The 461,373-nt window shown below is 48.7% G+C and carries 378 protein-coding genes, 17 tRNA genes, 9 rRNA genes, 4 pseudogenes and 3 riboswitches (2 of these 411 running past the window's edge); of the genes and pseudogenes, 246 read left to right on the forward strand and 162 right to left on the reverse strand.

All coding sequences use genetic code 11. The annotated features are described in order from the left end of the window. On the reverse strand, nucleotides 1-102 hold the start of the coding sequence (gene coaD, locus K9N75_RS00285; protein ID WP_008815766.1) for a pantetheine-phosphate adenylyltransferase. 378 nt of this gene lie to the left of the window's left edge; only the first 102 of its 480 coding nucleotides appear in the window; the start codon lies at nucleotides 100-102; the stop codon falls past the left edge of the window. Between the two features lie 11 nt (nucleotides 103-113). Further along, the gene (waaA, locus tag K9N75_RS00290; protein ID WP_008815767.1) at nucleotides 114-1,391 is read right to left on the reverse strand and encodes a lipid IV(A) 3-deoxy-D-manno-octulosonic acid transferase; all 1,278 of its coding nucleotides are present in this window, start codon (nucleotides 1,389-1,391) and stop codon (nucleotides 114-116) included. A gap of 436 nt (nucleotides 1,392-1,827) precedes the next feature. Between waaA and rfaQ the strand changes: the two genes are divergently transcribed. Genes rfaQ through K9N75_RS00325 form a run of 7 tightly spaced genes read left to right on the forward strand, consistent with a single transcriptional unit; the run spans nucleotide 1,828 to nucleotide 8,536 of the window. Then, nucleotides 1,828-2,904, forward strand: coding sequence for a lipopolysaccharide core heptosyltransferase RfaQ (gene rfaQ, locus K9N75_RS00295; protein ID WP_224452110.1), 1,077 nt, complete (start codon nucleotides 1,828-1,830; stop codon nucleotides 2,902-2,904). Beyond that, a complete protein-coding gene (locus tag K9N75_RS00300) occupies nucleotides 2,901-4,025 on the forward strand; it encodes a glycosyltransferase family 4 protein (protein WP_224452111.1) in 1,125 nt (374 codons plus the stop codon). Before rfaQ ends, K9N75_RS00300 begins: the two co-directional genes overlap by 4 nt. Beyond that, the gene (rfaP, locus tag K9N75_RS00305; RefSeq protein WP_224452112.1) at nucleotides 4,018-4,815 is read left to right on the forward strand and encodes a lipopolysaccharide core heptose(I) kinase RfaP; all 798 of its coding nucleotides are present in this window, start codon (nucleotides 4,018-4,020) and stop codon (nucleotides 4,813-4,815) included. Before K9N75_RS00300 ends, rfaP begins: the two co-directional genes overlap by 8 nt. Nucleotides 4,816-4,854: 39 nt before the next feature. Further along, nucleotides 4,855-5,862, forward strand: a complete 1,008-nt coding sequence (waaO, locus tag K9N75_RS00310; protein ID WP_224452113.1) for a lipopolysaccharide 3-alpha-galactosyltransferase — start codon at nucleotides 4,855-4,857, stop codon at nucleotides 5,860-5,862. A 28-nt stretch (nucleotides 5,863-5,890) separates the two neighbouring features. After that, nucleotides 5,891-6,616, forward strand: a complete 726-nt coding sequence (gene rfaY, locus K9N75_RS00315; RefSeq protein ID WP_224452114.1) for a lipopolysaccharide core heptose(II) kinase RfaY — start codon at nucleotides 5,891-5,893, stop codon at nucleotides 6,614-6,616. A 9-nt stretch (nucleotides 6,617-6,625) separates the two neighbouring features. Continuing rightward, nucleotides 6,626-7,405 (forward strand): 3-deoxy-D-manno-oct-2-ulosonate III transferase WaaZ, encoded by a 780-nt coding sequence (gene waaZ, locus K9N75_RS00320; protein WP_175320470.1) that lies wholly within the window; start codon nucleotides 6,626-6,628, stop codon nucleotides 7,403-7,405. A 45-nt stretch (nucleotides 7,406-7,450) separates the two neighbouring features. After that, a complete protein-coding gene (locus K9N75_RS00325; RefSeq protein ID WP_020303928.1) occupies nucleotides 7,451-8,536 on the forward strand; it encodes a glycosyltransferase family 9 protein in 1,086 nt (361 codons plus the stop codon). 30 nt (nucleotides 8,537-8,566) lie between these two features. Here K9N75_RS00325 and rfaL read toward each other — a convergent pair whose 3' ends face one another. Genes rfaL through rfaD form a run of 4 tightly spaced genes read right to left on the reverse strand, consistent with a single transcriptional unit; the run spans nucleotide 8,567 to nucleotide 12,794 of the window. Next, nucleotides 8,567-9,793 carry an O-antigen ligase RfaL gene (gene rfaL, locus K9N75_RS00330; RefSeq protein ID WP_224452115.1) on the reverse strand — a complete coding sequence of 409 codons (1,227 nt, stop codon included), beginning with the start codon at nucleotides 9,791-9,793 and terminating at the stop codon, nucleotides 8,567-8,569. Between the two features lie 25 nt (nucleotides 9,794-9,818). After that, nucleotides 9,819-10,781 (reverse strand): lipopolysaccharide heptosyltransferase RfaC, encoded by a 963-nt coding sequence (rfaC, locus tag K9N75_RS00335; protein ID WP_004094134.1) that lies wholly within the window; start codon nucleotides 10,779-10,781, stop codon nucleotides 9,819-9,821. Then, on the reverse strand, nucleotides 10,781-11,830 hold the full coding sequence (gene rfaF, locus K9N75_RS00340) for an ADP-heptose--LPS heptosyltransferase RfaF (RefSeq protein ID WP_008815776.1): 1,050 nt from the start codon (nucleotides 11,828-11,830) through the stop codon (nucleotides 10,781-10,783). Before rfaF ends, rfaC begins: the two co-directional genes overlap by 1 nt. 34 nt (nucleotides 11,831-11,864) lie before the next feature. Continuing rightward, entirely contained in the window at nucleotides 11,865-12,794 is a 930-nt protein-coding gene (gene rfaD / locus K9N75_RS00345) for an ADP-glyceromanno-heptose 6-epimerase (protein WP_004094139.1), read from the reverse strand. 310 nt (nucleotides 12,795-13,104) lie between these two features. Between rfaD and kbl the strand changes: the two genes are divergently transcribed. Continuing rightward, nucleotides 13,105-14,301 carry a glycine C-acetyltransferase gene (gene kbl, locus K9N75_RS00350; protein ID WP_224452116.1) on the forward strand — a complete coding sequence of 399 codons (1,197 nt, stop codon included), beginning with the start codon at nucleotides 13,105-13,107 and terminating at the stop codon, nucleotides 14,299-14,301. A gap of 13 nt (nucleotides 14,302-14,314) precedes the next feature. After that, nucleotides 14,315-15,340, forward strand: a complete 1,026-nt coding sequence (gene tdh / locus K9N75_RS00355) for an L-threonine 3-dehydrogenase (protein WP_008815778.1) — start codon at nucleotides 14,315-14,317, stop codon at nucleotides 15,338-15,340. A 72-nt stretch (nucleotides 15,341-15,412) separates the two neighbouring features. Here the strand turns inward: tdh and K9N75_RS00360 are convergent, their stop codons facing one another. From K9N75_RS00360 to gpmM, 4 genes are all read right to left on the reverse strand, one after another. Continuing rightward, the gene (locus tag K9N75_RS00360) at nucleotides 15,413-17,035 is read right to left on the reverse strand and encodes a phosphoethanolamine transferase (protein WP_511177122.1); all 1,623 of its coding nucleotides are present in this window, start codon (nucleotides 17,033-17,035) and stop codon (nucleotides 15,413-15,415) included. 75 nt (nucleotides 17,036-17,110) lie between these two features. After that, the gene (locus K9N75_RS00365; protein ID WP_224452117.1) at nucleotides 17,111-18,103 is read right to left on the reverse strand and encodes a divergent polysaccharide deacetylase family protein; all 993 of its coding nucleotides are present in this window, start codon (nucleotides 18,101-18,103) and stop codon (nucleotides 17,111-17,113) included. Continuing rightward, complete coding sequence (envC, locus tag K9N75_RS00370; protein WP_008815781.1) at nucleotides 18,088-19,449, reverse strand: murein hydrolase activator EnvC; 1,362 nt, start codon at nucleotides 19,447-19,449, stop codon at nucleotides 18,088-18,090. Before envC ends, K9N75_RS00365 begins: the two co-directional genes overlap by 16 nt. Nucleotides 19,450-19,458: 9 nt before the next feature. Next, nucleotides 19,459-21,003, reverse strand: coding sequence for a 2,3-bisphosphoglycerate-independent phosphoglycerate mutase (gene gpmM / locus K9N75_RS00375; RefSeq protein WP_004094166.1), 1,545 nt, complete (start codon nucleotides 21,001-21,003; stop codon nucleotides 19,459-19,461). 385 nt (nucleotides 21,004-21,388) lie between these two features. Between gpmM and K9N75_RS00380 the strand changes: the two genes are divergently transcribed. The 5 genes from K9N75_RS00380 to cysE all read left to right on the forward strand — a co-directional run bounded on the left by K9N75_RS00380 (nucleotide 21,389) and on the right by cysE (nucleotide 24,674). Further along, nucleotides 21,389-21,820, forward strand: coding sequence for a rhodanese-like domain-containing protein (locus K9N75_RS00380; protein ID WP_035503673.1), 432 nt, complete (start codon nucleotides 21,389-21,391; stop codon nucleotides 21,818-21,820). 17 nt (nucleotides 21,821-21,837) lie between these two features. Beyond that, nucleotides 21,838-22,086 (forward strand): glutaredoxin 3, encoded by a 249-nt coding sequence (gene grxC / locus K9N75_RS00385; RefSeq protein ID WP_008815783.1) that lies wholly within the window; start codon nucleotides 21,838-21,840, stop codon nucleotides 22,084-22,086. 62 nt (nucleotides 22,087-22,148) lie between these two features. Then, complete coding sequence (secB, locus tag K9N75_RS00390; protein ID WP_008815784.1) at nucleotides 22,149-22,622, forward strand: protein-export chaperone SecB; 474 nt, start codon at nucleotides 22,149-22,151, stop codon at nucleotides 22,620-22,622. Continuing rightward, a complete protein-coding gene (gene gpsA / locus K9N75_RS00395; protein WP_008815785.1) occupies nucleotides 22,622-23,641 on the forward strand; it encodes an NAD(P)H-dependent glycerol-3-phosphate dehydrogenase in 1,020 nt (339 codons plus the stop codon). Before secB ends, gpsA begins: the two co-directional genes overlap by 1 nt. A 211-nt stretch (nucleotides 23,642-23,852) precedes the next feature. After that, nucleotides 23,853-24,674 (forward strand): serine O-acetyltransferase, encoded by an 822-nt coding sequence (cysE, locus tag K9N75_RS00400; protein ID WP_008815786.1) that lies wholly within the window; start codon nucleotides 23,853-23,855, stop codon nucleotides 24,672-24,674. Between the two features lie 66 nt (nucleotides 24,675-24,740). Here the strand turns inward: cysE and trmL are convergent, their stop codons facing one another. Genes trmL through cpxR form a run of 3 tightly spaced genes read right to left on the reverse strand, consistent with a single transcriptional unit; the run spans nucleotide 24,741 to nucleotide 27,322 of the window. Next, complete coding sequence (gene trmL, locus K9N75_RS00405) at nucleotides 24,741-25,214, reverse strand: tRNA (uridine(34)/cytosine(34)/5-carboxymethylaminomethyluridine(34)-2'-O)-methyltransferase TrmL (protein ID WP_008815787.1); 474 nt, start codon at nucleotides 25,212-25,214, stop codon at nucleotides 24,741-24,743. 42 nt (nucleotides 25,215-25,256) lie between these two features. Next, the gene (gene cpxA, locus K9N75_RS00410; protein ID WP_004094183.1) at nucleotides 25,257-26,627 is read right to left on the reverse strand and encodes an envelope stress sensor histidine kinase CpxA; all 1,371 of its coding nucleotides are present in this window, start codon (nucleotides 26,625-26,627) and stop codon (nucleotides 25,257-25,259) included. After that, nucleotides 26,624-27,322, reverse strand: coding sequence for an envelope stress response regulator transcription factor CpxR (gene cpxR, locus K9N75_RS00415; RefSeq protein ID WP_004094186.1), 699 nt, complete (start codon nucleotides 27,320-27,322; stop codon nucleotides 26,624-26,626). The genes cpxA and cpxR overlap by 4 nt, the downstream gene beginning before the upstream one ends. 151 nt (nucleotides 27,323-27,473) lie before the next feature. Between cpxR and cpxP the strand changes: the two genes are divergently transcribed. After that, complete coding sequence (cpxP, locus tag K9N75_RS00420; RefSeq protein WP_020303931.1) at nucleotides 27,474-27,947, forward strand: cell-envelope stress modulator CpxP; 474 nt, start codon at nucleotides 27,474-27,476, stop codon at nucleotides 27,945-27,947. Nucleotides 27,948-28,028: 81 nt separating this feature from the next. Here the strand turns inward: cpxP and K9N75_RS00425 are convergent, their stop codons facing one another. Further along, on the reverse strand, nucleotides 28,029-29,783 hold the full coding sequence (locus tag K9N75_RS00425) for an LTA synthase family protein (RefSeq protein WP_224452118.1): 1,755 nt from the start codon (nucleotides 29,781-29,783) through the stop codon (nucleotides 28,029-28,031). A gap of 306 nt (nucleotides 29,784-30,089) precedes the next feature. On the opposite strand from K9N75_RS00425, the gene fieF reads away from it, so the two are divergent. The 3 genes from fieF (at nucleotide 30,090) to K9N75_RS00440 (ending at nucleotide 33,485) form a co-directional block, all read left to right on the forward strand. Beyond that, nucleotides 30,090-30,992 carry a CDF family cation-efflux transporter FieF gene (gene fieF / locus K9N75_RS00430; protein ID WP_008815789.1) on the forward strand — a complete coding sequence of 301 codons (903 nt, stop codon included), beginning with the start codon at nucleotides 30,090-30,092 and terminating at the stop codon, nucleotides 30,990-30,992. Between the two features lie 335 nt (nucleotides 30,993-31,327). Then, the gene (gene pfkA, locus K9N75_RS00435) at nucleotides 31,328-32,290 is read left to right on the forward strand and encodes a 6-phosphofructokinase (protein WP_004094193.1); all 963 of its coding nucleotides are present in this window, start codon (nucleotides 31,328-31,330) and stop codon (nucleotides 32,288-32,290) included. A gap of 205 nt (nucleotides 32,291-32,495) precedes the next feature. Beyond that, complete coding sequence (locus tag K9N75_RS00440) at nucleotides 32,496-33,485, forward strand: sulfate ABC transporter substrate-binding protein (protein ID WP_224452119.1); 990 nt, start codon at nucleotides 32,496-32,498, stop codon at nucleotides 33,483-33,485. A gap of 68 nt (nucleotides 33,486-33,553) precedes the next feature. Here the strand turns inward: K9N75_RS00440 and tpiA are convergent, their stop codons facing one another. Further along, entirely contained in the window at nucleotides 33,554-34,321 is a 768-nt protein-coding gene (gene tpiA / locus K9N75_RS00445) for a triose-phosphate isomerase (RefSeq protein ID WP_008815791.1), read from the reverse strand. Between the two features lie 126 nt (nucleotides 34,322-34,447). Beyond that, entirely contained in the window at nucleotides 34,448-35,155 is a 708-nt protein-coding gene (locus K9N75_RS00450; protein ID WP_039185204.1) for a DUF1454 family protein, read from the reverse strand. 273 nt (nucleotides 35,156-35,428) lie between these two features. Here K9N75_RS00450 and K9N75_RS00455 point away from each other — a divergent pair, with 273 nt between their 5' ends. Then, nucleotides 35,429-35,860, forward strand: coding sequence for a DUF805 domain-containing protein (locus tag K9N75_RS00455; protein WP_061059354.1), 432 nt, complete (start codon nucleotides 35,429-35,431; stop codon nucleotides 35,858-35,860). A gap of 52 nt (nucleotides 35,861-35,912) precedes the next feature. Here the strand turns inward: K9N75_RS00455 and fpr are convergent, their stop codons facing one another. After that, on the reverse strand, nucleotides 35,913-36,659 hold the full coding sequence (fpr, locus tag K9N75_RS00460; RefSeq protein ID WP_008815794.1) for a ferredoxin--NADP(+) reductase: 747 nt from the start codon (nucleotides 36,657-36,659) through the stop codon (nucleotides 35,913-35,915). A gap of 2 nt (nucleotides 36,660-36,661) precedes the next feature. After that, nucleotides 36,662-37,285 (reverse strand): helix-turn-helix transcriptional regulator, encoded by a 624-nt coding sequence (locus tag K9N75_RS00465; protein WP_004094203.1) that lies wholly within the window; start codon nucleotides 37,283-37,285, stop codon nucleotides 36,662-36,664. A 414-nt stretch (nucleotides 37,286-37,699) separates the two neighbouring features. On the opposite strand from K9N75_RS00465, the gene emrD reads away from it, so the two are divergent. After that, entirely contained in the window at nucleotides 37,700-38,884 is a 1,185-nt protein-coding gene (emrD, locus tag K9N75_RS00470; protein WP_130974150.1) for a multidrug efflux MFS transporter EmrD, read from the forward strand. A 56-nt stretch (nucleotides 38,885-38,940) separates the two neighbouring features. Here emrD and glpX read toward each other — a convergent pair whose 3' ends face one another. The 3 genes from glpX to K9N75_RS00485 all read right to left on the reverse strand — a co-directional run bounded on the left by glpX (nucleotide 38,941) and on the right by K9N75_RS00485 (nucleotide 43,072). Continuing rightward, nucleotides 38,941-39,951: a class II fructose-bisphosphatase gene (glpX, locus tag K9N75_RS00475; protein WP_004094207.1), complete on the reverse strand. Its 1,011-nt coding sequence runs from the start codon at nucleotides 39,949-39,951 to the stop codon at nucleotides 38,941-38,943. A gap of 681 nt (nucleotides 39,952-40,632) precedes the next feature. After that, the gene (gene glpK, locus K9N75_RS00480; RefSeq protein ID WP_004094211.1) at nucleotides 40,633-42,141 is read right to left on the reverse strand and encodes a glycerol kinase GlpK; all 1,509 of its coding nucleotides are present in this window, start codon (nucleotides 42,139-42,141) and stop codon (nucleotides 40,633-40,635) included. A gap of 85 nt (nucleotides 42,142-42,226) precedes the next feature. Next, nucleotides 42,227-43,072, reverse strand: a complete 846-nt coding sequence (locus K9N75_RS00485) for an MIP/aquaporin family protein (protein ID WP_008815796.1) — start codon at nucleotides 43,070-43,072, stop codon at nucleotides 42,227-42,229. A 522-nt stretch (nucleotides 43,073-43,594) separates the two neighbouring features. Between K9N75_RS00485 and zapB the strand changes: the two genes are divergently transcribed. Next, complete coding sequence (gene zapB, locus K9N75_RS00490; protein WP_004094217.1) at nucleotides 43,595-43,837, forward strand: cell division protein ZapB; 243 nt, start codon at nucleotides 43,595-43,597, stop codon at nucleotides 43,835-43,837. A 73-nt stretch (nucleotides 43,838-43,910) separates the two neighbouring features. On the opposite strand, the gene rraA is transcribed toward zapB, so the two are convergent. The 7 genes from rraA to priA form a co-directional block, all read right to left on the reverse strand. Then, complete coding sequence (gene rraA, locus K9N75_RS00495) at nucleotides 43,911-44,396, reverse strand: ribonuclease E activity regulator RraA (RefSeq protein WP_004094220.1); 486 nt, start codon at nucleotides 44,394-44,396, stop codon at nucleotides 43,911-43,913. A 131-nt stretch (nucleotides 44,397-44,527) separates the two neighbouring features. Next, nucleotides 44,528-45,445: a 1,4-dihydroxy-2-naphthoate polyprenyltransferase gene (locus K9N75_RS00500; protein WP_004094224.1), complete on the reverse strand. Its 918-nt coding sequence runs from the start codon at nucleotides 45,443-45,445 to the stop codon at nucleotides 44,528-44,530. Between the two features lie 167 nt (nucleotides 45,446-45,612). Continuing rightward, the gene (gene hslU, locus K9N75_RS00505; RefSeq protein WP_004094226.1) at nucleotides 45,613-46,944 is read right to left on the reverse strand and encodes an ATP-dependent protease ATPase subunit HslU; all 1,332 of its coding nucleotides are present in this window, start codon (nucleotides 46,942-46,944) and stop codon (nucleotides 45,613-45,615) included. 11 nt (nucleotides 46,945-46,955) lie between these two features. Continuing rightward, complete coding sequence (gene hslV / locus K9N75_RS00510) at nucleotides 46,956-47,486, reverse strand: ATP-dependent protease subunit HslV (protein WP_025801467.1); 531 nt, start codon at nucleotides 47,484-47,486, stop codon at nucleotides 46,956-46,958. Nucleotides 47,487-47,572: 86 nt separating this feature from the next. Next, nucleotides 47,573-48,550 (reverse strand): cell division protein FtsN, encoded by a 978-nt coding sequence (ftsN, locus tag K9N75_RS00515; RefSeq protein ID WP_096081205.1) that lies wholly within the window; start codon nucleotides 48,548-48,550, stop codon nucleotides 47,573-47,575. Between the two features lie 130 nt (nucleotides 48,551-48,680). Continuing rightward, nucleotides 48,681-49,691: a DNA-binding transcriptional regulator CytR gene (cytR, locus tag K9N75_RS00520; RefSeq protein ID WP_375374069.1), complete on the reverse strand. Its 1,011-nt coding sequence runs from the start codon at nucleotides 49,689-49,691 to the stop codon at nucleotides 48,681-48,683. Between the two features lie 295 nt (nucleotides 49,692-49,986). Further along, nucleotides 49,987-52,182, reverse strand: coding sequence for a primosomal protein N' (gene priA / locus K9N75_RS00525; protein WP_224452121.1), 2,196 nt, complete (start codon nucleotides 52,180-52,182; stop codon nucleotides 49,987-49,989). Nucleotides 52,183-52,438: 256 nt separating this feature from the next. Here priA and rpmE point away from each other — a divergent pair, with 256 nt between their 5' ends. Then, nucleotides 52,439-52,654, forward strand: a complete 216-nt coding sequence (gene rpmE / locus K9N75_RS00530) for a 50S ribosomal protein L31 (RefSeq protein WP_004094235.1) — start codon at nucleotides 52,439-52,441, stop codon at nucleotides 52,652-52,654. A 256-nt stretch (nucleotides 52,655-52,910) separates the two neighbouring features. Here the strand turns inward: rpmE and K9N75_RS00535 are convergent, their stop codons facing one another. The 3 genes from K9N75_RS00535 to argE all read right to left on the reverse strand — a co-directional run bounded on the left by K9N75_RS00535 (nucleotide 52,911) and on the right by argE (nucleotide 59,051). Further along, nucleotides 52,911-54,638, reverse strand: coding sequence for a phosphoethanolamine transferase CptA (locus K9N75_RS00535; protein WP_008815801.1), 1,728 nt, complete (start codon nucleotides 54,636-54,638; stop codon nucleotides 52,911-52,913). Nucleotides 54,639-54,996: 358 nt separating this feature from the next. After that, nucleotides 54,997-57,633 (reverse strand): phosphoenolpyruvate carboxylase, encoded by a 2,637-nt coding sequence (gene ppc / locus K9N75_RS00540; RefSeq protein ID WP_008815802.1) that lies wholly within the window; start codon nucleotides 57,631-57,633, stop codon nucleotides 54,997-54,999. A gap of 269 nt (nucleotides 57,634-57,902) precedes the next feature. Next, on the reverse strand, nucleotides 57,903-59,051 hold the full coding sequence (gene argE, locus K9N75_RS00545; RefSeq protein WP_169817479.1) for an acetylornithine deacetylase: 1,149 nt from the start codon (nucleotides 59,049-59,051) through the stop codon (nucleotides 57,903-57,905). Between the two features lie 158 nt (nucleotides 59,052-59,209). Here argE and argC point away from each other — a divergent pair, with 158 nt between their 5' ends. The 4 genes from argC (at nucleotide 59,210) to argH (ending at nucleotide 63,859) form a co-directional block, all read left to right on the forward strand. Then, on the forward strand, nucleotides 59,210-60,232 hold the full coding sequence (gene argC / locus K9N75_RS00550; RefSeq protein ID WP_130975461.1) for an N-acetyl-gamma-glutamyl-phosphate reductase: 1,023 nt from the start codon (nucleotides 59,210-59,212) through the stop codon (nucleotides 60,230-60,232). Between the two features lie 32 nt (nucleotides 60,233-60,264). Next, entirely contained in the window at nucleotides 60,265-61,044 is a 780-nt protein-coding gene (gene argB, locus K9N75_RS00555; RefSeq protein WP_008815805.1) for an acetylglutamate kinase, read from the forward strand. Between the two features lie 70 nt (nucleotides 61,045-61,114). After that, nucleotides 61,115-62,329 carry an argininosuccinate synthase gene (locus K9N75_RS00560; RefSeq protein ID WP_004094246.1) on the forward strand — a complete coding sequence of 405 codons (1,215 nt, stop codon included), beginning with the start codon at nucleotides 61,115-61,117 and terminating at the stop codon, nucleotides 62,327-62,329. Between the two features lie 156 nt (nucleotides 62,330-62,485). After that, nucleotides 62,486-63,859, forward strand: coding sequence for an argininosuccinate lyase (gene argH, locus K9N75_RS00565; RefSeq protein WP_008815807.1), 1,374 nt, complete (start codon nucleotides 62,486-62,488; stop codon nucleotides 63,857-63,859). 61 nt (nucleotides 63,860-63,920) lie between these two features. Here argH and K9N75_RS00570 read toward each other — a convergent pair whose 3' ends face one another. Together K9N75_RS00570 and K9N75_RS00575 are read right to left on the reverse strand one after the other, a co-directional pair. Continuing rightward, on the reverse strand, nucleotides 63,921-65,369 hold the full coding sequence (locus K9N75_RS00570) for a dihydrolipoyl dehydrogenase (protein WP_008815808.1): 1,449 nt from the start codon (nucleotides 65,367-65,369) through the stop codon (nucleotides 63,921-63,923). An 89-nt stretch (nucleotides 65,370-65,458) separates the two neighbouring features. Continuing rightward, the gene (locus tag K9N75_RS00575) at nucleotides 65,459-66,193 is read right to left on the reverse strand and encodes a glutathione peroxidase (protein ID WP_224452122.1); all 735 of its coding nucleotides are present in this window, start codon (nucleotides 66,191-66,193) and stop codon (nucleotides 65,459-65,461) included. Nucleotides 66,194-66,344: 151 nt separating this feature from the next. On the opposite strand from K9N75_RS00575, the gene oxyR reads away from it, so the two are divergent. Further along, nucleotides 66,345-67,271: a DNA-binding transcriptional regulator OxyR gene (gene oxyR / locus K9N75_RS00580; protein WP_008815809.1), complete on the forward strand. Its 927-nt coding sequence runs from the start codon at nucleotides 66,345-66,347 to the stop codon at nucleotides 67,269-67,271. Here oxyR and sthA read toward each other — a convergent pair. Beyond that, a complete protein-coding gene (sthA, locus tag K9N75_RS00585) occupies nucleotides 67,254-68,654 on the reverse strand; it encodes a Si-specific NAD(P)(+) transhydrogenase (protein ID WP_008815810.1) in 1,401 nt (466 codons plus the stop codon). The two genes, oxyR and sthA, sit on opposite strands and share 18 nt — an antisense overlap. A 243-nt stretch (nucleotides 68,655-68,897) precedes the next feature. Between sthA and fabR the strand changes: the two genes are divergently transcribed. Together fabR and K9N75_RS00595 are read left to right on the forward strand one after the other, a co-directional pair. Next, complete coding sequence (fabR, locus tag K9N75_RS00590) at nucleotides 68,898-69,566, forward strand: HTH-type transcriptional repressor FabR (protein ID WP_008815811.1); 669 nt, start codon at nucleotides 68,898-68,900, stop codon at nucleotides 69,564-69,566. 21 nt (nucleotides 69,567-69,587) lie between these two features. Then, the gene (locus K9N75_RS00595) at nucleotides 69,588-69,977 is read left to right on the forward strand and encodes a YijD family membrane protein (RefSeq protein ID WP_008815812.1); all 390 of its coding nucleotides are present in this window, start codon (nucleotides 69,588-69,590) and stop codon (nucleotides 69,975-69,977) included. 93 nt (nucleotides 69,978-70,070) lie between these two features. On the opposite strand, the gene trmA is transcribed toward K9N75_RS00595, so the two are convergent. Next, entirely contained in the window at nucleotides 70,071-71,174 is a 1,104-nt protein-coding gene (trmA, locus tag K9N75_RS00600) for a tRNA (uridine(54)-C5)-methyltransferase TrmA (protein WP_004094266.1), read from the reverse strand. Nucleotides 71,175-71,294: 120 nt separating this feature from the next. Next, a riboswitch (cobalamin riboswitch) is annotated at nucleotides 71,295-71,489 on the forward strand. A gap of 64 nt (nucleotides 71,490-71,553) precedes the next feature. On the opposite strand from trmA, the gene btuB reads away from it, so the two are divergent. The 8 genes from btuB (at nucleotide 71,554) to K9N75_RS00640 (ending at nucleotide 80,120) form a co-directional block, all read left to right on the forward strand. Further along, nucleotides 71,554-73,458 carry a TonB-dependent vitamin B12 receptor BtuB gene (gene btuB, locus K9N75_RS00605; RefSeq protein WP_008815814.1) on the forward strand — a complete coding sequence of 635 codons (1,905 nt, stop codon included), beginning with the start codon at nucleotides 71,554-71,556 and terminating at the stop codon, nucleotides 73,456-73,458. Then, nucleotides 73,403-74,263, forward strand: a complete 861-nt coding sequence (gene murI, locus K9N75_RS00610) for a glutamate racemase (protein WP_224452123.1) — start codon at nucleotides 73,403-73,405, stop codon at nucleotides 74,261-74,263. Before btuB ends, murI begins: the two co-directional genes overlap by 56 nt. Before the next feature lie 425 nt (nucleotides 74,264-74,688). Then, nucleotides 74,689-76,231 (forward strand): 16S ribosomal RNA (locus K9N75_RS00615). A gap of 138 nt (nucleotides 76,232-76,369) precedes the next feature. Further along, nucleotides 76,370-76,445: transfer RNA gene (locus tag K9N75_RS00620), tRNA-Glu, on the forward strand. Nucleotides 76,446-76,694: 249 nt separating this feature from the next. Then, a 23S ribosomal RNA gene (locus K9N75_RS00625) occupies nucleotides 76,695-79,603 on the forward strand. Between the two features lie 114 nt (nucleotides 79,604-79,717). After that, nucleotides 79,718-79,833, forward strand: a 5S ribosomal RNA gene (gene rrf, locus K9N75_RS00630). The 16S, 23S and 5S rRNA genes sit together here with 3 tRNA genes alongside, the layout of an rRNA operon. Before the next feature lie 87 nt (nucleotides 79,834-79,920). Next, a tRNA-Asp gene (locus K9N75_RS00635) sits at nucleotides 79,921-79,997 on the forward strand. A gap of 47 nt (nucleotides 79,998-80,044) precedes the next feature. Next, nucleotides 80,045-80,120: transfer RNA gene (locus tag K9N75_RS00640), tRNA-Trp, on the forward strand. A gap of 192 nt (nucleotides 80,121-80,312) precedes the next feature. On the opposite strand, the gene hdfR is transcribed toward K9N75_RS00640, so the two are convergent. After that, entirely contained in the window at nucleotides 80,313-81,140 is an 828-nt protein-coding gene (gene hdfR, locus K9N75_RS00645; protein ID WP_114444519.1) for an HTH-type transcriptional regulator HdfR, read from the reverse strand. A 122-nt stretch (nucleotides 81,141-81,262) separates the two neighbouring features. On the opposite strand from hdfR, the gene K9N75_RS00650 reads away from it, so the two are divergent. Then, complete coding sequence (locus K9N75_RS00650) at nucleotides 81,263-81,601, forward strand: MaoP family protein (protein ID WP_004089230.1); 339 nt, start codon at nucleotides 81,263-81,265, stop codon at nucleotides 81,599-81,601. A 26-nt stretch (nucleotides 81,602-81,627) separates the two neighbouring features. Here K9N75_RS00650 and K9N75_RS00655 read toward each other — a convergent pair whose 3' ends face one another. Next, complete coding sequence (locus K9N75_RS00655; protein ID WP_039189866.1) at nucleotides 81,628-83,154, reverse strand: YifB family Mg chelatase-like AAA ATPase; 1,527 nt, start codon at nucleotides 83,152-83,154, stop codon at nucleotides 81,628-81,630. A 358-nt stretch (nucleotides 83,155-83,512) separates the two neighbouring features. Here K9N75_RS00655 and K9N75_RS00660 point away from each other — a divergent pair, with 358 nt between their 5' ends. From K9N75_RS00660 to ilvA, 7 genes are all read left to right on the forward strand, one after another. Continuing rightward, nucleotides 83,513-84,742 (forward strand): MFS transporter, encoded by a 1,230-nt coding sequence (locus tag K9N75_RS00660; protein WP_035502120.1) that lies wholly within the window; start codon nucleotides 83,513-83,515, stop codon nucleotides 84,740-84,742. 133 nt (nucleotides 84,743-84,875) lie between these two features. After that, nucleotides 84,876-84,974, forward strand: coding sequence for an ilv operon leader peptide (gene ilvL, locus K9N75_RS00665; RefSeq protein WP_071778685.1), 99 nt, complete (start codon nucleotides 84,876-84,878; stop codon nucleotides 84,972-84,974). A 140-nt stretch (nucleotides 84,975-85,114) separates the two neighbouring features. Further along, a complete protein-coding gene (gene ilvG, locus K9N75_RS00670; protein ID WP_224452124.1) occupies nucleotides 85,115-86,761 on the forward strand; it encodes an acetolactate synthase 2 catalytic subunit in 1,647 nt (548 codons plus the stop codon). Beyond that, nucleotides 86,758-87,033 carry an acetolactate synthase 2 small subunit gene (gene ilvM, locus K9N75_RS00675; RefSeq protein ID WP_004089239.1) on the forward strand — a complete coding sequence of 92 codons (276 nt, stop codon included), beginning with the start codon at nucleotides 86,758-86,760 and terminating at the stop codon, nucleotides 87,031-87,033. The genes ilvG and ilvM overlap by 4 nt, the downstream gene beginning before the upstream one ends. A 67-nt stretch (nucleotides 87,034-87,100) precedes the next feature. Beyond that, nucleotides 87,101-88,033 carry a branched-chain amino acid transaminase gene (locus tag K9N75_RS00680; RefSeq protein ID WP_004089240.1) on the forward strand — a complete coding sequence of 311 codons (933 nt, stop codon included), beginning with the start codon at nucleotides 87,101-87,103 and terminating at the stop codon, nucleotides 88,031-88,033. 171 nt (nucleotides 88,034-88,204) lie between these two features. Then, nucleotides 88,205-90,055, forward strand: coding sequence for a dihydroxy-acid dehydratase (ilvD, locus tag K9N75_RS00685; protein WP_224452125.1), 1,851 nt, complete (start codon nucleotides 88,205-88,207; stop codon nucleotides 90,053-90,055). 2 nt (nucleotides 90,056-90,057) lie between these two features. Continuing rightward, nucleotides 90,058-91,617 (forward strand): threonine ammonia-lyase, biosynthetic, encoded by a 1,560-nt coding sequence (gene ilvA, locus K9N75_RS00690; protein ID WP_008815822.1) that lies wholly within the window; start codon nucleotides 90,058-90,060, stop codon nucleotides 91,615-91,617. A 20-nt stretch (nucleotides 91,618-91,637) separates the two neighbouring features. On the opposite strand, the gene ilvY is transcribed toward ilvA, so the two are convergent. Then, nucleotides 91,638-92,519, reverse strand: a complete 882-nt coding sequence (gene ilvY, locus K9N75_RS00695; protein WP_008815823.1) for an HTH-type transcriptional activator IlvY — start codon at nucleotides 92,517-92,519, stop codon at nucleotides 91,638-91,640. A gap of 211 nt (nucleotides 92,520-92,730) precedes the next feature. On the opposite strand from ilvY, the gene ilvC reads away from it, so the two are divergent. Next, complete coding sequence (ilvC, locus tag K9N75_RS00700; RefSeq protein ID WP_008815824.1) at nucleotides 92,731-94,212, forward strand: ketol-acid reductoisomerase; 1,482 nt, start codon at nucleotides 92,731-92,733, stop codon at nucleotides 94,210-94,212. Between the two features lie 55 nt (nucleotides 94,213-94,267). On the opposite strand, the gene ppiC is transcribed toward ilvC, so the two are convergent. Genes ppiC through K9N75_RS00715 form a run of 3 tightly spaced genes read right to left on the reverse strand, consistent with a single transcriptional unit; the run spans nucleotide 94,268 to nucleotide 95,960 of the window. Next, nucleotides 94,268-94,549, reverse strand: coding sequence for a peptidylprolyl isomerase PpiC (ppiC, locus tag K9N75_RS00705; protein ID WP_224452126.1), 282 nt, complete (start codon nucleotides 94,547-94,549; stop codon nucleotides 94,268-94,270). A 47-nt stretch (nucleotides 94,550-94,596) separates the two neighbouring features. Next, a complete protein-coding gene (locus tag K9N75_RS00710; RefSeq protein WP_061059348.1) occupies nucleotides 94,597-94,977 on the reverse strand; it encodes a RidA family protein in 381 nt (126 codons plus the stop codon). Continuing rightward, a complete protein-coding gene (locus tag K9N75_RS00715) occupies nucleotides 94,974-95,960 on the reverse strand; it encodes a threo-3-hydroxy-L-aspartate ammonia-lyase (protein WP_166712852.1) in 987 nt (328 codons plus the stop codon). The genes K9N75_RS00710 and K9N75_RS00715 overlap by 4 nt, the downstream gene beginning before the upstream one ends. A gap of 80 nt (nucleotides 95,961-96,040) precedes the next feature. Between K9N75_RS00715 and K9N75_RS00720 the strand changes: the two genes are divergently transcribed. Beyond that, nucleotides 96,041-96,712, forward strand: a complete 672-nt coding sequence (locus K9N75_RS00720) for a helix-turn-helix transcriptional regulator (protein WP_004089248.1) — start codon at nucleotides 96,041-96,043, stop codon at nucleotides 96,710-96,712. Nucleotides 96,713-96,794: 82 nt separating this feature from the next. Beyond that, complete coding sequence (rep, locus tag K9N75_RS00725; protein ID WP_008815827.1) at nucleotides 96,795-98,819, forward strand: DNA helicase Rep; 2,025 nt, start codon at nucleotides 96,795-96,797, stop codon at nucleotides 98,817-98,819. A gap of 79 nt (nucleotides 98,820-98,898) precedes the next feature. On the opposite strand, the gene gppA is transcribed toward rep, so the two are convergent. Both gppA and rhlB read right to left on the reverse strand, forming a co-directional pair. Then, the gene (gene gppA / locus K9N75_RS00730; protein WP_224452127.1) at nucleotides 98,899-100,392 is read right to left on the reverse strand and encodes a guanosine-5'-triphosphate,3'-diphosphate diphosphatase; all 1,494 of its coding nucleotides are present in this window, start codon (nucleotides 100,390-100,392) and stop codon (nucleotides 98,899-98,901) included. Nucleotides 100,393-100,398: 6 nt separating this feature from the next. Then, a complete protein-coding gene (gene rhlB / locus K9N75_RS00735) occupies nucleotides 100,399-101,688 on the reverse strand; it encodes an ATP-dependent RNA helicase RhlB (RefSeq protein ID WP_004089253.1) in 1,290 nt (429 codons plus the stop codon). A gap of 168 nt (nucleotides 101,689-101,856) precedes the next feature. Here rhlB and trxA point away from each other — a divergent pair, with 168 nt between their 5' ends. From trxA to K9N75_RS00825, 18 genes are all read left to right on the forward strand, one after another. Next, a complete protein-coding gene (trxA, locus tag K9N75_RS00740; protein WP_004089255.1) occupies nucleotides 101,857-102,183 on the forward strand; it encodes a thioredoxin TrxA in 327 nt (108 codons plus the stop codon). 436 nt (nucleotides 102,184-102,619) lie between these two features. After that, a complete protein-coding gene (gene rho, locus K9N75_RS00745; protein ID WP_008815829.1) occupies nucleotides 102,620-103,879 on the forward strand; it encodes a transcription termination factor Rho in 1,260 nt (419 codons plus the stop codon). A 282-nt stretch (nucleotides 103,880-104,161) separates the two neighbouring features. Then, nucleotides 104,162-105,256, forward strand: coding sequence for a UDP-N-acetylglucosamine--undecaprenyl-phosphate N-acetylglucosaminephosphotransferase (gene wecA / locus K9N75_RS00750; protein WP_039189843.1), 1,095 nt, complete (start codon nucleotides 104,162-104,164; stop codon nucleotides 105,254-105,256). Nucleotides 105,257-105,268: 12 nt separating this feature from the next. Continuing rightward, a complete protein-coding gene (wzzE, locus tag K9N75_RS00755) occupies nucleotides 105,269-106,318 on the forward strand; it encodes an ECA polysaccharide chain length modulation protein (RefSeq protein WP_008815831.1) in 1,050 nt (349 codons plus the stop codon). Nucleotides 106,319-106,403: 85 nt separating this feature from the next. Beyond that, entirely contained in the window at nucleotides 106,404-107,534 is a 1,131-nt protein-coding gene (wecB, locus tag K9N75_RS00760; protein ID WP_008815832.1) for a non-hydrolyzing UDP-N-acetylglucosamine 2-epimerase, read from the forward strand. Further along, entirely contained in the window at nucleotides 107,531-108,793 is a 1,263-nt protein-coding gene (wecC, locus tag K9N75_RS00765) for a UDP-N-acetyl-D-mannosamine dehydrogenase (protein ID WP_008815833.1), read from the forward strand. The genes wecB and wecC overlap by 4 nt, the downstream gene beginning before the upstream one ends. After that, the gene (rffG, locus tag K9N75_RS00770; protein ID WP_193764686.1) at nucleotides 108,784-109,854 is read left to right on the forward strand and encodes a dTDP-glucose 4,6-dehydratase; all 1,071 of its coding nucleotides are present in this window, start codon (nucleotides 108,784-108,786) and stop codon (nucleotides 109,852-109,854) included. Before wecC ends, rffG begins: the two co-directional genes overlap by 10 nt. Nucleotides 109,855-109,910: 56 nt before the next feature. Then, entirely contained in the window at nucleotides 109,911-110,639 is a 729-nt protein-coding gene (rffC, locus tag K9N75_RS00775; protein WP_130974504.1) for a dTDP-4-amino-4,6-dideoxy-D-galactose acyltransferase, read from the forward strand. Nucleotides 110,640-110,643: 4 nt separating this feature from the next. Continuing rightward, a complete protein-coding gene (gene rffA, locus K9N75_RS00780) occupies nucleotides 110,644-111,774 on the forward strand; it encodes a dTDP-4-amino-4,6-dideoxygalactose transaminase (RefSeq protein WP_039189837.1) in 1,131 nt (376 codons plus the stop codon). Further along, nucleotides 111,774-113,024 carry a lipid III flippase WzxE gene (gene wzxE, locus K9N75_RS00785; RefSeq protein ID WP_008815837.1) on the forward strand — a complete coding sequence of 417 codons (1,251 nt, stop codon included), beginning with the start codon at nucleotides 111,774-111,776 and terminating at the stop codon, nucleotides 113,022-113,024. Before rffA ends, wzxE begins: the two co-directional genes overlap by 1 nt. Continuing rightward, complete coding sequence (locus tag K9N75_RS00790; protein ID WP_064575450.1) at nucleotides 113,021-114,106, forward strand: TDP-N-acetylfucosamine:lipid II N-acetylfucosaminyltransferase; 1,086 nt, start codon at nucleotides 113,021-113,023, stop codon at nucleotides 114,104-114,106. Before wzxE ends, K9N75_RS00790 begins: the two co-directional genes overlap by 4 nt. Further along, nucleotides 114,103-115,479, forward strand: coding sequence for an ECA oligosaccharide polymerase (gene wzyE / locus K9N75_RS00795; RefSeq protein ID WP_008815839.1), 1,377 nt, complete (start codon nucleotides 114,103-114,105; stop codon nucleotides 115,477-115,479). The genes K9N75_RS00790 and wzyE overlap by 4 nt, the downstream gene beginning before the upstream one ends. Beyond that, nucleotides 115,479-116,225: a lipopolysaccharide N-acetylmannosaminouronosyltransferase gene (wecG, locus tag K9N75_RS00800; protein WP_039189828.1), complete on the forward strand. Its 747-nt coding sequence runs from the start codon at nucleotides 115,479-115,481 to the stop codon at nucleotides 116,223-116,225. Before wzyE ends, wecG begins: the two co-directional genes overlap by 1 nt. 256 nt (nucleotides 116,226-116,481) lie before the next feature. Beyond that, nucleotides 116,482-116,558, forward strand: a tRNA-Arg gene (locus K9N75_RS00805). Between the two features lie 88 nt (nucleotides 116,559-116,646). Continuing rightward, nucleotides 116,647-116,722, forward strand: a tRNA-His gene (locus tag K9N75_RS00810). 15 nt (nucleotides 116,723-116,737) lie between these two features. Next, nucleotides 116,738-116,824, forward strand: a tRNA-Leu gene (locus K9N75_RS00815). Nucleotides 116,825-116,911: 87 nt separating this feature from the next. Then, nucleotides 116,912-116,988 (forward strand) — tRNA-Pro (locus K9N75_RS00820). A 92-nt stretch (nucleotides 116,989-117,080) separates the two neighbouring features. Beyond that, a tRNA-Pro gene (locus tag K9N75_RS00825) sits at nucleotides 117,081-117,157 on the forward strand. Between the two features lie 701 nt (nucleotides 117,158-117,858). On the opposite strand, the gene hemY is transcribed toward K9N75_RS00825, so the two are convergent. Genes hemY through hemC form a run of 4 tightly spaced genes read right to left on the reverse strand, consistent with a single transcriptional unit; the run spans nucleotide 117,859 to nucleotide 121,963 of the window. Beyond that, nucleotides 117,859-119,064 (reverse strand): protoheme IX biogenesis protein HemY, encoded by a 1,206-nt coding sequence (gene hemY, locus K9N75_RS00830; protein WP_039189825.1) that lies wholly within the window; start codon nucleotides 119,062-119,064, stop codon nucleotides 117,859-117,861. A 2-nt stretch (nucleotides 119,065-119,066) separates the two neighbouring features. After that, nucleotides 119,067-120,245, reverse strand: coding sequence for a uroporphyrinogen-III C-methyltransferase (gene hemX, locus K9N75_RS00835; protein ID WP_008815842.1), 1,179 nt, complete (start codon nucleotides 120,243-120,245; stop codon nucleotides 119,067-119,069). A 21-nt stretch (nucleotides 120,246-120,266) separates the two neighbouring features. Beyond that, the gene (hemD, locus tag K9N75_RS00840) at nucleotides 120,267-121,007 is read right to left on the reverse strand and encodes a uroporphyrinogen-III synthase (protein ID WP_039189822.1); all 741 of its coding nucleotides are present in this window, start codon (nucleotides 121,005-121,007) and stop codon (nucleotides 120,267-120,269) included. Then, nucleotides 121,004-121,963, reverse strand: coding sequence for a hydroxymethylbilane synthase (gene hemC / locus K9N75_RS00845; RefSeq protein WP_039189878.1), 960 nt, complete (start codon nucleotides 121,961-121,963; stop codon nucleotides 121,004-121,006). The genes hemD and hemC overlap by 4 nt, the downstream gene beginning before the upstream one ends. Nucleotides 121,964-122,266: 303 nt before the next feature. Here hemC and K9N75_RS00850 point away from each other — a divergent pair, with 303 nt between their 5' ends. Next, nucleotides 122,267-124,816, forward strand: a complete 2,550-nt coding sequence (locus K9N75_RS00850) for a class I adenylate cyclase (RefSeq protein WP_224452128.1) — start codon at nucleotides 122,267-122,269, stop codon at nucleotides 124,814-124,816. Nucleotides 124,817-125,350: 534 nt separating this feature from the next. After that, nucleotides 125,351-126,031: an oligogalacturonate-specific porin KdgM family protein gene (locus K9N75_RS00855; protein WP_223283598.1), complete on the forward strand. Its 681-nt coding sequence runs from the start codon at nucleotides 125,351-125,353 to the stop codon at nucleotides 126,029-126,031. A gap of 263 nt (nucleotides 126,032-126,294) precedes the next feature. Here the strand turns inward: K9N75_RS00855 and cyaY are convergent, their stop codons facing one another. Next, nucleotides 126,295-126,615 carry an iron donor protein CyaY gene (gene cyaY, locus K9N75_RS00860; protein ID WP_224452129.1) on the reverse strand — a complete coding sequence of 107 codons (321 nt, stop codon included), beginning with the start codon at nucleotides 126,613-126,615 and terminating at the stop codon, nucleotides 126,295-126,297. A 93-nt stretch (nucleotides 126,616-126,708) separates the two neighbouring features. Between cyaY and lptM the strand changes: the two genes are divergently transcribed. The 6 genes from lptM to uvrD all read left to right on the forward strand — a co-directional run bounded on the left by lptM (nucleotide 126,709) and on the right by uvrD (nucleotide 132,432). Beyond that, nucleotides 126,709-126,912 carry an LPS translocon maturation chaperone LptM gene (gene lptM / locus K9N75_RS00865; RefSeq protein ID WP_035502137.1) on the forward strand — a complete coding sequence of 68 codons (204 nt, stop codon included), beginning with the start codon at nucleotides 126,709-126,711 and terminating at the stop codon, nucleotides 126,910-126,912. A gap of 74 nt (nucleotides 126,913-126,986) precedes the next feature. Continuing rightward, on the forward strand, nucleotides 126,987-127,811 hold the full coding sequence (gene dapF / locus K9N75_RS00870) for a diaminopimelate epimerase (RefSeq protein ID WP_008815848.1): 825 nt from the start codon (nucleotides 126,987-126,989) through the stop codon (nucleotides 127,809-127,811). 32 nt (nucleotides 127,812-127,843) lie between these two features. Beyond that, on the forward strand, nucleotides 127,844-128,548 hold the full coding sequence (locus K9N75_RS00875; RefSeq protein WP_004089291.1) for a DUF484 domain-containing protein: 705 nt from the start codon (nucleotides 127,844-127,846) through the stop codon (nucleotides 128,546-128,548). Continuing rightward, nucleotides 128,545-129,456: a tyrosine recombinase XerC gene (gene xerC, locus K9N75_RS00880; RefSeq protein WP_039189815.1), complete on the forward strand. Its 912-nt coding sequence runs from the start codon at nucleotides 128,545-128,547 to the stop codon at nucleotides 129,454-129,456. The genes K9N75_RS00875 and xerC overlap by 4 nt, the downstream gene beginning before the upstream one ends. Beyond that, nucleotides 129,456-130,184: a 5-amino-6-(5-phospho-D-ribitylamino)uracil phosphatase YigB gene (yigB, locus tag K9N75_RS00885; RefSeq protein ID WP_130955424.1), complete on the forward strand. Its 729-nt coding sequence runs from the start codon at nucleotides 129,456-129,458 to the stop codon at nucleotides 130,182-130,184. Before xerC ends, yigB begins: the two co-directional genes overlap by 1 nt. Before the next feature lie 85 nt (nucleotides 130,185-130,269). Then, the gene (gene uvrD, locus K9N75_RS00890; protein WP_004089297.1) at nucleotides 130,270-132,432 is read left to right on the forward strand and encodes a DNA helicase II; all 2,163 of its coding nucleotides are present in this window, start codon (nucleotides 130,270-130,272) and stop codon (nucleotides 132,430-132,432) included. A gap of 58 nt (nucleotides 132,433-132,490) precedes the next feature. On the opposite strand, the gene K9N75_RS00895 is transcribed toward uvrD, so the two are convergent. Next, nucleotides 132,491-132,964 (reverse strand): WbuC family cupin fold metalloprotein, encoded by a 474-nt coding sequence (locus K9N75_RS00895; protein WP_166712855.1) that lies wholly within the window; start codon nucleotides 132,962-132,964, stop codon nucleotides 132,491-132,493. A 477-nt stretch (nucleotides 132,965-133,441) separates the two neighbouring features. Here K9N75_RS00895 and corA point away from each other — a divergent pair, with 477 nt between their 5' ends. Next, complete coding sequence (gene corA, locus K9N75_RS00900) at nucleotides 133,442-134,392, forward strand: magnesium/cobalt transporter CorA (protein ID WP_008815853.1); 951 nt, start codon at nucleotides 133,442-133,444, stop codon at nucleotides 134,390-134,392. Between the two features lie 50 nt (nucleotides 134,393-134,442). Here the strand turns inward: corA and rarD are convergent, their stop codons facing one another. Both rarD and K9N75_RS00910 read right to left on the reverse strand, forming a co-directional pair. Further along, entirely contained in the window at nucleotides 134,443-135,333 is an 891-nt protein-coding gene (rarD, locus tag K9N75_RS00905; RefSeq protein WP_130961360.1) for an EamA family transporter RarD, read from the reverse strand. 134 nt (nucleotides 135,334-135,467) lie between these two features. Continuing rightward, the gene (locus K9N75_RS00910; protein ID WP_008815855.1) at nucleotides 135,468-135,938 is read right to left on the reverse strand and encodes a thioesterase family protein; all 471 of its coding nucleotides are present in this window, start codon (nucleotides 135,936-135,938) and stop codon (nucleotides 135,468-135,470) included. A 188-nt stretch (nucleotides 135,939-136,126) separates the two neighbouring features. Between K9N75_RS00910 and pldA the strand changes: the two genes are divergently transcribed. Continuing rightward, the gene (gene pldA / locus K9N75_RS00915) at nucleotides 136,127-137,005 is read left to right on the forward strand and encodes a phospholipase A (RefSeq protein ID WP_130974498.1); all 879 of its coding nucleotides are present in this window, start codon (nucleotides 136,127-136,129) and stop codon (nucleotides 137,003-137,005) included. A 95-nt stretch (nucleotides 137,006-137,100) separates the two neighbouring features. Beyond that, nucleotides 137,101-138,939, forward strand: coding sequence for an ATP-dependent DNA helicase RecQ (gene recQ, locus K9N75_RS00920; RefSeq protein WP_008815857.1), 1,839 nt, complete (start codon nucleotides 137,101-137,103; stop codon nucleotides 138,937-138,939). Nucleotides 138,940-139,012: 73 nt separating this feature from the next. On the opposite strand, the gene K9N75_RS00925 is transcribed toward recQ, so the two are convergent. Then, on the reverse strand, nucleotides 139,013-139,855 hold the full coding sequence (locus K9N75_RS00925) for a 23S rRNA (adenine(2030)-N(6))-methyltransferase RlmJ (RefSeq protein WP_008815858.1): 843 nt from the start codon (nucleotides 139,853-139,855) through the stop codon (nucleotides 139,013-139,015). 248 nt (nucleotides 139,856-140,103) lie between these two features. On the opposite strand from K9N75_RS00925, the gene K9N75_RS00930 reads away from it, so the two are divergent. From K9N75_RS00930 to rsmJ, 4 genes are all read left to right on the forward strand, one after another. Then, nucleotides 140,104-140,514: a DUF6973 domain-containing protein gene (locus K9N75_RS00930; RefSeq protein ID WP_082919486.1), complete on the forward strand. Its 411-nt coding sequence runs from the start codon at nucleotides 140,104-140,106 to the stop codon at nucleotides 140,512-140,514. Beyond that, nucleotides 140,501-140,866 carry a hypothetical protein gene (locus tag K9N75_RS00935; protein ID WP_130976031.1) on the forward strand — a complete coding sequence of 122 codons (366 nt, stop codon included), beginning with the start codon at nucleotides 140,501-140,503 and terminating at the stop codon, nucleotides 140,864-140,866. The genes K9N75_RS00930 and K9N75_RS00935 overlap by 14 nt, the downstream gene beginning before the upstream one ends. Before the next feature lie 215 nt (nucleotides 140,867-141,081). After that, nucleotides 141,082-143,124: an oligopeptidase A gene (prlC, locus tag K9N75_RS00940; protein WP_008815859.1), complete on the forward strand. Its 2,043-nt coding sequence runs from the start codon at nucleotides 141,082-141,084 to the stop codon at nucleotides 143,122-143,124. After that, on the forward strand, nucleotides 143,108-143,878 hold the full coding sequence (gene rsmJ, locus K9N75_RS00945) for a 16S rRNA (guanine(1516)-N(2))-methyltransferase RsmJ (protein WP_375374036.1): 771 nt from the start codon (nucleotides 143,108-143,110) through the stop codon (nucleotides 143,876-143,878). The genes prlC and rsmJ overlap by 17 nt, the downstream gene beginning before the upstream one ends. Nucleotides 143,879-143,933: 55 nt before the next feature. Here rsmJ and K9N75_RS00950 read toward each other — a convergent pair whose 3' ends face one another. Continuing rightward, a complete protein-coding gene (locus K9N75_RS00950; RefSeq protein WP_061059339.1) occupies nucleotides 143,934-144,212 on the reverse strand; it encodes a hypothetical protein in 279 nt (92 codons plus the stop codon). 188 nt (nucleotides 144,213-144,400) lie between these two features. On the opposite strand from K9N75_RS00950, the gene K9N75_RS00955 reads away from it, so the two are divergent. The 3 genes from K9N75_RS00955 (at nucleotide 144,401) to rhtC (ending at nucleotide 147,282) form a co-directional block, all read left to right on the forward strand. Then, nucleotides 144,401-145,117, forward strand: a complete 717-nt coding sequence (locus K9N75_RS00955; protein WP_008815862.1) for a response regulator transcription factor — start codon at nucleotides 144,401-144,403, stop codon at nucleotides 145,115-145,117. Beyond that, nucleotides 145,118-146,587, forward strand: coding sequence for a sensor histidine kinase (locus tag K9N75_RS00960; protein WP_224452130.1), 1,470 nt, complete (start codon nucleotides 145,118-145,120; stop codon nucleotides 146,585-146,587). A 71-nt stretch (nucleotides 146,588-146,658) separates the two neighbouring features. Beyond that, on the forward strand, nucleotides 146,659-147,282 hold the full coding sequence (gene rhtC / locus K9N75_RS00965; RefSeq protein WP_004089331.1) for a threonine export protein RhtC: 624 nt from the start codon (nucleotides 146,659-146,661) through the stop codon (nucleotides 147,280-147,282). Nucleotides 147,283-147,391: 109 nt separating this feature from the next. Here rhtC and K9N75_RS00970 read toward each other — a convergent pair whose 3' ends face one another. The 10 genes from K9N75_RS00970 to K9N75_RS01015 all read right to left on the reverse strand — a co-directional run bounded on the left by K9N75_RS00970 (nucleotide 147,392) and on the right by K9N75_RS01015 (nucleotide 159,119). Further along, the gene (locus K9N75_RS00970; RefSeq protein ID WP_224452131.1) at nucleotides 147,392-149,512 is read right to left on the reverse strand and encodes a hypothetical protein; all 2,121 of its coding nucleotides are present in this window, start codon (nucleotides 149,510-149,512) and stop codon (nucleotides 147,392-147,394) included. After that, nucleotides 149,499-150,743 (reverse strand): DUF3142 domain-containing protein, encoded by a 1,245-nt coding sequence (locus tag K9N75_RS00975; protein WP_224452132.1) that lies wholly within the window; start codon nucleotides 150,741-150,743, stop codon nucleotides 149,499-149,501. Before K9N75_RS00975 ends, K9N75_RS00970 begins: the two co-directional genes overlap by 14 nt. Nucleotides 150,744-150,966: 223 nt before the next feature. Further along, nucleotides 150,967-152,304 carry a gluconate transporter gene (gntU, locus tag K9N75_RS00980; protein WP_008815866.1) on the reverse strand — a complete coding sequence of 446 codons (1,338 nt, stop codon included), beginning with the start codon at nucleotides 152,302-152,304 and terminating at the stop codon, nucleotides 150,967-150,969. Then, nucleotides 152,304-152,843 (reverse strand): gluconokinase, encoded by a 540-nt coding sequence (gene gntK, locus K9N75_RS00985; RefSeq protein WP_008815867.1) that lies wholly within the window; start codon nucleotides 152,841-152,843, stop codon nucleotides 152,304-152,306. Before gntK ends, gntU begins: the two co-directional genes overlap by 1 nt. A 188-nt stretch (nucleotides 152,844-153,031) precedes the next feature. Beyond that, complete coding sequence (gene gntR, locus K9N75_RS00990; protein WP_004089340.1) at nucleotides 153,032-154,027, reverse strand: gluconate operon transcriptional repressor GntR; 996 nt, start codon at nucleotides 154,025-154,027, stop codon at nucleotides 153,032-153,034. Nucleotides 154,028-154,138: 111 nt separating this feature from the next. Beyond that, entirely contained in the window at nucleotides 154,139-155,056 is a 918-nt protein-coding gene (locus K9N75_RS00995) for a LacI family DNA-binding transcriptional regulator (protein WP_008815868.1), read from the reverse strand. Between the two features lie 100 nt (nucleotides 155,057-155,156). Continuing rightward, nucleotides 155,157-156,536 carry a 6-phospho-beta-glucosidase GmuD gene (gene gmuD, locus K9N75_RS01000; protein ID WP_061059336.1) on the reverse strand — a complete coding sequence of 460 codons (1,380 nt, stop codon included), beginning with the start codon at nucleotides 156,534-156,536 and terminating at the stop codon, nucleotides 155,157-155,159. A 10-nt stretch (nucleotides 156,537-156,546) separates the two neighbouring features. Continuing rightward, a complete protein-coding gene (locus tag K9N75_RS01005) occupies nucleotides 156,547-157,857 on the reverse strand; it encodes a PTS sugar transporter subunit IIC (protein WP_008815870.1) in 1,311 nt (436 codons plus the stop codon). A gap of 16 nt (nucleotides 157,858-157,873) precedes the next feature. After that, nucleotides 157,874-158,179 (reverse strand): PTS sugar transporter subunit IIB, encoded by a 306-nt coding sequence (locus tag K9N75_RS01010; RefSeq protein WP_008815871.1) that lies wholly within the window; start codon nucleotides 158,177-158,179, stop codon nucleotides 157,874-157,876. Between the two features lie 244 nt (nucleotides 158,180-158,423). Next, complete coding sequence (locus tag K9N75_RS01015; protein WP_008815872.1) at nucleotides 158,424-159,119, reverse strand: pirin family protein; 696 nt, start codon at nucleotides 159,117-159,119, stop codon at nucleotides 158,424-158,426. A 280-nt stretch (nucleotides 159,120-159,399) separates the two neighbouring features. Here K9N75_RS01015 and K9N75_RS01020 point away from each other — a divergent pair, with 280 nt between their 5' ends. The 5 genes from K9N75_RS01020 (at nucleotide 159,400) to K9N75_RS01040 (ending at nucleotide 166,252) form a co-directional block, all read left to right on the forward strand. Beyond that, a complete protein-coding gene (locus K9N75_RS01020) occupies nucleotides 159,400-161,730 on the forward strand; it encodes a zinc/cadmium/mercury/lead-transporting ATPase (RefSeq protein ID WP_224452133.1) in 2,331 nt (776 codons plus the stop codon). A gap of 190 nt (nucleotides 161,731-161,920) precedes the next feature. Then, nucleotides 161,921-162,940, forward strand: a complete 1,020-nt coding sequence (locus tag K9N75_RS01025; protein WP_130976038.1) for a hypothetical protein — start codon at nucleotides 161,921-161,923, stop codon at nucleotides 162,938-162,940. Next, nucleotides 162,940-164,082, forward strand: a complete 1,143-nt coding sequence (locus tag K9N75_RS01030; protein ID WP_008815875.1) for a BamA/TamA family outer membrane protein — start codon at nucleotides 162,940-162,942, stop codon at nucleotides 164,080-164,082. Before K9N75_RS01025 ends, K9N75_RS01030 begins: the two co-directional genes overlap by 1 nt. Then, a complete protein-coding gene (locus K9N75_RS01035; protein ID WP_082019210.1) occupies nucleotides 164,076-165,215 on the forward strand; it encodes a DUF4056 domain-containing protein in 1,140 nt (379 codons plus the stop codon). Before K9N75_RS01030 ends, K9N75_RS01035 begins: the two co-directional genes overlap by 7 nt. Nucleotides 165,216-165,385: 170 nt before the next feature. Then, nucleotides 165,386-166,252 (forward strand): carboxylate/amino acid/amine transporter, encoded by an 867-nt coding sequence (locus K9N75_RS01040; protein ID WP_224452134.1) that lies wholly within the window; start codon nucleotides 165,386-165,388, stop codon nucleotides 166,250-166,252. Here the strand turns inward: K9N75_RS01040 and metR are convergent. After that, nucleotides 166,164-167,171 (reverse strand): HTH-type transcriptional regulator MetR, encoded by a 1,008-nt coding sequence (gene metR / locus K9N75_RS01045; protein WP_004089354.1) that lies wholly within the window; start codon nucleotides 167,169-167,171, stop codon nucleotides 166,164-166,166. The genes K9N75_RS01040 and metR overlap by 89 nt on opposite strands. Nucleotides 167,172-167,442: 271 nt before the next feature. On the opposite strand from metR, the gene metE reads away from it, so the two are divergent. Together metE and K9N75_RS01055 are read left to right on the forward strand one after the other, a co-directional pair. Beyond that, nucleotides 167,443-169,719, forward strand: coding sequence for a 5-methyltetrahydropteroyltriglutamate--homocysteine S-methyltransferase (metE, locus tag K9N75_RS01050; protein WP_008815879.1), 2,277 nt, complete (start codon nucleotides 167,443-167,445; stop codon nucleotides 169,717-169,719). 264 nt (nucleotides 169,720-169,983) lie between these two features. Beyond that, a complete protein-coding gene (locus K9N75_RS01055) occupies nucleotides 169,984-170,838 on the forward strand; it encodes an AraC family transcriptional regulator (RefSeq protein WP_008815880.1) in 855 nt (284 codons plus the stop codon). Between the two features lie 13 nt (nucleotides 170,839-170,851). Here the strand turns inward: K9N75_RS01055 and K9N75_RS01060 are convergent, their stop codons facing one another. From K9N75_RS01060 to K9N75_RS01080, 5 genes are all read right to left on the reverse strand, one after another. After that, nucleotides 170,852-171,196 carry a PTS fructose-like transporter subunit IIB gene (locus K9N75_RS01060; protein ID WP_008815881.1) on the reverse strand — a complete coding sequence of 115 codons (345 nt, stop codon included), beginning with the start codon at nucleotides 171,194-171,196 and terminating at the stop codon, nucleotides 170,852-170,854. Between the two features lie 25 nt (nucleotides 171,197-171,221). Then, nucleotides 171,222-172,109, reverse strand: coding sequence for a [formate-C-acetyltransferase]-activating enzyme (locus K9N75_RS01065; protein ID WP_061059330.1), 888 nt, complete (start codon nucleotides 172,107-172,109; stop codon nucleotides 171,222-171,224). Continuing rightward, the gene (locus tag K9N75_RS01070) at nucleotides 172,075-174,372 is read right to left on the reverse strand and encodes a formate C-acetyltransferase (RefSeq protein WP_224452135.1); all 2,298 of its coding nucleotides are present in this window, start codon (nucleotides 174,370-174,372) and stop codon (nucleotides 172,075-172,077) included. The genes K9N75_RS01065 and K9N75_RS01070 overlap by 35 nt, the downstream gene beginning before the upstream one ends. A gap of 68 nt (nucleotides 174,373-174,440) precedes the next feature. Further along, complete coding sequence (locus K9N75_RS01075; protein WP_004089362.1) at nucleotides 174,441-174,761, reverse strand: PTS fructose-like transporter subunit IIB; 321 nt, start codon at nucleotides 174,759-174,761, stop codon at nucleotides 174,441-174,443. A 21-nt stretch (nucleotides 174,762-174,782) separates the two neighbouring features. Further along, nucleotides 174,783-175,865 (reverse strand): PTS fructose transporter subunit EIIC, encoded by a 1,083-nt coding sequence (locus tag K9N75_RS01080; RefSeq protein WP_039189755.1) that lies wholly within the window; start codon nucleotides 175,863-175,865, stop codon nucleotides 174,783-174,785. A 328-nt stretch (nucleotides 175,866-176,193) separates the two neighbouring features. Between K9N75_RS01080 and ptsP the strand changes: the two genes are divergently transcribed. Both ptsP and fsa read left to right on the forward strand, forming a co-directional pair. Then, the gene (gene ptsP / locus K9N75_RS01085; protein WP_224452136.1) at nucleotides 176,194-178,695 is read left to right on the forward strand and encodes a phosphoenolpyruvate--protein phosphotransferase; all 2,502 of its coding nucleotides are present in this window, start codon (nucleotides 176,194-176,196) and stop codon (nucleotides 178,693-178,695) included. Between the two features lie 16 nt (nucleotides 178,696-178,711). Continuing rightward, nucleotides 178,712-179,374 (forward strand): fructose-6-phosphate aldolase, encoded by a 663-nt coding sequence (gene fsa, locus K9N75_RS01090; RefSeq protein ID WP_008815886.1) that lies wholly within the window; start codon nucleotides 178,712-178,714, stop codon nucleotides 179,372-179,374. Nucleotides 179,375-179,449: 75 nt separating this feature from the next. On the opposite strand, the gene udp is transcribed toward fsa, so the two are convergent. Then, nucleotides 179,450-180,211, reverse strand: a complete 762-nt coding sequence (gene udp, locus K9N75_RS01095) for a uridine phosphorylase (RefSeq protein ID WP_004089366.1) — start codon at nucleotides 180,209-180,211, stop codon at nucleotides 179,450-179,452. 338 nt (nucleotides 180,212-180,549) lie between these two features. Between udp and K9N75_RS01100 the strand changes: the two genes are divergently transcribed. The 13 genes from K9N75_RS01100 to hemB all read left to right on the forward strand — a co-directional run bounded on the left by K9N75_RS01100 (nucleotide 180,550) and on the right by hemB (nucleotide 193,327). Next, complete coding sequence (locus K9N75_RS01100) at nucleotides 180,550-181,386, forward strand: dienelactone hydrolase family protein (protein WP_008815887.1); 837 nt, start codon at nucleotides 180,550-180,552, stop codon at nucleotides 181,384-181,386. Nucleotides 181,387-181,513: 127 nt separating this feature from the next. Further along, nucleotides 181,514-182,299, forward strand: a complete 786-nt coding sequence (locus K9N75_RS01105) for a tyrosine-protein phosphatase (protein ID WP_039189738.1) — start codon at nucleotides 181,514-181,516, stop codon at nucleotides 182,297-182,299. Nucleotides 182,300-182,456: 157 nt separating this feature from the next. After that, nucleotides 182,457-184,265 carry a carbon starvation CstA family protein gene (locus K9N75_RS01110; protein ID WP_004089370.1) on the forward strand — a complete coding sequence of 603 codons (1,809 nt, stop codon included), beginning with the start codon at nucleotides 182,457-182,459 and terminating at the stop codon, nucleotides 184,263-184,265. A 120-nt stretch (nucleotides 184,266-184,385) separates the two neighbouring features. After that, nucleotides 184,386-184,916, forward strand: a complete 531-nt coding sequence (locus K9N75_RS01115) for a DedA family protein (RefSeq protein WP_008815889.1) — start codon at nucleotides 184,386-184,388, stop codon at nucleotides 184,914-184,916. A 121-nt stretch (nucleotides 184,917-185,037) separates the two neighbouring features. Beyond that, nucleotides 185,038-186,570 (forward strand): DNA recombination protein RmuC, encoded by a 1,533-nt coding sequence (gene rmuC / locus K9N75_RS01120; protein ID WP_175320595.1) that lies wholly within the window; start codon nucleotides 185,038-185,040, stop codon nucleotides 186,568-186,570. Between the two features lie 103 nt (nucleotides 186,571-186,673). Then, complete coding sequence (ubiE, locus tag K9N75_RS01125) at nucleotides 186,674-187,429, forward strand: bifunctional demethylmenaquinone methyltransferase/2-methoxy-6-polyprenyl-1,4-benzoquinol methylase UbiE (RefSeq protein ID WP_004089375.1); 756 nt, start codon at nucleotides 186,674-186,676, stop codon at nucleotides 187,427-187,429. A gap of 13 nt (nucleotides 187,430-187,442) precedes the next feature. Further along, nucleotides 187,443-188,060, forward strand: a complete 618-nt coding sequence (gene ubiJ, locus K9N75_RS01130) for a ubiquinone biosynthesis protein UbiJ (protein WP_008815891.1) — start codon at nucleotides 187,443-187,445, stop codon at nucleotides 188,058-188,060. Then, the gene (gene ubiB, locus K9N75_RS01135; protein WP_008815892.1) at nucleotides 188,057-189,691 is read left to right on the forward strand and encodes a ubiquinone biosynthesis regulatory protein kinase UbiB; all 1,635 of its coding nucleotides are present in this window, start codon (nucleotides 188,057-188,059) and stop codon (nucleotides 189,689-189,691) included. Before ubiJ ends, ubiB begins: the two co-directional genes overlap by 4 nt. 134 nt (nucleotides 189,692-189,825) lie before the next feature. After that, on the forward strand, nucleotides 189,826-190,095 hold the full coding sequence (tatA, locus tag K9N75_RS01140) for a Sec-independent protein translocase subunit TatA (RefSeq protein WP_004089379.1): 270 nt from the start codon (nucleotides 189,826-189,828) through the stop codon (nucleotides 190,093-190,095). Between the two features lie 3 nt (nucleotides 190,096-190,098). Continuing rightward, entirely contained in the window at nucleotides 190,099-190,653 is a 555-nt protein-coding gene (gene tatB / locus K9N75_RS01145; protein ID WP_008815893.1) for a Sec-independent protein translocase protein TatB, read from the forward strand. 3 nt (nucleotides 190,654-190,656) lie between these two features. Continuing rightward, nucleotides 190,657-191,445 carry a Sec-independent protein translocase subunit TatC gene (tatC, locus tag K9N75_RS01150; RefSeq protein ID WP_224452137.1) on the forward strand — a complete coding sequence of 263 codons (789 nt, stop codon included), beginning with the start codon at nucleotides 190,657-190,659 and terminating at the stop codon, nucleotides 191,443-191,445. Nucleotides 191,446-191,507: 62 nt separating this feature from the next. Next, nucleotides 191,508-192,290 carry a 3'-5' ssDNA/RNA exonuclease TatD gene (gene tatD, locus K9N75_RS01155; RefSeq protein ID WP_224452138.1) on the forward strand — a complete coding sequence of 261 codons (783 nt, stop codon included), beginning with the start codon at nucleotides 191,508-191,510 and terminating at the stop codon, nucleotides 192,288-192,290. A 14-nt stretch (nucleotides 192,291-192,304) separates the two neighbouring features. Next, nucleotides 192,305-193,327 carry a porphobilinogen synthase gene (gene hemB, locus K9N75_RS01160; RefSeq protein WP_008815895.1) on the forward strand — a complete coding sequence of 341 codons (1,023 nt, stop codon included), beginning with the start codon at nucleotides 192,305-192,307 and terminating at the stop codon, nucleotides 193,325-193,327. 79 nt (nucleotides 193,328-193,406) lie between these two features. Here the strand turns inward: hemB and rfaH are convergent, their stop codons facing one another. Continuing rightward, nucleotides 193,407-193,895, reverse strand: coding sequence for a transcription/translation regulatory transformer protein RfaH (gene rfaH, locus K9N75_RS01165; RefSeq protein WP_008815896.1), 489 nt, complete (start codon nucleotides 193,893-193,895; stop codon nucleotides 193,407-193,409). Nucleotides 193,896-194,148: 253 nt separating this feature from the next. Between rfaH and pepE the strand changes: the two genes are divergently transcribed. The 3 genes from pepE to fre all read left to right on the forward strand — a co-directional run bounded on the left by pepE (nucleotide 194,149) and on the right by fre (nucleotide 197,285). Next, entirely contained in the window at nucleotides 194,149-194,874 is a 726-nt protein-coding gene (gene pepE / locus K9N75_RS01170; RefSeq protein WP_008815897.1) for a dipeptidase PepE, read from the forward strand. Nucleotides 194,875-195,026: 152 nt separating this feature from the next. Next, nucleotides 195,027-196,535 (forward strand): 4-hydroxy-3-polyprenylbenzoate decarboxylase, encoded by a 1,509-nt coding sequence (gene ubiD / locus K9N75_RS01175; protein ID WP_008815898.1) that lies wholly within the window; start codon nucleotides 195,027-195,029, stop codon nucleotides 196,533-196,535. 48 nt (nucleotides 196,536-196,583) lie between these two features. Then, nucleotides 196,584-197,285, forward strand: coding sequence for an NAD(P)H-flavin reductase (fre, locus tag K9N75_RS01180; RefSeq protein ID WP_008815899.1), 702 nt, complete (start codon nucleotides 196,584-196,586; stop codon nucleotides 197,283-197,285). 122 nt (nucleotides 197,286-197,407) lie between these two features. On the opposite strand, the gene fadA is transcribed toward fre, so the two are convergent. Together fadA and fadB are read right to left on the reverse strand one after the other, a co-directional pair. Continuing rightward, on the reverse strand, nucleotides 197,408-198,571 hold the full coding sequence (gene fadA, locus K9N75_RS01185) for an acetyl-CoA C-acyltransferase FadA (RefSeq protein WP_039189869.1): 1,164 nt from the start codon (nucleotides 198,569-198,571) through the stop codon (nucleotides 197,408-197,410). Between the two features lie 25 nt (nucleotides 198,572-198,596). Beyond that, entirely contained in the window at nucleotides 198,597-200,801 is a 2,205-nt protein-coding gene (fadB, locus tag K9N75_RS01190; protein ID WP_130976045.1) for a fatty acid oxidation complex subunit alpha FadB, read from the reverse strand. 202 nt (nucleotides 200,802-201,003) lie between these two features. On the opposite strand from fadB, the gene pepQ reads away from it, so the two are divergent. The 12 genes from pepQ to birA all read left to right on the forward strand — a co-directional run bounded on the left by pepQ (nucleotide 201,004) and on the right by birA (nucleotide 214,075). Continuing rightward, nucleotides 201,004-202,335 carry a Xaa-Pro dipeptidase gene (gene pepQ, locus K9N75_RS01195; RefSeq protein ID WP_008815902.1) on the forward strand — a complete coding sequence of 444 codons (1,332 nt, stop codon included), beginning with the start codon at nucleotides 201,004-201,006 and terminating at the stop codon, nucleotides 202,333-202,335. Continuing rightward, complete coding sequence (locus tag K9N75_RS01200; protein WP_064575403.1) at nucleotides 202,335-202,949, forward strand: IMPACT family protein; 615 nt, start codon at nucleotides 202,335-202,337, stop codon at nucleotides 202,947-202,949. Before pepQ ends, K9N75_RS01200 begins: the two co-directional genes overlap by 1 nt. 61 nt (nucleotides 202,950-203,010) lie before the next feature. Continuing rightward, nucleotides 203,011-204,462: a Trk system potassium transporter TrkH gene (gene trkH / locus K9N75_RS01205; RefSeq protein WP_004089405.1), complete on the forward strand. Its 1,452-nt coding sequence runs from the start codon at nucleotides 203,011-203,013 to the stop codon at nucleotides 204,460-204,462. Between the two features lie 43 nt (nucleotides 204,463-204,505). Further along, nucleotides 204,506-205,045, forward strand: coding sequence for a menaquinone-dependent protoporphyrinogen IX dehydrogenase (gene hemG / locus K9N75_RS01210; RefSeq protein ID WP_008815904.1), 540 nt, complete (start codon nucleotides 204,506-204,508; stop codon nucleotides 205,043-205,045). Nucleotides 205,046-205,471: 426 nt separating this feature from the next. Next, nucleotides 205,472-207,014, forward strand: a 16S ribosomal RNA gene (locus K9N75_RS01215). Between the two features lie 71 nt (nucleotides 207,015-207,085). After that, nucleotides 207,086-207,162: transfer RNA gene (locus tag K9N75_RS01220), tRNA-Ile, on the forward strand. A gap of 126 nt (nucleotides 207,163-207,288) precedes the next feature. Then, nucleotides 207,289-207,364: transfer RNA gene (locus K9N75_RS01225), tRNA-Ala, on the forward strand. Between the two features lie 258 nt (nucleotides 207,365-207,622). Then, nucleotides 207,623-210,531: ribosomal RNA gene (locus K9N75_RS01230) — 23S ribosomal RNA — on the forward strand. A 114-nt stretch (nucleotides 210,532-210,645) separates the two neighbouring features. After that, nucleotides 210,646-210,761 (forward strand): 5S ribosomal RNA (rrf, locus tag K9N75_RS01235). Nucleotides 210,762-210,992: 231 nt separating this feature from the next. After that, nucleotides 210,993-211,940 (forward strand): siderophore ABC transporter substrate-binding protein, encoded by a 948-nt coding sequence (locus tag K9N75_RS01240; protein WP_224452139.1) that lies wholly within the window; start codon nucleotides 210,993-210,995, stop codon nucleotides 211,938-211,940. A gap of 141 nt (nucleotides 211,941-212,081) precedes the next feature. Further along, complete coding sequence (gene murB / locus K9N75_RS01245; protein ID WP_130995662.1) at nucleotides 212,082-213,119, forward strand: UDP-N-acetylmuramate dehydrogenase; 1,038 nt, start codon at nucleotides 212,082-212,084, stop codon at nucleotides 213,117-213,119. Further along, nucleotides 213,116-214,075 carry a bifunctional biotin--[acetyl-CoA-carboxylase] ligase/biotin operon repressor BirA gene (gene birA / locus K9N75_RS01250; protein ID WP_008815923.1) on the forward strand — a complete coding sequence of 320 codons (960 nt, stop codon included), beginning with the start codon at nucleotides 213,116-213,118 and terminating at the stop codon, nucleotides 214,073-214,075. Before murB ends, birA begins: the two co-directional genes overlap by 4 nt. Before the next feature lie 85 nt (nucleotides 214,076-214,160). Here the strand turns inward: birA and coaA are convergent, their stop codons facing one another. Both coaA and K9N75_RS01260 read right to left on the reverse strand, forming a co-directional pair. Beyond that, complete coding sequence (gene coaA / locus K9N75_RS01255) at nucleotides 214,161-215,108, reverse strand: type I pantothenate kinase (RefSeq protein WP_004092550.1); 948 nt, start codon at nucleotides 215,106-215,108, stop codon at nucleotides 214,161-214,163. Between the two features lie 225 nt (nucleotides 215,109-215,333). Beyond that, on the reverse strand, nucleotides 215,334-215,876 hold the full coding sequence (locus K9N75_RS01260) for a GNAT family N-acetyltransferase (RefSeq protein ID WP_064575398.1): 543 nt from the start codon (nucleotides 215,874-215,876) through the stop codon (nucleotides 215,334-215,336). Between the two features lie 376 nt (nucleotides 215,877-216,252). Between K9N75_RS01260 and K9N75_RS01265 the strand changes: the two genes are divergently transcribed. From K9N75_RS01265 to rpoC, 13 genes are all read left to right on the forward strand, one after another. Then, a tRNA-Thr gene (locus tag K9N75_RS01265) sits at nucleotides 216,253-216,328 on the forward strand. 21 nt (nucleotides 216,329-216,349) lie between these two features. Then, a tRNA-Tyr gene (locus K9N75_RS01270) sits at nucleotides 216,350-216,434 on the forward strand. A 124-nt stretch (nucleotides 216,435-216,558) separates the two neighbouring features. After that, nucleotides 216,559-216,633, forward strand: a tRNA-Gly gene (locus K9N75_RS01275). A gap of 7 nt (nucleotides 216,634-216,640) precedes the next feature. Then, nucleotides 216,641-216,716: transfer RNA gene (locus K9N75_RS01280), tRNA-Thr, on the forward strand. 116 nt (nucleotides 216,717-216,832) lie between these two features. Next, complete coding sequence (gene tuf / locus K9N75_RS01285; protein ID WP_008815921.1) at nucleotides 216,833-218,017, forward strand: elongation factor Tu; 1,185 nt, start codon at nucleotides 216,833-216,835, stop codon at nucleotides 218,015-218,017. 287 nt (nucleotides 218,018-218,304) lie between these two features. Further along, on the forward strand, nucleotides 218,305-218,688 hold the full coding sequence (secE, locus tag K9N75_RS01290; RefSeq protein WP_004089461.1) for a preprotein translocase subunit SecE: 384 nt from the start codon (nucleotides 218,305-218,307) through the stop codon (nucleotides 218,686-218,688). A gap of 1 nt (nucleotide 218,689) precedes the next feature. Beyond that, nucleotides 218,690-219,235: a transcription termination/antitermination protein NusG gene (nusG, locus tag K9N75_RS01295; RefSeq protein ID WP_004089459.1), complete on the forward strand. Its 546-nt coding sequence runs from the start codon at nucleotides 218,690-218,692 to the stop codon at nucleotides 219,233-219,235. Between the two features lie 173 nt (nucleotides 219,236-219,408). Further along, nucleotides 219,409-219,837 carry a 50S ribosomal protein L11 gene (gene rplK / locus K9N75_RS01300; protein ID WP_004089458.1) on the forward strand — a complete coding sequence of 143 codons (429 nt, stop codon included), beginning with the start codon at nucleotides 219,409-219,411 and terminating at the stop codon, nucleotides 219,835-219,837. A 3-nt stretch (nucleotides 219,838-219,840) separates the two neighbouring features. Continuing rightward, nucleotides 219,841-220,545 (forward strand): 50S ribosomal protein L1, encoded by a 705-nt coding sequence (rplA, locus tag K9N75_RS01305; RefSeq protein WP_004089455.1) that lies wholly within the window; start codon nucleotides 219,841-219,843, stop codon nucleotides 220,543-220,545. A 329-nt stretch (nucleotides 220,546-220,874) separates the two neighbouring features. After that, nucleotides 220,875-221,372: a 50S ribosomal protein L10 gene (rplJ, locus tag K9N75_RS01310; protein ID WP_008815920.1), complete on the forward strand. Its 498-nt coding sequence runs from the start codon at nucleotides 220,875-220,877 to the stop codon at nucleotides 221,370-221,372. A gap of 66 nt (nucleotides 221,373-221,438) precedes the next feature. Further along, on the forward strand, nucleotides 221,439-221,804 hold the full coding sequence (gene rplL, locus K9N75_RS01315; protein ID WP_004089450.1) for a 50S ribosomal protein L7/L12: 366 nt from the start codon (nucleotides 221,439-221,441) through the stop codon (nucleotides 221,802-221,804). Nucleotides 221,805-222,132: 328 nt separating this feature from the next. Then, nucleotides 222,133-226,161 carry a DNA-directed RNA polymerase subunit beta gene (gene rpoB / locus K9N75_RS01320; protein WP_008815919.1) on the forward strand — a complete coding sequence of 1,343 codons (4,029 nt, stop codon included), beginning with the start codon at nucleotides 222,133-222,135 and terminating at the stop codon, nucleotides 226,159-226,161. A gap of 142 nt (nucleotides 226,162-226,303) precedes the next feature. After that, nucleotides 226,304-230,524: a DNA-directed RNA polymerase subunit beta' gene (gene rpoC / locus K9N75_RS01325; RefSeq protein ID WP_008815918.1), complete on the forward strand. Its 4,221-nt coding sequence runs from the start codon at nucleotides 226,304-226,306 to the stop codon at nucleotides 230,522-230,524. Between the two features lie 274 nt (nucleotides 230,525-230,798). Here the strand turns inward: rpoC and thiH are convergent, their stop codons facing one another. From thiH to K9N75_RS01360, 7 genes are all read right to left on the reverse strand, one after another. After that, the gene (thiH, locus tag K9N75_RS01330) at nucleotides 230,799-231,929 is read right to left on the reverse strand and encodes a 2-iminoacetate synthase ThiH (RefSeq protein WP_224452140.1); all 1,131 of its coding nucleotides are present in this window, start codon (nucleotides 231,927-231,929) and stop codon (nucleotides 230,799-230,801) included. Between the two features lie 2 nt (nucleotides 231,930-231,931). Next, nucleotides 231,932-232,711 (reverse strand): thiazole synthase, encoded by a 780-nt coding sequence (locus K9N75_RS01335; RefSeq protein WP_130973709.1) that lies wholly within the window; start codon nucleotides 232,709-232,711, stop codon nucleotides 231,932-231,934. 1 nt (nucleotide 232,712) lies between these two features. Beyond that, entirely contained in the window at nucleotides 232,713-232,913 is a 201-nt protein-coding gene (gene thiS, locus K9N75_RS01340; protein WP_004089440.1) for a sulfur carrier protein ThiS, read from the reverse strand. After that, the gene (locus K9N75_RS01345; protein WP_008815914.1) at nucleotides 232,910-233,662 is read right to left on the reverse strand and encodes a HesA/MoeB/ThiF family protein; all 753 of its coding nucleotides are present in this window, start codon (nucleotides 233,660-233,662) and stop codon (nucleotides 232,910-232,912) included. Before K9N75_RS01345 ends, thiS begins: the two co-directional genes overlap by 4 nt. Then, nucleotides 233,655-234,317 carry a thiamine phosphate synthase gene (gene thiE, locus K9N75_RS01350; protein ID WP_130973707.1) on the reverse strand — a complete coding sequence of 221 codons (663 nt, stop codon included), beginning with the start codon at nucleotides 234,315-234,317 and terminating at the stop codon, nucleotides 233,655-233,657. Before thiE ends, K9N75_RS01345 begins: the two co-directional genes overlap by 8 nt. Beyond that, nucleotides 234,317-236,266: a phosphomethylpyrimidine synthase ThiC gene (gene thiC / locus K9N75_RS01355; RefSeq protein WP_064575388.1), complete on the reverse strand. Its 1,950-nt coding sequence runs from the start codon at nucleotides 236,264-236,266 to the stop codon at nucleotides 234,317-234,319. Before thiC ends, thiE begins: the two co-directional genes overlap by 1 nt. A gap of 131 nt (nucleotides 236,267-236,397) precedes the next feature. After that, nucleotides 236,398-236,520, reverse strand: a riboswitch (TPP riboswitch). A gap of 72 nt (nucleotides 236,521-236,592) precedes the next feature. Next, the gene (locus K9N75_RS01360; protein ID WP_039189447.1) at nucleotides 236,593-237,108 is read right to left on the reverse strand and encodes an Rsd/AlgQ family anti-sigma factor; all 516 of its coding nucleotides are present in this window, start codon (nucleotides 237,106-237,108) and stop codon (nucleotides 236,593-236,595) included. Nucleotides 237,109-237,186: 78 nt separating this feature from the next. Here K9N75_RS01360 and nudC point away from each other — a divergent pair, with 78 nt between their 5' ends. The 6 genes from nudC (at nucleotide 237,187) to K9N75_RS01390 (ending at nucleotide 241,643) form a co-directional block, all read left to right on the forward strand. Further along, nucleotides 237,187-237,966 (forward strand): NAD(+) diphosphatase, encoded by a 780-nt coding sequence (gene nudC / locus K9N75_RS01365; RefSeq protein WP_224452141.1) that lies wholly within the window; start codon nucleotides 237,187-237,189, stop codon nucleotides 237,964-237,966. 48 nt (nucleotides 237,967-238,014) lie between these two features. After that, nucleotides 238,015-239,079, forward strand: coding sequence for a uroporphyrinogen decarboxylase (gene hemE, locus K9N75_RS01370; RefSeq protein WP_008815909.1), 1,065 nt, complete (start codon nucleotides 238,015-238,017; stop codon nucleotides 239,077-239,079). 15 nt (nucleotides 239,080-239,094) lie between these two features. Continuing rightward, the gene (gene nfi, locus K9N75_RS01375) at nucleotides 239,095-239,784 is read left to right on the forward strand and encodes a deoxyribonuclease V (RefSeq protein ID WP_039189450.1); all 690 of its coding nucleotides are present in this window, start codon (nucleotides 239,095-239,097) and stop codon (nucleotides 239,782-239,784) included. A 74-nt stretch (nucleotides 239,785-239,858) separates the two neighbouring features. Then, complete coding sequence (locus K9N75_RS01380; protein ID WP_004089424.1) at nucleotides 239,859-240,449, forward strand: YjaG family protein; 591 nt, start codon at nucleotides 239,859-239,861, stop codon at nucleotides 240,447-240,449. Nucleotides 240,450-240,638: 189 nt separating this feature from the next. Continuing rightward, complete coding sequence (hupA, locus tag K9N75_RS01385; protein ID WP_004089422.1) at nucleotides 240,639-240,911, forward strand: nucleoid-associated protein HU-alpha; 273 nt, start codon at nucleotides 240,639-240,641, stop codon at nucleotides 240,909-240,911. 60 nt (nucleotides 240,912-240,971) lie between these two features. Next, nucleotides 240,972-241,643: a DUF1481 domain-containing protein gene (locus K9N75_RS01390; protein WP_224452142.1), complete on the forward strand. Its 672-nt coding sequence runs from the start codon at nucleotides 240,972-240,974 to the stop codon at nucleotides 241,641-241,643. Between the two features lie 43 nt (nucleotides 241,644-241,686). Here the strand turns inward: K9N75_RS01390 and purD are convergent, their stop codons facing one another. Then, nucleotides 241,687-242,970, reverse strand: a complete 1,284-nt coding sequence (gene purD / locus K9N75_RS01395; protein ID WP_039189457.1) for a phosphoribosylamine--glycine ligase — start codon at nucleotides 242,968-242,970, stop codon at nucleotides 241,687-241,689. 62 nt (nucleotides 242,971-243,032) lie between these two features. Next, complete coding sequence (gene purH, locus K9N75_RS01400; RefSeq protein ID WP_130973706.1) at nucleotides 243,033-244,652, reverse strand: bifunctional phosphoribosylaminoimidazolecarboxamide formyltransferase/IMP cyclohydrolase; 1,620 nt, start codon at nucleotides 244,650-244,652, stop codon at nucleotides 243,033-243,035. Between the two features lie 612 nt (nucleotides 244,653-245,264). On the opposite strand from purH, the gene K9N75_RS01405 reads away from it, so the two are divergent. From K9N75_RS01405 to K9N75_RS01425, 5 genes are all read left to right on the forward strand, one after another. Next, a 16S ribosomal RNA gene (locus tag K9N75_RS01405) occupies nucleotides 245,265-246,807 on the forward strand. A 138-nt stretch (nucleotides 246,808-246,945) separates the two neighbouring features. Beyond that, a tRNA-Glu gene (locus K9N75_RS01410) sits at nucleotides 246,946-247,021 on the forward strand. Between the two features lie 249 nt (nucleotides 247,022-247,270). Then, nucleotides 247,271-250,179, forward strand: a 23S ribosomal RNA gene (locus tag K9N75_RS01415). A 114-nt stretch (nucleotides 250,180-250,293) separates the two neighbouring features. Further along, nucleotides 250,294-250,409, forward strand: a 5S ribosomal RNA gene (gene rrf / locus K9N75_RS01420). Nucleotides 250,410-250,647: 238 nt separating this feature from the next. Then, nucleotides 250,648-251,025: a YjaA family stress response protein gene (locus tag K9N75_RS01425; protein ID WP_008814690.1), complete on the forward strand. Its 378-nt coding sequence runs from the start codon at nucleotides 250,648-250,650 to the stop codon at nucleotides 251,023-251,025. A 41-nt stretch (nucleotides 251,026-251,066) separates the two neighbouring features. On the opposite strand, the gene actP is transcribed toward K9N75_RS01425, so the two are convergent. The 3 genes from actP to acs form a co-directional block, all read right to left on the reverse strand. Further along, nucleotides 251,067-252,725, reverse strand: coding sequence for a cation/acetate symporter ActP (gene actP / locus K9N75_RS01430; protein WP_008814691.1), 1,659 nt, complete (start codon nucleotides 252,723-252,725; stop codon nucleotides 251,067-251,069). After that, nucleotides 252,722-253,033, reverse strand: coding sequence for a DUF485 domain-containing protein (locus K9N75_RS01435; RefSeq protein ID WP_004095228.1), 312 nt, complete (start codon nucleotides 253,031-253,033; stop codon nucleotides 252,722-252,724). Before K9N75_RS01435 ends, actP begins: the two co-directional genes overlap by 4 nt. Nucleotides 253,034-253,154: 121 nt before the next feature. Next, on the reverse strand, nucleotides 253,155-255,113 hold the full coding sequence (acs, locus tag K9N75_RS01440) for an acetate--CoA ligase (protein ID WP_008814692.1): 1,959 nt from the start codon (nucleotides 255,111-255,113) through the stop codon (nucleotides 253,155-253,157). A 739-nt stretch (nucleotides 255,114-255,852) separates the two neighbouring features. Here acs and gltP point away from each other — a divergent pair. After that, nucleotides 255,853-257,157 carry a glutamate/aspartate:proton symporter GltP gene (gene gltP / locus K9N75_RS01445; RefSeq protein WP_008814693.1) on the forward strand — a complete coding sequence of 435 codons (1,305 nt, stop codon included), beginning with the start codon at nucleotides 255,853-255,855 and terminating at the stop codon, nucleotides 257,155-257,157. A gap of 82 nt (nucleotides 257,158-257,239) precedes the next feature. Here gltP and dhaR read toward each other — a convergent pair whose 3' ends face one another. Beyond that, entirely contained in the window at nucleotides 257,240-259,129 is a 1,890-nt protein-coding gene (gene dhaR / locus K9N75_RS01450) for a dihydroxyacetone kinase operon transcriptional regulator DhaR (protein WP_224452581.1), read from the reverse strand. A 226-nt stretch (nucleotides 259,130-259,355) separates the two neighbouring features. Next, the gene (gene tolC, locus K9N75_RS01455; protein ID WP_016361102.1) at nucleotides 259,356-260,837 is read right to left on the reverse strand and encodes an outer membrane channel protein TolC; all 1,482 of its coding nucleotides are present in this window, start codon (nucleotides 260,835-260,837) and stop codon (nucleotides 259,356-259,358) included. A 218-nt stretch (nucleotides 260,838-261,055) separates the two neighbouring features. Between tolC and nudF the strand changes: the two genes are divergently transcribed. From nudF to K9N75_RS01500, 9 genes are all read left to right on the forward strand, one after another. Next, nucleotides 261,056-261,715, forward strand: coding sequence for an ADP-ribose diphosphatase (nudF, locus tag K9N75_RS01460; RefSeq protein ID WP_130973960.1), 660 nt, complete (start codon nucleotides 261,056-261,058; stop codon nucleotides 261,713-261,715). 17 nt (nucleotides 261,716-261,732) lie between these two features. Then, the gene (locus K9N75_RS01465) at nucleotides 261,733-262,158 is read left to right on the forward strand and encodes a DUF1249 family protein (protein ID WP_008814697.1); all 426 of its coding nucleotides are present in this window, start codon (nucleotides 261,733-261,735) and stop codon (nucleotides 262,156-262,158) included. 88 nt (nucleotides 262,159-262,246) lie between these two features. Beyond that, on the forward strand, nucleotides 262,247-263,074 hold the full coding sequence (cpdA, locus tag K9N75_RS01470; protein ID WP_008814698.1) for a 3',5'-cyclic-AMP phosphodiesterase: 828 nt from the start codon (nucleotides 262,247-262,249) through the stop codon (nucleotides 263,072-263,074). A 2-nt stretch (nucleotides 263,075-263,076) separates the two neighbouring features. Continuing rightward, nucleotides 263,077-263,661: an esterase YqiA gene (yqiA, locus tag K9N75_RS01475; RefSeq protein WP_035503916.1), complete on the forward strand. Its 585-nt coding sequence runs from the start codon at nucleotides 263,077-263,079 to the stop codon at nucleotides 263,659-263,661. A 108-nt stretch (nucleotides 263,662-263,769) separates the two neighbouring features. Continuing rightward, the gene (parE, locus tag K9N75_RS01480) at nucleotides 263,770-265,665 is read left to right on the forward strand and encodes a DNA topoisomerase IV subunit B (RefSeq protein WP_004095246.1); all 1,896 of its coding nucleotides are present in this window, start codon (nucleotides 263,770-263,772) and stop codon (nucleotides 265,663-265,665) included. 165 nt (nucleotides 265,666-265,830) lie between these two features. Further along, the gene (locus tag K9N75_RS01485; RefSeq protein ID WP_008814699.1) at nucleotides 265,831-266,541 is read left to right on the forward strand and encodes a response regulator; all 711 of its coding nucleotides are present in this window, start codon (nucleotides 265,831-265,833) and stop codon (nucleotides 266,539-266,541) included. Between the two features lie 67 nt (nucleotides 266,542-266,608). Then, entirely contained in the window at nucleotides 266,609-268,000 is a 1,392-nt protein-coding gene (locus tag K9N75_RS01490) for an ATP-binding protein (RefSeq protein ID WP_065424783.1), read from the forward strand. 25 nt (nucleotides 268,001-268,025) lie between these two features. Then, nucleotides 268,026-269,276, forward strand: a complete 1,251-nt coding sequence (locus K9N75_RS01495) for an ABC transporter substrate-binding protein (protein WP_224452143.1) — start codon at nucleotides 268,026-268,028, stop codon at nucleotides 269,274-269,276. 280 nt (nucleotides 269,277-269,556) lie between these two features. After that, nucleotides 269,557-270,942: a hypothetical protein gene (locus K9N75_RS01500; RefSeq protein ID WP_224452144.1), complete on the forward strand. Its 1,386-nt coding sequence runs from the start codon at nucleotides 269,557-269,559 to the stop codon at nucleotides 270,940-270,942. Nucleotides 270,943-271,124: 182 nt separating this feature from the next. On the opposite strand, the gene K9N75_RS01505 is transcribed toward K9N75_RS01500, so the two are convergent. The 9 genes and pseudogenes from K9N75_RS01505 to K9N75_RS01545 form a co-directional block, all read right to left on the reverse strand. Then, on the reverse strand, nucleotides 271,125-271,730 hold the full coding sequence (locus tag K9N75_RS01505; RefSeq protein ID WP_375374037.1) for a tail assembly protein: 606 nt from the start codon (nucleotides 271,728-271,730) through the stop codon (nucleotides 271,125-271,127). A 226-nt stretch (nucleotides 271,731-271,956) separates the two neighbouring features. Continuing rightward, nucleotides 271,957-272,880, reverse strand: a pseudogene (locus K9N75_RS01510) (phage major capsid protein); the annotation flags it as partial. A 124-nt stretch (nucleotides 272,881-273,004) separates the two neighbouring features. After that, a complete protein-coding gene (locus K9N75_RS01515; protein WP_224452145.1) occupies nucleotides 273,005-273,160 on the reverse strand; it encodes a hypothetical protein in 156 nt (51 codons plus the stop codon). A 503-nt stretch (nucleotides 273,161-273,663) separates the two neighbouring features. Beyond that, nucleotides 273,664-274,101, reverse strand: a complete 438-nt coding sequence (gene agaF, locus K9N75_RS01520; RefSeq protein WP_096080061.1) for a PTS galactosamine/N-acetylgalactosamine transporter subunit IIA — start codon at nucleotides 274,099-274,101, stop codon at nucleotides 273,664-273,666. A 45-nt stretch (nucleotides 274,102-274,146) separates the two neighbouring features. Continuing rightward, nucleotides 274,147-275,007: a PTS galactosamine transporter subunit IID gene (agaD, locus tag K9N75_RS01525; RefSeq protein WP_061059309.1), complete on the reverse strand. Its 861-nt coding sequence runs from the start codon at nucleotides 275,005-275,007 to the stop codon at nucleotides 274,147-274,149. Then, complete coding sequence (agaC, locus tag K9N75_RS01530) at nucleotides 274,997-275,782, reverse strand: PTS galactosamine transporter subunit IIC (protein ID WP_008814705.1); 786 nt, start codon at nucleotides 275,780-275,782, stop codon at nucleotides 274,997-274,999. Before agaC ends, agaD begins: the two co-directional genes overlap by 11 nt. Nucleotides 275,783-275,837: 55 nt before the next feature. Continuing rightward, complete coding sequence (gene agaB, locus K9N75_RS01535; RefSeq protein WP_008814706.1) at nucleotides 275,838-276,311, reverse strand: PTS galactosamine transporter subunit IIB; 474 nt, start codon at nucleotides 276,309-276,311, stop codon at nucleotides 275,838-275,840. 191 nt (nucleotides 276,312-276,502) lie between these two features. Next, the gene (locus K9N75_RS01540; RefSeq protein WP_224452146.1) at nucleotides 276,503-277,231 is read right to left on the reverse strand and encodes a GntR family transcriptional regulator; all 729 of its coding nucleotides are present in this window, start codon (nucleotides 277,229-277,231) and stop codon (nucleotides 276,503-276,505) included. After that, on the reverse strand, nucleotides 277,231-278,409 hold the full coding sequence (locus K9N75_RS01545; protein ID WP_096080059.1) for an AgaS family sugar isomerase: 1,179 nt from the start codon (nucleotides 278,407-278,409) through the stop codon (nucleotides 277,231-277,233). The genes K9N75_RS01540 and K9N75_RS01545 overlap by 1 nt, the downstream gene beginning before the upstream one ends. Nucleotides 278,410-278,664: 255 nt before the next feature. Between K9N75_RS01545 and parC the strand changes: the two genes are divergently transcribed. The 4 genes and pseudogenes from parC to K9N75_RS01565 all read left to right on the forward strand — a co-directional run bounded on the left by parC (nucleotide 278,665) and on the right by K9N75_RS01565 (nucleotide 286,062). After that, entirely contained in the window at nucleotides 278,665-280,944 is a 2,280-nt protein-coding gene (gene parC, locus K9N75_RS01550; protein ID WP_008814709.1) for a DNA topoisomerase IV subunit A, read from the forward strand. 216 nt (nucleotides 280,945-281,160) lie between these two features. Further along, entirely contained in the window at nucleotides 281,161-281,907 is a 747-nt protein-coding gene (locus K9N75_RS01555) for a 1-acylglycerol-3-phosphate O-acyltransferase (protein ID WP_008814710.1), read from the forward strand. 126 nt (nucleotides 281,908-282,033) lie between these two features. Then, a complete protein-coding gene (gene ftsP / locus K9N75_RS01560; RefSeq protein ID WP_008814711.1) occupies nucleotides 282,034-283,452 on the forward strand; it encodes a cell division protein FtsP in 1,419 nt (472 codons plus the stop codon). A 179-nt stretch (nucleotides 283,453-283,631) separates the two neighbouring features. Beyond that, nucleotides 283,632-286,062 (forward strand): annotated as a pseudogene (locus K9N75_RS01565) (DmsA/YnfE/YnfF family dimethyl sulfoxide reductase). Nucleotides 286,063-286,101: 39 nt separating this feature from the next. Here the strand turns inward: K9N75_RS01565 and iclR are convergent. Then, nucleotides 286,102-286,941, reverse strand: a complete 840-nt coding sequence (gene iclR / locus K9N75_RS01570; RefSeq protein ID WP_004095271.1) for a glyoxylate bypass operon transcriptional repressor IclR — start codon at nucleotides 286,939-286,941, stop codon at nucleotides 286,102-286,104. 303 nt (nucleotides 286,942-287,244) lie between these two features. Between iclR and metH the strand changes: the two genes are divergently transcribed. Next, complete coding sequence (gene metH / locus K9N75_RS01575) at nucleotides 287,245-290,928, forward strand: methionine synthase (protein ID WP_224452147.1); 3,684 nt, start codon at nucleotides 287,245-287,247, stop codon at nucleotides 290,926-290,928. 309 nt (nucleotides 290,929-291,237) lie between these two features. Here metH and panS read toward each other — a convergent pair whose 3' ends face one another. The 3 genes from panS to K9N75_RS01590 all read right to left on the reverse strand — a co-directional run bounded on the left by panS (nucleotide 291,238) and on the right by K9N75_RS01590 (nucleotide 296,009). Next, nucleotides 291,238-292,188 carry a ketopantoate/pantoate/pantothenate transporter PanS gene (gene panS / locus K9N75_RS01580; RefSeq protein WP_130954666.1) on the reverse strand — a complete coding sequence of 317 codons (951 nt, stop codon included), beginning with the start codon at nucleotides 292,186-292,188 and terminating at the stop codon, nucleotides 291,238-291,240. A 118-nt stretch (nucleotides 292,189-292,306) separates the two neighbouring features. Beyond that, nucleotides 292,307-293,656 (reverse strand): lysine-sensitive aspartokinase 3, encoded by a 1,350-nt coding sequence (lysC, locus tag K9N75_RS01585; RefSeq protein ID WP_004095279.1) that lies wholly within the window; start codon nucleotides 293,654-293,656, stop codon nucleotides 292,307-292,309. A 117-nt stretch (nucleotides 293,657-293,773) separates the two neighbouring features. Next, nucleotides 293,774-293,991, reverse strand: a riboswitch (Lysine riboswitch). 215 nt (nucleotides 293,992-294,206) lie between these two features. After that, nucleotides 294,207-296,009, reverse strand: coding sequence for a cation:proton antiporter (locus K9N75_RS01590; RefSeq protein WP_096081201.1), 1,803 nt, complete (start codon nucleotides 296,007-296,009; stop codon nucleotides 294,207-294,209). Nucleotides 296,010-296,342: 333 nt separating this feature from the next. On the opposite strand from K9N75_RS01590, the gene pgi reads away from it, so the two are divergent. Further along, nucleotides 296,343-297,992 (forward strand): glucose-6-phosphate isomerase, encoded by a 1,650-nt coding sequence (pgi, locus tag K9N75_RS01595; RefSeq protein ID WP_039184474.1) that lies wholly within the window; start codon nucleotides 296,343-296,345, stop codon nucleotides 297,990-297,992. A gap of 127 nt (nucleotides 297,993-298,119) precedes the next feature. On the opposite strand, the gene K9N75_RS01600 is transcribed toward pgi, so the two are convergent. Next, nucleotides 298,120-299,367, reverse strand: a complete 1,248-nt coding sequence (locus tag K9N75_RS01600) for a dicarboxylate/amino acid:cation symporter (protein ID WP_039184471.1) — start codon at nucleotides 299,365-299,367, stop codon at nucleotides 298,120-298,122. Nucleotides 299,368-299,607: 240 nt separating this feature from the next. Here K9N75_RS01600 and psiE point away from each other — a divergent pair, with 240 nt between their 5' ends. Next, the gene (gene psiE, locus K9N75_RS01605) at nucleotides 299,608-300,015 is read left to right on the forward strand and encodes a phosphate-starvation-inducible protein PsiE (RefSeq protein ID WP_008814718.1); all 408 of its coding nucleotides are present in this window, start codon (nucleotides 299,608-299,610) and stop codon (nucleotides 300,013-300,015) included. 246 nt (nucleotides 300,016-300,261) lie between these two features. Here the strand turns inward: psiE and malG are convergent, their stop codons facing one another. From malG to malE, 3 genes are all read right to left on the reverse strand, one after another. Beyond that, nucleotides 300,262-301,152 (reverse strand): maltose ABC transporter permease MalG, encoded by an 891-nt coding sequence (gene malG, locus K9N75_RS01610; RefSeq protein WP_004095298.1) that lies wholly within the window; start codon nucleotides 301,150-301,152, stop codon nucleotides 300,262-300,264. A 16-nt stretch (nucleotides 301,153-301,168) separates the two neighbouring features. Then, nucleotides 301,169-302,740: a maltose ABC transporter permease MalF gene (gene malF, locus K9N75_RS01615; RefSeq protein ID WP_130995686.1), complete on the reverse strand. Its 1,572-nt coding sequence runs from the start codon at nucleotides 302,738-302,740 to the stop codon at nucleotides 301,169-301,171. Nucleotides 302,741-302,859: 119 nt separating this feature from the next. After that, nucleotides 302,860-304,050, reverse strand: a complete 1,191-nt coding sequence (gene malE / locus K9N75_RS01620) for a maltose/maltodextrin ABC transporter substrate-binding protein MalE (RefSeq protein WP_004095303.1) — start codon at nucleotides 304,048-304,050, stop codon at nucleotides 302,860-302,862. Between the two features lie 511 nt (nucleotides 304,051-304,561). Between malE and malK the strand changes: the two genes are divergently transcribed. The 5 genes from malK to ubiA all read left to right on the forward strand — a co-directional run bounded on the left by malK (nucleotide 304,562) and on the right by ubiA (nucleotide 309,746). Continuing rightward, the gene (malK, locus tag K9N75_RS01625) at nucleotides 304,562-305,671 is read left to right on the forward strand and encodes a maltose/maltodextrin ABC transporter ATP-binding protein MalK (protein WP_004095306.1); all 1,110 of its coding nucleotides are present in this window, start codon (nucleotides 304,562-304,564) and stop codon (nucleotides 305,669-305,671) included. A gap of 103 nt (nucleotides 305,672-305,774) precedes the next feature. Then, nucleotides 305,775-307,070 (forward strand): maltoporin, encoded by a 1,296-nt coding sequence (locus tag K9N75_RS01630; RefSeq protein ID WP_008814722.1) that lies wholly within the window; start codon nucleotides 305,775-305,777, stop codon nucleotides 307,068-307,070. 146 nt (nucleotides 307,071-307,216) lie between these two features. After that, nucleotides 307,217-308,128: a maltose operon protein MalM gene (gene malM / locus K9N75_RS01635; RefSeq protein WP_039184515.1), complete on the forward strand. Its 912-nt coding sequence runs from the start codon at nucleotides 307,217-307,219 to the stop codon at nucleotides 308,126-308,128. Nucleotides 308,129-308,336: 208 nt separating this feature from the next. Beyond that, nucleotides 308,337-308,852, forward strand: a complete 516-nt coding sequence (gene ubiC, locus K9N75_RS01640) for a chorismate lyase (protein ID WP_096081200.1) — start codon at nucleotides 308,337-308,339, stop codon at nucleotides 308,850-308,852. 72 nt (nucleotides 308,853-308,924) lie between these two features. Continuing rightward, entirely contained in the window at nucleotides 308,925-309,746 is an 822-nt protein-coding gene (gene ubiA / locus K9N75_RS01645) for a 4-hydroxybenzoate octaprenyltransferase (protein ID WP_004095318.1), read from the forward strand. Nucleotides 309,747-309,817: 71 nt separating this feature from the next. Here the strand turns inward: ubiA and plsB are convergent, their stop codons facing one another. Then, nucleotides 309,818-312,295, reverse strand: a complete 2,478-nt coding sequence (gene plsB, locus K9N75_RS01650; protein WP_224452148.1) for a glycerol-3-phosphate 1-O-acyltransferase PlsB — start codon at nucleotides 312,293-312,295, stop codon at nucleotides 309,818-309,820. Between the two features lie 184 nt (nucleotides 312,296-312,479). On the opposite strand from plsB, the gene K9N75_RS01655 reads away from it, so the two are divergent. Next, the gene (locus tag K9N75_RS01655) at nucleotides 312,480-312,845 is read left to right on the forward strand and encodes a diacylglycerol kinase (RefSeq protein ID WP_004095327.1); all 366 of its coding nucleotides are present in this window, start codon (nucleotides 312,480-312,482) and stop codon (nucleotides 312,843-312,845) included. 81 nt (nucleotides 312,846-312,926) lie between these two features. Here the strand turns inward: K9N75_RS01655 and K9N75_RS01660 are convergent, their stop codons facing one another. Genes K9N75_RS01660 through citC form a run of 7 tightly spaced genes read right to left on the reverse strand, consistent with a single transcriptional unit; the run spans nucleotide 312,927 to nucleotide 319,689 of the window. Further along, on the reverse strand, nucleotides 312,927-314,390 hold the full coding sequence (locus tag K9N75_RS01660; protein ID WP_008814727.1) for an anion permease: 1,464 nt from the start codon (nucleotides 314,388-314,390) through the stop codon (nucleotides 312,927-312,929). A gap of 31 nt (nucleotides 314,391-314,421) precedes the next feature. Continuing rightward, nucleotides 314,422-315,339, reverse strand: a complete 918-nt coding sequence (citG, locus tag K9N75_RS01665; protein WP_096081199.1) for a triphosphoribosyl-dephospho-CoA synthase CitG — start codon at nucleotides 315,337-315,339, stop codon at nucleotides 314,422-314,424. Then, nucleotides 315,314-315,868: a citrate lyase holo-[acyl-carrier protein] synthase gene (gene citX / locus K9N75_RS01670; protein WP_004095332.1), complete on the reverse strand. Its 555-nt coding sequence runs from the start codon at nucleotides 315,866-315,868 to the stop codon at nucleotides 315,314-315,316. The genes citG and citX overlap by 26 nt, the downstream gene beginning before the upstream one ends. A gap of 3 nt (nucleotides 315,869-315,871) precedes the next feature. Then, nucleotides 315,872-317,404: a citrate lyase subunit alpha gene (gene citF / locus K9N75_RS01675; RefSeq protein WP_130961396.1), complete on the reverse strand. Its 1,533-nt coding sequence runs from the start codon at nucleotides 317,402-317,404 to the stop codon at nucleotides 315,872-315,874. A 10-nt stretch (nucleotides 317,405-317,414) separates the two neighbouring features. Continuing rightward, nucleotides 317,415-318,323, reverse strand: coding sequence for a citrate (pro-3S)-lyase subunit beta (gene citE / locus K9N75_RS01680; protein ID WP_008814730.1), 909 nt, complete (start codon nucleotides 318,321-318,323; stop codon nucleotides 317,415-317,417). Further along, nucleotides 318,320-318,616 (reverse strand): citrate lyase acyl carrier protein, encoded by a 297-nt coding sequence (gene citD / locus K9N75_RS01685; protein ID WP_004095337.1) that lies wholly within the window; start codon nucleotides 318,614-318,616, stop codon nucleotides 318,320-318,322. The genes citE and citD overlap by 4 nt, the downstream gene beginning before the upstream one ends. Continuing rightward, a complete protein-coding gene (gene citC / locus K9N75_RS01690; protein ID WP_064575367.1) occupies nucleotides 318,613-319,689 on the reverse strand; it encodes a [citrate (pro-3S)-lyase] ligase in 1,077 nt (358 codons plus the stop codon). The genes citD and citC overlap by 4 nt, the downstream gene beginning before the upstream one ends. 391 nt (nucleotides 319,690-320,080) lie before the next feature. Between citC and dpiB the strand changes: the two genes are divergently transcribed. The 5 genes from dpiB to K9N75_RS01715 all read left to right on the forward strand — a co-directional run bounded on the left by dpiB (nucleotide 320,081) and on the right by K9N75_RS01715 (nucleotide 325,181). Beyond that, nucleotides 320,081-321,742, forward strand: coding sequence for a sensor histidine kinase DpiB (gene dpiB / locus K9N75_RS01695; protein ID WP_008814732.1), 1,662 nt, complete (start codon nucleotides 320,081-320,083; stop codon nucleotides 321,740-321,742). Continuing rightward, nucleotides 321,711-322,409, forward strand: coding sequence for a two-component response regulator DpiA (gene dpiA / locus K9N75_RS01700; RefSeq protein WP_008814733.1), 699 nt, complete (start codon nucleotides 321,711-321,713; stop codon nucleotides 322,407-322,409). Before dpiB ends, dpiA begins: the two co-directional genes overlap by 32 nt. 165 nt (nucleotides 322,410-322,574) lie before the next feature. After that, nucleotides 322,575-323,183, forward strand: a complete 609-nt coding sequence (gene lexA, locus K9N75_RS01705) for a transcriptional repressor LexA (protein WP_004095345.1) — start codon at nucleotides 322,575-322,577, stop codon at nucleotides 323,181-323,183. A gap of 108 nt (nucleotides 323,184-323,291) precedes the next feature. Continuing rightward, nucleotides 323,292-324,626: an MATE family efflux transporter DinF gene (gene dinF, locus K9N75_RS01710; RefSeq protein WP_039184458.1), complete on the forward strand. Its 1,335-nt coding sequence runs from the start codon at nucleotides 323,292-323,294 to the stop codon at nucleotides 324,624-324,626. Nucleotides 324,627-324,971: 345 nt separating this feature from the next. Then, nucleotides 324,972-325,181 (forward strand): CsbD family protein, encoded by a 210-nt coding sequence (locus tag K9N75_RS01715; protein ID WP_004095352.1) that lies wholly within the window; start codon nucleotides 324,972-324,974, stop codon nucleotides 325,179-325,181. Nucleotides 325,182-325,369: 188 nt separating this feature from the next. On the opposite strand, the gene zur is transcribed toward K9N75_RS01715, so the two are convergent. The 4 genes from zur to K9N75_RS01735 form a co-directional block, all read right to left on the reverse strand. Beyond that, nucleotides 325,370-325,879, reverse strand: a complete 510-nt coding sequence (gene zur, locus K9N75_RS01720) for a zinc uptake transcriptional repressor Zur (protein ID WP_008814735.1) — start codon at nucleotides 325,877-325,879, stop codon at nucleotides 325,370-325,372. Between the two features lie 177 nt (nucleotides 325,880-326,056). Continuing rightward, a complete protein-coding gene (locus tag K9N75_RS01725; RefSeq protein ID WP_008814736.1) occupies nucleotides 326,057-326,359 on the reverse strand; it encodes a PcoE/SilE family metal-binding protein in 303 nt (100 codons plus the stop codon). A 121-nt stretch (nucleotides 326,360-326,480) separates the two neighbouring features. Beyond that, nucleotides 326,481-326,642 (reverse strand): hypothetical protein, encoded by a 162-nt coding sequence (locus K9N75_RS01730; RefSeq protein ID WP_016361106.1) that lies wholly within the window; start codon nucleotides 326,640-326,642, stop codon nucleotides 326,481-326,483. Nucleotides 326,643-326,763: 121 nt separating this feature from the next. Beyond that, nucleotides 326,764-327,369, reverse strand: a complete 606-nt coding sequence (locus K9N75_RS01735; RefSeq protein ID WP_008814738.1) for a TetR/AcrR family transcriptional regulator — start codon at nucleotides 327,367-327,369, stop codon at nucleotides 326,764-326,766. Nucleotides 327,370-327,697: 328 nt separating this feature from the next. On the opposite strand from K9N75_RS01735, the gene dusA reads away from it, so the two are divergent. Both dusA and pspG read left to right on the forward strand, forming a co-directional pair. Then, nucleotides 327,698-328,711 carry a tRNA dihydrouridine(20/20a) synthase DusA gene (gene dusA, locus K9N75_RS01740; protein WP_064575365.1) on the forward strand — a complete coding sequence of 338 codons (1,014 nt, stop codon included), beginning with the start codon at nucleotides 327,698-327,700 and terminating at the stop codon, nucleotides 328,709-328,711. Between the two features lie 159 nt (nucleotides 328,712-328,870). Further along, the gene (gene pspG / locus K9N75_RS01745) at nucleotides 328,871-329,095 is read left to right on the forward strand and encodes an envelope stress response protein PspG (protein ID WP_008814740.1); all 225 of its coding nucleotides are present in this window, start codon (nucleotides 328,871-328,873) and stop codon (nucleotides 329,093-329,095) included. Nucleotides 329,096-329,524: 429 nt separating this feature from the next. Here the strand turns inward: pspG and K9N75_RS01750 are convergent, their stop codons facing one another. Further along, nucleotides 329,525-330,511, reverse strand: a complete 987-nt coding sequence (locus K9N75_RS01750; protein WP_130961399.1) for a quinone oxidoreductase — start codon at nucleotides 330,509-330,511, stop codon at nucleotides 329,525-329,527. A 99-nt stretch (nucleotides 330,512-330,610) separates the two neighbouring features. On the opposite strand from K9N75_RS01750, the gene dnaB reads away from it, so the two are divergent. Both dnaB and alr read left to right on the forward strand, forming a co-directional pair. Further along, on the forward strand, nucleotides 330,611-332,020 hold the full coding sequence (gene dnaB, locus K9N75_RS01755; protein ID WP_004093484.1) for a replicative DNA helicase: 1,410 nt from the start codon (nucleotides 330,611-330,613) through the stop codon (nucleotides 332,018-332,020). An 80-nt stretch (nucleotides 332,021-332,100) separates the two neighbouring features. Then, nucleotides 332,101-333,180 (forward strand): alanine racemase, encoded by a 1,080-nt coding sequence (gene alr, locus K9N75_RS01760; protein WP_061059298.1) that lies wholly within the window; start codon nucleotides 332,101-332,103, stop codon nucleotides 333,178-333,180. A 256-nt stretch (nucleotides 333,181-333,436) separates the two neighbouring features. Here the strand turns inward: alr and K9N75_RS01765 are convergent, their stop codons facing one another. Next, nucleotides 333,437-334,198 carry an IclR family transcriptional regulator gene (locus K9N75_RS01765; protein WP_130975215.1) on the reverse strand — a complete coding sequence of 254 codons (762 nt, stop codon included), beginning with the start codon at nucleotides 334,196-334,198 and terminating at the stop codon, nucleotides 333,437-333,439. 244 nt (nucleotides 334,199-334,442) lie between these two features. Between K9N75_RS01765 and K9N75_RS01770 the strand changes: the two genes are divergently transcribed. The 4 genes from K9N75_RS01770 (at nucleotide 334,443) to K9N75_RS01785 (ending at nucleotide 339,685) form a co-directional block, all read left to right on the forward strand. After that, nucleotides 334,443-335,342 (forward strand): dihydrodipicolinate synthase family protein, encoded by a 900-nt coding sequence (locus K9N75_RS01770; protein WP_114445933.1) that lies wholly within the window; start codon nucleotides 334,443-334,445, stop codon nucleotides 335,340-335,342. A 16-nt stretch (nucleotides 335,343-335,358) separates the two neighbouring features. Continuing rightward, entirely contained in the window at nucleotides 335,359-336,876 is a 1,518-nt protein-coding gene (locus tag K9N75_RS01775) for a D-arabinonate dehydratase (RefSeq protein WP_114445932.1), read from the forward strand. Between the two features lie 74 nt (nucleotides 336,877-336,950). Continuing rightward, nucleotides 336,951-337,958: a PdxA family dehydrogenase gene (locus K9N75_RS01780; protein ID WP_114445931.1), complete on the forward strand. Its 1,008-nt coding sequence runs from the start codon at nucleotides 336,951-336,953 to the stop codon at nucleotides 337,956-337,958. A gap of 368 nt (nucleotides 337,959-338,326) precedes the next feature. Next, nucleotides 338,327-339,685, forward strand: coding sequence for a GntT/GntP/DsdX family permease (locus K9N75_RS01785; protein ID WP_224452149.1), 1,359 nt, complete (start codon nucleotides 338,327-338,329; stop codon nucleotides 339,683-339,685). 235 nt (nucleotides 339,686-339,920) lie between these two features. Here K9N75_RS01785 and K9N75_RS01790 read toward each other — a convergent pair whose 3' ends face one another. Further along, the gene (locus K9N75_RS01790; protein WP_193765302.1) at nucleotides 339,921-340,196 is read right to left on the reverse strand and encodes a hypothetical protein; all 276 of its coding nucleotides are present in this window, start codon (nucleotides 340,194-340,196) and stop codon (nucleotides 339,921-339,923) included. A gap of 710 nt (nucleotides 340,197-340,906) precedes the next feature. After that, nucleotides 340,907-342,064, reverse strand: coding sequence for an alcohol dehydrogenase (gene yqhD / locus K9N75_RS01795; RefSeq protein ID WP_008814743.1), 1,158 nt, complete (start codon nucleotides 342,062-342,064; stop codon nucleotides 340,907-340,909). 206 nt (nucleotides 342,065-342,270) lie between these two features. Here yqhD and K9N75_RS01800 point away from each other — a divergent pair, with 206 nt between their 5' ends. Then, complete coding sequence (locus K9N75_RS01800; RefSeq protein ID WP_008814744.1) at nucleotides 342,271-343,182, forward strand: AraC family transcriptional regulator; 912 nt, start codon at nucleotides 342,271-342,273, stop codon at nucleotides 343,180-343,182. A gap of 31 nt (nucleotides 343,183-343,213) precedes the next feature. Next, on the forward strand, nucleotides 343,214-344,497 hold the full coding sequence (locus K9N75_RS01805) for an alpha/beta fold hydrolase (protein ID WP_096080050.1): 1,284 nt from the start codon (nucleotides 343,214-343,216) through the stop codon (nucleotides 344,495-344,497). A 66-nt stretch (nucleotides 344,498-344,563) separates the two neighbouring features. Here K9N75_RS01805 and K9N75_RS01810 read toward each other — a convergent pair whose 3' ends face one another. Continuing rightward, nucleotides 344,564-344,890 (reverse strand): YggL family protein, encoded by a 327-nt coding sequence (locus K9N75_RS01810; RefSeq protein ID WP_004093458.1) that lies wholly within the window; start codon nucleotides 344,888-344,890, stop codon nucleotides 344,564-344,566. Beyond that, on the reverse strand, nucleotides 344,890-345,606 hold the full coding sequence (gene trmB, locus K9N75_RS01815) for a tRNA (guanosine(46)-N7)-methyltransferase TrmB (protein ID WP_004093456.1): 717 nt from the start codon (nucleotides 345,604-345,606) through the stop codon (nucleotides 344,890-344,892). Before trmB ends, K9N75_RS01810 begins: the two co-directional genes overlap by 1 nt. A gap of 314 nt (nucleotides 345,607-345,920) precedes the next feature. Between trmB and mutY the strand changes: the two genes are divergently transcribed. From mutY to mltC, 3 genes are all read left to right on the forward strand, one after another. Continuing rightward, nucleotides 345,921-346,985: an A/G-specific adenine glycosylase gene (mutY, locus tag K9N75_RS01820; protein ID WP_039184446.1), complete on the forward strand. Its 1,065-nt coding sequence runs from the start codon at nucleotides 345,921-345,923 to the stop codon at nucleotides 346,983-346,985. Between the two features lie 26 nt (nucleotides 346,986-347,011). Continuing rightward, entirely contained in the window at nucleotides 347,012-347,284 is a 273-nt protein-coding gene (locus K9N75_RS01825; protein WP_004093452.1) for an oxidative damage protection protein, read from the forward strand. Between the two features lie 83 nt (nucleotides 347,285-347,367). Continuing rightward, complete coding sequence (mltC, locus tag K9N75_RS01830; RefSeq protein ID WP_035503554.1) at nucleotides 347,368-348,447, forward strand: membrane-bound lytic murein transglycosylase MltC; 1,080 nt, start codon at nucleotides 347,368-347,370, stop codon at nucleotides 348,445-348,447. 54 nt (nucleotides 348,448-348,501) lie between these two features. Here mltC and nikR read toward each other — a convergent pair whose 3' ends face one another. The 5 genes from nikR to speFL form a co-directional block, all read right to left on the reverse strand. Next, complete coding sequence (nikR, locus tag K9N75_RS01835) at nucleotides 348,502-348,960, reverse strand: nickel-responsive transcriptional regulator NikR (RefSeq protein ID WP_008814748.1); 459 nt, start codon at nucleotides 348,958-348,960, stop codon at nucleotides 348,502-348,504. A 112-nt stretch (nucleotides 348,961-349,072) separates the two neighbouring features. Beyond that, nucleotides 349,073-349,741 (reverse strand): glutathione S-transferase family protein, encoded by a 669-nt coding sequence (locus K9N75_RS01840; RefSeq protein ID WP_224452150.1) that lies wholly within the window; start codon nucleotides 349,739-349,741, stop codon nucleotides 349,073-349,075. Between the two features lie 153 nt (nucleotides 349,742-349,894). Continuing rightward, nucleotides 349,895-351,217 carry a putrescine-ornithine antiporter gene (gene potE, locus K9N75_RS01845; protein ID WP_039184437.1) on the reverse strand — a complete coding sequence of 441 codons (1,323 nt, stop codon included), beginning with the start codon at nucleotides 351,215-351,217 and terminating at the stop codon, nucleotides 349,895-349,897. A 119-nt stretch (nucleotides 351,218-351,336) separates the two neighbouring features. Further along, entirely contained in the window at nucleotides 351,337-353,499 is a 2,163-nt protein-coding gene (gene speF, locus K9N75_RS01850; protein ID WP_004093443.1) for an ornithine decarboxylase SpeF, read from the reverse strand. Between the two features lie 325 nt (nucleotides 353,500-353,824). Continuing rightward, on the reverse strand, nucleotides 353,825-353,929 hold the full coding sequence (gene speFL, locus K9N75_RS01855) for a leader peptide SpeFL (RefSeq protein ID WP_016361109.1): 105 nt from the start codon (nucleotides 353,927-353,929) through the stop codon (nucleotides 353,825-353,827). Nucleotides 353,930-354,524: 595 nt separating this feature from the next. On the opposite strand from speFL, the gene K9N75_RS01860 reads away from it, so the two are divergent. Beyond that, a tRNA-Phe gene (locus K9N75_RS01860) sits at nucleotides 354,525-354,600 on the forward strand. Nucleotides 354,601-354,936: 336 nt separating this feature from the next. On the opposite strand, the gene K9N75_RS01865 is transcribed toward K9N75_RS01860, so the two are convergent. The 4 genes from K9N75_RS01865 to K9N75_RS01880 form a co-directional block, all read right to left on the reverse strand. After that, nucleotides 354,937-355,878 carry a VirK/YbjX family protein gene (locus K9N75_RS01865; protein WP_061059295.1) on the reverse strand — a complete coding sequence of 314 codons (942 nt, stop codon included), beginning with the start codon at nucleotides 355,876-355,878 and terminating at the stop codon, nucleotides 354,937-354,939. A gap of 351 nt (nucleotides 355,879-356,229) precedes the next feature. Next, nucleotides 356,230-358,629 carry a virulence factor SrfC family protein gene (locus tag K9N75_RS01870; protein WP_224452151.1) on the reverse strand — a complete coding sequence of 800 codons (2,400 nt, stop codon included), beginning with the start codon at nucleotides 358,627-358,629 and terminating at the stop codon, nucleotides 356,230-356,232. Next, nucleotides 358,629-361,586, reverse strand: coding sequence for a virulence factor SrfB (locus tag K9N75_RS01875; protein ID WP_224452152.1), 2,958 nt, complete (start codon nucleotides 361,584-361,586; stop codon nucleotides 358,629-358,631). Before K9N75_RS01875 ends, K9N75_RS01870 begins: the two co-directional genes overlap by 1 nt. A gap of 18 nt (nucleotides 361,587-361,604) precedes the next feature. Further along, nucleotides 361,605-362,930, reverse strand: a complete 1,326-nt coding sequence (locus K9N75_RS01880) for an SrfA family protein (protein ID WP_224452153.1) — start codon at nucleotides 362,928-362,930, stop codon at nucleotides 361,605-361,607. An 819-nt stretch (nucleotides 362,931-363,749) separates the two neighbouring features. Between K9N75_RS01880 and K9N75_RS01885 the strand changes: the two genes are divergently transcribed. The 3 genes from K9N75_RS01885 (at nucleotide 363,750) to K9N75_RS01895 (ending at nucleotide 366,249) form a co-directional block, all read left to right on the forward strand. Continuing rightward, nucleotides 363,750-364,382 (forward strand): outer membrane protein, encoded by a 633-nt coding sequence (locus K9N75_RS01885; protein ID WP_185922682.1) that lies wholly within the window; start codon nucleotides 363,750-363,752, stop codon nucleotides 364,380-364,382. A gap of 197 nt (nucleotides 364,383-364,579) precedes the next feature. Continuing rightward, a complete protein-coding gene (gene glsB, locus K9N75_RS01890; RefSeq protein WP_008814757.1) occupies nucleotides 364,580-365,506 on the forward strand; it encodes a glutaminase B in 927 nt (308 codons plus the stop codon). A 14-nt stretch (nucleotides 365,507-365,520) separates the two neighbouring features. Then, on the forward strand, nucleotides 365,521-366,249 hold the full coding sequence (locus K9N75_RS01895) for a YggN family protein (RefSeq protein WP_008814758.1): 729 nt from the start codon (nucleotides 365,521-365,523) through the stop codon (nucleotides 366,247-366,249). Nucleotides 366,250-366,290: 41 nt separating this feature from the next. Here K9N75_RS01895 and mdoC read toward each other — a convergent pair whose 3' ends face one another. The 3 genes from mdoC to K9N75_RS01910 all read right to left on the reverse strand — a co-directional run bounded on the left by mdoC (nucleotide 366,291) and on the right by K9N75_RS01910 (nucleotide 369,297). Next, the gene (gene mdoC, locus K9N75_RS01900) at nucleotides 366,291-367,367 is read right to left on the reverse strand and encodes a glucans biosynthesis protein MdoC (RefSeq protein ID WP_016361110.1); all 1,077 of its coding nucleotides are present in this window, start codon (nucleotides 367,365-367,367) and stop codon (nucleotides 366,291-366,293) included. Nucleotides 367,368-367,562: 195 nt separating this feature from the next. After that, nucleotides 367,563-368,363, reverse strand: a complete 801-nt coding sequence (locus K9N75_RS01905; RefSeq protein WP_004093409.1) for a DeoR/GlpR family DNA-binding transcription regulator — start codon at nucleotides 368,361-368,363, stop codon at nucleotides 367,563-367,565. Between the two features lie 37 nt (nucleotides 368,364-368,400). Continuing rightward, the gene (locus K9N75_RS01910; protein ID WP_008814760.1) at nucleotides 368,401-369,297 is read right to left on the reverse strand and encodes a sugar kinase; all 897 of its coding nucleotides are present in this window, start codon (nucleotides 369,295-369,297) and stop codon (nucleotides 368,401-368,403) included. A gap of 290 nt (nucleotides 369,298-369,587) precedes the next feature. Here K9N75_RS01910 and yihU point away from each other — a divergent pair, with 290 nt between their 5' ends. From yihU to ompL, 8 genes are all read left to right on the forward strand, one after another. Then, complete coding sequence (yihU, locus tag K9N75_RS01915; protein WP_039187773.1) at nucleotides 369,588-370,472, forward strand: sulfolactaldehyde 3-reductase; 885 nt, start codon at nucleotides 369,588-369,590, stop codon at nucleotides 370,470-370,472. 62 nt (nucleotides 370,473-370,534) lie between these two features. Further along, a complete protein-coding gene (locus K9N75_RS01920; protein ID WP_224452154.1) occupies nucleotides 370,535-371,398 on the forward strand; it encodes a class II fructose-bisphosphate aldolase in 864 nt (287 codons plus the stop codon). A 23-nt stretch (nucleotides 371,399-371,421) separates the two neighbouring features. Next, nucleotides 371,422-372,465 (forward strand): aldose epimerase family protein, encoded by a 1,044-nt coding sequence (locus K9N75_RS01925; protein WP_004093390.1) that lies wholly within the window; start codon nucleotides 371,422-371,424, stop codon nucleotides 372,463-372,465. 26 nt (nucleotides 372,466-372,491) lie between these two features. After that, complete coding sequence (locus K9N75_RS01930; protein WP_224452155.1) at nucleotides 372,492-373,838, forward strand: L-fucose/L-arabinose isomerase family protein; 1,347 nt, start codon at nucleotides 372,492-372,494, stop codon at nucleotides 373,836-373,838. A 94-nt stretch (nucleotides 373,839-373,932) separates the two neighbouring features. Next, nucleotides 373,933-375,963 (forward strand): alpha-glucosidase, encoded by a 2,031-nt coding sequence (locus K9N75_RS01935; RefSeq protein WP_224452156.1) that lies wholly within the window; start codon nucleotides 373,933-373,935, stop codon nucleotides 375,961-375,963. An 81-nt stretch (nucleotides 375,964-376,044) separates the two neighbouring features. After that, nucleotides 376,045-377,463 carry an MFS transporter gene (locus tag K9N75_RS01940; RefSeq protein WP_224452157.1) on the forward strand — a complete coding sequence of 473 codons (1,419 nt, stop codon included), beginning with the start codon at nucleotides 376,045-376,047 and terminating at the stop codon, nucleotides 377,461-377,463. Nucleotides 377,464-377,554: 91 nt separating this feature from the next. Next, entirely contained in the window at nucleotides 377,555-378,946 is a 1,392-nt protein-coding gene (locus K9N75_RS01945) for an MFS transporter (protein ID WP_008814767.1), read from the forward strand. Between the two features lie 113 nt (nucleotides 378,947-379,059). Then, a complete protein-coding gene (gene ompL, locus K9N75_RS01950; RefSeq protein ID WP_061059289.1) occupies nucleotides 379,060-379,749 on the forward strand; it encodes a porin OmpL in 690 nt (229 codons plus the stop codon). Between the two features lie 34 nt (nucleotides 379,750-379,783). Here ompL and fucR read toward each other — a convergent pair whose 3' ends face one another. From fucR to fucP, 5 genes are all read right to left on the reverse strand, one after another. Beyond that, a complete protein-coding gene (gene fucR / locus K9N75_RS01955) occupies nucleotides 379,784-380,503 on the reverse strand; it encodes an L-fucose operon activator (protein ID WP_114445343.1) in 720 nt (239 codons plus the stop codon). 82 nt (nucleotides 380,504-380,585) lie between these two features. After that, entirely contained in the window at nucleotides 380,586-381,011 is a 426-nt protein-coding gene (gene fucU, locus K9N75_RS01960) for an L-fucose mutarotase (protein WP_008814770.1), read from the reverse strand. 1 nt (nucleotide 381,012) lies between these two features. Beyond that, nucleotides 381,013-382,476, reverse strand: a complete 1,464-nt coding sequence (gene fucK / locus K9N75_RS01965) for an L-fuculokinase (protein ID WP_224452158.1) — start codon at nucleotides 382,474-382,476, stop codon at nucleotides 381,013-381,015. Nucleotides 382,477-382,693: 217 nt separating this feature from the next. After that, a complete protein-coding gene (gene fucI / locus K9N75_RS01970; RefSeq protein WP_224452159.1) occupies nucleotides 382,694-384,484 on the reverse strand; it encodes an L-fucose isomerase in 1,791 nt (596 codons plus the stop codon). Nucleotides 384,485-384,534: 50 nt separating this feature from the next. Then, nucleotides 384,535-385,854 (reverse strand): L-fucose:H+ symporter permease, encoded by a 1,320-nt coding sequence (gene fucP, locus K9N75_RS01975; protein ID WP_095661649.1) that lies wholly within the window; start codon nucleotides 385,852-385,854, stop codon nucleotides 384,535-384,537. A 607-nt stretch (nucleotides 385,855-386,461) separates the two neighbouring features. Between fucP and fucA the strand changes: the two genes are divergently transcribed. After that, entirely contained in the window at nucleotides 386,462-387,109 is a 648-nt protein-coding gene (gene fucA, locus K9N75_RS01980) for an L-fuculose-phosphate aldolase (protein ID WP_008814774.1), read from the forward strand. Nucleotides 387,110-387,147: 38 nt separating this feature from the next. Then, complete coding sequence (gene fucO / locus K9N75_RS01985; protein WP_008814775.1) at nucleotides 387,148-388,296, forward strand: lactaldehyde reductase; 1,149 nt, start codon at nucleotides 387,148-387,150, stop codon at nucleotides 388,294-388,296. Nucleotides 388,297-388,476: 180 nt separating this feature from the next. On the opposite strand, the gene K9N75_RS01990 is transcribed toward fucO, so the two are convergent. The 3 genes from K9N75_RS01990 to K9N75_RS02000 all read right to left on the reverse strand — a co-directional run bounded on the left by K9N75_RS01990 (nucleotide 388,477) and on the right by K9N75_RS02000 (nucleotide 391,014). Continuing rightward, nucleotides 388,477-389,049: an HdeD family acid-resistance protein gene (locus K9N75_RS01990; RefSeq protein WP_008814776.1), complete on the reverse strand. Its 573-nt coding sequence runs from the start codon at nucleotides 389,047-389,049 to the stop codon at nucleotides 388,477-388,479. Between the two features lie 222 nt (nucleotides 389,050-389,271). Continuing rightward, nucleotides 389,272-390,498, reverse strand: coding sequence for an L-lactate MFS transporter (locus K9N75_RS01995; RefSeq protein ID WP_008814777.1), 1,227 nt, complete (start codon nucleotides 390,496-390,498; stop codon nucleotides 389,272-389,274). A 216-nt stretch (nucleotides 390,499-390,714) separates the two neighbouring features. Next, nucleotides 390,715-391,014, reverse strand: coding sequence for a cupin domain-containing protein (locus K9N75_RS02000; protein WP_039187780.1), 300 nt, complete (start codon nucleotides 391,012-391,014; stop codon nucleotides 390,715-390,717). A gap of 353 nt (nucleotides 391,015-391,367) precedes the next feature. On the opposite strand from K9N75_RS02000, the gene K9N75_RS02005 reads away from it, so the two are divergent. Beyond that, nucleotides 391,368-392,285: a bestrophin family protein gene (locus K9N75_RS02005; protein WP_008814779.1), complete on the forward strand. Its 918-nt coding sequence runs from the start codon at nucleotides 391,368-391,370 to the stop codon at nucleotides 392,283-392,285. Nucleotides 392,286-392,349: 64 nt separating this feature from the next. Here K9N75_RS02005 and K9N75_RS02010 read toward each other — a convergent pair whose 3' ends face one another. The 4 genes from K9N75_RS02010 to K9N75_RS02025 all read right to left on the reverse strand — a co-directional run bounded on the left by K9N75_RS02010 (nucleotide 392,350) and on the right by K9N75_RS02025 (nucleotide 395,485). After that, nucleotides 392,350-392,820 (reverse strand): YlaC family protein, encoded by a 471-nt coding sequence (locus K9N75_RS02010; protein ID WP_008814780.1) that lies wholly within the window; start codon nucleotides 392,818-392,820, stop codon nucleotides 392,350-392,352. A gap of 69 nt (nucleotides 392,821-392,889) precedes the next feature. Further along, on the reverse strand, nucleotides 392,890-393,018 hold the full coding sequence (locus K9N75_RS02015) for a DUF2474 domain-containing protein (protein ID WP_179289127.1): 129 nt from the start codon (nucleotides 393,016-393,018) through the stop codon (nucleotides 392,890-392,892). 53 nt (nucleotides 393,019-393,071) lie between these two features. After that, nucleotides 393,072-394,079 carry a cytochrome d ubiquinol oxidase subunit II gene (cydB, locus tag K9N75_RS02020; protein ID WP_064575241.1) on the reverse strand — a complete coding sequence of 336 codons (1,008 nt, stop codon included), beginning with the start codon at nucleotides 394,077-394,079 and terminating at the stop codon, nucleotides 393,072-393,074. After that, nucleotides 394,079-395,485, reverse strand: coding sequence for a cytochrome ubiquinol oxidase subunit I (locus K9N75_RS02025; protein ID WP_224452160.1), 1,407 nt, complete (start codon nucleotides 395,483-395,485; stop codon nucleotides 394,079-394,081). The genes cydB and K9N75_RS02025 overlap by 1 nt, the downstream gene beginning before the upstream one ends. 261 nt (nucleotides 395,486-395,746) lie before the next feature. On the opposite strand from K9N75_RS02025, the gene K9N75_RS02030 reads away from it, so the two are divergent. Both K9N75_RS02030 and pitA read left to right on the forward strand, forming a co-directional pair. Further along, a complete protein-coding gene (locus K9N75_RS02030) occupies nucleotides 395,747-397,156 on the forward strand; it encodes an aminotransferase-like domain-containing protein (protein WP_008814784.1) in 1,410 nt (469 codons plus the stop codon). Between the two features lie 455 nt (nucleotides 397,157-397,611). After that, on the forward strand, nucleotides 397,612-399,111 hold the full coding sequence (pitA, locus tag K9N75_RS02035; RefSeq protein ID WP_008814785.1) for an inorganic phosphate transporter PitA: 1,500 nt from the start codon (nucleotides 397,612-397,614) through the stop codon (nucleotides 399,109-399,111). Between the two features lie 129 nt (nucleotides 399,112-399,240). On the opposite strand, the gene K9N75_RS02040 is transcribed toward pitA, so the two are convergent. Continuing rightward, nucleotides 399,241-399,948, reverse strand: coding sequence for a nucleoside/nucleotide kinase family protein (locus K9N75_RS02040; RefSeq protein ID WP_008814786.1), 708 nt, complete (start codon nucleotides 399,946-399,948; stop codon nucleotides 399,241-399,243). A 173-nt stretch (nucleotides 399,949-400,121) separates the two neighbouring features. On the opposite strand from K9N75_RS02040, the gene K9N75_RS02045 reads away from it, so the two are divergent. The 7 genes from K9N75_RS02045 to lptG all read left to right on the forward strand — a co-directional run bounded on the left by K9N75_RS02045 (nucleotide 400,122) and on the right by lptG (nucleotide 406,832). Next, nucleotides 400,122-400,835 carry a nucleoside/nucleotide kinase family protein gene (locus K9N75_RS02045; RefSeq protein WP_008814787.1) on the forward strand — a complete coding sequence of 238 codons (714 nt, stop codon included), beginning with the start codon at nucleotides 400,122-400,124 and terminating at the stop codon, nucleotides 400,833-400,835. A gap of 42 nt (nucleotides 400,836-400,877) precedes the next feature. Then, nucleotides 400,878-401,621 carry a nucleoside/nucleotide kinase family protein gene (locus K9N75_RS02050; protein ID WP_039187787.1) on the forward strand — a complete coding sequence of 248 codons (744 nt, stop codon included), beginning with the start codon at nucleotides 400,878-400,880 and terminating at the stop codon, nucleotides 401,619-401,621. Nucleotides 401,622-401,764: 143 nt separating this feature from the next. Further along, a complete protein-coding gene (locus K9N75_RS02055; RefSeq protein WP_008814789.1) occupies nucleotides 401,765-403,096 on the forward strand; it encodes a lipopolysaccharide biosynthesis protein in 1,332 nt (443 codons plus the stop codon). 3 nt (nucleotides 403,097-403,099) lie between these two features. After that, entirely contained in the window at nucleotides 403,100-403,927 is an 828-nt protein-coding gene (locus K9N75_RS02060) for a hypothetical protein (protein WP_039187788.1), read from the forward strand. 68 nt (nucleotides 403,928-403,995) lie between these two features. Then, nucleotides 403,996-404,556 (forward strand): YtfJ family protein, encoded by a 561-nt coding sequence (locus tag K9N75_RS02065; RefSeq protein ID WP_064575249.1) that lies wholly within the window; start codon nucleotides 403,996-403,998, stop codon nucleotides 404,554-404,556. Nucleotides 404,557-404,685: 129 nt separating this feature from the next. Then, on the forward strand, nucleotides 404,686-405,756 hold the full coding sequence (lptF, locus tag K9N75_RS02070; protein WP_224452161.1) for an LPS export ABC transporter permease LptF: 1,071 nt from the start codon (nucleotides 404,686-404,688) through the stop codon (nucleotides 405,754-405,756). Beyond that, nucleotides 405,753-406,832, forward strand: a complete 1,080-nt coding sequence (gene lptG / locus K9N75_RS02075) for an LPS export ABC transporter permease LptG (RefSeq protein ID WP_224452162.1) — start codon at nucleotides 405,753-405,755, stop codon at nucleotides 406,830-406,832. The genes lptF and lptG overlap by 4 nt, the downstream gene beginning before the upstream one ends. 76 nt (nucleotides 406,833-406,908) lie before the next feature. Here lptG and spt read toward each other — a convergent pair whose 3' ends face one another. The 4 genes from spt to K9N75_RS02095 are packed head-to-tail and all read right to left on the reverse strand — an operon-like array spanning nucleotide 406,909 to nucleotide 410,998. Beyond that, nucleotides 406,909-408,081, reverse strand: coding sequence for a serine palmitoyltransferase (gene spt / locus K9N75_RS02080; RefSeq protein WP_008814794.1), 1,173 nt, complete (start codon nucleotides 408,079-408,081; stop codon nucleotides 406,909-406,911). Further along, a complete protein-coding gene (locus K9N75_RS02085) occupies nucleotides 408,068-408,328 on the reverse strand; it encodes an acyl carrier protein (RefSeq protein WP_016361112.1) in 261 nt (86 codons plus the stop codon). The genes spt and K9N75_RS02085 overlap by 14 nt, the downstream gene beginning before the upstream one ends. A gap of 31 nt (nucleotides 408,329-408,359) precedes the next feature. After that, entirely contained in the window at nucleotides 408,360-409,274 is a 915-nt protein-coding gene (locus K9N75_RS02090) for an NAD-dependent epimerase/dehydratase family protein (RefSeq protein ID WP_008814796.1), read from the reverse strand. Continuing rightward, a complete protein-coding gene (locus K9N75_RS02095) occupies nucleotides 409,271-410,998 on the reverse strand; it encodes a fatty acyl-AMP ligase (protein ID WP_224452163.1) in 1,728 nt (575 codons plus the stop codon). Before K9N75_RS02095 ends, K9N75_RS02090 begins: the two co-directional genes overlap by 4 nt. Nucleotides 410,999-411,491: 493 nt before the next feature. Between K9N75_RS02095 and K9N75_RS02100 the strand changes: the two genes are divergently transcribed. Next, nucleotides 411,492-412,616 carry a hypothetical protein gene (locus K9N75_RS02100; RefSeq protein WP_008814798.1) on the forward strand — a complete coding sequence of 375 codons (1,125 nt, stop codon included), beginning with the start codon at nucleotides 411,492-411,494 and terminating at the stop codon, nucleotides 412,614-412,616. A 240-nt stretch (nucleotides 412,617-412,856) separates the two neighbouring features. Here the strand turns inward: K9N75_RS02100 and K9N75_RS02105 are convergent, their stop codons facing one another. Continuing rightward, nucleotides 412,857-413,612 (reverse strand): 4'-phosphopantetheinyl transferase family protein, encoded by a 756-nt coding sequence (locus tag K9N75_RS02105; RefSeq protein ID WP_114445331.1) that lies wholly within the window; start codon nucleotides 413,610-413,612, stop codon nucleotides 412,857-412,859. Nucleotides 413,613-413,988: 376 nt separating this feature from the next. Beyond that, nucleotides 413,989-414,243: pseudogene (locus tag K9N75_RS02110) on the reverse strand (DUF4942 domain-containing protein); the annotation flags it as partial. A gap of 1,062 nt (nucleotides 414,244-415,305) precedes the next feature. Between K9N75_RS02110 and K9N75_RS02115 the strand changes: the two are divergent. The 29 genes and pseudogenes from K9N75_RS02115 (at nucleotide 415,306) to K9N75_RS02255 (ending at nucleotide 448,985) form a co-directional block, all read left to right on the forward strand. Next, nucleotides 415,306-415,796 (forward strand): annotated as a pseudogene (locus tag K9N75_RS02115) (SH3 domain-containing protein). Nucleotides 415,797-415,819: 23 nt separating this feature from the next. Continuing rightward, nucleotides 415,820-416,323, forward strand: coding sequence for a type VI secretion system lipoprotein TssJ (gene tssJ, locus K9N75_RS02120; protein WP_224452164.1), 504 nt, complete (start codon nucleotides 415,820-415,822; stop codon nucleotides 416,321-416,323). A gap of 28 nt (nucleotides 416,324-416,351) precedes the next feature. After that, the gene (tssK, locus tag K9N75_RS02125; RefSeq protein ID WP_224452165.1) at nucleotides 416,352-417,695 is read left to right on the forward strand and encodes a type VI secretion system baseplate subunit TssK; all 1,344 of its coding nucleotides are present in this window, start codon (nucleotides 416,352-416,354) and stop codon (nucleotides 417,693-417,695) included. 17 nt (nucleotides 417,696-417,712) lie between these two features. Continuing rightward, complete coding sequence (locus K9N75_RS02130) at nucleotides 417,713-418,951, forward strand: DotU family type VI secretion system protein (protein WP_224452166.1); 1,239 nt, start codon at nucleotides 417,713-417,715, stop codon at nucleotides 418,949-418,951. Nucleotides 418,952-418,953: 2 nt separating this feature from the next. After that, complete coding sequence (gene tssM, locus K9N75_RS02135) at nucleotides 418,954-422,574, forward strand: type VI secretion system membrane subunit TssM (protein WP_224452167.1); 3,621 nt, start codon at nucleotides 418,954-418,956, stop codon at nucleotides 422,572-422,574. 16 nt (nucleotides 422,575-422,590) lie between these two features. Then, nucleotides 422,591-423,307, forward strand: a complete 717-nt coding sequence (gene tagF / locus K9N75_RS02140) for a type VI secretion system-associated protein TagF (protein WP_224452168.1) — start codon at nucleotides 422,591-422,593, stop codon at nucleotides 423,305-423,307. A gap of 11 nt (nucleotides 423,308-423,318) precedes the next feature. Continuing rightward, complete coding sequence (gene tssA, locus K9N75_RS02145) at nucleotides 423,319-424,335, forward strand: type VI secretion system protein TssA (RefSeq protein WP_224452169.1); 1,017 nt, start codon at nucleotides 423,319-423,321, stop codon at nucleotides 424,333-424,335. A gap of 75 nt (nucleotides 424,336-424,410) precedes the next feature. Beyond that, nucleotides 424,411-424,935, forward strand: coding sequence for a type VI secretion system contractile sheath small subunit (gene tssB, locus K9N75_RS02150; protein ID WP_224452170.1), 525 nt, complete (start codon nucleotides 424,411-424,413; stop codon nucleotides 424,933-424,935). Between the two features lie 3 nt (nucleotides 424,936-424,938). Then, nucleotides 424,939-426,438 carry a type VI secretion system contractile sheath large subunit gene (gene tssC, locus K9N75_RS02155; RefSeq protein WP_224452171.1) on the forward strand — a complete coding sequence of 500 codons (1,500 nt, stop codon included), beginning with the start codon at nucleotides 424,939-424,941 and terminating at the stop codon, nucleotides 426,436-426,438. After that, the gene (locus K9N75_RS02160) at nucleotides 426,435-426,788 is read left to right on the forward strand and encodes a hypothetical protein (RefSeq protein ID WP_224452172.1); all 354 of its coding nucleotides are present in this window, start codon (nucleotides 426,435-426,437) and stop codon (nucleotides 426,786-426,788) included. Before tssC ends, K9N75_RS02160 begins: the two co-directional genes overlap by 4 nt. A 1,089-nt stretch (nucleotides 426,789-427,877) precedes the next feature. Beyond that, nucleotides 427,878-428,360 carry an Hcp family type VI secretion system effector gene (locus K9N75_RS02165; protein WP_224452173.1) on the forward strand — a complete coding sequence of 161 codons (483 nt, stop codon included), beginning with the start codon at nucleotides 427,878-427,880 and terminating at the stop codon, nucleotides 428,358-428,360. Nucleotides 428,361-428,417: 57 nt separating this feature from the next. Further along, nucleotides 428,418-428,960, forward strand: coding sequence for a hypothetical protein (locus tag K9N75_RS02170; protein ID WP_224452174.1), 543 nt, complete (start codon nucleotides 428,418-428,420; stop codon nucleotides 428,958-428,960). Next, on the forward strand, nucleotides 428,951-429,358 hold the full coding sequence (locus K9N75_RS02175) for a putative T6SS immunity periplasmic lipoprotein (protein WP_375374038.1): 408 nt from the start codon (nucleotides 428,951-428,953) through the stop codon (nucleotides 429,356-429,358). Before K9N75_RS02170 ends, K9N75_RS02175 begins: the two co-directional genes overlap by 10 nt. Nucleotides 429,359-429,489: 131 nt before the next feature. Continuing rightward, a complete protein-coding gene (locus K9N75_RS02180) occupies nucleotides 429,490-429,699 on the forward strand; it encodes a T6SS amidase immunity protein Tai4 family protein (protein ID WP_224452176.1) in 210 nt (69 codons plus the stop codon). A 90-nt stretch (nucleotides 429,700-429,789) separates the two neighbouring features. Beyond that, a complete protein-coding gene (tagH, locus tag K9N75_RS02185; protein WP_224452177.1) occupies nucleotides 429,790-431,538 on the forward strand; it encodes a type VI secretion system-associated FHA domain protein TagH in 1,749 nt (582 codons plus the stop codon). Further along, entirely contained in the window at nucleotides 431,535-432,332 is a 798-nt protein-coding gene (locus K9N75_RS02190; protein WP_224452178.1) for a PP2C family protein-serine/threonine phosphatase, read from the forward strand. The genes tagH and K9N75_RS02190 overlap by 4 nt, the downstream gene beginning before the upstream one ends. A 16-nt stretch (nucleotides 432,333-432,348) precedes the next feature. After that, nucleotides 432,349-432,747, forward strand: a complete 399-nt coding sequence (locus K9N75_RS02195; RefSeq protein WP_224452179.1) for a hypothetical protein — start codon at nucleotides 432,349-432,351, stop codon at nucleotides 432,745-432,747. A gap of 9 nt (nucleotides 432,748-432,756) precedes the next feature. Next, the gene (locus tag K9N75_RS02200) at nucleotides 432,757-433,569 is read left to right on the forward strand and encodes a type VI secretion system accessory protein TagJ (protein ID WP_224452180.1); all 813 of its coding nucleotides are present in this window, start codon (nucleotides 432,757-432,759) and stop codon (nucleotides 433,567-433,569) included. Beyond that, the gene (gene tssE, locus K9N75_RS02205) at nucleotides 433,562-434,125 is read left to right on the forward strand and encodes a type VI secretion system baseplate subunit TssE (protein WP_224452181.1); all 564 of its coding nucleotides are present in this window, start codon (nucleotides 433,562-433,564) and stop codon (nucleotides 434,123-434,125) included. The genes K9N75_RS02200 and tssE overlap by 8 nt, the downstream gene beginning before the upstream one ends. Nucleotides 434,126-434,127: 2 nt before the next feature. Further along, nucleotides 434,128-435,999, forward strand: a complete 1,872-nt coding sequence (gene tssF / locus K9N75_RS02210) for a type VI secretion system baseplate subunit TssF (protein ID WP_224452182.1) — start codon at nucleotides 434,128-434,130, stop codon at nucleotides 435,997-435,999. Further along, entirely contained in the window at nucleotides 435,996-437,039 is a 1,044-nt protein-coding gene (gene tssG / locus K9N75_RS02215) for a type VI secretion system baseplate subunit TssG (RefSeq protein WP_224452183.1), read from the forward strand. The genes tssF and tssG overlap by 4 nt, the downstream gene beginning before the upstream one ends. 38 nt (nucleotides 437,040-437,077) lie before the next feature. Further along, nucleotides 437,078-439,693 (forward strand): type VI secretion system ATPase TssH, encoded by a 2,616-nt coding sequence (gene tssH / locus K9N75_RS02220; RefSeq protein ID WP_224452184.1) that lies wholly within the window; start codon nucleotides 437,078-437,080, stop codon nucleotides 439,691-439,693. A 24-nt stretch (nucleotides 439,694-439,717) separates the two neighbouring features. Next, a complete protein-coding gene (locus K9N75_RS02225; RefSeq protein ID WP_224452185.1) occupies nucleotides 439,718-441,148 on the forward strand; it encodes a serine/threonine protein kinase in 1,431 nt (476 codons plus the stop codon). Nucleotides 441,149-441,473: 325 nt separating this feature from the next. Continuing rightward, entirely contained in the window at nucleotides 441,474-443,732 is a 2,259-nt protein-coding gene (locus tag K9N75_RS02230) for a type VI secretion system Vgr family protein (RefSeq protein WP_224452186.1), read from the forward strand. A 14-nt stretch (nucleotides 443,733-443,746) separates the two neighbouring features. Next, nucleotides 443,747-444,133 (forward strand): DUF3592 domain-containing protein, encoded by a 387-nt coding sequence (locus K9N75_RS02235; RefSeq protein WP_224452187.1) that lies wholly within the window; start codon nucleotides 443,747-443,749, stop codon nucleotides 444,131-444,133. A gap of 224 nt (nucleotides 444,134-444,357) precedes the next feature. Beyond that, on the forward strand, nucleotides 444,358-446,898 hold the full coding sequence (locus K9N75_RS02240) for a DUF2169 family type VI secretion system accessory protein (RefSeq protein ID WP_224452188.1): 2,541 nt from the start codon (nucleotides 444,358-444,360) through the stop codon (nucleotides 446,896-446,898). Beyond that, nucleotides 446,895-447,965, forward strand: coding sequence for a pentapeptide repeat-containing protein (locus tag K9N75_RS02245; RefSeq protein WP_224452189.1), 1,071 nt, complete (start codon nucleotides 446,895-446,897; stop codon nucleotides 447,963-447,965). The genes K9N75_RS02240 and K9N75_RS02245 overlap by 4 nt, the downstream gene beginning before the upstream one ends. 11 nt (nucleotides 447,966-447,976) lie before the next feature. Continuing rightward, nucleotides 447,977-448,582, forward strand: a complete 606-nt coding sequence (locus K9N75_RS02250; protein ID WP_224452190.1) for a DUF3540 domain-containing protein — start codon at nucleotides 447,977-447,979, stop codon at nucleotides 448,580-448,582. Between the two features lie 10 nt (nucleotides 448,583-448,592). Next, nucleotides 448,593-448,985, forward strand: coding sequence for a DUF4150 domain-containing protein (locus tag K9N75_RS02255; RefSeq protein ID WP_224452191.1), 393 nt, complete (start codon nucleotides 448,593-448,595; stop codon nucleotides 448,983-448,985). Nucleotides 448,986-449,219: 234 nt separating this feature from the next. Here the strand turns inward: K9N75_RS02255 and K9N75_RS02260 are convergent. Beyond that, nucleotides 449,220-449,295: transfer RNA gene (locus tag K9N75_RS02260), tRNA-Phe, on the reverse strand. Nucleotides 449,296-449,988: 693 nt separating this feature from the next. Here K9N75_RS02260 and K9N75_RS02265 point away from each other — a divergent pair. Continuing rightward, nucleotides 449,989-450,636, forward strand: coding sequence for a YfdX family protein (locus K9N75_RS02265; protein ID WP_064575218.1), 648 nt, complete (start codon nucleotides 449,989-449,991; stop codon nucleotides 450,634-450,636). A gap of 87 nt (nucleotides 450,637-450,723) precedes the next feature. On the opposite strand, the gene dicD is transcribed toward K9N75_RS02265, so the two are convergent. From dicD to aspA, 5 genes are all read right to left on the reverse strand, one after another. Next, entirely contained in the window at nucleotides 450,724-451,299 is a 576-nt protein-coding gene (dicD, locus tag K9N75_RS02270) for a division control transcriptional repressor DicD (protein ID WP_039188013.1), read from the reverse strand. A gap of 59 nt (nucleotides 451,300-451,358) precedes the next feature. Further along, on the reverse strand, nucleotides 451,359-453,053 hold the full coding sequence (locus K9N75_RS02275; protein WP_008814802.1) for a protein-disulfide reductase DsbD: 1,695 nt from the start codon (nucleotides 453,051-453,053) through the stop codon (nucleotides 451,359-451,361). Beyond that, the gene (gene cutA, locus K9N75_RS02280; RefSeq protein WP_224452192.1) at nucleotides 453,029-453,379 is read right to left on the reverse strand and encodes a divalent cation tolerance protein CutA; all 351 of its coding nucleotides are present in this window, start codon (nucleotides 453,377-453,379) and stop codon (nucleotides 453,029-453,031) included. Before cutA ends, K9N75_RS02275 begins: the two co-directional genes overlap by 25 nt. A 141-nt stretch (nucleotides 453,380-453,520) precedes the next feature. Continuing rightward, nucleotides 453,521-454,822, reverse strand: coding sequence for an anaerobic C4-dicarboxylate transporter (locus tag K9N75_RS02285; RefSeq protein ID WP_008814804.1), 1,302 nt, complete (start codon nucleotides 454,820-454,822; stop codon nucleotides 453,521-453,523). A gap of 236 nt (nucleotides 454,823-455,058) precedes the next feature. Continuing rightward, a complete protein-coding gene (aspA, locus tag K9N75_RS02290) occupies nucleotides 455,059-456,495 on the reverse strand; it encodes an aspartate ammonia-lyase (RefSeq protein WP_008814805.1) in 1,437 nt (478 codons plus the stop codon). Nucleotides 456,496-456,860: 365 nt separating this feature from the next. On the opposite strand from aspA, the gene K9N75_RS02295 reads away from it, so the two are divergent. From K9N75_RS02295 to K9N75_RS02315, 5 genes are all read left to right on the forward strand, one after another. Then, entirely contained in the window at nucleotides 456,861-457,367 is a 507-nt protein-coding gene (locus K9N75_RS02295; RefSeq protein WP_174705382.1) for an FxsA family protein, read from the forward strand. Nucleotides 457,368-457,602: 235 nt separating this feature from the next. Further along, nucleotides 457,603-457,896 carry a co-chaperone GroES gene (locus K9N75_RS02300; RefSeq protein ID WP_008814807.1) on the forward strand — a complete coding sequence of 98 codons (294 nt, stop codon included), beginning with the start codon at nucleotides 457,603-457,605 and terminating at the stop codon, nucleotides 457,894-457,896. 61 nt (nucleotides 457,897-457,957) lie between these two features. Next, nucleotides 457,958-459,601: a chaperonin GroEL gene (gene groL / locus K9N75_RS02305; RefSeq protein WP_004093509.1), complete on the forward strand. Its 1,644-nt coding sequence runs from the start codon at nucleotides 457,958-457,960 to the stop codon at nucleotides 459,599-459,601. A gap of 234 nt (nucleotides 459,602-459,835) precedes the next feature. Next, nucleotides 459,836-460,183: a DUF4156 domain-containing protein gene (locus K9N75_RS02310; RefSeq protein WP_008814808.1), complete on the forward strand. Its 348-nt coding sequence runs from the start codon at nucleotides 459,836-459,838 to the stop codon at nucleotides 460,181-460,183. Between the two features lie 149 nt (nucleotides 460,184-460,332). After that, entirely contained in the window at nucleotides 460,333-460,953 is a 621-nt protein-coding gene (locus K9N75_RS02315) for a LysE family translocator (RefSeq protein ID WP_008814809.1), read from the forward strand. A 71-nt stretch (nucleotides 460,954-461,024) separates the two neighbouring features. Here the strand turns inward: K9N75_RS02315 and K9N75_RS02320 are convergent, their stop codons facing one another. Further along, nucleotides 461,025-461,373: the 3' portion of an AraC family transcriptional regulator gene (locus K9N75_RS02320; RefSeq protein WP_224452193.1), read on the reverse strand. The gene runs 512 nt beyond the window's last position; 349 of the gene's 861 nt are visible here — the last part of the coding sequence; its start codon lies off the right edge, out of view; it ends in the stop codon at nucleotides 461,025-461,027.

Below are 461,373 nucleotides of genomic sequence, written 5' to 3' on the forward strand. Positions count from 1 at the left end.
TAAGATAACATGATCAAACATGCTGGCTGCACGAGTGACTAAATCCAGGTGGCCATTGGTCATGGGATCGAAAGTGCCGGGGTAGATGGCGCGCTTTTCCATGGTTTTGCTTCTCAGTGTGTCTTTACGGGAAGATAGGGTTCAAGCAAGTGTAACAGCTTCTGCAATGCGCCTTGGTTTTGATAAAGCACCTCAACGGCGTGGCGACCATAGTAATTACGATAATCTTCATCGGTGAGCAGCGTAGTTACTTCTTTTACTAAAGACGCGGCATCTGTCACGGTAATTAAACCATCGGCTTGTTCTAGTCTTGCACATATATCTTTAAAGTTGATGGTGTGCGGCCCCATTAGCACGGGAATAGCATGCGCAGCAGGTTCCAGAGGATTATGACCACCGCGTTCCACAAGGCTTCCGCCAACAAAAGCGAGATCGGCGATCCCGTAAAGTAACATCAATTCGCCCATAGTATCCCCGATCACGACCTGTGTTTTTGTCGACGGAATTTCACCTGATGAGCGCGTTATATAGGATAGGCCGGCCTGTTGGGTGAGTTCTATCGCATCGTTAAAACGTTCAGGATGGCGAGGAACCAGAATGAGTAATAGCTCTGGGAAATGCTTTAAAAGCTGTTTATGAGCCTCAATTAAAATATCTTCCTCGCCTTCATGCGTGCTAGTTGCGATCCATACCTGGCGATGCGGTGCCCACTGGCGGCGTAGTGTGACTGCTTTGGCGGCCAGTTGTGGGGTCACTGAGATATCAAACTTTAAGCTTCCCGTAACCGCTAACTGCGAGGGTTTCAAACCTAAAGAGATAAAACGCTCACCGTCTTCCTGATTCTGAGCGGCGATTAAGGTAATACGGCGCAGGATGTCGCGTATAAAACCGCCCAGTTTGGCATAGCCTTTGGCTGAACGTGCTGATAAACGTGCATTAGCAATAACCAGCGGGATTTGGCGCTTGTTGAGTGCTGTAATAAGGTTCGGCCATAGCTCGGTTTCCATAATCAAAACGAGTTTAGGATTGACGCGATCCAGAAAACGATTGATGGAGCCGGGTAGGTCGTAGGGCAGGTAAACATGCTGCACATCTTTACCAAACGCCGACTGTACACGCTCTGAGCCTGTAGGGGTCATGGTTGTGACCGTGATCGGCAGAGTTGGGTAACGATGACGCAATGCTCGAACTAAAGGGATCGCGGCGAGTGTTTCTCCGACCGAGACCGAATGCAACATGATCCCGCCTGAGAGCATTTTGTTTGAGCAGAAGCCATAGCGCTCCGCCCAACGTTTTCTATAGGCTGGAGCCTTACGACCACGCATCCATAATCTGATCCAAATGAGTGGCTGGATTAGGTAAAGCAGTATGGTGTAAAGCGTTTGAAGCATAAGAGGTTTGCATGGTAGGGAAACTTGGTTGGGATTCTAAGTATTTAAGTAGGGCAAAGCCATCATTTTTGGACTGCAACTACCTGAAAAACTGATAAATCCACTTCAACTCATTGTTAATAATGTGGTTTTTTAGAACGTTATATTATTAATTGAGAGTTTCAACGCAATCGATAAAATTTCAGAGGAGTCTGTTTTTTTTTACGATTTAAATTGCACCTATCTTTATGATTTTATGAGGTAATTTAAATCACATCTGAAATAATGGATTCGGCTACTACGGTAACTAGTGGTATAATAGAAAATTATAAACGCAGAATATTTTATCAGTGAATTGGTTGCTGTAGAGCCAAGGGCGGTAGCATGTCTGATCGAGTAGCCCTAAACCCAAAATTGCGCATACAGTGTCTTATAACCGGATAGGTAAGAGCGGCAAGTGGATAAACAATATAAAAGAATACTAGTCATCAAACTCAGGTTTCACGGCGATATGCTGTTGACGACACCAGTCATTAGCACCCTGAAGCAAAACTATCCAGATGCCCAGATTGATGTCTTATTATATGAAGACACTATGCCAATTCTTTCAGAGAACCCTGAAATTAACGCGCTTTACGGAATCAAAAACAGAAAAACGCCAACGATTGAGAAACTAAAAAACGCTTTTACTACGATTGGTTTATTAAGAAATAATCACTATGATTTAGTCATTAATCTTACTGATCAATGGCCTGTGGCCTTTTTGGTTCGATGCTTACAGACAAAAAATAAAATTTCCCTCCAGTTCCAACATCGTCGTTCTGTTTTATGGACAAGCTGTTTTCGCGAGTCTGTTCCTCCGCAGGGGTCACATATTGTTGAGTATAATCTTTCCACGCTCGCTCCCCTCGGTTTGAAAAAAGTGGTGACCGAAACCACGATGGGCTATCAACCAGAGCATTGGAATAATATCCAAAATAAACTTTCTGAGCTTGGTGTCGATAGCCATCGGTATGTGGTCATTCAACCAACCGCACGTCAGGTGTTTAAATGTTGGGATGAAGAGAAATTTTCTGCGGTGATTGATTCATTAGAGGCACGCGGGTATCGAGTTGTGCTGACTTCTGGGCCTAGCGCTGGAGATATAACTTGCGTTAATAAAATTAAAAATCACTGCCAGAATAAACCCGTCACTGAATTTGCGGGCAAAACTTCGTTTCCTGAGCTCGCGGCTTTGATCGATCATGCGGCATTATTCATCGGTGTTGATTCTGCGCCGATGCATATTTCTGCAGCGCTAAAAACGCCGATCATTTGCTTATTTGGTGCAACCGATCATCGATTTTGGCGGCCATGGAGCGATAACTTTATTATGTTTTGGGCTGGCGATTATCAGCCTATGCCTAAACGTGAAGATCTCGATCGTCACCATAAATACTTATCGTGTATTCCAGCAAGTGACGTCATTGAGGCTACAGAAAAACTACTGAAAAGTAGCTCCAATGAATCCATGTCTAGGAATGGCTCATTATGAATATTGCGTTCTGTTTATATAAATATTTTCCCTATGGCGGATTGCAGCGTGATTTTTTACGTATTGCTTTGGCCTGTCAGGCACGTGGGCATCATATCCGTGTTTATGCGATGTCATGGGAAGGGGAACGGCCTGAGCAGTTTGAGTATATACAGGTACCAACCAGCGCACACACGAATCATGGGCGTAATAAAGAATACAGTGACTGGGTAAGCCAAGAGCTTCAGCGTAATCCTGCTGATGTCATCGTGGGCTTCAATAAGATGCCTGGCCTAGATTATTACTATGCAGCTGACGTGTGCTATGCAGAAAAAGTAGAGCAGGAAAAAGGCTTTTTATATCGCCTTACGTCGCGTTACAAACATTATGCAGAGTTTGAGCGTGCGGTATTTTCCAATGATAGTCGCGCTGAATTGTTGATGTTAACGGGTAAACAAATCGCTGATTTTAAAAAACACTATCAGACGAAACCTGAGCGTTTTCACATTGTGCCCCCTGGGATTTCTTTAGATAGAAAATACGATTATCGGCCAGCTAATGCTCGCGAAGATTTTCGGCAGAGAAATCATACAGAGCAAGATGAGCTTTTGATTTTGCAAGTTGGGTCTGATTTCAAACGTAAAGGGGTTGATAGAACGTTACGTGCCGTTTCAGCCTTGCCAGCGGAAATTAAAGCAAAGACCAAGCTTATCGTTGTTGGACAAGATAAGCCGAAACGCTATCAGGCGTTGGCAGAGAAACTGAGTATCGCATCTCAGGTGGCATTCTATTCTGGCCGCGATGATATTCCCGAGCTAATGGCTGCGGCAGATATACTCATGCATCCAGCGTATCAGGAGTCGGCAGGCATTGTTTTAATTGAAGCGATTGCGGCTGGGCTCCCAGTAATAACCACAGAAACCTGTGGTTATGCGCATCATGTTGCAAGCGCTGAATGCGGAGTCGTTATTTCTGAACCGTTTGAACAAAATGCTTTAAATGGAGCCTTAGCTCGTGGATTAGGCAATAAGCAACTTAGAGCAACATGGTCTGAACACGCTAAAAAATATGCAGATAGTGAAGATCTGTACAGTCTGCCAGAAAGGGCTGCCGATCTCATTTTAGGTGGCAAAAATGATTGAGTTAAAAGAGCCCTTAACCACCTTGTGGAAAGGGAAAGATCCTTTTGTTGAAGTCGAAAAGCTTCAGGGGGAGGTATTTCGGGCTTTAGAGACTCGTCGTACATTGCGTTTCTCTCTAGCAGATAAATCATATTTTATTAAGATCCACTATGGCACAACTCTAAAAGAAGTCTTAAAAAATTTAATCTCCTTCCGCATTCCCGTATTAGGTGCCGATCGTGAATGGAAAGCGATTCACCGTTTATACCAGTTAGATGTTGATACCATGACTGGGGTTGGGTTTGGTCAAACAGGGAGCAATCCACTGACGCGCAAATCTTTCATCATTACTGAGGATTTGGCTCCAACAATCAGTTTGGAAGACTATTGTGCCGATTGGGCACTAAACCCGCCTGATTTCGGTATCAAGCGTATGTTGATAAAACGACTTGCGACGATGGTTAGAAAAATGCATCGTGGTGGCGTGAATCATCGGGATTGCTATATTTGCCACTTCTTACTTCATTTGCCGTTCAACGGTGAAGAGAGCCAGCTAAAGCTGTCGGTTATCGATTTACATCGTTCTCAGATCCGTTCACACGTTCCAAAACGCTGGAGAGATAAGGATCTGATTGGACTGTATTTTTCATCTTCTAATATTGGTCTAAGCAAAAAAGATATTCTTTATTTTCTTAAAATCTATTTTGATGCGCCTTTACGTACAATCTTGGTACAAGAGAAAGCGTTGTTAGAAAAGGCGATAGTTAAATCTGAGAGAATAAAAGAACGAACCATACGAAAGTCGCTATGATCAACACTTTTAGTGTATTGATAGGATAGGTGAGAAACTATGTTTTTCAATGAAGAACAGTACATAAAAGAAGTCATAACGTACTCGGGAAACAATGGGTGTGATAACAGTCATAGCCTAAATATTGCATATGGAACAGATAAGAATTTTCTATTCGGTTGTGCAGTATCAATCACGTCTATACTAATAGAAAATAAAGATTTAGATTTTAGTTTTCATGTTTTTACGGACTCATTTACTGAGGACGATCGGACGAAATTTAAAGCCTTATCAGAACAATATAAAACGAACATCTCAATTTACTTAGTCAATGCAGCGAATCTCAAGTCATTGCCTGAGAACAAACTTTGGACATATGCCATCTATTTCAGATTTATTATTGCGGATTACTTTAGCGATAAACTAGAACGCATTGTCTATGTTGATTCTGATGTCGTGTGTAATGGCTCAATACGTGATCTTAGCACTCTTTCTCTGGACGGGGTCGTTGCTGCAGGGGTGACTGAGCGTGACGAGAGTTGGTGGCGCCAGCGTGCTGAAACATTAGGGGTGCGTCAGATTGCTAATGGGTACTTCAACACAGGCGTATTAGTGATTAACGTACCTGAATGGAAAAGGCTGGATGTCAGCACGTTAGCAATGAAATCACTCAACGATCAGAATATTAGAAGTAAGCTAACCTATTATGATCAGGATGTTCTCAATATGGTTTTGGCTGGCCGTGTATTGTTTTTAGATAAGATATATAACACACAGTTCAGCTTAAATTATGAGCTTAAAAAGAACTGTGAAAATCCAATAACGGAAAGCACAGTATTTATCCATTACATTGGCCCGACAAAGCCTTGGCACGAGTGGGCTCAATATCCCAGTGCAACCCCTTTTTATCAAGCTAAGAAACGCTCCCCGTGGGATACCGTGCCGCTGATGAAGCCGAAGAGTAGCAGTCAATTTCGCTATTGCGCAAAACATAAGTTTAACCAGCGTAAATCCTTTGAGGGCACCTACTTTTACTTTATGTATTTCATAAAGAAAATGCTTGGATAAAGAACAATATTAACATTCGGATTTTTTCATGATAGTTAGTAAAAACATTAAAAATTTCAAAGTCTACATTAAAGACAACAATGAAATTTATGAAAATATTTTCAGAGATTTTCTAAATAATAATCTTGATGTCATCAAAGTATTCCGCAGTATTGAAGATACAAAGGTATCACTGATTAATACCCCTCACGGTAAATTTGTATTTAAAGTCTTTGCGCCAAAAGAAAAAAAGGCTGAGCGCTTTTTTAAATCTTTTGTGAAGGGCGACTATTATCTTAATCTATTACTTCAAACGGATAGAGTAAGAAATGAGGGGGTGACATTCCCTAATGATTTTTATCTGCTAGCAGAGAAGAAAATATTTAATTATGCTAGCGTATTTATCATGTTAATTGAGTTTGTCGATGGCGTTGAGCTTTCTGATGTTCAGGATTTTGATGAGAATATCCGTACTGAAATTCAGTCTAAGATGATCGAACTGCATCAGCATAATATGGTCTCAGGCGATCCTCACAAAGGGAATTTTATCTTATCTCAAGATGGCGTTAGAATTATTGACCTGTCTGGGAAAGCATGCAATGCAAAGCGAAAAGCAAAAGACAGAATTGATATGGAAAGGCATCTTAATATCCGCAATACGGTTAATGATTTTGCCTATTTCTCTGTTGTTTATAGAAATAATTTACGCCAAAAAATAAAAGCTATAAAAGTCAAGGTGAAAATGTTTCTGGGTTTAAAAAAACGTAAAGTCTGAGTTAACCCTATGAGTGATTTCAAATATATTACAAGACAGGATGTAGACTCTCTTATTAATGAGAGGAAACATGATAGTGCTGTTATTTTTCTTTCAGGGCCGACCTCGGTTAATACACCAATTTCATTGTTAAAAGAATCAGATGTTATTTCGGTGAATGGATCAGCTCGTTATTTGATTGAGAATGATATTAAACCATTTATTTATGTTTTAACAGATGACCGATTCTTAATCCAAAAAAATGATGACTTCAAGTTTTTCGTTAAGAACAGCCAATATACTATAGTCAATTGTGATGTATTTGAAAAAGCTAGCTTGGAAGATAAGCGATTTTTACAAGAAAATTGCTTCATCATGAAGATGCTTTATAAAAGAGAGAAAGGCGGTTTCTTAAAAAAGATACGATTTAAAATATTGTCAATGAGAAATAAAAATATTTTAATTGACGTACCAGTATCTAAAAGAAGAAGATTGGTTGGATTCAGCTTAGACATTAGCGATGGATATTGCTCTTGTCATACCGTGGCCTATGCAGCCATCCAGATTGCCTATAGTTTGCGTTACACTAAGATCATTTGTTCTGGCTTGGACTTGGTTGATTCGTGTTCTCGCTTTTATGATAAGAATGGTGAGCCGTCTATGCCGTCAGAGCTTAGCAGAGATCTAGGTAAAATTATCCCATTCTTTATTTTTATGAAAGATAACGTTAAAGATATCAACATATATAATTTATCAAACAATACGGCCATTGATTACAAAATTATACCGTATTTAGACGTAAATAATTAATCAGCTTTAGCTTTTTTATCAAGAAATTTTATCGGAGTATCATCAGTGAAATTAGGTTCCTTTCACAGAAGAAAGAAAGCTTTTATTAAAGACTTTAAAATCTTCATGATGATGGTTTTATTTTTTCGTTTTAAAAAACGTAATTTTGAAACGAGTGAAATAAAAAATATATTAATCATGAGAGATAATAATAAGCTTGGAGATATGATCATTTTCACTCCACTTTTTCGTGAGTGTCATCGGTTAGGGCTTGAGGTTTCAGTTGTTACAGGTGCAGTATGTGCTGAATTAATAAAAGAAAATAAAAATATTAAGCACATCTTCGTATGTAAAGAGAAATTCTTTAATATGTTTTCTCTAGCTCTTAAGTTGAGAAAGAAGAAGTATGATTTAGTTATAGATCCTCTCAACGAAGTACATAGCTATCGTAGCATTATGATGATGCAGGTTATCAATCCCAAGCACATATTAGGTTTTAATAAAGCGGGTAAGTATAAGACATATGATATCAGTCTGCCTGAGGATCTATCATTAAATCGCCATACTTCTGAAAGGACTAAATCAATACTGAGGTTGCTAAAGCCGAATATTGATCTCGATGAGGTGGATATGTCATATGACTTACCTATTCCAAAAGATGCCGATGCGATTGTGAGGCAGTATCTAGAGCGCTTTAGTGGAAGAACAACGGTGTTGCTAAATCCATTTGGTGCTCTCAAAACCCGAAAGTTTAGCACTGCGAAAATTAATGCAATTGTAGATATCATTAAGCAGAAAATCGAAAACCCTGTAATCATAATCTCGGGTCTTGAATCTGAGATTAAGCATATAGAGATAGATGGTGTTGAAAAAACGCCTTTTACTCGTTATATACACGCCACATCTTTGGTAAAGCAAGTCGATTACATAGTTTCCGTTGATACATCTATAGTGCATGCGGCAACAGCCTTTAATAAGCCAATCGTTGCTTTTTATCCGATGTCGAAGACTCAGATAAACTCACAGCCCTCGACATGGGGGCCGAATAGTGAGTATGCAATCCAAATATTGTCAGATACACGTAATGTTGAAGACATTCCGGATGATAAAATTAAGTGCGCTATAGAGAACATGCTCTCAATGCGGAATTAAAAAATGGCCCTACAGGGCCATTTTTTTATATTAATTCTCTACGTAGTATTTTTTTGCGTGTAAGGCGAGAAGAATGCCGATGATAACGGCAATATTCTCAATTCTTACCGTTTCGAAAGCGCCTCTAACGATAAAGTCCCCAATCAATATAAGTGTCAGGATGAGAAACGCATCTTGTGCTGGACCGTTATTTTCACGGTATCCTTTTATGCTCGAAACGAGTGCTGATACTAATAAGTAATAAAGTGCCGCGACTCCGATAACGCCGCCAGCAAACCAAATAGAGAGCGTTAGGTTATGTGGCCCAATAGACTCTTTAAAGCGCCAGTCAGGATAGCTTGGGGAGCGCTTGTTGTAGACGTGATGGTAAAGATCGTTACCAAATCCATAACCTTTTATCGGGTTTTCAAGGATGAGATCAAGCGCTGCACCTTGTGTACCGTTTTCGTAGCGACCACTGCTGTCGGTTTGCTGTAGCTTATGGAATAGGGTTTTCACCTGCTGTGGATCTTTTTGGTGGACAGTAAATAGCCCTACACCAATAACCAGAGCTGCAAGTAAAGGTAGCTTCCATTCGCGTTTTGCTATGGCCCAGATGAGCGCTGGAACGAGTGATGAAAGCCAAGTTCCTCGTTGCAGAGTGCCCAGCATCAGAATGGCGAAGATAGCTGCTAGCACGAAGAAGATCGTTTTATATTTTGCCCCTGGAATTGTCCATAGGGTGAGTATTGCGGGGAATATAAAAATTAATGTATCTGAGATTCGACGATGTTCGAAACTCGTGAATGGAATGATCCCTACTTTATACTCTTCAATATACTGATGCAGCTCTGTGCCTGTCAAAATGACTAGCGTTGTAGCAAGAGCGAGCACCAGCATATGCGCTATTTTTTTGTTATCTTCTCGGTGGAGAACCATTGCGATCATAATGGAGACTAAAAATAGCTTTTCGAAAATACTATTAGACGCACGTTTTAAGCTTAGCGATGGCTCAACGGATATTGTTATGGCATATATCATCGCTACAGTAAAAATAGCTAATGACAGAAAAAGATTGTTCTTCAGAATGCTAAATATTTTTTTGCGTTGTTGGATAATATAAACCAGCCCCGTGATATATATGGCGGCACTGATCATATGTTTGTATCGGCTTATGCCATCAAAAAAATATGTAGTGATAAACAAAAATACAATTGTTCTATTCCAAATAGACTGCCAATCGAGATCGCGTCTCTGGAGTGGTAGCGCTAAACTCATATGTGCTCCAACAACAAAATTGTTCTTATAAATTTTTAGCCAAAGAGCTAAATACGGTACTAGCTGCTAGATTAGCCAGCGATTTGTCCTGCGAACAACACGCCACCTGATTTTCACCATACCCACCAATAAGCCCAGGATCGGTTGGGCCGTATAGCGTTATATTTGGTCGATCAAGCGCGGCGGCTAAATGGCTCAAACCTGTATCTACCGATACCACTGCTTTTGCCCCCGCGAGTACCTCAGCCACCTGTTCAAGCGATAGCCGTGGTAAAACTTCCACATGTCCAAAACCTTCTGCGAGACGCAGGGCTCGTTGGTGCTCGTGTTCTGCTCCCCAAGGAAGTTTGATCTTGATGCCTGTAGGCTCGACTAAAGCAATCAGCTCACGCCAGTGCTCTTCTGGCCAGTGTTTATCGTCACGTGTGGTTGCGTGTAAGAAAACCAGATAACTGCCATGATCTGCTGGCAGATGCTCAAGAAAACGTTGGGCAATAGCGTAATTCCCTCTGCTTTGTGGTTTTGTATAACCTAGACTGACGGCAAACAGCTCGCGGGTTCGTTCAACCGCGTGCATTTTTTTGCTGATATTGTAGCGATGATTAAAAAACCAGCTAGCAAAAGGTTCTCTGGCACTTTGGCAATCTTGTCCGTGACGCGGGCCTTTCGCGATACGTGTAATTAGCGCTGCGCTTTTAATCAGGCCTTGAGCGTCAATAACGGCATCGTAGGTACGGCGTTGAACTTCTCTTTTGAAATCACAGCGCTCTTGGCGGGTTGCGGCACCAAACCAGTTTTTCCTCCAACGGCGAATCGCGACAGGAATGACGCGATCAACGGCTGGATGCCAGCTTGGTATTTGTGCAAATCCTTCTTCGACCACCCAATCAAATTTGATATCTGGAATGGCATGCATGGCATCTGTCAGTGCTGGTAGCGTGTGAAGAACATCGCCCATTGATGAGGTTTTGACGATCAAGACATGCATTACAGCTGGGTATCCTTTGGCAATAACTCGTTCAATGCTTGCATAACAGCATCAGGCTGAATATCGATTAGGCTCTGGTGATATCCTTGATTTGCATCACCTTTGCGAATTTTTAGGTAGCCGGTAATCAAGCGGATCACTTTGGCTTTATCAGATAGCGGCGGTGTGAAGTCTGGGCTGCTTGGACCATAAAGCGCAACCAGTGGTTTGTTAAGCGCAGCCGCGACGTGCATTAGACCAGAATCATTGGTAACGATAGCTTGGCACGCTGCGATTAAGATAACTGCCTGATCTAAATTAGTTTGCCCTGCAACATTCAAGCAGTATTCACGAGCGTCTTCTGTTAGAGCGTGGCAAATTTCTTCACCGGCCTCATGATCTTTGGCTGAGCCAAAGAGCGCGATCTGATATCCCTGGTCGATAAGCTTTTGAGCCAACGCGGCATAGTGGTAATGCGGCCAACGTTTGGCTGGGCCAAACTCGGCTCCAGGACAAAATCCAATGATTGGGCGATGGTCTGTCAGATTAAATGCCGCAGCGGTTTCAGCAATCTCTTCGTCGGCTACGCTGAGCGCAGGCCACAACAGAGGCTGAGGCAAATCTTTGGCTGATTTTATCTGCTGTGATGGGTAGGCTAACGCAACGTAGCGCTCAACCATCAGCGGGAATGCGGCTTTGTCTAGCTGACGTACATCGGTCAGCAATCCATAGCGCATTTCGCCTTTCCATCCCGTTCTGACGGGAATGCGGGCAAAGAAGGGAACCAGAGCCGACTTAAATGAATTTGGCAGCACATAGGCGCGATCATAATTGCTATCGCGTAGGCTTTTCCCCAAACGATAGCGCTCGCCCAGAGCTAAAGCTCCGTGTCCTAGAGGCATGGCAATGGCTTCATTAACTTCAGGCATACGCGCTAATAATGGACGGCACCAGTTGGGTGCCATCACGTCGATTTTAGCGTCAGGATGCTCGGCCTTCAGGGTTCGATATAAGCTCTGCGACATCATCATGTCGCCTACCCATGAAGGTCCGATAACCAGTATTTTCATACCGTGCTTCATTCCTTACTGTTAAGTCGCGTATTTAGGCTTTTTTATTCAGCCATGCAAGATATTCACTCACGCCTTCTGCGACGGTTTTGAATGGCTTATCGTAGCCAGCAGCGCGCAGTTTAGTCGTGTCGGCTTTGGTGAAGCCCTGATAGCGACCTTTCAGTTTATCTGGGAAAGGAATGTAGCTAATGCTGCCTTTCTGATGATATGCAACGACGGCATCGGCAACGGCTTGGAAGGATTCGGCACGGCCAGTACCGCAGTTGAAGATACCGGAGATACCTTTCTGCCAGAACCATAGGTTGACATCGGCAACGTCGCCTACGTAGATGAAGTCACGTTTAAAACCATCGCTGCCTTCAAATAGTTTTGGATCTTCGCCGTTGTTGATTTGATTATTCAGGTGGAAAGCAACGCTTGCCATGCTGCCTTTATGGCCTTCGCGTGGGCCATAAACGTTGAAGTAACGGAAGCCACAAATTTGTGATTCTGCCTGCGGAAGAATCTGACGTACATACTGATCAAACAGGAATTTAGAGTAACCATAGACGTTTAACGGGCCTTCAAATTCACGTTCTTCAGTGAATTGCTCGGTTAAACCGTAGGTGGCTGCGGAAGAGGCATACAGGAATGGAATTTGGCGTTCCAGACAGAAATGTAAAAGCTCTTTAGAGTACTGATAGTTGTTATCCATCATGTACTTGCCATCCCATTCTGTTGTGGATGAGCATGCGCCTTCATGGAAAACCGCATCGATATCGCCGAAATCATCGCCAGCGACAACGCTTGCGATAAAATCTTCTTTATCCATGTAGTCGGTGATTTCCAAATCGACCAGATTAACGAATTTGGTGCCATCTTTAAGGTTATCAACCACGAGAATATCGCTATAGCCGATATTATTCAGTGCCTTAACGATGTTGCTGCCAATCATTCCAGCGCCGCCGGTTACAATAATCATGAGATTTACCTTTAAATAAACGGAACAGTGGCGCACAACGCCCCACGTTATATAACGTCATAATAGCATTTCATGCCTAAGCATTCAGCGTATAGGGTATGAATCTGAATCAAAAACCTCAGTATTAAGACTAATACTCTCATGCTGGGCGTATGACGACTAAATTGATATCTGAAACCAATTATTTCCCGGTATCTTACAGCAGCGTGATATATGCTGCATTTTTCACATTCTGTGAGTTACAAACTCGTTTCATTTGCAACAAAACAGTAATATGTTTCACGAACTAGCCCATCCAGGAGATAACACCATGTCTGCGGATTTTTACCAGCAGCTGACTCAGCAATTAGAAACGACCCGTGCCGAAGGTCTGTACAAAAATGAACGTATTATCACTTCAGCTCAGCAGGCTGATATTGCGGTAGCCGATGGTCGTCATGTCATCAATTTCTGTGCAAACAATTACTTAGGCTTGGCAAATCACCCTGCACTTATTGAAGCTGCGAAAAAAGGCATGGATTCCCATGGGTTTGGCATGGCATCGGTGCGCTTTATTTGTGGAACTCAAGACAGCCATAAACAGCTAGAACAGCGTTTAGCTGAGTTTCTTGGTATGGAAGACTCGATTTTATATTCTTCTTGTTTCGATGCTAACGGTGGTTTATTCGAAACGCTGTTGGGCCCAGAAGATGCGATTATTTCGGATGCGCTAAATCATGCGTCTATTATTGATGGTGTCCGCTTATGCAAAGCTAAACGTTATCGTTATGCCAATAATGATATGACCGAACTGCGGGCGCAGTTGGAGATGGCTAAGGCTGATGGAGCACGTCATATCCTGATCGCTACCGATGGTGTGTTCTCCATGGATGGCGTTATCGCGGACTTGAAGTCAGTGTGTGATTTAGCTGATGAATACGGCGCGTTGGTTATGGTTGATGATTCCCATGCCGTCGGCTTTGTAGGTGAAAATGGTTGTGGCACTCATGAATATTGCGAAGTAATGGGTCGCGTTGACATTATCACTGGGACTTTAGGTAAAGCTCTCGGTGGCGCGTCTGGTGGCTATACTGCCGGCCGTAAAGAGGTTATTGAATGGTTGCGCCAGCGTTCGCGCCCTTATCTGTTCTCAAACTCTTTGGCTCCAGCGATTGTAGCAGCCTCAATCAAGGTGCTTGAGTTACTGGCTGATGGTGATGAGCTGCGTAATCGCTTGTGGAGTAACGCTCGTTTATTCCGTGAAAAAATGAGCGCTGCTGGTTTCACTCTGGCTGGTGCGGATCACGCGATTATCCCAGTTATGCTGGGTGACGCAAAGTTGGCGCAAGAGTTTGCCAATGAGCTGTTAAAAGAAGGGATCTATGTGACTGGATTCTTCTTCCCTGTTGTTCCGAAAGGTCAGGCACGCATTCGTACCCAAATGTCTGCCGATCATACTCCAGAACAAATTGAGCGCGCTGTGGCTGCCTTTATTCGTATTGGCAAGCAACTGGGTGTGATTGCGTAAGGAATTCATCATCATGAAAGCATTGTCAAAACTGAAGGCCGAAGAAGGTATTTGGATGACCGACGTACCTAAGCCAGAGCTTGGGCACAACGACATCATGATTAAAATCCGTAAAACGGCGATTTGTGGCACGGATGTTCATATCTACAATTGGGATGAGTGGTCGCAAAAAACGATCCCAGTTCCCATGGTTGTTGGGCATGAATACGTCGGTGAAATTGTTGCCATTGGACAGGAAGTGAAAGGCTACAAGATCGGTGAACGAGTTTCTGGTGAAGGCCATATTACCTGTGGCCATTGCCGTAACTGTCGCGGTGGGCGAACGCATCTATGCCGTAACACCACGGGTGTAGGTGTTAACCGCACCGGCGCATTTGCCGAATACCTCGTTATTCCTGCATTTAACGCGTTCAAGATCCCAGACAATATTTCTGATGAGTTAGCGGCGATTTTTGACCCGTTTGGCAATGCGGTTCATACCGCGCTTTCTTTTGATTTGGTTGGCGAAGATGTGCTGGTTTCTGGCGCTGGCCCGATCGGTATTATGGCGGCGGCGGTCTGCAAACACGTTGGCGCGCGTAACGTCGTGATTACCGATGTGAATGAATACCGCTTGGAGCTGGCACGTAAAATGGGCGTTACCCGCGCGGTGAATGTCAGCAAAGAAAATTTGACTGATGTGATGAGTGAGCTTGGCATGACCGAAGGTTTCGACGTTGGTTTGGAAATGTCCGGTGCTCCACCGGCATTCCGCGCGATGCTGAGCACCATGAATCACGGTGGTAAAATTGCCATGCTGGGGATCCCTCCTTCCGATATGGCAATTGACTGGAATCAGGTGATTTTTAAGGGTTTGTTTATCAAAGGCATCTATGGTCGTGAGATGTTTGAAACGTGGTACAAGATGGCTGCATTGCTGCAATCAGGCTTGGATCTCAGCCCAATTATCACTCATCGTTTTGGGATTGATGATTTCCAAAAAGGCTTTGACGCCATGCGTTCGGGGCAGTCAGGTAAGGTTGTTTTAAGCTGGGATTAATTTCCGGCATGACAACGCCACTCTTGTGGGTAGCGACAATCAATAGAAAGCCCCTCAGTCGGGGCTTTTTTACTATCTGGACGACTCAGGCAGCGGCTCCTGCGCAGTTTTGCGCAGAGAGTGATAATCCAGTTTTTGGTAAAGGTTATCGAGCACGGTTGAATCATTTTTAAACTTGTTAACGACATCGTTAACGTTTGAAAATATTCCCCTGCTAGCATCGGTAATACCTAGCCAAGCTGCGATTGCGGCATCGTTATAACTGGTCGAATATACGGAATCTACCTGTCCAACCTCCTGCTGGTAACGTGGCTCTAATACTGGGCTATACCAGATAAACATAGGAACATGATAGGCCTCTTGGCTGGGAGTTATACCGCCGTGGAAGTAAGGGGCGCTTTGCTTAGGGTCTCTCTCTAAAGCGTGGTCTGAGAAATAGAATACGGAAGCGTTTTTCTGCTTTAATAAGCTAAATATTTCACCAAATAAGCTATCGGTATATCGAACGGAATTATCGTAGCAAGCATCTATATCGCCGTTTTTATCAAAAATCGCTTCATCCGACGGATATCTAGCACATGCTGGTTCATGGCTACCATAGAGATGCAGAATAATGAGTTTTTTATCGTGGCCCGGCTTAGCTAATGCTGTTTTTAGATGTGGTATCAGCTCTTTGTCATAGCCTTTGATATACAATTTATCTTTAGCATTCATGGCGATACCCGCCACAGAGGAGCCATAGTTGCCGAAGGCTGTCTGTGCACTTAACCAAGTGGTGTGAAAACCCGCCTGATTGGCTAGATTAATGACGTTGTCGGCATAATTCTTCAGATCATGGTTATGGATATTGTCTGCGCTAAGCGCCATCGGTACAGCAACCGATGTAAAAGGCACTCCGCTAATTGCTTGAGTAAACAGTTTTAAATAGGGTTTCTGTGATTCAAGTTGTGGGGTAGTCGGTTTTTTATAACCATAGATACTCATGTTTCTGGCTCGTTCTGATTCACCAATGATCAAAACATAGGTATCTATGCCGGTATCTTTTACGGTCAGAGTGTAATGAGGTGCGGCACCGCTAATATTCTTTAAAATCTGGCTTTCCTGCATTGCGGTAAGAAAATAGCTGATATTAAAGAATGGCATATAAGTTGTGAATCGGGCGGCGACTTTAAGCTCTGAGATCGCGCCTTCATTGACGGGACGCTTTTTAACGAATTTTAGCGAGGAAACTAACGCGATCAGGCAAATAATGAGAATAAGCGTCCCTGTTATTTTCTTGGACGGTATTTTTCCAGGAATGGGTCTGACTGCAAAGATAAAGAGAACGAGCAATGCCAAACACACAATCACAAACCACAGATACACGCCCAGCATGGCGATCATTTCACTTGGGTTGCTTTCTAACGTACTGACTGCAAAACCGTCATTAAATGGCGTTTTGAATGTAAACCACGAGTAGAGACTAAGGCTAATATCTGCAGAGCACAGAAATAAAAATGGTATGGCCAGTATCAAACGCAGTGGGGACGAACGGATGGCTTTTAAAAATAATAACGACAGCGTAAAAGTCACAATGCGGTAAGACATGTGAATATTTGGCGCCATGAGTATATTAATTATGCTGAAGATTATTACGCTAATAATTAGCAATAAATACTCTTTCCCAAAGAGTAAATAAGATTTCTTTATATTCATTTTGGTTTAGCAATTAATTCATAATCCGCAATCTCATAGTATGCCGGATTATGAATTAATTTGGTACTGACGCCGTTAGTGCCAGTATTGCCAGCGATCCTGTATAAATTTTATCGGCGCTGAATTTGCCAAGCTGGAACTAATCGCATCAAACATCGCGGTAGCATACACTTTTTCAGGTGCTTTTTTGGTTATGCACTGTTTCACGCCACGGAACGGATTACGCGGTTTTTGCTGCGTTGGCGCTGGGTTCTTGTCCGGAACAGAAGCGCCGTTTAACAGAGAACTTGGGCGAACTAATACGATATCTGCTGGTAGCGACGGCAGCATTTGTTGCAATACCCGCACCGTTGATGGATGTGGATGACCGATCGCTATGGCTGAGCCGTTTTTACGGGCGATTTGAATTGCGCGATTAAACTGCTGGCGAATGGATGCCTCATTCTGCGAATCATCTAGAAAGACTCTACGTTTAATCACTTTGATGCCGGTTCCCGCCGATGCGTTCGTGACTTGGCTATTGCCGATAGTCATGCTGTCGAGAAAATAGAGAAAGTGATACTGCTCAAGGGTGCGCATCACTTTCTGCATGCCCTGTAGATTCGAGGTCATCAAGCTGCCCATATGATTGTTCATCCCGACGGCATATGGCACAGAATTTACGGCCTGATGAATAATGCGCTGGATTTCAGCTTCGCTCATTGAGGGTTGTAATGTGTCTTTTTCTAATGGTTGCTTACTGATAGGTGCCATTGGCAGATGGATTAAAATTTCCCGCCCTTGCGCATGTGCTTTGGTGGCCATTTCACGCGCATGTGGCGCGGTGGGTAATACCGCCACCGAGATCGCTAAAGGCATTTGCAGAATTTTGTTTTCTTCTTGCGGTCGATAGCCAAAGTCATCGATGACAATCGCCAGTTTTCCCGCGTAGGCAGAGGCCGCGCTACAGATGAAAATGAAAAGTGCGGAGGTGACAGCATTGAAAAATCGCAATGTGTTTTCCCTTGTTAATGCAGGAGCGGTAACTGCGGGGTGAATGGCGAATCGCGGGTCTAACGTCCAAGCCATGGTAGAGGGTTAACGGCTTGTCCTTGACGGCGAATTTCGAAATAAAGAGCAGGTTGGCCTTGGCCGCCGCTGTTACCAACCAATGCAATTGGCTGACCAGCGCGCACTTGAGCACCTACGTTAACCAGCGCGCTTTGGTTATAGCCATACAGGCTCATATCGCCTTTACCGTGCTCAACGACGACGACTAGGCCATAACCTTGTAGCCAATCGGCCAGCAGTACGCGACCATCTGCGATAGCTTTGACTTCGCTACCCTCGGATGCAGCAATAACCATCCCTTTCCAACGCAGCTCACCTTGCAGTGTTTCGCCGAAACTGTGAATAGTACGGCCGCGAACTGGCCACAGAGCCTGACCGTTGCCACGGCCTAAACCCCCGGTACGGGCGATTAACGAACGCTCACTTTCCGTTGGTTTGTATTTATAGGTGGTGCCTTTTTTCTTCGCCTGTTCTTCTTTAGCCTTCATTTGAGCCTGAAGTTTGGCGGCTTCACGAGCCTCTCGCTCGGCTCGAGCCTTAGCCTCACGTTCGGCTTTTGCAATCTGATCGCGCAGGCGAGACTCGTTCGCTTTCATTTCAGAGAGCTGTTGCTGGTCTTTCGCCAGAGCGCTTTCCAACGATGACAGTGTTTTTTGTCGCTGAATGCGGGCAGATTCAAGCTGTTGTTGAGCTTGCTGCTGAGTGATGAGAATCGCTTTTTGCTGGTTCTGCGCTGCTTCTAGCGCTTTCTTTTCACTGGCTAACTCTGTGCGAGTTTGGTTTAGCTTATCAATGTTCTTCTGGCGTGCTTCATTGAGATAGCCAAAGTAAGCCAAGATACGCTCACTGCGCTGGCTTTCTTCACCACTCAGCAATACTTGAATGCCGGTATGTTTCCCTAGGCGGAAAGCCATATCGAGTTGATGCTCAAGCAGTTGTAGATGCTTATTCTCTTGCGACTGAAGCTTTTTAATTGATGCGGTTAGTTTGGTGACATTGGCACTTAACGCCGCCAGTTCAGACTGTGTTTCTCGCAGGGATCGACTCGCCTGAGCGATGATTTTTTCTTGGGCTTTGAGTTGATCTTGCAGTGAACTGCGTTGTTGCTGCTGTTGTTTTACGGCTTTTTCTTTTTCAGCAATGTCTTGCTGAATAGATTTTAGCTGCTGTTTATTATCGTCAGCGGCAATCGCGGGGAACGAAGAAAACCATGCGCCAGCGTAAATGAAACTGGCACATAGTATTGGCAGCATGCGAAGCGCTGTGGGTAACGGTGACAAACACGTTTGCTTATCACCGATGTTTTTACCCGTTTTGAGCGCTAAGGCTACCTTTGATTCGTGAAATTGGTCTTTTCCCCTCATGGGGATCGATTATTCCACGATGAACAGCGGCTTACCAGTCATCTCTTTAGGCACTTCCATGTCCATCATCGTTAACATGGTTGCTGCGATGTCAGACAATTTACCGCCTTCAACGGCTTTAGCCGGTTTTCCAACATAGATAAGTGGTACTGGCAGGTTGGTATGAGCGGTATAAGCTGCACCAGTAACCTGATCGCGCATCAGCTCGGCGTTACCGTGGTCTGCGGTGATTAGCAACTGACCACCTACGTTTTGTACGGCTTCCACAACCTGACCGACGCAATGATCCAGTGTCTCAACGGCTTTAACGGCTGCATCATAAATACCCGTGTGGCCAACCATGTCACCGTTAGGGTAGTTACAGATGATCGCATCGTATTTACCGCTGTTGATTGCAGCGACCAGTTTTTCGGTCAACTCAGCAGAGCTCATCTCCGGCTGTAGGTCGTAGGTGGCAACTTTTGGTGAGTTGATCAGGATGCGGTCTTCGCCTTTAAACGGTTCTTCAACGCCACCGTTATAGAAGAACGTTACGTGAGCATATTTTTCAGTTTCGGAAATACGCAGCTGGGTTTTGTCATGCTTCATCAGCCATTCGCCGAAAGTGTTTTCCAGTGATGATGGTGGGTAAGCACATGCAGCTTTGATGTCAGCAGCGTACTCAGTCAGCATCACGAAGTTGCTGAAGTTAACTACTTTGTTGCGTTTGAAACCGTCAAAGTCGGCGTTAACAAAGGTGCGAGTGATTTGGCGAGCACGGTCAGCGCGGAAGTTCATGAAGATCAGCGCATCGCCGTCTTCCATGATGGCATCTGGTTCACCAGCGGCTTTAATCACGGTTGGTTTAACAAACTCGTCATTTTCATCGCGAGCGTAAGCGGCTTCAAGGCCAGCCACAGCGTTTTCAGCGGTGAATTCGCCTTTAGCTTCGGTCAACAGGTCGTAGGCTAACTGCACGCGATCCCAACGGTTATCGCGATCCATGGCATAGTAGCGGCCAATCAGAGAAGCAATACGGCCTTTACCCAATTCGGCAAATTTCTCGGTGAATCGTTTCAGTGTATTTTCAGCACTGCGCGGCGGAGTGTCACGTCCGTCTAGGAATGCATGCAGGTAGATTTTTTCTGCACCGCGCTTAGCGGCCAGTTCAACCATAGCGAGAATATGTTCTTCGTGACTGTGAACGCCGCCTGGAGACATCAAGCCCATGATGTGGACTGCTTTGCCCAGAGATACGGCTTTATCAACAGCGCCAACCAACACTTCGTTAGCGAAGAAATCGCCATCTTTGATTTCTTTATCCAGACGAGTCAGGTCTTGGTATACGATGCGGCCTGCGCCTAAGTTTACGTGACCCACTTCTGAGTTACCCATTTGACCGTCAGGTAGACCCACGTCTAAGCCGGAAGCAGAAATCAGGGTGTGCGGATACTCTTTCCACAAACGATCCATCACAGGACGTTTAGCGTTAAGAATCGCGTTATCTTGGGTTTCTTCGCGGTAACCGTAACCGTCTAGAATCACCAGTACCATAGGTTTTTTGGCGCTCGACATTGCAACAACCTCGTTTCTTTATAAGTTCAAAGTTTGAGTTCAAAATACGTTCAAGTGTGAATAGCCGTTCATGCTAAAACGGATCACTAGTACGCCCGCAGAGCGGTGCCTAAGCAAAGGCCGAATAACATACACGGCTATTTGCACTCAAAGTAGTGTAATTTTACTACAGTCTGTGGTGAATTGAGTGCAGAAAGATCAAATGATCGTTTCTGTTCCGCATTTTGGGCAGGTAAACCCTGTCTGAATAATGAAAAATTTCGGGTTATGCCGCAGATTCGTTTTTAGTAACAGGTCTTCTGGCTGTAATTGACGCACTGCGCAGGTATACTCTGACACTTTGATTTTATCCCTTAACTGACGGGAGTCGTTACACCCCATGCAAATGCAAGAGATTATGCAATTTGTGAGTGCCCATCCCATACTTAGCGTAGCGTGGATTGTTCTGTTTGTAGCAGTACTGGTCACCACCTTTAAAAGCCGTTTCTCCAAAGTAAAAGAAATTACTCGTGGTGAAGCAACTCTTCTCATTAACAAAGAAGATGCCGTAGTCGTTGATACTCGTTCTCGCGAAGATTTCCGCAAAGGGCATCTGGCAAACTCTCTGAATCTGACGCCTAGCGACCTGAAAAACGGTAGCTTTGGTGAACTGGATAAACATAAAACTCAGCCAGTCATCGTGGTTTGTGCCAACGGCATGAGCTCTCGTGAATCCGGTGAGCATTTAGTGAAAGCGGGCTTTGAACGCGTTTACACGTTGAAAGATGGTATCGCAGGCTGGAGCGGTGAGAACCTGCCTTTAGCACGCGGTAAATAAGCTACAAGGAATTCATCATGGCAAACATTGATATCTATACCAAAGCGACCTGTCCTTTCTGTCATCGTGCAAAAGCACTGTTGCAGTCAAAAGGTGCTCAGTTTCATGAAATTGCTATTGATAACGACCCGAAAAAGCGTGAAGAAATGATTGAGCGCAGCGGGCGTACAACCGTGCCACAAATTTTTATTAATGGGCAGCACATTGGTGGCTGTGACGATTTACACGCGCTGGATGCGAAGGGTGGCCTTGAGCCGCTTTTGTAATCAGTACGGTATTCGCCCCATAAATCCTATTTATGGATATTAACTTAAAAGGTATTAACACTATGTCAGAACAAAATAACTCAGAGATGTCTTTCCAGATCCAGCGTGTATACACCAAAGATATCTCTTTTGAAGCACCAAACGCACCAGCAGTATTCCAGAAAGAATGGCAGCCAGAAGTCAAACTGGATCTGGATACGGCATCAACTCAACTGGCTGACGGCGTGTTTGAAGTTGTGCTGCGCGTGACGGTAACTGCATCTCTGGGCGAAGAAACTGCATTCCTGTGTGAAGTTCAGCAGGCAGGTATTTTCACAATTTCTGGCATTGAAGGCACTCAGATGGCGCATTGCCTTGGTGCTTACTGCCCGAACATCCTGTTCCCGTATGCGCGTGAATGCATCACCAGCTTGGTTTCTCGTGGTACTTTCCCACAGTTGAACTTAGCTCCAGTTAACTTTGATGCACTGTTCATGAACTATCTGCAGCAAGCTGAAGGCGCAGAAGGTGCTGAGCAGCAGCCTCTGGATGCCTAATGAATAACCCAACGGCTTCAATGACCGTCATCGGTGCCGGCTCGTACGGCACCGCTCTGGCAATTACGCTGGCGCGCAATGGGCATCAGGTTGTGTTGTGGGGACACGATCCCAAGCATATCAATGCACTGGATGCTGCGCGCTGTAATCAGGCCTTCCTGCCTGATGTCCCTTTCCCTGATACGCTCAAGCTGGAAACCGATCTTGCGAAGGCAATGGCTGCAAGCCGTGATGTGCTGGTCGTTGTACCTAGCCATGTGTTTGGTGAGGTGCTGCGTCAACTGAAGCCTTATTTGCGTGCTGATTCACGTATCGTTTGGGCAACTAAGGGATTGGAAGCGGAAACAGGCCGTCTGTTGCAAGACGTCGCCCGTGAGGCTCTCGGTCCTGATATTCCTTTAGCGACGCTATCGGGCCCTACGTTTGCGAAAGAGTTGGCAGCGGGTCTTCCTACGGCAATCGCATTATCATCAACTGACGCACAGTTCACTGAAGATTTGCAGCAGCTATTACACTGTGGCAAAAGTTTCCGTGTTTACAGCAATCCCGATTTTATCGGTGTACAGCTGGGCGGCGCGGTGAAAAACGTGATTGCGATTGGGGCGGGAATGTCCGATGGCATTGGTTTTGGGGCAAATGCCAGAACAGCGCTGATCACCCGTGGTTTGACTGAGATGAGCCGTCTTGGCGTTGCGCTAGGTGCCGATCCAACCACCTTTATGGGGATGTCGGGATTAGGCGATTTGGTGCTGACTTGTACCGATAACCAGTCTCGTAACCGACGCTTCGGGATTATGTTGGGGCAAGGCATTGGCGTGCAGGAAGCTCAGGATAAGATTGGTCAAGTGGTGGAAGGTTATCGCAACACCAAAGAAGTGATGGCGTTAGCTCAGCGCTATGGTGTTGAAATGCCGATCACTGAGCAAATTTATCAGGTGCTCTACTGCCATAAAGATGCTCGAGAAGCTGCACTGACGCTGTTAGGTCGTGCACGCAAAGACGAAAAGACCAGCCGCTAGGTGCCAAATTCTTGGTATAACTGCTTGACCGCATGATAGTCGGTCTGGTTAATTGTTGTCTAAATTATATCCCCGTCATACTTGAAACTGCATGACAAAAAGTCTTAAGGCTTTTGTCATGCAACGCCAATTATGTTGGGTACAGCTGGCTCGAATATGATCGTGGCAGCAATTAAATAGCAGTAATTTAGGTGAAGTAAGGGAGCGTTGTATGTCGATAGAAGAGTTAGAACAAATCTGGCAATGCATCAAAACCGAGGCGCGTGGTTTGGCCGAGTGTGAGCCGATGCTGGCTAGCTTCTATCATGCCACCTTGCTGAAGCATGAAAATCTGGGTAGTGCACTGAGTTACATTTTGGCGAATAAGCTGGCGAACGCCATTATGCCCGCCATTGCGATCCGCGAGGTGGTGGAAGAAGCCTACCGTGCAGACACCAATATGACGGACTATGCGGCGCGCGATATTCTTGCTGTACGTCAGCGTGACCCCGCAGTTGATAAATACTCCACGCCGCTGTTGTACCTCAAAGGATTCCATGCGCTTCAAGCGTATCGCATCGGGCATTGGTTATGGTCACAAGACCGTAAAGCGTTGGCTATTTATCTGCAAAACCAGATTTCCGTTGTTTTTGGGGTGGATATTCACCCTGCTGCGCGCATTGGCTGCGGGATCATGCTCGATCACGCAACCGGAATTGTGATCGGCGAAACTGCCGTTGTAGAAAATGATGTTTCTATTCTGCAATCGGTGACGCTGGGCGGTACGGGGAAAGAGGGCGGCGACCGTCACCCAAAAATCCGCGAAGGTGTAATGATCGGAGCTGGCGCTAAAATTCTCGGCAACATTGAGGTTGGCCGTGGAGCTAAGATTGGGGCGGGCTCAGTTGTATTACATCCAATTCCAGCGCATACAACCGCTGCCGGTGTGCCTGCTCGCATTGTCGGACGCCCTGAAAGCGAAAAGCCATCTATGGATATGGATCAGTTGTTTAACGGCGCACATGACGGTTTTGAGTTCGGCGACGGTATCTAAATACAACTTGTCTTCATTTCACGGGGCAGACATTCGCCTGCCTCGCATCCTATTTCTACTAATAACTTACTCTTTCAGTAGCGCACCTTCGTAGCCAAGTTGGCGCCAAGCTTCGTAAACCACAACAGAAACCGCATTTGACAGATTCATGCTGCGACTGCTGGCGAGCATCGGTATACGAATTTTTTGCTGAGCAGGAAGAGCATCCAGAATGTAGGCTGGTAATCCGCGCGTTTCTGGGCCAAACACCAGATAATCACCTGCTTGATAACTTACCGCGCTGTGTGCCGGCGTACCTTTTGTCGTCAATGCAAAGAGGCGTTCAGGTTGTTCGCTGTCGAGAAAGGCTTGATAGTCATGATGTTTTTTTAGCGTGGCGAACTCGTGATAGTCCAGACCTGCGCGGCGCAGACGCTTATCGTCCCAAGTAAAACCTAACGGTTCGATAAGGTGTAATTTAAAGCCCGTGTTGGCGCAGAGACGGATGATATTACCGGTATTCGGTGGGATTTCTGGTTCAAATAAAACGATATTTAACATGTGGTACGCCCCCAAGGTCAGGGGGCGCATTATACTCCAAACTTATCGCGTATAAAGCGGTAGCCAAAGTGTTAGGCGCAGACCACCCAGAGGGCTGTCTTCGGCCTTGACCCAGCCGTTATGCTGTTCTACCACGGTTTCGACGATTGCTAAGCCTAGGCCTGTACCTCCTGACTCGCGGTCGCGCGCCTCATCAGTGCGATAGAATGGACGGAAGATCTGTTCACGGTCTTCTGGTGCGACACCAGGGCCGTCATCGTCGACGTGAATGGTGATCCCCTGATTGTCACAGCTAAACGTCACCGCAATTTTGTGATGAGAATAGCGAAGAGCGTTACGCACGATATTTTCAAACGCACTATCGAGTGCTGCATGGCTGCCAAATAGCGGCCAAGGCCCCGGTGGGCTGATAATCTCTAGCGTTTTGCCGACTTGCTCAGCCTCAAACTTGGCATTTTCCAACACATCATCCCAAAGCTCATCGGCTTTAAGGTGCTCGCGCTCCAGCTCGGTTTTATGCTGATTGCGAGACAGCGCTAGCAAGTCATTGATCATGCTATCGAGACGATGAGCCTCCATCTCTATACGCGACAGTTCGTTATATTCACCATGGCGTCGCCGCATCAGCGCGGTAGCAAGCTGCAGGCGTGTCAGCGGTGTTCTTAGCTCATGCGAGATATCAGAGATAAGCCGTTGCTGTGCGTTAACCATGCGCTCGAGAGCGCTCACCATTTGGTTAAAACTTGCTCCAGTGGCTAAGAACTCCTGCGGACCCGCCTCCAATTCGGGATGCTGTTTGAGATTGCCACTGGCAACATCATCGGCAGCATTTTTAAGCTTACGGGCAGGGCTCGCGAGGCTCCATGCTAACCAGAGCAACAGAGGTGAGCTAATGAGCATCGTAACCAGTAACAGTAACAGCGGGCGGTCAAACATCAGGTTGATGAAGTCGGACTGTGGGCTGCTTGCTGGACGAACCAGATAGAGTTGGTAATTATCTTCGCCATCACGAATAGGGAAGGGCCCCAACATTTCGAGTCGGCCATATTTTTTCTTTTTCGGCTGGTCTGCGTTATCAGACTGGCCGATAAAGTTACGCACGATCTGCATTTCATTGCGTTGAGCGCCAATCACGCGCCCTTCGCTTGTCACTAACAGAAGTCGCTGACCTGGAGGAGACCATTTATCAATGGCGCGGAACAAGCGACGCCACCACATCAGGTCATTCGCCGGGTCAACAGCTAATTCCGCTTCCACGTGCTGTTCCAGCATAATGCCTTGACGGCGTTCACTGTCCAGTAATGAGGTTAGCTGACGTGAATCGAGTTTTGGCAGCATCAACACCACCATCAGCACTAACGCCAGCGTTAACCAGAAAATGGCAAAGATACGTGCCGTAAGGCTGTTAATCATGAAACAGACACCATCAGATAGCCGCGACCGCGTAGTGTTTTAAACCAAGGCTGACCGTCTTTACGTTCAGGCAGCTTACGGCGCAGGTTAGAAATATGCATATCGATAGCACGATCAAACGGTGTCAGACGTTTACCCAAGACTTCCTGACTCAGGTGTTCACGTGAAACAACCTGTCCTAAATGCTGAGCCAGCAGATAAAGCAGGGTGAACTCAGTTCCTGTCAGTTCTAATGTTTGTCCATCAAAACTGGCTTCTTGACGCCCCGGATTCAGTAACAGGTGATCAACTTCCAGCGTTGGCGCGTTGCTTTCGTTGCTTTGTTGCTGCTCATTCCAATTCGAACGGCGCAAAATTGCACGGATACGTGCAACTAGCTCGCGATCGTTGAACGGCTTAGGTAAATAATCATCTGCGCCGAGTTCCAGACCCAGCACGCGATCCAATTCACTACCGCGCGCAGTGAGCATAATGACCGGCGTTTGGTGATGTTGGCGAACTTCTTTCAATGTATCGATACCGTTTTTCTTCGGCATCATGACGTCTAACAATAATAAATCGATACTGGAGTCCAAAAGCTCCAGAGCCTGTTCGCCATCGTGAGCAACCACGACGCTAAAACCTTCTAAATCCAGCAGTTCTTGCAGTAGTGACGTCAGTTCGCGATCGTCATCAACCAGTAAAATTTTATTCATAGGTATTTACCTCCTGACGCAAAATACGACAACAAGTGCCGCTATTCCATGACTTTACTTAGTTTTACATGCACTGACGCTAGTTTTCAGGCCCAGAGCTACACTGATTCTCGTCGATTCACATGAGCCAGCCAATGCAAAGGAGTAGATGATGCGTAAAGTAACCTCGTTAGCCATGACGTTTATGCTTGCGATGGCCTCAACCGCAGCATTTGCCGAAGGCTCTCAACATAACGGTATGTTGTATCAAAGTATGGATCATAACCGCATGTTTGATGGTGTGAATCTTAGTGAACATCAGCGCCAGCAAATGCGAGATTTGATGCAGCTTGCGCGACACGATTTACCCCGCGTGGATATCGCGGAGGCTGAAACCATGCACAATCTGGTAACGGCAGAAAAGTTCGATGAAGCCGCAGTGCGGCAGTTAGCCGAGAAAATGGCTCAGGAGAGTATAAACCGTCAGGTTGAAATGGCGAAAATTCGCAACCAGATGTACAACCTGCTTACTCCAGAGCAAAAGGCCCAGTTAAATGAGCGTTACCAGCAGCGGATTGCCAATTGGCAGCAGCAGATAGCGACCATGCAGAATACTTCAGCCCTGAAGTTAGGTACGAAAGAGTAGCACCCTGTTTTTCCTTGCCATAGACACCATCCCTGTCTTCCCCACCTTACGGTGGGGTTTTTTTTGCCTGTAGCTTGTAAATTATGGGTTACTGTCACCTGATGCGGCATGCAGTTCGCTGTAGATATAATGCTTATAACTTTCGACCAGTTTAGTGTTTGTGCAATCGTTGAGTTCGCCTTTGCAGAGATGGCGCATTTCAATATTGGCACGATAGAACGGTGAAACGCTTAAATTGGCGTGTTCCAATACCATCCCGCCTAAGAATGCAATATCCGTCATTCGCCCTAAGTCACTGACGGCGGGCGCTCCTGTGTTATCACGCAGGCTAAACTGGGTGAAATGCATCGGGTCTGACATCGTCGTGGTGTAGCCATTGGACCAATCAATGGCGGGTTGGTGATCGCCAAAATGCATAAAAATGGTCGGTTTATTGCGAGTATCAACAAATTGGAAGAAATCAGCTAACGCAGTGTCCGAAGTCTTAATTTTCTCCACATAGTGGCTGAACTCGCCAGCAGAACCACTTTTTTTCACATAGTGGGTCAGATGATAATCGTCGCTATGTTTTTCATCATAGGGACCATGTTCGTACATGGTTAAGGCATAGATAAACAATGGCTTATCCGTTTTTTTCGCCATGATCTGCTTAACGTATTTCAACATATCCGCAGTGGTGATGTGCCAAAGGTTATCTTCAAGCTTGCCGGGATAGCCTAACTCCTGCGGCTGAAGGATCTGGTCGATTCCCATCTCATGATAGGCATGACCGGCGTTATAGGCTGATTTATTAAATGGCGTAAGCACAATCGTGTAGTAGCCATTGTTTTTCATCTGTTTAAACAAGCTGTCGTTGACGTGATCGACCGCGGAATAGAACACAGAATTCTTCATAGCTCCAAAATCATCGCTGCGTAAACCGGTTAATAGCGCGAATTCGGATAACCATGTGCCGCCACCAAAAGTTTGTACGCGCATCGGCGTATGTGCTTTCACGTTACCTTCTTGTTCAAACATCGTGAATCGGGGGAGCAATTTGGGGTCTGGTAACGAATAAAGCCGAGGATCGACCGTAGATTCTTGTAGCAGCACGATGATGTCTGGATGCTGACTATGGTTCGCTAGGGGCAGATTTAGCGCTGCGGCCTGCTGTTTAAAATAGGCACTGGATTCGCTATTAAAGGAAGGTGGCTCATATTCCACTTCGCTCGCTGACATGACGAGGTTTGAAACCACGCCAGTTCCACCTGGTAGGGTGGTTGCCCAGACGTGTTGGTAGCGGGTGACGCAAAGGGCTACGAGCGCACTGGCAAGGATCATCATCCCAATACTGCGCCACCAGACCCTGTGAGAGACATTGCGTGCAGTCGCTCGCCATGTAACAACCAGCGTGATGATTAGCCATATCACTAGACCGAGAAGCGCTAGACCTGCTAAAGGGTAATGCAAAAGCGTAGCGGTATTGGAGGGATCAGTAGCCAAATAGATGTCGGGAAACATCAAATGGTCTTTGTAATAATGGACTTTAAGCTGGTTGATAAACTGTAGGACGATCACCAAAAGGCTAGTAATCGACAAGGCAAATATGCTTCTCCCTGAAAGTAGATAGAACATACCCACGATGAAAACAAACGCACTCAATGCGGTGATAAGGGGATAGCCCGCCGAGGGCGTATTACCCGCAAGGATGACGACAGCTACGATGACTAAAAATAGGCAGTATAAACAGGTCTTAGGATTTTGTTTAAAACGGTTTAACGTTGAGCTGTTAGATTGTTGGCTTGATACGGGTGAGCGTGATTGCCCCATGATGATCGATGCCTCAGGCGATTTCATTTTATAGACACGCACATAATGTCGCTGCGTCATTCAATGGCGTGTAAATCGATGCGATTAAAATATGGTCAAAATATTGTTGACCGCCAATTTACGGGGACAGCCGTAAGAGCAATAAAAGACTGATACGGTAAATTAAGATGAGCGAAGTGAGAGGGAGGATCAAGTCGTCCTCGATATTATATATCTTTCCAAACGTAACAGAGCATTGTGCTAATCTGAGCTAAGACAAGCCATGTTCCCTGCGGATTTTTTTGTCATTAATTCGCTATACTGAACAGCCCTAAGTGATTAAAGGATATTTTCATGGAGCAGCAATATGCACGGTTAGTTAAAACCGCTGCGCTGGGAGCCACGGTCACCGCCACCGTACTCCTTATTATTAAAACGCTTGCCTGGTGGCACACTGGTTCAGTCAGTCTTTTGGCATCACTGGTGGACTCCATTGTAGATATCGCTGCATCTTTGACGAATTTGCTGGTGGTACGTTACTCATTACAACCTGCTGATGAAGAACACACCTTTGGGCATGGCAAAGCGGAATCCCTGGCTGCACTGGCGCAAAGCATGTTTATTTCCGGCTCCGCATTGTTCCTGTTCCTGACCGGTTTCCAACACCTTATCAACCCTGAGCCGATGACTGACCCAGGCCTTGGTATTGGGGTAACAATTATCGCTTTAGCCTGTACGATGGTATTAGTGACCTTCCAACGCTGGGTGGTGCGAAAAACCCGGAGTCAAGCAGTACGCGCGGATATGCTTCATTACCAGTCTGACGTCATGATGAACGGTGCAATTTTGATCTCACTGGGATTGAGTTGGTACGGTTTCACGCGTGCGGACTCTCTGTTTGCGCTCGGAATCGGCGTTTATATCCTGTATAGCGCACTACGTATGGGCTATGAGGCCGTTCAGTCTTTGCTAGATCGTGCATTAGATGATGATGAGCGTCAGGCTATTGTCGATATCGTCCATGCTTGGCCGGGCGTTAGCGGAGTACATGATTTAAGAACCCGCCAGTCAGGGCCGACACGTTTTATTCAGTTACATATCGAGATGGACGATAACCTCCCTTTAATTCACGCTCATGAAATCGCCGAACAAGTTGAGCAGGCTATTTTGCAGCGGTTTCCCGGTTCTGATGTGATAATCCATCAGGACCCGTGTTCCGTGGTGCCTGATACTCGAAAAGGGCACTGGGAGGTCTAATCGCGACTAAGCTATAAAGTTATAGTTCAAGTCGGGTGGTTGCGAGTGTTATCCCGTTTATCACGGCTTTCACAACCCAAATCATTAGAGAATGTAAGTAATAGTGTGATGGGTGTGGTGGGTTTCTAAATTTATTCCTTTAGTGCTTGGGAAATTTTTTACCACAAACTAGACTGACCTGAATCAATTCAGCTGGATAACTTTGATATAATATTCAGCAGTAGCAGCAATAAACGTTCATTTTCTATACCCGTGTCCTGTACCACATACAATAACGTTTAGCGCGATGGCGAAAACAATTCTTAAGAATAGCATCTACAAGCTCAGAGGTAGTCATGATCAAGAAAATCGGTGTATTGACGAGTGGCGGTGACGCTCCAGGTATGAACGCTGCGATCCGTGGTGTTGTACGTGCGGCATTAGCCAAAGGGTTAGAAGTCTACGGTATCGAGGACGGCTACCTCGGCTTGTATGAAGGTCGTATGAAGCAGCTTGATCGCTCAAGTGTGTCAGACATGATTAACCGTGGCGGTACTTTTTTGGGTTCTGCGCGTTTCCCTGAGTTCCGCGATGATAAAGTGCGTGAGAAAGCCGTTGATAACATGCGCAAAGTTGGACTGGATGCGTTAGTGGTTATCGGTGGTGATGGTTCATACATGGGGGCGAAGCGTATCACGGAGATGGGCTTCCCTTGCATCGGCTTGCCGGGCACGATCGATAACGACGTTGCGGGTACGGACTACACTATCGGTTATTTCACTGCACTGGAAACTGTCGTTGAAGCGATCGACCGCCTGCGTGATACCTCTTCTTCTCACCAGCGTATTTCTATCGTTGAAGTCATGGGGCGCTACTGTGGCGACCTGACGTTGGCGGCGGCCATCGCTGGGGGCTGTGAGTTTATCGTTCTGCCAGAAGTTGAGTTCAAGCGTGAAGATTTGGTTAACGAAATCAAAGCCGGCATTATCAAAGGCAAAAAACACGCTATCGTGGCAATCACTGAGCACATCTGTGACATCGATGAGTTAGCTAAACATATTGAGCAAGAAACCGGCCGTGAGACTCGTGCAACCGTCCTGGGTCACATCCAGCGTGGTGGGGCTCCAGTCGCCTATGACCGCATTTTAGCTTCCCGCATGGGCGCATACTCTATTGAACTGTTGTTACAGGGCTACGGTGGACGCTGTGTCGGTATTCAGAACGAAAAGCTGGTTCACCACGATATCATCGACGCGGTAGAAAATATGAAGCGTCCATTTAAAGGTGATTGGCTGGAAACAGCGAAAATGCTGTACTAATTGTTTAAGCCAGAGGCCTAAGCAATTTAGGTGTTAACCATTTCAAAAGCCCCTCCTTGGGGCTTTTTTGCTACTGTGATTGGCAGATCAACCTTTCGTTATTATTCCTCGAAAGCATAACTGTATCTTTTTTATTCTTTAATCATTTTCCTGCTTTCTGGCAGGCTCTCTTTTAACTACTTTGGTAAAAGTTTGGAGAGCGGTGATGCGTAAACTTGGGATTGGTCTGTTGTTACTGCTGGTGGCTACGGGCGCGCTGGCAAAAGATATTCAGTTGCTAAACGTTTCTTATGATCCAACACGAGAGCTTTATCAGCAATATAACGAAGCGTTCAGCAAGCACTACAAACAGGAGACAGGCGATAACGTCACGATCAGGCAATCTCATGGTGGCTCGGGCAAGCAGGCGACATCGGTGATTAACGGTATCGAAGCCGACGTAGTGACGCTGGCGCTAGCCTATGACGTTGATGCAATCGCGGAGCGTGGACGAATAGATAAAGCATGGATTAAACGTCTGCCAGATAATTCGGCACCCTACACTTCAACCATTGTTTTCTTAGTTCGTAAAGGTAACCCAAAGCAAATTCACGATTGGAATGACTTAATTAAACCGGGCGTTTCAGTTATTACGCCTAACCCTAAAACCTCCGGTGGCGCTCGCTGGAACTATTTAGGTGCATGGGGTTATGCGCTGGAAAATAACAATAACGATCAGGCTAAGGCTAAAGAGTTCGTCAAAGCGCTGTATAAGAACGTAGAGGTGCTTGATTCTGGCGCACGCGGCGCAACGAATACTTTCGTTGAACGTGGCATCGGCGATGTGTTGATTGCGTGGGAGAACGAAGCGCTACTGGCACAGCACGAATTGGGTAAAGACCAGTTTGAAATTGTGACGCCGAGTGTTTCTATTTTGGCTGAACCGACGGTATCCGTGGTGGATAAAGTGGTCGATAAGCGCGGAACGCGTCAGGTTGCGGATGAGTACCTGAAATATCTGTATTCACCTGAAGGGCAGACCATCGCCGCCAAAAATTACTACCGCCCACGTGATGAGGCAATCGCCAAGCAATACAGCCAGCAATTTCCGCAACTGAAGTTATTTACCGTTGATCAGCTCTTTGGTGGCTGGCAGAAGGCTCAGAAAGAACACTTTGCAACCGGTGGGGAATTCGATCAGATTTCCCAGAGATAGCATTTTCCAGTCATAAAAAAACCCCGGTTCTCCGGGGTTTTTTTGCATGCAAGAAAGCAGAAACGCAATTATGCAGTTTTTGCTTCAGCCGCAGCTTTAACGATAACGGCAAAAGCGTCAGCTTTCAGAGATGCACCGCCAACCAGCGCGCCATCGATATCTGGCTGAGTGAACAGTTCAGCGGCGTTTGCTGCGTTAACAGAACCACCGTATTGGATAATAACTTCTTCAGCTGCTTCGGCATTGTGTTTAGCAATGTGGTCGCGGATGAATTTGTGAACGGCTTGAGCCTGAGCAGGGGTTGCTGATTTGCCAGTACCGATTGCCCATACTGGTTCGTATGCGATAACTGCACCTTTGAAGACTTGAGCACCCATGGTTTTCAGCACGGCATCCAATTGACGAGCGCAAACTTCCTGAGTTTTACCCGCTTCATTTTCTGCGTCGGTTTCACCGATGCACAGCACAGGGATCAGGCCAGCTTCTTTAACGGCTGCAAATTTCTCTGCAATGAACTCGTCGCTTTCTTTGTGGTAAGTACGACGCTCTGAGTGACCGATAATGATGTATTTAGCACCGACATCTTTCAGCATTTGAGCCGAAGTTTCACCGGTGAATGCACCAGAAGCGTTGATACCAACGTCTTGTGCACCCAGTGCGATACGAGAACCTGCCAGAGTATGTGCAGCCTGGTCCAGATAGATGGTTGGTGGAGCGATAGCAACGTCACAGTTGGCTACGGCGCTCAGTTCGTTGCGCAGCGCAAGGATCAGTTCGTTGACCATGTGGTGGCTGCCGTTGAGTTTCCAGTTGCCCATGACTAATGGTTGACGCATTTTCATTTCTCCAATTCGGAACACATAATCGTAAAAGTCTGCCTTACCGGCATTGTCTGTAAATCAGTATAGAAAGCTCGCGACTAAGAAGTTTTGTTTTCCATCATGAAATACGAAAGGATGCGATCAAGCCGCATTATCTGATAGCGACAGCTTAATCGGTTCAACTGCGAAAGTAATACCTTTTTCTGCGCTATCCGATACGACATAACGCATCGCTCCATCATTTTGGGCGAAATAGAGCTGGCCTTTGCCTTTATTCAACAGCGACGATACTTTAGCCGTGCATTGATCAAAGGTTAGTGTAGGCGAAAAGTGCCGCATGATAGCGGCCATATAGTTGATGGCGAGTTCGCGCGACTCGCGTGAGACTTTATCGTCTGATTTATCGAGCTTCTTGCCGTCTTTTCCATTTTCTTTATCGTTTTTTATCGACACGGGCGGAATGTAGGTAATCTGTAAGCTCTTGATTTTTCCTGTGCCCTTTTCCAGTACAACCGAAGAGTAGAGATAGTCATTGATTTTGCTGGCGGCGCGCGTGATAGCCGTCTCTTCGTTTTTTACGCTAATAGCCCGATATTCGTTGATGATAAGCGTCGGGTTTTCAATGTTGTACTTGGCGCGAAATTGAACCAGTGTCAGGTCGAACGTCGGAGCGTTGGGTAATAGGTAAGGGGCGGCGGGGAGCTCGTCAGAAAGTATACGGCCTTCTTCCTGCGCGGCACTGACAGAAAAACTGCTGCCTGCATACCATAGAATCAGTATTGCGAAGAAAGCCTTGGATGTGTAGCAACTCGTTTTTTTCATTGTTGGTCTGATGTTCCAATCTGCCATTCTGAATGTTGGTAATACACACGCCTATACCTGATTAAAGCGTTTTCGAAGGGTGATTGTCAAAATTGTGTGCAAAATTTCCCGAGGCCGAGAGAGATAAGGTAAACTTTGCCGCTATTAGCTCTCTACCCATCATACTTCAAGCTGCATGTGCGTTGGCTGCGCTCGTTCACCCCCATCACTTACTAGAGTAAGCTCATCGGGATTGACTCACTTGCCGCCTTCCTGTAACTCGAAATATTTAGGGTGTAATAACGTAGGCAACTTCAGATTATGACCATTCAAAAGTGGTGTTTCTCTTTTAACGGACGAATTGGGCGGCGCGATTTCTGGATATGGATGGGATTGTGGGCGCTTCTTTTAGTGATTATTTTTTCGATTGCAGGAAGTGGCTGGATTTCGTTACAAACGGCGGCCTTTGGTTTAGTTTTTTCATTGTGGCCAACGGCAGCGGTGTTGGTAAAGCGCTTGCACGATCGCAATAAGTCGGGCTGGTGGGCTCTTTTGGTCGTTGTTGCTTGGATGCTGGCAGCAGGAAACTGGAGTATGCTAGCCGAGATCTGGCAGTGGGGGGTTGGGCGTTTTATTCCAACGCTGATCGGGGTGATGATGCTGATCGACTGTGGTTCGTTTATAGGTACCGAAGGGGATAATCGTTTTGGTCCAGAACCAACGCCGGTCGATTTTAAGAACGCAGGCCGTTAAGCCAAAAAAATGCCGGTGGTCAAACCGGCACATGTTTTATCATCGCTGAAATTTACCAGTAATGCTCACTGGTGATGTGCCCCGGTTTACGGCGCAGATGCTTGCGCATTCCACGTGAATCCTTCAGCACTTGTTGGGTATCTCGCACCATTTGCGGATTGCCGCACAACATCACGTGGCTCTCTTCTGCGTCGATTTTCAAGCCTACCGCTGCTTCCAAAGAACCATCCTCGATGAGCGCAGGAACGCGCCCCTGAAGTGAACCTGCGGCATTCTCACGGCTGACTACGGTTTGAATCCGTAATTTGCCGTTGTAGCGTTGTTCCAACTGTTGCATCAATGGCAGATAGCTTAAGTCCTGCGCTAAACGAGTGGCATGAACTAAGACAATATTCTCAAAGCGCTCGAGATCTTTACCTTCTTGCAAAATTGATAAATATGGCCCCAATGCAGTACCGGTTGCCAGCATCCAAAGCGTTTTACAGTCTGGAACTTCATCCAGAACAAAGAAACCAGCGGCTTCTTCAGTGACCTGTAAAGTATCACCTGCCTGAAGGCTATGCAGACGCGGACTGAGCTTACCATCGGGTACGGTTACCAGATAAAACTCTAAGTTATTATCGCTTGGCGCATTTACATACGAATAAGCGCGCTGTACACGCTCTCCGTCAATATCTAAGCCCAGCTTGGCAAACTGTCCGGCAGTAAAGTTATGGACCGGTGCTTGCAGTGTGATGCTGAACAGATTCTCTGTCCAATGTTGAACTTGAGTAATAGTGCCCGTTACCCATTCTGCCATGGTTACAACTCCCGAGGTGTAATGCGATATGCGCAGCGACGTGAGTTGGAAATAATATGCTCGACGCGGTCAATTTGGTAGTTTGGACCCAACAGGCGATGCAATAAACTCAACTCAGAGTTACATAAGTTACCGCAGTTATGGGCTGCCACGCCAATCGGACAGTGGTTTTCAATCAGCACCACGGCATCATCTTCAACCTCAAGTTCGGCCATGTAGCCGTCGTTTTGGCGCAAGCGAGCCAGTGCCTGAAAGCGTTCTTCGCCTTCGGGATATTTCTCCAGTTCCGTTGCATAGCGCTGAAACAGAGAGTCTTCGCGGACATTAATGAGTTTTTCAACACCTTCATCGCCGAAGAGTTGCTGTGCGGCACCGAGGATCACGCGCGACAGGTCTTGATGGCGATCGGGGAACTGACTGTGTCCCTTGGTCGTTAGCGACCAGTAACGAGTTGGGCGGCCCACTTTGGTCCTGGCCTCTTCATAACAGACAAGTTCACGTTGTTCGAGCTGTTGTAAATGCTGACGAATGCCCATTGTGGTGATCGATATTCTATCAGCCAGCATCTTGGCTGACTGAGGACCAAGGCTTTTCAACTGCAGCATGATCAATTCTGGTGTCTTCATGACTCAAATCCTTTTGGAAAGTGGGTATACCCGTCATACTTCAACTTGCATTTTGTTGGCTGCGTTCATTCATCCGAATCTCTTACTAGAGCAAGCTCATCGGGATTCACTTACTTGCCTTCTCAATGCAACTCGAATTATTTTGGGTATATAGTTTAATAACTTATATATCTCTATTAAATGATTAATATCCTCTATTTTTAATCCCGTCGCAGAATGAACGCCTCGCTGTAACTTTTTCTTTACGAGCTAGGTACTTTTGTATGCCAAAATCAGCCAGAATAAAGAACCTTACTCGCTCGTTTATTTAATCTAATCTGTTAGATTATGCGCCGATCTATGGCTTTAACTTCCTGACATTTATGTCATGAATAGTTAATGATACTAATTTGATGCGTTGGCAAGCGTAAAATAATGAGAAAGCTCGAGAATTTTCACCTGTTAGTGATGTTGATTCTGCTCGTCGCAGTTGGCCAGATGGCACAGACTATCTATGTGCCTTCTATTGCAGATATGGCGCGTGATCTGGGCGTGCGCACTGGTGCTGTGCAAGGGGTCATGGCTGCTTATTTGCTAACCTACGGTGGATCGCAGTTGATCTACGGCCCCATTTCCGATCGTGTGGGACGTCGCCCGGTCATTTTGGCGGGTATGGGGATTTTCATCATTGGTGCGCTGTGGGCGTTGCTATCGACCAATTTAGATATGTTGGTTATGGCAAGCGCGCTACAAGGCATGGGAACCGGCGTAGCTGGTGTGATGGCTCGTACTATGCCGCGCGACCTCTATGAGGGGCCTTCTCTACGCTATGCCAACAGCCTATTGAACATGGGTATTCTCGTTAGTCCGCTGTTGGCACCGGTGATTGGCGGTATGCTGGATTCTGTGCTCGGCTGGCGTGCTTGCTATGGTTTTTTACTGCTGCTTTGTGTGTGCGTTGCGTTTTCAATGTACCGCTGGCTTCCAGAAACGCGTCCGGCAAATGCACCGCGTAAGAATATGTTTGCGAGCTACAAAATGCTGCTGACCAACGGCTCTTTTGGCTGCTATTTGATTATGCTCGTGGGTGGACTTGCCGGTGTTGCGGTATTCGAGGCTTGTTCCGGTGTACTGATGGGCGGCGTTTTGGGGCTCAGCGGCATCGTCGTGAGTATTCTGTTTATCTTACCTATCCCAGCCGCCTTCTTTGGTGCGTGGTACGCAGGGCGTCAGGGGAAAAGCTTCTCCACCTTGATGTGGCATTCGGTAATCAGCTGCTTGCTCGCTGGCGTTATGATGTGGATCCCAGGCTGGTTTGGCATTATGAATATTTGGACGCTGGTGGTGCCTGCAGCACTGTTCTTCTTTGGCGCTGGAATGCTATTCCCACTGGCAACGACAGGGGCTATGGAGCCATTTCCGTTCTTGGCTGGGGCTGCGGGTGCGCTGGTGGGCGGTCTACAAAACATGGGTTCTGGCGCGATGGCTTGGTTCTCTGCGTTATTACCACAGACGGGGCAGTTCAGCTTAGGGATGTTAATGACGGCAATGGCCGTGATGATTTTGCTCTGTTGGCTACCGCTTGCGCATAAAATGCAGCAGCAAGGGCATATGGTGTAAGTTGTGTTCTAAAACCTCAGCCTCGCCTGTGAATACGAGGCTGAGAGATATCGAAGCTAGATGATTAATTCACAAATCTTTGGATCTTTGCGATCGAGATAATGTGTCGAACGAATACGGCGAATAGTGCGTGATTTACCGCGCACCAGCAGAGTTTCAGTGGTAGCCATATTCCCTTTACGATAAATACCTTCCAGCAAATCACCTTTGGTTATTCCCGTCGCGGAGAATACGACGTTATCGTTGCGTGCCATTTCGTCTAAGCGCAGCACTTTACCTGCTTCGATTCCCATTTCAGCGCAACGCTTGAGCTCTTGTTCGCCAAGCGCGCGGTTTTCTGGGGTATCGCCCTTCACATTGTGTCGAGCGATCAGGCGGCCATGCATATCACCATCTAGCGCACGAATCACTGCGGCTGAGACAACGCCTTCTGGTGCGCCGCCGATGCCGTACATGACATCAACTTCGCTTTCAGGCATACAGGTCAGAATTGAGGCCGCTACGTCGCCGTCAGGAATCGCAAATACTTTAACGCCAAGTGTCTGCATTTCAGCAATTACAGCGTCATGGCGTGGTTTTGCCAGCGTAATGACGGTTAGCTCATGCAGCGGTTTTTCTAGCTTTTCGGCAACCAGACGCAGGTTTTCGGCCAATGGTCGATTTAAATCGATAACGCCTTTAGCTTGCGGGCCGACAACCAGTTTCTCCATATACATATCCGGTGCGCGCAAAAAAGTACCTTTATCGCCAACGGCCATAACGGCTAGCGCATTAGATTGACCCATGGCGGTCATACGGGTGCCTTCAATGGGATCGACGGCGATATCAACCTGATCGCCGTTACCAGTACCAACACGCTCACCGATATACAACATTGGAGCTTCATCGATCTCACCCTCACCGATCACGATTTCACCGTCGATATCGACTTGGTTAAGCATGATGCGCATGGCATTAACAGCAGCGCCGTCAGCGGCATTTTTATCACCACGGCCTAACCACTTGTATCCAGCCAGAGCTGCGGCTTCGGTGACGCGGGAGAATTCGATGGCTAATTCACGTTTCATTATAGATCCGTATTGGTTACTGAAAGATTGAGGGATAAAGACGGGAGGGGATTTTAGCACAAGGTGAGAGGGGGGGATTGGAAAACGATTGTATGGGCTTCATTGCTGCTGTCTTCTATTCACATTTGGACTGTGCAGGCGTCCGTATTGGCAGCGGTTTTCTATCTCTATGATAGAACGGTGAAGGGTTTCGTCCGCCAGTTAGCAAATTTGTTTCCATGAAACCGCTAGCGAGGCGTCCGAGAAGAGGTTGCCAGCGCGCAACCTCTTCACTCTCGCGCTTTTTACCGAGTTGTTTGACCTACCGGTCTCAGAGCGCACATCCCTGTGCGCCTTCGACCTACCGCCATCATCCCTGATGGCGGTTCTATCATGCATTTCATTCAACACGAGAAGACAAAGCAATATTGTTTTGATTGTTTTGTCTTTTTTGAGTTTAAGTTTTGGTAGATAGAGCAGTAGAAACAGGATGTTTCTACGAGGGGAGGAGGCGCCAAGGATGGCGCATGCCGACCCGATGCGGAAATGGCGTCTCGGATAAAAGCGCGAGGATTGAAGGGGCGCGCGCTGGCGCCCCTCATCGGTCGCCTTCAACTCAGTTTATAGGCAAATGCCGTTGCTGATAGGCGAACGAAACTTTACACCTTAGTTATATACATAACATAACTGGTGAGCCCAATATCAATCGTGCTCTTCCCACGCCTGAGCACGCGATACGGCTTTCTTCCAGCCGCTGTAGCGATAGTTACGCTCCACGGTTTCAATGCTTGGACGGAATTCACGCTCGATAGTGGCCTTGCTACGCAGTTCCTCCAGATCGCTCCAGAACCCTACTGCTAGACCGGCTAGATATGCTGCACCCAACGCCGTAACCTCCAGTACTGCAGGACGCTCAACACGCGTTCCCAGAATGTCAGACTGGAACTGCATCAGGAAGTTATTGGCAACAGCACCACCGTCTACGCGCAGCGCTTTTAGACGAGTACCGGAGTCCGCTTGCATTGCATCTAGAACGTCGCGCGTTTGGTAAGCGATAGATTCCAGCGTTGCACGAATAATGTGGTTGCTGTTTACGCCACGGGTCAGGCCGAAGATAGCTCCACGTGCATACGGATCCCAGTAAGGGGCGCCCAGACCAGTAAAGGCAGGTACCACGTACACGCCGTTGCTGTCTTTTACTTTGGTTGCGAAGTATTCGGAGTCCGCCGCGTCGTTAATCAGCTTCATCTCATCGCGTAGCCATTGAATTGATGCGCCGCCGATAAATACGGCGCCTTCCAGCGCATAGTTCACTTCACCGCGTGGGCCGCAGGCGATAGTCGTCAGTAGACCATGCTTGGAAGGAACGGCTTCTTTTCCGGTGTTCATCAATAGGAAGCAACCGGTACCGTAGGTGTTCTTCGCCATACCTTCTTGCACGCACAGTTGACCATAAAGCGCAGCCTGCTGGTCACCCGCGATCCCTGCGATTGGAATACGAGTACCGCCTTTACCACCGATGTTGGTTTGGCCGTAGATTTCAGATGATGGATGTACGGTTGGCAGCATTTCGCGTGGAATGTCCAAGACCTCTAGCATGCGCTCATCCCACTCCAGCGTATGGATGTTGAACATCATGGTACGAGAGGCGTTGGTGTAGTCGGTGACGTGAACACGCCCCTGTGTCATTTTCCAAACCAGCCAAGTATCTACGGTACCGAACAGCAGCTCGCCGCGTTTTGCGCGCTCACGAGATCCTTCAACGTGATCAAGAATCCATTTTACTTTGGTGCCAGAGAAATAGGGGTCAACCACTAAGCCCGTATTATGGCGAATGTACTCTTCCATGCCTGCTTTTTTCAGTTTCTCACAGATGTCAGCAGTACGGCGGCATTGCCACACAATAGCGTTATAAATGGGTTTGCCTGTCTCTTTCTCCCAAACGATGGTGGTTTCACGCTGGTTGGTGATACCAATACCCGCGATTTGATCAGAACTGATATCCGCTTTCGCTAGGACTTCGACCAGAGTAGAACTTTGCGTCGCCCAAATCTCCATTGGGTCGTGTTCAACCCAACCCGCTTTTGGATAGATTTGCTCAAATTCACGCTGAGAGACGCTGATGATATTAGCGTCATGATCCAGTACCACTGCTCGTGAGCTGGTGGTTCCTTGGTCGAGCGCGACGATGTATTTTTTTTCGGTCGTCATAACATTAATCCTGCGTTGATGAACTGAATACGACATGGTGTCTCAAAAAAATGAAAACCGGTGGAGCGAAGTCCACCGATGAATACTAGGCCTTACGCTGTTCTGTTTTGGTTGCAGGCTCATCTTCGAGCTTGCATACATCACATGGCAAGTGACGACCAATCAGTGAACGGTAACCAAAGGCGCCGATGCATGCGCCGACGATTGGGCCAAAGATAGGTACTAAGAAGTATGGAATATCTCGAGCGCCGGTAAAGGCAACTTCGCCCCAGCCAGCCAGATAGGCGAAAGCTTTAGGACCAAAGTCACGAGCTGGGTTAAGCGCAAATCCGGTCAACGGCCCCATGGATGCCCCGATAACGGCGATGAGAATACCGATCAGCAGTGGCGCTAATGGGCCACGTTGAATGCCGTTGCCGTCATCGGTCAGTGCCAGAATTAGGCACATCAGGATGGCGGTAATAACGGTTTCAACCAAGAATGCCTGCCCTACAGAAATATGTGGGTTCGGATAGGTGGAGAACACACCGGCCTGATCTAGGCTGGCTACGCTGCCCCGGACGATCTGGTGGGCTTGCTCAAAGTCGACGAACAGGTTTTGGTACAAACCGTAGACCAGTGCCGCGGCGCAAAAAGCCCCCGCAACCTGAGCAATGATGTAGGGAATAACTTTGCGCTTATCGAAACAGGCAAAAAGCCATAAGGCGATAGTGACGGCGGGATTCAGATGAGCACCAGAGATAGCGGCCGTCAGGTAAATTGCCATGGCAACACCCAGACCCCAAATAATACTAATTTCCCACTGACCAAAACTTGCACCTGCCAGCTTAAGTGCGGCTACGCAGCCACATCCAAAAAATATCAGCAATGCGGTGCCAAGAAATTCAGCGATGCACTGCCCTTTTAACGTTGAACTAGCTGTTTGGCTCATGACTTGGTGTCCTAACGACGAATTATTGTAGGGGGTGTGAAGCAAGCCCTCATATATTTTTTCTGGGCTTGTTGTAAATTTATCGTTAACGAGCAAAAACGAGAAATAGCGAAATCAAAATGTGTGTACTTCGTCATAAAAATGAGTGAATCCGCGTATTCAGTGCTCTTTTTGCCAAATTTTTTTGTGATCTGACCACTGACACAGATCATGGTGACACGATTTTGTAACTTAATTGTAAATTTATAACGAAGCTGATGAATACGATTTTTAGGGATTAACTGATAGTCATAAGGTGCGATTTTGTTACAGACTGCACTTTGCCCCAGTATCGCGCTAGACAGTAGAGAATGGGGTACATACAATCGGAGTTGAAAAAGAATTTATTGCGCAATGACTCGCGCACCGTGGGTGGCAGTCAGTCGTTGTGTTTATGGGCGCAACTATATTTTCGCAGTGGGTGACAAATAAACGCACTCACTACAGCAGATGTACGCCTGGCTATGATAAGGGGACAGAAGAATGTCATTTGAAGTATTTGAAAAATTGGAAGCAAAAGTTCAACAGGCGATTGATACCATTACGCTGTTGCAGATGGAAATCGAAGAGCTGAAAGAACAGAACACTCAACTGAATCAGGAAGTTCAGCAAGCTGCTGGCTCCCGTGAAGCTCTGGTGCGTGAAAACGAACAGCTGAAAGAAGAACAAACTGCATGGCAGGAGCGCCTGCGCTCTTTGTTAGGCCGCATGGATGAAGTGAATTAATTGACTTTGTTTTCATGCAGGCAAGCAAAAGGCGCTCATTGAGCGCCTTTTTTCATTCAGACTGGGCTATGGACTACTCGAGATCCAATGGCTCTTCAGAGAGAATAATACCTGTGTTGTCAGCATACAGATGATCGCCGGAGAAGAAGGTCACGCCGCCGAAGTTTACGCGGATATCGCTCTCGCCGATGCCTTCACCGTCTGCTCCTGCAGGGATAGCCGCCATCGCTTGAATACCAATATCCAACTCTTCGAGATCGTCGACCTGACGAACGGCACCGTAAACGACAATGCCTTCCCACTCATTCTGTGTAGCCAAACGAGCTAATTCTGCGTTGATCAGCGCACGACGCACAGAACCACCGCCGTCAATGACCATCACACGTCCACGCCCATTCTCTTCCAACAGTTCATAGAGTAGGCCGTTATCCTCAAAGCATTTCACTGTGGTGATCTGCCCGCCAAACGAAGTACGCCCACCAAAGTTGGAGAACAGCGGTTCTACTACATTCACATCTTCATGGTAAATGTCGCATAGTTCGGAAGTATCGTATTTCATAGGATTAACGTCTGTTTGCCGCAGGGATGTTTAGTATATCCCCTTATCCATGTTGTTTGCAAAAACACCAATTGTTAAATGTGGCGATTAGCGGCGCTGGCGCACGTTTTGTGTGCCAGCAAAAGCGAGGATTAACTTAGAACGGTGCCGATGGCAAATAACACATTGGTGAGCAGGGCACTTTTCACCATGCTTTCCAGCATAGGGCGCATAGCCTCAGGCGTTCGATGGGTGAAGACGTAATGACCATGTTTGTACAGCATAGGAATGGCTAACACGAATAACCAGCCAAACGCGCTTTTTAGATAGAGCAGCGCAAACAATGCGAGACATACCACCGAGCCTACCAGTAAACCAACATGGTAGTAGCGTGCTTTTATGGGACCAAGGCGTACAGCAAGTGTGTTTTTGCCGTTGATTGCATCGTTTTCGATATCGCGCAGATTATTGATATTCAACACGGCAGTCGCTAAGAAACCGCAGGCGGTAGCGGGCAGCATGACGACGCTGTCGAAAGTGCCTGCCTGCAAATAGTAGGTTCCAGCAACGCTGAGCCATCCAAAGAAGACCAGCACAGAAATATCACCGAGTCCCATATACCCATAGGGGCGAGTACCCACGGTATAGGTGATCGCAGCGACAATCGCCATTAATCCTAAGATCAGGAATCCAATGATGTCCTGTGGCTTTTGGCAAGCGACGGCAATCAGCGCGATCCCCGACAGAACGGTTAGTACAACGGTAATTCCCAGTGCACGCTTCATCTGTGCCTGAGTAATGACGCCTTTTTGCATACCACGTAGTGGCCCGATGCGCTCTTCGGTATCGCTGCCCTTGACGGCATCGCCATAGTCGTTGGCCAGATTGGAGAGTATTTGCAGCATAGCGGCTGTCAGCAGCGCGAGCAGGGCAATCTCCACCTTAAAGGTGTTTTGCCATGCGGCAATAGCAGAGCCGGTGACGATGGATGCCAAGGCCAGCGGCAGGGTACGCAAGCGCAGACTTTCCAACCAGGCGCGAGGCCTGCTAATTGTTGTTGATGAACTCATTATTCGCTTCAGTCGCTCAGGGGATCCCACGGTGAAAAATTCGGGTGATGGGTTCCAGTTAGGGTCGGTAATCTACCATATTTTATCAATTGGATATTGTAGACATACAAAAGGGAGGCCAAAGCCTCCCTTTTATGACAACCGATAGGGACGGTTCTTGAAACGTATTATAGGATAAACCGGCTCAGATCTTCATCTGCAACGAGTTCATCAAGGTGATTGCGTACATATTCAGCATCGATTGTTACAGTCTGACCGCTCATATCGCTAGCTTCGAAGGAGATCTCTTCGACTAAACGCTCCAGAATCGTGTGTAAACGACGTGCGCCGATGTTTTCAGCGCTTTCGTTAACGCGCCATGCAGCTTCAGCGATGTGACGTACACCGTCGGCGGTGAAGTTGATGGTGAGGCCTTCAGTTGCCATGAGTGCCTGATACTGTTCAGTCAGCGATGCACTCGGCTCGGTCAGGATGCGCTCGAAGTCTTCAGTGGTCAGCGCCTGCAGCTCAACACGAATTGGCAAGCGACCCTGCAGCTCAGGGATCAGGTCCGATGGGCTCGAAACTTGGAATGCACCTGAAGCAATGAACAGGATGTGGTCAGTTTTCACCATGCCGTGTTTGGTTGAAACCGTGCAGCCTTCAATGAGAGGCAACAGATCGCGCTGAACACCTTCACGAGAAACGTCTGGACCAGAAGATTCACCGCGTTTACAGATTTTGTCGATCTCATCGATAAATACGATACCGTTTTGTTCAACGGCATTAATCGCCTGCTCTTTCAGCTCTTCAGGGTTAACCAGTTTCGCCGCTTCTTCTTCAATCAGCAGTTTGAAGGCTTCTTTGATTTTAATTTTGCGCGCTTTTTGCTTTTGCCCACCCAGATTCTGGAACATGGACTGAAGTTGGTTGGTCATCTCTTCCATTCCTGGAGGAGCCATAATTTCAACACCAACCGGAGAAGCGGCTAATTCTAATTCGATTTCTTTATCATCCAACTGGCCTTCACGCAGCTTCTTGCGGAAACTCTGGCGCGCGGCAGAAGGCTCAGCGCTTTGTTCTGGCTGGCCCCAGTTGTTTTTAGCGGGTGGGATCAGAACATCCAGAATGCGCTCTTCAGCCATTTCTTCGGCACGATAGCGATTCTTTTCGATGGACTGCATGCGCACCATTTTCATCGCGGAATCTGTCAGATCGCGAATGATTGAGTCGACTTCTTTACCTACATAGCCGACTTCAGTGAACTTAGTCGCTTCAACTTTGATGAATGGCGCATTAGCCAGTTTAGCCAGACGACGTGCAATTTCGGTTTTACCGACGCCGGTTGGGCCAATCATCAGAATATTTTTGGGTGTTACTTCATGACGCAGTTCTTCATTCAACTGCATGCGGCGCCAGCGGTTACGCAGGGCAATAGCCACGGCGCGCTTTGCAGAGTGCTGGCCGATGATGTAGCTATCGAGTTCGCTGACAATTTCGCGTGGGGTCATCTCAGACATGTTTGGAGTCCTTACGCTTTGGAGTCTAATTCTTCAATGGTGTGGAACTGATTGGTGTAGATACAAATATCACCAGCAATACCCAGCGCTTTATCAACAATTTCGCGGGCACTCAGTTCTGTGTTTTCGAGCAATGCGCGAGAGGCTGCCTGAGCATAAGGGCCGCCGGAGCCTATCGCGATTAAATCATTTTCTGGCTGAATGACGTCACCATTACCGGTGATGATGAGGGAGGCGTTTTCATCCGCGACCGCCAGCAGCGCTTCGAGTTTGCGCAGCATACGATCGGTACGCCAATCTTTGGCAAGCTCAACGGCCGCTTTAACCAAATGTCCCTGATGCAGTTCCAGCTTGCGTTCGAAGAGTTCAAACAGGGTGAAGGCATCTGCGGTGCCACCGGCAAATCCGGCAATCACGCGGTCGTTATACAGACGGCGAACTTTGCGAACATTACCTTTCATGACGGTATTGCCCATGGTCGCTTGGCCATCACCACCGATTACCACTTTACCGTTGCGGCGTACGCTTACTATTGTTGTCACGAGCAGACCCCCGTAGCTGACGAAATAAGAACCCCACACCTTTGTGTGGGGGCATTGTCAGATAGATGGGGGGGATATTTTGCTTTTCAACCCCCGGCTGAGAGGGCAATACATCCAGACATTCCTTCGCCCTTCAATCGTTGCAGCATTTTATCTGCTGCGGCACGACTGCTGTATGGGCCTAACAAGACGCGATTCCATCCACCACCAGCGGTAATTCGACTTTCGACGCCGCCGAATGCCAATTGCGCACGAACGGATTCCGCCTGATCGGTGCTGCGGAATGAACCGCACTGTACCAGCCATTTTTGACTGTTTTCTTTTTCAGGCGCTTTTTCTTGCTTAGCTTCTTTCGCCGCGGTTGGTTGTTCCGCTACGCTTGTTACCGGAGCTGGCTTTTCTTTATGCGGTTGCTGAACGGGCTGCTGAGCCGTTTGCGCCGGCGGTGTAGTACGCGCAGGGCGTGTTGGCTCTGTTTGTGTTTGGCGCGGTTGGGTTGGTTGAGTTGTCGTCGTATTCTGCTGTGAGAACGGATTACGTGGTTGAGTCGCCGTTACCGGTTGTTGCTGAGTGTAGGTTTGATCCGGCATGCGGCTGTTTTGTGGCGCACGGCGCGCAGTCTGCATTTGATCGTTGTACGGCACTTCTGACAGCTGAGTTGGCTGCTGACGCATATCAGACTGCATCTGATCTAACAGTTGACGCTGTTCCGCGGTGAGCTGTGGCTGCTGATTTTGTGTCGCCGAGGCACTACTGCTTGGCTGTGTAGGCGTAGCTACGCCAACCTGACGATTCTCAAGCTCTTTGATGTAACGCCAGCGTTCTTCCGGTTTTGGCGGAAGGCCATTACCGGCATGTTTTGCCTGCGTCGGTAACAGTTCATCGCTGTCTGGTTTATGGTGAGTCAAAAAATAAAGGCCGGCAGCGAAGGTCACTAAAACCCCCATAGCAAGAACCACCATGGTTTTAGAAATACCAGGAGATGACTTCTTCTTTTTCCGGGTATTGGTTTTGCGCTTCGCTCCTGATGAGCGGCCCCGGCTCACATAATCTCGTTGTGCCACTGTCTTTTCGCTACATCGTAACACCCATCATTCTATTGCTGCGCCTGCGTTAGCAAGGCCGCAGCTCCAATTATGTTGGGTATTTATTTTGAATTAAGAGCGCCATGTTACTGAACTCATCCCAATTTAACTAGCGTTTCGGCGCAGATGTACTTCCTCTAACGATAAATTCGCTGTCTAACAGTCTCGAACCGCTAACTACGGAGCGACTGTGAAGCTGCTCTAATAGCAGTAACATGGCTTCACGCCCAATTTGATAGCGAGGCTGAGACACGGTAGTCAGCGGAGGATCGCAGTACTGAGCCAGTTTTATATCATCAAAACCAACCAGTGAAACATCATCTGGTACGCGCAATCCCATGCGTTTTGCCTGTGACAGCGCGCCGATGGCCATAACGTCGCTATGGCAGAAGATCGCCGTTGGGGGTTGTGGCAGCGACATCAGTGCCAGCATCGCCTGTGCGCCGGCTTCATAGGTAAAGTCACCGCGTTCAATAAAGCTCTTTTCCTCTGCAATGCCACAACGACGCAGTGCCTGAATATAGCCACGTAGCCGATATTTGCTCAGCGGCATGCTTTCTGGCCCTGCAATGCAAGCAATGCGGTGATGACCTAATTCATGTAGATACAACACGGCTTCGAAAGCGGCTGTGAGGTTATCGATATGCACAGTAGGCAGTTCAAGTTCAGGTGCAAACTCATTCGCCATGACCATCGGTGGCAGGTTTTTCTGTTCTTCTTTGCTGGCGTCGAAAGGTACGTTCGAGCCTAGCAGCAACATGCCGTCTATTTGTTTAGTAATGATGAGGTTTACGAAGGTTTTTTCTTGCTGCTGCTGTTGCGCACAATCACCAAGCAATACTAAATAGCCATGCTCTGCAGCGGTACGTTCAACACCCTGAATGACTTCGGCAAAGAATGGGTCACAGATATCGGGAACTATCACCAGAATGGTTCGCGACTCATTGCGTTTTGAACTACGCGCCAGTGCGTGTGGAAAATAACCAACGGCTAATACGGCCTGCTCAACTTTTTGGCGGGTAGCGGCAGAGACTTTCTCGGGGTTCATCAATGCTCTTGAAACGGTGGCTGTTGAGACACCGGCGTGTTCAGCCACGTCTTTCATGGTGGCAGCAGACATGCTTTGCTTCTCTTCCAACGCTGTTCTCCTTGCGTCTAGCGAAACGTTGACGCGGGCGGTGTTACTCTTCCTGTTTTACTGAATGAAAACCAGCTTCCTTGCGTCATCCCAGTTTTGTTGCTCGGAATGCTCATATCAGTTCATGAATTACCATATGGATCACATTTTAAACAGAATGCACCCTGCTGTTGTTACCTAATTTGCATGAGAAATGTGACCGAGATAGATTTTTTAGATCAGGATCGCAAATCGCTGTTTTTATCCATCTGTCTTATGGCCTTTCTCACTTGGGCGATCAGTTGTCCGTTGGATCAACATCGAGCGTCCATTTCACTCTTTTCACGGCTGGTAAGGTGCTTATTAGCGGCAGTGTACCTTTAACGATTTTCTGTAACCGTGCGCGCGAAGGGTGCTGTAGTAACAGCTGCCAACGGAATCGTCCACCGCGTTTAGGTTGTAACGCTGGAACGGGCCCGAGTATCCAAAACGACTCATCCCACAACGGACTGGCTTCCAACAGGTTTCTTAGCTGCTGCAAAAATTGTGGAGCATTCTGGTTATCATGATCGTCAGCACGCACCATGATATGGCTAGTATAGGGGGGTAAGAATACGCTTTTACGTTCTTTAAGCGCTTGCTCAGCAAAGGCGTCGTAGCCCTGATTCAACAAGGTTAATAGAAGAGGATGTTCTGGGTGATGGGTCTGTAATATCACCTCTCCCTGTTTGCCTGCGCGTCCTGCTCGACCGGAAACCTGTGTATATAGCTGGGCAAAACGCTCAGCAGAATGGAAATCAGCAGAAAAGAGTGCGCCATCAACATCAAGCAAAGCCACTAGCGTGACGTTGGGAAAATGGTGGCCTTTCGCCAACATTTGGGTGCCGATTAATATACGAGCCCCCCCTCGATGTACTTCGGCCAATTGCTGTTCCAATGCGCCTTTGCGGCTGGTTGTGTCGCGATCGATGCGCGTAATCGGTGTATCAGGAAACAGCGTGGTAAGCTCGGCTTCAAGTTGTTCGGTGCCGAGTCCGACGGGCAGCAGATTAGTGCTGCCACACTGTGGGCACTGGCGCGGAATCGGTTTTTGGCTATCACAATGATGACAGCGCAGATGATGCTGTTGCTGATGTAACGTGTAGTAATGGTCACAGCGTTGGCATTCGGCAATCCAGCCACACTCGTGGCACAGCAGCGCAGGGGCAAAGCCTCGTCGATTCAGGAACAGGATAACCTGATTTCCGGCATCAACGTGTTGTTTCATCCGCTGTAATAGCGGCTGGGCAAGCCCAGCTTTGAGCGGTAGACCTTTTAAATCTAGCAGGTGTTGGGCTGCGGGTTTGGCATTACCTGCTCGCTGGGTCAGTCGCAGGCGACGGTATTTCCCCAGTTCAACATTGTGCAGCGTTTCCAAGGCGGGAGTGGCTGAGCCAAGCACAATAGGGATATTCTCCTGATGTGCGCGGAATACGGCTAAATCTCGCGCGTGATAGCGCCATCCTTCCTGCTGTTTATAGGAACCATCATGTTCTTCATCAATGATGATGACGCCTAAACGAGCAAAAGGCGTGAACAGCGCCGAACGGGTTCCTATCACGATTGCGCTTTCGCCATTACGGGCACGTAGCCATGCCGCTAGGCGTTCGCTATCGTTTAAGCCTGAGTGGAGAACGTCAACCGGCGCATTAAAGCGTTCTCTAAAACGAGCGATAGTTTGTGGCGTAAGGCCAATCTCAGGCACTAAGACCAGCGCCTGACGGCCTTGAGCCAAAATATTTTCGATTACGCTGAGATAGACTTCAGTCTTGCCTGAACCCGTTACGCCAGCAAGCAGCCAGGCGCTGAACTGATTGTCCTCACTGCGAATCGCGCCTACGGCGGTGGCTTGCTCGGTATTGAGCTTTAGTCGCTCACCGTTAACGGCATAATTGGCGCGCCAGTCGTGTAATTCTGGTGATTCGGCACGGAGCTCCGCAAGCCCTTTGGTTTTGATGCTTTGCAGCGCTGCTTCGTTTAAGTCACATTCGGTCACCTGATGGCGATACAAAGGCCGCTGTAACAGCGTCGCCAGAGCTCGCTGTTGTTTAGGTGCTCGTTTTAGCGTTTCTGGCGGCGTAGCCTTCCCTTGTTCAGTGATGACCCATTGCCACAGTTGCCCATGTTGTGCTGGTTTGCCTTGGCGCAGCATCACCGGCAACGCATGAAACAGCACTTCGCCAATTGGGTAATGATAATAATCCGCAGCCCAGCGCAGCATGTGCCACATACGGGAAGAGAAAAGTGATTCATTATCTAGCACTTGGTGAACAGATTTTAAGTTCTCAAGCGGAAGTTCGCTGTGCTCACCAAATCCAGTGATAATACCGATCATTTTGCGCTGTCCGAAAGGCACACTGACCCGTGCTCCTGCGATGGGGGTTATCCCCGTTGGCAGAAGATAATCAAAGGTACGGGATAATGGAACGGGTAAGGCTACGTGAACGACCGGCATGTTTAATCCTGCTTCCAAATGTACGCTTAGTTTACATGTCGGGGGGAAGGTTTGAACCAGTTTAATTTGCATAACGGCGTTTAAAGGGAGAGGTGGATATAAATAAAGTCAATTGCAATTCGATTGCGGTGTATGTTTGATCCCTGTATAATTCGCCGCCTTTGATAGGCTTTTTATCAAACCAAATTTATCAACCACGCGTGGTGTCTGGCGGAATAGGGCTGGATAGCGACGCGGCCTTAACTGAGGTTATCCCATGAAACAAGGTATCCACCCGAACTACGTTGCAATTACTGCAACTTGCTCTTGCGGCAACGTGATCAAAACTCATTCTACCGCAGGTCGCGACCTGAACCTGGACGTGTGCAGCAACTGCCACCCGTTCTATACTGGCAAGCAGCGTGATGTTGCTACCGGTGGTCGTGTTGACCGCTTCAACAAGCGTTTCAGCGTACCAGGCACTAAGAAGTAATTCTTTTTGCTCAAGAAGAAGGCACCTAAGGGTGCCTTTTTTATTGCTTAAAATTCAATGGTTGATTCGAATGAATCATAAAAAAAGCCCCTTCGAAAAGGGGCTTAGGGCTAATGCCGGTCACTTAAGCGTGATTTTAGGGGAAGTACACCGATGGGGTCGTAGCAGCTTTAGCTGCCGGAGCGCCCCGCGGTGTGCTAGCCCCGTGTATCTCGATCTCTTAAACGATCAGCATTAGGCTTAGAGCTCTTGTTAGTTACTGATTTCCGACTTGGTCGCCAAACGGCAGTTTGTCGTAATCATGCAAACCTTTTTTCTCATAGGGATTGCCGATCCAACGTGTGGTTTCAACAAAGTTCGGATTCACTAAGCTTCTCTCAGGGTTAAACAGATCATATTTCAAACCAGCCAAATCAGACCAAGTATGAATCAACTCAGAGCTGCTGTATTTACGATCGGTCATTGAGGCAAAATCACGAGGATGCGATTGCTGCCAGCTTGGTGACGTCCATAGGATGAACGGAATGCTATACATGTGACGCGTTGGTGACGCTTCGTTACGTCCCTGAATATTGTGCGGCGGAGTGTCATACACTTCCTCACCGTGGTCAGAGAAGTACAGTAAGAAACCGTTTGGATTTGTTGCTGAGTAATCTTTAATCAGGCTAGACACCACATAGTCGTTATACAGATTTGCGTTGTCGTACTGATTATAGGAATCAATCTGATCCTGACTTAAGCCAGGAGGAACACCCTCGGTGCCATTAAACTTATCAAATCCTTCTGGATAGCGGAATTTGTAGTTAATGTGCGTGCCTAGCAAATGCACCACGATAAATTTCTTCGGTGCAGGATCGGCCATCACTTCTTTAAACGGCTGCAACACGTCGCCGTCATACTGTCGGGCACTCTGTGTACGCTGTTGGTTCAGATAATACTGCTTGTCTGTTTGCTGGGAGAACAGCGTCAGCATGGTATTACGCTTGGTCATCGTTTGCTGGTTAGTGATCCAAAACGTTTTATATCCCGCTTGCTTCATCATATTCATCAATGAAGGCTGGGTCAGATACAGATCAGGATTCTTCTCGTTAGCGAACGTCAGAGCTTGCTGCAAGATTTCTATCGTGTAAGGACGAGAAGTGACCACATCGTTGAATACGGTCAGATTCTTGTCTGTCTTGTGCAGTTCATCTAACTGAGGCGTCGTTTCACGCGGATAACCATACAGGCTCATGTGGCCACGTTGGGTCGATTCACCGATCACTAAAACCAGCGTGCGCGGCGCATTGCCACTTGCATCGGTCAGATTTGCCAATGGCGGTAGTGAACTGTTTTCTTTCAGTAACGCTTGCAGACTGGCGAGCTGGCTACGATATTCGAAATAACCAGTGATCATTTGCCACGGAGCGGCTGGCTCCATGCGAGACGTTAAGCGTGGCAGGGAATCTTCAAATGAACGCTTCTGAATCAGCATGTTATAGACCATCGGGTTAACGATAAGGCCATAGAAGATTGCCGCTGGAATAACATATCTCCAGAAAGAGGGGATATAGACAGGGCGAAGGCGTGTCCACAGGAAGACGCAGACAGCGGTATAAGCCAGAAGAATAAGCGCCAGATGCAGGCTGAAATATTGACTGAAGTATTCGCCAGCTTCGCTGGTGTTGGACTCGAACATGACGAACAGAACGCTCTGAGAGAACTCTTGTCCGTAAATAATATAATAGGCTAGTGAACAGATAGAGGCTGCCCACAAAATAATGCCAATAACCGCTGAAATAATGCGGGTTTTGTTCGGGAATAAAAATACAGGAATTAACCAAAGTGAACTATACAGCAAAGAGTCACGAATGCCGTTGGAGCCACTGTAGCCAGTGACAAGAATGACGGCCTGTAAAACAGTAGAGAAAAACCAAAAGAACAGCAGAACCCAGAACAAAGCCTTCCAGCTAAATGCCTTATCTGCATTTGGAGATGAAGTCATATTATTTCAGCCTATCAGAGAATATCACGGCAGGGATGTTAATCATCTAACCTTAAAGGAACCTTAGTTTTTATTAGCGGAATAATGTACCCGCAATAAACCTATGTTTTAAATTTATCTATCGGCATTGCGAGCAAATAGTGAGCACTGCGCAAAACCGAGCAATCTTAGCAATCTTATTTTTTCGTAACAATAGATGCTACAATTTAATAAAAGTTCGTGATGAATTGTTTTTTTATAACAGGAAACTATTGATTACAGCAATAGCCCATTGTCAGGGGGGATGCGGGAATAATGCCGCTGATCGAGATAGAAAGAAAACGCGCTACCTGAGCGATAGCGCGTTTGGATCGACTGACTAGCCGGTATTACGCATCCCAGCGGCAACGCCGGCGATGGTGACCATCAGTGCTTGTTCAACGTTAGCATCCGGTTCTGACATTGAACGCGAGCGGTGTAGTAATTCTGCCTGCAACACGTTTAATGGATCGGTATACACGTTACGTAACGCTATTGATTCGGCGATCCATGGCAGATCGGCCATCAGATGGTCGTCGTTGGAGATAGTGAGAACGACTTTAATATCTTTGCTTAGCTGATCGCGCAGTTGTTTACCCAAAGGCCACAGAGCTTCATCCACCAGACGCTGATCGTAGTATTCTGCTAACCAGAGATCTGACTTGGCAAATACCATTTCTAACATCCCAATGCGGGTTGAGAAGAATGGCCAATCGCGACACATAGTCTCCAGCGTTGACTGTTTTCCTCCGTCTACCGCGGCCTGAAGTGCGGCACCGGCTCCCAGCCATGCGGGGAGCATCAGTCGGTTTTGTGTCCAAGCAAAGATCCACGGAATGGCTCGCAGGCTTTCTACGCCGCCATTTGGCTTACGTTTGGCTGGACGTGAACCTAAAGGCAATTTACCCAGCTCGAGTTCAGGTGTCGCTGAGCGGAAATAAGGAACGAAGTCTTTATTTTCACGCACGTAGCCACGATACATATCGCAGGATACATCTGACATTTCATCCATCAGATCGCGCCATTCCTGTTTTGGTGCAGGTGGGGGTAGCAGGTTGGCTTCAAGAATCGCATTGGTATACAGCGATAGGCTACTGATAGTGACCTGTGGCAAACCGAGTTTAAAGCGGATCATCTCACCTTGTTCGGTAACGCGTAGACCCCCTTTCAGGCTTCCCGGCGGTTGTGATAGGAGAGCTGCGTGTGCTGGTGCGCCACCGCGACCAATTGAACCACCGCGTCCGTGGAAAAGCGTTAAGGCGACTCCTGCTTTCTCACAGACGTTAACCAAGGCTTCTTGTGCGCGATACTGTGCCCAAGAAGCGGCCATCACGCCTGCATCTTTCGCGGAGTCGGAATAGCCGATCATCACCATCTGTTTGCCTTGAATAAAGCCGCGATACCAGTCGATGTTCAGTAACTGAGTCATCACATCTTCGGCGTTATTGAGGTCATCAAGGGTTTCGAACAATGGTGCAACTGGCAGCAGGTAAGGGCAGCCAGCTTCTTTAAGTAATAGGTGTACGGCTAAAACATCCGATGGCGTGCGGGCCATAGAAATTACATAGGCTGCAATTGAGCCCTGCGGCGCTTCGGCAATGACGCTGCAGGTATCAAAGACCTCTTTAGTTTCAGCGCTTGGCTCCCATTGACGAGGAACTAGCGGACGCTTGGAGTTCAGTTCACGGATCAGGAAGGCTTGCTTATCCGCTTCCGACCAGCTTTCGTAATCACCGAGCCCCAGATAGCGAGTCAGTTCTGCCAGCGCTTCCGAGTGGCGTGTGCTCTCTTGGCGCACATCGATACGCACCAGTGGCACGCCAAAGCAATGAACGCGGCGCAGAGTATCTAACAGTTGACCATTGGCAATGATACCCATGCCACAGGCTTTCAATGATTGATAACAAGCATAAAGCGGTTCCCACAGTTGCTCATTTTTTACCAGCAGATTATCGGGACGCGTCACACGTTCACCTTTAATTTTCGCCGCTAGATAAGCTTGAGTTTCGGTCAACTGAGTACGTAGCTTCTTCATCAACTCACGGTATGGTTCTTGAACGTCGTCACCACCGGCCAGTGCACGTAACTCTGGCGTGCATTCAGTCATCGAAAGCTCAGACACTAGCACCGCAATATCGCGCAGGAACAGGTCGGTTGCTTTCCAGCGGCTTAGCAGCAATGCATGGCGAGTGACCTCCGCGGTCACGTTTGGGTTGCCGTCGCGGTCGCCGCCCATCCAAGCGGTAAAGCGAACCGGTACAGCTTCTACAGGGAGCTGATAGCCGAGAGAATTCTCTAACTGCTCGTTGAATTCACGTAGAAATGCAGGAACGCCTTCCCACAGGCTGTTTTCAACGACGGCATAGCCCCATTTAGCTTCGTCGATCGGCGAAGGGCGATTTTTACGAATTTCATCGGTATGCCATGACTGAGCAACCAACTGGCGCAGACGGCGCATGATTTGATTACGTTCGTAGTCAGCCAGATCGCTATGATCGAGCTGGCTCAGGCAATTATTCACCTCAACCAATTTATGGATCAGGGTACGGCGGGTGATTTCGGTTGGGTGTGCAGTGAGAACCAATTCAATGGAGAGCTCATCAACGGCTTTCTTAATCTGCTCGTCGCTGAGATTGTTACTTTTCAAACGGGTGAAAAGCTGGGCCATGACTTCAGGATTGCTTGCCGCTTCACCGTGGGGTGAAATGCTATGATACTGTTCTGCGGTGTTTGTCAGACTCAGGAATTGGCTGAATGCGCGGGCAACCGGCAACAGCTCATCATTCGACAGATTCTGTAGCGTAGTCAGCAGTTCCTGACGGCTCGCATCGTTACCCGAACGTGAGGATTTGGATAATTTACGGATAGTCTCGACACGGTCTAGGATATTTTCGCCCAGCGCTTCCTTTATGGTGTCGCCGAGCAGCTTTCCTAGCATACTGACGTTACTTCGCATTGCCGAATATTGTTCGTTCATAAGACCCCTGACCCCTCCAATATGTAAATTTCTTTCACCCGAAAGGCGTAGACCGCCTCTTTTATAAAGCCACGTTCCATTGTCTACGTCAATTGTCACAATTTATTGCTAAACGACATGAATTTGGTGATTTAACTGAAATTTAATTACACGGTGACGGGAATTAACGTTTCTAATAACAGTTACGTTGCAAACGGCTGCAATAGGGTGACATCGCCGCCGTTTTCACTGTTAAAATTTCATTAAAGCGTCAATTAGCGGTTAATCATTTATCGACAAAAATGATTAACCACCTGACCGATCAATTCACGCGTAGGTTGGATAAATGACGTCGCAAGGAATTCATCGGGTTGATGAGCCTGATCGATAGAGCCCGGCCCTAATACTAGTGTAGGGCAAACTTCCTGAATAAATGGTGCTTCGGTGCAATAGTTCACGACTTCTGCACGTTCGCCTAGCAACCCTTCAATCACCTGAATAAGCGGTGCGTGTACTGGACATTCATAGCCAGGAATCGGCACGTGCAGATGCTCGATAGTTAAACGTCCCGGCCACTTCTCGCTTACCGGTGCCAACGCTTGATTGAGTAACTCGTCGATATCGTTGAGCGTCATACCCGGCAGAGGGCGAATATCCATATGCAGCTCACAGCAGGCGCAAATACGATTGGGCGCGTCACCGCCGTGGATGTGTCCGAGGTTCATTGTGGGATAAGGAATGTTAAAGGCATCGTGGTGATAACGGTCTTTGAGCGTATTGCGCAGAGTTAACAGATGCCCGATAGAGTCATGCATTAATTCGATGGCGTTAACGCCACGCGCGGGATCGCTTGAATGGCCAGATTGCCCTGTAATCCTAATAGCTTCCGATAAGTGCCCTTTATGCGCCCGTACAGGCTTGAGAGATGTAGGCTCACCAATGATGGCGCAGTCAGGGCGTAAATGCGTGGTCGCCGCGAAATAGCGTGCGCCAGCCATCGTGGTTTCCTCATCTGCAGTCGCCAAAATATAGAGCGGCTTGCTGAGTTTGCTGGCATCGATGTCGCGAAGCGCATCCAGAATAAAGGCAAAAAAGCCTTTCATATCTGCGGTGCCGAGCCCGTAGAGCTTATTGTCGTGTTCGGTAAGGGTGAAGGGATCACGTGTCCAGCGACCATCATCAAACGGCACGGTGTCCGTATGCCCCGCCAACATTAAGCCACCAGTACCTTGGCCAATACTGGCCAGTAAATTGAATTTGTTACGCGTATGTGGCACAGGTTGAACCTCAACGCGAAAGCCGAGATCGCCAAACCACCCCGCTAGCAAGTTGATTAATGCTTCATTACTTTGATCGAGCGCGCTGTCGGTTGCACTGATGGACGGCGTGGCGATCAAGGCGCGGTACAGCTCAATAAATGGTGGTAATTTCATATTCACTGTTGACAGCCTTTAGTTAGGATAGTATCAATATTCATGCATTATTTATGAATAAAAATACAATAAGCGCTCGCCGAATGAAACTGTAAAAGTTATGATGTGCAGCGCTAAATGTAATATTTACGATCGATGATTAACCAAGAAGGTGGAAACGACAGATGCCTAACGCACAGTCTCAGTTAAACGGGTTAATTGTAGGGGCCAGCGGCTATACCGGCGCGGAACTTGCCGTCTATCTGCAGCGTCACCCTGCTATGAACATAACTGGTTTAACGGTTTCAGCGCAAAGCTCAGATGCAGGAAAGTTACTTTCTGATTTGCATCCGCAGCTGAAAGGCATCGTTGATCTGCCATTGCAGCCTATGGGCGACGTAGCTCAGATGGCAAAAGGTGTTGATGTCGTATTTCTCGCGACGGCGCACGAAGTTAGCCATGATTTAGCCCCGCAGTTTTTGCAGGCTGGCTGTGTGGTGTTTGATCTTTCCGGTGCATATCGGGTGAATCAGGCGAGTTTTTATCAAGACTATTATGGATTTACACATCAGCACGCCGACTGGCTAGACAAAGCTGTTTATGGTCTGGCGGAGTGGCGGGCTGAAGATATCAAACAGGCGCAGCTGGTGGCCGTTCCTGGCTGTTATCCAACAGCGTCACAGCTGGCGTTAAAGCCGCTAATTGATGCGAACCTGCTCGATTTAAACCAATGGCCGGTGATTAACGCCGTCAGCGGTGTCAGCGGAGCGGGGCGGAAAGCCAGCATGACCACGAGTTTTTGCGAAGTGAGCTTGCAGCCCTACGGCATATTTACTCATCGCCATCAGCCAGAAATTTCGACTCACTTGGGAACGCCGGTGATTTTTACACCTCACTTGGGCAATTTCCCGCGCGGAATTTTGGCGACCATCACCTGCAAATTGAGTGTAGGCGTGACGGTCGAGCAGGTAAAAGCTGCCTATCAGCAGGCCTATGCTGAAAAACCATTGGTTCGGGTATATGACCAAGGTGTTCCGGCCATTAAAAACGTAGCGGGGACGCCGTTCTGCGATATTGGTTTTGCTCTACAGGGCGAGCACCTGATTATCGTTTCCGCAGAAGATAATTTACTGAAGGGTGCGGCAGCTCAGGCCGTGCAGTGCATGAATATCCGCTTTGGCTTTAATGAAACACAATCATTGCTGTAACGATGAAACTTAAACTTTAAAAAGAGACTGCTATGAACAATCCATTAATCATCAAGTTAGGTGGGGTTTTGCTGGATAGCGAAGAGGCGATGCAACGCCTGTTTCAGGCTTTGGTTGCTTATCGCCAAAGCCATCAGCGACCGCTGGTGATTGTTCATGGCGGTGGATGCCTAGTTGATGACCTGATGAAACAGCTCCATTTGCCGGTAGTGAAGAAAAATGGCCTGCGCGTAACGCCAGCCGATCAGATAGGCATCATCACGGGGGCGTTGGCGGGGACGGCGAATAAAACTCTGCTGGCCTGTGCCAAAAAACACCATATTTCAGCGGTGGGTTTATCTCTGGGTGACGGCGATATGGTGGAAGTTAGCCAACTGTCAGAAGAACTCGGTCATGTCGGCAAGGCAAAAGCAGGTTCTCCTGCATTGGTGACAACGCTGTTGGCGACGGGCTATTTACCTATCATCAGTTCAGTGGGTATCACGGCTGAAGGTGAGTTAATGAATGTTAATGCAGACCAAGCGGCAACGGCGTTGGCTGCAACGCTGGGAGCCGATCTGATTTTACTGTCGGACGTTAGCGGAATTCTGGATGGCAAAGGGCAGCGCATTGAAGAAATGACGGCAGCTAAAGCCGAACAGCTGATCGCTCAAGGCATTATCACTGATGGAATGGTTGTAAAAGTAAACGCTGCGCTTGATGCCGCTCGGTCTTTGGGAAGACCCGTCGATATTGCAAGCTGGCGACATGCTGAGAAGCTTCCAGCATTGTTTAACGGTGTGCCGGTAGGCACCAGAATTCTCGCGAATTGATTACTCGTCATACTTCAAAAGACCTAATTTAACTGAAAAATTTTAAGTTATTGAGATAAAGGAAAAGACTATGGCAACGCAAGGCATCAGTAAAATCGTTCTGGCTTACTCTGGCGGCTTAGATACTTCGGCAATCATTCCTTGGCTGAAAGAAAACTACGGTGACTGTGAAGTTATCGCATTCGTGGCTGATATTGGCCAAGAGCGTGAAGATTTGGTTGGCGTTGAAGAGAAAGCCCTGCGCTCTGGCGCTTCATCCTGCTACATCGCTGATTTGCGTGAAGAATTCATCAAAGATTATGTTTACCCAGTGCTGAAAACCGGTGCGTTGTATGAAGGCACTTACCTATTGGGTACATCAATGGCGCGTCCACTGATTGCCAAGGCTCAGGTAGAGCTGGCTCTCAAACTGGGTGCAGATGCGCTGTGTCACGGCGCGACGGGTAAAGGTAACGATCAGGTGCGTTTCGAAACGACCTACACCGCATTAGCACCGCAGCTTAAAGTGGTTGCTCCTTGGCGTGAGTGGGATCTACGTTCTCGCGAAGCTCTGCTCGATTATTTAAAAGTGCGTGATATCCCAACGACTGCATCGCTGGAGAAAATCTACAGTCGTGACGCTAACGCGTGGCATATTTCTACTGAAGGTGGTGTGTTGGAAAGCCCGTGGAATGCCGCCAACCAAGATTGCTGGGTATGGACAAATTCACCAGAAGATGCGCCAAATGAGTCTGAATTAGTGACGGTTGGCGTAGAAAAAGGCGAAGTTGTTTCCGTTAATGGTAAGAAGATGAGTCCGTTTGCCTGTTTAGAGGCGCTTAATGTTCTCGGTGCGAAGCATGGTGTTGGCCGTATCGATATTGTAGAGAACCGTCTGGTCGGGATTAAATCTCGTGGCTGCTATGAAACTCCGGGGGGCACGATCATGATGGCGGCTCTACGCGGCGTAGAACAGCTAGTTCTGGATCGCGACAGCTTTAAATGGCGTGAACAATTGGGGCAAGAGATGTCCTACGTGGTTTACGATGGTCGCTGGTTTGCACCGTTGCGTGAGTCAATTCAGGCAGCCGCTGATTCTATCGCTAAAGATGTGAATGGCGAAGTGGTGATTAAGTTGTATAAAGGGCAAGCGACGGCGATTCAGAAAAAATCGGGCAACAGCTTGTATAACGAAGAGTTCGCGACCTTTGGCGAAGATGATGTGTATGACCACAGCCACGCTGGTGGCTTCATTCGTTTATTCTCGTTGTCCTCACGTATCCGTGCGCTGAACGAGAAAAAATAAGTAGGCTATCTTACTTGCGCCATGTTGGGTCGGGCTTCCTTACCCAACAAGGCTGCGACAATAACGCCTATTTACAGTAATACTTTTATTTTGGACGCTTAAATTTTTTGCGGGAATTAAACTTCCGCAAGGTTATTAATCATAACGGAGCATCACATGGCACTATGGGGCGGGCGGTTCAGTCAGGCGGCAGACCAGCGGTTTAAGCAATTCAATGACTCACTGCGGTTTGATTACCGATTGGCTGAGCAGGATATTACCGGCTCAGTGGCATGGTCAAAGGCTCTGGTCACCGTCAATGTATTAACGGTGGAAGAACAGCAGAAGTTGGAAGATGCATTAGGGATTTTACTTGAGGAAGTTCAAGCGGATCCAGAAGCCATTTTAGCCAGCGACGCCGAAGATATTCATAGCTGGGTCGAAACCCAACTGATCAATAAAGTGGGCGATTTAGGTAAAAAATTGCACACTGGCCGCAGCCGTAACGATCAGGTCGCGACGGACTTGAAGCTGTGGTGTAAAAATGAAATTGGTGAGTTATTACAGGCTGTGCAGCAATTGCAGCAGGCGCTGATAGTCACGGCGGAAGCCAATCAGGACGCAGTGATGCCGGGTTACACCCATCTTCAACGTGCACAACCGGTGACCTTTGCTCACTGGTGTTTAGCCTATGCCGAAATGCTGGCGCGTGATGAAAGCCGTTTGCACGATACGCTGAAACGTTTGGATGTTAGCCCGTTAGGGTGTGGGGCTTTGGCGGGTACCGCTTATCCTATCGATCGCGAGCAATTGGCCGGGTGGTTAGGTTTTTCAAGCGCCACGCGCAACAGTTTAGATAGCGTTTCCGATCGCGATCATGTGTTGGAATTGCTCTCTGACGCGTCTATCGGCATGGTTCATCTGTCACGCTTTGCAGAAGATTTGATCTTCTTTAACAGCGGTGAAGCCAATTTTGTTGAATTGTCAGATCGCGTGACGTCAGGTTCGTCTCTCATGCCACAGAAGAAAAACCCCGATGCGCTGGAGCTTATCCGTGGCAAATGTGGCCGCGTGCAGGGCGCGTTGACCGGTATGATGATGACGTTGAAAGGCCTGCCCTTGGCTTACAACAAAGATATGCAAGAAGACAAAGAAGGTCTGTTTGATGCTCTGGATACGTGGATGGACTGTCTGCATATGGCGGCTTTAGTCTTGGACGGGATTCAGGTTAAACGCCCTCGTTGTCAGGAAGCGGCTGAGCAAGGCTATGCAAACGCCACCGAACTGGCGGATTATCTCGTGGCGAAAGGTGTTCCTTTCCGCGAGGCTCATCATATTGTGGGCGAAGCGGTAGTCGGTGCTATCAAACAGGGCAAAGCTTTGGAGGCATTAAGCCTTAGCGAGCTGCAAAAATTCAGCAGTGTGATTGGTGACGACGTTTATCCTATTCTGTCGCTGCAATCTTGCTTAGATAAGCGAAGTGCCAAAGGGGGCGTATCTCCACATCAGGTGGCTCAGGCCATTGCCGACGCAAAACAGCGTTTGCTATAACGCCTTTAGCACCATAGAAAAAAACCGGGCAATGCCCGGTTTTAATACAAATGCAGCGAGGTTATTCGCCCGGACAGCGCATGCAACGCTCTGTTTCGGTATCTCCAATACGCAATTTACTTTGTAAATCACGCAGCGCGGTACGCAGGCCTTCTTCAATCACGGGATGGTAGAACGGCATATCAAGCATTTGATCAATGGTCATACCTTGCTGATGCGCCCATGCCAGCAGATGTGCAATGTGCTCAACTTCAGGTCCCATCATTTCAGCGCCGAGGAACTTGCCAGTGCCTTGTTCGCCATAAACGTGCAATAGACCTTTGTTGCGTAGCATTACGCGAGAACGCCCCTGATTTTCAAAGGACACCTCTCCCACTTCGAAGCAGCCGCAGGCGCCATATTTTTGGCTTAGCTCGCGGTAGGTTGAACCTACCATCGCAATCTGCGGATCAGAGAAAACGACAGAAATGGAGCTCCGGCGTAAGCCGGGCTTAATTTCTGGATAGCTTCCTGCGTTATCTCCAGCAATACGAGCCTGATCGCTGGCTTCATGCAACAGTGGTAGCTGGTTACTGGCATCACCGGCGATAAAGATATGCGGCACGCTGGTTTGCATTGTTAATCTATCGGCCACCGGAACACCGCGAGCGTCGAGCTCCAGAGAGGTGTTTTCAATTGCCAGATTATCTACGTTTGGACGGCGCCCGGTCGCGGCTAGTACGTAGTCGACCATGATTTCTTGCGGTTTGCCGTCTAAATCCTGATAGCGGATAAATACGCGATCGCCTTCGCGCTGCATGATTTCTACTTTCACATCAGGATCAAGATAGAACTCTTCGCCCAGGGCACGACGGGCGTAGTCACGTACGTCACTATCGGTTAACGGCCCTACTGCGCCGCCAACGCCAAATACTTTTACTTGCACGCCTAAACGATGGAGCGCTTGTCCCAACTCCAAACCGATAACGCCGGGGCCAAATACGGCTACGGATTCAGGCAGGTCATTCCAGTTAAAGACGTCATCGTTAATGATGAGCCGATCGCCTAGTTCATTCCACGGCGCCGGCCATGTTGGGCGGGAACCTGTGGCTATCACGATGCGTTTTGCGACGATGCGTGTGTGATCGTCAACCTGCAAAGTATTGTCATCAATAAAACGGGCATAGCCGAGAATTTTGTCGCTGTCAGGAATACTGATGACGCCTTCCATCACAAAACCCACGAAGCGGTCGCGTTCACGCTTAACGCGGGCCATCACTTCGCGGCCATCAATCTTGATTTCGCCTTGCGGATGAACCCCAAAGCCAGGAGCCCGTTCAATTTGATGCACGGCTTCGGCTGCAGCGATCAATAATTTTGAAGGCATACAACCCACGCGCGCACAGGTTGTACCGAATGGGCCACCTTCGATCATAACTACGCTTGGCGTTGAGAGTTTGGCTGCGCGATAGGCACCTAAGCCAGCAGTTCCGCCGCCGATAACGGCCACGTCAACATTGAGTTCTTTCATCAAGCTATCTCCTGAAACCGGAAAAAAGGCGGGACGAGCCCGCCAAAGTGTTGGCTTTCTTTTTTTATAATAACGACTACTGCAGGTTATTAGGCTTGTTGCAGGTAGACCTCTAAGTCATCACTGCCGCCGATATGTTGCCCACCAATGTAAACTTGTGGAACAGTAGCGCGACCCGTTACAGCGCGCAGGCTAACGGTCGTTGCATCTTTACCCAGCACGATTTCTTCGTATTGAATACCGCGGTCTTGCAGGATTTGTTTCGCTTTGGCGCAGTATGGGCAACCTGGTTTGGTGAACAGGGAAACAGACGCCTGTACTTTGAAATCGGGAGCCAGATACTTCAGCATGGTATCGGCATCAGAAACTTCAAATGGGTCGCCTGGTTTGTTTGGTTCAACAAACATTTTTTCTACCACGCCGTTGCGAACTAGCATGGAGTAACGCCATGAGCGTGGGCCGAAACCAAGGTCAGCTTTTTCAACCAACATGTTCATGCCCTTGGTGAATTCGCCATTACCGTCTGGAACGAAAGTAATGTGCTCGGCTTTTTGATCGGCCTTCCAAGCATTCATTACGAAGGTATCGTTCACAGAAACACACAGAATGCTGTCGACGCCTTTTTCATGGAAAATTGGAGCCAGCTCGTTATAGCGTGGTAGGTGGCTAGATGAGCAGGTCGGAGTGAATGCGCCTGGCAGAGAAAATACGATAACGGTTTTGTCTTTGAACAGGTCATCGGTAGTGACGTCAATCCACTGGTCGCCCTGACGGGTGTGGAAAGTTACCTGCGGAATTTTCTTACCTTCTTGGCTAGTAAACATGGATTAACCCTTTAATTATTAGATTAAAAATCACTGGTGTTGGCATATCGCCGTTCGTTGATGGACATTATTCACTCTTAGGCTTGATAGTTCTAATCGTTCATTGCTATCTTATTTATCGCCATGAGCTATCATGGTTCGGAGGATAAAAATGAATATTCGAGATTTGGAATACTTAGTGGCGCTGTCTGAACACCGCCATTTTCGCCGTGCGGCGGATTCATGCCATGTCAGCCAGCCCACGTTGAGTGGTCAGATTCGTAAGCTGGAAGATGAACTGGGCGTGATGCTTCTGGAACGAACAAGCCGTAAGGTGTTGTTCACTCAGGCAGGCTTATTGCTGGTTGATCAAGCGCGTACGGTGCTGCGGGAAGTGAAAGTTCTTAAAGAAATGGCTAGCCAGCAGGGAGAAGCGATGTCCGGCCCTCTGCATATTGGCTTGATCCCGACCGTCGCACCGTATTTGCTGCCACAGATTATTCCCACACTGCACCAAACGTTCCCGAAGCTGGAGATGTATCTGCATGAAGCGCAGACCCAGCAACTGCTGGCGCAACTGGACAGCGGTAAACTGGACTGTGCAATTTTGGCATTAGTGAAAGAGACAGAAGCTTTTATCGAAGTCCCATTGTTCGATGAGCCAATGAAACTCGCGGTGTATAACGGACATCCTCTGGCAAGCAAAGACAAAATTGCTATGTCCGAACTGTCTGGTGAACATCTGTTGATGCTGGAAGATGGGCACTGCTTACGCGATCAGGCGATGGGTTTTTGTTTCCAAGCTGGGGCGGATGAAGATACGCATTTCCGTGCAACCAGTCTGGAGACATTACGCAATATGGTGGCGGCAGGAAGCGGTATTACTTTGCTGCCAGCATTGGCGGTTCCGCCAGAGCGTGAACGTGATGGTATTTGCTATCTGCAATGTTACAAACCAGAGCCAAAACGTACTATTGCGCTAGTTTATCGTCCGGGGTCTCCGCTGCGAGCGCGTTACGAGCAGCTCGCGGAAGTGATCCGCGAGCATATGCAAGGCGTGATGAAACAGCAGTGCAGTGTTCTAGAACAGGCGGTTTAACCCATTAAGTGCCGCGACGCGATAGGCTTCAGCCATGGTTGGATAGTTGAAGGTAGTATTCACGAAATACTCAATGGTATTACCTTCTCCTTTTTGTTCCATGATTGCCTGACCGATATGGATGATCTCGGCGGCACGCTCGCCAAAACAGTGGATCCCCAAGATCTGTTTAGTTTCTCGGTGGAACAAGATTTTTAGACTTCCCACGCTCATGCCGGCAATTTGCGCGCGAGCCAGATGCTTAAACTGCGCACGGCCAACCTCATACGGCACTTTCATTGCTGTGAGTTCCTGTTCAGTTTTGCCCACTGAGCTGATTTCAGGAATGGTATAAATCCCTGTTGGGATATCTTCTACCAGATGTACGTTGGCTTCGCCTTGCATAATGGCCTGAGCCGCGATACGTCCCTGATCGTATGCCGCAGAAGCTAAACTTGGGTAGCCAATAACATCGCCGACGGCATAGATATGCGAGATTGCCGTTTGGTACATGCTGTTGACTTTCAGAAGGCCGCGCCCATCCGCCTCAAGCCCCACATTTTCCAGCTTCAATGCGTCGGTGTTCCCGGTACGCCCGTTGGCATACAGCAGGCAATCCGCTTTGACTTTTTTACCGGACTTGAGATGCATGATGACGCCGTCTTCTACGCCCTCAATTTGCTCAAATTCTTCGTTGTGGCGAATAACGACGCCATTGTTCCAGAAATGGTAAGAGAGTGCGTCTGACATTTCTTGATCGAGGAATGCCAGTAAACGGTCGCGTGTGTTGACGAGATCGACTTTTACGCTCAAACCACGGAAGATCGAGGCATATTCGCAGCCAATTACCCCAGCTCCGTAAATAATGATGTGCTGTGGTTCATGGTTAAGTTGCAGAATGGAATCGCTATCGTAAATTCGTGGATGTTTGAAATCGACACCTGATGGATGATACGGACGTGAACCACAGGCAATGATGATATTTTTTGCACTTAGGGTGTCACGAGTTCCATCGGGATAGCTGACGCTGATGGTATTGGCGTCAATAAACTCAGCGTCACCAGAAAACAACTGGCAATGGTTGCGCTCGTAAAAACCCTGACGCATCCGAGTTTGCTGATTAATCACGCTATCGGCATGGCGCAAAATATCGGGGAAAGTAGATTTAAGAATTCGGGAGTTGTCGCTGTAAAGAGGATTCTGGTTAAATTCGATAATGCGGCTAACTGCGTGGCGAAGTGCTTTTGATGGGATAGTGCCCCAGTGGGTACATCCGCCGCCGACGCTAAAATGCCGTTCTATTACGGCAACCCGCGCGCCTTGTTTTACCAGCCCCATGGCGGCGCCTTCACCACCGGGACCTGAGCCAATGACTATGGCATCAAAAGAATAGTGCTGTTGCATGTAGGGTAGGCCTTTCTTATACAAAAATACAACGTTACCTTAACATAATAACAAGGTATCCCCAATCACCCCTATGCTTTTCGTGGCAATTCCCCTCCTATTTTTGTCATCCTAGCTATACAGTTCACAAGGTCATAGAGGTATGGTTGGGGTAAAGTTTGATATAGTGGCGTTTAACCACCGTATCAAAATCTTAAAAAACCTACGGTGGAAGAAGAAACTTACATTTAACCGGATATTAATATGGGCGTCAGAGCGCAACAAAAAGAACGAACTCGTCGTTCACTGATAGAGGCCGCTTTTAATCAGCTTAGCGCTGAGCGGAGCTTTGCGAGTTTGAGCCTGCGTGAAGTATCTCGGGAGGCCGGTATTGCGCCTACTTCCTTCTATCGCCATTTTCGCGATGTGGATGAGTTAGGATTAACGATGGTGGATGAAAGCGGGTTGATGCTGCGTCAGCTAATGCGTCAGGCTCGTCAGCGTATCGCCAAAGGGGGCAGCGTTATCCGCACTTCGGTGGCGACTTTTATGGAATTCATCGGCAATAACCCGAATGCTTTTCGGCTGTTATTGCGGGAACGTTCCGGCACCTCGGCTGCGTTTCGTGCTGCAGTTCAGCGTGAAGTTCAGCATTTTATTGCGGAACTTGCAGACTATCTTGAAATCGAAAATCACATGCCGCGTAGCTTTACCGAAGCTCAGGCCGAGGCAATGGTGACCATCGTATTTAGTGCGGGTGCCGAAGCGTTAGATATTGATATGGAACACCGTCGTTTGTTGGAAGAACGTTTAGTGTTGCAATTGCGGATGATTTCCAAGGGCGCTTATTATTGGTACCGCCGTGAGCAAGAAAAAGCACATATAGCGCATTTACATGAAAATGTCGGGCAGCAGGCTCAGCCTCAGGAATAAATTTAAAGCATAGGGTTGGTCATGATCAAAAGTCGTTTGGATGTGGGAACATTAGTTCTGTCTTTGGTTGCTGGGCTTTCTATCAGCGGTTCCTTTGCCGCATTATTTAGCTCTGTCGTGCCGTTTTCGGTGTTTCCGCTGTTAGCGCTGGTTTTATCTGTTTATTGCCTGCATCAGCGCTATCTGAACTGCTCAATGCCTGAAGGCATGCCGGTTCTCTCTTCTTCATGTTTTTTGCTTGGCCTACTGATGTATAGCGCCATTGTGCGTGTAGAGTATCCAGAAATCGGCTCCAACTTTATGCCAACTATCCTGTGTATTGTTTTGGTCTTTTGGATTGCCTATCGCATCAAGGCATTCAAGAAAAATGCCGAGCCGGATAGTGACAAAGACTTCCACGATCCTGAGTGACATCCGCGTAATAGCCGCAGATGATTTATAGATGACTTATATAAGAAAGGCAGCCGTTTGGCTGCCTTTTTGCATTCAATGATGGGCCTGAAATTAACGACGCTTTTCCAGCAATACGCCACATTCCATATGATGGGTGTATGGGAACTGATCGAACAACGCTAAGCGTTTTACCTGATGGGTTTCGTGCAGCGTTTCCAAATTGGCACTCAGCGTTTCAGGGTTGCAGGAGATATACAGAATGCGCGGATAGGCCTGCACCATACGTAATGTATCGTCATCTAAGCCGCTGCGCGGTGGATCAACAAAAATGGTTTCACACTGGTAGCTTTTTAGGTCAATGCCCTCCAAGCGTTTAAATTCGCGCACACCGTTCATTGCCTGAGTAAAGTCTTCAGCCGCCATGCGAATGATCTGTACGTTATCAATGTGGTTGGCGGAAATATTAAACTGTGCAGCCGCGACAGAAGGCTTAGCAATTTCGGTGGCTAATACGCGGTTAAAATTACGCGCCAGTGCAAGAGAGAAGTTGCCGTTACCACAGTACAGTTCCAGCAGATCGCCCTTAGAATCCTTCGTGACGTCTAGTGCCCATTCGAGCATTTTGATGTTCACCGCGGCATTAGGCTGAGTAAAGCTATTTTCTACCTGACGATAGACCATGTCGCGACCGGCAACCGGCAGGCACTCATCGACATAATCCTGATCTAAACAGATTTTGGTTTTGGTCGCTCGGCCAATCAGCTGTATGTCAAAACCTTGAGTCCGCAGGCGATCGCGTAGCGCTTCGGCCTGTGCTTTCCATTCCTCATCCAGCTTGCGGTGATAAAGAAGAGAAACCACGACTTTATTGTTCATCGTCGACAGATAGTCGATCTGGAACAGTTTAAAGCGCAAAACCTGATTTGGACGCAGTTCATCCATCATGACGGTCATCAAACGGTTGATCAGTTCACTTGCTGCTGGGAACTGATCAACACGAATTCGCTGCTTCGTCTGCTGATCGAACATGATGTGGTAAAGATCGGACTCATCATGCCATACGCGAAACTCGGCGCGCATACGGTAATGGCTGGCCGGTGAGCGAAATGCCTCGATCTCAGGCGCCGCAAACGGGGTCATCATGTTGGCCAGTCGGGTGATCTTCTCCGTGAGTTGGGCATCATATTGATCGGTTGGCAGCGTATTCGGGGTCATGGCATTTCTCACTAGCGTAATAATAGAGGGGCGATTGTAGGCGATGGAATAATGATGTCCAGCTCTGTGACTTATTCTATCTCGTCATCATAGAAGTCTAGACATCTGAATAGGTTTTCACTTAGCATGGCGGCCCGGTCTCCAGTGGAGAGTGAAAAGGGAATCCGGTTTGAATCCGGAGCTGACGCGCAGCGGTATGGGGAAGTCACGGCGATATTTTGACACTGTCATTGCAGATGGGAAGTCATCGCCCGGTGCGTATTGGAAGATACGCAAATCCTAAGCCCGAAGACCTGCCGGAATACGTCGCTTCACGTGGTTTTCGCGAATTAACGCCACGGCTCGCGGCATCCTGCCAATTAAGTTTGGATGCTTTTGCATGACTATAAAAAAAAATGCGCTGATGGCAGCTTTGTCTGTCACCGCTTTCTCCGGTTGGGCGCAAGATACTTCTGACACACGTTCTGATTCATCTGCAAATAGTAATGATGATGTAGTCGTAACCGCCTCACGCTTTGCTCAACCGGTATCAACCGTGTTGGCACCGACGGATATTGTCACCCGAGACGATATCGACCGTTGGCAGGCTAAAACACTAAACGATGTTATGCGCCGCTTACCCGGTGTGGATATCGTGCAGAATGGCGGGATGGGGCAGAGTTCAACAATGTATATCCGTGGCACCAGTGCGAGTCAGGTCTTAGTGCTGGTGGATGGTATTCCTGTTGCGCGCCCAGGGATTTCAAATACTGCTGATTTCAACCAAATCCCAATTTCTTTGGTTCAACGAGTTGAGTATATAAGAGGGCCTCGCTCGGCGGTGTATGGTTCTGGTGCTATGGGTGGCGTAATCAACGTGATTACACAAACAGACAAAGAAGGCGCGCAGATCAATGCTGGTGTGGGGTCCAAAGGGTTCCAGCAGTACGACGGCAGTGTTCGTCAGAAAGTGAGTGATAATACTAAAGTCACTTTGGCTGGTTCTTATGAAAGCACCAAGGGTTTTAATGTGCAGCCGGGCTCAACCTATGCGCCAGATCGTGACGATGACGGCTACCGTAACAAAACCTTCTGGGGAGGCGTAGACCACCAATTTAGCAACGAGCTTTCTGGTTTTGCCCGTGGTTACGGGTACACCAATAACAGTGATTATGACTTAGGTAGCCCGCCATTCACGCCAGCCTATAGTGCTAATGAAGGTCAAACCTACAACCATACCTATGATGCCGGACTACGCTTTTTGTCGGGTGCATATTCTTCTCAACTGACAGGTAGTTATCAGAAGGTTAAAGATTACAATTACAGCAGTGAATATGGTCGCTACCATGATGGTTCCACCCTTGACGATATGGATCAGCGTAATATCCAGTGGGGTAATACCTATAGTCTCGAACACGGGCAAATCAGTGCTGGCGTGGATTGGCAGCAGCAGCGTCTCACGTCTTCTGACACGAGTAAGTCTGATATCTACAAACGCGACAACACGGGGCTATACCTCAGCGGTCAGCAAAAGCTAGGGGACGTCACGGTGGAAGCCTCCGGGCGTGAAGATAAAGATGAACAGTTTGGCTGGCATGGTACATGGCAAACCGCGGCCGGTTGGGAGTTCACGCCAGGTTATAGAACTACCCTATCTTATGGCACCGGATTCTTGGCTCCATCCCTTGGGCAGCAGTTTGGATCAACACGTTTTAACATTGATTCCAATCCAAATCTGAAACCAGAAGCCTCCAAGCAATGGGAAGCTGGGCTCGAAGGGTTAACGGGGCCGCTTGACTGGCGGTTATCGGCGTATCATTACAAAATAGAGAATCTGATTACTTACTATAGTGCGCCTAATGCCAATGCAGGCAGCTATGACAATATCGATTCTGCAACCATTAAAGGTGTGGAGTGGACAGGAAGTATCGATACCGGCATTTTTACCCATCAGGTAACCTTGCAGTACATGGATCCACGCAATGACAAAACGGATGAGGTATTAGCGCGTCGCGCGAAGCGACAGGCAAAATATCAGCTCGATTGGACGATGTTTAACGTTGATATGGACGTTTCATACCAATATTATGGGCGCCGTTATGACAATAACACTTCGAAGTACAACACCACACAGCAGGTGTTGCCAAGTTACAGCACAGTTGATATTTCTGCTTCCTATCCGGTTACGTCTCATCTCACAGTTCGTGGTAGAATCGCCAACCTGTTAGATAAAGATTATGAAACGGCTTATGGCTACCAAACCGCAGGTAGAGAATATTATCTCACCGGTAGTTACACCTTCTAATGATGTAGCGACTGCCAAACCTACTGCGCTAGTTTTCGATTCCGGCGTGGGTGGGTTATCTGTATATCAGGAGATCCGCAGTTTGCTGCCGGATCTCCATTACATCTATGCATTCGACAATCAGGGATTCCCCTATGGGGAAAAAGATGAGGCGTTCATTATCGAGCGTGTCGTCAAAACCGTTGCCGAAGTGCAAAAGCGCCATCCTCTCTCTATTGTCATCATCGCGTGCAACACGGCGAGTACTATTACGCTTCCCGCATTGCGTGAGCGTTTTAGCTTTCCGATTGTGGGTGTGGTGCCAGCGATTAAACCCGCAGCGAAGTTAACACGTAATGGCGTTGTCGGACTCTTGGCAACCAAGGCGACGGTGCAGCGTTCATACACTCACGATCTCATCGCCCGCTTTGCGACAGACTGTGATATCAAAATGCTTGGCTCTTCTGAGCTGGTGGTACTCGCTGAAGCGAAGTTACATGGTGAAGTGATTGATCATGCCGTATTGAAGAAAATTCTACGCCCATGGCTGTCAATGGCAGAGCCGCCAGACACTGTAGTTTTAGGATGCACACATTTTCCTTTACTGCGCGAGGAGTTGGCTGCGGTACTGCCCGATGGAACACGGTTGGTCGATTCTGGTGTCGCTATTGCTCGCCGAGTTGCTTGGCTGATTGCAAACCAAGAAAATACATTGAGTACAGAAGATGATGTGGCATATGCCACGAAAACGAATAGCGATACTGAGGCACTTTTGCCCGTATTGCACCGTATGGGCTTCTCAGAGCTACGAGAATTGAGTATTTAGTCTCCAAATTTACGGTTTCTGATGAAAACTTGCGCGGTTGAAAAGTTTTTTGTAATTAGGGGTTGTCAGCCGTTCAGAAGTCCCTATAATGCGCCACCACTGACCGGGAACAACGACGCAAACGTCGCTCGGTGAGGAAGAGAAAAGCGTCGCTAACTAGCGAAATTCTGAAAAGAAAAAGGCTTGACTCTTCAGGAGGAAAGCGTAATATGCACCTCCCGAGTTGCTGGAACGAATGTTCGCAACTCACTGCTCTTTAACAATTTATCAGACAATCTGTGTGGGCACTCACAAGACAATATCTAACGTCCTCGGACGATAAAATATTAAAGTCTTGAAGAGTGACCAAGCAGTAATTCATTTTTGAATTATTACGAAAGTTAATTTTCGAGCATCGCTTCACGTGTTGAAGCACATCAAGCTTTTAATTGAAGAGTTTGATCATGGCTCAGATTGAACGCTGGCGGCAGGCCTAACACATGCAAGTCGAGCGGTAGCACAAGAGAGCTTGCTCTCTGGGTGACGAGCGGCGGACGGGTGAGTAATGTCTGGGAAACTGCCTGATGGAGGGGGATAACTACTGGAAACGGTAGCTAATACCGCATGACGTCTTCGGACCAAAGTGGGGGACCTTCGGGCCTCACGCCATCAGATGTGCCCAGATGGGATTAGCTAGTAGGTGGGGTAATGGCTCACCTAGGCGACGATCTCTAGCTGGTCTGAGAGGATGACCAGCCACACTGGAACTGAGACACGGTCCAGACTCCTACGGGAGGCAGCAGTGGGGAATATTGCACAATGGGCGCAAGCCTGATGCAGCCATGCCGCGTGTATGAAGAAGGCCTTCGGGTTGTAAAGTACTTTCAGCGAGGAGGAAGGCATTAAGGTTAATAACCTTGGTGATTGACGTTACTCGCAGAAGAAGCACCGGCTAACTCCGTGCCAGCAGCCGCGGTAATACGGAGGGTGCAAGCGTTAATCGGAATTACTGGGCGTAAAGCGCACGCAGGCGGTTTGTTAAGTCAGATGTGAAATCCCCGAGCTTAACTTGGGAACTGCATTTGAAACTGGCAAGCTAGAGTCTTGTAGAGGGGGGTAGAATTCCAGGTGTAGCGGTGAAATGCGTAGAGATCTGGAGGAATACCGGTGGCGAAGGCGGCCCCCTGGACAAAGACTGACGCTCAGGTGCGAAAGCGTGGGGAGCAAACAGGATTAGATACCCTGGTAGTCCACGCTGTAAACGATGTCGACTTGGAGGTTGTGCCCTTGAGGCGTGGCTTCCGGAGCTAACGCGTTAAGTCGACCGCCTGGGGAGTACGGCCGCAAGGTTAAAACTCAAATGAATTGACGGGGGCCCGCACAAGCGGTGGAGCATGTGGTTTAATTCGATGCAACGCGAAGAACCTTACCTACTCTTGACATCCAGAGAATTTGCTAGAGATAGCTTAGTGCCTTCGGGAACTCTGAGACAGGTGCTGCATGGCTGTCGTCAGCTCGTGTTGTGAAATGTTGGGTTAAGTCCCGCAACGAGCGCAACCCTTATCCTTTGTTGCCAGCGAGTAATGTCGGGAACTCAAAGGAGACTGCCGGTGATAAACCGGAGGAAGGTGGGGATGACGTCAAGTCATCATGGCCCTTACGAGTAGGGCTACACACGTGCTACAATGGCATATACAAAGAGAAGCGAACTCGCGAGAGCAAGCGGACCTCATAAAGTATGTCGTAGTCCGGATTGGAGTCTGCAACTCGACTCCATGAAGTCGGAATCGCTAGTAATCGTAGATCAGAATGCTACGGTGAATACGTTCCCGGGCCTTGTACACACCGCCCGTCACACCATGGGAGTGGGTTGCAAAAGAAGTAGGTAGCTTAACCTTCGGGAGGGCGCTTACCACTTTGTGATTCATGACTGGGGTGAAGTCGTAACAAGGTAACCGTAGGGGAACCTGCGGTTGGATCACCTCCTTACCTAAAGATAGCGTTAAGTGCAGTGTCCACACAGATTGTCTGATGAAATTAATGAGCAAGAGCACCTGTTGATGTTGTGAGTTTTAAGACTCATGCTGATACGAAACGAGAAAGTGTAAGCTTTGTCGGTATTTTCGTGTCCCCATCGTCTAGAGGCCTAGGACACTGCCCTTTCACGGCTGTAACAGGGGTTCGAATCCCCTTGGGGACGCCATTCCGATAATGAGTGAAAGACATTATCACCTGAATATCTTAAAGATGACTTGATTAAGTCGTGTTTAAGATATTGCTCTTTAACAATCTGGAACAAGCTGAAATTTGAAAGCTTAAGCCGCTGTGAGAATGACTTCGGTCAAACACTGACACAGCGAGCATTAAGCAGTCTCTCAATTTTTTGCAATCTTGAATGTTGTCTTGAACCGGTTCGTAACCGCGTTCACCAAGAGACACCTTCGGGTTGTGAGGTTAAGTGACTAAGCGTACACGGTGGATGCCTAGGCAGTCAGAGGCGATGAAGGACGTGCTAATCTGCGATAAGCGTCGGTAAGCTGATATGAAGCGTTATAACCGACGATTTCCGAATGGGGAAACCCAGTGCAATTCGTTGCACTATCGTTAAGTGAATACATAGCTTAACGAAGCGAACCAGGGGAACTGAAACATCTAAGTACCCTGAGGAAAAGAAATCAACCGAGATTCCCCTAGTAGCGGCGAGCGAACGGGGAGCAGCCCAGAACCTTAATCAGCGTATGTGTCAGAGGAACGGTCTGGAAAGTCCGGCGATACAGGGTGATAGCCCCGTACTTGAAAATGCATATGCTGTGAGTTCGATGAGTAGGGCGGGACACGTGACATCCTGTCTGAATATGGGGGGACCATCCTCCAAGGCTAAATACTCCTGACTGACCGATAGTGAACCAGTACCGTGAGGGAAAGGCGAAAAGAACCCCGGCGAGGGGAGTGAAATAGAACCTGAAACCGTGTACGTACAAGCAGTGGGAGCCTCTTTTATGGGGTGACTGCGTACCTTTTGTATAATGGGTCAGCGACTTATATTTTGTAGCAAGGTTAACCGAATAGGGGAGCCGTAGGGAAACCGAGTCTTAACTGGGCGTCAAGTTGCAAGGTATAGACCCGAAACCCGGTGATCTAGCCATGGGCAGGTTGAAGGTTGGGTAACACTAACTGGAGGACCGAACCGACTAATGTTGAAAAATTAGCGGATGACTTGTGGCTGGGGGTGAAAGGCCAATCAAACCGGGAGATAGCTGGTTCTCCCCGAAAGCTATTTAGGTAGCGCCTCGTGAACTCATCTTCGGGGGTAGAGCACTGTTTCGACTAGGGGGTCATCCCGACTTACCAACTCGATGCAAACTACGAATACCGAAGAATGTTATCACGGGAGACACACGGCGGGTGCTAACGTCCGTCGTGAAGAGGGAAACAACCCAGACCGCCAGCTAAGGTCCCAAAGTCATAGTTAAGTGGGAAACGATGTGGGAAGGCATAGACAGCCAGGATGTTGGCTTAGAAGCAGCCATCATTTAAAGAAAGCGTAATAGCTCACTGGTCGAGTCGGCCTGCGCGGAAGATGTAACGGGGCTAAACTATGCACCGAAGCTGCGGCAGCGACACTTAGGTGTTGTTGGGTAGGGGAGCGTTCTGTAAGCCTGTGAAGGTGGCCTGTGAGGGTTGCTGGAGGTATCAGAAGTGCGAATGCTGACATAAGTAACGATAAAGCGGGTGAAAAACCCGCTCGCCGGAAGACCAAGGGTTCCTGTCCAACGTTAATCGGGGCAGGGTGAGTCGACCCCTAAGGCGAGGCCGAAAGGCGTAGTCGATGGGAAACAGGTTAATATTCCTGTACTCGGTGTTACTGCGAAGGGGGGACGGAGAAGGCTAGGCTATCCGGGCGACGGTTGTCCCGGTTTAAGCGTGTAGGGGGTGTGACTTGGTAAATCCGGTCGCATATCAACCCTGAGGCGTGATGACGAGTCACTACGGTGATGAAGTAGTTGATGCCAAGCTTCCAGGAAAAGCCTCTAAGCTCTAGGTAACATTGAATCGTACCCCAAACCGACACAGGTGGTCAGGTAGAGAATACCAAGGCGCTTGAGAGAACTCGGGTGAAGGAACTAGGCAAAATGGTGCCGTAACTTCGGGAGAAGGCACGCTGGCGCGTAGGTGAAGTCCCTTGCGGATGGAGCTGAAGCCAGTCGAAGATACCAGCTGGCTGCAACTGTTTAATAAAAACACAGCACTGTGCAAACACGAAAGTGGACGTATACGGTGTGACGCCTGCCCGGTGCTGGAAGGTTAATTGATGGGGTCAGCCGCAAGGCGAAGCTCTTGATCGAAGCCCCAGTAAACGGCGGCCGTAACTATAACGGTCCTAAGGTAGCGAAATTCCTTGTCGGGTAAGTTCCGACCTGCACGAATGGCGTAATGATGGCCAGGCTGTCTCCACCCGAGACTCAGTGAAATTGAACTCGCTGTGAAGATGCAGTGTACCCGCGGCAAGACGGAAAGACCCCGTGAACCTTTACTATAGCTTGACACTGAACATTGAGCCTTGATGTGTAGGATAGGTGGGAGGCTTTGAAGTGTGGACGCCAGTCTGCATGGAGCCAACCTTGAAATACCACCCTTTAATGTTTGATGTTCTAACTCCGGTCCCTAATCGGGATTGAGGACAGTGTCTGGTGGGTAGTTTGACTGGGGCGGTCTCCTCCTAAAGAGTAACGGAGGAGCACGAAGGTTAGCTAATCACGGTCGGACATCGTGAGGTTAGTGCAATGGCATAAGCTAGCTTGACTGCGAGAGTGACGGCTCGAGCAGGTACGAAAGTAGGTCATAGTGATCCGGTGGTTCTGAATGGAAGGGCCATCGCTCAACGGATAAAAGGTACTCCGGGGATAACAGGCTGATACCGCCCAAGAGTTCATATCGACGGCGGTGTTTGGCACCTCGATGTCGGCTCATCACATCCTGGGGCTGAAGTAGGTCCCAAGGGTATGGCTGTTCGCCATTTAAAGTGGTACGCGAGCTGGGTTTAGAACGTCGTGAGACAGTTCGGTCCCTATCTGCCGTGGGCGTTGGAAGATTGAGAGGGGCTGCTCCTAGTACGAGAGGACCGGAGTGGACGCATCACTGGTGTTCGGGTTGTCATGCCAATGGCATTGCCCGGTAGCTAAATGCGGAAAAGATAAGCGCTGAAAGCATCTAAGCGCGAAACTTGCCTCGAGATGAGTCTTCCCTGAGACCTTGAGTCTCCTAAAGGAACGTTTAAGACTAAGACGTTGATAGGCTGGGTGTGTAAGCGTAGCGATACGTTGAGCTAACCAGTACTAATGATCCGTGAGGCTTAACCTTACAACACCGAAGGTGTTTTGGTTGAGAGACTAAGACAAAGAGTAAGCTTGTTCAAAGATTGGATTAACTGGCTGGGTATAGCGATATACGTAGCGGGTTGATTAACAGAATTTGTCTGGCGGCAACAGCGCGGTGGTCCCACCTGACCCCATGCCGAACTCAGAAGTGAAACGCCGTAGCGCCGATGGTAGTGTGGGGTCTCCCCATGCGAGAGTAGGGAACTGCCAGGCATCAAATTAGTTCCTTTTCCCCTGACAAGGAAAATAACAGGAACACACTGGTATCAGACAATTTCTGATATGAGAGAAAGAATCGGTGGAGCGGTAGTTCAGTTGGTTAGAATACCTGCCTGTCACGCAGGGGGTCGCGGGTTCGAGCCCCGTCCGTTCCGCCACTTATTTAAATTATCATCGCATAGCGGGATAATAGTTAGCGTTCTTTAGGGGCGTAGCTCAGTTGGTAGAGCACCGGTCTCCAAAACCGGGTGTCGCGAGTTCGAGTCTCTCCGCCCCTGCCATATAATTAGCCTTCCGCTTGCGGAAGGCTTTTTTGCTTTTGAAATCTGGCAACATACATCACTCTACTTTTTAGACGTTTTTCTCCGATTTTCGTGGAATAGAGTCTCTGTTCCTGAACTGTTGGGACGCTTCTTATACATCTCTGTACATTTACGCCCAACAATAGACCTAATAACATTCGATTATAAGCATTAAGACTTTTGGTAGAATGCCGCCAACGATTGTGTTAGGAACTTTATCTCTTCCTTTCTATCGCTGTTATGTAGCCAAACGGCATAAATTGGTCGCATAAGAGCCTCCTGTGACTCATCAATGTAAAAGCCACTTTGCCCCCAGTTGGCAGGGAAAAATGCTCTCCCTCCGGTCTGACTCATTATTTGGCTAGCAATTGAGATTGAGCTCGTTGTCAAAATAGGTGGTTTATTGCTGCTAACAAGTTGCTCATCAAAACGTGAGAAGTCAGCTCCCCATTCCAAGCGAATATAAGGCAGATTTTTCGCTTCGCTGCCTTCAGCAGTGGCAAGTAGTTGTAATGAAAACTCACCGACTTTTTCTGTCGACAGCTCCTCCATTTTGGGGATTTCTGTTGTGATCAATAGATCTAGATGGCGTTCATGCAATTGTCGGACGTGTGTGTGTCGTTGCCCTATGCGAGTCTCAAGTAAAATCTCTGGTTTCTGGCGATAAACCCCAGTTAGCCATGAGATCAATAATGCCTCCCACATCATTGCTGGTGCACCGATAGAAAGTTCTTTATGTTGGCGACTTTTGAGAACGTCTTTTTTTGCCAGTAACCATGTTTCCATCAGCTTTTCTGCGTAGGGTACTAATCGTTCACCAGCCTCAGTGAGTTGGATATTGTTGCGATGACGAGTAAACAGATCGGCACCAACCTGTGTTTCTAATTGCCGTATACGAAAGCTAACCGCTGATTGTGTTAGATAAAGCGATTCTGCGGCTTTGCCAAAGTGCCTCGTTCTGCTGACTTCCAAGAAGGTTTTTAATAATTCGCTATCCACTGTCTCTCCCACAAAAATATTAATCATGATGATTTAAATGTTTTGTTTTACACGTTGTCAAGCCTAACTAATACTCCGCGCCATAAGTAGTACAGCAATAAGAAAATTTAGGAGCGTGTCAGATGGCGGAAAGCTTCAGCACAAATCATCGTTTTTTTGACAATAAACATTATCCACGTGGTTTTTCACGCCACGGTGACTTCACAATTAAAGAAGCTCAGGTTCTTGAGCGTTTCGGTTATGCATTTAACGAGTTGGATTTAGGAACTCGCGAACCGCAAACGGAAGAAGAAGAACTGTTCGTTGCGGTATGCCGTGGCGAGCGCCAGCCTGCAACAGAAGCTGAGAAGATTTGGTCTAAGTACATAGCACGAATCCGTCGTCCTAAGCGTTTCCATACTCTATCTGGTGGGAAACCACAGATGGATACGGTTGAAGAATATACCGATAGTGATGACTAAAAACTCGGGGCTTAAGGCCCCGTTTTTTATTGTAGCGCTTGATGTAAATGTTGAATTAGTCGATCCATCGAGCGATAGCTCAGTGCTTCTGCAATATGCGAGCGGTTTATGTTTTCACATTGTGCGAGATCGGCAATAGAGCGAGCAACTTTAAGTATGCGATGCCAAGCTCTTACCGATAGTCCCATCTTCTCTAGCGCCTGTTCTAAAAATGCGGCGTCTGGCTGAGATAGGCCACAAACCCTGTCCATTTCCTTTCCTGCTAGGTGGGCATTAAGTTTCCCAGAACGTTTATATTGAACCTCACGTGCTAGACATACCCGCTGTCTGACCATCTCGCTGCTTTCCCCTGTAGTTTTTTGAATGCTTAGTACTCCTGCAGGTAGTAATGGAACCTCAATAGAGAGATCAAACCGATCTAAAAAAGGTCCCGATAGACGAGATAAATATTTCAATATTTGTTGTGGCGGTGTTCGAGCATGAATGCCTTTGTAGTGCCCAGTGGGACTAGGGTTCATTGCTGCAACTAATTGCACCCTTGCTGGAAACGTAACTTTAGCTAGAGCCCTTGAAATGCAAGCTTCCCCTGATTCTAGTGGTTCACGCAGCGCATCAAGAACACGACGTTCAAACTCAGGCAGTTCATCTAAGAATAAAACACCATTATGTGCGAGAGATATCTCTCCTGGCCTAGGCAAAGAGCCACCGCCGATGAGCGCAGCCATTGAGGCGCTGTGATGCGGGGTTCTGAATGGCCGCTGATAGCAAGATTGCCCAGTAGTCGATTGATGCACCAAGCTAGCCACTGCAGCGCTCTCAAGTGCCTCTTCTTTCGTGAGTGGGGGCAATATGCTATTCAGCCGACTGGCTAGCATGGTTTTCCCCGTCCCCGGAGGCCCTAACAACAGCAGGTTATGTCCTCCGGTTGCGGCAATTTCTAACGCTCTACGGGCTTGCTCCTGCCCAATGATATCTCGCATGTCTTTGTTGTTTGAGGGGATCGCGGATAGTTGCGTTCCTCTTGGCGTGAGGAGTTTTAAATCGCCACTCAGGAAATCACATACTTGGAGCAGATTATCAGCAATGAGGTGTGGTTGTTGTTCTCCAAGGAGGCCTAACTCTTCCTCATTCTCAGCAGGACCAATTAACTTCCGTTGATCTCGTTGAGCAGCCATAGCTGCAGGAATTGCGCCCTGAATGCGTCGTAGGGCGCCTGAGAGGCCTAATTCACCTAACAGCTCCAATCCTTCCACTGACGTCGCGCTCAGCTGCTCAGAGGCAATTAAAATCGCAATAGCAATGGGCAGATCGTAGCGTCCTCCTTCTTTGGGCAAGTCAGCTGGAGCCAGATTGACCGTTATACGTTTGGCCGGAAAAGTAAAACCGCAGTTGATGATGGCGCTTCTAACACGGTCTTTGGCTTCTTTCACGGTGGCTTCGGGTAGGCCTACCAGCGTAAAACCAGGCAATCCTGTGCTGATATGTGCTTCAACGCTGACGGCTGGAGCTTGGACACCGATTGCCGCACGGGTATTAATCATCGCTACTGACATAGTCACCTTCGAGCATAGCCACCTCCTTGTTTAGCGACATCATGCGACTAAAGATTTAAACCGCCAGTCTGAGCTATGTGTTTTGAGTACTTGATTCCACCCTTTTGATGCATATGCCAAGCTTTCCATTTGAATCTGCGAGCCAGACTCTGTGGTGGCAATAAAACTTAACATTTAACATACAATATTTAACAAAGATAGCGTGCTAATTGTTTTGGCCCTGTAGCTAAGAGGGTTATATTTAACATTAGTAATACAAAAAGACATTCTGCATAACAAACCACAATTAACAGGCTGTGCAGTTGTCTCCTATAAAAACGCTAAAAAGCGCCTCATACTCTACGGTAGGGAATTCACTATGTTTGGTTGGTCAAGCCAGCAACGTAACGTTGCTATTGCGAGCTTTCTAAGCTGGACGCTCGACGCATTTGATTTTTTTATCCTCGTATTCTTACTTAGCGATATTGCAGCGGCTTTTCACGTCGGTATGGAACAGGTAACGCTAGCGATTTTATTGACGCTCGCAGTACGTCCTATTGGCGCCTTGCTGTTTGGGCGCGCGGCGGAGAAGTATGGCCGCCGGCCAATATTGATGGTGAATATCCTGTTTTTTTCAATCTTTGAGCTGCTTTCCGCCGCTGCTCCCTCTCTCACCACTTTCCTCGTACTCAGAGTGCTCTATGGCGTTGCGATGGGTGGTATCTGGGGGGTTGCATCATCTCTGGCTATGGAAACTATTCCAGACCGTTCACGCGGTCTAATGTCAGGCATATTTCAGGCCGGTTATCCGTTTGGCTATTTGCTGGCAGCGGTGGTATATGGCTCGTTGTTTGAGCTTGTCGGTTGGAGAGGCATGTTTGTCATTGGCGCGATACCGATAGTGTTATTACCGTTTATTTATTTCAAAGTCCCCGAGTCTCCCGTTTGGTTGGCAGCGCGTGAGCGCAAAGAAAGCACTGCGTTATTACCTGTTTTGAAGAGCCACTGGAAGCTTTGTATCTATCTTGTTTTGCTGATGGCGGCGTTCAATTTCTTCAGTCATGGCACGCAGGATATGTATCCTGCATTTTTGAAAATTCAGCATGGTTTCGATCCTAAAACCGTCAGTATCATTGCTATTAGCTACAATATTGCGTCAATTATCGGCGGTGTATTCTTTGGCGTTCTATCAGAAAAAATCGGGCGTAAAAAGGCCATTATTATTGCAGCAGCGCTGGCTTTACCTGTGATTCCTCTGTGGGCATTCTCCGGTGGTTCGCTCATGCTTGGTATTGGCGCTTTCCTAATGCAATTCATGGTTCAGGGGGCTTGGGGCGTTATCCCAACCTATCTGAATGAGCTGGTTCCCGCGAATACGCGTGCTGTATTACCTGGTTTCGTGTATCAGTTGGGGAATCTGATTGCTTCGGTAAACGCAACGCTTCAAGCCACCATTGCTGAAAGTCACGGTCAGAACTACGGCTTGGCGATGGCCATTATTGCCGGTAGCGTTGCGGTGGCCATTATTGTGCTTATTTCCTTTGGCCGAGATACACAAGGCGCATCGTTGGGAAGAAAAATTTCTTCAGAGGAAACCACAATAAAATGATGTTAAATCATATTATTGGGTGTGATTTGAGCCGTTTTTGTTTAATGGTTACGCAAAAAAATTATTGTCAGACAGCAAAGAACTGTGATAACTCTTTAAGCATTAGCTCAGAAGGCAACAGAAAAAACTATTTATGAAAACTCTCGTCCAAGTACTCAGCCTCGTCGTGATTAGTGTGGTGGTGATTATTATCCCACCGTGCGGGGCAGCACTTGGACGAAGAAAGGCTTAAAAATCAAGTCTGAATCAAACGAGAACCCCCGCACCGAAAGGTCCGGGGGTTTTTTTTCGCAATGAGAAAGTGGCGGGGAACAGAAAATGACTGACAGAATAAAATCCTGTTGTCCCAGTAAAAGGGCGGGGAATTAAACTATGAATGGCGCACAGTGGGTAGTACAAGCGTTGCGAGCACAGGGTGTTGATAAAGTTTTCGGCTATCCAGGTGGCGCAATCATGCCGGTATACGATGCATTGTATGACGGTGGTGTGGAACACCTACTGTGTCGGCACGAGCAAGGCGCTGTCATTGCAGCTATTGGCTATGCCCGTTCAACGGGAAAACCTGGCGTATGTATTGCGACTTCCGGCCCAGGCGCAACGAATTTGATCACTGGGCTGGCTGATGCCATGTTGGATTCAGTTCCCATCGTTGCGATCACTGGGCAGGTAGGTTCAGCTCTGATTGGCACCGATGCATTTCAAGAGATCGATGTTCTGGGATTGTCTCTGGCCTGTACCAAACACAGTTTTCTGGTGGAATCGCTGGAAGCGCTGCCAAGTATTATGGCTGAGGCCTTTGCAGTAGCAACCAGTGGCCGCCCTGGACCGGTGTTAATTGATATTCCAAAAGATATTCAGTTGGCTGAAGGTGAATTGGCTGCGCATCTGTCTGCGGTGTCAGAAGCGATGGCGCCTTGCCAAGAGGAATTACAACAGGCGCGTGAGCTGTTGGCTAAGGCGAGAAAGCCAATGCTGTACGTTGGAGGTGGTGTGGGGATGGCTCAGGCCGTTCCCGCTTTACGAGATTTTGTTAATGCAACCGGCGTTCCAGCAGTAGTGACGCTGAAAGGTTTAGGGGCTCCAGACGCTAACCATCCATGTTATTTAGGCATGTTAGGGATGCACGGCACGAAGGCGGCTAATCTTGCAGTACAGCAATGTGATTTACTGATTGCCGTTGGTGCACGTTTTGACGATCGCGTTACTGGGAAACTGAATGCGTTTGCTCCCCACGCTAAAGTGATTCATATGGATATCGACCCTGCCGAAATGAGTAAGCTACGTCAGGCTCACGTGGAATTGTGCGGTGATTTAAACCGAATGTTGCCAGCGCTGAGTCAGCCATTGAGTATCGGTGAATGGCAATATGACGTTATCAGCCTGAAAGCTGAGCATCCGTGGCGTTACGATCATCCGGGACAGGCAATTTATGCACCGTTGTTTTTGAAACAGTTATCTGACCGCAAGCCCGCTGAAGCGGTGGTGACAACCGACGTTGGTCAGCATCAAATGTGGACTGCGCAACATATGCAGTTTGCTCGCCCAGAAAATTTTATTACCTCAAGCGGCTTAGGCACGATGGGCTTTGGTATTCCTGCTGCGGTTGGCGCACAGATGGCTCGTCCTGATGATATGGTGATTTGTGTATCCGGCGACGGCTCATTCATGATGAATGTGCAGGAGCTGGGTACTATCAAACGTAAAAATCTGCCAGTGAAAATCATTTTGTTGGATAACCAACGTTTGGGCATGGTTCGCCAATGGCAGCAACTCTTTTTTGATGGTCGCTACAGCGAAACCAATCTGTCAGATAACCCCGATTTCATCATGTTGGCCAGCGCGTTTGGAATTTCTGGTCAGACTATCACCCGTAAAGAGCAAGTCGACGCGGCACTGGATACGCTGTTAAACAGCGAGGGACCTTACCTGCTCCATGTCTCCATCGACGAATTAGAGAATGTCTGGCCTTTAGTTCCGCCGGGCGCAGGCAATGAATCTATGATGGAGAAAATATCATGATGCAGTTAACATCTTCGCAACATCAATTGGCTATTCAGGCACGATTCCGCCCAGAAGTTTTAGAGCGTGTGCTGCGCGTTATTCGTCACCGTGGTTTTCAGGTTTGTGCTATGAATATGGCTCAGACGCTGGATTCAGACAGTGTGAGCATCGAACTGACGGTGTCGAGCCAACGGCCAATCAACCTGCTGTCATCGCAGCTGAATAAATTGATGGATGTTGCCAGCGTTGAGATCCAGCCTCAGACCGCACGTCAACAGGCTGTTTGTTAACCGATTACGTTTGTTACAAGATTAATAACATTAATTACGCGCATGAGACGCGACAAGGAAAAGAAGAATGACCACTAAGAAAGCTGATTATATTTGGTTCAATGGCGAGATGGTTCCATGGGCAGAAGCTAAAGTACACGTAATGTCTCATGCGCTGCATTATGGCACTTCCGTATTTGAAGGGGTGCGCTGCTACGATACCAACAATGGCCCTGCAGTTTTCCGTCACCGTGAGCATATGCAGCGCCTGCGCGACTCCGCCAAGATCTATCGCATGCCAGTTTCCTACAGCGTTGATGAACTGATGGAGGCCTGCCGTGAAACTCTGCGCAAAAATAACCTGACCAGTGCTTACATCCGTCCATTGGTATTTGTCGGCGATGTTGGCATGGGCGTTAACCCGCCTGAAGGTTACAAAACAGATGTCATCATTGCCGCATTCCCTTGGGGAGCATATCTGGGCGCAGACGCACTGGATCAGGGTATTGATGCTCAGGTTTCTTCTTGGAATCGTGCAGCACCAAACACCATTCCAACCGCGGCAAAAGCCGGTGGTAACTACCTTTCCTCTTTGCTGGTTGGTTCTGAGGCTCGACGTCATGGCTATCAGGAAGGTATCGCACTGGATGTGCATGGCTATGTATCAGAAGGCGCGGGCGAAAACCTGTTTATGGTGAAAGATGGCATTATTTTCACCCCGCCGTTCACCTCTGCGGCGCTGCCGGGGATCACGCGTGATGCCATTATCAAACTGGCAAAAAATGCTGGTTTTGAAATTCGTGAGCAGGTTATGTCGCGTGAATCACTGTATCTGGCAGACGAAGTCTTTATGTCAGGCACCGCGGCAGAAATTACCCCAGTACGCAGCGTAGACGGTATTCAGGTGGGTATTGGTCGCTGCGGTCCTGTGACGAAACAGATTCAGGAAGCTTTCTTTGGTCTGTTTACTGGCAAGACCGAAGATCAGTGGGGCTGGTTGGATTTAGTTAACGCTAAGTAATTGAAGTGACAGACAGGTTATTCATCAAAATATAACCCCGAAATACATCGGGTTGCAGGCAACCAATGCACGTGCAGCGTGAAGTATGAAAGGGATAAGACGGGCGGTTCGTTCCCGCCCGCATAAATAGATAAAAGCCTGAGCACAGGCTTACGCTGGAGTGAATTAAGCATGCCAAAGTATCGTTCTGCAACAACCACACATGGCCGTAATATGGCGGGCGCTCGTGCATTATGGCGAGCAACAGGAATGACCGACGCAGATTTTGGTAAGCCGATTATTGCTGTGGTTAACTCATTTACCCAGTTCGTGCCTGGTCATGTCCATCTGCGCGATCTGGGTAAACTGGTTGCAGAGCAGATCGAGGCCTCAGGTGGCGTAGCCAAAGAGTTTAATACGATTGCGGTTGATGACGGTATCGCTATGGGGCATGGCGGTATGCTGTATTCCCTCCCTTCCCGCGAGTTGATTGCCGACTCCGTGGAATACATGGTTAACGCACATTGTGCTGATGCCATGGTATGTATTTCCAACTGCGACAAAATCACCCCAGGGATGTTGATGGCGTCACTGCGCTTGAACATTCCAGTGATCTTTGTGTCGGGCGGGCCGATGGAAGCGGGTAAAACCAAGCTATCCGATCAAATCATCAAGCTGGATCTGGTTGATGCGATGATTCAGGGCGCCAATCCAAACGTATCGGATGCGGATAGTGAACAAATTGAGCGCTCAGCGTGCCCTACCTGCGGCTCATGTTCCGGTATGTTCACCGCTAACTCCATGAACTGTTTAACTGAAGCGCTGGGTTTATCTCAACCAGGAAATGGTTCATTGCTGGCCACCCACGTTGACCGCAAAGATCTGTTCCTGAATGCGGGCAAACGCATTGTCGAACTGACTAAACGCTATTACGAGCAGGACGATGAACGCGTGTTGCCACGCAATATCGCTAACAAAGCGGCGTTTGAAAACGCGATGACGTTGGATATCGCCATGGGCGGCTCAACTAATACCGTTCTGCATCTGTTGGCTTCGGCACAGGAAGGCGAAGTTGATTTCACCATGACGGACATCGATCGTCTGTCACGTAAGGTTCCTCATCTGTGTAAAGTCGCGCCAAGCACCCAGAAATACCATATGGAAGACGTACATCGCGCAGGCGGCGTGATGGGGATCTTGGGTGAACTGGATCGTGCTGGGCTGCTAAATCGCGAAGTGAATAACGTTCTGGGCATGACCTTATCTGAAACGTTAGCGGCCTACGACGTGATGGTCACAGAAGATGAAAGTGTCAAAAAGATGTATACCGCTGGCCCAGCGGGTATCCGTACAACAAAAGCATTCTCGCAAGAGTGCCGCTGGGATTCCCTGGATACTGACCGCCAAGAAGGCTGTATCCGAACCCGCGAGTTTGCCTATAGCCAAGACGGTGGTTTGGCCGTGCTGTATGGCAATATCGCTGAAGATGGCTGTATTGTGAAAACCGCCGGTGTGGAAAAAGAGAGCCTGATTTTCCGTGGCCCAGCGAAAGTGTATGAAAGCCAAGATGCGGCAGTAGACGCTATTCTGGGGGGGAAAGTTGTCGCGGGTGACGTTGTTGTTATCCGGTACGAGGGGCCAAAAGGCGGCCCTGGCATGCAAGAAATGCTGTATCCGACGACCTATCTGAAATCGATGGGGTTAGGTAAAAGCTGTGCGTTGATCACCGATGGTCGCTTCTCTGGTGGTACATCTGGTCTGTCAATTGGGCATGTTTCTCCTGAAGCGGCGAGCGGCGGCATCATTGCCCTAGTACAAGACGGCGACATGATTGATATCAATATTCCACAGCGTGGCATCAAGTTAGACATTTCGGAAAGTGAACTGGCCAATCGCCGGGAAGAAGAGCTGGCGAGAGGTGATGCGGCATGGACACCTAAAGCGCGTGAGCGTCAGGTATCCTTTGCTTTGCGTGCTTATGCCATGCTGGCAACTAGCGCAGACCGCGGTGCGGTACGCGATAAATCGAAGCTGGGAGGTTAACCATGACTTCCTCTGCTAAGGCGCAAAAAGAAGTGCTTCCAGAGCAGCCCTGTGGAGCTGAATATCTGCGTGCGGTGTTACGAGCTCCAGTGTATGAGGTTGCTCAGGTAACCCCGCTGCAGACCATGACTAAGCTATCCGAACGAATTGGCAATACGGTTTTAGTCAAACGCGAAGATCGTCAGCCAGTGCACAGCTTTAAATTGCGTGGGGCCTACGCGATGATCGCCGGTCTTAACGAAGAGCAAAAATCTCACGGTGTGGTAACGGCCTCCGCAGGCAACCATGCTCAGGGAGTCGCGCTTTCCGCCTCACGTTTAGGCATTAAATCCACCATTGTGATGCCGGTATCTACCGCTGATATTAAAGTAGATGCGGTGCGTGGCTTTGGCGGTGAAGCCGTGCTGTACGGTGCAAATTTTGATGAAGCCAAAGCCTACGCGATTGAATTAGCCAAGAGCAAAAATCTGACGTTTGTTCCTCCTTTCGATCACCCGGCGGTTATCGCGGGCCAAGGCACTTTGGCTATGGAGTTGTTACAACAGGATGCTCATCTGGATCGCGTGTTTGTTCCCGTTGGTGGCGGTGGCTTAGCCGCTGGTGTCGCGGTGTTGATCAAACAGCTGATGCCGCAGATTAAGGTGATCGGCGTTGAAGCCGAGGACTCGGCCTGTTTACGCGCGGCGTTGGATGCGGGGCATCCGGTAGATTTAGCCCGTGTTGGCTTATTTGCTGAAGGTGTGGCGGTGAAACGCATCGGTGATGAAACCTTCCGCCTTTGCCGCGAATACCTAGACGATGTGATCACCGTCGATAGCGATGCGATCTGTGCGGCAGTGAAAGATCTGTTCGAAGATGTGCGAGCTGTGGCGGAACCTTCTGGTGCATTGGCGCTAGCGGGTTTGAAGAAATACGTTCAGCAGCATCAGATACAGGGAGAGCGATTGGCGCATGTACTTTCGGGAGCCAACCTTAATTTCCATGGCTTGCGCTATGTTTCTGAGCGCTGTGAGCTTGGCGAACAACGCGAAGCGCTATTAGCTGTGACTATTCCAGAGCAGCAGGGCAGCTTCCTCAAATTTTGCCAATTGTTAGGTGGCCGTTCGGTCACTGAGTTTAACTATCGCTATGCCGATGCTGATAGTGCCTGCATTTTCGTTGGTGTACGTCTAACGCGCGGAGTGGCGGAGCGACAAGAGATTTTAGCACTGTTGCAGAATGGCGGTTATCAGGTAGTCGATCTTTCTGACGATGAAATGGCGAAGCTGCATGTGCGTTATATGGTCGGGGGACGTCCATCTAAACCACTACAGGAGCGACTTTACAGCTTTGAGTTCCCTGAGTCGCCAGGTGCGTTGCTGAAGTTTTTAAGTACGCTGGGCACCCATTGGAATATATCGTTATTCCATTATCGCAGTCATGGCACCGATTTTGGCCGCGTTCTAGCTGCGTTTGAACGTGCAGATAGCGATCCAAACTTTGAATCGCGGCTGCATGAACTTGGCTATGAGTGTCATGATGAAACGGATAATCCGGCTTTCCGTTTCTTCTTGAAGGGCTGATTTGAAGAGGGTGCTGGTGGCTATAACAGCTGCCAGAATGCATGAATCAACGGCTCTTCCAACCGTTTTTTCTGCACACAAACGCCCAATTCGAAAGGAGCAACCATCGAGACATGCTCAAGTTCGGTGATACGAGCACGAATTGACTCAGGGCTGTTATTCAGCACCACATCGGGTAACAGGGCGATGCCGCAGCCGAGCGCGACCATCGACACAATCGCTTCATGGCCGGAAACCGTGGCGTAGATTTGCGGGTTACTGATTTTTTGCCGACGGAACCACAGATCGATTCGCTGACGCGAAGGCCCATGCTGCGGCAGGATAAAGGGAATCTGTGACCAGTCAGGCTGCTCTGCAAGCGCTAAAGAGCGAATGTGGCACGGTAGCGCAGGGGCAATCAGACGCAGCGGGATCTCACCAATCTTGGTGAATTCAATGCTGGTGGGCAGTGTTTCTGGGCGACCAGCGATGCCGAGGTCGGCTTCGTCCGACTGAATCTTGCTGACGGCATCGGCGGCGTCACCGGTGGTGAGCTTGATCTCGACCAACGGATGCAGAGCACGAAAGCGATCAAGCACTGACGGCAGGTGGCTATAGGCCGCAGTCACCGAGCAGAACAGACGTAGTTCTCCAGTGAGTGCTGGCCCAGTCTGTCCGAGTGCATTGCGCAACTGTTGGTATTGCAGCAGCGTTTGTTGAGCAAAGATTTTGAACTGTTCACCGGCGCTGGTTAGCCGAACATCTCGGTTATCACGCAAGAACAGCGGCTGGCCGAGTTCTTCTTCGAGCCGTTGGATCTGTCGTGAGAGCGTTGATGGGCTAACGTGCACGGCATGCGCGGTGCGGCCAAAGTGGCGCGATTCGGCTAGGTGGATAAATAATTTTAAATCTCGAAGATCCATGGGTGATTTCCGCTCATTACATTGCAAAAACTGCAATGACATCTTCGTAATATATCAATTTAAGCAATACAAATCCTGTCATATGATGGGTTCATTCTCCTTGACGAGAACCTCCCCGACAGACAGGCGGGGAAGTGAAAAATAATTAACTTGCAGACGTCGCCTTTAGAGCGAAAACACAACGTCCAACAACAAAACAATGGAGCACACGATGGCTAACTATTTCAACACATTGAACCTGCGTCAGCAGTTGGCGCAACTGGGTAAGTGTCGCTTTATGGGGCGCGAAGAATTTGCAGATGAAGCGGGTTACCTGAAAGGTAAAAAAGTGGTGATTGTTGGCTGTGGTGCGCAAGGGCTGAACCAAGGCCTGAATATGCGCGACTCCGGTTTGGATGTGTCCTACGCGTTGCGTGCAGAGGCGATTGCTGAGAAGCGCGCCTCATGGCGTAAAGCGACCGAAAACGGTTTTAAAGTCGGTACCTACGAAGATCTGATCCCACAGGCAGATCTGGTGGTTAACTTGACTCCAGACAAACAGCATTCGGCGGTGGTAAAAGCCGTACAGCCGCTGATGAAAGATGGCGCAGCGCTGGGTTACTCGCACGGTTTCAACATTGTTGAAGTGGGTGAGCAAATTCGTAAGGACATTACCGTAGTAATGGTTGCGCCGAAGTGTCCGGGTACTGAAGTACGTGAAGAGTATAAGCGTGGCTTTGGTGTACCGACGCTGATTGCGGTTCATCCTGAAAACGATCCTAAGGGTGAAGGTATGGCGATTGCTAAAGCCTGGGCCGCAGCCACTGGAGGCCATCGTGCGGGGGTTCTGGAGTCTTCTTTCGTTGCAGAAGTTAAATCTGACCTGATGGGTGAACAAACTATTCTGTGTGGCATGCTGCAAGCAGGTTCTTTGCTGTGCTTTGACAAGCTGGTGGCGGACGGTACCGACCCTGCTTATGCAGAAAAATTGGTGCAGTTTGGTTGGGAAACCATTACTGAAGCGTTGAAGCAGGGGGGAATTACCCTGATGATGGATCGTTTGTCGAATCCGGCCAAACTGCGTGCTTATGCATTATCTGAACAGTTGAAAGGCATTATGGCTCCGCTGTTCCAAAAGCATATGGATGACATCATTTCTGGCGCATTCTCAAGCGGAATGATGGCTGACTGGGCTGAAGATGACATCAAATTGCTGACTTGGCGCGAAGAGACCGGCAAAACAGCATTTGAAACTGCGCCACAGTTCGAAGGCAAAATTGCGGAGCAGGATTACTTCGACCAAGGCGTTCTGATGATTGCTATGGTTAAAGCAGGCGTCGAACTGGCATTCGAAACGATGGTAGCCTCTGGCATCATTGAAGAGTCAGCATATTACGAATCTCTGCATGAGCTGCCGCTGATTGCAAACACCATTGCCCGTAAACGTCTGTATGAAATGAACGTGGTTATCTCTGATACCGCAGAATACGGTAACTATCTGTTTGCGAATGCGGCAGTGCCATTGCTGAAAGAGAAGTTTATGTCTTCACTGCAAACTGGCGATTTAGGCAAAGCCGCTAGCACAGCGACTGCGGTTGATAACGCTCAGTTGCGCGACGTGAACGAAGCGATTCGCAATCATCCAATTGAAGCCGTTGGTCATAAGCTGCGTGGCTATATGAAAGATATGAAGCGGATCGCCGTGGCGGGTTAATTCGCGAAAACATGAAAAAGGCGCCGAGGCGCCTTTTTTATTGCTTCAATTTTTACTAGTTGCGATAAAGCACTTTGATAATGTGATAACCGAACTGTGTATGCAGCGGACCATAAGGTTCCAGCAGTGGGCAAGAGAACACGACTTTATCGAAAGCAGGTACCATTGTGCCTTGCTTGAATTCACCTAAGTGACCACCTTTACGGCCAGATGGGCAGATAGAGTGTTTCTTGGCCAGCTTCTCAAAATCACCGCCATTTTTTAGCTGTTCGAGAAGATCCAGCGCCTGTTTTTCTTCCTTTACAAGGATATGCAATGCTGCCGCGTTTTTTGCCATCGAGGATACTCCAGATGAAGGCATTAGAGAGATTTTCTCTAGTGTACTCAGCTAAGGGTTATTTCTGCAATGGCACTGACTTCGAGCAGTGCTCCATAATGTAGGGCTGAGCAAGGTACCACGGTACGGGCAGGTCGATGATCTCCCATCCACTCGGCATACAGCCGATTGAGTTCTGGCCACAGGGCGACATCACAAAGATAGATCTGCACATTGATCAAATGGCACTTATCAATATTTTCAGTAGCTAGCAAGGCGTCAATATTGCTAAAAACGACATGCGCCTGCTCGGCTAAATCGCCTCGCGGTTGCGGGTTGTCGAGCGAAATTGGTAACTGACCAGAAATATAGAGATGGTTACCCGAAAGCACCGCGGGGGAATAGTGCCCTCCGGGGGCTGGTAACTTATCTGAATGGATTATTTTCATGATAGACTCTGGCCGCGTTTAATAAAGTCACCATAGGACTCTGCGTCTACGTTGCCGCCGCTAACGATGATTCCCACACGTGCTCCGCGGATATCAATGTTTCCACTCATCGCTGCTGCAGCGGCTAAGCACCCAGTGGGTTCAACCACCATTTTCATTCGTTCCATGAAGAAACGCATCTGATTGCAGAGTTGCTGATCGCTGACGGTAAGAATATCTTCGACAAAGTTCCGAATAATTGGGAAGGTTAGTTCACCAACGCATTGGGTTTGTGCGCCATCGGCGATAGTATCGGGAACAGGGATGCTAACGCGCTCTCCGCTGCGCAAAGATTGCTGAACGTCGTTACCGGCTTCTGGCTCAACGCCAAATACACGACAGTCTGGAGCTAAATGGTTAGCCGCGATGGCGCAACCAGAAAGTAATCCACCGCCGCCAGTACAGACAAATAAGAAATCAAGCTCACCAACCTCTTCGAATAACTCCAGAGCTGAGGTGCCTTGGCCTGCAATCACGTGCGGATGGTTGTACGGAGGTATGATGCTTAAGCCGCGTTTAGCCGCCAGATCGGCAGCGATCGCTTCTCGATCTTCTTTTTGGCGATTGTAAATAATGACTTCGGCCCCATAACCGCGTGTTGCTGCTAGTTTGGCCGCAGGAGCATCGTGTGGCATCACTATAGTCACCGGCACTTCTAATTCTCGTGCCGCTAGCGCCATCGCCTGCGCATGATTGCCGGAAGAGAAAGCGACGACCCCACGCTTCTTTTGTTCCTGTGTTAAATGGCTTATTGCGTTATAAGCCCCGCGAAACTTAAATGCTCCAACTCGCTGGTAGTTTTCACATTTGAAAAACAGATTTGCGCCAGTGATAGCGTTCGCTTGGGTGGAGGTGAGAACTGGGGTGCGGTGTGCCGCACCTTGAAGGTTTTTTGCCGCTTCTCTTACATCATCTGCACTAACTGCCATCGTTAACAGGGGCATGATTTTCTCCTCGGGGTGCAATTTTCTTTGTCATTTTGTATAATTTTATACGATCAGTAAAACAAAAAGGAAAGCGCTATATGAAAAATAATGAAAGCTCCACTGCAGAAGTGTTGAGCGAAAACCAGCTATTGCTGCGTGAAGGCGCTAAAATTGCTAAAGCGTTGGGAGAAATGTTTGCGCCTACCTGTGAAGTGGTACTGCACGATCTGACTAACCCGATGCATTCTATCGTGGCGATAGAGCAGCCATTGTCTGGCCGAAAGATTGGCGACCCCTCAACCGAGATGGGATTGGCTCGCATTCGAGATCCGCACTATCCTGATGTGGTGCAAAATTACGCCAATCGATTTCCTGATGGGCGCCCAGCAAAAAGCACTTCCATCGGCTTACGCAACAGTCAGGGCGAGTTTGTTGCCGCGTTATGCCTGAATATGGATGTTTCTTTGCTGGATTCCGTTCAGCGTGTGCTTTCTCAGCTTACCTCTGTGGATAGCGAGCATGCTCCTACTCAGGAAAGTTTACGCAGTAGTTTCGGGTCTAAGGATGTGAAACGCGCGATTGAAGATTATGCTGCGGCAATGTCGAGTCAGCCGCGTGCGCTATCGGCTCCACAACGAAAAGTATTGATCCGTCATCTGGCAACCTCCGGTTTGTTGCAACTGCGTGGGGCGGCAAAAATTGTCGCGGATGAACTGGGGATTTCACGTGCTTCGGTATATAACGCATTGAAGGTAGAACCCACGCGCTGAGTTTATTTTCGCTGCTTGGTTTCTGCTACAATTCGCCTCCGTCTTGTTCTTTTGTCGCAATCATATTCAGGTTAAGTCATTCATGCGTTTAAATCCCGGTCAGCAGCAGGCTGTTGAATTTGTTACTGGTCCTTGTTTAGTTCTGGCTGGGGCCGGCTCAGGCAAAACCCGTGTTATTACAAACAAAATTGCGCATCTGATCCGTGAATGTGGCTATCAGGCTCGCCATATTGCCGCGGTGACTTTTACTAATAAAGCTGCCCGTGAAATGAAAGAGCGCGTAGCGCAGACTCTGGGCCGAAAAGAAGCGCGTGGCCTGATGATTTCCACCTTCCATACCTTGGGATTAGAGATCATCAAACGAGAATATAAAGCGTTGGGAATGAAGGCGAATTTCTCATTGTTTGACGATCAGGATCAGCTGGCATTGCTAACGGATCTGACCGAACAATGGCTAGAGAAAGATAAGGATCTGCTCAAGCAACTGATTTCGACGATCTCAAACTGGAAGAACGATCTTATCGATCCCCAGCAGGCGGCGACGCATGCATTTTCTGAGCGCGACAAGATATTTGTGCATTGCTATCAGCTGTATGACGCTCAGCTAAAAGCCTGCAACGTGCTTGATTTCGATGACCTAATCCTGTTGCCAACGCTGTTGCTGCGTAGCAATGAAGAGGTGCGTGAACGTTGGCAGCAGCGCATTCGCTATTTGCTGGTGGATGAATATCAAGATACCAACACGAGTCAGTATGAATTGGTAAAACTGTTGGTAGGCAATCGAGCACGATTTACCGTCGTGGGCGATGACGATCAGTCGATTTATTCGTGGCGTGGTGCGCGTCCGCAGAATCTGGTATTGCTGAAAGAGGACTTCCCTGCTTTGCAGGTGATTAAACTGGAGCAGAATTATCGCTCTTCGCAGCGCATTCTGAAGTCAGCTAACATTCTCATTGCCAACAATCCGCACGTATTTGAAAAACGACTGTTCTCTGAATTAGGGTATGGTGAAGAGCTAAAAATCATTACGGCAAATAATGAAGATCACGAAGCGGAACGCGTCGTGGGGGAGCTCATCGCTCATCACTTTATCAATAAAACCTCCTATAGTGACTATGCGATTTTGTATCGCGGGAACCATCAGTCTCGCGTATTTGAAAAAATGCTAATGCAAAACCGCATTCCGTATCGTATATCCGGGGGGACTTCATTCTTCTCGCGCCCAGAAATTAAAGATTTATTGGCCTATCTGCGTGTTCTGACCAACCCAGACGACGACAGCGCTTTTCTGCGCATTGTTAATACGCCGCGGCGTGAGATCGGCCCTGCGACGCTGCAAAAATTGGGTGAATGGGCCAATCATCGAGGCATTAGCTTGTTCCGTGCCAGCTTTGATTTTGGTCTTAGCCAAACGCTGACCGGACGGGGGTTAGAATCTCTGCAGCGTTTTACGCACTGGATGCAGGAAGTTTCTGCGCTGTCAGAGCGTGAGCCAATAGCGGCGGTGCGAGATCTTATTCATGGCGTTGACTACGAGAGCTGGCTGTTTGAAACCTCGCCTAGCCCAAAAGCAGCCGAAATGCGCATGAAAAACGTCAATCAGCTGTTTAGCTGGATGACAGAAATGCTAGAAGGCAGTGATATTGATGAGCCAATGACGCTGACTCAGGTCGTCACACGTTTTACTCTGCGCGATATGATGGAGCGAGGCGAAAGTGAAGATGAGGCCGATCAGGTACAGTTAATGACGCTACATGCTTCTAAAGGGCTAGAGTTTCCGTATGTTTATCTTGTCGGCATGGAAGAAGGTTTACTGCCACATCAGAGCAGTATTGACGAAGATAACGTCGACGAAGAGCGGCGATTGGCCTATGTGGGAATAACCCGAGCACAAAAAGAGCTCGTGTTTACCCTATGCCGCGAGCGCCGCCAATACGGAGAATTAGTGCGTCCTGAGCCAAGTCGATTTCTATTAGAGCTACCCCAAGACGATCTGAATTGGGAGACGGAGCGTAAAGTGGTCAGCCCACAAGAGAGAATGCAAAAGGGTCAAGCAAACGTCGCGAATATTCGTGCGATGTTGGCGAAGGCAAAGGGCGGAAGCTAATTGTTATTGCGCGTATTTCATCGTTCATAATGAGAAAAGGCATCTGTTAGGATGCCTTTTTCATATCATTAAATCGGGCTTATTCGATTTCTTCTACCAACAGGGTCCAGTGTACATAGCTTTCCCACAGGCTTTCCTGATGTAGGTTTTCCGCGCGTAGCGGGTGTGCCTGTAGCCAACCCGCGGGTAGGACAACATGTAATTTGTCGCCTTCAGCTTTTAGATTCAGGAGTGGCATGGTGTCATCACGGCGGCGGCTAGCAAAGATAATCGCCAACCGTAGAATGCGGCACAAGCGATGTGCTATTTCTTGTGGAACCGCATTTTGTTGACTTAAAGCAGTCATATCTAGCATGCCGTTTTGATTTTGCAGCAAAGCAGCCAGTAGCTTCTTTTGTGCTGGGGTAAACCCAGGCAGATCTATGTTTCTAATCAGATAGGCGGCATGCTGCGTTGACTGTTTGAAGTCTACGCTTAGGCCAACTTCATGCAGCAAGCAGGCCCAGTGCAGTAGCTCAGCACTGCGGCTATCGATTTGCCAACTTTTGGATAATTGCAGAACAAAACTTTCGGCCAGCAGGCTGACACGCTCAGCTTGCTCGATATCGAGCTGATAGCGGCGCTGAATATTACGAATTGTCCGCGAGCGAATATCCTGCTCCACGGGAAGATCTAGCATGCCATACACCAGACCTTCGCGCAGAGCGCCGCCGGATAATGTCATGCTTTCGATCTCTAAGGTTTCGAAAATCGCAATCAGGATCGATAAGCCGCTCGGAAACACCAGCGCTCGCTCAAGAGTGAGCCCTGCAATTTCCAGCTCTTCGAGTTTGCCACACTGAATCGCGCGTTGGCGCATTTGCAGTAGTTTGTTCAGCGTGATGCGTTCATCCATCCCCTGAGCAACCATTATTTCCTGCAACGCTTGAACCGTGCCTGACGCCCCGACGCAGATCTGCCAGCCATGCTGTTTTAAGCTGTCGACCACGGGCAACAGCATCTCGCGCGCAGCCAGACCTGCACGATCGAAGTTTTCTTGGGTGAGATTACGATCGTTAAAATAGCGTTCAAGCCATGTCACACACCCCATTTGAAGGCTGTGTAGGACATCTGCCGTCGCGCCTGTCCCAGCCGCTAATTCGGTGCTACCGCCACCGATATCCACCACTAAACGTTGCGCCGAGCCACCTGTGGTATGTGCTACGCCTTGATAAATCAGGCGAGCTTCCTCTTCACCACTGATAACTTGGACTGGGCGGCCGAGAATTTCTTCAGCTTGAGTAATAAACTGCTGCGCATTTTTAGCAATGCGCAACGTCGCGGTTGCCACCACGCGGATTTGTTCGCGCGGAATATCCTGTAAGCGCTCAGAGAATAAGCGCAGGCATTGCCAACCGCGTTGCATGGCTTCGTCAGATAGTTGATTCTCGCTATCTAAACCCGCAGCTAAACGTACTTTGCGCTTAATACGGGCCAGTACCTGAATACTCCCCGCCACCTCACGCACAACCAGCATATGAAAGCTGTTAGAACCAAGATCAATAGCGGCATACAATGAGGCGGAGCTGCGCATAAATAATTAACTCGTACGTTTACGGCTTTGACGCATCGAACCGTTATTACGGCGCGGACCTGAACTACGGCGTTGGCCGTTGTTACTCCGAGGGCGAGTTAATCGCTTCGGTGCAGGTAAATCAGTGAGCAGCGCTTCGCTGTTGTACTTACTTACGGGGATTGAGTGCTCGATATAGGCCTCAATTGCCGGCAGATTGAGTACATATTCTTCACAAGCTAGTGTGATGGAATAGCCACTTTCACCTGCACGCCCAGTTCGGCCGATACGGTGAACGTAGTCTTCACAATCGTCAGGTAAGTCGTAGTTGAATACGTGAGTCACCAGTGGGATATGTAATCCACGGGCAGCGACGTCGGTTGCCACTAAGATATCCAGATTGCCTTTGGTGAAGTCATCCAGAATACGCAGACGTTTTTTCTGAGCCACATCGCCGGTCAGCAGGCCTACACGATGTCCGTCTGCGGCTAAATGGCCCCAGATATCTTCGCAGCGGTGCTTGGTATTGGCAAAAATAATGCAGCGATCTGGCCACTCTTCTTCGATCAGCGTCTGTAATAAACGCATTTTTTCTTCGTTAGAAGGGTAGAACAGCTCTTCTTTAATGCGATGACCCGTTTTTTGTTCTGGTTCCACTTCAATATATTCAGCGTTGTTCATATGTTCGAAGGCCAGTTCGCGTACACGATAAGATAATGTAGCGGAGAACATCATATTTAGGCGCTGATTGGTCGCAGGCATCCGACGGAATAGCCAGCGGATATCTTTAATAAAGCCTAAGTCGAACATGCGGTCGGCTTCATCAAGAACCACAACCTGAATACAGCCGAGGTCAATATGGCCTTGTTTAGCATAGTCGATCAAGCGACCCGTAGTGCCAATCAGAATATCAACACCACTTTCGAGCACTTTCAGCTGTTTATCGTAGCCATCGCCACCGTATGCCAAACCAAGTTTCAGACCTGTTTCGTGCGCAAGTGCCTCGGCATCAGAGTGAATTTGAACGGCTAATTCACGTGTCGGAGCCATAATCAGCGCTCTTGGCTGATTGGTTTTACGGTTCTCTGCGACAGGATGAGTGAGTAAATAATGGAAAGTTGACGCTAAAAAAGCCAGCGTCTTGCCGGTGCCTGTTTGTGCCTGACCTGCTACATCACGCCCATTCACTGTCAGGGGTAATGCGAGTGCCTGAATAGGCGTGCAGTTATGAAAGCCTTTAGATTCAAGGGCTTTGACCACCGTTGGGTGCAGGGCGAAGTCGGCGAACTTCTGTTCAGTTAAGTGTGTTTTGCTCATAGTGTCGTAGAATAACAGTTAACGCTATGTTCACGAAAGACGTTCACGAAAGTATTGCTTTACGAACGCGTATCCGTTGAAATAAAGTCAACCCTTTATTGGAAGATGATCGGTCTAGTAGGTTAAGATTATACCAATAAAGGCAGACTTAATCCTGTGGAGTAGAACATGAGCGATAAAATTGTTCACCTGAGTGACAACAGCTTCGATACCGATGTATTAAAAGCTGAAGGCCCGATTCTGGTTGATTTCTGGGCAGAATGGTGTGGTCCATGCAAGATGATTGCTCCGATTTTGGATGAAATCGCGACTGAATACGAAGGCAAGTTGACCATTGCTAAACTGAATATCGATGAAAACCCGGCGACTGCGCCGAAGTTTGGCATTCGCGGTATTCCAACCCTGCTGCTGTTTAAAAACGGCGCAGTGGCTGCGACTAAGGTCGGTGCTTTGTCCAAAACTCAATTGAAAGAGTTCTTGGACGCGAATCTGTAACCATCATATTTATGATGTTGTCTGGTGGTTAGTCGTTTTCTTGCGACTGACCGCTAGACGTCCGCGAATAAGCGTGTTAAGTTTAACCTCACTGCAATACAGTACTTACCTGTAGTTTGAATCATAAAGTTAGAATCTAAGTTTTATTCTGTTTTGAGACCTCTGTGTTTTAAACCCTAGTGTGACCTTCGAGAACTACTGCGGTCATCACAGTTGGGGCCAGCAAGCTAAAACATAGGTTTTAAACCGTAAGGCACCTTCATATCATCAATGAGTACACGCGAATTGGATCTGCAATCTTTTGGCATGGGTGCGATTTATCCGCGCTGTAATCCATACTGGGTGCTATGAAAGTCCACAAACAGGCATGGATGACCCCTGTCATACCATTCACAATACGTTCGAGATATACCCCGAGTTTAAAGAACCCACCATTATGAATCTTACCGAATTAAAGAATACGCCGGTCTCTGAGCTAATTACTCTCGGCGAAAACATGGGCCTAGAGAATCTGGCTCGTATGCGCAAACAGGACATTATTTTTGCAATCCTGAAACAACATGCAAAAAGCGGCGAAGATATCTTCGGTGATGGGGTGCTAGAAATATTGCAGGACGGATTTGGTTTCCTCCGTTCAGGCGATAGTTCCTACCTAGCAGGCCCTGATGATATCTATGTTTCTCCAAGCCAAATCCGCCGTTTCAACCTTCGCACTGGCGATACTATTTCCGGTAAAATCCGTCCTCCTAAAGAAGGTGAACGTTATTTTGCCCTGTTAAAAGTTAACGAAGTTAACTACGACAAACCAGAAAACGCCCGCAGTAAAATTCTGTTCGAAAACCTTACTCCTTTACATGCAAACTCTCGTCTTCGTATGGAACGCGGCAATGGTTCCACTGAAGATTTGACGGCTCGTGTCTTGGATTTGGCATCTCCGATCGGTCGTGGTCAACGTGGTCTGATCGTGGCGCCACCGAAAGCGGGTAAAACGATGCTGCTGCAAAACATTGCACAGAGCATCGCTTATAACCATCCTGACTGTACTTTGATGGTTCTTCTTATCGACGAACGTCCAGAAGAAGTTACCGAGATGCAGCGATTGGTGAAAGGTGAAGTTATTGCTTCTACCTTTGACGAACCAGCATCTCGCCACGTTCAGGTTGCTGAAATGGTTATCGAAAAAGCCAAACGTCTGGTTGAACATAAGAAAGACGTTATTATTCTTCTGGACTCTATCACCCGTTTGGCTCGTGCCTATAACACCGTTGTTCCAGCGTCAGGTAAAGTGTTGACCGGTGGTGTAGATGCTAACGCCCTGCATCGTCCAAAGCGCTTCTTCGGTGCTGCACGTAACGTGGAAGAGGGCGGTAGCCTGACAATCATTGCCACCGCATTAGTTGATACCGGTTCTAAAATGGATGAAGTCATCTATGAAGAATTTAAAGGTACCGGCAACATGGAACTGCATCTTTCCCGTAAAATTGCGGAAAAACGCGTGTTCCCTGCGATTGATTACAACCGTTCTGGTACTCGTAAAGAAGAGCTTTTGACCACGTCTGAAGAGCTGCAGAAAATGTGGATTCTGCGTAAGATTATTCATCCTATGGGTGAGATTGATGCCATGGAGTTCCTCATCAATAAGCTTGCGATGACAAAAACGAACGATGATTTCTTCGATATGATGAAACGTTCGTAATAGCCAGAAAACTCGGGGAAACGCCATGTTAGAGATAACATGGCGTTTTTCTCATTTAACGGATACGATTGTTGATTAAAATATAGGAGCGCGCATCGCATACTTTTCTAAATGAGGACTATTGTTTTAGCACAGACATTTTAAGTGCGAGGTTAACAATTGAGTCTATTTGGGATGTATTTAGCTTTTAGTGCGGTGTACTATCCATGGGATATAGGTTGTTATAGCGTTGTTTAGCAAACTAATTCTTTTGTTGGCAATAAGAACAGAGAGCAGTTAACCGTGAATTTACTCGATATGAGTATGAGTCTTCTCCTTATCTTCCTATTCTCATTTGCGTTCTTGTTTTTTGCTCGGAAAGTTGCAAAAAAAATAGGGCTAGTAGATAAGCCGAACTATCGTAAACGCCATCAAGGGTTGATACCTTTGGTCGGCGGTATTTCTGTTTACGCGGGTATTTGTTTTACTTTCCTCTTCTTCCAGCCGTATATACCCCATGCGAAGCTTTACCTGATTTGTGCAGGCATCTTAGTGCTGGTCGGTGCATTGGATGACCGATTTGATATCAGTGTGAAATTCCGAGCAACGGTACAGGCATTGATCGCCATTGCCATGATGGTTTACGGCGGCTTATATCTCATGACCTTGGGGCATGTGTTAGGCCCGTGGGAGCTAAATCTTGGGCCATTTGGCTATGTCGTCACTCTGTTTGCCGTTTGGGCCGCCATCAATGCGTTCAATATGGTGGATGGGATCGATGGCCTGCTGGGCGGGTTATCTTGTGTGACCTTTGCCGCCATGGGGATTTTGCTTTTTCAGGATCACCAAGGAGATTTAGCGCTGTGGTGTTTCGCCATTATTGCGGCAATCTTACCTTACATCGTGCTAAACCTTGGGATTTTGGGGCGCCGTTATAAAGTCTTTATGGGCGATGCGGGTAGTACCCTGATCGGTTTCACGGTGATTTGGATCCTGTTGCAGAGCACTCAGGGAAAATCACATCCGATGAATCCGGTGACGGCGCTTTGGATGATAGCGATCCCACTGATGGATATGATTGCCATCATGTATCGCAGATTGCGCAAAGGAATGAGCCCTTTCTCACCAGATCGCCAGCATATTCATCATTTGATTATGCGTGCCGGCTTTACCTCCCGTCAGGCTTTCGTTCTTATCACTGCCGCTGCGGCACTGTTGGCGGCAATTGGCGTATTAGGCGAAAGGTTACAATTTATGCCTGAATGGGGAATGTTGGCATTATTCTTGCTTGCATTTTTCATGTACGGATATTGTATAAAACGCGCGTGGCGTGTAGCCCGTTATATTAAGCGTATGAAGCGGCGACTCCGTAACGCGGCGCAGCGCAAAAAAGCTTAACCTGATGTAGTGATGGAAATTGAGACAATGTCGAACCAGAACGAAATGCCCGTTGAAAACGAGTTGGATATTCGCGGTTTGTGCCGCACCCTTTGGCAGGGCAAGGCTTGGATAATTGGTGTAGCTGCCGCTTTTGCTATCGTTGCGATACTTGTTTCTTTTCTGATGAAGCAGGAGTGGAGTGCTACCGCTATCACTGATAAGCCGACGGTAAATCTGTTGGGTGGTTATTATTCTCAGCAGCAGTTTTTACGCAATCTTGATCAACGAATTGGCGGTAACCAGACACTTGAGCCCAGTATTGCTGATGAAGCCTATAATGAGTTCATTATGCAATTAGCGGCGTATGATACTCGTCGCGATTTCTGGCTAAAGAGCAAATATTACCAAGAGCGCAAAGAGGGCGATGTTAAAGCTGATGCAGCCTTGCTAGATGAGATGGTGAATAACATTGTGTTCATTCCCCGCGATGATGCGAAAAAAACCAATGATAGCGTCAAATTAATCGCAGAGACGGCAGCAGATGCGAATACGTTGCTACGACAATATGTTGATTTTGCCAGTCAGCAAGCAGCTAGCCATTTGAATGAAGAGATTCAGGGCGCGTGGGCTGCTCGTACTATTTCTCTCAAAGCGCAGGTGAAACGCCAAGAAGAAGTGGCCTCCGCCATTTATCAGCGGGAGGTTAAGGGGCTTGAGCAAGGATTAAAGATCGCACAGCAGCAGGGTATTAGCAGTTCTCGCACTGATACTCCAGCAGAGCAACTGCCTGCAGCGGATTTGTTTATGTTAGGCCGCCCTATGCTGCAGGCTCGTTTAGAAGCACTTCAGGCATCAGGACCAAGCTACGATCTGGATTATGATCAAAATCGCGCGATGCTCAATACGCTCAATGTTGGACCAACATTGGATAGCAAATTCCAGACCTATCGTTATCTTCGCACACCGGAAGAACCGGTTAAACGCGATAGTCCACGCCGAGGCTTCATGCTCGTGATGTGGGGAGCTATCGGCGCTTTGGTCGGCGCTGGGGTGGCGTTAGTGAGACGAACTCGCCCGTAAGTTATCTGAATTCATCCTATTGGGCACCGGAAGGTGCCCAAACTACGGCTGATGGCCGTAATTTACTGATAAAAAGAGATCTACAGTGAAAGTATTGACTGTATTTGGAACCCGTCCTGAGGCCATTAAAATGGCTCCGCTGGTTCATGCTTTGGCAAAGGATAGTGCCTTTGAGGCGAAAGTCTGCGTAACAGCTCAGCATCGTGAGATGTTGGATCAGGTACTAAACTTATTTGAAATTACGCCTGATTATGACCTGAATATTATGAGACCTGGCCAGGGACTCAGTGAAATAACTTGTCGCATTCTGGAAGGTTTGAAGCCGGTATTGGAGGATTTCAAACCTGACGTAGTATTAGTTCACGGTGATACGACGACGACCATGGCTGCCAGCTTGGCTGCCTTTTATCAGCGTATTCCCGTCGGTCACGTTGAAGCGGGGCTGAGAACCGGGAATCTGTATTCTCCATGGCCGGAAGAGGCGAACCGAACATTGACCGGTCATATGGCTATGTTCCATTTTGCCCCGACGGAAACTTCAAAGCAGAACCTCATCAGAGAAGCCATCTCAGATACAAATATTTTTATCACAGGTAATACCGTCATTGATGCGTTGATTTGGGTTCGCGATCGTGTGTTGGGCAATGAAGAACTGAAAAAAAGTCTAGACCTTCGCTATCCGTTCCTAGATAAAACGAAAAAGCTGATTTTGGTTACGGGACATCGTCGAGAAAGTTTTGGAGGTGGTTTTGAGCGTATCTGTAGCGCCTTAGCTGAAATCGCCCGTTCTCATCCTGATGTACAGGTTGTATATCCTGTGCATCTGAACCCGAACGTGAGCGAACCTGTTAACCGTATTTTACGCGGCATCGATAACGTTATTCTCATTGAGCCTCAAGACTATCTGCCGTTTGTCTATCTCATGAATCACGCCTATATGATCCTAACGGACTCCGGTGGTATTCAGGAAGAAGCGCCTTCTCTCGGAAAACCGGTATTGGTTATGCGAGATACCACTGAACGTCCTGAAGCTGTTACGGCAGGGACAGTACGTTTAGTTGGAACAGATACTAAAAAGATATTGGAACAGGTCAGTCGGTTGCTAACGGATGATGAGGAATATCATGCGATGAGCCGAGCACATAACCCGTATGGCGACGGACATGCCTGCCAACGAATCCTTGAAGCATTAAAAAATCATCAGGTGACGTTATGAGTTTTGAAACTATCTCTGTTATTGGTCTGGGTTATATCGGTCTGCCAACTGCGGCTGCATTCTCCTCGCGCCAGAAAAAAGTGATTGGCGTGGATGTGAACCAACATGCTGTAGATACGATTAATCGCGGTGCAATCCATATTGTTGAGCCTGATCTTGATAAAGTGGTTAAACAGGCCGTTGACGGTGGTTTCCTGCGTGCAGTAACAACGCCTGAAGCCGCAGATGCATTTTTGATCGCAGTCCCAACCCCGTTTAAAGGCGATCATGAACCGGATATGGTTTATGTCGAGTCTGCAGCCAAATCGATAGCCCCCGTGCTGAAAAAAGGCGATCTGGTCATCCTCGAGTCTACATCCCCCGTGGGTGCGACAGAACAAATGGTGGCATGGCTGGCAGAATCTCGCCCAGATTTGAGTTTTCCGCATCAGGCCGGTGAATCTGCCGATGTGAATATTGCTTATTGCCCAGAGCGTGTCTTGCCGGGAAAAGTGATGGTTGAACTGATTCAAAATGATCGCGTGATCGGCGGGATGACGCCAAAATGTTCAGCCCGAGCTAGTGAGCTTTACAAGATTTTCCTCGAAGGCGAATGTGTGGTGACCAATTCCCGCACTGCCGAGATGTGTAAATTGACGGAAAACAGCTTCCGTGATGTCAACATTGCATTTGCTAACGAGCTTTCGCTGATTTGCGATACTCAAGGCATTAATGTATGGGAGCTGATCGCGTTGGCGAATCGCCATCCTCGAGTCAATATTTTACAGCCCGGTCCAGGCGTCGGTGGGCACTGTATCGCCGTCGACCCATGGTTTATCGTATCTCAGAATCCACAGCAAGCACGTTTGATCCATACCGCACGTCTGGTGAATGATGGCAAACCTATTTGGGTGGTTGACCGCGTTAAAGCCGCGGTTGCCGATTGCTTGTCCCAGTCTGGTAAGCGAGCTGCTGAGATTAAAATTGCCTGTTTCGGTTTAGCCTTTAAGCCTGATATTGACGATTTACGCGAAAGTCCTGCGATGGAAATCGCTCATATGATTGCTGAATGGCATGCGGGACAAACGTTGGTTGTTGAGCCGAATATTGAGCAGTTGCCGAAAAAGTTAATTGGTCACGCTGATTTGGTCACTACCGCAGACGCACTACGTCAGGCGGATGTGATTGTCATGCTGGTCGATCACAAGCAGTTTAAAGCGGTCCCAGCCGCGCAAGTGACTCAGTCCTATATTGTCGATACTAAAGGAGTATGGCAGTGAAGCGTATTCTTGTAACCGGCGGTGCTGGTTTTATTGGTTCCGCCGTGGTGCGCCATATTATTGCTGATACTAACAACAGCGTTGTGGTCGTGGATAAGCTGACCTATGCCGGCAATCTAGAGTCGTTGACTCCGGTTTCTGATAGCGATCGCTATGCATTTGAGCAAGTAGATATTTGCAATCGTACCGAACTCGATCGGGTATTTGCCCAATATCAGCCAGACTACGTGATGCACTTGGCTGCGGAAAGCCACGTTGATCGCTCTATTGATGGTCCTGCCGCTTTTATTGAAACTAACATCGTAGGCACCTATACGATCTTGGAAGCAGCTCGCCAATACTGGAATGGACTGGACGAGCAGCGTAAAAACGCTTTCCGTTTCCATCATATTTCCACCGATGAAGTATATGGCGATTTGCATGGCACTGACGATTTCTTCACTGAAACGACGCCATATGCCCCAAGCAGCCCATACTCTGCCTCTAAGGCATCCAGCGATCACTTGGTACGCGCTTGGCTGCGTACCTATGGTTTCCCAACCATTGTGACTAATTGCTCCAACAACTATGGCCCATACCATTTCCCAGAAAAGCTGATCCCGTTGATTATTCTCAACGCATTAGCAGGGAAGCCGTTGCCGGTGTATGGCAATGGCGCGCAGATCCGTGATTGGCTATACGTTGAAGATCATGCTCGAGCACTGTATCTGGTGGTGACTGAAGGTGTTATCGGTGAAACCTATAACATCGGTGGTCATAACGAGCGTAAGAATATTGACGTAGTGAAAACTGTTTGCACGCTTCTCGAGGAGCTGGTTCCGAGCAAACCAGATGGCGTTGAGCATTATGCCGATCTGATTACCTACGTAACGGACCGCCCTGGACATGACATGCGTTACGCGATTGATGCCGCCAAGATTGAACGCGAACTGGGATGGCGACCACAGGAAACCTTTGAAAGCGGTATCCGCAAAACGGTTGAGTGGTACCTAGCCAATGAGTCTTGGTGGAAACGCGTGCAAGATGGCTCTTATGCTGGTGAGCGTTTAGGATTGCAGTAATTCTGTTTTCTTTACGAGTAAAAAGACAAAAAGTCATCACCTAATGGATCTATTACATGTGCGTCCGCGCCAATATTGAGCCCTTAGCGTGGGAGAGTGAATATTTTCAGCTCCGTAGCGCAAAATTGGCTTTTTCATCGACGGCTCCACAACTAACAACGGCTGATCTTCAGCCGTTTGATATTGTGCAGGCTAAAATTCCTGCCAATCAATTGGTATTGGCGGATGACTTAGCGAACCTCGGTTTCAGGTTGGTTGAGGGGGAAATAGATTTATCGCTTTCCACCGGACTTGAACAGATTGGCACAAGAAATGCAAATAGCGCAGGGACGACTATTTTTGGCAGTCGTATTGCCGTGCTTGAGGATATCCCTTGGCTCAGAGCACAGGCTGCGCAGGCTTTTGCGCTTAGCCGTTTTCGAGCCCCTTGGTATCAAGCTGGCGACAGCGCTCGTTTTTATGCCGAGTGGGTGGAAAAAGCGGTTCTAGGAACCTTTGACCACCAATGCTTGCTGGTGCTCAATACGCAAATGAAGCCTGCTGGATTCGTTACGTTACGCGCTCTTGCTAATGGAGAGGCCAGAATCGGTCTACTTGCCGTTGCTCCAGAAGCGGCAGGCTTAGGGATTGGAAAACAGCTTATGCAGCTGGCACAGAATTGGTGTCGGGATAACAACCTTTCGTGTCTGCATGTTGCAACACAAACGGGAAACATTCCGGCTTTACGGCTTTATATTCGCAGCGGTGCCGTGATTGAAAGCTCGGCCTACTGGCTATACAGGTGAACACATGATTCCATTTAACGCGCCTCCCGTTGTAGGGACAGAACTTGAGTATATGCAGGCCGCTATGAGCAGCGGCAAGCTGTGCGGGGACGGTGGTTTTACTCGCCGTTGCCAGCAGTGGATGGAGCAACGTTTTGGCAGCGCCAAGGTGCTGTTAACGCCTTCTTGTACTGCTTCGTTAGAAATGGCTGCTTTGCTGCTGGATATTCAGCCTGACGATGAAGTCATTATGCCAAGCTTTACCTTTGTTTCTACAGCCAATGCCTTTGTGTTGCGCGGTGCGAAAGTGGTGTTTGTCGATTTGCGTCCAGATACGATGAATATTGATGAAACCAAAATTGAAGCCGCTATTACCGATAAAACTCGCGCTATTGTGCCGGTTCACTACGCGGGCGTAGCCTGTGAAATGGACACTATTATGGCGTTGGCGAAGAAATATAATTTGTTTGTGGTTGAAGATGCCGCTCAAGGCGTGATGTCAACTTACAAAGGCAAAGCGCTGGGCTCAATTGGCCACATCGGTTGTTTTAGCTTCCATGAAACCAAGAATTACACCGCGGGTGGTGAAGGTGGCGCGACGCTGATTAACGATCCTGCATTGATTGAGCGTGCGGAGATTATTCGCGAAAAAGGAACTAACCGTAGCCAGTTCTTCCGTGGCTTAGTGGACAAGTATACTTGGCGTGATATTGGTTCCAGCTATTTGATGTCTGACCTACAGGCTGCTTACCTGTGGGCGCAGTTAGAAGCCGCAGAGAAGATCAACCAACGTCGTTTGCAGCTATGGCAGAATTATTATGATGCGTTCCTGCCATTAGCCCAAAAAGGCAAAGTTGAGCTGCCATCGGTACCGAATGATTGCCAGCAAAACGCGCATATGTTCTATCTGAAACTGCGTGATATCGATCAGCGTTCAGACTTCATTAACTATCTTAAAGAAGCTGAAATCATGTCGGTATTCCATTACATCCCTCTGCATGAGTGCCCTGCAGGTGAGCGTTTTGGCCGTTTTGAAGGTAAAGACGTATATACCACCAAAGAAAGCGAGCGTTTAGCACGTTTACCGCTGTTCTATAATATGTCTGACGTTAACCAACGTACGGTGATTAGCACTATTCAGAGTTTCTTTGGCTGATGTCATTAGCAAAAGCATCTTTATGGACGGCCGGCTCTACCCTGATCAAAATTGGGGTAGGGCTGCTGGTCGTTAAGCTGCTGGCGGTCTCTTTTGGCCCTAGCGGTGTTGGGCAGGCGGGAAATTTTCGTCAGATGGTTACCGTGCTCGGTGTTCTCTCAGGTGCGGGTATTTTTAACGGCATCACCAAGTATGTGGCTGAGTATCATCAACAACCTGAGCGCTTAAAGGCGGTGGTGGGGACTTCGTCCAGTATGATTCTGGGCTTCTCCACCTTGTTGGCGGTGGTATTCCTGCTCGCGGCTGAACCAATAAGCGTTGGTTTGTTTGGCCATGCGGACTATCAACCGATTGTGCGCGCAGTCGCTTTTATCCAGATGGGCATTGCCTACGCCAACTTCTTTATGGCGGTATTGAAAGGCTTTCGTGATGCGCGTGGTAATGCGCTCTCCATCATCGGCGGTAGTTTACTGGGTGTCGTCGCGTATTATCTCTGTTATGCGTTTGGCGGTTATCCTGGCGCGTTGGCGGGCTTAGCGTTGGTTCCAGCTATTGTAGTGATCCCTGCGAGCTTCATGCTGTTTAAGCGTCGACATATACCGCTGAGCTATTTTCGCTTGGGGTGGGACAAGGCGATTGCCAGCAATCTCGGCAAGTTCACCATTATGGCGTTGATCACATCGGTAACGCTGCCGGTTGCTTACGTGATGATGCGGAATTTGTTGGCACGGTATTATAGCTGGGATGAAGTGGGAATTTGGCAAGGGGTCAGCAGCATATCTGATGCTTATCTGCAGTTTATTACCGCTTCATTCAGCGTATATCTGTTGCCAACATTGTCGCGATTGGTGAGTAAACATGACATTAGCCGCGAAATCAGCCGCTCACTCCTGTTTGTTTTGCCTGCGGTGGCAGCGGCCAGTTTTACCGTTTGGTTGCTGCGAGACTTTGCCATTTGGCTGTTATTCTCCAATAAGTTTATTGCAATGCGTGATTTGTTCGCATGGCAGTTGGTTGGCGATGTATTGAAAGTGGGTTCCTATGTCTTTGGCTATCTCGTGATCGCCAAAGCATCGCTGCGCTTTTATGTCATGACTGAGGTGAGCCAGTTTATCTTGCTCACCGGTTTCTCTCATTGGCTCATCCCGCAGCATGGCGCTCTTGGAGCAGCGCAGGCATATATGGCGACTTACATCGTCTATTTCCTGCTCTGTACATCTGTATTCTTGATTTATCGTAGACGGGCATGACGACACTGATTCACGTTCTGGGATCGGATATCCCACACCATAACCTGACCGTACTGCGCTTCTTTAACGATGTGTTGAGTGAACGCGTGCCAAAAGAACAAGCTCGGCACTTTATGGTAGCAGCGCGTGATGCTTCGGCGTTTAGCGCATTCGAGCAGCTTGATATTACCGTTTGGCCGGATAAAAAAACCTTGGCTGAGGCGGTTATCGCACGAGCCAAAGCCGATCGTTCAGTGCGCTTCTTTATGCATGGGCAATTTAATCCCACGCTCTGGATTGCTTTGCTTACTGGGAAGATTAAATCTTCACAGGTTGCATGGCATGCGTGGGGGGCGGATCTGTATGAGGACGCCACCAGTTGGAAATTTCGCTTATTCTACCAATTGCGCCGTGTGGCACAGGGACGAGTGGGGCACGTATTCGCTACTCGCGGCGATCTGATTCATTATCAGCAACGCCACCCTCGAGTACCGGCCTCATTGCTCTATTTTCCGACGCGTATGGATCCCGCGCTTACGCTGGAGAACCCCCAAAAATCGGTGAATGGCCCACTGACTATTCTGGTTGGGAATTCGGGTGATCGGACCAATCGCCACAGAGAAGCGCTGGAAGCGATCAAAGAGCAATTTGGTACAGACAACCGCATCATTATCCCAATGGGGTATCCCGCCAATAACGCCGAGTATATCGCTCAGGTTAAACAGGCGGCAGAGCAGTTATTCCCTGCAGAGAATGTGCAGCTTTTGACACAGCAGGTGGCTTTTGCTGACTATCTGGATATCCTGCGTCGCTGTGATTTGGGCTATTTCATCTTTAATCGTCAGCAGGGAATTGGCACGTTATGTTTGCTGATCCAGTTTGGCGTGCCGTTTGTGTTGAGCCGCAAAAACCCATTCTGGCAGGATTTAGCTGAGCAGCATCTGCCGGTACTGTTCTACGGCGATTCTCTCGACGCAAATGTTGCACGTGAAGCACAGCGCCAGATGAATGTCGTTGATAAAAGCCAGATCGCATTTTTTAATCCAAACTACATTGATGGTTGGCAGCAGGCCTTGGAAATTGCCGCAGGGGAACATGTATGACTCTGGCGCAGTTAGGCGGCTTATCGTTAGTCTATTTCTTCTCGGTAGTGTTTGTTTTATTCCTGACATACAAGGAATTTCGCCGCGTTCGCTTTAACTTCAACGTGTTCTTTTCCCTATTGTTTTTACTCACGTTTTATTTTGGCTTCCCGCTGACATGTATGCTGGTTTTCCGCTTTGATGTCACGGTCGTGCCCGTTGAGTATCTGCTTTATGCTCAGCTTTCGGCCACGGCGTTTTATGCCATCTATTATGTAACCTATAAAACACGTCTAAGGCCGGTTCAAAAGGTTCAAACCGAGCGTTCGATGTTTAGCATTAATCGGGTTGAAGCGCACCTGACGTGGATCCTGTTAGCGTTGATCGCTATTGGCACCGTCGGCGTGTTCTTTATGAATAACGGCTTCTTATTATTTAAGCTGCATTCATACAGCCAAATTTTCTCTAGTGATGTCTCGGGCGTGGCGCTTAAGCGTTTCTTCTACTTCTTTATTCCGGCCATGCTAGTGGTCTATTTCCTTAAGCAGGATCAGCGCGCTTGGCTGTTTTTCCTCGTTAGCACCGTGGCGTTTGGTATTTTAACCTATGTGATTGTCGGTGGAACTCGTGCCAACATCATCATTGCCTTTGCTCTGTTCTTGTTCATTGGCATTGTACGTGGCTGGATAACCTTGTGGATGCTGGCTGCTGCTGGTGTACTAGGTATTGTTGGTATGTTCTGGCTGGCGCTAAAACGCTATGGCATGAACGTGAGCGGCGATGAAGCGTTTTATACCTTCCTATATCTGACGCGAGACACTTTCTCCCCGTGGGAGAATCTCGGGTTGTTGCTGCAAAACTACGACAAGATTGATTTCCAAGGCCTAGCGCCGATTATCCGCGACTTCTACGTCTTCATTCCAAGCTGGATGTGGCCGGGACGTCCCGACCAAGTATTCAACACCGCCAATTATTTCACCTGGGAAGTACTTAACAACCATTCTGGTTTAGCTATTTCTCCAACGCTGATTGGTTCTCTGGTTGTAATGGGCGGAGTCGCTTTTATCCCGTTGGGAGCGATAGCTGTAGGTCTGATTATCAAATGGTTTGATTGGCTATATGAAAAAGGCAAGCGTGAGGCCAACCGTTATAAGGCAGCGATAATGCAGGCATTCTGTTTCGGCGCTGTGTTCAACATTATCGTACTAGCCCGAGAGGGAATGGACTCTTTCGTATCACGCGTGGTGTTTTTCTGCCTGATATTTGGATTGTGTCTGTTGATCGCAAAACTACTTTATTGGCTGTTTGATAGCGCTGGTTTGATTCGGCAGCGAGTTCGCCGGAGCCGTATGCCTCGAGTGACGTCTCCCGCAAGAAAAGTTTTACAAGGATAATGAACATGCAGACGACGAACCCCATCCCTAAATATGACATTAGAGGCATCGAGCTTTGGGGCTTCCGTGATATGCCACAGTTTCTTGAGCACCTGTTTGATGACGGCGAACTGAAAACCGGTACTTTGGTGGCAATTAACGCTGAGAAAGTGATGACCGCTGAGGTCGATAAGCCTCTTCGCGATTTGATCGATGCAGCTGAATATAAGTATTGCGATGGTATCAGCATGGTTCGTGCTATTCGCCGCAAATACCCAGGAGCTCAACTTAGTCGCGTGGCAGGGGCTGATCTCTGGGAAGCGTTAATGCAGCGCGCGGGAGAGAAGGGAACGCCTGTTTTCCTTATCGGCGGTAAACCTGAAATTTTGGCTGAAACCGAAGCCAAGCTACGTCAGCAGTGGAATGTTAATATTGTAGGTAGCCAAGATGGTTACTTTAAACCGGAAGAACGTACTGCCTTGTTTGAACGTATCCGCGCAAGTGGTGCAAAAATAGTGACGGTAGCAATGGGATCGCCAAAACAGGAAATCTTGATGCGTGACTGTCGTAACGTCTATCCTGGTGCGCTGTATATGGGGGTTGGCGGTACTTACGATGTTTTCACTGGGCATGTCAAACGTGCGCCTAAGGTATGGCAGAATCTTGGGCTGGAGTGGCTATACCGTTTATTAGCTCAGCCAACGCGTTGGCGTCGTCAGTTCAAGTTGCTTAAGTTTTTAGGGTATTACTACGGCGGGCGTTTATAGCATGTGTGTCAAAGGGGTTTTTTGCCCCTTAATGCCTTATCTCTATTCGCTATCTTCAGTATGTTTATTTGTTAACGCGTTGGGGAAATAAATCATCGATAGCTGATAAACAGTGATGATTTGATAGAAGTCGTAGGGTAAAGCGTCGACATTTGCGTCAGAATGCGCAAAGTCTAATCAAACGCAATATTTATGACAAAAAGCACTAGACAGCATGGCACCAAGTCCGTAATATCCGTTCCCGCAACGGCGCTAAGCGCCCGTAGCTCAGCTGGATAGAGCGCTGCCCTCCGGAGGCAGAGGTCTCAGGTTCGAATCCTGTCGGGCGCACCAGTTTTTTAAAGAGCTTTACGAAGCTTTGTGTGCAAGAGCTGCGGTGGTATGCAGTACAAAATACGATACCGCGTTATAAGAATTGATGGTGGCTATAGCTCAGTTGGTAGAGCCCTGGATTGTGATTCCAGTTGTCGTGGGTTCGAGTCCCATTAGCCACCCCAGATTTAAGTGGCATTGCGAAGGTGGCGGAATTGGTAGACGCGCTAGCTTCAGGTGTTAGTGTCCTTACGGACGTGAGGGTTCAAGTCCCTCTCTTCGCACCACAACCAATCTAGAATTGGTAATCTGTGAGTAGTAAAATGACCGAGGTCATTCAGTAGTACGAACTCTTAGGCGTAAGTCAGAGTTATCGGCGAGTAGCGCAGCTTGGTAGCGCAACTGGTTTGGGACCAGTGGGTCGGAGGTTCGAATCCTCTCTCGCCGACCAATTAATTGAATGTGATTTGTAGAATAAAATCGTGTTCAGACAGTTAGAAAGCTCTAATGCAACTTAAGCATTATGGGTGAAAAGAATTGCATCGGCGAGTAGCGCAGCTTGGTAGCGCAACTGGTTTGGGACCAGTGGGTCGGAGGTTCGAATCCTCTCTCGCCGACCACTCTTGAGAAAGACCCCGCAATGCGGGGTTTTTTTTCGTTTAAAATTCCTCAAACAACCCTCTGATATTTTCTTTTTGGCTTCGACTTTTAGTTCTGTCTGCTTCTTATTCCAGCCTTGTTACTCTTTTGAACAATAAAACAATTTTCACTATGTTGGTTTTTAACGACATAGCTTATTGGCTATGTCTCTGAATTGAGACTCATAATTAATTGATTTTAAATATGAATTTCTCTTGCGAAGAAAGGTGTCGTTGGTGGGCGACACATTGATGGGTAAACGGGTTCTGTGTCTCTACGAGACGGCGAGTGATTCGCCTGCTGCTTTTATAAGTTGCCTAGCGCAAGCTTGCTGTAGCGCACTGAGTATAAAAATATCGCTGGATAGGGCTTAGTTTTAAAAGTTGGCACGCTAAGTGCATTATTATCTACGTAGATGCTCATTCACCTTCTTATGTTTGCGAAAGCTTCATAAACCTCCGAATGATGCAGAGCCAATTTACGGTGTCTATTGTCCGATCCTGATGATAGTGGTTTTGACCCTTCATCAGCCCACGGGCGTAACGTTGAGTGAGACACCAATCAGTTGTCCTAAGATCTGATTGTCCTTTTAGACACTTGCCCTATGGCAGGTGTTTTTTTTGCCTAAAAATCGCATAAAAAAGCCCGCATCATGCGGGCTTAGAAGAAGAGCGAGTAGTGCTTAGGCTGGATTAGCGGGCTGATCTTGCTTTAGCGTCAGTAATAGGCCATCACGTCGCATCTGAGCGGCCTCTTCAGGACGATGGAGTTTATCTAACACATCGGCTAACCAAGCGTAGTCGTAAGCGTCTGGGCGCTGTTTAAGCGCAGCACGGAAGGCTTCGCTGGCCTGCTGCCACTCGCCGTGACGCATTAATAGTTGGCCTAAGGTGCTGTTGAGCAATGCGCTAGCGCCATGTTGCTTAATTTGCTGATTTAACAGCTTCTCTAACTGTTCAGGGTTACCTGATTTGAGTTTTGGCATCAAGAGCACCAAGCGTTCGTCGAATTTACGTTTCAGCCCATCAACTAAAATCTGTTGGGCTGTATCGTGATCGTTACATTCGATGAGATGCTCTATCATCGCGACTTGCAAAGCGGTCTCATGGCGCGTTTTGCGACTTTGGTCATTCCACCAACTTTTTAGACCAAGACTGCCACCGTTAGCCATGCGCTCGTTCATCAGGCCGATGTAAGCTTTTAGCTGTAGTTGCTGGATCTCGTCATCGTTATAAACATTAGCTTTGGCAAGGCTGGGTAAAATCTCAAGTAGTGACTGATATGCCTGCGTTCTGACATACGCTTGCTCTGCCAAACGAAGTACTTCAGGGTGACGCGGTGCAACATTTAGCAGAGCGTCAACGCCGTGGCGTGCTGCATGATTTTCACCACGAGCCAATTGAATGCGCACTCGAGTGATATCGACAGGAAGCTGGTTGCTGTCAGCAACTTCGGAAGCTCGTTCTAAGTACTGATTAACGCGTAGCTCGTCACCACGCTGCTGTGCCGCTTCAGCCGCCAGTAAATAGTTGACCACAGGTTGTTCTGCGTGATCGGCATTGCGGGAAAGCAGTTTTTCCACTTGGGTGTAGTCGCCTTCAGCAAGCTTCATTAAGCCTTCGCGAGTTTGCTTACGCGCACGTGTACGCTTGCGCCCAACGAACCAGCCGCGTGTACGAGCTCCTGTGCGAAAGACGCGGCGGAGTATCCACTCAATCGCGAATAACACAACAATCAATAGGATCAACATGATCACCAGCGCAGTAACGCTAGTTTCGATGTTGTAGGTATCCGTCTGAATCAAAACGTAGCCCTGATGGCCGGCAAACATGGGCCCCAATACAATCCCTGCGATTAGGATGATAAACAGCAATAAGACCTTAAGCATGCTTATTCTCCCTGTGCTGTGGGCGCGGCGGCTGGCACAGAAGGTGTCGCCATCAGATTACGCACGCGGGTTTGCATCAGTTTTTCCAACAGTGGTTGGCTCTTTAGCTCTGTTGGGACATCCATATTAATAGACTGCTGACTAAGCTCATCTAACTGGCTCAGGAAGGCTTTTGTCGTGGGATCATTCACATCGAAGTAAGCACGCACCCACGTTGAGACGGTTTCAAGGGACTGCTGATAAACTTCATTTTGATGGCGTGGTACCGCTTGGGCGGCGACCAGCAAGCGCGAGCGAATGTTTTCACGCAGGTACACATCTTGGTTTGGTGCCAGCAGCGGCTCAGCGCTACTGTCGCGGCGACGTACAGTGATAAACTCAGACATAAAGTTATGCCAGCTTTTCACCAAATTTTGTCGCCATTCGTTTAATGAACTAGACACTTCACCGTCATCTTCGTCCATCGGGGCCTCATCGCTGTTATTGTCAGCGAGACGCAAATCGTCAACTTGGTTAGATAGCTGATTCAGTTTGAGAATAATGCCATCAAAATCAATTTGGCTGACGCTCGCTAATGATGAGATATCTTCAGTCAGCGCACGGCGTACATCGATCAGGCTTGGATCGTTCATTTCAGCCAAACTCTCATCGGCGCTTTTCAACAGCGCACCGGCGGTTGTGACGTCCTGATCGCTCCATAACTTGCGACCGGCCAGCTTAACCAGAAAATCAGCCTGAGCGAGTAACCAGTTTTTTGCATCGCTACCTGAAATCGCGGCAACTTTGGCTTCTAGCTCTTTCAACTGCTGTGATTGAGATGTTTGCAATTGATCGGCAACGCTAAGCGCTTTATTTTGCTGGTTGATCAGTGCGTTGATACGCAGTTTCTCTTGTGCCTGCTCGTTATGCAGCGCAGTCAGTTGATCGCTGAGTTCATTATTCTCAGCCTGTTGCGCCAAGGCCTGTTGATGGCCGTGATAATATAAACCAGCACCGAGTGCAATCACCAAAACAATGGCAATGGCGCCCAGCACAGGCCCTTTAGCGGATTCTTTTTTCACAGTTTTAGCGACCTGCTCACTGGAGATATTATTGTTGAGATTAGATGCTGGCTGGATCTCGTGTTCAGTCGCGGTGTTCTTTTCCTCAACCTTTTCGGATGGGGTTGTCGGTTCCGTCATCTTGGCACTTCCCATAGTCAGTTATTGTAGCGCGCGGATCAGCGCGTCATTATCAGCACTTTCAGCTACCTGAATGTCTTTCCAGCCCAATGCCTGAGCGAGGGTAGCTAACCGTTCGCTAACCACAATCAAACGGCAATGTAATAGCCACATTATCCGATCGTAATCAGGAACTAAATCATACAGTTGTTGTAGCATTTCGCCACTGGTCACGACGAGTGTTGAAATCCCTTGCCGTTGCCAGTGAGCGCTTTGTTCAGCACCATTATAGTGGATAGCACAACGTTGATAGCATTCACACAGTGTTACGTTCACGCCGCGTTGGGTCAATGTTTCGGCTAATAACTCTCGACCACCGTTGCCACGTAATATTAGTGCCCGTTTTCCTGCTATGTCTCTTAATTCAGGGAGAAGTAGTAAGGACTCAGAAGTTTCTGGCGGCCGTGGATAACCGACGGGCAGGCCACTGGCGGTGTGCAGGCGTAGCGCCGTTGGGCGTCCAATGGCAAAATAGCTGAGCTCACGGGGCCATGTCATTCCGTTTCTTTGCAGATAGGGATGGGCATAGCGTACCGCATGTTGTGATAAGGCGAAAACCAGATCGCCCGAAGCAAGCCGTTGAAGTTGGGTGGGTAAGGTTGTTAACCCTGAACCAGGCGTAAAGTCGATAAGCGGAACATGATAGGCCGCTCGCCCCAGCGTTCGCAGTCTACTGACTAGGGCTTCACCAGCAGGTGATGGGCGAGTGACCAAAATACTCATCGCGGCGTTTGCCCTTGATAAACGTCTTCCAGAATTTCCCGTGCACCGCGTTCAAGTAATTCTTCCGCTAGCGAAACGCCCAACTCCGCGGCTTTAGCGCGCGGGCCACGGCGTTCACCGCGAATAATGAGGGTACCGTCGGGTTTCCCCACTAAAGCACGCAGCCATATTTCATCGCCATTCAGTTCAGAATAGCTGCCGATAGGAACCTGACAACCTCCTTCCAAACGCGTATTCATCGCGCGCTCAGCACTGACGCGAGTGGCTGTATCAATATCATTAAGCGGAGCGAGTAGCGCTTGGGTTCGAGTGTCATTCAAGCGGCACTCTATACCCACGGCGCCTTGGCCGACGGCTGGCAGAGATTGTTCTGGCGGTAGCGCATAGCGGATACGTTCTTCAAGCTCTAAACGTTTTAAACCCGCAGCGGCCAGAATAATAGCGTCATAGTCACCGTTATCCAGTTTTGCCAAGCGAGTTCCCACGTTGCCACGCAGATCGCGCACGATGAGGTCTGGGCGAATCTCTCTTAGCTGACACTGACGACGCAGACTAGAGGTGCCAACGATGCTTCCTTCAGGCAAATCCTCCAAACGCGCATATTTAGGCGAGACAAAAGCATCGCGCGGATCTTCGCGTTCGCAGATGGTGACGAGTCCTAAACCTTCGGGGAAGGCGACCGGAACATCTTTCATTGAATGCACGGCAATATCGGCACGCCCATCCAGTAACGCTAGCTCCAGTTCTTTCACAAACAGGCCTTTGCCGCCTACTTTTGCCAACGGAGTATCCAGCAGAACGTCGCCGCGAGTCACCATAGGCACCAACTCCACGGTCAAATCTGGCCAATGTGCTTGCAGATGATCGCGGACATAATATGCCTGCCACAGTGCCAGTGGGCTCTGTCTGGTGGCAATGCGTAGGGTCTGGTTTGGCTGAGACGTATTTTCTTGCATATGAATATCCATTTTTATCCTATGCTTCATCCTATCATTTTGTTAGCAAACCTGCAGCGCTGGAACCTGATGGCTGTTTAGTGGGAAAATAATTGGGAAGGGGAAAGGATGAAATAGTCGGTAAGATCAACGACAAGAAAGGCGCTACAATAAGTGTGTGGCTTTACATACTTTACGGTCAACCAGCAAGGTGTTAGATTGATCACGTTTCCAGCAATTTCTTATTAAAACATTTCTTACTAAAAAACGGTGAGATACGGAAACAGGGTTCTCTCAGACACTGGAATAATCAGGCGAAACGTCTTGTACCTCTACATCGAGACACTGAAACAGAGACTGGATGCGATAAATCAACTTCGGGTTGATCGCGCTTTAGCGGCTATGGGGCCGGCCTTTCAACAGGTTTACAGTCTGCTGCCAACCTTATTGCATTACCACCACCCTCTGATGCCAGGTTACCTTGATGGTAACGTTCCCCATGGCATCTGCTTCTACACGCCTGATGAAAATCAGCAAACCTATTTACATGAAATCGATCCCCGCTCTCCCGGCTTTATTGCTGCGGATAATCCAGGCCAACTGCCGATTACTGGCGTTTACTCAATGGGAAGCACTTCATCCATCGGGCAAAGCTGTAGTTCGGATTTGGATATTTGGGTATGCCACCAATCTTGGTTGGATGGCGATGAGCGCAATCGGTTACAGCAAAAATGTACACGGTTGGAAAAATGGGCTGCGTCGCTTGGCGTGGAGGTCAGCTTCTTCCTAATCGATGAAAACCGTTTCCGCCATAATGAAAGCGGCAGTTTAGGCGGGGAAGATTGTGGCTCCACTCAGCATATTCTCTTGCTTGATGAGTTCTATCGCACTGCGGTACGTCTAGCGGGCAAGCGTATTCTGTGGAATATGGTGCCAAGCGAAGAAGAAGCACACTATGACGAATACGTCATGTCGCTGTACTCTCAGGGCGCGTTAACGCCAAACGAATGGCTAGACCTTGGCGGTCTCAGCTCACTTTCCGCTGAAGAGTACTTTGGTGCGAGTCTGTGGCAGCTGTATAAAAGCATCGATTCTCCTTACAAGGCAGTGCTGAAAACCTTGTTGCTCGAAGCTTATTCGTGGGAATACCCGAATGCTGAACTGCTCGCGATCACGATTAAACAGCGTCTGCACAAGGGGGAGATAGTCTCTTTCGGGCTTGACCCTTACTGCATGATGCTAGAGCGTGTCACGCATTATCTGGAGCAGATTAACGATACTGCGCGTCTCGATTTAGCTCGCCGCTGCTTCTACCTGAAAGTGTGTGAAAAATTATCACGTAGCCGCGCCTGTGTAGGCTGGCGACGCGAAATTCTGAGCCAACTGGTCGGATCTTGGGGCTGGGATCAAGAGCGTATTGAAGTGCTCGACGATCGCGCTAACTGGAAAATCGAACGGGTTCGCGAAGCGCATAATGAGCTGCTAGATGCCATGATGCAGAGTTACCGCAATCTGATCCGCTTTGCGCGTCGAAATAACCTTAGTGTAAGCGCCAGCCCACAGGATATCGGGGTGCTCACCCGTAAACTCTATGCGGCGTTTGAGGCATTGCCGGGTAAAGTCACACTGGTGAACCCGCAGATTTCTCCTGATTTATCAGAAAAAAATCTGACCTTTATTCACGTACCGATTGGCCGAGCCAACCGTACCGGTTGGTACTTGTATAATCAAGCGCCGACTATTGACACGATCATCAGCCATCAGCCGCTGGAATATAACCGCTATCTGAACAAACTTGTGGCGTGGGCATATTTCAATGGATTACTGACTGCGGATACCAAGCTACATATCAAGAGCAACAACAACCTGTGCGATATTAATAAGCTACAGGAGCTGGTTCATGATGTGTCTCAGCATTTCCCTATACGTTTGCCTGCCCCATCGCCGAAAGCGTTGTATAGCCCGTGTGAAATCCGTCATCTGGCGATTATCGTCAACTTGGAAAATGATCCAACGGCGGCGTTTCGCAATCAGGTGGTACATTTCGACTTCCGCAAGTTGGACGTATTCAGTTTTGGGCAGCAACAGCAATGTTTAGTCGGCAGTATCGACCTGCTGTACCGTAACTCATGGAATGAAGTGCGTACCTTGCACTTTAGCGGTGAGCAGGCGGTGTTGGAAGCGCTGAAAACGATTTTAGGCAAAATGCATCAGGACGCGGCGCCACCGGAGTCGGTTGAAGTTCTGTGTTATAGCCAGCATCTGCGTGGTTTGATCCGTACGCGGTTGCAGCAGTTGGTATCTGAATGTATTGATTTGCGTTTATCGAGTACTCGCCTCGAGCCAGGTCGTTTCAAAGCCGTGCGTGTGGCGGGACAAACCTGGGGACTGTTCTTTGAGCGCTTAAGCGTTTCGGTGCAGAAACTCGAGAACGCCGTTGAGTTCTACGGGGCGATTTCGAATAACAAACTGCATGGCTTATCCATTCAGGTCGAAACTGAGCAGGTACATTTGCCAGCGGTGGTTGATGGCTACGCAAGCGAAGGGATTATTCAATTTTTCTTCGAAGATGGTGATAACGAAGGATTTAACATCTATATTCTGGATGAAACTAATCGCGTAGAAGTGTATCACCATTGCGAAGGCAGTAAGGAAGAACTGGTGCGTGATGTTAGCCGTTTCTACTCTTCATCGCACGATCGCTTCACCTATGGTTCAAGTTTTATCAACTTTAACCTGCCGCAATTCTATCAAATCGTGAACGTTGATGGTCGCTCACAGGTGATGCCGTTTCGTGCAAACACCTTGCCACAGTGTAATGTGAACGACGATAACGACGGCACGCCGCTGAAACAGCAGTTCCAACTGCATTAAAAACATAACGACATAGTGTTATTAAAACTAACCTGTGTCGTTATTTTATTTAAATTCCATATGCCACAATTAATTCTATTTGCTTTGGCGCAATTGAGCCAATTTAAATGATACGAAATACTTGAAATATAATGCCCATGAATGTATCTGTCTATATCGTAAAGCCAGTAGACTCATTTGGTATCATAATAACTCACTTATAATCATGAGCCTTTGTCTGATAGTTAGTTTTATATTAGAGGTCGTGAGTTTTTAGAATGAAGTTTTACCTTTGTTAAAGTTGTGATTTATATTCTTGTGAGCTTTGATTCTATGCCATAAAAAGCTATTACTTGGCAGAAATACAAAGGTGAACTTAAATATTTAAATGTACAGTCTTCGTCAGAATACGTTCGTTCTGCCAATTTATATTGGCAATATTATATGTGTCTCTAAAACAATCCGAATTGTAACCAGAGAGCATACGATTTTAATTATGGTAAGACTATTTTTTATCCAGTATCAGGGCCCCTCTTTTAATATGGAATGTTAATGATGAAGAAAATCGCGTTTCTATTATTACCTCTATTATCCAGCACAGCTAGCGCAGTCATGGTCGATTTGCGTCATGAGTATCTTGACGACTCAAAGGCAAACTACGATCGCGTTTACATTTCACATCGCTTTGACAATGGTTTCGGTTTCGCCGTAGAAGCCAAAACCCGCTCAGGCGGGGATGACCAAGAGCGGCCATTCAGTGAGTTCGGTGATAACGGCGATGAATATACGCTAAGCTATCAATTCTCAGCGTCTGATTTTGTTATACAGCCGGGCTTTGTATTGGAAACGGCCTCATCAACGGCTATTTATAAGCCATATCTTCGAGTTCAATATAATATTAATGAGCAGTGGTGGGTGGCAGGTCGTTACCGCTATGAATATAGTCGTAATACCGATAGTGGTTCAGAGGTGGATAAAGATGATGGCCATATGAATCGTGGCGACGTTTGGCTTGGATATAATGTGGGTAACCTTGGCTTTGAGATTAATGCGTTGTATAAGAAATCAGACTTAGTCATTTATAATAATGATAAGGATGATTATGAATATAATTTCCGCACTTCTTATAAAATAGATAACATGACTCCTTATGTAGAGGTCGGTAATGTTTCTGTTTCTTCTTCCTCAGAAGATCGTCAAACTCGTTTCCGTGTTGGGATGGCATATACATTCTAATACCTAATGCTACCATCTATGAGTTGTTTGTCTATTGATGGAATGTATCATTTCTTTATGTTTTGAGTGTCATCCTTTATTTATTTTGATGATATATATCGTATATAGTTTGCATTGCAAACAATAAGGAATCTACCCTTTAGCATTATGCAACGTAAAGTATCGGCGGTATAAATACTTCCTTGTCATGAATATCTCATGACAAGGCGTTTTTTTCTCACATCAATCGCTGATGCTGTTGGCTTCGTCCAACGTATTCCCTATCAAGAGATCTTAATTTCTTCACCAGACTGTGCGCTGCACGCCGTTGACAGCAGGGCGTAAAACTCTTCGCCACTACGGTCGCAGATCCATCCGGTATCGCGGAAGTTGAAGTGATAGCCGCCCGCTTTGGTTGCCAGCCATATCTGATGCAACGGCTCCTGACGGTTGATCACGATTTTGCTGCCATTCTCAAAAGTCAGCGCCATCACTCCGCCATTGGTTTCGTAATCGATGTCGGCATCACCTTCATAAGCGTCAATGGCCTCTTCGATGTTTAACATCAGCTTATCTGCTAACTGGTGAAACTCGGTATCGTTCATATTCATTTCCTATTGCTTTTCAGGGTCCAACTGCGATTATAGAGAGCTTATAAGTTGGATCCACACGCATTAATACAATAAATGGTAATGACCATGAAAAAACAATTTCGTCTGGCCTTGGTGGCTTTTTCCCTATTCGGTCTTGCTGGTTGCGGCTTGAAAGGGCCTTTGTACTTCCCACCGGCTGATGCGCCAGCAGCAAAACAGAGCCAGCCAGACACTCAGACTAATGCACCTGCAGCTAATCAGGGTGCGAATACACCCTCCAATATTGCCGGTGTAGAGCAAGGCCAATAATCCAAGATAGCGAGAACTGTCAGGATGTTATTTAGGTGACGACGGAAGTTAAGACGTAGGGTTGAGAGGTAGGTATGCAGTTCTCTAAAATGCACGGTTTAGGCAACGATTTCATGGTCGTTGATGCTGTAACACAAAACGTTTACTTCTCGCCGGAGCTTATCCGCCGTCTGTCCGATCGACACAATGGTGTGGGCTTCGACCAGATGCTGATAGTTGAACCACCCTATGATCCTGATTTAGATTTTCACTATCGAATCTTTAATGCCGATGGCAGTGAGGTAGGACAGTGTGGCAATGGCGCGCGCTGTTTTGCCCGTTTTGTCCGGTTGAAAGGATTGACCAATAAACGTGAAATTCGCGTGAGCACGCAGAATGGCCGCATGGTGTTGAAAGTCAGCGACGATGAGTTGGTTACAGTGAATATGGGTGAACCGATTTTTGAGCCATCCAAGATCCCGTTCAAAGCGGTGAAAGCAGAAAAAACCTATATCATGCGTGCGGCTGAACACACCATTCTATGCGGCGCGGTATCCATGGGAAATCCGCACTGTGTGTTACAGGTCGATGACGTTGAAACTGCGTTAGTTGAAACCATTGGTCCGGTTCTGGAAAGCCATGAGCGCTTCCCTGAGCGGGTAAACGTTGGTTTTATGCAGGTAATTAACCGTAATCAGATCAAATTGAGAGTGTATGAACGCGGTGCAGGCGAAACACAAGCCTGCGGCAGTGGTGCTTGTGCTGCGGTTGCCGTGGGTATTCAGCAAGGCCTGTTAGATGAGAATGTACAGGTTGATTTGCCAGGCGGCCGCCTGCAAATTCGCTGGAAGGGGCCGGATAATCCGTTGTTTATGACAGGGCCAGCCACGCATGTTTATGACGGCTTCATACACCTATAATTCATCCGTTTATGAGTGAGCGATAGACAACTATGAGCGACATCGAAGATCGGGTATTGGACAATCTGGCGCTAAATGATGCACAGGTGATGGAGTATCTGCTACAGAACCCTGACTTCTTCATTCGTAATGCGCGCAATGTGGAACAGATGCAGGTTCCCCACCCGGTGCGCGGTGCTGTTTCATTAGTTGAATGGCAGTTGAATCGACAACGTCAGCATATCTTCAATCTGGAAGAAGAGATCACGTTGCTGATGGAACAGGCCAGTGCCAATGAAGTTTTATTTAATCGTTTGTTAGAGTTACAAGGCCATTTGGCAGGGGCTGACAGCCTCTCTGATTTCCTCCAGCGCTTTAATCGCTGGGCACGTTCTCTCGGGCTGGCAGGCGCGAATATCCGTTTGTTTAGCGACAAATGGTATCTGAATGCGCCATCTGATTTTGCTCATTTAGCTCTTTCACGCAATGACTTTGAGATGATGCGGATCCAACGGCTCGGCAATCAGAACCACTATCTCGGGACGTTGAACGGTCCTGAACTGCTGCTAGTATTACCGCAGGCCAAAATGGTGGGCTCGGTGGCGCTATCTCTGATGGGCGAATTTGGTGATTTAGGGCTAATTATCTTTAGTAGCCGTGACAGCCATCATTATCAGCAAGGTCAGGGCACTGTGTTGCTCGATCAGCTTGCTTTGCTGATGCCGGGGCTAATAAGCCGATGGATTGAACGCCAATGAGCGTAGAAACTCAGACGTTAGCGTTGCCCGTTGAGGCGTTTCTGCGTTTTTTGCGCGTCGAGCGCCAGCTTAGCCCACATACGATTGAAAGCTATCATCATCAGTTGATGGCGATTATTGAGATTATTTCGGCCTCGGGTCTACGTGACTGGCGGCAGCTTGATTCCAATCAGGTACGCATGATTACTGCGCGTAGCAAACGCATGGGGCTGGAGGCTGCCAGTATTGCGCTTCGCCTCTCCTCGTTGCGCAGCTTTCTCGATTGGCAAGTCAGCCAAGGTGTCATGTCTGTAAATCCAGCCAAGGGGATTAGCGCCCCCAAACAAGCGCGTCATTTACCTAAAAATCTCGACGTTGATGACGTCAACCGACTGCTGGAGATTGATTCCAGCGATCCTCTTGCCGTTCGCGATCGCACCATGCTTGAGGTGATGTACGGTGCAGGCCTCCGTCTATCCGAGCTGGTAGGGCTCGACTGTCGTCACATGAATATGGCTTCGGGCGAAGTCTGGGTGCTGGGGAAAGGGAGTAAAGAGCGTAAACTACCCATTGGTCGCACCGCGATCCATTGGTTAGAGCAGTGGCTACCATTGCGTGAAATTTACGATCCGGTTGATGATGCGGTTTTTGTATCCAAATTGGGAAAGCGAATTTCTGTGCGCAGCGTACAGAAGCGGTTCGCCGAATGGGGCGTTAAACAGGGCGTCACCAGCCATATCAACCCGCATAAACTACGCCACTCGTTTGCAACGCACATGCTAGAGTCCAGCGGCGACCTGCGTGCGGTGCAAGAGCTTCTTGGTCACGCCAATCTGACGACGACCCAAATCTATACCCACCTCGATTTCCAACATTTGGCGAAGGTGTACGATGCGGCGCATCCACGCGCTAAACGAGGAAAATCCTGATGTATTCGAATCTCCATTTTTATCGCCCGCTCAAAGCGATTGCGGCTTTCACCTTTGATCTTGATGATACGCTGTATGATAACCATCCGGTCATCATGCGTACCGAGCGGGAATCATTGGCATTTTTACAGCAAAATTTTGAACCGTTACGCGAGTGGCAAAGTGCAGACTGGCAGCATTTACGCTCAGAACTCCGCGCCAAAGACCCAGAAATTTGTCACGATGTGACCGCATGGCGCTGGCAAGCGGTGTATTTAGCGCTAACACGCGGCGGCTTTAGTGAAGCGCAGGCTAGCGCGGGTGCTGATTCTGCAATGGAAAATTTTGCTCACTGGCGCAGCCAGATTACGGTACCGGAATCTACGCATACCACGCTGCGAGCGTTGGCAGAAAAGGTTCCTTTGGCAGCCATTACTAACGGTAACGCCGATCCGACATTGTTTGGCCTCGCTGATTACTTTGCGTTTATTCTACGTTCAGGTCCAGACGGTCGCTCAAAGCCTCATGACGACATGTACCGTACGGCCCAGCAACGTTTGAATGTTCCAATGACTCATATTCTGCATGTCGGCGACGATCTCACTACGGACGTGGCTGGCGCGATACGCAGCGGCATGCAGGCTTGCTGGATCAACGACCGTGAACGTAGCTTAACCACGGCCTCAGATAGCCGTTTGTTACCTCACGTTGAGATTTCACGGTTGGATTCGCTCACCGCGCTGATATAATCTCCAATAATCTGTATAAATTCCCAGTGAAAAAGACGTATTTCGTTTAACGAAGCGCCTATTTCCCCATTTTAAAACGGTGCCTATGGACGTTTCCGATCTGCTCAACAGCCTTAATGATAAACAACGCGAAGCCGTTGCTGCACCGCGCAGCAATCTTCTGGTGCTGGCTGGAGCCGGAAGCGGCAAAACTCGCGTGCTGGTACATCGCATCGCGTGGTTGTTGTCGGTAGAAAACTGTTCGCCATACTCAATTATGGCGGTAACGTTCACCAACAAAGCGGCTGCAGAAATGCGCCACCGTATCGAGCACCTGATTGGTACGAGCCAAGGCGGGATGTGGATTGGTACTTTCCACGGTTTAGCACACCGCTTACTGCGCGCGCATCATTTGGATGCTAATTTGCCGCAGGATTTCCAAATTCTCGACAGCGACGACCAACTGCGTTTGCTCAAGCGGATTGTTAAAGCGCTTAATCTTGACGAGAAACAGTGGCCGCCGCGTCAGGGCATGTGGTACATCAACAATAAAAAAGATGATGGCCTACGCCCGCAACATATCGAAAGCTATGGCAATCCGGTAGAACAAACCTGGTTGCGTGTCTATCAGGCATATCAAGAGGCTTGCGACCGCGCAGGTTTAGTCGATTTCGCCGAGCTGCTGCTTCGCGCTCATGAGCTGTGGCTCAACAAACCGCAAATTCTCAATCATTACCGTGAACGCTTCACCAATATTTTGGTGGACGAATTTCAAGATACTAACCGCATTCAATACGCTTGGATCCAAATGCTGGCCGGTAATACGGGCAAAGTGATGATCGTGGGGGATGATGACCAGTCAATCTACGGCTGGCGCGGTGCGCAGGTAGAAAACATCCAACGTTTTCTGGATGATTTTCCCGGTGCAGAAACTATTCGTTTGGAACAGAACTACCGTTCAACCAGCAATATTTTGAAAGCAGCCAATGCCCTGATTGAAAACAACGACGGGCGTTTGGGGAAAAAACTGTGGACGGAAGACGGCGACGGCGAAAAGATTTCGCTCTACTGTGCATTTAACGAATTAGATGAATCACGTTTTGTGGTCAATCGCATCAAAGCGTGGCAGGACAACGGCGGTTCCCTGAATGACTGCGCAATTCTGTATCGCAGCAACGCCCAATCACGCGTATTGGAAGAAGCACTGCTACAGGTTGCGATGCCATACCGTATTTATGGTGGGCAGCGGTTCTTTGAACGTCAGGAAATCAAGGATGCGTTGGCTTATTTACGCCTAATTTCTAACCGTAATGACGATGCAGCCTATGAGCGCGTGGTAAATACGCCAACGCGTGGGATTGGCGATCGCACTCTCGACGTGATTCGTCAGGCAGCGCGAGATCGCCAACTGACGTTATGGCAGGCGACCCATGAGCTCATCCAAGAAAAAGTATTTGCAGGCCGCGCATCGGGAGCACTACAGCGCTTCATCGAGCTGATTGATGCTCTGGCAAGTGATACGGCGGATATGCCGCTGCATGTACAAACGGATCGGGTGGTACGTGATTCTGGTTTGCGCCAGATGTATGAGCAGGAAAAGGGCGAAAAAGGCCAGACGCGTATTGAGAACTTGGAAGAGCTGGTGACCGCAACGCGTCAGTACAGCTACGAGGATGAAGACGAAGACTTGCTGCCATTGCAGGCATTCCTATCACATGCAGCGCTTGAGGCCGGTGAAGGGCAGGCAGACGCCTATCAGGACGCCGTTCAACTGATGACGTTGCACTCGGCGAAAGGTTTAGAGTTTCCTCAGGTATTTATCGTGGGAATGGAAGAGGGGATGTTCCCAAGCCAAATGTCGCTGGACGAAGGTGGACGTTTGGAAGAGGAGCGCCGTTTGGCCTACGTTGGCGTAACGCGAGCGATGCGCAAGCTAACGATAACCTATGCGGAAACTCGCCGGCTGTATGGAAAAGAGGTTTACCACCGCCCTTCTCGTTTCATTGGTGAATTGCCGGAAGAGTGCGTGGAGGAGGTTCGTCTGCGAGCCAGCGTTACACGTCCGGTAAAACATGCCAGCATGGGGACGCCAATTAGTGCTAACGACAGCGGATTCAAGCTGGGGCAGCGCGTTAAACATGCCACCTTTGGTGAAGGTACGGTAATCAATTTGGAAGGCAGCGGAGAACATAGCCGTCTACAGATTGCGTTTCAGGGCGAAGGCATCAAGTGGCTGGTTGCCGCCTATGCCAAACTAGAGGCTATGTAACCATTTTCTGTCATCCTAGCTCTTTTTACTGTGTATGGAGCTAGGATGAATCAGCTAATCAGCCGCAGTATTTATCCCCAATTTGCGCTTGTGCGTACCACGTCATGAGTTCCTGAGTCCCTGTCTCTCCTTCGGCTGGAGCCCAAGGTGCAGAATCTTGCTCACTGACTGACACATAGCCACCGTGTTTAACCTCAAAAATCACGCCACCGTTATCCAGAGACAGCACTGAATGCCATGTGCCTGCATCCATTTCTAATGCGACACACTCTTCGCCTAATACCACGCGACGAGTCACGGTGCCGTTTTCATCAAAGTTTAGTACGAGAAAGCGCCCACTCAGTGGTAGCAGGAGTTCAAAGGTATGCGGATGGCGGTGTGGACGAATGTAGGTGCCAGGCTCCATGGCAATCGCGAGTCGTTGCACGGGATCGCTCAGTTCGGGATGGAAATTGCGATGGGCACGTAATCGAGGAGCCGCTGCTGCCGTGGCGCTTTGCTGTTTCAGGTCATCAAAAGTGATTTGTTTCATTGGGTTTACCTGATTTTAGGACTTGTAGAGTCCATATGATGGATGCTTTGGTATAAGGTAATAGAAGGGCGTATTTAACGATATAATTTTTATGTGACAGCCTTTATGCAAATGCGGTGGTGAGGGCGAGACTCATAAATATTTTGGTATGAAACATCCTGAGCGAATAATGTTCTGTAATTACTCACAACGCCAGTTGACAGGCTTTTTCGTATCGGCGTAACATGCGCGCACTATTATCTGTGAGGACATACGCCTTGGACACACCCAGTAGATACTGGCTCAATGAACCCGTTTGCGGGTACAACTTCTAAGGCTATCCACTTATGCTGATAGCCTTCGTGGTTGTCAGCGACCTCTTTATGTCGCTATGAGTCAGATCTGATATGGTCTGAAACAGCTAGGTGACGCTACCCCTCGTTTGTTTCCTGTGCTCCATGCGTGATCCTTAATGTCACCGCAACGGAGTTTAAAAGCATGCTAAGTGCATTTAGATTAGACAACAGCCGCTTATCCCGTCTGGAGCTGGATGACACGGAAGATCTGACATCATCTTTGTGGGTCGATTTGGTCGAGCCGGAAGAAGATGAGCGTCAACGAGTTCAAGATGAGCTAGGGCAAAGTCTGGCAACTCGCCCAGAGTTGGATGATATCGAAGCATCTGCACGTTTCTTTGAAGATGAAGACGGCCTGCATATTCACTCATTCTTCTATTATGAAGATGCGGAAGATCACGCGGGTAACTCCACCGTGGCATTTACCATCCGCGATGGTCGCTTGTATACGCTACGCGAGCGTGAGCTTCCGGCATTTCGCTTGTATCGCATGCGGGCGCGAAACCAGATGCTGGCCGATGGCAATGCCTATGAGCTGTTGCTCGATCTGTTCGAAACTAAAATTGAGCAGTTAGCGGATGAAATCGAAAACATCTACAGCGATTTGGAAAAGCTAAGCCGCGTCATCATGGAAGGCCATCAGGGTGATGAGTACGATGAGGCACTTTCGACGCTGGCAGAACTGGAAGATATCGGTTGGAAAGTGCGTTTGTGTTTGATGGATACCCAGCGAGCACTTAACTTCTTAGTTCGTAAAGCACGTTTGCCCGCTAGCCAGTTAGAACAGGCGCGCGAAGTGCTGCGAGATATCGAATCCCTGCTGCCACACAACGAATCCCTGTTCCAGAAAGTCAACTTCTTGATGCAGGCGGCAATGGGCTTTATCAACATTGAGCAGAACCGCATCATCAAGATCTTCTCGGTGGTTTCCGTGGTGTTCCTGCCACCGACGCTGGTGGCATCCAGCTATGGTATGAACTTTGAGTTCATGCCGGAGCTGAAATGGTCGTTCGGTTATCCGGGGGCGATTGGCTTGATGTTGTTGGCAGGACTTGCGCCGTATTTATATTTCAAACGTAAAAACTGGCTGTAACCCGCAGTATTTCCTCTCACCCCTCCCCTTGATGGGGAGGGATATCCGCGTTAGTTCCGCAACTTTCTCTGCGTATACAGTGCATCCAGAATAAACAGCAACAGCGCCGCCCAGATAAAGCCGAAGGCAACTAATTTATCCTGCGTCATCTGCTCGTTGTAGAACGTAATGGCCAGAATAAACATCAGCGTTGGGCCAAGGTACTGGAAGAAGCCTAGCGTAGATAAACGTAGACGCGTTGCAGCAGCGGTGAAGAACAGCAGTGGAATCGTCGTGACAATACCCGCAGCGATTAGCAGCAGGTTAAGTGAGATTGGGTTTGCGCTCAGGTGACTGGTCGCACTGTCAGCGATGCCAAATAGATAAATAGCTGCAATTGGCAGTAACCACAGGGTTTCAATTAGCATGCCGGTTTGAGCATCAACCGCGATTTTCTTACGAATCAAACCATAAAATGCAAAGCTGAAGGCCAGCCCAAGTGAAATAACTGGCACCGAGCCAAATTTCCACAGCTGAATGAGCACACCACAAACGGCAAGAGCTAACGCGATCCACTGCATCCGGCGGAAGCGCTCACCGAGGAAAACCACCCCGAGCAAAACGTTTACCAGCGGATTAATAAAGTATCCGAGGCTGGCCTCTAGCATATGATTATTGTTTACCGCCCAGATAAACAGCAACCAGTTGCCGCCGATTAAACAGGCGCTAAGTGCCAGCAAGCCGATCTTGGCAGGCGTTTTGGCCAGAGCGCGAACCTTAGACCAGTTTTTGCTCAATGAAAGCAAGACCAGCATGAAGAAGAATGACCAGATTACGCGGTGGGTCAGGATTTCAGTGGGGGGGACCTGCTGAATCAGCTTGAAATAAGCAGGTGCTATGCCCCAGATAAAATAGGCAGCCAGAGCAAACAGAATGCCATGACGAGTTTGTTGCGAATCCATGAAACACTTCCGAAAAAATGAATAGGCGCTGAGTCTACTGTATTTTCTCGGAATGTTTCATAGTGGTAACGAAGATGATCCTATTAACCCTAACTTATCCCAAGATTTCGTGAGAAACCGGTAAAAAATGCTGCCTAACCGACCATATACGTGGCGGTCGCTGAAGCGATATGGAGGTTTTGTTCGTTGTGGAGTTCTACACGCGCTACGGCGACTTTATTACCGGCACGTAATAGGCTGCCGCTGGCGGTGAAACGCTCACCGCGTCCAGGGCGCAGATAGTCTACCCGCATATCGATGGTGCCCATTTTCGATAGCCGAGCCAACAACTCCTCTTGTGTTATTTCATCGTGGCGCAGCAGCGCGGAACCCACGCAAACCAGCCCAGCGCATACGTCTAGCACCGATGCGATAACGCCGCCGTGTAAAATCTTCTGATGCGCATTGCCCACTAACATCTCTTTGGAATCGAAAACCAGCTCGGCATAGTCTGCTTCGAAGCGCTGAAGTTCTAAACCCAGAGAGCGGTTAAACGGCATGTGGTAAACGAAGATTTCACTAATCAGGGCGCTAGCTTTTTCACGGGTTAAAAAAGTGGGAGACATGGAACGTTCCTTTCTTTCGCAGATGACATACAAACGTTATTGTTAATTTTATGTTGATATTATGCTTAATGATTGTTTGTTTCCAGCGCCAATAAGAATGATGAACGTTCACGCAGCGCCCCTTCCGTGTAGAATGTCGCCTTTGAATCATTTATGGCGTAACTATTTTCCTCGAAGGGGTATCAATAATGCGGATGGGATGGATGATGTTAGCGGGACTGCTAGCAGTTCCTGCGGCGGTTCAGGCGGAAGAGGCTACGGTAAAGCAGGTTCACGATAAGCCATTGGTGAAAGGTAGCATTATTGCGAACATGTTACTTGAACACGATAACCCATTCACGCTTTACCCTTATGATACGAACTACCTGCTCTACACTGAAACGAGCGACGTGAATAAAGAAGCTATTCAGTCGTATGATTGGGCAGATGACGCACGTAAAGATGAAGTTAAATTTCAGTTGAGTTTGGCCTTCCCTCTCATTCGGGGTATCGCGGGCGATAATTCGGTGTTAGGGATGTCCTATACTCAGCGCTCGTGGTGGCAGGCCTTCAACCGCAGTGCTTCTTCTCCCTTCCGCGAGACAAACTACGAGCCACAGCTGTTTGTTGGCTGGTCGACGGACTACCAGCTCGGTGACTGGACTCTGCGTGATATTGAAACGGGCTTTAATCATCAGTCTAACGGGCGCTCCGATCCCACCTCGCGCAGTTGGAACCGCGTTTATGCGCGCCTGATGGCGCAAAATGGTAACTTCCAGGCGCAGATTAAACCGTGGTATCGCATCCCTGAAAGCAGTAGCAAAGATGATAATCCAGATATCACCAAGTATATGGGCTATTACGAAGCCCAGATCGGTTATCAATGGGGAGAAAGCGTTTTGACGGCGAAGGGGCACTATAACTGGAATACCGGCTATGGTGGTGGTGAGTTGGGCTGGAGCTACCCGTTGACCAAGAGTGTTCGTTTTTATACTCAGCTATTTAGCGGCTATGGTGAGTCGATGATTGACTATAACTTCAATCAAACTCGCTTCGGCGTCGGTATTATGCTCAACGATTTTATGTAATTTGTAATCAGCGCACATCCGCTAACGACAAAACCGGTGCATACGCCTAAAATAGCGCCGGTATTTACTATCACCCCCTTTGGTTGAGGAGCAGCGTGGCAACGGCAGCAGTTATCAACGCAGAAATGCTGGCAGAACAGGTTTTGCGCGATACGTTCGGGTATCAGCAATTCCGTCCTGGGCAGCAAACGATTATCAATGCTGCGATCGCTGGCCGGGATTGTCTGGTTGTGATGCCAACCGGAGGCGGCAAGTCTCTGTGTTATCAGATCCCTGCGTTAGTTATGGATGGCTTAACGCTGGTGGTTTCACCGTTGATTTCCCTGATGAAAGATCAGGTCGATCAGCTACAGGCCAACGGTGTGAGCGCTGCGTGTCTTAACTCCACGCAAAACCGTGAACAGCAACAGGAAGTTTACGCTGGGTGTCGCAGCGGAGCGATAAAGCTGCTGTATATCGCGCCAGAGCGGTTGATGATGGATAACTTCCTCGATCAACTTCCCCACTGGAACCCCTCGTTGCTTGCGGTCGATGAAGCGCATTGTATTTCGCAGTGGGGACATGATTTCCGCCCTGAATATAGCGCGTTAGGTCTAATAAAACAGCGTTTCCCTGATATTCCGGTTATCGCGTTAACCGCGACCGCTGACGATGCAACGCGTAATGATATTGAGCGTTTGCTATCGCTCAACGATCCTCTGGTGCAGGTCAGCAGCTTTGATCGCCCAAATATTCGTTACACCCTGATTGAAAAATTCAAACCGCTCGATCAGCTGATTCGTTTTGTTCAAGAACAGCGTGGAAAATCCGGCATTATCTACTGTAATAGCCGTGCGAAAGTGGAAGACACCACAGCCCGTCTGCAAAGCCGTGGTTTCAGCGTCGGAGCCTATCATGCAGGGCTCGATCACGAGCATCGCTCTTCGGTGCAAGACGCTTTTCAGCGTGATGATTTGCAGATTGTGGTGGCGACAGTGGCGTTTGGCATGGGGATCAACAAGCCTAACGTGCGCTTCGTGGTTCACTTTGATATTCCACGTAATATCGAAGCTTACTATCAGGAAACCGGTCGTGCTGGGCGCGATGGTTTACCTGCTGAAGCCGTGTTGCTTTACGATCCTGCCGATATGGCGTGGTTGCGTCGCTGTTTAGAAGAGAAACCTGAAGGGCAGCAAAAAGAGATCGAGCGCCATAAACTCAATGCGATGAATGCGTTTGCCGAAGCACAGACCTGTCGTCGTTTAGTTCTGCTGAATTACTTTGGGGAAGGGCGACAGGAATCGTGCGGCAACTGCGATATTTGTCTCGACCCACCCAAGCGTTACGATGGTTTGGAAGATGCGCAAAAAGCGCTGTCGGCGATTGCTCGCGTTGGACAGCGATTTGGTATTGGTTACGTGGTGGAAATTTTGCGCGGCGCAAACAATACCCGTATTCGCGAGTTCGGGCATGACAAACTCAAGGTTTATGGGCTAGGGCGCGATCACACTACTGAGCACTGGGTTAGCGTATTGCGTCAGCTCATTCATTTAGGATTAGTGACACAAAATATTGCTATGCATTCCGCGCTACAGCTAACAGAGTCTGCTCGTCCCGTGCTGCGCGGTGAAGTACCTTTGCAGCTAGCAGTTCCGCGCGTGATAAATCTCAAATCACGCAGCAGCAGTAGCCATGCCAGTAAAAATTACGGCGGAAACTATGATCGCAAGCTGTTTGCCAAATTGCGTAAGCTACGCAAAGCCATTGCCGATGAGGAAAACATTCCGCCATACGTGGTTTTCAACGATGCAACATTGTTAGAAATGGCCGAGCAGATGCCGATTCGTGCCAGCGAATTGCTGAGTATTAACGGTGTGGGGCAGCGTAAACTCGATCGTTTCGGTGCACCGTTTATGACGCTGATACGAGAGCACGTCGACGGTGATGATGAGTAGTCTTTAGGGGGAATTTCGTCTCCCCCAGTTCTTCCGAGGGAGACTTCCGTTATTTCTTACGTCTTACTTTTTCTTACTCAGGCACAATCCATTCCACTTTCGCGTGGCCAGTACCTTCAGGTACCAATACCTTGTGTAGCCAAGGCAGCACGTCGCGCATTTGCTGTTCCAGCTTCCACGGTGGGTTAATGACAATCATGCCGGAAGCGGTCATGCCGCGCTGATCGCTGTCTGGGCGGACCGCGAGCTCAATTTGCAGAATGCGACGGATACCGGTGTCTTGTAAATCGCGCGTCATTCGTTTGATCTGCTGACGCAGGACAACGGGATACCACAACGCATATACGCCAGTAGCGAAGCGCTTATAGCCTTCCTGAATACCTTTCACCACGTCCTGATAATCGGTTTTCATCTCGTACGGCGGATCGATTAGCACGAAACCACGGCGCGACAGTGGTGGCAGCTGTGATTTCAACTGTTGGTAACCGTCAGCTTTCATCACTTTTGCGCGCTCGTCTTTAGCGAATTCATTACGCAGGAGAGGGAAATCGGTCGGATGCAGTTCGGTCAGATGAATTTTGTCAAAATCGCGTAATAACTGACGAGCAATCAACGGCGAACCTGGGTAGTAACGCAGTTGCTCCCCGCGGTTAAAGTGTTTAACCGCGCTAAGATAGGCTTCCAGCTCGGCGGGAATATCGTCGCGCTGCCAGATACGAGCGATACCTTCTAGGTATTCACCCGTTTTTTCAGCATGCTCACCACTGAGCTGATAACGCCCCGCGCCGGAATGCGTGTCCAGATAAAGGAAAGGCTTATCCTTTTCTTTCAGCGATTCAATGATCAAACTCTGAACGGTATGTTTGAGGACATCGGCATGATTGCCGGCGTGAAAACTGTGGCGATAACTGAGCATAGTGAATTTAAACTTTCGTATATTCTAATAACTAAAACAAAATCATTAGGATAGGTAAATTAGGACCGTGACAAGGCACAGCGAGTCTGCTCTTTTGGGCTGCGGGCGTCGCGGCATGTCAGCAGATGACGGTTAAGTATAAACGGTATGGCGATGAAAGACTTTATGGATTATCGCATATTGGTTTTGTGATACAGATAAAGAATGGTCGAATCTTGAAAGCAGATAATTGTGTGACAAGGAATGCCATGCAAAAGGGATTTACAATGGGGTTATTGCAGCAATTTGATATGTTGAGTGAGTCGGAAAAATTATTTGTGGCGAGTTGTCCTTACAGCGCCCCGGTAATACGCTTCTCGGCAGATGAGGCGACGCAAAAAACTATCCAGATATTTGGTCACAATGGCCATAATGATATGTCTGATGCATTTAGGCATTGCTATTTCGCGGCTTTATTATCGAGGGATTTGGGGTATTACGACGCACTGGATTACCTCAACGCGCATGAGCGCTTTCCTAATAACCCGAGAGAAGAAAGGCGTATGGACATGGCTAATAACTATGTTGGTGCGGATATTGGACAAACACAAAGACCCAATAATGAGCTTGCAGAAATGTGCTTAAAAGCTGCGCAAGGAGGGAGACTTGTACATTTTTAGTATCATAGCCCTCGTACTAACGTTGTGTAGCTGTAAGGACTCTTCTAGCTTAGAACAGCTTAAACGCTATGGCTCAAGTCCATTTGATCAGCAACGCTGGAAGCTTTCTAAGCACCGGCTTGATATGGTGTGGCGTCTAGCTGTTGATCGCGATTTATGTACAAAAAGCACGTCACAGTTAGTCGATTTATTAGGCAATAGTGACGGGTATTTCATCAGTGAAAAATACCTGTCTTGGCAATTGTCCTCTCACCAGCAATTAGCGTTTAAAACGCAGCAACAAAGCCCTTATCCTGCGTTTTTTGCCATTACTTACGATAATCATGTTATGGAGCAGATTTCTTGCTCTTAGATGTATTTGGGCTTGTTGTGCCTCCTATCAAAGCGATTGAACCTACCAGCCATTGATTTTCGCTACACTTAACCTCATCTTAGATCTAAACACGAATTTTATACCGGTTGCTCGCAGAGTTGGGCGGCTGGTTGAATCTATTCATATGCCGCGTTGCTGCGGCTAAGACCGTTAACCTTCGTTGTTAATGGCAAAACTATACAGGACGCTTCCTTATGACCAATCCGTTACTGACGCCGTTCGAACTGCCACCCTTTTCTAAAATCAAACCTGAAGACATCGTTCCTGCGGTGAAAGCTGCACTGGCAGATTGTCGTGCTGAGGTTGAGCGCGTGGTCGCACAAGATGCGCCATTTACATGGGACAACCTGTGTCAGCCACTGGCTGAAGTTGATGACCGTTTGAGCCGTATCTTTTCTCCGGTCAGTCATTTGAATTCCGTACAAAATAGTCCAGAGCTGCGCGAAGCTTACGAACAGTGTTTACCTTTGCTGTCTGAGTATGGCACGTGGGTTGGACAACATGAGGGGCTATATCAAGCCTATCGTAGTCTGAAAGAGGGTGCCGGTTTTGCGGTACTCACCAAGCCGCAGAAGAAAGCGGTAGAAAATTCACTGCGCGATTTTGAACTGTCAGGCATCGGTTTACCGAAAGAGAAACAGCAGCGTTATGGTGAAATCATGGCGCGTTTGTCTGAGCTGGGTTCAGCATTTAGCAACAATGTGTTAGATGCCACTATGGGCTGGAGCAAGCTGATTACCGACGAAAAAGAGCTGTCGGGCCTACCTGAAAGTGCGATGGCTGCGGCGAAAGCGTTAGCAGAATCCAAAGAAAAAGAAGGGTGGTTACTCACTCTGGATATTCCGAGCTATTTGCCGGTTATGACCTATGCCGATAACCGTGAACTACGTCATGAGATGTATCAGGCGTTTACCACGCGGGCATCCGATCAAGGACCAAATGCAGGTCAGTGGGATAATAGCGAAATCATGGCTGAAACGCTGCAGTTGCGTCACGAACTTGCACAGCTGCTGGGCTTTAAATCCTATGCCGATAAATCATTGGCGACCAAAATGGCAGAGAACCCACAGCAGGTTCTGGCATTCCTCAACGATTTAGCTGAACGTGCTCGCCCACAGGGTGCTCAGGAATTAGCTGAGCTGCGTGAGTTTACCCGCAAGCACTATGATGTGACGGAGTTGGAAGCATGGGATATCACCTACTACAGCGAAAAACAGAAACAGCACCTTTACTCCATCAGCGATGAGCAACTGCGTCCTTACTTCCCTGAGCAGCGCGTATTAAGTGGTTTGTTCGAAGTAGTAAAACGCATTTACGGTATTACCGCTAAAGAACGCCATGATGTCGATGTGTGGAATTCTGAGGTACGTTTCTTTGAGCTGTATGATGAAACGGGCGAACTGCGCGGTAGCTTCTATCTTGACCTCTACGCGCGCGAACACAAGCGCGGCGGGGCATGGATGGATGATTGCGTTGGGCGTCTGCGTCGTGCCGACGGCAGCTTACAAAAACCGGTCGCTTATCTAACCTGTAACTTTAATCGCCCAATCGGCGATAAACCTGCGTTGTTCACTCACAATGAAGTGACAACGCTGTTCCATGAGTTTGGCCACGGTTTGCACCACATGCTAACCACCATTGAAACCGCGGGTGTTTCTGGCATTAACGGGGTGCCGTGGGATGCCGTCGAGCTGCCAAGCCAGTTCATGGAAAACTGGTGCTGGGAGCCAGAGGCGTTGGCGTTCATCTCAGGTCACTATCAGACCAATGAACCGTTGCCTCAGGAAATGTTAGATAAAATGCTGGCAGCGAAGAACTATCAGGCGGCGCTGTTTATCCTGCGTCAGCTCGAGTTCGGGATGTTCGACTTCCGTCTGCATACCGAGTTTGATCCTGCGCAGGGCGCTCGTATTCTTGAGACGTTGAAAGAGGTAAAAGCGTTGGTTGCAGTGATGCCATCGCCGAGCTGGGGACGTTTCCCACATGCCTTCAGCCATATTTTCGCTGGTGGTTATGCTGCTGGGTATTACAGCTATCTGTGGGCAGAATTGTTATCGGCTGATGCTTTCTCTCGTTTTGAAGAAGAAGGGATTTTCAACGTCGATACCGGTCGTGCGTTTCTCGACAATATCCTGTCGCAGGGCGGTTCAGATGAGCCAATGAATCTCTTCAAAAACTTCCGTGGCCGTGAGCCTAAAATCGATGCGATGCTGCGTCATTATGGCATCAAGGGCTAATTCGTTGAGTATTCAGTTATTGTTGGAAGAGGGCGCCGATAGCGGCGCCTTATCGCATTTAGCCGAACGTTGGGGACTGGTTCACGATCCTGAAGCGCTGATGGCGCTGGTATTAACGCCGGAACATTTGGAACTGCGTAAACTAGATGAACCTAAGCTAGGCGCGATTTTCGTCGATTTTGTTGCGGGAGCCATGGCTCATCGTCGCAAGTTTGGCGGTGGTCGTGGTGAAGCCGTCGCTAAAGCGGTAGGCATTAAAGGTAGCTATGTGCCGAGCGTTGTGGATGCTACCGCAGGGTTAGGCCGTGATGCCTACGTGTTAGCTTCCGTGGGTTGCCATGTACGAATGCTAGAGCGCCACCCCGTGGTGGCGGCTTTGCTCGATGACGGCTTGCAGCGTGGCTATGCCGATCCAGAGATTGGGGGTTGGCTACAAGAGCGTTTAACGCTGCTGCATGCGTCCAGTATTGATGCGTTGAAAGATCTCACGCCCGCGCCGGAAGTGGTTTATCTCGATCCGATGTATCCGCACAAACAGAAAAGTGCGTTAGTGAAGAAAGAGATGCGAGTGTTTCAATCATTGGTCGGGGCGGATTTGGATGCTGACGCATTGTTGGCGCCAGCGCGAGCTCTGGCCACGAAACGCATTGTGGTGAAGCGCCCTGATTATGCCCCTCCGCTGGCAGATGTTCCTGCGCATGCGGCGACCACAACCAAGAATCATCGCTTTGATATCTATACGCCGCTAAAGTGAATCTGGCGAGAATCCCTCTGCCTAGCCCCTTAATCGGGGCTAGGTCATTTAAGTTTTAGTACCCTGAACTCGTTTTTTTCATCGTATCTCCCGATTTCATCGGTTGTTTATCCATCTGGTCTTTGCTCATTTCATCTTGTTTTGGTGCTTCGCCTTTTTGCATGGCGTCCAGATGTTGCTTTTTCATTTCCTGCGGTTTTTTGCTGGTGTGATCCATTTTATGCGGATCGTTATGCATGCTTTTATCTGACGTGCTGGTTGAATCAGCGGCGAAAGCAAATCCAGTACCCATCAGTAAAGCGCTACACATCACGGTGGTAATGATTTTTTTCATGGTCAGATCCTTATCCAGTTATGGGGGCGAAGCCAGTATTGCCTTCACGTGTTCATTAAATCCTCACCGAGTTATAAATTATTTGTGATAACTCAGGACACAAACCCTGTGTAGACTGAATATATTCCCGTAGTCCTTCAAGATGCAGGTACTTGGGTATAAACCATCCAGCTTGGAGTGATAACGCGATGGAAGGAATGAAGCGAATTCTAATTGTAGAAGATGACTCACATATTGCCGATCTACTGGCTTTGCATCTACGCGATGAAGGCTATCAGATAGAACACGCCGCCGATGGTATTGCGGGGATGTCCATGTTAGAGCAAGGCGGCTGGGATGCGCTGATTCTGGACTTGATGCTGCCGGGAATTGATGGGCTCGATATTTGTCGCCGAGCCCGCAGCATGACGCGCTATACACCGATTATTATGATCAGCGCTCGTTCTAGCGAAGTTCATCGCGTTTTGGGACTAGAGCTGGGTGCTGATGACTATGTGGCTAAGCCTTTCTCCATGGTTGAGCTGGCTGCGCGAGTAAAAGCGCTATTTCGCCGTCAGGAGGCGATGAGCCGTAATCTCCAGATGGATGCAGGACGTTTGGATATGGCGGGTCTGACAATCGACCCTATTGCGCGTGCGGTGTGGATGAATCAGCAGCCTATCGATCTTACTCCGCGTGAGTTTGATCTCTTGTATTTTTTCGCCAAGAATCCAGACAAGGTGTTTTCGCGTTTGCAATTGCTTGATCAGGTCTGGGGTTATCAACATGATGGTTACGAACATACGGTGAACACCCACATCAACCGCCTACGAATCAAGATCGAAGCGGATCCCTCAGAGCCGCAATATATTCTGACTGTTTGGGGTTCTGGCTATAAATTTACGGCGTCGGGTGCGGGTAACTAAATGAATCGATTGAGTCTCTCTCAGCGTTTAACGCTCGTTTTTGCGCTGTTGCTGGTGGCTTGCTGCGCGGTATCTGGCTGGCTTCAGGTTCGCAGCAATACCCAATACAGCCAGCAGGTGATCCAGCGTTTATCGGTCAATCTTGCTCAGCACATCACTGAAAATAATAAACTTTTGGGACCACAAGGGCTGAATCCTGCGTCGGTGAAAAAGCTATTTGATCAGCTTATGTCGGTGAATCCGAGCGTCGAGGTTTATTTGTTAGATAAGCAAGGACACATCATCGGAGATGCCGCGCCGGAAGGGCGGATTAAACGCCGCGATGTGAATCTAAAACCTATCAATGCGCTGATGCAGGGGCAAAGCATGCCCGTTTTGGGGGATGATCCGCGCAGCATTGATGGGCAAAAGGTCTTTAGCGTCGCGCCACTGCAAGTCGATGGTAAAACCGAAGGATACTTATATGTTGTGCTGCTTGGTGAAGACTATGCTCGACTAGCCGATGATGCCCGAATGGGATCGGCGGCGCTAACGGCGTTTTGGTCGATGGGGTTGATTATGCTGTTTGGTTCTCTGGCTGGTTGGCTGGCTTTCCGCTGGGTGACTAAGCCGGTGCGTCAACTCACCCGTCAGGTGATCAAACTGGAACAGGAAGGGTTGGATTATGCGCGGGTCATGGCGCTAAGTGTGCCAGACGCTGACGTAAAAAGTAATGAGGTTACTCAGCTCAGACGTGCATTTGTTTTGATGGCCAAACGTATTGCCGAGCAGTGGAAAACCTTGGCGGAGCAGGATCAACAACGCCGTGAATTTATTGCCAATATTTCACATGATTTGCGAACGCCGCTGACGTCTTTACATGGGTATTTAGAAACGCTGTCGGTCAAGTCATCCAACTTGAGTGACGCTGAACGTAAACGTTATTTAGATATTGCACTCGCGCAGAGCCTGAAAGTAGGCCGTTTGGCACAAGAGCTGTTTGAGCTGGCGCGCTTAGAATATGGCGTAGTGAAGCCGCAAAAAGAGCGTATGTCGTTTAGTGAGCTGTTGCAGGATATTTTCCAAAAGTTTGAGCTTACGGCTGAAACCCGTCAGATTAGGCTTAGTGCGGATGTTCCTAAAGGTTTACCTCTGGTCAACGCTGATATCTACATGATGGAGCGCGTATTGACCAATCTTTTGGATAACGCAATCCGCCATACGCCTTCAGGCGGGTATATTGCGGTGAAACTTTGGCATCAAGACGGACAGATGTGGGTTCAACTGACCGACAGTGGTACAGGTATTCCTGAAGAGCTAAAAGCGGGATTATTTGAGCGTCCATCGTTGCTTTCAGGCGCGCGTCGCCAGTCGGCTGGAGGGCTTGGGCTAATGATTGTCAAACGCATGCTGCAACTGCATGACGGGGACATCATGTTGGTCAATGAGAATGAGCAGGGCGCTTGTTTTCGTTTAATGCTGCCAGTGTGAATTGCTCCCTTAATTATTATCACACTTGGTGGTAGCATGAATTTCCCTTCTAATTATAAGAGCTCACTCCGATGATGTTGTTTTTGACGGTGGCATTGGTTCATCTGGTGGCCTTGATGGCTCCAGGTCCTGACTTCTTTTTTGTTTCTCAAACGGCGGTTAGTCGCTCTCGCGCTGAAGCCATGCAGGGTGTTGTAGGGATTACACTGGGTATTGTTATTTGGGCTGCGGTGGCGCTGATGGGGCTGCATTTGCTGCTCATGAAAATGGCGTGGCTGCACAGCATTATTACCGTTGGCGGGGGCTTGTACCTGACATGGATGGGTTATCAGCTCTTAAAATCTGCGCGAGCCAAAGGACAGTTGGACAACAGCGATGAGGTTAACGTCACTCTACCAGCGCGTGGTAAAACCTTTTTACGTGGCTTCCTAACCAACTTATCTAACCCAAAAGCGGTTATTTATTTTGGCTCGGTGTTTTCCCTATTCGTCGGTGACAACGTCAGTACGCCTGAGCGCGTGGGATTATTTGTGATGATTGTGGCAGAAACCTTCGTATGGTTCAGCATCGTTGCCTCCGTGTTTGCTCTGCCGGTAATGCGTCGTGGCTATCAGCGTTTAGCTAAGTGGATCGACGGCGTTGCGGGCGTTCTGTTTATCGGCTTCGGTCTGCATCTAATTTTCTCGCGTTCATAATTCCATTGATTAATACATATACAAAGGCGGGCTGATTGATCGGTCCGCCTTTTGTGGTTTCTATTGAATAGAAAATTGATACTCAAGAAGTTAAGCCCACGTAGTGCGATTATCCCTGATGGGTAAAGTCAGGCTTCGGGCACTTGAAGCTAGATTGAGAATGCACCACTTGGCTGTAATACGTCCCCGTTTTTGTATAGCGACGATAGAGTTTTGCCCCTCCTTCGCGGTCTCGGTTCTTAATCCAACTCCGTGCGTGACATAATACTGCCGTATAAGCTTGGCTTTTTGGCGATAAAAGATCTGCGGACTTTGACGCTAACTCAGCAGCCTTCCAGCGGTAATGCAAAAATTGATTATTGGTTTTAGGCAATGCCGCTTTAGCCCTCGCAGCTTCATTTGGGGTAATCCAGCTTTGGGGCTGAATTCCATCATTCGGAATATTTTTATCCTGTTGCCAGCTAAGATCGTAGGTATCACCGACATAGGAATAGATAGAACGATAAATTGCATAGTCGGGCGTCATGGCATAGCTGGTTAATTCTAATCCTTGGTCTCGCAATATTAGCGCAGACTGATAATAAGCTTGAGCACGGACACGTTTTTCTATTTTGGGATTCTGAGCAGTATTGAGATTATCGATAAACTGCTTTGCCCACTGACGATGTTGGGTTGTTTGGAAATAAGGTAGGGCTTCATCATAGCGCTTAGCGCGCATCAAGCGACGGGCTAAGACTTCACGCAGTTCAGCATCTGGCGTCATTATCGGACCGATATAATAGGTTTTCTCATCCTCATCTATAGGTTTGGGCAAGATGTCCGCAATGGTATGTACGTTCTTATCAACAAATCCTTTTAGCTCATCAAGGGTTAATACCCGCTCAGCAATATCCAGAAGATCCGCGCGGTAAATATATTTGCCGCGATAAAAGAGCGCCATTGCCTGCAAATAGTCACCGCGATTAAGAGCGAGAATACCTTGCTCGCCAGATACCAGACACACTCGCTGTTCTATAAGCGAAGGTTCATCAACAGTCCCGCGATCTGACGGCGGGAAACTTTCTACCGTTTTAGCGTAGGCCGCAGTTGCGGCTTTCATGTCGCCGTTGCGCAGCGCCATTTTTGCCCGAAGCCACCAGCTTAACGCGCTGTCACCGGAGTTTTTCAGCAGTGTAGCTGCCATATCATATTTGCCAGAACGATAGGCTATCGCTGCCAGGCTGTCACTGCCTTTAAAACCCGTGCCAGCCGATGAGCTTATTAACGCGAGTATTTTGGTGGTAATTTGCGATTTCTCATGACTATGTTCATCGTCCAACCCGCTCCCGCTATCACTAAATAACTGAATAGCCAGTAGCTGTTGCACCAATGGGTCTTTAATCGCTTTTTTCAGTAATTTTTCATTTTGCGGTTTCATCAATATATTGGCGATAATATGCAGCGATGCGCTACCACTGGGATCGCCTTGCACAGACTGTTGGGCATAAAGATGTATTGAGGTAGCAATATCTCCCAGCCAGAAATGAATTGCTGCCTGTTGACCAAGACTGCTGAGTGACAAGAGCGCGTCATCAGGCTCGTCGCTCTTAACGCGATCGATCACTTTTTGGAATGCGGCTAGCGCAAGTTGGAGCTTAACGTGGTCAGCAGAATCAGCCCTAGACAAAAGGGAGCTTTCTTGGGAGTCGGTGATGTAGTCATCCATCAGGGCTCGGCCTAAAGAATATTGCGCAGCCAGTCCGTAAACTCGTTGTTCATTTTCCGGTAGAGCCAGTACCTGCGTGAAATAATCAGCAGCATTTGAAGTATCCACCAGGTTGAAGGCTACGGCACCGAGGGTATATAGCCGCTCTTCGGGGGTTAATCCTTTGCTGAGAGCGTCAGCTTGCTCAAGACTAATACTGGCTCGCATTTGGGCGATAATATTAGCCATGCGCAGCTCCTTCGCGCTCATCTGGGCTTTGATTTCTTCCTCTGTGGCGATCTCTACCGGTTTTTTCCAGATGGGGAGCGTTTTATCAAAATCAGCGAACAAACTAGTCTCAAAAGCAAAATTCCCCTCGGGCATATTAAGCAACGTTTTATTGCGTTCGACTAATAAGCGGTTATAAAAATGAGGGCCACAGGCATTCGCAGGGGCGAAAGGCATCAGCGTGGTTGCTAGTGCCAGACTTAAGGACAGCAGGGTTTTACAACGCCTTTTCCAAGCAAATAAGCTAAGGCGTAACATGAATATCTCCTGGAGCCAATTGAGTACAACGAGCCCATCCGATAGCCTGGCTCCGGCTTGCCCGCAGTTGCTGAGACTGAATACGAATAAAACGTAGCGGCTGATCGCCGCTGTCTAAACGATAATTTCCGACGGCGTCCGCTATCTGGCAACGATCGCTGGAAATGGTAATCTCTTTGGGCATAACGCTATCTATTTGCCCCTTGTTACGCAGTACCAAATTATATAAAGCATCAGTCTGATCAGGCTCCGCTGGCTGGGCCTGCGCATCAACAATCCATTGAACGGTCAACGCTTGTTGCAGGATCACCGCTTTCAGCGTTGGCATGGACCAAGCTCTGCGGTCGCCCTCGAGAGGCAAGCGAAACCAGATTAGCCCTTTTAAATGGGGGATGTGCTGTAACCTAAGCTGAGATAAAAAATCAGCCATAGTCTGAGGCTGAACCGAGATCTCTTGCATTTGGCCTGCAATGTAGAGGGAGCTTTCACTCTCTACCACGGGCTGTTGATCCTGAAAACCCGCTAGCCCTATGCCATAGGCCGGTAATGCGACATAAAATGGTTTTTGTGTCACGTTGCTATAGCGTTTGATCCAGCTAGCCGCTAATTCAGCATCGAATAACCCTTTCTCTGGCGAAAGGACGGCATGCACCTGTAACACGGATTGATCCGCCTGCTGAACTAACGCAGGCAAATAAGGAGAGTCTAACCATGTAGGTAACAGCGTTAGGCTGAGTTGCAGATCCTGTGGCAATCTCGTTCGCAGTAGCTTAAGAAATTGTTGATAAACCACCAGTTTTGAACTGGGGGAATCATAGTCAATTTCAACGCCCGTGACGCTTAGACCACTCTGTTGCCATTGGTGTAGCTGATTAAGTAGGTTTTCAAACACCAACGACGAATCAATATGCTGTAGTTGCCCATCAAGGCGAACCACTAACCAGACGGGGCGTCCATCTTGCCGCAGCATTTGGGTATCTACGGCGATTTTGCGTAAGCCTTCATCGCGATTGAGCTGTAGTCCCAACACCCGTAGGCCAGAAAATAGTTCATGGCTTTGCAAAAGTGCGTCTTGGTGCTGCGGTGTCCAGACTCTTTGCCAAATATAGGCTTGCTGATCCCATGGTGTGAGATTTTCCCCCGATGTTCCTGATGAGGGATTTCGATAAAGACTAAAAAGTATGCTGCAAAAAAGTGCCACCATACCGATTACAATCCATGTCCGTTTCATGTCCGTCTGCTTCATCCCCACCGTCTAAATAACTTGGTTCGGTCACATTATGTGAGATCGCGTCTATGAATACTGATCCAGTACAAGCTTGGCATCAAGGATGAATAAAGGGTTTAGGGATTTTTAAAGAGTCGGGTTTACGCTTGCCACCAAAAAAACAAAACGCCTGATGAGAACATCAGGCGTTTTCAGGCTAGCAAGGATGGGTTAGCGCTGAGACAAATTACATCGCAGCGAAGAAGATCATACCAACGACTGCGCCCGTGGTACCCAAAATGGTTTCCATTATTGACCAGGTTTTCAGCGTTTGAGCTTCGGTCGCACCGGTGAATTTACCAAACAGCCAGAAGCCGGAGTCGTTTACGTGGCTCAGTACGATGGAACCACCCGCGATACAGATAGACAGTGCAGCCATCTGTGCGCCGTTGTAACCCAGTTCGCCGATAACCGGAAGAACCAAGCCTACTGTCGTTAAACACGCAACGGTAGCGGAACCCTGAATCACACGAACCGCAGCGGCGAGTACGAAGCAAGCCACAGCAATTGGCAGACCCGCACCAATCAAAGAGTTACCCAGAGCTGGACCTACGCCGGAATCAACCAAGATTTGTTTGAAGACGCCGCCCGCACCGGTAACCAGAAGGATGATACCTGCTGGCTGGATCGCCGCAGAACATACTTCCATGACTTTCTCTTTGCTCATGCCCCGACGAATAGCCAGACCATAAATGGCAACCAGACAAGCCAGCAGAATTGCGGTAAACGGATGACCGATAAATTCCAACCACTTATGTAGTTCAGTACCGGTTTCCACAAAGCGCGCGCCGATGGTTTTCATTCCAACCAGAACCAGTGGGAATAAAACTAACGCTAAGCTGAAGCCGAATGAAGGCAGTTTGCTCTTATCTAAGCTTGGCTCTTGGATATCAGCAGGCAGATCCAGAGTGACATACTTGCTGATGAAGTTACCAAACAGAGGACCCGCTAAAATCATGCCTGGAATAGCAGCACACAGGCCGATCAGAATCATCCAACCATAGTCTGCTCCCATCTGAGAAGCCAGCAGCATAGGCGTTGGACCTGGTAACAGGAACGCTGCGGCACCCGCAACCCCAGCAAACAGAGGGATCGCCAGTTTAACTACGTTACCGTTGGTACGACGAGCAACGGCGAATACCACACCAATCAGCAGAACGATGGCAACATCGAAGAACAGCGGCAGTGCGCAGACCAGACCTGCAATACCTAGTGCATAATGTGCCCGCTTCTCTCCAAAGCTAGAGAGCAGTTTGGCAGCAATCTGATCCAGTGCGCCGGTTTCATGCAGGATTTTACCGAACATGGCACCTAAGGCGACGACGATAGCGAGGAAGCCTAAAGTGCCTCCCATGCCTTTTTCCATGGTCTTGGCAATCATATCCAGCGGCATTCCGGAGAAGATACCTGCGCCGATAGATACCAACATCAGAGCAACAAAAGCGTGCATACGTGCTTTCATTACCAGAAACAGCAACAGTAGGACGGAGCCGACTGCGGTAAAGACGAGAGTGAAGGTGCTCATTATGACCCCTGAGAAATCACAGATTTAATGGTTGTAATTGTATTTTCAACAACACCGTCCAGTGGGAGGCTGATGTCGACAGCATGAACGTCATGTTCATCGCTGGTAGGTTCTTCTAACGCTTCAAATTGTGAAACTAGCATCTGCGGTTTAAAGAAATGACCTTTACGCGCTAACAGACGGCTTTCGATCAAATCGAAATCGCCTTTTAGATAGATAAAAGAAACGTTTTTATTGCCGTCGCGCAGCATGTCGCGATAACGCTTTTTCAGTGCAGAACAAACGATCAGAGATACGTCGTTGGTACGTTGCATGGCAAAAATGGCGTCGTTAACCGCTTTCAGCCAAGGCGTGCGGTCTTCATCATTCAGCGCATGGCCTTCGGACATTTTTTTGATATTAGCGCGGGGGTGCAAGAAGTCTCCATCTAGGAAACCTGCGCCAAGCTGTTGGGCTACGGAAGTTGCAACAGCAGATTTACCGCTGCCAGATACGCCCATCAGGATAAAAACGTGGTGTTGTGGTTTTTGCTCGCTCATTTCTACTCCAGAGAGGGGACGGAAGACCATCCGCTAAACGTAATGTTACTGGTAACTTGTTATGGGTAACATTGTCTGAGCAGAGATAACAATTAGCAAGAACCGTGACAAAGTAGCTTCAATAACTGTGAGGTTACTCTCAGTTAGTAACGGTAATTAACTATAAGTGAGTAGTTGCTTACGGGGTTTTAGATGCTGCCGCCATAGAGAAGTGTGAAACCAACGTCAACCATCTGGGATGAAATGGTTTCGCCGCGTAGGCGTGCTAGCATGCGCTCTGCGGCAATTTGCCCCATGCGCTGGCGAGGTGTTAATACGCTGGCGAGTTTCGGGGTCATGACCTGACCAATATCGTGGCCGTGGAAACCGGCGATCGCCATATCTTGAGGAATGCGCAGACCCAAACGCTGGCATTCAAAGGCAGCACCTGCGGCTAAGTCATCGTTGGTGCAGAAGATACTGTCCATGTCAGGATAGCGTTCTAGCGCTTCACGCAGTAGCTCACTGCCGACGGAGTAAGAGGAACCGCGTGGGATCATGACACTACGAGGCTCTAAGCCGGCATGATTCATTGCCGCTTCATAGCCATGCTGTTTGATGACCGTACGCTCATCTTGGCGAGCGCCAAAATAAACCACTTTGCGATGACCGCGATCGATGATGGCCTGAGTCATTTGACGAGCGGCTTCGAAGTTATCAAACCCAACCGCGATATCAATACACGGCGTCACGCAGTCCATCATTTCCACGACGGGGACGCCTGACACTTCGATCATCTTACGTGTGCGTGCGGTGTGACTGCGTTCAGACAAGATCAACCCATCGACGTTGTAGGAGAGCAGAGACAATAAACGCTCTTCTTCTTTTTCTTGGCGATAGCCATAGTGCGCTAGCATAGTTTGATAGCCATGCGCGTCGGTGACGCTTTCTATGCCACGAATAACATCGGCGAAAACTTGGTTGGTCAGAGAAGGAAGAAGCACGCCAATCGCGCGGCTCGTTGAATTGGAGAGAATATCCGGTGCGCGATTAGGGATGTATCCCAATTCGTCCAACGCCACTGCAATTTTTGTTTGAAGTGCAGCAGAAACTTGCTCAGGGTTACGCAAATAACGGCTTACCGTCATTTTTGTCACACCAACTTTGTCTGCGACATCTTGAAGTACAGGGCGTTTTTTCTTCATTTTCAATGAAATAACTAATGTTCGGACGAATGCAGACAGTTTAGCAAAAAAACAATGTCACGTATAAAACAAATGTTACGCATATCATGCGAAACATCGCGCTCTGGGATATCACGCCACTAATGCGCCGCGAACCACGTAGGAGTGCCCTGCATCACGTGACCCGACGATAAGCTCAAGTGCTCTTTGTGCCAACGATTCTAATGGATATTCAATGGCGGGCTGCCCTGGAAGACTCATGGAACCATCGAGACTAAAAATCATGACCTGCCTAGGAACATCACGATTGAATGCTTGCAACAGTTCTTTTGCCTGCTGAGCATCGTTGTTATCGCGTAGCAGAAGCCCATTAAAGGCAACACCGCTGTTAAGCAACGACTGGAGGGCGACCTTCATAGAGGGAGAACATTGGGTCACAAGCTGTCTGTTGTAAGGAATAAGGTTAAATTCTAATGCGCTGCGATAGCCCTGTAGTGTTTGGTCAGCGGCATCGCTCTGGTCATAATTTAGCAATGCCAACTGGCGTCGCCCCTGACTGACCAGATATTGAGAAGCGGTGTGTGCAGCAAACTCATGATCGAACTCAATCCGGCTGCCGCCTTCGGCGTCTAAACAGTCAATCAGCACAATGGTGTCGTCAAGCGGAGGTAGTGTAAAACGCGCTCCGATGATAATCATTGCATCACACAGTCCGCGCCCCAACTCGCTTAACGCATGTTGTACGCTGGCGGCATCGGTGGCGAAGCGTAGCAGAAGGTGTTTTTTATGCAGACGCATCTGTTTTTCTAACGCCTGAAGGTAATGCGCTGCCTGCTGGATAGTTTCCATGGCGCACACGACACCAATGCAACCGGTCGTTTGTGTACTCAGCGACTGAGCAATCAAATTCGGCGCATAGTTCAGGGCTTCTGCGGCTTTTAGTACCGCCAGACGGCTTTCCTCCTTCACGCCACGGCTGCCGCTGAGTACCCGTGATACTGTGGCTTTGGACACCTGAGCGAGTCGTGATACATCGTTGATAGTCGCCATATTCTTTTGCCAGTTGGAGTGAAATCATTCGTTCTAGTGCAGGAGATACAGGTTAAAAAAGTAGAACCCTGCATCTCCGAGCAAAACAATGCCTAATGTGTTAAAAACCGTTCTCTTGTGAGACTTTGGCAAACCATTGGCCACTTTTTTTTATTTTCCGCGTTTGCGTCGCTAAATCGAGTTGCACAAAGCCATAGCGGTTTTTGTAGGCATTGCACCACGACCAGTTATCGATAAATGTCCACATATGATAACCCAAGCACCGACTGCCTTCCTGAATCGCTTTATGCACCCATTGCAGATGTTCGCGAATGAATTCAATGCGGTAGTCGTCTTGTACCTGCCCATGTTCAACAAATCGCTGCTCGTTTTCTACGCCCATGCCATTTTCTGAAATAAAACAACGCGGATTTCCGTATTGAGTGCGTAGGTTCGCCAAAATGTCATAAACGCCTTTTTCGTAGATTTCCCAGCCGCGATAAGGATTCATTTTACGCCCTGGCATTTCATAGTTATCGAAGAACCATTCAGGCATAAACGGGCTCTCGGGATTCACCATGCTATCACGGGATTTGATGCGTCTTGGTTGATAGTAATTGATTCCAAGTAGTGAGACCACGCCCTGAGCCAATAGCTCGCGATCGCCGTCACGGCATTCTGGCAGTTGGTGATGCATTTTGAGCAAATCGACTAACTCATCGGGATATTTACCTAACAGAGCGGGATCGAGAAAGCTACGGTTAAACATTAGGTCGGCGATATTTGCCGCTTTTACATCGGCCGGATTCTCAGAACGGGGATAAGAAGGCGTCAGGTTGAGGATAATGCCAATGTCTCCACCTTGATCCAACTGGCGATAGCGTTGCACCGCCTGTGCATGGGCAAGCATGGTGTGATAAGCCACGGTCGCGGCGCGTTTAAAATCCACCACGTTGGGATAATGGAAGTCGTACAGATAGCCACCTTCGACCGGAACCACAGGCTCATTAAAGGTAAACCAGTGTTTGACGCGATCGCCAAACAGATGAAAACAGGTCGCGGCGTATTCCGCGTAAGCATCAACGACTTCACGATTTTCCCAGCCACCTTGCTGTTGCATCACCATCGGCATATCGAAATGGAAGAGATTGATAAAAGGCGTAATGCCCTGAGCCAGCATTTCATCGATGATCTGATTATAAAATGACACCGCATCAGGATTAACCGCTCCACGGCCGTTAGGAATTAAGCGCGCCCATGATATCGAAGTGCGAAAGCTGTTATGTCCAACCTGCTTTAGCAGCGCAATATCATCTCGCCAATGCTGATAAAAGGTCGATGTATCTTGTGGCCCCACCTGTTGATGAAAACGATTTGGCTGTTGGGAGAACCAGTGATCCCATACCGTGGCGCTTTTTCCGCCGCCAAGACTATTGCCTTCGGTTTGCGGTGCCGAGCTGGCGCTGCCCCACCAAAATCCAGTTGGAAACGAGTGTGTCATAGGTGCTCCGTTATGAGTTCAACGCCAGTTCATTGGCCTGTTTATCTTCTTCCTGTTTAAGCAAGGTACGTTCGTAGGCTTTCAGGAATGGGTAGTACATTGCAGCGGACAACACCATGCAGATCAGACACATAATGACGGGACTGAGTGCCCAGTTTGCTGCCCATGAGGCTCCGATTGGCGCAGGCGTTGTCCATGGCGTCATTGAAACCACTTGTGCAACCCAGCCAAGTTTGGTGGCGGTCCATGCAAAAGTGGCATTGATCATGGGTACTAAAATAAAGGGTAGGAAAAACACGGGGTTCATGATGATGGGGGCACCGAACAGAATCGGTTCGTTGATATTAAAGAAACTCGGTACAACGCCCATTTTTCCGATGGTTCGTAGGTGAATGGCTTTACTACGTAACAGTAGGAATGCCAAAGGTAGCGTAGAACCCACGCCGCCAATCAGCAGGTAGTGATCCCAAAACCCCTGCAAATAGATGTGCGGTAGCGGTGCGCCAGTTGCTAATGCAGTTTGATTGAGTGCCAGATTGGTCATCCAGAACGGATTCATAATGCCAGTAACGATCAGCGCACCGTGAATTCCGGCAAACCACAGGATTTGGCACAGTAACACCGATAACAAAATGGCTGGCAGGGAATCAGAGGCTGAAACCAGCGGAGCCAATAAATGCATGATGGCTTCAGGGATAATCATCCCCGTCATGGATTCAACTAAAAGGTTTAACGGATGCAGCGTTGCGACGATGATCACCACAGGAATTAAGATTTCAAACGAACGGGCGACCCCTGTAGGGACTTCTTTGGGCAGCCGGATGGTGATGTTTTTACGCTTTAGGAGGGCGTACATTTCGCTGGCATAGATAGCAGTGATAATTGCCGTGAAGATCCCTTGTCCTGAGAAGTACTGAGTCGAGATGTGATCATCTTTATAAGGCGCAGCGACGATTAAAAAGGCCATGAATGCCAGTAGGCCAGTCATGATGGGATCGAGCTTATAGTGTTTACCCATGCTGGCGCCGATACCAACGGAGATAAAAAATGTCATTACGCCCATGCTAAGGTTAAACGGCAACATCAGTTCGGCACGGTATTTAAGTGAAAAATTCAGCCAGCCGCGGGCAAATCCCCATTGCGTATCTGCGTCGAAAGGCGGAAAGATAAATACCAGCATGAACGAGCCAATAATCATGAAGGGCAGGGCGGCGAGAAAACCATCACGGATGGCAATCACATATTTTTGCTGCCCGATAGAACCGGCTAGAGGCGCGATCTTTTGTTCAATCACGCTAACCATTGATTGATATAAGCTCATTGGCGATCCCCTCGCGCTAATCGATTAACGACAGGGCAAAATCTAATACTTTATCGCCACGCTGCATTCCGTAATCCATCATGTCGATAGCCGCCACCGGAATGCCTTTCGGCTCTGCTTTTTGCGCCAGACCGCTGAGCATATATTTCACCTGTGGCCCCAGCAATATGACCTGATAATGCTCAAACTGGTCGTCAAATTCGCCTGCGCCAAAAGCTTTGATTTCAACGTCTAACCCGCGCTCCTGCGCGGATGTCAGCATCTTTTTCACCAATAAACTGGTGGACATACCCGCAGCACAGCACAGCATGATTTTTTTCATTTTTATGTTCTCTCTGAGTTAAACGGTTCATTTTCTAAAACTCATTGGATACATTTTGGAAACCGGTTTCCAATACAAAAAAACTAAAGTGAGAGCGGTATTCAGGAATGAAAATTTACTCAGATAAAAGCTGTGAAAACGGTCACAAGTTAAATAGATACTGTGGAAAAAATAGGCTAACAAAGAATTTCAGGCATAAAAAATGCCAGCCCTTAGGCTGGCATTGAACACGTTATCTAATGGCTCATACGGCTGGCAGGTCGAACAGCAGGATTTCCGCTTTATCATCAGCATGGATAGAAATTGCCGCTTCATCCCAGATGGCAACACCATCGGCGGTGCTAACGTGTTGGCCGTTGATGGAAACGTTGCCTTTGACAACCTGAATCCAAACGCGGCGATCTGCCTGCATCTGATAAACGCTCTGCTCGTCTTTCAGCAGCGCCCAACGGGTGAGTGTCATGTCTTGGAACACTTTCAATGACCCGTCGCGAGCATCAGGAGAGAGTACCAACTGGCGCCCTTGTGGCACGTCGAACGCTTTTTGCTCGTAGCGAGGTGTCAGGTTTTTCTGATCGGGAATGATCCAAATCTGATACAGATGTAAGTCGCGATCCTGATAAGCATTGAATTCAGAATGGCGAATACCGGTACCGGCGCTCATGATCTGGAACTCACCGGCGTTAACCTGCTCTTTATTGCCCATGCTGTCTTGGTGAGCAACGGCGCCTTCCATTACATAGGTCAGGATTTCCATGTCTTTATGCGGATGCGTTGGGAAACCTTCACCTGCAGCGATTCTATCGTCGTTAATTACGCGTAACGCTGAGAATCCCATAAAATCGGGATCGTAGTAATCAGCGAAAGAGAAAGAGTGCCAGCTATCGAGCCAACCATGATTTGCGTGACCACGGTCATTTGCTTTACGGATATAAATCATAATCAAAATCTCCTATGAGCCAGCCAATCAGGCTCTTGTCGTTGAAATCTAGTTTAGACCTAAGCCGATAATAAGAAAGCGTAAAAAACTCATCCCTCTGTTCAAAAAATCAGAACAAGATCTAGATTTATCATGAAAGTTGTTTCATTTCCGGAATATGCAAAACAAGAATTTATCTCATTTAAACCCTTGACTCTGGAGTCGACTCCAAGGTGTAGACTTCCCTAAAATCTTAGAAATCCATCTTCATCCGTTAGCGGATAACACCACGGAGGTCAGCATGTCTGAACACATTCATCACTCCCATGAGCCGAATCATGCTCACGGACACTCTTCATGTGGCTGCAGCCATAGCCATAGCAAAACGCAGCACGGCTGTTGCTCGACAGCTCATGAGCATCAGGATACACAAACCGATTCGGCAGGATCCAAATCGGGTGGGGACAGTTGCTGTAGCAGCGGTCATTGCCATGACAATGATGATGAGGATGAACACCCCTCAGGTTCCTCTCTAACTCCACCTCCTGCTGGCAGCCAACGTTTTAGCTGGAAAGTTCGTGGGATGGACTGCCCAAGCTGCGCTAAGAAAATAGAAACCGCGGTGAGCGGGATCCCCGGCGTTAATCATGCCGCCGTGTTATTTGCCACAGAAAAACTGGTGGTCGATGCGGGTCATGACGTCAGTAAAAAAGTGCAGACTGCGGTTGAAAACGCGGGCTTCGTTCTCCTCGGCGTGAATGGCACGACGCCACCGCCAGAAAATAGCTTTTGGAAAGAATACGGCCTGCTGATCTCTTTGGTTGTTTTGATGATAGTCAGCTATGGCATTGAACAGTTTAGTCCAGCATTAGGGCGTATTGCTTTTATTGCGACTACTTTGGTGGGGTTAGCGCCAGTGGTACGCCAAGCGTGGAAACTCACTCGTAGCGGCACGCCATTTGCGATCGAAACGCTCATGAGTATTGCCGCGGTTGGTGCTCTATTTATTGGCGCGACCGAAGAAGCAGCCATGGTATTGCTGCTGTTTATGATCGGTGAGCTATTAGAGTCTTATGCAGCTAACCGTGCACGCAAGGGCGTGAGTGCGTTAATGGCTCTGGTGCCCGAAGAAGCCATCGTGATTGAAAACGGCCAGCGTAAAACGGTCGCTGTCTCTTCGCTATTGCCAGGACAGATAATTGAAGTTGCGCCGGGCGCGCGTATGCCAGCGGACGCAGAGCTACTGGCTGATGGAGTGAGCTTTGACGAAAGTGCGTTAACCGGTGAATCCGTCCCCGTGGAGCGCCAAAGCGGTGAGAAAGTTGCGGCGGGTTCTCTGGTGGTCGATCGTGTTTGCCAGCTACGGGTGGTGTCGGAGCCGGGCAATAACGCGATTGACCGTATTTTACAATTGATCGAAGAAGCTGATGAACGGCGTGCGCCTATTGAGCGTTTTCTGGATCGCTTTAGCCGCTATTACACGCCAGCGATCATGCTGTTCTCGCTACTGGTGATTGTGGTTCCACCGCTCTTTTTTGCTCAGTCGTGGGATACGTGGATCTATCGTGGTTTAACTATGCTGTTGATTGGTTGCCCTTGTGCGTTAGTTATTTCTACTCCGGCAGCGATCACCTCTGGTTTAGCTGCCGCAACACGCCGTGGAGCCTTGATTAAAGGTGGCGCAGCGCTGGAACAGCTAGGGCGAGTCACTACGATTGCGTTTGATAAAACCGGAACGCTGACGCAGGGGACTCCGCAGGTCACTGACGTGGTGGCTCTGGGCAACGTGGATTCAGTGCGAGTTCTCACGCTTGCAGCCGCGGTGGAAGTGGGTTCTCATCATCCGTTGGCGCAGGCTATCGTGCGCAAAGTGACTGAACAGAAGTTAGGGCAACTGACGGCAGATGAACGCCAAGCTAAGGCGGGTATTGGCGTCGAAGGCTATATCAACGGTGAACTGATTCAGGTAATGGCACCTTCTAAGCTGGCGCAAAATGCGTTATCAGAAGCGGCGTTAGCGCAGGTGCATGATTTGGAAAGTGCAGGGAAAACGGTAGTCGTAGTGGTTCAAGCTCAGTTGCCGGTTGGCCTGATCGCATTAAGCGATACGCTACGTGCTGATGCGGTAGAGGCTATTGCGCAGCTTAAACGCATGGGGATCAGTGGCGTTATGCTTACAGGCGATAACCCACGCGCCGCGGCGGCGATTGCCAGCCAGCTCGGTATTGATTTTCGTGCAAGCTTACTGCCTGCTGATAAAGTCGAAGCCGTTACCGCATTAAGCCGAAAAGCAGACACGGCAATGGTGGGAGACGGCATTAATGATGCGCCAGCGATGAAAGCGGCCAGCATTGGGATAGCCATGGGCAGTGGCTCGGATGTCGCCTTAGAAACCGCCGATGCGGCGTTGACGCATAACCGCCTAACGGGATTGCCTGAGATTATTGCTCTGTCGCGTGCGACTCATGCCAATATCCGGCAAAATATCACTATTGCGCTGGGGCTGAAGGCCATCTTTATGGTGACGAGTCTATTAGGACTTACCGGTTTGTGGTTAGCGGTTCTGGCTGATTCTGGTGCTACCGCATTGGTAACTGCTAATGCTTTAAGATTATTAAGAAAGACGAAGTAGTTACATAACCACATGTAAAATAGTAAAAATTAATCGCGACTAAGAGGCATCTTAGTCGCGATTCGCATTTTATGACGCGCTAAATACCCATAGTTTGCTGGTATACTCGCGCGGTTTCTGCTCGTAATTATTCGTTTTACACACATATTCGAGTTTTCAATTCATATTTCAAATAAAAGCTAAACCTAAAATGAAGAATTCAACTCTGCTCGCGCTGATCCCAGTGGCGATGATGTCCTCTTTTGCCTTTGCTGATTTGCCAGAGTCTGATGATGCCACTCAAGCCATGATCGATCAGGCTGCCGCACCTAAGTTTCTCTTGCCGCAACAGAATGTGAGTGGAGAAAGTACTGTCTCTGCAACAGCAACAAAACAGGGCAAGAAAAAAGCTATTTCGTCAGCGTCCTCATCCTATTTGCCTTTCTGGGGCGATGAGGCTAGAGCTCTGGGTTACGAATTGCCGGAGCCTTTTGGCATCGGTGTAAATTATATGAATATGCGGCAAAATATTGTCGTGGACAGCATCAAGCTGACTGGGTTGCCGCTAAATCTTGATAAGTTATTAAATATTGGTGTCGGCCATACTAGAGAGAAAAGTAAAACAGAATCAGTGAAGTTGGATGCTTGGATCCTGCCATTCTTAAATATTTATGGGTTAGTCGGTCATACCAAAGGAACTTCAAGCACTAAAATCACTAGCGTAAAGTTAGGGTCATTCCCCATTAAAGTGCCTGCCGGAACGAGTTTTGATCTTGATTTTAAAGGAACTACATACGGCGGTGGTGCGACGCTAGTGGGCGGGTATAACAACTGGTTTAGCGCTATTGATGCAAACTATACTGAAACTCGCTTTGATATTCTGGATGGGAGCATCTCTGCATTTACCCTCACGCCTCGTCTGGGCTACCGCTTTACCACGCCAGGGATAGACATGTTGAATCTTGCTCCGGGTAAGTTAAATGCTTGGATTGGTTCAATGTACCAAGATGTCCAGCAAGAGTTCAGAGGTAACCTTAGCGATCTGAATTTACCAAGCTCTTTGACGGCTCTGGCAAAAAATGGCCGCTTTGACGTCAAACAGCATCTGCAATCGCCGTGGAATGTTTTGCTCGGGGCGCAGTATGAAATTACTCGTAATTTCAATCTGATCACTGAGTTTGGCTTTGCCGAACGTAACAGTTTCTTTGTTTCCGGTGAGTATCGCTTTTAATGCGAGGTATAGCAGGGCTTTGTCTGGTGAGCTGCCTCAGTATATCGACCTTGGTTCAGGCGGGGGATCTCCTGCCTTCGCGCCAACAAGTTGATGGCTGGTTGGTGGGGTTAGGCGCAGATAACCAGTTCGATTCTAGTAAAGGTATCGACTGGGGCGTCATGCCGGGGCCCTTCTATACACCAGAGTTAGGCCTTGGCGTTGGTGTAGCCGTTGTTGGGATGTACCGACCTGACGAAACCGATCACGTTAGCCAAAACTCCACGCTTTCGCTTAGCGGATTTGCCAGCTCTACGGGTGCCTTTGGCATAGGTCTGGATAATTATAGTTTTTTTGCCGACGATGCTTGGCGCTTCTACTTGAGCGGTGCTCTCAATGATATGCCTACCTACTATTGGGGCTCAGGATTCAGTGCTGGCCGCAATGACAGCGACAAACAGAAATATACTTCTCAGGAGTTCAGTGCTAAACCCGATCTTTTGTATCGCATTGCGGCGAATACCTATTTAGGTGTTGGCTGGTCTTTCTCTTCGGTACATGCGGCTTCAATTCAGGATAAAGACAAAGGCACTTTGGAACGCGAAAAAGCGGGAACTTCGGTGCTCAGTTCAGGCGCTAGCGCGACGTTTACTTACGACACCCGTGATTTTGTCGCTAATCCACGGCACGGACAGTTGGTGAATATCACCTACACTCATTACGCGCCAGAGCTGGGCAGTGATACCCGTTTTGATGAGCTGGATAGTCGTTATGCCCTATACCATGCACTGGATGAAGATAATGTTCTGGCGTGGGAAGTCGATGGCCGCTTTACGCAAGGTGATGTGCCGTGGAATATGTTGCCGCTTTTGGGAAGTAATAATCGTATGCGTGGCTATTATGAAGGGCGCTATCGCGATAGAAACGTGGTGAGTACTCAAGTTGAATATCGACGTAAGCTCGACTGGCGCAATGGTGTTGTCGGCTGGCTGGGTACGGGTACCATGGGGCCAAGAGCCAGCGATTTAGGGCAAAGTCGCTGGCTGCCTTCAGTGGGCGTAGGCTATCGTTTTGAATTCAAACCACGCATGAATGTACGGCTTGATCTGGGTGTTGGTAAGGGAAGTACCGGATTTTATTTTCAGGTAGGGGAAGCATTTTGAACGTTGTAAAATATGGACTCATTACCGGCATCTTGCTGTCATCTTCCTGCTTCTCTCAAATTAAGCTGCCTATTGTGCCAGATTTATCCACCTCTCCGCTTCAGCAGGCAACGCGCGCATGGCCGACGGTTGAAATGCTTTCTGCTCCGGATGGTTTGCGGCCATGTTGTGCGTTTGGCTATAACCTAAAGGCGCAGGCATTAGGTATTCCTGTACCGCTTTACCAGCTAAATAATGTGGTTGAAGCTGATGGATTGGGTGAGCATCATTATAACGATAGCTTATTGGGTGCCGTCGCTAATCTAATGGGTATCAGCAGCGAGCAAGACGGTTTGCTCTATACCGCTCATGGTGGGTTTATCGATATCGCACATGTGCGTGATACGGCAGATATGACGCTCTTTCTGTTCAGCCAGATTTGGCCACGGTTGGGGCAAGAGCAAACGATCGTGCTAAGCGAAGAACTCGCACAGCGCCATATCCAGTTGTTTGCATTCACTCCACCGCAAAATGAAGCCGAGCGATTTACGCTGGCGGCCTATCTTTCAAGCTATTTGGCATTTCAGGTTGCCGCGTGGCATGAAATTGCTCAATGGTATGGTTTCGAGTCTGTTCCCGGATTTTCAGAAGGAATTTCGGCATTTTCGCCAGAAGATCTCTACTCCAATTTGTTAGGGGCACGTTTGGCCGCGTCGCTCATTTTGCAGGGACATTCGAGTTCGGTTGAGCAATTTAATCTGTCTATGCAGGCCATTTTGCCCGCAGCATTGCATCAGTTAGGGGCAGTATCGGCCAAAGATACGCGTTTTCAATTCGACATGCTGGATGGCAACTGGTGGGATAGCCACCGTGCTGTGCCGGAGAAGTTTTTGGTATTAAAGCGCAACTATCTGACTGACGACGATCGCATCCCGACGCCGATACCGAGTGAATCCACCGCATCGCTACGTTTACGGCTTCCTGCCGAATGGGCAGGCTTTCAGATGAAAGATCTCGGTGAATTACGTCTCTTGTCAGGCCGCTCAATGAAGCAACTCCCTAAGCCTGACGAATATTACACGTTCCGCGATTTTCCCGCGCTTGCATTGCATGCGAGAGCCGAGGATGCAGGGCAATTGGCAGAAATGAAGTAAGGGATATCTACCTGCCATACTTCAAATTGTGGAGAGTGCTGCACTCATTTACCCCAGCCACTTCAAATTGTTTGGTTGATTATACGTCACTTGTAAACCGACTTCGTCCAACATTGCTCGTCATCCTTCAGTAGAATTGCCCTCTAAATCGGCAATGGACGAAAAACTTCGTGATTCTATTACTTCTCACCACGGTGTTGTGGGCATTTTCATTCAGCTTGATTGGTGTTTACCTTGCCGGTCAGGTTGATGGGTGGTTCGCGGTATTGGTGCGTGTCGCGTTAGCTGCGTTGGTATTCTTACCTTTCCTACGTTTTCGCGGCGTGCAGGCTAAACAGGCGCTGCTGTATATGGCGCTCGGAGCCTGTCAGTTAGGCGTGATGTACCTGTTTTATTATCAGTCTTTCCTGTACCTGTCGGTGCCAGAAGTTCTGCTGTTCACCATCATGACGCCGATTTATGTCACGTTGATTTACGATCTTATGCAAGGAAATCGTCTGCGCTGGGGATACTTATTTAGCGCGTTGCTCGCTGTTTTAGGAGCTTTGATTATCCGCTATAACCCTTTGAGCCCGCAGTTTTTACTGGGGTTTAGTCTGATTCAGGGAGCAAATATTTGCTTTGCAATTGGGCAGGTTGGCTACAAACGCTTGATGGAAATCAGCCCGATGCCACAGCGTAATGCGTTTTCATGGTTTTACTTGGGCGCGCTATGCATTGCCCTGCCGGCATGGCTGATATTTGGGCATCATCAAATGATGCCAACGACCAGTTTGCAGTGGGGGATCCTGATTTGGCTTGGCATTGGCGCTTCAGGCATGGGTTATTTCATGTGGAACTATGGTGCCACTCAGGTGGATGCTGGAACCTTAGCCATCATGAACAATGTGCTCATTCCGGCAGGGCTGCTGGTTAATCTGGCGATTTGGCAGCAGCACCCTGACTGGATCAGGCTGATTGCTGGTGGCGCGGTGATCGCGCTTTCGCTATGGGTGCATCGGCGCTGGATTGTTCGTCGTGAGGAGACAGACCGTTAGCAATTTTACTGTGATAGATTTCCGCGTCGCGTACGAAGGGCAGATGTTCGCAGGCATGGCGGCGCGCCGAATGGATAAAGGCTTCTGTCACGGGCTGGTTTTGTTCCCCATCGCGAACCGCAGAGTACAAACGACTCCATAGCCCTTCCCCCAGCGGCTTAGTGACTACTAAGCCCTGACGCTCCACATTTTCCACGACCCAATGCGGTAATGCAGCAATACCCATGTGTGCGGCAACCATCTGAATCAGCAGCAAGGTGTTATCCACGCTTTTCAGCGCTGGGGTAATGCCAGCCGGTTGCAGAAAATGTCTCCATACGTCTAGGCGCTGACGCTGTACCGGATAAATCAACAAGGTTTCCTCTGCCAGATCCTGCGGCGTGATTTCAGCTTTATTCGCCAGAGGGTGATCCGGTGCGAGTACTAGACGTACTTCATAATCAAACATCGGCGTGTAGTGCAAATGACTGCGCGGCAAAATATCGGACGTCATTACTAAATCCAATTCACCCTGTTGCAATGCGGGCTGAGGATCGAAGGTCACGCCGGAGTGAAAATCGACGGATACGTCTGGCCAATGTTCGCGAAATTTATCTAGCGCTGGTGTGAGCCATTGGATACAGCTATGACATTCGATCGCTATACGCAGAGCGCTTTGATGGGGTTCGTTACAGGCTTTTAAGGCTTGCTGGATCTGTGGTAGCACCTGCTCCGCTAATCTCAACATGATCTCACCCTGCACGGTAAAACGTAGCGGCTGGCTTTTTCTCACAAATAAGCGATAGCCCAGACGTTCCTCTAAATCACTGAACTGATGAGAAAGGGCTGACTGTGTTTGATGCAGCTGTGCTGCGGCTGCAGCTAAAGAGCCTGTATTCCTCAGTGCTTGCAGCGTCCTTAAGTGTTTCAGTTCGATCATGAGAGTCTTTCACCTTGAGTGTGAATAATTTGCGCTTGTTCGATACACAGTACCTGTGGATTATGGATGTGTAAACATCTAGATGGCTATATCCTTCATAATTAAAGTTGCTGATGTGTTGACCCTGTTTGTTCACCCTAATGACATCACTGTCTATCCACTTAGGGAGCCGCTCACGTGTCACCTTTCTTCAACCCAGATTATCTAGAGTATAACCATAATAATTCAGACGCCGAGCGCGGTTAGATCGGGTCATAATGAGGTAACAATAATGAGCGTAATCAATCACACTTTAGGTTTCCCGCGTGTCGGCCTGCGTCGCGAACTGAAAAAAGCACAAGAAAGCTATTGGGCGGGCAATATCTCTCAAAACGAATTATTGGCCGTAGGTAAAGAGCTGCGTGCACGTCATTGGCAGCAACAGCAAGACGCGGGCGTTGATTTATTACCGGTGGGTGATTTCGCGTGGTACGACCATGTACTGACAACCAGCCTGCTGCTGGGGAATGTGCCAGCACGTCATCAAAATGCTGACGGCTCGATTGATTTAGATACGTTATTCCGTATCGGCCGTGGTCGTGCACCAACCGGCGAGCCGGCCGCCGCTGCCGAAATGACCAAATGGTTTAACACTAACTACCACTACATGGTGCCTGAGTTCACGCAGGGTCAGAGTTTCTCTTTGGGCTGGCAACAGTTGCTGGAAGAAGTTGATGAGGCGTTAGCGCTGGGTCATAACGTAAAACCTGTACTGCTTGGCCCCGTAACCTATCTCTGGCTCGGCAAAGTGAAAGGTGCCCAGTTTGATCGACTGGAACTCTTGAAGGATATTCTGCCGGTTTATCAACAGGTGCTAAAAGCGTTGGCCGAGCGCGGCATTGAGTGGGTACAAATCGATGAGCCTGCGCTGGTTCTGGAACTTCCTCAGGAGTGGCTGGATGCGTATCAACCCGCTTATCAGGCGTTGGCTGGGCAGGTAAAACTGCTGCTGACGACCTATTTTGAAGGTATCAGCCATAACCTAGACATAATCCGTGCGTTGCCGGTTCAAGGGCTGCACGTAGATGCGGTACATGGCAACGATGATTTATCGGTATTGCACAACACGCTACCGCAAGAGTGGGTACTGTCCATCGGTGCGATTAACGGTCGTAATGTATGGCGTGCTGATGTCGGCCAGTGGTTCGAGCGCATTCAGCCGTTGGTGTCCCAACGCCAAATCTGGATCGGTTCTTCTTGTTCACTGCTGCATAGCCCAATCGACCTGAATGTTGAAACGCGCTTGGATGCAGAGGTAAAAAGCTGGTTTGCTTTCGCATTACAAAAATGCGCAGAGTTGGCACTGTTGACGAAAGCGGTCAACGATCCGACAGCAGAAAATCTACAGTCGCTGACCGATTACAGCGCGCCGATTCGCGCTCGTCGTAGTTCAACCCGTGTACACAATGCGCAGGTAGAGAAGCGTCTGGCGGCAATTACCGCTCGTGACAGTGCGCGTAATCAACCTTATGAAGAACGAGCGAAAGCTCAGCGCGCGCGCTTTAATCTGCCAGCATGGCCAACGACAACCATCGGCTCATTCCCACAGACGACCGAAATTCGTGGGCTTCGTCTCGACTTCAAACAGGGGCGTGTGGATGGTAATAACTATCGCACAGGGATCAGCGAGCACATTAAACAGGCTATCTCTGAACAGGAGCGTCTTGGCCTAGATGTGTTGGTCCACGGTGAAGCAGAGCGTAATGATATGGTGGAATACTTTGGTGAACACCTCGATGGCTTTGTATTTACCCAAAACGGTTGGGTACAGAGCTATGGTTCTCGCTGTGTAAAACCACCGGTCATTATTGGTGATATCAGTCGCCCAGAGGCGATCACCGTCGAATGGGCTAAATATGCTCAGTCACTGACAGACAAACCGGTAAAAGGCATGCTGACAGGGCCTGTCACTATTCTGTGTTGGTCATTCCCTCGTGAAGACGTGACACGTGAAATCATCGCTAAGCAGATCGCCTTAGCGTTGCGCGATGAGGTGGAAGATTTGGAAAAAGCCGGTATTGGCATCATTCAGATTGATGAACCTGCCTTACGTGAGGGCTTACCGCTGCGTCGCTCGGATTGGCAGGCATATTTGGAATGGGCGGTTGATGCATTCCGCTTAAATGCCGCTGTGGCTCAAGATGACACTCAAATCCATACTCATATGTGTTATTGCGAGTTCAATGACATTATGGATTCTATTGCGGCACTGGATGCGGATGTAATCACTATCGAGACCTCTCGTTCGGATATGGATCTGTTGGAAGCATTTAAAGAGTTCGAATATCCCAATGAAATTGGCCCTGGCGTCTATGACATTCACTCGCCAAACGTACCAAGCGTAGAATGGATTGAGGACTTGCTGCGTAAAGCTGCGCAAAACATTCCTGCGGAGCGTCTGTGGGTTAACCCTGACTGCGGTTTGAAAACACGCGCATGGCCTGAAACTCGTCAGTCACTGGCGAATATGGTGAAAGCAGCGCAGCGACTGCGTGAACTAGAAGCGTAATCAATACGTTTCTTGGCTATAAACCAACGGCTACTGGATTTCCAGTAGCCGTTTTGTGTATTTAAAGGAAAGGTCAGCGGTGAGAGAAATAGTCTGTGATATTCTTTTAAGCCGTTAGCTCGATATTTATACCCACGATGCTTGCCGCGTGACTCGGCTTTGCCTCGCCCCGCTGGGGCCAGCGCAAGCGCTGTTCAAAAGGCTAAATCCTTCTTGTGTTGCAATGGCAATTATTGGGGTATATCACCAAAGGGTTTGGATCTCATGAGAGAAATTACACATGCGTTAACGTTATGGCTACAGCAGCCGGATCGGCAGGGGCAGGTGTATTTTGCAGGGAATCAGCAACCCGCGCCTGAACTTGCATATCAGGTGAATTTCCCTCGTTTGGAGCTCGTGCTGGAAGGCCAGCAGAAAATGAAATGGGAAGATGTGCAGGAAGGCGCTGCTGAGCATATTCTTCAGGCCGGTGATGCTTTGTTTGTTCCAGCGGGTGGTTGGAATAGCCCCGCATGGAAGATGCCGGTGACCACGCTTAGTATTTTATTTGGTAAGCAGCAGTTAGGGTTCAGTCTGTTGAGCTGGGATGGCGAGCAATACCAAGATCTTGGCAAACAAAATGTAGCGCGTCGTGGCCCGCGGGTTGGGTCATTTTTGCTTCAGGCGCTAAATGAACTGACATGGAATCAGCGGGACCAGAGCACAGCATGTTTTATCGTGAAAAGCCTGATCAGCCATTGCTTGGATTTACTCGGGAGTCAGGTGCAGACGGCTTCCCGCAGTCAGGCTCTGTTTGATGCGGTACGTGAACATCTTGATGAGTTTTACCGTGAACCACTGACGCGTGAATCTGTGGCGCAGGCGTTTTATATATCACCGAATTACCTTTCTCATCTGTTTCAGAAAGCAGGAGGGATCGGTTTTAATGAATACCTGAACTACACGCGGCTGGAACAGGCAAAACACTTGCTTAAACGTTATGACATGAAGGTAAAAGAGGTCGCACACGCCTGTGGTTTTGTTGATAGTAACTATTTTTGTAGACTGTTTCGCAAAACCACCGAACGATCGCCTTCTGAATATCGTCGCCAGTATCGAAGCCAACTGCTAGATAAGTAGCTAATCGACAGTTTTAGCTGATGTCAATGTGAGTATCCTGCGGGGATGTGATGATTTTTTTCACAGCAGAGAGCGTTTTCTCTGGAAGACGCAGGAATGTGCTGATGCTGCTGTGCACACAGCGGCAGTGAGCAAAACGCTCCGCGCCTTCTAGCTCAATATCGGCAATGAGTAACACAACGTCAGCCGAGCGAATATCATGTTCTGTCAGTGCGTTTTCGATGCCGAGTGCGCCTTGAGTTTCGATTTTCACTTGCCATTTTTCGTGCTGGCAGATTTTCTCTAACCTCTCTGCGGCCATATAGGTATGAGCAACACCGCTAATGCAGCCTGTCACTGCCACCAGTTTTATTGTCATCTCTGTCTCCTTGTCCGCATATGACTTATCCGCCAGTTATAACATGATAGCCTGCATTTATAGCCAGTTGTCGTATGAGTTCAACATCCCGTTCGCTCGGTGTTGCAACATTTTTCATCGCATAAGGTCGATTTAAGAGCTGATACTTAGACTCGCCAAACTGATGGAAAGGCAATAAATGTATTTCCGGCAGATTGAACGGAGCCAAGAAGTCGAGAATTGCATGAAAATTGTTGTGCTCCAGCGTGTAACCGGGAATGAGTGGTACACGCGGTATCACTGGTATTCCTGCTGCAATAAGGCGAGCGAAGTTTTTTAAAACCCGTGGCTGATGCATATTCAGCACATTTTTTGCCTGTTCCGTATCCATTATTTTGAGATCGAAAAGCACTAAATCACATCGTTGAGCCACTTTGAGCAGCATTTCTTCATTGGCGTCGCCAGCGGTTTCTATCGCGGTATTTATTCCAAGCTCTTTAAGGCGGGTAAGAAACTGTAGTGCAAAGGGAGCCTGCATAAGTACCTCGCCGCCCGACAGGGTGACTCCTCCCCCAGATGTGCGGAAAAAAACGTCGTCTTTGAGCACTTCCTTAAGCAGATTCTCTAATGAAATATCACGGCCAATACGCTCCATTGCCGTGGCCGGACATTCATCCGCATTGTTAAGGCAAGGCTGGCAGTGCAAGCATTTTGCTTCTCGGCGCACGGTGTGAATGCGGCTCGACATTGATTCGGGGTTCGCACACCACGGACAGGTATGCGGACATCCCTTGAAAAAGACGACGGTGCGGATCCCGCCTCCGTCGTTGAGCGAATAGCGCTGTATATTAAAAATCCGCGCCATGTTGTCTGACAAGCGCCCAGCAGATATCGGCTTACTAGAGCTGATGTGCCGTACGGCGAATGATGTCATCCTGAATTTCCTTTGAAAGCTCGACAAAGAAAGCACTGTAGCCAGCAACACGAACGACAAGCCCAGCATAGTCTTGTGGCTTCGCCTGAGCTGCTCGCAATGTTTCAGCATTTACAACGTTAAATTGGATATGCTGAAGCTTGAGTTTGGTAAAGGCGCCAAGAAAATCAGCCAGCTTGTTGAGGCCGGATTGCCCTTCAAGCGTAGACGGCGTGAATTTGACGTTCAGCAGTGTACCGTTAGAAAGTAGGTAGTTATCCAGCTTGCTGACCGATTTAAGTACTGCCGTCGGCCCTTGAGCATCTTGACCAAGCATGGGGGATAATCCGCCGTCGGCCAGTTGTTCCCCTGCGTAGCGTCCGTCGGGCGTCGCGCCCACGACGGCACCCAGTGGGACATGTGCTGAAACCGTATAAGACCCCGGTGTGAACTGGCCTCCGCGTGGGTTGCGATAGGTTTCTACTTCCTTGCAATAAAAGCGCAGCAGGTCGGCGCTAATGTTATCTACGACGTCGATGTCATTGCCGTATTTTTCAAAACGGTTGATAAGGCGAGCGCGAATTTGCTCACCTTCAGGGGTGGCGAAGTTGGCCTTTAGCGTTGCGATAAGTTCATCAAAACTGAGCCTCTGTTGATCAAAAACGATCCTTTTCAACGCATGCAGTGAGTCGCTGAGGTTAGCGATGCCAATTCCTTGTACGCCAGAGAAGTTGTAGCGTGCGCCGCCTTCAGTAATGTCTTTGCCGTTATGGAGGCAGTCACTGATAAAAGAGGAAAGTAAAGGAACAGGAGCCCAATCGCGGTGGCCAATATCACAGATGTTGCTACCCTGTGCCATTAGCTTCACGTAATGACAAATCTTATGGCGGATTTGTTCTAGCAGATCGTCATAGCTAAGATTGGCGTTACCTTCATTCTCAAGTAGAACGATCTCCATCACCTTAAGTAGGTTAAACATGGCGATGTCATGTAAACCGTAGGTTTTGCCGGGGATAGACAGTTCTACGCAGCCAACCACAGAATAGTCGCGCGCATCTTCCAGAGAAACTCCGCGGTTCAAAAATGCCGGTACGACGACTTCATCATTGAATATCTGTGGGATCCCCGTACCAATACGGATGGTTTCAGCCGTTTTTAAGAGGAAAGGCCGGTCGATCAATTCATTAACGCGTACGCCGAGATTTGGTTGCGGTAGTTGGGTATTTTGGTAGGCGTCCAAACATAAAAACGACAGCGGGTTAACGGCGCTGCGGCCGGTTTCGGTAAGCCCCCCTAACAAGATAGTATAACCCGTAGGGAATCCGGCGAAGTAGCGTGCACTGGAGGTTGAACGAAGTAAGACGATATCGTTGCACTTGATCCATAGCGACTCTAAAAGCTCTTGTAAAAACTGCGGCTCCTCTCCTTGCTGTAGCGATGTCTGATAAAACGGCAACATGTATTGATCGAAACGTCCTAGCGAGAGCGAGCTGGCGTTCGATTCATACTGAAGAATGATGTTCATGTACCAAAACAACTGGCAGGCTTGATAGAAGCCTCGTGGTCGTTCAGTGGCAATAGTTCGAGATATCTCTGCAATGTTTGCCAACTCTTCCCTACGCAGTGCATCTGAGCAGGCGAAGCTCATCTCCTGTGCCAACGCGCTATAGCGCAGAATATGGCGCTGTGAGGCCTCGAGCAGTAAAAGGGCTGCCTGATAGAACGCATTATCTGGATGCTGAGCGGTAAGCGATCGCATCTCACCCACTAACTGACCAAGACCATTTTTAAGCAGACGTGGGTAATCAATGATGATATGCCCCTGACCTTTGTCGGTCTGGTTGATGCTGAAAATCTGCGTTTTAACGGCCGTTTTGACTTCATCGGTCATCTGTTCATTGATGAAATCTTTCATGGAGCGCTTTTCCCAATATGGGAATAGCTGCTCACGATATATCTGCTTATCCTCGTTGGAGATCTCAAAGCGATCTTGTGGGCGCGTCGGGAACTGCTCCAACTCCTTTAGCAACCAATAAGGATCCATCTCAGGAGAAACGATCCCCGCTCGTGGCTTAACGGTGCGATTGCCTGCGATAAGTTCATCAGCTCGAATCGAAATCTCGACGTGATCGAGTATGTGAGCGGTCGCTTTAGCGCGGCGTAAAATGGTTGGCTCACCTTCGGTCTGCTGGTGGCTGACGGTATAGAGCAGGGCGCGTTCCAGAGAAATTTCTCTTGGATTTGCAAACATCGCGGCTTTAAGGCGTTCGATACGAGCGGTCATAATGGACTCCGATTCGAGAATTCAGCGCAGTAATCGAGAGCAGCGGTGATGCCACTCTCGTTGGGCAATCAGGCAGTTTGTGAAAGATGCGACTCAATTTTTCCCATAATGACATCAGCGCGTTTTACCGCATCGCTGATGTTGACGCGTACGATGGTTTTGCCTTGGAATCTTTCCTCAAATTTGATGCCGATGTCTTTGGTTAAGATCACCATATCCGCAGATGCCACGTCTTCAGCTGTTAATTCGTTTTCTAGTCCGATTGAACCTTGAGTCTCTACTTTGCATTCCCAGCCTTTGGCAAGCGCTGCACGTTCTAAGGCTTCAGCGGCCATGTAAGTATGGGCAACACCGGATGGGCAAGCGGTCACAGCAATAATTTTGGTCATAATGATGTCCTCAAAGCAGAATTAATTGATTTCAAAATCTAGGTCTAAATCGTCTTCTTTGGTTTCTGTTTTCTTAGCCTGCTTTTTAGCGGCCAGGCTTTTTAACACGTTGACGCAAAGGGCTGTGACGACCATGCCTACGGCTAATGCCACGATATAACCGAGCTTGCCTTCCACGACGGGCAGAACGATAAGTCCTCCCCAGCCTGCATAGCATTGAGCACCTAATAGTGCAGCGGTTACCGCGCCACAGGCAGAGCCGAGCATAATGGACGGAATTACGCGCAGAGGGTCAGCGGCGGCAAAAGGTATCGCACCTTCTGTAACCCCTACGCAGCCCATTAGCAATGCCGCTTTGCCCGCTTCTTTCTCTTCGGCGTTGTAATATTTGCGACCAATCAGAGTGGCGAAACCTAGCCCAAGAGGTGGCACAGCAATCGCTACGGCGGCAATGGCTACCACGCTATACACCCCTTGAGCGACGCAGATGAGCATAAATGCATAGGCAACTTTGTTGACGGGGCCGCCCATATCAAAGGCCAGCATTAACCCCATGATGATCGCCAACACCACAATGCTCCCTTGCTGCATGCCTTGCAGCCAATGCGTGAGGCTAGAAGTGAGAGCGCCTACTGGTTCGCCCAATCCCCACATCATGATCCCCGCGGTCAGCAGCGTGCCGATGATTGGGATAACAAAAATAGGCATGACGGAACGCAGGATCTTGGGAACAGGTATCTTCTTGAGATAGAAAACAATGATGCCGCCGATAATGCCGGCGATGATTGCTCCAAAAAAACCTGCGCCAAATGAGTTGCCTACCCAAGCGCCAATTGCACAGGGCGCTAACGCAGAGCGATCAGCAATTGAATAACCGATATAGGCTGCAAGAAAAGGCACCATCAGCGTTAAGCCGGCAACGCCGATATCAAACAGCTTTTTCAGATTGGGATCGGTTGCTGCATTCGGTACCGCACCTTGACCGTACAGCATGACGGAAACGGCAAGCAATATACCGCCGGCTACCACGAAAGGAATCATATGTGATACGCCAGTCATCAAGTGCTGGCGGGTATTTTTGAGTATCTGAACCAACTCTTTCATAGCGTTCTCCAGTGCATGGACTTTGTTTGCCGCGGTAGGGGCATGACAGGAAATAGGTTTCCACAATAGGCAATCTGGCGTAAGGCAGACAGTGGAGAAAATTGACATTTACTGGATATTTGTACGGTATGTGGAAAAATGCGATCGGGCGCAAAATTGTCGATGATAGATACATATTTCCCATCATAATTTGGGATGTGAGCATCATCGCACTTTTGGCTTATGATTACATTTGTCCAGTGTTTGGCATTTTTGTCCCATAGCCGCATAGGGGAGACCGCTTTTATCCTGTTAGCCATCATCCAGTTTTGGTTCAGGAGAACGCGTCATGCCGCAAGTGCTGAAATTTACCTGTGATTTACCGAACGGTGTCCATGCCCGTCCCGCCAGTCATATTGAAACCTTATGCAACCAATTCACTGCGCGTATTGAGTGGTTCAACTTGCGTACAGGTAGGCAAGGGGATGCTAAAAGCGCCTTATCTTTAATTGGTACGGATACACTGCAGGGCGATGAATGCCATATCAGTATTGAGGGTGTTGATGCCGAACAGGCTTTTTTACGTATTTCTACCTTTATCAAAGATGAATTTCCTCATTGTGATGCCCCTTTGCCACAGAGTTCGGAAAGCCAAGAAGAAGCATTGCCGCAGTCACTGACTCATCTAAACCCTAACGTTATTCGTGCTCGCTCGGTGTGCGGTGGAATTGCTCAGGGGATTTTATTGCGCCTATCTACCATGGATTTGAAGCATCTTGGTGAACTGCCCGCGTCGCGCGGTGTGGAAGAAGAGCAGGGGGCGTTGGATTTGGGTTTAAGCCGTTTGCTGAAGTCTTTGGATCTGCAACTGTTGGATGATAACGGTACGACGAGCGCGGTGTTGGAAGCGCATCGCTCTTTGCTCAGCGATCACTCATTACGTGCTCAGATTTTAGAGCAGATAGTAAAAGGCGCTAGCTGTGCGCAGGCTATCGTCGCGGCTGAAGAGCATTTCTGCCAGCAGTTTTCCTCATCGGCGAGTGAGTATCTACGCGAACGGGCACTTGACGTTCGTGATGTCTGTTTTCAGCTATTACAGCAAATTTATGGTAGTCAGCGATTCCCTTCTCAGACCGCGTTGCAACAAAGCTCAATCTGTATGGCTGATGAGTTAACGCCAAGTCAGTTTTTAGAACTGGATAAATCACTGCTGAAAGGATTGCTGCTGAGCAACGGTGGCAGCACTTCACATACGGTGATTTTGGCGCGTTCATTCAATATTCCGACGCTGGTGGGCGTGGATGCAGAGGCTCTTGCTGCGTATGTTGGTCAGGAGGTGCAAATTGATGGGGATTTGGGACTGGTTGCTGTCGATATGTCGCCTGAAGTGCAGCGTTATTATCAGCTTGAGGCACAGGTTCAGCAGCGCATCCGTGAGCAGCAGAGAGCATATCTCTCCACGCAGGGGCGCAGCGCAGATGGGGTCCGTTTGGAAGTTGCCGCAAATATTGCCCACTCCATTGAAGCCGCACCGGCATTTAGTAACGGGGCTGAGTCGGTAGGGTTATTCCGCACTGAAATGCTGTATATGGATCGTGCTCATGCACCATCAGAAAACGAGCTTTACAATATTTATTGTCAGGCACTTGAGGGCGCTGAGGGGCGTAGCATTATTGTGCGTACCATGGATATTGGCGGGGATAAGCCCGTTGAGTATCTCAAAATTCCCGCAGAAAATAACCCTTTTCTCGGATATCGCGCGGTACGGATCTATCAGGAATTTATCTCTCTTTTTCATACCCAGCTACGCTCAATATTACGTGCGTCGGCGCATGGCTCTCTGAAGATCATGATTCCGATGATCTCTTCGATGGAGGAGATCTTGTGGGTTAAAGATCAACTTGCCGAAGTGAAGCAAAAGCTCCGTACCGAACAGATCCCTTTCGATGAAAAGATCCCGTTGGGCATCATGCTGGAAGTACCATCGGTGATGTTTATTATCGACCAATGCTGTGAAGAGATTGATTTCTTTAGCATCGGCAGCAATGACCTGACGCAATATCTGCTCGCCGTTGACCGTGATAACGCTAAGGTCACCAAGCATTACAACAGCCTCAATCCTGCGTTCTTACGAGCGTTAGATCACGCGGTGCGCGAAGTACATCGGCAGGGGAAATGGATTGGGCTGTGCGGAGAGTTAGGTGCCAAAGGCTCGGTGCTGCCGTTGTTACTTGGACTGGGGCTGGATGAAATCAGCATGAGTGCTCCTTCTATTCCAGCGACAAAAGCGCGGCTTGCACAGTTGGACAGCCGCGAATGCCGCTTGTTATTAAATCGTGCTATGGCTTGCCGGACTTCTTTAGAAGTGGAGCACTTACTGGCTCAATTCCGCATGACGCAGCAGGATGCTCCGCTGATTAGCGCTAACTGTATTTCACTCAATAATGATTGGCGCAGTAAAGAAGAGGTCATTAAAGGAATGACCGATAATCTTTTGCTCTCAGGGCGCTGTCGCTACCCGCGTAAGCTTGAAGCTGACTTATGGGCGAGAGAGGCCGTATTTTCCACCGGGCTCGGTTTTGGTTTTGCGATTCCCCACACTAAATCTGAACACATTGAGCAATCTACGATCAGCGTTGCGCGATTGCCGCAGCCAGTCATCTGGGGAGATGAAGAGGCTCAATACATCATTATGTTAACCCTAAACAAACATGCCGCTGGGGATCAGCATATGCGCATCTTCTCTCGCTTGGCGCGTCGCATCATGCATGAGGAGTTTCGTTCCGCGCTGGTTGGCGCTAGTGATGCCAGCGATGTGGCTAACTTACTGGCTCGTGAGCTAGACATTTAATTTAAGGAAACAGGTTATGGAACTCTATTTAGACACGTCAGATATCGCGGAAGTAGCACGCTTAGCCCGTATTTTTCCTCTGCAAGGGGTAACAACTAACCCCAGTATTATCGCAAAAGGTGGGCAGCCCGTTTGGGATGTCTTACCACAGCTGCGTGATGCGCTTGGCGGCAGCGGAATTTTGTTTGCACAGGTCATGGGACGTAATGCTGAACAGATGGTTACAGAGGCTAAACAGCTGACGGAGCGGGTATCTGGGCTGGTGGTGAAAATTCCGGTAACGCCCGAAGGATTAGCGGCGATCAAACAGTTAAAAGCGTTAGGTATCCCAACGTTAGGCACCGCTGTTTACAGTGCGGCACAAGGGTTATTGGCTGCACTCGCGGGGGCAGACTATGTTGCACCTTATGTGAATCGCATTGATGCCCAAGGTGGTGATGGGATTAAAACAGTGCAAGAACTTCAGTCATTGCTGGAAATGCATGCTCCACACGCGAAGGTGCTGGCAGCTAGCTTTAAAACGCCGCGTCAGGCATTAGATTGTCTGCTGGTGGGCTGTGAAGCGATAACGTTGCCGTTGGATGTTGCTCAGCAATTCTTGGCGTCACCAGCCGTGGATGCGGCGGTTGTTAAATTTGAGCAGGATTGGCAGGGGGCGTTTGGTTCTCTCTGTTTATAGCTGTCTTGAGAACTACCATGGAAAAGGGAGGCATAAGCCTCCCTTTTGATATTGAGCGTTGCCTGAATCGAACGATTACAGCAGACGACGTGCTGCTTCTACCACGATTTTCACCGCGTGAGATTCGGTTTTCTTCATAGTTTCTGCGTTTGGAATTTCTTGCTGCGTGCGGTTAACAATAACGCCTGCAACCATACCTGCGCGCAGACCTTGGCTTGCACACATGGTAAGCAGAGTCGCTGACTCCATCTCGAAGTTCATCACGCCCATTTCCTGCCACTCTTTCATAGAGCCTTTGAAACGGCTAACGACGCGGCCAGAGAAGGTGTCATAACGTTCTTGACCTGGGTAGAAGGTGTCAGAAGATGCGGTTACGCCAATGTGAGTCGTTGCGCCAACCGCTTTAGCAGCATCAACCAGTGCGGTCGTACAGGTAAAGTCGGCAACGGCAGGGAATTCCATTGGTGCGAAGTGCAGACTAGCACCGTCTAAACGTACAGAACCCGTAGTGACCAATACATCACCCACGTTGATGTGCGGCTGAATTGCACCAGTGGTGCCGACACGCAGGAAGGTACGAATGCCTAGCTGCGCCAGTTCTTCAACGGCGATAGAGGTTGATGGACCACCGATACCGGTTGAGCAAACGATGACAGATTTACCGTCTAGCTCTGCGCGCCAAGAAGTGAATTCACGATGTGAGGCCAATTTGACTGGGTTATCCATCAAATTAGCAATTTTTTCTACACGCTCAGGGTCACCAGGGACGATAGCCAAGGTTGCGCCTTTCAGATCGCTTTTTACTAGGCCGAGGTGGAAAACATCAGAATTAGACATACGGACTCCTCTGTCATTGCTATAAGTTGTTAAGGAGGAACAAAAACGCACTCTACTGAAATTCATCAGTGAAATGCGTGACTCAAATCACTAGATATGAAGAAACAATAACAAGAACGACAAATAATTGTGATTAAAATCACACAATATGGCGAGTTAGCGGTTTTTTTCACCGCTCACAGTGTGACATGTACACTTTATCTTCGCTAGTTGGGAGCACGCTTGTGGGTGATAACGTGTTGTTTAGTGCTTCCGAGTGATTGTTTGATTCTCATGCAAACAAATTATTGCTATTTATACTTAACATTCTTGCAATATATTCAGACAGGGAGTTTTACATGAAGACCGAAGATCTTATTACGTTGATAACCTCACCGTCATCGTTCTCCCCCGCCGCTGGCACTATCGCTTCTACCTCGATCCATACCGATAGTGAAGGTTTGCATGCAGGATTCACTACCATCCCATCTCAGGGAGACGATCTCCCAGCATATTTAGCCAAGCCTTTGCACGCAGAAGGGCCATTGCCCGTTGTATTGGTGGTGCAGGAGATCTTTGGTGTGCATGAGCATATTCAAGATATTTGCCGTCGTCTGGCAAAACAGGGCTATTTGGCGATTGCCCCAGAGCTTTATTTCCGTCAAGGGGAGGCCAGTGACTACACTGATATTCCCTCGTTGTTTCAACATCTGGTCAGCAAAGTACCTGATAAACAGGTTTTGGGGGACTTAGATCATGCAGCTCACTGGGCCACTCGCCATGGTGGTGATGCGAGCCGCTTGTTTATCACCGGCTTTTGCTGGGGTGGACGTATTACTTGGCTTTATGCTGCGCACAATCCTCAACTTAAAGCGGGGGTTGCATGGTATGGTCGCATGGTGGGCGATAAAACTTTAACGTCGCCAAAGCATCCCGTTGATGTTGCCGCTGAGCTTAGTGCGCCGATGTTAGGCTTGTACGGTGGTCTGGATGATAGCATTCCGCAAGAAACGGTAGAGACGATGCGACAGTCTTTGCGAGCAGCCAATGCAATCGCAGAAATTATCGTCTATCCAGAGGCTGGGCATGCATTTAATGCGGATTATCGCGCGAGTTATAACGCTGAAGCAGCCAACGATGGTTGGCAGCGTATGCTAGCGTGGTTTGCCACCTATGGTGGAAATAAGGTGGAATAACGTCTAACCGTGACTCATTTTGTTGGTGCGATTGCATGCTCATAAGGATTCGGTGCGATGCGGTTTTACCGCTTTTCACTGAATCTGATAAGGTGGGAGCGATAACCTAAAATAATAAGAGGTCATGATGACAGCCACTATTTTTTTGCATCCCTCCCTTGCCCCCTTGGAAGGTGGCGTTAACTTTCGCGATATGGGCGGTTATCTCGCTGCCGATGGCCGTCGAGTTAAGCGTGGTAGATTGTTCCGATCAGGGGCGTTAGATCGCCTAACGGATAAGGATTTAAGCTACCTGCAAGAGGTACCTATCAAAAATATCCTCGACTATCGCGATGCCGACGAGGTGTCTACCAAGCCAGATGTGCTTTGGGATGCGGTACGCTATATCAATTTGCCTGCTAATCCACTGAGTACCGAAGTTAACGCTAATCTGGAGAAACTCACTAGCGAAGCGCTAGAGTCTTTCGACGCCAATGCTTTTATGTTGGAGCTCTACCGTCGCCTACCTTTTAGCAATCACGCTTACCAACTGTTAAGCACCCTGTTACAGAGCGGTGAAGAAGGCGCCATCGTGCAGCATTGCGCAGTCGGTAAGGATAGAACCGGCGTTGGTTCAGCACTGGTACTGTTTGCCTTAGGCGCCGACGAAGCAACGGTGATGGAAGATTATCTTTTAACTGAAACCACGCTAGCGCCATTCCGTAGCCAAATGCTGGATTACCTGTCTGTTAAACTGAATGAAAAGGCGCTGGGGCAGTTTTCGTATGTCCTGTCTGCTCGCGAAGAGTTTTTGGTCACGGCGTTGGATGCGATCAAAGCCAGATACAGCACAATCGATAGTTGGCTAGAGCAGGAATATGGCCTAAATATGCAGGTGAGATCACAACTTCAGCAACAGTTCCTAGAGCCGTAACTCCCCGATATTTCATGAAAGTGGAGTCGATGGGCTCCACTCAATCCACTTTTCATACCGCTTACTGAGCCAAAACACCGCTTAATCAAATTCAATCCCTTCCCCAAATAGCCCTCAAGTATGTTAACGCCTGAGAAATCCTCAGGAGATAATAACTATGCAACATGCAATTACATTCGTTATTGCTACGCTGTGTATCCTTACGATCTGCTACCGTTTGTACGGTATCTTTTTCGTAAAAAAGGTACTGCGTGCTGATGATAACGAAGTGACTCCATCACATACCTTTGAAGACGGGAAAGATTACGTACCTACCAAAAAGTGGGTTAACTTTGGTAGCCACTTTGCAGCAATCGCTGCTGCAGGGCCTTTGGTTGGACCGGTTCTTGCAGCGCAGTTCGGCTACCTGCCGGGCTTCCTTTGGTTGTTGATTGGCTGTGTGGTCGGCGGTGCGGTACATGATACCGTGGTGCTGTTCGCGTCCATGAAACATCAAGGTAAATCCTTATCTGAAGTGGCTAAATCCGAGCTAGGGCCGATTGCAGGCTGGTGTACGGGTTTAGCAATGCTGTTCATTATCACGATTACCATGGCCGGTTTGTCGATGGTGGTAGTGCACGCGCTGGAACGTAACCCTTGGGGGACTTTCGCCGTGTTTATGACCATTCCTATCGCTATTGGTGTGGGGTTGTGGGAACGCGTTACTGGTAGCATGAAAGGCGCGACTTACGTGGGTATCGCCGCGATCATGGCCTGCGTATTCTTCGGTCCTCATATCCAGAACACCACTTTTGGTGAGTGGCTGACGTTTAAAGCGACGACGGTAAGCCTGTTGCTGCCAGCGTATGCATTCTTTGCTACCGCGTTACCTGTATGGATGCTGTTGACGCCGCGTGGTTACCTTTCTAGCTTTATGAAAATTGGCGTGTTCGGCGCGTTGGTGATCGGTGTTATCTTCATTAACCCAGAAATTCAGTTCCCTGCGGTGACTCAGTTCATTCACGGCGGCGGCCCGGTTCTTGCTGGCCCAGTTTGGCCATTCATCTCGATTACCATTGCCTGTGGCGCAATCTCCGGTTTCCATGCGTTTATCGGTTCTGGCACCACGCCAAAACAGATCGACAAATGGAGCGATATTCTGCCGGTAGGTTTTGGTGCAATGTTGGCGGAGTGTGTGGTGGGTGTGATGGCGCTGATTGCGGCAACGTCTCTGCATCCTGCTGACTACTTTGCGATTAACTCAAGTGCGGAAGCGTGGGCGGGATTAGGCATGGATGTGGTTAACCTGCCTAAGCTAAGCGAAGAAATTGGTCTGGATCTTTATGGCCGTACCGGTGGTGCCGTTACGCTGGCTGTGGGTATGACCGATATCTTCATCCGTGTGCCATGGTTTAGCAGTTTGGCGTCTTATTTCTTCCAATTTGTCATTATGTTCGAAGCGGTGTTTATCCTGACCGCCGTTGACTCCGGTACTCGTGTAGCACGTTACCTGCTGCAAGACTTCCTAGGCGACCTGTGGGCTCCGCTGAAGCGTACTGACTGGCTGCCTGGGTCCATCTTCTGTTCTGTCATCGCCTGCGCGCTGTGGGGCTACCTGCTGAACTCTGGTGACATTAACTCGGTATGGGCGCTGTTCGGTGTCTCTAACCAGCTGATGGCTTCTGTTGGCCTCATTATTGGTGCCACGATCATCCTGCGTTTAGCGACTAAACGAGCTTATATGCTGACCTGTGTTATTCCGTTGGCGTACCTGTTTGTCACCGTAAACTATGCCGGTTATTGGATGATTAAGAACGTGTACTTCAACTCGGCGGCGAAAGGCTACAATATTTTCAACGGAACTATTTCTATTATCATGATGGTTCTGGGCGTGATTATCCTTATCTCTGCCCTACGTAAATGGCGTGAGCTGTGGTCTGTACGTGGCAAGGAACTTCGTGCTGAACAGACAACTGCAACGGCTTAATCGTTAGCGTTTCATCATTGTTTAAAACGGCCGATTTATCGGCCGTTTATTTTTGGTTAATCTACAACGCCACGTTATGCCGTATCCTGCCTGTTTAACCTCAATCGAGAGAGCTGCATCGTGACGTTAGATAGCATCATCCAGATAGTGGTTGAGTTTGTCCGCAACCATGAGCATTGGGCCATCCCAATCGTTTTCATTTTGGCTTTTGGCGAGTCGCTGGCATTTCTGTCTCTGTTACTCCCCGCTACGGTAATTTTGTTGGGGTTGGGTGCCCTCATCGGCGAGAGTGGAATTGCTTTTTGGCCGCTATGGATCGCCGCTAGCACAGGTGCGTTTATTGGCGATTGGGTTTCATACTGGGTTGGTGACCGCTACCAGCATCAGGTTGAGCATATGTGGCCGCTATCCCGCCATCCACAGATGATGGCTCGGGGTCATACCTTCTTTGAACGTTGGGGAACGTGGGGCGTGTTTATTGGCCGTTTTTTTGGTCCATTGCGTGCGGTCGTCCCTTTGGTTGCGGGGATATGTGGCATGCCGCAGCGCTATTTTCAGCTAGCCAATTTGCTGTCGGCGATTCTTTGGGGATTTGCCATGTTAGCACCCGGCGCATTTGGCATTCAGTGGCTCAATGGCTGGCTGGACTAAGTTCTCATTCTATTTCATACAATTTTGCGTACTGTTTCGCAGCCTTTGCGTATTCGCTCTGGACATCCATACAGTATATTATTACCGTGACGATCAGAAAGCGTTATAAGGCGGAGGCAGGGTGGATTCCAGCATATTTTATGGTGTAGCAGGTGCCGTCGTTGGCATGCTGGTGGGTTGGTTGATCGCGAGTTTACGAATACAACAGCAGCGGCTAACACTGGAAGGTGATTTGCGTCTGCACCTGCAAGAGATTGCACAGTATCAGCAAGAACAGCAGACGCTGATACAGCAACGCCAACAGCAAGAGCTGCAGCAGCGCGAGAAAGATCAAGAACTGCGTATGCTGCACAGTCAGCTTGCCGCAACTCAGGAGAAGCTGAATCAGCAATCCGTGTGGCGTAACGAGTGTGAGCAGCTAAATCAGGAGCTGCGTGCGCTGCGTGAGGTCAACAGCGCGCAAGAGGCTGAATTACGAGAAGTGACTATTCGTCTGGAAGAGACACGACTGGGAGCAGAAGAAAAACAGCGCTTGCTGGTCAACAGTGAGCAGCGCCTTAGTGCTCAGTTTGAAAATTTAGCTAATCGTATTTTTGAACATAGCGGAAAACGGGTTGAGGAGCAGAATCGCCAAAGTTTGAATAGCTTATTGAGCCCGTTACGCGAACAGCTAGATGGGTTTCGCCGTCAGGTGCAGGATAGCTTTGGGCAAGAATCGCGTGAAAGGCATACGCTGGCGCACGAAATCCGTAATCTTCAGCAGCTAAATGCACAAATGGCGCGTGAGGCGGTAAACCTGACTAAGGCTTTGAAAGGGGATAACAAAACACAGGGTAACTGGGGGGAGGTTGTCCTCAGTCGTGTCTTGGAAGCCTCTGGCCTGCGTGAGGGATATGAATATCAGACACAGGTGAGTGTTCAGGTTGGTACTAATAGCCGTATGCAGCCCGATGTTGTTGTGCGTCTGCCACAGGGTAAAGATGTGGTGGTCGACGCGAAAATGTCATTGGTGGCCTATGAGCGCTATTTCAACGCCGAAGATGACATGGTGCGTGAACTGGCTCTGCAGGAACATGTGGCTTCGGTGAAAGGGCATATTCGTCAGCTTGGGCGTAAAGATTATCAGCAGCTTCCGGGACTGCGCTCTTTGGACTATGTCCTGATGTTTATCCCAGTTGAGCCTGCTTTTTTAGCCGCCATCGACCGCGAGCCCGAACTGATTAGCGAAGCCCTAAGACATAACATTATGCTGGTGAGCCCAACAACGCTGTTAGTGGCGTTGCGTACTATTAGTAATTTATGGCGCTATGAACATCAAAGTCAGAATGCACAGAAAATCGCCGAACGTGCGTCGAAATTATACGATAAGATGCGTTTGTTCGTTGATGATATGGAATCTCTTGGGCAGAGTCTGGATAAATCGCAGGCAAGTTATCGTCAGGCAATGAACAAACTGGCACAAGGCCGTGGTAATCTGATAGGACAAGTCGAGAGTTTCCGCACTTTAGGGGTGGAAGTGAAAAGGCCGATAAGTCCTTCGCTTGCTGATGAAGCCCGACTGGAAAATGAACCCGAAGATGAGGAGTTTGCTGATCCTGCCGAGCAGGCGATACAGCAACCTACCATAAGAGTCGCCAACGGACTCGATGATTAAACACTGCTCCTTGCTTCGATAAGGCCGAGCACTGTTCGCACCAACGGGCAGCGCTTAATCGCGTAGATTCACAATCAATTAGATTAAAAGCAGGCTTAGAAAAATGGTAGATCAAACGCCAGAAACCACTCATTTTGGTTTCAAAACCGTCGCCACAGCTGAAAAAGCGGGCAAAGTTGCTCAAGTATTCCATTCCGTAGCGGCAAAATACGACTTGATGAATGATCTCATGTCATTTGGTATTCATCGTGTCTGGAAGCGTTTTACCATTGATTGCAGCGGCGTGCGCCGTGGGCAAAAGGTACTTGATCTTGCTGGTGGTACAGGCGATCTTGCAGCAAAATTCTCTCGCATTGTTGGCGAGCAGGGTGAAGTGGTTCTGGCAGATATCAACGACTCAATGCTTAAGATTGGGCGCGAGAAATTGCGTAATCTTGGCGTTATCGGCAATATTAACTACGTACAGGCCAACGCAGAAGCTCTGCCTTTCCCCGACAACCATTTTGACTGTATCACCATTGCTTTTGGTCTACGCAACGTCACTGATAAAGATAAAGCGTTACGCTCCATGTATCGTGTGTTAAAGCCAGGTGGACGCTTGCTGGTTCTTGAGTTTTCCAAGCCATTACTCGAGCCGCTCAACAAAGCCTATGATGCTTACTCATTCCATATCCTGCCGAAAATTGGCGAATTAGTGGCGCATGATTCTGAAAGCTATCGCTACTTAGCCGAATCGATCCGTATGCATCCCGATCAAGAAACGCTGAAGTCCATGATGGATGATGCCGGTTTCGAAAACACGACGTATTTCAACCTGACTGGTGGGATTGTTGCTTTACATCGTGGCTATAAGTTTTAACTGAAGGATCGTTATGCTGACCCCATTGCTAAATCCATTATTTACCGGTGCGATTGAAACGGCACTTAATCGAATGTTGTATCGTGACCGTGCGCTCAACAATGCGCGCCAGCGCCTGACGGGCAAGGTGCTGGGCGTTTTCGTCAATGAGATAAACTCACCGCTCTATCTGGTTTTTAGCGATAACCGTCTGGATGTTTTGGGCGCGTGGGAAGGCGACACAGAGTGCTGCGTTAAAACGCGACTATCCGTGTTACCGGAACTGCGTGACCGTCAACAGCTTACCGCGCTTATCCGCTCTGGCGATTTAGTCGTAGAGGGGGATATTCAGGTTGTGCAGCAATTTATCGGTTTAATGGATTTAGCTGAATGGGATCCCGCAGAGTTGTTAGCTCCCTATACGGGGGACGTCGTTGCTCAGGGCATGAGTATGTTTATACGCAAAGGTGCCCATTTTGTGGTGACTGGCAGCCAGCGTCAGCGACAATACATCGGTCAAGCTGTGACTGAAGAGTGGCGTTTAGCTCCAGGGGTTTTGGAAGCGGCTTGGTTTTCTGAAGAAGTTGATGCCGTCAGCCATCAGCTCGAAAGTCTGGAAACGCGACTTTCTCTGCTCGAGGATAAAATATGACGCCATCGGAACTGTGCCGATTTTATTTGATTGTTCGGGTTTTCCTTGCTTATGGACTAGATGAACTGATCCCGAAAATGCGCATCACGCTTCCGTTACGAATGGGGCGTCATCTGCTGTTCTGGATGCGTAACAAGCATAAAGACAAGCCTTTGGGCGAGCGTTTGCGCTTAGCATTACAAGAGCTAGGGCCTGTCTGGATTAAGTTTGGCCAGATGATGTCCACCCGTCGCGATCTTTTCCCTCCGATGATTGCCGATCAGCTTGCATTGCTACAGGATCGCGTTGCACCATTCGATGGTGCTTTAGCTCGTAAGCAAATTGAAGACTCAATGGGTGGCCCGCTTGAGCAGTGGTTTGATGATTTCGACCAAAACGCGTTAGCATCGGCGTCGATTGCACAGGTACATACCGCTAAGCTGAAAGAGAATGGTCAGGAGATCGTTCTGAAGGTCATTCGGCCTGACATTCTACCGATCATCAAAGCCGATGTTCGCCTGATGTATCGACTTGCTGGCTGGGTGCCTAAGCTCATGCCTGATGGCCGTCGTTTACGCCCGCGCGAAGTGGTGCGTGAATATGAAAAGACGCTGCTGGATGAGCTTAATTTATTACGAGAAGCGGCAAATGCGATTCAGCTGCGTCGTAATTTCGAAGGCAGCCCAATGCTGTATGTGCCAGAAATTTACTCCGACTATTGCCGTGAAAACGTGCTGGTTATGGAGCGGATCTACGGTATTCCAGTTTCTGATTTACCCGCTTTGCATGCGCAGAATACCAATATGAAACTGTTGGCCGAACGAGGCGTGCAGGTGTTCTTTACGCAGGTGTTCCGCGATAGTTTCTTCCATGCAGATATGCATCCCGGCAATATTTTTGTCAGTTTTGAGCACCCTGAGAACCCACAGTATATCGGTATTGATTGCGGGATCGTGGGGAGTTTGAACAAAGATGATAAACGTTATCTGGCTGAAAACTTTATCGCATTTTTCAACCGTGATTATCGCAAGGTTGCTGAGCTGCATGTTGACTCTGGTTGGGTTCCTCGTGATACCAACATCGAAGATTTTGAATTTGCAATTCGCACCGTTTGTGAGCCGATTTTCGAAAAGCCGCTGGCTGAGATTTCTTTTGGACATGTTCTGCTGAACCTTTTTAACACTGCGCGCCGCTTCAATATGGAAGTGCAGCCGCAGCTGGTTCTGCTGCAAAAAACGTTGCTGTATGTCGAAGGTTTAGGGCGTCAGCTCTATCCACAGTTAGACCTGTGGACCACAGCGAAGCCCTTCCTAGAAACATGGCTACGCGATCAGGTGGGTATACCCGCTATTATTCGTGCGTTAAAAGAGAAAGCGCCGTTTTGGGCTGAGAAGCTCCCTGAGCTCCCTGAGCTGTTTTATGATAGTTTGCAACAGCACAAAGTATTGCAGCAGAGCGTTGATCGGGTATTCGCTCAGCTAGATAAGCAACGTAATCGCCATGGGCGTTCACGATACTTGTTTGGGATTGGCGCTACACTATTACTGAGTGGTACGATCTTGGTCGCTGCGAAGATACCTGTTTGGCCAGCTTGGATTATTGCTGGCGGCTGTGTTGCTTGGATTGTTGGATGGCGTTACACCCGTCAGTAGATACCTCTTACGAGTGTTATATCGTTCTCAGCGCATAGTTTTAATTAATAGTTATTGGTTAGTAGTTCAATATTTCTGCGTGACTACCGTATAATGCGGCGCACGAATAACCCCTATCAATAGAGGTGATTAAAATGGGTGGTATCAGTATTTGGCAGTTATTGATTATTGCAGTGATCGTGGTGCTGTTGTTCGGTACTAACAAGCTGCGTACTCTGGGCTCCGATCTCGGGGCATCTATCAAAGGTTTTAAAAAGGCGATTGGTGACGAAGATAAAACGCCTCCATCGACTAACGCAAACAACAGTGCCGCACCACAGGATGCAGACTTTAAGTCTCTTTCTGAGCAGCAGCCAGAAGTGAAGAAAGAAGAATCTAAGAGCCAGAACAAAGAGCAGGTGTAAACCGTGTTTGACATCGGGTTTAGTGAGCTGTTGCTGGTAATGGTGATAGGCCTGGTTGTTCTAGGGCCTGAGCGGTTACCTGTTGCAGTGCGTACAGTGGCAGGATGGATTAGGGCGCTAAGATCTCTTGCGGCCTCTGTTCAGAATGAACTGTCGCAGGAATTAAAGCTGCAGGAGTTGCAGGATAGTCTGAAGAAAGCGGAAAGCGCAGGTCTTCAAAATCTTACGCCTGAGCTAAAAGCCTCAATGGATGAGCTAAAAGAAGCCGCAGAGTCGATGAAGCGTAGCTATCAGACTCAGGTGACTGAGCCTGTAGCAAAAGCGGCTGAAACCATCCATAAACCGGATGTGTCGGATCCTGAAGCGTTCCATGATGAAGTCGATGCGGACTTAAGAGAAGATGAACGCAAGCGTGCGGAAGCCGTTAAAGTGGATGCGACAAATGCAGCTTCGGTTGAGCCGGTAGCCACAGAGGACGTTTTGGTAAGCACTGAGCAACAAACAGTGAAAGCACCAGAGCAGCCTGTTCCCTCTCACTCTACAACAAGCGATCGTTAAAGCATGGCCGTTGATGATACCCAGCCGTTGATTAGCCATTTAATCGAGCTACGTAAGCGACTCTTAAATTCGATTATTTGTATTCTGGTGGTATTTCTGGCGCTGGTTTATTTTTCCAACGACATTTACCACCTGATTGCATCGCCGCTCATTAAGCAACTGCCTCAAGGCGCGAGCATGATTGCCACCGATGTCGCATCGCCGTTCTTCACGCCGATCAAGCTGACAATGATGGTATCAGTATTCATCTCTGCGCCGATGATTTTGTACCAAATTTGGGCTTTCGTTGCGCCTGCGCTTTATAAGCATGAACGCCGTTTGCTAATGCCGCTATTGTTCTCAAGCTCTCTGCTGTTCTATTTAGGCATGGCGTTTGCGTACTTTATCGTGTTCCCCTTGGCGTTTGGCTTTTTTGCCAAGACGGCGCCGGCAGGCGTTACTATTGCGACGGATATTAACAACTATCTCGACTTTGTCATGGCGTTGTTTATGGCGTTTGGCGTGTCGTTTGAAGTTCCGGTTGCGATTATTCTGCTGTGCTGGAGTAGTGTCACTACCCCAGAAGAGTTGAAAAAGAAACGTCCGTACGTCATCGTCGGAGCCTTTGTTGTGGGCATGCTGCTCACACCGCCAGACGTGTTTTCACAAACGTTGTTGGCAATTCCAATGTGCATCCTGTTTGAAATTGGCGTGTTCTTTGCTCGTTTCTATGTGGGAAAACGCCGTCCTCGTGATGATGATGAGGATGAAGGAAGCGAAGAAGATACTGACGAACAGCCAAAACAAGGCTGACACACTGAGTGCCAGAGGCCGCCGAAAGGGCGGCCTCTTTACTTTGATTTTGGAGTTATTCCATGCTGGATATTGGCGTTAATCTAACAAGTGGTCAGTTTGCCAAAGATGTCGACCAAGTGATTGAACGTGCGCGTAAGGCTAGCGTGAATGCTTTGATGGTCACGGGTACTGACGTGCAAGAAAGCCAACGGTCTATAGCGTTGGCGCGCGAATATCCGGGCTATTGCTGGGCGACAGCCGGCGTGCATCCGCATAACGCCAGTTCATGGAATAGCCAGACGGCGACACAGATATCGGCCTTGGCAGCTATGCCAGAAGTGGTTGCTGTGGGGGAGTGTGGGCTTGATTTCGACCGCAACTTTTCTACTCCAGCGGAGCAGGAGCGAGCTTTTAGTGCGCAGCTTGCATTAGCTGCAGATTTGAATAAGCCGCTGTTTTTGCATTGCCGTTCTGCGCATGACCGATTTATCGCGCTTTTGCGTCCGTGGCTCGGAAAAGTGCCGGGTGCCGTTGTACATTGCTTTACGGGCAGCCGTGAAGAGCTACATGAATGTTTAGATCTCGGACTTTACATTGGCATTACCGGATGGGTTTGCGATGAGCGACGTGGCCTTGAGTTGCGCGCAATGCTTCCAGAGATCCCAACTGAGCGTCTGTTGCTAGAAACTGACGCACCTTATTTACTGCCGCGTGATTTAGAAACCAAACCTAAATCGCGACGTAATGAACCCTGTTACTTACCACACATCGTTTCACAAGTGGCTGGCTGGCGTCAGCAGGATGTGGAGTGGTTGAAGCAGGTTACTGAAAATAATGCCCGTCAACTTTTCCGGCTGGCATAAGTAAGGAGAATAACGTGAGCTATGCATTTCCAGGTGCCTTCCCAGGCCGTCGTCTACGCCGTGTTCGTCGCCATGATTTCAGCCGTCGTTTAGTTGCTGAAAACGTCCTGACAGTAGACGATCTGATTTACCCCGTGTTTGTTATGGAAGGCAAAAATCATCAGGAAGAAGTTTCCTCAATGCCCGGCGTGCATCGTATGACCATCGATTTGCTGGTCAAAGAAGCTGAAGCCATCGCTAAATTGGGCGTGCCGGTATTGTCGTTGTTCCCCGTCATTGGCGCGGATAAAAAATCTCTGCATGCAGAAGAGGCATACAATCCAGATGGTTTGGTACAGCGGGCTGTTCGTGCGTTGAAAGATGCCGTACCAGAGCTAGGTTTGCTGACTGACGTGGCGTTGGATCCCTACACCACCCATGGTCAGGACGGTATTATTGATGCAGATGGCTATGTGATTAACGACATCACCAAAGAAATTCTGGTTCGTCAGGCGTTGTCACATGCAGAAGCCGGTGCTGAAATTGTTGCGCCAAGCGATATGATGGATGGCCGTATCGGTGCGATTCGCGATCAGCTTGAAGCACAGCAGATGGTAAATACTCAAATCATGGCGTACTCAGCCAAGTATGCGTCCTGCTACTATGGTCCATTCCGTGACGCGTTGGGCTCTTCTGGTAACCTGAAAGGCGGCAATAAGAAAACCTATCAGATGGATCCCGCAAACAGCGATGAAGCTTTACAAGAAGTCGCTCAGGATCTACAGGAAGGCGCTGATATGGTGATGGTGAAGCCTGGTATGCCATATCTGGATATGGTGCGTCGTGTGAAAGATACCTTTGGCGTGCCAACCTTCGCCTATCAGGTTTCTGGTGAATACGCGATGCATATGGCCGCGATTCAGAACGGCTGGTTACAAGAAAAACCTGCGATTATGGAGTCACTGATTTGCTTCAAACGCGCAGGAGCAGACGGAGTACTGACCTATTTCGCTAAGCGCGTAGCTCAGTGGCTGCATGATGCAGAAATGAATCGTTAATTCTACGCAGTAGAAGCATAGAGATAGACAAAACCGCCATGGGGCTCCATCGGCGGTTTTTTATTTATAGCTTCAAGCTCTATAGCTTTTCAAAATCGGTGTTTTCTACACTTTGCTGTACGGGTTTATTCAATAAGTTCAGCAGCAGAATGGCACGTTTTTCTCCGTCAGCTTCGGTATAGATAGCCTCGAATCCTTCAAAGGCGCCGCTGGTAATCACGACGGTATCACCTGGGGCCGGCGTATCAGGATCGACACACTCCGTTGGGGGCGCCATCATCAATTGCTTGATAACTTTAAACGGTATAGTGACTGGAAGTGCGCCAAATCGTACAAAGTGGCTCACTCCGCGTGTTGATTGCACGGTAGTGGTATGGACTCTTTCAGGATCAAGCTCGATAAACATATAGTTAGGGAACATCGGTTCCTTAACCTGCGTACGTTTACCGCGGACGATTTTCTCCAACGTAATCATTGGGGTGAAGCAAGGGATCTCTTGGCGTGATAAATGTTCTTTCGCACGCTCCAGTTGACCTCTTTTGCAATACAGCAGATACCACGATTCCATAACAACCCACGATTAAATGACTTACTCAAAGCATAACAAAAGGTCGATTCGATAGACAGTTTCGAGGTGGGAGCGTGCGTTTTTCCCGTTAGGTGCGCGATGATTTAACATTTTTTGCCACTTCAGGCAGAAGATCACAGCTAGACCCATAATTATTAGTTATAAATGTCGCCCCATAGACTAGCTGTAATAGAGTTGGTTTTCGGCGCGGCAAAGCGCAATAAGATCGTCCTCAATGTCAGGAGATATTTTCATGGAGTTGTTTTTACTGAGTAACGGCAAGGTTTCTGGTGAGTCTGAGTTGCTGGGCTACGCTAAGGGACCGATTCAGTCCATGCTGCTAAGCAAGAAGATTCGTTCGGCTGTGCTGGTGCCTTATGCGGTGATCCGTGGTGACTACGATGCGCGCGCCGCGGAGCTAGAGAATTCGTTAGGCATTAAGGTAACGAGCCTGCACCATTCAAGCGATCCGGTTAAAACGATTGAAGAAGCTGAGTGTATTCTGGTTAGCGGTGGCAATACCTGGTTGTTAAACCAAATGCTGCACGAAAAAGGGCTGGTTGTACCAATCCAACGGGCTGTTCGTGAGCGTGAGATCCCGTATATCGGTTGGAGTGCGGGGTGTAATGTGGCTACGCCAAGCATCCGCACCACAAATGATATGCCAGTACGCAACAGCGTTGTGCTTCCGGCTCTGGGGTTGTTCCCTGTGCAAATTAATCCCCATTACATCGATGCACACCTGAGTGGGCATATGGGAGAAACTCGTGATGAGCGTATCGCTGAATTCTGTGCGATAAATCCAAGCGAATATGTGATCGCGTTGCGTGAAGGTAGCTTGCTGCATGTGGCTGGGGATGAGTTGGAATACTACAGCGTGAAAGCACAGGGGTTTAAAGTGTTCCGCCACAATCAGGAAACTCAGGAGTATTTCGATACTCAGGCTTTAGCCGAGATGGTGCCTTTCCGCTGTCGTTAACTGCCCATGACTCGTATGAGCAAGCTGTGTTGCCGACCTCGGGTTAACGATAATGCTTACTAAAGCAATTAGTTATCTGTTTGTAACAAAAGTGCAGCAACTAAAGTGAAGAACGCTTATAATGGGTTCTTCACCAGCCCAATAAGAAAGCTATGAAATACCGTGACTTGCGCGAATTCCTCTCTTTGCTGGAACAGAGAGGTGAGCTAAAACGCATCAGCCAGCCAATCGATCCTTATCTGGAAATGACAGAAATTGCGGACCGCACCCTGCGTGCCGGTGGACCCGCTTTGCTGTTCGAAAACCCGAAAGGTTACGACATCCCCGTTTTATGTAACCTGTTTGGTACGGCAAAACGTGTTGCCTTGGGCATGGGGCAGGAGGATGTGAGTGCGCTGCGTGAAGTCGGTAAGCTGCTGGCGTTTTTGAAAGAGCCGGAGCCACCAAAAGGCTTCCGCGATCTGTTCGATAAGCTACCGCAGTTTAAGCAGGTGTTGAATATGCCGACTAAGCGGCTGAATTCAGCGCCTTGCCAAGAGTTAGTGTGGCAGGGCGATGATGTCGACCTTGGGCGTATACCGGTGATGCACTGCTGGCCTGAAGATGCGGCTCCGTTGATATCTTGGGGGCTGACAATTACGCGTGGCCCGCATAAAGAACGCCAAAATTTAGGTATCTATCGCCAGCAGGTGTTAGGTAAGAATAAAGTGATCATGCGTTGGCTGTCGCATCGCGGCGGGGCGCTTGATTTTCAAGAGTGGTGCCAAGCACATCCTGGTGAGCGTTTCCCTGTTTCGGTAGCATTGGGTGCCGATCCAGCCACGATTTTAGGGGCAGTAACGCCCGTGCCAGATACTCTCTCAGAGTATGCGTTCGCTGGCTTGCTGCGCGGTAATAAAACGGAAGTAGTAAAGTGTATTTCTAATGATTTAGAAGTACCTGCCAGCGCAGAAATTGTGTTGGAAGGTTATATTGAACCGGGTGAAATGGCACCGGAAGGGCCGTATGGCGATCATACCGGCTACTATAATGAAATTGATAACTTCCCTGTTTTTACCGTCACCCATATCACGCAGCGCCGCAACCCGATTTATCATTCCACTTATACTGGGCGTCCGCCGGATGAACCTGCGGTGATGGGATTGGCGCTGAATGAAGTGTTTGTGCCTATTCTACAAAAGCAATTTCCTGAGATTGTTGATTTCTATTTGCCGCCGGAAGGGTGCTCATACCGCATGGCGGTTGTGACCATGAAAAAACAATATCCAGGTCATGCGAAACGCGTGATGATGGGAGTGTGGTCATTCTTACGCCAGTTTATGTACACCAAATTTGTTATTGTTTGTGATGACGATATCAATGCGCGAGATTGGAACGATGTTATTTGGGCGATCACTACTCGAATGGATCCTGCTCGTGATACGGTAATGATTGAAAATACGCCGATAGATTACCTTGATTTTGCTTCGCCAGTGTCTGGATTGGGTTCCAAAATGGGACTGGATGCTACGAACAAATGGCCGGGTGAAACACAACGCGAATGGGGACGCCCCATTGTTATGGATGAAAAAGTCCGCACGCGGATCGATGCCATCTGGGACGAGCTGGCAATTCTGGAAGATAACCACACTGACGCTATGAAAAGCCGTAAGCCTGATTAGAGGTGGCTGTCTGGTTATGCAAAACCCATTATCCGATAGAGTAACTACATGACAACGTTGAGCTGTAAAGTCACTTCCGTTGAGGCTATCACCGATACGGTATATCGCGTTCGGTTGGTGCCGGAAGCTCCGGTTTCGTTTCGCGCGGGCCAGTATTTGATGGTTGAAATGGATGAGCGCGATAAACGTCCTTTCTCTATGGCATCTACGCCATTGGAAAAAGACTTTATCGAACTGCATATCGGCGCTTCAGAAATCAATCTTTACGCAATGGCCGTGATGGATCGAATCTTGAAGGATCGCGTCGTTAACGTTGATATTCCACACGGCGAAGCGTGGCTACGTGAAGAGGGCGATCGTCCATTAGTGCTGATTGCTGGCGGTACTGGGTTTTCTTACACTCGCTCGATTCTGATGATGGCGCTAGCGCAGAAACCAGAGCGTGAAATTGCCATCTATTGGGGCGGGCGAGAATCAAAATACCTGTACGATTTAGCCGAGTTGGAGGCGCTTCAAGAGCAGCATCCACAGTTGAAAGTTATTCCTGTTGTAGAACAACCGGAAGACGGCTGGAATGGTCGAACTGGAACGGTGTTGAGTGCGGTTTTACAAGATTATGGTTCCTTGGCGGATTACGACATTTACATCGCGGGTCGCTTTGAGATGGCCAAAATCGCGCGCGAACGTTTTTGTGCTGAACGAGAAGCTAAAGCGGATCACATGTTTGGTGATGCCTTTGCGTTTATTTGATATTACGCGCCAGCTGGCAGGTTGAATGACCTGCCGGTAGAAGACTGCTGACAGAAAGAAAAAACCCGCCCCTGACAGGCGGGAAGAACGGCAACTAAACCTCTGACAACGTACTAACTGGCTTAAACTCGCTCGAACACGGTCGCAATTCCCTGACCTAAACCAATACACATGGTGGCCAGACCAAACTGGACGTCACGGCGTTCCATTAGATTCAGCAGAGTCGTTGAAATTCGCGAGCCAGAGCAACCCAGCGGATGGCCCAACGCGATAGCCCCACCGTTGAGATTCACTTTCTCATCTAATACATCGAGCAACCCGAGATCTTTTAGGCACGGTAAGGTCTGAGCTGCGAAGGCTTCATTCAGTTCAAATTGCCCAATATCCGAAATACTTAACCCCGCTCGCTTTAATGCCAGTTGCGTGGCAGGTACTGGACCGTATCCCATAATAGAGGGATCGCAGCCTACAACAGCCATTGAGCGAATACGTGCACGCGGCGTTAAACCGAGTGATTTAGCGCGTGATTCACTCATCAACAGCATCGCTGAGGCTCCATCGGATAATGCAGAAGACGATCCCGCCGTGACGGTGCCATTGACCGGATCAAAGGCAGGTTTAAGCGCTGATAGGCTAGCGGCGGTGGTTTCTGGGCGAATCACTTCATCGTTAAACAACATTTTCAGCACGCCGTCGGCATCATGACCCGCAGTCGGAACGATTTCGTTTTTAAATGCACCGGATGTGGTTGCTGCATAGGCGCGCTGGTGCGAACGAGCAGCAAATTCATCCTGCATTTCACGGCTGATTTTGTGCATTTTCGCCAGCATTTCGGCGGTCAGTCCCATCATACCCGCTGCTTTAGCAACGGTTCGGCTTAAGCCAGGATGGAAATCAACGCCGTGGCTCATAGGAACATGCCCCATGTGCTCCACGCCGCCAATCATACTTATTTGGGCATCGCCGACCATAATTGCGCGAGCCGCATCATGGATCGCCTGCATGGACGAGCCACAGAGACGGTTAACGGTGTTTGCGGGGACGGTGTGTGGCAGTTCAGCTAATAATGCGGCGTTACGCGCAATATTGAATCCTTGCTCCAACGTTTGCTGCACGCAGCCCCAGTAGATGTCATCGATCTCTTTTGCATCTACATTAGGGTTACGGCTAAGCAGGGCTCGCATCAGATGAGCGGACAGATCTTCAGCTCTTACCTGACGATAAGCGCCACCTTTGGAGCGGCCCATCGGCGTACGGACGGCATCGATCACCACGACGTTTTCAATTGAACGGTTTTCCATGTTTCCTTCCTCAAGCCTGTTGAGCGGCGTTGGTGCCAATGGCGGCATCGGTCTCAATTGGAGCCGCGGCCGGATAATAGGTCGCGTTGGTTTCTGCTTTGGCTCGGAGGCCGGCTGGCACCTGATATAGTTCGCCTAAATGCTGATAACGCTGCGCCATTTCGACATATTGCGTGGTTCCAATGGTATCCAAATAACGGAATGCACCGCCGTGGAATGGAGGGAATCCAATGCCATACACTAACGCCATATCGGCTTCTGCTGGGCTTGCCACGATTTTCTCTTCGAAGCACCGCACCACTTCGTTGATCATTGGGATCATCATGCGAGCGATAATCTCTTCATCGCTGAAGTTTTCGTTCGATGGAGCAACTTCGGCTAGCAGCAAGGGAGTCTGCTCGTCCTGAACCTTACGTGGCTTACCCTTACTGTCCTGATCGTAACGATAGAAACCGACACCATTTTTCTGACCAAAACGCTGTGCATCAAACATCACATCTACTGCGTCACGGTAGTTTTTACTCATTCGTTGCGGGAAACCTTGTGCCATTACCGCCTGAGCGTGATGTGCTGTATCGATACCTACGACGTCGAGCAGATAGGCAGGTCCCATCGGCCAGCCAAACTGCTTCTCCATCACTTTATCGACCTGACGGAAATCAGCCCCGTCGCGCAGTAGCAAACTGAAGCCTGCAAAGTAAGGGAACAGTACGCGGTTAACAAAGAATCCTGGGCAGTCATTGACTACGATCGGTGTCTTGCCCATTTTTGTTGCATAGGCGACGACGGTTCCAATGGTTTGTTCTGATGTTTTTGCACCACGAATAATTTCGACTAATGGCATTCGGTGCACCGGATTAAAGAAGTGCATGCCGCAGAAATTTTCAGGGCGTTGTAGCGATGCAGCTAGCTGATCGATTGGAATCGTTGAGGTATTTGAAGCCAACACCGCATCGGGTTTTATCAATGATTCGGCTTCAGACAACACGGCCGCTTTGATCTTAGGATTTTCAACGACAGCTTCTACCACTATCTGCGCCTGCTCGATCCCTGCGTAGTTCAGGGTTGGCTGAATCGTAGAAATAATCTGTGCCATTTTCAGGCCGTTGATTTTTCCTCGCTCTAGCTGTTTGTTCAGCAATTTTCCTGCTTCATTCATACCAAGCTGTAGCGATTTTTCACTGATGTCTTTCATCAATACAGGAACGCCTTTCAGCGCTGATTGGTAGGCAATGCCACCTCCCATAATACCGGCGCCAAGTACTACGGCATGTGTAGGTACTTGTCCTGACTGAGCGAGTTTTTTCGCTTTACCTTTCACAAACTGGTCGTTCAGGAAAATCCCGACTAAAGCACGCGCTTGCGTTGTGCGAGTTAACGGTACAAAACTTGCTGTTTCAAGCTTGAGGGCTTCAGTACGTTTCAAACCCGCAGCGGCTTCGATGGTTTTCACCGCGGTAATGGGGGCGGGGTAATGTTTACCCGCGGTCTGCATGACCATGCCTTTGGCGGTGGTAAAGCTCATCAGTGACTCAATTGGACTGAGCTTCAATGGTTCCAATTTCGGCTGGCGGTATGCTTGCCAATCAAGTTGGCCATCAATTGCCTGACGCAGCATATTGAGTGCGCCGCTAATCAGTTTATCTTGCGGAACAACTGCATCAACCAGACCGACTTTTAGCGCTTGTTCTGCTCCGATATCTTTGCCCGCAGCGATAATTTCCAACGCACTATCGGCGCCGAGTAAACGAGGTAGGCGAACAGAACCGCCAAAGCCCGGCATAATGCCGAGTTTGGTTTCCGGTAAACCGATGCGGATATCCGGTGTGGCAATACGGAAATCAGTGGCTAGCACACATTCACAGCCGCCGCCTAGTGCGTAGCCGTTAACGGCCGTAATCGTAGGCACGGGCAGATCTTCTAGGCGATTGAATACGCTGTTGGCAAAATTGAGCCACTCTGTCAGCTTTTCTGTTGGTGCAGCAAAGAGTGATAAGAATTCAGTAATATCTGCGCCTACGATAAAGGCGGCTTTGGTGGAGCGCACTAATAGGCCACGCAGCTGCGGCTGTTTTTCAAGCACGTCGAGTGCCGCCCCCAAGCTGGCAACAGTTTTAGTATCCAGCTTGTTAATCGCGGCTGGGGCATCAAATACCAGCTCGGCAATGCCATCTTCGAGCCAGTTTACATGTAGGTTTTCGCCTTGGTAGAGCATCGTGATCTCCTAAATCAGCGCAGTTGATCTGGTATGACCAGATGTTGTGAAGTGTGGTTTTAATGTTAAAAATTTGCAAACAAAACATTGAATATTTGCAAACGCGATCACAGAGGGCCGAATGGGATTTTTGGCAACGTCCTGTTTTTATGGAGCGCTGTGATAAGATGAAGAAATTCGTTGTGGGCAAAGGGTCATATACATGGAAACATTAGCTTCGCTGTATTCTGAACACATGGAAACGCTGCAGCAGCGTACCCGTGAGGTTTTAGCTCGTCATCAGTTGGATGGACTGTTGATTCACTCCGGTGAGTTGCTGTCGCTGTTTTTAGACGATCGTGATTACCCGTTTAAAGTTAACCCTCAGTTTAAGGCGTGGATCCCTGTGACTCAGGTGCCTAACTGCTGGTTATGGGTCGATGGCGTAAATAAACCGAAACTGTGGTTCTATTCGCCTGTCGATTACTGGTACAGCGTAGAGCCCTTGCCTGAGGCCTTTTGGACTGCGCATGTTGAGATGACTGCGCTGCGTAAAGCTGATGATATTGCGAACTTATTACCAACGGCACGCGAACGTGTTGCTTATATTGGGTATGTTCCGCAACGAGCACAGACTCTGGGCATCAAAGCTGAAAATATCAATCCGCAGCCAGTGCTTGATTACCTGCATTACCATCGTGCGTATAAAACTGGCTATGAGCAAGCCTGCATGCGTGAAGCGCAAAAAACTGCTGTAGTTGGGCATCAGGCCGCGTTGGAAGCATTTCAGTCAGGCATGAGTGAGTTTGATATCAATCAGGCTTATTTGACTGCCACCGGACACCGTGACACCGATGTGCCTTACGATAATATCGTGGCCTTGAATGAGCATGCCGCTGTTCTACATTACACGACGTTGCAGCATAAGCTTCCTTCTGAAGTGCGTAGTTTCTTATTAGATGCGGGTGCTGAATATAATGGCTACGCAGCAGACCTGACGCGAACTTATGCCGCGAAAAGCGATAGTGATTTTGCCGCGTTAGTCAGTGATATGAACAAAGAGCAGCAGGCGCTTATTGCTACATTGAAATGCGGTGTGCGCTATACCGATTACCATGTGCAAATGCATCAACGTTTGGCTAAATTACTGAAGAAACACCATATCCTGAAAGATATCAGCGAAGAAGCTGCCGTTGAGCAAGGGCTGACCTGCCCATTCTTACCACACGGCTTGGGCCATCCGCTGGGGTTACAGGTACATGACGTGGCGGGTTTCATGCAGGATGAAAAGGGTACCCATCTGGCTGCACCAGAAATGTATCCTTTCCTGCGCTGTACGCGCATTATGGAGCCTGGCATGGTGATGACCATTGAGCCTGGCTTGTATTTCATTGATTCACTGTTGGCTCCGTGGAAAGAAGGGCAGTTCAGTAAACATTTTGATTGGGCTCGTATTGATTCTTTCCGTCCATATGGCGGGATCCGCATTGAAGATAACGTGATTTTCCACGAGAAATCGGTGGAGAATATGACGCGCGATCTGCATTTGGACTAATGAGTCAGCCTTATCTTATTCCCGCTGAGGCATTGAGCTTCAGCGAGGAAATCAAAAAAAGCCGCTTTATTACTCTGCTGGCACATACGCAGGGTAGTGAGGCGGCAAAAGCATTTATTGCGCAGGTAAAATCTGAACATCCAGATGCACGCCATCACTGTTGGGCATTTGTGGCCGGTGCACCGGATAATTCACAGCTGTTAGGTTTTTCTGATGACGGCGAGCCGTCTGGCACTGCGGGTAAGCCAATGCTTGCCCAGTTGATGGGAAGCCATATTGGCGAAGTCACGGCAGTGGTGGTGCGCTATTACGGCGGTATTCGGCTGGGCACTGGCGGATTAGTTAAGGCTTATGGCGGTGGCGTTCAGCAAGCATTAAAACTTTTGCCCGTCGAGCGTAAAGTGCCGCAGGCTGAGTATACTTTGCAGTGTGACTATGGATTACTGACCCAAGTCGAGACCGTTATTGCGCAGGCTGGGGGCGAGATATTGCAGAGTGACTATGCTGTTGAGGTATCACTAACAGTGAGTTTGCCAGTGCTGGTTGTCGATGACGTCGCTGAAAAATTACGCAACATGAGCCGTGGTTCGTTGCAATTACATCAGACTTCGTAATAATCCCCCGCATTACTTTTTTGTTGTACTTATTACTCTATTGAGCAAGGAACGTGCCCGAATGCATTTTCGTGCCATTATCCGCATCGTCGGTTTACTCGTCATACTGTTCTCAGGAACTATGATCATCCCTGGGCTAGTTGCCTTGATTTATCGTGACGGTGCAGGCCGGGCGTTCACTCAGACTTTCTTCGTTGCGCTGACGATTGGCACATTATTGTGGTGGCCACAGCGTAAACAAAAGCATGAATTAAAACCGCGTGAAGGTTTTCTCATCGTCGTTTTGTTTTGGACGGTGCTGGGCAGCGTAGGGGCATTGCCTTTCCTGTTCTCTGAGCGCCCAAATCTCAGCGTAACGGATGCGTTTTTTGAGTCGTTCTCGGGTTTAACTACCACGGGAGCAACCACGCTGGTGGGATTGGATAACTTACCGAAGGCAATTTTATTCTACCGTCAGATGCTGCAATGGCTTGGTGGTATGGGGATCATCGTGCTGGCCGTGGCTATTTTACCAATCTTAGGTGTGGGTGGACTACAGCTCTATCGCGCTGAAATGCCCGGGCCGCTCAAAGATAATAAAATGCGGCCGAGAATTGCCGAAACAGCGAAAACATTATGGTTCATCTATGTGCTGCTGACGGTGGCCTGTGCGGTAGCCCTATGGGGGGCAGGGATGGATGTGTTCGACGCCATCTCGCATAGCTTTTCAACCATCGCCATTGGTGGATTTTCAACCCACGATGCCAGTATCGGTTATTTTAATAGTCCCACCATCAACACTATTATTGCGGTGTTTCTGCTGATCTCTGGTTGTAATTTTAGTTTGCACTTTGCACTCCTTAGCGGACGTAGTTTGAAAGTTTATTGGCGTGACCCTGAGTTTCGCATGTTTATTTTTGTCCAGCTGACGTTAGTCGCGGTGTGTACCTTAGTGTTGTGGTGGCACAACGTATATCAAACCGGATTACAAACGGTGAATCAGGCATTTTTCCAAGTTGTTTCTATGGCAACGACGGCGGGATTCACCACGGATAGCATCGCCCATTGGCCGCTGTTCCTACCTGTGCTTCTACTGTGTTCTGCATTTATCGGTGGCTGTGCGGGGTCAACCGGTGGTGGATTGAAGGTTATTCGTATTCTGCTTCTTTTCTTACAAGGCTCCCGCGAGCTAAAACGTCTAGTGCATCCGAATGCGGTTTATACCATTAAGTTGGGCAACCGTGCTCTGCCCGAGCGTATTCTTGAAGCGGTGTGGGGATTCTTTTCTGCCTACGCATTGGTGTTCATTATCAGCATGCTGGCGATTATCGCGACTGGGGTAGATGATTTCTCTGCGTTTGCTGCGGTAGTCGCCACATTGAATAACCTTGGTCCGGGGCTGGGTGTCGTTGCCGATAATTTCACTTCGATGAATGATGCGGCTAAATGGGTGCTAGTCGTTACTATGTTGTTTGGCCGACTGGAAGTCTTTACTTTGTTAGTACTGTTTACGCCAACCTTTTGGCGTAACTAAGGCATTCACAATTAATTATGGAAAAGTGTAGAGGCCGCAAGTCATGAAAACTTTAGTGCTTTACTCCAGCCATGATGGACAGACCAAAGCTATTGCCTCTTCTATAGCATCGACGCTGTCTGAGACGCTTGAGTGTGATGTGATGGATCTGGCCCTATCAATGGATATCAATCTGGCAAACTATCAGTCAGTCGTGATCGGCGCTTCTGTTCGCTATGGGCATTTCCAGCGTTCTCTCTATAAATTCACCAAGCAGAATGTGGCGCAGTTAAATACTATGCCGAGTGCATTCTTCGCCGTTAACCTTACGGCGCGTAAGCCTGAAAAGAGAACGCCGCAAACAAATGCCTATACCCGCAAATTCCTGCTTGCTACTCCGTGGCAGCCAAAGCAGTGTGCTGTTTTCGCCGGAGCGCTCCGTTATCCACGCTATGGCTGGTTAGACAAGGCAATGATCAAATTAATTATGAAAATGACCGGCGGTGAAACGGATACCAGCAAAGAAGTGGAATATACCGATTGGCAGGATGTAACGCGTTTTGCGAAAGACTTTGTGCGTTTAAGCAGCAGTGCGGCGCGATAATCATCACAAAACTCAACTTTTGTTGATAATTTGCGCGGTTGGTAATTTATTTCAAATAAACACTTGTCAGCCGTTCAGAAGTCCCTATAATGCGCCACCACTGACCGGGAACAACGACGCAAACGTCGCTCGGTGAGAAAGAGAAAAGCGTCGCTAACTAGCGAAATTCTGAAAAGAAAAAGGCTTGACTCTTCAGGAGGAAAGCGTAATATGCACCTCCCGAGTTGCTGGAACGAATGTTCACAACTCACTGCTCTTTAACAATTTATCAGACAATCTGTGTGGGCACTCACAAGACAATATCTAACGTCCTCGGACGATAAAATATTAAAGTCTTGAAGAGTGACCAAGCAGTAATTCATTTTTGAATTATTACGAAAGTTAATTTTCGAGCATCGCTTCACGTGTTGAAGCACATCAAGCTTTTAATTGAAGAGTTTGATCATGGCTCAGATTGAACGCTGGCGGCAGGCCTAACACATGCAAGTCGAGCGGTAGCACAAGAGAGCTTGCTCTCTGGGTGACGAGCGGCGGACGGGTGAGTAATGTCTGGGAAACTGCCTGATGGAGGGGGATAACTACTGGAAACGGTAGCTAATACCGCATGACGTCTTCGGACCAAAGTGGGGGACCTTCGGGCCTCACGCCATCAGATGTGCCCAGATGGGATTAGCTAGTAGGTGGGGTAATGGCTCACCTAGGCGACGATCTCTAGCTGGTCTGAGAGGATGACCAGCCACACTGGAACTGAGACACGGTCCAGACTCCTACGGGAGGCAGCAGTGGGGAATATTGCACAATGGGCGCAAGCCTGATGCAGCCATGCCGCGTGTATGAAGAAGGCCTTCGGGTTGTAAAGTACTTTCAGCGAGGAGGAAGGCATTAAGGTTAATAACCTTGGTGATTGACGTTACTCGCAGAAGAAGCACCGGCTAACTCCGTGCCAGCAGCCGCGGTAATACGGAGGGTGCAAGCGTTAATCGGAATTACTGGGCGTAAAGCGCACGCAGGCGGTTTGTTAAGTCAGATGTGAAATCCCCGAGCTTAACTTGGGAACTGCATTTGAAACTGGCAAGCTAGAGTCTTGTAGAGGGGGGTAGAATTCCAGGTGTAGCGGTGAAATGCGTAGAGATCTGGAGGAATACCGGTGGCGAAGGCGGCCCCCTGGACAAAGACTGACGCTCAGGTGCGAAAGCGTGGGGAGCAAACAGGATTAGATACCCTGGTAGTCCACGCTGTAAACGATGTCGACTTGGAGGTTGTGCCCTTGAGGCGTGGCTTCCGGAGCTAACGCGTTAAGTCGACCGCCTGGGGAGTACGGCCGCAAGGTTAAAACTCAAATGAATTGACGGGGGCCCGCACAAGCGGTGGAGCATGTGGTTTAATTCGATGCAACGCGAAGAACCTTACCTACTCTTGACATCCAGAGAATTTGCTAGAGATAGCTTAGTGCCTTCGGGAACTCTGAGACAGGTGCTGCATGGCTGTCGTCAGCTCGTGTTGTGAAATGTTGGGTTAAGTCCCGCAACGAGCGCAACCCTTATCCTTTGTTGCCAGCGAGTAATGTCGGGAACTCAAAGGAGACTGCCGGTGATAAACCGGAGGAAGGTGGGGATGACGTCAAGTCATCATGGCCCTTACGAGTAGGGCTACACACGTGCTACAATGGCATATACAAAGAGAAGCGAACTCGCGAGAGCAAGCGGACCTCATAAAGTATGTCGTAGTCCGGATTGGAGTCTGCAACTCGACTCCATGAAGTCGGAATCGCTAGTAATCGTAGATCAGAATGCTACGGTGAATACGTTCCCGGGCCTTGTACACACCGCCCGTCACACCATGGGAGTGGGTTGCAAAAGAAGTAGGTAGCTTAACCTTCGGGAGGGCGCTTACCACTTTGTGATTCATGACTGGGGTGAAGTCGTAACAAGGTAACCGTAGGGGAACCTGCGGTTGGATCACCTCCTTACCTAAAGATAGCGTTAAGTGCAGTGTCCACACAGATTGTCTGATGAAGAATAACGAGCAGAATACCTTTATAGGCTTGTAGCTCAGGTGGTTAGAGCGCACCCCTGATAAGGGTGAGGTCGGTGGTTCAAGTCCACTCAGGCCTACCAAACTCTACTTATCCTTGAAATCTTCAATCGTTGCGTTGCTCATGTGCGTTTGCACATTGCGCTACTCACGTTGAATCTTTCCGCGGCTAAGCGAGTTGGTATCAAAAGGTAAACTGTTGACTGTATGGGGTTATAGCTCAGCTGGGAGAGCGCCTGCCTTGCACGCAGGAGGTCTGCGGTTCGATCCCGCATAGCTCCACCATTACTTCTTGTTGAATACAACAGAGGTTCAGTCTCAAAACATACTTCAGAGCGTATTGGAAACAGTATGCTGCGAAGTATTTTGCTCTTTAACAATCTGGAACAAGCTGAAATTTGAAAGCTTAAGCCGCTGTGAGAATGACTTCGGTCAAACACTGACACAGCGAGCATTAAGCAGTCTCTCAATTTTTTGCAATCTTGAATGTTGTCTTGAACCGGTTCGTAACCGCGTTCACCAAGAGACACCTTCGGGTTGTGAGGTTAAGTGACTAAGCGTACACGGTGGATGCCTAGGCAGTCAGAGGCGATGAAGGACGTGCTAATCTGCGATAAGCGTCGGTAAGCTGATATGAAGCGTTATAACCGACGATTTCCGAATGGGGAAACCCAGTGCAATTCGTTGCACTATCGTTAAGTGAATACATAGCTTAACGAAGCGAACCAGGGGAACTGAAACATCTAAGTACCCTGAGGAAAAGAAATCAACCGAGATTCCCCTAGTAGCGGCGAGCGAACGGGGAGCAGCCCAGAACCTTAATCAGCGTATGTGTCAGAGGAACGGTCTGGAAAGTCCGGCGATACAGGGTGATAGCCCCGTACTTGAAAATGCATATGCTGTGAGTTCGATGAGTAGGGCGGGACACGTGACATCCTGTCTGAATATGGGGGGACCATCCTCCAAGGCTAAATACTCCTGACTGACCGATAGTGAACCAGTACCGTGAGGGAAAGGCGAAAAGAACCCCGGCGAGGGGAGTGAAATAGAACCTGAAACCGTGTACGTACAAGCAGTGGGAGCCTCTTTTATGGGGTGACTGCGTACCTTTTGTATAATGGGTCAGCGACTTATATTTTGTAGCAAGGTTAACCGAATAGGGGAGCCGTAGGGAAACCGAGTCTTAACTGGGCGTCAAGTTGCAAGGTATAGACCCGAAACCCGGTGATCTAGCCATGGGCAGGTTGAAGGTTGGGTAACACTAACTGGAGGACCGAACCGACTAATGTTGAAAAATTAGCGGATGACTTGTGGCTGGGGGTGAAAGGCCAATCAAACCGGGAGATAGCTGGTTCTCCCCGAAAGCTATTTAGGTAGCGCCTCGTGAACTCATCTTCGGGGGTAGAGCACTGTTTCGACTAGGGGGTCATCCCGACTTACCAACTCGATGCAAACTACGAATACCGAAGAATGTTATCACGGGAGACACACGGCGGGTGCTAACGTCCGTCGTGAAGAGGGAAACAACCCAGACCGCCAGCTAAGGTCCCAAAGTCATAGTTAAGTGGGAAACGATGTGGGAAGGCATAGACAGCCAGGATGTTGGCTTAGAAGCAGCCATCATTTAAAGAAAGCGTAATAGCTCACTGGTCGAGTCGGCCTGCGCGGAAGATGTAACGGGGCTAAACTATGCACCGAAGCTGCGGCAGCGACACTTAGGTGTTGTTGGGTAGGGGAGCGTTCTGTAAGCCTGTGAAGGTGGCCTGTGAGGGTTGCTGGAGGTATCAGAAGTGCGAATGCTGACATAAGTAACGATAAAGCGGGTGAAAAACCCGCTCGCCGGAAGACCAAGGGTTCCTGTCCAACGTTAATCGGGGCAGGGTGAGTCGACCCCTAAGGCGAGGCCGAAAGGCGTAGTCGATGGGAAACAGGTTAATATTCCTGTACTCGGTGTTACTGCGAAGGGGGGACGGAGAAGGCTAGGCTATCCGGGCGACGGTTGTCCCGGTTTAAGCGTGTAGGGGGTGTGACTTGGTAAATCCGGTCGCATATCAACCCTGAGGCGTGATGACGAGTCACTACGGTGATGAAGTAGTTGATGCCAAGCTTCCAGGAAAAGCCTCTAAGCTCTAGGTAACATTGAATCGTACCCCAAACCGACACAGGTGGTCAGGTAGAGAATACCAAGGCGCTTGAGAGAACTCGGGTGAAGGAACTAGGCAAAATGGTGCCGTAACTTCGGGAGAAGGCACGCTGGCGCGTAGGTGAAGTCCCTTGCGGATGGAGCTGAAGCCAGTCGAAGATACCAGCTGGCTGCAACTGTTTAATAAAAACACAGCACTGTGCAAACACGAAAGTGGACGTATACGGTGTGACGCCTGCCCGGTGCTGGAAGGTTAATTGATGGGGTCAGCCGCAAGGCGAAGCTCTTGATCGAAGCCCCAGTAAACGGCGGCCGTAACTATAACGGTCCTAAGGTAGCGAAATTCCTTGTCGGGTAAGTTCCGACCTGCACGAATGGCGTAATGATGGCCAGGCTGTCTCCACCCGAGACTCAGTGAAATTGAACTCGCTGTGAAGATGCAGTGTACCCGCGGCAAGACGGAAAGACCCCGTGAACCTTTACTATAGCTTGACACTGAACATTGAGCCTTGATGTGTAGGATAGGTGGGAGGCTTTGAAGTGTGGACGCCAGTCTGCATGGAGCCAACCTTGAAATACCACCCTTTAATGTTTGATGTTCTAACTCCGGTCCCTAATCGGGATTGAGGACAGTGTCTGGTGGGTAGTTTGACTGGGGCGGTCTCCTCCTAAAGAGTAACGGAGGAGCACGAAGGTTAGCTAATCACGGTCGGACATCGTGAGGTTAGTGCAATGGCATAAGCTAGCTTGACTGCGAGAGTGACGGCTCGAGCAGGTACGAAAGTAGGTCATAGTGATCCGGTGGTTCTGAATGGAAGGGCCATCGCTCAACGGATAAAAGGTACTCCGGGGATAACAGGCTGATACCGCCCAAGAGTTCATATCGACGGCGGTGTTTGGCACCTCGATGTCGGCTCATCACATCCTGGGGCTGAAGTAGGTCCCAAGGGTATGGCTGTTCGCCATTTAAAGTGGTACGCGAGCTGGGTTTAGAACGTCGTGAGACAGTTCGGTCCCTATCTGCCGTGGGCGTTGGAAGATTGAGAGGGGCTGCTCCTAGTACGAGAGGACCGGAGTGGACGCATCACTGGTGTTCGGGTTGTCATGCCAATGGCATTGCCCGGTAGCTAAATGCGGAAAAGATAAGCGCTGAAAGCATCTAAGCGCGAAACTTGCCTCGAGATGAGTCTTCCCTGAGACCTTGAGTCTCCTAAAGGAACGTTTAAGACTAAGACGTTGATAGGCTGGGTGTGTAAGCGTAGCGATACGTTGAGCTAACCAGTACTAATGATCCGTGAGGCTTAACCTTACAACACCGAAGGTGTTTTGGTTGAGAGACTAAGACGAAGAGTAAGCTTGTTCAAAGATTGGATTAACTGGCTGGGTATAGCGATATACGCGGCGGGTTGATTAACAGAATTTGCCTGGCGGCGATAGCGCGGTGGTCCCACCTGACCCCATGCCGAACTCAGAAGTGAAACGCCGTAGCGCCGATGGTAGTGTGGGGTCTCCCCATGCGAGAGTAGGGAACTGCCAGGCATCAAATAAACGAAAAAGCCTCATGCGAAAGCATGGGGCTTTTTTGTTTATCTGTTGTTTGTCGAATCCGTCGAGAACGGATTTTGCTATTGGAGTTTTAAATAATTTTGATTGTTTTACGAACGATTCTATTTGCTCTTAACATATTAATGATATCAATTATCAATTGCATTGACATATTTCCCCTCCAATTTAGAATGCGAATCTCTTATTTACGCTTGGATGCGCATTATGAAAAACATTTCAGTTGTTATTCTTACCTCTATTCTTTCTTTGAGCAGTTATTCAGCAGTAGCCAAAGAGCCAGAAAAATCAGTGATTGCTCATGTTACTTCAGCTACTGCAAATACACTGAGTATTACGCATGCAGCTGGTGTCACTAAAGTTCATAAGAACCCTCAGCGTGTAGTTATTTTTGATTTTGGTACCTACGATTCGCTAGATAAGTTGGGCTTAACCAATCGCGTTGTAGGGTTACCAAAATCGATTCCTAGCTATATAAAAGATAAGGTGTCTCCTGCCGTCTCTGTCGTTGGTGGGATGAAAGAGCCAGATCTGAAAGCAATTGAACTACTTCAGCCTGATTTGATTATTATCACGGGACGTCAAGGGGGTTCATATGATGCACTATCGGCCATTGCGCCAACTATCAGCCTGACAACAAGCCCTAAAGACTATTTAATGTCGGTTAATAAAAATGCAGAGTTGCTGGGCGCTATTTTTGGTAAAAAAGAAGAAGCGAAGAACCAAATCAATTTATTATCCCAACAATTAACGTCTATCAAGACAGAAAAAGAGCCTTCACAGCTGTCTGCATTAACGCTAATTCATAATGATGGTAGGTTTGCTGTAATTCATCAGCCTATCATTTTTGACGTTTTAGGCATGAAGCCAGCGAAGGTAATACAGAAAGAGCGTGCGGATAAGAAAAAACGAGTCCCGCTCACGACGCATGAAATTACCCAAGCAAATCCAGATGTGATTTTTATTGTTGATCGTAGTGCAGCCATTGGTGCTACTCCGCTAAACAAAATGCAGTTTGAAGATGCAGAGTTACGTTCAACGGCGGCATTTAAAAATGGAAAAGTAGTATATCTCACGCCTGATCTTTGGTACTTGTCTGGCGGTGGGCTAGAGAGTACGGCTGCACAGATGACAGAAGTGGCAAACGCACTTTAGTTTCATGCTACGGCGGTATAGCTATATACCGCCAATGAAACACATTATTTTGCAATCTCGGTTTTATCTTTATTTATCCAAAAATCAGGCAAAGGATCGGTTAGACTAGGCACAGTTTAGTCAGGATGAGATCCTTGTTTCATGTCTAATAGCCATACATCACTTGCTGAATTCACAACATTCGGTATTAATGCCCAAGCAAAAAATATCATCACTGCCACTTCCCCTGACGCTTTGGCGGAAGCATGGCGCGGTGCTGTCGAGCGCCAAGAGCCGGTGCTGATCTTAGGCGACGGTAGTAACGTTTTATTCTTAGAAGACTTTATCGGAACCATACTGCTTAACCGAATCAAAGGAATCAGTGTGGCTGACGATGAGCATAGCTGGCGGCTGCATGTTGGTGCAGGTGAGAATTGGCATGAGCTAGTAAGCTATTCGCTTGAACAGGGAATGTCAGGGCTTGAAAACCTTGCCCTGATCCCTGGATGCGCAGGATCGGCACCGATCCAAAATATTGGCGCGTATGGTATCGAGTTCCAAAAAGTTTGTGAATACGTTGATGTGTTGAATTTACGTACAAATGAGTCGTTTCGTTTAACAGCGGATGAGTGCCAGTTTGGCTACCGAGAAAGCGTTTTTAAACATAGTTATCGAGACGGCTATGCGATTGTTGCCGTAGGGCTACGGTTAGAGAAACAGTGGCACCCTGTTTTGAACTACGGTGATTTAGCTAAGCTTTCACCTGAAACTGTGACGCCTAAACAAGTGTTTGACTCTGTTTGTCATATGCGAATGACTAAGCTACCAGACCCTAAAAAAACAGGGAATGCAGGAAGCTTCTTTAAAAATCCTGTAGTGAGTGCAGCGGTTGCCGCGCAGATTAAGTCCGAGTTTCCTGAAGCACCTATGTACCCACAAGCCTCTGGTGAGATGAAGTTAGCTGCGGGTTGGTTAATCGACCGGTGTGAGCTGAAAGGTTTCCAAGTGGGCGGTGCAGCGGTACATCAACATCAGGCGTTGGTACTCATCAATTTAGATTGTGCAACAAGTGGGGATGTCGTTGAGCTAGCCAGAGCCGTACGTAATCGCGTCGCACAGAAGTTTGGCGTATGGTTAGAGCCTGAGGTTCGTTTTATATCCGCGGTTGGTGAAGTTAACGCTGTAGAGGTTTTATCATGAAAGATATCAGCGTTCCCCTGCGCCTAGTTAATATTCTCTCAGACGGAGAGTTTCACTCCGGCGAGCATCTTGGCGAAGTACTCGGCATGAGTAGAGCGGGCATTAACAAACACATACAGACGATTCGCGATTGGGGAATCGATGTTTTTACCGTACCTGGCAAAGGATATAGCCTGCCAGCACCTATGCAGCTATTGGATGAGGACGAGATCACCGAGCAGCTGCAGGATGGACGAGTTACGGTGCTCCCTGTCGTAGACTCTACCAACCAGTATTTACTCGATCGAATTCATGATCTTCGCTCCGGAGATGCCTGCGTAGCTGAGTATCAACAAGCCGGCCGTGGGCGCCGTGGGCGCCACTGGTTTTCTCCCTTTGGTGCAAATCTTTACCTCTCTATGTTTTGGCGCTTGGAGCAGGGGCCAGCGGCCGCAATGGGGTTAAGCCTAGTCATTGGTATTGTTATGGCGGAGGTATTGCGCGAACTGGGGGCTCCCGACGTTAAAGTAAAATGGCCAAATGACCTTTATCTGAATGATAAGAAACTGGCTGGTATTCTCGTCGAACTTACTGGGAAAACCGGCGATGCTGCAAATATTGTGATCGGTGCTGGTATTAACCTATCTATGCGCTCTCCCGATACTTCAATTGTTAATCAGCAGTGGATTAACCTGCAGGAAGCGGGTGTTCAGATCAACCGAAATGAATTAGTGGCTCGCCTGTTAAAGCGTTTACGCGATACGTTGGTTGATTTTGAAACACGCGGGTTATCCCCTTTCGTCGAGCGCTGGCGTGAACTAGATAACTTTATCGACCGCCCCGTTAATCTGCTGATTGGAGAGCAGAAAATTTATGGTATTGCGCGAGGTATCGATGCTCAAGGCGCACTATTGCTTGATAGAGACGGCGAGATTCAGCCATTTATTGGTGGTGAAATTTCACTTCGCGGTGCATGAATAGTTAGACGTTTAATAAGAATGTACACAATAAAAAGGGCATCCATCGGATGCCCTTTTTATTAATGAAGACGGCGAATTGTCACTATTTACGTAAACGAACGCTTTCAACGGCATGATTGCCGCCTTTGGTCATAATCAAACTGGCTCGTTCACGGGTTGGCAAAATATTCTGCTTTAGATTCAACCCGTTAATTTCTTTCCATAGACCGGTCGCAATCTCGACGGCTTCTGATTCTGGAAGCTGAGAGTAGTGATGGAAATAAGAGTCTGGATTGGAGAATGCCCCTTGGCGGAATTTCAGGAATCGATTGATATACCAACCCTGTAATAGCTCTTCCGGTGCATCCACATAAATAGAGAAATCGACAAAATCAGACACAAAAACGCGGTGTGGATCATGAGGATAATCCATCCCACTCTGCAGAACGTTCAATCCTTCTAGAATAAGAATATCCGGTTGCTCAATAACTTTACAGCTATCAGGCACGATGTCATAGATCAAATGAGAGTATTGCGGAGCAGTAACTCTAGGGGCACCGGATTTGATCTCGGATACGAAGCGAACGAGGTTCTGAATATCGTAGGACTGTGGGAAGCCTTTCTTTTTCATTAGCCCACGTTCTTGCAACACCTTGTTAGGATGCAAAAAGCCGTCTGTGGTTAGCAATTCTACCTTACGGTGTTCAGGCCAACGGCTTAATAACGCTTGTAGCACGCGAGCCGTTGTACTTTTACCCACGGCGACACTACCAGCGATCCCGATAATATAAGGGATCCTAGGGCCATTGGTGCCTAGAAATTGTTCAAGCACAGCTTGACGGCGAACGTTAGAGCTAAAATAGAAATTGAGTAAACGAGAAAGTGGCAAATATATCTGAGCAACTTCTTCTAACGAAAGATCTTCGTTAATACCCTTGAGATTAGCAATCTGCTCTTCCGTTAAGGTTAACGGCACGGAGTTACGCAATGCAGCCCATTGTTGGCGATTAAACTGTAGATACGGTGTCGCCAATGATTGATCTTTCTTCATATGCCCAATTCTGCCTGTTAGCGCGGGTCGGGAACGGCGCCTGACGCCAACTCCAGATGGATAACGAGCTGCACATTATAATCAGCTTCGTCTTTGTCGCAGAGTTTTTTTCAAAAACTTTGACTCAATCTACGTGATGGGGGGAATGCAATCAAGAAAGTAGAAGCATGAACAGGCCGTAAAAAAAGCGGTAGCTAAAAAAGAAAGTGCTACCGCTAGGAGAACTTAGCTCGCTTTTGCCGACTGAGTAACGGCAAATAGTCGTTTGTAATAAATCGCGGTGGGATGATATTGACCATCAGGGGTGCAGGCGTAATCAGGAATTTCCCCCATGCAACGATAGCCCTCAGCCCGATAGAAGGCTTCTGCCGCTGAGCCAGCCTGAGTATCTAGATAAAGGAGTCCACGGTTAGCCTGCAAGGCTGCTTTTTCAAGCACCGTCATGAGCTGATGACCGACGCCTAACCTACGTGCGCTGCTGTGCACTATCAATTTTTGTACTTCGGCGCGATTGCGCCCATTTGGTTTTTGACAAAGTGCTAGCTGCACGGTACCCACTACCCGATGCTCATCACGTGCAATCCACAATAAGAGTTCACCTTTAGCAACCAGTGGACGTAGACTGTGAAAATAACACTCCGCGTCGTAATGATCGATTTGCGTGTCATATCCCAAGGAGGCTCCATTAGCCACGGCATCTGTGAGCAGCAACGCGAGCTCTTTTCGGTAGACCGGTAGGGTAGCATCGTTAATCAGAACAATTTTCATCGGTGATTCCTCCAAAAGGGGGTAATAACACCAGAGAAGCAAAGAGCAGGCCAAGTATGGAGAACCGCACTTTACGTGGGGAGACAGCACAAATAAGTGTAGCTTTTGCTTGGTTATGGTGCAGGGCGTGCAAAATGGGTGCGTTTAGAAATGTGACCTTGCTCTGAATATTCATTTTTCCGTTCGGTATTCAATTGCGGTAAGCGCAATATCGACAAAGGTATTACAGGACGATTTCACGCCAGATTTCTGTTATTTTATGAGCTAGAAAACAAGTAAACGGGCGTTTTTGACTGTTTTCTAACCGAAGGTGCGCAAAAATGAATTTTTTTGTTGCATAGAGCACGATCACTACCTAGAATGCGACCCACTTGATGCCGGCTTAGCTCAGTTGGTAGAGCAACTGACTTGTAATCAGTAGGTCACCAGTTCGATTCCGGTAGCCGGCACCATCAAGTAAAGCAACACCAAGTGGTGGGGTTCCCGAGCGGCCAAAGGGAGCAGACTGTAAATCTGCCGTCTCAGACTTCGAAGGTTCGAATCCTTCCCCCACCACCATTTATTCGCCTTAGAGATAGGGCATGGGATGTAGCTTAGTCCTACATCTCAAAATACATCAGTGAGGATCTCACTTCGCTGATGTAAAACTCTACAGAACAATCAGGTAGCCGAGTTCTAGGATGCGGGCATCGTATAATGGCTATTACCTCAGCCTTCCAAGCTGATGATGCGGGTTCGATTCCCGCTGCCCGCTCCAAGTATGTGCTGATATGGCTCAGTTGGTAGAGCGCACCCTTGGTAAGGGTGAGGTCCCCAGTTCGACTCTGGGTATCAGCACCACTTCTTTTCTCCTCCTCTGATTTCATTCTGTAAAATATTCAGCTAGTGCATACAAATCATTTGCTTGGTTGATGTGGTGATATCACCGATTTATCCGTGTCTTAGAGGGACAATCGATGTCTAAAGAAAAGTTTGAACGTACAAAACCGCACGTTAACGTCGGTACTATCGGCCACGTTGACCATGGTAAAACAACGCTGACCGCTGCGATTACTACCGTACTGGCTAAAACCTACGGTGGTTCTGCTCGTGCATTCGACCAGATCGATAATGCGCCAGAAGAAAAAGCTCGTGGTATCACCATCAACACTTCTCACGTTGAGTATGACACCCCGACTCGCCACTACGCGCACGTTGACTGCCCAGGGCACGCCGACTACGTTAAAAACATGATCACCGGTGCTGCTCAGATGGACGGCGCTATCCTGGTTGTTGCTGCGACTGACGGCCCTATGCCTCAGACTCGTGAGCACATCCTGCTGGGTCGTCAGGTTGGCGTTCCTTACATCATCGTGTTCCTGAACAAATGCGACATGGTTGATGATGAAGAGCTGCTGGAACTGGTAGAAATGGAAGTTCGTGAACTTCTGTCTCAGTACGAATTCCCAGGCGATGACACTCCAATCATCCGTGGTTCTGCGCTGAAAGCGCTGGAAGGCGAAGCTGAGTGGGAAGCTAAGATTGTAGAACTGGCTGAAACTCTGGATTCTTACATCCCAGAACCAGAGCGTGCTATCGACAAGCCATTCCTGCTGCCAATCGAAGACGTATTCTCTATCTCTGGCCGTGGTACTGTTGTTACCGGTCGTGTAGAACGCGGTATCATCAAAGTGGGTGAAGAAGTTGAGATTGTTGGTATCAAAGATACCGTTAAATCAACTTGTACTGGCGTTGAAATGTTCCGTAAGCTGCTGGACGAAGGTCGTGCAGGTGAGAACGTTGGTGTTCTGCTGCGTGGTATCAAGCGTGAAGACATCGAACGTGGTCAGGTTCTGGCTAAGCCAGGCACCATCAAGCCACACACCAAGTTCGAATCAGAAGTTTATATTCTGAGCAAAGACGAAGGCGGCCGTCATACTCCGTTCTTCAAAGGTTATCGTCCACAGTTCTACTTCCGTACTACTGACGTGACCGGTACTATCGAACTGCCAGAAGGCGTGGAAATGGTAATGCCAGGCGACAACATTCAAATGATTGTTAGCCTGATCCACCCAATCGCAATGGACGATGGTCTGCGCTTCGCAATCCGTGAAGGTGGCCGTACCGTTGGTGCAGGTGTTGTTGCTAAAGTCATCGAATAAGATTTGACGCGACACGCGATAAAAGGGCATCATTTGATGCCCTTTTTCTACGCTAGTGATACTAGAACCTATCTCATCAGTAGTTTTAGCGTCATAATTACAGGTGAGATGGGCTCTGATAGTACGGCGTATCGTGCCGAATAGCGGATCATTTGTCTGATTTCGCTCTTTCTTTGAAGAGGTAACCGCGCTAATCGCGTTTGTTTCTTGTAAGATACCCATTCGGTTTGGTTTGCCTCGCGTAGCGGGGCGAAGTTGTTTTTCACAATCTAGTGACAGGTTGGTTTATGAGTGCGAATACCGATGCTCAAGGGAGCGGGCGCGGCCTACAAGCGCTGAAATGGCTGGTTGTCGCCGTGCTGCTGATCGTGGCCATCGTAGGTAACTTCCTTTACCGTGATGTGAGTCTGCCACTGCGCGCGATGGCTGTAGTCCTGATTATTGCGATTGCTGGTGCCGTAGCATTATTGACAACTCAAGGTAAGGCTACCGTGGCGTTTGCCCGTGAAGCGCGTACCGAAATGCGCAAGGTCATCTGGCCAACGCGTCAGGAAACGTTGCACACAACATTGATTGTGGCTGCGGTCACCGCTGTCATGTCACTGATTCTGTGGGGACTGGATGGTATTCTAGTCCGTCTGGTTTCGTTTATTACTGGCCTGAGGTTCTAAGATGTCTGAAGCCCCTAAAAAGCGTTGGTACGTCGTTCAGGCGTTTTCCGGTTTTGAAGGCCGCGTAGCTCAATCGCTGCGTGAGCACATTAAACTGCACAACATGGAAGAGTTGTTCGGTGAAGTCATGGTTCCGACTGAAGAAGTCGTTGAAATCCGTGGCGGTCAACGTCGCAAAAGCGAGCGTAAATTTTTCCCTGGTTACGTATTAGTTCAGATGGTGATGGAAGATGCCAGCTGGCACTTAGTGCGTAGCGTGCCACGTGTGATGGGCTTTATCGGTGGTACTTCTGATCGTCCAGCTCCAATCAGTGACAAAGAAGTTGATGCCATCATGAACCGTTTGCAGCAGGTTGGTGATAAGCCTCGTCCGAAAACGATGTTCGAGCCAGGCGAAATGGTTCGCGTCAGCGATGGTCCATTTGCCGACTTTAACGGTGTGGTTGAAGAAGTTGACTACGAAAAAAGCCGCTTGAAAGTTTCGGTTTCTATCTTTGGTCGAGCGACCCCGGTAGAGCTGGACTTTAGTCAGGTTGAAAAAGGCTGATAAAAAATTAAGCAACCATAGCGATTGCTGATTGCCAGAGGCGCGAAATTAAACTACAATTTCGCGCCTTTTGTTTTTATACGCACCCCATTTTCGAATGTGTCGCGTGTAAACGTTTTGCAAATAACGGGGAGCCTCTTTGAGGCGATATTACCCAATCGAGGATATTTACCATGGCCAAGAAAGTACAAGCCTACGTTAAGCTGCAAGTTGCAGCTGGTATGGCAAACCCAAGTCCGCCAGTTGGTCCAGCTCTGGGTCAGCAAGGCGTTAACATCATGGAATTCTGTAAGGCATTCAATGCTAAGACTGACAGCATTGAAAAAGGTCTGCCAATTCCGGTTGTTATTACCGTTTATTCTGACCGTTCTTTCACCTTCGTTACCAAAACTCCTCCAGCAGCAGTACTGCTGAAGAAAGCAGCTGGTATCAAGTCTGGTTCTGGCAAGCCGAACAAAGACAAAGTAGGTAAAGTAACGAGTGCTCAGGTTCGTGAAATCGCAGAAACCAAAGCTGCGGACATGACTGGTTCTGACGTTGAAGCGATGATTCGCTCCATCGAAGGTACTGCTCGTTCCATGGGCCTGGTAGTGGAGGACTAAGAAATGGCTAAGCTGACCAAGCGCATGCGCGTGATCCGTGACAAAGTTGATGTTACTAAACAATATGACATCACCGAAGCCGTTGCTCTGTTAAAAGAGCTGGCCACTGCTAAATTCGTTGAAAGTGTTGACGTTGCTGTCAACCTTGGCATCGATGCTCGTAAATCTGACCAAAACGTACGTGGCGCTACCGTTCTGCCACACGGCACCGGTCGTTCAGTACGCGTTGCTGTATTTACTCAGGGTGCAAATGCTGAAGCTGCTAAAGCTGCAGGCGCTGAACTGGTAGGTATGGAAGATCTGGCAGAACAGATCAAAAAAGGCGAAATGAACTTCGACGTAGTTATCGCATCTCCAGATGCAATGCGCGTTGTTGGCCAGTTGGGTCAGGTTCTGGGTCCACGTGGCCTGATGCCAAACCCTAAAGTTGGTACTGTAACTCCTAACGTTGCTGAAGCGGTTAAGAACGCTAAAGCGGGTCAGGTTCGTTATCGTAACGACAAAAACGGCATCATTCACAGCACCATCGGCAAAGTTGACTTCGACTCTAACCAGTTGAAAGAAAACTTGGAAGCTCTGCTGGTTGCTCTGAAGAAAGCTAAACCTGCGACTGCTAAAGGCGTTTTCATCAAGAAAATCAGCCTGTCCACCACCATGGGTGCTGGCGTAGCGATCGAACAGGGTAGCCTGACCGCAGTAGCTAACTAATTCTCTTAGAGAATAGCTAATTGCGTTTTCGCTTTACGCGGGCGCTAGATTTGTATAAAATCTGACGCCCGCATATTCTCTATCGAATGCTCTTTAGCGAATATAGCGAACGAATTTTCGGTTGGAGTCTGGCCTTATCCAGACCTCCGTCCAAGACCGCAGGTGCGTTGAAAGACGCTTAATCGTCCTGCGTAGACGGTGACAGAACCTAAAAAATCTTTTTGATTACTGGATTCTGCTCACCGTATTTAACGCCTAAACCGTTTTCGGTATTAGGTGATGTGAGTTCCGGGGAATCCTCCCCGGCCAAAATCCAGGAGCTAAAGCTAATGGCATTAAATCTTCAAGACAAACAAGCGATTGTTGCTGAAGTCATCGAAGTAGCCAAAGGCGCGCACTCTGCTGTTATCGCTGACTCTCGTGGCGTAACCGTAGATAAAATGACTGAACTGCGTAAAGCAGGTCGTGAAGCTGGCGTTTACATGCGTGTTGTTCGCAACACCTTGATGCGTCGCATCGTTGAAGGCACTCCTTTCGAATGCCTGAAAGACACGTTTGTTGGTCCAACCTTAGTTGCATTTTCTATGGAACACCCGGGCGCTGCTGCTCGTCTGTTCAAAGATTTCGCGAAAGCGAATGCAAAATTTGAGGTTAAAGCTGCAGCCTTTGAAGGTGAGTTGATTCCAGCGGCTCAGATCGACCGCCTGGCAACTCTGCCAACTTACGAAGAAGCAATCGCACGCCTGATGGCAACCATGAAAGAAGCCTCTGCAGGCAAATTGGTTCGCACTCTGGCTGCTCTGCGCGATCAGAAAGAAGCTGCTTAATCAGCCTTTCTTTTCTAACGTGTTTGCTTACGTATAATCTATTTCTGAATTTTAGGAACAATTTTTATGTCTATCTCTAAAGACGATATCTTGAATGCAGTTTCCGAAATGTCTGTAATGGACGTTGTTGAACTGATCTCCATGATGGAAGAGAAGTTCGGTGTTTCTGCTGCTGCAGCTGTAGCTGTTGCTGCAGGTCCAGCTGAAGCTGCTGAAGAAAAAACTGAATTCGACGTTATTCTGAAAGCTGCTGGTGCTAACAAAGTTGCTGTAATCAAAGCAGTACGTGGCGCAACTGGTCTGGGCTTGAAAGAAGCTAAAGATCTGGTTGAATCTGCACCAGCTGCACTGAAAGAAGGCGTTAGCAAAGATGACGCTGAAGCACTGAAAAAATCTCTGGAAGAAGCTGGCGCTGAAGTTGAAGTTAAATAAGCCAACTCTTTTGGTAGCAGCCTAAGCAATTAGGCTGATGGCTGGTGACTTTTTGGTCACCAGCCTTTTTGCGCTGTAAAGGATGTTAGTGGTATTTCACACTGTTTGACCACTAGTATTCCCTCAATACTTGTTTCTATCTTCGACTTAATATATTGCCGTTTTCCACTTCGGGAGTTCCGGAGTAAAGCGCAACGAAATGGTTTAAGAGTGATAGAAACAAGTATTGCGAGAGGTGTTTCTGCCTTTCGGTCACAAAATGGTGTTGCATGAACTGTCCTACTAGGACGGACAGAGTGGGTCACTGATCAGCGAGCTGAGGAACCCTATGGTTTACTCCTATACCGAGAAAAAACGTATTCGTAAGGATTTTGGTAAGCGTCCACAAGTTTTGGACATACCTTATCTCCTTTCTATCCAGCTTGACTCGTTCCAGAAATTTATCGAGCAAGATCCGGAAGGGCAACACGGTCTGGAAGCAGCATTCCGTTCCGTATTCCCAATCCAGAGTTACAGTGGTAATTCCGAGCTGCAGTATGTCAGCTATCGTCTCGGTGAGCCGGTATTCGATGTTAAAGAATGCCAGATCCGTGGCGTAACTTACTCCGCTCCGCTGCGCGTTAAACTGCGTTTGGTTATTTACGAGCGTGAGGCGCCGGAAGGCACCGTTAAAGACATCAAAGAACAAGAAGTCTACATGGGTGAAATTCCACTCATGACTGATAACGGGACTTTCGTTATCAACGGTACTGAGCGCGTAATCGTATCTCAGTTGCACCGTAGCCCAGGCGTGTTCTTTGACAGCGATAAGGGTAAAACCCATTCATCGGGTAAAGTGCTGTATAACGCACGTATCATCCCTTACCGTGGTTCATGGTTAGACTTCGAATTCGATCCGAAAGACAACCTGTTTGTGCGTATTGACCGTCGCCGTAAATTACCTGCGACCATTATTCTGCGCGCATTAAACTTTACGACTGAACAGATCCTTGAGCTGTTCTTCGACAAAGTTGTCTTCGAGATTCGTGATAATAAACTGCAGATGGAGCTTGTTCCAGAACGTCTGCGTGGCGAAACTGCGTCCTTCGATATCGAAGCTGACGGTAAGGTCTATGTTGAAAAAGGCCGCCGTATTACCGCACGCCACATTCGCCAATTGGAAAAAGACGGCATTACGCTGATCGAAGTTCCGGTTGAGTACATTGCTGGTAAAGTCGTCGCTAAAGATTATATCGACGAAAATACCGGTGAGCTGATCTGTGCAGCCAACATGGAGCTGTCACTGGATCTGCTGGCTAAGCTGAGCCAAGCGGGTTACAAGCGTATCGAAACGCTGTTCACCAACGACTTGGATCACGGTGCTTATATTTCTGAGACCATTCGCGTCGATCCAACTAGTGACCGCTTGAGTGCGCTGGTTGAAATCTATCGCATGATGCGTCCTGGTGAGCCACCAACACGCGAAGCAGCTGAAAACCTGTTTGAGAACCTGTTCTTCTCTGAAGACCGCTATGATCTGTCTGCGGTTGGTCGTATGAAGTTCAACCGTTCTCTGTTGCGTGAAGAGATTGAAGGCTCCGGTATCCTGAGCAAAGACGACATCATTGAAGTGATGCGTAAACTCATCGATATCCGTAACGGTAAAGGCGAAGTGGACGATATCGACCACTTGGGTAACCGTCGTATCCGTTCCGTGGGCGAAATGGCTGAGAACCAGTTCCGTGTAGGTCTGGTACGTGTTGAGCGTGCAGTTAAAGAGCGTCTGTCTCTGGGCGACCTCGATATGCTGATGCCTCAGGACATGATCAACGCCAAGCCAATTTCTGCCGCAGTGAAAGAGTTCTTTGGTTCCAGCCAGCTGTCTCAGTTTATGGACCAGAACAACCCACTGTCAGAAATTACGCATAAGCGTCGTATCTCCGCGTTGGGCCCAGGTGGTTTGACCCGTGAGCGCGCAGGCTTTGAAGTTCGAGACGTTCATCCGACTCACTACGGTCGTGTATGTCCAATCGAAACGCCTGAAGGTCCAAACATCGGTCTGATCAACTCCCTGTCTGTTTATGCACAGACTAACGAATATGGCTTCTTGGAAACCCCATACCGCCGCGTTCGTGATGGAATTGTAACTGATGAAATTCATTACCTGTCTGCTATTGAAGAAGGCAACTACGTCATCGCTCAGGCGAACTCCAACTTGGACGACGAAGGCCGCTTCATTGAAGATCTGGTTACTTGCCGTAGCAAAGGCGAATCAAGCTTGTTCAGCCGCGATCAGGTTGACTACATGGACGTTTCCACCCAGCAGGTGGTTTCCGTCGGTGCTTCTCTGATCCCGTTCTTGGAACACGATGACGCCAACCGTGCATTGATGGGTGCGAACATGCAACGTCAGGCCGTTCCGACTCTGCGCGCTGATAAGCCGCTGGTTGGTACCGGTATGGAACGTGCTGTAGCCGTCGACTCCGGTGTTACCGCTGTTGCTAAACGTGGTGGTGTAATCCAATACGTTGATGCTTCTCGTATCGTTATCAAAGTTAACGAAGATGAGATGTATCCGGGCGAAGCAGGCATTGATATTTACAACCTGACCAAATACACCCGTTCTAACCAGAACACCTGCATCAGCCAGATGCCGTGTGTCAATCTGGGTGAACCCATCGAGCGTGGCGACGTGCTGGCTGACGGCCCGTCTACCGATCTGGGTGAATTGGCTCTTGGTCAGAACATGCGCGTGGCATTCATGCCATGGAACGGTTACAACTTCGAAGACTCCATCTTGGTGTCTGAGCGTGTTGTACAAGAAGATCGCTTTACTTCTATCCACATTCAAGAACTGGCTTGTGTGTCTCGTGACACCAAACTGGGGCCTGAAGAGATCACCGCTGACATCCCTAACGTGGGTGAAGCTGCGCTCTCTAAACTGGATGAATCCGGTATCGTTTATATCGGTGCGGAAGTGAAAGGTGGCGACATTCTGGTTGGTAAGGTAACGCCTAAAGGTGAAACCCAACTGACTCCAGAAGAGAAACTGCTGCGTGCTATCTTCGGTGAGAAAGCGTCTGATGTTAAAGACTCTTCTCTGCGCGTTCCAAACAGCGTTTCTGGTACCGTTATCGATGTGCAGGTCTTTACTCGCGATGGCGTAGAAAAAGACAAACGTGCGCTTGAAATCGAAGAGATGCAGCTGAAGCAGGCTAAGAAAGACCTGACTGAAGAACTGCAGATCTTGGAAGCTGGCTTGTTTGCCCGTATCCACGACGTACTGGTATCTGGTGGTGTTGAAGCTGAGAAATTGGCTAAGCTGCCACGTGACCGCTGGTTAGAACTGGGTCTGGCTGATGAAGCTAAACAGAACCAGTTGGAACAGCTGGCTGAGCAGTACGACGAGCTGAAATCTGATTTCGAGAAGAAACTGGATGCTAAGCGTCGTAAGATCACTCAGGGTGACGATCTGGCACCAGGCGTACTGAAAATTGTTAAGGTTTATCTGGCTGTTAAACGTCAGATCCAGCCTGGTGACAAGATGGCAGGCCGCCACGGTAACAAGGGTGTTATCTCCAAGATCAACCCGATCGAAGATATGCCTTACGATGAAAACGGTACTCCGGTAGACATCGTACTGAACCCGCTGGGCGTACCATCACGTATGAACATCGGTCAGATTCTGGAAACCCACTTGGGTATGGCTGCGAAAGGCATTGGTGAGAAAATTAACGCCATGCTGAAGCAGCAGCAGGAAGTGGCCAAGCTGCGTGAGTTCATTCAGAAAGCCTACGATCTGGGCGATAATACGCGTCAGACCGTTGATCTGAGCACCTTCACCGACGACGAAGTTATGCGTCTGGCTGAGAACCTGAAAAAAGGTCTGCCAATCGCAACACCAGTCTTCGACGGTGCGAAAGAGAAAGAAATCAAAGAGCTTCTGACATTAGGTGGCATTCCTACCTCTGGTCAGATTACGCTGTTTGATGGCCGTACCGGCGAGCAGTTCGAGCGTCAGGTTACTGTCGGCTACATGTATATGCTGAAACTGAACCACTTGGTTGATGACAAAATGCATGCGCGTTCTACCGGTTCTTATAGCCTGGTTACTCAGCAGCCGCTGGGTGGTAAGGCTCAGTTCGGTGGTCAGCGCTTCGGTGAGATGGAAGTATGGGCACTGGAAGCGTATGGCGCTGCCTACACGCTGCAGGAAATGCTGACCGTCAAGTCCGACGATGTAAACGGCCGTACCAAGATGTACAAAAACATCGTGGATGGCGACCACCGTATGGAACCAGGCATGCCGGAATCCTTCAACGTATTGTTGAAAGAAATCCGCTCGCTCGGTATTAACATTGAGCTGGAAGACGAGTAATTCGTTCATTCGAATTATAAGTAACACCAGCCGCTAAGCGCCCTGTGAAAGCGGGGTGCTTAGTCAGTGGTTGCACTGGTCACAGGGGCATTTGGGTGGTATCCGAATGCCCAACAGGTCTAACTCCGACAGGAGCCAATCCGTGAAAGACTTACTGAAGTTTCTGAAAGCTCAAACTAAGACCGAAGAGTTTGACGCGATCAAAATTGCTCTGGCTTCGCCAGACATGATCCGTTCTTGGTCTTTCGGCGAAGTTAAGAAGCCGGAAACCATTAACTACCGTACGTTCAAACCAGAACGTGACGGCCTTTTCTGCGCCCGTATCTTTGGGCCGGTAAAAGATTACGAATGCCTGTGCGGTAAGTACAAGCGTTTAAAACACCGCGGTGTTATCTGCGAAAAATGTGGTGTTGAAGTTACTCAGACTAAAGTACGTCGTGAGCGTATGGGCCATATCGAACTGGCTTCTCCGACTGCCCACATCTGGTTCCTGAAATCACTGCCATCTCGTATCGGCCTGTTGTTAGACATGCCTCTGCGTGATATTGAGCGCGTACTGTACTTCGAATCTTATGTTGTGGTTGAAGGCGGTATGACCAATCTGGAACGTCGTCAGATCCTGACTGAAGAGCAGTATCTGGACGCTCTGGAAGAGTTCGGTGACGAATTCGACGCGAAGATGGGTGCTGAAGCTATCCAAGGTCTGTTGAAAAACATGGATCTGGAAGCGGAATGCGAACAGCTGCGTGAAGAGTTGAACGAAACCAACTCCGAAACCAAACGTAAAAAGCTGACCAAGCGTATCAAGCTGCTGGAAGCGTTCGTTCAGTCTGGTAACAAACCAGAGTGGATGATCCTGACCGTTCTGCCGGTTCTGCCGCCAGATCTGCGTCCACTGGTACCGTTGGATGGTGGTCGTTTTGCGACTTCTGACCTGAACGATCTGTATCGTCGTGTCATTAACCGTAACAACCGTCTGAAGCGTCTGCTGGATCTGGCTGCGCCGGACATTATCGTACGCAACGAAAAACGTATGCTTCAGGAAGCGGTTGACGCCCTGTTGGATAACGGTCGTCGTGGTCGTGCGATCACCGGTTCAAACAAACGTCCTCTGAAATCTTTGGCCGACATGATCAAAGGTAAGCAGGGTCGTTTCCGTCAGAACCTGTTGGGTAAACGTGTTGACTACTCCGGTCGTTCTGTAATCACCGTAGGTCCATACCTGCGTCTGCATCAGTGCGGTCTGCCTAAGAAAATGGCTCTGGAGCTGTTCAAGCCGTTCATCTATGGCAAGCTGGAACTGCGTGGTCTTGCTACCACCATTAAAGCTGCGAAGAAAATGGTTGAACGCGAAGAAGCTGTCGTTTGGGATATCCTAGACGAAGTTATCCGCGAACACCCAGTGATGCTGAACCGTGCACCAACCCTGCACCGTTTGGGTATCCAGGCATTTGAACCGTTACTGATCGAAGGTAAAGCTATTCAGCTGCACCCGCTGGTCTGTGCGGCGTATAACGCCGACTTCGATGGTGACCAGATGGCTGTTCACGTACCGTTGACGCTGGAAGCCCAGTTGGAAGCGCGTGCGTTGATGATGTCTACCAACAACATTCTGTCACCAGCGAACGGCGAGCCAATCATCGTTCCTTCTCAGGACGTTGTATTGGGTCTGTATTACATGACTCGTGACTGTGTTAACGCTAAAGGCGAAGGCATGGTTCTGAGCGGCCCTAAAGAAGCAGAGCGTATCTATCGCGCTGGTCTGGCTTCTCTGCATGCTCGCGTTAAAGTGCGTATCACGCAAACCGAGAAAAATGCAGAAGGCGAATGGGTTACTACTACCGGCTTGGTCGATACCACTGTTGGTCGTGCGATTCTGTGGATGATTGTGCCTCAGGGCCTGCCATACAGCATCGTTAACCAGCCGTTGGGTAAAAAAGCGATCTCCAAGATGCTGAACACGTGTTACCGCATTCTGGGCTTGAAGCCGACCGTTATCTTTGCTGACCAGATCATGTACACCGGTTTTGCCTACGCAGCGCGTTCAGGTGCTTCCGTTGGTATCGATGATATGGTTATCCCAGAGAAGAAAGTGGAAATCATTTCTGAAGCTGAAGCAGAAGTTGCTGAAATTCAGGAACAGTTCCAGTCTGGTCTGGTTACAGCGGGCGAACGTTACAACAAAGTCATTGATATCTGGGCTGCGGCCAACGAACGTGTTGCTAAAGCGATGATGGAAAACCTGTCTACCGAGCTGGTTATTAACAGCAAAGGTGAAGAAGAGCGTCAGGTTTCCTTCAACAGCATCTTTATGATGGCTGACTCCGGTGCTCGTGGTTCTGCTGCGCAGATTCGTCAGTTGGCCGGTATGCGTGGCCTGATGGCTAAGCCAGATGGCTCCATCATCGAAACGCCAATTACCGCGAACTTCCGTGAAGGTCTGAACGTACTCCAGTACTTCATCTCTACTCACGGTGCTCGTAAAGGCTTGGCGGATACCGCACTGAAAACTGCGAACTCCGGTTACCTGACTCGTCGTCTGGTAGACGTAGCGCAAGACTTGGTCGTTATCGAAGATGACTGCGGTACTCATAACGGTATCGTGATGACTCCGGTTATCGAAGGTGGTGATGTTAAAGAGCCACTGCGCGACCGCGTATTGGGTCGTGTGACGGCTGAAGAAGTTCTGAAGCCGGGCACCGCAGACATTCTTGTTCCGCGCAACACCCTGCTGAATGAAAAATGGTGTGATCTGTTAGAAGAGCACTCCGTTGACATCATCAAGGTTCGTTCCGTTGTTAGCTGTGAAACCGACTTCGGTGTGTGTGCGCACTGCTATGGTCGTGACTTGGCTCGTGGCCACATCATCAACAAGGGTGAGGCAATCGGGGTTATCGCGGCACAGTCCATCGGTGAACCAGGTACACAGCTGACGATGCGTACGTTCCACATCGGTGGTGCGGCATCTCGTGCGGCAGCAGAGTCCAGCATTCAGGTGAAAAATAAAGGTCATCTGAAACTGAACAACGCTAAGTTCGTTCTGAATAGCGATAAGAAGCTGGTTATTACGTCTCGTAATACCGAGCTGAAACTGATCGACGAATTCGGACGTACTAAAGAAAGCTATAAAGTGCCTTACGGTTCTGTTATGGCTAAAGGCGATGGCGCTGAAGTTAATGGCGGCGAAACTGTAGCGAACTGGGACCCGCATACCATGCCGGTTGTTTCAGAAGTTAGTGGTTTCATCCGTTTCACTGACATCATCGATACCCAGACCATTACCCGCCAGACTGATGAACTGACCGGTTTGTCTTCTCTGGTCGTTCTGGACTCTGCAGAGCGTACCGGTAGCGGTAAAGATCTGCGTCCAGCACTGAAAATCGTTGATGCTAAAGGCAACGATGTATTGATCCCAGGCACTGATATGGCTGCTCAATACTTCCTGCCGGGTAAAGCGATTGTTCAGTTGGAAGATGGTGCTCAGATCCATGCTGGTGACACCTTGGCGCGTATTCCTCAGGAATCCGGCGGTACCAAGGATATTACCGGTGGTCTGCCACGCGTTGCTGACCTGTTTGAAGCACGTCGTCCGAAAGAACCTGCGATTCTGGCAGAAATTACTGGCGTTATTTCCTTCGGTAAAGAAACCAAAGGTAAACGTCGTCTGGTAATTACGCCTCTGGATGGTAGCGAACCGTACGAAGAGATGATTCCTAAATGGCGTCAGCTGAACGTGTTCGAAGGCGAACGTGTAGAACGTGGTGACGTGGTTTCCGATGGTCCAGAATCTCCGCATGACATTCTGCGTCTGCGTGGCGTTCATGCTGTGACTCGTTATATCACCAACGAAGTGCAGGACGTTTACCGTCTGCAAGGCGTTAAGATTAACGATAAACACATCGAAGTCATCGTGCGTCAGATGCTGCGTAAAGCAACCATCGAAAGTGCTGGTAGCTCCGAGTTCCTGGAAGGCGAACAGGTTGAGTTCTCTCGCGTTAAAATCGCGAACCGTGAGTTGGAAGCTAACGGCAAGATTGCGGCAACTTACAGCCGCGACCTGCTGGGTATCACCAAAGCTTCCTTGGCGACTGAGTCCTTCATCTCTGCGGCTTCGTTCCAGGAAACAACTCGCGTACTGACCGAAGCGGCCGTTGCGGGTAAACGCGACGAACTGCGCGGCCTGAAAGAAAACGTAATCGTGGGTCGTCTGATCCCAGCCGGTACCGGTTATGCTTATCATCAGGATCGTGCGCGCCGTAAAGCTCAGGGCGAAGCGCCTGTAGTTCCACAGGTGAGCGCTGAAGAAGCAACTGCTAACTTGGCAGAGCTGCTGAACGCTAGCATGCGTGGTGACGACGAGTAATCGTTGATCCAAGCCTAATAAAAACCGCTCTTTGGAGCGGTTTTTTTATGCCTGAGATTTAAGCGTTAGTCGTAGCCGGAGGAAGAATAACCGAGCCATAGAAACTCGGTTATTCTGTTTTGGTTAGCGAAGCTTAGGGGATGAATGCGCTCCGATCGATGTTCGAACTACATCGATAGAGGAACGTTATGCCGCCTAATTTATATTTTCACGCAGTTATCTCATCATTCGAATGGCTATTGACAGATAACTGCATCCGTTACATTTTTTGCCTCTAGCGATGTGTACCTCTTCCCAAATATCCATCCCAATCTTTCCATACCGGCTGTAGCCCCGATGATAAAAGTACATTTGCCACTTGGGCGGGAGTACGGGCATCGTGTGGGGTAAACTGCTCTAATTCTGGATGGTTATCGGCATATCCTCCCGGCTGAGTTTTTGAAAACGCACTGACGTTATTGATTGCAAGTGGCACGACGTTATCTCTAAACGCAGGCGATTCTCGGGTTGAGAGTGACAGTTCGATCTCTGGTGCAAATAGCCGGAATGCGCAGATAGTTTGTACTAACTGAGCTTCATCCATAATGGATGCAGGTTCTATACCTCCAGTACATGGGCGTAGACGCGGGAAAGAAATGGAGTACCGGCTTTGCCAATAGGTCTGCTGTAGCCATGTTAAATGCTCCGCAACCATGAAGCAGTCTGTACGCCAGTTGTCAGACAGTCCAATCAGCGCACCGATCCCGATCTTGTCGATCCCTGCTTTTCCTAGCCGATCGGGTGTTTCCAATCGCCAGAAGAAATCTTGCTTGTTCCCTTTGAGATGGTGTTGTGCATAAACCGAAGGATGATAGGTTTCCTGATATACCATTACGCCATCCAGCCCCAGCGTTTTTAACTCCGCATATTCATCCTGTGCTAGCGGTTGAACCTCCATCATAAGTGAGCTGAAATGGCGACGAATCTGCGGCAAATGCTGACGAAAGTAATCCATCCCCACTTTTGCTTGATGTTCACCGGTGACGAGCAACAGGCTGTCGAATCCCATGGCGCGAATAGCCGTGCATTCGCGCTCAATCTCTTCGGCATCCAACGTCTTACGCTTTAGCCGGTTACTCATAGAAAAACCGCAATAGGTGCAGTCGTTAGCACACAGATTAGAAAGGTAGAGCGGGACGTAAAAACCTACCGTATTGCCGAAGCGTTGGCGTGTGAGCTGTTGAGCCTTGCGTGCCATAGGCTCAAGGTAGTGTGCCGCCGCAGGCGAAAGTAGAGCCAGCATGTCTTCACGGTCGGGGCGAAAAGTCTGTAATGCACGCTCTACGTCGGCGTTAGTTTTGCTGTTGATCCTAAGCCCAATATCATCCCAATCTAACTGCCGCCAGCGTTGAGTGAATGTTTCCACGGTTAGGTATCCTGTTTCATGGTGTGCAAGAAACCCGTTAATGGGCTGGTGGCGTTTGCTTGGAAACTTTGGCGTCCTAATCCGCTTTGATAAGCGATTCGTCCCGCTTCGACCGCAAGCCTGAACGCTTTAGCCATTGCTATAGGATCGCGAGCCACTGCAATGGCTGTGTTAACCAAAACGGCATCAGCACCGAGCTCCATTGCTGCACTTGCATGGCTTGGTGCGCCGATCCCAGCATCAACTATGACAGGGACTTTGGCTTGCTCTATGATGATTTGCAGAAAATCGCGGGTAATAATTCCCTGATTGGAACCGATAGGCGAACCAAGAGGCATCACCGCCGCGCAGCCCACCTCCTCTAAACGTTTACAGAGAACAGGATCGGCGCCGCAGTAGGGAAGAACCACAAATCCTTCTTCTACTAATATTTCGGCCGCTTTGAGTGTTTCGATAGGATCAGGCAGTAGATAGCGAACGTCGGGATGTATTTCCAGTTTTATCCAGTGAGTACCAAGGGCTTCTCGCGCTAGTTTTGCGGCAAAAATGGCTTCTTCTGCCGTTTTTGCACCTGAGGTATTCGGAAGCAGGTTTGCGCCTAGCTGAAGCAGAGGCGCAAGAATGGCGTCATTGCCGCTTTTCAGATCGACACGTTTCATCGCCATAGTGATGAGCTGCGAACCCGACTCATGCAATGCCTCTAGCATTTTATCCGCCGAGGAAAACTTTCCTGTTCCAGTAAACAGGCGTGATGAAAAAGTTTTATCTGCAATTTGTAGCATCTTAACCTCCGGCAATTGCTTGGAATACCACCACTTCATCTCCTTCGGCTAGCTGTTGCGTCGCCCAATTTTCGCGCGGGAGAATGGTTTGATTGAGCGCTAGAGCAGTGCCCTGCTGATGGCGACCTAACTGGAGCAACAACGATTCAACGCTGGTAGCTGCGCTGAGGGTGACACATTCATCGTTAACCATAATCTTCATGCGGCGATGCCTCCGCAGACGGGGCAGGTTGGAGAGCGTTTTAAGCTGAAGGTGCGCCAGCTTTGTTGGCGGCCATCGAATAAACGTAGTTTCCCTGACAGGGCCGAGGGTATTCCTGCCAGCATTTTGATGGCTTCAAGAGCCTGTAGCGTACCGATAACGCCAACGACGGGGCCAAGGACACCGGCATTGCGGCAGTTGCGCTGTGGTTCAATGTCGTCTGGCCACAGACACCGATAGCAGCCCTGATCGTATGGTGGTTCAATCACCATCAGTTGGCCGCCGAATCCCACTGCACTGCCACTAATCAATGGCTTAGCCTGCGCAACGCAAGCGGCGTTCACCGCCTGACGTGTGGGCATGTTATCGCTACAATCGAGGATTAAATCTGCATGCGCTATGGCTTTGGCTAGGGAAGCGCATTCTAAATGCTCGGGCAGTGTTATCAATTCAACCTGAGGATTAAGTTCTCGTAAGTGATGCTTGGCCGTTTCTGCCTTTGACCGTCCAAGATCGTCGGTTCGATATAGGATCTGACGCTGAAGATTGCTGATGTGCAGGCGATCACCATCAGCAAGTATGATCTTACCGATTCCTGCCGCGGCAAGATACATTGCTGCCGGCGTTCCTAATCCGCCAAGCCCCACGATGAGTACGCTGCTGGTACTGAGTTTTTCTTGTCCTTGAGGGCCAATTTCTTCCAGTAGAAGTTGGCGACTATAGCGCATGAAGTCTTGATCGCTAAGCATCGTTGGCTCTCCTGTTTTCTATCAGCTGCAATAGCGTATCGGTTGCTGCCAGCCAGTCTTGCGCCTGAGTGATCGCGCTAACCACGGCAACGCTGCCGACACCACACTCAAGCACTGCTGGTACGCGATCGATGTTGATACCGCCAATGGCAACGGTAGAGTAATCAGGAATACGCGCGACTTGACGTTTGAGGTCAACCAGCCCCTGAGGGGCTGAAGGCATCAGCTTGGTTTGGGTCGGAAATATATGCCCCAGTGCAATGTAGGAGGGACGATAGGATAGAGCGCGATCCATTTCGATATCATCGTGGGTTGAGAGACCGAGTCTGAGATGAGCGGCGCTGATTGCGGATAAATCTGCGGTATCTAGGTCTTCTTGTCCGAGGTGAACGCCGTAGGCACGGTGTTTGATAGCGAGCTGCCAGTAGTCGTTGATAAACAAACGCGCCTGATAGTGTCGACCCAGTGCGATAGCCTGCGCGATATCGGTTTCCACCGCATTTTCGCTTTGGTCTTTGATGCGTAGCTGGATAGTGCGCACCCCCGCCTTTAGCAGACGTTCGATCCACTCAACGCTATCAACGACGGGGTAAAGACCAAGGCGTTGTTCGGTAGAAGGAAAGGGGGCGGTGCGAGAATGAGTTAACGGAGCCATCAGTTTTTCTCCGTCTGCAGATCGCTGGTGGTGTGGTAAATCTCGCCGCCTTTAGCACGAAAAGCCTCTGACATCTGCGCCATGCCTATTTCTACGGGCTGCGGCGCTGACGCTTCTTGTTTGGCAGCATAGTCGCGCACTTCCTGAGAGATTTTCATCGAACAGAATTTTGGCCCGCACATTGAACAGAAATGTGCCACTTTGCCTGATTCTTGTGGCAGGGTTTCGTCGTGATAAGCTCGAGCGGTGTGAGGATCAAGTGCCAAGTTGAATTGATCTTCCCAGCGAAATTCGAAGCGAGCTTTAGACATGGCATTATCACGGATCTGAGCTCCAGGATGCCCTTTGGCAAGATCGGCTGCGTGGGCTGCGATCTTGTATGTGATCAGCCCCTGTTTTACGTCTTCTTTATTGGGTAAACCTAAATGCTCTTTTGGTGTGACGTAGCACAGCATGGCACAGCCAAACCAACCAATCATGGCGGCACCAATACCTGAAGTGAAATGGTCATAGCCGGGAGCAATATCTGTCGTTAACGGACCTAATGTATAGAATGGCGCCTCGTGGCAATGCTCCAACTCTTCGGTCATGTTACGGCGGATCATTTGCATCGGCACATGCCCTGGTCCTTCAATCATGACTTGTACGTCATATTCCCAAGCAATTTTAGTCAGTTCACCTAGTGTGTGTAGTTCAGCAAATTGTGCTTCGTCATTGGCGTCTTGAATTGAACCCGGACGCAGGCCGTCACCCAAGGATAATGCAACGTCATAGGCTGCGCAGATTTGGCAGATTTCGCGGAATCGCTCGTACAGGAAATTCTCTTTATGATGTGAAAGGCACCATTTCGCCATGATAGAGCCACCGCGTGAAACGATACCGGTTAGACGTTTAGCGGTCATTGGGACGTAGCGCAACAGCACTCCCGCATGAATGGTGAAATAGTCTACGCCTTGTTCAGCTTGTTCTAAGAGTGTATCGCGGAATATTTCCCAGTTTAGGTTCTCGGCAATGCCGTTAACTTTCTCTAACGCTTGATAGATTGGAACGGTGCCGATAGGAACCGGGCTGTTGCGTAAGATCCATTCGCGAGTTTCATGAATATAGCGGCCAGTGGACAGGTCCATAACGGTGTCTGCTCCCCAGCGCGTTGACCAAACCAGTTTTTCGACCTCTTCTTCTATCGAGGAAGTGACCGCTGAGTTACCAATGTTGGCATTGACCTTCACCAGAAAGTTACGGCCAATAATCATCGGCTCAGACTCAGGGTGATTGATATTGGAAGGGATAATGGCGCGGCCAGCAGCCACTTCGCTACGGACAAATTCGGCGGTGATATCTTTTGGCAGCAGTGCCCCAAAATTTTGTCCTGGATGCTGCTGCCGCAGCACTTCACCACGGATACGTTCGCGCCCCATATTTTCGCGAATGGCAATGAACTCCATTTCGGGCGTGATGATACCTTGTCGAGCGTAGTGGAGCTGTGTAACGCATTTACCTGATTTCGCGCGCCGTGGCTGTGGCAGGTTCTCGAAGCGCAAATGATCTAAACCTTCATCGGCTAAGCGTTGCTGTGTGTAGGCGGAGCTGAGCTGTTCCAGCGATTCGGTATCATCGCGTTCAGCGATCCAGCGATCACGGAGTGGTTTTAACCCGCTGCGTACGTCAAGTTCAGCATGTGGGTCGCCATAAGGCCCCGCAGTGTCATAGACAGGGATTGGTTCGTTGGGTTCGTATTGCGGGTTATCTTTGCTGCCGCCAAGCAACGTTGGACTGAGCTGAATTTCGCGCATCGGTACGCGAATATCACTACGCGAACCCGTTAGATAAATGCGTTGCGAGTTTGGATAGGCCTCACCGCGCAGATGATCGATAAAACTCTGTGCTTCTGCGCGTTGCTCGCGACGAGAAAGCGGAGTACGAATTGTTTCATTGTTATTCATAGACATAGCAAATTCCTACCAGTGTTCTGGTTTAACAGTGATTAAAAAATCAAGTTGGAGAATTGCTTGTCTGGAGCTCGGAGGGAGTAATGGATAGCCGTCACCCAGTCAGATCTCGATAGATTGCTGGTAGGTGATAATAGATTACTCTTGTTCCCTTCGCGGGTATTAACCCGATCAGGTTCCGCGGATCCCGAATTAACGGTCTCAGCCTGTAGGGGAAAATTTTTCCCGCTCACTAGGCACTCCGACAAGAGCGCCCAGTGTAGGAGCGGGAAGACAAAACTGCAAGCTGTTAACTAAGCTGTAATGTCTATGCTACTTTCAAAAAATTATGCTGGGCGAGCTAATGAATCGTCATTATCAGCGGCAGGCGTGTTTGCTTGCCAGATGTCATAGGCGATTTGAATTAGGTTATCTTCTAAGGCAAAACGAGCCGCTAGTGTTTCACCAATATGTGATAGTGCGTCGTGGAGTGCTAGGCACTCTTCTTCGTTTAGCTCATCATCGGTAAAGCGGTCGTGAAAGGCCATAATGAGCTTGGTATTATCGTGCAGTGCTGGATAGATTTTTTTTGTTACCGCCATGTGCGGGCTATCGTCACCTCCAACGAGTTCTACGATACGATCGTAAACATGGAAGTGGCCAGCAGAGAGATAATCCACCAAATTGTGACAAAAGTTCTCCAACGCTTTTTCATTAAGCGGGGTATGCTTTTCTTTGTTTGGTTTTATTCCGACCAGTGCGCAGTAGGCTACGAGCAGTTCCTTTCGGGCTTGTAGCCATTGGTCGATTAATTCATGACTACCACCTACGCGTTGAGTCAGATGTTCGAGACGGTTGAGCATATATTCAACTCCATGAGGTAAATGTTACAAATTAGCAACAATCGAATGCCAGATTAGCAGAGGTTTAATGTCAAAGATATGGAACAACAGTTAAAAGATGATGACACCGGCTGGTGGGTTATCAGCCGTGAGGGCAAGGTCTGGTTACCTCGTGGGGAGCTGCCTTTTGGCACTGCACAACAATGGCAATTAAGCACCAAAAAAGCGCACCAAATCGGTGAGTGGGAAGGGCATCCAATGTGGTTGCTGGAAGAGTCACGTAGTCAGGATATGGCGTCCATTCGCCAGCTTATCGACGTGGATCGTGGTCTTTTCCAGCTTGTTGGCCGCGGAGTTCAGCTAGCGGAATTCTTTCGCTCCCATACCTTCTGCGGCTATTGTGGGCATGAGATGTACACCAGCCGCTCTGAGTGGGCATGTATGTGTCCTCACTGCCGTCAGCGTTATTACCCACAAATTGCGCCCTGCATTATTGTGGCGATTCGCCGCGGAGATGAAATCTTGCTGGCTCAGCATAAACGGCATCGTAACGGTATTCATACGGTGCTCGCCGGTTTTGTCGAAGTGGGAGAGACTCTGGAAGAGGCTGCGGCGCGTGAAATCATGGAAGAGAGTAACGTGCGAATTAAGAATTTGCGCTATGTCGCCTCACAGCCTTGGCCATTCCCACATTCGCTGATGATGGCGTTTATGGCTGATTATGCTGGCGGTGAGCTCAAGCACGATCCAAAAGAGTTATTGAATGCAAACTGGTATCGCTATGACAATCTGCCACAACTACCGCCGCCTGGAACCGTGGCGCGTCGTTTGATTGAAGATACCGTAGCACAGTGCCGAGATGAGGCTGAAAGCGAATAACGCATGGGTCATGCTACAATGCGATGAGATTAATTAGGGAGCCAAAGGATGACTGAACTGAAGAACGACCGCTACCTGCGCGCACTGCTGCGCCAGCCGGTAGACATGACTCCGGTATGGATGATGCGTCAGGCCGGACGTTATTTGCCAGAATATAAAGCGACTCGCGCACAGGCCGGCGATTTTATGTCGTTGTGCAAAAATGCTGAATTGGCCTGTGAGGTAACGCTACAGCCGTTGCGTCGTTATGCGCTGGATGCGGCAATTCTGTTCTCAGACATTCTGACCATTCCTGATGCCATGGGGCTTGGACTCTATTTTGAAACGGGTGAAGGGCCGCGCTTCTCATCGCCAATTACCTGTAAAGCGGATGTTGAAAAGCTTCCTGTGCCCGACCCAGAAGATGAACTGGGTTACGTGATGAATGCTGTGCGTACCATCCGTAAAAATCTGGCTGGGCAGGTACCTTTAATCGGTTTCTCTGGTAGCCCGTGGACGCTGGCAACCTACATGGTTGAAGGCGGCAGCAGTAAAGCTTTCACCAAAATTAAAAAAATGATGTATGCCGAACCAGCGACCATGCATCTGTTGCTGGATAAAATCGCCGATAGCGTGATCCTTTATCTTAATGCGCAGATCAAAGCGGGTGCTCAGTCGGTGATGATCTTTGATACGTGGGGCGGTGTGTTAACGCCGCGTGATTACCGCGAATTCTCCCTGAACTACATGCATAAAATTGTCGATGGCCTGATCCGTGAGAACGAAGGACGCCGCGTGCCAGTCACGCTGTTTACCAAAGGTGGAGGTCAGTGGCTAGAAGCAATGGCTGAAACCGGCTGCGACGCACTAGGCTTAGATTGGAGTACGGATATTGCCGATGCTCGCCGCCGTGTCGGTGACAAAGTTGCGCTGCAAGGAAACATGGATCCATCCATGCTGTATGCGCCTGCTGCTCGAATTGAGCAGGAAGTTTCGACTATCCTTGAGGGATTTGGTCACGGCACCGGACATGTCTTTAACCTTGGGCATGGTATTCATCAGGATGTACCACCGGAGCATGCGGGTACGTTTGTAGAGGCTGTTCATCGGTTGTCAGGTAAATACCATCGGTAATTAAGGCATTAAGTCATGGATATGAAAGCACTGCGTGAAGAGCAGTTGGAGAAGGCGAGCCAGATTATCCGCACGGACGATCTCGGTTTTGAACAACCGACGCTTATTGCCGGTGCTGATGTGGGCTTTGAACAGGGAGGGGACGTCACACGTGCGGCGATAGCCGTGTTGCGTTATCCCTCACTTGAGCTGGTGGAGTATCAGATTGCCCGCATTGAAACCCAGATGCCTTATATTCCTGGTTTTCTCTCTTTCCGAGAGTACCCAGCGCTGATCAAAGCGTGGGAGATGCTTCAGCACCGCCCACAGTTGGTGGTTGTCGATGGTCAAGGGATCTCTCATCCCCGCCGTCTGGGCGTGGCGAGCCATTTCGGCTTGTTAGCCGATGTTCCGACCATTGGCGTTGCCAAAAGCCGTTTATGTGGTCAGTTTGCTCCGTTGAGTGATTCGGTTGGTGCAATACAACCACTGAATGACAAACAAGAGCAGATTGGTTGGGTATGGCGCAGTAAAGCGCGCTGTAACCCGTTATTTATTTCTACGGGGCACCGCATTAGTTTGCCTACGGCGCTGCATTTTATCCAAAGTTGTATGCGTGGCTACCGTTTGCCTGAACCCACGCGCTGGGCGGATGCAATCGCCTCTAATCGGCCAGCTTTTCAACGCTGGTTACTCCAACATTCTGATAATAACGCGCAGATATAGGGATCTCTTGATTTTTCAGTTACACTGCGCCGGAATTATTTTTCAGAGACTTATTTTTCTCTAAGAGACTTAGCATGCTGCGTAACCCGATCCACAAACGGCTGGAAAAGCTGGAAAGCTGGCAACATCTGACGTTCATCGCCAGCTTGTGTGAGCGTATGTACCCAAATTATCAGGCATTTTGTCTGCAAACCGGATTTGGCGATCCTATGGTTTACCGCCGAATTTTGGATTTGATTTGGGAAACGTTGACGGTAAAAGACGCTAAAGTGAATTTCGATAACCAGTTAGAAAAACTGGAAGAGGCAATTCCTTCCGCTGACGACTATGATATTTATGGCGTTTACCCTGCTATTGACGCTTGTATTGCATTGGGTGAAGCTGTGCATTCCCGTTTAAGCGGTGAAATGTTAGAACATGCAATCACGGTGAGTGAGACATCATTACGTACCGTTGGTATGCTGGAGATGACTCAGGCCGGTCGTGAAATGACTGATGAAGAGCTCAAAGAATTGCCAGCAATGCAAGATGAGTTAGATATCCAATGGGAGATTTTCCGCTTGCTTGTTGAGTGTGAAGAGCGCGATCTGGAACTCATCAAAGGATTAAGATCTGACCTGCGTGAAGCAGGTGTTAGTAATATCGGTGTAAATTTAGCGCAATAAGACGGCAAAACGTGATTTAACACCTGATTTGTCGTCCCTTAAGGCTTCACATTCGTACCCCGGTTGTTCTACATTTGGGGGGCGTAAAAAAAGTGGCTATCGGTGCGTGTATGCAGGAGAGTGCTGTCAATCGGCATATCCGTCGCACTCGATGCTTTGCAAACGATAAACACACTGTAAGGATAACTTATGAATAAGACTCAACTGATTGATGTAATCGCGGAAAAAGCTGACCTGTCTAAAACTCAGGCTAAAGCAGCTCTGGAATCTACTCTGGCGGCGATTACCGAGTCTCTGAAAGAAGGTGATGCTGTACAATTGGTTGGTTTCGGTACTTTTAAAGTGAATCATCGTAACGAGCGCACTGGCCGCAACCCACAGACCGGTATGGAAATCAAAATTGCAGCAGCAAACGTACCAGCGTTCGTTTCTGGTAAAGCTCTGAAAGACGCAGTTAAATAAGACCGCGTGATTCACAGCCTGTTTGTGAAAGATATAAGCAGGGGGGCGTTAACGCCCCTTTTGTCTATTTGTAAGCCTGTGGCGGCATTACTGTTCGCTGCAGGACTTGCTGTAACCCTCTCAGGTTGCAGCTCTGATACTTCCTCTCCTCGTTTCACCGCAACAGGTTATATTGCCGATCAAGGCATGATGCGTATTTGGCGTAAGGATGATGCTAAGCATCAACCGCTTGCCATTATGAGCGTCTACAGCCCACTAAAAGGCAAAGGTACGATAATCAGCTATTACGCTTATCAAGACGGTAATCTGAATCTTGTGCGCCAGACTATACAAGGCGGCGAGAAAGACGTACTCGAACTGCGTCTGGATGAAAAGGGTGAACTCAGCTACATGCAGCGCCAAATTGGCGATCAGCGGCAGCTACTCACGCCGGATGATATCGCTCGCAGTCAGTACCAGTCGCGCCATATGGTTGAGATTTCTGAAGCGCTACGCGTGGGCAATGTGCGCCTGATTCAAGGTCGTTGGGAAAATAGCCGATTTACCAGCTGTACTGGCGAGACTCAATCGCTGAAGCTAGAGGACTGGCAATTGAAATGGATCGAGAGTCGTGCATCGCACTCATCTCTGCCGCTGGGTATTGCGTGGCTAGATGCTCCTGAGGGGCAGCAGCTTTTGCTGGTTGCCAATGAAGATTTTTGCAGTTGGGAGCCTACAGTCGATACGCTGTAAAAGTAGCCGAGAACCACAGTCATGCTCCTCGGCCTGATGGGCTTTACTGGGTACGTTGTATCGCGCGATAGCCAATATCTTTACGGTAGAAACTGTCTTCCCAACTAATCTGTTCTGCTAATTGATAGGCATTTTGTTGTGCCTGTTTGATTCCGTGTCCTAGAGCTGTTGCACACAATACGCGCCCGCCCTGTGTCACGACATCACTACCAACCAACTGGGTTCCCGCGTGGAAAACCTTTTCACCTTCTGGCGAGTTAATGGGTAAGCCATGAATAACATCACCGGTTCGGTAAGATTCTGGATAGCCGCCCGCAGCTAATACCACGCCCAGTGCATCACGTTCATCCCACAGAGACTCTTTCTCGTTTAGTTTCCCTTCGGCACCCGCTAAGCACAGTTCTACCAGATCAGATCTCATGCGTAGCATGATTGGCTGAGTTTCAGGATCGCCAAATCGGCAGTTGAACTCTATAACTTTTGGATGACCCTGCGCTGAAATCATGAGTCCTGCGTAGAGGAAGCCAGAGTAAGGGTTACCCTCTTTTGCCATGCCGTGCACGGTTGGCCAAATGACTTCATCCATAACGCGCTGGTGGATCTCGTCAGTAACGACAGGTGCCGGAGAGTAAGCTCCCATACCGCCGGTGTTAGGGCCAGTATCGCCATCTCCCACGCGCTTATGATCCTGACTGGTTGCCATCGGCAACACATTTTTGCCATCGACCATCACGATGAAACTGGCTTCTTCTCCCTCTAAAAACTCTTCTACGACAATTCTATGTCCCGCATCGCCAAATGCATTACCTGCCAACATATCGTGAACTGCTGCTTCAGCCTCTTCCAGTGTCATAGCGACAATCACGCCTTTGCCAGCGGCTAATCCATCGGCTTTAATCACGATTGGGGCGCCTTGGCTACGAATGTAGCTGATAGCAGGTTCAATATCGGTGAAGTTACGATATTCAGCCGTTGGGATGCGATGACGAGCTAAAAAGTCTTTGGTGAAAGCCTTTGAGCCTTCTAGCTGAGCAGCCGCTTGGGAGGGGCCAAATATTTTTAGCCCCTCGGCTTGAAAGGCATCAACCACGCCAATAACCAAAGGTGCTTCAGGGCCAACAATCGTCAGACCAATATCGTGGCTCTTGGCGAAGGCTAATAGGCCACTGATATCCGTTGCCGAAATATCCACGTTTTCCAATGCGGGTTCCAGAGCTGTTCCGGCATTACCAGGAGCAACGTACACTTTATCTGCTAGCGGAGACTGCGCCGCTTTCCATGCCAGAGCGTGTTCACGCCCGCCGTTACCGATAATCAGGATATTCATGCGCTCACCTCAAAAGGTGCGCCCGCAGGCGCACAAAAATAGAAGATGTGATACAAAAAGAATTAATGACGGAAATGACGCATATCCGTGAAGATCATCGCGATGCCATGTTCATTTGCGGCGGCGATAACCTCATCGTCACGAATTGATCCACCAGGCTGAATGACGCAGGTGATTCCCACAGAGGCGGCTGCATCGATACCATCGCGGAATGGGAAGAATGCATCGGAGGCCATCACTGAGCCAGCAACCTCTAACCCTTCGTCGGCGGCTTTGATACCTGCGATTTTAGCGGAGTAGACTCGGCTCATCTGGCCTGCGCCAATACCGATGGTCATCTTGTCTCGTGCATATACGATTGCGTTGGATTTCACGAATTTTGCCACTTTCCAGCAGAACAGGGCATCACGCATTTCCTGCTCGCTAGGTTGGCGAGTGGTGACGACGCGCAGGTCAGATTCTTTGACCATGCCTAAATCGCGATCCTGAACCAGTAAGCCACCGTTAACACGTTTGAAATCCAATCCATTTTGGCGAGCATTCCATTCGCCACAGGCTAAGACACGCACGTTTTGTTTGGCTGCGAGTAACTCAAGCGCAGGTTCGCTGATATGTGGGGCAATGATAACTTCAACAAACTGACGACTAATAATCGCCTGAGCGGTTTCGGCGTCGAGCTCACGGTTAAAGGCAATGATGCCGCCAAAGGCAGACGTTGGATCCGTTTTATAAGCGCGCTCGTAGGCATCTAAAATAGAACCACCAACGGCAACGCCACACGGGTTAGCATGCTTCACGATTACACAAGCAGGCTCACTAAACTCTTTCACACACTCTAGTGCGGCATCAGTATCTGCGATGTTGTTATAGGAAAGTGCTTTGCCCTGCAGTTGGTTAGCGGTGGCCACGGAGGCTTCTGTCACGTTCTCTTCTATATAGAAGGCAGCGTCTTGATGGCTATTCTCACCGTAGCGCATGTCTTGTTTCTTTATATAGCTAAGATTGAGTGTCCGTGGGAAGCGGCCAGAAGGTTCTTCGGTATTGCCATAATAAGGAGGAACCATCGTTCCAAAGTAATTCGCGATCATGCCATCGTAGGCAGCGGTGTGCTCGAATGCCTTAATGGCCAAATCGAAACGCGTTGCGTGGGTTAAAGAACCTTCATTGCTATCCATCTCATTAATGATGGCATCGAAGTCACTATTGTTCACCACAATCGCAACGTCTTTATGATTCTTGGCTGCCGAGCGCACCATGGTTGGTCCACCGATATCGATATTCTCAACGGCGTCGGCTAAAGAGCAATCTGGGCGAGCTACGGTTTGAGCGAAGGGATAAAGATTCACAACAACCATATCGATAGGCTTAATATCGTGATGAGACATAATGTCATCGTCTTGGCCGCGACGACCAAGGATTCCGCCATGCACCTTAGGATGCAAAGTCTTCACTCGTCCATCCATCATTTCGGGGAATCCTGTGTAATCAGAAACCTCGGTCACGGGTAAACCTGCTTCCGCTAACAGGCGGGCAGTGCCGCCAGTTGAAAGCAGCTCAACGCCACGCGAACTGAGCGCCTGAGCGAACTCAACAATACCGGCTTTATCAGATACGCTGAGTAGCGCACGGCGAATCGGACGGTAAGCGGAAGCTGAGCTCGTGTTTTGTGAACTGGAATGCATGGTAGTTATATCCCTCGGCTATGGAATCGCAATATAAAGAGCGTTATGTGAATACGGCATGCCCGTTTTATTCAAATAACGCCCCTTCGTTGGAAGAGGTCGAAAGATTTTAGCGCATCCAGATTGTAACGAAAACGTTTGCGTGATGCTCGTCAAATTTGTCACCAATATCGTTCTGTGGATAAGTTTGTGCACAAACGGGTATAAGGCGGGGTTTTGCTGTGGAATGCAGCAAACGATCGATTTATTGGAAATTAGGGGTTGTCAGCCTGCGAGAACTCCCTATAATGCGCCTCCATCGACACGGAACATGTGAATCACTTCACATCCTCTCCAAAGTTCGACAGAGAAAAAATCCTGAAATTATGGGTTGACTCTGAAAGAGGAAAGCGTATTATACGCCACCTCGAGTTAGCAAGCTAAGTCTCCTAACTCACTGCTCTTTAACAATTTATCAGACAATCTGTGTGGGCACTCACAAGACAATATCTAACGTCCTCGGACGATAAAATATTAAAGTCTTGAAGAGTGACCAAGCAGTAATTCATTTTTGAATTATTACGAAAGTTAATTTTCGAGCATCGCTTCACGTGTTGAAGCACATCAAGCTTTTAATTGAAGAGTTTGATCATGGCTCAGATTGAACGCTGGCGGCAGGCCTAACACATGCAAGTCGAGCGGTAGCACAAGAGAGCTTGCTCTCTGGGTGACGAGCGGCGGACGGGTGAGTAATGTCTGGGAAACTGCCTGATGGAGGGGGATAACTACTGGAAACGGTAGCTAATACCGCATGACGTCTTCGGACCAAAGTGGGGGACCTTCGGGCCTCACGCCATCAGATGTGCCCAGATGGGATTAGCTAGTAGGTGGGGTAATGGCTCACCTAGGCGACGATCTCTAGCTGGTCTGAGAGGATGACCAGCCACACTGGAACTGAGACACGGTCCAGACTCCTACGGGAGGCAGCAGTGGGGAATATTGCACAATGGGCGCAAGCCTGATGCAGCCATGCCGCGTGTATGAAGAAGGCCTTCGGGTTGTAAAGTACTTTCAGCGAGGAGGAAGGCATTAAGGTTAATAACCTTGGTGATTGACGTTACTCGCAGAAGAAGCACCGGCTAACTCCGTGCCAGCAGCCGCGGTAATACGGAGGGTGCAAGCGTTAATCGGAATTACTGGGCGTAAAGCGCACGCAGGCGGTTTGTTAAGTCAGATGTGAAATCCCCGAGCTTAACTTGGGAACTGCATTTGAAACTGGCAAGCTAGAGTCTTGTAGAGGGGGGTAGAATTCCAGGTGTAGCGGTGAAATGCGTAGAGATCTGGAGGAATACCGGTGGCGAAGGCGGCCCCCTGGACAAAGACTGACGCTCAGGTGCGAAAGCGTGGGGAGCAAACAGGATTAGATACCCTGGTAGTCCACGCTGTAAACGATGTCGACTTGGAGGTTGTGCCCTTGAGGCGTGGCTTCCGGAGCTAACGCGTTAAGTCGACCGCCTGGGGAGTACGGCCGCAAGGTTAAAACTCAAATGAATTGACGGGGGCCCGCACAAGCGGTGGAGCATGTGGTTTAATTCGATGCAACGCGAAGAACCTTACCTACTCTTGACATCCAGAGAATTTGCTAGAGATAGCTTAGTGCCTTCGGGAACTCTGAGACAGGTGCTGCATGGCTGTCGTCAGCTCGTGTTGTGAAATGTTGGGTTAAGTCCCGCAACGAGCGCAACCCTTATCCTTTGTTGCCAGCGAGTAATGTCGGGAACTCAAAGGAGACTGCCGGTGATAAACCGGAGGAAGGTGGGGATGACGTCAAGTCATCATGGCCCTTACGAGTAGGGCTACACACGTGCTACAATGGCATATACAAAGAGAAGCGAACTCGCGAGAGCAAGCGGACCTCATAAAGTATGTCGTAGTCCGGATTGGAGTCTGCAACTCGACTCCATGAAGTCGGAATCGCTAGTAATCGTAGATCAGAATGCTACGGTGAATACGTTCCCGGGCCTTGTACACACCGCCCGTCACACCATGGGAGTGGGTTGCAAAAGAAGTAGGTAGCTTAACCTTCGGGAGGGCGCTTACCACTTTGTGATTCATGACTGGGGTGAAGTCGTAACAAGGTAACCGTAGGGGAACCTGCGGTTGGATCACCTCCTTACCTAAAGATAGCGTTAAGTGCAGTGTCCACACAGATTGTCTGATGAAATTAATGAGCAAGAGCACCTGTTGATGTTGTGAGTTTTAAGACTCATGCTGATACGAAACGAGAAAGTGTAAGCTTTGTCGGTATTTTCGTGTCCCCATCGTCTAGAGGCCTAGGACACTGCCCTTTCACGGCTGTAACAGGGGTTCGAATCCCCTTGGGGACGCCATTCCGATAATGAGTGAAAGACATTATCACCTGAATATCTTAAAGATGACTTGATTAAGTCGTGTTTAAGATATTGCTCTTTAACAATCTGGAACAAGCTGAAATTTGAAAGCTTAAGCCGCTGTGAGAATGACTTCGGTCAAACACTGACACAGCGAGCATTAAGCAGTCTCTCAATTTTTTGCAATCTTGAATGTTGTCTTGAACCGGTTCGTAACCGCGTTCACCAAGAGACACCTTCGGGTTGTGAGGTTAAGTGACTAAGCGTACACGGTGGATGCCTAGGCAGTCAGAGGCGATGAAGGACGTGCTAATCTGCGATAAGCGTCGGTAAGCTGATATGAAGCGTTATAACCGACGATTTCCGAATGGGGAAACCCAGTGCAATTCGTTGCACTATCGTTAAGTGAATACATAGCTTAACGAAGCGAACCAGGGGAACTGAAACATCTAAGTACCCTGAGGAAAAGAAATCAACCGAGATTCCCCTAGTAGCGGCGAGCGAACGGGGAGCAGCCCAGAACCTTAATCAGCGTATGTGTCAGAGGAACGGTCTGGAAAGTCCGGCGATACAGGGTGATAGCCCCGTACTTGAAAATGCATATGCTGTGAGTTCGATGAGTAGGGCGGGACACGTGACATCCTGTCTGAATATGGGGGGACCATCCTCCAAGGCTAAATACTCCTGACTGACCGATAGTGAACCAGTACCGTGAGGGAAAGGCGAAAAGAACCCCGGCGAGGGGAGTGAAATAGAACCTGAAACCGTGTACGTACAAGCAGTGGGAGCCTCTTTTATGGGGTGACTGCGTACCTTTTGTATAATGGGTCAGCGACTTATATTTTGTAGCAAGGTTAACCGAATAGGGGAGCCGTAGGGAAACCGAGTCTTAACTGGGCGTCAAGTTGCAAGGTATAGACCCGAAACCCGGTGATCTAGCCATGGGCAGGTTGAAGGTTGGGTAACACTAACTGGAGGACCGAACCGACTAATGTTGAAAAATTAGCGGATGACTTGTGGCTGGGGGTGAAAGGCCAATCAAACCGGGAGATAGCTGGTTCTCCCCGAAAGCTATTTAGGTAGCGCCTCGTGAACTCATCTTCGGGGGTAGAGCACTGTTTCGACTAGGGGGTCATCCCGACTTACCAACTCGATGCAAACTACGAATACCGAAGAATGTTATCACGGGAGACACACGGCGGGTGCTAACGTCCGTCGTGAAGAGGGAAACAACCCAGACCGCCAGCTAAGGTCCCAAAGTCATAGTTAAGTGGGAAACGATGTGGGAAGGCATAGACAGCCAGGATGTTGGCTTAGAAGCAGCCATCATTTAAAGAAAGCGTAATAGCTCACTGGTCGAGTCGGCCTGCGCGGAAGATGTAACGGGGCTAAACTATGCACCGAAGCTGCGGCAGCGACACTTAGGTGTTGTTGGGTAGGGGAGCGTTCTGTAAGCCTGTGAAGGTGGCCTGTGAGGGTTGCTGGAGGTATCAGAAGTGCGAATGCTGACATAAGTAACGATAAAGCGGGTGAAAAACCCGCTCGCCGGAAGACCAAGGGTTCCTGTCCAACGTTAATCGGGGCAGGGTGAGTCGACCCCTAAGGCGAGGCCGAAAGGCGTAGTCGATGGGAAACAGGTTAATATTCCTGTACTCGGTGTTACTGCGAAGGGGGGACGGAGAAGGCTAGGCTATCCGGGCGACGGTTGTCCCGGTTTAAGCGTGTAGGGGGTGTGACTTGGTAAATCCGGTCGCATATCAACCCTGAGGCGTGATGACGAGTCACTACGGTGATGAAGTAGTTGATGCCAAGCTTCCAGGAAAAGCCTCTAAGCTCTAGGTAACATTGAATCGTACCCCAAACCGACACAGGTGGTCAGGTAGAGAATACCAAGGCGCTTGAGAGAACTCGGGTGAAGGAACTAGGCAAAATGGTGCCGTAACTTCGGGAGAAGGCACGCTGGCGCGTAGGTGAAGTCCCTTGCGGATGGAGCTGAAGCCAGTCGAAGATACCAGCTGGCTGCAACTGTTTAATAAAAACACAGCACTGTGCAAACACGAAAGTGGACGTATACGGTGTGACGCCTGCCCGGTGCTGGAAGGTTAATTGATGGGGTCAGCCGCAAGGCGAAGCTCTTGATCGAAGCCCCAGTAAACGGCGGCCGTAACTATAACGGTCCTAAGGTAGCGAAATTCCTTGTCGGGTAAGTTCCGACCTGCACGAATGGCGTAATGATGGCCAGGCTGTCTCCACCCGAGACTCAGTGAAATTGAACTCGCTGTGAAGATGCAGTGTACCCGCGGCAAGACGGAAAGACCCCGTGAACCTTTACTATAGCTTGACACTGAACATTGAGCCTTGATGTGTAGGATAGGTGGGAGGCTTTGAAGTGTGGACGCCAGTCTGCATGGAGCCAACCTTGAAATACCACCCTTTAATGTTTGATGTTCTAACTCCGGTCCCTAATCGGGATTGAGGACAGTGTCTGGTGGGTAGTTTGACTGGGGCGGTCTCCTCCTAAAGAGTAACGGAGGAGCACGAAGGTTAGCTAATCACGGTCGGACATCGTGAGGTTAGTGCAATGGCATAAGCTAGCTTGACTGCGAGAGTGACGGCTCGAGCAGGTACGAAAGTAGGTCATAGTGATCCGGTGGTTCTGAATGGAAGGGCCATCGCTCAACGGATAAAAGGTACTCCGGGGATAACAGGCTGATACCGCCCAAGAGTTCATATCGACGGCGGTGTTTGGCACCTCGATGTCGGCTCATCACATCCTGGGGCTGAAGTAGGTCCCAAGGGTATGGCTGTTCGCCATTTAAAGTGGTACGCGAGCTGGGTTTAGAACGTCGTGAGACAGTTCGGTCCCTATCTGCCGTGGGCGTTGGAAGATTGAGAGGGGCTGCTCCTAGTACGAGAGGACCGGAGTGGACGCATCACTGGTGTTCGGGTTGTCATGCCAATGGCATTGCCCGGTAGCTAAATGCGGAAAAGATAAGCGCTGAAAGCATCTAAGCGCGAAACTTGCCTCGAGATGAGTCTTCCCTGAGACCTTGAGTCTCCTAAAGGAACGTTTAAGACTAAGACGTTGATAGGCTGGGTGTGTAAGCGTAGCGATACGTTGAGCTAACCAGTACTAATGATCCGTGAGGCTTAACCTTACAACACCGAAGGTGTTTTGGTTGAGAGACTAAGACAAAGAGTAAGCTTGTTCAAAGATTGGATTAACTGGCTGGGTATAGCGATATACGCGGCGGGTTGATTAACAGAATTTGTCTGGCGGCAACAGCGCGGTGGTCCCACCTGACCCCATGCCGAACTCAGAAGTGAAACGCCGTAGCGCCGATGGTAGTGTGGGGTCTCCCCATGCGAGAGTAGGGAACTGCCAGACTTTAAATAAAACAAAAAGGCCATCCGCAAGGATGGCCTTTTTGTTTTGTCTGAAGCTTGTTGGTAAGTGTCTTGAAAGAGTAGGATAACCTTGTCGGAAACGAGGCTGAGCGACGCTATGCATTGACTCACAAGTCGACTTTCAGGGAAGTTCAGCGTAGTGAGCAGACGTTAAATAAAAGACCTCGCTCTTTAAGCAGGTGCTTTGCTATTTCAAAACCAAAACAAGGATACGTTTTGTGAGCTTAATCTATATTCAGATACGAACAAATAAGATAACGGTACGGAATATCGAGACCCAACAAGAAATTACCGGATCTGCGTTATTTACCACAGAACGTTTGCTGGTAGGCCAATTTTTCCCTGCTGAAAAACTGTTGCGCGAATTAGCTCAGCAAGTGATGCCACGCTTCAATACTCCTTTTAATCGCCCCGGTCTGCTTGTACATGCATTAGATATGTTCGAAGGTGGGCTGTCTCAAATAGAAGATCGGGTGTTAAAGGAAATCACTGCTCGCACTGCGTTTAGGAACAGTGGCTTGGTTGTCTATGCTGGTGAGAGAACGTTGAGCGATATGGAAGCTAAAGCGATTTTTGAACAGTACAGAAATAATTAAATCTGCTATAGGGAAAAGGGCTCCGAAGAGCCCTTATTTATTTAATGAGAAGTCCCTTGCGAGATCCCTACCCCCGTTTGTGAGCGTACAAACTGCGAGTAGAAACGCCCACGTTCCTGCACTGCCGCCTCTGAATTATCGGTAATCGAGAAGAGCCAAGTGCCAATAAATGCAGCAGCCATTGAGAACAGCGCCGGATATTCATAGGGATAGATTGGCGTTGCATGCCCCAATACTTTGACCCAAATAGTTGGGCCTAAGATCATCAAGACTACGGCTGTTAGTAGGCCTAACCAGCCGCCAACCATCGCACCGCGAGTCGTTAATTTCGACCAGTACATGGAAAGAATCAGGATAGGGAAGTTGCAGCTGGCCGCAATTGAGAACGCTAAGCCCACCATGAAGGCGATGTTTTGGTTCTCAAATAAAATACCTAACCCAATAGCGACCACACCGAGCACTAACACGGTGATTTTGGAGACTTTCAGCTCATTGCGTTCAGTGGCTTTGCCTTGCTTGAAGACATTGGCATAGAGGTCGTGGGAGACCGCTGAAGCACCCGCAAGAGTTAAACCAGCAACTACGGCAAGAATAGTGGCAAAGGCGACCGCAGAGATGAATCCGAGGAAGAAGCTTCCACCAACTGCATCTGCTAAGTGAACGGCTGCCATATTCGTGCCACCAATCAGTGCGCCCGCAGCGTCTTTAAAGGCGGGATTTGAACCCACTAACACGATAGCACCGAAGCCGATGATGAAGGTTAGGAAGTAGAAGTAGCCCATAAAACCAGTTGCGTAGAACACACTTTTACGTGCTTCTTTCGCATCGCTGACGGTAAAGAAACGCATCAGGATATGAGGCAATCCTGCGGTGCCGAACATGAGTGCTAATCCCAGAGAAAGTGCGCTGATTGGGTCTGATACCAATCCCCCAGGACGCATAATCGCAGCGCCTTTCGGGTTGACCTCCATTGCCTGGTTAAACAGGGTATTAAAGCTAAAGCCGACGGATTTCATGACCATGATCGCCATGAATGATGCGCCAGCGAGTAGTAATACAGCTTTAATAATCTGAACCCATGTCGTTGCTAGCATTCCGCCAAAAAGAACATACATCACCATCAATACACCGACTAATACCACGGCGATATGATAGTTCAGGCCAAATAGTAATTCGATTAGCTTACCTGCCCCTACCATTTGAGCAATTAGATACAGGGCCACGACAACCAATGAGCCGCAGGCAGATAAGGTTCGAATGGGTCTTTGCTGTAAACGATAGGATGCAACGTCTGCGAAGGTATAACGTCCAAGGTTACGTAGGCGTTCAGCAACGAGGAACAACATGATTGGCCAGCCAACCAAGAAACCTAGTGAATAGATTAATCCGTCGTATCCTGAGGTATATACCAGAGCTGAAATCCCCAGAAATGATGCGGCAGACATAAAGTCACCAGCCATCGCCAAACCATTTTGCAGACCCGTGATATTGCCGCCCGCGGTATAGTAGTCTTTACGTGAGCGTGTGCGCTTTGAGGCCCAGTAGGTAATATAGAGCGTTGCTCCAACGAAAATAACGAACATCACGATGGCTTGGATGTTTAACGGCTGCCGTTCGACCGCGCCAGTAATAGCATCTGCGGCATAGCTCGAAAAAGACATGGCTGCGAGAACAAAAAGCATCAAAAGACGTGATTTCATTGCCCAGCCTCCTGAAGAACCTGATGGTTGAGGCGATCGAACTCACCGTTGGCACGAATGACGTAAATGCCGGTTAACACAAAGGAAACCACTATCAGGCCAACGCCAATAGGGATCCCGCGGGTTACACTGGAGCCTTCAGAAATTGGCGTTCCCAGCCAGCCAGGTGCAAAAGCAATCAGTAAAATAAAACCGAAATATAAAATCATCATTATCCAGGAAAGAGTCCAAGCGAATCTTTCACGTTTTTGCACCAGTTCCTTGAAGCGCGGGTTATTTTCAATCCTTTGATAAATGGCATCATTCATCAGAGCGACTCCTAGTAAGGCATTGATTGAATAAAAGCTGTCCCACAGGCATAGCCTTGAAAGCGATGCCAATGTGGTCAGCTCTTTGCCGCGCTCAGGCGGCGATACGTCGTGCGACTAATTAAGATGAAACTTCCATTGATTGTTTTTCTTCTAACAACTTCTCTACGACTCCCGGATCTGCCAGTGTTGAGGTATCTCCCAGATTACTCGTGTCTCCGGCTGCAATTTTGCGCAGGATACGACGCATGATTTTCCCCGAACGGGTCTTAGGCAGCGCATCGGTCCAATGCAAAATATCAGGTGTGGCTATCGGGCCAATTTCTTTGCGCACCCAGTTGCGCACTTCGGTATAGAGCTCTGGTGTTGGCTCTTCTCCGTGATTGAGTGTGATATAGGCGTAAATTGCCTGACCTTTAATGTTATGCGGAACGCCGACTACGGCTGCTTCGGCAATTTTTGGATGGGAAACCAGCGCTGACTCAATTTCTGCGGTTCCTAGGCGGTGGCCAGACACATTGAGAACATCATCAACGCGCCCGGTGATCCAGTAATACCCATCTTCGTCCCGACGAGCGCCGTCGCCGCTGAAGTACATGCCTTTAAAAGTGGAAAAGTAAGTTTGTTCAAAGCGATCGTGGTCGCCGAACAACGTACGCGCCTGTCCCGGCCACGAGTCGACCATCACGAGATTACCCTCGCAGGCACCTTCTTGAGGTATTCCGCCGTTATCGACTAATGCTGGCTGCACGCCAAAGAAAGGTAGGGTGGCAGAACCGGCTTTGAGTTCAATAGCTCCTGGCAGCGGAGTGATCATGAAGCCACCGGTTTCGGTTTGCCACCATGTGTCCATGATTGGGCACTTACTATTACCAATCTTGTTGAAGTACCACTCCCAAGCTTCAGGGTTTATCGGCTCACCTACCGAGCCCATGATACGCAATGAGGTACGCTGAGTACCCTCAGTGGCTTTATCACCTTCGGCCATCAGTGCACGAATAGCCGTTGGTGCAGTGTATAGAATATTGACTTGATGCTTATCAACCACCTGCGATAAGCGGTTTACGCCAGGATAATTAGGTACGCCTTCAAACATTAATGTAATTGCACCATTCGCCAATGGTCCATACAGCAAGTAGCTGTGGCCAGTGACCCAGCCAACGTCAGCGGTACACCAGTAGATATCGCCGGGATGGTAATCGAAGACATATTTAAATGTGGTTGCGGCATAAACTAAATAACCGCCGGTGGTATGCAAAACGCCTTTGGGTTTGCCCGTTGAGCCAGAGGTATACAGAATGAAGAGTGGATCCTCAGCATTCATCTCTTCCGGCGGGCAGTTAGCATCGACTTGCTCAATTAGATCGTGCCACCACAGATCGCGGTCTGAGTTCCATTCACCTTGTTTGCCAGTACGCTTGAACACCACGACGTGCTCGACGCTCTTCACATTTGGATTCTTCAGTGCGTCATCCACATTCTTTTTCAAAGGAATAGGGCGACCTGCGCGCAACCCTTCATCAGCGGTAATGACGATTTTTGAATTAGAATCGATGATGCGACCAGCAACGGCCTCTGGTGAGAAACCACCAAAAATGACGGAATGAATGGCGCCAATGCGCGCGCAGGCCAGCATTGCTACGGCGGCTTCAACCACCATAGGCATATAGATAGCAACAACATCGCCTTTTTTGACGCCAAGTTTCTTAAGTACGTTGCCAAAGCGGCATACGTCGTGATGTAACTCTCGATAGCTTACGGTTTTGCTTTCCTGTGGATTGTCACCTTCCCAGATGATCGCGGTTTGATTGCCGCGTTCCTCTAAATGACGATCTAGGCAGTTTGCTGCCAAATTCAAAGTACCGTCTTCGAACCAACGGATACTGACATGACCAGGATCGAATGATGTGTTTTTTACTTTGCTATAAGGTTTCATCCAATCGATAATTTTTCCGTACTCAGCCCAGAATCCATCGGGATCTTTGACTGAGCGTTGGTAGAGTTCACGGTACATTTGTGGGTTAATCAGGGTATGTTCTGCAATGTTTGCAGGAATAGAATGCTTATGGATCTGGCTCATCGTTATCCTCCTTGCGGATGTTAATATTATGTCAATATAAGGTTAAAAATGATTCGCGCGCTCGATTTGTGTCTTTTTTGCGCGATTGATCACGCAATAAAAATATTGGTATCTAGCAAGGGGATTACGTGGAAGGTTGGCTTAGCATGTGCTCATCTAAGATAAGTCAGTGGGAGGTAATAAAATTATAAGAGCCTGAAGAAAATAACGTAGAGAAACAATATATAAATTAATAGTCAGTGATAAAGAAATTAAAAATAATCTCTGGCAGGACAAATAATCAGATAATAAAAATGAATAATAGGATAGGTTATTTTCTCATCATGATTAGGAGTATTAGCTTCCGTTATATCCTCCATTGCACCATCATGGTGCATAATACCTCGACAGTTCTTGGTTAATTATTCGTTTCATTCCAAGATTATGTCAAAAAACATGCATAATTAATCGATTGAGTGTCATCCAGTGTTAGCAAGGATGAATGGGTTTATTTTCCTTTTATAACAAATGGTTATTTCTTTTCGTGATTTATATGAGACAGGGCGTTATGCGGTTTCAGCGTACATCGCGATTCAATATTGGCTTGCGGAAAGCCACCGCAAAATGATACAGAATATAGGTCGCATTTAGACAGGTCGCGATAGGAAATGAGTAAATACTTTACGGAATAAAAACTACAGCTGCAGATAAATATAAGAAGCTGGGTAGGCTCTATTATCATTGAGGAACATTTTCGGGAATGAAGAAATTTAAATTTACACTTGCTTGGCAAATCGTCGCTGCATTAATTTTAGGTATCATCGTTGGTGCTGTATTGCACAATCAGGAAGAGTCACGCGTTTGGTTAGTTAGCAATATTTTGAGCCCTGCGGGCGATATCTTCATTCGTCTGATTAAGATGATTGTTATCCCCATCGTGATCTCTACGCTGATTGTGGGTATTGCTGGCGTGGGTGATGCGAAGAAGTTGGGACGAATCGGCCTCAAAACTATCATTTACTTTGAAGTTATCACTACGGTTGCAATTATCGTGGGGATCACGTTGGCCAACGTTTTCCAGCCGGGGCATGGCATTGATATGTCTACGTTGGCAACGGTGGACATCTCCCAGTATGAAAAAACGACGGAACAGGTGCAGAGCGGATCTCATAGCCTAGTTTCAACCATTCTGGCATTGATCCCATCGAATCTGTTTGCCTCAATGGCTAAAGGCGACATTCTGCCTATCATCTTTTTCTCAGTGCTGTTTGGTTTAGGACTATCGTCTTTGCCAAAAGAAACTAAAGAGCCGCTGCTAAAGGTATTTAAGGCGGTTTCGGAAAGCATGTTTAAAGTGACTCACATGATCATGCGTTATGCTCCTATCGGGGTGTTTGGCTTGATCTCTGTGACCGTGGCGAACTTTGGTTTTGCCTCTCTAGTACCATTAGCTAAATTGGTGGTGCTAGTTTACTTCGCGATTATCTTCTTTGCGTTGGTGGTGCTGGGATCAGTGGCTAAGTTATGCAAACTCAATATCTGGACATTGATCAAAATCCTGAAGGATGAGCTGATTCTGGCTTACTCCACGGCGAGTTCTGAAACGGTACTACCGCGTATCATTGAGAAAATGGAAGCTTACGGTGCGCCTAAGTCCATCACCAGCTTTGTGGTGCCGACGGGTTACTCTTTTAACCTCGATGGTTCTACCTTATACCAAAGTATTGCGGCCATCTTTATTGCTCAGCTTTATGGCATTGATTTATCTATCGGGCAGGAGATCGTTTTGGTGCTGACGTTGATGGTAACCTCTAAAGGTATCGCCGGTGTGCCAGGCGTATCTTTTGTCGTGTTGTTAGCCACGCTTGGCAGCGTGGGTATTCCATTAGAAGGATTAGCGTTTATTGCAGGCGTTGACCGTATTCTTGACATGGCTCGTACTGCGTTGAACGTGGTAGGGAATGCGTTGGCGGTCCTCGTGATTGCCAAGTGGGAGCATCAGTTCGACCGCAAGAAAGCGAAAGCTTATGAAGAGAATATGTTGGTGAAGGCCGAACAGTTTTAAAAGCGAACTATCGACCTTGTTCTTGGATACCAAGTCTATCTAACCGCCTCCCCTTAGATGAGGGGGCGGTTATCAAAATGAATTAGTCACTCTTAAACTGTTCCATTTCCAACTGATACTGCTTCAGTTTGCGCCATAGCGTCGTGCGCCCAATTCCCAGCATTCTTGCCATATCATGAGGTTTACCCTGTGCTGCATGAGCCGCGCGGATAATTGCTTGGCGCTCTGCATCCTCCAATGACATCACTGGCGTCAACAAGGGGCTTTCCGGCTCTACCGTCAGTTTTTCCGTCATTAAATGTTCGGGCAGATCGGCCATTCGAATATGGTTATGCTGACAAATCATCGCCGCGCGTTCGACGACCCCTTTCAACTCCTGATCGTTACCCGGCCACGGGTAGTCGCGTAATTGAAGCAGAACGGCTTCGTCGATTTGATAACGGCAATGGAAATGTTGACCCAAAATATTCAGATGATGAGTCACCAGCAGCGGTATATCCGACTGGCGCTGACGCAGTGGTGGAATCTGTAGCTCGAACGACTGCAATGTATAGAACAACTGACGACGGAATCGACCTTGTTTAACCAACAGCGGTAGATTTGCGCCAGTCGCGGCGATAATGCGTACATCGACCGGGATAATACGGCTGGAGTTTTGGCGCATGATAACGCCCGTTTTAATGATCTGGAGGAGTACAGACTGCATCTCTGGTAGCAAATATTCTATTTGCTCCAAATACAGCGTGCCGCCGTTTGCTAGCTCAAACTTGCTTGGCAGGCCGGCGTCGGTTTCGGTCGCGTCACTGCCGAGCAATTCTTTAGCGAACTGGCCTTCAACCAGAGTTTGGCAGTTAATAGCGATGTATGAGCTGTTAGCCCGTTCGCTGGCGTTATGGATTGCCTGAGCCAGTAGCTCCTTGCCGACGCCTTCTTCCCCCTGTAGTAGAATAGGGTGTTGACCGCGTGCTGCCTGACGGCCGTATCTCAGCAGGCGACGCATATCGAGCGAACCAGCGGGCATTTGTTCAAAGGTTTGGCTGACCTTTCCCAACTGATGATTCACCAACCTTCGCAGTTGATCTAGCGGATGCAGCAATGCGATAAAGCCGCAGTGTTCACCGTCAGGAACGGGCTTCAGCGTGAGCAGCGTAGCGATAAATTGTTTGCGGCTTTCAAACGTCATTTCGACATGATTAAGCGGTAGCCGTTGCTGAATGGCATGTTGTAACAATGAAGGCAGAGTAAGCAGCGAAGGAAGCGGGCGACCCAAACTATTTTGTTCATCTAACAGCAGCATCCCCGCAGCGCGATGATTCAAATATTGCAGACAGCCGTTGTGATCCCATGCAAGGACACCATCTTCCACGCCATCTAACAGCGCGTAAAGCTCGTTGAGGTGACGATTGGTTTCTGACAGCAACGCATCAGTATGTAGCGAATTACCAATTTCGCGAGCAATGGCTAATGTTAACGGTAAATCACTGACCGCATAGTCTGCTATCAGACATGCAATGACGATAACGGCACGCTGTCGACCACTGTTGTCATACACCGGCGTTGCGCTGCAGTGCCATGCGCGTAATGCCTGCTTGAAATGCTCGTCACCATGTACCTGAACAGGATTACCGTCGCGCATTGCTAGCGCTGGAGCGTTAGTACCAATATGTCCTTCGGCCCAATAGCTGCCGATATCAAAGCCGAGTGCGGCGAGTGCGGTTCGCGTTTTTACGTGCCCACATTGCCAAAGCAAACAACCGCTTTCATCGAGGATCTGCAAAACACAGGGACGTGACTCCATATATTCATAGGCATCTTCTAGCGCTGCTTGGCCTAATACCAGCAGGTCGTTTTTACGTTGGCATATGGAGCGTAGCGTTGCCCCTGCTGCGCGGTGAGGCATTTTCCACGGCATGGGCTGCATCAGCTTTTGGCAGCGCACCCAAGATTGATAAATCGGCTGTGCAGGACGCATTGTCTCCGGCAAATTTCCGTGAGAGAAAAAATAGATCCAACGGTCGGAAGAAGTATCTGGCTGCACAAATAAAATCCATCAGTAAAAGACAAGTGGTTATTAAAGCGGGAAAAGAGGAACAATTCCGTGAGCTGGATGCAAACGAAGGGCTGATAGCGCCAAAAAAGCAAAGGGGCGAAAATTCGCCCCTTTGTCATCTCGCCACAGCGGCATCTAACATCGTAGGTTAGTTGCGGAAAGGATTCTTACCTTTGCTGCTAGAGGTGCTGGATACTGGAGTCGCTTGTGCAACTGGTGCAGCGCTGTAGTCGCTGTTAACCTGGTCGGCTTGTGTTTTACCCTGCGGAGCAATAATGTCCGGTGTGGTAGAAACAGGCTTAGTCAGGCCGCCGTTAAGCGCCATCAGATCGTTTTGGTTCAGCGTACCCAATGCGTATTTGATATTGAGCTGGCTGATCAGGTAATCGTAACGTGCGTTAGACAGGCTTTCCTTCGCGCTATACAGCGTGGTAGTTGCGTTTAGCACGTCAACGATAGTACGTGTACCAACCTGATAACCGGCTTCGGTCGCTTCCAAAGAGCTTTGTGCAGACACGACGGCCTGACGATAAGCTTCAACGCCGCTGATAGAGGCAGAGATGTTGTTAAAGGAAGATCGAACGTTTTGAATAACGCTACGATGTGCGCTTTCCAGAGATTCACTTGCACCAACAAAGTTATATTGTGCCTGTTGAACCTGAGAATTGGTTGCACCACCTGAGTACAGCGGCAGGTTGAACTGTAGGCCGATAGTGTTTTGGCCCTGATAGCTGCTGGCTCCGTTTGAGTTCTGCGCTTTCTGGCTGTTAGACAAACTGTTGTAGTCTGTATTGCTGACACCAGAAGATGCAGTCAGATCCAACGTTGGCATATAGCCTGTCTGTGCATATTTGATCTGCTCACGAGCCAAATCTTGGCTCAGGCGAGCGCTCAATAATGACAGGTTACGCTTTTCAGCCTCTTGCAGCAGACTATTCACATTCTCTGGTTTAGTGGTTGAGAAACGCTCTACGTTCAGAGAGTCCAACTGACCATAGTACTGACCGGTGATTTGGCGCAGTGCTTCCAGAGAGTTATCCAAATTGTTACGCGCTGTCACTTCGTTAGCTAACACCAAGTCGTATTGAGCGCGGGCGTTCTGTACGTCGGTAATAGCAACCAAGCCCACGTTAAAACGCTGGGTGGTTTGATCTAACTGACGATAAATCGCTTCTTTATTGGCTTCAATGTAAGACAGCGCATCGATAGCGCGCAGCACGTTGAAGTAAGCCGTTGCTGAATTCAGCATCAGCGTCTGTTCGGAAGACTGATAAGAGACGTCTTGGATACCCGCCTGTTTTTCAGTTAGAGAAAGCTGACGCCATTTTGACATGTCAAAAATGGTTTGAGTCAATTGCAGCGACGCGCCGTAGTTATTCGAGTTCAAGCCGTCGTTGTCGCGCATCCCATTGGTATAAGTATAATCTGCGCCCAAGCCAAGCTGTGGTAACAGTGGGCTACGGGACTCGTTAATCTTCTCAAAAGCCACATCGCGATCTGCCGCAGCTTTACGCAGATCGGGGTTACTTTCCTTGGCTTGCTGATATACCTGCATCAGGTTTTCTGCATGGCTTAAAGTGGTAAAGCCACCAAGGCTCAGGCCAATAAGAAGGGGGAGCAGTTTCTTCATTTGCATTCCTTGTTGTGCAGCAAAGTTGCTATTGTAACGCTGACTAAAGTCATATAGCCGCCGATTCTACCAGAGACCGTATCTTAAGGAGCGTGGCTTTACGTGCCATCCCCCTTAATTTACCTAAATAAACAGTAAAGTGATTGAGTATTTTCAGATTGACCTCAAATCAATATTATTCATGCTAACCATCACACCACTTTTAGGAATTTAGCCGTATGAGCGAAAAAAATCCGTCACCCGTCACGTTTAGTAAAAATGATGTTGAAATTATTGCACGGGAATCGCTCTACCGCGGCTTTTTTTCGCTAGAACGTTATCGTTTTCGGCATCGTCTCTTTGATGGCAGTATGAGTGGCGAGGTTGTACGTGAGGTTTTTGAGCGCGGACATGCTGCAGTTCTGCTCCCTTATGACCCTGTACGTGATGAAGTTGTGCTAGTGGAACAGATTCGCATTCCTGCGTTGGACTCTAGCCAAACGCCTTGGTTGCTGGAGATGGTGGCAGGGATGATTGAGCCCGGCGAGACGGTAGAAGACGTTGCCCGTCGCGAAGCACAGGAAGAAGCAGGCATTCATGTGCAACGCTGTAAGCCGGTGCTTAGCTATCTGGCAAGCCCTGGCGGTACGAGCGAACGCTTATCTATTATGGTCGGTGAGATTGACGCGGAAAAAGCCTCCGGCATCCATGGCTTACCAGAAGAGCATGAAGACATTCGAGTGCATGTTGTGAGCCGCGATCAGGCGTATCGCTGGGTGGAAGAAGGGGTGATCGACAATGCTGCATCGGTTATTGCATTACAGTGGCTGGCGTTGCACCATGAGTCGCTTCGCCGCGAGTGGATGAATCCGCAATTCGGTTGTAGCAGCGCCAACTAATTTGGATACAGATATATATGATGAAGCGTTATTCCCCTGATTTTCCTCTAATGATGAGGCTGTGTGAGACTAATTATGCACAATTGCGTCGTTTGTTACCGCGCAAGGACGAAGTTGGCGAATCGCAGGGATATCAGGTCAATGGCGCGAGTTATCAGATAAAAATTACGGAGTCGACGCGTTATACCTCAATGGCTGAAATCACCCAGACCCAGCCTGAACCGGGACATTGGGGGTTACCTTCAATGAGTGTGCGCCTGTATCATGACGCCATGGTTGCGGAAGTGTGTGCAAGCCAACAGATCTCTCGGTTTAAAGCACGTTATGATTATCCGAATAAAAAGTTGCATCAACGCGACGAAAAGCATCAAATTAACCAGTTTCTTGCAGACTGGTTGCACTATTGTCTGACGCATGGAGTTATGGCAATTCCTGTATATTAGAGCCTGTTTTGCTGCGCTGAGCCCTAACAATCGACGCAATGATTATTTTTACAGATTCTTGGCAGACTAAAGTCATAAAGGACACCATTTGGAAAGCCTGTTTCAACTAACCGTGGCACGTGGGGCTCCGGTTAGGATTTTACAAATCACAGACACTCACTTGTTTGCGGGTGAACATGAGACGTTATTAGGCGTCAATACTCATCGCAGCTACCACGCAGTGCTAGAGGCGATCCATGCCGAAGCTCGCCCGTACGACATCGTTGTCGCCACCGGTGATTTGGCGCAGGATCACTCTGTGGCGGCATACCAGCATTTTGCGAACGGTATTGCGACGCTTAATAAAACCTGTCTGTGGCTTCCGGGTAATCATGATTTTCAGCCAGCAATGGTCGATACGTTGGCCAATGCAGGTGTGAATCCCGCGAAGCATATGTTGCTAGGCGATTACTGGCAGATTATTTTGTTAGATAGCCAAGTTTTTGGTGTTCCCCACGGAGAGCTAAGCGACTACCAACTTGAATGGTTGGAGCGTACGCTTTCGCTGTATCCGCAGCGCCACGCTCTGATTTTATTGCACCACCATCCGTTGCCGTCAGGCTGTACATGGCTTGATCAGCACAGCCTGCGTAATGCACATATGCTAGGGGAAGTTCTGCAACATTACCCTCTGGCGAAAACTTTGCTATGCGGACATATTCATCAGGATTTGGATTTGCAGTGGGAAGGCCGCCGTTTGTTAGCGACGCCATCAACCTGTATTCAATTCAAACCGCTATGCACCAATTTCACGATTGACACTCTATCGCCCGGGTGGCGTTATCTGGATCTGCATCCAGATGGGACGCTCACGACTGAACTGCATCGTTTAGACGGTACAGAATTCAGACCGGATCTCGACTCTGACGGCTATTAATGATGCCCACGCTTTTATATCTCCACGGATTTAACAGTTCTCCCCGTTCTGCCAAGGCCACTGCGTTGAAACAGTGGCTAGCGGTTAATCACCCAGAAATTACGATGCTGGTTCCTCAACTCCCGCCTTATCCGTCGGATGCAGCGGAAATGTTGGAAGAGATAGTGATGTCTCGTTCTGGACGTCCTCTGGGAGTGGTGGGTTCTTCTCTGGGTGGATATTACGCCACGTGGCTATCGCAGTGCTTCACGCTACCGGCGGTCGTTGTAAACCCCGCAGTTAAGCCCTATGAGCTGTTAATTGACTTTTTAGGGCAAAACGAGAATCCCTACACCGGCCAACAATATGTGTTAGAGTCTCGCCACGTTTACGATCTGAAAGTCATGCAGGTTGAACCATTGGAATCACCGGATCTCCTCTGGTTGTTACAGCAAACTGGTGACGAAGTTCTGGATTATCGACAAGCTGTGGCTTACTACGCGTTATGCCGCCAGACCATTGAGCCTGAGGGGTCACACAGTTTTGTTGGTTTCGAGCGATTTTTCCCACAGATCGTCGATTTCTTAGAGCTGGCCACCGATTATTAACAGAGTGGTAAGGCTTATACCTACCGAGCGGAATATGGCTTCGCCAGAGCAAAGTACTGCTTTGCACCGCTCGGTCGACGATAACTAACGACTTATACGATTCATACCATGACTCAATCCAGCTATAACGCTGATTCTATTGAAGTTCTCAGCGGCCTAGAACCCGTGCGCCGTCGTCCGGGTATGTACACCGATACCACGCGTCCTAACCATTTGGGTCAGGAAGTCATAGATAACAGTGTCGATGAGGCGCTGGCTGGCCACGCATCTCGCGTAGAGGTCATTTTATATCCCGATCAATCGCTGGAAGTGATTGATGATGGGCGCGGTATGCCGGTGGACATTCACCCCGAAGAAGGCGTACCTGCTATTGAACTGATCCTGTGCCGCTTGCATGCAGGCGGTAAGTTCTCGAATAAAAACTATCAGTTCTCCGGTGGCCTGCACGGCGTAGGTATTTCGGTAGTAAACGCCTTATCCAAACGCGTTGAAGTCACCGTACGCCGCGATGGACAGGTGTATCAGATGGCATTCGAGAACGGTGATAAGGTCGAAGATCTGCATGTAACCGGCACCTGCGGTAAACGCAATACCGGTACTAGCGTACACTTCTGGCCTGATGAACAGTTCTTTGACAGCCCTAAATTCTCGGTTTCTCGCCTCAATCATTTGCTGAAAGCTAAAGCGGTATTGTGTCCGGGCGTCGAGATTGTCTTTAAAGATAAGCTGAACAACACCGAACAGCGCTGGTGCTATCAGGATGGTCTGACCGACTATCTGATGGAGGCTGTGAACGGTCTTATCACTCTGCCAGAACAGGCATTTACCGGCTCCTTCTCAGGTGATACCGAGGCCGTTGACTGGGCCCTGTTGTGGCTGCCGGAAGGCGGTGAGTTGCTGACTGAAAGCTACGTTAACCTGATCCCAACCATGCAAGGCGGTACGCACGTTAACGGTTTGCGCCAAGGCCTGCTCGACGCCATGCGTGAGTTCTGCGAATTCCGTAATCTTTTGCCGCGTGGCGTTAAGCTGTCGGCGGACGATATCTGGGAACGCTGTGCATACGTGCTTTCGGTGAAAATGCAGGATCCGCAATTTGCGGGTCAAACGAAAGAACGTTTGTCTTCGCGTCAGTGTGCGGCCTTTGTTTCTGCCATTGTTAAAGATGCTTTCAGCGTTTGGCTTAACCAAAACGTGCAGGTGGCCGAACAACTGGCTGAGCTGGCGATTTCCAGCGCCCAGCGCCGCATGCGTGCCGCTAAAAAAGTGGTACGTAAAAAGCTGACCAGTGGCCCAGCGCTGCCGGGTAAATTAGCCGACTGTACCGCACAGGATCTTTCCCGCACCGAGCTCTTTCTGGTGGAAGGGGATTCCGCTGGTGGCTCTGCTAAGCAGGCTCGTGACCGTGAATATCAGGCCATCATGCCGTTAAAAGGTAAGATCCTGAACACGTGGGAAGTTTCTTCTGACGAAGTACTCGCCTCGCAGGAAGTACACGATATTTCCGTGGCGATTGGTATCGATCCAGACAGCGACGATCTCAGCCAGCTACGCTACGGCAAAATTTGTATCCTTGCGGATGCTGACTCCGATGGTTTACACATTGCTACGCTGCTATGTGCGCTGTTCGTGCGTCATTTCCAATCGTTAGTACGCGGTGGGCATGTTTATGTTGCCATGCCGCCACTGTTCCGCATCGACCTCGGCAAAGAGGTTTATTACGCGCTGGATGAAGAAGAAAAAGCCGGTGTGTTGGAACAGCTCAAGCGTAAAAAGGGTAAGCCGAACGTACAACGCTTCAAAGGGTTGGGCGAAATGAACCCGCTCCAACTGCGTGAAACAACGCTTGATCCAAATACGCGTCGTTTGGTGCAGTTAACCATCGATGATACCGATGTCGATCAAACGATGGCGGTGATGGATATGCTGTTGGCGAAGAAACGCTCCGAAGATCGTCGCAACTGGTTACAGGAAAAAGGTGATCTGGCGGATCTGGACGTCTAGTCCAGAGTGCTCTTCACGCTGATAACGGATCGCCTTGGCGGTCCGTTTTTTTATGCGGTGGAAGTGTGATAGCCATCCCAATTGTTTGTGCATGGAATAAGATGTATTAGGTCAGCGAGTATTATTCAGATTGTTAGCTTGTACGTGCTGCTTGGAGCCTTACCGATGATGTTGCCCTATTCGCTGTTGCTCATTGATGATGATGCAGAAATTCGTAGTCTGCTGACGGAGTATTTCACTCGCGCGGGATTTAGCGTTATTGCGCTGCCTGACGGTGAAAAATTGATGCAAACGCTTCAACAGCAAAGCGTCGATCTGATTATTCTTGATGTCATGATGCCGGGTATGGATGGCTTCACGCTATGCCGGATGGTGAGGAATACCTCTTCGGTGCCGATCATCATGCTTACCGCAGCCTCTGATGAAACCGACAAAGTGATCGGGCTGGAGCTAGGCGCTGACGACTATCTCGCTAAGCCTTTTAGCGCACGCGAGCTGTTGGCAAGAGTTAAGGCGCTGTTGCGGCGCAACCAGATAGCGCAAAGTCCAACGGCAGAAGCACGCTATCTTTGTTTTAACGGCTGGAAACTGGATCTGTTACGCCGAGAATTGATCGATTCCCAAGGTGCCGCGGAGATCCTCTCTGGGATCGAGTTTGCTTTGTTATCTCTTTTTCTGCGTTTTCCAAACAAGATCCTCGATCGTGACCAAATATCGGAGATCACCCGCCGCCGTGAAAATAATCCTCTGGAGCGTGGCATTGATGTGCAGATTAGTCGGCTACGTCAACGCTTGCATGACGTCGACCGCCGTCTGCTGCGCACGATAAGAAATCAGGGTTATATGCTGTGCTGCGATGTTAGCCGTGAATACTGAGTTCCGGCGGTTTGATCCCAGTCCCAAATCATTGCGTTGGTATCAGCGGCTATGGCCGCGTTCTTTGATGAGCCGCATGTTATGTATGCTGGTGTGCGCTTTGCTCTTGGCTGAGATTATCTCTGGGGTTTTTTGGTATCGACAGTACAGCGTGCGCAATAATGCGGGTCTTGAGAGCACCGTTCGTAGCCTGACGCAGAGTATGCTTTCGACTTACAATTTCATGTCATCCCTGCCGCGTAATTATCGTCATCTGGTACTCCAGCAACAGCTAGAGCTGGGCGGCTCGCAGTTTTTTATCTCCATCAATAGCCATCCCCTCAAACAGCAGCCGCTTGCCGACAGCAGTAATGTGCAAAGGGTACTCGCGCTGGCGCAAAGCGAGGTGCTCAATCAACAGGGTGATAGGCTGAACTCGGTGATTTCTCTCACTGCCGCCAATCAGCTACGAGTATTTAACGCGGGTGTTTTGATGGTGGACTTACCGCCGGGTTGGGCGCGTTTTGGGCTGGTTACATCACGTGGCGATGAGCCTGTGTTAGCGCTTCAGTTAGCGTTGAACAAGGACGAATGGCTGTTTATTGCTGCACCGCTACCGCCGCCATACGATCAGTTGGATCTGCCGCTGTTTGGTTCTCGTCAGCTGGGATTCACGCTATGCAGTATGTTGCTGGTAGCGCTGTTTGGCGGCTGGCTGATACGCAGAGAGCTGAGGCCGTTAGCGCGTTTAGCGCAGGGGGCACATCAGTTAAACACTCAGTTGGATAGCCCTCCGTTGCCTGAAGAAGGGAGCGCAGAATTAGTTAGCGCGACGCGAGCCTTCAACCAAATGCAGGATCGACTGCGTGCCTATTTACATAACCGAGAAATCCTTTTTACCGCGATCAGTCATGATTTAAAAACACCGCTGACGCGGTTACGGCTGCGCGTGGAAATGCTGGACGATCCTCCGCTCGAGAAAAAGCTGGAGCAGGATCTGCACGATCTGGAAATGATGGTCAAAGGTGCGCTGCAAAGTATGAAGGATACGGATATTCACGAGAATATGGAGCGTATCGACCTACGCCACCTTTTGGCACAGCTGATGGACGCACATACCAATATCAGCCTGCGTGGCACGCCGCACTATCTGTTTGGACGCCCACTGGCGTTGAAACGCTGCATTAATAATCTGGTGGATAATGGCTTGAAGTACGGTGATAGGCTTGAGATCAGCGTGGAAAACTATCCTGAACATATGACGCTGAGTTTCCGTGATTATGGCCCCGGTATTCCGCAAGCTCAGTTAGAGAACGTGTTTAAGCCTTACTATCGATTACATAGCGATACTCAGGGAAGCGGATTAGGTTTAGCAATTGCTCGCGGTATCGCTCGCGCTCACGGCGGTGATATCACACTGTATAACCATCCTTGTGGTGGTCTGATCGCCGTATTGCGCTTAAGGCGTTATTTACAGTAATCACACAGGTAACGGAGAATCGCTGGTGAAAAAAGTTTTACTGACCACCGCCTTGCTAACGATGGCGATGAACTGTGGTGCTGCAACGGTTGAGGTTTTGCATTACTGGACATCGGAGAGTGAAAGCGCGGCGCTGAATCTACTCAAGCAGGAGTTAGCGGCCAAAGGAGATACTTGGCAGGATTTCACGGTAAAAGGTGGCGGGGGTGAAAGCGCCTATAGCGTACTGCAAACGAGAATGATTGCAGGCAACCCACCGACAGCGGCGCTAATGGAAGGCAAATTTATTCAGGAGTGGGGCGCACTGGGTTTTTTATCCAGTCCTTATACCAAAGAGCAAACCGAAGCTTGGGATCGCGTGTTGCCTCCGTTGATTCGCCAGATTACTCAATATCATGGCGAGTACGTTGCTGTTCCCGTAAATAACCATCGGATTAACTGGCTGTGGATTAATCCCAAGCCTTTTAACGCGCTGCATCTGGCGATCCCTACAACGTGGGATGAATTTTTCGCGGCTGCCGATAAGCTCAAAGCGGCAGGTTATATCCCGTTAGCGCACGGTGGACAGGCGTGGCAGGATGCAACGCTGTTTGAAAATATTCTGCTCGGCTTAGAAGGTGGTCAGTTCTATCGTGACGTATTCGAAAAGCTAGATAGCAAAGCAATCACTAGCGATCGCATGATCCGCGTACTTCAGCGTTTTCGTCAGTTACATGATGATATAGATCCTAAATCAGCGGGTCGGCCTTGGCATGAGTCAGCAGAGCTTCTGTACAGTGGCAAAGCCGCTATGATGATTATGGGAGACTGGGCCAAAGGTGAGTTGATGCAGATGGGAGCTGTACCAAACAAAGATTTTCTCTGTGTGGCAACGCCAGGTACAGAAGGCTACTTTATTTACGGCACTGACAGTTTTGCGATTTTGCAGCAAAACGGTAATGCCACCGCGGTGGAGGCTCAGCGCCGTCTCGCGGATGTGTTGATGGATCCCGATTTCCAGCGTCGCTTTAATCAGTTAAAAGGCTCAATTCCGGTTCGTAACGATATTGATATGAGCACGTTCGATGTTTGCGCCCAGCAAGCGGCGAAGGTGTTTAAAGATGCCGAGAAGACGAATCGTCTACTGCCAAGCATGGCGCACTCAATGGCGGTTGATGTGCAGGCAAAAGAAGTTTTCTTCCGCGTTCTTAATGACTTTTTCACCCATCCTAATCAAACACCAGAGCAGGCGGTGACGCAGTTGAATACTGCGTTAATGGCGGTGAAAGGTTATTAATTATGGATTCTCAGATGAGAAAAACTTTTTCTCTTCTTCCTATTTTATTGATAATAATCGTTTTTATTAGCCTTCTTGTTCTATTTGCTGGCCGTTTTAGGGATACCGGCGAGGTCAGTAAAACATATGCGACTTATTCAGATATACCCAATGATGATGGGTCATCATGCAATATAATGAAAAGATCTTATTGAATAGCTTCGGCTTTTTGATCAAAATAATACTCAAAATTTTACATTGCTATACACATTGCAATACATGGTAGAACGATAGGTGCTATATGGAACAAAATCAATTTACAGCAACAATCTCATCGATCTTTTCAATGTTAGATGACATTTCTAGCAAACTAAAAATATCAAACCAGAGCCCAATTAAAGCATCAAATAATAGTGCTTTAACCAATCACATAAATAGGCTTAGACAAAACATGTCATTACTTGCTAAATTCAATTTCTTTTCCTACCCAGAGTATTATACGAATAGTGAAAGTGAAGATATATTGAGTCTATTAGCATCAATTCATAATTATTTGACTATATTAAGCTCATCAGAACTTGATAAAACAGCATATAAAAACACTCTAGCTTTAAATGATGACCTAGTAAAATACATCAGAATATCAAAACTAATACAAGAAAGCGTCAATAGGAAAAATTCACTTTCCATTCAAAATAAAAAATCACAAGATGAATTAGAAAGCATCATAAACATAAAAAATGAATTTGAACTAGAGATATCACATGCTAAATCAATTATTGCAAAAAATTCAGAGACTAATGAAAAAATAATTAAACTTGTCAACGAATTAAAATCTGAGCAGATTATTGCAAGTAAAAATGGAAGCGAGATAAATAATATTTTATTGAAAAGTAATTCTGCACTTAAAAATATTAGTAACATTAGCGACAATCTAAAGGCTGCTGATGCCCAGCTAACAGACACTCTGTTAAGAAATAGAAATCATGAAGATAAGTTATTAAGTTTAATTAGAAACTCAGAAATCAAAATTGATAATGTGATCAAAAAATCAGATAATGTCGATAAGCTCGAAGAAACAATAACATCACAAATATCAAATGCTAAAGAATTGGCTAATAAAGCACGTGCAGCTCTAAACCTTGCTGGAACATATCGTTTGTCAAGGCATTTCAAAAATGCATATGAACTTGCAAACTCGAATAGAAAATTTTGGGCTTGGGTTTCTTTGGCTTCTGCATTAACTTGCATCTCATTTATAATATATATACTTTTAGAAATGAATAACGTAAGTGGTACTGAAGGCTCCCACCTATTAATGTTATTTATTGCCAGATTTTCAATAATACCAATATTAATTGGCTTCTTTGCTTTTAGTGCGGTTCAATACGTGAAGCAAAATAATATTACCGAAGATTATGCCCACAAAAAACTTTTATCAGAAACGCTTATTTCATTCAAACAAGAAATAGATAAAAACAATACAGATAAAGCATCTGAATTCATGGATAGCATCTTAAAAACAGTCCTTACCCCACCAATTAACACAAATGACAAAAAGAATCACAAAATTGAGATAGATGGAATAAACGCTCTTATAAATACAACTAACCAAATCAATAGAGAGATTCTTGATAGAGTAATCCCATCATCTGAAAAGGGGGATGGTAAGGAGGAAAAAAAATAACACCACCTAGGCACTTTGCGCTGACTGACGTTATTCAGTTAGCGCATTAACAAAAAATTATTGTTTTTAACTTAATCAATGCATATTGAAAATAAAATATTTTTCTAAAAAACAAAATCCTGACCTGATTAAGAAAGGCTTGAGTTAATTTTTTACTGGCGTAGATATGCACTCTTGCTGTGTCATTGCTGATCCTCTGTATATATACCAGCGGAAATAATCGCTCCGCCGATCTCTCCTTCACCATAACCGATGGCAACCGGATTGCCCTGAGCAGTGCTGTTAACGGGACTACCAAAGGCATAGCTGGGTTTATTATCCGGATCTTGTCGCATTCGAATACCGGCCTGTTGTGGTGATAGCATTTGGATAACGCCGCCAAGTGCAAGGGACGCGCCAGCCATCCCCAACCCGCCAGGTGTAAGTCCGACAGTCGCTAATCCAGCAGCAGGAGTAAAGATAGCAGCGATCAATGCAGCACCGAGTATCGTTTGAAATAGGCCAGAGCGTTTACTGCCAATAAGCACCAGTACCAAATGAATATCGTCAGTGCCTTTTGTCAGTTCTAGCTCATCCTCTTTGATGTTTCTTTTTCCAATAAACACCGCAAAGGTTAACCCGCGCTTGTGTGCTGCCAACATGTAATGCTCAAAATTGGGTAACAGGTTTTTAGCCGCGCTGATCATCCTTGGCGCGTTGTGTGCACGGTATTTAAACTCTTTGCCAAATTGTGCAATGAGTGGCCCATGAAAACGCAGTGTACGAATAGGAACGTCAATAAATGCCATAGTATTAGCCCTAGGTTTACAGTGCAATATCAGTGTCAGTGATGAACAAAAAACAAGCACATTCATCACTGAAAAAATAATTAACTATATAATTCAATTTATTACACTGGTGGTGATGGATGATTAAAATCCAAAAATGAGGAGTTCTCCGCGAGGTCGCCGCCCCGTGGCAAGGCACCCCCTCGGGAGTACCTTTTGATTTTGGGCGACTTTCCGCCCTTGGCTGTTACTTACCACTGGACTTAACCAAGCCGCGATAGTCCAACGCTGCGACACCTGAATTGATACGCACCTTGTACCACACACCATCGGTACTAAAATTGTCCTGCTGCTCTAAGTAAGGCGCATCCATGCCATCCAGATACGCTACCTCGATGGTGTCAGTGCCTTGTGCTGAGGCCACATACCATTCTTTGTTGTTAGCCTTGTCTAAGCGTGGCTCAACGACAACCTGCCCCATGTCCTTAACCACATTGATTATCCCCGCGTTCTGGTTAAGCACGGGTTTATTCGCGTCAGTCTCCCCAATCTGGAATAGAGACGATGAAGACAACAACGCACGGTTTGCATCACCTTCCAGCGCGGCGGGCACGATGATGTAAGCAGGGGGCACATTCAGCGGGTCGCCGTTTGGATCTTCCTGTAAGCGCATAGCAAGACGTGCAGCGGATAGGCCGCTGGTATCCATTGCGCTACTGATTAAGTTCTTATGGTCAGCATGGAACAGGGGTGTGCCGTCAGTGAATTTGCTATTACCGATAAGCTGGAGATAAACAAGATTACCCACCGTTCGGGCAGCGGCACGACCTAAAGCCTGTGGGACGGTGGACAACTGGTCTAGGTCATCATTGATAATCGCCTGTCGGGTAATGCTGAATAGGTTCCCGTAAGTAGCTAATGCAACCGGTGTGCCTCGGTCACTGGTCGTCACGTATTTGTATTCTGCACCTTCTGGCACCTTATTCAGCTTAGAGAACCCATTGATGCCAACACGCTTGGCTTCGTGGAAGTTGGAAAGGCTTCCTTTTTTCGTCCACTGCTGGAAGGTTTCCCCGCTGTTCTGCCATCCCACTAATACGGACTTCTCAGCACCACCCGCCAGAATGCTAGAAAAATCGCTGGTGCTGTGGGTCAGCGCCATGTTGACGATTCACGCCCTAACGCGGAGAGTTCTTCGGCAAACTGGCGGGCAGTGATGCCATAAGTGCCAATCTCGTCATAGAGAGAAATTGACGCCACGCCACCAGCTTTAGCTTGAATGGATTACCAGCTTTTCATTGCGCACCGTCCAACCATTGGTTAATGGCGTAGCGAGTAATCATTGCCACGCTCGGAAGCGGCTTGCCTGCGTTCTCTTTGAGATAGCGGATACGGTACTGCTTTAGACGTTGTGCAGTCGCTGCGTCGATGTGGATAGAGAAGCCTTTCACCTCTCAAAGATTTAACGATTCATGTTCTTCGATCATTGTTTACCCCATACCTGTTTAACTGATTATGGTTAGAGTATTTATCGATATAATGGATATTTAAATCTGATTTCCATCTGAAAATTCGATATATCAGATTGTGAGAATGAAAAAAGGGCCGTGATAGCCCTTTCCGTTTAGAAAAAAACGCAGCATCCGAGTTTGATAAAACCTTTACTGTCCAGATGTCTGATGCGGGAATAAAATTCCTTCAAAATGAATGGATAACCCATGGATGGTGCAAATTAGCGAAAGTACCTGAGGAAGGCGATGACGAACATTTTTATCTTATTGGTAAAGCTACAGGGAAAGCTGGATACATATATGTACTCACTCTGATTTCACCATCACGATATGGCGATAGTGATGGTGAAACACAAGAAAACATGGCCAGATACTGTGTCTTGAAGAATAGATGAGCTGTCTTATTCCTATAGCTCATCTATTCAGGATATGAACATCAGAAATTAAATCCCTTCATCGATTTCAACTGCGGATGCGTTTTCCGCCGCTTTCTCTCTGAAACTCAACATTCCCTGATGCCCACAGGCGAGTGCCTGTGTGACAAACTCCTGTATGCTGGCGATCTCTTCGCGTTCCATCAGCATTTCCGCCAACATTTGCATGTTGGTCCCTGCCACCACATCGCTATTTGCTAATGCTTGGCTCAAGATAACGGAACTGCGAAACGGCGAGCCACCGAGCAAATCGGTGAAAAATAGCACGCCATCTTGCTGAGGCAGCGAGGCGAGTGCCTGAGTCAGTTTTTCATCCAGTTGCTGAGTGCTCATTTCAGGTGGAAAGTCGACGGCGAGGCACTGTTCCTGTGGGCCAATAACCTGCTCAACCGCGCTAAACAGACCGCTGGCGAAGCGACCATGTCCGGTAATAATAAGGCTAATCATCTCTAATCTCTTAAAAAAACAAGCGCGGCGAACCGCGCTGTGAAATTACAGTACGCCCAACCAAGAGAGGGCAATGGAGAGCACAAACGTGACTAAAATGAGCGTCACCGGACTGACTTTCTTGGCGCGCAGCAGATAATACATCAGCAGCGTATAGCCCAGCGGCAGCAGGTTTGGAAACACTTTGTCGAAGAAGGCCTCTTGAATCGAAACCTCATGTCCGGCAGTGACCGCAATTTTGGCGGTTACGGTCAGGTGAACATAGGATGCGATAAGTCCCCCGATCACGGTGACCCCTAATATGGTGGCCGCTCGTGAGATTGCGCCAGAGCTTGAGCGCAATTTATCGATGGCCTTCACGCCGAGTGAATAGCCCAGATGCGTCCATACCACGCGCAGCAGGAACAGCGCTGCGTAGACAACGAAGAAAATCAATGGACCGAGAATACTTCCCTGGCTGGCGAAAGACGCACACACCCCAGCAACGATCGGCAGCAACGTGAACCAGAAAATCGCATCACCGATACCTGCTAGAGGGCCAAACAGCGCCACCTTCAGACCTTTAATCAGGTCACGGCTTTCGTGTCGTTCCTCTAGAGAAATCAGCAACCCCATCAGGAATCCGGCTGCGTTAGTGTTGGTGTTAATAAATTCTAAATTGTCTCTCATTGACGCACTAAGGGCGTCCTTATCGTTGGCGTAAATCTTTTTCAGCAGCGGAGATTGCGCGCTGGCAAAACCCGTCGCTTGCATACGCTCATAGTTAAAACCTGACTGAAGCAGGGCGGAACGAAAGCCCAAGCGGGTGATATCGCCACGGGTCAGCACGGTTTTGGGCGGATTATCTTGGCCCGCAGTGGTCGCGGGTACGGACGTATTTTCAGTATTGACGATTTCAGATGCCATCTTCCATATCCTCCGCTACGACGACTGTTGCCGCTGCTTTTTTCTGTTCATTAAAGTATTCATATACCGCAAATGCGGCACCTAGCACCGCAACCGGCAGTAGGTTTTGTACGGGAATAAAAGTGACAAACAGGAAGCCGACGATAAAGAACGGAATAAATGGTGTCTTCATCATGACCTTAAGCAGTAAACCAAAACCGACGGCGGGTAATACGCCGCCGGCGACTTCAAAGCCGTGGGTTAACCATGCTGGCATAGATTGCACCAGCGTTTGCATGGCGCCTTGTGAAACGTAGGCACAGAAGAACGTGACGGCGGCATAGCTAATCGCCACGATGCTGGTTAATAGCAGATTCAAGCGACCCAGCGAGCGAGTATCGCCTTCTTCTGCATAACGATCGGCTTTTTGCATGAAGAACGAAAATGCTGAGTAGTAGAACAGAATGATGTACTGCATCAGGAAACTGAACGGTAATCCAAGCCCGATGGCCGTTTTCGCATCCACTCCGGTACTGTGGGCGATAACCGTTGTCATGATCCCCGCTAAGACAGGGTTTGGCGGCTGAGTTCCCCCGATAGGTGTGAGTCCGGTAAAGGCCAGTTCGGTCAATGCACCGGTAATTAAACCGGTTTGGATATCGCCTAGAATCGCACCGGTGAGCGTACACACAATCAGTGGGCGGAAGATATATAGAGCTTCGAGCCAGAAGTCGATGCCGACAATCAGGGCCATGATGGCGAGCCCCATGCCTTGCATTAAGGTTATTTCATGCATGATGTGTCCTATCGTTTAGTTAAACCTATAGAGATAAAACCGCGCATTACTCAAATCAGTCGATGCTGTGTTTGCTATCGCTTGGGGTATCTTGAATAAAAACGTCCACGCCTTTGGCTTGAATTGCGCGCAGATTCGCGAGGTCCTGATCGTCGACATAGACTTTTTTCGTGATGGAACGCTTCCCTTCGACGAAATGCATATTGCCAACGTTCACGCTTTTGATTGGAACGCCTCCTTCAATCAAAAAGCGGGCCTCCTGCGGTGTGCGGCAGACGATAAAGATTTTTTGTGCTGCCGATGCTTTACCGATGATGTCGATGGTTTTTTGCAGAGAGAAAAAGCGAATACCAATGCCCATAGATTCAGCCGTCATGGACATGATTTGTTGTTGTAGAGGGTCTTGAGCCACGCCGTCATCGGCAACCAAAAGCAAATTAGCGCCAAGAGAAGAGGACCAGGCCACGCCAACCTGTCCGTGAACCAGACGGTTATCAATACGCAGCAGTAGGATGTTCGGGGTAGCCATAATGTATCTCCTTGCAAAAGAATGATCGTTTCCCTTTCTCTGCCCGCTTTCTTAAGTCGTTAGGCAGGCAGAAAAAGGGACGTAATCAGTCTAAGGCGAGGAAATCTCCCAAAGGCTACATGATGCTATTGAATTATTACGCGGCTGCAAGATAAGTCTGCGAATCTTGCAGCGCTGTAATATTAGCGGTTTTATCCCCGCAGATAGCGGAAGCGAAGCGGGTAATGTTCGGTGTTGGTATAGCTCACCGTGAACTCGAAAGGCTGGCCGTGGCTGGTGGCAAGGCGCACAATTTCAATGCAAGGCTGTTGGTGTTCGAGCTGTAATAGAGCGGCCATCGGTGCAGGGGCGATACAGGGACGATAATCATCCTGAGCCTGCATGCTCAATAGGTTAAAGTCATGAGCAAGCGTATGGTAAAGCCCATGCTGCTCTACGTGCTGGCGATTCAGCGTGGCAAAACGTTCGGCGGGTAAAACGGTGATTTCATATAGCGCCGGATGTTGCTCGACGAATCGCAACCGTTCAAGGATTATCACGCGCTGAGAGGCATTGAGGCCTAACGTCTGAGCTTGCTCTGGCGTAACCGGACATTGCTCGAAGCGTACCACTTGCGTGTGGTGAGCAAGACCGGCCTGGGTCATTTTCTCGCTAAAACCCACTGGCAGCGTGTTGTCTGCCAACCACGCAGGCGTGGTCACCAGAGTGCCCCGCCCCTGTTTTTTGGTCAAAAATCCCCGCTGAGCTAACATTTCAACCGCCGTGCGCAGCGTAACTCGGCCACATTGATATTGCTGACAGAGCACAGGCTCTGGCGGCAGCAGCGTATCGAGCGGGAATTCTCCCGCTTCGATTCTTTCACGCAGATCTTTTGCGATATGCAAATAGAGAGGGGCAGCCTGTTCGAGTTCGTTATGCATCAATCCTGTCCATAAATGGTCACTTTGCACACCTTGGCCACTTTACCGTCATTGGAAGGGAGATCGGGGGTTACACCCAGTTGGCGTGCGCGCAATAGCCCAAGTAGCTGAGCGAACATAACATACAACAAACCGCTAAAGACTTCAGGTAGTTGGGTCAATTCTGGTGAGTCAAAATGCAGATACTCATCGCAGGCTTGCGCGACACGCTCGTCGTTTGCTGCGTAAATGCCTATGATTTTCCCCTGTGGATGGCGCTGCGCGGCTAACTCGGTAGCCATATCCAGATCGTAACGAAGGATCTCTTGATCGGGCGAAAGATAGCAAACCACGGTCACTGGCTGGTTGACGATCAGTTTAGGGCCGTGACGAAATGCCAGCGTTGAGAAATCATCGGTAGCCTGCCGTCCGTTACACATCTCCAGCAATTTCAGGCTGGCATCGGCAGCGATAAACTGTAGCGACGATGAGCCTAAACTGATCACCACGGGGGCGTCGCGTTTGGCGATGGCAGCAATTTTGTCAGCCTGCTGTGAAAGAAAATAGTCAGCTCCGTGCTGGTAAACATCTAAGGCGCGCTGAGCGATATCCCATTGCTGAGGCAAGAAGATGAGCAGCAGATACCAGATCGGTAGCGTAAATTCCGCGGCGGCAGCAAAAGAGCCGTTTTTGGTGCCGATAGGCGCTGGGATATAGAGGGTTTTGGCGTGATGCTGGCTGCGTTTAGGTAATTCTCCCTGCGGATCGTTCGCAACGATCAAGTGATAGCAGTCATCGATCAGGCGTTCAGCCAGTTCAAACACCGCGGTGCTCTCTGGGGTGCTGCCGGAGCTGGTGACGGAAACCAGCAGTGTCGGTTTATTCTCCAGATACAGCTCAGGTTTGACGACGATATCGGTACTGGCAAGAACCTGAATGGATTTTCCAGTTTGCTGACGGATCCACTGTGCGGCAACGCGTGCGGCACTAAGCGATGAACCGGCACCGCATAGAATGATATTGCGCGGTTCGTCTGCCAACTGTTGCCAGAAACGCTCAATTTCCGCGCGGTGTTGCTGTATAAGAGCAAAGCCTTCACGCCATAGCCGAGGCTGATTGCAGATAGATTGTAGTGTCAATAATCCACCGGCTGATTGCCATTCGGCTTCGCTAAACAGTGTGTTGCTTGAGTTCTGCATGATTAATCTCCAAACATTCGAACGTTATAATGTTTGATGGTGGAGAAAAAAAATACGCCTGTCTGTGACGACGATCGGTTTTATGATTAGACGCCCTACAAGAAGGATAAGTCGGGTGATCCTACTATCACCTGTGACAGGCCTATAAAAGATGAGTTACTATCGCGGGCAATTGTGTAAAGACCAAGACAGTCGTTAAGTCCCGCTGCGGACTGTTTTACTCATTCAGTTAGGGCGGCGGCCAGAGGATTATTAATGAGCGATCTGATCCATGACGGCAGCGAGCGCCAAGCGCTGCACACGTTTACAGAGAACGCCTATCTCAACTATTCCATGTACGTCATCATGGACAGGGCGTTACCTTTTATCGGTGATGGTTTAAAACCGGTACAGCGTCGTATTGTGTATGCGATGTCGGAGCTGGGGTTAAACAACAGCGCCAAGTTTAAAAAGTCCGCACGTACCGTGGGTGACGTGCTGGGTAAATATCATCCGCACGGCGACAGCGCCTGTTATGAAGCCATGGTGCTCATGGCCCAGCCGTTCTCCTACCGTTATCCGCTGGTTGATGGTCAGGGTAACTGGGGTGCTCCGGATGATCCGAAGTCCTTTGCTGCGATGCGTTATACCGAGTCACGCCTGTCCAAGTATGCTGAAGTGCTGTTGGGCGAGTTAGGACAAGGTACCGTCGACTATACGCCAAACTTTGACGGCACCCTGCAGGAGCCAAAAACGCTGCCTGCGCGCCTGCCTAATATTTTGTTGAATGGGACTACCGGTATTGCCGTTGGTATGGCAACGGATATTCCTCCGCACAACGTGCGTGAGTTGGCGAAAGCCTTAGTTGAGCTGATTGATAAGCCGAGTATGACGCTCGACGATATTCTCGAGCATGTCCAAGGCCCTGATTATCCAACCGAAGCCGAAATTATCACGCCGCGTGAAGAGATCCGTAAAATCTATCGCACCGGCCGTGGCTCGGTTCGCATGCGTGCAATCTGGAAAAAAGAAGACGGCGAGGTGGTGATTAGCGCGCTGCCGCACCAGACTTCCGGCGCGAAAGTGTTGGAGCAAATTGCCAGCCAGATGCGTGCGAAGAAATTGCCGATGGTTGAAGATTTACGTGATGAATCCGATCACGAAAACCCAACCCGTTTAGTCATCGTGCCGCGTTCCAATCGCGTAGATATGGATCAGGTGATGGCTCACCTGTTTGCCACTACCGATCTGGAAAAAAGCTACCGCATTAACATGAATATGATCGGCTTGGACAATCGTCCAGCGGTCAAAAATCTGCTCGAAATTCTGACTGAATGGCTCGCTTATCGTCGTGATACGGTGCGCCGCCGCTTAAACTACCGTCTGGAAAAAGTGCTGAAACGTTTGCACATTTTGGAAGGTTTGCTGGTGGCATTCCTCAATATTGATGAAGTGATCCATATCATCCGTACCGAGGACGAGCCCAAACCGAAGCTAATTGAACGCTTTGGTATTTCAGAAACACAGGCAGAAGCTATTCTTGAACTGAAACTGCGTCACCTTGCTAAGTTGGAAGAGGTGAAAATTCGTGGTGAACAGGATGAGCTGGCTAAAGAACGCGACCATTTGCAGGCATTACTGGCATCTGAACGTAAACTGAATACGTTGATTAAGAAAGAAATTCAGGCTGACGCACAGGCTTACGGCGACGATCGCCGCTCTCCACTGCAAGAGCGCGAAGAAGCTAAAGCCATGAGCGAGCACGACTTCATTCCATCCGAGCCAGTGACTATTGTTTTGTCAGAAGGGGGTTGGGTGCGGAGTGCCAAGGGTCATGATATCGATCCTACCGGCTTGAGTTACAAAGCGGGTGATAGCTTCCGTGCAGCTGCGCGTGGTAAGAGCAATCAGCCTGTGGTCTTTATCGATTCCACGGGGCGCAGTTATGCGCTTGATCCAACGACGCTGCCTTCGGCACGTGGGCAGGGTGAACCGTTAACCGGTAAGTTGACGCCACCACCAGGCGCGACTATTGAGCAGGTGTTAATGGCTGCGGATGACCAAAAACTGTTGATGGCTTCAGATGCAGGTTATGGTTTCGTATGTACTTTCAACGATTTGGTCGCACGTAACCGTGCGGGTAAAGCGATGATTACCTTGCCAGAAAATGCTAAGGCGTTGCCACCGATTGAAATCAACGGTGCTGATGACATGTTGTTGGCTATTACACAGGCTGGCCGTATGTTGATGTTCCCAGTGAATGATTTGCCACAGCTGTCGAAGGGTAAGGGCAACAAGATTGTCTCAATTCCTTCTGCGCAAGCTGCATCGGGTGAAGATAAGCTGGCGTGGCTGTTTGTATTGCCGCCGCAGACGTCAATTACGGTGCATGTCGGCAAGCGTAAGCTGGTGATGAAGCCGCAGGAGCTACAGAAATTCCGCGCTGAACGCGGACGCAAAGGTACGCTGTTACCGCGTGGCCTGCAGCGCATTGAACGTGTTGATGTAGAAATGCCAGAGCAGATCAAAGTCGGCCCAGGCGATAGTGAAGAGTAATTGTTGAGGGTTTAAACGTTTATCTTGGTAGGACGAGCCGACGTGACGTGATATAGCGTCACGTCGGAGTAGGAAATTTGTACCGAGCTTGCTCAATATCGACATATTTCTTCGCTTGTTTTCCAATGATTTTTTAACGCTGCAGTCAAGGAATCTCCGGTGTGTTTTGCAGTTAAGTCGGTATACTAACTCCGGCTATATGTTTATGAGGTTGTTATGTTATCCATCATTCGCGTTGTGCTGGTCACGTTATACTGTATTTTGGCCTGCATTTTCGGTTGTATTTATTGCTTGTTTAGCCCACGTAATCCACGCCACGTTGCGACTTTCGGCCATATGTTTGGGCGACTGTCGCCGTTGTTTGGCCTGAAAGTAGAAACTCGCATTCCGGCTGAAGCCAAAAACTACGGTAACTCGATTTATATCGCCAACCATCAGAACAACTATGACATGGTAACGATATCGAATGCGGTGCAGACCAACACAGTCACAGTGGGTAAGAAAAGCCTGATTTGGATCCCATTCTTTGGCCTGCTTTATTGGCTGACGGGGAACCTGCTGATTGACCGAGCGAACCGTGCGAAAGCGCATAACACGATTGCGCAGGTTGTGAACCAATTCCGCACTAAGACGATCTCTTTTTGGATGTTCCCTGAGGGAACTCGTAGCCGTGGTCGTGGTTTGATGCCATTCAAAACCGGTGCTTTCCATGCCGCGATTGCCGCTGGTGTGCCGATTGTTCCGGTATGTGCATCTAATACAAACGATAAAGTTAAGCTTAATCGCTGGAATAACGGTTTAGTTATTGTTGAGATGCTGCCACCGATCGATGTGACTAAATACGGCAAAGATCAGGTTCGTGAACTGTCAGCCTACTGTCATGCGTTGATGGAAGCGAAAATCAATGAGCTGAATGCAGAAGTTGCTGCTCGTGAAGCTCAGATGCGCGAAGCTAAGTCTTGATTTTAAAGAATATTATTTAGACCTGTCAGCGTTAGGCAGGTCTTTTATTTAAACGGTTGAATTCAATCGTTGATGCTGAGATCCCTTCTGGATTTTCAGTTTGCATAGCAAATTCATGGAGAAGTTATGTCACTCAGTCGACGTCGGTTTATTCAGACTTCGGGTCTGGCACTGTGTGCAAGTGCATTGCCGCTGAGGGCGCATGCGAGTGGATCGCAAGTTTCGCTGCCCATTCCTCCTCTATTGGAATCAAAGCGCGGTCAGCCTCTGTTTCTGACGCTACAGCGTTCACATTGGGCTTTCATGAGCGGACGTAAGGTCAGCACATGGGGTATCAATGGACTTTATTTGGGGCCGACCGTACGTGTTTATAGCGGTGATGACGTGAAGCTGATTTATAGCAACCGTCTGCCTGAGTCGGTTTCGATGGAAATCAGTGGGCTGCAAGTTCCCGGCGCTTTAAGCGGCGGTGCGGCACGGCTCATGTCACCGAATGTGGATTGGTCGCCAGTGCTGCCTATTCGCCAATCCGCGGCCACGCTGTGGTATCACGCCAACACGCCTGGACATATGGCTGAACATGTATACAACGGCCTAGCAGGAATGTGGTTGGTTGAAGATGAGAACAGCAAAAATCTGCCTTTACCAAACCATTATGGCGTGGATGATTTCCCCGTCATTATCCAAGACAAACGCTTAGATAACTTTGGTACACCAGAATACGAAGCGCCTTCATCCGGTGGTTTCTACGGAGATTCTCTGCTGGTTAACGGCGTGCAGGAACCTTTTGTTGAGGTTTCTCGTGGCTGGGTACGTTTACGTTTGCTCAATGCTTCTAACGCTCGTCGTTACACTTTGACCATGAGCGATAATCGTCCATTCAGCGTTATTGCCAGCGATCAAGGTTATATGCCAGCGCCAGTGATTGCTAGCAGCCTTACATTGGCTCCGGGAGAGCGCCGCGAAGTACTGGTCGATATGTCTAAAGGCGAAGAGGTATCGATTACTGCGGGTGTTGCAGCAGGTATTATGGATCGTCTGCGTGGCCTGTTTGAGCCCTCTTCCATTCTGATTTCTACTACCGTACTTACCCTGCGTCCAACCGGCCTGCTGCCGCTAGTGACGGATAATCTGCCAACGCGTCTGCTGTCTGATGACATGATGGAAGGCAGCGTAGTCAATACGCGCAGCATTAGTCTTGGCAGTGCTTCCCAGCCAGGCATAAACGGCGCAGTTTGGGATTTACACCGGACAGATATTCAGGCACAGCAGGGGACATGGGAACGCTGGACGGTGCGTGCAGATACGCCGCAGGCGTTTTACATTCAGGGTGCTAAATTCTTAGTGAAAAGCGTCAACAATGCGCCGCCAATGGTTGAAGACCGTGGCTGGAAAGACACGGTGTGGGTAGATGGTGAAGTATCTCTGATGGTCTATTTCCCTCAGGCATCTTCTGAACATTTCCCGTTCATCTACTATAGCCAAACACTAGAACTTGCTACCCGGGGTAGCGTTGGACAACTGGTCGTCAACGCCGCTCAATAACTCTTCCTATAACGCCCTTTTTCTTGTGTGAAAGGGCGTAGTCATAAATCGATCTCCTCTCACATTTCTGATCATCTCTGTGTAAAAAGTCGCTTCTTTTTGATTCTCCCCAACCTAACTCAATATTTTATTTGGTAGCTATAGCTAATTGAGCAATCGTTCGGGCAGGGGGCATCGAAATGAATAATAAAGAAAAAATACATAGTGAAGGGATATCGATAACACGCCGCAGTTTGGTTAAAGGCAGTGCTTTGGGTGGGCTAGCATTAGCAAGTGGAGCGCTGAATTTACCGTTTATGCGTAATGTTCAGGCTGCGCCCGTTGCAACGCCTCCGCCAGATAAAGTGACGTGGGGAATGTGCTCGGTCACGCTGCGCGTTACGTCTGCATACCCGCGATAATGAAGTGTATTGGGTTGAAACTGATAACACAGGCTTAGATGAGTATGGCGATCATCAGGTCCGAGCCTGTCTGCGTGGGCGCTCTATTCGCCGCCGCATGAATCATCCAGAGCGGTTGAATTACCCCATGAAACGCGTTGGCAAGCGGGGAGAAGGGAAATTCAAGCGCATTGGTTGGGATGAGGCTTATGATGAAATAGCCAACAGTCTCAAATACACGGTTGAAAAATATGGTAATGAAGCGGTTTATCAAAACTATGCAACCGGCGTCATCGGCGGCAACGTCACCCGTTCATCACCGTATGCCTCGATCATTGGCCGCTTGATGAACTGCTACGGTGGCTATCTTAGCCATTATGGTAGCTATAGCACCGCACAAATCTCTGCAGCCATGCCATACACCTACGGCAGCAACGATGGAAACAGTACGTCGGATATTGTGAACTCCAAACTGGTCGTTATGTTCGGTAATAATCCCGCTGAAACGCGGATGAGTGGCGGCGGGATCACTTATCACCTCGAACAAGCGCGTGAACGCTCTAATGCCAAAATGATCGTTATCGATCCACGCTATACCGATACCGCCGCAGGGCGTGAAGATGAATGGATCCCGATCCGTCCAGGAACAGACGCTGCGCTGGTGGGGGGGATAGCGTACGTGTTGATCAGTGAGAATCTGGTCGATCAGCCATTCTTAGATCGCTATTGCGTAGGCTACGATGAAAAAACATTACCCAATAGCGCTCCCGCAAACGGGCACTACAAAGCCTATATTTTAGGTCAGGGGCCAGACGGGATAGCCAAAACACCAGAGTGGGCATCTCGTATCACAGGTATTCCCGCCGAACGTATTATCAAACTCGCGCGTGAGATCGGTACTGCGAAGCCTGCCTATATTTGCCAAGGTTGGGGTCCACAGCGACAGGCTAATGGGGAAGAAACTGCCCGAGCAATTGCTATGTTGCCGATTTTGACCGGAAATGTCGGTATTCATGGTGGCAACAGTGGAGCACGAGAATCGACTTATCTCATCACGATTGAGCTGATGCCGGTACTCACCAATCCGGTCAAAACGTCTATATCTGTATTTACTTGGACCGATGCCATCCGGCGTGGACCTGAGATGACGGCGAAACGCGACGGGGTACGCGGAAAAGATAAGCTGGATGTTCCCATCAAATTTATCTGGAACTACGCCGGTAATACTTTGATTAATCAACACTCAGATATCAACAAAACCCACGAAATCTTGCAGGACGATACCCTATGCGAAAAGATCATCGTCATTGAAAACTTTATGACCTCTTCGGCCAAGTATGCCGATATTTTGCTGCCGGATCTGATGACCACGGAGCAGGAGGATATTGTTCCTAATGATTATGCGGGAAATATGGGGTATTTAATCTTTAGTCAGCCTGCGACTAGCGCCAAGTTTGAGCGTAAGGGGATCTATGAAATCATGTCACAGATTGCTAAGCGACTGGGGCCAGATGTAGAGCAGGCATTTACTGAAGGGCGTACGCAGTCTGATTGGCTACACTATCTGTATGCCAAAATGCAGGCGCGCGATCCGCTGCTTCCTGATTATGAAACCCTGCGTCAGCAGGGAATTTATAAACGTAAAGATCCCAATGGTCATTTTGTTGCTTACCAAAAATTTCGCCAAGATCCAGACGCGAATCCCCTAAAAACGCCTTCAGGAAAGATCGAAATTTACTCTGAGCGACTGGCAGAAATTGCCGCTACGTGGGAGTTGGAAAAAGACGAAACCATTAGTGCGTTGCCGGTGTATGCCTCGACGTTTGAAGGATGGGATGATTCTCTACGTGCTATCTATCCGCTGCAGATGTTTGGCTTCCATTACAAGGCGCGCACCCACTCTACTTATGGCAATGTTGATGTGCTAGAGGCCGCCTGTCGTCAGGAGGTGTGGATTAACCCTATCGACGCTCAGAAACGTGGTATACAAAATGGCGATAAAGTTCGCGTATTTAATAAGCGTGGTACGGTGATTATCAATGCTAAAGTCACGCCGCGCATTATGCCGGGAGTCAGCGCAATGGGACAGGGGGCTTGGCATCAGGCAGATATGGCTGGGGATAAGGTCGACCACGGTGGCTGTATCAATACGTTGACTACGATGCGTCCATCACCGTTAGCTAAGGGTAATCCGCAGCACACTAATTTAGTGGAAATCGAAAAAGTATAATTCGCCCAATCTGGCTCCCCTTCAGGGGAGCCTATTACGTTATGAGTGTCTACCGCCGTAGGCCAGTGTGACCTCTTTGGCTGCCTTAATCACCAGAGCGCCAATTTCGATAACGCGATCGTCCGTAATACGTGAAACGGGGCCTGAAATAGAAATGGCGGCGAAAGCCTCTTGATGCTCGTCATAGATGCAGGCTGCGATACAGCGCAGTCCCAAAGCATGCTCTTCGTCGTCGAAAGAAAACCCCTGTTTGCGGATATGCGCCAGTTCTTCTTTCAAACTTGTAGGGTTGCTACGGGTATGCGGTGTATAGCTATGCAGACCTTTTTTATGCAGTAATTCAACCAGATGAGAATCGCTCACGGTGGATAAAAATGCTTTACCCGCGCCTGATGCATGCATCGGTAGTTTGCCACCGATTGGCGCAGACATGCGCATTAACTGTGTGCACTGGACCTGATCGATGATCACGGCCTGAAAATCACTGACGTCTAACACCGCTAAGTTAACGGTTTCACCCGAGTCTTCCATTAAACGGCGCAAAATCGGATGGACAATCGCCAGCAGATTGCGGCTTTGTAGAAAACTACTACCAACGAAAAAAGCATGAGAAGCGATGGTCCACAAACCTAAATCGCCTACCTGTTGGACGAAGCCTTGTTGCTGCATGGTGCTCAATAAGCGATGAGTCGTGGAATTTGGCAGTCCTGCTTGTTGAGCCAAATCCGTGAGCGCAACGCTACCGTGAGATTCGGCAATTAATTCCAGCAATCTCAATCCGCGTTGTAAGGATTGAACCTGTCCGGTGGCCGCAGGCGCTGCGGCTGGCGTGGTGGCACGTGGTTTCTTCCCACGTTTTACGGGCACGGTCGTCGCCATCGTGTTGCTCTCCTGAGACAGTCGTAAATAATTATTTTTATTGAACAAATTCTTATTAAAAAAATGTTATAAAAATGGAATCTATTTTCGTTTTCGACATTATGGATGTAATCGTTAGTTTTAACTGCTCCGACGTGTTCAAAGTCAGAGGCGGCACGCAAAAGTCACCTGAAAAAGTCTCAAGATCGCCTCCGCCAACAGAGCTGAAACCTATGTTAGGATGAGGAAACGCCATTTTTTTGAATAAAAAACCTGCACTAAAAGACGGGTGATATCAGGGTAAATGAAAGACTAGGAGCAACAGTGAGCACAACCGTTGAGAGATTACGTCATCAGCTATCCCAAAGGATTTTGGTGCTGGATGGCGGTATGGGAACCATGATTCAAGGCTATCGGCTGACCGAAGAGGACTTCCGAGGCGATCGTTTTGCCGATTGGCAGAGCGATCTTAAAGGCAATAACGACCTACTGGTTCTGACCAAGCCGGATATTATTAGCGCGATCCATTATGACTATCTCGAAGCCGGCGCTGACATTCTAGAAACCAATACATTCAACTCTACGCGCATTGCGATGGCGGATTACCATATGGAATCCCTATCCGCGGAAATCAACTATGAAGCTGCACGTTTGGCTCGAGCCTGTGCAGACGAATGGACGGCGCGGACCCCGAATAAGCCGCGCTATGTTGCAGGTGTACTCGGCCCGACTAACCGCACGGCGTCAATTTCTCCAGACGTTAACGATCCCGCTTTCCGTAATATCTCTTTTGACCAGTTAGTTGAAGCCTATCGTGAATCAACCCGTGCGCTGGTTGAAGGTGGCGTCGATCTAATCATGATCGAAACTATCTTCGATACGCTGAATGCCAAAGCAGCAATCTATGCTGTTGAAACTGAATTCGAAGCGATGGGCGTTGAACTGCCCGTCATGATTTCCGGCACGATCACTGATGCATCAGGCCGTACTCTGTCCGGTCAAACTACCGAGGCTTTTTACAACTCTCTGCGTCATGTGAAGCCGCTGACCTTTGGTTTGAACTGTGCATTAGGGCCGGATGAGCTGCGTCAGTACGTTGCAGAGCTATCACGCATTGCTGAATGTTTTGTCACTGCACACCCAAATGCGGGGCTGCCGAATGCCTTTGGCGAATACGATCTTGGGCCGAAAGAGATGGCTGAGCATATTGCCGAATGGGCTCAAGCTGGCTTTCTGAATATCGTCGGTGGCTGCTGTGGTACGACACCAGCACACATTGCAGCAATCAGTCGGGCGGTTGACGGTGTGAAACCACGCGCGCTGCCAGATATCCCCGTCGCCTGTCGCTTGGCGGGTTTAGAACCGCTGACTATTGATGCCAATACGCTCTTTGTTAACGTCGGGGAGCGTACCAACGTTACGGGCTCAGCCAAGTTCAAACGTCTGATTAAAGAAGATAAATATGCTGAGGCGCTAGAAGTTGCGCTACAACAGGTAGAAAGCGGTGCGCAGATCATTGATATCAATATGGATGAAGGGATGCTCGATGCCGAAGCGGCAATGGTGCGTTTCCTTAATCTGATCGCCGGCGAGCCTGATATTGCCCGTGTGCCGATAATGATTGATTCCTCCAAATGGGAAGTCATCGAAAAAGGTCTGAAGTGCATTCAGGGCAAGGGGATTGTGAACTCGATCTCGATGAAAGAGGGCGAGGATAAATTCATCGAGCACGCGCGTAAGGTTCGTCGCTATGGTGCGGCGATGGTGGTAATGGCGTTTGATGAAGTTGGGCAGGCGGATACGCGCGCGCGGAAAATTGAAATTTGCCGCCGTGCCTACAAACTGCTGACTGAAACAGTCGGCTTCCCTCCTGAAGACATTATTTTTGACCCCAATATTTTCGCCGTGGCGACCGGTATTGAAGAGCATAACAACTATGCAGTGGACTTTATCGAGGCCTGCGCAGATATCAAAGCCGAGCTGCCGCACGCCCTCATCTCCGGCGGTGTGTCTAACGTTTCATTCTCCTTCCGTGGCAACGATCCGGTACGTGAAGCGATCCACGCGGTATTCCTGTACTACGCGATCCGTAATGGTATGGATATGGGGATCGTTAACGCTGGGCAGTTAGCGATCTACGACGATCTCCCGACCGATCTGCGTGATGCGGTTGAAGATGTGATCTTAAATCGCCGAGAGGATGGTACCGAGCGTTTACTGGAGCTGGCGGAAAAATACCGTGGTAGCAAGAGTGATGACGATAGCAATAAACCGCAGGCGGAGTGGCGCAGCTGGCCGGTAAAAAAACGCTTGGAATATTCACTGGTTAAAGGCATTACCGAGTTTATTGAAGCGGATACTGAAGAGGCTCGTCTTGAAGCCGAACGTCCGATTGAGGTCATTGAAGGGCCGCTGATGGACGGCATGAACGTGGTTGGCGATCTGTTCGGTGATGGAAAAATGTTCTTGCCGCAGGTGGTGAAATCTGCCCGTGTGATGAAGCAGGCCGTAGCCTACCTTGAGCCGTTTATTGAAGCTAGCAAAGAGAAAGGCACATCGGCGGGAAAAGTGCTGCTGGCGACGGTGAAAGGCGATGTGCACGATATTGGTAAGAACATCGTCGGCGTGGTGCTGCAATGCAATAACTACGAAATCATCGATCTGGGCGTTATGGTGCCTTGCGATAAAATCCTGAAAACTGCACGTGAGCAAAACGTTGATATTATTGGATTGTCTGGGCTGATAACGCCATCGTTGGATGAAATGGTTTACGTGGCCAAAGAAATGGAGCGCCAAGGATTCGATCTGCCGCTGTTGATTGGTGGAGCAACGACGTCTAAGGCGCATACAGCGGTTAAAATCGAGCAGAACTACAGTGGGCCAACCACCTATGTTTCGAATGCCTCACGTACCGTAGGCGTTGTTGCTGCGCTTTTATCCCCAACGCAAAAACCTGATTTTGTGGCTCGTACGCGTAAAGAGTATGAAACGGTTCGTATTCAACACGGACGCAAAAAACCACGCACACCGCCGGTTTCACTGGAGGCTGCGCGTGAAAATGCGACTTCGCTTGATTGGTCAGATTACACACCGCCTGTTCCGCATCGTTTGGGTGTGCATCAGGTGACCGCGAGCATTGATACTTTACGTAATTACATCGACTGGACGCCGTTCTTCATGACGTGGTCGCTGGCAGGAAAGTATCCACGCATTCTCGAGGATGAAGTGGTTGGCGAAGAAGCCAAGCGAGTCTTTGCAGATGCTAATGCGATGCTGGATGATTTAGCGAGCAGCGGCAAACTCAATCCACGTGGCGTGTATGGGATTTTCCCTGCGAATCGGGTGGGCGATGATGTAGAGATCTACAGCAATGAATTCCGTGATGAGGTGCTTGTCACGGGTCATCATCTACGCCAGCAGACTGAAAAAACAGATTTTGCTAACTACTGCTTAGCGGATTTCGTGGCGCCAAAATCCAGTGGTAAATCAGACTATATCGGCGCATTTGCGGTTACCGGTGGGCTGGAAGAGGATGCGTTGGCTGATGCCTATGAAGCGCAGCATGATGATTACAATAAAATCATGGTGAAGGCGCTCTCTGACCGTTTAGCTGAGGCTTTTGCTGAATACCTACATGAAAAAGTACGTAAGGTTTATTGGGGGTATGCGGCTAATGAAAACCTCAGTAATGAAGAGCTAATCCGCGAAAATTACCAAGGTATTCGTCCTGCACCTGGTTATCCGGCATGCCCTGAACATACTGAAAAAGCGGCTATTTGGACGCTATTGGATGCCGAAAATACGGTGGGGATGAAGCTCACCGAATCTTACGCGATGTGGCCGGGAGCGTCGGTTTCCGGTTGGTATTTCAGCCATCCTGAAAGCAAATATTTTGCGGTTGCGCAGATCCAACGCGATCAGGTGGAAGATTATGCTCAACGTAAAGGAATGCCGGTCGCCGAGGTTGAACGTTGGTTGGCGCCGAACCTTGGGTATGATGCGGATTAACAGAACATCGTCTTGGGTTTTGTGGGGGCAGTGTAAGGTTTCGGTAGCCAGTCGATCCCGAGCTTACATGTAATTTTTACCGAAGGCTCCCGACGATAGGTTGCCAGCGCGCAACCTATCGACTCTCGCGCTTTTTACCGAGTCGTTTGGCCGACCGGTCTCAGAGCGCACATCCTGTGCGCCCTCGACCTACCGCCATCATCCCTGCTGGTGGCTCTAGCCCGTACGCCTAAACCAATGTCACATGAAGCTCGGTATTGACTGGCGGGCGGAATCTTACACAAATGCGATACAGACAGGAGATGAGACTCAACTCTCCGGTGACACCACTTTTTTGTTCTCTTTCTCATCCCCGGTAGGGCGTCCCTGCCAGTATCCTGCCAATAGAGAACCAGACAGGTTGTGCCATACAGAGAACAGTGCGCCGGGCAGTGCAGCAAGCGGTGAGAAGTAAATTTTACCTAACGTGGCCGCTAGACCCGAGTTTTGCATTCCAACCTCGATCGCGAGAGTACGGCAGGTGGACTCGTCAAAACCGAACAAACGACCTCCCCAGTATCCACTGAGCAGCCCGATGCTGTTATGCAAGATAACTGCGACGATCACCATCAGGCCAACCGAGGCGATATGGCTTTGGCTGCCTGCAACCACTGCGCTGATGATAGCCAAGATACACACCATTGATAGCGCAGGCAGGAAAGGTTCAATGCGTGCGACGAGTTTGCTAAACATATGGTGAATGACCAGACCGGCGGCGATTGGAATGACCACAATTTGTAGAATGCTGATTAACATTCCCATGATATCTACGCTAATGGTGGCATCAACGTATAAACGCGTCAGCAGAGGCGTCGCAAACACGCCTACCAGCGTTGAGAATGACGAAATGGTGACTGAAAGCGCCACGTCTCCACGGGCTAAGTAGATCATCACGTTTGATGCCGTACCGCTGGCGACGCTGCCGACGAGAACCATACCGGCAGATAAATCTGGCGGCATATGGAAGGCTTTCGCGAGCAGAAACGCTGCTAGCGGCATCACCAGATAATGCAGGAAGATGCCGGCTGCAACGGGGGCAGGTCGAGATAGCACACGTTTGAAATCATCAATTTTTAGTGTAACTCCCATGGTAAACATGATGAGCATCAGTAGCGAGCTAACGTAGGGCCCTATCCCCGTAAATGTGGTTGGCGTGAAATAGGCAGAGATAGACAGCAAAACTGCCCACAGAGGGAATAAACGTGTAAATAATGCCAGCATGATTAGGCCTTTTTAGTATGTTGTGATGTGTGTTATTGGAAATTTATAAGAATGAACAACAGGTACTGATTTCCCCGCCGCAGAGCGCGGCGGGAAGGCCGGAGCGGCAGAGGAAGGGTTACTCGAAGAGATTGGTGTGTAGCGCACGCACCACGTTTTCGGCATTTTCACCGGGAACGAGGAAGCAGAGGTTATGGCTGCTGGCACCGTAGCAAATCATACGGATGTTGAACGGTTCCATGACCCCGAAAACCTCTTTGCCAACGCCACAGGCGGAAGAGAGCTTGTTACCGATAAGTGCCACCAGCGCCAGATTTTCTTCTACTTCTACTCGGCAAAGGGAGGAGAGCTCAGTCAGCAGAGAGGTTGTCAGCAAGCTGGCACCGCTCGTGCACGAGCCGGTGGTGTCTAACGTTAAGGCAATACTGACTTCAGACGTAGTAATCAAATCGACGGAGATGTTGTGGCGCGCCAAAATCCCAAATACCTCGGCCAAGAAACCACGGGCGTGCAGCATGTTCAGGCTGTGTAACGTCATCAGCGTTTGTTTACGACGCAGAGCAAGCGCACGGAACAACGGCGGTTGCTCGGTTTTATTGCACACTAAGGTGCCACCGGCCGAAGGATCCTTGCTTGAACCGACGAAAACGGGGATGTCGCTACGAACCGCAGGCAATAATGTGGCGGGATGTAAAACTTTGGCACCGAAGGTGGCCATTTCAGCGGCCTCGGAGAAACCAATTTCGCTGATACGGCGCGCTGCCGATACGATGCGTGGATCGGTGGTATAAATGCCGGGAACGTCTGTCCAGATATCAACACGCGCAGCATTCAACGCTTCGCCTAGCAATGCCGCGGTATAGTCGCTGCCACCTCGCCCAAGCGTGGTGGTACGGCCTTTACTTTCGCTGCCAATAAAGCCTTGAGTAATGACAATGGCATCTTGAATACGCGGCACTAGCTGTTGCTGCGCTAATTCGTAGAGCGCGTGCGTGTCTGGCTCGGCGCGACCAAAACGATCGTTGGTGCGCATAATTTTACGCACATCAAACCATTCGACATTGACGTCGCGCTGGCGCAGTAGCTCCACGAACAGCAAGGTCGACATCAGCTCGCCGTGGCTGACTAATTCATCTGTTAAGGCCGGAGACGTCGCCAGAGCTGCGGCTTCTGACAGCATGGCGATATTTTCCAGCATACGATCGATTTCTTCGCGCAGTACGCTTGGCTGATGGAGTGAATCAAGAATGCTGTATTGGATACGGCGAATTTCATCGATAACGTAATGACGCTTCTCTTGATCGCAGCCGTCAGCCAGTTCAACCAGTAAATTGGTGACACCCGCAGAGGCAGATAACACCACCACGCGCACATTCGGGTTGGAAAGAACGATATTGGCGCTGTTTTGCATCGCGTCAGCGTTAGCCACGCTGGTGCCGCCAAATTTTGCGACGATGGTATTTTTCATATAAGCCTCGTGTCAGGGAAGCCCGCGTTAATTCAGTTAATCGGGCTAGAAATTCCATTACCTTGGCACAAGGAGAGAGCGGTATACGGGAGCAGACGTAGGGATTAAAGCTACGATACACCCAGAAGCGCCCCACCTTGCCGATCCCCCGGAATACAGAGAATCGAGGTGACAGCCCAAGGGATTCAGCCCTTGTAGCCGACGTAGCAGTTTCTCCGGTGGGCTGCTGCGTCTCGGCGTCACATCCCCTTGCGTATCGTTTCTCCCTAAACATTAGGGATGTGGAAACCGGCTCCTTCGATACGTTACCTGAGCAACGCGCCTCTTCTGGCTTGTACACGTGATGTACAAGTAGGTTTTTAGAAATAGCGACTTATTGAAGTTATGTCAACGTCATTAACATGAGCTATTTTCAATTTGAAAGGGAATAAGTTACAACGGCGAATGTTAAGTTATATCTTCTTGAATAATATAATTTAATAGCGAATGACTCTGTTATTAGCAGTGCGCATGGCCTACCGGAGAGTTGATAAGCCATGCTAATAAAATGTTAGTTTGAGGGGGTTACGTATTCCCCTTGAACCAGCGCAACTAACGTACAGGGCATGGCAGGCACGCTGTTTTCATTCACGGGCTGAAGTGAGCCATCCTCTTTTTGCGCAAATAGTGGGATGACGCCTTGATGTTTTTCCAGATACTCAACCCAACCAAAGTTTTCGTTGAGCTTGGTGGCCTTAATTACGGCACCTTTGCTTAACAATGTACTCAGGCGTGAGTAAGTGGCCTCATGATTAAACAGAATTTCATGGCGACGGAAACGGCTGCTTTCACCGTTAGAACGGCCTTTTAGCTGGGCGCTGGAACGGATGGAAAAGACTTTTCGCTCGCCGAAGATATGGCCAAAGTGATAAACCGCAAGCGCGTTCTGATGCCGATTGGGTGAGAGCGCCAGTACCTGAGCCGTATCGCTAAGATCGAGATAGTTTTCAGCATGTTCCGAATAGGCATGACCATAATAAGCAGGAATTCCGTCCATGCGCGCTTGACGATAATATTCCCAACTGCTGTCCGTCACCATGACGGGAATTTTTAGCTTCATCAGTGCCTGAGCTACGGCTCGCGCAACGGTGTTGGCGCCAATAATGAGCACTCCACGCGGCTTTTGCTGCTGAACGCCAAGCCAACGAGCGAGTCGGGCGCTGGTTAAACTTTGCAGCACCACGGTGCCAATGATTACGGCAAAGACAACGGTAACCAGTTTATCCGCTTCGGGGTAGTTCATTCGTTGTAGCGTGAGGGCAAATAATGAGCTGACGGCTGCTGCAACGATACCGCGAGGCGCAATCCATGAAAGCAGCGCTTTCTCTTGCCATCGTAGCGAGGAACCGACGGTGGAGACGGCAATACATAATGGACGCGCAACAAACTGCACGATAAGCAAAACGATAACCAGCGGCCATCCCATCGCCCACAATGCACCAATATCTAGGCGTGCAGCCAGAATGATAAACAGCGCGGAAATTAAGATAGCCGATAACTCTTCCTTGAACGCCAAAATATCGCTGATATCAACATCTCGCATGTTAGCCAGCCATATTCCCATGACGGTAACCGCAAGCAGGCCGGATTCTTCTGCAACGGCGTTAGAGAATCCAAATGCGCTGAGCATCACGGCCAGTACGGCGAGATTTTGCAGATAGCGTGGGATCCACACTTTCCGTAAGGCAATGCCAAGTACATAGCCAAATAGCGCACCGATTAACAGGCCAAGTACGACGGTTTTGCCAAAGGTCACGAATAGATGCGTCCAAGCCTCCGAATTTTGGCGTAACACAATGAATTCAAAGACGAGTACCGTAAAAATTGCACCGACGGGATCGATCACAATCCCTTCCCATCGAAGTACACGGTTTATACTTGCTTTAGGACGAACTACTCGCATCAATGGTGCGATAACCGTTGGCCCAGTCACGACGGTGACGGCACCGACCAGTGCCGAAAGTTCGGCGGAAAAACCCAACAGCCACCAGCAAGAAACTGAAATGATGGCAAAGGTCACGAGCATACCGATACTAACGAGATTACGAACGACGCCACCTAGCCCACGAATTTCTTCAAAACGCAGGGTGAGTGAGCCTTCAAACAGAATAATGGCAACCGAGAGTGAAACCAGAGGGAACAACAGTTCGCCAAACAGGGCGTCGGGGGCAATGACATGTGTCACTGGGCCTAACGTAATACCGATCAGTAGCAGAGGTAAAATAGCCGGAATGCGCAATCGCCAAGCGAGCCACTGGGCCGCAAGTGAACTGATGCCAATAATGACCAGCATTAATGGTGTTGATAGCTCCATGATATGAACCTTAGAAACGATTAACAAAAACAGATGGTTATCATGACAGTTTAGCAACATTATGGCGCAATGTGAGGATTTGGCTGAATGGAGTCAGTATCAGGTGTGAAAAGGGATTAACAGTTTTCAACTATCGCAACAAAAGTGATCGCAACCGGAGGGGAAAAGGATACAATTTGATAAATCGTTGGGAAAAGATGACTCAGTACCTGCCCGTCGTCATTCCGGTTTTCATGGAACCGCCGAGTTCGGTAGCTTGCTTGTCTCGATTTTCACAAGAACACATGTCTGAAGAACAAACTCTCTTTTATTCTCAAGCATAAAGGCGTCGCTATGAAAAATATCAATCCTAGTCAAACCGCTGCCTGGCATGCTCTGCAGCAGCATTTCGAGCAAATGAAATCTGTGCAGATGCGCGATCTGTTCGCTCAAGATGCCGACCGCTTCTCTAAGTTCTCTGCTACCTTTGATGACCAAATGCTGGTCGATTTTTCTAAAAACCGCATTACCACAGAGACCCTCGAAAAGCTGCAGGCTTTAGCGAAAGAAACGGATTTGCAGGGGGCGATAGCCTCCATGTTTGCGGGCGAAAAGATTAACCGTACTGAAGATCGCGCCGTGCTGCACATCGCTCTGCGTAACCGCAGCAATACGCCAATTATCGTCGATGGCAAAGATGTGATGCCTGAAGTGAATGCGGTGTTGGCGAAGATGAAGCAGTTCTGCGAGCGTGTGATCGGTGGAGAGTGGAAAGGGTACACCGGCAAAACGATTACTGACGTAGTGAACATTGGTATCGGTGGCTCTGACTTAGGCCCATACATGGTGACCGAAGCGCTGAAACCCTACAAAAACCATCTGAACATGCATTTTGTTTCCAACGTCGATGGTACTCATATTGCCGAAACGCTAAAAACGTTAAATCCAGAAACCACGCTGTTCCTCGTGGCTTCAAAAACCTTTACCACACAAGAAACCATGACTAACGCTCACAGCGCACGTGACTGGTTCCTGAAGTCTGCTGGTGATGAAGCCCACGTAGCTAAACATTTCGCGGCGCTGTCTACCAATGGCAAAGCGGTTAGCGAGTTTGGTATTGATACTGCCAACATGTTTGAATTCTGGGATTGGGTCGGCGGTCGTTATTCCCTATGGTCCGCTATCGGGCTGTCTATTGCGCTGAGCATTGGTTTCGATAACTTTGAACAGCTGCTGAGCGGCGCACATGCGATGGATCAGCATTTTGCTAATACACCGATTGAACAAAACCTGCCGGTGCAGTTGGCGCTGATCGGTATTTGGTACAACAATTTCTTCGGTGCTGAAACTGAAGCCATTCTGCCATATGACCAGTATATGCATCGTTTCCCAGCCTATTTCCAGCAGGGGAATATGGAGTCCAACGGTAAATACGTTGACCGTAACGGCAATCCAGTCACCTATCAAACAGGTCCAATTATCTGGGGCGAACCGGGGACTAATGGTCAGCATGCCTTCTACCAGCTAATCCATCAGGGGACTAAACTGGTTCCTTGCGACTTCATCGCTCCAGCGATTAGCCACAATGCGTTGGGAGACCACCACAGCAAGCTGTTATCTAACTTCTTTGCTCAGACCGAAGCTTTGGCTTTCGGTAAATCGCGTGAAGAAGTGGAAGAGGAGTTTGCTAAAGCAGGTAAAACGGCGGCTGAAGTGGCGCACATCGTGCCGTTTAAAGTGTTTGAAGGTAACCGCCCGACCAACTCCATTCTGCTGCGTGAAATCACACCATATAGTTTGGGTCTGTTGATTGCGCTATACGAACACAAAATCTTCACCCAAGGTGCAATCCTGAATATCTTCACGTTCGACCAGTGGGGCGTTGAGCTGGGCAAACAACTGGCTAACCGTATCCTGCCTGAATTGAACGGTAGTGAAGACGTGAAAAGCCACGATAGCTCAACCAATGCGCTGATTAACCGTTTCAAAAAGTGGCGCGCATAAGCGAGTTAATGGGGTAAATTCAAGTATAAAAAATGCCATCCCTTGGGGTGGCATTTTTGTTTGATTTGGTTCTTCTCTCAAACCGGAAGTACGATACTATATAGAAATCCACAGATTTATTGTGGACTTAACCCTGAATACATACCCTGCGTTTTAGCCAATCCTTTCCTTCCACAAACCGAGTGACCATCATGGCGCACACGGTATTACCAGTGGAGTTCAGCAGCGTGGCTGGAACGTCGATGATTGTGCTGATAATCATGATGGTACCGACCAGTTCTGGTGAGAAGCCAAAGACTGAGCAAATCATCAGCTCGCCCGTCATACCCCCGCTGGGGATTGCGCCCATGACCGCACCGACTAAGAATGCCACGCTGATAATGGCTGCGATGTTCATGGGATCGCTCATATCCTTATGGAACAGCGTAAACAGAAACACAATTTTGATGATGCCACCAATGACCGAGCCATCTTTATGGGTGTTAGCGCCCAAAGGGATCACGGTTTCAGCGATATCATCGGGTACTCCCATTTTCTTCGTTGCGACCAGATTGGCTGGAATACAGGCTGCGCTTGATGACGTTGCCACGGCGGTAATCGCTGGAGTCAAAACGTTTGACCAGAAAACTTTGACGCCAAGTTTTCCGCCGGCCACGAAGGCATACAGCGTATTTGCGCCGAAGAAGTAGATAACCGTTAGCATCAGATACAACAGAAACGCGTTCAGGTAGCCATTGATAATTTGTGGACCTAAGTGACCTACGGTGGCGGCAAAGTAACAGCCTAAACCGACAGGTGCGGCGTACATGATAATCTTGACCATGCGCAGAATAACGGTCGTACCTGCGGTAAGAAAATCAGCCACTGGCTGGCCTTTTTCACCTGACATTGAGGTCGCCAAACCAAGCAGCACCGAGAAAACAATCAACGGCAGAAGGCTGGATTTAGTAAACAACTGCAGGAAGTCAGGCACTGTGAACGTATTCACGATGATTTCTCCCAAACTTTTACCGTGCGAATCTGGCGCAGGTGGCAAATGGGCAATCAGCGTGCTGACGTCTACGTTTTGGAATGGATTATAAATTTGGGTGCCAATGAAGGCGATAACGGCGGCAATGAGCGCGGTGCTAAGAAATACGGCAAAGACCGTCCCCATGATTTTCCCGAGCCGAGCCATTTGCTTCATTTCTGCAATTGACGATGAAATGCTGAGGAACACGAGCGGCACGATGACGACAAACATCAGATTAAGAAATAGATCGCCGATTGGCTGCACGATCGCCGCTTTTTCTCCGAAAATGATGCCGGATAAGCCACCAAGAATGATCCCTAGCAGTAAGCAAATAGTAAAACCGTAATGACGCAGTATTTTCATATTATTTTGTTTCTCAATCGTTGGAACGCCCTGGTATAAGCTACGGCAATGATTCGTTTCTTGGCGAATATTAGCCGGGAGCCATAGTAAAACGATTAACAAAAAAATGTCGCAAAATGTGGAACTGGTTGGATTTCTCTTAGAGGATTTAGGTATTTATTTTTCACAGGGGATAGACGACAAAATAGTCATTTTGTTAACTTGATCACATAAACGACTTCAACGGCAAAAGGAACATTAATGCCAGGTAGCAAACAATCGAGCACTATCGCCAAGATTTTACAGTGGATCCTGAACGCGGGGCTGTTGATGCTGGCCGTGATTCTGGTGGTATTTCTTGGAAAGGAGACATTTACGCTGGGTACGGTGCTGTTTAACGCCAGCGAAACCGCGTCTTCCTATCTACTGATCGAAGGGATAGTGATTTATTTTCTCTACTTCGAGTTTATTGCGCTGATCGTGAAGTATTTCCAATCGGGATACCATTTCCCGCTGCGCTATTTTATCTACATCGGCATTACCGCGATTATTCGTCTGATTATCGTCGACCACAAAAGTCCGGCAGATACATTGATCTATTCTGCCGCCATTTTGGTGCTGGTGGTTGCGTTATACCTTGCGAATACAGAAAAACTCAAGCGCGAGTAGAGCTAAAAAGAAAAGGCGGCCAATGGGTAATGCTGATCGTTTAAGAGATCGAGATACACGGGGCTAGCACACCGCGGGGCGCTCCGGCAGCTAAAGCTGCTACGACCCCATCGGTGTACTTCCCCTAAAATCACGCTTAAGTGACCAGCATTAGGCCAATGGCCGCCAAAGAGGTCATAGCATATGGCTATAACCTCGAGCTAATGATAAAAACGGCAATAACAAAGACACAGGTTTTTCCACGCATTACCCTTTCACACCACCGGACGTCAGTCCGCCTACCAGCCAACGCTGCGCAAGCAGGAATACGGCCGTAATCGGAATGGCCGACAGCACTGCCGCTGCGGCAAAGTCGCCCCACAGGTAGTTTTGCGGATTGAGATACTGCTGCATACCGACCGCCAACGTATAGCTATTCACATCGCGCAACAACAGGGAGGCAACCGGCACTTCGGTAATCGCGGCAATAAATGACAGAATGAATACCACAGCCAAAATTGGTACCGAAAGCGGCAACAGAACCAAGCGAAACGCCTGCCACGGCGTAGCGCCATCCAGTGCAGCGGCTTCTTCTAGCGAGTTATCGATAGTTTCAAAATAGCCCTTAATGGTCCAAACATGCAGAGCAATCCCCCCCATATAGGCAAAAATGACGCCGCCGTGGGTATTTAATCCGAGGAACGGAACATATTGGCCAATACGGTCGAATAAGGCATATAGCGCGACTAAAGAAAGAACCGCAGGGAACATCTGAAAAATCAGCATGCCCTTGAGCAGTGAACTCTTACCTTTAAATTTCATACGGGCAAAAGCGTAAGCACAGGTAGTGGAAAGCGTAACAATACCCACTGCGGTAATAACGGCGATTTTGATTGAGTTCCATAGCCAAAGCAGAACGGGGAAAGGTGGTGGCGTGACGCTGCCGTCTGCGTTGGTGACGGTCATACCTAACGCTAATTGCCAGTGTTCCCACGAAATCTTCTCTGGGATTAGGCTACCAGTGGCAAAGTTGCCGGAGCGCAACGAAATTGCAATCACCATCAGCAGTGGGAACATGATCATGCAGATAAATGCCAGCATCATCAGATGAGTAAACAGCAGTCGTAAACGCTGGGATTTTGGTTGAACCATTGCCATATCGTGGTCCCTCTCCTTAATCGAAATTCATTTTGCTGGCTTTCAGATTGAGAATCGCCAACGCGCCAACCAACAGGAAAATCAGAGTGGCAATCGCGGCCGCCAGACCAAAGTCTTGTCCGCCACCGCCTTCAAACGCAATGCGGTAGGTGTAGCTGACCAACAGGTCGGTGTAGCCCGCAGGCGTTGAAGTACCCAGCATGTCAGGCCCGCCGTTGGTTAACAGCTGAATCAGAACGAAGTTGTTAAAGTTGAAAGCAAAACTGGCGATCATCAGCGGTGTTAACGGCTTAATCAGCAGCGGTAATGTGATGCGGAAGAAGTTTTGCATCGGCCCCGCGCCATCCATTGCCGAAGCCTCATATAAATCGTCAGGAATCGCCTTCAGCAAGCCCATGCATAGAATCATCATATAGGGGTATCCGAGCCAGGTGTTGACGATCAAAATCATACTTTTGGCCGTCAACGGATCGCTGAACCAAGCGGGTTTGATGCCAAACAGATGACTCAGCAGCATGTTGATCTCACCAAAGCTTTGGTTGAACAACCCCTTAAAGATCAATATTGAAATAAATGAGGGAACGGCGTAGGGCAGAATCAGCATCACGCGATAAATAGCTTTACCTTTCAACGCTTCCCACTGAACGACACAAGCCAATACCATGCCGACGGCGACGGTGAAAACGACGGTGAGCACCGAGAAGATGATGGTCCAAATAAATATGCTGACGAAGGGCTGACGGATACCTTCATCCTGCACCACTCGCATGAAGTTTTTCCAGCCTATCGAGACGGTAAAACCGGGGCTGAGCTGCTCATTCTCCCATTGTCCTTGGGCATTCACCGCCTGATAGAAACCAATGTCGGTGTTAGGGCGATAGAGCGTGCCAGTCTGATTGTTTTTTAGTGTTTCGCCATCTTTTTCAAGTGAGTAGAGTGGGCTTGTGCCAGCGAACTGACGCAGAGAACTCATGCGTAATTCACCGTTTTGCGGGAGGACTGCCACAATATTATTCAGCGCCTGACGGTTCTGAGTAATAACGCGTAGAGTGGCTCGTTCTCCGGCAGGCTCTGTGCTTTCTGGCTTCATGGTCAGCCGCTGTTCTTGGGCGCTGAAGCTAAAAGGTTCTGAGATATAAAATTGGCCGTTTTCGCTATCGGCGAGCTGTAAGCGCCACTGATTCCCTTCTGGATAGAGACCAAAACCGTAGGTTTTCCCCGTGGTAAATTGTCTCTGCATCAGTACAGATTGCGCACGTTCGAATGTCAGTTGGTTGGTGCTGCTGTAGTTGGTAAAAGCAATAGCGATGGTGCAGATCAGAGGAAACAGAACGAATAGCCCCATTCCTGCCAGACCGGGATAGACGTAGCGCCACGCATAGGCTTTACGGTTGGCAAAAATGTATAAACCTGACCCCAGTAAAACCAGCGTCAGCATGGCGAAAAGGTATTCACCTTGTGCATACATCACGATGGTGAGGTAGCCTGTAAATAGACACATTGCGGCGATAACTATCCATTTCAATATGTCACTCTGCCACCATTTATCCGGCTTCGCGATTGGATATTCTGTATGGGATAACGACATAAAACACTCCCTCATTTCTCTTACGCCGAAGGCGGTTACGGACAACTATTTTTCATCTGAAACATACAAGAACGGTTTCCCCCTAGCGCCTTGTGGCGTTAGGGGGCATCTCATGTCAACTACTTGGTCATGCGTTGTTCTGCACCAGTTAATGCTTCTTTCACACTTTGACGACCATTCACCGCATTGATGATGGCGCTACGCTCTGCGTACCAGAAAGCGCTCATTTGCGGAATGTTTGGCATAATTTCGCCTTTCTGGGCGTTCTGCATGGTGGCTGCAATCTTAGGATCTTTTTCTAAGGTTTCCTGATAAGACTTCAGCGCGACGGCGCCCAACGGTTTGTCTTTGTTAATTTGTTCCAGACCTGCGTTGGTCATCAGATAGTTTTCCAGAAACTCGGTGGCCAATTCTTTATTCGGGCTGGCGGCGTTAATCCCTGCGCTAAGTACGCCCACGAAAGGTTTTGACGGATGACCTTTGAAGGTAGGTAACAGCGCGACACCGTAGTTGATGTTGCTCTTATCGATGTTTGACCAAGCCCAAGGGCCATTAATGGTCATCGCCGTTTGGCCTTTGTTAAACGCCGCTTCGGCGATGGAATAATCAGTATCCGCATTGATATGTTTGTTTTTCACCAAGTCGACGATGAACTGCAAACCCGCCTGAGAGCCCGCGTTGTTCACCCCGACGTCTTTAATGTTGTAGGTGCCGTTGTCGTATTTGAACGCATACCCACCATCAGCCGCGATAATTGGCCATGTGAAGTACGGTTCTTGTAAGTTCCACATGATGGCGCTCTTGCCTTTTGCACGTAACTCTTTATCCAGAGCAGGGATCTCCTCCCAAGTCTTTGGTGGTTCCGGCAGGATATCTTTGTTGTAAATCAGCGACAGCGCTTCAACTGCGACAGGATAGGCAATCAGCTTGCCGTTATAGCGTACGGCATCCCAAGTGAACGGATAGAGTTTGTCTTGGAACGCTTTAGAAGGATGGATTTCGGCCAGCAGGCCAGACTGTGCGTAGCCGCCGAAACGATCGTGGGCCCAGAAGATAATGTCAGGTCCATCACCGGTGGCGGCGACCTGTGGATATTTCTCTTCCAGCTTATCAGGATGCTCAACCAGCACTTTAATGCCGGTTTCTTTTTCAAACTTTTTACCGATTTCAGCTAGACCGTTATAGCCTTTATCGCCGTTAATCCAGATAACCAGTTTGCCTTCTTCAATTTTAGCGAACGCGGAAGAGGAGAGAACCAGCGTAGCCAGTGCCGAGAGGGCGAGCGTTCTGATGCCTGATTTCTTAGTCATTATCCAATCCTTCTTGTTCTGTTCTGTCGAGGTATGAGTTTGATGTCTGTTCGGCTTTGCGAGGAAGGCAAAACAGTTCAGATAAGCCGTAGAGCACGAATTCGTTGCTTGACCCCGTGGTTAAGGGATTTCTGATGCAGTGCCATACTCTATTACACGAGATTGCTTCTCATCCTCCCCCCCTCTACGCCCCTAGAGGGTTTCTTGTGATCTGGTTAACACTACCGCCTATTCTGTGGATGTAGGCACAAAATCGCAGGGTTATTTTTGCTAGCAGGATCACGAATTCACTGAAAGGTATGAACTTTTCATTATTAGCCATTCTCTCTCATCCTCCCATCTCCTCCCCCATGAAAAACCTTGTTACGGATGATTACGCTTGCTTGCTTCTCACGCACTATCGGCAGCAATCGATAAGGCGCATCTGCTGAAAACGCATGGCTACGGATTAGGCCAGTGTGAGATGCCGCGTTAGTGGACCTTTTTAGCGAGTGATAGACAGGAGTAACGCATGGCGAGCGTAGCACTGCGCAACGTATATAAGGCTTACGGAGACGTCGTTATTTCTAAAGACGTGAACCTTGAGATTCAGGACGGCGAATTTGTGGTGTTTGTTGGGCCATCAGGCTGCGGCAAATCGACGTTGCTGCGCATGATTGCTGGTTTAGAAGATATCACTTCCGGCGAATTACTCATCGGCGGCAAACGCATGAATGAAGTGCCTCCGGCAGAGCGTGGCATCGGTATGGTGTTCCAATCCTATGCGCTTTATCCGCATCTCTCTGTGGCCGATAACATGTCATTCGGCCTCAAGCTGGCAGGTACGAAAAAAGCGGAAATTACCCAACGCGTTAATCAAGTCTCTGAAGTTCTGCAATTGGCACATCTTCTAGATCGTCGTCCTAAAGCGCTTTCTGGCGGGCAGCGTCAGCGTGTGGCGATTGGACGTACGTTAGTGGCTGAGCCAGACGTATTCCTGCTGGATGAACCGCTATCCAACCTGGATGCCGCTCTACGCGTACAAATGCGCATCGAGATTTCACGCCTGCATAAGCGTTTAGAACGCACCATGATTTATGTCACCCACGATCAGGTCGAAGCCATGACGTTGGCTGACAAAATCGTTGTTCTCGACGGCGGTAGCGTAGCGCAGATCGGCAAGCCTTTAGAGCTTTATCACTATCCGGCTAACCGTTTTGTGGCGGGCTTTATCGGCTCGCCAAAAATGAATTTCCTACCGGTTAAAGTCACCGCCGCTGAGCCGCAGCGTGTGCAAATTGAGTTACCTAATCGCCAGCAGGTTTGGTTACCCGTGGAAGGAACGAATGTACAGGTGGGGAGCAACCTGTCTCTGGGTATCCGTCCTGAGCATTTACTGCCAAGCCATGACGCCGAAGTCACTCTTGAAGGTGACGTTCAAGTAGTCGAGCAGTTAGGCAATGAAACTCAAATCCACATTCAAATTCCCGCTATTCGTCAAAACCTTGTCTATCGCCAGAACGACGTGGTGTTGGTTGATGAGGGCGCCAAATTTGCCATTGGCTTGCCACCTGAACGCTGTCATCTATTCCGAGAAGACGGTGTCGCCTGCCGACGGCTGCATAAAGAGCTAGGTGTCTAGCTCTTGGTTAGAGAGTTGTTAGTTAACAATGTGTTGAGTGAGAAAACGTTAGATAGAGAACACTTATAACTTTATGCCGTCAGGCAACCCTATCAGGAGAATGATGATGACTTTGCGCAAGGTACCTTTAGCACTGGCTGTTGCGAGTGCGGTGCTGTCAACACAGGCACTGGCTGTAGATTTCCATGGTTACGCACGTTCAGGTATCGGTTGGACCGCAAGCGGCGGCGAGCAGCAATGTTTCAAAGCGACAGGCGCTCAGAGCAAATACCGTTTGGGTAACGAATGTGAGACTTACGCGGAATTAAAGTTGGGTCAGGAGCTGTGGAAAGACGGTGACAAGAGCTTCTATTTTGACACCAACGTTGCGTATTCCGTGCAACAGACCAATGACTGGGAAGCGACAGATCCGGCCTTCCGTGAAGCCAATATTCAGGCTAAAAACGTTATTGAGTGGGCTCCGGGCTCTACGCTGTGGGCAGGTAAACGCTTCTATCAGCGCCATGACGTTCACATGATCGATTTCTACTATTGGGATATCTCTGGCCCAGGTGCGGGTTTAGAAAATATCGACTTGGGCTTCGGTAAATTGTCTGTGGCTGCAACGCGCAATACCGAAACCGGTGGCTCTAATGGTTTCAGCTCTCAGGAGCAACGTGATCTGATTAAAGATACCGCTAACGATGTGTATGACGTGCGTTTAGCCGGCTTGGAGACTAACCCTGGTGGTACGCTGGAATTAGGTTTTGACTACGGTCGTTCTAATCTGACCGATGGTTATCATCGTGCGAAAGATGCCTCGAAAGATGGCGTGATGCTGACGGCAGAGCATACTCAGGCGATCTACAGCGGCTTTAACAAATTCGTAGTTCAGTATGCTACCGATTCTATGACCTCAAATAACTCAGGTCACTCTGAAGGTTCCAGCATCAATAACAATGGCCACATGATCCGAATTCTTGACCACGGCGGCATCGACTTCAACGACAAGTGGGCGCTGATGTACGTAGGGATGTATCAAGACATTGACCGCGATGATAAGAATGGCACCACATGGTACACCGCAGGTATTCGCCCGATGTACAAATGGACGCCAATCATGAGCACCCTGCTGGAATTTGGCTATGACAACGTGAAATCTCAGCGTACCGGCGACAATAACAACCAGTATAAAGTGACGTTGGCACAGCAATGGCAGGCGGGTGACAGTATTTGGTCTCGTCCAGCCATTCGACTGTTTGCAACCTACGCTAAATGGGATGAGAAATGGGGCTACGCCACGAAAGATGACACGGGTTATAGCGACGGCGTCGCGTACAACGATAACAATACCCATAAGTTCAGCCGCGGAAATGACGATGAAGTCACCTTCGGCGCACAGATGGAAGTTTGGTGGTAACAGTTGTTTGACGGCGGCGGAATTATTCCGCCGCACTTCATTGGGGTCGGCGACGTTCTTGCCACTGTTGCCGAGCCATCTCTAGGTGGGGTTCTACAATGAAAAATAAAATGAAAAGCAAAATGAATAATAAAATCAAAGCTGTCATGACAAAAAATATCGTCGCTTTGAGCGTCGCCGTAGCGATGTTCAGTGCAATGCCGCTCAGCGCTCAGGCTGATAGCACTATCCAGCCTGCAAACGTTGCGACGGCTCCAGCTATCCCAACCGCAACGCTGCAACAATTGCCATGGGAGCCACTGGTTCCACCGGTAACCAAAACGGCACTGCTTAACGGCAGCAGTGCGCAACTGCACATTGGTGATATTCAAGGTGCTGTCGGCGCGTTTACTCTGCCTGCCGATCGCGGATCGCTAGAAATAACGATCAGTAGTTTAGTGGATGCCAAGAAAGTGTATGCGCCAAGTGTGATGGTTCTGGACGAAAATATGCGTCCAGCGGCGTTTTATCCCAGCAGCTATTTCAGCTATCAGCAACCGGGTGTCATGAGCGGCGATCGCTTGGAAGGTACATTAAAACTGACGCCAGCTTTGGGCCAAAAGCAGATCTATCTGGTCATCTACACTACGTCTCAGGATCTGGCAAAAACAACACAGATGGTTGATCCGGCTAAAGCCTATGCCGCTGGCGTTGGCAATGCAGTACCCAACATTCCCGATCCGATCGCGATCCATCAGTCTACCGGCACGATCAAGATCAAAGTGAAAGCAGAGCAAAACACCGGCAACGTGATGATCGGTGGGATCTTGCCGATGGCACCAAAAGAACAGCCGGTCGTCGTAGGCTCCAGCGCACCTGTTTCAACGCCGATAGCCGCTCCTGCTAAGCCGGCACAGCCAATGCTTAAAGACACTGATGAATATTTCAATAGCGGTATTCGTGCAGCCGTTAAGGCCGGGGATATTGATAAGGCATTGAAACTGATGAATGAAGCGGAACAATTAGGTTCGACCACTGCCCGTGAAACCTTTATCCGTAGTGTGAAAGGCAAGGGGTAAACCCACGCTGCGGAAGCTGGCTCTTTGACTGGGTGTCCTTTGGGGCACCCTTTTTTTGTTTTTCAGCTGAATCCAATCCTGCAATTGTTATCAAACTGATCATCTATTGCTACTGCTCTGCCTACACAGCGTAAACTGAGTTACAATGGCCATCCAATTTTCAGCGTGGGCGAGGGCTGGCGCTATTTTCAGTTTTGGAGTCACCGGAATGACAGACCGTCATCCGTCGTTGGACGTAACTCATTGGCACCTTATCCATGACGTCAGTTTAACTGCGAAGCAGCAGAGCTGGCTAGGGGAATGCCAGTCTATGACCGCTCGTTTTGAACGCCACTGTGGCAAAGTCACCATCGTTCCGCAGCGCGAAGGCTTTATCGGCGTAGACTCTTTAGGTGAGGAACTCACCCAGCTTCCTGATTGTGAGCGCTTTTGGCTACGCGAGGTTTTATTGTGTGGTGATAATGTGCCTTGGCTATTTGGTCGCACACTCATACCTGAAACCTCATTGACGGGGGAAGAGGTCTCCTTGCTCACGCTCGGTACGGTTCCTCTGGGTCGTTATTTGTTCAAGGCCGCAGAGCTGACGCGTGATTTTATTCAGGTTGGTGAGCAGGGTGAGTTGTGGGCGCGGCGTAGCCGTTTACGTTTATCAGGTAAACCTTTGTTGTTAACCGAACTTTTTTTGTCTGAGTCTCCGTTGTATGGTGTTAATAATGAATTGTAGTGTCGTCATCATTGGAATGAATGACTGGAGGGATTCGTGACTCAAACCAAGTGGCAGGCCTATTGTCGCCTGATGAGAATTGATAAGCCGATTGGTTCGCTGTTATTGCTCTGGCCAACATATTGGGCACTGTGGCTGGCGGGTGGTCAAGTTCCCAGTCTGAAGCTGTTGGTGGTCTTTACACTGGGCGTATTTTTTATGCGAGCGGCTGGTTGTGTGGTCAATGATTTTGCCGATCGGCGGGTCGATGGGCATGTAAAACGCACCGCACAGCGTCCACTTCCCAGCGGGGCGGTGACGGAAAAAGAGAGTAAGGCCTTATTTGTCATTCTGGTGCTGATCTCTTTTGGGCTGGTATTAACGCTGAATGCGATGACGATCTGGCTATCGGTTGCTGGGTTGGCACTGGCATGGGTTTATCCGTTTATGAAACGGTTTACTCACTTGCCGCAGGTGGTATTGGGCATGGCGTTTGGCTGGTCAATACCAATGGCGTATGCCGCCGTTAGTGAGAGTTTGCCTCTGAGCTGCTGGCTGTTGTTCTTGGCGAATATTTGCTGGACAGTTGCCTATGACACCCAATATGCGATGGTTGATAGAGATGATGACCTGAAAATCGGTATTAAATCGACGGCGATCCTGTTTGGTCGTTTCGACAAGCTGATTATTGGTCTACTGCAGCTGGCGACGCTCTTGTTGATGGTGTGGATTGGTTATCTCAACCAGCTAAGCGGTGCTTATTATTGGGGGATTCTGCTGGCTGGCGCGCTGTTTATCCACCAGCAAAAGCTGATTGCACAGCGCGAACGTATGCCGTGTTTTCAGGCTTTCCTCAATAACAACTATGCGGGTTTAGTGCTGTTTATCGGTATTGTACTTTCGATTTGGTCGTAAATACGCCGTGACATGCATGTATAAAAAAGGCGCCTATGGGCGCCTTTTTTATATCGAAGATCGACGATCGGTTAATTGTCTTTCTCTTCTTCTTTCACTGCTTCTGTTTGCGTAGGAGGTAAGGTTTCTATCTCTGGTGCGCTGACGCTTTCGATGGTGAGCTTAATCTCTGGCGTAATCATTGCGCTCAGCAGATTATAAATTTCCATCGTGTGTTCGGGTATCGCATCGCCAACATCGTTGATATAACCTTCGGAACGCAAGGTTCCCACCAGCGTTGCAAACACCGCTTTATCGAAGAACTCCGGTGCATTGATACCGTGCAGTACCGATAAACGCTGCGCCATAATACGGCTCTCTTTTTCTAGTGCACCACGGCTAATGCTTGGATTGGCACTGAGCAGAGAGAAGGTAATCGCATAACGCTGCAGCGTTTCGCGTACGCCTGCAGCTAACAGCTGTAGGGTACGAATGCGGCCCGGATTCATCACCAGTTCATCGCCTTTGGCGCAGATCAACTGCTGACGGCATAGCTCGGTGATAATCGGCTCAATAACCTGCGGTAAATCACTGCGATCATGATGTAAGAACAGTTCTTCTTTCAGCATTGGATACAGCAGATCGACCTGACGCAGCAGCTCCGTGCGCGAAATGCGGTTATGGTTCATCACCATATTTGCAATCAGCGACGGCAGCACTAGCATGTGCTGAATGTTGTTGCGATAGTAAGTCATCAATACGGCCTGCTCACGTGGCAGTATGATGAGTTCACCGATGTTATCTTTTTCCACTTCAAACTTGCCCATCTGTAGTGCGTGTTGCAGCAACTCTTCAGGCGTTTGATTTGGCGTCGTCGCATCTTCAGCGTAAGGTGCGTTACGCAGCAATTGCAGATAGCAATCCAACTGCTCTAGCAGCTGCTCGCGAGTTAATGCACGCTGGCGTGAAGCGAGTAATGCGGTTGAACACAGGTTCATCGCATTAGCTGCTGCCGACTTGTTGATGTTCACCATAACGGTATTCGCAATCGCGTTAACCGTCGGGGTCAGCCAGCTAGGGCGCTGTGCTTCAATGGGATCGATTGATTCACGCCATTCAGGAACATGCTGGTTTAACCAGTTGTTAATCGGAATTGGCTCACCAAAGTTCACATAGCCTTGTCCTAAGTTACGCAGCTTACGCAGACCGCGAACCATTTGAATCAGGCTTTCTTTTTCTTTGGTTGCTCCGCGCAGCTCTTTGGCATAGGTTGCCACTTCCATCACATGCTCATAGCCGATATATACCGGAACCAGCGTGATTGGACGTTTTCCACCGCGTAGCATGGCTTGAATGGTCATTGCCAGAGTACCGGTTTTCGGTTCAAGCAAACGTCCGGTTCGTGAGCGACCACCTTCCATAAAGTATTCAACGGAATAACCACGGCTAAACAGCTCGCCGAGATATTCACGGAATACGGTGGAATAGAGTTTGTTGCCTTTAAACGTACGACGAATAAAGAACGCACCTAAGCGGCGGAAAATCGGCCCTGCAGGCCAGAAATTCAGGTTTATCCCTGCCGCGATATGCGGTGGAACCAAGCCTTGGTGGTAGAGGACGTATGACAGCAACAGATAGTCCATGTGGCTGCGATGGCAAGGCACATAAACGATTTCGTGGCCGTCTTGCGCAAGCTTACGTACACGCTCGGCATTGTGAACGTTGATCCCTTGATACAAACGGTTCCACGTCCAGCTCAGCACGCGGTCAGATAAGCGTACGGCTTCATAGGTGAAGTTCGCGGCAATCTCTTCCATCAAGGCCACGGCGTTTTGCTGAGCCTTTTCACGAGAGATTTTCTTGCTGCGCGCTTCATCTTCAACCGCTTTTTCAATCGCTTTGGATGAGAGCAGTTTATTAAACAACGCCTGACGATCCGGTAGGCTTGGGCCTACGGCAGCTAAGCGTTGGCGAGAGAAATGCATACGCGCCACGCGCGCCAGTTTTTGCGCGATGGTTTGGTCAGTGCCGTGCTCATCTGCCATATAACGCAGTGAGACTACGTTTGAGAAACGGACAAAACTGTCGCGTCCCAGCCAGATAACGGCAAAGAATTTTTGAACGCCATTGAGCAAACGCAGTTGTGGCGCGCCATTGTGGCCTTCGCGACCAGGAGAGCGACCAAACATAACCGACACCGGGATCATTTGGATATCCAGTGCAGGGTTGTTGCGATGCAAGTCCAAATAGTCGTGGAACAGTTTGACGGATTCTTGCTTTGGCGCGTAATAACGGAATACACGCGGACCATCGTCAATGAAGACGTAGCGTGGCAATATAGTGCCGTCAATTTCATTATCGTCGAGTGGATCAGGCAGGTCCTGAGCCAAACAGCGATCGCGGAAGGTCAATAAATCCGCTTTTGAGTTATAGGGTAAGACATACAGCACCGGACGGGTGGTGTCTAAACGTAGCTCCGCTACTGGTTCTGAAGGGATTACCTTACTTTTAACCAGCAGCTTTAGCGGTAGATTCAATAACTTATAGTAAACTTTACGCCAACCTGACATAAAACAGAAAGCCTCTTGTTAGCCATTCGCCGAAAGGATACCAGAAACACTGGTTGAGATCTGTGGTGATGATTGCATGAGAAGTCGCTAAAATTGCTATATCCGTCATATTTCGCGTTGCGTCGGCATTAGCAGCAGCGCGAATTGCGAGGATACATACCTATAAATCTTTTATGGAAATAAAATGAATAGTACTACCGGATTGACTCGAATTGTGAAAGCTGCCGGTTACTCGGTAAAGGGATTGAAAGCGGCATGGAAACATGAGGCAGCGTTCCGTCAAGAATTGGGGCTGATGATTGTCGCTGTTGTGATTGCAGCATGGCTTGATGTCACTATTGTAGAACGCATCTTGTTGATTGGTTGCGTTACGCTGGTGGTTATTTTGGAAATTGTTAACAGCGCTATTGAGGCGGTTGTTGATCGTATCGGTTCTGAATTTCATGAGCTTTCCGGTCGTGCCAAAGATATGGGGTCGGCCGCTGTTTTTGTTGCCCTGTGGCTGTCTGCATTTATTTGGGTCAGTATCCTCTGGGGACACTATATGTGATGTAAGTGTGTACTCACATCCATAATAATTAAGGCCACCCTTGGGTGGCCTTAATGTTAAGCAAGACATATCGCTGAGTGATTAGCTCCACAGCGCCAGTATTGGCCAGCCAACCAATAGCAGTAGAGAGATGTAAATCACGCCGAAGATGGCACCTAAACGCCAGTAGTCTTTGGATTTCACATAGCCGCAGCCATAAATGATAACGCCCGGTCCTGTTGCATATGGGGTCAAACAACCCATGATACCGATGGACAGTACCAGCAGAATACACAGGTGTTCCATTGGCACGCCTGGGATACCTTTACCCACAGCCAGAATCACTGGCAGCATAGTGGCAGTGTGTGCAGACAGGCTTGCAAACAGGTAGTGAGCGAAGTAGAACACCAGTACCAGCACAATCACGGTCGCATTTGGTGAGAAGCCTTCCAAATGGGTGCTCATGGTATTTGCAAACCAGTCGATGAAGCCTGAACGAGTCAGGCCGTTAGCCATCACGACCAGCGTTGCCAAGTTAACTAAAGTATTCCATGCGCTGTTGTACTTGGTGATGTCTTTCCAAGGAACCACGTGCAGTGCCAACATGAGTGAAACGGCCAGCATACCTACCGCAGTAGCGTCAATAAAATCGCCGCCGAATACCCATAGACCTAAGCTCAGTAGGACCAAACCAATCAGGGTAATTTCTTTACGTGTTAGGCGCCCCATTTCTTTCAAGGCTTCACCGGCCCAGCTAGATACTTCTTCACTGTGAGTCACTTCAGGCTTGTACAACACATAAGACAGCCATGGAGCGACGATCAGCAAAATAAGGCCTACAGGCAGGAAGCTCAGGAACCATTGCAGCCAGCTAATCTGAATTCCTGCAATTTTGTTGACGAATTCTAGGCCCAGTACGTTAGGCGCAGCGCCGGTAACGAACATGGAAGAACTTAGGCTGGTACTGATTACCATCATCCACATTAGGTAACCACCGATACGGCGTGATGATGGATCGTTCGGGAACGATTTAAACAGTGGCGGTAGGTTCTTGATAACCGGGAACACGGTACCACCGGTACGAGCCGTGTTCGACGGTGTGAATGGCGCCAGCATAATATCAATAATGACGATGGCATAGCCGAGAGTAAGTGTTCGCTTACCCATGAACTTAACCATGAACAGGGCGATACGGCGACCGAGTCCGGTGACTTCGTATCCCAGTGCAAAGATGAATGCGCCAAACACCAACCATACGGTGGTACTGGAGAATCCGGCTAGGCCCCATTTCAATGCTTTGCTGCTGGCATCAAAAGCGGGATCGGCCAACTCTTTAGCGTCAAAGAGTACGTATTGGCTAGCAATAACGCATATGGTTACCGCAATAAAGCTGATTGCCGTGGCGGGAATAGGTTCTAAAATCATCCCGACAATCATCGCGACGAAAATAGCAAAGTAATGCCATGCCTGTGGAGGCATACCATCAGGTACGGGAATGAGTAGCATTATTGCCATAACGGCGAGTGGTGCTATCAACTTCCATATCTTATCTTTTGAAACAGACATAACTGATTCTCCAAGAAGGAACTTTTAATGATTAATGTTGATAATTTGAGTGCGAAATTTGAGCTAAAAACCAGGTGATAATCAGCAGATCGGCGCTACCGCCCGCGCTGAGATTGCGTTGAATGCATTCCTGGTCGAAATCATGTAGATGTCTGAGATCGGAGGGGTGGCGAATGCCGCCCTGACACAGCAATGCTTTAGCGCGCTGTTGTAGCCAACTTAGGCCACTTGGACCGCCGCGAGAGGCCACGTTGGTGTCACCGTTGTGTGCCATTAGCACCAGCAACGTATCCAGTAAGGCCAATTCAGGGTCGATACCCTGCGCTAATCGGTCACGATAATGTGGGAGTGCTAACTGAATAACTAATGGATAACCCGCTTCTGCCTCGCCGCGAGCGCCAGTAAGACCAAGCTGCTGGAAGAGACGCTGTCCTGCGGTTTGCGATGGTTGGTTTTTATGATTATTTATCGTGCTTTGCAGTTCACGCTCTGTGAGTCCACGGCAAAATGCGGCGGCGGTGCTACAGATCAGTTCTGGTGTGATAAGCCGGTGCAAGGTGTGTAAACGGCCAATTGCAGCGCATAGCAACCCCAAAGAAAAAATGCTGCCTTTATGGGTATTTACGCCCGCAGTTGCGCGAAACATATCGGTTTCGCAGGCGATACCGATTGGGCGCAGACCGATCAACACATCGACTGCGGGGAGATTCGCGCTACAGGCACCAAACTCAATGAAACGAGGCAACCATTGACGAATAGCCAATGCGCTACGGTGGAAATCTTCCAGCGCCATATCTTTATGGGCGCCGCAGTTATTACGATCGACCAAGCCTGGTTTGGGCGTGAGGTTAACCTCTGCCAACATGGCGCGGTAAGCAAGCTCGCTGTAATAAGCAACTGAATGCTCATCAATAGCGGCGCAATCAGACGGCTGCTGCTTTATCGGCATCATGCAGTAATGCCTCCATGCGGGTGATCAAATCAGGAATAGGATGTGCCCGTTCGCGAGCGCATAGTGCGGCTTCGCGATTGCACAGCAAACAGGTGCGGCTAGGCAGTGAAAAATCACGACGCGACAGAATTTTTCCTAGCGGATTCAGTACGTCGATGTCCCATAAACGGCCAAGTAGCTGTTCATGCTCCAGCGCAATCATGGCTTCTTTCACGACACGCGCGGGGGCATCGATGGCGAGCAGCCCCTCAGGGCCGGTCGCCAATGCAAAAGAGGCCTGCTCCTTGATCTCCCAACCTGATTGTTCCGCGCGTTGGCATAGCGCTTTCAGACCGTGGTTAAAGATTTTTCGTGTCATCACGCTATCTTTAATCGGTCCTGGAGCGACCACCGTAAACGAGATCAGGGTAGAGGTATGGCGCGCCAGCCACTCCGTCTGTCGGGACTGCCTGCATTCACGGCTGAATAGCAGTTCCGGCAATGTCACGGTGTGGCTGGTCGCCAAAGTTGGGAGCAGGTAAAACATGGTTTATTCCTTAACCTGACGAACGACGTCGATCACTGAACCATCGCGATAGCGCACTACGGCGATCACACGGTCAGTGAATTCGATAGCGCGAGGCTGTCCGGTAAGTATTTGCGCACGTTCGCGTAGCCATTCGATAGAAACCACTTTCAAGCCCGCGGCTTTCAAACGATCGGCTAATTCTGGGCGCGCTGGGTTCACCGCAATACCGTGGTCAGTAACCAAAATGTCGACGCTGGAGCCCGGTGTAACGCAGGTTGTGACTTCATCAACCAATGTAGGAATGCGACCACGTACCAGTGGCGCAACGATGATGGACAGGGCTGCAGCAACCGCGGTGTCACAATGACCACCGGATGCACCACGTAAAACACCGTCAGAACCGGTGAGCACGTTAACATTGAAGTGAGTGTCCACTTCGAGCGCGCTCAGCACCACCACGTCTAAGCGGTCAACGGAAGCTCCTTTTGAGCCCCAATTGGCATACTGGTTAGCGCTGATTTCGATGTGGTTTGGATTACGTGCCAAAGACTCTGCGGCTGCACGGTCAAAGCTCTGCACATCCAGCAGTTTCTTAATGAAGCCTTTTTCATGCAGATCGACGATAGTGGAGGTAATCCCCCCCAGTGCGAAGCCTGCATGAATGTCGCGGCTACGCATTTTGTCTTCGAGGAAACGGGTTACTGCAAGAGAGGCGCCGCCTGTACCGGTTTGCAGTGAAAAACCCTCTTTGAAGTAGCCGGAGTTCACCACCACATCGGCAGCGCTGCGAGCGATTAGCAGTTCGCGTGGGTTTGATGTCATGCGGGTGGCATCTGCACCGATCTTATCGGCATCGCCGACCTGATCAATTTGCACGATCAAATCGACTTGATCCTGCATGATGCTGGCCGGATTGTGTGGATACGGCAGCAAGGCTTCCGTCAGCAGAACCACTTGCTTGGCGTTCTCTGCATCGACTTTCGCATATCCGAGCGAGCCGCAGCAGGCTTTACCTGTGTAGCCGTTAGCGTTGCCAAACGGATCACAGGCCGGAACCCCAAGGAATGCCACGTCAATATTCAGCTCACCACTTTCAACCAAATGAACACGGCCACCGTGTGAGTGAATTTGCACCGGCTCATCCAGCAGACCACGGGAAATTTCTTCCGCCAACGGGCCACGCAGACCGGAGGTATAAATGCGGCTGACAACGCCGTTTCGGATGTGATCAACCAGTGGTGCATGGCAGTCGCTTAATGAGCTAGAGGCTAGCGTTAGGTTTTTGAAGCCCATCTGCGCGATAGTGGCCATCACGAGATTGATCGTCAGATCGCCACCGCGGAAAGCGTGATGGAAAGAGATGGTCATACCGTCATGTAGACCAGAGCGGCGAATCGCCTCTTCCAGCGTGGAGCACAGTTTCTTATCGCGTGGTTTTTGTGCTTGCAGATTTAATTTTGAAACATTTTTATAGCTTGGCAGATCGCTTTCAGTTTGATGGGCATAAGCCGAAACGCGTTCCTGTCGTTGAAGAAGTTCTTTTTTCTGAGTCATTTTTTTCGCCTTATTCTTCACGGATGCCAGAGAGTTCTGCGCGAGACAGAACCAGACGCGCACGTTCAATCACAGGGCTATCAACCATTTTGCCGTTCAGTGAAACAACGCCACGGCCTTCACGCGCTGAAGCTTCAGCGGCTTCCACAACGAGCTTGGCGTGATCGACTTCTTTCTGAGTTGGGGCGTACAGGTTATGCAACAGCTCGATTTGACGCGGGTTGATCAGCGATTTACCGTCAAAACCTAGCTGCTTGATGTGTGCAGCTTCGCGCAGGAAGCCTTCTTCGTTGTTAGCGTCGGAATAGACGGTATCGAATGCCTGAATGCCAGCAGAGCGTGCGGCCTGCAAAATGGAGCAGCGGGCAAACAGCAGCTCAACGCCTTCAGGAGAACGTTCGGTGCGCAGGTTGCGTACATAGTCTTCAGCGCCAAGTGCGATACCAATCAGGCGTGGAGAGGCATGAGCGATAGCAACTGCCTGAGTGATACCCTGTGCGGATTCAATCGCAGCCAGCAGACCTGTGCTGCCCACTTCACGGCCACATTCGGCTTCGATACGCGCAATTTCGTTTTCGATATCGATAACGTCCTGTGCCGTATCGGTTTTTGGCAAACGAACGATATCAGCGCCACCGCGAACGACGGCTTCAAGGTCGGCTACACCATATTCAGAGTCCAGCGCGTTTACGCGTACGATGGTTTCGATGTCCTGATACAGTGGATGTTGTAAAGCGTGATAGACCAAGCGGCGAGCGGCATCTTTTTCACGCAGCACGACGGAATCTTCGAGGTCAAACATCAGCGCATCGGCATGATAGATAAAGGAGTTGCTCACCATTGCCGCATTGGCGCCTGGAACAAACAGCATGCTGCGGCGAGTGCGGGATTTACGCTCTTGAGCGATACGAGAAGTCATGCGCGATCCTCCCAAGGTAAATTTTTAACGTCGCTGGCGCGTACTAACAGCGTTTCTAGGCGAGCACGTAGAATGCAATCCAACGCCCCTTTGTCATCAACGATCAGCTGGACGCCGCGTATGTCATGGCGCTCAAGAATTTCCAGCACCGTTGCGCGAATAGCATCGCCGAACTGTTTTTGAACGCTGCTGCTGATTTGCAGGTCAATGTCTTGTGTATCTATGGGCGCGATGCGCACCATTACGTCGCTAGACTCGAGAGTGCCTGCGACGGCTGCGTGAGTTATCTTCATTTTTCACCTGTTGCTAATGCGGATTCCTGCGGCCGGTCAGTCACGTTTTCTGAGCGAGGAACGAGCAGGCGTTGTAAATAAGCGCGGGTCGCTTCAGGCACCAAAGGCGTGATGGCCGGAAGATCTTTTTGCACCAGCAGTTTGCGTACCCACGAGGCAGAGATTGCCGTGCCGTGGTAGCGCAAACGCTCTATTTCCACCAGTTCAATCGGCGGAGCAGACAGAGACGGCGTCTCTAGCCAGTGGCGCATGTCACGGTTGTATTTGGCTGTGACTTCACAATACGGTTCGGTACCGACAAAACGGTGGGTAATACCCAGCGCGGGAGCCAAATACTGACGAAAAATTTTTAAGTCGATCTCGGTGTAACAATCATCGACCACGCCTTGTTCTTTGATGAAGTAACAAGGGAAAGTGGCGCGAGAAATGATGTATTCAGAACCACGATGCACCGTTAGGTTCTTAATGTCTGACGTCCCTGCGCGTACCAGTTCAAGGCGATCTTCATAAGGAAAACGCGAGGTATCTTCTTTAACTAAGAACAGATGCAGCCAGTCACATTGGGCGGCCGCTTGTTGCACCAAATAGCGATGTCCGTTGGTAAACGGATTTGCATTCATTACGATGCTGCCAATTTTATTGCCGTCGTGGCGCAGTGTGGTGAGGTAGCTGGCATAGCGTTGAATACGCGTTGCGCTGTTTTCCATTAACACCATAATATTTGGCACGCTGGTGACGGTATAAAACCCACATTGCTTAAATAGCGCTTCGTTCTGGGTTTTTGTGTATATAAATAAATGAGTGCAGTGCTTCTCATAGGCCAGATTTATTAATTCAGTGGCCAGTGTGAGTGCTAGGCCCTCACCGCGTACAGATTCACTAATGGCGACGCATTTAATGATATTGCCCGCGATACCGCCGCAGGCGATTAGCTGGTCATCACGGGTGACGGTAATAAAGACTTCCACGGTGGAATCAATACTCAGGCCATTTTCTCGCAGAAAATGAGCGATAGTTGCGATCTTCTTATTTTCAGAGCGCTTTACCTGAGAGAATACGGTATTACCAAACATAGATATTCCTGTTAGCTGCCGCACGTATGCATAGCGATCACAATTGTTGTGATTTGTTGCATATTAATAACGTTTTATTTTCAATTGCTCGTTGCAACGCTTTAATCTTTTTTGTTTATATTTGTGCGACGACGTAATGATCGTAAGGAGTATTAGGATGGGAAATCTTGACCTATTTCACAAAGAGTTATCAGATTTAAATAGACTTAATGGTTTTTATTTTCTTAATTAATTTTAATTGAATTAATGGAGTGGTTTTTATTTGTTTAATTGATTTAATCTGCGGAATCTGCAACGATCTAATCCGTTGTAGGTAGAAAACAAGGAAACAAATTCATTACATTTCCCTGATACTAGCCCATCTTTCTAGCCTAAAAAAGAGGAAATACCGATGTTCGGCAGACCAAATGTTAAAGAGTTTAGGTTTTTTAGCCGCCTCGCATTTCCTTTACGAATATTTCTCTTATTGCTTCTGGTCTCGACGTTATTAATTGCCGCCTTAGGCAAATATCTTTCTGCTTCCTTTGAAGATTATCTGAGTAACCATGTCCGTGATATGGCAATGAATCAGGCTAAGATCATTGCCTCAATCGACAGCGTTGTCACGGCTGTTAAAAATAGAGATACCAAGCGTCTCGCTATCATTGCCGATAAACTCGGTACGGGCTCCGATTTTGATTATGTGGTTATTGGCGACAAAAACTCCATCCGTCTGTATCACCCCAATCCGGCCAAGATCGGCTATCCCATGCAGTGGAGTAAGCCTGGCGCTTTAGCGCGCGGAGAAAGCTACTTCATTACAGGAAAGGGCTCAATTGGGATGGCTATGCGTGCTAAAACGCCTATTTTTGATGAACATGGTAACGTGATCGGCGTGGTTTCATTGGGATATTTAGTCAGCAAAATAGACAGTTGGCGATTAGACTTCTTATTACCGATGGGCGGTGTCTTTGTCTTAATTTTGATTATCCTGATGCTACTGTCATGGATGTTTGCCACCCATATTCGGCGGCAAATGCTAGGTATGGAACCTCATCAAATTGCTCGGGTGGTTCGCCAGCAAGAAGCCTTGTTTGGCTCGGTATATGAAGGATTGATAGCTGTCGATCCTGAGGGTTTGATTACTGCAATCAATCGTAACGCACGAAAAATGCTCGGTTTAAGTTCGCCTGGTAGACAATGGCTAGGAAAACCGATCAGCGATGTTGTCGAACCTGCGGGGTTTTTCACGGAACAAATCGAAGAAAAACGTCAGGATGTCATTTGCACTTTTAATGGTCTCAGTGTGATTGCTAATCGTGCAGCGATACGTTCAGGAAATGAGCTGCTGGGTGCCATCATCAGTTTCCGTAGCAAAGATGAAATTAGCACGCTGAATGCTCAACTCACGCAGATCAAACAGTATGTCGAAAGCTTGCGCACATTGCGTCACGAGCACCTGAACTGGATGTCGACGCTCAACGGTCTGTTACAAATGAAAGAATATGATCGTGCTTTGGCAATGGTAAAAGGTGAGTCGCAAGCACAGCAGCAGCTTATTGATAGCCTGCGTGGCTCATTTGACGATCGACAAGTCGCAGGGCTTCTTTTCGGCAAAGCACAGCGAGCGCGTGAGCTTGGCTTAACCTTAAATCTGGTAGAAGGAAGCCAGCTTCGCCAGTTGCCAGCAGGACTTGATAGTACTGAATTTGCTGCCATCGTGGGAAACTTGCTCGACAATGCTTTCGATGCCAGCTTGAAGAATCCGCAAGGTAATAAAACCATTGAGCTATACCTTAGCGATGAAGGTGATGATGTCATCGTGGAAGTGGCCGATCAGGGATGTGGCGTTCCAGAGTCTTTACGTGAGGCTATTTTTGAGCAAGGCGTAAGTACTAAAACCGAGGATGTGGGTGAGCACGGCATCGGACTCTATCTGATAGCCAGCTATGTAGGCCGCTGCGGTGGGGTAATTACGCTGGAAGACAACGAACCTTGTGGCACTTTATTTTCCGTATTTATTCCTAAAGTGAAAAAGACTTATGACACAACCAATAACGATTCTAATAGTTGAAGACGAAACGCCGCTGGCAGAAATGCACGCGGAGTTTATTCGCCATTTTCATGGCTGTGGACAGGTTTGGTTAGCGGGAAATCTCGCGCAGGCCAGAATGATGGTCGAGCGTTTCAAACCTGACCTGATCCTGCTGGATAACTATTTGCCGGATGGAAAAGGTATTACCCTGTTGCACGAACTGACTCAGGCTCGATTCTCTGGTGGGGTAGTGTTCACTACGGCAGCTAGCGATATGGATACCGTTTCTGATGCAGTTCGCTGCGGTGTTTTTGACTACTTGGTAAAACCGATAGCCTATGAGCGTTTAGGCCAAACTTTAGACCGTTACCATCAGCGGATGCGAATGCTGGCAAGTAACAATAGTGCTAGCCAGCGCCAGATCGATGACATGTTTAATGCCTATGCGCGCGGCGAGCATAAAGAAGAGTTACCTGTCGGTATTGATGCGCTCACTTTAGATAAAGTGCAGGGACTGTTTGCCGATCTTGATGCTCGCCATACTGCTGAAACTGTGGCACAGGAGCTGAAACTCAGCCGTACGACCGCACGACGTTATTTAGAGTTTTGTGCAGGACGGCACATGATCATGGCAGAAATTGTATACGGCAAAGTTGGGCGTCCGCAACGAACTTATCGCGCACTGGAAACTGTAAAAAACAGTTAATTTATTCACGGGAATTTGCTGGATATTGACTGTAAAAACACAAAAAGTGTGCGGTTAGAGCCAATCAGATGCGGTACGGTTCAATCTTTATGTATTTCACGGTTTCAAAATGGCCGCCACCTGTATATACTCACAGCAAAACTGTATAAACAAACAGGTGGTGGAATGAAAGCACTTACAGCCAGACAGCAGGAAGTCTACGATCTGATTCGTGACCATATTGAACAAACTGGCATGCCGCCAACGCGTGCTGAAATCGCACAGCGTTTGGGATTCCGCTCTCCTAATGCGGCAGAAGAACATTTAAAAGCGTTACAACGTAAAGGCGTGATTGAGATTGTGTCCGGTGCTTCACGCGGCATTCGCTTGTTGATGGAAGATGAAACGGGGCTACCTCTCATTGGCCGGGTGGCTGCCGGTGAGCCGCTGCTGGCACAGGAACATATTGAGGGCCATTATCAGGTCGACCCTTCATTGTTTAAGCCTAATGCCGATTTCTTACTGCGTGTTAATGGAATGTCGATGCGTGATATCGGCATTTTAGACGGCGATTTACTGGCCGTGCATAAAACACAAGATGTGCGTAACGGACAGGTTGTTGTTGCTCGTATTGAAGACGAAGTGACGGTTAAACGTTTGAAAAAACAAGGCAACATTGTTCAGCTACTGCCTGAAAACAGCGATTTTGAACCGATTGTGGTTGACCTACGTGAACAAAACTTCACGATTGAAGGTCTGGCCGTTGGTGTTATCCGCAACGGCGACTGGATCTAAAGTTCTCGCTATTGTGTTTGCGGTAACGCCGATAGACTAAGCCCCTTATTTGGGGCTTTTTCTTTGTTGGGAGAAGGCTGGCAAGTGGATCTGGGATGACGTGAAAAAATGAAATTACTGACACCAACTGATAAAGCGCTATGGATTCTCGCGCTGCCGATGATTTTGTCGAACATCTCAGTTCCGCTTTTGGGACTGGTTGATACCGCAGTTATTGGTCATTTGGATAGCCCTGTTTATTTGGGCGGTGTTGCTGTAGGCGCGATGGCGACATCCTTCCTCTTTATGCTGCTGTTGTTTTTACGGATGAGCACCACGGGGTTGACTGCTCAGGCATTTGGCGCTGGCGATAAAACGGCGCTAGCCCGTGCATTGGTTCAACCTTTGCTACTGGCTTTGTTGGCGGGGGTTGTCATTATTGCAGTGCGTGAACCGTTAATTGAGGGGGTGTTACGCATTGTTGGCGGGCATCAGGATGTGTTGGAGCAGGCTCGTTTGTTTATGCACATCCGTTGGCTCGGCGCACCGGCAACATTGGCTAATCTGGTGATTTTAGGCTGGCTGCTTGGCGTTCAATATGCCCGCGCACCTGTCATTCTGCTTGTGGTCGGAAACCTCATTAACATTACGCTTGATCTATGGTTTGTCGTTGGTTTGGGCTGGAAGGTTCAGGGAGCCGCTAGCGCGACGGTGATTGCCGATTATGCCACTTTCTTGCTAGGGATTGGCCTTGTGTGGCATGTAATGAAGTTGCGTGGGCTACACATGGAGTATTTCCGTAATGCGTGGCGTGGCAATCTGCGCCGCCTGTTGGCTTTAAATCGTGACATCATGCTGCGTTCTTTACTGCTGCAGTTATGTTTTTCATCGCTGACCATTTTAGGGGCACGCATGGGAAGTGAAATTGTTGCGGTAAATGCGGTACTAATGAACCTACTCACGTTCACGGCCTATGCTCTGGACGGCTTTGCTTACGCGGTCGAAGCCCATTCAGGACAGGCTTATGGTGCTCGGGATGGCCGCAGGCTGCAAAGTATTTGGCATTCAGCCTGCCGACAAGCGGGCATTGTGGCCATATTTTTTGCCCTGCTTTACGCATTGTTTGGCGGACATATCATTCAGATGTTAACGTCGTTGCCTGATGTTCAGGCGCTGGCAGCCCACTATCTTCCGTGGCAAATTCTTCTGCCGTTGCTGGGCGTTTGGTGTTATCTGCTGGATGGCATGTTTATTGGGGCGACTCGTGGAACTGAAATGCGTAACAGCATGGCGGTAGCTGCAGTGGGTTATGGATTGACGCTTTTTACTCTACCTTGGTTAGGTAATCACGGTTTATGGCTGGCGTTGGCAGTGTTTTTATCTCTACGTGGCCTTTCGCTATGGATCGTCTGGAGACGGCATTGGCGGAGTAATACGTGGTTTGAAGCCAATAATATTTATTAAAATCATTGAGTTGTTAGTGATTTGAATTGTGGCAATATGATAATTCCTATAGTTATTATGTTGCCCTAAAATGGCGCTTTATTAATATTTGCTTACATTCTAAGTGGAAAAATTATTCGCTGCTTATCGCCTGTTTTCTAACTGATTTTGTGCTTTATTCGTAAGATATTTTATTTAGTTGCACCGAAATTTTAGCTGAAAATTTTTTTACTCTGATTATCCGCTAGTCTTAATGGTGAACGTTAACTAATGCCTCGCAGCAAAATTTATATTTAGAAATTAAATATTTTTAAGTTACAGATGCGAGGGGAATACATTCCATTACATAAGTGATACGGAGTTATTATGAATAAAGATCAAGCCGGCGGTAACTGGAAGCAGTTTAAAGGTACAGTGAAAGAGAAATGGGGTAAGTTGACCGACGATGATCTTACAGTCATTGAGGGTAAACGAGACCAGCTGGTAGGTAAGATCCAAGAGCGCTACGGCTATCAGAAAGAAGCCGCAGAGAAAGAAGTGAAAGCTTGGGAAGAGCACAATAAATATCGTTGGTGATATTATTGTCTGCCGAAGCCAAATAATCATTTGGCAAAACGCATTATAAATAAAGTATGGACTCGAATATTGAGATAAATAATATTCCTTTATTGATAGTGTGCTACTGCTTATATTTATTGCCAATGATGAAAAAGAGCCGCTGATGCGGCTCTTTTTTATGTTTATATATAAATTCCGAATTAGCGCTATTTTTTCTTTTTAGGCTCGGAATGATCGTGATGACAAGTATCTCTGCTATCGCAAGACTCTATCTTGCCACAATCACGGCAAAGCCCATGTGCTTCAACTACGCTATGTTGCAGGGAGAAACCGGTCAAAGCGGCTAATTTTTCTAAATGTTCCTGCACTTCTTTGGTGGTTTGCTCCGTCACTTGACCACAGCGATGGCAAATAAATAACGCCGAAGTATGGCTAGGTTCTTCAATGTGATGGCACATCACATAGCTGTTAGTCGATTCCACTTTGTGAATGAAACCCTGCTCCAACAGAAAATCCAATGCTCGGTAGATAGTCGGCGGTTTTGCCTGCGGCTCAGATACTCGCAGCAAATCTAGCAAATCATATGCACTAATAGTGCCTTTCTGACACGCCATCAGACGCAGCACTTCCATCCTCTGCGGAGTCAGTCGAACATTGCGTTGCAGACAAATTTGTTCTGCCTGTGCGAGCAGTCGCTCTAAAGAGGTTGTGGTCATGGTGTTTGCTTCCGGCCAGTAAGATTTCGTTATTTTAACATAAATAGCAGATAGGCCGAAGAGCACAAAATTTGTGGGGGAAAAGCGTCTGATAAACGAGGGAAAACAAAACGGGCTGACAGGTTATTCCCGTCAGCCCGCTTTTAACTCATGAGGCAGTGGCTCATATTCAATCTGTTATTTGATTTCAGATTGATGAGCATAGGCATCGCTGTTGTTCAGATTATTGATAATCGTTGCACGTTGATCCTGTGTACTCAACTGAGAAAACGTAGCGCTACCGTTAATCGATGAACGTTCAATGCCAGCCTGTTCCAATTTTTGTTGTGCCATCAGCTGATGAGCATAAGAGGAACCGTTACGGTTTGAATAGGCCAAAGTGCTTTGTTCTGCAGGGCTTAATTCTGAAAATGATTGAGCAAAAGCAGAACCAGTAAGGGTTAAAGCAACGATGGCAGATAATACGATTGAGGTTTTCATGATGTTTTCTCTTCTTTAAATTTTTTAAGTGGGTCAGACGGCGTTGTTATTGCGGACTGGCCTACATTGCAGGTGTTAATAACAAATACATGCTTAAACAAACGGCACTGGGCATGGCCGATTATTTATTCAACGTAACCTGATGGGCTTGGGCGCTACCGTTGTTTAAATGATTCACGACGGTGGCGCGCTGTTCGCTTGCTGTCATATCTGAGAAACTTTGTGCGAAAGCAGAACCCGCAAGGGCTAGAGTCATCAGAACGGTCAAAGTCATAGTTTTCATGGTGTCATCTCTCAAAAATTGTGATCTGGATACTGGTTTATTAGACCAGTCGTCTAGTTAATGGGTAAAAAATAATGCCAAACGTTTTCACGCAGGCATTCATTGTGCTGCGATAATATCTCTATATGGTGCCGGGTTTCAGTAAGCGTTCCGTACGCTGCATCGCTGAAACAAACGGTGCATCAGATCGGTTGACCTTAGCCCGTAACGCTGCGCCTAACCATAAAGAATACAGTGAATCTGCGAGTAATTCGGGCGATTCATCAATCGCAAGCGACCCTTCTTCAACGCCAGATTCGATACTCGACTGCAACTGGGCGATGACTCTTGTGATACCTGAGTCGAGTGCTTCACGCATCACCTCAGATAAGTCACTGACTTCACCAGCCAGCTTCACGACTAAACACTTACTGTGGCATACCGTTTCACAGCTTTGCGTCATCCAATGAGAGAAATAATCTAACAAATGCTGACGCTGTGTTTTTTGCCCATCCGAAAACTTCTCTTTCAGCATGACGACGTAATCGCTGAAATAACGGGTAAGCATAGCTTCACCAAACTTCTCTTTCGATTTGAAGTAATGGTAGAACGAACCTTTTGGTACTCCCGCGGTGGCAAGAAGTTCATTTAATCCCATGGCGGTAAAGCCGAGGTTTAAAATCAGTTCCTCACCCACATCTAAGATGTGTTCGCAGGTGTTGTTGGTCGTGCTAGTCGTTTTGTTCATGTGATTTAATATAGTAGACCGGTTGGTCTAAGTCAATATCCGGTTCATTATGTGAGCGAGATCACATGTGTAATAAAAACTTTACGCAGGTGAAATCAGCCACCGCTGTTATTGGCGCTAAGAGTATCTTAGTTGCGCTGAAAAAGCAGGTGCCAACATTGCAGGCGAGAGTATGTTGAGCACGTGCATTAATCGTGCGGCTTAATCGAGATACAGCTTCAATACTGGAAGTCGGTAGGATAAGTGCCAATTCACGGTATACTTGCGTTATACCAGCGGTGACGCAGTTTACCGTATTTGATTCAAACTGACTGAAATTCTGAGAATAATGACCCAAAACGCCACTAATCTTTCTTCTGCAATGCCGTTCAGCCAGAGCCGTTTTTCCGTTGCTCCGATGCTGGATTGGACCGATCGCCACTGCCGCTATTTTCATCGCAAACTGAGTCGCCAAACACTCCTCTATACCGAAATGGTCACGACGGGTGCCATTATTCATGGTAAAGGTGACTATTTGGCCTATAGCGAAGAAGAACATCCGTTGGCGTTGCAACTAGGGGGCAGCGATCCCGAAGCATTGGCGCATTGTGCCCGTTTGGCCGAACAGCGTGGTTATGATGAAGTAAACCTTAACGTTGGCTGTCCATCAGACCGGGTGCAGAACGGTCGTTTTGGTGCATGTCTTATGGGGGAGGCTCAACTGGTCGCCGATGGTATCAAAGCCATGCGCGACGTTGTTTCTATTCCAGTTACGGTAAAAACGCGTATCGGTATTGACGATCAGGATAGCTATGAGTTCCTGTGTGATTTTATTGATATCGTGTCTGGGAAAGGTGAGTGTAATAGCTTCACTGTCCATGCGCGTAAAGCGTGGCTTTCCGGGCTGAGTCCGAAAGAAAACCGTGAGATCCCACCGCTGGATTATGAGCGTGTCTACCAACTCAAACGTGACTTCCCTCATCTAAATATCGCCATTAACGGTGGAGTGAAAACGCTGGAGGAAGCAAAAATCCATCTACAGCACTTGGATGGCGTAATGATGGGGCGTGAAGCTTATCAGAGCCCAAGTATTTTAGCGCATGTCGATCGTGAACTGTTTGATTCTACCGCTGATGTACCAAACAGTATTGACGTGGTGCGCTCGCTCTATCCCTATATTGAACGTGAACTGTCTAACGGAACTTATTTAGGCCACATTACGCGCCATATTCTCGGCTTGTTCCAAAGTATTCCAGGTGCTCGCCAGTGGCGTCGGCATTTGAGTGAAAATGCGCATAAGCCGGGTGCTGGTGTAGAGGTAGTCGAAGCCGCGTTGCAGTTCGTGAGTCAACCACGTGGCTAAATAAACGAAAAGTTAGTAAATTTCACCAAGCGCTGTAACGCCCGTTACAGCGTGTCTTATCAAAATCAATGAGTTACAAAAAACTCTTACTTGGCATGATTCTTGTAAAAGAGTGAATAGCTAACGGTATCGCCGTTAAATTTTACTCAGGAGATCACCATGTTTGAAGTCCTCTTTATTCTTGGCTTTTTTGCCGTGCTGATGGTGACCGGGGTTTCAATGCTGGGCATCATCGCAGCCATGGCAGTTGCCACAGTACTTATGCTATTTGGTGGCCTATTTGTGATGGTGCTTAAACTGCTGCCGTGGATAGTTTTGGCCATTGTCGTGGTGTGGATCTACCGTTCTATGCAGAAGAAACCGCAGCCAAGGCGGTATTATTAAGTTTGGGTGTGCTTATATCTACGTTGGAACGGTGATGGGCGTCTAAGTATCTTATCCCTGTGCGCCTTCGACCTACCGCCATCTTCTCTGATGGCGGTTCTATCATGCATTTCATCTAACACGAAAAGACAAAACAATATTGTTTTGCCTTTGCCTTTTTAATTGTTTAAGTCTTGGTAGGAAGAGCCGGCACGACAGGGATGTCGTGACGGAGTTTGGGGCGCCCTGGATGGGCGATACCAAACCGTAGCGAAGATGGCATCTCGGATAAAAGCGCGCGAGTTGAGAGCCCCCGCGCAACGGGGCTCTCATCGGTCGCCTTCTCCAGTAGGCTTATGGAAACACATTTGCTGACCGGCGAACGAAACATTTCACTGTGATTCCATAGAGGATGTTGACGTTCCAAAACCCAGCAAAAAATAGCGCCTACTACTCCGGTATCAACAAACTCGATCCCTGTGTCCCGCGGCTTTGCAGTACTTCGTGCGCTTTTCTTGCGTCACTTAAGGCAAATTTCTGCGTATCAGGCACATCAACGCTAATTGCACCGCTGGCAATCATTGAGAAGAGTTCATGGCTGGCACTAAGCAAGTCTTGGTGATTATTGATATAGCCATTGAGAGAAGGGCGTGTAACGTACAGCGAGCCTTTTTGGTTGAGTATCCCCAAATCAACGCCGGTGACAGGGCCTGAAGCATTGCCAAAGCTGACCATCAGCCCGCGTTTTTTCAGACTATCGAGTGAGGCAAGCCATGTGCTTTTGCCCACAGAGTCATAGACAACGTTAACTTTTTCACCCTGAGTCAGTTCTGCGACGCGCTGGGCGATATCTTCGGTTTGGTAATTAATTGTCGCCCATGCACCAGCCTGTTTTGCTCGTTCGGCTTTAGCGTCTGAACCTACGGTACCAATCAGCTTGGCGCCCAGCGCTTTTGCCCACTGGCATGCTATTTGGCCTACGCCCCCAGCTGCGGCATGGAATAGGAAGATTTCGCCTGCTTTGATTTCATAAGTTTGGCGCAGCAAATAATGCACGGTAAGACCTTTGAGGAAAGAGGCAGCGCCTTGTTCAAAGCTTATTGCATTAGGCAGTAAAGCCACTTTTTCCGCAGGGACGTTATGTACCGAACTATAAGCACCGAGAGCGCTCTGCGCATAAACCACGCGATCGCCGACTTCAATACTGGTGACGCCTGCACCGACTTTAGTGACCACGCCAGAGGCTTCTGTGCCAAGCCCTGATGGGAACTGAGAAACTGGGTACAGTCCGCCACGAATATAGGTGTCAATGTAGTTGATTCCGATGGCTTTATTGCTGATCTGTACCTCTCCCGCAGCCGGATCTTTCGGATCAAAGTCTACATATTCAAGCACTTCTGGCCCACCGTGGGCGCTAAACTGGATACGTTTTGCCATCGTCTTTCCTCAAATGCATAGTGTCATTGTTATAATCAAAATTAGATTACATTCAGGTATACTGACGCGTCTTTCACTAACAGGTAAAGCATTCCCACTATGGCAGGAAATAAACCCACCAACAAATCAAACGAGACCCCGCGCGACAGGCAGATGGAGGGGCTCAAGCTACCACCACATTCGCTGGAAGCGGAACAGTCCGTGTTGGGCGGGTTGATGCTGGATAATGAGCGCTGGGATAACGTGGCTGAGCGTGTTGTCGCCAACGATTTCTACAGTCGTCCACACCGCCTAATTTTTACGGAAATGCAGCGACTGCTGGAAATGAGCAAGCCGATCGATTTGATCACGCTGTCTGAATCGCTAGAGCAACGTGGCGAATTAGAATCCGTGGGCGGATTTGCTTATTTAGCAGAGCTTTCAAAGAATACGCCAAGTGCGGCGAACATCGGCGCTTATGCCGATATCGTACGTGAACGTGCAGTTGTCCGCGATATGATCTCGGTGGCTAATGAGATCGCCGACGCGGGCTATGATCCTCAAGGACGTAGCAGCGAAGATCTGCTTGATTTGGCGGAATCACGTGTATTCCAGATTGCGGAAAATCGTGCGAACAAAGACGAAGGGCCGAAAAGCGTTGACCGTATTTTAGAGCAGACGGTTGCACGTATTGAGCAGCTTTATCAGACTCCACATGACGGTGTGACAGGGGTCGACACCGGTTATCAGGACCTCAATAAAAAAACCGCCGGTTTACAGCGTTCTGACCTGATTATCGTAGCGGCGCGTCCATCGATGGGTAAAACCACGTTCGCCATGAACTTGTGTGAAAATGCCGCAATGACCCAAGATAAACCAGTGCTGATATTCAGTCTGGAGATGCCCGGCGAACAGATCATGATGCGTATGCTGGCGTCATTAGCACGCGTTGACCAAACCAAAATTCGTACCGGTCAGCTAGACGATGAGGATTGGGCACGAATTTCCAGCACCATGGGGATTCTGCTGGAAAAACGTAACATGTACATTGACGACTCATCAGGTTTGACCCCAACGGAAGTGCGTTCGCGTGCGCGCCGTATTTTCCGTGAACACGATGGGCTTAGCCTTATCATGATTGACTACCTACAGCTGATGCGTGTGCCGTCGTTATCGGATAATCGTACTTTAGAAATCGCGGAAATTTCCCGCTCGCTCAAGGCGTTAGCAAAAGAGCTACAGGTTCCGGTTGTGGCACTGTCTCAGCTTAACCGCTCTTTGGAACAACGTGCAGACAAGCGCCCGGTAAACTCCGACCTGCGTGAGTCTGGCTCCATCGAACAGGATGCCGACTTGATCATGTTTATCTACCGCGATGAGGTTTACCACGAAAACAGCGATCTGAAAGGCATTGCGGAAATTATTCTGGGTAAGCAACGTAACGGCCCAATCGGTACGGTTCGTTTGACCTTTAACGGCCAGTTCTCGCGTTTTGATAACTATGCAGGCCCGCAGTACGACGACGAATAATCGAGCTGGTGACAAAACATCGTCAGCTCTCTAAGAGCAGTAATTAATTAACTCATTTGAGATATTGGGAAGGAATAGAAATGAAAGCGGCAACCGCAGTCATTGATCGCCGCGCTCTGCGACACAACTTTCAGCAAATTCGTCAATTTGCGCCGCACAGCCGACTGATAGCCGTTGTAAAAGCAAATGCCTACGGGCACGGGCTTTTAGAAACAGCCAAAACGTTAAAAGATGCAGATTGCTATGGCGTAGCGCGTATCGGCGAAGCCCTGAAACTGCGCTCGGGCGGTATTGTTAAGCCTATTCTGATGCTGGAAGGCTTTTTCTCTGCCGACGATCTGCCCGTTTTGGTTGCCAATAATATTGAAACTGCCATTCATAGCGAAGAACAGTTACAAGCGCTGGAAGAGGCTGAGTTGGAGCGTCCGGTTAAGGTTTGGATGAAGCTGGATACCGGCATGCATAGACTTGGGGTACGTCCAGAGCAGGCCGATGCGTTTTATACGCGCCTTTCCAACTGCCGCAACGTTGAGCAGCCGGTGAATATTATGAGCCACTTCAGCCGTGCAGATGAGCCTGAAACGGGTATGACTGAAGCTCAGTTAGCTTGTTTTGACGCATTTGCTACGGGTAAACCTGGCTTGCAATCTATCGCTGCTTCGGGCGGTATTCTGCTTTGGCCACAGTCGCATCGCGATATGGTTCGCCCAGGAATTATTCTGTATGGCGTATCTCCGCTGGCTGAACCCTATGCCGACCATTATGGCTTACAGCCGGTGATGACGCTGAAATCTAGCCTAATCGCCGTGCGTGAGCACAAAGCCGGTGAACCTGTGGGCTACAACGGCACATGGGTAAGCCAGCGCGATACCCGACTTGGCGTAGTCGCGATTGGCTATGGCGATGGTTATCCACGCAGTGCGCCTTCTGGCACTCCCGTGCTAGTCAATGGCCGTGAAGTGCCTATCGTTGGTCGTGTATCGATGGATATGATTTCGGTTGATTTAGGCCCAGAGGCGAAAGATAAAGTGGGTGATGAAGTGGTTTTGTGGAGTGCAGAACTGCCGGTTGAAAAGATTGCTAAGTATACCGGAATCAGCGCCTATGAGTTGATTACCAAGCTGACGCCGCGTGTCACGATGGAGTATGTCGGAGAATAAACTATGGCCGACGGCTTATGCTCATTAGCTTCAAGCTGTTCGGTCGTATTCAGGAGTCGTCAGGTAACACGTTGTTTTTTGATGTTACCTCACCATGATCCCTGATCAAAAAAACCTTTTTAGCTCGAATTAGTCAGTCGATATTATTGCGCAGTGCGTACGCTGGTATCCGGCGTATGAACTGCGCAATCTGAGAAATGATGGCAGACGCTGAGCATGCTATGCTCTCCGTTGAGTCATCCGCTAGGCTGTGACATCAGCTATATCTCAATTTTGCTGATAGCTCCTGACAGGCCTTCTGTACCAGAATGGAGTAGTCAGGGATCCGTTCTTTAGGCAACTGAACTTCCACTCCACTGATACTGATTGCTGCAACTACCTCTTGCGAACTGTTAAATACCGGCGCTGCAATGCAGTAAATTCCCGGCGAGTCTTCTGCATTATCAAAAGCCCATCCCCTCTCACGAATGCGCGCAAATTCCTGCATCAAATCAGATTTACGGGTAATAGTGGTCTCCGTATAGCGGGGCAACGTTTCATCTGGCATCAGCGTATCCATTGTCTCTTGCGGCAGCCATGCGCACAGGGCTTTCCCCACACCAGAGCTGTGGAGTGAGAGCTTCTTGCCCACCCATGACCGTATCCCTATCGGCTGAGCACTTTCAAGCTTCAGGATATAAATAGGGGCAACTTCATCCAGAATACCCAGATGGCAGATAAGATCTGTACTATCCCGCAGTTTTTCCAATACTGGCTGAGCGACCTTACTAATATCAAACTGTTCTAGAGAGCGGTTTCCCCACTCATACAGCTTCAGCCCCAGGAAAAATCGCCCTCTATCCTGACGTAACAAATGATGGTCAACCAGCGCATTCAGTAAGGATGAGGTGCTGCTTTTGGGCAGACCCAAATCCTGCTGGATCTGACTAAACGTGGCACCCGGTGTGTTAAACAAGTAACTGCAAATCCTGACGGTTTTATCGAGCGCTGGTACGGACGTTGTAATTGTCTGATTCATAGGGGCAGATGTCTTTTGGTTCATGGCTTTTGCGAGTATACCTCATTCACTTCTGTTGAGTAGGGCTGCTTTTGTGTGGTTTCTGTACATCATTTCCAAGTACAGATATCACGCAATAAATCCGACACAAATCACAATTGTCAGCTTGCGTTGCAAAATCCTTTGACTCTCTGAGCCCAACTCTGATGTACTCTATTCATCACACAGAACTATAGTTCTGTATATTGAACTAGATGAGGTCGGTATGTCAACGAAATTCAGGGGTATTTTTCCGCCGGTTCCTTCCATAGTTGATGCGCAGGGGGAGTTGGATAAAGTAGGCATGGCTCGGATGCTGGAGCATGTTATCGAAAGCGGTGCTGACGGGATGTTGATCCTTGGCAGTGGGGGCGAGTTCTCACAGTTTTCTTCCCAACAGCGAAAAGAGATAGCTGCATTCTGCCTGCATCATGTGAATGGCAGAGTTCCTGTTCTGATTGGGATTGCTTGTTCAGGCACTGCAGAAACCATTGAACTTGGTTGTCATGCGCAGGAGCACGGCGCCGATGGCGTTCTGGTTGTGAATCCGTACTACGCGAAACTCAGCGATGACGCCCGCTTCATGCATTACAAGCGTATTGCTGACGCACTCAAAACTCCAGTGTTCCTGTATAACTTCCCAGATCTGACCGGTCAGGATATTGGTCTTGATATCATCACGCGACTGGCTAAAGAAGTGCCGAATATCGTGGGTATCAAGGACACTATCGATAACATCAGCCATACTCGGGAAATTATTAACCGTGTGCATACCTTCCGCCCCGACTTCATTATCTTCAGCGGGTACGACGAATATATGCTGGATACCCTGCTACTGGGCGGCCATGGCGGCATTCCGGCGACCTTCAACTTTGCGCCAACTATCACTCGGAGTATTTATCAGGCTTTTCTGGACAACGATCTGGAGAAGGCCCGGTATTTTCAGCAGCAGCTGGCAAAACTTTCCCCGTTGTATGCGTTGGAACAGCCTTTCTTTGGTGTGATTAAAACGGCCATCAAACTAAGTGGGCTGGATATCTCTACTGCGGTTGTTGCACCGGCTCTGCCGCTTAGCGATGAAAAAACTGCCGTGGTGAAAACCATTCTGGCAAGCATTCACCAGTAAAAATGAGGGGCGTATTATGAATCACAGTCCGGTACTTAGACTGAATCCTGCCGATGATGTTGTTATTGCCCGTCAGGATATTCCTGCTGGAACATGGCTGGAAGCTGAAGGATTAGAGACGCGTAACCTCATTCCGGCCGGTCACAAAATTGCCCTTCGCGATATTGCCGCCGGCAGTGTGGTTAAGCGCTACGGACAAATTATCGGTTTTGCCACCTGCGACATCCGGCAGGGTGAACATATTCATGTACATAATCTCGGCATGGGCGATTTTGAGCGTGATTATGCATGGGGAGAGGGCAGTCTTCCCCTGAAGCTGGATGCGCATCAGGATACCTTTATGGGGATCCGCCGAGCAGACGGGCGTGTGGCGACACGCAATTTTATTGGTGTGCTGAGTTCGGTGAACTGCAGCGCGACCGTTGTCAGAGCTATTGAAGATCACTTTCGTGCGCGGGGTCTCAGCGATTTTCCGAATGTGGATGGCATTGTGGCGCTGCCGCAAAGTTTTGGCTGTGCCTTCGGCTCTGACAGCGAAATGATGAAGGTCATGCGCCGGACGATAGCGGGCTATGCCACCCACGTAAACTTTGCCGGAATTGTGATTGTGGGGCTGGGGTGTGAGTCTTTTCAGATTCAGGACATGATGAATGCCCATGGATTGAGTGAAGGCCCCATGCTGAAGTGTCTTACCATTCAGGAAAGCGGAGGTACCCGTAAAGCCATTGAAAAGGGTATCTCCTTCATTCTCGGGATGTTACCGGAAGCCAATCGGGTTAAGCGTGAGCCGGTGCCTGTCTCGGAAATCATTCTGGCTCTTGAGTGTGGAGGCTCTGACAGCTACTCCGGTATCTCCGCCAATCCGGCTCTTGGTTACGCGGTGGATCGGTTGGTTCGTCAGGGCGGTACGGCAATACTCTCCGAAACCTCGGAGATTTATGGTGCTGAACACCTCTTAACACGCCGAGCTATCAGCCGGGAAGTGGGCGAAAAACTGGTTCGACGTATTAAGTGGTGGGAGGACTACTGCGAGCGAACCGGGAGTGAGATGAATAATAACCCGTCAGCTGGTAACAAAGCAGGCGGCCTTACGACGGTGCTAGAAAAATCCTTGGGTGGTATCGCCAAAGCCGGTACGACTAGCCTGATGGAAGTGTATGAGTATGCCGAACCAGTCACGGCGAAGGGTTTTGTCTTTATGGACACACCAGGATATGACCCGATGGCAGTCACTGGGCAAGTCGCCGGAGGCGCAAATCTGTTGTGCTTCACCACTGGGCGGGGCTCTGCCTTTGGCTCAAAACCAACACCCTGTCTGAAACTCGCGACTAATAATGCTCTGTGGCATCGCCAGCAAGATGATATGGACCTGAACTGCGGCACCATCGTCGAAGGTGAGGAAACGATTGAACAGGTTGGGGAACGAATTTATCAGAGGATCATCGATATGGCCTCCGGCGCTCGAACCCGAAGTGAAGAGCTCGGTTATGGCAGTCAGGAATTTGTGCCCTGGACCATGGGGTCGATCATGTAATAGCCGCTGGCAGCCATCTGTTTCAGCGCGTCAGGTAACTCAACACAAAATTTTAGATAACGCAGAGGTGAGTAATGGAACGTAAACCTGTTCTGGGGATTTTTCTGGGTGAAGCGGCAGGTATCGGCCCTGAGCTGATTGCCAAAGTGGTAGCTGATGGCACGGTCTATAAATACTGTAGGCCAGTTCTGATTGGTGATGCCCGAGTTCTGGCACTCGGCCAAAAAATTGCTGGGGTGAATTTTCAGTGGGATGTTATTAGCGATCCTACCGAAGCAAACTGGGACACAGGGAACATCCCGCTGCTAGATCTGAAAAACTTCAACCCTGAAAATATGACCATGGGGACCATTGATACTACCTCCGGTCACGCAACGGGTGAGTCGCTAGTAGTCAGCATGTCATTACTTAAATCCGGCAAGATTGACGGCTTTGTCTTCGCACCCTTGAATAAAGAAGCCTTCAAGAAAGGCGGCTGGGATATTGAAGATGAGCATTATCTGTTTGCTGAACAGTTGGGATGTCTGGACAGACCGCGTGGATTGCTGAATGTACTTGACGATCTCTGGGTATTTCGCGTGACTGGGCATATTCCGTTTAAAGATATTGCCAGTCATATAACTCCTGAAAATGTCAGCCGCTCTGTCCAACTGTGCTACGACACGTTACGTATGGCTGCCTTTGAAAATCCGCGCATCGCTGTTGCAGCCCTGAACCCCCATGCTGGTGATGGCGGCACATGTGGTACGGAAGAAATTGACGTTCTTATCCCAGTCATTGAAACCTTCCGGGAAAAGGGGATGGATATGTATGGTCCAGTACCGGGAGATACCGTATTTATACATGCGTTTAATAATGAATATGATGCGGTCGTAACCCTGTTCCATGACCAAGGGCAAATAGCCACCAAACTTCACTCCTTCGATGTGGGGATCACCGTAGCGGCGGGATTACCTTTTGCTATCACAACTCCGGAACACGGCACTGCATTTGATATTGCAGGAAAGGGCGTGGCAAAAACACTGGCGACCGAGCGCGCTATTGCTGTTGCGGCCAGAATGGCCTCCACAACACATAAATAATACTTCTTTTTAATAGCCATTAATGCCACGCCAGTTCGGCGTGGTGGAAAATGACGAGCGTTATCTACATCGTTGTTAATTTAATAATATTGACACTCGATAATAGTATTTAAATTTTATGACGATGCTCAGCATCAGGGTAATACATTCCCTTCTTTATTTTCTTGTAATTAAAGTTGGGGTGAAAAATCAATAACTGCTTTATTTATATTAATATATATCGGCAGGAAATTTATATGTCCAAGAAATAATTAAAACAACAATATGCCATTTAAAAAATGGTATCAATCAGATAATTTAAAATCAGACTCAACCGGTTTATCTTTTTATATACACCGGCGTAGTCCCTATAGCTAAGGAGAAGCCTTGTGCATTCAACTTCATTTGTGGTAATTAGCGGACTTATTGCAATTGTCCTGCTTATTATCCTTATCACCCGATTAAAACTACATCCTTTTTTTGCTCTGCTCATTTCGTCTGTGCTTTTAGGTATTGTGAATGATATTGGCGTCACGAAAAGTGTGACAGCATTTACTCACGGTTTTGGTGGTCAGCTCTCCGTGACGGGGGTGGTTATTGGCCTCGGTGCGATGCTGGGGGGACTATTGGTCCAGTCAGGCGGCGGGGACAAAATAGCCGATATCATTATTGGTTCCAGAAAACTCGTCTGGATGCCGCTGAGTGTCGGTTTGGTTTCGCTGATTATTGGGTTGCCAAACCTGTTTGAAGTTACCTTTGTACTGATGGTTCCACTGGTGTTCTCCATCACGAAAAGACTGAATGTGCCTGTTCTCACCGTGGCTATCCCGATGTCTGCCGGTTTGATGACCGCTCACGCACTGCTGCCGCCTGGACCTGCAACGATTATTGCCGCTACTGCCTACAATGCCAATATCGGTGAAACCACACTCTACGGTGTGATTATCAGCGTACCGGTGCTACTTGCGGGGGCTTACCTTTTCCCACGTCTTATGCGTAACCATCTCAATGTGGGCACGCCTCTCGATCTGAACGGTCCTGCGCATGGGAAAGAGGCTGCCGGAGAGCGTGTTCGTCAGCCGTCCTTAGCTGTCGCACTGACCACGGTAATGATCGCGCCGTTCCTGATGATTATCGGCACCATTGGTCTTGATTTCCTGCCAAAAACCGGCGTCATAACAGAAATTTTCCAAGCCATTGGTAACCCTGTCATCACTCTCGGGCTGGCGTTGATTTATGCCATGATTTTCTTGGGGCGTGCTGCTGGCTTCAGTAATGAAGGGATTTTGGCTATCAGCAAGAAAAGCATTGTTCCTATCGTGGGTTTGTTGCTGATTATCGGTGGTGGCGGTGGTCTAAAGAATATACTGACCGAGATCGGCCTGAGTGACATTATCAGCCATCTGGCTACTGACTGGTCCATCCCTCCACTGATTTTTGCATGGCTTGTGGCGGCTGTTTTTCGTATTGCGTTGGGCTCCGGCACGGTTGCGGTCTCCGCATCAGGCGGTATTGTGGCAGCCTTACTGGCCGCAAATCCAAACACTAATGCTGCACTGCTGGTGCTTTCAACCACCACAGGTGCCATGATTTTCTCCCATGTCAGTGACGGTGCATTCTGGTTGTTCAAAGAGTATTTTGGCCTGACTGTCCCGCAAACCATTCGCACTTGGAGTTATTTGGTCACCGTCCAGTCAATTGTCGGCCTTATCGGGGTACTCATCCTTGGGGCTATTATCGGTTCGTGATTTTCCAGACCTTATACAAGAGTGGGTAATCGGTTTTACGATTGCCCGCTTGGTGGATTTAATATTTTATTCTCTGTGAGCGGGTTCTGTTTGCAAGGACGGCCGACACTATGAATTAATATAAATGGTGACAATACTGTAGTGCAGGCGACACTTAATGCCAGTAAACCTGATGGTATCCACTATTCTTAAATGGATACCATCAGGATATTTTAATCAGCAGAACTGTTTATTGTTACCTTGGTATTTTTCCATCGTAATCAAACAGGGTTTCAGTCTCTCCTCCTTCATATTCTTGAAGGGCTGAAAGATGTCGGTCTCCCTTCCATGTATATTTTACAGATATGGTATTACCTTGATTTTTTACCTGTTGGTTTTTACCTATTTTAATATTAGGAATAAAATCATTTCGAACGCTATCCTTTTCAAAGGATAGATGTTTTTTGTATGCTTGCAGTATGTTTTTTTTTATCATAATAGCAAGTTTTAGTATTAGAGTAGTCCATTTCATGACGAATGGTTGGATCACATACAATGTCTCTTGCCTTCGTGAGTTGCAACCATTGATCTGACGGTGAATTAGAAAAACTATCATTTCTAATAGAGTAATTATTGCCTGTCTTTTTTATTTCAAACTGTGGAGCAGGGAATGAACATTGCGCACCTTTATTCTGGCTTGAGAACGTTAATTCCAATACGCCTTTGTTATCTTTTATATCATACTGACCGTCGCATGAAATAATAGCGGGACGTCTTGATGACGATGTCGTTATCATTATACTGACAAAGGCTTGGCTCTTTTTACTATCGACGTCGATAAAATAAGATATTGAGTCTTGGGGGCCATCAAGAATAATTTAATCAGTTTGATTAAGTTGATAGCCGCCATCCCAATGAGAGTCCGATGCTGCAAGTGTACTTCCAGACCCTACGGTAATAAAAAACAAACCTAGTGTTAAAATCCATTTCATATAGTCATCTCTTTCTATGGTAGTCAATATGTTGTCTATTAATTATGTTAATTGTTTATGCTTTGGTATTGGTTTTTAATATGAACTGACGTGTTCATTATCTCATTGGGCATATTGAACATACAATAAAAACGGGTGAACATTCATTCACCCATTTTTATTTATTTTAGATACTGAAAGCCTAAAACTCAGTTGGACACAAAATGATTACGTTTAATGTAATCCGTTATGTCCGATGAACTGGAGGCGTTTACAGTGACGCTTCATAAATTTTGCGGCTATCTTCCAGCGTAATATCGCTGTTTTCGCCCAAAGCGGTCATACCATGTTCTTTTAGTTTTGCCAGTAGCGTCGGAATCGAAGTGGCATCAACACCGTAGTCTTTCAGATAGGTTTTAATGCCCATCTCTTCGAAAAACTTACGCGTTGCGGCAATCGCGGCATCGATACGCTGTTCTTCATTACCTTCACGAATATTCCATACACGCTCTGCGTATTGCAGCAGTTTGGCATGTTTCTGCTGGCGTTTAGCCTGTAGCAGAGACGGAAGAACGACCGCTAGCGTTTGAGCATGATCCATACCGTGCAGCGCAGTGAGTTCGTGTCCCAGCATGTGTGTTGCCCAATCCTGTGGAACGCCTGCGCCGATCAAACCGTTCAACGCCATAGTTGCACTCCACATGACATTGGCGCGAACGTCATAGTTTTCTGGTTCTGCCAAGGCGCGTGGGCCTTCTTCAATCAGCGTCAGTAGTATACCTTCGGCAAAACGATCCTGAATTTTGGCATCTACCGGATAGGTCAGATATTGCTCTACGGTATGCACAAACGCATCCACAACGCCGTTTGCGACCTGATGGGCAGGTAAGGTATAAGTCACTACCGGATCTAGGATTGCAAATTTCGGCATGACATATGGAGACTGGAAGGCACGCTTATCACCGGTAGAGCGGCGAGTAATAACGGCACCTTTATTCATTTCTGAACCGGTCGCAGGCAGAGTTAATACCGCGGCTAGTGGGATCGCTTTTTCGATTTTGCTGCCGTAGGTTTCCAAAATATCCCATGGTTCGCCAACGTAGTCAGCCGCAGCGGCAATAAACTTGGTGCCGTCAATCACTGACCCGCCGCCTACGGCTAGCAGAAAATCAATTTTTTCGTTGCGCACCAGTTCAACACATTTCATCAGGGTTTCGTAAGATGGGTTTGGCTCAATGCCGCCAAACTCAAAGACATGCAGCCCTTTCAGCGCGGCATGAACCTGATCTAGAACGCCGGTGCGTTTCACACTGCCGCCACCGTAAGTAATCAGAATACGAGCATTCTCTGGAACTTCATTACGCAGATTAGCAATTTGACCTTTACCGAATAGCACTTTTGTTGGGGTGTGAAGAGTAAAATTTTGCATTGCAATCAACCTCAGTGTTTATTTTGATTCGTTATGCTTTGGCCGTCGACGCCAACGCATTTTCTGGATGTTATTCTGGGCGCAATACGCTGATGTCTCAATGCACATTTCTGTTGATGACTTGCCTATTTCTACAAATAACTGTAGAAATTGAAGCGTATTAGGCATTATTTATTGCACTTATTTGAGGCGGCGGAGATTGGTCAATGTTGATTGATGAACGGTGGAAGCAGCTGGCACAGCAGTTGAGTCGCCAGATTACCCAGACTGGTGTAAGCGCTTCACCTATTGAAAATGTAAAAATTATCTATGCGGATGAGCATCACCCGCGAACACCCGTGATGTATGAACCCTGCATTATCATCGTTCTACAGGGACATAAGGTGGGATATCTGGGTGAGAAGGTATTTCGCTACGATCCGACCAATTATCTTCTGATGACTCTGCCACTGCCCTGCGAATGTGAGACGTTTGCGACGCCGGATGAACCTTTGATTGGTCTTTCGGTGCGGGTGAATACCAGCATGCTGCAGGATTTGCTGATGGATATCGGCGATGGCTTGGTCGCTAAGCAACGCTGCCAATCTAGTGGTGTGAAGTCAGTCTCCCTTGATGAATCGATGTTTTGTGCCACCGAACGACTGGTAGATGCGATGGAAAATCCACTACAGGCCAGAGTACTGGGGCCACAAATTGTGCGCGAAATGTTATTCCATGCTCTGTGCGGGGAAGGCGGGGAGGCATTGCAGGCCTTGGCAAATCGTCATAGCCATTTTAGCCAAATTGCTAAGGCTCTACGCCTGATTGAACAGCAGTATTCCGACAGCCTTAACGTTGATTTACTGGCGCAGGAGGTGAATATGAGCGTATCGGCCTTTCACCATAACTTTAAAGCCGTCACCGCAACCTCTCCATTGCAGTATATAAAATCTTTCCGCCTGCATAAGGCGCGCATGATGATGTTGCACGATGGTCTGAAGGCTAGCACCGCAGCGATCCGCGTAGGCTATGAAAGTGCCTCGCAGTTTAGCCGCGAGTATAAGCGTTTCTTTGGTAATACGCCGAGCGAACAAATGACTCGCTACCGTGAAGGTGGCTTGAGTATTGTAGAACGATAAATTACGACTTTGCCGCAGGAGTGGATTTGCCATGATAGAAAGGGAATATTTAGTCGCTGGAATGCAGGTGCGTGAGCACCGTTTAGACGTGCCGCTGAATTGGTTCGATGCCAGCGATCCACGCCGGATTTCGATTTTTGCCCGTGAGCTATCTATTGCTGGCCGAAACGCCGATGGGCTGCCGTGTCTATTGTTTTTACAAGGGGGGCCGGGAGGTAAATGTCCGCGTCCAACCAGCCAGAGCGGGTGGCTCGCTGAAGCGCTGAAGAGTTTCCGCGTGATCTTGCTCGATCAACGCGGAACAGGGCAGAGTAGCAGGATCGAATCCAGTTCGATTCGTGGCTCCAGCCCCCAGCAGATCGCTGACTATCTTCGCTGTTTCCGTGCTGATTCTATTGTGGCCGACGCTGAACATCTGAGAAAAACTCAGTTTGGTGGCTGTAAGTGGAGCACTTTAGGGCAGAGTTTTGGTGGTTTCATTACTTTGACGTATTTGTCACAAGCTCCTCAAGGACTTGAAGCCTGCTATATCACGGGTGGGTTGCCTGCCATCCAACCGAATGCGGAATTGTTATATCAGCGTACCTACCAAAAACTGAGGGAAAAGAATCAGATTTTCTTCTCTCGCTATCCTCATATGCGGCAGCAGATTGACCGCATCGCCGACGTACTGAGTGAACAAGAGGTTTATCTGCCCGATGGCGATATTCTTACGACTCAGCGTTTGCAAACGCTGGGTATTCAGTTGGGAATGAGCGAAGGCTATGAAAGCTTGCTGTGGCTGTTTGATGAGGCTTTTAATCAGGATGGCGAGTTGAGCGATACTTTCCTTACTCAGGTGATGAACCTGACAGGCTTTGCTGAACATCCACTCTATGCTGTTATGCATGAAAGTATTTATGCTGACGATAACAGTGGTGCGACGAATTGGGCGGCGCAGCGAGTGCATAACACTTTGCCGGAGTTCCATGCTGAACAAAGGCCTCTGCTTCTGACCGGCGAAATGATCTACCCGTGGATGTTTGCTGAAATGCAGACTCTACGACCATTCCAAGAGGCAGTAAGCTTACTCGCCGAGAGCGAGCGGTGGTCGCCGCTGTACGACGCGGACCGCCTGAAGGCTAACCAAGTACCTGTAGTCGCCGCAGTTTATTACAACGACATGTATGTTGATGTAGGCCTATCGCTAGAAACGGCGAGCCATATAGGTAACTTGGAAACGTGGATCACCAGCGAGTATGAACATAACGGCCTGCGTGTGGGCAATGTATTCTCGCATTTGCGCCAGATGATGGCGTTACGTGGCGTCGCTTGATTATTTAATAACCGTACGTCAGTAATAAAAAACCCGCCGAAGCGGGTTTTTTCACACGAGTGGAAATCAATCCCACCAAACATCAAACAGATCGCTCACGACAACATTCTTCATGCCGTGTGATTCCAGCCACTCTTTTACCAGCTTCTGATGTTCTTCGGTGCACTGACCAATCTGCTGCAGGCAGATCAGACCTTCCCACGCCAGATAGCCACTACCATCAAATGCTAGGCCGTTTGGCTCGATAGCTTCATCGATGAACTTATCAACAGTGGAGTCGATAATGTCGATACCGGTGCCTTCTTCAAAATTCCAGCTTACGCTGAAGCCCAGTTCCTGAAACTCATCGATATGCATCTTTTTACGCAAACGACGGCTGCGGTTTTTAGCCATTATTCTACCCTCTCAAACATCAAATCCCAGTTGCCATGCCCCAAACGCTGACCACGCAGTTCAAACTTCGTTAATGGACGCGAGTCCGGCCGAGGGACGTATGTATTATCGCTGGACAGGTTTTTATAACCTGGTGCGTTGTTCATCACTTCCAGCATATGCTCGGCGTAGTTTTCCCAGTCTGTTGCCATATGGAAAACGCCGCCGATTTTCAATTTGCTCTTAATTTGCTGAGCAAACGGAGCTTGTACGATACGGCGCTTATGGTGGCGCGCCTTATGCCATGGATCGGGGAAAAACAGCTGAACCATTGCCAGTGAGTTTTCCGGGATCATTTCTTCCAGCACTTCAATAGCATCGTGGCACATCACTCGCAGATTAGTGATGCCAGCTTCGTGTGCGGCTGCTAAACATGCACCAACGCCCGGCGAGTGAACCTCGATGCCGAGGAAGTTTTTCTCTGGATGCTGCTGTGCCATGGTCACAAGCGATGCGCCCATACCAAAACCAATTTCGAGTACGGTAGGTGCGTCACGGCCAAATAACGCGACAAGATCCAGCGGCTGCGGCTGAAAATCTACGCCCATCACCGGCCAGAAGTTATCCAGCGCAAACTGCTGCCCTTTGGTCAGACGCCCTTGACGGCGTACAAAACTGCGGATACGGCGCATAACGCGACCGTTCTCATCAAATTCCGGTGATACTACGTCATTCATAGTGGTGCTTCATCTGCCTGAATATGGATGTTTAACATAAAGTGAAGGCGCATTATGCAAAGTTAGCCAGTTTTCACAAGCTATGATTTTAACAGCTACCGGTTAGTTCTAGGCAGAAACTTTATTTATTTACTGTTAATCGCTGGATAACGCTCACATTCATCAGCGTTATTACCGCGAGTAAAACAGCCGATTGATGCAAGCTTGAGAAAGATCCGGTTTACAGTCGGTAGCCTCTGTGCTGCAATCGCAGCCTATTTTTATCAGCCTTGGTTTCTTAACCGCTAATGGCCTTCAGGGAACTCCTAACGCTTATGATGCTGGCGCAACAATTCGCGCAGTCGGTGCTGACTTGGTACGACCGCTACGGACGTAAAACTTTGCCATGGCAAAGCCCAAAAACACCTTATCAAGTATGGCTGTCGGAAGTCATGTTGCAACAAACTCAGGTTGCGACCGTGATCCCTTATTTCTTGCGTTTTATGGAGAAATTCCCAGACGTTCGCGCGCTGGCCGCGGCGCCTCAGGATGAGGTGTTACATCTTTGGACAGGGCTCGGTTATTACGCTCGTGGCCGCAATCTACATAAAGCCGCGCAGACGATTATGGAAAAGCATGGCGGGGAGTTCCCGACGTCGTTTGACGATGTTTGCGCTCTTCCCGGCGTTGGCCGCTCCACTGCTGGTGCGATCCTTTCATTGTCGCTCGGTCAACATTATCCCATCCTCGACGGGAACGTGAAACGCGTTTTAGCGCGTTGTTACGCAGTTGAAGGCTGGCCGGGAAAAAAAGACGTCGAAAATCGGCTGTGGGAAATTAGCGAACAGGTCACTCCTGCCAAGGGTGTTAGCCAATTTAACCAGGCGATGATGGATTTGGGCGCGATGGTTTGTACCCGCAGTAAGCCAAAATGCGAGCTGTGCCCGCTAAGCAGCGGTTGTATTGCCTACGCTAATAGCAGCTGGAGTCAGTATCCGGGTAAAAAACCAAAGCAAACTATTCCTGAAAAAACTGGCTATTTTCTAATGATGCAATCTGGCGATAATGTGTGGCTGGAACAGCGTCCTAACGTCGGACTATGGGGCGGATTGTACTGCTTTCCACAGTTTATCAATGAAGATGCGCTACGCGAGCACGTGGCTTCACTAGGGATAAAACAGCCCAAGTTGCATCAGCTAACATCATTTCGCCACACGTTTAGCCATTTCCATTTAGATATCGTACCGATTTGGTTTGATATAACGCAGCAAAGTCACTGCATGGATGAAGGAACTGGACTCTGGTATAACTTAGCCCAGCCACCGTCCGTCGGTCTGGCAGCCCCCGTGGAACGTTTATTGCAGCAGCTGTCTAAAGAGCCAGTTTCTCAGCGATCGTAACAAGGCTCACCACATGAGGAATAATCATGAGTAGAACGATTTTTTGTACATTTTTAAATCAAGAAGCCGAAGGGCAAGATTTCCAGCTGTATCCGGGTGAGTTAGGTAAACGGATCTTTAACGAGATTTCGAAAGAAGCATGGTCGCAGTGGATGTCCAAGCAAACTATGCTGATCAACGAGAAAAAACTCAGCATGATGAACCCAGATGACCGCAAACTTCTTGAGCAGGAAATGGTGAAGTTCTTGTTTGAAGGCCATGATGTGCATATCGAAGGTTATACGCCGCCGAGCCAGTAATCTTAATAACGAGTATATTGCGGGTTTGACAGCGCTAAGCCCGCAGTTTGAGATCCTATTTTTCATCCAATATGGCTGTGAAGATGAAGAAAGTTTTAGCATTGATCCTGATCGCACCCTTGCTGATCTCTTGTTCTGGAAAGAAAAATACTCAGGACAGCGAAGCCTATGTCAAAGATACCAATGGTTTCGACATTTTGATGGGACAGTTTGCCCATAATATTGAAAACATTTGGGGCATCAACGAGGTGCTGATTGCGGGGCCAAAAGACTACGTAAAATACACCGATCAATACCTAACGCGTAGCCACATCAACTTTGATTCCGGCCAGATCACTATTGAAACGATCTCACCGACGGATCCGGCCGCCAGCCTTAAACAGGCCATTATCAGTACATTGCTGATGGGAGACGATCCCGGTTCTATCGACCTCTATTCTGATGTAAACGATATTCAGATCAGCAAAGAACCCTTCCTGTACGGTCAAGTATTAGACAATACCGGACAGCCAATTCGTTGGCAGGGGCGCGCTAGCAACTTTGCCGACTATCTAGTCCAGCATAAGCTCATGAAGCGTACTTCTGGGCTGCATGTGATTTACTCAGTAACGATCCAATTGGTGCCAAACCACTTGGATAAACGTGCTCATAAATATCTCGGGATGGTACGTAAAGCTTCTGAAAAATATGGCGTCGACGAGTCTTTGATTCTGGCAATTATGCAAACCGAATCGAGCTTTAACCCGTACGCCGTCAGCGGCTCTGATGCACTTGGTCTGATGCAGGTGGTTCAGCACACCGCAGGTAAAGACGTATTTGTACAGAAAGGGAAATGGGGTACGCCAAGCCGTAGCTATCTGTTTGATCCAGAAAATAATATTGATACTGGTACTGCATATCTGGCGATCTTACAGAACAACTATCTGGGCGGCATTCAGAACCCGACGTCACGGCGTTATGCGGTAATTACCGCTTACAACGGCGGCGCAGGCAGCGTGTTGCGAGTATTCTCCAGTGACCGTAACCGTGCAGTGAGCATCATCAACCAGTTAACACCGGGTGATGTATACGAAACGCTCACCAATAAACATCCTTCTGGCGAATCACGTCGCTATCTATACAAAGTGAACAACGCGCAGAAGAGCTATCGACGCGGGAAGTAAACTTTCTCCACGCCCGCTCTCCTTTTGAGGGCGGGCAGATGCCTCATCATAAACTCAGTCATGATGATGATTATGCCCTTCAGCATGTTCATGTTGATGTTCATAGTCTTCGCCCGGCACCACAACCAACTTACCATAGCGCACGCCGCGCTCTGCGATCACCTTCTCTGCAAGACCCTTTACTTTCCCACTCGCACCTTTAAGCAGCGATACTTCTAAGCAACTGCCATGATCGAGATGCACATGCAGGCTTGCGAGCGATAAATCATGGTGATCGTGGAAGCTTTTCGTTAGACGCTTAGAAAGTTCACGGGCTTCATGGTCGTAAACATAAAACAGCGCCGCAACGCAGTTGCTAGTTTCATCGTTCAATGTCGGCATTGCCGTGGCTTGAAGTCCGGCACGAGCTAAATCACGAATCGCCTCGGAGCGATTTTGGTAGTTACGTTCTTTGATGATGGTGTCGATCTCAGCCATCAAATCATCATCCAGTGAAAGGGTAACTCGTTGCATAAAATTAGTTCCTAATCCGGCTTTAGTCGCAAGAGTATGCCATTGTTCACATAGCTAAAAAACCGAGCTACCAACAACTTAGTCTATCAACACTAAGGATGAGTCCATCAACTTAGTCCATTAATTCTAACGGCCCACCTTTTTCTAATGCGCGCAAATAGGCAGGTCTCGCGTGTAAACGCTTCAATAACCCCCGTGCATGTGGGGCCTTATCCAATCCCGTGCGTATATTCATTGCTTCCAAGGGAAAACTCATCTGTATATCTGCCAGACTAAAGTGGTCACCAGCAAACCAGTTATTTTTACTCAGGTGATTTTCAATGAAGCGCAAATGCGTTGCCAGTTGCTGATCAAGGTAACCACGCTGCACACCTTTACTTAACAGGCTGCCAATTGGCCGAATGATCCAAGGCACTGGAGCCTTCCCTAGTCGATTAAAAATCAACTTCATTACCAATAATGGCATTAATGATCCTTCGGCATAGTGCAGCCAGTAGCGGTACTGCATCCGTTCTGGCTTATCCTGCGGTTTGAGCAGTGCGGAGTGGTCATAAGTATCTTGCAGATATTCGAGAATGGCAGCGGACTCCGCAATTGTCCATTCGCCATCGGTCATCACGGGAGCCTTTCCCAACGGATGGATTTTTTTCAACGATTCAGGAGCCAGCATGGTTACGGGATCGCGTTGATACTGTTCGAACTGATAGGGTAATCCCAGCTCTTCAAGCGTCCAAAGCACCCGGTGTGAACGCGAATTATTAAGATGATGGACCGTAATCATTTTCTAGCTCCACTAGCATATGTTTTCTAACTATAGCCAGCAGATGAAAAATTACACAAAAGATCATGGGGGCGATTAAAAACAAAGGGAGCCACCGATGGCTCCCCTTATTGGGTAAAACAACTGCCTAATAAATCTGATTAAAAATCAGTATTAAACATTTTTGTCCTGCATTTCAAAACGAGGTGAGATCAGGCCGTACAGTGTCCATCCTAAGAAGGTTACAATCGCACCATACATCATGGCTTCTTCACCTGATGAATAAAGAGCATAGAAGCTATACATGGCACCAATAAACGCGATGATATTTGCCATGCGGGCTTTGCTTGGATTGACCTTCGCCACTTTCTGAATAATAACCAGAGCGGCCATAGACAGAATGTAAGGGATAATATTAGTTACTACCGCAAGGTTAACCAGCACGTTGAACTGCTTATTCAGTGACGGACTGATAGTCATCAGAGACAGCACGGTTTGGATAATCACGATAACGATCATACCTTTTACCGGCGCGTCAGCCTTAGTCAGCTTAGAGAATACTTTAGGGAAATAACCTTCATCCGCCGAGGATTTAAACACCTGAGCGATGGTGAACTGCCAGCCGAGTAATGAACCTACGCAGGACATAATCATCAGTGCCATGATGATTTTACCCACACCTGGAGTAAACATTTGCGCGAATGCTAAACCAAACGGCGCGGTTGAATTCGCCAAATCCATATTTGGCACAATACCTGCAATCACGTTAGTTGAAACAATATAAATAACCGCTGCGCCCAATGTGCCGCCCAATACGGCAATAGGTACGTTACGTTCAGGATTGTCGACAACATCAGTATTAGCACAGGCAGATTCTAGCCCCAAGAACGCCCACAGCGTCATTGCGATAGAAGAACCGACCGCTTCAAATACAGGTAAATGATGCGGGTTCCAAGACTGTACATACATCGTTGGGCTGAACCAGAACCAACCGATAACCGAGATACCAACAACCGGAATGATAACGCCCCATACGGTTACGCCACTAATGCGACCCGTAATTCTTGCGCCACCAAAGTTAGCAATAGTTGCCAGCCAAAGCACGCCAATTGTCGCGATACAAATTCCCAAAGGTGTTAAGTTTGCCCCGACTAATTCGGTACCGTAGCCAACGGCAGAAATTGCAATTGCCACGTTCGCAATTAGCAAAGATACACCGTAGGTGTAGTTCGCCATGAAGTTGCCGGATTTACCAAAGGCATATTCCGCATAGCCTCCCATACCACCTGATTTACGGCTGAACATCCCACATTTAGCAAAAGCATAAGCCAAAGCCATTGAGCCCAAAGCTGTCACCAGCCATGAAACAATAGACAGCGTCCCCACTTCTGCTAATTTCGTCGGTAACATGATGATCCCTGAACCCATCATGTTTACCGCCGTCAAAATTGTGAGCTGAACGACGCCCATTTTATTGTTGCCTTTAGACGTACTCATATTGTGTCTCTCTCATAAACTCTGTTAGCGAAGAGCCGGTTACATCGCGACCCTTCGCTATTTCTTTTTATCGGAAAATCAGTTTCGGCCAATAGCCCTGCCGAGAAATGATTTCTAGTTTATTGTTTAATAACATAGCCATAAGCACGTTTACGTCCGTCCTCATCCTGTTGGATATAGACACCCTGCAATTCAGGAGCAAAGCCTGGTAACAGATTGATGCCCTCTTCCAGCGCCAAGAAATAACGCTGTACAGAACCGCCCCAGATTTCCCCTGGAACCACACACAGCACACCTGGAGGATAAGGAAGAGCACCTTCAGCGGCGATGCGGCCTTCAACCTGACTTAAAGCAACTAATTCAACGTTGCCGCGTACAAACTCGATATTCGCCTGTTGTGGGTTCATCACCACTTTCGGGAAGTGAGCTTTACGGAACATCTCTTTTTGCAGTTGTTTCACGTTGTGGCTGACATACAGGTCGTGCATTTCCTGACACAGTTGGCGAATGGTGTAACCCTGATAACGTTCTTCGTAGTTTTTGTAGATAGATGGCAGCACATCAGCCAGTGGCGCATCTTCTTCCAACAGGCGCTCAAAGCGGGCAATTTGGGCAACAAGATGCTGCATCTTGGCCATATCTTCCGCTGGCGTCATCAGGAACAGGATGGAGTTCAAGTCGCATTTTTCCGGTACGATGCCGTTTTCACGCAGGAAGTTCGCGAGGATAGTGGCAGGAACGCCAAACTTGTCATATTCACCGGTTTGTACGTTGATACCTGGTGTGGTTAGCATCAGTTTGCATGGGTCTACAAAATATTGATGCTCTGCGTAACCTTCAAATGAGTGCCAACGCTCACCAGGGATGAAGTCGAAGAAGCGCAGATCGTTTGCCATCTCTTCGGTATCAAAGTCTTCCCATTTGCGGCCATCAATGGTTGCTGGAACGAATGGACGAATATGTTTGCAGAGTTTTAACAGCAGCTTACGGGTTTCAATACCTACTTTAACGCAGTCCATCCACATACGTTTTCCGCTTTCGCCTTCGTGCATTTTGGCGTTAACGTCCAGCGCAGCGAACAGTGGGTAGAACGGGCTGGTCGATGCGTGCATCATAAATGCATTATTCATGCGCTTATGGTTCACATAGCGATCTTGACCCTTGATGTGTTTATCTTTTTTATGAATCTGTGAAGTCTGAGAGAAGCCAGCTTGTTGTTTATGTACTGACTGAGTAACCAGAATACCAGGGTCATTTTCATTCAGTTCCAACAACAGAGGCGAACAGTCGTTCATCATTGGGATGAACTGTTCGTAACCCACCCATGCAGAGTCAAACAGGATGTAATCACACAGATGACCAATCTTATCAACCACCTGACGAGCGTTATAAATGGTACCGTCATAGGTGCCTAACTGAATAACCGCTAACCGGAACGGACGTTTTTCGCTAGAACGCTCTGGAGCAACTTCACGCACTAAATCACGCAGGTATTTCTCTTCGAAGCAGTGGGAATCAATACCACCGATGAAACCAAACGGGTTACGCGCAGTTTCCAAATATACTGGCGTTGCTCCAGCCTGAATTAACGCACCGTGATGGTTAGACTTATGGTTGTTACGGTCGAACAACACCAGATCGCCTGGCGCGAGTAAGGCATTCAGCACCACTTTGTTAGAAGAGGATGTGCCGTTTAATACGAAATAGGTTTTATCTGCGTTAAACACTTTTGCGGCATGCATTTGTGCAGTGCAAGGTGCGCCTTCGTGGATTAACAGGTCACCCATTGAGACGTCAGCGTTACACAGGTCAGAGCGGAATAATGTTTCACCAAAGTAATCAAAGAATTGACGTCCTGCTGGATGGCGGCGGAAGAACTGGCCACCTTGGTGCCCAGGGCAGTCAAATGCGGCATTGCCTTGCTGTACGTATTCCACCAAGCTACCAAAGAAAGGAGGTAATACTTCTTTCTCATATTTAGTTGCGGCAGCTTCAAGCTGTTTACCGTAAAAATCAACGTTGCCATCGCATAATTCAAATACGCCAGTTACACGTGGCAACACCTCTGCAGGAAGTTCTTCTTCGCAACAAACCGCGACAAAGATAGGAATACCAAAACCGGTTTGTTCAATGGTATCTAACATACCGGATACCGCATCCTCAACGGAAATGACTGCGGCTGAAACATCAGTAAAGTTAGTGTTATTAATATCTACCGTTTCACGTTCCGTACTAAAGCATTCCGAGGTGTTGTTATTAACAGCTATTTTTAGTTTTTCCATTTTATTTATGGTCTCTTGTTTTATTAATAGTAAAAAATTAGATACAGCGTAGCCGTCAGATATTCCCAAACGGGATCTGAAGCTGAATTATTTTTTTTAGGCAATATTCCCCTGCAATAATTCAGGATATTGAATTACTGATAAGAGTTGATGATTGCCTTGGTGGACATGCCACCGAGTTGGCGTATGAGCTAGTCAGGATTGTCAAATGCAACTTGCCGAATGATAGATAAAACTAGTCTATTCAATAAGATACTAGATTAACTAACGTTTGGGAACGGGCAAGCATGACGATCCGCAATAGCGGACGCCGCAGGAGGGGAGATTATTTAGAGTTGAAAAGGTGAAAGTCAAAGCAGCTACGATGCGCCATCATCATAAGATGAGTGACACGTCGAATATGTGGCATAGCTTTATTGTTATTTTCCATTTCCTATTTCCTCTTTATCTGGATAACCGAGGACATTGTAACTCGGGAAACTACATAAACCGTGATATTTATCACTAATATGAGGTATATAATAAATAAAAAATAAACAATGTCTAGTATTGAATGCATATTTAAGCATCACTAATAGTTATTAATATGTAACATGTTTCATATTGATATTACTTTAAAGAAAAGCTCATAATCACTTAACTCAAGCAATCAAAAAGAGGGCACATAAAAATAATGTTTTGTCCGTTGGAAAAAGAGTTAACAGTAGTCATATTTTTAACAAAAGCATTACAATATAAATTTCTGGTGCATTCTTAGTGAGTTAAATTGATTATTTATTCATTTTAATGATGAATGAGCCGGATCACATAACCAAAATTTCATCCTATTCTTGGTAAAGCACTGTCTGAGAAACCAAGCTCAGATGATAGATAAGTCAGAGTAAGCCTATATAGACTACGCTTGGCTATAGAAGCGACAAAACCTGAGATTTCCCCGCTAATTTGTTGAAAAACTGAGCGTACAAGCCAAAGGTATAGAATTTACGTTGACGGCGGCGAGGTAATTTAGTCTAATACGCCCCGTTGCCCGGATAGCTCAGTCGGTAGAGCAGGGGATTGAAAATCCCCGTGTCCTTGGTTCGATTCCGAGTCCGGGCACCACTATTTAGAAAAACCCGCCTATGGCGGGTTTTTTGCTTTTAAACACACCAATCCTTTCTGATGCCTTCTCCGAGTACAATTTTTCTAGATTCACAGGATCATTGATTGCTCTGTACCCTCGTTCAAACATGAAAAATCCCTGTGACTAATAAATGAGATACCTGGCCTACGTGATTAAATAACCAGTTTTAGAATGAATGCTGATTATTTAAGAAACTAAGATATTCAAACCTGACACAGGACATACAGAACGGCACTTATTCAATTTCTCTAGATAAAGAAAAACCCGCCATTGGCGGGTTTGATATGAATCTATCATGGGGAAAACTCAGCGCACTAAGACTGCTCACTAAATACCGCCTCGGGAGGCACTGTAACCGCCGATTGTCCTACGGCATGGCTAGCTAAACAGCGAGCTACTGAATCTGTGGTTTGTCCACGCAGAGCTTCACGTTTGCGGAAAGCGGAGCGGTGCTGGCTCTTCACCGTTTCAATATCACGCTCTGGTTCACTTTTGGGTAAATAGAACCATCCTTCCCTATCTATCTCGCCGCCACACTCCAGCCAGAAGCTATCATAACTGGATTTTAAACGCTGGCTTTTAATATGTGCTTTATTAGATATGCCAACAATTGATGAAACACCCAGTGATTGAGCGATCGCATACAGCGCAGAGATAAGTAAATTCTTTGGTCGCATGCCATGCATCAGCTTGGTCATGCTTTTAACTAGTTCAGCTGCATTTTCCGAAGCAGGACCCTGTAATCCACTTACAAATAGCTCGCCTTTATCACCGAATGAAAACGTTAAGCCGTATACTTCCTGCTGCTGTTCATTAAACAGATATAGACCTAAATCGCCTTCACGAGTGAACTTAGAACGCATGAGCTTAAGCTGAGCGAAGTCTCCGCTTTTAAGCTCAATATCAGCTAGCACAATTCCTTCGTTCGTCGGAGAATAAATTTTCTCAAGAGCCTGATGTGAAAAGCTATTCTCAATCATATTGAGCGTAGACATCGCCGTTCTCAGTTTCTGTTTACCAGACCAAGTACGGTTGAGGTATTTATTGACCGGACGTTTGATAAAAGGATGTGCGATCGTATTAGTCACATGATTCAATAACTGCGAACTATAATAATCACGGCACATTTTTTTATATTTAATATATTTAAACGTCGGTAATGCGGCAATACGGCAACCAAGTTTAACAGCATCATACCCGCTGTTCAGAGAACGCCATAAGCTGCTCTGGTGCCGCCATTTTTTGAAAAAGCTCATATTGGCCCCAACAAATTAATAATAGTTATATAACCCAGCTGCAGATGGCTCCCTGTGGCAGATCTGATAGGCGGGAGAAGCTGAGATCGAAGTAACCCTAAGTTTGAGCTATACGAACTCAACCAAACATAAACAAAAGGTGGATTATAGAGGTTGAAGTGTAAGTCCAAGAGAATATAGCGGTATTATTCTATCCAGCAAGTAAAAATAGCGACACAATATCTCGATGAGTATGTTTAACGACGTGATCGAATACCACTTGATAACAACGGGTTGTCCTGACTGAGCAACGTAGACATACCCTGTTTGCGATCCTATCTAAGAGAGAGCGGCCTCATAAGAGGCCACGTCTTAATCAGCAATAGAAGCGACAATATTTTTTATCTGCTGTTGCTGGTGCTGGCTAAGCTCATGTGCTGAAGAATAACCTTTATTTTGGATAATCACTTCACTTAAGCCCACCAGCCAATCGTAAATATAGAATCCCGTATTATTAGATGGCATGACTGAAAGCTTAGTTAAACGCAAAGAGTCTCCCCAGCTCGCCGTTTTCATCGCAGGTGGTTTCGCAAAGAGCTTTTGTCCACGGTTTACACGGCTATCAGGCCGCAATGATTCGGGTATTTGCTGGAAGCCTAACCATGCGACAAAATCGCCTAGCACGCTTAATACGCGTGAAACCTGACGATCCACCAGCATATCTACCCTTGTGCCTTCATTCTCAATCCCTGACAACGCTTGTGATAAAGTCGAGGCAATATGCATACGCACACTAGCCGTTATCAACTCTTGTGACAGTAGTTCTAACTCTGATTTACCCAGACCCAGCAAGGCTAGTAACGATTCATTCTCCGCCAAATTGCGCAGATGGTTAATCCAATATTGATAAGCTTGATTGGCAAAATTGGCCTCGGTTTGCGCTTCTGATGTTACGAAATCAGTCTCAGGAACAAAGTCAGCGACCAAATCGATATTCATCTCAATGCCAAACGGATCGCCATGCATAATTGGCAATACGCTATCGCTGTGGTTCCCCGAAACAACGGCACAGTTCGCCTGATTATTTAGCTGTAGATACAGTCTACGCAGTTCATCCCGAGTGGGTAATAAGCGTTCGAGTAGCTCACCATGTACTCCGGTTCGGTTTTGTAGCGCCTTAAGCAACGTCTGGGATATTCGAAGTTTCTCTTTTTCCTCTTCTTCCTCATCCAGCGCTAACCAGTTGCCTAACAGATGATCAGCCAGCTCACGCCGCAGCGATTCTAACCTCAGATTCAGACCTCTCAGAGTAGTCTCGCTGTTCACCTCCGTAGCTAAATAATCCACCATGCGACGAACACCGCTTTTATCGGTCACTAGCATCGACCCCCAGCTCTCACCTGGCAAACCCACATATCGCTGAACGGCGTCGTCGTAGCTCTTATTCTGGGTTACGCGCAGGTCAAACGGCGTAAGCGCCCAAATCAACGTAGGTTTACGCTGCTCTGTATCTCCTAACATGCTTTTTGTCCAATGAGCCAGAATTTTGCCCACTGACTGCGTCGTGGTTTTTTCACCGACCGCGGTACATACCATTAATGCACCAAGCTGTTGGTTATCAGCATAGCGTTCTAATAAACCCTGTGTTTTAGCTCGTTGCAAAATGCCGTTCAGTGAGGATGAAGGTTCATATTCTCTTTCCAGAGAACGACCAATGCCGGGAAAATCCAGCACGTCAGTCTGCTGAAATAGTGGTTCCCGAGCTGCGCCAGCTAAAGGCAGCGTGATTTCAAATGTCAGCAGCGCCAGTTCAGCAATGGAAAGTTCTACTGGTTTCGCTGTTTTGCGGTTGATGAGTGGACAAACCTGTACGCTAAAATCAAGCGGCGAGTTGGCATTTTCCAGCACTTCAGGGCTCAATATCCCTTCGGCTGGCAGCTGCATATCATCCACCAGAACGCTTAACGGAACCGCGACTTTCTCCGCACAGGATAAACGCTGTAAAATATGGCTAAAGCTGGCATAGGCCGACGTCAGTTCGTCTACGCCATTCCACAGCAGTGAGAACAATCGGGCGCGATGATCTACGCTCAAATACGGCGCAAGCCTTACCGCCGATGGCCAAAAATCACGGTTCATCCGTTTGCCACGTGAGCCAATGCGGCGATTTACCGCATCCCACAGCGCGACAACATCATCTTCGCTCAATCCCGCCACAATGTCCGGCTGACGCAACGTTGAGAGAGCCGCTAAATGCTCGTCGATAACACCTTCATCCAGTTCTTGATAGTCAAACTCTGATGAGAAATCATTGATAAACGCATCAACCAGCATTTTGGCGATTTCATATTCTTTCAACAACGCCAGCTCAACAGGGTAATCATGGTTATCTATACCCCTGCGGCGAGAGAATCGAGTGACGATACCGCAATCCAGATTTCCGGGGTTGATATGAGTGAGAAAGTCCAGCGTGCGCCCCGCCAAATGGATTTCTAACCGCCCATTTTCATTTGCAACTAGCGCGTGGATCAAATGTGATTTCCCCGCCTGAGACAGCCCCCAAAAACCAATACTCGGCGGGCTTTGTGGCGAACTCTGTAAAGCCGTGAGCTGATGATGACAGCGATAAAGTTTTACTCGCAGGCTATCTGCTTCGATATTCAACCGAGGTGAGTGTTCGCGCGCGTTATCCACCCAATCAATTGCCTGAGTCACGCTATGCGCAATCGTCTGTAACTGGCTATTTATCTGCTTTGCATTCAATGATTTCATTAGCTAAATACGCTCCCACTGTCGATCCAATAATGGGCGCTATCCGATAAGGTATTTAATTGCAGTTTTAAATGGTGCAAAGGTACCGAACTGCCATCATCAAGTTTTACATCAGAAAGGGCAAAGCACTCAGGGCCTTGCTCATCGTTCATCGCTACCACGGCTAGCTTCACATACAACACACTTTCTCCAGCGACTTTGCGCGCCAGTTGCTGGTCAGTAATGGATAACCGATACAGCGGTGAAGCAGGCCAACGATCGTTATCTAATTGACGAAATCCAAGGCATAACGGACCGCGCATCTGAAAAACGTTGTCGCTTGGCAGCACAAATTTGGGATCATCAAGATCGATATCGCTATAGCACACATCGTTGCTCATTAATGCTTGATGGTTATCAAGCATGCCCAAATAACGCACCGTTGAATATGGCTGAAAATCACCGGCCTTACAGTTAAAACTCGCTAAGCGTAAATTCACCGCTAACAGGCAAATCATGGCGCCAACGGCCGCCGTTGACTTCGGATTATCTATGCGTCCACGTTTGTTAAATGGATACCACTCGCTGGTGTGATAACCTTCAAGCGGCAAAATTCGGTTGATTGGCAGCGGTTGAAGATGACGGAACAATGCCTGAATACCAGGAAATCGCGACGGTCTACCGGTCAGTAGTAATACATCGCAGGAATACAGCGCGACCACTTCGCATAACGAACGCAGGTTTTGCGTAATACGCATGCGCGGAGAAAGAAACTCAGCATGTAGCTTACTTAGTTTCAGGATGAGCGGCACCTGTAAAACATCGAATGGAGCGGCATCGGTAGGCTGGGCCCGTTGCACATCATTATTGATATAGTTCAGTACGGTATCCGTTGGCTGCTGGCTTAATAGTTCGCCAAAGGTAGTATCAATCTCAGCGCCGCTATCGAGAGGATCGTAGCCTTCATAACGCTCCAGAATAGCGCGCCCGATAGGACTAAAGAGCTGCAAGGTGGCTTGCTGTCGCAGCACGGATATACCTTCACCGCCAAACAGTTTCGCCATCCGCTCATCTGCATCTATCACGCCCGCTTTCCTGCATGCAGTCTGCAACGCTGGCAATACATATAGACGAATGACATCTAACAAGATGTCATCTCCTGCCAGTTTAAAACCTTCACGGAATAACAGCCGTGGCGTTATTTTGACATTGCTTCCTGCTCCATCATCTAAACGATACTGTGTGATCGCCAAATCTGTCGTGCCGCCACCAATATCGATTGACGCGATACGTAATGTTTTGCCCACGGTTTCCCCTTCAGCCAGCTCACGATCGGCGCGAGCCTGACTGGCAAAGAATTCTTCAGTGCGCCCGCCAAAGTTAACCTGCGTTTCGTTATAGAGATAAACCATCTGTCCACAGGTGGCCTCATCCCACTCCATCTGAACATCAGGAACGGGAACCGTGCTTTTTACGCGATCGTTTTCATGGGTAAAGTCATCGTCAGCGGGATGCCAGCCCATGCTTTTCCATACCAGACCGATAGCCTGAACCATGCGCCGACGGAAGATTTCGCGCTCTGGTTTCGGCATTGCAGAAGGCAACGTCAGGATAATACTGCGTAGCTGGCGCGGAGCCGCTGAGTGCGTCATTTTTAAACGTTGGGCGACGCTGTTTATCTGCATCAACGCCTGTGCCAACAATTCAGAAAGCATGAACGTCATCAACGAACTACGGCTGTAGTGCGCGGAAAAGACAGGGAGACGCTCATCTAAAGGTTGTTCGTATAGCGGCTGGCCTTCGTCATTGATCAGGAAAGTCAGCGGCAGCGCGGTTGCTAACGTCTCTTGCTGCGTTTGCTCCAGTGAATTAAAACGCCAACCATGCATGTACGGCTCTTCATCCCACAGGTAGCGACGCGGACTGGAAAGCCCAGTCGATCCTTCCGTTCCCACCCTCTGTAGCGCCATACGGCTGGCCTCTCGACCGACACGCACGATCGATGGCCAAATAAATGCTTGTTCACGTCCACTTTCAACAGAGAAATTACGCTTGCCAAATTCAGCCTGTGCAAACTCAACTCGACTGTCGAACAGTTCGTTATACACGTAATGCGGCTGGCTCATGTCACGTAGCTGCAGCTCGTAGGTCTGCTTTAGCCCATTATGCTCATCGAGATGATCTTCAACCAAAATTCCGCAGGTGTGGGAGTTACCAACATCCATAATCAGATCGACATGCACAGTCGGTTCTTGCAGCGTATTGGTATTCATTTTAATCGTTGGCACATTCAACTGATGACCCAATAAATGCAGTAAATTCAGGTAGTGCGCCTGATACTCAAACTCGCGTAGCGCGGTTTGGATACCGACCGAATGACGTTCTTCCTGCTGCGTAACCTGCTGAATGAAAACTTCACGCAGCCAACCATCCACCCAAGTAAGATCCAGAAATTCGCCCAGTTCTTCACTGCGATATGCCAATGCAAATCCAGCGCCGGTTTTCACATCATTTTCACTTGGCGCGAGCGATTCTGCATTGTGAATATCGGCATAAACCGCCGTATCAAACGCCATGCACAGGCGATAGGTATTGCCATCACGATCGGGTTCATCTAACGCTAAAATCTGCATTCGTGCCCAATTGTCTGGCCCCCCTAAGAAAGTACGCGGCGGATTGAATCGGAAAAATGGCAGCGGCAACCAGATTTTATTGAGTAGCCGCAGAGAATGCTCTAGAGGAATACTCGACTCGGGTTTTACTCGCTCCGGCTGAGCCCCTGCAGGAGCAGGCAGCCAATAGGTGTCAGTTTCAGCATTGTGCAGTAAACGTAGCAATGGGCCATTCGCGGTTTGGCGAACAAACTTTCCCGGTAGCTCAGAGGAAAAATTGGGCTTTAAGGCAAAGTCTAAAAACTGGATGCCGCTGTTCTGAATGAGTGCAACCTGATGTTTATAATCGGAAATTGTGGCTAACATGGTTTATTCACCCATTATTTACTGAGACGATTTGCCAATGCGCGTCATATTCATTGGCAAAAGAGTGTCGGCGTCATAGCGCCCTTTACATTCGGCTACGTCGTTCTCACCTGCTTTGCAGATAAGCTGTGGAATCTTGTAACGTGAACCATCGCTGCATTTCGCTTTAATTCTGCTATCAACCACTAAACTTCCTGAGCTCATGAGGCCGGTTGTGACATTCGCACTACAGCTAATTCCGTCACCGTGGGTGATTTTCACCGTGCCTTTGCTGTTTTTTATTTGATACACCAAACTTGGTGGTTTGCCGGTTCGTGGCGTTTTGATGTCTAAACTGGCGCGCCATTTCCCATTCATGAAACGCGTTGAGCCCATTTTTACCGCCTCTGCGGGCATCACTAACGCATTAGGCGCAGCGGCTGTCACCGGTGTTTCCTCCACCTTTATCTCTGGCTTTTTCTCTATCGGAGCTGCTGGTGCAGGCTCTGGCGAGGTCACGTGAGCGACGGGTAAATGCGTAGTCGTCACTAAGGTTTTGGTCGTGAGAGCAGGTTTTGTAGCCACGACGGCTGTTTTAACCTCTGGCTCGGAAGGTTTGGCCGCTGCCACATCTCCTTTAGTTCGTATCTGGACAAATAAGATCCCTAAAGCGATCAACGCTAGAGGTAACCACCAAAGTTGACGCCAGTCACGGCGAGGACGCGTTGTTTGAGCATCAATGGAGGCAGGACTCATGTCCAAAGAATCATCAACGTTAGATGCTTGTTGGGAAGCCGTGTTTGCAAGCGCAACAGAAGGAACGGTAATAGGGGGCTTTGCTGGTAATTCGGTGATAGCCAGTTTTTCTGGCACGGTATCAGCGCTGGCTGCACGTAAGCAATCAAAGGCATCGGTTCGAGATTTTTTATCGAGATTAACGAATCCCCAGAATGTTAATACCGGTTTACCATCAACTAAGAAAACATGGTTGGAGCCAGGAAACTGCATTGCCTTAGCAAGCAAAATACCAAACAAGCGCAGTGCAGGTTTATCTGAATTTTGGGCTTTAAGGCTGAGGGCGTTGGCCGTTTGCTGACAATGCTCTAGCTGGCGCAACGCTGAGGCGCGTTCTTCATCGCTGGCTGCTATCCAGGATGTGACTTTTCCCGCGATTGGCGCATACCAATCTATTCGATCGCCCCGTTCATTTGGCTGAGGGATCGCGAGGCTATCAGCGATAGTCTGTTGATGGCGCAGTCGCAGAGTTTCTCTGAGCTGCAAAGCTGAAGCGTAAACGGGCTGACCGTTTTCACCCAATGCGAGAAAATCATCTAAGCTGCCGCTGCGTAATAATTGTTTTGCCACGAAAAGGACCTTTTGATAGACGCCTGACTACAGCGGCTACTTTAAGGCTTATGTTGCAAATCAAACGGTCAAAAAAGTGGCTAAAATGGTAAATACTTGGTCAATCACCCCGCGTATAACTGCTTTACTTTATCCATCCTAGGCAAGATCTACTCTGCCCAACGCTCTTAAATAGCAATCATGGCGTAGCATCCACCGATGCTGAGAGGTTTAAGTCTCTCATTTTCTCACCCATTTGAATCGTTTTTGGCGCAGGGGTATTCCGCTACTTTAGTGCATAGATTGTGCGTTACCTTCAAGAGCAATGTGACCATCATCACGGTTTATATCTACATGAATTATATCACTATTCATCATGATTTATTTCTTATGGAATCGATTGCTTAGTCGCATATATATTTATATAAAATCTTATTTTCTGTATTTTTATTCTCAATAAATAAAAAAATTATTCTCTATAGTCATTTTCCTAAATTTAAAAATAAGTAAATCATTCGACGTCATTTCTATACAAAAATTTACTCATTACGCTAAAGAATAAAAGATATTTATTTTAAGTCCGCATTGAAATTACAGCGTATAAATATCAATCGCTTGTAAACGCAATAAATCGGAATATTCCTACCAAAAGTGCGTTTTTTTTAAACACAAACTAAACAAACTAGTACAAAAAACACTATCCATTGATTTCATTGATAAAAAAATAATTCAATTTTCGTACAGGGATCGCTATTATTATCTAGCGTCTTCATTTTTGTGATTAATGTCACATGATGATATAGTTTCACAAGTAAAATACTTATTAAGTTGGAATCTATCATGAAAAAATTAACTAGCCTGGCCGTTATTATCGGCTTAGCAACTTCAGCTTCCGCTTTCGCTGCAAACTCAGACAACACTGGTTATTATGCCGGTGCTAAATTGGGTACCAGCTTAGAGCAAATTCACGGTCAGAAATCTGCAAATGGTAGCAGCGTTCCACGTGACACCAAACAAGCAGGCACCGCTGGTCTGGTATTCGGTTATAACTTCCAGAATGAATTTAACCTGCCAATCCGTGCAGAATTAGATTATTCATTCCGTGATACTACTGATACCGATCACTTCATCAAAGCTGACAACACTCGTACTCACAACCGTGTACGTCTGCAGACCGCTATGCTGAACGGTTACTACGACATCAATACCGACACTGCTTTCACTCCATACATCAGTGCTGGTATCGGTTACGCTAACGTAAACCTGAAAAACACTCAGGGTGGTGCAAGCCACTCTGGTAACGGTGACAACTTCGCGTGGAGCGTTGGTACTGGTGTTTCTTACGCTATCAACAACCACCTGGATCTGGATCTGGGCTACAAATACCTGGACGCTGGCGATGCAACTGCACAAGCTTCCAAAGTTAAAGTGGCTACCCACGATTTCACCGCGGGTGTTAACTACTACTTCTAAGAGCGTTTCCTCTAGGATTTACGCCTAGAAAACGTCTAAAAGTATGTTTAATAAAAAACCCGCTTCGGCGGGTTTTTTTTCGGGGAGACGAGTCCTAAACCCCCTTTATCCCTCTTCAACGCCTTTCGGTCTTGCCGCAATTGTTTTATCCTCCCGCCCCGTAATAAGCGTAATTCTGATTTGTTTTGGAGCACTGTGTGGCAACTAAGCTGAGTAATCAATTGCTGGAAGATATTCTGGCTCAGGTACGCCCTTTAATTGGGCAGGGCAAAGTTGCGGATTACATTCCAGCATTGGCTGAAGTACCGGCCGATAAACTGGGGATTGCTGTTTGCACCGTGGACGGTGAAACTTATCAGGCGGGGGACGCCAATGAGCGTTTTTCGATCCAGTCGATCTCAAAGGTATTGAGTTTAACCGTGGCGCTTAGCCGTTATGCTGAGTCGGATATCTGGGCTCGAGTCGGGAAAGAGCCATCGGGACAACCCTTTAACTCCTTGCTACAACTGGAGTTGGAGCAGGGGAAGCCACGCAACCCATTTATCAATGCTGGCGCATTGGTAGTGTGCGATATGTTGCAGTCGCGTCTGAGCGCGCCTAAGCAGAGAATGCTAGAGGTGGTGCGCGCCCTGTCTGGCGAGCCGGATATTGTGTACGACGCCCGGGTGGCACGCTCCGAGTTCGAACATTCAGACCGTAATGCGGCGATCGCCTATCTGATGAAATCGTTCGGCAACTTTGATAATGACGTGATAACGGTGCTGCAAACTTATTTCCATTACTGTGCTTTAAGAATGAGTTGTATGGAATTGGCGCGCACTTTTGTCTATCTTGCCAACAACGGGCATTCGCCTGCGTTGGAGGAGCCACTCATCAATGAGCGGCAGAACCGCCAGATTAATGCCATGATGGTTACCAGTGGCATGTATGATGGTGCTGGCGAATTTGCCTATCGTGTCGGGATGCCCGGCAAGTCAGGCGTGGGCGGCGGAATTATTGCCGTTGTCCCCCATGAAATGAGTATTGCAGTTTGGTGCCCTGAACTGGATGCCTCTGGCAACTCACTGGCGGGAACCGCTGCGCTTGAAATTCTTGCGCAGCGCATTGGCCGCTCGATTTTTTAGGAGACAAAGAACGCATGATTCGTAAATTAGGATTATCTCTACTGATGTTGACCGCGTGGCAGGCTCAGGCGGCATGGGAATGTAATGTTAAGCCGCAGGATGACATCATTGTTAATCCTCAGCAGGTACAAATCGTAGGTGCGAGTGGCAACCTGACTATCGATAAAAACGGTAATATGACCCGCGATGGCAAAGCCGTTACGCTGAGCACCAAAGCGCAACAGCAGGCAGTGAATCTGCAATCGGGGATCCGCAAGGATTTCCCATGGATCGATGAAGGAGCGCAGACTCGTTTGGAAAAAGCGCGCGTTTCTCTGGATAAAGTTATCGTTGAACAGGTTGGCAGCGATAGCAACATTCGTAATCGATTGACCAAACTGGATTCTCAGCTAAAAGAGCAGATGCAGCGTATTCTAGAAAAACGCAGCGATGGGTATACCTTCCACCATCAGGCTATTTCTAAAGTCGAGCAGGAAGGCCAGAATCTCGTTAACCAGACCATGGGTGGTGTCTTACAAGACAGCATCAATGAGATGGGGCTGAAACAGGCGGCAAATGCGACTAAGTCTGATAACCCTCTGCAGGCCATCATGGGCAACCTAGGTGGTTTACAGCAGGCGATTCGCTCCGAGTGGAGCAAGCAGGAAGATGATTTCAAATCTTTCGGCAAAGACGTATGCAGTCGTATTACCACGCTGGATTCTCAGCGTCAGGCTCTGTTGAAAGAGCTGCCAAAGGCGTAATCGACAAAAATAATTTGCCAGCCGTATGGCTGGCAAATTAATCATTTCACTGAATTCACGACGGGTTTCTGCGGCTTACCTGAAAACAGGTAGCGCAGCAGCGGTACGCGCCGGTGGATTTCATATAGCATCAGCGAGCCCAACACCACCAGCGTGACGCCAACAGCGAAGCCAAGCAGAGGTTGGGGATGTACATTCTCCATCAGGCTTCCGTAGATAATCGTGAGTGGATGGTGTACCAGATAGATAAACAGCGACGCTCCCACGAAGTACGTCACCCCGCGCGATTCCCTATTCAGCAGTCGATGTCCCAGAGTTAACACGACCTTTGTCATGGTGAGACCAATGATGAATATCAGGCAAAACTGCACGCTGAGCTGTAGCGGCGCAAATACCTGAGTATTTTCATTGAGCAAATACAGCCCGACCGATGCCGCAGCAATCAGACCGTCAATGAATGACACTCGAGTGATATTTTCTTTATGTTTGATATGGACAAACGCCACTGCACCGAGCAGGTAAAACGGGAAGTACATCAGCGTATTAACCACTAAAAAGTTAAACAGTGCAGAGCCTGTAACTGTCGGCATTAACGTTGCAGAAAGCTTATGTAGCAGGGCAAAACCGACGCCAAGAGCAATAAAAATCGGTAACAATGCCCCAGTGGAGACTTTGCTCCATAGCGCACGATTGACGATGGCGTTGAGCAGCGGGGCGCTTATCACTGTCAGCAGGCTTAGCGTAAGCAAAAACCATAGATGCGAAACTAAATACCACACGCAGATGTTAGCCTTTTGCCACAGGTCGGCTTGCGCCCAATCGCTGATCCCTGTGGTGTGATGCAAGATGAACCAAAACTGTGGCAGCGTGATAAGTACCATCGCCGTGGCCATCGGAATGAGCAGTCGGGTCAGGCGAACATTCAGCCACTTTTTCAATGGATAGCGCTGGTACAGCATGCAAGAAAAATAGCCAGAAATGACAAAAAACACCTGCATGCGGAATGCATGAATGAAGTCATTAAACAAACTTAATGGCAGGCTTTCTGGCGTGCTGTTGACCACCCAATGGTGAGCCGAATAGACCAGTGAAACGTGGAAAGGTATCCCCAACAGCATGAGCGTGGCGCGGATATAATCTAGATAGTGTTCTCGTTGGATAGTTTTAGCCAATGCGTTGTACCCAAAAATCCTGTCAGATAAGCATTAAAGTGGCGTAACTCTAGGGAGATAATGAACGTCGGGCAAGTGCCGACGCACATTTTTGGATTAATCTGCACATAAGCGTAGCTTAAATAAGAATTGCTAGCAGATTTAAAGCGTTGGCTCCTGTTGAGCTGAGGAGGTAACGACTAATTCTACTTGCTGTTGTTGCAGCAAAGCACTGAGCGCAGCAGGAGGCTCATCGTCTGTAAATAATGCGGTCGCTTTCCCCACATTGCCGATTTCCACCGCCGCAGATGCATGGAACTTGGTATGGTCGGCTGCAAGTAAAATATGCCGTGAATGCGCCATCATTGCTTTGACTACGGTGGTTTCGTTCACATCAAAATCTAACAGGCTACCATCCGCTTCTATGGCACCCATGCTGGTGATCAGATAGTCGGCGCGAAATCCTTCCACAAAGGAGACGGCACTCGGGCCAATAATGCCGCCGTTATGAGGTCGCAGAGTACCACCGGGAACCATCACTTCGAACTCCGTATTTTTATACAGAATATGCGCGACTCGCAGACTGTTAGTGATAATGCGTAAATGGCTGTGGTTCATCAGGGCACGAGCGATATGCTCTACGGTCGTGCCAATGGTGATAAATACCGTGGAGCGATCGGGAATATAGTCGGCGATGGCCTCGGCTATCGCCATTTTTTCATTGGTATAAGAGATCTCTCGTTGCTCAAAGGCGGTGTTTACCACGCTTGAAGCTCGTCCTGCGCCACCATGATGACGCGAAATCAGTCCCTGATCGCTGAGCTTGCGAATGTCTCTACGTACGGTTTGCGTTGAAACATCTAAAAGTTGTGCCAGTTCATCAATGTTCATATATCCACGCTGAGCGATCAATTGGATCAACTGATCGTGGCGTGGATTACCCGTTAATTCGGTCAGACTCATGTTTATTTCTCTTCAATGGGTCATGTTGTTGATCATTTTATACAAAACGAGTGAGGAAAGAGTCAGTTTGATCACAATCAGGGATGCCAGCGCGCCCACCTGGTTGGGTACATTTGAGTGCCGCCACGGCGTTAGCATAGCGTACTGAGGCAGCAATATCTGGTTGACGGCCTAGCGCCACGGCGAGTGCTCCGTGGAAAACATCGCCAGCGCCAGTGGTATCGACGACTTCAACGTGAAATCCCGCCTGATGCTGCAACTGCCCGTGCTGCAGCCAAAAACATCCTTTCTTACCTTGAGTGACATAAACTTGAGCATTTGTGTCATTTTCTGCCATCTGCAATGCGCGTTGGATATCATTTTCGCCTGTCATGCGTTGTAATCCGGGCTCAGAAAATGCTGCGTGGTCTGCTAACGCCACCAGTGGGCGGATATCCTGCGGTGTGACATCTGCATCGAGTAAGGTGGCAACTCCCGCTTGTTTTGCCAGCGTAAAAGCCGTCAGCGTGCCCTGATGCCAGCGCACATCGGCAAGAACCATGTCGTATTGGCTGAAGTCTATTGCCGTTAGCCACTGGGCATCATTAGGCAAGTCAGGGCTTGGATGATTGATGATGATACGCTCTCCATAAGCATCAACCAAGATGGCTGACTGAGACGATCTGGCCTGCGAATAACGCTGAGTGAACGCTGTGTTTACACCGTAAGACTCAAGTTCATTGAGTAGTGTATCTCCCGTCGCGTCGTCACCGACACGGCCTATAAAATCAACGTTAGCGCCCAGTCGTGCGGCTGCGACAGCCGCCGTTGCTGCTGGGCCACCTCCTATTTCTCGATAATCATGAGCTACGTATTTCCCACCACCTGTAGGTAATTTGTCGACGTAATACAACCTGTCCAGTACTGCAATTCCTACGCATGCAATTCGAGTCATGACTTATTCCTCTAAAGTGTTAATTCCCTTTCCGCACCCCGGTGCATTCCGAACTTATTTATCTTTGCACGGCTCTCTCTGACGAGAAGCGTTGGATTGGGAGGTTGCACGATCCATCACTGATTATCAGTAAAACCAGCCTTCGATCACGATGCCGCTATTTTAATTCTCCCAAATGTTAAAAGAGTGACGGCTGTCAATTTTTTGACCATAAATTACAAATACGATCAAAAACAGACAAAATATTCCATTAATGAACTCAAAGTGACATTGAATGACAGGAGAGTGAAATGGCAAAGATCGCTTTTATCGGGTTAGGACAAATGGGGCTGCCTATGGCCAATAACCTGCTTAAGCAGGGGCATCAGCTAAGTGTGTTTGATATCAGTACTCAAGCGATGGTGCAGTTAGTAGGCAAAGGTGCGCGGGCATGTCATAGCCCAGCGGATGCAGCGCAGAACGTGGAGTTCGTTATCACCATGCTGCCAAACGGCGATTTGGTGCGAGAGGTGTTATTCGGTGCTGAGGGTATCTGCACCACGCTTTTACCATCGGCATTGGTGATTGATATGTCCACCATTCATCCGCTGCAAACGGACAAATTGATTGCTGAGATGAAGGATCGCGGTTTCAGCATGATGGATGCCCCCGTTGGACGCACCTCAGATCACGCAATCGCAGGTACCTTGCTGATTCTGGCCGGTGGTACTTCAGAGCAGGTGGAGTATGCAACTCCAGTATTGATGGGGATGGGTTCTGAGCTGATCAACGCTGGTGGGCCAGGGATGGGGATTCGCGTCAAGTTAATAAACAACTATATGAGCATCGCTTTGAATGCACTTTCTGCCGAAGCCGCGGTGCTGTGTGAGGCGCTAGGGCTATCGTTTGATGTGGCGCTGAAGGTGATGAGTGGCACACCAGCAGGCAAAGGCCACTTCACTACGTCATGGCCAAATAAGGTACTTAAGGGAGATCTCACACCTGCTTTCATGATCGATTTGGCTCACAAAGATCTGGGGATCGCGCTTGATGTCGCGAATCAACTGCATGTCTCGATGCCAATGGGGGCCGCTTCACGTGAGGTTTATAGCCAAGCGAGAGCCAGCGGTAGAGGCCGTCAGGATTGGACCGCTATTCTGGAACAGGTGCGAGCAGCATCAGGCCTGAAAAAATAATCGTAATTTGTTTATTTTCAAATAATTAAGGGGCTGATGCTCAGCTCAAAAGGGAGAAGAAAATGCCTTATGTATCCGGTAAAACCATGATCCAACAGGCGTGGAAACACGGCTATGCCATTGGCGCATTTAGCGCTCACAACGCAGAAACGGTGCGTGCCATTTTACTGGCGGCACAGGAAGAACAATCACCGGTCATGATTCAGGTCGGACAAAAAGTGATTAGCGTGATGGGGCTAAAACCGATGAAAGAGATCATCGATGCTTTTATGCACGATATCACGGTGCCAGTTTGTATCCATTTGGATCATAGCCGCAGCTTTGAGCAAACCATGCAGGCAATCCAGTGTGGTTTCCATTCGGTCATGTTCGATGGTTCTCATTTGTCCTTTGAGGAGAACGTCCGTATTACCCGTGCGGCATCCGAGGTTGCCCATGCGCTAAACATCGGCATGGAAGGTGAAATTGGCAAAATTGGTGGCACCGAAGATGATATTTCCGTGGATGAAAAAGATGCGCTAATCACGAGCTGCGATGAGGCACTGCGTTTCTCCGAAGGGACTGATGTGGATTATTTGGCGGTCTCTATCGGCACCGCGCATGGCGTCTACAAACAGGAACCTAAACTCGCATTTGGACGCCTGCAAGAAATTCGTGAAATCGTGAAAAAACCGATTGTATTACATGGTGGCTCAGGCGTTCCTGACGACCAAATTCGCCAAGCTATTGCATTAGGTGTTGCCAAAGTCAACGTCGATACTGAGCTGCGTCAGGCCTTTACCCAAGGGCTTTGCGAAGTATTAACCAACGATCCAGAAGAGTATGCGCTGGCTGTCTCTCTGGGTCATGGACGTGACGTGATGAAAGAAAAAGTAATCGAAAAAATCCGCTTATTTGGCAGCAATGGCAAAGCGTTGCAATTCTGAATATTCATTAAAGGATTAAGAACATGACGACCATTCAACGCCAGCATTTTGGCGAACACCTAGGGCAAACCGTTTCTCTTTTCACATTAAGCAACAGCCAGGGTATGCGCCTGTGTGTCACGGATTATGGATGTATTGTGACTCAGCTCTGGGCTCCCAACCGAGATGGAAAATCAGAAGACGTGGTGATGGGGTTTGATGATTTGGCTTCTTATCAGGCGGGTCATCCATTTTTTGGTGCTATTGCCGGACGATGCGCCAACCGCATTGCTGGGGGACGTTTCAAAATTGACGGGCAAGAGTATCTGCTTGCTACCAATGAAGCGCCGACTGGACAGCATTTGCACGGTGGTATCCGTGGTTTTGATAAGTATGTCTGGCAAGCGCAGGAAGATGGCGACGGTGTGATTTTTAGCCGTACCTCCGTGGATGGAGAAGAAGGCTATCCGGGAAATCTCACGGTGTGTCATCGCATCGGTCTTACTGATGACAACGTGGTGACGTTCGAATTTGAAGCGCAAACGGATAAACCGACGCTGGTGAATCTGGTGAACCATAGCCACTACAACCTACGCGGCCATACTCACCTTATCCACGATCAACAGCTCAAAATCGATGCCGATTTCATGACGCCGGTCGATGAATCCACCATGTTGCCGACAGGCGAGATTGTTCGAGTTGCCGGTACGGCGTTTGATTTTCGCAACGCTCGTCGCTTAGGGGATGCTATGCAACAGCGTGCGGCACAGGACTTCGATATGAATTATGTCTTGAAGCCAACCGACACTGACTTACATCCGGCAGCCACGATGATTTGCCCACACAGTGGGCGTGTCATGGAGGTGCATACCACGCTACCAGGTGTGCAGTTCTACAATGCATTCAAGCTTTCTAACAAGGTTTGGAATGGGAAAGAAGGGCACCGTTATCAGGCATTCTCCGGGATTTGCCTTGAGACACAAGCATTCCCAGACAGCATTCATTTTCCTCATTTTAGCAACGTTGTTTTGCGCCCAGGGCAAACATATGCCAGCCGCACCGAGCATCGTTTTCGCGTTATTGCTTAAATAAATTAATTACTGGAAGCAACATCATGTCAAATAAAGCAAAAGTCGGCGTTTTAGCGTTAGGACGTAATACCTTTGATGTGCCCTATGCCCAGGAAATGTTACAGCAGGCGTGGCATTCACTGGCATTGATGGATCTCGAGCTGGTGGGGGAGCCGGAGTTGCAGTTCGATGCTGAGTCAGCGCTGAAGGCATTAGCCGCGCTGAAGCAGGCCGATCTTGATCTGCTGCTGATTTTACAGGTGACGTTCACCGATGCTTCGTTAACCACCGAAGTGATCCGCGATTTCCCGGTTCCAACCGCGATGTGGTCGTTTCCGGAAGCGCGTACCGGTGGGCGTCTGCGTCTGAATTCATTTTGTGGCGTGAATCTGGCTTGTCATGCCCTCAGCCGTGAAGGAATCAAGGTTCAAACGATTCACGGTGCGCCAGATGATGCGAGCGCGATAAATGAATTGCAACAACTAGCACAGGCGGCGGCAATCGTACGTCGCTTCAAGCAGACCAAGGTGATGGTTATTGGTGAGCACCCATTGGGTTTTGACGCTTGTAACTACAACCAGCAACAGCTTGAACAGCACTTCGGTGTTCAGGTCGCCCGTCAGCCGGTGTTGTCATTTATTGATGAAGTTAAAGCGCTACCTGATAGCGTGGCAGATGCCCCCTATGCACGCCGTGCAAAAGATTTCCCTAATCTCGGGGAAATGGATCAGGACGCGACGCGTAAAACCCTTAAAGTCTATTCCGCCCTGCAAGCTAAAGCCTTGCGTGAAGGTTATTCCGGCATTGCGGTGCGCTGCTGGCCAGACTTTTTCACCGATTACGGCTGTGCGGCCTGTGGTGCGCTAGCGCTGATGAATGAAGACAAAGTGCCGTGTGGCTGTGAAGCCGATATGTTCGGCGTCCTTTCTTCACTGATGGCTCAGTGGGCATCTGGGAATGCTGCGTTTAACACGGATTTGGTAGACATCGACCCACAAAATAACAGCGTTGTGTTCTGGCACTGTGGGCAGGCACCTATCGAAATGGCCGACCGTGATGGTCCCGTTCAAGCCACCATTCATTCTAACCGTAAGTTACCGCTGCTGTCTGAGTTTGCGCTCAAACCTGGACGTATCACCTTATGTCGCATCACACAGGGCGAGGGGAAATTACGCCTGATGTTGGCCGGTGGTGAAATGATCAAAGCGCCGTTGGCCTTCTCTGGGACCGCTGGCACCGCTCGCTTGGATGTTGATGCCGATGTTTATCGCAAGCGTTTGATCGACGCTGGAATGGAACATCACACGTCGCTGGTCTACGGCGAGCACCGTCCTCTGCTACGTAAAGTGGCGCAGTTGCTCAATCTTGAGGTTGTTGAACTGAGCGAGTAAGCGCTCTTTTTCTCAATTGGGATAAGCCCCTTCTCTAAGAAGAGAAGGATTGGTCAGCTTGTCTAGAATTCTCAATCCTTTATGGAGATCTACCATGGTTTCGCAGCAAAGTGGTCTTGAGTTACAGCAGCAACATGACGGTTTTACTCTTATTTTTCAGAATCGCGTATTACTTAAACACTCGTCAGAGAGCCCTTGCTTATGGATTGGGCATGGCAAAGCTGATATCGATATGTTCCGTGGTAATTTCAGTATCAAAGATCGGTTAGGTGAAAAACTGGCTCTGATTGATGCTGAGATTTCATCTACGGCAGCGGGTTTTGACATTCGCTTTAGCCGTGGTGATGTTGCTCAGGCAACGTTAAACGTTGCTATTGATGCCCACGATCGTCTTGAAATGAAGCTCAGTAATGCCGACAGTGAAAATAATCGCATGTGGCTGCGTTTAGCCGCAGAACCTCAGGATCATATTTACGGTTGCGGTGAGCAATTCTCCTATTTTGATTTACGTGGCAAACCATTCCCTTTATGGACTAGCGAGCAGGGTGTTGGGCGTAACAAGCAAAGCTATGTAACTTGGCAAGCCGATTGCAAAGAAAATGCCGGAGGGAATTATTACTGGACCTTTTTCCCGCAGCCAACCTTTGTCAGTAGCCAGAAATACTTCTGCCATTTCGATAACAGTTGCTACATGAACTTTGATTTTTCCGCACCTGAATATCATGAACTGGCTATTTGGCAGGATGAAGCGGTGCTGCATTTTGACTGTGCGGATAGCTACATCACTTTGCTGGAGAAACTCACTGCTCTGCTTGGACGCCAGCCAGAATTGCCAGACTGGGTTTATGACGGCGTAATTTTGGGCATTCAGGGTGGCACTGAGGTTTGTCAGAAAAAGCTGGATGTCATGCGTGAACATGGCGTAAAGGTCAGCGGTATTTGGGCTCAAGACTGGGAAGGTCGCCGCGTGACTTCCTTCGGTAAACGTTTGATGTGGAACTGGCGTTGGGACAGCGAACTTTATCCCGAGCTTGATAAGCGTATTCCACAATGGAAAAAAGAGGGCGTGCGTTTCTTGGGGTACATCAATCCGTACGTTGCCATCGAGAAGGAACTGTATGCGGAAGCGGCTGAAAAAGGTTATCTCACCAAAGATTACAACGGTGAAGATTATCAGGTGGAGTTCGGTGAATTTTATGCGGGGGTGGTCGATCTCACCAAGCCTGAAGCCTATGACTGGTACAAAAATGTGATTAAAAAGAATCTGATCGAATTTGGCCTTGATGGCTGGATGGCAGATTTTGGTGAATATCTACCTACCGATACCGTATTACATAACGGCGTTGATGCCGAAATTATGCATAACGCGTGGCCTGCGCTATGGGCAAAATGCAACTACGACGCATTGGTAGAAACGGGCAAATTAGGCGAAATCCTGTTCTTTATGCGCGCGGGATATACCGATAGCCAGAAATATTCCGTGATGATGTGGGCCGGTGATCAAAACGTTGATTGGAGCTTAGACGATGGTCTTGCATCGGTTATTCCTGCTGCTTTATCGCTGGCGATGACCGGGCACGGTTTGCATCACAGCGATATCGGTGGTTACACCACGCTTTTCGATATGAGGCGTAATAAAGAATTGTTAATGCGCTGGTGTGAATTCTGCGCCTTCACTCCGTTAATGCGTACTCATGAAGGAAATCGCCCAGACGATAATTGGCAGTTTGATCATGATATAGAAACCATTAGCCAGTTTGCACGAATGAGCCATATTTTTGTTGCTCTCAAACCCTACATCAAACAGGCGGTTAAATTTAATTCGCAGTCCGGTTTACCGGTAATGCGACCACTATTTTTGCACTATGAAGATGATGCTCACACTTATAGCCTGAAATATCAGTACTTGTTTGGCCGCGATCTGCTGGTGGCACCGGTTTATGAGGAAGGGCGCACGGATTGGTCACTGTATCTGCCACAGGATAATTGGATAAACCTGTGGACAGGCGAACCACACGCAGGTGGTTGTGAAGTGACTGTTGCAGCGCCAATGGGGCAACCTCCGGTATTCTATCGTGCAGACAGTGAATGGGCAGAATTGTTTGCCTCATTGAAGACGCTATAAGTAAAGTCTCTAGTCCCTTAGCCTCCCTTTTCGAGAGAGGCTAAGGGGGAGGCTATCGTGGTTTATACATGGAGAACCACCATGACTCAGGTTTTAAATAACAATAATGAACCGGCAAAATTATTATTGCCACTGCGGGAAAAAATTGCTTATGGCATGGGCGATTTGGGCTCAAATATATTATTAGATATTGGTACGCTTTATTTATTAAAGTTTTATACCGATGTATTAGGCATACCCGGCACCTATGGCGGTATTATTTTTCTTATTGCTAAATTCTTTACCGCATTTACCGATATGGGCACCGGTATTATGCTGGATTCCCGAACTAAAATCGGGCCCAAAGGTAAGTTTCGTCCATTCGTACTCTATGCAGCGTTTCCGGTTACCTTGTTAGCTATTGCCAACTTTATTGGCACTGGCTTTGAAATTACTGGAAAAACCGTAGTGGCTACGGCGCTATTCATGCTTTATGGCTTGTTCTTTAGCATGATGAATTGTTCATATGGTGCGATGGTACCCGCTATCACTAAAAACCCTAATGAGAGAGCATCTCTTGCCGCATGGCGTCAGGGCGGTGCGACTTTGGGGTTATTGCTATGTACCGTGGGTTTTGTACCCGTTATGGATTTAGTTGAAGGAAACTCTCAGCTTGGCTATATCGTAGCGGCCACACTCTTTTCTCTGGTCGGGCTGTTCTTTATGTGGTGCTGCTATGCCGGAGTGAAAGAGCGTTATGTAGAGGCACCAGCAGCCCATAATGCGCAGGGAAGCGTGCAGAAAAAACCGGGTATTTTGCAATCCTTTCGAGCAATTGCGGGTAACCGTCCACTGTTTATCTTATGTATTGCCAACCTCTGTACGCTAGGGGCATTTAACGTCAAATTAGCCATCCAAGTTTATTACACCCAATATGTACTTAATGACCCTATCTTATTGTCATATATGGGCTTCTTCAGCATGGGGTGTATTTTCATTGGCGTATTCTTAATGCCGATGGCAGTACGTAAATTCGGTAAAAAAACGGTATATTTAGGAGGGCTCGCTATTTGGATTGTTGGCGATGTGCTCAACTATATGTACGGTGATACCTCAGTAACTTTTGTTCTTTATTCATGTTTAGCCTTCTTTGGCTCAGCATTCGTCAATAGCCTAAACTGGGCGCTGGTGTCTGACACGGTTGAATATGGCGAATGGCGGACTGGTATACGATCTGAAGGCACTGTCTATACCGGATTCACCTTTTTCCGCAAAGTATCGCAGGCACTGGCCGGCTTTTTCCCAGGTTGGATGCTAACTCAGATTGGCTATGTTCCTAATATTGCACAGGCTGCACATACCATCGAGGGTCTGCGTGAGCTGATCTTTATCTATCCGGCGGCGTTGGCTCTGACGACGATTGTGGCAATGGGCTGTTTCTATAATTTGAACGAGACAATGTATGTGAAAATCGTGGGTGAAATTGAAGCGCGCAAGCGTGATACAAGCCCAGTTATTTAATAAAAATCTCACTTATGGCAGGCCGCCATAAAGTTAATTAAGTTTTGTGGCGGATAAGTGCGGGCAATATAATAATGAAAGGACCTGTCAGATGGAAAATTTAGAACATCAGGATCCCGTTACCCTAAAGTTATCACTACGGGAAAAAATCGCTTATGGCATGGGTGATTTTGGTTCGAATCTTTTACTGTGTATCGGCACGTTGTATTTGTTGAAGTTCTATACTGATATTTTAGGTATTCCAGCAATTTACGGAGGAGTTATCTTCCTTATTGCTAAGTTCTTTACGGCTTTCACCGATATTCTTACTGGCGTTCTAGTCGATTCTCGTCGGAATATAGGTGTAAAGGGTAAGTTTAAGCCGTTTATTTTTTATGCTTCTTTGCCTGTCGCTTTACTGGAGGTCGCTAATTTTATTCACGTTGACGTTTCTATTAATTTAAAAACGGTGCTGGCGACGGTCTTGTTCATGCTGTTTGGATTATTTTACAGCCTGATGAATTGTTCTTATGGTGCGATGGTACCCGCGATAACTAAAAATCCTCATGAACGAGCCTCCCTTGCTGCATGGCGTCAAGGTGGGTCTACCTTAGGTCTATTGCTATGTACTGTCGGTTTCATGCCAATTCAGACTTTATTTTTATCACAACCAGAATTAGGGTATTTAGTGGGCGCATCGGTATTTGCTACTTGTGGTTTACTCTGCATGTGGTGGTGCCATTCTGGTGTGAAAGAGCGCTATGTTGAGCTTGTTCCACTCCACCATAAACCAAGCATTTTCAAGTCGTTTTGTGCCATTTTTAAAAACCCGCCGCTGCTGGTGCTGTGCATTGCTAATTTATGTACTTTAGCTGCATTTAATATAAAACTGGCGATTCAGGTTTATTATACCCAGTACGTTTTACAGGATATTAATCTATTAGCCTATATGGGATTCTTTAGTATGGGCTGCATTTTAATTGGTGTTCTGCTTGTGCCAACAGCGGTAAAACGTTTTGGGAAAAAACAGGTCTATTTGGGTGGGCTAATGCTGTGGGCCTTAGGCGATCTGCTCAACTATTTCTATGGTAGTTCGTGGGGAAATAGCTCCGTTGTTTTTGTTGTGTTTTCCTGTATGGCATTCTTTGGCACGGCATTCGTCAATAGCCTGAATTGGGCGCTGGTACCGGACACTGTTGACTACGGAGAATGGAAAACAGGTATTCGCGCTGAAGGATCTGTGTATACCGGATATACGTTTTCGCGAAAGATATCTGCGGCACTCGCTGGTTTCTTGCCTGGAATAATGTTAACTCAGATTGGCTATATTCCCAATGTCATCCAAACCGAGTCGGTGTTGGAAGGATTGCGAAGGCTCATATTTATTTATCCTTGTGTATTAGCGATTATCGCGGCTATTACTATGGGGCTATTCTATAAGCTTAGCGAAAAAAGGTTTGTACAAATTATTAATGAGTTAAATGCAAGGAAACTCGCTAAATAAATTAGTTCTAGTATTTAAACCGACATGCTGTTATTACCTTCAGGTTTTTCCTGAGGGTGATATTTGTCAATTTTCATGATGTCAGTGATTTAATATTTCAATAGGGATTTGTCATGAATAAAATAAGTACAGCAATAATATTAGCCTCTTTTATATCTGGAACTGCTTATGCCGGGGCTTATCTTGAGACTCGAGAGGCTTACAATACGGCTTCAGAAGAAAGTGAGATTATCCTACGCGGTGGTTATAACTTTGATAATGGTTCGGGGTTAATGTATACCAATGCTTATAATGTTGGGAAAATGGATCAGTTAAAGCATAGCTATAACGAACTGGAAGGATGGTATCCATTGTTCCGTCCCACAGAAAATTGGACGATTTCACCTGGTGGGTTAATTAACTCAAGTAGTGCGGGTTCTGGCGGTGCTGCTTATTTAGATGTAAATTATAAATTTCTACCATGGTTTAATTTAACGACTCGATATCGCTACAATCATAATAACTATGACACAATCGATACCAATGGCGAATATGATAAAAATGATACGCATGAAATGGCAATGTACTGGAACTTCAAGGTTAGCGATCAGTTTTTATATACCTTTGAGCCACACTATTTCATCCGCGTTAATGACTTTAAAAGTAAAAATGATGAAAGCCATCACTGGGAAATTACTAACAAGTTTAGCTATAAAATAGATGATAACTGGATGCCTTATTTAGAGCTGCAATGGCTAGACCGGTGGGACTATTATAATCGCGAACAATACCGCATTCGTTTAGGTCTACGTTATTCATTCTGATCAATAACATAACGCTCTCCCCGCAGGGAGGGCGTTACTCACCGTCCCCAACCTCCAGATTTGATATCACCTGTTCGACATCATTAACACTGCCAATTTTTATTTCACTGGTGCGGTTCACTTTGCTTTTATCAATAAGCAGGAGGGATTGCAGCGCACGTTTGAGCAACAGGGACTTGAATTCGGCGTTATAGCTGTTGGAGTCCCAGAGAATGCCTTCTTTATCAATACCTTCACAGGAGAAGATAAACAGGTCGATTTCAAGCTCTTTCAGCTGAGAAATAATCGCAGGATTCACATAGCAGGCATATTTTCGCTGCAATAGGCCACCGGAACTTATCAGTTGGATATGTTCTCGTTTGGATAGCTCCTGACAGATCCGTACGCTGTTAGTAAATACGGTGATATCAATATCTGGCAGCTGTTTTGCCAGATACCAGCAGGTTGAGCTGGCATCTAGCGCGATAGTCATACCCTCATCGATCCATGGCAGCGTTTGGCGGGCAATATCGGCTTTACTGGTGAAGTGGCTTTTTAGGCGGGCGCTGAAAGGGTCACCGCTGTCCTGAGTATCGCGCTTGATACTTTTGGCACGGCCATGCTGACGGATGATCTTTCCCTGAGCCTGAAGCGCATTAAGATCGCGTCGGATCGTTTCTTTACTGACATGCAGTAGATCGGCAAGATCTTCTGTGGTTAGCGTTTCATGCTGTCGGATGAGTTGTACGATTGCCTGATGGCGATCTGTTTTCACGGTGGCTCTCCTCTCACGAAAAACCATGCGTCCGGCTTTCGCTTAATGGCCGACGCATGGCTGAATGCAGCAGAGCAAGAGATTAAGGCGTCACTCCTTTTTTTAACAGTATATTCCCGTATTTAGCCGTCTCGCCTGTGATAACGATCGCAAAGGCCTTTTGAGCGCGTTCATAAAATGCGAAACGATCGATGCGTTCAATTGTAAGCTCGCTCTGCTCATGGTGCGTAAGAGCCTGTAAATAGCGCTGTTCGACGCTGGGATCGAGTGTGTCTCCAGCGACAGCGGCCATCATAACCAGCGGCGGGGCATAACTGTCGAGCTCGAATAGTGGAATGATGGCTGCCAGCAGATCGCTGACCTTTAATCCATCGGCTCTAATGACCTTTGGTCCCATGCTATGCGCGGGGAAATGCGCGTCGGAGAAAATGATTTCGTCGCCGTGCCCCATTTCAGCCAATGTCTTGAGTAGCTGTGGTGAAATGAGCGGGGAGATATTTTTTAGCATTTCAAACTCCTTCTAAAATGGGGTTATGACTCGTCGTCAGCTCACGGTATTCAGCACTTTGCTCGCTGGGATAATAAGACTGATAGCGATAGTTAACCTGTTGGCGAGCCTGCTCGGGAGAGTCGTAATAGCCAACGCCGCTCCATGCAAACATAGCGGCACCGAGTACGGTCGTCTCAGCATCGTGCAGAACTTTGATCGGCAGATTTAATACGTCTGCTTTGATCTGGTTCCATAGCGTGTTGCGACTGCCACCGCCGACGAGTAAAAGCTCTTTTGAGGTAAACCCGCCGATATTTTCCAGTAACGCGAGATTTTGCTGTAGCTGCCAAGAAAGCCCTTCCAATGCAGAGCGATAGAAATGGCCACGCTCAGTATGCAAACGCATTCCACTCCAGCCAGCAGGGGAACGGTTATCAAGCAGTTGGCAGTTCATCCGCAATCCTTCGCTACCGGGGCTAATATTGGCCGCTTCTGCAATCATCTGGGAATACACATCCGGTAGCTTTCCGTTAGGCCAGTAAAGCTGACGAACCTTTTCCAGCACACCTGAAGCAAGCCACTGTAGACCCGGATTGAACAAGCCTTCACAGCTGTCCAACTCGCAGGTAGAGCCAATAAAACGGGGCAACAGTGATGTATTGACCTGCGGAGTTCGCACCATCAATATTTCCCATGTGCCGGATGAAAGCACCGGTTGATCGAGACCCGCTCCTGAACCAAATAGGGCAAATTGGGTATCGTGTCCGGTAGCAATGACCGGTGTACCCGCAGGAATACCAAGGCGTTCCGCCATGTGCGGTAATAAATGACCAATATGTTCCCCTGCCGCAACGATACGGGGAAAAAGTCCGATAGGGAGTCCAGTCCGCTGTAAAATCGTGTCGCTAAACGTTTCCTGACGCACATCGAGCAGTTGGCTTGTGCCCGCCATTGTGCGATCGGTAGTGAACTCACCGGTGAGACGTTGGTTAATCAGCGATGAGATAAACAGCCATGCATGGGCTTTTTCTAGCAGTTCTGGGCGGTTTTCTTTCAGCCATATGAGTTTATATAACGTGTTGAAACTGAATTGACCGATCCCCGAAATAGTTTGTAGTTCGCCGGGAGTAATGTAGCGGTCAATCTTTTCCATAATCGCCGCCGTACGTGGACATTTCCAGCTAATGACGGGGTAAAGTAGTTCACCATTGGCATCAACCAGAGCACCATCAACGCCAAATGTTGTTACGCTGATGGCATGAATTTTAGCGCCACCAAGCTTAGGCATGATTCTCTGGCAGCAATCGGCAAAGCGTTGCAGGATGTCATCGAGTGACCAAACGTGCCATTGGTCATTTTCTGTGGCGGGCTGGCTGGCGTTTGGTGTGGTCGCTTTGGCAACAACGATGCCTTGAGCATCAACCGCAATGGCGCGGATATTGGTGGCTCCGCAGTCCAAAATGATCACCACATCATTGTTCATGGTGGCTCCTCGTTAGTATTGATCCGTCATACTTCAAGCTTGCATTTTGTTGTCTGCATTCACTTACCTGAGTACTCGCTCTGACTAGAGTAAGCTCATCACAATGTGCTGACTTGTTACCTCAATGAAGCTCGAATTATTGAAGGTATAAATGCGCAGATCCCCACCCGACCATCACCCATAGAAGGCGCGGTTGGGCGGGGTAAGCCATCAGCCTTTATTTTTTATACAAAGGTCCATAGTTTTGGCAGGCACGGTAGTCTTGGCCTTCAATATCCATGCCGTGTGCGCCCCATGAGGATGGACGGTAGATATCACCGTCAGCCACGTTATGCATACAGACAGGAATACGCAGCATAGAGGCCAGCGTAATGAGGTCTGCGCCTACGTGACCGATGGTGAGCACGCCGTGGTTTGCGCCCCAGCTCGCCATGACCGAATAGACATCGGTGAACGGCCCTTTGCCGGTCAAACGCGGAGCGAACCATGTGGTTGGCCAGGTTTCGTTGGTACGTTTGTCGAGAATGTCATGCACATCTTGCGGAAGCTCAACGCTCCACCCCTCGGCAATTTGCAGTACCGGACCAATGCCCTTAATGATGTTGACGCGCGACATGGTGAATGCGACGCCGCCGCGGGTGAGGAATCGAGATGAGTAGCCACCGCCGCGGAAATATTCGTGGATCGCTGGGCACCATTCCGTTGCTTGCAAGCAAGTGTCAGCTTCTTTCTGGCTGATTTCCCAATGGGGTTTCATCGTTGGTTTACCCTGAGCGTCAAGTTGGCGGCAAGAACCGTCCAGTGCCGCAGAGCCAGAGTTAATCAGATGAATGATCCCGTGTTGAGCATGGCCAGTGAGTTCGCTGCCCGTAACGCGTTTGACCGCTTCAGGTGACCAATAGGTGCGCACGTCAGCAAATACTTGAGCGGTGCCCGTCAGCATATGGCCTAGCAACATGGCGACGCCATTGAGGCTATCGTTTTCTGTGGCAACCACGAAAGGCTTGCGTACACCATTCCAGTCAAATGAACTGTTTAGCAGTGCTTCGGCGGTGTCTCCGTTTGGATATTGATCTGTCCAGTGACGCTGCCCTTGGAAACCCGCGGCGATCGCGTTATATCCCAGCGACTCCTCCACAAAGCCTTGCTCTGCCAGTTTGGCGTTGCCCTGCATCATGTCGCGAATACACATCGCCATGAGTAAGCTTTCACGCAGTACCGCACGGCTGCTTTCAGGAGAACGGCGGTACTGTTCGGCGTTCAGGTCTGGGCCGAAACGGAAGTTTTCATCAGCCCATGCCAGCGCTAGCTCAAGCTCTTCCTCATCGTAAATTTTCTGGTCGATGCGACGACGTAGCTCAGTCATATCGACCGACTGCACTTTCATTCCCAGCCAAGATTCGAAGAAGTTGTGGTCGACGATAGAACCGGCGATGCCCATCGATACGCCACCTAAGGACATATAGCTTTTGCCTTTAATTCCCGCAACGGCAAGGCCTGCGCGAGCGAAACGCAGCAATTTCTCTTTGACGTCGGCGGGAATGCTGTCGTCGCCGCTGTCTTGCACATCGTGACCATAAATAGAGAAGGCAGGAATACCTTTTTGGCTATGTGCTGCTAATGCGGCGGCTAGATAAACGGCGCCAGGGCGTTCGGTGCCGTTAAAACCCCAGATGGCCTTCGGACGCATTGGGTCCATATCAATGGTTTCACTGCCATAGCACCAGCAAGGCGTTACAGTAATGGTCAGTCCAACGTTTTGGCTGCTGAATTTATCTTCACAGGCAGCGGACTCTGCCATTCCGGCAATGCAGCCGTCGGCAATCACGCACTCCACCGTAGCGCCACAGGCATGGCGCAGATTTTCACTCAGAAGTTGTGCAGTGGCTTTCGCCATATTCATGGTTTGTTCTTCAAGCGACTCACGAACCCCCATGCGGCGGCCATCAATGACGGGGCGGATACCAATTTTGGGCAGGTTTTTAATAGGTAAGTGTTGGCTATTCATTCTTATTCCTCACATTAATCAGTAATTTATTGTCGTTAAGGTTGAATTGCTTAAGCCGTTACGCGCGGCAGGACGTTTGATCTGAATTTGGCAAAGATGAAAATAATGGCGAAGCACAGTGCAGGGATCAGTTCAGCCGTTGGAATATTGCCGGCAGCGTCGCTGACGAATCCCATAAGCGGAGTCACAATGCCGCCGCCGATGATGGTCATCACAATGATGGATGAACCATATTTGGTATCTTGATCTAACCCTTTGATGCCGAGGGAGAAAATAGTCGGGTACTGGATTGACATAAACATGCTGCACAGCGTTAGCGCAATGAGGCCGACGTGGCCACCTGCGGCTGCGGAGATGACGCATAACACCATAGAGATGAAGGCATACACGGCCAGTACTTTATGTGGGGCGTAGTGACGGATAAGCCATGTGCCGCTGAAACGACCAATGAAGAAACAAACCATGGTTGCGGTTAAGTAGTTTGCGGCAAAGCCTGGGGTTGTGCCTGGTAGTTCTTCGATGGCGTAACGAATCAAATAGCTCCAGCAGGCGGTCTGAGCACCGACATAGCAGAACTGTGCTAATACTGCCCAGCGCCAGTGACGAATGCGTAATAAACGAGCCACGGATTTCAGCAGAGAGCCGCCCTTATCACCACTATGTGCATCACTTTGGATAACAGGGAACTTGGTAAAGGCAATCAACAGCGCGACAAATAGTACAATGGCGACAATCATCATATAGGGTGACTGCACCGCTAATACTAAACTGTGGTTGTATGCGGCTAGCTGCTCTGGCGACATCTGAGCCAGTACATCGGCTGGCTGATGAGGAACATGGGATAAAATAAGCCCCTGACCAAAGACCACAGCGATAATCGCGCCAAAGGAATTAAAGGTTTGAGCCAGATTAATTCTGAAGTGCCCAGTTTCTTCTGGCCCTAATACGGTAACGAAAGGGTTAGCTGCGGTTTCTAAACAACCAAGGCCCGCGGCAATAATAAATAATCCGATAAGAAATAATGTATAGTTCATTCCCTCGGCGGCAGGCCAGAAAAGTGCTGCGCCTATGGCGTAAAATAAAAGACCGGTAATAATCCCTGCTTTATAACTTAGTTTTTTCATTAATATCCCCGCAGGGATAGGGATTAGGAAGTAACCAAAGTAAAATGCTGACTGAATCAATCCAGCCTGAAAATTAGTTAAGGTGAACGCCTGTTGAAACTGCGGCAGTAAAATATCGTTGAGGTTGTTAGCCACTGCCCATAAAAAGAATAACGAACATAATAATGCGAAAGGGATTAAATAGTTCCCTTTGCGTTCATGGCTAGCAACGCGGTAGTTTTCTGACTGGATCGAAACGTTTCCCATAGCGCCCTCGTTAGGTCATACAGAGATATTGAGTAAATCCGTTCTTATTCCGCAGTCACGTCCACAGGCACTCTCCGTTCAATGGGAGGCGGGGTGCAATCATGCCGTTTATGCGGTAAGTGAAGCTATTCTTAAAATAAAAAATCACTAAAAGTATGAGTTCAGTCACATTCGATATTATTGGCAGGGGAAGTGTGAACGTGGTCACTTTAATAAAACAAAAAACATGCCAGTTTTAATCAATAACCATAAAAAAAACACAGTTAGCGTGACCGATTATTTAATTTTTGATTTAAACGGTCAGTTCTTTGTTTATAGGGGGAATAATTGCCCGTTTTTATATTGTTATGTTTAAACGGACATTTTTATTCCTGTTTTTATCCACTCATTGGCTATTGATTCACTTATTGTATTGAAGTGTGTCACATATTTTTATTTGAGCATTTATTGTTGTTACGTGGAGGGGGAATATATCCCCATCATACTTCAAGTTGCCTTTTTGTTGGCAGCGTTTACTTGCCGCTTCAATGCAACTCGAATTATTAGGGTATAGATGCTACGTACTTGGCCATATTAGTGGTTCCATCAATGATCAAAGAGGCAACAAATGGAAAGAGATTCATTGGCTCGTGAAATTATTCATACTTGTTTAGAAATGACTCGTCTGGGGTTGAATCAGGGCACAGCCGGTAATGTGAGTGTGCGTTATCACGACGGCATGCTGATTACTCCTACGGGGATCCCGTATGAGAATCTGACGGAATCTCATATTGTCTACATTGATGCTGACGGCAAGCCTGAAGAGGGGAAGGTGCCTTCCAGCGAATGGCGCTTCCATCAAATCGCCTATCAGACGCGACCAGAGGCTAATGCAGTCGTGCATAATCATGCCGTTCACTGCACCGCCGTTTCTATTTTGAACCGTCCGATTCCGGCCATCCATTACATGATTGCTGCCGCTGGTGGCAGCACTATACCTTGCGCCCCTTACGCCACTTTTGGCACGAAAAAGCTGTCTGAGCATGTTGCCGTGGCGCTGAAAAACCGTAAGGCCACGCTGCTGCAGCATCATGGAATGATCGCTTGTGAAGTGAATTTGCAAAAAGCATTGTGGCTAGCTCACGAAGTTGAAGTTTTAGCTGAACTTTATCTCTCAACATTGCCAATCGTTGATCCGGTACCGGTATTGTCTGATGAAGAAATCGCCATAGTGTTGGAGAAATTTAAAACCTACGGCCTGCGCGTTGAAGAGTAGGGCTGCCGTAAAACATTTCTCACTAAAGAGTATTCATTATGACAAATCGAATGATTTTGAATGAAACATCGTGGTTCGGACGTGGCGCGGTGAATGAGCTCGTGCCTGAGGTGCTGCGCCGTGGCTATGGCAAAGCATTGATCGTGACAGATGCGCAGTTGGTTTCCTGCGGTATCGTGGAGAAGGTGACGTCTAAATTAGACGCGGCAGAGTTGGAATATCAAATCTTTGATGAAGTCATGCCAAATCCGACTATTGCCGTTGTTCAGCGCGGGCTGGCGGCTTTTGACGCGAGCGGTGCTGACTATCTCATCGCCATTGGCGGTGGTTCGCCGCAGGATACCTGTAAGGCTATTGGTATTATCAGCGCCAATCCAGAGTTTGAAGATGTGCGTAGCTTAGAGGGTGTCTCCCCAACTCATAGCCCGAGCGTACCTATTCTTGCCATTCCGACCACGGCAGGAACAGCAGCGGAGGTGACCATTAACTATGTGATCACTGACGAAGAAAATCGCCGTAAATTTGTCTGCGTTGATCCTCATGACATCCCGCTGGTGGCTTTTATTGATGCCGATATGATGGACGGTATGCCAGCCAGTTTAAAAGCGGCGACCGGAGTAGATGCGCTCACTCATGCGATTGAAGGATACATTACGCGCGGTGCATGGGAACTTACCGACACGCTACATCTCAAGGCGATTGAGATCATTGCCCGTTCGCTGCGTAACTCGGTGGCTGGTCAGCCAGAGGCCGTAGAGGATATGGCGCTGGGACAGTATGTTGCGGGGATGGGATTTTCTAACGTAGGTTTGGGCCTAGTCCATGGAATGGCTCACCCGCTGGGCGCGTTTTACAACACGCCGCACGGCGTTGCTAACGCGATTTTGTTGCCACATGTGATGCGCTATAACGCGGCCTATACTGGCGAGAAGTATCGCCAGATTGCGCAGGCTATGGGCGCAGATGTGACTCATGCTACTTTGGAACAAGCGCGAGAGGCGGCGATCCAAGCGGTTGAAGCACTGAACCGCGACGTGGGTATTCCTGCTTCGTTGAAAGAGGTGGGAGCACGAGAAGAGGATATCTCTGATCTGGCACAGGCCGCTTTTGATGATGTTTGCACCGGTGGGAATCCGCGTGAGGCAAAACTAGAAGAGATCAAAGCGCTGTATCGGCAAGCCATGTGAGGCATCTATCTTTTAGATAAAACTAGGCTAAGTATTAGTAAGACGAGCCACGCGGACAGGACGTCTGCGTGGCGTTTGTGGCGAGCTCTTATCGTACGCTTACACCAGATATTCGATAGAAGTAATACACAGTTAATCAGCGGACGAAATACTCACCGGTTCTTCCAAATGCATATCCCATTAAGCCTGACGTTTGAATAATCCTGCGATTTGGAAGCAGCTGAAAGAGCTAAACAGCATTTCAATACCCACAATCGTGGTGACCAATGTTACGGACATCACTGGGCCTGCGGTAATGAACATGGCTGCGATGATCAAATCGAGAATACCAATCACGATTTGCAACCAAGCACCGTTGACACCGCGCAGTTTAAATCCAGCGGTTAGACGAATAATCCCTCCCACTGCAAACAGCGTCGCCAGAATCACCGACATAGTGAAAATACCAACGGCCGGATTAGTAATAAATACGTAACCCATAATGATATAGGCTGCGCCCATCAGAATTCCTGCCACCATCGGCCAGAAGTTACGAGTACGGTTGGCGATCATCCCGATAATCAAACCAATACCACTAAGGACGAATAGCGTGCCCACAATTGCGCTCAAGGCTGCGCCGGAGGCAAAGGGGTTGATCAGGCAGAAAATACCGCCTAGTAACAATAGGAATGAAATAACCAGCAGCAGAGTACGCTGTTTTTTTAGAAAGTTTCCGTCCAGACCGAGCAAACTTTTACGATCAATATTTAACATGATGAGACTCCATTTTCTTCGGTTGCGTTCGGTAGTTAAATCACTGGCTTATTATAGTCATACGTTATGAATGAAATGGGCGCAAAGAATGTCGTTAATCGATCTCATTGATAAATGGAAAGCAAAGCTGCCAGTCATGGGGCAGTTGCAGCAGAGGGGTGATAACAAGAGATAAAAAAAGCCACCGTAAACGGTGGCTAAAAGCAACAATATGAGAAAACGTTAGATGTGTGCTAAGCGGTTGTGCGCTTCACGTTGGCCTGGCATACGAATGGTCGCAGACAGTACCAGCGAGATGACGAGCAGTGTCATAATGACGGAGAAGGTCACGATGAAACCACCAAACATAGACGCAATAATTGAACCGATGATGCTGCCGATACCAAAGCCCAGATAGAGCAGGCCGTAGTTTTTGGTCAAATTGTTTAGGCCAAAGAAGTCACTGACAAGCGATGGATATACGGTGATGGTGCCACCGAAGCTGAACGCGATGCAGGCTACTGACGCAAAGAACAGTGACTCATTCAGAGGAATGAACAACAGGGTACCCATACCGATAAGCGAAATCACCTGAGCTAAAGAGATAACTCGGATGCGCGCCATTTTGTCAGACAGAATGCCCAGAACTAAACGACCCGTCAGGTTAGCGATAGCAATTACAGTGACGGCGCTGGCGGCGGTAATGGCTGGCAGATGTACCATGCCTTCACCAATGTCTTTAGCTACACCGATAACGTACAAACCACTCATACAGGCTGTCAGGAACATCAGCGCCAGCATCCAATACTGTGGTTGGCGCACGGCTTCAGCCAGCGTGTAGTCTTGAGCGGTGCTGATACCTTGGGTGTTTTGTGTACTGTTTTCTTGTTTTGGCGCATCTTTCATCAGCATGGCACCAGCCATGACCATCACCATGGCTAAACCCCCCCAGATGATAAAGGTTTGTTCTAAGCCGTAGGTTGCTAGCAGATGAGTATCGATATATTTGAAACCAAGGCTACCCAAACCGTAAGCACCAATAGCGCAGGCTGAGATCATACCTTTGCGCTCAGGGAACCATTTTACGCAGTTGGAAAGCGTCATTAGATAGCCTGCGCCGTCGGCCAGACCCACTAAAACACCCGCGCTCAAATAAAGCATGACTAAATTGTTAGCGTGAGAGGTCAATACAAAGCCAAGTGCTAATACTGCGCCAGCGGCAATGGTGACTTTGCGTACGCCGAAGCGATCCTGCAACTTACCCGCCACGGAAGAGGCCAGCGCTAATGCGAGGCTCAGTAGACCAAAGGAAAAGGCGACGCGACTGATCGGCTCATCTAATTTTTCAGACAGAGGGCCGTTAAACAGGCTCCACGTATAAACGGAACCCAGAGCGAACTGAGTAATGATGGTGCCAACCAGAGTTAGCCAGCGGGTGCGATTGTAATTTTGCATGCCAGTCATATTCATGATGCTGCTCCAGATAAATATTTATTAACTGTGAGTATGTTAAGGCTATCTATAGGGCAGCGATCCATTCAGGGAATGAATAGCCTGAGTGCAGGAATGAAATGCATTAAAGCGGGAATGAATGAACGAAAAACGGGGTAAAAAGGGGGATTTTACGGTGATCCACAATTGATGTGGATCACATTTATCTGATATTAATTCACTAGTGAGGGCGTTTTAGAGCGGCGTTTCGACTAAAACTCCGCTGGAAAGGCAGAAGCATCCGCTGATTGTGCCAATGGGAATATTCAATGATTCACCAGAAACCAGCAGATGCGTGTCTGCACCCACGGTGAATTCAAACTCTCCAGTGACAATGCGAGTGGTGATGGCCTGTGGCTGTTTTCGTAACTGACTGAAAGCACCAGATTCAAACGTCATTTCTGTGGCAGGCTTGCCGTTGCCGAGAATTCCGTTGCGGCGGGTAACGCCTACAGCAAACTCTTCGATCGGAGTTTGTGCTTTGAATGTCTCCATGAAACCTATCCTTATTGTTGCGGTTTTTTGTTTCTATGTGAGTTGCTAAAAAAGCAGGGCACAGACTACCACTCTGTCCGAGAACAAGCATCAAACGAGGGGGATTTCGTCGGAATAAGATTAATTTGTTTCGATTTTAATCAGATAATTCTCGCAGGGCTGTTCACCACTTGAAGCGCTTAAAATGCAGGCATACACTAGCGCGTCGATTGATTTTGAGATCGTCAGCCCCTGTCAGCTTTTGACGAAAACCGTTCTTAACGTATATGTTTAACAAATATTGTTTTTAACGCGTACTGTTTCTAAAAGTTCTGCCGCAGGTTTTTCTCCGTCTGTCACAAAACACCTTAATTATGATTGTTAGACCTCAGCAACATTGGTTTCGCCGCCTATTTGTGTGGCATGGCTCTGTGTTACCTAAAATACTCTTTCGTCTAAGTTTAAACTTTGTTTTTGCCTGTATAGCCGTTGTTTGCTATCTATGGCACGAATCGTTGGATATTAATCTGACACTGGCTCCGTTCAGCTTGCTGGGGGTGGCGATTGCGATCTTCTTGGGTTTTCGTAATAACGCCAGCTATGCGCGCTTTACGGAAGCGCGGCTGTTATGGGGAAATTTGTTAATCACCGAGCGATCGTTGCTGCGAGAAGTCAAAAGCTTGATGCCGGATCCCGCTGAACAGGCGCGCTATTTTACGGCTCTGCTGATTGCCTTTACTTATTGTCTGAAGCATCAACTGCGTAAAACAGATATGCATGGGGATCTCGATCGCCTGCTGCCAGCGTCTGAACGCAATTCCGTGCTCAACAGCCATTCACCGTGCAATACGCTATTGTTGAAAATGGGGATGTGGTTGGGAGAGCAGAGAAGACTGGGGCGCATTAGCGATATTAACTTTCATTCAATCGATAATAACCTGAACCACCTTTCCTCCATTTTGGGTGGCTGTGAACGTATTTCAAATACCCCGATCCCTTTTGCGTACAGCCTGATTGTGCACCGCACGGTTTATCTGTTTTGCGCTCTGCTGCCGTTTGCTTTGGTATCGGATCTTCATTACCTCACCCCGTTGGTATCGGTATTTATCTCTTACACCTTTATTTCTCTGGATTCATTGGCTGAGGAGTTGGAAGATCCGTTCGGCTTGGCGCCAAACGATTTACCGCTTAATGCTATTTCAGCAACGATTGAAATTAATCTGCGGGAAATGATTGAGGATGATGAGAAGCCAACGCCGATGAAACCGGATCATCATTGTTTGCTGAGCTAAGTTTTAGTCTTGCTTGCGCTAGACGAACTCCCCTTGATGGGGAGTTCGCGGACTTAACGTTAGATCAAACCGGTGAACGATTTTGTCCTACGGCAAAAATATCATAGAACGAGAGTTCTGATTTTTTCTGCATAATGGCACGTAGCTTTTGTTTTCGGGAGTCATCGACCTGAGGCGACTGCAAAATACTGTCAACCAGAGCATCTGGCACCATGCGGGTGTTGTACCATTCACCGTTGAAGCAAACGCGCAGATCCAGAACGTCGATATCTTCGTAGTGGTAGCGCGGGTTAACGTCAAAGAAGAAGAACAGATTCAGCCCCAAAAACAGTAGCGTCATGACCCATGTAACATCCGCAAGCGTTTCTGATTGCAACATCACGGCCAGCGTAGCCGCGTAGGCCAGATACATGCCTACGAATAAACCTGGATGCTTTTTAATAAAGCTGATGCTGAAGCGGGGACGATTATCGCGACGCTCGGCTTTATTCACCTTCTCGATTTCTTCTTTGAGGATGCGTTCAATTTCGGTCATGGTAAGTCACCTGTAGTGATGTTACAGCTTGATAACATAATTCTATCATTTTTGTGTGGTGTTGGGCGCTCAATGTGATTTGAGTCCCGCGGCTGTCATGAGTAGACGAAACAGCATCGACACGCAGCCCAGCGCTAGCACGCTTCCACCCCAAATTGCGACCAGCCATAACAAACGTTTCCACAATGGATTAGCCACGGTTTTTGCTTCGGAAATCGACATAATTTTCTCCTGACTTTGGGCTATAGCCATCAGTGATACCCCTCATCTGCGCTGATTTTTCCGCGGAATACGTAGTAGCTCCAGAAGGTATAAACCAAAATAATCGGGATGATGAACAAGGCTCCCACTAGCATAAAACCGAGGCTTTGCGGCGGTGCTGCGGCCTGCCAAATATTGATTGACGGTGGAATAATGTGGGGCCAAATACTGATCCCTAATCCGCTAAAACCGAGAAAAACCAGCAATAAGGTCATGATAAAAGGAAGGTAGTGGCTGTTATTGTGAGTTCCACGCCAGATAACCCCCGCACAAACCAGCGTCAAAACAGGAACCGGTAGCAGGAATAAAATATTTGGCATGCTAAACCAGCGTTCAGAGATGGCACTGTGCGCCAGCGGTGTCCAGAGACTGATGATGCCAATGACGGTAAGCAGAGCCAGCAGCAGCGGGCGCGTGATGCGATACATCTTATGTTGTAGCTGATGGCTGGTTTTCATAATCAGCCAAGTGCTACCTAGAAGTGCATAGGCCAACATGAGCCCAACGCCGCAGAACAGATTAAACGGTGTGAGCCAGTCAAATGCGCCCCCAACGAAAGTGCGTTCCATCACAGGGAAACCATTGATGACCGCACCCACAACGATACCTTGCATAAAGGTGGCACAGCCGGAACCGATGATGAATGCTTTATCCCAGAAATTACGGTGGGCTGGTAGCGCCTTGAAACGGAACTCAAAGGCGACGCCGCGGAAAATCAGCGCGATTAGCATTAGCGTCAGCGGTATCGATAGCGCATCAACAATCACCGCATAGGCCAGTGGAAATGCCCCAAACAGCGCTGCACCGCCGAGCACCAGCCAAGTTTCATTGCCGTCCCAAACCGGAGCGACCGTGTTCACCATCATATCGCGCTCTTGCATATCTCGCGTCACTGGCAACAGCATCCCGATACCTAAATCAAAGCCGTCCATCACGATATACATAAGAGTGGCAAAGATTATGATGGCGAACCAAATCAGTGGCAGATCGATGCCCATTAGTGTGTCTCCTGCTGATGAGATGGCGTAGCGGCAATACGTCCGGCTGCGGTGGGTAATGCCCCATTGTCATCCGATGACGAATGACTCGGCTCTGGACCTTTGCGGATCAGACGCATCATGTAGGCGTAGCCCACGCCAAATACCGCGCCATAGACCACAAAGAAGGTCAGTAAACTGATACTCATATGCAGATCGCCATGGGTAGATACGGCATCTTTGGTTCGCATCAAACCGTGTACAATCCATGGCTGGCGCCCGACTTCAGTGGTTATCCAGCCTGCTAGAATGGCGATTAGCCCAGAAGGTCCCATCCAAAAAACGAAGTGTAGGAACGGACGCGAGGTATACAGCCGTTGTTTGTAGCGCAGCCACAGGCCAATCGCACCGAGCAAAATCATCAGCATCCCTAAACCCGCCATAATGCGGAACGACCAGAATACCAACGGAGAGTTAGGACGATCTTCTTTGGCGAATTCGGTTAACGCAGGAACCTGTTTATCTAAACTATGAGTCAGGATGAGGCTGCCAAGGTAAGGAACTTCCAGCTTAAATCGGGTTTCTTCACGCTCCATATCGGGTAAACCAAATAGAATAAGCGGTGTTGCCTCTCCTGGTTTGTTATCCCAATGGCCTTCGATAGCGGCTATTTTGGCGGGCTGGTATTTCAGCGTATTAAGACCGTGCATATCACCGATAAAAGCCTGAAGCGGAGCGACAATCAGCGCCATCCATAATGCCATCGAGAGCATTTTTCGGGTTGCCGGCGTGTCGTTACCGCGTAGCAAATGCCAAGCAGCAGACGCTCCCACAAAGAAGGCGCTGCTGAGGAACGCCGCGGTCGTCATGTGCAGAAGGCGATATGGGAATGAAGGATTGAAAATTACCGCCAGCCAGTCAACTGGAACCACTTGGTTATTAATGATTTCATAGCCCTGAGGAGTATGCATCCAACTGTTGGAGGCAAGGATCCAGAACGTCGACATCAGTGTGCCAAGTGCCACCATGCAGGTGGCAAAAAAGTGGAGTTCTTTACCGACCTTGTTCCAGCCGAACAGCATTACGCCCAGAAAACCGGCTTCCAAGAAGAATGCGGTGAGCACTTCATAGGTTAACAGTGGGCCGGTAATACTGCCGGCAAACTGTGAAAAACCGCTCCAGTTGGTGCCAAACTGATAGGCCATCACCAAACCGGATACGACGCCCATACCAAAATTGACAGCGAAAACTTTCGCCCAAAAATGATAAAGCGTGCGGTAATCAGGATGACGTGTTTTGAGCCATAGCCCCTCGAGCACGGCCAAAAAGCTGGCTAACCCGATAGTGATGGCGGGAAAAATAATGTGAAAGGATACCGTAAAGGCAAATTGGATCCTGGCAAGATGAAATGCATCTAATCCGAACATGGACAGCCTCGTACTGACATAAAGTTCTGTCTGAAAATTGCAGGTGAGAGAAACGGTGTGCCGGACGATCAAGGCCGGAACGATGGAGAGGATCTTACGGGCTGTAAAATAGATATGACAGAAACAGAAATGTTGTTTTAATGTATAACAGTTTGATTTGGATCATGGCGTAGCCAACATGCGTTGTACCTTTCATAGGCAGTTTACATGAGCGTTGAAGGGCGGAAATCGTGGTATGACGAGGCTTAATCAGGGGGCTGAGTGGCAAAATACGAAGATTTGGTGAAACGAATTCGTGGACAGATCACCGCTGAAATCTGGCAGGTCGGTGATAAGTTACCTTCTTTGCGCGAGCAGGTGGTGCATTCCGGACTCAGCCTGATGACTGTTATGCATGCCTATCAGATTCTGGAAAGTCAGGGGTGGATCGTTTCACGTCCACAGTCTGGTTATTACGTAGCACCACAGGCCAAATTTTTAACCCCGTCGCCCAGCCATGAACCGTTGCAGCGAGCTGAAGCCGTTGACATCAACGCGTTTATTTTTGATGTGCTACAGGCTAGTCGTGACTCGGCGATCGTACCTTTTGGCTCGGCATACCCTGACCCAACGTTGTTTCCTCGCCAGCAAATCAGTAAGTCGCTGACGACCGTAGCGCGTGCGATGACGACCCTGAGCGCCACCGATAATCTTCCTCCCGGAAATGAAGATCTGCGTAAGATCTTAGCTAAACGCTACGCTATGCAAGGTATTCGCATCGATCCTGAAGAGATCGTGATCACCGCTGGTGCGCTGGAGTCCTTGAATTTAAGTCTACAGGCGGTAACACAGCCGGGAGATTGGGTTATCGTAGAAAATCCCTGTTTCTATGGTGCGTTACAAGCGTTAGAGCGTTTGCGCTTAAAAGCGTTATCCATCGCAGCACACCCTGAGTTTGGGATTGATTTGGCGGCACTGGAACAGGCGTTAAAAACCTACCAAGTACGTGCCTGCTGGCTGATGACCAATATTCAAAATCCGCTTGGGTGTACGCTCTCGGTGGAGAAAAAACAGAAGTTGGTGGCGTTATTGCAAAAATATGATGTCTATCTTATCGAAGATGATGTTTACGGTGAGCTCTATGCGGGGGGAGAAAAACCGCTTCCGGCCAAAGCGTTTGATGACAGTGGAATGACGATGCACTGTTCTTCATTCTCCAAAAGCTTGGTTGCAGGTTTTCGTGTGGGATGGGTGGCCGCAGGAAGAATGGCGAGAAAAATCCAGCAGCTACAGCTGATGAGCACGCTTTCGACTAGCGCACCGATGCAGCTCGCGTTGGCCAACTATTTAGCTACCCGAAGTTATGATAGTCATCTGCGTCGCTTACGGCGGATGATGGAACAACGTAAGTATGCGGCATGGCAGTCGCTACGCGCGCATTTGCCTGCTGGTGTGAATATTAATTACTCTCATGGCGGCTATTTTTTGTGGATCGAACTGCCTGCGAACGTTAACGCGACGGAGCTTTATCATCGTGCTTTGCAGGAAAAGATCAGCATTGCTCCCGGACAGATGTTTTCAGCTAGCAACCAGTACACTAACTATTTTCGCTTTAATGTTTCCCATGAATGGACGGATAAAAGTGAAAAGGCAGTGCAAAGGCTGTCTGCTATTGTGCGTGAGATGATGTGAATTTTATACAAGGTGGTCATCTGCTATATCATCATCTTGAGTGACGTCTTTCCGAAGAGTAGTTTACAAGGTCGAGATATTCATATTTTTTTATGTATGCATTGAAGTTTTAAAAAAATAACATGTATTAATTTAACTAATTTATAATGAATTAGATACATACATAATAAAAATGTTTATAAAGAAAAGAGGTGGATGGGATGACAAGGCGACCTTCTCTTTTGTAAGTATTTATTATTTCTTTGCCTTTTGAATTCTTTCAATAATAAGTTTTAATCACAATCTGTAATTAATAATTACGGTAAATTGTCAAAGCAAATTACATTAAATATTTATCTGCTTAATCAAGGATGAATGAGCATTATATTGTCGAAAATTTTTATTTCACTTTGCCGTATCAACAAAGTCACCGATAATACCGCAAGTCGTATTCTCAAAATGGCGTAATAACCCATATGCTAAATTTATTTACTGGTCTGGATTTATATACCGGGCTTGTGTTATTGCTTGCTCTAGCTTTTGTGCTTTTTTACGAAGCAATTAACGGTTTTCATGATACCGCTAATGCGGTGGCAACGGTCATCTATACCCGAGCTATGCGTCCTCAGCTAGCCGTTGTCATGGCCGCGGTTTTCAACTTTTTTGGTGTTTTGCTGGGCGGACTGAGCGTTGCCTATGCCATCGTGCATATGTTGCCAACAGATTTACTGCTTAATATGGGGTCCTCACATGGCCTTGCCATGGTGTTCTCGATGTTGCTAGCGGCGATTATCTGGAACTTGGGTACTTGGTATTTCGGTTTACCCGCATCCAGCTCTCATACATTGATAGGTGCGATTATTGGTATCGGTTTAACAAATGCACTAATGACCGGTACATCGGTGATCGATGCGCTGAATATCCCTAAAGTGATAGATATTTTTGCCTCTCTGATAGTTTCTCCTATTGTTGGATTGGTATGCGCTGGAGGCTTGATTTTCTTGCTACGCCGTTACTGGAGCGGAACTAAAAAGCGCGATCGTATCCACCGCGTCCCTGCTGAGCGTAAAAAGAAAGGGGGAAAGAAAAAACCACCATTCTGGACGCGTATTGCACTGATCCTTTCTGCTGCCGGTGTGGCATTCTCTCACGGTGCTAACGACGGTCAGAAAGGTATCGGTTTGATTATGCTTGTGTTAGTTGGCATAGCCCCGGCGGGTTTTGTGGTAAACATGAATGCCTCTGGCTATGAAATCACTCGGACTCGTGATGCTATCGGCAATCTTGAGGTTTATTTCCAACAGCATCAGGATCAGTTGAAGTTAGTCACTGATATGGAGCAGCCCCTTCCATCTGCAACACCGGTTGGAACCCAGCCGACGGAGTTCCATTGCCACCCTGCAAACACGGTTGATGCGCTTAATCGTGTAAAGATGATGCTGTCTGGCAACATGGATAACTACAGCAAATTAAGCATAGCTCAGCGCAGTCAGCTACGTCGCATTATGCTGTGTATCTCTGATACGGCGGATAAAGTGGCGAAGCTGCCAAACATGAGCCGCGATGACCAGCAGTTACTGAAAAAACTGAGAACGGACATACTGAACACGATTGAATATGCGCCAATCTGGATCATTATGGCCGTCGCGCTGGCGCTGGGAATGGGAACGATGATCGGATGGAAACGTGTAGCAACGACCATCGGTGAGAAGATTGGCAAGAAAGGGATGACTTATGCTCAAGGGATGTCTGCGCAAATAACAGCCGCGGTCTCCATTGGCCTTGCAAGCTACGCAGGTATGCCAGTGTCCACGACCCACGTCTTATCCTCTGCGGTAGCAGGAACCATGATTGTTGACGGTGGGGGCTTGCAGAGAAAAACGGTGACTAGCATTTTGATGGCATGGGTATTCACTCTACCAGCGGCGATTCTTCTGTCTGGGGCATTATTCTGGGTTGCCCTACAGTTTACCTAAGCCGTAGCGGGTAAAAGTGGCCAGATAGGTTGAAATATCTTGGTGTTTATAAATAATCGCCCAGTTCAAGCGACTGGGCGTTAGTGTGTTGCTCTCTCATTGTAACGATACAGACTGATTGGAAATCGATTAGCTATTTTCAATACAACGATAGCCGCGAGCTTCCATAAAGCTTGTAATGGCCTTTTCTGCATCAATAAGTACTTCATCCAGTGGCTTATTAGCATCAATATCAACGAGTTGAGAACCATCAAACGTCAGTTGTGGCGTGATAGCAATTTTTTTTGCTAGAGCCTCTCTGCGGTGATCGGGCTTACGGGCACATGCAACATCAAGATCAACGTTTAGCTTGATCACTAAATCGGGTTTATGGTTGGCCATCCAGCTAAATGATGAACGTTCTAGACCCGCCAGCCATAAAACAAAGCGGCTACCCGTTACATTGGCAGGAAAAACGGTACCATCATAAGCACCAGGAATTTGTATCTGAGGGTAACGATCGGCTAATACAATTAACCCACGGCGATGGCATGCCAACATGCGACGAAAACGTAATAGCCGACGGAAAACAAAAGACATAATGACTAAGGCCGGAACGGGGCCAGGAAGTTTTTTAGCACTTTTGACCTTATTATGCTTAATAGTTTTGTTTAGCGCCTTTCCCATTAATGGTAGTTTTACAACGGCACGCTCTACATTCCCGGCTTGTTTCCCTAGATGTATTCTTACTGCTGGCCCATATTTTTGTACGCAGTTAATTAAGTGTTCACAAACCGTTGACTTGCCAGAACCATCACTGCCAATAACGGCTATGATTGGAATATTTATTGGCTGCATAAATGTATCCTGTATTTAAAATGCCTGAGGGTAATGTTTTATTATTAATATATTTACAATAATGTTTTTATTAAAAATAAAGCCACAATTAGTCATTGTCACAACTATGATGAGCATATATTCTGAGCACTCAATCGGTAATATACAATAACTTCTTTGATACTGGATTTTTCGTGAGTCAACAGAATACTCCAATTATTAATCACACTTTTGTTCGCGTGATAGCTATTGTTGGTTGTGATGGTTCAGGTAAATCGACCTTAGCAGCCAACCTAGTAAATAATCTCGCTTCGCAAATACCCACCGAACTGTTTTATCTTGGACAGTCATCGGGGCGTATTGGTGAATGGATTGGGCGTTTGCCTATTATTGGGATTTCTTTTAGCCGCTATTTACGGGCAAAAGCTGATTGTGTTCATGAACGTCCGTCCGCGCCGCCAGGTAATGCCACCACACTGGTTATTTACTTACTTTCCTATTGGCGGGCGTATAAGTTCCGAAAAATGCTGGCGAGAAGCCAACAAGGGCACTTACTCATTACCGATCGTTATCCCCAGGTAGAAGTCCCTGGGTTTCGCTTTGATGGTCCGCAATTAGCAAAAACGGCAGGTGGCAATTGGTGGGTTCGAACGCTGAGAAAACGTGAGCTTAAGCTGTATCACTGGATGGCTTCCTTTCAGCCTTTATTGTTGATCCGGTTGGATATTGATGAACAAACGGCGTTTTCTCGTAAGCCTGACCATAAGCTTGCTGTTTTGCATGAGAAAGTCGTTGTCACACCACACCTTACGTTTAATGGTGCGAAGATCCTTGAATTGGATGGACGAGAACCAGCGGACACAATCCTTAACAAGTCGCTAAGTACGATTCGTGCCTCTCTTTTGTAATCACAAAATCAGGTTTGCGATTACCTTTTAAGACTGAATGATATGCATACAGATAAATTAAATGAAGCGCTACCTGAGTATATTCCAGGGCTTATTGCCGTTGTGGGCTGTGATGGTACCGGCAAGTCCACACTCACTGCCGATTTGGTAAAACAGCTGAAAAAACACTGGGTAACAGAACGTCGTTATCTGGGGCTCGTCTCTGGAGAAGATGGCGATAAGATTAAACGCTTACCCTTGGTTGGCGTATGGCTTGAGCGGCGTCTGGCGACCAAATCTTCAAAGACACAGAGCATGAGTACTAAGTCTCCTGCTCTTTGGGCTGCACTGATTATGTTCGGGTTTTCTTTGCGCCGTAGGGCAAATTTGCGTAAGGCTATATGCTTGGCACAAAGTGGCGTTTTAGTGATTAGCGATCGCTATCCACAGGCTGACGTTTCAGGTTTTCACTACGATGGGCCAGGCATTGGCGTAGAACGCGTAGAGGAGGGAGTTAAGCGTCATCTAGCTGAACGTGAGCGCCTGTTGTATCAGCAAATGGCTCTCTTACGCCCCGAATTAATTATTCGCCTTGATATTGATATTGATACTGCATTTTCCCGCAAGCCTGATCACGATTATGAGGAGCTGCGCGATAAAATCGCTATCATGACTAAGATTGGTTACAACGGCTCCAGAGTTCTCGAACTGGATTCAAGAGCCCCATACTGCGAGGTGCTAGATAAAGCACTAGAGGCAGTATCTTCAATTGCAATAGCCTCTCAGCGTAGGAGTACCACCATCTAAATAATGGTATTAAGCCGTTTGGGCTTGAGTCTAAATATTAAGATGAAGACAAATTCAGGTGGCAAATATTATTTTGTCTAATTATATATTGGATGAGCTAAGCCTTGCTGAGTGATTAATAACTTATTTAGCTGGTTTTTACCATGAAACATTGGTTTTCTGATGGAACTTTTCGCACTATTATACGTAACAGTGCCTATTTAGGCTCCAGTAATGTGGTGAGTGCCTTACTTGGTTTGATAGCACTTTCTTGTGCCGGTAAGGGTATGACTCCAGCAATGTTTGGGGTGCTTGTTATTATTCAATCGTATACCAAAGCGATTAGTGATTTTATCAAGTTTCAGACATGGCAATTGGTTGTTCAATATGGTACGCCGGCTTTGGAAAACAATAACCTGCAGCAATTTCGCGATGTGATTTCATTCTCTTTTGGCTTGGATATCGCGAGTGGTGCCGTTGCTGTGATTGGAGGGATGGTACTGCTGCCTTTTATTTCCCACTCCTTAGGGCTTGATTCTGATAGCTTTTGGCTCGCAATGCTTTACTGTACGTTGATTCCTTCCATGGCATCATCTACCCCAACCGGTATCTTAAGAGCGGTAAATCGTTTTGATTTGATTGCTGTTCAGCAGGCAACCAAGCCATTTTTGCGTGCACTCGGAAGCGTAATTGTTTATTTCGGTGATTATGGTTTTGCTGGGTTCATTATTACATGGTATGCATCCAATTTAATCGGTGGAACAATGTATTGGTGGTTTGCAGCGCGCGAATTGCGCCGCAGAAACATCCAAAATGCGTTGAGGCCACGTTTATTTGAGTCCGCTCGCCGTATAAAAGGAGCTTGGAGCTTTGTTTGGGCAACCAACTTCGCACACTCTATTTGGGCTGCTCGAAATTCATGTAGTACAGTTTTAGTGGGGATCATTTTAGGCCCTGCTGCTGCTGGCTTATTTAAGATTGCGATGACGTTCTTTGATGCAACGGGAACGCCGGCTAAATTGCTTGAAAAGAGTTTTTATCCCGAAGTAATGCGCTTAGATCCGCGCACTAAGACACCATGGCTGTTAGGGATAAAATCGGCACTGCTAGCGGGGGGGATTGGGATTATTGTTGCACTTGCAATTTTGGTTACAGGTGGACACTTAATTTCACTCGTTTTTGGTGCTAAATATCTTCAGGCATATGATCTGATACAGGTCATGCTGGGGGCTATTGTTATTTCAATGTTGGGCTTTCCTCAGGAATCGTTGTTGCTTATGGCGGGTAAGCAGCGAGCTTTCTTAGCGGCACAAACTGTGGCCTCTTTCTCCTATGTTGTACTCCTTGTGGTGTTGTCACACATGTTTGGCGTAATAGGGGCGGCTTTTGCTTATTTTGCAGGACAATGTTTGGACGTGCTGTTGTCTCTTATCCCGACGTTACAAGCATACTGCAACCGCCATTTACTTAGGTTTAACGCAGTTAGGGGAGAATAATAAATGGCCAATAAAAAGTTCTCACCTGAGGTTATAGAGCGTTTATTTACTGCGGTAGAGGAAGATGACGTCGTTGATTCACATGCTAGTTTGCCGCAGATTGTTGATTTGCAATGCTCTCAGGAAGTGATTAAGAACAATTATGCATTATGCCTGCAGTTTTGGGAGGATGGTGTCACGCGTAAGGACTTGCTGCGCCTGATTCTTAATCAACTAAAGAACGGTGAGTTATCTGAAAAAGAACAGAAGCAGTACAAATATATTCGCGCACGCTACAAGCATTTACGTTTTGCCCAACAACTTTATAGAAAGAAACATCAGTCAGGCTTTTTATTTAGCAAGATGACCGTATTTCTCGGGCGTTTTCAAGATGGATTTCGTAATAAACAGAAGGATATTATTACATTTTACGGGAAAGTATTACGGGTCTATCATTTAAACGCACCTGTCTGGATTTTCGTGCATTGCTCTTTACGTCATAGCCAATTAGATACAGCGGATGGTTTTATTCTTTATTGCCAAGAGCAAATGAAGACATTACAAAAATTGGTAGCTAAACCGCAGTTAACTGGAGAGGAGTTTCATGATGTGCGGAAAATTATTAGTCGGTTGGTGTCTTATTATGACACCTTAAGAACTATTAATCCGAATAATCAGGATGCGCTACAGATTTCCAGATTCTTAGCCGCTATTAATGGTTTGATGGGGGACAGACATGATGAAATGGTGGCTGATGATATGGAGAATCTAAAGTCTTATGATGCTCCTTCCGTTTTAGATTGTGATCTTCGAGCGCGGTTAGAACTTCTTCTCTCTCGTTACCCATTGTAAAAAAATTTTTCATCATATTATATTTAATGAAGATCAGGGCGTTCGAACGCAAGAATAAAGGATGCATTATGGCGTTGCGTAGATTACTGATCGCCTCACTCCTGTTATGTCCGCTCTGGGTATCAGCGCATAATTTTGTTATTGATAAGCCAGTTTTGCCAATCAATATTACCGATCGCGGCGAGTTACTGCTGAATAATGATGACGTTAGCTATAAATGTTGGAGTAGTATTGAACTTGTGGGAAAAGTTCGCGTGGTACAGTATATCGCTGGGCGTACCTCTGCAAAAAAGAAAAACTCAATGCTGATTAAAGCCATCAAGAACGCGAACTTTCCAAGCGATCGCTTCCAGCCGACGACTATTGTCAATACGGATGATGTGATCTTAGGTTCAGGCTTTTTCGTACTTGGCAAAATTGAAAAAAATAAAAGGCGTTATTCCTGGGCGCAATTTATTATAGATAGTGATGGATTAGGGCGAAAAACGTGGCAGCTTAATGAAGAAAGCTCAACCATTCTAGTTCTGGATAAGTTTGGGCATATTCAGTGGGCTAAAGATGGAAGCTTGACGCCGGAGGAAGTACATCGAGTGCTTTCAATGGTACAGAAACTGATTGATGAAAAGTAAATATTCATTCAGATAATATTTTAAATGGCGCTATAGGCGAATGATTTATTTTGTTTCAGCAATATGCTGAATATTTTTTGTTTAGCCGCGACTAAATATTTTTTAGGCTATGTGGAGTGTTCGTAGTATATGAAATTAATTGAGCATTACATCATGGCCGAAATTCGCCGTTTGGTTGTCATTATTGTTGGCTTTCTTATCTTTATTTTTGCCAGCTATTCAGCTCAGCGGTATTTGACTGAAGCGGCCAATGGTACGTTAGCTCTGGAAGTTGTACTAGATATTGTATTTTACAAGGTATTGATTGCTCTAGAGATGCTGTTACCTGTTGGGCTTTATGTTTCAGTCGGTGTTGCCCTTGGGCAGTTGTATACTGACTCTGAAATTACCGCTATCTCTGCTATTGGAGCCAGTCCGATACGTCTGTATAAAGCAGTTATGTTCCTTGCTATCCCGTTAAGTATATTAGTAACGCTGATGTCTATGTATGCGAGACCTTGGGCTTATGCTCAAATTTATCAGCTGGAGCAACAGTCTCAATCCGAGTTAGATGTCAGTCATTTACGCGCGAAAATGTTTAATATTAATGATAGTGGCCGAATGATTCTGTCTGAAGAAATTAATCCAGACTCTAATCATTTGACTGATGTATTGATTTATACCTCATCAGGAAATAAAACCAGTGTCTATAGAGCTAAAACGGTAGACGTGACCAATCCTTCACCGATAACGCCTTCAGTGATATTGCATTCAGGCACGGGCTATACGTTGAGACATCAAGGCACTGATGACAGCGAACGAGTTTATCGTAATCTCACGTTGGATCTTAAACCGCTCAATCTGAGTGTGGATGCAAAACGTAAAGCAAAATCCGTGATAGCCCTCATTCGTTCTGCTGATCCGGCAGATTATGCAGAGGTGCAATGGAGAGAAAGTCGTGGGGTAAATGCATTTTTAATGGCGCTGTTGGCTATCTCTTTAAGTCGCGTCAAACCACGTCAGGGACGTTTTTCAACGCTGCTTCCACTCACAATATTATTTACTGTTATTTTTTATGGCGGCAATGTTTGCCGGTCACTGGTTGCCAGTGGTTATCTCTCTGTAACTCCAGGGGTATGGTTAGTGCCAATGCTTATGTTTATTGGGGTCTTGGTGTTGATAGCTCGTGATTTTTCACTGCTGCAGAAATTATTTCGATGAAAATATTCAGTCGTTACTTAATTCGCAATATTTTTATAGGATTTGCCGCCGCGGCGGGGCTATTAATCCCGCTATTTACGACTTTCAATCTTATGAATGAGCTCGATGACGTCAGTCCTGGAGGATATCATTGGACGCAGGCTGTTGTGGTTGTCTTGATGACATTACCCCGAAGCCTCATTGATCTTGGCCCTTTTATTGCGCTACTTGGCGGGATAGTGGGGCTTGGCCAGCTTTCGAAGAGCATGGAGTTAACGGCAATACGCACTACGGGATTTTCAATCTTTAGGATATCTATAGTGGCATTGTGTGCGGGCCTGATGCTAACCGTATCATTGGGGGCAATCAATGAGTGGATCGCCTCCCCATTAGAGCAGCGCGCGTTGCAAATGAAAAATGCCGCGATTGCTCAAGATGAAAGCAACGATAGTGTGGGAAACATCCTGTGGGCAAGGCAAGGGAATGAATTTGTTACGGTGAAGTCTCTGAGTGAGGATAATCAGCCAGTAGGCGTTGAGATTTTTTACTATCGCCCCGATCGCTCTCTGGAGTCTTATATTTATGCGCAAAAAGCAACCATTCTTGATGGCAATATATGGATGCTGAGTGGCATCAATGAAAAAAGATGGGTAAGCGGGAAAGAAACAGTAGAGACGAAAGAAAGCTTACAGTGGAAATCGATATTTACCGGCATGACTCTGAAAGAATTGACTATGCCGAGTAGTACTTTCTCTATCAAGCAGCTCAACCAATATATTACCTATCTGCAGAATACCGATCAGCCGAGCATTGAATTTAAGATAGCGTTATGGCAAAAGCTAGGACGCGCTATTTTAACTTTAGCCATGATTTTACTGGCAATCCCATTCACCTTTAGCGTTCCGCGTTCACCAGGACTAGGAAGTCGCTTAGCCATTGGTGTCATTGTTGGACTCTTTACTTATATTAGTTACCAAATCGTTGTGAATGTAGGGCTATTGTTTTCCCTTAATGCCGCAATAGTTACGCTTACTCCTCCGGCATTTATTTTAGCTATCGCTTTAATATTGGTTTATCAATTTGATCAGCGACACTGATACCGCTCTAGAGATTACATAACTTGCTGCTATACCGGCAGGAAAGAACTAGAACGGTACCCTTGTTTACGTCGTATCACTTTTTTAGCTTTGCAAACGCTTGAATAATGTCATCAATCTGTTCGTCAGTATGTGCGGCATTGACGCTGCAACGCAATAACGTGATACCGGCTGGCGCTGCTGGCGGCAGAATCAGGTTAACATAGACGCCTAGGCCTATTAGCTCGCGCCAGATACGTAAGCCATCATCTTTATGCCCAATGATTACTGGCACAACTGGGCTAATATGTGAACCCAGCTCATAGCCAAGTTTCTCTAACCCGGAATACAACCGATGTGAGTTGCTCCACAGCTTTTGGCGGAGTTCTGGGTGTTTTGCAATGGTTTTTAGGACTGAGCGAACAGAGGCAATACACGATGGAGACGGTGATGCAGTAAAAATAAATGGACGACTTGCATAGCGCAGAACGTCCATTGCTTTAGAACCGACGGCAAAGCCTCCAATAGACGCTAAGCTTTTGCTGAATGTCCCTACAATGATATCGACATCCTGCTCGACGCCGACCTCTTCAGCAAGTCCTCTGCCGGTCGCACCCATAACACCAAAAGAATGAGCTTCATCTACGATCAAGTATCCGCCCAGACGTCGTTTGATATCGACAATTTCAGCGAGTGGAGCAACATCGCCCAGCATGCTATAGATGCCTTCAACGATAATGATTGCCTCTCGAGCACGATCGCCGAGGCGTATCATCCGGCGTTCAAGATCTTTGGCATCATTGTGACGGAAACGAATAATTTCAGCGCCACCCAGTGTACAAGCATCATAGATGCTGGCATGGCTATCGGCATCTAGCAATACAACAGAGCCATGACCAGCCAGTGCGCTGATTATCCCTAAATTTGCGGTATAGCCCGTAGAAAAAACAATAGCGCTAGGGCGGTCAAAAAAATCAGCAATCTCATGTTCCAAAGCGATATGTGATTCATAGCTACCGTTCGCCATGCGAGAACCGGTTGTTCCCGTTCCCTGAGTGGCTAATGCGTCCTGTCCGTCGGCAATCGCCTGAGCATCAAAGGTTAATCCCAGATAATTATTGGTACCAGCCAGAATGACCTTTTGATTACCAATACGTCCTTCAGTTGCGGAATAAACTTCATCAATACGAGTGCCAAATGGATTTATACCTGATGTACAAAATTGCTCTCGCTCGCTCGCCAGGCGTGAAAATTTATCATAAAGGCCCATTGGTATTCTCCAAATATGGTATTAAGGCTTCTAGTAATTGTGCGGGTGTTTTGACATCCAGCAATATATTGATAGGAATGGAAATATCAAATCTGTCTTCTAACATCATCAGCAGATCCATGACTTTTATAGATTCCAAACCAAGATCGTTAACCAGATCACTGTCAGGTTTTATATCTAATCCGCTTTCGACCATACCCTCTAAGCAGGAGAGGGTATAGTCCATCACTATTTTTCGATTTAACATAGAATTATTGACACACCTATTATCAAGATAATTAAAATAGCCCGCTGCGTAATGCATTCTCTAGACTAATTTTAGGGAACCAATTAATATTTTCGGACAGATGTTTATTACTCGCAGACCAGTCCAAATGTGTTAATTCACGGATTTTGCAACGAGTCAGCATGGGCTCTTTTCCTGCTAAAAAGCCTGTTAGAGTACTAATATCGGCAACGAGTTTGAGTAAAGGCAAAGGGATACCAACTAATCGCACTGAGCCATTACGTACCGTGGCACCGATTTCTTGAATACGCCTCCAGTCATAGCCCTCAGAAACACCATCACATAATTCATAAGAATGAGCCTGTGGCTGCTCGGCCATTAACCATTGGCTAACGGCTTCGGCTAAATCGCTCACATGAAGGAGTGATAGCCGAGTCTCAAGCGCGCCAAATCGTAGAAGAACGCCACGTAACATCCCGCTAAACAAGGGCTTTAACTCTTTATCTCCAGGGCCATAAACCGCAGTAGGACGAAAAATTCCCAGCGAAATACCTGAAGCCATATTTGTTAACTGTTGCTCGGCAACACGTTTAGAGTTTGCATACCAAGATAGTTCAGGATGGCGAGCTGCAAGAGAAGACATAAACAGAAAGCGCTCACAAACTCCGCTTTCTTTGGCAGCCTGCATAAGGCGCAGGCTGCCAGTGACGTTGCATTGAGTGAAGACATCTTCATTGTGCCCGCGGACTTGGCCTGCGCAATGGACTATAAAATTTGCGCTATCAACAAGCTCTGCGAGTGAGTAAGAGTCTTCCAGCGAACCGCGAACCCAGCTGATATTGGTACGAGTATCGTTACGTGCAGATCTGGTTAACGCTCGAACATTAAAGCCGTGAGAAAGCAGGTTATTGACAATATGTTGACCTATAAAGCCAGTTCCACCTGTTACTGCCACGATTTTGTTCATTGTGCACAATCAGCCATTTGCATCTGCGGACTCAGTGTATTTGCAAAAGCCGTCAAATAACGTTTTTTGGCCTCTGCCCTAGCCGGTTTACCTGAGGATGTCCGTGGAATACTATGTGGCGGTAATAGTTCTATATCAGCAGAAACACCAAATTCGCTTTGAATCCGAGCCGTGAGTGAATGAACGATTTGCGCGCGACGTTGTTCAGAGCCGACTCTGCACTGGATTTGCAAAATAATTTGTTCCTGCGAGGTAACAAATGCGATTGCATCACCTGAATGAATTTCTGGCTCTTGTTCCGCAATATATTCAATATCCTGAGGCCATATATTGCGACCTCGGATAATAATCAGATCTTTTATACGGCCTGTGACGTACAAATATCCATTTAGCAGATAACCTAAATCTCCGGTATCCATCCATCCTGTGGATTTAATGTCCCTTTGTGACGCAAGATCTTGGAAATAGCCACTCATTAGGCTGGGGCCAGATATATAGATATGGCCAATTTCTTGCTCAGGTAGAGGCATACCAATTTCATTTCGAATTTCAATCAGGTGACCTGGAAGCGCCTTACCGCAGTTCACGAAAGTAGAAACAGCTCGGGTCCCTTTAGTTGGTGCAACGGCTCGACCCTGATTCTCTAAAATATCACGGTCAACTTCGTTTATCTGAGTACCTATTGCCTCTTCGCCAAAGCTAACTGCAAGCGCATTCTCAGCGAGGCCATAGCATGGCATAAAGGCCTTGCTGTCAAAATGTGCCTTACTAAAACATTCGCCAAATTGATTTAGCTGCTCGGCAGAAATAGGTTCAGCGCCAACCCCAGCTACGCGCCAGCAGGAGAGATCAAGTTCAGCAAGATCTTTATCATTTACGCGGCGCAGGCATAAATTGTATCCGAAAGGTGGTGCCACGGAGACGGTACAGCGGTTTTTACTAATTAGTTTCAGCCACTGCATTGGTCGCATAGCAAAATCTTGAGTGCTCAAATAGTCAACGGACAGTTGAGTTGCCATTGGGGTCAATAGAAAACCGACTAATCCCATATCGTGATAGAACGGTAGCCATGATATGCAACGATCACCGTCACGCAATTTGATACCGTCATGACTTATAGCACGCAGATTAGCCATGACTTCGCAGTGAGTAATTATTACCCCACGCGGAAAACGCGTACTGCCTGAAGTATATTGGAGGTAGGCAATATCATCTGGTGACGGTAGCTGTAACTCAATATCCATTTCAGGTAACGCATTAAAATCTTCGTTACTGAGAATATGGATCGTGGGTGAATCAATATTGACAACGTTAATGAGTGATAGCCATTCATTGCTACTGATTATTGCAGCAGGTTTACAGCTCGCTAATAAGCCTTGAAGTTTAGCTGTATAAGAGTCTCTTTGTCCCACCCCCATAGGAATGGCAAGAGGCACAGCAACTAAGCCGGCATACTGGCAGGAGAAAAAAGCTTCGACGAAACCAACACTTGTTTCGGCAATTATAGCGACGCGATCCCCTTTGTTTAGGTTTAAGGACAGCAACCGCCGTGCTCCTGCAATCGCTTTTGATTGTAGGTCGCGATATTCCAATACGGCTTCAAGTTGATTACGGCGATCATAAAAATTCATTCCTGCACTTCCTTGTGCGGCATAGTCCAAAGCTTCCACCAGAGTTGGAAAGTCTGCATAGCGCATAGGATGAGTCGAGATTCTATTGGACATACTACACCATGAGAATGTTTTAATTTAAAGTCATTGGATAATAAAAAACTAACTTCTAGTAAGAGTATAATGTAAATTATATAACCGTTTAGGTATAGAGTTGTTTTTCTAATTTCATTATTTTTTGTAAGGAATATCTTTTATTGTAATAATGGGTTTCTGATATATCGGTAATGTTGTTAATTAATGAGTAACATTCTCCATGTGAATGATTTATATTTATCATAGGGACTTATAAGTTATTAATTAAGTGAATGGTTCCCTATTTAGAAATGCTTTCTCAGAGATTGTAACAGCACTTAGTGGTAAAAAATAATCATGTTTATTCATTAACGTGAACTCACCACCTAGTGATTTATTTATGTTTTTTTCATAAAGTATTTGTTTGTATTAATTCTCCAATGAGAGAAAACCAACAACAATATATCGCAGTTATAACAATACCGGCTGGATTATTGTATATTCTAATGTGTTAAATATATTAAGGCTGTTTATGGTTCGCATTGAAAAGGTTATGAATGAGCATGACCTTAAGGATTTCATTTCTTTTCCATCCACGCTATATAAACATGATCCCAACTGGATTGCTCCTTTATTTGTTGAACGTGCTGAGCATCTTTCTAAGAAAAATCCAGGTTCTGAACACATTAAATGGCAAGCATGGGTGGCCAAAAAAGATGAGATAGTCGTTGGCCGAATAACTGCACAAATTGATACCCTGCATCGTGAACTGTATGGCGAAGATACAGGGCATTTTGGAATGATTGATGCCATCGATGACTGCGAGGTATTCAGTGCATTGTTTGCTGCTGCAGAAGAGTGGCTAAAATCTTTCGGTGCGCGAAAGATTACGGGGCCTTTTAGCCTGAATATCAATCAGGAAAGTGGGTTGCTTATTGATGGTTTCGATACTCCACCATGCGTAATGATGCCACATGGTAAACCATATTATGAAACAAACATTAGGCAGCAAGGGTATGAGAAAGGGGTAGATCTGCTGGCTTATTGGATGCGTTGTTCCGAATTATATTTTTCTCCTTCATTGCTCCAGCTTATGGAGCAGGTACGCAAAAAAGTGACTGTTCGCTGCATTAAGCGTAAGCAATTCGACGATGAAATGCAGGTTATGAAGGAAATCTTTAATTCTGGGTGGCAGCATAACTGGGGATTTGTACCTTTTACCGAGCACGAGTTTGCCACAATGGGGGCTCAATTAAAGTATCTAGTACCTGATGATATGATTTACATTGCGGAGATCGATTCTGTGCCCTGTGCTTTTATCGTTGGTTTACCAAACATTAATGAAGCTATTGCCGATCTTAATGGACGTTTATTCCCTTTTGGCTGGGCAAAACTACTTTGGCGTTTAAAAATCAGCGGTGTGCGCACTGCACGAGTACCACTGATGGGCGTTCGCCAAGAATATCAATTTAGTCGTATAGGGCCGATAATTGCTCTTCTGTTAATAGAGGCATTACGTGACCCATTTGCGAAGCGCAAAATTGAAGCCTTAGAGATGTCTTGGATCCTTGAGTCAAACACAGGGATGCGTACCATTCTGGAGCGTATTGGTGCAATGCCTTATAAACAGTATCGCTTATATGAAAAGCAACTTTAGCAATTATACCAATGTATTGATGAAGACGAATGTATTGATGAAGGCGAAATTTACAATGTATCGATTGTTCGGTACCTATCTAAGTCGCGGTATGCGGCTATCATTTTTTAAAAATAGATAGTCACATTTTGAGTATCGCTAAAATGAAGTCGGTACGGTGAAGTTAATAGCTAGTAAGGTTTTTAGCCATGACACTTAGCGAAGGTCTTCGGATTTTTCATAGATCATTACCCCTTCGGCTTACCTACAATAACCATTTGCTTTATATGGTTTCATTGTCGGTTCGGCTATAAAAGTAATAACTTTGTCGTCCTGCAAGTCAAAATAGCAGGTCAGCAAGCTTCCTTTAGCCCGATGAGAGGACAGGGTTTGCGTCAGCTCCAAAGTAATACTGCGAGTTAACATGTCTATCTGACACACTCGGGTAGCCTCAAATCCGAATGAGCGGTTTACTTCAGGATAAAGCGCTTTAAATGCACTTTCTTTGCTAGAAAATGTAATTAATAGCGCAGTCTCATAAGAAATATTGCAGGCTGCAAGTAGCGTTTGTTCCAATGGCGTAGTGAATATATGAGCGGTTTTTTTAATGGATTTCGAGATTAGCATTTCAATATCGACCCCCAGCGTTAGAGCCGAATTTAGTGGCGCCATTAATGCGATCGCGAACTTATCTGTGTGAGAAAGACTCCCGCCCCAGCCGTCTGGCCAGATTGGTGCGCGACTCGAAGCACTACCAACGCTGTCGTGGCATCCTTCCTTGTCTAGTAACAGCTTCGCAGCATATCGAGCTGCGACATACTCTGCGCGCCGTTTTACAGAAGCGTTATTTAGAATCTCGGGAAAGGGGATCTCTAACTCTCTGAACAACGCATCCTGATAATAATGACTGTCATACATAATTTGGCAGTATCTCAACTCAGGCAAAAGAGTGACTACTCCCACGTCGATACGGTGTAGGAAGGGCAGCGCAGTGTGGATTGTTGATAGAGTAAACATGGAGATCCGACGATTAGTCACTGACTGCGATTATAGCTTGAAGGCCGCGGTTTGCGATAAAGAATTGGATGGCGTTTGATGAAGGGAGTCGATTCTAGAAAGCAAAAAACCCGCCATAGGCGGGTTTTTCTAAATAGTGGTGCCCAGACTCGGAATCAATTTGGGTGCGTAAATGCGTTGATTGTAATGTTTTTTATCGTGTTGCATAAATAATTAGGCTCCCATTAAGGCCCCCTTATGTAAGGCGTCAAAATTTGACGGTTAAACGGAAATTTTGACACCCATTGGAATACTACTTGATGGCAGGGGTAGTGACCCGTTACGGAATCGCAGTGCGCACCATCAGTATTTGAAAATGATACCATAATTAGCCTCCTCAGCGTTTAGTGGGCAGCGCCCTCGGATAGTGCTGGGTGATGATGTCGTTTAGCTTATCGGCCAGTTCTGGTTGTTTGAACGTAATATGCGCAGTTCCCTTCTGAAAATATTTGATCGCAAACATCTCGTCATCGTAACGATTGCTGTACCGGTTTTCATTGATATGGTCGCCGAGACGGCAGGTGACATCAGCGCGATTATCGGGAATAGGCTTTCCATCAAGGATCATCAACATGCGTTCAAGGTCAGCTACTGGCGTTGGGGCGTAACAAAGGTCTTGCCGCTTACATCAACGTCTTGAATATCTGTGGTCTTCGTGCACCGGACCAGTGTCAGCGCAGTCGAATTTGTACCGGCTGACGTACGCTATGGAACAGCTTAAATCGCAGGGTTGAGTCAATGCAGTGGTGAGTGACGGGGACTGGGACAATGAAGCTCTCCTGGTTCAGGAATACAGTGATACGGATGCACTGCTAGTCAGAAAGTCGGCGCTGACCGTTGGGTTTTCGGATGGGGGTAAACTCGTTGCACCGGTTGAAATTCTTGTAAATGGCGGCTTGTCAGCCTGTATGGCTGTTTTTGAGGCTCATACCCTGTCGGCTGTCATGCTGGAGTCGAATCGGATCGCGTTACCACCTGAGCAGTGAAACAACCGTTCTCAACCCGCTGCAAAGCTCATCACTGTCCACTTCTGTCTTTCTGCAACCCGAAAGGTTGTTGTTCCGAGTCGCGCTCACCGGCGGCTGAGATATTCATATCGCTGGCACTGGTATGAGATATGCGTAAAGTCCAGTCGTTGCAACTCCGTTCGTCTGACAAAAACAATAAGTATTATTTAAGTGAATAATAAAAAAGGTGACGTTCCGGATATGTCGTCAGTTTTTCACATGTTCAGTCGCGTCCTGCTTCTCATCTTTTTATAAAAATAAAAAATCAGACTTTTCTAGTTGTTGGTGGAGTTTGGCATGATTCTAGCTCTTAAATTAAATTGAGTATTTACTGAGCGCTTATCCCACATGCTTTAGATGGATATTGTTGGAAAATTCCTATAAATCATAGTGATGATAATTTTTTGTTAAATGCGATATTTGTAATATTTTGTTACACTTCATGATTTCGTTGGCTAAGGAACGTTCCATATCCTTTGCTTACTGGGGGTTATTCTGTAAGAGACTCGTGCGGTAGCTATGCCCTTAAGTAGCTACTCCCTTAAATAGTAACACTGAGAAAACATCATGATTATTTTAACAATAGCCCCTAAGTTAAACTTCATCCCCTCTCTCTCCATCATCTAAATATCGCTACGGAAAAGAATATGAAAATGCGCATATTGTTTTCACTTCTGTTTGTAATGGCGGTGGCGGGCTGTAAAGCGCCGCAGAAACCTGTAATCAATGACGATACCATCGTGACCAGGTTAACGGCGTCACCTTAACTCACCGTCATGTTGTCCTACCGCCGGCCGAGTTCACTCCGGTGAACGAGTCTTATCGCGCCATGTATCCCGCCTCTCTGATGAGCTGTCCAGACTACGGCGGAAAAGTCATCCGTACGTTGGAGACCGGTAAAACCTACGTGGTGCTGGGGTAGGTTGAACACTTCTGGATGTCGCTTGCCGACGAAGGGAATGAGCAGCTGATTGGTTACGTCCCGATGCGCGCCGTGATCAAGGCCGACCAGTATGAAGCCACCGTGCGTAAACAGGCGCTGCGTCCAAAAGCGCGCAAGAAAGCAACCTGTGTTGACGTCGACGGCAACAGCAAAGCCTGCAAAGACAGCGCAAACGGTACCTGGATCCTGAACTAAACGGGTTTCAATAGCGTATTTTTATGAATACAAAAATGTTTCATAAGATCGGGTTAGCATTTTTTGCGGTGATTTTCACCCTGTTGAGTGGTTGTTCGTCGTCTTCACACAGCGACCCCTCCCGCTACAATCTGCAGTTTCAGGCTCACCCCAAAATCAATGATTCTGCGCCGCTTAAAGTCAGAGTGTTGCTGCTGAAATCCGATGCGGATTTCATGTCCAGCGACTTCTATTCCCTGCAGAACAACGCGTCAGCCACGCTTGGTGCCAATCTGCTGAACAGCGATGTGTTCTTCCTGATGCCGGGTCAGCTTTCGAAGACCCTGAGTGGACAAAGCTCGCCTGACGCACGCTATATCAGCGTGATGGCGGAATATCAGACGCTGGACGGGAAAAAATGGCGCGTCTCAATCCCATTGCCTGTTCCCAGTGAAAACCACTTCTACCAGTTCTGGAAGTGGTCCGCAGATGAGCTCATTGCCAGCGTCTATCTTGACGTGAACGGCATCCGAGTCATCAGCCAGTAACGCGCTTCATAACAGGAAACATATCATCATGACTAAAGCAGAAAAGGTCGTCTGGACCGAAGGCATGTTCCTGCGTCCGCACCATTTTCAGCGGACAGAAAGTTACCTACTGAACCGCATTCGTGAATGGGGGGCGCTGCAGCGATCGTATCTGTGGGGCTTTCTCGACGTTGAGCTGGACGAAGCGATGCTTCGCCAGGGCTGCATTGCACTGAGCTACTGCAGTGGTTTACTGCCTGATGGCACGTTCTTTCAGGTACGCAATGGGCGTAACGGCCCGGTGCCGCTGAAAATCCCTGACAATCTCACCAATGAGAAGGTGGTGCTCGCGCTGCCGGTTCGCCGTGGTGAGCGAGAAGAGGTGATTTTCACTGAAGAGCAGGCCTCGCTGGCGCGGTATCTCGCCTTTGAACAGGACGTGGAAGACGACAACGCCATGTCAGTGGGGGATGCCACGGTACAGTTTGGCCGTTTGCGCCTGACGCTGATGCTGGAAAAAGATCTGACGGCAGAATGGACGGCTATCGGCGTGGTGTTTGTGACCGAAAAACGCAACGACAACCACGTGCGTCAGGATAACAGCTACATTCCGCCGATGCTGAATGCCAACAATAGCCCGCAGCTTTACAGCATGATTAACGACTTGCATGGTTTACTGGTGCAGCGTAGCCAGCAGATTGGCGGGCGTCTGCGCCAGCCGGGGCGGTTCAACACTTCAGAACTGATAGAGTTCACGCTGCTCTCGCTGGTTAATCGCCATCTGGGCGAAATCTCCCATTTAAAAACGTTGCCACTGCTTCACCCAGAAGCGCTGTGGCGCAGCTGGATGCCATTTGCCACCGAGCTTGCCACCTGGACCGCGCAGCGTAACGCTGAGTGTGTGCTCCCAGTGTATGACCATGACGATCTGGCGATCTGCTTCAGCAAGCTGATGCTCATGCTGCGTCAGGGGCTGTCGCTGGTGATGGAAGATCACGCTATCCAGCTGTCGCTCAACGAGCGCTCCCATGGTCTAAATATCGCGACCGTACCAGAGACCAGCATGGTACGCGAGTTTGGCTTCGTGCTGGCGGTTAAGGCTAACGTGCCGAGCGAACACCTGCAAACCCATTTCCCAGCACAGATGAAAGTGGCGCCAGTGTCCAAAATTCGCGACCTAGTTCAGCTGCAGCTCCCAGGCATTATGCTTCGCGCGATGCCGGTTGCGCCGCCGCAAATTCCCTGGCATGCAGGCTACAGCTACTTCGAGCTGGAGAAGGGCAGTGAGCTGTGGCTCGAGATGGATAAGTCCGGTGCGTTCGCTCTGCATCTCGCAGGGGAGTTTCCGGGACTTGATATGGAGTTTTGGGCCATCCGTAGCCCGACTGAATAATAAAGCGAGCGCTTAATATGCAGGAACGACAGGATACCGGCAGTGATGCTGTGTTTACCGGAGCCAGTGGCAATAATCAGCTGGTAGCAGCCGCCAACCCGCTGCTTAATGCAATTCCGCAAATCCGTCATTCGGTTTCCCATGACGATCAGGTGGCGTTGCGCCAGCGTTTGATCGACGAAATTCGTCGGTTTGAAGTGCGATGCCAGCAGGCAGGGCTGCCGTATGAAGTGATTGTTGGCGCACGCTACTGCCTGTGTACGGCGCTGGATGAAGCCGCGGCGCTCACCCCCTGGGGAAGCAGCGGTGTGTGGTCCAGCAGCGGGCTGCTGGTCACGTTTCATAACGAAACTTGGGGAGGCGAGAAGATTTTCCAGCTGCTGGCGCGTCTTTCGCAGAACCCGCGTGAACATATTCTGCTGCTGGAGATGATCAACTACTGCCTGCTGCTCGGGTTCGAAGGGCGTTATCGGGTGCTGGATAACGGCCGTACCCAGCTTGAGACCATCAAACAGCGTCTGTGGCAGATGATCCGTAGCGTTCGGGGTAGTTATCCACCGCCGCTCTCTCCGCATCCGGAAGATCGTCCTGTGCTGCGCAAGCTGTGGCACCCGATGGTACCTCTCTGGGCCTGCGTCGCGCTGGTCGGCTTTATCGCCTGCCTGTTCTATATCGTGCTTAACTGGCGTCTGGGTGACAGCACCAGTCCGGTGCTGGCGAAGATTTACCAGTCTCAGCTACCGGAAACTACCATCCAGCAACCAGCTCGCCACCTGCCGGCGGTGCTGAACCTACGCGGCTTCCTGAAGCCTGAAATCGAGGCTGGTTTGGTCGCGGTGAGGGATGAGGCGGATCGCAGCGTGGTGATCCTGAAAGGCGACGGGCTGTTCGCTTCCGCTTCCACGGTGGTGCGCGACCGCTATGAACCAGTGATCAACCGCATTGCTCAGGCGATGAATAACGTCAGCGGCAAAATTCTGGTGGTGGGCTATAGCGATAACGTGCCGATCCGCAGCGCACGCTTTGCCTCCAACTATGAGCTCTCACTTGAGCGTGCTCGGTCTGTGCAAAAACAGTTGCAGGGAAACCTCTCCCAGCCTGAACGAGTGAAAGCGGAAGGGCGAGGCGAGATTAACCCGGAGGCTCCGAACAATACGCCTGAAAACCGCGCCCGTAACCGCCGTGTGGAAATCACTCTGCTGGTGTCGCCTGAAAATACTCAGGCTGAGCTGAACGGATTGTCGCAAGGAAACTAAGGATGCTGACTACTCTTCTTTCCATTCTGACCAATCGCATTCTGTGGAGCTTCCTAGGCGTAACGGCGCTCGCGGCGGTGATCTGGATGATTGGTCCGCTGTTGTCCATCGTGGATACCCAGCCACTCGAATCTGAACAAAACCGCGCCATCAGCATTGCGGTGGTGTACCTGATTTGGGCTCAAAGCCACATTCTGCCACGGCTGTATAACGCCTGGCTGAACCGCAAGCTGATGGACAAGCTCAATGAAAATACCTCGGCCCCGGATGCGGCAGATCCGCAGAAGCGGCTGAACAACGAGGAGCAGATCCTCGCCGGTCGCTTCGACGAAGCTGTACAGATGCTGAAAAAGGCTCACTTTAGTAAAGCGGGGCATGGCTCGCAGTGGACGCAGCGTTTCAGCACCCAGTACCTGTATCAGCTCCCGTGGTACGTCATTATCGGCGCGCCGGGTTCCGGTAAAACGACCGTGTTGGCGAACTCCGGGCTGCAATTCCCGCTGGCGGATCGCTTCGGTAAAATCGCGCTGAGCGGCATTGGTGGCACGCGTAACTGCGACTGGTGGTTCACCAACGAAGCCGTTCTGCTGGATACCGCGGGCCGCTACACCACTCAGGAGAGCGAGCAGGTCCAGGACGCCGAGGAGTGGCTGGAATTTATCAACCTGCTGCGTAAGTATCGTCGCCGCCAGCCGATCAACGGCGTGATCATCACTATCAGCATTTCGGACCTGCTCACCCAGTCCGCCGAGGCCTCCCGCCAGCAGGCGGTGAACCTGCGCCAGCGTCTGTCCGAACTGCATGAGCAACTGGGCATCCGTTTCCCTGTGTACGTTATGGTCACCAAGGCTGACCTGCTCAAAGGCTTCCGCGCCTGGTTTGCCGACTACGACAAAGCCCAGCGTGACCAGATCTGGGGCTTTACGCTGCCGTGGGAGCAGACCAAATACGCCGATTACGACCTGATGGGCAACTTCCAGCAAGAGTTTTCTCTGCTCCAGCAGCGCCTAGATGCGGGCCTGCCGGAGACCATGCTTACAGAGCACGACGCTAAAACCCGTGCGGAAACCTATCTCTTCCCGCAGGAGTTTGCCGCGCTGCGCCCGCTGCTGGCGGACTACCTGAGCACGGTTTTTGCCCGCTCAAACTTCGAAACTGAATTCTCTCCTCGCGGCATCTACTTTGCCAGCGGGACGCAGGAAGGCATGCCGTTTGACCGCGTGATGGGCGAACTGAACCGCGCGCTCTCCTTGCCGGAAGGGGATGAGAGTACTTGCTGGGATTCGGTCAGCAAAGAAGCGCCGATCCCAGGGGCGAAGGGGCAGAGCTTCTTCATTAAGAATCTGCTGCAAAACGTCATTTTCCAGGAAGCGGGCATTGCTGGTGAAAACCGCTGGTGGGAGCTGCGCAATCGCGCGGCGATCTGGTCCGGCTATGCGGCGCTGCTCGCTGTTCTGGTGATCCTGAGCGGCTTATGGCTGACCAGCTACGTCAAAAATAAAGCCTATCTGGAAGAGGTGGATGCGAAGGTGCCGCTGCTGGAGCAGGAGAGCAAGGCGCTGCAAAATCAGCCCCAGCGCGATCTGTTTGCACTCTTGCCGTTGCTTAATGGTCTGGTAGATCTGCCGAAGAGCGATGTCTTTGACGTTAACGACCCCCCAGTTTCCCGCTGTATGGGTCTTTACCGCGGGGATGACGTTAGCGACGCGTCGCAGTCTCTGTACCAGAAAGCGCTGGGCCAAATGCTGCTGCCCGCCGTGGCGATGCACATCACCACTTGGCTGCGCAATGATAACGGCAGCGACGTGGAGTACAGCTATGAGGCGTTAAAGGCCTATCAGATGCTGTATCAGCCGAAGCACTACGACGGTAAATTCCTGCACTCTTGGGTCATGCTCAACCTGCAGCTCAACCTGCCGCAGGACGTCACGCAGGCGCAGCTTCAGCAGCTTGAATGGCACCTGACGCAGCTGCTGGAGCCGAAGATTCAGGCTTCGCCGTATGCGCAGGATGAAGCGCTGGTCGCCCGCGAACGCGCGCTTATCAATCAGCAGCCGCTTTCCACCCGCGTGTATAGGCGCCTGAAGCGACTGCTGGAGCATGATGAGAACCTGAAGCCGGTTTCGCTTTCCGACCTAGGCGGACCGCAGAGCGAGCTGGTCTTTTCCGGTAAAAGCGGCAAGCCGGTGAGTGAGGGCGTGCCGGGTCTGTATACCCCGGACGGCTACTGGCAAAGCTTCAACGGCCAGATCGCCAGCGTCACCAAGGCCCTGCACGAAGATGACGCCTGGGTGCTGGGGGCGACCTCCGATCAGGAAGACAAACAGCAGATCGATAACACGGTGCGTCAGCTCTACATGCGCGATTTCATCATTAACTGGGATCGCTTTCTTGCTGATATTCAGCTGAATAACAGCGCCGATCTTTCTCAGCGCATCAACACCGCGCGTCTACTTTCCGGTCCAAATTCACCGCTGCGCCGTCTGGTGCAGAACCTCGGCCAGGTGCTGACGCTGTCGCGCAATGTCCCCGCACCCGCTGATGTTGGGAAAGCGGAAGAGCAGAGCAACCGCGCCACCCGTACCCTGAAAGCGCTGTTCAGCAATAACGAGGCGGCGCCAACGCAGGGAGCGTTGGCGGTACAGGCGCCGGAACAGCTGGTGACTGACCACTATGCGCCGATGATTGAGCTGGCGCAGCCGCTGGAGAAAGGCGGGAAGACGATAGTCTTTGATGATTTTCTCAAGCAGGTGGATGAGCTGTATCGCTACCTGACCGCCGTTCAGGACGCGGTCAACAGCGGTATGCCTGCACCGAGAGGTGATGCGATAAGCCGCCTGCAGGCCAGCGCGGGGCGTCTGCCAGGTGGGCTGCAAACTATGTTCAGCAATATGGCCGTGGGTGCCAGCAGTGATACACAGCGCCGCGATCTGGAAAACGTACGTAAGCGAATCAACGTTGAAGTGGGCGGTTTCTGTCGTCAGGCAATAGCCGGTCACTACCCGCTGGTGCATAGCGCCAGCACGGAAGTCACCCCTGACGATCTCGCCCGCATGTTCGCGCCAGGCACCGGGCTGATGGATACCTTTTTCCGCGACAACTTGACCAACAAAGTCGACACGACCCAGGCAAACTGGCGCTTTATGCCGGGCATCGACGGTAAAACTCGGCCGGGAAGCGAAGGGCTGCTGCGTCCGTTCCAACAGGCACAGTCAATCCGCGACGCCTTTTTTGCTAATGGCACCACCACGCCGTCTTTCAAGGTCACGGTACGCACCGTGCGGATGGACAACACCATTCTCAACCTGACGCTGGATGTCGACGGCCAACTGTTGCGCTACAGCCACGGCCCACAGGCGGTGCAGATCATGAACTGGCCGGGACCCGGCGGAACCAACCAGGTGCGCATGCAGCTCGGGCTGGCAAATGGCAGCACGGCATCGCTGGTGACCAACGGCTCCTGGGCGCTGAACCGCTTTTTTGATAAAGCCCGGACCAGCTCTGGCGCGGGTAGCCTGAGCCGTCAGGCCACCTTCAACGTCGACGGTCATCAGGTCACGCTGGAGTTTGCGCCAAACAGCATTCGCAATCCGTTCCAGCTTCCCCGTTTCTCATGCCCATAACCGCAAGGACAGCCGTATGACGAATACCCCTGCGATGAACCGCTACAGCTGGTATGGCAAATTACCCAGCGCCGGTGACTTTTTGCAGCGTCGCTTTCCTGACACCCTGCAGCGCCAGTGGTCACACTGGTTTCAGGTCGGCCTGCTGGTTTGGCAGCAGGAAGAGCAGCGAAGCGGCGAGCGCCAGTTTACCAAAGCTCCGGTATGGAACTTTGTCGTCCCGCCAATGCTGGGCAGCCAGATGATCCAGATGGGATGCCTGCTGCCGGGACGTGATAGCGTAGGCCGTCACTATCCGGTCTGTATTCAACTGAGCTTTACCCCCGCCGAGTGGTCGTCGCGTCTGCTCGGGCAGGCTGAAAGCTGGTACCAGCAGCTTGGCCGTCTTGGGCTGCACGTGGTGCGGAACAGTTTTTCTGCCTCGCAGCTTGATGACATGTTAATGACCATCCCAGCCCCGCAGCCGGTTGAACCGAAAAAGCGTTCAGACATCCTCGACGTGATTGGTTATGACGACGATGGCCAGAACACGCTGGGTTGGCCACAGGCAGCAGAGTGTTTTGATCCGCTGCGCCAGACCAGCTACTGGTGGACGAACCGCAGTGACGGCTACCCGCTTTATACCCACGTACACAGCGGGAACTTTACCGGGCAGCTCTTTACGCTGCTGTTCGATCCGGTAGGTGGTGCACGACCGGGCCGTCACGGTCTTTATCCGCCTATGTTTGAATAAGCAGGGACTTTATGAACATCGATGAATTTCTCGCACCGATAAGCCCAGATAATCCCTGCGGCGACAATCTTGAATACGACGCCGAGTTCCAGGCCATGGGGCAGGCAAGCCAAGGCAAAGCCGAACAGCAGTTCGGCGACACCATCATCCCGGCTGAACCTGCGGACTGGAATACGGTAGAAAATCTCGCCACCAGCCTGCTAAGTCGCACCAAAGATCTTCGCGTCATGCTGGCGTTAACCCATGCCTGGACGCGCCGTCGCGGGCTGGCAGGGTACGCCGACGGGCTGCTGCTGGTGCAGGAAGCCTTGTCCCGCTACTGGGAGCAACTCTATCCGCTGTTGGAAGAGTATGGAGAAACCGATCCGTTCTACCGCATTAACGCCCTAGCCGGGCTGAGTGATAAATCCGATCTGACCGTGGCGGTGCGCAACGCCTCGCTGCTACGATCAAACGGCGATGAAATTTCACTCCGGGACGCTCAGGCCCTGCTCGACGGCAGTAAAACGGAATGTCCGGATTATCCCGGTGGCCGTCCAAGGCTGATTGACGAGCTAGCCCGGGGCGATCAGCTCGGTACCGCGGCGGTTATCGTGATCAACGAACGTTTGCTGGCCATTCGTACATTGCTGACTGGCTACCTTGGAGAAAGCGGCGTACCGGAGATGGAACAGCTGCTGAAAACCGTCGGGCTGGTAGCCATCGCCTGTCAGGTGACCGATATCAGCAAGCTGCTGCCGAACGATGACCCGCAGGCTGAACAACATGCCGAGCCGCAGCCGATGGCCGCGCCGCCAGTTCAGCAGGTGGCGGACTGGCGCAGTGTGCAGGTGACCAGCCGCGCCGACGCACAGCTGATGCTGGAAAAAGCGAAGCAGTATTTCGCGCAGTACGAACCGAGCCACCCCGCACCGCTGATGATTGAACGGGTGCAGCGGCTGTCTGAACTTAGCTTTATGGACATTATTCGCGACCTGGCGCCAGACGGAGTTAACCAACTGGAAAACATCTTTGGACGCCGCGAATGACGCGTCCAAGCATTATGACGACAGGCATGGAGTCTGCCGTTTCACTTTAACCGCGCATCTTTGATGGAGAACATCATGGCATTGAGTAACAGTGGGCAGAAATTTATCGCATGTAACCGTGCCCCCCGCGTGCAGATCGAGTACGACGTAGAGATCTACGGTGCAGAACGTAAAATTCAGCTGCCGTTTGTAATGGGCGTCATGGCCGATCTGGTCGGTAAACCGGTGGAAAACCTGCCGGCCGTCGATGAACGTAAATTCCTTGAAATCGACATCTATAACTTTGATGAACGCATGAAAGCCCTGAAGCCGCGTGTGGCGTTCAACGTGGATAACACGCTGACCGGCGAAGGTAAGCTCAACGTGGATCTGACCTTCGACAGCATGGACGACTTCCTGCCGGATGCGGTCGCCCGCAAGGTTGAGCCGCTGAACAAGCTGCTGGAAGCCCGTACTCAGCTCTCCAACCTACTGACCTACATGGACGGTAAAAACGGAGCCGAAGAGCTGATCGCGAAAATTCTCCAAGATCCGACGCTGCTCAAATCCCTGAGCCAGTTGCCGAAACATGATGAAAGTGCGAAAGGTAGCGAGGAATAATTGATGAGCAACCAGACTCAACAACATGAGCAGCAGACGGGGCAGGCGTTCAGCCAGGATGAATTCAGCGCGCTGCTGAACAAAGAGTTCCGCCCTAAAACCGATCAGGCGCGTTCCGCCGTTGAGAGCGCGGTAAAAACCCTGGCGCAGCAGGCGCTGGAAAATACTGTCACCTTCTCGAACGACACATATCGCACCATTCAGAACCTGATAGCCGGGATCGACGAACAGCTTTCACAGCAGGTGAATCAGATCATTCATCACGAAGAATTTCAGAGGCTGGAGAGCGCCTGGCGAGGTCTGAGCTATCTGGTAAACAATACTGAAACTGACGAGATGCTGAAGATCCGCTTTATGAGCATCTCTAGGCAGGAACTGGGCCGCACGCTGAAGCGCTACAAGGGCGTGGGCTGGGACCAGAGCCCGATCTTCAAGAAAATCTACGAGCAGGAGTACGGTCAGTTCGGTGGCGAGCCGTTTGGCTGCATCGTTGGCGACTACTACTTCGGCCACAGCCCGCAGGACGTTGAGCTGCTGGGTGAAATGGCGCGCATCGGCTCTGCGGCGCATTGTCCGTTCATCACCGGTACCGCTCCGGGCGTAATGCAGATGGAGTCCTGGCAGGAGCTGGCTAACCCGCGCGACCTGACCAAAATTTTCCAGAACACGGAGTACGCTGCTTGGCGTTCACTGCGTGAATCGGAAGATGCCCGCTATCTGGGGCTGGTAATGCCGCGCTTCCTGTCACGCCTGCCGTACGGCATTCGCACTAACCCGGTAGACCGCTTCGATTTCGAAGAGCAGACCGACGGCGCGAACCACAACAGCTACTCGTGGGCGAACGCCGCCTATGCGATGGCGGCCAACATCAACCGCTCCTTTAAAGAGTACGGCTGGTGCACCTCGATTCGCGGAGTGGAGTCCGGCGGGGCGGTGGAAAACCTGCCGTGCCACACCTTCCCGAGCGATGACGGCGGCGTGGACGTGAAGTGCCCAACCGAGATCGCCATCAGCGATCGTCGCGAGGCCGAACTGGCGAAAAACGGCTTTATGCCGCTGGTTCACCGCAAAAACTCCGACTTTGCTGCTTTCATTGGCGCGCAGTCTCTGCAAAAACCAGCCGAGTACCACGACTCGGATGCCACCGCGAACGCGCGTCTGGCCTCACGTCTGCCGTACCTGTTCGCCTGCTGCCGTTTTGCCCACTATCTGAAGTGCATCGTGCGCGACAAAATCGGCTCCTTTCGCGAGCGTGAAGAGATGGAACGCTGGTTGAACGACTGGGTGATGAACTACGTCGACGGCGACCCGGCGAACTCATCGCAGGAGACTAAGTCCCGTAAACCGCTAGCGGCTGCCGAAGTGCAGGTGCAGGAGATCGAAGACAATCCGGGCTACTACGCTGCGAAGTTCTTCCTGCGTCCGCACTACCAGCTGGAAGGTCTGACTGTTTCTCTGCGTCTGGTTTCTAAGCTGCCGTCGCTGAAGACGAAAGACGCGTGATGGTAATTGCTGGCCCAGAGGGGCCGGCAATTCCTGCAGCTATGACTGAACACAGTAAAAATAACCAACGGCATTTATTAATCTCTGGGAGATACAAATTGGGAACGAGTTCACCAAAAGAAATTGCTGATGGCATGTTGAAAATTTTTGATACGCGTAAACAAAGTGTTCCTGAAATATTTGCTCGTAGCGCGGTTGATGGTTTTATGTCAACTCCGGAAAACCTGTGGATGTTAACAAAAGATTTTCTGGATACAGATCATCGGTGGCGAAATGAAACTGATAAAATCAGGCTTTTAACTCTGACAAAAAAAGGTTTTGACTTCAGAATATGTGCGCTGCTTGATTAATACGGTGATTAAACGTTATTAATCTGGGTTATCTGAAGAACAATCGAAGGAACTCCTCCTTAAAATTGGCGGGTCTAAAGCAGGAGGAATGACATTTAAAATGATATTTGTTAACAAGCTGATCTCGTTGTTTGTCTTTAAAATCATTCCGCGATTTCTGGTTTCAGCAGGCATAACGGGTGTATTAACTGTCGGGGCTTCGATATCTCGCTCAGTATATACCTCTTACGACCTGCTAAAACTGAATAAGATATATACAATGAATTGCGCGGTGCAGGCGATTTAGATTTGTTATATTTCTTGGTTGAGGATAATGTTAAACCTTTTATCGAGGCAATAAATTATCAGGAAAGTCATGGTGCAATAGATAGAGAGATATTTAGCCGTTTTTTAACGGGGGGGACGCGTGCTTGAAAAATTAGCTAAATATTTCATTGTCTATCTTATGCTGTTTGTATCATTTATGCTTTTTTTACAACGTTAGGCTATTATGTTTTTGTGTTTAACTGGGTTGGGGAGGGGTGAGGTTAACGACAAATGCAATCATATTAATTTCAGTGGTGAGTGCATCTGTCGCTATTTATTACTTCGCTGAAAAATTAAATTCAAGGTTGTGACGAACGCCATCCTTTTAGGGATAAACGAAGCCCGACCACAATAAGAATCAGAAAGACGATTTTCCCAAAAATCAAGCTAGCGGGCATTGCAGTAAGTGTTTTAAATGAAAAAACATACCAGGTTGACTGGATAATATTGATTATGGTGTAAATTCCAATAATGGATAATACAACTATTAATATCAGTGAGATGATTTTTCATTCGTCAGTCCTGTGTAATTTCAAACTAATTGAAATGATTCTAGATGATGCAAAAGTTGATTGTCTAGTGCTTAGTTATAGTAATGAATGGTTAGGTCAAATTTAGAGTGCTGGCATAGGCTGCCACTCTGAATACTCTGAGCGAATATGAATTCGTCAGATTAGAGGCAGAGGTAAAATATGAACGGTTTTATTCAGCCCCATACTTTCCTGTTTGCCATATAAGGGCTTTTTCGAAAGCAATATTGTTCATCCACGAAGAGTAGATATTATGGCTATTGATATGTTTCTGAAGGTCGATGGTGTTACGGGCGAATCTAAAGATTCTAACCACACCGGCTGGACTGACATTACTTCCTTCTCCTGGGGAGCGTCCCAGCCAGGTAATATGAGTGTGGGTGGTGGCGGGGGGGCCGGTAAAGTTAACTTTAACGATCTCCACGTTAATGCGCTGATCGACAAATCCACTACAGCAGTTCTGAAACACTGTGCGAGCGGTAAGCACTTGACCAAAGTTGAACTGTCCGTCTGCAAAGCGGGTGGTCAGCAGGTTGAATACACGCGTATTACTCTGGAAGACGTTCTGGTGACCTCTGTTCAATACACCGGTGCAGACAACGGCGATACCGTTGGTGTGACCTACGCATTCCAGGCTGCGAAAGTGAAACAGCAGTACTGGGAGCAGACCGCGTCCGGTGGTAAAGGTGCTGAAAGCAGCGCTGGCTGGAACATCAAAGAGAACAAAGAAGCGTAATTGCGCATGTGGCCGGGGAATTTTCCCCGGTCATTATCAACCGAGAAGGAAGATAATATGGCAAGTTTGCAGGAAGGAGGCGCCCGTCCTCTAGCCATTGGCGAAATAGTACTGGCGCGCTCGGTGTTTGGTGACGCAATAAAGTATTCCGAAGTTAAAGTCCATAATAAAAGCTATTTACCCTTTAATATGCAGTCAACCAATGTCGCGATGGCACCCAATGGTGAGCTCTATTTTCGCGAGCCGCATTATCGGGATGACTTCTCGATAGAAGTTCCGCGATATAAGCACTGGTTTATTCACGAAATGGTGCATGTATTGCAGCATCAGATTGGAATGAACATTCGTACCCGAGGCGCATTTAGTTGGGCAGCAAGTTATAACTATTCTTTACCCCCGGATAAAAAACTGTCGGACTTTGGTATGGAGCAGCAGGCTTCCATCATTTCAGATTTTTACTATCTGGTAAATTACGGTCTGGGGGATTTCCGAAACATTGCAGGGTTTGAGGGGATTATCGGATCCGATCTGAAGGATAAATATCTGCAGGTATTATCGTTGTTTATTCAAAATCCTAAAGACCGGCGGGTATGGTTATGAAACAGTTACTCAGTGTTGTAGCAATCGCATTAACGATGAGTGCCTGTGTATCTCATCCGGCACAATATCAGTCGCTTTCGGTTACGCTAAAGAACAACGACCCCTGCTTTGCTATTCCCGCTAATGCCGGGCTAGACGCGCCTGTCACCAGCCATTCGCCCACCATAATGAAACGCGCGGGAAATGAATGGAAAACGATATCGCCGCCGTCAACGTTTAGTCCTGAGGTGACGTTAATGACTGGACAGTGTCAGCAGTGGAAGGGTATTGCGTGGCAAGCAGGAGAATATGATGTTGATCTGAAAGTGTCAGGGAAAAACGATTCTATTCGCTATGCGGCTCGCTTCACCTTAGAAGAAAGTCCCTCAGGCCAGTTTAAGCTTGCGCAGACTGAATAGAATGTGTTAAGCCCAAACGTCGCCGTTCTCGCCCCAGGCGGATGCCACGTGACCCACCGTGGCAGCGTCACCCGCATGGTATTATCTGGAGCCTGAAATGAAACGATTATTGTTGCTGGTGTTGGTTTTAAATGCCTCAGTTGTATATGCCCAAAAACTTCCTGATGTCATGGCTCGAAGCAAGCGATCTGCTTGCTGAGAATTTTGAAAAAGCTGACAAGGTGATTGTTTCTCTGCTGAAAGAGAAAATTGGCGGTACCGAACCGGGTCAATATCAGGTTTTAAAGTGCAGCTTAATCGCCAACAGCGACGCGATTCGTCCGCTCAAAACCGCAAAATAATAGAAGCAATGGAATCAGCTCCAAACGCCGCCGTTCTCCCCCCAGAGAGCGGCAGCGTTTGAGCGCTAATCATACCAGCAGGAATACGCCATGCGATTCACGATTATTTCTACGAAACCCGGTCATCAGCCGCCACAGAGCAACTGTGATTTTTATGCCCCGGGCGGCACCATTGGGCGCGGTACGGATAACAATCTGGTGTTGCCGGACAATGACCGCACTATCTCGCGTCTGCAAGCCATTGTTCATGTTGATGCCAATGGCGAATGCCGCGTCACTAACCGCGGCAGTGTTACGCGCGTGGTATTAAACGATATTCCACTGGAACGTGGGCGTCAGGTTGAACTGCAGGATGGAGATATTCTGAGGATTGACGACTACCGCATCGAAGTGACAGAAATTATTCACGACACGCAGCCGATAAGCCGTATGGCGGCCAGCATGCAGCAGCAGATCAGACAGCCAACGCCCGCACCGCAACCGGCGAGCGCTGCACCGCGCGAGAAAGCCGAGCCGACTCCCGTGCCAAAGGAAATCTGGGATAGCCTGATGCAGGAGTTCTCCATCTCCGACAGCATCTCCAGCAACCGCACAAGGCCTCAGCCTTCGGCATTGCACGATCCGTTCTCCCAGCCAGCGGCTCCGGAGTGCAATGCCGAAGATCCGCTGGCGATGTTTAATGATAGCGATCCGAAGCTTGAGCGTAAAAATGTCGACCCGGACACGTTGTTCAGTGATGAAGCGTTGTTCAAAAAAGAGAGCATCTTTGACGATGTCACGCCTTCAACACTGGCGCCGTTGGTCGAGAGCAAACCCGCACCTCAGGAAGAGTTGGAGGATGAACTCGATCCGCTGGCTCTGTTTGGCGGGTCATCCAGCGTGCCTGCCGCGCGTAATGATGACCCCCTTGGATTGATGGGCGGCGCACCGCTGACCCATCCGGATGACATTGTCGAGGCCAAGCCGGAGCCAACGCCGGAGCTCGCGCAGGAAGAGGACGTGCTTGCCGATTCTCCGCTGTTTGCCCCTGAACCACGGGACGCACCGCGTGAACAAGATGAGGATCCCGTTCGTCCGCATTACGCTGGTTTTACCATGCCGACCCCACAGGCCGTTGCGCGCAGTAGCGCTCAGACGCCTAAGGGCCGTCTGCGTATCGACCCGGTCAATAACGCTGCATCCCCAATCGCCACTGCGAACAACGGTGAGAGAGGCGAAGTGTTGCAGGGTGAGTTGCTTGAGGCGCTGCTGGAGGGGATGGGCCTGAGCGAAATGCAGCCTGTCCCGCAGTATGACCGTGAAAATATGCGTCAGCTGGGGCAAATCCTTGGCATGTTCTCTCAGGGTACCGTGGCGCTGCTCTCTTCGCGCTCTATCCTCAAACGCGGCGTAAAAGCCGATATGACCATGGTGCTCGACGATGCGAACAACCCGTTCAAACTGCTGCCAACCGGGAAAACCGTACTGATCCAGATGTTCGGTACTCCGATGCCAGGCTTTATGCCGCCGATCAAATCCGTGCGTGACGCGCTGATCGATCTGCAGGCGCACCAGTTGGGGATGATCTCCGGTATCCGCGCCATCATTGCCGCGATGCTGCAGTCCTTTAACCCAGAACAGATGGAAGAGCAGGCGAAGCAAAATGGCATGACCTCCCGTCTGGCGCTGCCGGGCAGTCGTAAAGCTGCACTCTGGGACTATTTTGTCCGCAGCTATGGCGAGACGGCTGGTGAGATTGAGGGTGACTTCCACACCCTGTTCGGCGAAGCCTTCCTTCATGCGTATGACATGGAAGTGAATCAGTACAAAGACTCACAGAGCGGATCGGAAGACAAATGAATATCGCAACGGCTTCTTTCTCCCGTCAGGGGACTCGCGCCAGCAATCAGGATCAGACGGGAGAAACCATAGGGGAACGTTCAGCCTGCTTTGTCGTCTGTGACGGCATTGCGGGTCTGCCGGGTGGTGAGGTGGCCGCTGAACTCGCCCGCAACAGCATTATTTCCCGCTTTGATGGCGACAAACACCTCAATGCGCAGCATATCCGCAACTACGTGCAAACGGCGAATCGCACTATCCTCAGCGAACAGCAGGCCGTGCAGGACTACCGCCGGATGGGCACCACACTGGTGAGCCTGTTCATCGACAGGGATCATCGCCTGGCCTACTGGGCGCACGCTGGGGACAGCCGCCTGTATCTCTTTCGTCGGGGCTGGCTGTGGCATGTGACTACCGACCACACTCTGGTACAGCGGATGAAGGATGCTGGGCATCAGACCGAGGACCTCAACAGCAACCTGCTTTATCTGGCTTTGGGGATTGAAAACGGTGGGTCGGAAGCGAGCTACAGCGACGTGGTCCAGGTGGAAGACGGTGATGCCTTTTTACTCTGCACCGACGGGTTCTGGCACGGCGTCAGCGAAGAACAAATGAAACAGTCGCTGCATATGGTCAATACGCCGCAGGAGTGGCTGACCTTAATGAACCAAATCATTCAAAAGAATGGTGAACAGGAGGGGAATGCTCAGGATAACTATACTGCCCTGGCGGTATGGATGGGCAACCCTCAGGACACCACTTTGCTGCATACGCTCTCTGACGCAGCGCAATTTCTTCCCTGCGGAACTGATTAGACACACAAGGAACGATATGAAACTTTGGCTATCGGGTTTGGCACTTCTGGCGGTGACCTACATTCACGGCTTCCCGGTCATGGGGTTGAACAAAAACGCCGATCCTGAAAATGCCCTGCTCACCTGCGTCAACAAAGAGCGCATGGTATTCAGCATCCCGAACAGCGACCAGAGCTGGATGATCCTGCCTTACGATTCCACCCTCAACAGCTGGAAGAGCAACGGCACGGTGGCGGTGGAAATCTCGCGCGAGATCGCCAGCGATGACGCCAAACTGCAGGCACGTATTGCCGCGGTAAAACAGACCTGGAGCGTGTGGATGGCACCCAGAACCCCGCTGAATATCGTTCTGATTGACACCCTGCGGCCTCAGCTGCGCAATCCGGCAGTCGGCGCATGGCGCGCGGCGAATTAAGGAATGGCTATGAATACGCTCTATCAACACTTGGCGGGTGAAACACTCAACGACGCGCTGGCGAACCTTGAAGCAGAGATCAAAGCCCGTCCGGCAGATGCCGACCTCCGCGCCGCGTTCGTGCAGTTTTTAACCCTCAGCGGCAACTGGACCCGCGCCCTGACCCAGCTGAAAAGCTGGCTGGCGCTGAAGCCGCAGACGAAACTGACCATTACCTTGCTGATGCAGTCCATTCAGGGCGAACTGCAGCGTGCGAAGGTCATGGCCGGAGAGACGCGTCCTTCCATGCCGGAAACACAGTGGCCGTGGCTGACTACTCTGGCCATGGCGCTCCGCGAGGACGGTGAGCGCGCACAGGCGCTGCGTCTGGAAGCGCTTGATCTGGCTCAGGCAAACCCAGGCCACATCATCCTTGAAAATGACGAGACGCAGACGTTTGACTGGCTGATGGACGGCGATGCCCGCTTGGGGCTGGTGTGTGAAACCATCGTGAACGGCCGTTATTTCTGGCTGCCATTTAGCGCGATTGCAGAGATCAGCTTCCAGGTGCCTGCCAGCGTCACCGATCTGGTCTGGCGTCACGCGCTGGTGCGACTTACCGACGGTACGGAGCAGGTTTGTCAGATCCCAGCGCGCTATCCATTTGCTGAAGACGCTTCTGATGCCGTCATGCTTGGACGTACCACCGAATGGTTGCCGCTCGACGATGACGGCACGCTTTACGAAGGAAAAGGTCAGAAGGCGTGGCTGAGCGAGCAGAGCGAAAGCCCGCTGTTGTCCCTGAATCTCGTGATGTTTGCGACGGATGGAACCGATGAGTAATCCCGCTGGCGAAGGCGATCTGCTGCGCAGCGGCTGGCAGGCCCGCAGCAAGCAGGAGAAGGCGGGGGCGCGCGACAAAATGCAGCCCTCGCTGCTGGATCGTCTCACCGATAATGACCCAGAAAAAAAAAACGAGTCGGCCAACAGCAATCTTATCACTCACGCCGCGTTGCGCCGCAATGTTCTGCGGGATCTTCAGTGGTTGTTTAACACCATCAGCCATGATGCGTCCGGTGATTTAAGCACCTTGCCGCACGTGAGCCGCTCGGTGGTTAACTTTGGCGTCGCGCCGCTGGCCGGAAAGAGAATGTCGGACATCGAATGGCACGATATTCAGCACAAGCTTACTGAGGCCATCATCAATTTTGAACCGCGCATTTTGCCACAGGGGCTGCAGGTCCGCTGCGTGTCAGATACCTCCTCGCTGGATCTGCACAACGTACTCTCCATCGAAATTAAAGGGCGTCTGTGGTGTGTGCCGTACCCGCTGGAGTTTCTGTTTCGCACCGATGTCGATCTGGAAAACGGCCATTTTGAACTGAAAGATGCGAGGTGATCGTGGAAAGTAAATTGCTCGAATACTACAACCGTGAACTGGCCTACCTGCGCGAAATGGGGGCAGAATTTGCCGAACGTTACCCCAAAGTCGCCGGACGCTTGGGCATGCGCGGCATTGAAGTGGCGGACCCGTATACTGAGCGCCTTATGGAGGGCTTCGCCTTCCTGACCTCCCGCGTGCAGATGAAAATGGACGCGGAGTTTCCGCGTTTTTCCCAGCGTCTGCTGGAGATGATTGCCCCTAACTACCTCGCGCCAACGCCCTCGATGGCGATAGCGGAGATTCAGCCCGACAGCAGCCGGGGCGATCTGAGCAAGGGATTCATTGTGCCGCGTGGTACCATGATGGACAGCTTGGCGCTGAAAAAGACCGGTGTGACTTGCAGCTACTCCACGGCGCACGAGGTTAACCTGCTACCGCTGAAAATCGACAAGGTTGAGCTGGGCGGGATCCCCGCCGACCTGCCGCTGGCGCAGCTGGGGCTGAGCCAGCGGGGGATCAACAGCGCCTTACGGGTTCGCATTGCCTGTGACGGTTCGCAAAACCTCGGACACTTGGATTTTGACCGTCTCGAATTTTTCCTCAGCGGCCCGGACATTGAAGCGCTGAAGCTGCTTGAGCTAGTGATGGAGCACCACGCCGGGATCGTCTGCCAGACGGTCAATCCGCAGCCGCAGCGACAGCTGCTGGCGTCGGATGCGCTGCGTCAGGAGGGCTTTGAGTCGGACCAGGCGCTGCTCCCTGACGATCTGCGCAACTTTGACGGCTACCGGCTGCTGCAGGAGTACTTTGCCTTCCCGGCCCGCTTCCGCTTCATCAGCCTGAGCGGCCTGAGCACGCTCATTCAGCGTTGTGATAGCGAAAAAGCCTTCGATATCTTCATTCTGCTCGATAAGTCAGATGAACAGCTGGAGCGCATGGTCGACGCCAGCCATCTGGCGCTGCACTGTACGCCGGTGATCAACCTATTTCCGAAAGTGGCGGCGCGCCAGAAGCTGAGCGAAGGCCAGCATGAATACCATCTAGTTGTGGATAACATCCGTCCGCTCGATTATGAAATTTACGCTGTGAATAAAATTTTCTGCAGCGCCGACAGGCAGCGCGACGATCAGACGTTTCGTCCTTTCTGGAGCACCTGGAGCGGCGACGCGGGTAACTACGGGGCCTATTTTTCCCTGCGTCGGGAACAGCGCGTGCTGTCAGAACATGCCCTGCGCTACGGTACCCGTACCGGTTATATCGGGTCGGAGGTGTTTGTTTCCCTGGTGGATGAACAGCACGCGCCGTGGCAGGAAAACCTGCGCTATATCTCTGCCGAGGTGCTCTGCACCAGCCGAGATCTGCCGCTGATGCTGCAACAGGAGCTTGGGCTGTTCATTATGGCCGACTCCATGCCGGTGAAATCCCTCACCCTGCGTAAAGGCCCTACGCCGCCGTGTCCGGCGTTAGCTGAGGGGTTCAGTACCTGGCGGCTCATCAGTCAGCTACAGATGAACTACCTCAGCCTGATGGACAGTGAAAACGAAGACGGTGCGGCCGCACTGCGCCAGCTGTTGGGGCTGTATGCCAACCTGGCTGAGACGCCGGTAGCCCGTCAGGTTGATGGCGTTCGCCACTGCGTGCTGTCGCCGGTTCACCGCCGCGTGCCTGAGCCCGGTCCGGTCGTTTTCGCGCGCGGGATCGGCATTACCCTGACGGTGGACGAGCGGGCATTTTCCGGTGCTAGCCCTTGGCTTTTTGGCAGCGTGCTGGAGCGCCTTTTTGCTCGTCTGGTATCCATTAACAGCTTTACGGCGTTCACGCTGAACAGTCAGCAGCGCGGTGAAATCGGCAACTGGGCGCCGCGGATGGGGAAAAGGGCGCTGATATGAGTGATGCGACTACTGCACCGCTGCGCGTTCATCGTCTGACAGCGCTGCCGGACGCGTTCTGGCATGGAGTGCGCGAGACACCCTGGCGCTACGATCTCTTCCAGTTATTGAGGCGCATAGATGCGCAGGGCGGCGAGCTCTACCCGCTGGGGCGCGCCCCGCTGCCGAAATTTGAGCCGTTACGCATCGGCCAGCAACCGTCGATGAGTTTTGCGCCTTCCACGCTGGCTCAGGTACGCCAGCGGGAGGACAAAGCGCTGCATGAGGTCTCTATCCTCAGCTTCGGCCTGTTTGGCCCGAACGGTCCGCTGCCGGTACACATGACCGAGTACGCCCGCGAGCGTATTCATCATCATCAGGATCACAGCCTGAGCGCGTTTGCCGATCTGTTCCACCACCGCCTGACGCTGCTGTTTTACCGTGCCTGGGCGGATGCGCAGCCCGCCGTCTCCCTCGACCGTGCCGACAACAAGCGCTTTGAGGGTTACCTGGCGTCGCTGATTGGCATGGGCCAGCTGGGTCAGATGGACAACGGTAGCCTGAGCACGCATGCCCGTTTTACCCATGCCGGACACCTGACCCGTAACGGGCGGGATCCGGAGGGCCTGGAGAAGATCCTGCGAAACTATTTTAACTCCTCGGTCAAACTGGTGAGTAACGTGCCGCAGTGGATGCCGCTCTCTTCGCGAGAGCAGGCGCAACTCGGAGAAGGTCGCCGCATGCCGCGCATGGGTGAATCCGCCTTTCTTGGGGTGGCAGTACGCGACGTGCAGCATAAATTTCGCATTGAAATCGGCCCGCTGAGCGCGGAGGCATACAACCGTTTTTTGCCGAGCGAAGTGTGTGTCATCGAACTGTGCGACTGGGTGCGCCAGTACGTTGGGCTGGAGTTTGAATGGGAAACGCAGGTGATCCTGCGCGAAGACGCGGTGCAGGGCACCTCGCTCGGAAGCGCCGGGCGTTTAGGTTATAACACCTGGTTGGGTCATCAACCCCAGCCGGCCCCGCGTGGCGATCTGGTGTATCGCGCAGAGCGGTAATCCTTCTGTATACCGAATCATTGTTAATGGAAACTAACATGTCAGAAATTAGCCGTGCCGTGCTTTTCGGCAAACTGGATACGCTCTTATTTACCTCTCTGGAAAGCGCGACTGCGTTCTGTAAGCTGCGTGGTAATCCGTATGTTGAGCTGGTGCACTGGTTCCATCAGCTGATGCAGCAGCAGGATGGCGATTTGCAGCAGGTCATCCGCCACTTTGCCCTTGATGAACAGCAGCTGACGCGCGATATCGTTGCCGCGCTGGATCTTCTTCCGCGCGGGGCGAGTTCTGTTTCCGATCTCTCTGAACATATCGACAGCGGCGTAGAGCGTGCCTGGGTCTTCGGCTCGCTGAAGTTTGGCGTTAACCGCATTCGCGGTGGGCATTTGCTGATAGGCATGCTCAAAACCTGGAACCTGGCTAACGTGCTGAAAAGCATTTCGGCGCAGTTTACCCGTCTTAACGTTGAGGTGCTGATTGAGCAATTCGATACCATCTGCGCCCAGAGCAAAGAGACGCAGCAGGCGGTGGCTGCCGTCGACGTACCAGCGGGTGCGGTCCCTGCTGCGCAGGGGACGCTGGCCCAATATGGTCAGGATCTGACCGCGCGTGCCCGCGATGGGAAGATTGACTCGGTTGTCGGACGCGATGAAGAGATACGCCAGATGGTCGATATTCTGATGCGCCGTCGCCAGAACAACCCGCTGCTGACCGGCGAGGCCGGGGTCGGCAAAACCGCCGTCGTGGAAGGGCTGGCGCTGCGTATTGCCGACGGCGATGTGCCGGAACTGCTGCAAAACATTCAGCTCTGGCTGCTGGACATCGGCATGCTGCAGGCAGGCGCTGGCATGAAGGGCGAGTTCGAAGCCCGTCTGCAGGCGTTGATTAATGAGGTCCAGTCCAGCGCTACGCCGATTATTCTGTTTATCGATGAGATCCACACCCTGATTGGCGCAGGTGGCCAGCAGGGGACCGGCGATGCGGCGAACTTACTCAAGCCAGCCCTAGCGCGCGGACAGCTGCGCACCATCGGCGCGACCACCTGGGCGGAATACAAAAAATACATCGAAAAAGATCCGGCGCTGACCCGTCGTTTCCAGACGGTGCAGGTGCACGAGCCGGATGAAGCGAAAGCCATACTGATGCTGCGCAGCACAGTCTCTCCACTGGAAACCCATCATCAGGTTTTACTTCTTGATGAAGCGGTGAGCGCGGCGGTGAAGCTATCCCATCGCTACATCCCAGCGCGTCAGTTGCCGGATAAAGCCGTTGCGCTGCTCGACACCGCCTGCGCTCGCGTGGCGGTCTGCCAGAGTGCGCCGCCGGCGCAGCTGGAGGACTGTCTGTGCCATCTTGCTGCGCTGAACGTGGAGATTGAAATAGCTGAACGCGAAGCGCGCGTGGGGGCCGGTGACGCTGAGCGCGTAAAGGCCTTAATCGCAGATCGCGACGCGTACGAAACAAAACGTGAAGCCCTGATCCAGCACTGGGAGGAAGAACGCAGCCTGGTGCAGGAGATTATTCGCCTGCGCGCCGCGCTGTTTGCGGTGGGTGAAGAAGATACTGCTGATCTACGTAGCCAACTGGTGGCGCAGCAGCAGGCGCTGAACATTTTACAAGGCGATGAACCGCTGCTGTTTGCCGCAGTGGATGAAAACGTGGTTGCGGCGATAGTGTCTGACTGGACCGGGATCCCGCTGGGCCGGATGGTGAAAAACGAGATCGACGCGGTGCTGAACCTCGCCGACACGCTCAACCAGCGCGTTATTGGCCAGCGCCACGGGCTGGATCTCATTGCCCGCCGCGTGAAAACCTCGCGGGCGAAGCTCGACGATCCTAACAAACCGGTGGGCGTCTTTATGCTCTGCGGCCCGTCCGGCGTCGGTAAAACCGAAACCGCTCTGGCGCTCGCGGAATCACTGTACGGCGGTGAGCAGAACGTTATCACCATCAACATGAGTGAATTCCAGGAAGCGCACACCGTTTCGACGTTAAAAGGTGCGCCTCCAGGGTACGTGGGCTATGGTGAAGGCGGGGTATTAACCGAAGCCGTGCGTCGTCGCCCTTATAGCGTGGTGTTGCTGGACGAAATTGAAAAAGCGCATCCGGACGTACATGAGCTCTTCTTCCAGGTTTTCGACAAAGGCTGGATGGAAGACGGCGAGGGCCGCCACATTGATTTTCGCAATACCATTATTATTCTGACGTCCAATGTCGGCACCGAGCTTATCAGCGCCATGTGCGCCGCTCCGGAGCTGATGCCAGAGCCGGACGCCCTGAGTGGTGCGCTGCGCCAGCCGCTGCTGGAGGTATTCCCGCCAGCGCTGCTGGGCCGTCTGCTGGTGGTGCCCTACTACCCACTCAGCGACGAGATGCTGGGGCAGATTGTGCGCCTGCAGCTTAAGCGCATTCAGCGTCGTCTGGAAGAGAACCACAACATCATTTCTGAGTTTGACGACAGCGTGGTGGAACAGATTGTTCAGCGCTGTACCGAGGTGGAGTCGGGCGGACGCATGGTGGACGCTATTCTGACCAACACCTTGTTGCCTCAGATGAGCCAGATCTTACTTACCGCCAGCCGCAGCGACGAGCAGTACCGACGTCTGCATGTCACCTGCAAGCAGGGCAAGTTTCACTGTCAGTTTGCCGCGTAATAATCATCAAGAGAACTGTAAAAGATGACGGATAATGATAACAATCGGACTGTCCCAAACGCGCTCCCGGTCGGATATCGCTTTAACGAGTTTGAAATTAAAGAGATGATTGGTGGTGGCGGTTTCGGCATCGTCTATCGCGCTTGGGATCACCAGCTCGAACGCACTATCGCTATCAAAGAATTTATGCCTTCTTCGCTCGCCGTACGCGGCGATGACATGACCCTTGTACTGCGCAGCGAGCGTTTTGGTAGAGCCTTTTCCGCGGGTCTGAACAGCTTCATTCAGGAAGCTCGTCTGCTGGCGCGCTTTAACCACCCGAACCTGCTGCACGTCCTGCGTTTCTGGGTGCAAAACGATACGGCCTACATGGGAACGCTGTTTTACAGAGGCACCACGCTGTCACGCCTGCGCGAAGAAAAACCGGAGCTGATCAACGAAGCCTGGATCCACCGCACGCTGCCGATGCTGTTTGGCGCGATCAAGACCATCCACGACGAAGGCTATCTGCACCGCGATATCTCGCTGGATAACATCCAGATCCAGGATAACGGCCTGCCGGTGCTGCTCGATTTCGGCTCCGCGCGCTGCATCATCGGGAATTTCTCCGACGAAACGGAAACCATGCTGCGCCCTGGATTTGCGCCGATTGAGCAGTACATCGACGACAACGAAAGCGAGCAGGGGCCGTGGACGGATATTTACGCCCTCGGCGCCGTGCTACGTACCCTGATCGTGGGTTCTCCGCCGCCGGTCAGCGTGGTGCGCTCCATTCAGGATACCTGTAAACCTCTGGTCGAGCTGATGCCGCAGGGCTATTCCATCCCGCTGTTGCAGGCCATTGACCGCGCGCTGGCGCTGCACATGGAGGATCGTCCTCAGTCCATAGATGAGTTTGCCGCGCTGATTGAAATGCCCGTGGCAGGCATCGATGACGTGCTGGTGGCTAAAAAGCCGGGCACGATGCTGGTGCCGGTGGAAGAAGAGGGCGCTGCGTCAGCGCTCGACTGGCGGCGTTATAAGATCTCGGGGCTGGTTGCCGCGGGTGTGCTGTTGGGGATAGTCGCTGGCGCGATGTTGTTCGGCGGCAGCGGTCAAGATGTGCCGCAGCAGACGGCACAGACGCTTTCTGAAATGCCGTCAACGGATGTCACCGCGTCGGAAGCCAAACCGGAAACCGCGAAGGTGAGCGAACCGGCTACGCCACCTGCTACCGCGCAACAGAGCACTCAGCCTGTCGACGCCAGCCCTGTCGCGCTGGTCTATATCCGTATGCATGACGGCGAAACGTTGAAGGTGAATGGCGAGTCAAAAGCGCTGCGCCTAGGGAATAACGGCTACGCATCGCTTAAATTGCCTGCGGGTGAGATCAGAATTGAACTGGAAGGGAATGGCAGGACACGTACCCAGACGCTGGATATTACGAAGCCTGGCATCTGGCTGGCGAATCCGTAAGCGAGCGGGTAAAAGGCCGGAGCGTATGTAAACATCAAGTTTGTCTATCTTTTTAGCGAGAATGTATCGCCAGTGCTGTTTGCGAAAATTATCCGCCTGTCCGTTGCCGGACAGTGGATTATGCCGGTTCCTGATAATTCAATATGTTTCCTGTGGCACTGTGATATGGAGGGGAATCGACTCAGGCGGCTTAATTAATCCACTTCAGCTATAGCTCGTTGGCTAGTTTCTGAAATCGCTAAATCGGGGCTTGGCTTATTAATCCATCTCGTTATTCTTTTGTGCCATGCCTTTTATTGCTGGTTTACTAATCAGGATATTATCTATGTTCAATCGAATCACCGTCCAGCTCCCCGTTGAGGGGCTGCTGTTCTGGAAACTATCGGGTCGCGAGGCGATGTCTGAATCATTTGCGCTGAACCTGACTTTACTGGGGACCGACGCGCGTATTGACCGCAGCAAGCTGCTGGGTCAGGCGGTCACTGTTACTCTGCCGACGCAAAGCCTGCAGGGGGCGCGTTATCTTAACGGTAAGGTGACTCGGGTGGCGGTCAGTACGACTGAGCTAAGCGGTACGCGCTATGCGGTGTATCAGCTTACCGTTGAGCCAGATCTGTGGCCGATGAAACGCGACCGTAACCTGCGCATCTTCCAGAGTCAGACGGTTCCTCAGATTGTCAAAACGCTGCTGGGCGAGAGCCAGGTCAACGTTGAAGACAAGCTCACGGGTAGCTATCGGGTATGGGACTACTGCGTACAGTATCAGGAAAGCAGTCTGGATTTCATCAGCCGCCTGATGGAGCTGGAAGGGATTGGGTATCATTTTCAGCATGCGGCGGACAGGCATACTCTGGTGTTAAGTGACGCGGCAACTCAGTACCAGCCGTTTAGCGGGTATGAAGTGATTCCATATCATCAGACACCATCCGGCGGCAGTACCAGTGAAGAGGGGATCGGCCAGTGGGCGCTGGAAGACAGCGTAACGCCGGGAATTTACAGTCTGGATGATTATGATTTCCGCAAACCGAACGCCTGGCTGTACCAGGCGCAGCAAAATCCTGCTTCACCGCAGCCGGGTAGCATTGATGTCTACGATTGGCCTGGGCGCTTTGTTGAACATGGACACGGTGAATCTTACGCCCGTATCCGTCAGGAGCGCTGGCAGGTAGAGCATCAACAGCTCCACGGCACGGGGACGGCAATGGGGATTGCGCCGGGATCGCGTTTCACCCTGAGCAATGCGCCGTTCTTCAGCGACAACGGAGAGTATCTGACGACGGCAGCGGAATACTATTTTGAAGAAAATCGCTATGCCAGCGGCAGCGACGGTGAAACGATACATCGTACTGACTTTACGGTGATTCCTGCCTCGGTTGTGTACCGCCCAGCGCAGGTAACGGCGTGGCCACGTACCTATGGTCCGCAGACGGCGAAGGTCGTGGGGCCGCAAGGCGAGAGTATCTGGACGGATAGATATGGCCGAGTGAAGGTGAAGTTCCACTGGGATCGTATGGCGAAGGGCGACGATACCTGCTCCTGCTGGGTACGCGTCTCGAGCGCGTGGGCGGGTCAGGGCTTTGGTGGGGTGCAAATCCCGCGCGTTGGCGACGAAGTCGTGATTGACTTTATCAACGGCGATCCGGACCGGCCAATTGTCACCGGACGCGTGTATAACGAAGCCAGTATGCCGCCGTGGGCGTTGCCAGCAGCGGCTACACAGATGGGCTTTATGACCCGCAGCAAGGATGGTCATCAGGACAATGCCAGTTATCTGTTTTTTGAGGATAAGGCGGGCAATGAAGCCGTTGAGATGCATTCTGAAAAGGATATGAAGATCTCGGTAGAGAATGATAAAACGGTGAACGTTGATGGTAACCGCACCACGACGATACTGAAGCAGCAGAAAGATGATGTAACCGGTGACGGGACGTTTTATTACCGGTCAAAACGTACTACAACGGTTGATAAGGCGGAAAGTACGACCTTCAATGATGGACAGACGGAAACCATCAAAAATGGACGTCAGCTGGATATTACATCCGGTGGTGATGCTGTAACCGTGAAGGGAGGACGCACGACGGATATTGACGGAACTGAACTGCACCATGTTACCAACAAACTAACGGAAATATATGATAGCGGTCAGGAAACAACGATCGTATCAGGCGGCAGAGTAGAAACGATTGGTGGTGGCATAAAAGTTGAGGTACAGAGCGGTACCTGGACGCAAAATGTGAAGGGAGCTATAACGATATCAAGTCCTGATGAGATCAATATTATTAGTGGTAAGGCAATTAATATGAAGGCGCCTAAAGCTAAATTTGAGCCAAAATTTCACAATCTTTCAATAACAGCGCTTAGCGAAAGTTTTACAGGTAACTCATTTAGTATGACAGGAATGTCAGAAAGTATGACTGGCATATCAGGATCGCGAACTGGTGTTTCTTTTTCCCATAGTAATGTTTCAGTTTCTCATAATACTTTTGCGTATAGTAATAAAGCCATGGAACTGTCTCAGATAAATGCAGTGATAAACTCCGGAGACTTATCTATGTCATCTAAATTATTGACTTTATTTTTATGAATGCAGGAAGAAAAATGAGTAATACATTTTTTATTATAATGGCCGTAATTGTTGTGATATTCGGCATTTTCCCGATGGCGAGATTCCTCTATACCAATGTCTATCCGTATATGAAAGATGGTTTCACGCAAGATGCAGTATTGAAAAGTGGAGTGTCCACAAATGCTGAGATTATTAATACGCTGCAAACCAGCAGTTGGAGTGGTAACAAACCTATTTATAAACTAACCCTTCGATTTAAGACAAAAGAGAACCAGATGGTTGAATCAACGATAATTAAAGCATTAACATTCAAAGAAATTGAAAGTTTTAAAGAAGGTAATTACACAGAAATAAAATATGATCCGCAAGATCCTCAAAAAGTTGCTATCAGCGATAAACCTTTAATTCTGGGGCGGTAATTTTTATGGGGGGTTTTATCCCCTAATCAATTTACTTATCTCACCGCAGAGGGAAGTAAAATAAACCGCAAGGCTGATACCGTCATCGATGTACTTAATACGCATCGTTATCAGGCGGGGAAAAAGATCCCATTACGTTACTTAGAAGATGAACCCGAAAAAGCGGTGCCTGATATTCCTCATCCACTGCTGAAGCGTAGATAACTCTCCTTAAAGGATGATTAATGAAGATTGTTAAGCCCCTTCGCCTGAGCGTGCTTAACCGGCCATTTCGCTGGCAGGGAAAGAACTACCTTGGTGCATCAGTACTGGCGCTTGCGGATATGGGACCAAATCCCATGCTGCGCCCTGAGATGGAACTGTGGCAACTGGCGGCAAGTGAACTGCAAACCAGCGGCGGAGTAGTCGATATGGCTATCCCCAAAGTTTGCGCTGAATTTTTGGCGACTGGGCATGTATATACCCATCATCAGCAGGAAAAAAGCGCCTGCGTGGCACGAATCGATATCGAAAACCTCAGTAAATCGCTGGTGGTATTCGGAGACCGCTATTGGGCGGGCAGCAAAATTACACCACCTGAGCCTTTCAATGAAATGCGTCTTGACTGGAATCGAGCCTGGGGCGGTGCAGGCTGCCAGGATAATCCCCACGGTATCGGTTTTGCACGTGAAACACGCGAAGGGCGAGAGTTCCGCCGGCTACCGAATATAGAACCCCTTGAAGGGCGAATGGCCTCGCCGCAGCAAAAGCCACAACCTGCCGGATTTGGCGCGCTGGATATTCAGTGGCCGCGTCGTTTTAGCCGAATGGGTAAAAAATACGATGCCGGTTGGCTACAAAATGACTTTCCCGGTTTTGCCAGAGATATTGACTGGAAAGTGTTTAATGCCGCCAGCCCGGATCAATGGTGGCACGATCGCGATGCGTTGCCGACGCAGGCGAAGTGGCGCATCTGGAATATGCACCCGGACAAGCCGATGCAGGAAGGTACATTGCCACCCTGGCAGGCGCGTTGTTTTATCAATCGCCAACGCGGCGATGAGATTTTGTTTGAAGAAATGCCCCTACGCGCCACCACCGTCTGGTTCTTCCCGCATCTGGAGCAGATGCTGATCATCTGGCAGGGGCATATTCGCATTAACGAAGATGACGCCGCCGATGTGCAACAGCTGATGCCGGCGCTGGAAAAACAGGGCGCGGCCCGTTCGGTCAACCACTATCGTAAAGTGCTGGCCCAGAGGATGGATAAAGAGAAAGGCGCTCTGTTTGCATTTCGCGAGAAAGATTTGCTGCCGGAAGAGGTTATCGGCCCATGGCTGGATAGCGAGGTTGATCAGACCTCCAGCCCGATGCAGGACAACATGAAAAATCGTGCGAACCTTATACGCGAGCAGCATCGGGCAAGGCTCGAAGCCAGCGGAGGTGAGATACACGACTTGCTGGACGGTCTTGACGAGCCGGAGGTTCCAACGCTGGAGGATTTGCCGGAATTCATCGACAAAATGGAGCGTCAGGCACAGGAGATGCAGGCCGAAGCGGAGCAACGCCAACGAGAAATGGCCGCCAGCTATCCGCAAACGCAAAGTGAAGAACATCAGCCGCGTGGTCCGGAAGCAATGCAGCGCATGCAGGAGATGCTGCACCGTCACCAGCCGGAGATGAACGAGAAAAAACGGGCACAAACCCGTGATGCGCTACACCAGATGTACATTGCCGCCGTGCAGCATCAACCCCCAGCGATGAGACTGAAGGGCGATTTGGCGCAGATCCTACGCCAGCGTGCTGAACGAACTCTGGAACGGGGTGGTGACTTCGGGGGGATGGATCTTACAGGGGTCGATTTCTCCGGAATGGATCTGCATGGGGCGAATTTTAACAAAGCGCTGCTTGAGTGTGCCGATTTACACCGTTGCAAACTGGATGGCGCCGATTTTCGCGGGGCGATACTTGCTCGGACTGAATTACAGCAGGCCTCGCTGCGTGATTGTGATTTTAGCGGCGCGAGCCTGGCGCTGGCCCAGTGTCATGAAAGTGACTTTAGCGGCGCGCGTTTTGCCGATACACAGGTGCAGAATGCACTGTTTGAAGCATGCATATTTGATAACGCCACACTTGATGGGCTGTTGCTTCGTGAAGTCAGCCTGATTCGCTGCCGATTCCGTCAGGCAACGCTGGATGGCTGCGTCTTTATGGAGTTAACCCTTGCGGAACCGGACTTCAATGGCACCCGGTTGCACAAAACGTCATTTATTCAATCCACGCTTGAGGCGGCAATATTTAGCGGGGCTACGTTGGAAAACTGTTCTCTGGTTCATACTCTGGCTGAACAGGCCAAATTTGACCATTCTATGTGGATTACCAGTGCGGCCGTTTCGCAAAGCTCGCTTATCGGAGCTGACTTCAGCCACGCGACCCTAAGGCAGAGTAACCTGCGCCAGGTTCCGCTATCGGGAACGCAGTTTGTGCAGGCGAAAATAGAGAATAGCGATCTGAGTGAAGCCGATTGCCGGAGCGCCAGTTTCGTTCGTGCCAATCTGGTGGGTAGCTTGTTTGTGCGCACAGACTTCCGCGACACCAATTTTACCGATGCCAACCTGATGGGCGCGTTGTTGCAAAAATCCCAGCTTGGTGGGGCGAATTTCACCGGTGCAAACCTATTTCGTGCGGATTTATCGCAGGCGTTTACCAGCGAGACGACGCGTCTGCAGGACGCCTGGATCAAACGGATCAAAACGCTACCTAAGCGCGATGGAGAAGTTATATGACAGTGTTTAGTCCACAGGCGTTGCAGCAGCGGGTAAAAAACGGTGAGCCGATTAGCGAACTGTCGCTCTCGGGCATGGATTTGCAGGGTTGCGATCTGTCCGGGGCGATTTTTCAGGAAGCCGATCTCAGCGAGGTAAACCTGACGGGCGCTAATCTTCATGAAGCGATGTTTACTGAATGCAATCTGAATCTCGTGAGCCTGAGCGGCGCACATCTTGAACAGACGGTCTTTAACCAGTGTGAGATGGAAAACCTGCGTGTGGCTGATTCGGAGCTGAACGCCTGTGTTTTTAACCAATGTATGTTAAGTGAGAGCGATTTTTCCCGAAGTGAATTGATCGCTACTCAGTTTATGAGCTGTACGCTTAGCGCCAGCTGTTTCGCTCAGGCCAGGTTTGATCGCAGCGTGTTTTATGAATCGACCCTGGAAAAAGTTGATTTCGGGAACAGCCATCATTTGATGACGACCTTCTACAGGGTTGATCTACGGCAGACTGGCATGAACGGTGCGCAGTTTGAGCGTACCGTTTTCTTTAATTGCGATCAGCGTGGGAAAAACTATAGCCGGCAAGGGTTTACCGGCTGCCAGTTTACCGACTGCCCGCTTGATGAAGCCGCTTTTAACGGTGCTCAGCTAACCCAATGCAATTTCAAAGGCGCGTCATTACAGGGCGCACAGCTTAATCAGGTCAACGCCAGCCAGGCGCTTTTTATGGAAGCGAACCTCCGTGGCGCACAATGCTGCGGCAGTGTGTTCGATCAGGCGATGTTTGTTGGTGCTTTATTGGAACAGACCGACTTCAGCCAGAGCCGTTTATTCCAGAGCATCCTGCAGCACGCCAGTACCGTGCAGGCACGCTTTTCGCTGTGCGATCTGACGTATAGCGATTTTTCTGGCGCCGACCTGAATGGCGCGGATTTCCGCGGCGCGACCTTTTCCCGAACCCGGATGCACCGTGCCCGCCAGGAAAATACGCTTTTTTCCGGACGGCAAGGCATCCTGGAATATGATGAAGAATTGTTGGCTGCTGAAGCGTGGAGCGCACAGCGCCACAGCCGTACTTGAGGAGAGACAAGATGACTAGGATTAACCATAAGCTTGCCCAGGCCGCGATGCTCCCGATGCAGGCTGCCGGAACGGTTACCCACTTTTTCGCCGACGGTAGTCTGACGGTGGAGAGCGAAGGGCGCGGCTGGCACTGCCGCCGGGCGGCCAGCTGTGTGATTTCCCCGCAGATAGGCGATGCAGTGTTGATTGCAAGCGTAGAGAATCAGGTCTGGCTGTTGGCTGTGCTGGAACAGGCCAATCCGCAGCAGGCGGAGCTAAACGTATCTGGAAATTTGCATATCCGTAGTAGCGGTGAGCTGAGCCTCAGCAGTGAAGCGCTGCGTGTCTGTGCCGAGCGTGGCGATTGTCATATCAACGAGATGAAATACAGCGGCGAGACGCTTTCCGCCTGGGTAAGTCTTTCGCGAGTCGTCGGTAAACGTGCGGAGTCCGTCTGGCACACTGTTACCCAGATAAGCCATCATCTGCTGCGCACGACCCGGCAGACGGAACAGGTTCGTGCCGGGCAGTTGGATATGAAGGCGGAGGATTATGCTCGTCTACATGCGCGCAACACGGTGATTACCTCAAAGGCCATCACCAAAGTCGATTCCGAACAAATTCACATGGGATAAGGAGCGTTCGATGTTTGCCAACTGCCAGCTTTTGGGCGTCGATTTAGCCTTTCCCGACGTTTGTCTGACGCCAATGCCTGCCCCTACGCCGATTCCCTACCCGGATATTGCCCTAGGGTCGACGGCCATTCCGAATGCGATGAACATTCTTTTTATGGGCATGCCAGCGCATAACATGGCGACGGTCACGCCATTAACCAACGGCGATAATCCCGGCGTTGCGACGGGCGTGGCATCTGGGACGGTCATGGGGCCATCACGGCACCTTACCGGCGCATTTACCGTCTTGCTGAAAGGCACGCCGGCTACCCGTCTGACCAGCATCAGTCTGCAGAACTCTACCAATGCAGTAGGGATGCGTATTGTTCCGAGCCAGTTCAAGGTACTGATGTTAGCGCCGTAGGGGCATGAGATTGGTGTTGTCGCTTGTAAATGATTTTTATGTAGGGATGTCAGTGTTATACGGGGGGCTCAAATTTCATTGAACACGAAGAGCCCCCTGAAAAGCCCCCAGATACAACTTGATTTAGAGATAGTGGGGTTGAGGTCAGTGGCGTTCGTGATGTTAAAAAGTGATGTATGGCAGTGATTATACTTAAGTTTTGTGGAGTTAGGAAGACGTACATAGAAGTGAAAGTGGTGCCCGGACTCGGAATCGAACCAAGGACACGGGGATTTTCAATCCCCTGCTCTACCGACTGAGCTATCCGGGCAACGGGGCGTATTAAACTGGATCTGTGCGGTGGCGTCAACGTAATTTCTTCAATAGTTTGCTCAGTTGCCTAATGTTTCGTCGTTTTTAGTTGTTTTGCATGAAATGTGCGCCATGTCAGAGGACGTTTTGTTTTTTCTCTTTAAAAATTGGCTGGTCAGGGGGGTGTTTGTTTACTTAGATACTAAAAAGCCCTGCGTGAGTTGATAAAAGATGACATTTAAGGCTGACATAAAATTACGTAGGATATTTTTCAGCTAGCTGCAGAGGTGAAAACCATATGGCACGAGAGAACATAGAACTAAATTTTATATATTAGAATCCTATTTTGATTCTTTTATGTGTGTAGCGAATAAATACATCTGATGTAGAGAGCTAATATTGATGTCGGTTTACTTTTTTTGACGATAGATTTTTAGTTATTTTTGTTTTTTTAACAATGGGTTAGGCGTTAATTTGACCCTGTTGCTCGACGATTTTTTATCCTTTTGTAATGAATTTAAATAATTAACGATAGGCTGTAAATTATTTATACCTCGAGATGTCATGCTTATTTTACAAAAAATGCCTTTAATTCCAGTGCGTTGACAGCCATCGTTGGCGATATATAACCTTGGTTTCGTTGATTGCGATTCTCCCTTTTTGATAGGGAGCGCATAACCGAATAATATAAATGAAATCAGGTGTGATAATTATGAAACGTATACTTACAGCAACCGCGCTTTCTCTTGCCATGATGTCTACTTTTACCTGGGCCGCTGATTCTGCAGCCACAGCGCCAGCAGCAACCACCACCACTGTAAGTACCAACGTGCTGACGGCTCAACAGGCTAAAGAGGTCGCGAAAGTCGCTCAGCAAGGCTTTAATGCCATGCGTGATGTGCAATATGCCCGCGTGTCCTTATTCCGCGGCTATCCAGACGTTGCGCAGAAACTGGTAAATCAAGCAAATACTCTACTGTCTGACGATAGCACCAACTGGAAAGAGTTCATCAAGACCGATAAGAAAACGCCGCTGGCGGGTGATAACTATGTGGTCATCAACGCCTCTATCTCATTGGCTGAAGATTTTGTTGCGACCCCTGAAAAACAGAAAGCCATTGATAGCGCTAATGCTAAATTCAAGAAAGGCGATCATAAAGGGGCAATGGAAGAGCTGCGTTTGGCCGGCGTTGGCGTAACTGAAACTCAATATCTGATGCCACTGAAACAAACTCAGCAGGCAGTGAAAAAAGCTCAGCAACTGCTGAAAGATGGCAAATATTATGAAGCTAATTTGGCTCTGAAAGGCGCTGAAGACGGCATTATCACCGATAGCGTAACACTGGTTGACGCTAACTAATTCGGTTCTGTTCGTATTCTCCTACCTTCAAATAAGCCACCCTTCGCTCAGGGTGGCTTATTCATATGTGTTTGGTGCTACTGAGCGTTAGCTCAACGCACCATTACGACGGCAGCGTGCGATCTGCAAGATATCCTCGGCTAGACGGCGTGCTGTTTCGACATCTTTTAGTTGGCGTTTCACTAATAAGCGGCTTAAACAACCTTCCAGAACGAGCTCCATCTGATGAGCGACCATTTCAGGGTCATCCATATCAATATCTTGCAACAGCGCTAGGGTGAACTCGTAAGAGGCTGTTTTTTGCTGTTCGGCGAGCTGGTGAATCGGATGATCGTCTTCTGGAAAGAAGCTACAGGCCGCGATAAACAAGCAGCCAGGATAGCGTTGTTGCTGCACACACTCGGCCAAGACATGATAGCGCGCTAAAATTTTATCCCGCGCAGAGAGTGATTCGTCTAGCAACACTTGCCGACGCCAAGTATCAATTTGCTGTGCGTGGTAGCGCAAACTGTCGTAAAGCAGGGCTTCACGATCTGGCCAAAAACGGACTAGCTCTTCCTTAGCAATATCAAGCTGCGGAGCCAATCTTTCCAAGGTAGTTGTCGCTAGTCCCTGTTGTTCCAGCAGGCTGAGCACCTGGCTGAGCACGAGTTCTCGTTGCACGCGATCCTCCTGTCTAATATGCGGATCTTTCACGATCGGATCCTCAGTGTCGTTGATGGTTAGCGATTGTGCAAATGTGCGTTGAATTCGCTGGCCTGCATAAACCCAGTAACACGTTGTTGTGGCTGCTCTTGTCCCTGTGCGTTGTAGAACAGAATCGTCGGTAAACCTAAAACATTTAAATGCTTGAGTAGAGCCGCATGTTCTGCGTTATTTGCGGTGACATCAGCCTGCAATAGCACCGTATCGGACAGTTGTTGGCGCACACTTGGGTCGCTAAACGTGTATTTTTCAAACTCTTTACAGGCGACACACCAGTCTGCGTACAAGTCGAGCATAACTGGCTTATTTTCTGCTTTTGCTGTCGCCAACGCATGATTCAGTTCACTGATATTATTGATCTTTTGGAATGGAAGGTGAGCAATCGCAGTTTGTGACGTGCTGCCGAATGCCCAGTCCTGCAGGGGACGTGAGCAAATAAGCGCCGCGCCGAACATGGCGATTTGCATAATGCGTGCGAATCGATGGGACGATTTTAAACTGAGTGCAAATGCCCAGCCAAAGAAAGCGACTCCCAGTAATGACCAGAGGCGTAAGCCCCACTCATCACCAAGGATGCGCTCCAGCAGGAATACCGGTAAGGCCAGAATCACGAAACCAAAAGCTTCTTTGACGTATTGCATCCATGGGCCACTGCGTGGCAGTAAACGGTTGCCAAATGTTGTCACTAAGATAAGCGGTATACCCATGCCTAATGCGTAGAGATACAGCGTCCCGCCACCGGCCAACGTGTTGCCACTTTGTGCTATGTACAGCAGGATTGCACTCAGCGGTGCCGTGGTACATGGGGAGCAGATGAGTCCAGCGAGTGCGCCCATGACGAATACGCCAGCCAGCGAACCACTGCGCTGTTTGTTGCTCCAGAGCGTGAGGCGAGTTTGCAGCGACGAAGGCAGTTGCAAAGTGAACATACCAAACATCGACAGCGCCAGTAGCACGAATAAAACAGATAGCCCAATGAGAACATAAGGATGTTGGAATGCTGCTTGGAACTGCAATCCCGCAGCGGCAACGACCATGCCGAGCAAGGTGTATGTCAGCGCCATCCCCTGTACGTATACCAGTGATAAAACGAATATTCTTCGATAGCTTTGTTGACGATCTTGCCCAAGAATAATAGCGGAAATCAGCGGGTACATCGGAAGTATGCAAGGGGTGAATGCAATACCAATCCCAATTAATAAAGCCCAAAGCGGGGAGAAGGGTAAAGACGGTGTTGCAGGCTCAGATATCGGTGTGATGCCTGATGAAGCATCTGCGTTGAGCGGAGCTACCGAGTCTAGCGGGATGGTTTTGGTTTCAGGCGGATAGCAGAAGCCTGCCTCAGCGCAACCTTGATAGGTGACGATAAGACTGGCACCTTTATCAGCGTTTTGCAGCAGCAGATTCAGCGTTAGCGCATCTTTAAAAATGGCGGTTTTACCGTAGAACTCATCATGATGCTCAATACCGGTAGGTAAGGTGAAGTCGTTGAGCGTTGCCTGACGAGGTTCGATTTTAATTTGCTGACGGTAAAGGTAATAGCCGGATTTGATTTGCCAGCTTAGGTCGAGTTTGTGTTCTTGTTGTTTAAAATCAAAGGCAAATGCCTGATCGACCGGCACGAACTGCGTTTTACTATCAAATAGCGCCGCATGTGCCGGAAACAGAGTGCATAAAAACAGAAAAACTAGCGTAAAGAAGCGTTGAGCCATGACAGGTAATCTTTATCTCCCGCGTGAACTGGTAGAACTAAAAGCTCAGGGGTTTGGTATGGATGATGCTGTTTCAGGAAGTTGAGAAGCGCTTCCTGATATGAGCGTTCGCTTTTCAAAATCATCTGGACTTCATATTCCTGTTCCAGTTTTCCTTCCCAGTAATACATGGAGGATGCGCCGGGTAGCCGTGTGACGCAGGCGGCCAATTTTTCGCTAAGCGCTAGCGAAGCTAACTGCTGAGCACAGGCTTCATCTGGCGCAGTACAGAGCACCACGATGGCATCTGTGATGGTTTCGAGCTGTGACTTTTCTGTATCTGACATCTAAGCTAGACCTCGCCGTGGATGATTTTGAATCAACACTATACCTTGTGTGGGCGGAGATTGTCAGTACAGCGAGGTGTGAGTTTGCAGAATAAGAAAAGGACGCCTTGGCGTCCTTTTCGAGTTTGACGTTAAGAGGGCTTACAGCATTACGCTACCCAGCACGAAGCCGAAGATAACAGACAGTGCTACGCCGATAGTGCCAGGGATGAAGAATGGATGGTTGAAGACCAATTTCCCGATGCGAGTTGTACCGGTGTCATCCATCTGGACTGCAGCAACCAGCGTTGGGTAGGTTGGCAGAATAAACAGGCCAGAAACCGCTGCGAAAGACGCGACTGCGGTCAGAGGAGAAACGTTCAGAGCCAGTGCCATTGGCATCAGCGCTTTAGCCGTTGCTGCCTGTGAGTAAAGCAGAGCAGAAGCGAAGAAGAAGATGACTGCCAGCAACCAAGGATGAGACTGGATGACAGTACCTGCAGTTTCTTTGATCCACTCAAGGTTGGCTTGAACGAAAGTATCCCCCAGCCACGCTACACCCAGAATACAGATACATGCGCTCATACCTGCTTTGAAGGTGCTAGAGTTCAGGATGCTGTCAGTTTCAACACGACACAGAATAGTCGTCAGGGTTGCAACGCTCAACATGATGATCAGGATCGCGTTGGTGGTGTTCATCAGTGGTTTTTCCACCAGACCCAGACTTGGGCTATTGATGATGGCATAGCAAACTACGCACACAACGCCCAGCAGGAACAGCCATACGGAGCTTTTCGCACGAGGTTTGATAACCACTTGCTTATCGCCACGCAGTTCAATCAGACCCTCGGACAAACGCTTCTGGTAAACAGGATCGTCAGACAGTTTGGAGTCAAAACACCAAGATACGATGAGAGACATCACGAGTACTGCTAAGAAGGTTGATGGAATAACAACCATGAGCAGGTGGATGTAACTAACACCATGGCCTTCCATTACAGAAGACATATAAACCACAGCGGCTGAGATAGGGGATGCAGTAATCGCGATCTGGGCTGAAACTACGGCGGTGGAAAGAGGGCGGCATGGTTTAATGCCTTGTTCTTTTGCCACTTCGGCGATAACCGGTAGTGCAGACAGCGAAATGTTCCCTGTACCCGCAAAGATAGTCAGAAAATAGGTAACAATCGGCGCTAGAATCGTGATGTATTTAGGATTCTTACGCAGCAGTTTTTCGGTTTGGTGAACAAGATAGTCCATACCACCGGCAACCTGCATGGCAGAGATTGCGGCGATAACGGCCATGATGATTGAAATAACGTCGAAGGGAATGTTGCCCGGTTTAACGCCGATCATGGCAAGGACTAAAACCCCTAAGCCACCAGCGAACCCTATTCCGATGCCCCCCAGTCTGGCACCTAAAAATATGGCGAGCAGTACGATCACCAGCTCCAAGACTAACATAGTGTTTCTCCTCAAGATGTAACGATAATATTCCTTTTGTCCTTAAAGCTGCTGCTTGGGCGAAGTTCGTTCTCCACAAACACTTACGGATGTAGGTGATTCTGGACGCTCTCATTCATCGCTTCGCTGCAACCCAATGACATCGGGTGTAATTCTTGTTTTAAGTATGTCGGTTGCAATAAAAAGGCACGGCTGACCAAGGGACAGACGTGCCTGAGCTCGACTAGCGAACTTTATTATTGTTCGCTTTCGTCAGTGTAACGTTTTGCTTTATAAGCAGGGTGCATCAGGTTCTCAACAGAGAAGATGTCGTCCAGTTCCGCTTCGGTCAACAGACCACGTTCTAGAACAACTTCACGCACGTTTTTACCTGTTTCGGCACAGATTTTACCAACGATATCACCGTTGTGGTGGCCGATAAATGGATTCAGGTAAGTCACGATACCGATGGAGTTAAATACATAGCTCTCACACACTTCTTTGTTAGCGGTGATACCGTTGATGCATTTTTCCAGCAGGTTATAGCAGCCGTTAGTCAGAATGGAGATGGATTCAAACATCGCCTGACCGATAACAGGTTCCATAACGTTCAGCTGCAACTGGCCAGCTTCAGCGGCCATGGTCACCGTTGTATCGTTACCGATAACTTTGAAGCACAGCTGGTTGACGACTTCAGGAACGACTGGGTTCACTTTAGCCGGCATGATAGAAGAGCCTGCTTGCAGTTCTGGCAGGTTAATTTCGTTCAAACCGGTACGTGGGCCAGAAGAGAGTAAACGTAGGTCGTTACAGATTTTAGACAGTTTAACTGCCAGACGCTTCAGAGCACCGTGAACCATGACATATGCGCCACAGTCTGAGGTTGCTTCGATTAAGTCTTCCGCTACAGAGCATGGCAGACCACTGACTTCAGACAGTTTCTGCACTGCAAGCTGAGAGTAACCTTCTGGCGTGTTCAGGCCGGTACCGATAGCTGTTGCACCTAAGTTCACTTCCAGCAGCAGCTCGGAGGTACGCTGCAGGTTTTTCACTTCTTCTTTCAGCAACACGCTGTACGCTTTGAATTCCTGACCTAAAGTCATAGGAACCGCATCCTGCAACTGGGTACGACCCATCTTCAGAATGTTTTCGAATTCTTTTGCTTTACGGTCGAAACCTTCACGCAGTTGGTTGATTGCATCCAGCAGTTTCATGATGGATGAATACACTGCGATACGGAAACCGGTAGGATAGGCATCGTTGGTGGATTGGCATTTGTTCAGGTGGTCATTAGGGTTCAGGTACTGGTATTCACCTTTCTGATGCCCCATCAGTTCCAGACCGATATTGGCCAATACTTCGTTAGTGTTCATATTGACTGAAGTACCTGCACCGCCCTGATATACGTCAACAGGGAACTGATCCATGCACTTACCGTTGTTCAATACTTCATCGCAAGCCTGAATAATCGTATCGGCAATTTTGCGTGGAATTGTGTGTAACTCTTTATTCGCCAACGCCGCAGCTTTTTTAACCATTACCATGCCGCGAACAAATTCAGGGATATCACTGATTTTGTTGTTGCTGATATAAAAGTTTTCGATTGCACGCAGAGTATGAACACCATAATAAGCGTCTGCTGGAACTTCACGGGTGCCTAACAGGTCTTCTTCAATACGAATGTTGTTTGACATAAGAACCTTCTTTATAGATGCCGAATAGTAAACTTGCTAATGGATTTATATCGTTTAGATTTTCAAATTCGAAAGGATCATCCGTCCTCTCTGTTCTGTGGCTGATCATATGCTGCTGGCGTGGAAAAGCATGAACCCAGATCACTATATGGCGCTTCTAGTTTCAGTCGTTTACATATCTGTGACTACACTCACAGATAAAGAAAATAACCCACAAGAGTTATAGGGTTGAAAACGTATAAAATGCCACCACTTCTCATATATAGACTGTTTTTTGACATATACGATTTTAAATTTTAACTATTTCAGTTGTTCTTTAATGTAATACTACTCATTAGAAAGCACTGTAATTTAGGAGAACGATGTTGCGTTGGTTACCGCTCATGCTGATATTTCTGTTTGTTTATATAGAAATATCTATTTTTATTAAGGTTGCCGCAGTGCTCGGGGTTGCCCTGACATTGTTGCTCGTTGTTCTAACCTCTTGCCTTGGTGCTTCGCTGGTTCGCCATCAGGGAATGAAAACGCTGATGCAAATGCAGCAAAAAATGGCGATGGGTGAGAGCCCCGCAGCGGAGATGGTGAAAAGCGTTTCTTTAGTTATGGCTGGCTTTCTTTTGATCCTGCCAGGCTTTTTCACTGACTTCTTGGGTCTGTTGCTGATTTTGCCTCCGGTGCAAAAGCATCTCACCTTGAAACTTCTGCCTTATTTCAGTTTTTCTCGCTCGGGCGGTGGTTTTGGCGGTGGCACTTTTTATGGTTCTCAAGGCGGCAATACCTTTGATGGTGAGTTTGAACGCAAAGATGAGAGCCACCCGCGATTGGATAATCGTTTAGACAACGAAGACGACCAATACAAAAACGACAAATAGCAGACTATTAGTCTTTCCTTCTCAGCAATGGCGTGGCACATTTCGGCCGCGCCTTTTCTTTTACTGGCTCTGCGTCGCAGAGGTTGAAGAAAAACACAATTTTTTTACTTGTCCCCCCTTGAAGGGGGTGTTGGTTGCCCCAATCTGGTAACCACGAGTCCGAGAGCGGAGGGTATTCCTCAAGCTGCGGCGTTCAACCCTAAACGATATGGACCTTCTCAAAGGAGAGCTATCAATGAATATTCGTCCATTGCATGACCGTGTAATCGTCAAGCGTAAAGAAGTCGAGTCCAAATCTGCTGGCGGCATCGTTCTGACCGGTTCTGCAGCTGGCAAATCTACCCGTGGCGAAATCGTCGCTGTAGGTAAAGGCCGCATTCTGGAAAACGGCGAAGTTAAGCCGCTGGACGTTAAAGTTGGCGACATCGTCATTTTCAACGATGGTTACGGCGTGAAAGCAGAAAAGATCGACAATGAAGAAGTGTTGATCATGTCCGAAAGCGACATTCTGGCTGTGGTTGAAGCGTAATAACCGCTTCCTCTTATTAACGCATAATCTTCTTAACTGAATAAGTTTAAAGGAAAGAACAATGGCAGCTAAAGACGTAAAATTTGGTAGCGACGCACGTGTGAAAATGCTGCGCGGCGTGAACGTTCTGGCAGACGCAGTGAAAGTGACCCTGGGCCCTAAAGGCCGTAACGTCGTTCTGGATAAATCTTTCGGTGCGCCGACCATCACTAAAGATGGCGTATCTGTAGCGCGTGAAATCGAATTGGAAGACAAATTCGAAAACATGGGTGCGCAGATGGTTAAAGAAGTTGCCTCTAAAGCGAACGACGCTGCGGGCGACGGTACTACCACGGCAACCGTATTGGCTCAGGCTATCGTCAACGAAGGTCTGAAAGCCGTTGCTGCGGGCATGAACCCAATGGATCTGAAACGTGGTATCGACAAAGCTGTCGTTGCTGCGGTTGAAGAACTGAAAAAACTGTCTGTGCCTTGCTCTGATTCTAAAGCTATCGCTCAGGTAGGGACTATCTCTGCTAACTCCGACGAAACCGTGGGTAAACTGATCGCTGAAGCGATGGAAAAAGTTGGCAAAGAAGGCGTTATCACCGTTGAAGAAGGCACCGGCCTGCAAGACGAGCTGGACGTAGTAGAAGGTATGCAGTTCGATCGTGGCTACCTGTCTCCATACTTCATCAACAAGCCAGAAACCGGTTCTATCGAACTGGAAAGCCCGTTCATTCTGCTGGCTGACAAAAAAATCTCCAACATCCGCGAAATGCTGCCTGTTCTGGAAGCCGTTGCTAAAGCTGGCAAACCTCTGCTGATCATTGCTGAAGATGTTGAAGGCGAAGCGCTGGCGACTCTGGTGGTTAACACCATGCGCGGCATCGTGAAAGTGGCTGCGGTTAAAGCACCTGGCTTTGGCGACCGTCGTAAAGCCATGCTGCAAGACATCGCAACTCTGACCGGTGGTACCGTAATTTCTGAAGAAATCGGTATGGAGCTGGAAAAAGCAACTCTGGAAGATCTGGGTCAGGCTAAACGTATCGTTATCAACAAAGACACCACTATCATCATCGATGGTATCGGTGACGAAGCTGCAATTCAGGGCCGCGTTGGTCAGATCCGTAAGCAGATCGAAGATGCAACTTCTGACTATGACCGTGAAAAACTGCAAGAGCGCGTAGCTAAACTGGCTGGCGGCGTTGCAGTAATCAAAGTCGGTGCAGCTACCGAAGTTGAAATGAAAGAGAAGAAAGCACGCGTTGAAGACGCCCTGCATGCAACTCGCGCAGCGGTAGAAGAAGGCGTTGTTGCTGGTGGTGGTGTTGCCCTGATCCGTGTTGCTGGCAAAATCGCTGGTCTGAAAGGCGCTAACGAAGATCAGAACGTAGGTATCAAAGTTGCGCTGCGCGCAATGGAAGCTCCTCTGCGTCAGATCGTTATCAACGCCGGTGAAGAAGCTTCTGTTATCGCTAACAACGTGAAAGCGGGCGAAGGCAGCTACGGTTATAACGCATACTCTGAAGAGTACGGCGATATGATCGCAATGGGTATTCTGGATCCAACCAAAGTCACTCGTTCTGCTCTGCAGTACGCAGCGTCTATCGCTGGCCTGATGATTACTACCGAATGTATGGTTACCGATCTGCGTGATGATAAAGCAGATATGGGTGCCGCTGGTGGTATGGGCGGTATGGGTGGCATGGGCGGCATGATGTAATTTCTTCTGTCACTCACATTGCCGCTATGCTGCAATACCAGTGACTTAAGGAAATGCTGCTCTAGGCATTCGACAAAACCCTCGCTTCGGCGGGGGTTTTGTTTTTTTATAAGCGTAATTTCCTGATTCTGGTAATATTTGAACGTGAACTTTCTATGTCCTAGATAATTCGAGTTGCAGTCAACGCATAGGCTATTCGAACAATGATGGGGATCACATTAAATGGGGAAGAAGATGCGGATTAAAGGTTTATTGGGCCTGACGGCAGTGATGCTGTTAGCTGGCTGTAGTTCAACCACACAGCTGGACACCGCAGGTCAGCAGATTAAATTCACCGACACCAAGCCAGGTACTGAATGTCAGTTGTTAGGCGAAGTCACTGGCTCCCAAAGCAACTGGCTATCAGGGCAGGGTGGCGAGTCTAGCTCTATGCGTGGCGCAGCAAATGATTTGCGTAATAAAGCCGCAGCGATGGGCGGGAACGTAATCTACGGCGCAGTTAGCCCAAGCGAAAATTTCTGGTCTGGCTTTGCACCGTTAGACAGTAAAATGAGTGGCCAAGTGTATAAATGCCCGAACTGATCGACGGGTACACGACACACGAAAAACCGGAGCATGCATCTCCGGTTTTTTATTGCCTATTATTCATCACATATCGATATTTAACTTGCCTCTTCAATTCATTAACTAGTACGTTACATAGACAATTTCGCTATGAATGGATAAACAATATGGTTGGAGATTTACTGGCACTTTTGACTATATCAACCACCATTCTGCTAGGTGCCATGAGCCCTGGGCAGAGCTTTGTTCTGGTTGCAAGAACAGCGGTGTCCTCGTCGAGGCGTGGAGCGCTAGCGGTTTCATTGGGGATGGGCGTTGGGTGTATGATTTTCGCGATTATTGCACTGACGGGATTGCATTCAATTTTAACGCTGGTTCCCTGGTTATATACGGCTTTAAAAACTGCGGGTGGAATTTATCTGATTTGGCTAGCCCTTAAGATATTTTTTAGACCTCAAACAACGATTGATTTGGGGAGCACACAAGGTTCTGAGCTGAACATACGTAGAGCATTCATCACCGGTCTCATGACCCAGTTGAGTAACCCAAATACGGCTCTTGTATTTGGTAGTATCTTTGCCGCTACGCTCAGCCATAAAATTCCTGTATATATGTATTTGCTGCTGCCGGTGTTAGCGCTATTAATTGATTTTGTGTGGTACGGACTGGTTGCTTATGCGCTCTCTTCTGACCGTCCGCGCCGTTGGTATCTCGGGTATCGACGTTATCTTGATAGGCTTAGCGGATGTGTTATGGCTATTTTGGGCGTCCGGCTTATCATGAAGTAAGCGCTGTGTGGCGCATTTAGCACGGTTAGAATGCTTAAATCTTCTAGACCACCTTCATATGAGGTGGTTTTTTATTGCTCAAAACTTGCCTGCAAGCGGCGAAGTTTTCGGTACTGCAGCGGTGTCTGCCCCAATTTATTTCTGAATGTGGTAATGAAATATGAGGTTTCGCTAAAGCCAGTTTGGCTCGCAATAGTTTCAATCGGCTCATCACTCATCGATAGAAGCTCGCAGGCACGTTTGATACGGCGAGTTGCCAGATATTCTTGAATTGATCCTCCCGTCTCTTGTCGGAAGACTCTAGAGGTATAGCTCTTTGAAAGATTAAGGGCTTTAGCCAAGTCATCTAACACAAATTTTTGAGCATAGTGTTGCTCAATCCAGTTCATGATGCGTGAGGCGTTGGTGGGCGTATAGGTC

This window comes from Hafnia paralvei, from assembly GCF_020150375.1.
GTDB classification, from domain to species: domain Bacteria; phylum Pseudomonadota; class Gammaproteobacteria; order Enterobacterales; family Enterobacteriaceae; genus Hafnia; species Hafnia paralvei.

Bases quoted from the DNA above. Each gene is read 5' to 3' on its own strand.
- K9N75_RS00655 (WP_039189866.1), bottom strand. From the start codon at position 83,154: ATGTCAGTAGCGATGATTAATACCCGTGCGGCAATCGGTGTCCAAGCT.
- K9N75_RS01490 (WP_065424783.1), top strand. From the start codon at position 266,609: ATGAGCCGCATGTTATGTATGCTGGTGTGCGCTTTGCTCTTGGCTGAG.
- gltP (WP_008814693.1), top strand. From the start codon at position 255,853: ATGAAGAAATTTAAATTTACACTTGCTTGGCAAATCGTCGCTGCATTA.
- K9N75_RS01080 (WP_039189755.1), bottom strand. From the start codon at position 175,865: ATGAAAGAGTTGGTTCAGATACTCAAAAATACCCGCCAGCACTTGATG.
- K9N75_RS01775 (WP_114445932.1), top strand. From the start codon at position 335,359: ATGAATCACAGTCCGGTACTTAGACTGAATCCTGCCGATGATGTTGTT.
- K9N75_RS02165 (WP_224452173.1), top strand. From the start codon at position 427,878: ATGGCTATTGATATGTTTCTGAAGGTCGATGGTGTTACGGGCGAATCT.
- K9N75_RS00365 (WP_224452117.1), bottom strand. From the start codon at position 18,103: ATGGCTTGGACGTTAGACCCGCGATTCGCCATTCACCCCGCAGTTACC.
- K9N75_RS02195 (WP_224452179.1), top strand. From the start codon at position 432,349: ATGAAACTTTGGCTATCGGGTTTGGCACTTCTGGCGGTGACCTACATT.
- K9N75_RS01555 (WP_008814710.1), top strand. From the start codon at position 281,161: ATGTTATCCATCATTCGCGTTGTGCTGGTCACGTTATACTGTATTTTG.
- dpiA (WP_008814733.1), top strand. From the start codon at position 321,711: ATGACACAACCAATAACGATTCTAATAGTTGAAGACGAAACGCCGCTG.
- uvrD (WP_004089297.1), top strand. From the start codon at position 130,270: ATGGACGTTTCCGATCTGCTCAACAGCCTTAATGATAAACAACGCGAA.
- K9N75_RS01100 (WP_008815887.1), top strand. From the start codon at position 180,550: ATGAAGACCGAAGATCTTATTACGTTGATAACCTCACCGTCATCGTTC.
- K9N75_RS01730 (WP_016361106.1), bottom strand. From the start codon at position 326,642: ATGAAAACTATGACTTTGACCGTTCTGATGACTCTAGCCCTTGCGGGT.
- K9N75_RS00710 (WP_061059348.1), bottom strand. From the start codon at position 94,977: ATGAAAATAATCCATTCAGATAAGTTACCAGCCCCCGGAGGGCACTAT.
- thiE (WP_130973707.1), bottom strand. From the start codon at position 234,317: ATGGCTCCGTTAACTCATTCTCGCACCGCCCCCTTTCCTTCTACCGAA.
- K9N75_RS02255 (WP_224452191.1), top strand. From the start codon at position 448,593: ATGTTTGCCAACTGCCAGCTTTTGGGCGTCGATTTAGCCTTTCCCGAC.
- rfaL (WP_224452115.1), bottom strand. From the start codon at position 9,793: ATGAGTTTAGCGCTACCACTCCAGAGACGCGATCTCGATTGGCAGTCT.
- K9N75_RS01630 (WP_008814722.1), top strand. From the start codon at position 305,775: ATGATGACTTTGCGCAAGGTACCTTTAGCACTGGCTGTTGCGAGTGCG.
- ppc (WP_008815802.1), bottom strand. From the start codon at position 57,633: ATGAACGAACAATATTCGGCAATGCGAAGTAACGTCAGTATGCTAGGA.
- K9N75_RS02040 (WP_008814786.1), bottom strand. From the start codon at position 399,948: ATGCAGCCAATAAATATTCCAATCATAGCCGTTATTGGCAGTGATGGT.
- fucO (WP_008814775.1), top strand. From the start codon at position 387,148: ATGACAAATCGAATGATTTTGAATGAAACATCGTGGTTCGGACGTGGC.
- cpxP (WP_020303931.1), top strand. From the start codon at position 27,474: ATGCGTAAAGTAACCTCGTTAGCCATGACGTTTATGCTTGCGATGGCC.
- agaB (WP_008814706.1), bottom strand. From the start codon at position 276,311: ATGGCTACCCCGAACATCCTACTGCTGCGTATTGATAACCGTCTGGTT.
- nusG (WP_004089459.1), top strand. From the start codon at position 218,690: ATGTCTGAAGCCCCTAAAAAGCGTTGGTACGTCGTTCAGGCGTTTTCC.
- speF (WP_004093443.1), bottom strand. From the start codon at position 353,499: ATGGAAAAACTAAAAATAGCTGTTAATAACAACACCTCGGAATGCTTT.
- K9N75_RS00300 (WP_224452111.1), top strand. From the start codon at position 2,901: ATGAATATTGCGTTCTGTTTATATAAATATTTTCCCTATGGCGGATTG.
- K9N75_RS02000 (WP_039187780.1), bottom strand. From the start codon at position 391,014: ATGGAGACATTCAAAGCACAAACTCCGATCGAAGAGTTTGCTGTAGGC.
- envC (WP_008815781.1), bottom strand. From the start codon at position 19,449: ATGAGGGGAAAAGACCAATTTCACGAATCAAAGGTAGCCTTAGCGCTC.
- rfaC (WP_004094134.1), bottom strand. From the start codon at position 10,781: ATGCATGTCTTGATCGTCAAAACCTCATCAATGGGCGATGTTCTTCAC.
- spt (WP_008814794.1), bottom strand. From the start codon at position 408,081: ATGGGCCTTTATGATAAATTTTCACGCCTGGCGAGCGAGCGAGAGCAA.
- trmB (WP_004093456.1), bottom strand. From the start codon at position 345,606: ATGAATGACGTAGTATCACCGGAATTTGATGAGAACGGTCGCGTTATG.
- ftsP (WP_008814711.1), top strand. From the start codon at position 282,034: ATGTCACTCAGTCGACGTCGGTTTATTCAGACTTCGGGTCTGGCACTG.
- gpsA (WP_008815785.1), top strand. From the start codon at position 22,622: ATGAATAACCCAACGGCTTCAATGACCGTCATCGGTGCCGGCTCGTAC.
- K9N75_RS01945 (WP_008814767.1), top strand. From the start codon at position 377,555: ATGGAAAATTTAGAACATCAGGATCCCGTTACCCTAAAGTTATCACTA.
- K9N75_RS01825 (WP_004093452.1), top strand. From the start codon at position 347,012: ATGAGTAGAACGATTTTTTGTACATTTTTAAATCAAGAAGCCGAAGGG.
- K9N75_RS02225 (WP_224452185.1), top strand. From the start codon at position 439,718: ATGACGGATAATGATAACAATCGGACTGTCCCAAACGCGCTCCCGGTC.
- rarD (WP_130961360.1), bottom strand. From the start codon at position 135,333: ATGGATTCGCAACAAACTCGTCATGGCATTCTGTTTGCTCTGGCTGCC.
- K9N75_RS00995 (WP_008815868.1), bottom strand. From the start codon at position 155,056: ATGGCGACTATCAACGATGTATCACGACTCGCTCAGGTGTCCAAAGCC.
- K9N75_RS00500 (WP_004094224.1), bottom strand. From the start codon at position 45,445: ATGAGTTCATCAACAACAATTAGCAGGCCTCGCGCCTGGTTGGAAAGT.
- emrD (WP_130974150.1), top strand. From the start codon at position 37,700: ATGAGAAAGCTCGAGAATTTTCACCTGTTAGTGATGTTGATTCTGCTC.
- secB (WP_008815784.1), top strand. From the start codon at position 22,149: ATGTCAGAACAAAATAACTCAGAGATGTCTTTCCAGATCCAGCGTGTA.
- citC (WP_064575367.1), bottom strand. From the start codon at position 319,689: ATGTTTGGTAATACCGTATTCTCTCAGGTAAAGCGCTCTGAAAATAAG.
- K9N75_RS00380 (WP_035503673.1), top strand. From the start codon at position 21,389: ATGCAAGAGATTATGCAATTTGTGAGTGCCCATCCCATACTTAGCGTA.
- ubiC (WP_096081200.1), top strand. From the start codon at position 308,337: ATGACAGACCGTCATCCGTCGTTGGACGTAACTCATTGGCACCTTATC.
- K9N75_RS02190 (WP_224452178.1), top strand. From the start codon at position 431,535: ATGAATATCGCAACGGCTTCTTTCTCCCGTCAGGGGACTCGCGCCAGC.
- K9N75_RS02315 (WP_008814809.1), top strand. From the start codon at position 460,333: ATGGTTGGAGATTTACTGGCACTTTTGACTATATCAACCACCATTCTG.
- K9N75_RS00855 (WP_223283598.1), top strand. From the start codon at position 125,351: ATGAAGAAAATCGCGTTTCTATTATTACCTCTATTATCCAGCACAGCT.
- rffA (WP_039189837.1), top strand. From the start codon at position 110,644: ATGATTCCATTTAACGCGCCTCCCGTTGTAGGGACAGAACTTGAGTAT.
- K9N75_RS01200 (WP_064575403.1), top strand. From the start codon at position 202,335: ATGAGTCAGCCTTATCTTATTCCCGCTGAGGCATTGAGCTTCAGCGAG.
- K9N75_RS01015 (WP_008815872.1), bottom strand. From the start codon at position 159,119: ATGATTTATATCCGTAAAGCAAATGACCGTGGTCACGCAAATCATGGT.
- K9N75_RS02200 (WP_224452180.1), top strand. From the start codon at position 432,757: ATGAATACGCTCTATCAACACTTGGCGGGTGAAACACTCAACGACGCG.
- K9N75_RS01465 (WP_008814697.1), top strand. From the start codon at position 261,733: ATGATGAAGCGTTATTCCCCTGATTTTCCTCTAATGATGAGGCTGTGT.
- dhaR (WP_224452581.1), bottom strand. From the start codon at position 259,129: ATGCGTCCTGCACAGCCGATTTATCAATCTTGGGTGCGCTGCCAAAAG.
- K9N75_RS00535 (WP_008815801.1), bottom strand. From the start codon at position 54,638: ATGACTTCATCTCCAAATGCAGATAAGGCATTTAGCTGGAAGGCTTTG.
- tagH (WP_224452177.1), top strand. From the start codon at position 429,790: ATGCGATTCACGATTATTTCTACGAAACCCGGTCATCAGCCGCCACAG.
- murB (WP_130995662.1), top strand. From the start codon at position 212,082: ATGTCTAATAGCCATACATCACTTGCTGAATTCACAACATTCGGTATT.
- fucI (WP_224452159.1), bottom strand. From the start codon at position 384,484: ATGAATAGCCAACACTTACCTATTAAAAACCTGCCCAAAATTGGTATC.
- tssK (WP_224452165.1), top strand. From the start codon at position 416,352: ATGACTAAAGCAGAAAAGGTCGTCTGGACCGAAGGCATGTTCCTGCGT.
- prlC (WP_008815859.1), top strand. From the start codon at position 141,082: ATGACCAATCCGTTACTGACGCCGTTCGAACTGCCACCCTTTTCTAAA.
- K9N75_RS00930 (WP_082919486.1), top strand. From the start codon at position 140,104: ATGCAAAAGGGATTTACAATGGGGTTATTGCAGCAATTTGATATGTTG.
- pldA (WP_130974498.1), top strand. From the start codon at position 136,127: ATGCGGATGGGATGGATGATGTTAGCGGGACTGCTAGCAGTTCCTGCG.
- K9N75_RS02240 (WP_224452188.1), top strand. From the start codon at position 444,358: ATGAAGATTGTTAAGCCCCTTCGCCTGAGCGTGCTTAACCGGCCATTT.
- actP (WP_008814691.1), bottom strand. From the start codon at position 252,725: ATGAAATCACGTCTTTTGATGCTTTTTGTTCTCGCAGCCATGTCTTTT.
- tatA (WP_004089379.1), top strand. From the start codon at position 189,826: ATGGGTGGTATCAGTATTTGGCAGTTATTGATTATTGCAGTGATCGTG.
- K9N75_RS00440 (WP_224452119.1), top strand. From the start codon at position 32,496: ATGCGTAAACTTGGGATTGGTCTGTTGTTACTGCTGGTGGCTACGGGC.
- cytR (WP_375374069.1), bottom strand. From the start codon at position 49,691: ATGTCTGCTGCCACCATGAAAGACGTGGCTGAACACGCCGGTGTCTCA.
- hemE (WP_008815909.1), top strand. From the start codon at position 238,015: ATGACTGAACTGAAGAACGACCGCTACCTGCGCGCACTGCTGCGCCAG.
- nudF (WP_130973960.1), top strand. From the start codon at position 261,056: ATGAGCGAAAAAAATCCGTCACCCGTCACGTTTAGTAAAAATGATGTT.
- parE (WP_004095246.1), top strand. From the start codon at position 263,770: ATGACTCAATCCAGCTATAACGCTGATTCTATTGAAGTTCTCAGCGGC.
- K9N75_RS01735 (WP_008814738.1), bottom strand. From the start codon at position 327,369: ATGAACAAAACGACTAGCACGACCAACAACACCTGCGAACACATCTTA.
- K9N75_RS01715 (WP_004095352.1), top strand. From the start codon at position 324,972: ATGAATAAAGATCAAGCCGGCGGTAACTGGAAGCAGTTTAAAGGTACA.
- waaZ (WP_175320470.1), top strand. From the start codon at position 6,626: ATGAGTGATTTCAAATATATTACAAGACAGGATGTAGACTCTCTTATT.
- cydB (WP_064575241.1), bottom strand. From the start codon at position 394,079: ATGGGCATCGATCTGCCACTGATTTGGTTCGCCATCATAATCTTTGCC.
- K9N75_RS02310 (WP_008814808.1), top strand. From the start codon at position 459,836: ATGCGGATTAAAGGTTTATTGGGCCTGACGGCAGTGATGCTGTTAGCT.
- K9N75_RS00560 (WP_004094246.1), top strand. From the start codon at position 61,115: ATGGCAACGCAAGGCATCAGTAAAATCGTTCTGGCTTACTCTGGCGGC.
- agaD (WP_061059309.1), bottom strand. From the start codon at position 275,007: ATGGCATCTGAAATCGTCAATACTGAAAATACGTCCGTACCCGCGACC.
- K9N75_RS01500 (WP_224452144.1), top strand. From the start codon at position 269,557: ATGGAACAAAATCAATTTACAGCAACAATCTCATCGATCTTTTCAATG.
- rffC (WP_130974504.1), top strand. From the start codon at position 109,911: ATGTGCGTCCGCGCCAATATTGAGCCCTTAGCGTGGGAGAGTGAATAT.
- priA (WP_224452121.1), bottom strand. From the start codon at position 52,182: ATGCCGGTCGTTCACGTAGCCTTACCCGTTCCATTATCCCGTACCTTT.
- K9N75_RS01840 (WP_224452150.1), bottom strand. From the start codon at position 349,741: ATGATTACGGTCCATCATCTTAATAATTCGCGTTCACACCGGGTGCTT.
- K9N75_RS00570 (WP_008815808.1), bottom strand. From the start codon at position 65,369: ATGAAAGAACTCAATGTTGACGTGGCCGTTATCGGCGGCGGAACTGCT.
- fucA (WP_008814774.1), top strand. From the start codon at position 386,462: ATGGAAAGAGATTCATTGGCTCGTGAAATTATTCATACTTGTTTAGAA.
- K9N75_RS00455 (WP_061059354.1), top strand. From the start codon at position 35,429: ATGACCATTCAAAAGTGGTGTTTCTCTTTTAACGGACGAATTGGGCGG.
- citF (WP_130961396.1), bottom strand. From the start codon at position 317,404: ATGACTCAGAAAAAAGAACTTCTTCAACGACAGGAACGCGTTTCGGCT.
- K9N75_RS01765 (WP_130975215.1), bottom strand. From the start codon at position 334,198: ATGAATCAGACAATTACAACGTCCGTACCAGCGCTCGATAAAACCGTC.
- K9N75_RS02175 (WP_375374038.1), top strand. From the start codon at position 428,951: ATGGTTATGAAACAGTTACTCAGTGTTGTAGCAATCGCATTAACGATG.
- tssB (WP_224452170.1), top strand. From the start codon at position 424,411: ATGGCATTGAGTAACAGTGGGCAGAAATTTATCGCATGTAACCGTGCC.
- purD (WP_039189457.1), bottom strand. From the start codon at position 242,970: ATGAATATCCTGATTATCGGTAACGGCGGGCGTGAACACGCTCTGGCA.
- lptM (WP_035502137.1), top strand. From the start codon at position 126,709: ATGAAAAAACAATTTCGTCTGGCCTTGGTGGCTTTTTCCCTATTCGGT.
- zur (WP_008814735.1), bottom strand. From the start codon at position 325,879: ATGACCACAACCTCTTTAGAGCGACTGCTCGCACAGGCAGAACAAATT.
- trxA (WP_004089255.1), top strand. From the start codon at position 101,857: ATGAGCGATAAAATTGTTCACCTGAGTGACAACAGCTTCGATACCGAT.
- K9N75_RS01895 (WP_008814758.1), top strand. From the start codon at position 365,521: ATGATTCGTAAATTAGGATTATCTCTACTGATGTTGACCGCGTGGCAG.
- fre (WP_008815899.1), top strand. From the start codon at position 196,584: ATGACAACGTTGAGCTGTAAAGTCACTTCCGTTGAGGCTATCACCGAT.
- sthA (WP_008815810.1), bottom strand. From the start codon at position 68,654: ATGCAACAGCACTATTCTTTTGATGCCATAGTCATTGGCTCAGGTCCC.
- gmuD (WP_061059336.1), bottom strand. From the start codon at position 156,536: ATGACACACTCGTTTCCAACTGGATTTTGGTGGGGCAGCGCCAGCTCG.
- thiS (WP_004089440.1), bottom strand. From the start codon at position 232,913: ATGAAGATTATGGTTAACGATGAATGTGTCACCCTCAGCGCAGCTACC.
- K9N75_RS01870 (WP_224452151.1), bottom strand. From the start codon at position 358,629: ATGAAATCATTGAATGCAAAGCAGATAAATAGCCAGTTACAGACGATT.
- hemX (WP_008815842.1), bottom strand. From the start codon at position 120,245: ATGACGGAACCGACAACCCCATCCGAAAAGGTTGAGGAAAAGAACACC.
- yihU (WP_039187773.1), top strand. From the start codon at position 369,588: ATGGCAAAGATCGCTTTTATCGGGTTAGGACAAATGGGGCTGCCTATG.
- fucP (WP_095661649.1), bottom strand. From the start codon at position 385,854: ATGGGAAACGTTTCGATCCAGTCAGAAAACTACCGCGTTGCTAGCCAT.
- lptF (WP_224452161.1), top strand. From the start codon at position 404,686: ATGAAATTAATTGAGCATTACATCATGGCCGAAATTCGCCGTTTGGTT.
- gpmM (WP_004094166.1), bottom strand. From the start codon at position 21,003: ATGTCGAGCGCCAAAAAACCTATGGTACTGGTGATTCTAGACGGTTAC.
- fieF (WP_008815789.1), top strand. From the start codon at position 30,090: ATGGAGCAGCAATATGCACGGTTAGTTAAAACCGCTGCGCTGGGAGCC.
- K9N75_RS00960 (WP_224452130.1), top strand. From the start codon at position 145,118: ATGAATCGATTGAGTCTCTCTCAGCGTTTAACGCTCGTTTTTGCGCTG.
- ilvA (WP_008815822.1), top strand. From the start codon at position 90,058: ATGACTTCCTCTGCTAAGGCGCAAAAAGAAGTGCTTCCAGAGCAGCCC.
- K9N75_RS01990 (WP_008814776.1), bottom strand. From the start codon at position 389,049: ATGTTAAATATTGATCGTAAAAGTTTGCTCGGTCTGGACGGAAACTTT.
- hemD (WP_039189822.1), bottom strand. From the start codon at position 121,007: ATGAGTATTTTGGTCACTCGCCCATCACCTGCTGGTGAAGCCCTAGTC.
- yigB (WP_130955424.1), top strand. From the start codon at position 129,456: ATGTATTCGAATCTCCATTTTTATCGCCCGCTCAAAGCGATTGCGGCT.
- parC (WP_008814709.1), top strand. From the start codon at position 278,665: ATGAGCGATCTGATCCATGACGGCAGCGAGCGCCAAGCGCTGCACACG.
- citE (WP_008814730.1), bottom strand. From the start codon at position 318,323: ATGACTTCTCGTATCGCTCAAGAGCGTAAATCCCGCACTCGCCGCAGC.
- K9N75_RS00425 (WP_224452118.1), bottom strand. From the start codon at position 29,783: ATGAAATCGCCTGAGGCATCGATCATCATGGGGCAATCACGCTCACCC.
- coaA (WP_004092550.1), bottom strand. From the start codon at position 215,108: ATGAAGAAAGATCAATCATTGGCGACACCGTATCTACAGTTTAATCGC.
- trkH (WP_004089405.1), top strand. From the start codon at position 203,011: ATGCATTTTCGTGCCATTATCCGCATCGTCGGTTTACTCGTCATACTG.
- K9N75_RS01935 (WP_224452156.1), top strand. From the start codon at position 373,933: ATGGTTTCGCAGCAAAGTGGTCTTGAGTTACAGCAGCAACATGACGGT.
- K9N75_RS01940 (WP_224452157.1), top strand. From the start codon at position 376,045: ATGACTCAGGTTTTAAATAACAATAATGAACCGGCAAAATTATTATTG.
- plsB (WP_224452148.1), bottom strand. From the start codon at position 312,295: ATGTCAGGTTGGCGTAAAGTTTACTATAAGTTATTGAATCTACCGCTA.
- corA (WP_008815853.1), top strand. From the start codon at position 133,442: ATGCTAAGTGCATTTAGATTAGACAACAGCCGCTTATCCCGTCTGGAG.
- K9N75_RS01660 (WP_008814727.1), bottom strand. From the start codon at position 314,390: ATGTCTGTTTCAAAAGATAAGATATGGAAGTTGATAGCACCACTCGCC.
- pepE (WP_008815897.1), top strand. From the start codon at position 194,149: ATGGAGTTGTTTTTACTGAGTAACGGCAAGGTTTCTGGTGAGTCTGAG.
- K9N75_RS01010 (WP_008815871.1), bottom strand. From the start codon at position 158,179: ATGAAAAAAATCATGCTGTGCTGTGCTGCGGGTATGTCCACCAGTTTA.
- xerC (WP_039189815.1), top strand. From the start codon at position 128,545: ATGAGCGTAGAAACTCAGACGTTAGCGTTGCCCGTTGAGGCGTTTCTG.
- tpiA (WP_008815791.1), bottom strand. From the start codon at position 34,321: ATGCGTCAACCATTAGTCATGGGCAACTGGAAACTCAACGGCAGCCAC.
- nudC (WP_224452141.1), top strand. From the start codon at position 237,187: ATGGAACAACAGTTAAAAGATGATGACACCGGCTGGTGGGTTATCAGC.
- lptG (WP_224452162.1), top strand. From the start codon at position 405,753: ATGAAAATATTCAGTCGTTACTTAATTCGCAATATTTTTATAGGATTT.
- alr (WP_061059298.1), top strand. From the start codon at position 332,101: ATGAAAGCGGCAACCGCAGTCATTGATCGCCGCGCTCTGCGACACAAC.
- K9N75_RS01865 (WP_061059295.1), bottom strand. From the start codon at position 355,878: ATGAGCTTTTTCAAAAAATGGCGGCACCAGAGCAGCTTATGGCGTTCT.
- tdh (WP_008815778.1), top strand. From the start codon at position 14,315: ATGAAAGCATTGTCAAAACTGAAGGCCGAAGAAGGTATTTGGATGACC.
- malE (WP_004095303.1), bottom strand. From the start codon at position 304,050: ATGACTAAGAAATCAGGCATCAGAACGCTCGCCCTCTCGGCACTGGCT.
- K9N75_RS01360 (WP_039189447.1), bottom strand. From the start codon at position 237,108: ATGCTCAACCGTCTCGAACATCTGACTCAACGCGTAGGTGGTAGTCAT.
- rplL (WP_004089450.1), top strand. From the start codon at position 221,439: ATGTCTATCTCTAAAGACGATATCTTGAATGCAGTTTCCGAAATGTCT.
- ppiC (WP_224452126.1), bottom strand. From the start codon at position 94,549: ATGGCAAAAAACGCGGCAGCATTGCATATCCTTGTAAAGGAAGAAAAA.
- K9N75_RS00975 (WP_224452132.1), bottom strand. From the start codon at position 150,743: ATGAAACGGACATGGATTGTAATCGGTATGGTGGCACTTTTTTGCAGC.
- K9N75_RS01725 (WP_008814736.1), bottom strand. From the start codon at position 326,359: ATGAAAACCTCAATCGTATTATCTGCCATCGTTGCTTTAACCCTTACT.
- K9N75_RS00955 (WP_008815862.1), top strand. From the start codon at position 144,401: ATGGAAGGAATGAAGCGAATTCTAATTGTAGAAGATGACTCACATATT.
- lexA (WP_004095345.1), top strand. From the start codon at position 322,575: ATGAAAGCACTTACAGCCAGACAGCAGGAAGTCTACGATCTGATTCGT.
- tssE (WP_224452181.1), top strand. From the start codon at position 433,562: ATGAGTAATCCCGCTGGCGAAGGCGATCTGCTGCGCAGCGGCTGGCAG.
- malG (WP_004095298.1), bottom strand. From the start codon at position 301,152: ATGGCAATGGTTCAACCAAAATCCCAGCGTTTACGACTGCTGTTTACT.
- argH (WP_008815807.1), top strand. From the start codon at position 62,486: ATGGCACTATGGGGCGGGCGGTTCAGTCAGGCGGCAGACCAGCGGTTT.
- K9N75_RS00925 (WP_008815858.1), bottom strand. From the start codon at position 139,855: ATGCTCAGTTATCGCCACAGTTTTCACGCCGGCAATCATGCCGATGTC.
- cyaY (WP_224452129.1), bottom strand. From the start codon at position 126,615: ATGAACGATACCGAGTTTCACCAGTTAGCAGATAAGCTGATGTTAAAC.
- K9N75_RS02235 (WP_224452187.1), top strand. From the start codon at position 443,747: ATGAGTAATACATTTTTTATTATAATGGCCGTAATTGTTGTGATATTC.
- mutY (WP_039184446.1), top strand. From the start codon at position 345,921: ATGATGCTGGCGCAACAATTCGCGCAGTCGGTGCTGACTTGGTACGAC.
- rfaP (WP_224452112.1), top strand. From the start codon at position 4,018: ATGATTGAGTTAAAAGAGCCCTTAACCACCTTGTGGAAAGGGAAAGAT.
- K9N75_RS01060 (WP_008815881.1), bottom strand. From the start codon at position 171,196: ATGACAATAAAACTGGTGGCAGTGACAGGCTGCATTAGCGGTGTTGCT.
- oxyR (WP_008815809.1), top strand. From the start codon at position 66,345: ATGAATATTCGAGATTTGGAATACTTAGTGGCGCTGTCTGAACACCGC.
- K9N75_RS01770 (WP_114445933.1), top strand. From the start codon at position 334,443: ATGTCAACGAAATTCAGGGGTATTTTTCCGCCGGTTCCTTCCATAGTT.
- K9N75_RS01540 (WP_224452146.1), bottom strand. From the start codon at position 277,231: ATGCATAACGAACTCGAACAGGCTGCCCCTCTCTATTTGCATATCGCA.
- agaC (WP_008814705.1), bottom strand. From the start codon at position 275,782: ATGCATGAAATAACCTTAATGCAAGGCATGGGGCTCGCCATCATGGCC.
- btuB (WP_008815814.1), top strand. From the start codon at position 71,554: ATGACTATAAAAAAAAATGCGCTGATGGCAGCTTTGTCTGTCACCGCT.
- ubiJ (WP_008815891.1), top strand. From the start codon at position 187,443: ATGCTGACCCCATTGCTAAATCCATTATTTACCGGTGCGATTGAAACG.
- K9N75_RS01590 (WP_096081201.1), bottom strand. From the start codon at position 296,009: ATGGAGCTATCAACACCATTAATGCTGGTCATTATTGGCATCAGTTCA.
- tssC (WP_224452171.1), top strand. From the start codon at position 424,939: ATGAGCAACCAGACTCAACAACATGAGCAGCAGACGGGGCAGGCGTTC.
- K9N75_RS02095 (WP_224452163.1), bottom strand. From the start codon at position 410,998: ATGTCCAATAGAATCTCGACTCATCCTATGCGCTATGCAGACTTTCCA.
- rhlB (WP_004089253.1), bottom strand. From the start codon at position 101,688: ATGAGCAAAACACACTTAACTGAACAGAAGTTCGCCGACTTCGCCCTG.
- rraA (WP_004094220.1), bottom strand. From the start codon at position 44,396: ATGAAATACGATACTTCCGAACTATGCGACATTTACCATGAAGATGTG.
- K9N75_RS01005 (WP_008815870.1), bottom strand. From the start codon at position 157,857: ATGAGCTTATATCAATCAATGGTTAGCGTGATTGAACAAAAGATCGCG.
- yqhD (WP_008814743.1), bottom strand. From the start codon at position 342,064: ATGCAAAATTTTACTCTTCACACCCCAACAAAAGTGCTATTCGGTAAA.
- hupA (WP_004089422.1), top strand. From the start codon at position 240,639: ATGAATAAGACTCAACTGATTGATGTAATCGCGGAAAAAGCTGACCTG.
- ilvY (WP_008815823.1), bottom strand. From the start codon at position 92,519: ATGGATCTTCGAGATTTAAAATTATTTATCCACCTAGCCGAATCGCGC.
- K9N75_RS01485 (WP_008814699.1), top strand. From the start codon at position 265,831: ATGATGTTGCCCTATTCGCTGTTGCTCATTGATGATGATGCAGAAATT.
- gntU (WP_008815866.1), bottom strand. From the start codon at position 152,304: ATGAGCACCTTCACTCTCGTCTTTACCGCAGTCGGCTCCGTCCTACTG.
- dapF (WP_008815848.1), top strand. From the start codon at position 126,987: ATGCAGTTCTCTAAAATGCACGGTTTAGGCAACGATTTCATGGTCGTT.
- murI (WP_224452123.1), top strand. From the start codon at position 73,403: ATGGCTACCAAACCGCAGGTAGAGAATATTATCTCACCGGTAGTTACA.
- K9N75_RS01600 (WP_039184471.1), bottom strand. From the start codon at position 299,367: ATGAAAATACTGCGTCATTACGGTTTTACTATTTGCTTACTGCTAGGG.
- K9N75_RS00450 (WP_039185204.1), bottom strand. From the start codon at position 35,155: ATGGCAGATTGGAACATCAGACCAACAATGAAAAAAACGAGTTGCTAC.
- rfaF (WP_008815776.1), bottom strand. From the start codon at position 11,830: ATGAAAATACTGGTTATCGGACCTTCATGGGTAGGCGACATGATGATG.
- malF (WP_130995686.1), bottom strand. From the start codon at position 302,740: ATGTCGTTATCCCATACAGAATATCCAATCGCGAAGCCGGATAAATGG.
- pgi (WP_039184474.1), top strand. From the start codon at position 296,343: ATGAAAAATATCAATCCTAGTCAAACCGCTGCCTGGCATGCTCTGCAG.
- K9N75_RS01065 (WP_061059330.1), bottom strand. From the start codon at position 172,109: ATGACATCATTCGCCGTACGGCACATCAGCTCTAGTAAGCCGATATCT.
- rplK (WP_004089458.1), top strand. From the start codon at position 219,409: ATGGCCAAGAAAGTACAAGCCTACGTTAAGCTGCAAGTTGCAGCTGGT.
- rpoB (WP_008815919.1), top strand. From the start codon at position 222,133: ATGGTTTACTCCTATACCGAGAAAAAACGTATTCGTAAGGATTTTGGT.
- K9N75_RS01240 (WP_224452139.1), top strand. From the start codon at position 210,993: ATGAAAAACATTTCAGTTGTTATTCTTACCTCTATTCTTTCTTTGAGC.
- K9N75_RS02025 (WP_224452160.1), bottom strand. From the start codon at position 395,485: ATGTTCGGATTAGATGCATTTCATCTTGCCAGGATCCAATTTGCCTTT.
- K9N75_RS01875 (WP_224452152.1), bottom strand. From the start codon at position 361,586: ATGTTAGCCACAATTTCCGATTATAAACATCAGGTTGCACTCATTCAG.
- wecG (WP_039189828.1), top strand. From the start codon at position 115,479: ATGAACATGCAGACGACGAACCCCATCCCTAAATATGACATTAGAGGC.
- K9N75_RS01790 (WP_193765302.1), bottom strand. From the start codon at position 340,196: ATGAAATGGACTACTCTAATACTAAAACTTGCTATTATGATAAAAAAA.
- gppA (WP_224452127.1), bottom strand. From the start codon at position 100,392: ATGCGCAGCTCCGCCTCATTGTATGCCGCTATTGATCTTGGTTCTAAC.
- dinF (WP_039184458.1), top strand. From the start codon at position 323,292: ATGAAATTACTGACACCAACTGATAAAGCGCTATGGATTCTCGCGCTG.
- tssA (WP_224452169.1), top strand. From the start codon at position 423,319: ATGAACATCGATGAATTTCTCGCACCGATAAGCCCAGATAATCCCTGC.
- K9N75_RS01260 (WP_064575398.1), bottom strand. From the start codon at position 215,876: ATGAAAATTGTTCTGATTAACGATGCTACCCTACCGGTCTACCGAAAA.
- K9N75_RS01925 (WP_004093390.1), top strand. From the start codon at position 371,422: ATGACGACCATTCAACGCCAGCATTTTGGCGAACACCTAGGGCAAACC.
- K9N75_RS01505 (WP_375374037.1), bottom strand. From the start codon at position 271,730: ATGGCATTTATTGACGTTCCTATTCGTACACTGCGTTTTCATGGGCCA.
- K9N75_RS02230 (WP_224452186.1), top strand. From the start codon at position 441,474: ATGTTCAATCGAATCACCGTCCAGCTCCCCGTTGAGGGGCTGCTGTTC.
- trmA (WP_004094266.1), bottom strand. From the start codon at position 71,174: ATGACCCCGAATACGCTGCCAACCGATCAATATGATGCCCAACTCACG.
- K9N75_RS01545 (WP_096080059.1), bottom strand. From the start codon at position 278,409: ATGCAGAACTCAAGCAACACACTGTTTAGCGAAGCCGAATGGCAATCA.
- tssH (WP_224452184.1), top strand. From the start codon at position 437,078: ATGTCAGAAATTAGCCGTGCCGTGCTTTTCGGCAAACTGGATACGCTC.
- ubiD (WP_008815898.1), top strand. From the start codon at position 195,027: ATGAAATACCGTGACTTGCGCGAATTCCTCTCTTTGCTGGAACAGAGA.
- tssG (WP_224452183.1), top strand. From the start codon at position 435,996: ATGAGTGATGCGACTACTGCACCGCTGCGCGTTCATCGTCTGACAGCG.
- fabR (WP_008815811.1), top strand. From the start codon at position 68,898: ATGGGCGTCAGAGCGCAACAAAAAGAACGAACTCGTCGTTCACTGATA.
- cpxA (WP_004094183.1), bottom strand. From the start codon at position 26,627: ATGATTAACAGCCTTACGGCACGTATCTTTGCCATTTTCTGGTTAACG.
- ilvC (WP_008815824.1), top strand. From the start codon at position 92,731: ATGGCTAACTATTTCAACACATTGAACCTGCGTCAGCAGTTGGCGCAA.
- glpK (WP_004094211.1), bottom strand. From the start codon at position 42,141: ATGACGACCGAAAAAAAATACATCGTCGCGCTCGACCAAGGAACCACC.
- K9N75_RS01800 (WP_008814744.1), top strand. From the start codon at position 342,271: ATGTTGATTGATGAACGGTGGAAGCAGCTGGCACAGCAGTTGAGTCGC.
- waaO (WP_224452113.1), top strand. From the start codon at position 4,855: ATGTTTTTCAATGAAGAACAGTACATAAAAGAAGTCATAACGTACTCG.
- tssM (WP_224452167.1), top strand. From the start codon at position 418,954: ATGCTGACTACTCTTCTTTCCATTCTGACCAATCGCATTCTGTGGAGC.
- K9N75_RS01920 (WP_224452154.1), top strand. From the start codon at position 370,535: ATGCCTTATGTATCCGGTAAAACCATGATCCAACAGGCGTGGAAACAC.
- K9N75_RS02275 (WP_008814802.1), bottom strand. From the start codon at position 453,053: ATGGCTCAACGCTTCTTTACGCTAGTTTTTCTGTTTTTATGCACTCTG.
- pspG (WP_008814740.1), top strand. From the start codon at position 328,871: ATGTTTGAAGTCCTCTTTATTCTTGGCTTTTTTGCCGTGCTGATGGTG.
- dusA (WP_064575365.1), top strand. From the start codon at position 327,698: ATGACCCAAAACGCCACTAATCTTTCTTCTGCAATGCCGTTCAGCCAG.
- hemC (WP_039189878.1), bottom strand. From the start codon at position 121,963: ATGCAAGAAAATACGTCTCAGCCAAACCAGACCCTACGCATTGCCACC.
- K9N75_RS02090 (WP_008814796.1), bottom strand. From the start codon at position 409,274: ATGAACAAAATCGTGGCAGTAACAGGTGGAACTGGCTTTATAGGTCAA.
- gntR (WP_004089340.1), bottom strand. From the start codon at position 154,027: ATGAAGAAAAAACGCCCTGTACTTCAAGATGTCGCAGACAAAGTTGGT.
- pitA (WP_008814785.1), top strand. From the start codon at position 397,612: ATGCTAAATTTATTTACTGGTCTGGATTTATATACCGGGCTTGTGTTA.
- citD (WP_004095337.1), bottom strand. From the start codon at position 318,616: ATGAAGATAACTCACGCAGCCGTCGCAGGCACTCTCGAGTCTAGCGAC.
- K9N75_RS00360 (WP_511177122.1), bottom strand. From the start codon at position 17,035: ATGAATATAAAGAAATCTTATTTACTCTTTGGGAAAGAGTATTTATTG.
- ilvD (WP_224452125.1), top strand. From the start codon at position 88,205: ATGCCAAAGTATCGTTCTGCAACAACCACACATGGCCGTAATATGGCG.
- waaA (WP_008815767.1), bottom strand. From the start codon at position 1,391: ATGCTTCAAACGCTTTACACCATACTGCTTTACCTAATCCAGCCACTC.
- iclR (WP_004095271.1), bottom strand. From the start codon at position 286,941: ATGGCGACGACCGTGCCCGTAAAACGTGGGAAGAAACCACGTGCCACC.
- K9N75_RS01910 (WP_008814760.1), bottom strand. From the start codon at position 369,297: ATGACTCGAATTGCATGCGTAGGAATTGCAGTACTGGACAGGTTGTAT.
- rho (WP_008815829.1), top strand. From the start codon at position 102,620: ATGAATCTTACCGAATTAAAGAATACGCCGGTCTCTGAGCTAATTACT.
- K9N75_RS01810 (WP_004093458.1), bottom strand. From the start codon at position 344,890: ATGGCTAAAAACCGCAGCCGTCGTTTGCGTAAAAAGATGCATATCGAT.
- speFL (WP_016361109.1), bottom strand. From the start codon at position 353,929: ATGGAAAATAACAATAAAGCTATGCCACATATTCGACGTGTCACTCAT.
- K9N75_RS01110 (WP_004089370.1), top strand. From the start codon at position 182,457: ATGCAACATGCAATTACATTCGTTATTGCTACGCTGTGTATCCTTACG.
- malM (WP_039184515.1), top strand. From the start codon at position 307,217: ATGACAAAAAATATCGTCGCTTTGAGCGTCGCCGTAGCGATGTTCAGT.
- tatD (WP_224452138.1), top strand. From the start codon at position 191,508: ATGCTGGATATTGGCGTTAATCTAACAAGTGGTCAGTTTGCCAAAGAT.
- K9N75_RS02250 (WP_224452190.1), top strand. From the start codon at position 447,977: ATGACTAGGATTAACCATAAGCTTGCCCAGGCCGCGATGCTCCCGATG.
- mdoC (WP_016361110.1), bottom strand. From the start codon at position 367,367: ATGCTGTTGGGGATACCTTTCCACGTTTCACTGGTCTATTCGGCTCAC.
- ptsP (WP_224452136.1), top strand. From the start codon at position 176,194: ATGCCGCAAGTGCTGAAATTTACCTGTGATTTACCGAACGGTGTCCAT.
- ubiE (WP_004089375.1), top strand. From the start codon at position 186,674: ATGGTAGATCAAACGCCAGAAACCACTCATTTTGGTTTCAAAACCGTC.
- K9N75_RS02245 (WP_224452189.1), top strand. From the start codon at position 446,895: ATGACAGTGTTTAGTCCACAGGCGTTGCAGCAGCGGGTAAAAAACGGT.
- groL (WP_004093509.1), top strand. From the start codon at position 457,958: ATGGCAGCTAAAGACGTAAAATTTGGTAGCGACGCACGTGTGAAAATG.
- K9N75_RS01070 (WP_224452135.1), bottom strand. From the start codon at position 174,372: ATGACCGCTCGTATCGAACGCCTTAAAGCCGCGATGTTTGCAAATCCA.
- ilvL (WP_071778685.1), top strand. From the start codon at position 84,876: ATGAAAACTCTCGTCCAAGTACTCAGCCTCGTCGTGATTAGTGTGGTG.
- K9N75_RS01030 (WP_008815875.1), top strand. From the start codon at position 162,940: ATGCGAGGTATAGCAGGGCTTTGTCTGGTGAGCTGCCTCAGTATATCG.
- argB (WP_008815805.1), top strand. From the start codon at position 60,265: ATGAACAATCCATTAATCATCAAGTTAGGTGGGGTTTTGCTGGATAGC.
- hemY (WP_039189825.1), bottom strand. From the start codon at position 119,064: ATGCTTAAGGTCTTATTGCTGTTTATCATCCTAATCGCAGGGATTGTA.
- K9N75_RS00595 (WP_008815812.1), top strand. From the start codon at position 69,588: ATGATCAAAAGTCGTTTGGATGTGGGAACATTAGTTCTGTCTTTGGTT.
- K9N75_RS02055 (WP_008814789.1), top strand. From the start codon at position 401,765: ATGAAACATTGGTTTTCTGATGGAACTTTTCGCACTATTATACGTAAC.
- argC (WP_130975461.1), top strand. From the start codon at position 59,210: ATGCCTAACGCACAGTCTCAGTTAAACGGGTTAATTGTAGGGGCCAGC.
- acs (WP_008814692.1), bottom strand. From the start codon at position 255,113: ATGAGCCAGATCCATAAGCATTCTATTCCTGCAAACATTGCAGAACAT.
- K9N75_RS02085 (WP_016361112.1), bottom strand. From the start codon at position 408,328: ATGTTAAATCGAAAAATAGTGATGGACTATACCCTCTCCTGCTTAGAG.
- K9N75_RS00485 (WP_008815796.1), bottom strand. From the start codon at position 43,072: ATGAGCCAAACAGCTAGTTCAACGTTAAAAGGGCAGTGCATCGCTGAA.
- cutA (WP_224452192.1), bottom strand. From the start codon at position 453,379: ATGTCAGATACAGAAAAGTCACAGCTCGAAACCATCACAGATGCCATC.
- K9N75_RS01750 (WP_130961399.1), bottom strand. From the start codon at position 330,511: ATGGCAAAACGTATCCAGTTTAGCGCCCACGGTGGGCCAGAAGTGCTT.
- K9N75_RS02100 (WP_008814798.1), top strand. From the start codon at position 411,492: ATGGTTCGCATTGAAAAGGTTATGAATGAGCATGACCTTAAGGATTTC.
- citG (WP_096081199.1), bottom strand. From the start codon at position 315,339: ATGCCGATAAAGCAGCAGCCGTCTGATTGCGCCGCTATTGATGAGCAT.
- K9N75_RS01805 (WP_096080050.1), top strand. From the start codon at position 343,214: ATGATAGAAAGGGAATATTTAGTCGCTGGAATGCAGGTGCGTGAGCAC.
- K9N75_RS00790 (WP_064575450.1), top strand. From the start codon at position 113,021: ATGACGACACTGATTCACGTTCTGGGATCGGATATCCCACACCATAAC.
- thiC (WP_064575388.1), bottom strand. From the start codon at position 236,266: ATGTCTATGAATAACAATGAAACAATTCGTACTCCGCTTTCTCGTCGC.
- K9N75_RS02050 (WP_039187787.1), top strand. From the start codon at position 400,878: ATGCATACAGATAAATTAAATGAAGCGCTACCTGAGTATATTCCAGGG.
- kbl (WP_224452116.1), top strand. From the start codon at position 13,105: ATGTCTGCGGATTTTTACCAGCAGCTGACTCAGCAATTAGAAACGACC.
- gntK (WP_008815867.1), bottom strand. From the start codon at position 152,843: ATGAGCGAGCAAAAACCACAACACCACGTTTTTATCCTGATGGGCGTA.
- K9N75_RS00950 (WP_061059339.1), bottom strand. From the start codon at position 144,212: ATGAAAAAAATCATTACCACCGTGATGTGTAGCGCTTTACTGATGGGT.
- fucU (WP_008814770.1), bottom strand. From the start codon at position 381,011: ATGCTAAAAAATATCTCCCCGCTCATTTCACCACAGCTACTCAAGACA.
- rfaY (WP_224452114.1), top strand. From the start codon at position 5,891: ATGATAGTTAGTAAAAACATTAAAAATTTCAAAGTCTACATTAAAGAC.
- birA (WP_008815923.1), top strand. From the start codon at position 213,116: ATGAAAGATATCAGCGTTCCCCTGCGCCTAGTTAATATTCTCTCAGAC.
- wzyE (WP_008815839.1), top strand. From the start codon at position 114,103: ATGACTCTGGCGCAGTTAGGCGGCTTATCGTTAGTCTATTTCTTCTCG.
- fadB (WP_130976045.1), bottom strand. From the start codon at position 200,801: ATGCTCTACCAAGGCGAAAACCTACATGTAAACTGGCTCGAAGATGGC.
- malK (WP_004095306.1), top strand. From the start codon at position 304,562: ATGGCGAGCGTAGCACTGCGCAACGTATATAAGGCTTACGGAGACGTC.
- cysE (WP_008815786.1), top strand. From the start codon at position 23,853: ATGTCGATAGAAGAGTTAGAACAAATCTGGCAATGCATCAAAACCGAG.
- panS (WP_130954666.1), bottom strand. From the start codon at position 292,188: ATGCTGGCATTATTTACACGTTTATTCCCTCTGTGGGCAGTTTTGCTG.
- rplJ (WP_008815920.1), top strand. From the start codon at position 220,875: ATGGCATTAAATCTTCAAGACAAACAAGCGATTGTTGCTGAAGTCATC.
- yqiA (WP_035503916.1), top strand. From the start codon at position 263,077: ATGCCCACGCTTTTATATCTCCACGGATTTAACAGTTCTCCCCGTTCT.
- dnaB (WP_004093484.1), top strand. From the start codon at position 330,611: ATGGCAGGAAATAAACCCACCAACAAATCAAACGAGACCCCGCGCGAC.
- tssJ (WP_224452164.1), top strand. From the start codon at position 415,820: ATGAATACAAAAATGTTTCATAAGATCGGGTTAGCATTTTTTGCGGTG.
- agaF (WP_096080061.1), bottom strand. From the start codon at position 274,101: ATGATTAGCCTTATTATTACCGGACATGGTCGCTTCGCCAGCGGTCTG.
- ilvG (WP_224452124.1), top strand. From the start codon at position 85,115: ATGAATGGCGCACAGTGGGTAGTACAAGCGTTGCGAGCACAGGGTGTT.
- K9N75_RS00465 (WP_004094203.1), bottom strand. From the start codon at position 37,285: ATGAAGACACCAGAATTGATCATGCTGCAGTTGAAAAGCCTTGGTCCT.
- K9N75_RS01930 (WP_224452155.1), top strand. From the start codon at position 372,492: ATGTCAAATAAAGCAAAAGTCGGCGTTTTAGCGTTAGGACGTAATACC.
- K9N75_RS01335 (WP_130973709.1), bottom strand. From the start codon at position 232,711: ATGCTACAAATTGCAGATAAAACTTTTTCATCACGCCTGTTTACTGGA.
- K9N75_RS00875 (WP_004089291.1), top strand. From the start codon at position 127,844: ATGAGCGACATCGAAGATCGGGTATTGGACAATCTGGCGCTAAATGAT.
- metE (WP_008815879.1), top strand. From the start codon at position 167,443: ATGAGCGTAATCAATCACACTTTAGGTTTCCCGCGTGTCGGCCTGCGT.
- K9N75_RS01055 (WP_008815880.1), top strand. From the start codon at position 169,984: ATGAGAGAAATTACACATGCGTTAACGTTATGGCTACAGCAGCCGGAT.
- pepQ (WP_008815902.1), top strand. From the start codon at position 201,004: ATGGAAACATTAGCTTCGCTGTATTCTGAACACATGGAAACGCTGCAG.
- tuf (WP_008815921.1), top strand. From the start codon at position 216,833: ATGTCTAAAGAAAAGTTTGAACGTACAAAACCGCACGTTAACGTCGGT.
- hslU (WP_004094226.1), bottom strand. From the start codon at position 46,944: ATGTCTGAGATGACCCCACGCGAAATTGTCAGCGAACTCGATAGCTAC.
- rsmJ (WP_375374036.1), top strand. From the start codon at position 143,108: ATGGCATCAAGGGCTAATTCGTTGAGTATTCAGTTATTGTTGGAAGAG.
- ubiB (WP_008815892.1), top strand. From the start codon at position 188,057: ATGACGCCATCGGAACTGTGCCGATTTTATTTGATTGTTCGGGTTTTC.
- K9N75_RS01105 (WP_039189738.1), top strand. From the start codon at position 181,514: ATGACAGCCACTATTTTTTTGCATCCCTCCCTTGCCCCCTTGGAAGGT.
- K9N75_RS02005 (WP_008814779.1), top strand. From the start codon at position 391,368: ATGATTGTTAGACCTCAGCAACATTGGTTTCGCCGCCTATTTGTGTGG.
- wecC (WP_008815833.1), top strand. From the start codon at position 107,531: ATGAGTTTTGAAACTATCTCTGTTATTGGTCTGGGTTATATCGGTCTG.
- mltC (WP_035503554.1), top strand. From the start codon at position 347,368: ATGAAGAAAGTTTTAGCATTGATCCTGATCGCACCCTTGCTGATCTCT.
- hemG (WP_008815904.1), top strand. From the start codon at position 204,506: ATGAAAACTTTAGTGCTTTACTCCAGCCATGATGGACAGACCAAAGCT.
- rpmE (WP_004094235.1), top strand. From the start codon at position 52,439: ATGAAACAAGGTATCCACCCGAACTACGTTGCAATTACTGCAACTTGC.
- glpX (WP_004094207.1), bottom strand. From the start codon at position 39,951: ATGAAACGTGAATTAGCCATCGAATTCTCCCGCGTCACCGAAGCCGCA.
- K9N75_RS02170 (WP_224452174.1), top strand. From the start codon at position 428,418: ATGGCAAGTTTGCAGGAAGGAGGCGCCCGTCCTCTAGCCATTGGCGAA.
- zapB (WP_004094217.1), top strand. From the start codon at position 43,595: ATGTCATTTGAAGTATTTGAAAAATTGGAAGCAAAAGTTCAACAGGCG.
- K9N75_RS02180 (WP_224452176.1), top strand. From the start codon at position 429,490: ATGCCTCAGTTGTATATGCCCAAAAACTTCCTGATGTCATGGCTCGAA.
- K9N75_RS00650 (WP_004089230.1), top strand. From the start codon at position 81,263: ATGGCGGAAAGCTTCAGCACAAATCATCGTTTTTTTGACAATAAACAT.
- K9N75_RS01435 (WP_004095228.1), bottom strand. From the start codon at position 253,033: ATGAATGATGCCATTTATCAAAGGATTGAAAATAACCCGCGCTTCAAG.
- rffG (WP_193764686.1), top strand. From the start codon at position 108,784: ATGGCAGTGAAGCGTATTCTTGTAACCGGCGGTGCTGGTTTTATTGGT.
- K9N75_RS01380 (WP_004089424.1), top strand. From the start codon at position 239,859: ATGCTGCGTAACCCGATCCACAAACGGCTGGAAAAGCTGGAAAGCTGG.
- K9N75_RS02065 (WP_064575249.1), top strand. From the start codon at position 403,996: ATGGCGTTGCGTAGATTACTGATCGCCTCACTCCTGTTATGTCCGCTC.
- lysC (WP_004095279.1), bottom strand. From the start codon at position 293,656: ATGAAAAATACCATCGTCGCAAAATTTGGCGGCACCAGCGTGGCTAAC.
- K9N75_RS01905 (WP_004093409.1), bottom strand. From the start codon at position 368,363: ATGAGTCTGACCGAATTAACGGGTAATCCACGCCACGATCAGTTGATC.
- K9N75_RS02105 (WP_114445331.1), bottom strand. From the start codon at position 413,612: ATGTTTACTCTATCAACAATCCACACTGCGCTGCCCTTCCTACACCGT.
- potE (WP_039184437.1), bottom strand. From the start codon at position 351,217: ATGAGTACGTCTAAAGGCAACAATAAAATGGGCGTCGTTCAGCTCACA.
- K9N75_RS02265 (WP_064575218.1), top strand. From the start codon at position 449,989: ATGAAACGTATACTTACAGCAACCGCGCTTTCTCTTGCCATGATGTCT.
- rfaH (WP_008815896.1), bottom strand. From the start codon at position 193,895: ATGGAATCGTGGTATCTGCTGTATTGCAAAAGAGGTCAACTGGAGCGT.
- ilvM (WP_004089239.1), top strand. From the start codon at position 86,758: ATGATGCAGTTAACATCTTCGCAACATCAATTGGCTATTCAGGCACGA.
- cpxR (WP_004094186.1), bottom strand. From the start codon at position 27,322: ATGAATAAAATTTTACTGGTTGATGACGATCGCGAACTGACGTCACTA.
- aspA (WP_008814805.1), bottom strand. From the start codon at position 456,495: ATGTCAAACAACATTCGTATTGAAGAAGACCTGTTAGGCACCCGTGAA.
- pfkA (WP_004094193.1), top strand. From the start codon at position 31,328: ATGATCAAGAAAATCGGTGTATTGACGAGTGGCGGTGACGCTCCAGGT.
- fucK (WP_224452158.1), bottom strand. From the start codon at position 382,476: ATGAACAATGATGTGGTGATCATTTTGGACTGCGGAGCCACCAATATC.
- K9N75_RS01020 (WP_224452133.1), top strand. From the start codon at position 159,400: ATGTCTGAACACATTCATCACTCCCATGAGCCGAATCATGCTCACGGA.
- fpr (WP_008815794.1), bottom strand. From the start codon at position 36,659: ATGGCAGAATGGGTAACGGGCACTATTACTCAAGTTCAACATTGGACA.
- nfi (WP_039189450.1), top strand. From the start codon at position 239,095: ATGGATATGAAAGCACTGCGTGAAGAGCAGTTGGAGAAGGCGAGCCAG.
- K9N75_RS02060 (WP_039187788.1), top strand. From the start codon at position 403,100: ATGGCCAATAAAAAGTTCTCACCTGAGGTTATAGAGCGTTTATTTACT.
- K9N75_RS01995 (WP_008814777.1), bottom strand. From the start codon at position 390,498: ATGAATATGACTGGCATGCAAAATTACAATCGCACCCGCTGGCTAACT.
- rhtC (WP_004089331.1), top strand. From the start codon at position 146,659: ATGATGTTGTTTTTGACGGTGGCATTGGTTCATCTGGTGGCCTTGATG.
- wzxE (WP_008815837.1), top strand. From the start codon at position 111,774: ATGTCATTAGCAAAAGCATCTTTATGGACGGCCGGCTCTACCCTGATC.
- tatC (WP_224452137.1), top strand. From the start codon at position 190,657: ATGGCCGTTGATGATACCCAGCCGTTGATTAGCCATTTAATCGAGCTA.
- K9N75_RS01885 (WP_185922682.1), top strand. From the start codon at position 363,750: ATGAAAAAATTAACTAGCCTGGCCGTTATTATCGGCTTAGCAACTTCA.
- K9N75_RS01075 (WP_004089362.1), bottom strand. From the start codon at position 174,761: ATGACCAAAATTATTGCTGTGACCGCTTGCCCATCCGGTGTTGCCCAT.
- ubiA (WP_004095318.1), top strand. From the start codon at position 308,925: ATGAGAATTGATAAGCCGATTGGTTCGCTGTTATTGCTCTGGCCAACA.
- K9N75_RS01025 (WP_130976038.1), top strand. From the start codon at position 161,921: ATGAAGAATTCAACTCTGCTCGCGCTGATCCCAGTGGCGATGATGTCC.
- psiE (WP_008814718.1), top strand. From the start codon at position 299,608: ATGCCAGGTAGCAAACAATCGAGCACTATCGCCAAGATTTTACAGTGG.
- wzzE (WP_008815831.1), top strand. From the start codon at position 105,269: ATGGAAATTGAGACAATGTCGAACCAGAACGAAATGCCCGTTGAAAAC.
- K9N75_RS00715 (WP_166712852.1), bottom strand. From the start codon at position 95,960: ATGCCCCTGTTAACGATGGCAGTTAGTGCAGATGATGTAAGAGAAGCG.
- K9N75_RS01345 (WP_008815914.1), bottom strand. From the start codon at position 233,662: ATGCTTAGCGATCAAGACTTCATGCGCTATAGTCGCCAACTTCTACTG.
- K9N75_RS01655 (WP_004095327.1), top strand. From the start codon at position 312,480: ATGAATAGTACTACCGGATTGACTCGAATTGTGAAAGCTGCCGGTTAC.
- ompL (WP_061059289.1), top strand. From the start codon at position 379,060: ATGAATAAAATAAGTACAGCAATAATATTAGCCTCTTTTATATCTGGA.
- K9N75_RS00910 (WP_008815855.1), bottom strand. From the start codon at position 135,938: ATGTCTCCCACTTTTTTAACCCGTGAAAAAGCTAGCGCCCTGATTAGT.
- K9N75_RS02300 (WP_008814807.1), top strand. From the start codon at position 457,603: ATGAATATTCGTCCATTGCATGACCGTGTAATCGTCAAGCGTAAAGAA.
- K9N75_RS02130 (WP_224452166.1), top strand. From the start codon at position 417,713: ATGCAGGAACGACAGGATACCGGCAGTGATGCTGTGTTTACCGGAGCC.
- K9N75_RS00660 (WP_035502120.1), top strand. From the start codon at position 83,513: ATGTTTGGTTGGTCAAGCCAGCAACGTAACGTTGCTATTGCGAGCTTT.
- K9N75_RS02010 (WP_008814780.1), bottom strand. From the start codon at position 392,820: ATGACCGAAATTGAACGCATCCTCAAAGAAGAAATCGAGAAGGTGAAT.
- K9N75_RS00720 (WP_004089248.1), top strand. From the start codon at position 96,041: ATGAAAAATAATGAAAGCTCCACTGCAGAAGTGTTGAGCGAAAACCAG.
- citX (WP_004095332.1), bottom strand. From the start codon at position 315,868: ATGTTTTACCTGCTCCCAACTTTGGCGACCAGCCACACCGTGACATTG.
- rep (WP_008815827.1), top strand. From the start codon at position 96,795: ATGCGTTTAAATCCCGGTCAGCAGCAGGCTGTTGAATTTGTTACTGGT.
- tagF (WP_224452168.1), top strand. From the start codon at position 422,591: ATGACGAATACCCCTGCGATGAACCGCTACAGCTGGTATGGCAAATTA.
- metR (WP_004089354.1), bottom strand. From the start codon at position 167,171: ATGATCGAACTGAAACACTTAAGGACGCTGCAAGCACTGAGGAATACA.
- purH (WP_130973706.1), bottom strand. From the start codon at position 244,652: ATGCATTCCAGTTCACAAAACACGAGCTCAGCTTCCGCTTACCGTCCG.
- K9N75_RS00680 (WP_004089240.1), top strand. From the start codon at position 87,101: ATGACCACTAAGAAAGCTGATTATATTTGGTTCAATGGCGAGATGGTT.
- udp (WP_004089366.1), bottom strand. From the start codon at position 180,211: ATGTCTAATTCTGATGTTTTCCACCTCGGCCTAGTAAAAAGCGATCTG.
- K9N75_RS00970 (WP_224452131.1), bottom strand. From the start codon at position 149,512: ATGTTACGCCTTAGCTTATTTGCTTGGAAAAGGCGTTGTAAAACCCTG.
- K9N75_RS00895 (WP_166712855.1), bottom strand. From the start codon at position 132,964: ATGAAACAAATCACTTTTGATGACCTGAAACAGCAAAGCGCCACGGCA.
- K9N75_RS01780 (WP_114445931.1), top strand. From the start codon at position 336,951: ATGGAACGTAAACCTGTTCTGGGGATTTTTCTGGGTGAAGCGGCAGGT.
- dpiB (WP_008814732.1), top strand. From the start codon at position 320,081: ATGTTCGGCAGACCAAATGTTAAAGAGTTTAGGTTTTTTAGCCGCCTC.
- rplA (WP_004089455.1), top strand. From the start codon at position 219,841: ATGGCTAAGCTGACCAAGCGCATGCGCGTGATCCGTGACAAAGTTGAT.
- secE (WP_004089461.1), top strand. From the start codon at position 218,305: ATGAGTGCGAATACCGATGCTCAAGGGAGCGGGCGCGGCCTACAAGCG.
- trmL (WP_008815787.1), bottom strand. From the start codon at position 25,214: ATGTTAAATATCGTTTTATTTGAACCAGAAATCCCACCGAATACCGGT.
- tolC (WP_016361102.1), bottom strand. From the start codon at position 260,837: ATGAAGAAACTGCTCCCCCTTCTTATTGGCCTGAGCCTTGGTGGCTTT.
- K9N75_RS02285 (WP_008814804.1), bottom strand. From the start codon at position 454,822: ATGTTAGTCTTGGAGCTGGTGATCGTACTGCTCGCCATATTTTTAGGT.
- K9N75_RS00575 (WP_224452122.1), bottom strand. From the start codon at position 66,193: ATGTTTACTAGCCAAGAAGGTAAGAAAATTCCGCAGGTAACTTTCCAC.
- nikR (WP_008814748.1), bottom strand. From the start codon at position 348,960: ATGCAACGAGTTACCCTTTCACTGGATGATGATTTGATGGCTGAGATC.
- fsa (WP_008815886.1), top strand. From the start codon at position 178,712: ATGGAACTCTATTTAGACACGTCAGATATCGCGGAAGTAGCACGCTTA.
- rfaD (WP_004094139.1), bottom strand. From the start codon at position 12,794: ATGATTATTGTAACCGGCGGCGCTGGAATGATTGGCAGCAACATCGTT.
- grxC (WP_008815783.1), top strand. From the start codon at position 21,838: ATGGCAAACATTGATATCTATACCAAAGCGACCTGTCCTTTCTGTCAT.